The 370,603-nt window shown below is 33.3% G+C and carries 323 protein-coding genes, 8 tRNA genes, 1 rRNA gene and 1 pseudogene (1 of these 333 only partly in view); 158 read left to right on the top strand and 175 right to left on the bottom strand.

Going from position 1 to position 370,603, the window contains the following annotated elements; translation table 11 throughout:
- Positions 1–254 precede the first annotated feature (254 nt).
- The 3 genes from BLT80_RS09120 to BLT80_RS09110 all read right to left on the bottom strand — a co-directional run bounded on the left by BLT80_RS09120 (position 255) and on the right by BLT80_RS09110 (position 2,098).
- Positions 255–328: transfer RNA gene (locus BLT80_RS09120), tRNA-Ala, on the bottom strand.
- A gap of 77 nt (positions 329–405) precedes the next feature.
- A tRNA-Ile gene (locus BLT80_RS09115) sits at positions 406–479 on the bottom strand.
- Between the two features lie 93 nt (positions 480–572).
- Positions 573–2,098: ribosomal RNA gene (locus BLT80_RS09110) — 16S ribosomal RNA — on the bottom strand.
- Positions 2,099–2,845: 747 nt separating this feature from the next.
- Here BLT80_RS09110 and thrS point away from each other — a divergent pair.
- From thrS to BLT80_RS09080, 6 genes are all read left to right on the top strand, one after another.
- Positions 2,846–4,786 (top strand): threonine--tRNA ligase, encoded by a 1,941-nt coding sequence (gene thrS, locus BLT80_RS09105; RefSeq protein WP_092467301.1) that lies wholly within the window; start codon positions 2,846–2,848, stop codon positions 4,784–4,786.
- A 35-nt stretch (positions 4,787–4,821) separates the two neighbouring features.
- Positions 4,822–5,370, top strand: a complete 549-nt coding sequence (gene infC / locus BLT80_RS09100) for a translation initiation factor IF-3 (RefSeq protein ID WP_092467300.1) — start codon at positions 4,822–4,824, stop codon at positions 5,368–5,370.
- 61 nt (positions 5,371–5,431) lie between these two features.
- A complete protein-coding gene (gene rpmI, locus BLT80_RS09095) occupies positions 5,432–5,629 on the top strand; it encodes a 50S ribosomal protein L35 (RefSeq protein WP_038530922.1) in 198 nt (65 codons plus the stop codon).
- Between the two features lie 103 nt (positions 5,630–5,732).
- A complete protein-coding gene (rplT, locus tag BLT80_RS09090) occupies positions 5,733–6,077 on the top strand; it encodes a 50S ribosomal protein L20 (RefSeq protein WP_092467299.1) in 345 nt (114 codons plus the stop codon).
- Between the two features lie 166 nt (positions 6,078–6,243).
- The gene (locus BLT80_RS09085; protein ID WP_092467322.1) at positions 6,244–9,501 is read left to right on the top strand and encodes an amidohydrolase family protein; all 3,258 of its coding nucleotides are present in this window, start codon (positions 6,244–6,246) and stop codon (positions 9,499–9,501) included.
- Positions 9,502–9,574: 73 nt separating this feature from the next.
- Positions 9,575–10,378 carry an HAD family hydrolase gene (locus BLT80_RS09080; RefSeq protein ID WP_092467298.1) on the top strand — a complete coding sequence of 268 codons (804 nt, stop codon included), beginning with the start codon at positions 9,575–9,577 and terminating at the stop codon, positions 10,376–10,378.
- Here the strand turns inward: BLT80_RS09080 and BLT80_RS09075 are convergent.
- From BLT80_RS09075 to tgt, 16 genes are all read right to left on the bottom strand, one after another.
- Positions 10,352–10,774: a secondary thiamine-phosphate synthase enzyme YjbQ gene (locus BLT80_RS09075; protein ID WP_092467297.1), complete on the bottom strand. Its 423-nt coding sequence runs from the start codon at positions 10,772–10,774 to the stop codon at positions 10,352–10,354. The two genes, BLT80_RS09080 and BLT80_RS09075, sit on opposite strands and share 27 nt — an antisense overlap.
- 17 nt (positions 10,775–10,791) lie before the next feature.
- Positions 10,792–11,070, bottom strand: coding sequence for an EF-hand domain-containing protein (locus BLT80_RS09070; RefSeq protein ID WP_092467296.1), 279 nt, complete (start codon positions 11,068–11,070; stop codon positions 10,792–10,794).
- Between the two features lie 469 nt (positions 11,071–11,539).
- A complete protein-coding gene (locus BLT80_RS09065; protein WP_092467295.1) occupies positions 11,540–16,870 on the bottom strand; it encodes an Ig-like domain-containing protein in 5,331 nt (1,776 codons plus the stop codon).
- 683 nt (positions 16,871–17,553) lie between these two features.
- Positions 17,554–20,751 (bottom strand): Ig-like domain-containing protein, encoded by a 3,198-nt coding sequence (locus BLT80_RS09055; protein WP_092467293.1) that lies wholly within the window; start codon positions 20,749–20,751, stop codon positions 17,554–17,556.
- A gap of 348 nt (positions 20,752–21,099) precedes the next feature.
- Complete coding sequence (locus tag BLT80_RS09050; RefSeq protein WP_092467292.1) at positions 21,100–21,768, bottom strand: LytR/AlgR family response regulator transcription factor; 669 nt, start codon at positions 21,766–21,768, stop codon at positions 21,100–21,102.
- A complete protein-coding gene (locus BLT80_RS09045) occupies positions 21,761–23,461 on the bottom strand; it encodes a tetratricopeptide repeat-containing sensor histidine kinase (RefSeq protein ID WP_092467291.1) in 1,701 nt (566 codons plus the stop codon). Before BLT80_RS09045 ends, BLT80_RS09050 begins: the two co-directional genes overlap by 8 nt.
- 75 nt (positions 23,462–23,536) lie before the next feature.
- The gene (locus BLT80_RS09040) at positions 23,537–24,244 is read right to left on the bottom strand and encodes a T9SS type A sorting domain-containing protein (RefSeq protein WP_092467290.1); all 708 of its coding nucleotides are present in this window, start codon (positions 24,242–24,244) and stop codon (positions 23,537–23,539) included.
- Positions 24,245–24,330: 86 nt separating this feature from the next.
- Positions 24,331–25,596, bottom strand: coding sequence for an asparagine synthetase B (locus BLT80_RS09035; RefSeq protein WP_175455577.1), 1,266 nt, complete (start codon positions 25,594–25,596; stop codon positions 24,331–24,333).
- A gap of 65 nt (positions 25,597–25,661) precedes the next feature.
- Entirely contained in the window at positions 25,662–26,387 is a 726-nt protein-coding gene (locus BLT80_RS09030; RefSeq protein ID WP_092467289.1) for a sulfotransferase-like domain-containing protein, read from the bottom strand.
- Positions 26,380–27,297, bottom strand: coding sequence for an aminotransferase class IV (locus BLT80_RS09025; protein WP_092467288.1), 918 nt, complete (start codon positions 27,295–27,297; stop codon positions 26,380–26,382). The genes BLT80_RS09030 and BLT80_RS09025 overlap by 8 nt, the downstream gene beginning before the upstream one ends.
- Positions 27,298–27,358: 61 nt before the next feature.
- The gene (locus BLT80_RS09020) at positions 27,359–28,393 is read right to left on the bottom strand and encodes an AI-2E family transporter (RefSeq protein WP_092467287.1); all 1,035 of its coding nucleotides are present in this window, start codon (positions 28,391–28,393) and stop codon (positions 27,359–27,361) included.
- Positions 28,394–28,464: 71 nt separating this feature from the next.
- Positions 28,465–30,000 (bottom strand): replicative DNA helicase, encoded by a 1,536-nt coding sequence (dnaB, locus tag BLT80_RS09015; RefSeq protein ID WP_092467286.1) that lies wholly within the window; start codon positions 29,998–30,000, stop codon positions 28,465–28,467.
- 168 nt (positions 30,001–30,168) lie between these two features.
- Positions 30,169–31,122: an acetyl-CoA carboxylase carboxyltransferase subunit alpha gene (locus BLT80_RS09010; RefSeq protein WP_092467285.1), complete on the bottom strand. Its 954-nt coding sequence runs from the start codon at positions 31,120–31,122 to the stop codon at positions 30,169–30,171.
- A 145-nt stretch (positions 31,123–31,267) separates the two neighbouring features.
- Positions 31,268–32,176 carry a DMT family transporter gene (locus BLT80_RS09005; RefSeq protein ID WP_092467284.1) on the bottom strand — a complete coding sequence of 303 codons (909 nt, stop codon included), beginning with the start codon at positions 32,174–32,176 and terminating at the stop codon, positions 31,268–31,270.
- Positions 32,163–33,239: an LptF/LptG family permease gene (locus tag BLT80_RS09000; protein WP_092467283.1), complete on the bottom strand. Its 1,077-nt coding sequence runs from the start codon at positions 33,237–33,239 to the stop codon at positions 32,163–32,165. The genes BLT80_RS09005 and BLT80_RS09000 overlap by 14 nt, the downstream gene beginning before the upstream one ends.
- A gap of 54 nt (positions 33,240–33,293) precedes the next feature.
- Positions 33,294–34,424, bottom strand: a complete 1,131-nt coding sequence (gene tgt, locus BLT80_RS08995; RefSeq protein ID WP_092467282.1) for a tRNA guanosine(34) transglycosylase Tgt — start codon at positions 34,422–34,424, stop codon at positions 33,294–33,296.
- A gap of 314 nt (positions 34,425–34,738) precedes the next feature.
- On the opposite strand from tgt, the gene BLT80_RS08990 reads away from it, so the two are divergent.
- From BLT80_RS08990 to BLT80_RS08975, 4 genes are all read left to right on the top strand, one after another.
- Positions 34,739–35,584 carry a transketolase gene (locus BLT80_RS08990; protein WP_092467281.1) on the top strand — a complete coding sequence of 282 codons (846 nt, stop codon included), beginning with the start codon at positions 34,739–34,741 and terminating at the stop codon, positions 35,582–35,584.
- 43 nt (positions 35,585–35,627) lie between these two features.
- Positions 35,628–36,581 carry a transketolase family protein gene (locus tag BLT80_RS08985; protein WP_092467280.1) on the top strand — a complete coding sequence of 318 codons (954 nt, stop codon included), beginning with the start codon at positions 35,628–35,630 and terminating at the stop codon, positions 36,579–36,581.
- Between the two features lie 57 nt (positions 36,582–36,638).
- Positions 36,639–37,232 carry a porin family protein gene (locus tag BLT80_RS08980; protein ID WP_092467279.1) on the top strand — a complete coding sequence of 198 codons (594 nt, stop codon included), beginning with the start codon at positions 36,639–36,641 and terminating at the stop codon, positions 37,230–37,232.
- Positions 37,233–37,550: 318 nt separating this feature from the next.
- The gene (locus tag BLT80_RS08975) at positions 37,551–38,150 is read left to right on the top strand and encodes an outer membrane beta-barrel protein (RefSeq protein ID WP_092467278.1); all 600 of its coding nucleotides are present in this window, start codon (positions 37,551–37,553) and stop codon (positions 38,148–38,150) included.
- Positions 38,151–38,230: 80 nt separating this feature from the next.
- Here the strand turns inward: BLT80_RS08975 and BLT80_RS08970 are convergent, their stop codons facing one another.
- Complete coding sequence (locus BLT80_RS08970; RefSeq protein WP_092467277.1) at positions 38,231–39,286, bottom strand: FKBP-type peptidyl-prolyl cis-trans isomerase; 1,056 nt, start codon at positions 39,284–39,286, stop codon at positions 38,231–38,233.
- Positions 39,287–39,420: 134 nt separating this feature from the next.
- On the opposite strand from BLT80_RS08970, the gene BLT80_RS08965 reads away from it, so the two are divergent.
- From BLT80_RS08965 to BLT80_RS08955, 3 genes are all read left to right on the top strand, one after another.
- Positions 39,421–39,795, top strand: coding sequence for an RNA-binding S4 domain-containing protein (locus tag BLT80_RS08965; RefSeq protein WP_092467276.1), 375 nt, complete (start codon positions 39,421–39,423; stop codon positions 39,793–39,795).
- Positions 39,796–39,890: 95 nt separating this feature from the next.
- Entirely contained in the window at positions 39,891–40,466 is a 576-nt protein-coding gene (locus tag BLT80_RS08960; protein WP_175455576.1) for a methyltransferase domain-containing protein, read from the top strand.
- 93 nt (positions 40,467–40,559) lie between these two features.
- Complete coding sequence (locus BLT80_RS08955; RefSeq protein ID WP_092467274.1) at positions 40,560–41,063, top strand: phosphoribosyltransferase family protein; 504 nt, start codon at positions 40,560–40,562, stop codon at positions 41,061–41,063.
- Here BLT80_RS08955 and BLT80_RS08950 read toward each other — a convergent pair.
- Positions 41,055–41,576 (bottom strand): shikimate kinase, encoded by a 522-nt coding sequence (locus BLT80_RS08950; protein ID WP_092467273.1) that lies wholly within the window; start codon positions 41,574–41,576, stop codon positions 41,055–41,057. The two genes, BLT80_RS08955 and BLT80_RS08950, sit on opposite strands and share 9 nt — an antisense overlap.
- Before the next feature lie 129 nt (positions 41,577–41,705).
- Between BLT80_RS08950 and BLT80_RS08945 the strand changes: the two genes are divergently transcribed.
- The 7 genes from BLT80_RS08945 (at position 41,706) to BLT80_RS08915 (ending at position 46,102) form a co-directional block, all read left to right on the top strand.
- A tRNA-Lys gene (locus BLT80_RS08945) sits at positions 41,706–41,778 on the top strand.
- A gap of 273 nt (positions 41,779–42,051) precedes the next feature.
- A tRNA-Lys gene (locus tag BLT80_RS08940) sits at positions 42,052–42,124 on the top strand.
- A gap of 56 nt (positions 42,125–42,180) precedes the next feature.
- Positions 42,181–42,264: transfer RNA gene (locus BLT80_RS08935), tRNA-Leu, on the top strand.
- Between the two features lie 154 nt (positions 42,265–42,418).
- Positions 42,419–43,318, top strand: coding sequence for a MerR family transcriptional regulator (locus BLT80_RS08930; RefSeq protein ID WP_092467272.1), 900 nt, complete (start codon positions 42,419–42,421; stop codon positions 43,316–43,318).
- Between the two features lie 4 nt (positions 43,319–43,322).
- Positions 43,323–44,783 carry a phytoene desaturase family protein gene (locus BLT80_RS08925; RefSeq protein WP_092467271.1) on the top strand — a complete coding sequence of 487 codons (1,461 nt, stop codon included), beginning with the start codon at positions 43,323–43,325 and terminating at the stop codon, positions 44,781–44,783.
- A gap of 20 nt (positions 44,784–44,803) precedes the next feature.
- Positions 44,804–45,643, top strand: a complete 840-nt coding sequence (locus tag BLT80_RS08920) for a phytoene/squalene synthase family protein (RefSeq protein ID WP_092467270.1) — start codon at positions 44,804–44,806, stop codon at positions 45,641–45,643.
- 12 nt (positions 45,644–45,655) lie between these two features.
- A complete protein-coding gene (locus BLT80_RS08915) occupies positions 45,656–46,102 on the top strand; it encodes a sterol desaturase family protein (RefSeq protein WP_092467269.1) in 447 nt (148 codons plus the stop codon).
- Between the two features lies 1 nt (position 46,103).
- On the opposite strand, the gene BLT80_RS08910 is transcribed toward BLT80_RS08915, so the two are convergent.
- The 9 genes from BLT80_RS08910 to BLT80_RS08870 form a co-directional block, all read right to left on the bottom strand.
- A complete protein-coding gene (locus BLT80_RS08910) occupies positions 46,104–46,679 on the bottom strand; it encodes a TlpA family protein disulfide reductase (protein ID WP_092467320.1) in 576 nt (191 codons plus the stop codon).
- Between the two features lie 73 nt (positions 46,680–46,752).
- Positions 46,753–47,631, bottom strand: coding sequence for an anti-sigma factor (locus BLT80_RS08905; RefSeq protein ID WP_092467319.1), 879 nt, complete (start codon positions 47,629–47,631; stop codon positions 46,753–46,755).
- A 69-nt stretch (positions 47,632–47,700) separates the two neighbouring features.
- Positions 47,701–48,372: a Crp/Fnr family transcriptional regulator gene (locus BLT80_RS08900; RefSeq protein ID WP_092467268.1), complete on the bottom strand. Its 672-nt coding sequence runs from the start codon at positions 48,370–48,372 to the stop codon at positions 47,701–47,703.
- Between the two features lie 123 nt (positions 48,373–48,495).
- A complete protein-coding gene (locus tag BLT80_RS08895; protein ID WP_092467267.1) occupies positions 48,496–50,766 on the bottom strand; it encodes an aconitate hydratase in 2,271 nt (756 codons plus the stop codon).
- A gap of 208 nt (positions 50,767–50,974) precedes the next feature.
- Positions 50,975–53,752 carry a bifunctional aconitate hydratase 2/2-methylisocitrate dehydratase gene (locus BLT80_RS08890; RefSeq protein ID WP_092467266.1) on the bottom strand — a complete coding sequence of 926 codons (2,778 nt, stop codon included), beginning with the start codon at positions 53,750–53,752 and terminating at the stop codon, positions 50,975–50,977.
- A gap of 339 nt (positions 53,753–54,091) precedes the next feature.
- Positions 54,092–55,045 carry an AAA family ATPase gene (locus BLT80_RS08885; RefSeq protein WP_092467265.1) on the bottom strand — a complete coding sequence of 318 codons (954 nt, stop codon included), beginning with the start codon at positions 55,043–55,045 and terminating at the stop codon, positions 54,092–54,094.
- 6 nt (positions 55,046–55,051) lie between these two features.
- On the bottom strand, positions 55,052–56,506 hold the full coding sequence (locus tag BLT80_RS08880; protein WP_092467264.1) for a peptidylprolyl isomerase: 1,455 nt from the start codon (positions 56,504–56,506) through the stop codon (positions 55,052–55,054).
- Positions 56,454–57,305 carry a peptidyl-prolyl cis-trans isomerase gene (locus tag BLT80_RS08875; RefSeq protein ID WP_245710192.1) on the bottom strand — a complete coding sequence of 284 codons (852 nt, stop codon included), beginning with the start codon at positions 57,303–57,305 and terminating at the stop codon, positions 56,454–56,456. The genes BLT80_RS08880 and BLT80_RS08875 overlap by 53 nt, the downstream gene beginning before the upstream one ends.
- 10 nt (positions 57,306–57,315) lie before the next feature.
- A complete protein-coding gene (locus tag BLT80_RS08870) occupies positions 57,316–59,259 on the bottom strand; it encodes a peptidylprolyl isomerase (RefSeq protein WP_092467262.1) in 1,944 nt (647 codons plus the stop codon).
- 253 nt (positions 59,260–59,512) lie between these two features.
- Between BLT80_RS08870 and BLT80_RS08865 the strand changes: the two genes are divergently transcribed.
- Together BLT80_RS08865 and BLT80_RS08860 are read left to right on the top strand one after the other, a co-directional pair.
- The gene (locus BLT80_RS08865; RefSeq protein ID WP_092467261.1) at positions 59,513–59,962 is read left to right on the top strand and encodes an SRPBCC family protein; all 450 of its coding nucleotides are present in this window, start codon (positions 59,513–59,515) and stop codon (positions 59,960–59,962) included.
- A gap of 51 nt (positions 59,963–60,013) precedes the next feature.
- Positions 60,014–60,253 (top strand): hypothetical protein, encoded by a 240-nt coding sequence (locus BLT80_RS08860; protein ID WP_092467260.1) that lies wholly within the window; start codon positions 60,014–60,016, stop codon positions 60,251–60,253.
- Between the two features lie 67 nt (positions 60,254–60,320).
- Here BLT80_RS08860 and BLT80_RS08855 read toward each other — a convergent pair whose 3' ends face one another.
- The 4 genes from BLT80_RS08855 to BLT80_RS08840 form a co-directional block, all read right to left on the bottom strand.
- On the bottom strand, positions 60,321–61,463 hold the full coding sequence (locus BLT80_RS08855; protein ID WP_092467259.1) for a lycopene cyclase family protein: 1,143 nt from the start codon (positions 61,461–61,463) through the stop codon (positions 60,321–60,323).
- Between the two features lie 66 nt (positions 61,464–61,529).
- A complete protein-coding gene (locus BLT80_RS08850; RefSeq protein ID WP_092467258.1) occupies positions 61,530–62,426 on the bottom strand; it encodes a patatin-like phospholipase family protein in 897 nt (298 codons plus the stop codon).
- A 27-nt stretch (positions 62,427–62,453) separates the two neighbouring features.
- Entirely contained in the window at positions 62,454–63,359 is a 906-nt protein-coding gene (locus tag BLT80_RS08845; RefSeq protein ID WP_092467257.1) for a patatin-like phospholipase family protein, read from the bottom strand.
- Positions 63,359–65,338, bottom strand: coding sequence for a M1 family metallopeptidase (locus tag BLT80_RS08840; protein WP_092467256.1), 1,980 nt, complete (start codon positions 65,336–65,338; stop codon positions 63,359–63,361). Before BLT80_RS08840 ends, BLT80_RS08845 begins: the two co-directional genes overlap by 1 nt.
- Positions 65,339–65,545: 207 nt before the next feature.
- Here BLT80_RS08840 and recG point away from each other — a divergent pair, with 207 nt between their 5' ends.
- On the top strand, positions 65,546–67,648 hold the full coding sequence (recG, locus tag BLT80_RS08835) for an ATP-dependent DNA helicase RecG (RefSeq protein ID WP_092467255.1): 2,103 nt from the start codon (positions 65,546–65,548) through the stop codon (positions 67,646–67,648).
- A 99-nt stretch (positions 67,649–67,747) separates the two neighbouring features.
- On the opposite strand, the gene BLT80_RS08830 is transcribed toward recG, so the two are convergent.
- From BLT80_RS08830 to BLT80_RS08820, 3 genes are all read right to left on the bottom strand, one after another.
- On the bottom strand, positions 67,748–68,308 hold the full coding sequence (locus tag BLT80_RS08830) for a type 1 glutamine amidotransferase domain-containing protein (protein WP_092467254.1): 561 nt from the start codon (positions 68,306–68,308) through the stop codon (positions 67,748–67,750).
- 71 nt (positions 68,309–68,379) lie between these two features.
- On the bottom strand, positions 68,380–69,021 hold the full coding sequence (locus BLT80_RS08825; protein ID WP_092467253.1) for an SDR family oxidoreductase: 642 nt from the start codon (positions 69,019–69,021) through the stop codon (positions 68,380–68,382).
- Positions 69,022–69,036: 15 nt separating this feature from the next.
- Positions 69,037–69,192 carry a YqaE/Pmp3 family membrane protein gene (locus tag BLT80_RS08820; RefSeq protein WP_092467252.1) on the bottom strand — a complete coding sequence of 52 codons (156 nt, stop codon included), beginning with the start codon at positions 69,190–69,192 and terminating at the stop codon, positions 69,037–69,039.
- 255 nt (positions 69,193–69,447) lie between these two features.
- Here BLT80_RS08820 and BLT80_RS08815 point away from each other — a divergent pair, with 255 nt between their 5' ends.
- A complete protein-coding gene (locus BLT80_RS08815; protein ID WP_245710190.1) occupies positions 69,448–69,966 on the top strand; it encodes a GNAT family N-acetyltransferase in 519 nt (172 codons plus the stop codon).
- A 97-nt stretch (positions 69,967–70,063) separates the two neighbouring features.
- Here BLT80_RS08815 and BLT80_RS08810 read toward each other — a convergent pair whose 3' ends face one another.
- Entirely contained in the window at positions 70,064–71,068 is a 1,005-nt protein-coding gene (locus BLT80_RS08810) for a sugar kinase (protein ID WP_092467251.1), read from the bottom strand.
- Positions 71,069–71,223: 155 nt separating this feature from the next.
- Between BLT80_RS08810 and BLT80_RS08805 the strand changes: the two genes are divergently transcribed.
- Entirely contained in the window at positions 71,224–71,751 is a 528-nt protein-coding gene (locus BLT80_RS08805; RefSeq protein WP_175455575.1) for a GNAT family N-acetyltransferase, read from the top strand.
- A 133-nt stretch (positions 71,752–71,884) separates the two neighbouring features.
- Here the strand turns inward: BLT80_RS08805 and BLT80_RS08800 are convergent, their stop codons facing one another.
- Together BLT80_RS08800 and BLT80_RS08795 are read right to left on the bottom strand one after the other, a co-directional pair.
- Entirely contained in the window at positions 71,885–72,616 is a 732-nt protein-coding gene (locus BLT80_RS08800) for an energy transducer TonB (RefSeq protein WP_092467250.1), read from the bottom strand.
- Between the two features lie 91 nt (positions 72,617–72,707).
- A complete protein-coding gene (locus tag BLT80_RS08795) occupies positions 72,708–74,906 on the bottom strand; it encodes a TonB-dependent receptor (protein WP_092467249.1) in 2,199 nt (732 codons plus the stop codon).
- Positions 74,907–75,066: 160 nt separating this feature from the next.
- On the opposite strand from BLT80_RS08795, the gene BLT80_RS08790 reads away from it, so the two are divergent.
- Positions 75,067–75,741, top strand: coding sequence for a lysoplasmalogenase (locus BLT80_RS08790; protein WP_092467248.1), 675 nt, complete (start codon positions 75,067–75,069; stop codon positions 75,739–75,741).
- 3 nt (positions 75,742–75,744) lie between these two features.
- Here BLT80_RS08790 and BLT80_RS08785 read toward each other — a convergent pair whose 3' ends face one another.
- Positions 75,745–77,016, bottom strand: coding sequence for an NAD(P)/FAD-dependent oxidoreductase (locus tag BLT80_RS08785; RefSeq protein ID WP_092467247.1), 1,272 nt, complete (start codon positions 77,014–77,016; stop codon positions 75,745–75,747).
- 136 nt (positions 77,017–77,152) lie between these two features.
- On the opposite strand from BLT80_RS08785, the gene BLT80_RS08780 reads away from it, so the two are divergent.
- The 3 genes from BLT80_RS08780 to BLT80_RS08770 are packed head-to-tail and all read left to right on the top strand — an operon-like array spanning position 77,153 to position 79,242.
- On the top strand, positions 77,153–77,647 hold the full coding sequence (locus tag BLT80_RS08780) for an RNA polymerase sigma factor (RefSeq protein ID WP_092467246.1): 495 nt from the start codon (positions 77,153–77,155) through the stop codon (positions 77,645–77,647).
- A 4-nt stretch (positions 77,648–77,651) separates the two neighbouring features.
- Positions 77,652–78,284, top strand: a complete 633-nt coding sequence (locus BLT80_RS08775; RefSeq protein WP_092467245.1) for a hypothetical protein — start codon at positions 77,652–77,654, stop codon at positions 78,282–78,284.
- Between the two features lie 25 nt (positions 78,285–78,309).
- Positions 78,310–79,242 carry a hypothetical protein gene (locus tag BLT80_RS08770; protein WP_245710188.1) on the top strand — a complete coding sequence of 311 codons (933 nt, stop codon included), beginning with the start codon at positions 78,310–78,312 and terminating at the stop codon, positions 79,240–79,242.
- Between the two features lie 122 nt (positions 79,243–79,364).
- Here BLT80_RS08770 and BLT80_RS08765 read toward each other — a convergent pair whose 3' ends face one another.
- Positions 79,365–80,165 carry a lysophospholipid acyltransferase family protein gene (locus tag BLT80_RS08765; RefSeq protein WP_092467244.1) on the bottom strand — a complete coding sequence of 267 codons (801 nt, stop codon included), beginning with the start codon at positions 80,163–80,165 and terminating at the stop codon, positions 79,365–79,367.
- Positions 80,166–80,213: 48 nt separating this feature from the next.
- Positions 80,214–80,858: an NUDIX hydrolase gene (locus BLT80_RS08760; RefSeq protein WP_092467243.1), complete on the bottom strand. Its 645-nt coding sequence runs from the start codon at positions 80,856–80,858 to the stop codon at positions 80,214–80,216.
- Positions 80,859–80,860: 2 nt separating this feature from the next.
- Here BLT80_RS08760 and BLT80_RS08755 point away from each other — a divergent pair, with 2 nt between their 5' ends.
- The 5 genes from BLT80_RS08755 (at position 80,861) to BLT80_RS08735 (ending at position 85,223) form a co-directional block, all read left to right on the top strand.
- Positions 80,861–81,574 carry a peptidylprolyl isomerase gene (locus tag BLT80_RS08755; RefSeq protein ID WP_092467242.1) on the top strand — a complete coding sequence of 238 codons (714 nt, stop codon included), beginning with the start codon at positions 80,861–80,863 and terminating at the stop codon, positions 81,572–81,574.
- 234 nt (positions 81,575–81,808) lie between these two features.
- On the top strand, positions 81,809–83,953 hold the full coding sequence (locus tag BLT80_RS08750; protein ID WP_092467241.1) for a M3 family metallopeptidase: 2,145 nt from the start codon (positions 81,809–81,811) through the stop codon (positions 83,951–83,953).
- 109 nt (positions 83,954–84,062) lie between these two features.
- Positions 84,063–84,296, top strand: a complete 234-nt coding sequence (locus tag BLT80_RS08745; protein WP_092467240.1) for a hypothetical protein — start codon at positions 84,063–84,065, stop codon at positions 84,294–84,296.
- Positions 84,297–84,308: 12 nt separating this feature from the next.
- Positions 84,309–84,836, top strand: coding sequence for a hypothetical protein (locus tag BLT80_RS08740; RefSeq protein WP_139181038.1), 528 nt, complete (start codon positions 84,309–84,311; stop codon positions 84,834–84,836).
- Between the two features lie 159 nt (positions 84,837–84,995).
- Positions 84,996–85,223: a PLD nuclease N-terminal domain-containing protein gene (locus BLT80_RS08735; protein ID WP_092467238.1), complete on the top strand. Its 228-nt coding sequence runs from the start codon at positions 84,996–84,998 to the stop codon at positions 85,221–85,223.
- A gap of 262 nt (positions 85,224–85,485) precedes the next feature.
- Here BLT80_RS08735 and BLT80_RS08730 read toward each other — a convergent pair whose 3' ends face one another.
- The 3 genes from BLT80_RS08730 to BLT80_RS08720 form a co-directional block, all read right to left on the bottom strand.
- A complete protein-coding gene (locus BLT80_RS08730) occupies positions 85,486–85,974 on the bottom strand; it encodes a hypothetical protein (protein ID WP_092467316.1) in 489 nt (162 codons plus the stop codon).
- 4 nt (positions 85,975–85,978) lie between these two features.
- Positions 85,979–86,245 (bottom strand): YodC family protein, encoded by a 267-nt coding sequence (locus tag BLT80_RS08725; RefSeq protein ID WP_092467237.1) that lies wholly within the window; start codon positions 86,243–86,245, stop codon positions 85,979–85,981.
- 113 nt (positions 86,246–86,358) lie between these two features.
- A complete protein-coding gene (locus BLT80_RS08720) occupies positions 86,359–86,835 on the bottom strand; it encodes an Hsp20/alpha crystallin family protein (RefSeq protein ID WP_092467236.1) in 477 nt (158 codons plus the stop codon).
- A 410-nt stretch (positions 86,836–87,245) separates the two neighbouring features.
- Between BLT80_RS08720 and BLT80_RS08715 the strand changes: the two genes are divergently transcribed.
- Positions 87,246–88,088 (top strand): alpha/beta hydrolase, encoded by an 843-nt coding sequence (locus BLT80_RS08715; protein ID WP_092467235.1) that lies wholly within the window; start codon positions 87,246–87,248, stop codon positions 88,086–88,088.
- Positions 88,089–88,126: 38 nt separating this feature from the next.
- On the opposite strand, the gene BLT80_RS08710 is transcribed toward BLT80_RS08715, so the two are convergent.
- Positions 88,127–89,344, bottom strand: a complete 1,218-nt coding sequence (locus tag BLT80_RS08710) for a peroxiredoxin family protein (protein ID WP_092467234.1) — start codon at positions 89,342–89,344, stop codon at positions 88,127–88,129.
- Between the two features lie 118 nt (positions 89,345–89,462).
- Here BLT80_RS08710 and pheT point away from each other — a divergent pair, with 118 nt between their 5' ends.
- From pheT to ribB, 8 genes are all read left to right on the top strand, one after another.
- Positions 89,463–91,889, top strand: a complete 2,427-nt coding sequence (gene pheT / locus BLT80_RS08705; protein WP_092467233.1) for a phenylalanine--tRNA ligase subunit beta — start codon at positions 89,463–89,465, stop codon at positions 91,887–91,889.
- A gap of 156 nt (positions 91,890–92,045) precedes the next feature.
- Positions 92,046–92,546: a thiol peroxidase gene (gene tpx / locus BLT80_RS08700; protein WP_092467232.1), complete on the top strand. Its 501-nt coding sequence runs from the start codon at positions 92,046–92,048 to the stop codon at positions 92,544–92,546.
- Between the two features lie 7 nt (positions 92,547–92,553).
- Positions 92,554–92,922, top strand: a complete 369-nt coding sequence (locus BLT80_RS08695; protein WP_092467231.1) for a diacylglycerol kinase — start codon at positions 92,554–92,556, stop codon at positions 92,920–92,922.
- Between the two features lie 172 nt (positions 92,923–93,094).
- Positions 93,095–93,862 (top strand): M15 family metallopeptidase, encoded by a 768-nt coding sequence (locus BLT80_RS08690; protein ID WP_092467230.1) that lies wholly within the window; start codon positions 93,095–93,097, stop codon positions 93,860–93,862.
- A gap of 53 nt (positions 93,863–93,915) precedes the next feature.
- Complete coding sequence (locus tag BLT80_RS08685) at positions 93,916–96,363, top strand: FtsK/SpoIIIE family DNA translocase (protein ID WP_092467229.1); 2,448 nt, start codon at positions 93,916–93,918, stop codon at positions 96,361–96,363.
- 64 nt (positions 96,364–96,427) lie between these two features.
- Positions 96,428–97,069 carry an outer membrane lipoprotein periplasmic chaperone LolA1 gene (locus tag BLT80_RS08680; protein ID WP_092467228.1) on the top strand — a complete coding sequence of 214 codons (642 nt, stop codon included), beginning with the start codon at positions 96,428–96,430 and terminating at the stop codon, positions 97,067–97,069.
- Positions 97,070–97,138: 69 nt separating this feature from the next.
- A complete protein-coding gene (locus tag BLT80_RS08675) occupies positions 97,139–99,142 on the top strand; it encodes an LptF/LptG family permease (protein WP_092467227.1) in 2,004 nt (667 codons plus the stop codon).
- Between the two features lie 34 nt (positions 99,143–99,176).
- Complete coding sequence (gene ribB / locus BLT80_RS08670) at positions 99,177–100,325, top strand: 3,4-dihydroxy-2-butanone-4-phosphate synthase (RefSeq protein WP_092467315.1); 1,149 nt, start codon at positions 99,177–99,179, stop codon at positions 100,323–100,325.
- Between the two features lie 9 nt (positions 100,326–100,334).
- Here the strand turns inward: ribB and BLT80_RS08665 are convergent, their stop codons facing one another.
- From BLT80_RS08665 to BLT80_RS08515, 31 genes are all read right to left on the bottom strand, one after another.
- Positions 100,335–101,105: a T9SS type A sorting domain-containing protein gene (locus BLT80_RS08665; protein ID WP_092467226.1), complete on the bottom strand. Its 771-nt coding sequence runs from the start codon at positions 101,103–101,105 to the stop codon at positions 100,335–100,337.
- A gap of 164 nt (positions 101,106–101,269) precedes the next feature.
- Positions 101,270–102,322, bottom strand: a complete 1,053-nt coding sequence (locus tag BLT80_RS08660; protein ID WP_092467225.1) for a hemagglutinin protein — start codon at positions 102,320–102,322, stop codon at positions 101,270–101,272.
- Between the two features lie 4 nt (positions 102,323–102,326).
- Positions 102,327–104,039 (bottom strand): tail fiber domain-containing protein, encoded by a 1,713-nt coding sequence (locus tag BLT80_RS08655; RefSeq protein ID WP_092467224.1) that lies wholly within the window; start codon positions 104,037–104,039, stop codon positions 102,327–102,329.
- A gap of 253 nt (positions 104,040–104,292) precedes the next feature.
- Positions 104,293–105,732, bottom strand: a complete 1,440-nt coding sequence (locus tag BLT80_RS08650; protein ID WP_092467223.1) for a tail fiber domain-containing protein — start codon at positions 105,730–105,732, stop codon at positions 104,293–104,295.
- A 214-nt stretch (positions 105,733–105,946) separates the two neighbouring features.
- Entirely contained in the window at positions 105,947–107,668 is a 1,722-nt protein-coding gene (locus BLT80_RS08645) for an OmpA family protein (protein ID WP_092467222.1), read from the bottom strand.
- A gap of 9 nt (positions 107,669–107,677) precedes the next feature.
- Positions 107,678–109,258 (bottom strand): GumC domain-containing protein, encoded by a 1,581-nt coding sequence (locus tag BLT80_RS08640; RefSeq protein ID WP_092467221.1) that lies wholly within the window; start codon positions 109,256–109,258, stop codon positions 107,678–107,680.
- 17 nt (positions 109,259–109,275) lie between these two features.
- Positions 109,276–109,899: a hypothetical protein gene (locus BLT80_RS08635; RefSeq protein WP_092467220.1), complete on the bottom strand. Its 624-nt coding sequence runs from the start codon at positions 109,897–109,899 to the stop codon at positions 109,276–109,278.
- 10 nt (positions 109,900–109,909) lie between these two features.
- Positions 109,910–112,294 (bottom strand): tail fiber domain-containing protein, encoded by a 2,385-nt coding sequence (locus BLT80_RS08630; protein ID WP_092467219.1) that lies wholly within the window; start codon positions 112,292–112,294, stop codon positions 109,910–109,912.
- 72 nt (positions 112,295–112,366) lie between these two features.
- Positions 112,367–112,900: a hypothetical protein gene (locus BLT80_RS08625; RefSeq protein ID WP_092467218.1), complete on the bottom strand. Its 534-nt coding sequence runs from the start codon at positions 112,898–112,900 to the stop codon at positions 112,367–112,369.
- Between the two features lie 30 nt (positions 112,901–112,930).
- Entirely contained in the window at positions 112,931–114,283 is a 1,353-nt protein-coding gene (locus BLT80_RS08620; protein ID WP_092467217.1) for a tail fiber domain-containing protein, read from the bottom strand.
- An 11-nt stretch (positions 114,284–114,294) separates the two neighbouring features.
- Positions 114,295–115,785 (bottom strand): tail fiber domain-containing protein, encoded by a 1,491-nt coding sequence (locus BLT80_RS20395; protein WP_262508024.1) that lies wholly within the window; start codon positions 115,783–115,785, stop codon positions 114,295–114,297.
- A 504-nt stretch (positions 115,786–116,289) separates the two neighbouring features.
- Positions 116,290–119,151: a hybrid sensor histidine kinase/response regulator transcription factor gene (locus BLT80_RS08610; protein ID WP_092467215.1), complete on the bottom strand. Its 2,862-nt coding sequence runs from the start codon at positions 119,149–119,151 to the stop codon at positions 116,290–116,292.
- Positions 119,152–119,222: 71 nt separating this feature from the next.
- Positions 119,223–122,060 carry a response regulator gene (locus tag BLT80_RS08605; protein WP_175455573.1) on the bottom strand — a complete coding sequence of 946 codons (2,838 nt, stop codon included), beginning with the start codon at positions 122,058–122,060 and terminating at the stop codon, positions 119,223–119,225.
- Between the two features lie 251 nt (positions 122,061–122,311).
- Positions 122,312–123,505, bottom strand: coding sequence for a DegT/DnrJ/EryC1/StrS family aminotransferase (locus BLT80_RS08600; protein ID WP_092467213.1), 1,194 nt, complete (start codon positions 123,503–123,505; stop codon positions 122,312–122,314).
- Positions 123,506–123,584: 79 nt separating this feature from the next.
- Complete coding sequence (locus tag BLT80_RS08595; RefSeq protein ID WP_092467212.1) at positions 123,585–124,214, bottom strand: NAD(P)H-dependent oxidoreductase; 630 nt, start codon at positions 124,212–124,214, stop codon at positions 123,585–123,587.
- Positions 124,215–124,351: 137 nt separating this feature from the next.
- The gene (locus tag BLT80_RS08590; protein WP_092467211.1) at positions 124,352–130,291 is read right to left on the bottom strand and encodes a T9SS type B sorting domain-containing protein; all 5,940 of its coding nucleotides are present in this window, start codon (positions 130,289–130,291) and stop codon (positions 124,352–124,354) included.
- A gap of 284 nt (positions 130,292–130,575) precedes the next feature.
- A complete protein-coding gene (locus BLT80_RS08585) occupies positions 130,576–132,447 on the bottom strand; it encodes an OmpA family protein (protein ID WP_092467210.1) in 1,872 nt (623 codons plus the stop codon).
- 18 nt (positions 132,448–132,465) lie between these two features.
- Positions 132,466–133,401 carry a PorP/SprF family type IX secretion system membrane protein gene (locus BLT80_RS08580; RefSeq protein ID WP_092467314.1) on the bottom strand — a complete coding sequence of 312 codons (936 nt, stop codon included), beginning with the start codon at positions 133,399–133,401 and terminating at the stop codon, positions 132,466–132,468.
- Positions 133,402–133,434: 33 nt separating this feature from the next.
- Positions 133,435–140,724, bottom strand: coding sequence for a choice-of-anchor J domain-containing protein (locus BLT80_RS08575; protein ID WP_092467209.1), 7,290 nt, complete (start codon positions 140,722–140,724; stop codon positions 133,435–133,437).
- A gap of 152 nt (positions 140,725–140,876) precedes the next feature.
- The gene (locus BLT80_RS08570; protein WP_175455572.1) at positions 140,877–141,998 is read right to left on the bottom strand and encodes a tetratricopeptide repeat protein; all 1,122 of its coding nucleotides are present in this window, start codon (positions 141,996–141,998) and stop codon (positions 140,877–140,879) included.
- Between the two features lie 35 nt (positions 141,999–142,033).
- The gene (locus BLT80_RS08565) at positions 142,034–143,647 is read right to left on the bottom strand and encodes a helix-turn-helix domain-containing protein (protein WP_092467207.1); all 1,614 of its coding nucleotides are present in this window, start codon (positions 143,645–143,647) and stop codon (positions 142,034–142,036) included.
- A gap of 316 nt (positions 143,648–143,963) precedes the next feature.
- Positions 143,964–146,993: a T9SS type A sorting domain-containing protein gene (locus BLT80_RS08560; RefSeq protein ID WP_092467206.1), complete on the bottom strand. Its 3,030-nt coding sequence runs from the start codon at positions 146,991–146,993 to the stop codon at positions 143,964–143,966.
- 483 nt (positions 146,994–147,476) lie between these two features.
- The gene (locus BLT80_RS08555; RefSeq protein WP_092467205.1) at positions 147,477–147,926 is read right to left on the bottom strand and encodes a hypothetical protein; all 450 of its coding nucleotides are present in this window, start codon (positions 147,924–147,926) and stop codon (positions 147,477–147,479) included.
- A gap of 109 nt (positions 147,927–148,035) precedes the next feature.
- Positions 148,036–149,409: an MBL fold metallo-hydrolase RNA specificity domain-containing protein gene (locus BLT80_RS08550; RefSeq protein ID WP_092467204.1), complete on the bottom strand. Its 1,374-nt coding sequence runs from the start codon at positions 149,407–149,409 to the stop codon at positions 148,036–148,038.
- Positions 149,410–149,423: 14 nt separating this feature from the next.
- A complete protein-coding gene (locus BLT80_RS08545; RefSeq protein ID WP_092467203.1) occupies positions 149,424–150,263 on the bottom strand; it encodes an ATP cone domain-containing protein in 840 nt (279 codons plus the stop codon).
- Between the two features lie 87 nt (positions 150,264–150,350).
- Entirely contained in the window at positions 150,351–151,184 is an 834-nt protein-coding gene (locus BLT80_RS08540; RefSeq protein ID WP_092467202.1) for a universal stress protein, read from the bottom strand.
- 49 nt (positions 151,185–151,233) lie between these two features.
- On the bottom strand, positions 151,234–152,076 hold the full coding sequence (locus tag BLT80_RS08535; protein ID WP_092467313.1) for a universal stress protein: 843 nt from the start codon (positions 152,074–152,076) through the stop codon (positions 151,234–151,236).
- Between the two features lie 201 nt (positions 152,077–152,277).
- Positions 152,278–152,664, bottom strand: a complete 387-nt coding sequence (locus BLT80_RS08530; RefSeq protein ID WP_092467201.1) for a hypothetical protein — start codon at positions 152,662–152,664, stop codon at positions 152,278–152,280.
- 12 nt (positions 152,665–152,676) lie between these two features.
- On the bottom strand, positions 152,677–153,516 hold the full coding sequence (locus BLT80_RS08525) for a universal stress protein (RefSeq protein WP_092467200.1): 840 nt from the start codon (positions 153,514–153,516) through the stop codon (positions 152,677–152,679).
- Positions 153,517–153,659: 143 nt separating this feature from the next.
- Entirely contained in the window at positions 153,660–154,712 is a 1,053-nt protein-coding gene (locus BLT80_RS08520; protein ID WP_092467199.1) for a response regulator, read from the bottom strand.
- Entirely contained in the window at positions 154,709–156,214 is a 1,506-nt protein-coding gene (locus BLT80_RS08515) for a sensor histidine kinase (RefSeq protein WP_092467198.1), read from the bottom strand. The genes BLT80_RS08520 and BLT80_RS08515 overlap by 4 nt, the downstream gene beginning before the upstream one ends.
- Positions 156,215–156,367: 153 nt before the next feature.
- On the opposite strand from BLT80_RS08515, the gene BLT80_RS08510 reads away from it, so the two are divergent.
- The 10 genes from BLT80_RS08510 to BLT80_RS08465 all read left to right on the top strand — a co-directional run bounded on the left by BLT80_RS08510 (position 156,368) and on the right by BLT80_RS08465 (position 164,312).
- Positions 156,368–156,748, top strand: coding sequence for a hypothetical protein (locus BLT80_RS08510; protein WP_245710185.1), 381 nt, complete (start codon positions 156,368–156,370; stop codon positions 156,746–156,748).
- Between the two features lie 96 nt (positions 156,749–156,844).
- Complete coding sequence (locus tag BLT80_RS08505; RefSeq protein ID WP_092467196.1) at positions 156,845–157,456, top strand: WG repeat-containing protein; 612 nt, start codon at positions 156,845–156,847, stop codon at positions 157,454–157,456.
- A 6-nt stretch (positions 157,457–157,462) separates the two neighbouring features.
- Positions 157,463–158,542 carry an efflux RND transporter periplasmic adaptor subunit gene (locus BLT80_RS08500; RefSeq protein ID WP_092467195.1) on the top strand — a complete coding sequence of 360 codons (1,080 nt, stop codon included), beginning with the start codon at positions 157,463–157,465 and terminating at the stop codon, positions 158,540–158,542.
- Positions 158,542–159,804 (top strand): ABC transporter permease, encoded by a 1,263-nt coding sequence (locus BLT80_RS08495; RefSeq protein WP_092467194.1) that lies wholly within the window; start codon positions 158,542–158,544, stop codon positions 159,802–159,804. Before BLT80_RS08500 ends, BLT80_RS08495 begins: the two co-directional genes overlap by 1 nt.
- Position 159,805: 1 nt before the next feature.
- Complete coding sequence (locus tag BLT80_RS08490; RefSeq protein ID WP_092467193.1) at positions 159,806–160,480, top strand: ABC transporter ATP-binding protein; 675 nt, start codon at positions 159,806–159,808, stop codon at positions 160,478–160,480.
- 82 nt (positions 160,481–160,562) lie between these two features.
- A complete protein-coding gene (locus tag BLT80_RS08485; RefSeq protein ID WP_092467192.1) occupies positions 160,563–160,775 on the top strand; it encodes a hypothetical protein in 213 nt (70 codons plus the stop codon).
- Entirely contained in the window at positions 160,775–161,671 is an 897-nt protein-coding gene (locus BLT80_RS08480; RefSeq protein WP_092467191.1) for a DnaJ C-terminal domain-containing protein, read from the top strand. The genes BLT80_RS08485 and BLT80_RS08480 overlap by 1 nt, the downstream gene beginning before the upstream one ends.
- A 1-nt stretch (position 161,672) precedes the next feature.
- Positions 161,673–161,969 carry a chaperone modulator CbpM gene (locus BLT80_RS08475; protein ID WP_092467190.1) on the top strand — a complete coding sequence of 99 codons (297 nt, stop codon included), beginning with the start codon at positions 161,673–161,675 and terminating at the stop codon, positions 161,967–161,969.
- Positions 161,970–161,980: 11 nt separating this feature from the next.
- The gene (locus BLT80_RS08470; RefSeq protein WP_092467189.1) at positions 161,981–162,901 is read left to right on the top strand and encodes a mechanosensitive ion channel family protein; all 921 of its coding nucleotides are present in this window, start codon (positions 161,981–161,983) and stop codon (positions 162,899–162,901) included.
- A 175-nt stretch (positions 162,902–163,076) separates the two neighbouring features.
- Positions 163,077–164,312: a metallophosphoesterase gene (locus BLT80_RS08465; RefSeq protein ID WP_092467188.1), complete on the top strand. Its 1,236-nt coding sequence runs from the start codon at positions 163,077–163,079 to the stop codon at positions 164,310–164,312.
- Between the two features lie 65 nt (positions 164,313–164,377).
- On the opposite strand, the gene BLT80_RS08460 is transcribed toward BLT80_RS08465, so the two are convergent.
- Genes BLT80_RS08460 through BLT80_RS08450 form a run of 3 tightly spaced genes read right to left on the bottom strand, consistent with a single transcriptional unit; the run spans position 164,378 to position 166,910 of the window.
- Positions 164,378–165,367 carry an MlaD family protein gene (locus BLT80_RS08460; protein ID WP_092467187.1) on the bottom strand — a complete coding sequence of 330 codons (990 nt, stop codon included), beginning with the start codon at positions 165,365–165,367 and terminating at the stop codon, positions 164,378–164,380.
- On the bottom strand, positions 165,364–166,131 hold the full coding sequence (locus tag BLT80_RS08455; RefSeq protein ID WP_092467186.1) for an ABC transporter ATP-binding protein: 768 nt from the start codon (positions 166,129–166,131) through the stop codon (positions 165,364–165,366). The genes BLT80_RS08460 and BLT80_RS08455 overlap by 4 nt, the downstream gene beginning before the upstream one ends.
- Entirely contained in the window at positions 166,128–166,910 is a 783-nt protein-coding gene (locus BLT80_RS08450) for an MlaE family ABC transporter permease (RefSeq protein WP_092467185.1), read from the bottom strand. The genes BLT80_RS08455 and BLT80_RS08450 overlap by 4 nt, the downstream gene beginning before the upstream one ends.
- Positions 166,911–167,044: 134 nt before the next feature.
- Between BLT80_RS08450 and BLT80_RS08445 the strand changes: the two genes are divergently transcribed.
- Entirely contained in the window at positions 167,045–167,269 is a 225-nt protein-coding gene (locus tag BLT80_RS08445; RefSeq protein ID WP_092467184.1) for a heavy-metal-associated domain-containing protein, read from the top strand.
- Between the two features lie 20 nt (positions 167,270–167,289).
- On the opposite strand, the gene BLT80_RS08440 is transcribed toward BLT80_RS08445, so the two are convergent.
- Positions 167,290–168,297 carry a 2-hydroxyacid dehydrogenase gene (locus BLT80_RS08440; RefSeq protein WP_092467183.1) on the bottom strand — a complete coding sequence of 336 codons (1,008 nt, stop codon included), beginning with the start codon at positions 168,295–168,297 and terminating at the stop codon, positions 167,290–167,292.
- A gap of 259 nt (positions 168,298–168,556) precedes the next feature.
- Positions 168,557–169,429, bottom strand: coding sequence for a universal stress protein (locus BLT80_RS08435; RefSeq protein WP_092467182.1), 873 nt, complete (start codon positions 169,427–169,429; stop codon positions 168,557–168,559).
- Positions 169,430–169,578: 149 nt separating this feature from the next.
- Here BLT80_RS08435 and BLT80_RS08430 point away from each other — a divergent pair, with 149 nt between their 5' ends.
- The 22 genes and pseudogenes from BLT80_RS08430 to BLT80_RS08335 all read left to right on the top strand — a co-directional run bounded on the left by BLT80_RS08430 (position 169,579) and on the right by BLT80_RS08335 (position 185,204).
- Positions 169,579–170,037: a hypothetical protein gene (locus tag BLT80_RS08430; protein WP_092467181.1), complete on the top strand. Its 459-nt coding sequence runs from the start codon at positions 169,579–169,581 to the stop codon at positions 170,035–170,037.
- Between the two features lie 143 nt (positions 170,038–170,180).
- Positions 170,181–170,408: a hypothetical protein gene (locus BLT80_RS08425; RefSeq protein ID WP_092467180.1), complete on the top strand. Its 228-nt coding sequence runs from the start codon at positions 170,181–170,183 to the stop codon at positions 170,406–170,408.
- 20 nt (positions 170,409–170,428) lie between these two features.
- The gene (locus BLT80_RS08420; protein ID WP_092467179.1) at positions 170,429–170,794 is read left to right on the top strand and encodes an arsenate reductase family protein; all 366 of its coding nucleotides are present in this window, start codon (positions 170,429–170,431) and stop codon (positions 170,792–170,794) included.
- Between the two features lie 21 nt (positions 170,795–170,815).
- Positions 170,816–171,202 carry a hypothetical protein gene (locus BLT80_RS08415; RefSeq protein ID WP_092467178.1) on the top strand — a complete coding sequence of 129 codons (387 nt, stop codon included), beginning with the start codon at positions 170,816–170,818 and terminating at the stop codon, positions 171,200–171,202.
- 19 nt (positions 171,203–171,221) lie between these two features.
- Positions 171,222–171,833 carry an ABC1 kinase family protein gene (locus BLT80_RS20390; protein WP_092467177.1) on the top strand — a complete coding sequence of 204 codons (612 nt, stop codon included), beginning with the start codon at positions 171,222–171,224 and terminating at the stop codon, positions 171,831–171,833.
- A complete protein-coding gene (locus tag BLT80_RS08405) occupies positions 171,830–172,903 on the top strand; it encodes an ABC1 kinase family protein (protein ID WP_317041767.1) in 1,074 nt (357 codons plus the stop codon). Before BLT80_RS20390 ends, BLT80_RS08405 begins: the two co-directional genes overlap by 4 nt.
- Before the next feature lie 200 nt (positions 172,904–173,103).
- Positions 173,104–173,616, top strand: coding sequence for a ferritin (locus tag BLT80_RS08400; protein ID WP_092467175.1), 513 nt, complete (start codon positions 173,104–173,106; stop codon positions 173,614–173,616).
- Between the two features lie 35 nt (positions 173,617–173,651).
- A complete protein-coding gene (locus tag BLT80_RS08395) occupies positions 173,652–174,470 on the top strand; it encodes a DUF1269 domain-containing protein (protein ID WP_092467174.1) in 819 nt (272 codons plus the stop codon).
- 48 nt (positions 174,471–174,518) lie between these two features.
- Positions 174,519–175,226 (top strand): 2,3-bisphosphoglycerate-dependent phosphoglycerate mutase, encoded by a 708-nt coding sequence (locus tag BLT80_RS08390; RefSeq protein WP_092467173.1) that lies wholly within the window; start codon positions 174,519–174,521, stop codon positions 175,224–175,226.
- Positions 175,227–175,238: 12 nt separating this feature from the next.
- Complete coding sequence (locus BLT80_RS08385; RefSeq protein ID WP_092467172.1) at positions 175,239–175,820, top strand: hypothetical protein; 582 nt, start codon at positions 175,239–175,241, stop codon at positions 175,818–175,820.
- Positions 175,792–176,184, top strand: a complete 393-nt coding sequence (locus BLT80_RS20050; protein ID WP_092467171.1) for a hypothetical protein — start codon at positions 175,792–175,794, stop codon at positions 176,182–176,184. The genes BLT80_RS08385 and BLT80_RS20050 overlap by 29 nt, the downstream gene beginning before the upstream one ends.
- 58 nt (positions 176,185–176,242) lie before the next feature.
- Complete coding sequence (locus BLT80_RS08375) at positions 176,243–176,860, top strand: DUF2238 domain-containing protein (protein WP_092467170.1); 618 nt, start codon at positions 176,243–176,245, stop codon at positions 176,858–176,860.
- The gene (locus BLT80_RS08370) at positions 176,857–178,152 is read left to right on the top strand and encodes an MgtC/SapB family protein (protein WP_245710183.1); all 1,296 of its coding nucleotides are present in this window, start codon (positions 176,857–176,859) and stop codon (positions 178,150–178,152) included. Before BLT80_RS08375 ends, BLT80_RS08370 begins: the two co-directional genes overlap by 4 nt.
- Before the next feature lie 117 nt (positions 178,153–178,269).
- Entirely contained in the window at positions 178,270–178,923 is a 654-nt protein-coding gene (locus BLT80_RS08365) for a BON domain-containing protein (protein ID WP_092467168.1), read from the top strand.
- Between the two features lie 183 nt (positions 178,924–179,106).
- Complete coding sequence (locus BLT80_RS08360) at positions 179,107–179,760, top strand: BON domain-containing protein (RefSeq protein ID WP_092467167.1); 654 nt, start codon at positions 179,107–179,109, stop codon at positions 179,758–179,760.
- A 160-nt stretch (positions 179,761–179,920) separates the two neighbouring features.
- On the top strand, positions 179,921–180,817 hold the full coding sequence (locus BLT80_RS08355) for a 3-hydroxyacyl-CoA dehydrogenase (protein ID WP_092467166.1): 897 nt from the start codon (positions 179,921–179,923) through the stop codon (positions 180,815–180,817).
- 150 nt (positions 180,818–180,967) lie between these two features.
- A complete protein-coding gene (locus tag BLT80_RS20045) occupies positions 180,968–181,111 on the top strand; it encodes a hypothetical protein (protein ID WP_175455571.1) in 144 nt (47 codons plus the stop codon).
- A 68-nt stretch (positions 181,112–181,179) separates the two neighbouring features.
- On the top strand, positions 181,180–183,708 hold the full coding sequence (locus BLT80_RS08350; protein ID WP_092467165.1) for a cation-translocating P-type ATPase: 2,529 nt from the start codon (positions 181,180–181,182) through the stop codon (positions 183,706–183,708).
- Between the two features lie 59 nt (positions 183,709–183,767).
- Positions 183,768–184,043: a BON domain-containing protein gene (locus BLT80_RS08345; protein WP_092467164.1), complete on the top strand. Its 276-nt coding sequence runs from the start codon at positions 183,768–183,770 to the stop codon at positions 184,041–184,043.
- An 18-nt stretch (positions 184,044–184,061) separates the two neighbouring features.
- A pseudogene (locus BLT80_RS20385) lies at positions 184,062–184,190 on the top strand (BON domain-containing protein); the annotation flags it as partial.
- Positions 184,191–184,196: 6 nt separating this feature from the next.
- Positions 184,197–184,424: a BON domain-containing protein gene (locus BLT80_RS08340; protein WP_262508026.1), complete on the top strand. Its 228-nt coding sequence runs from the start codon at positions 184,197–184,199 to the stop codon at positions 184,422–184,424.
- 12 nt (positions 184,425–184,436) lie between these two features.
- The gene (locus tag BLT80_RS08335; protein ID WP_092467162.1) at positions 184,437–185,204 is read left to right on the top strand and encodes an exodeoxyribonuclease III; all 768 of its coding nucleotides are present in this window, start codon (positions 184,437–184,439) and stop codon (positions 185,202–185,204) included.
- An 18-nt stretch (positions 185,205–185,222) separates the two neighbouring features.
- Here BLT80_RS08335 and BLT80_RS08330 read toward each other — a convergent pair whose 3' ends face one another.
- The 4 genes from BLT80_RS08330 to BLT80_RS08315 all read right to left on the bottom strand — a co-directional run bounded on the left by BLT80_RS08330 (position 185,223) and on the right by BLT80_RS08315 (position 187,281).
- Positions 185,223–185,573, bottom strand: coding sequence for a hypothetical protein (locus BLT80_RS08330; protein ID WP_092467161.1), 351 nt, complete (start codon positions 185,571–185,573; stop codon positions 185,223–185,225).
- 43 nt (positions 185,574–185,616) lie between these two features.
- Complete coding sequence (gene trxA, locus BLT80_RS08325; protein ID WP_092467160.1) at positions 185,617–185,916, bottom strand: thioredoxin; 300 nt, start codon at positions 185,914–185,916, stop codon at positions 185,617–185,619.
- A 152-nt stretch (positions 185,917–186,068) separates the two neighbouring features.
- Positions 186,069–186,476: a hypothetical protein gene (locus BLT80_RS08320; RefSeq protein WP_092467159.1), complete on the bottom strand. Its 408-nt coding sequence runs from the start codon at positions 186,474–186,476 to the stop codon at positions 186,069–186,071.
- Positions 186,477–186,510: 34 nt separating this feature from the next.
- On the bottom strand, positions 186,511–187,281 hold the full coding sequence (locus tag BLT80_RS08315) for an RNA polymerase sigma factor (RefSeq protein ID WP_092467158.1): 771 nt from the start codon (positions 187,279–187,281) through the stop codon (positions 186,511–186,513).
- A gap of 405 nt (positions 187,282–187,686) precedes the next feature.
- Here BLT80_RS08315 and BLT80_RS08310 point away from each other — a divergent pair, with 405 nt between their 5' ends.
- Genes BLT80_RS08310 through BLT80_RS20470 form a run of 3 tightly spaced genes read left to right on the top strand, consistent with a single transcriptional unit; the run spans position 187,687 to position 188,601 of the window.
- Positions 187,687–188,019 carry a YtxH domain-containing protein gene (locus BLT80_RS08310; RefSeq protein WP_092467157.1) on the top strand — a complete coding sequence of 111 codons (333 nt, stop codon included), beginning with the start codon at positions 187,687–187,689 and terminating at the stop codon, positions 188,017–188,019.
- A 2-nt stretch (positions 188,020–188,021) separates the two neighbouring features.
- The gene (locus BLT80_RS08305) at positions 188,022–188,381 is read left to right on the top strand and encodes a hypothetical protein (RefSeq protein ID WP_092467156.1); all 360 of its coding nucleotides are present in this window, start codon (positions 188,022–188,024) and stop codon (positions 188,379–188,381) included.
- Complete coding sequence (locus BLT80_RS20470; protein ID WP_092467155.1) at positions 188,368–188,601, top strand: DUF6327 family protein; 234 nt, start codon at positions 188,368–188,370, stop codon at positions 188,599–188,601. The genes BLT80_RS08305 and BLT80_RS20470 overlap by 14 nt, the downstream gene beginning before the upstream one ends.
- A 36-nt stretch (positions 188,602–188,637) precedes the next feature.
- On the opposite strand, the gene cls is transcribed toward BLT80_RS20470, so the two are convergent.
- From cls to BLT80_RS08275, 5 genes are all read right to left on the bottom strand, one after another.
- Positions 188,638–190,080, bottom strand: a complete 1,443-nt coding sequence (cls, locus tag BLT80_RS08295; protein WP_092467154.1) for a cardiolipin synthase — start codon at positions 190,078–190,080, stop codon at positions 188,638–188,640.
- A gap of 44 nt (positions 190,081–190,124) precedes the next feature.
- The gene (locus BLT80_RS08290) at positions 190,125–191,189 is read right to left on the bottom strand and encodes a response regulator (RefSeq protein WP_092467153.1); all 1,065 of its coding nucleotides are present in this window, start codon (positions 191,187–191,189) and stop codon (positions 190,125–190,127) included.
- Position 191,190: 1 nt separating this feature from the next.
- Positions 191,191–194,046 (bottom strand): PAS domain-containing protein, encoded by a 2,856-nt coding sequence (locus tag BLT80_RS08285; RefSeq protein ID WP_092467152.1) that lies wholly within the window; start codon positions 194,044–194,046, stop codon positions 191,191–191,193.
- Between the two features lie 45 nt (positions 194,047–194,091).
- Entirely contained in the window at positions 194,092–195,150 is a 1,059-nt protein-coding gene (locus BLT80_RS08280) for a mechanosensitive ion channel family protein (protein ID WP_092467151.1), read from the bottom strand.
- A 127-nt stretch (positions 195,151–195,277) separates the two neighbouring features.
- A complete protein-coding gene (locus BLT80_RS08275) occupies positions 195,278–195,943 on the bottom strand; it encodes a patatin-like phospholipase family protein (RefSeq protein ID WP_092467150.1) in 666 nt (221 codons plus the stop codon).
- A 249-nt stretch (positions 195,944–196,192) separates the two neighbouring features.
- Here BLT80_RS08275 and BLT80_RS08270 point away from each other — a divergent pair, with 249 nt between their 5' ends.
- From BLT80_RS08270 to BLT80_RS08255, 4 genes are read left to right on the top strand one after another with little or no spacing between them, the layout of a single operon-like run.
- Positions 196,193–197,671: a TolC family protein gene (locus BLT80_RS08270; protein WP_092467149.1), complete on the top strand. Its 1,479-nt coding sequence runs from the start codon at positions 196,193–196,195 to the stop codon at positions 197,669–197,671.
- A gap of 5 nt (positions 197,672–197,676) precedes the next feature.
- Positions 197,677–198,651: an HlyD family secretion protein gene (locus BLT80_RS08265; protein ID WP_092467148.1), complete on the top strand. Its 975-nt coding sequence runs from the start codon at positions 197,677–197,679 to the stop codon at positions 198,649–198,651.
- A 12-nt stretch (positions 198,652–198,663) separates the two neighbouring features.
- A complete protein-coding gene (locus BLT80_RS08260; protein WP_092467147.1) occupies positions 198,664–199,845 on the top strand; it encodes an ABC transporter permease in 1,182 nt (393 codons plus the stop codon).
- Positions 199,842–201,023, top strand: coding sequence for an ABC transporter permease (locus tag BLT80_RS08255; RefSeq protein WP_092467146.1), 1,182 nt, complete (start codon positions 199,842–199,844; stop codon positions 201,021–201,023). Before BLT80_RS08260 ends, BLT80_RS08255 begins: the two co-directional genes overlap by 4 nt.
- 139 nt (positions 201,024–201,162) lie before the next feature.
- Here the strand turns inward: BLT80_RS08255 and BLT80_RS08250 are convergent.
- A tRNA-Ser gene (locus tag BLT80_RS08250) sits at positions 201,163–201,247 on the bottom strand.
- 173 nt (positions 201,248–201,420) lie between these two features.
- Between BLT80_RS08250 and BLT80_RS08245 the strand changes: the two genes are divergently transcribed.
- The 4 genes from BLT80_RS08245 (at position 201,421) to BLT80_RS08230 (ending at position 205,357) form a co-directional block, all read left to right on the top strand.
- Positions 201,421–202,200, top strand: coding sequence for a DUF3108 domain-containing protein (locus tag BLT80_RS08245; RefSeq protein WP_092467145.1), 780 nt, complete (start codon positions 201,421–201,423; stop codon positions 202,198–202,200).
- Positions 202,201–202,206: 6 nt separating this feature from the next.
- Positions 202,207–202,542, top strand: a complete 336-nt coding sequence (locus BLT80_RS08240; protein ID WP_092467144.1) for a DUF2232 domain-containing protein — start codon at positions 202,207–202,209, stop codon at positions 202,540–202,542.
- Between the two features lie 69 nt (positions 202,543–202,611).
- Positions 202,612–203,643, top strand: coding sequence for a M28 family metallopeptidase (locus BLT80_RS08235; RefSeq protein ID WP_092467143.1), 1,032 nt, complete (start codon positions 202,612–202,614; stop codon positions 203,641–203,643).
- 133 nt (positions 203,644–203,776) lie between these two features.
- A complete protein-coding gene (locus BLT80_RS08230) occupies positions 203,777–205,357 on the top strand; it encodes a M28 family peptidase (protein ID WP_092467142.1) in 1,581 nt (526 codons plus the stop codon).
- 569 nt (positions 205,358–205,926) lie between these two features.
- Here the strand turns inward: BLT80_RS08230 and BLT80_RS08225 are convergent.
- Both BLT80_RS08225 and bshB1 read right to left on the bottom strand, forming a co-directional pair.
- Positions 205,927–206,002 (bottom strand) — tRNA-His (locus BLT80_RS08225).
- 59 nt (positions 206,003–206,061) lie between these two features.
- The gene (gene bshB1, locus BLT80_RS08220; protein WP_092467141.1) at positions 206,062–206,784 is read right to left on the bottom strand and encodes a bacillithiol biosynthesis deacetylase BshB1; all 723 of its coding nucleotides are present in this window, start codon (positions 206,782–206,784) and stop codon (positions 206,062–206,064) included.
- Positions 206,785–207,006: 222 nt separating this feature from the next.
- On the opposite strand from bshB1, the gene BLT80_RS08215 reads away from it, so the two are divergent.
- From BLT80_RS08215 to BLT80_RS08205, 3 genes are read left to right on the top strand one after another with little or no spacing between them, the layout of a single operon-like run.
- On the top strand, positions 207,007–208,845 hold the full coding sequence (locus BLT80_RS08215) for an SLC13 family permease (protein ID WP_092467140.1): 1,839 nt from the start codon (positions 207,007–207,009) through the stop codon (positions 208,843–208,845).
- A gap of 56 nt (positions 208,846–208,901) precedes the next feature.
- Positions 208,902–210,512 carry a phosphoenolpyruvate carboxykinase (ATP) gene (pckA, locus tag BLT80_RS08210; protein ID WP_245710181.1) on the top strand — a complete coding sequence of 537 codons (1,611 nt, stop codon included), beginning with the start codon at positions 208,902–208,904 and terminating at the stop codon, positions 210,510–210,512.
- 57 nt (positions 210,513–210,569) lie between these two features.
- On the top strand, positions 210,570–211,259 hold the full coding sequence (locus BLT80_RS08205) for a DUF2490 domain-containing protein (protein WP_092467138.1): 690 nt from the start codon (positions 210,570–210,572) through the stop codon (positions 211,257–211,259).
- On the opposite strand, the gene BLT80_RS08200 is transcribed toward BLT80_RS08205, so the two are convergent.
- From BLT80_RS08200 to tnpA, 5 genes are all read right to left on the bottom strand, one after another.
- The gene (locus tag BLT80_RS08200) at positions 211,249–212,397 is read right to left on the bottom strand and encodes a trans-sulfuration enzyme family protein (RefSeq protein ID WP_092467137.1); all 1,149 of its coding nucleotides are present in this window, start codon (positions 212,395–212,397) and stop codon (positions 211,249–211,251) included. The two genes, BLT80_RS08205 and BLT80_RS08200, sit on opposite strands and share 11 nt — an antisense overlap.
- Before the next feature lie 123 nt (positions 212,398–212,520).
- Positions 212,521–215,772, bottom strand: a complete 3,252-nt coding sequence (gene ccsA, locus BLT80_RS08195; protein ID WP_092467136.1) for a cytochrome c biogenesis protein CcsA — start codon at positions 215,770–215,772, stop codon at positions 212,521–212,523.
- 99 nt (positions 215,773–215,871) lie between these two features.
- Positions 215,872–216,321 (bottom strand): large conductance mechanosensitive channel protein MscL, encoded by a 450-nt coding sequence (mscL, locus tag BLT80_RS08190; RefSeq protein WP_092467135.1) that lies wholly within the window; start codon positions 216,319–216,321, stop codon positions 215,872–215,874.
- A gap of 58 nt (positions 216,322–216,379) precedes the next feature.
- Positions 216,380–216,769 (bottom strand): group III truncated hemoglobin, encoded by a 390-nt coding sequence (locus BLT80_RS08185; protein WP_092467134.1) that lies wholly within the window; start codon positions 216,767–216,769, stop codon positions 216,380–216,382.
- 249 nt (positions 216,770–217,018) lie between these two features.
- Positions 217,019–217,480, bottom strand: a complete 462-nt coding sequence (tnpA, locus tag BLT80_RS08180) for an IS200/IS605 family transposase (RefSeq protein ID WP_092467133.1) — start codon at positions 217,478–217,480, stop codon at positions 217,019–217,021.
- Between the two features lie 221 nt (positions 217,481–217,701).
- Here tnpA and BLT80_RS08175 point away from each other — a divergent pair, with 221 nt between their 5' ends.
- The 12 genes from BLT80_RS08175 (at position 217,702) to BLT80_RS08120 (ending at position 229,716) form a co-directional block, all read left to right on the top strand.
- Entirely contained in the window at positions 217,702–218,496 is a 795-nt protein-coding gene (locus BLT80_RS08175; protein WP_092467132.1) for a Rossmann-like and DUF2520 domain-containing protein, read from the top strand.
- Between the two features lie 2 nt (positions 218,497–218,498).
- Positions 218,499–219,032, top strand: coding sequence for a KdsC family phosphatase (locus BLT80_RS08170; protein WP_092467131.1), 534 nt, complete (start codon positions 218,499–218,501; stop codon positions 219,030–219,032).
- Between the two features lie 71 nt (positions 219,033–219,103).
- Complete coding sequence (locus BLT80_RS08165; protein ID WP_092467130.1) at positions 219,104–219,415, top strand: hypothetical protein; 312 nt, start codon at positions 219,104–219,106, stop codon at positions 219,413–219,415.
- Between the two features lie 7 nt (positions 219,416–219,422).
- Positions 219,423–220,352: a geranylgeranylglycerol-phosphate geranylgeranyltransferase gene (locus BLT80_RS08160; RefSeq protein ID WP_092467129.1), complete on the top strand. Its 930-nt coding sequence runs from the start codon at positions 219,423–219,425 to the stop codon at positions 220,350–220,352.
- Between the two features lies 1 nt (position 220,353).
- Positions 220,354–220,947, top strand: coding sequence for a Maf-like protein (locus tag BLT80_RS08155; RefSeq protein WP_092467128.1), 594 nt, complete (start codon positions 220,354–220,356; stop codon positions 220,945–220,947).
- Between the two features lie 83 nt (positions 220,948–221,030).
- Positions 221,031–221,960, top strand: coding sequence for a septum formation inhibitor Maf (locus tag BLT80_RS08150; RefSeq protein ID WP_092467127.1), 930 nt, complete (start codon positions 221,031–221,033; stop codon positions 221,958–221,960).
- Positions 221,961–222,006: 46 nt separating this feature from the next.
- Positions 222,007–222,552 carry a mechanosensitive ion channel domain-containing protein gene (locus tag BLT80_RS08145; protein WP_092467126.1) on the top strand — a complete coding sequence of 182 codons (546 nt, stop codon included), beginning with the start codon at positions 222,007–222,009 and terminating at the stop codon, positions 222,550–222,552.
- 3 nt (positions 222,553–222,555) lie between these two features.
- Entirely contained in the window at positions 222,556–223,635 is a 1,080-nt protein-coding gene (gene corA / locus BLT80_RS08140; protein WP_092467125.1) for a magnesium/cobalt transporter CorA, read from the top strand.
- A gap of 71 nt (positions 223,636–223,706) precedes the next feature.
- Positions 223,707–224,144, top strand: coding sequence for a hypothetical protein (locus BLT80_RS08135; protein ID WP_092467124.1), 438 nt, complete (start codon positions 223,707–223,709; stop codon positions 224,142–224,144).
- 101 nt (positions 224,145–224,245) lie between these two features.
- Positions 224,246–226,765: a PIG-L family deacetylase gene (locus BLT80_RS08130; RefSeq protein WP_092467123.1), complete on the top strand. Its 2,520-nt coding sequence runs from the start codon at positions 224,246–224,248 to the stop codon at positions 226,763–226,765.
- A gap of 165 nt (positions 226,766–226,930) precedes the next feature.
- Positions 226,931–228,739, top strand: a complete 1,809-nt coding sequence (locus BLT80_RS08125; RefSeq protein WP_092467122.1) for a sodium:solute symporter family protein — start codon at positions 226,931–226,933, stop codon at positions 228,737–228,739.
- A complete protein-coding gene (locus BLT80_RS08120; RefSeq protein WP_092467121.1) occupies positions 228,739–229,716 on the top strand; it encodes a Gfo/Idh/MocA family protein in 978 nt (325 codons plus the stop codon). The genes BLT80_RS08125 and BLT80_RS08120 overlap by 1 nt, the downstream gene beginning before the upstream one ends.
- Positions 229,717–229,822: 106 nt before the next feature.
- On the opposite strand, the gene BLT80_RS08115 is transcribed toward BLT80_RS08120, so the two are convergent.
- Positions 229,823–230,668 carry a DUF2911 domain-containing protein gene (locus tag BLT80_RS08115; protein ID WP_092467120.1) on the bottom strand — a complete coding sequence of 282 codons (846 nt, stop codon included), beginning with the start codon at positions 230,666–230,668 and terminating at the stop codon, positions 229,823–229,825.
- Between the two features lie 181 nt (positions 230,669–230,849).
- Here BLT80_RS08115 and BLT80_RS08110 point away from each other — a divergent pair, with 181 nt between their 5' ends.
- The 22 genes from BLT80_RS08110 (at position 230,850) to BLT80_RS08010 (ending at position 246,765) form a co-directional block, all read left to right on the top strand.
- Positions 230,850–231,182 carry an ArsR/SmtB family transcription factor gene (locus BLT80_RS08110; RefSeq protein ID WP_092467119.1) on the top strand — a complete coding sequence of 111 codons (333 nt, stop codon included), beginning with the start codon at positions 230,850–230,852 and terminating at the stop codon, positions 231,180–231,182.
- A 21-nt stretch (positions 231,183–231,203) separates the two neighbouring features.
- Positions 231,204–231,674 (top strand): DUF6428 family protein, encoded by a 471-nt coding sequence (locus BLT80_RS08105; protein WP_092467118.1) that lies wholly within the window; start codon positions 231,204–231,206, stop codon positions 231,672–231,674.
- A 20-nt stretch (positions 231,675–231,694) separates the two neighbouring features.
- Positions 231,695–232,309, top strand: a complete 615-nt coding sequence (locus tag BLT80_RS08100) for an arsenate-mycothiol transferase ArsC (RefSeq protein ID WP_092467117.1) — start codon at positions 231,695–231,697, stop codon at positions 232,307–232,309.
- Between the two features lie 5 nt (positions 232,310–232,314).
- Complete coding sequence (gene arsB, locus BLT80_RS08095; protein ID WP_092467116.1) at positions 232,315–233,367, top strand: ACR3 family arsenite efflux transporter; 1,053 nt, start codon at positions 232,315–232,317, stop codon at positions 233,365–233,367.
- Between the two features lie 97 nt (positions 233,368–233,464).
- Complete coding sequence (locus BLT80_RS08090) at positions 233,465–234,121, top strand: TetR family transcriptional regulator C-terminal domain-containing protein (RefSeq protein ID WP_092467115.1); 657 nt, start codon at positions 233,465–233,467, stop codon at positions 234,119–234,121.
- Entirely contained in the window at positions 234,122–235,432 is a 1,311-nt protein-coding gene (locus tag BLT80_RS08085; protein WP_092467114.1) for an ABC1 kinase family protein, read from the top strand. It begins immediately after the preceding gene.
- Entirely contained in the window at positions 235,433–236,071 is a 639-nt protein-coding gene (locus tag BLT80_RS08080) for a flavin reductase family protein (RefSeq protein ID WP_092467113.1), read from the top strand.
- Positions 236,071–237,489, top strand: coding sequence for an SDR family oxidoreductase (locus BLT80_RS08075; RefSeq protein ID WP_092467112.1), 1,419 nt, complete (start codon positions 236,071–236,073; stop codon positions 237,487–237,489). The genes BLT80_RS08080 and BLT80_RS08075 overlap by 1 nt, the downstream gene beginning before the upstream one ends.
- On the top strand, positions 237,486–237,620 hold the full coding sequence (locus BLT80_RS08070) for a DUF2256 domain-containing protein (protein ID WP_092467111.1): 135 nt from the start codon (positions 237,486–237,488) through the stop codon (positions 237,618–237,620). Before BLT80_RS08075 ends, BLT80_RS08070 begins: the two co-directional genes overlap by 4 nt.
- On the top strand, positions 237,605–239,140 hold the full coding sequence (locus BLT80_RS08065) for a cryptochrome/photolyase family protein (RefSeq protein WP_092467110.1): 1,536 nt from the start codon (positions 237,605–237,607) through the stop codon (positions 239,138–239,140). The genes BLT80_RS08070 and BLT80_RS08065 overlap by 16 nt, the downstream gene beginning before the upstream one ends.
- Complete coding sequence (locus BLT80_RS08060) at positions 239,130–240,623, top strand: cryptochrome/deoxyribodipyrimidine photo-lyase family protein (protein WP_092467109.1); 1,494 nt, start codon at positions 239,130–239,132, stop codon at positions 240,621–240,623. The genes BLT80_RS08065 and BLT80_RS08060 overlap by 11 nt, the downstream gene beginning before the upstream one ends.
- Positions 240,624–240,724: 101 nt before the next feature.
- Entirely contained in the window at positions 240,725–241,156 is a 432-nt protein-coding gene (locus tag BLT80_RS08055; protein ID WP_092467108.1) for a hypothetical protein, read from the top strand.
- Positions 241,153–241,425 (top strand): TIGR03643 family protein, encoded by a 273-nt coding sequence (locus BLT80_RS08050; protein WP_092467107.1) that lies wholly within the window; start codon positions 241,153–241,155, stop codon positions 241,423–241,425. Before BLT80_RS08055 ends, BLT80_RS08050 begins: the two co-directional genes overlap by 4 nt.
- 55 nt (positions 241,426–241,480) lie before the next feature.
- The gene (gene folE / locus BLT80_RS08045; protein WP_092467106.1) at positions 241,481–242,173 is read left to right on the top strand and encodes a GTP cyclohydrolase I FolE; all 693 of its coding nucleotides are present in this window, start codon (positions 241,481–241,483) and stop codon (positions 242,171–242,173) included.
- Positions 242,174–242,176: 3 nt separating this feature from the next.
- Complete coding sequence (locus tag BLT80_RS08040; protein ID WP_092467105.1) at positions 242,177–242,410, top strand: hypothetical protein; 234 nt, start codon at positions 242,177–242,179, stop codon at positions 242,408–242,410.
- 6 nt (positions 242,411–242,416) lie between these two features.
- A complete protein-coding gene (locus tag BLT80_RS08035; protein ID WP_092467104.1) occupies positions 242,417–243,103 on the top strand; it encodes an SDR family NAD(P)-dependent oxidoreductase in 687 nt (228 codons plus the stop codon).
- Between the two features lie 48 nt (positions 243,104–243,151).
- Positions 243,152–243,640 carry a glutathione peroxidase gene (locus BLT80_RS08030; RefSeq protein ID WP_092467103.1) on the top strand — a complete coding sequence of 163 codons (489 nt, stop codon included), beginning with the start codon at positions 243,152–243,154 and terminating at the stop codon, positions 243,638–243,640.
- A gap of 6 nt (positions 243,641–243,646) precedes the next feature.
- A complete protein-coding gene (locus BLT80_RS19850) occupies positions 243,647–243,817 on the top strand; it encodes a Lacal_2735 family protein (RefSeq protein WP_139181037.1) in 171 nt (56 codons plus the stop codon).
- Position 243,818: 1 nt separating this feature from the next.
- A complete protein-coding gene (locus tag BLT80_RS08025; protein ID WP_092467102.1) occupies positions 243,819–244,283 on the top strand; it encodes a TspO/MBR family protein in 465 nt (154 codons plus the stop codon).
- 76 nt (positions 244,284–244,359) lie between these two features.
- Complete coding sequence (locus BLT80_RS08020) at positions 244,360–244,827, top strand: SRPBCC family protein (protein WP_092467101.1); 468 nt, start codon at positions 244,360–244,362, stop codon at positions 244,825–244,827.
- 49 nt (positions 244,828–244,876) lie between these two features.
- Complete coding sequence (locus BLT80_RS08015) at positions 244,877–246,181, top strand: cryptochrome/photolyase family protein (RefSeq protein ID WP_092467100.1); 1,305 nt, start codon at positions 244,877–244,879, stop codon at positions 246,179–246,181.
- 230 nt (positions 246,182–246,411) lie between these two features.
- Positions 246,412–246,765 (top strand): nuclear transport factor 2 family protein, encoded by a 354-nt coding sequence (locus BLT80_RS08010; protein WP_092467099.1) that lies wholly within the window; start codon positions 246,412–246,414, stop codon positions 246,763–246,765.
- A gap of 66 nt (positions 246,766–246,831) precedes the next feature.
- Here BLT80_RS08010 and murA read toward each other — a convergent pair whose 3' ends face one another.
- The 3 genes from murA to BLT80_RS07995 form a co-directional block, all read right to left on the bottom strand.
- Complete coding sequence (gene murA / locus BLT80_RS08005; RefSeq protein ID WP_092467098.1) at positions 246,832–248,148, bottom strand: UDP-N-acetylglucosamine 1-carboxyvinyltransferase; 1,317 nt, start codon at positions 248,146–248,148, stop codon at positions 246,832–246,834.
- Between the two features lie 6 nt (positions 248,149–248,154).
- Positions 248,155–248,814: a DUF4290 domain-containing protein gene (locus BLT80_RS08000; protein WP_092467097.1), complete on the bottom strand. Its 660-nt coding sequence runs from the start codon at positions 248,812–248,814 to the stop codon at positions 248,155–248,157.
- 94 nt (positions 248,815–248,908) lie between these two features.
- Positions 248,909–249,202 carry a DUF493 family protein gene (locus tag BLT80_RS07995; protein WP_092467096.1) on the bottom strand — a complete coding sequence of 98 codons (294 nt, stop codon included), beginning with the start codon at positions 249,200–249,202 and terminating at the stop codon, positions 248,909–248,911.
- A 78-nt stretch (positions 249,203–249,280) separates the two neighbouring features.
- Here BLT80_RS07995 and BLT80_RS07990 point away from each other — a divergent pair, with 78 nt between their 5' ends.
- The 5 genes from BLT80_RS07990 to BLT80_RS07970 all read left to right on the top strand — a co-directional run bounded on the left by BLT80_RS07990 (position 249,281) and on the right by BLT80_RS07970 (position 253,879).
- Complete coding sequence (locus BLT80_RS07990) at positions 249,281–249,823, top strand: AAA family ATPase (protein WP_092467095.1); 543 nt, start codon at positions 249,281–249,283, stop codon at positions 249,821–249,823.
- Positions 249,823–251,712 carry a RecQ family ATP-dependent DNA helicase gene (locus BLT80_RS07985; protein WP_092467094.1) on the top strand — a complete coding sequence of 630 codons (1,890 nt, stop codon included), beginning with the start codon at positions 249,823–249,825 and terminating at the stop codon, positions 251,710–251,712. Before BLT80_RS07990 ends, BLT80_RS07985 begins: the two co-directional genes overlap by 1 nt.
- Positions 251,709–252,668, top strand: a complete 960-nt coding sequence (gene fmt / locus BLT80_RS07980) for a methionyl-tRNA formyltransferase (RefSeq protein ID WP_092467093.1) — start codon at positions 251,709–251,711, stop codon at positions 252,666–252,668. The genes BLT80_RS07985 and fmt overlap by 4 nt, the downstream gene beginning before the upstream one ends.
- 197 nt (positions 252,669–252,865) lie before the next feature.
- Positions 252,866–253,138, top strand: a complete 273-nt coding sequence (locus BLT80_RS07975) for an HU family DNA-binding protein (protein WP_008271173.1) — start codon at positions 252,866–252,868, stop codon at positions 253,136–253,138.
- A gap of 186 nt (positions 253,139–253,324) precedes the next feature.
- Complete coding sequence (locus BLT80_RS07970; protein ID WP_092467092.1) at positions 253,325–253,879, top strand: YqgE/AlgH family protein; 555 nt, start codon at positions 253,325–253,327, stop codon at positions 253,877–253,879.
- Positions 253,880–254,447: 568 nt separating this feature from the next.
- Here the strand turns inward: BLT80_RS07970 and BLT80_RS07965 are convergent.
- Together BLT80_RS07965 and BLT80_RS07960 are read right to left on the bottom strand one after the other, a co-directional pair.
- The gene (locus BLT80_RS07965; protein ID WP_092467091.1) at positions 254,448–255,302 is read right to left on the bottom strand and encodes an aminotransferase class IV; all 855 of its coding nucleotides are present in this window, start codon (positions 255,300–255,302) and stop codon (positions 254,448–254,450) included.
- A gap of 154 nt (positions 255,303–255,456) precedes the next feature.
- Positions 255,457–255,849 carry an START-like domain-containing protein gene (locus tag BLT80_RS07960; RefSeq protein WP_092467090.1) on the bottom strand — a complete coding sequence of 131 codons (393 nt, stop codon included), beginning with the start codon at positions 255,847–255,849 and terminating at the stop codon, positions 255,457–255,459.
- Between the two features lie 180 nt (positions 255,850–256,029).
- Here BLT80_RS07960 and BLT80_RS07955 point away from each other — a divergent pair.
- The 4 genes from BLT80_RS07955 (at position 256,030) to BLT80_RS07940 (ending at position 258,723) form a co-directional block, all read left to right on the top strand.
- Positions 256,030–256,103 (top strand) — tRNA-Met (locus tag BLT80_RS07955).
- Positions 256,104–256,157: 54 nt separating this feature from the next.
- Positions 256,158–257,540 carry a tyrosine-type recombinase/integrase gene (locus tag BLT80_RS07950; protein ID WP_092467089.1) on the top strand — a complete coding sequence of 461 codons (1,383 nt, stop codon included), beginning with the start codon at positions 256,158–256,160 and terminating at the stop codon, positions 257,538–257,540.
- A gap of 21 nt (positions 257,541–257,561) precedes the next feature.
- Positions 257,562–258,251, top strand: coding sequence for a hypothetical protein (locus BLT80_RS07945; RefSeq protein WP_139181036.1), 690 nt, complete (start codon positions 257,562–257,564; stop codon positions 258,249–258,251).
- Between the two features lie 43 nt (positions 258,252–258,294).
- Positions 258,295–258,723 (top strand): hypothetical protein, encoded by a 429-nt coding sequence (locus BLT80_RS07940; RefSeq protein ID WP_092467087.1) that lies wholly within the window; start codon positions 258,295–258,297, stop codon positions 258,721–258,723.
- On the opposite strand, the gene BLT80_RS07935 is transcribed toward BLT80_RS07940, so the two are convergent.
- From BLT80_RS07935 to BLT80_RS20035, 22 genes are all read right to left on the bottom strand, one after another.
- Positions 258,720–261,863, bottom strand: coding sequence for a type I restriction endonuclease subunit R (locus tag BLT80_RS07935; protein ID WP_092467086.1), 3,144 nt, complete (start codon positions 261,861–261,863; stop codon positions 258,720–258,722). The two genes, BLT80_RS07940 and BLT80_RS07935, sit on opposite strands and share 4 nt — an antisense overlap.
- A gap of 36 nt (positions 261,864–261,899) precedes the next feature.
- Positions 261,900–264,098, bottom strand: a complete 2,199-nt coding sequence (locus BLT80_RS07930) for a DUF262 domain-containing protein (RefSeq protein ID WP_175455569.1) — start codon at positions 264,096–264,098, stop codon at positions 261,900–261,902.
- Complete coding sequence (locus tag BLT80_RS07925) at positions 264,091–265,956, bottom strand: DUF262 domain-containing protein (protein ID WP_092467084.1); 1,866 nt, start codon at positions 265,954–265,956, stop codon at positions 264,091–264,093. Before BLT80_RS07925 ends, BLT80_RS07930 begins: the two co-directional genes overlap by 8 nt.
- A gap of 32 nt (positions 265,957–265,988) precedes the next feature.
- Positions 265,989–267,806, bottom strand: coding sequence for an ATP-dependent nuclease (locus BLT80_RS07920; RefSeq protein WP_092467083.1), 1,818 nt, complete (start codon positions 267,804–267,806; stop codon positions 265,989–265,991).
- Between the two features lie 6 nt (positions 267,807–267,812).
- Positions 267,813–269,054 (bottom strand): restriction endonuclease subunit S, encoded by a 1,242-nt coding sequence (locus BLT80_RS20040; RefSeq protein ID WP_092467082.1) that lies wholly within the window; start codon positions 269,052–269,054, stop codon positions 267,813–267,815.
- Positions 269,038–270,606: a type I restriction-modification system subunit M gene (locus tag BLT80_RS07910; protein WP_092467081.1), complete on the bottom strand. Its 1,569-nt coding sequence runs from the start codon at positions 270,604–270,606 to the stop codon at positions 269,038–269,040. The genes BLT80_RS20040 and BLT80_RS07910 overlap by 17 nt, the downstream gene beginning before the upstream one ends.
- 10 nt (positions 270,607–270,616) lie before the next feature.
- On the bottom strand, positions 270,617–273,058 hold the full coding sequence (locus tag BLT80_RS07905; protein ID WP_092467080.1) for a toxin-antitoxin system YwqK family antitoxin: 2,442 nt from the start codon (positions 273,056–273,058) through the stop codon (positions 270,617–270,619).
- Positions 273,059–273,196: 138 nt separating this feature from the next.
- Positions 273,197–273,895, bottom strand: a complete 699-nt coding sequence (locus tag BLT80_RS07900) for a hypothetical protein (RefSeq protein WP_092467079.1) — start codon at positions 273,893–273,895, stop codon at positions 273,197–273,199.
- 178 nt (positions 273,896–274,073) lie between these two features.
- The gene (locus BLT80_RS07895) at positions 274,074–274,361 is read right to left on the bottom strand and encodes a DUF6804 family protein (RefSeq protein ID WP_092467078.1); all 288 of its coding nucleotides are present in this window, start codon (positions 274,359–274,361) and stop codon (positions 274,074–274,076) included.
- 88 nt (positions 274,362–274,449) lie between these two features.
- The gene (locus BLT80_RS07890; RefSeq protein ID WP_092467077.1) at positions 274,450–275,058 is read right to left on the bottom strand and encodes a hypothetical protein; all 609 of its coding nucleotides are present in this window, start codon (positions 275,056–275,058) and stop codon (positions 274,450–274,452) included.
- Positions 275,059–275,568: 510 nt separating this feature from the next.
- Positions 275,569–276,534, bottom strand: coding sequence for an endonuclease/exonuclease/phosphatase family protein (locus BLT80_RS07880; RefSeq protein WP_092467075.1), 966 nt, complete (start codon positions 276,532–276,534; stop codon positions 275,569–275,571).
- A 27-nt stretch (positions 276,535–276,561) separates the two neighbouring features.
- Positions 276,562–277,071, bottom strand: coding sequence for a retropepsin-like aspartic protease family protein (locus tag BLT80_RS07875; RefSeq protein WP_092467074.1), 510 nt, complete (start codon positions 277,069–277,071; stop codon positions 276,562–276,564).
- The gene (locus BLT80_RS07870; RefSeq protein ID WP_092467073.1) at positions 277,064–277,741 is read right to left on the bottom strand and encodes a flagellar motor protein MotB; all 678 of its coding nucleotides are present in this window, start codon (positions 277,739–277,741) and stop codon (positions 277,064–277,066) included. Before BLT80_RS07870 ends, BLT80_RS07875 begins: the two co-directional genes overlap by 8 nt.
- Positions 277,742–279,097 (bottom strand): MotA/TolQ/ExbB proton channel family protein, encoded by a 1,356-nt coding sequence (locus tag BLT80_RS07865; protein ID WP_092467072.1) that lies wholly within the window; start codon positions 279,095–279,097, stop codon positions 277,742–277,744.
- On the bottom strand, positions 279,094–279,477 hold the full coding sequence (locus BLT80_RS07860) for a hypothetical protein (RefSeq protein ID WP_092467071.1): 384 nt from the start codon (positions 279,475–279,477) through the stop codon (positions 279,094–279,096). Before BLT80_RS07860 ends, BLT80_RS07865 begins: the two co-directional genes overlap by 4 nt.
- An 11-nt stretch (positions 279,478–279,488) precedes the next feature.
- Positions 279,489–280,664 carry a V-type ATP synthase subunit I domain-containing protein gene (locus BLT80_RS07855; RefSeq protein ID WP_092467070.1) on the bottom strand — a complete coding sequence of 392 codons (1,176 nt, stop codon included), beginning with the start codon at positions 280,662–280,664 and terminating at the stop codon, positions 279,489–279,491.
- A gap of 2 nt (positions 280,665–280,666) precedes the next feature.
- A complete protein-coding gene (locus BLT80_RS07850) occupies positions 280,667–284,026 on the bottom strand; it encodes a hypothetical protein (RefSeq protein WP_092467069.1) in 3,360 nt (1,119 codons plus the stop codon).
- A 6-nt stretch (positions 284,027–284,032) separates the two neighbouring features.
- Positions 284,033–285,424 carry a hypothetical protein gene (locus BLT80_RS07845; RefSeq protein ID WP_092467068.1) on the bottom strand — a complete coding sequence of 464 codons (1,392 nt, stop codon included), beginning with the start codon at positions 285,422–285,424 and terminating at the stop codon, positions 284,033–284,035.
- Positions 285,425–285,434: 10 nt separating this feature from the next.
- The gene (locus tag BLT80_RS07840; RefSeq protein WP_092467067.1) at positions 285,435–285,860 is read right to left on the bottom strand and encodes a hypothetical protein; all 426 of its coding nucleotides are present in this window, start codon (positions 285,858–285,860) and stop codon (positions 285,435–285,437) included.
- Positions 285,860–287,329, bottom strand: a complete 1,470-nt coding sequence (locus BLT80_RS07835; protein WP_092467066.1) for a hypothetical protein — start codon at positions 287,327–287,329, stop codon at positions 285,860–285,862. The genes BLT80_RS07840 and BLT80_RS07835 overlap by 1 nt, the downstream gene beginning before the upstream one ends.
- A gap of 191 nt (positions 287,330–287,520) precedes the next feature.
- The gene (locus BLT80_RS07830) at positions 287,521–287,814 is read right to left on the bottom strand and encodes a TM2 domain-containing protein (RefSeq protein WP_092467065.1); all 294 of its coding nucleotides are present in this window, start codon (positions 287,812–287,814) and stop codon (positions 287,521–287,523) included.
- A gap of 219 nt (positions 287,815–288,033) precedes the next feature.
- Complete coding sequence (locus tag BLT80_RS20035; RefSeq protein WP_175455562.1) at positions 288,034–288,207, bottom strand: hypothetical protein; 174 nt, start codon at positions 288,205–288,207, stop codon at positions 288,034–288,036.
- 352 nt (positions 288,208–288,559) lie between these two features.
- On the opposite strand from BLT80_RS20035, the gene BLT80_RS07825 reads away from it, so the two are divergent.
- On the top strand, positions 288,560–289,234 hold the full coding sequence (locus BLT80_RS07825; RefSeq protein WP_092467064.1) for a hypothetical protein: 675 nt from the start codon (positions 288,560–288,562) through the stop codon (positions 289,232–289,234).
- Positions 289,235–290,085: 851 nt separating this feature from the next.
- Here BLT80_RS07825 and BLT80_RS07820 read toward each other — a convergent pair.
- From BLT80_RS07820 to BLT80_RS07765, 12 genes are all read right to left on the bottom strand, one after another.
- Complete coding sequence (locus tag BLT80_RS07820) at positions 290,086–290,328, bottom strand: hypothetical protein (RefSeq protein WP_394331387.1); 243 nt, start codon at positions 290,326–290,328, stop codon at positions 290,086–290,088.
- Positions 290,329–290,480: 152 nt separating this feature from the next.
- Entirely contained in the window at positions 290,481–291,314 is an 834-nt protein-coding gene (locus tag BLT80_RS07815; RefSeq protein WP_092467062.1) for a GIY-YIG nuclease family protein, read from the bottom strand.
- Positions 291,315–291,326: 12 nt separating this feature from the next.
- Positions 291,327–292,238 carry a phospholipase D family protein gene (locus BLT80_RS07810; RefSeq protein ID WP_092467061.1) on the bottom strand — a complete coding sequence of 304 codons (912 nt, stop codon included), beginning with the start codon at positions 292,236–292,238 and terminating at the stop codon, positions 291,327–291,329.
- A gap of 57 nt (positions 292,239–292,295) precedes the next feature.
- Entirely contained in the window at positions 292,296–295,301 is a 3,006-nt protein-coding gene (locus BLT80_RS07805; protein ID WP_092467060.1) for a type I restriction endonuclease subunit R, read from the bottom strand.
- A gap of 201 nt (positions 295,302–295,502) precedes the next feature.
- Positions 295,503–295,652: a DUF1737 domain-containing protein gene (locus BLT80_RS07800; RefSeq protein ID WP_092467059.1), complete on the bottom strand. Its 150-nt coding sequence runs from the start codon at positions 295,650–295,652 to the stop codon at positions 295,503–295,505.
- Positions 295,653–295,662: 10 nt separating this feature from the next.
- Positions 295,663–296,928 (bottom strand): restriction endonuclease subunit S, encoded by a 1,266-nt coding sequence (locus BLT80_RS20030; protein WP_092467058.1) that lies wholly within the window; start codon positions 296,926–296,928, stop codon positions 295,663–295,665.
- A gap of 3 nt (positions 296,929–296,931) precedes the next feature.
- Complete coding sequence (locus tag BLT80_RS07790) at positions 296,932–300,024, bottom strand: metallophosphoesterase (protein ID WP_139181035.1); 3,093 nt, start codon at positions 300,022–300,024, stop codon at positions 296,932–296,934.
- 1 nt (position 300,025) lies between these two features.
- Positions 300,026–301,636, bottom strand: a complete 1,611-nt coding sequence (locus BLT80_RS07785; RefSeq protein ID WP_092467056.1) for a type I restriction-modification system subunit M — start codon at positions 301,634–301,636, stop codon at positions 300,026–300,028.
- 189 nt (positions 301,637–301,825) lie between these two features.
- Positions 301,826–302,533 carry a hypothetical protein gene (locus BLT80_RS07780; protein WP_245710179.1) on the bottom strand — a complete coding sequence of 236 codons (708 nt, stop codon included), beginning with the start codon at positions 302,531–302,533 and terminating at the stop codon, positions 301,826–301,828.
- Positions 302,534–302,706: 173 nt separating this feature from the next.
- Positions 302,707–303,954, bottom strand: coding sequence for a kinetochore Spc7 family protein (locus BLT80_RS07775; RefSeq protein WP_092467054.1), 1,248 nt, complete (start codon positions 303,952–303,954; stop codon positions 302,707–302,709).
- A 68-nt stretch (positions 303,955–304,022) separates the two neighbouring features.
- A complete protein-coding gene (locus BLT80_RS07770; protein WP_092467053.1) occupies positions 304,023–305,078 on the bottom strand; it encodes a hypothetical protein in 1,056 nt (351 codons plus the stop codon).
- 442 nt (positions 305,079–305,520) lie between these two features.
- On the bottom strand, positions 305,521–306,321 hold the full coding sequence (locus tag BLT80_RS07765) for a hypothetical protein (protein ID WP_092467052.1): 801 nt from the start codon (positions 306,319–306,321) through the stop codon (positions 305,521–305,523).
- A 790-nt stretch (positions 306,322–307,111) separates the two neighbouring features.
- Between BLT80_RS07765 and BLT80_RS07760 the strand changes: the two genes are divergently transcribed.
- The 3 genes from BLT80_RS07760 to BLT80_RS07750 all read left to right on the top strand — a co-directional run bounded on the left by BLT80_RS07760 (position 307,112) and on the right by BLT80_RS07750 (position 310,714).
- Entirely contained in the window at positions 307,112–307,456 is a 345-nt protein-coding gene (locus tag BLT80_RS07760) for a hypothetical protein (protein ID WP_139181034.1), read from the top strand.
- 329 nt (positions 307,457–307,785) lie between these two features.
- Positions 307,786–308,229 carry a response regulator gene (locus BLT80_RS07755; RefSeq protein ID WP_175455568.1) on the top strand — a complete coding sequence of 148 codons (444 nt, stop codon included), beginning with the start codon at positions 307,786–307,788 and terminating at the stop codon, positions 308,227–308,229.
- Complete coding sequence (locus BLT80_RS07750) at positions 308,222–310,714, top strand: PAS domain-containing sensor histidine kinase (protein WP_092467049.1); 2,493 nt, start codon at positions 308,222–308,224, stop codon at positions 310,712–310,714. The genes BLT80_RS07755 and BLT80_RS07750 overlap by 8 nt, the downstream gene beginning before the upstream one ends.
- Before the next feature lie 41 nt (positions 310,715–310,755).
- Here the strand turns inward: BLT80_RS07750 and BLT80_RS07745 are convergent, their stop codons facing one another.
- Positions 310,756–311,196, bottom strand: coding sequence for an MgtC/SapB family protein (locus BLT80_RS07745; protein ID WP_092467048.1), 441 nt, complete (start codon positions 311,194–311,196; stop codon positions 310,756–310,758).
- Positions 311,197–311,330: 134 nt separating this feature from the next.
- Between BLT80_RS07745 and BLT80_RS07740 the strand changes: the two genes are divergently transcribed.
- The 3 genes from BLT80_RS07740 to BLT80_RS07730 all read left to right on the top strand — a co-directional run bounded on the left by BLT80_RS07740 (position 311,331) and on the right by BLT80_RS07730 (position 315,158).
- The gene (locus BLT80_RS07740; protein ID WP_092467312.1) at positions 311,331–313,463 is read left to right on the top strand and encodes a catalase; all 2,133 of its coding nucleotides are present in this window, start codon (positions 311,331–311,333) and stop codon (positions 313,461–313,463) included.
- Between the two features lie 18 nt (positions 313,464–313,481).
- Positions 313,482–314,732 (top strand): cation:proton antiporter, encoded by a 1,251-nt coding sequence (locus BLT80_RS07735; protein ID WP_092467047.1) that lies wholly within the window; start codon positions 313,482–313,484, stop codon positions 314,730–314,732.
- A gap of 162 nt (positions 314,733–314,894) precedes the next feature.
- Positions 314,895–315,158, top strand: coding sequence for a SemiSWEET family sugar transporter (locus tag BLT80_RS07730; RefSeq protein ID WP_092467046.1), 264 nt, complete (start codon positions 314,895–314,897; stop codon positions 315,156–315,158).
- Between the two features lie 27 nt (positions 315,159–315,185).
- On the opposite strand, the gene BLT80_RS07725 is transcribed toward BLT80_RS07730, so the two are convergent.
- The gene (locus tag BLT80_RS07725; RefSeq protein WP_092467045.1) at positions 315,186–315,749 is read right to left on the bottom strand and encodes a hypothetical protein; all 564 of its coding nucleotides are present in this window, start codon (positions 315,747–315,749) and stop codon (positions 315,186–315,188) included.
- Entirely contained in the window at positions 315,742–316,260 is a 519-nt protein-coding gene (locus tag BLT80_RS07720) for a DUF421 domain-containing protein (RefSeq protein WP_092467044.1), read from the bottom strand. The genes BLT80_RS07725 and BLT80_RS07720 overlap by 8 nt, the downstream gene beginning before the upstream one ends.
- 208 nt (positions 316,261–316,468) lie before the next feature.
- On the opposite strand from BLT80_RS07720, the gene gntA reads away from it, so the two are divergent.
- The 3 genes from gntA (at position 316,469) to BLT80_RS20025 (ending at position 318,000) form a co-directional block, all read left to right on the top strand.
- A complete protein-coding gene (gene gntA / locus BLT80_RS07715) occupies positions 316,469–317,152 on the top strand; it encodes a guanitoxin biosynthesis heme-dependent pre-guanitoxin N-hydroxylase GntA (protein WP_092467043.1) in 684 nt (227 codons plus the stop codon).
- Positions 317,149–317,769, top strand: coding sequence for a DUF1989 domain-containing protein (locus BLT80_RS07710; protein WP_092467042.1), 621 nt, complete (start codon positions 317,149–317,151; stop codon positions 317,767–317,769). Before gntA ends, BLT80_RS07710 begins: the two co-directional genes overlap by 4 nt.
- Positions 317,770–317,838: 69 nt before the next feature.
- Positions 317,839–318,000, top strand: a complete 162-nt coding sequence (locus BLT80_RS20025; protein ID WP_175455567.1) for a hypothetical protein — start codon at positions 317,839–317,841, stop codon at positions 317,998–318,000.
- 95 nt (positions 318,001–318,095) lie between these two features.
- On the opposite strand, the gene BLT80_RS07705 is transcribed toward BLT80_RS20025, so the two are convergent.
- A complete protein-coding gene (locus BLT80_RS07705; protein ID WP_092467041.1) occupies positions 318,096–318,452 on the bottom strand; it encodes a hypothetical protein in 357 nt (118 codons plus the stop codon).
- Between the two features lie 244 nt (positions 318,453–318,696).
- Between BLT80_RS07705 and BLT80_RS07700 the strand changes: the two genes are divergently transcribed.
- Complete coding sequence (locus BLT80_RS07700) at positions 318,697–319,140, top strand: hypothetical protein (RefSeq protein ID WP_092467040.1); 444 nt, start codon at positions 318,697–318,699, stop codon at positions 319,138–319,140.
- 134 nt (positions 319,141–319,274) lie between these two features.
- Here BLT80_RS07700 and BLT80_RS07695 read toward each other — a convergent pair whose 3' ends face one another.
- The 6 genes from BLT80_RS07695 to BLT80_RS07675 all read right to left on the bottom strand — a co-directional run bounded on the left by BLT80_RS07695 (position 319,275) and on the right by BLT80_RS07675 (position 326,137).
- Positions 319,275–319,637 (bottom strand): hypothetical protein, encoded by a 363-nt coding sequence (locus tag BLT80_RS07695; protein WP_092467039.1) that lies wholly within the window; start codon positions 319,635–319,637, stop codon positions 319,275–319,277.
- A 192-nt stretch (positions 319,638–319,829) separates the two neighbouring features.
- Complete coding sequence (locus tag BLT80_RS07690) at positions 319,830–320,495, bottom strand: DNA-binding response regulator (protein ID WP_092467038.1); 666 nt, start codon at positions 320,493–320,495, stop codon at positions 319,830–319,832.
- Positions 320,496–320,497: 2 nt separating this feature from the next.
- A complete protein-coding gene (locus BLT80_RS07685) occupies positions 320,498–322,162 on the bottom strand; it encodes a tetratricopeptide repeat-containing sensor histidine kinase (protein ID WP_092467037.1) in 1,665 nt (554 codons plus the stop codon).
- Between the two features lie 220 nt (positions 322,163–322,382).
- Positions 322,383–322,529 carry a hypothetical protein gene (locus tag BLT80_RS20020; RefSeq protein WP_175455566.1) on the bottom strand — a complete coding sequence of 49 codons (147 nt, stop codon included), beginning with the start codon at positions 322,527–322,529 and terminating at the stop codon, positions 322,383–322,385.
- A 329-nt stretch (positions 322,530–322,858) separates the two neighbouring features.
- Positions 322,859–324,316: a hypothetical protein gene (locus tag BLT80_RS07680; protein WP_092467036.1), complete on the bottom strand. Its 1,458-nt coding sequence runs from the start codon at positions 324,314–324,316 to the stop codon at positions 322,859–322,861.
- Positions 324,317–324,559: 243 nt separating this feature from the next.
- Positions 324,560–326,137, bottom strand: a complete 1,578-nt coding sequence (locus BLT80_RS07675) for a T9SS type A sorting domain-containing protein (protein WP_092467035.1) — start codon at positions 326,135–326,137, stop codon at positions 324,560–324,562.
- A gap of 261 nt (positions 326,138–326,398) precedes the next feature.
- On the opposite strand from BLT80_RS07675, the gene BLT80_RS07670 reads away from it, so the two are divergent.
- Positions 326,399–327,841: an SLC13 family permease gene (locus BLT80_RS07670; protein ID WP_092467034.1), complete on the top strand. Its 1,443-nt coding sequence runs from the start codon at positions 326,399–326,401 to the stop codon at positions 327,839–327,841.
- A gap of 3 nt (positions 327,842–327,844) precedes the next feature.
- On the opposite strand, the gene BLT80_RS07665 is transcribed toward BLT80_RS07670, so the two are convergent.
- The 5 genes from BLT80_RS07665 to BLT80_RS07645 all read right to left on the bottom strand — a co-directional run bounded on the left by BLT80_RS07665 (position 327,845) and on the right by BLT80_RS07645 (position 332,015).
- Entirely contained in the window at positions 327,845–328,573 is a 729-nt protein-coding gene (locus BLT80_RS07665) for a LytR/AlgR family response regulator transcription factor (protein WP_092467033.1), read from the bottom strand.
- Positions 328,554–329,606: a sensor histidine kinase gene (locus BLT80_RS07660; protein ID WP_092467032.1), complete on the bottom strand. Its 1,053-nt coding sequence runs from the start codon at positions 329,604–329,606 to the stop codon at positions 328,554–328,556. The genes BLT80_RS07665 and BLT80_RS07660 overlap by 20 nt, the downstream gene beginning before the upstream one ends.
- Before the next feature lie 15 nt (positions 329,607–329,621).
- On the bottom strand, positions 329,622–329,972 hold the full coding sequence (locus BLT80_RS07655; RefSeq protein WP_092467031.1) for a DUF4907 domain-containing protein: 351 nt from the start codon (positions 329,970–329,972) through the stop codon (positions 329,622–329,624).
- 134 nt (positions 329,973–330,106) lie between these two features.
- A complete protein-coding gene (locus BLT80_RS07650; protein WP_245710177.1) occupies positions 330,107–331,105 on the bottom strand; it encodes a Kelch repeat-containing protein in 999 nt (332 codons plus the stop codon).
- Positions 331,106–331,115: 10 nt separating this feature from the next.
- The gene (locus BLT80_RS07645; protein ID WP_139181033.1) at positions 331,116–332,015 is read right to left on the bottom strand and encodes a DUF6268 family outer membrane beta-barrel protein; all 900 of its coding nucleotides are present in this window, start codon (positions 332,013–332,015) and stop codon (positions 331,116–331,118) included.
- A 214-nt stretch (positions 332,016–332,229) separates the two neighbouring features.
- Between BLT80_RS07645 and BLT80_RS07640 the strand changes: the two genes are divergently transcribed.
- Positions 332,230–333,528 (top strand): DUF4270 family protein, encoded by a 1,299-nt coding sequence (locus BLT80_RS07640; RefSeq protein ID WP_092467028.1) that lies wholly within the window; start codon positions 332,230–332,232, stop codon positions 333,526–333,528.
- Positions 333,521–334,756 (top strand): BamG family beta-barrel-assembly machinery protein, encoded by a 1,236-nt coding sequence (locus BLT80_RS07635; RefSeq protein ID WP_092467027.1) that lies wholly within the window; start codon positions 333,521–333,523, stop codon positions 334,754–334,756. Before BLT80_RS07640 ends, BLT80_RS07635 begins: the two co-directional genes overlap by 8 nt.
- 12 nt (positions 334,757–334,768) lie before the next feature.
- Here the strand turns inward: BLT80_RS07635 and BLT80_RS07630 are convergent, their stop codons facing one another.
- Together BLT80_RS07630 and BLT80_RS07625 are read right to left on the bottom strand one after the other, a co-directional pair.
- Positions 334,769–335,770, bottom strand: a complete 1,002-nt coding sequence (locus tag BLT80_RS07630) for a PorP/SprF family type IX secretion system membrane protein (protein ID WP_092467311.1) — start codon at positions 335,768–335,770, stop codon at positions 334,769–334,771.
- Positions 335,771–335,777: 7 nt separating this feature from the next.
- On the bottom strand, positions 335,778–341,639 hold the full coding sequence (locus BLT80_RS07625; protein ID WP_092467026.1) for a PKD domain-containing protein: 5,862 nt from the start codon (positions 341,637–341,639) through the stop codon (positions 335,778–335,780).
- 444 nt (positions 341,640–342,083) lie between these two features.
- Between BLT80_RS07625 and BLT80_RS07620 the strand changes: the two genes are divergently transcribed.
- Positions 342,084–345,332 (top strand): LamG-like jellyroll fold domain-containing protein, encoded by a 3,249-nt coding sequence (locus BLT80_RS07620; RefSeq protein ID WP_092467025.1) that lies wholly within the window; start codon positions 342,084–342,086, stop codon positions 345,330–345,332.
- 76 nt (positions 345,333–345,408) lie between these two features.
- On the opposite strand, the gene hisS is transcribed toward BLT80_RS07620, so the two are convergent.
- A complete protein-coding gene (gene hisS / locus BLT80_RS07615) occupies positions 345,409–346,791 on the bottom strand; it encodes a histidine--tRNA ligase (RefSeq protein ID WP_092467024.1) in 1,383 nt (460 codons plus the stop codon).
- A 287-nt stretch (positions 346,792–347,078) separates the two neighbouring features.
- On the opposite strand from hisS, the gene BLT80_RS07610 reads away from it, so the two are divergent.
- The gene (locus tag BLT80_RS07610) at positions 347,079–348,320 is read left to right on the top strand and encodes an ABC transporter permease (RefSeq protein ID WP_092467023.1); all 1,242 of its coding nucleotides are present in this window, start codon (positions 347,079–347,081) and stop codon (positions 348,318–348,320) included.
- Between the two features lie 216 nt (positions 348,321–348,536).
- Here BLT80_RS07610 and BLT80_RS07605 read toward each other — a convergent pair whose 3' ends face one another.
- From BLT80_RS07605 to rpsF, 5 genes are all read right to left on the bottom strand, one after another.
- A complete protein-coding gene (locus tag BLT80_RS07605) occupies positions 348,537–349,010 on the bottom strand; it encodes a DUF6495 family protein (protein ID WP_092467022.1) in 474 nt (157 codons plus the stop codon).
- Positions 349,011–349,116: 106 nt separating this feature from the next.
- A complete protein-coding gene (locus BLT80_RS07600; RefSeq protein ID WP_092467021.1) occupies positions 349,117–349,986 on the bottom strand; it encodes a glycerophosphodiester phosphodiesterase family protein in 870 nt (289 codons plus the stop codon).
- A 112-nt stretch (positions 349,987–350,098) separates the two neighbouring features.
- On the bottom strand, positions 350,099–350,560 hold the full coding sequence (gene rplI / locus BLT80_RS07595) for a 50S ribosomal protein L9 (RefSeq protein ID WP_092467020.1): 462 nt from the start codon (positions 350,558–350,560) through the stop codon (positions 350,099–350,101).
- Between the two features lie 14 nt (positions 350,561–350,574).
- A complete protein-coding gene (gene rpsR, locus BLT80_RS07590; RefSeq protein WP_172837628.1) occupies positions 350,575–350,874 on the bottom strand; it encodes a 30S ribosomal protein S18 in 300 nt (99 codons plus the stop codon).
- Positions 350,874–351,224, bottom strand: coding sequence for a 30S ribosomal protein S6 (rpsF, locus tag BLT80_RS07585; protein ID WP_092467019.1), 351 nt, complete (start codon positions 351,222–351,224; stop codon positions 350,874–350,876). Before rpsF ends, rpsR begins: the two co-directional genes overlap by 1 nt.
- Before the next feature lie 200 nt (positions 351,225–351,424).
- On the opposite strand from rpsF, the gene BLT80_RS07580 reads away from it, so the two are divergent.
- Entirely contained in the window at positions 351,425–352,120 is a 696-nt protein-coding gene (locus BLT80_RS07580; protein WP_020894444.1) for a LytR/AlgR family response regulator transcription factor, read from the top strand.
- Between the two features lie 324 nt (positions 352,121–352,444).
- Here BLT80_RS07580 and priA read toward each other — a convergent pair whose 3' ends face one another.
- From priA to BLT80_RS07555, 5 genes are all read right to left on the bottom strand, one after another.
- A complete protein-coding gene (priA, locus tag BLT80_RS07575; protein ID WP_092467018.1) occupies positions 352,445–354,898 on the bottom strand; it encodes a replication restart helicase PriA in 2,454 nt (817 codons plus the stop codon).
- Positions 354,898–355,323: a DUF2147 domain-containing protein gene (locus tag BLT80_RS07570; RefSeq protein ID WP_092467017.1), complete on the bottom strand. Its 426-nt coding sequence runs from the start codon at positions 355,321–355,323 to the stop codon at positions 354,898–354,900. Before BLT80_RS07570 ends, priA begins: the two co-directional genes overlap by 1 nt.
- A gap of 149 nt (positions 355,324–355,472) precedes the next feature.
- Positions 355,473–356,363, bottom strand: a complete 891-nt coding sequence (locus BLT80_RS07565; RefSeq protein WP_175455565.1) for a tetratricopeptide repeat protein — start codon at positions 356,361–356,363, stop codon at positions 355,473–355,475.
- Between the two features lie 25 nt (positions 356,364–356,388).
- The gene (locus BLT80_RS07560) at positions 356,389–356,826 is read right to left on the bottom strand and encodes a hypothetical protein (RefSeq protein WP_092467015.1); all 438 of its coding nucleotides are present in this window, start codon (positions 356,824–356,826) and stop codon (positions 356,389–356,391) included.
- A 42-nt stretch (positions 356,827–356,868) separates the two neighbouring features.
- Positions 356,869–357,402 (bottom strand): hypothetical protein, encoded by a 534-nt coding sequence (locus tag BLT80_RS07555; RefSeq protein ID WP_092467014.1) that lies wholly within the window; start codon positions 357,400–357,402, stop codon positions 356,869–356,871.
- A gap of 177 nt (positions 357,403–357,579) precedes the next feature.
- Here BLT80_RS07555 and BLT80_RS07550 point away from each other — a divergent pair, with 177 nt between their 5' ends.
- Positions 357,580–359,358, top strand: a complete 1,779-nt coding sequence (locus BLT80_RS07550; protein ID WP_092467013.1) for a tetratricopeptide repeat-containing sensor histidine kinase — start codon at positions 357,580–357,582, stop codon at positions 359,356–359,358.
- Between the two features lies 1 nt (position 359,359).
- On the top strand, positions 359,360–360,094 hold the full coding sequence (locus tag BLT80_RS07545) for a LytR/AlgR family response regulator transcription factor (RefSeq protein ID WP_092467012.1): 735 nt from the start codon (positions 359,360–359,362) through the stop codon (positions 360,092–360,094).
- Here BLT80_RS07545 and BLT80_RS07540 read toward each other — a convergent pair.
- Both BLT80_RS07540 and nadC read right to left on the bottom strand, forming a co-directional pair.
- On the bottom strand, positions 360,087–361,076 hold the full coding sequence (locus tag BLT80_RS07540; protein WP_092467011.1) for a YihY/virulence factor BrkB family protein: 990 nt from the start codon (positions 361,074–361,076) through the stop codon (positions 360,087–360,089). The two genes, BLT80_RS07545 and BLT80_RS07540, sit on opposite strands and share 8 nt — an antisense overlap.
- A 69-nt stretch (positions 361,077–361,145) precedes the next feature.
- Positions 361,146–362,003 (bottom strand): carboxylating nicotinate-nucleotide diphosphorylase, encoded by an 858-nt coding sequence (gene nadC, locus BLT80_RS07535; RefSeq protein WP_092467010.1) that lies wholly within the window; start codon positions 362,001–362,003, stop codon positions 361,146–361,148.
- Between the two features lie 175 nt (positions 362,004–362,178).
- On the opposite strand from nadC, the gene rlmH reads away from it, so the two are divergent.
- On the top strand, positions 362,179–362,652 hold the full coding sequence (gene rlmH, locus BLT80_RS07530; RefSeq protein ID WP_092467009.1) for a 23S rRNA (pseudouridine(1915)-N(3))-methyltransferase RlmH: 474 nt from the start codon (positions 362,179–362,181) through the stop codon (positions 362,650–362,652).
- A gap of 44 nt (positions 362,653–362,696) precedes the next feature.
- Here the strand turns inward: rlmH and hpf are convergent, their stop codons facing one another.
- Positions 362,697–362,996, bottom strand: coding sequence for a ribosome hibernation-promoting factor, HPF/YfiA family (gene hpf / locus BLT80_RS07525; RefSeq protein WP_092467008.1), 300 nt, complete (start codon positions 362,994–362,996; stop codon positions 362,697–362,699).
- Positions 362,997–363,134: 138 nt separating this feature from the next.
- Positions 363,135–364,094 carry a DUF4421 family protein gene (locus tag BLT80_RS07520; protein ID WP_092467007.1) on the bottom strand — a complete coding sequence of 320 codons (960 nt, stop codon included), beginning with the start codon at positions 364,092–364,094 and terminating at the stop codon, positions 363,135–363,137.
- Between the two features lie 91 nt (positions 364,095–364,185).
- Here BLT80_RS07520 and BLT80_RS07515 point away from each other — a divergent pair, with 91 nt between their 5' ends.
- From BLT80_RS07515 to BLT80_RS07500, 4 genes are all read left to right on the top strand, one after another.
- A complete protein-coding gene (locus BLT80_RS07515) occupies positions 364,186–364,755 on the top strand; it encodes a non-canonical purine NTP diphosphatase (RefSeq protein ID WP_092467006.1) in 570 nt (189 codons plus the stop codon).
- Positions 364,756–364,890: 135 nt separating this feature from the next.
- Positions 364,891–365,634 (top strand): YoaK family protein, encoded by a 744-nt coding sequence (locus BLT80_RS07510; protein WP_092467005.1) that lies wholly within the window; start codon positions 364,891–364,893, stop codon positions 365,632–365,634.
- Between the two features lie 299 nt (positions 365,635–365,933).
- Positions 365,934–367,820, top strand: coding sequence for a DEAD/DEAH box helicase (locus BLT80_RS07505; protein ID WP_092467004.1), 1,887 nt, complete (start codon positions 365,934–365,936; stop codon positions 367,818–367,820).
- 186 nt (positions 367,821–368,006) lie between these two features.
- Positions 368,007–368,813, top strand: coding sequence for a carboxypeptidase-like regulatory domain-containing protein (locus BLT80_RS07500; protein WP_092467003.1), 807 nt, complete (start codon positions 368,007–368,009; stop codon positions 368,811–368,813).
- Positions 368,814–368,822: 9 nt separating this feature from the next.
- Here BLT80_RS07500 and BLT80_RS20430 read toward each other — a convergent pair whose 3' ends face one another.
- Genes BLT80_RS20430 through BLT80_RS07490 form a run of 3 tightly spaced genes read right to left on the bottom strand, consistent with a single transcriptional unit; the run spans position 368,823 to position 369,871 of the window.
- Entirely contained in the window at positions 368,823–369,008 is a 186-nt protein-coding gene (locus BLT80_RS20430) for a VOC family protein (protein ID WP_317041766.1), read from the bottom strand.
- A gap of 60 nt (positions 369,009–369,068) precedes the next feature.
- Positions 369,069–369,185: a VOC family protein gene (locus BLT80_RS20465; protein ID WP_394331386.1), complete on the bottom strand. Its 117-nt coding sequence runs from the start codon at positions 369,183–369,185 to the stop codon at positions 369,069–369,071.
- 32 nt (positions 369,186–369,217) lie between these two features.
- Complete coding sequence (locus tag BLT80_RS07490) at positions 369,218–369,871, bottom strand: TrmH family RNA methyltransferase (protein WP_092467002.1); 654 nt, start codon at positions 369,869–369,871, stop codon at positions 369,218–369,220.
- 87 nt (positions 369,872–369,958) lie between these two features.
- On the opposite strand from BLT80_RS07490, the gene BLT80_RS07485 reads away from it, so the two are divergent.
- Positions 369,959–370,603, top strand: partial view of an SIR2 family NAD-dependent protein deacylase gene (locus tag BLT80_RS07485; RefSeq protein WP_092467001.1) — the 5' portion only. Its footprint extends 33 nt past the window's final position; only the first 645 of its 678 coding nucleotides appear in the window; its start codon is at positions 369,959–369,961; the stop codon falls past the right edge of the window.

Here is a 370,603-nt window from a genome sequence, read left to right as displayed (position 1 = left end):
CTAGGCATTCCCCATACGCTCTTATTTAGCTTATTGTGTACTTTTGTCTTTTTAATGAGTTACTATTTAGCTTAAATCCGAAAATTTAAACTAAACTTTGTGCCTAATTACAAAGCTCGTAAGCTGTAATTAAACACTATTACTTTACAAAGAGATTAATCTCTCTATAATATTTCATGTATCTTTTCAATATGTCAATGAACTTGTGGCGAATCGCCACTGATAATTAAATCAGCAACAACGTTAAGCCGTTGTGGAGAATATCGGAGTCGAACCGATGACCTCCTGCGTGCAAGGCAGGCGCTCTAGCCAGCTGAGCTAATCCCCCATTAAAATCCTAACTTGTAGAATCCTTAATGTGAATTTAGAATTCTCAGTTCTAGAATTTCCTTTATTTTTAATTAGTAGTCTCAGGCAGACTCGAACTGCCGACCTCTACATTATCAGTGTAGCGCTCTAACCAGCTGAGCTATGAGACTCTACTTAATTATTATAAAATTAAATTAACAGCAAGAGAATAAACTAAATATTTCCTTATATCAGAACTTTCCTTATTAGTCGTCTTTCTCTAGAAAGGAGGTGTTCCAGCCGCACCTTCCGGTACGGCTACCTTGTTACGACTTAGCCCTAGTTACCAATTTTACCCTAGGCCGCTCCTTACGGTGACGGACTTCAGGCACTCCCAGCTTCCATGGCTTGACGGGCGGTGTGTACAAGGCCCGGGAACGTATTCACCGCATCATGGCTGATATGCGATTACTAGCGATTCCAGCTTCACGGAGTCGAGTTGCAGACTCCGATCCGAACTGTGATAGGGTTTATAGATTCGCTCCTTCTCGCGAAGTGGCTGCTCTCTGTCCCTACCATTGTAGCACGTGTGTAGCCCAGGACGTAAGGGCCGTGATGATTTGACGTCATCCCCACCTTCCTCACAGTTTGCACTGGCAGTCTTGTTAGAGTTCCCGACATGACTCGCTGGCAACTAACAACAGGGGTTGCGCTCGTTATAGGACTTAACCTGACACCTCACGGCACGAGCTGACGACAACCATGCAGCACCTTGTAGATAGTCCGAAGAAATAAGTGTCTCCACCTAATGCAATCTACATTTAAGCCCTGGTAAGGTTCCTCGCGTATCATCGAATTAAACCACATGCTCCACCGCTTGTGCGGGCCCCCGTCAATTCCTTTGAGTTTCATTCTTGCGAACGTACTCCCCAGGTGGGATACTTATCACTTTCGCTTAGCCACTCAGTCCGAAAACCGAACAGCTAGTATCCATCGTTTACGGCGTGGACTACCAGGGTATCTAATCCTGTTCGCTCCCCACGCTTTCGTCCATCAGTGTCAATATATTGTTAGTGATCTGCCTTCGCAATTGGTATTCTATGTAATATCTATGCATTTCACCGCTACACTACATATTCTAACCACTTCACAATAATTCAAGATAACCAGTATCAAAGGCAATTTTACAGTTGAGCTGCAAACTTTCACCCCTGACTTAATTATCCACCTACGGACCCTTTAAACCCAATGATTCCGGATAACGCTTGGATCCTCCGTATTACCGCGGCTGCTGGCACGGAGTTAGCCGATCCTTATTCTTACAGTACCGTCAGCTCAGAACACGTTCTGAGGTTTCTTCCTGTATAAAAGCAGTTTACAACCCATAGGGCAGTCTTCCTGCACGCGGCATGGCTGGATCAGGCTCCCGCCCATTGTCCAATATTCCTCACTGCTGCCTCCCGTAGGAGTCTGGTCCGTGTCTCAGTACCAGTGTGGGGGATCCCCCTCTCAGGGCCCCTATCTATCGTTGCCATGGTGTGCCGTTACCACACCATCTAGCTAATAGAACGCATACTCATCTTTTACCGCCGAAACTTTAAAGTTGTCTTGATGCCAAAACTACTTACTATGGGATATTAATCTTCATTTCTAAAGGCTATCCCCCTGTAAAAGGTAGATTGTATACGCGTTACTCACCCGTGCGCCACTCGTCAGCAAAAGAGCAAGCTCTTCTCTGTTACCGTTCGACTTGCATGTGTTAGGCCTGCCGCTAGCGTTCATCCTGAGCCAGGATCAAACTCTTCATCGTTAAATTTTAAGTCTTACGACTATTTTTTCAACAACTAATAGGAATTATTCTAGTACTCTAAATGATTTATTCTCTTGTTTTAAATCAACCGTTTCCAGTTGATTCTTACGCTGTCAATTCAATATGTTAATGAACTTTTCTTTACTTTTACTTAACACTGTTTCGCTAAGCGGGTGCAAATATAAAACCCTTTTTTCACTCTCACAAATTTAATTTGAAAAAATATTTTATTATTTTTTCGAAGCTAAATCTATCTGGAAATGAACGTTCGAAACGCAACTAAATGTTTTTGTTTCGGGGTGCAAATATATAACCCTTTTACAAACCTACAACACCTTTTTTGCTTTTATTTTAATATATTTCACAAGACTCTTGAAACCACTATTTTACACCCTAAAGTTTTTTTGGAATTTAATGGATCAGCGATACTTTACACTTAACACTCTTAAATGAAAACGAATATTGGGGGTTCTTGAACACTAATAAGTACTCGCGTTAGCGGTAGAAGCGGCATCCTTTTTTTTACATCCTATTATAATGATACAATAATAACATAGTATATAGGATAACATATTCTACCTTTATATGAACCTAGTAAAAAAAGATATAGCGCATGACGCGACCCTTTTGCTACTAAATAACAAAAGGGGAATGCCCTAAAAAGACAATACGATATTTATAGAAACTTCACTTTGTCTATTCCTTATATAGGTATATCTTTGTAGGCTAAAATTTATACTATATATAATGATACAAATTACTCTACCAGATGGTTCGGTTAGATCTTTCGAAAAAGATGTAACTCCTTATGAAGTGGCTGTAGACATTAGCGCAGGATTTGCCCGTAATGTTATTTCAGCAAAATTCAATGACACAGTTGTTGAAACCACCACTCCACTAACCACTGATGGTAGTCTTACTTTATATACTTTTAAAGACGATGCCGGTAAAAAAGCATTTTGGCATTCTTCTGCCCATGTGTTGGCACAAGCTTTAGAAGAACTATACCCAAATGTAAAGTTATGGGTTGGTCCTGCTATTGATAACGGTTTTTATTATGATGTTGATTTAGATGAAGGCTCTATTTCTGAAAAGGATTTTAAATCTATTGAAACTAAAATGATAGAAATCGCTAGAGGTAAGCACGACTTTAAAATGCGTGAGGTTTCTAAAGCTGAAGCTTTATCATACTATAAAGATAAGAATGACTATAAAGTTGATTTAATTGAAAACCTTGAAGACGGCACTATTAGTTTCTGTGATCACTCTAGTTTTACAGATCTTTGTCGTGGTGGCCATATACCAAATACAGGTATAATAAAAGCTGTTAAAATATTAAGTGTTGCTGGGGCCTATTATAAAGGTGACGAAAAGAATAAGCAACTCACAAGAGTTTATGGTATTTCTTTCCCGAAACAAAAAGAGTTAACAGAATACTTAGAGCTTTTAGAAGAAGCAAAGAAAAGAGATCACAGAAAACTTGGTAAAGAATTAGAGCTTTTTACATTTTCGCAAAAAGTAGGACAAGGTTTGCCATTATGGTTACCTAAAGGTGCGGCATTACGCGAACGTTTAGAGAACTTTTTGAAAGCAGCTCAAAAGAAAGCAGGTTATGAAATGGTGGTGACTCCACATATTGGAAGTAAGGAACTTTATGTCACTTCTGGTCACTATGCAAAATATGGAGCAGATAGTTTTCAGCCTATAACAACTCCTTCTGAGGGTGAAGAGTTTCTTTTAAAACCAATGAACTGTCCTCATCATTGTGAAATTTATAATACAAAACCTTTTTCATATAAAGAATTACCGAAACGTTATGCGGAATTTGGAACGGTATATAGGTATGAGCAAAGTGGAGAATTACACGGCTTAACACGTGTTAGAGGTTTTACTCAAGATGATGCTCATATTTTCTGTACACCAGATCAATTGGATAAAGAGTTTAAAGACGTCATAGATTTAGTACTATATGTTTTTGGTTCTTTAGGTTTCGAAAATTTCACAGCTCAGGTTTCACTAAGAGATCCTGAAAATCCGGATAAGTATATTGGAAGCGATGAAAACTGGGAAAAAGCAGAACAAGCTATTTTAAGTGCCGCTAAGGATAAAAATTTAAACTTTGTTGTAGAAACGGGTGAAGCTGCTTTTTATGGTCCAAAGTTAGACTTTATGGTTAAGGATGCGCTTGGACGTCAATGGCAATTAGGGACCATACAAGTAGATTATAACTTACCTGAACGTTTTGATTTGTCTTATAAAGGTAGTGATAACGAGATGCACAGGCCTGTAATGATTCACCGTGCTCCTTTTGGAAGTATGGAACGTTTTATAGCGATATTACTAGAGCATACAGGAGGAAACTTCCCGCTTTGGTTAATGCCAGAACAAGTAATTGTACTCTCAATAAGTGAGAAATATGAAAAATACGCTGAAAAAGTTTTAATTTCGCTAGAAAATGACGAAATTCGCGCCCTCACAGACAACAGAAATGAAACTGTAGGTAAGAAAATTCGCGAAGCTGAAATGCAAAAGTTTCCGTATATGATTATTGTCGGTGAACAAGAAGAAAAGGATAATACAATAACAGTGCGTGAACATGGTGGTGAAGACCTTGGCACAATTACTGTAGAAGACTTTATAAAAATAGTAAAAGATAGAATTAGTAAAAGTTTAAAAACTTTTAAATAATATTAAGTTTAATTTAAAATACAGAAGCCATAGCAATACGTAGAAACAGAAAGAATTTTACAAGACGTGTATCTCAAGAAGATAAACACCGTATAAATTCTAAAATCAGATCTGAAGAAGTAAGATTAGTCGGAGATAACATTGAAATAGGTGTTTATCCTATTAAACAAGCGTTATCCTTAGCCGACGAACAAGGTTTAGATCTCGTAGAGATTTCGCCAAATGCGAACCCTCCTGTTTGTAAAGTTATGGATTACAAAAAATTCCTTTACGAGCAGAAGAAACGAGAAAAAACTTTAAAGTCTAAAGCGACAAAAGTAATCGTTAAAGAAATTCGTTTTGGTCCTCAAACAGATGACCACGATTACGAGTTTAAAAAGAAACACGCTGAAAAGTTCCTAAAAGATGGAGCCAAATTAAAAGCGTTTGTATTCTTTAAAGGACGATCCATTGTTTTTAAAGAACAAGGTCAAATTTTATTATTAAAATTGGCTCAAGATCTTGAAGAATATGGGAAGGTGGAGCAAATGCCTAAACTTGAAGGAAAGCGAATGATTATGTTCATCGCACCTAAGAAAAAATAATTAAAAGCTGAATTTTCAGCGATACGACAATAAGCGAAACGTAAATTAAAAAGAGGAGAAAATGCCTAAAATGAAAACAAAATCGAGTGCTAAGAAACGTTTCAAACTAACTGGCACTGGTAAGATTAAAAGAAAGCATGCTTTTAAGAGTCATATATTGACAAAAAAATCTAAAAAGCGTAAGCTTAAATTAACTCATGATGGTTTGGTACACAAAGCAGATGAGAACAATATTAAAACATTATTACGTTTAAAGTAAGACGGTTTTAATCGGTTAACAAAAATTATAAACCCTGGAGTTAGGCAAAACAATTTAGCAAGTGTCAATTTAGACCGCCTACTACAAAAAAACAATTAAGAGAATGCCAAGATCAGTAAATTCAGTAGCGAAAAGAGCCAGAAGAAAAAAGGTTCTTAAGCAAGCAAAAGGTTACTTCGGAAGACGTAAAAACGTTTGGACAGTAGCAAAAAATGCGGTTGACAAAGCGATGCAATATTCGTACAGAGACCGTAGAGTAAAAAAGAGAACATTCCGTTCGTTATGGATTATGCGTATTAACGCAGGTGCAAGACAGCATGGAATGAGCTATTCAAAATTTATGGGAGGATTAAAATCTAATAATATCGAATTGAACCGTAAGGTACTTGCCGATTTAGCGATGAATCACCCAGATGCTTTTGAAGCTATAGTAAACAAAGTAAAATAGGCTTTTAGCCAAATTAATAACAACATTTCGCTTATAAAATCCGATTCATTAATTTGAATCGGATTTTTTATGCCTAAATATTAAAAACTAAACCGCTTACATAAGCGTGGACTTAGGCAAAATTCCTTTTTTATTTTTAACTTACGCTTTAATTAAAACAAATTCCATGAAGCGTATTCAACTCATTGCAACCCTCATTCTTCTTATTACTTTTAACGCTTATACCCAAGATAAAGAAAAACCCAAACCTTGGGATGTATCTAACCCAGAAGGTGATTGGAATTTTAAAGACCTCAAACTATCCACTGACGAAGGCACTTGGATGAATCTAGATGTGAGTCCAGATGGAAAATCTATTGTTTTCGATTTATTAGGGGACATCTACATCATGAATATCAAAGGTGGTAAAGCAAAAATACTAAGAGAAGGTTTGCCCTTTGAGATTCAACCACGATTTAGTCCTGATGGCAAACAGATTTCATTTACTAGTGATGCTGGTGGTGGTGACAATATATGGGTTATGAATACTGACGGTTCTGAAGCAAAGCAAATTACAAAAGAAGATTTTAGATTATTAAACAATGCTATTTGGACACCAGATGGCGACTATCTTATTGCCCGAAAGCATTTTACTTCTGGGCGTTCTTTAGGAGCTGGCGAACTATGGCTATATCATAAAACTGGCGGTAGCGGGTTACAGCTTACTAAAAAGAAGAATGACCAACAGGATGTTAACGAACCAACAATCTCTCCTGACGGGAAGTATTTGTACTATAGCGAAGATGTTTATCCCGGAGGTACTTTTCAATACAATAAAGATCCTAACAGTCAAATCTATGTCATTAATCGCTATGATATGAAAACAGGAGAAACCACAAGAATTACTGGTGGTCCTGGTGGAGCTGCACGTCCTCAAATTTCTAGAGACGGAAAAAAATTAGCTTTTGTAAAACGTATTCGAACTAAAACTGTTTTATACATTCACGATTTAGAAACAGGTGAAGAATGGCCTGTTTATGATCAACTTAATAAAGACCAACAAGAAGCTTGGGCTATTTTTGGAGTGTACACCAACTTTAATTGGATGCCTAATAATGAAGACATCGTGATTTGGTCTGGTGGAAAAATTAATACGATCAATATCAATTCGCTTACAGTATCCGAAATTCCGTTTGAAGCTAATGCAATCATTAAAATTGCTAAAGCTGTTGAATTTGATACACCTGTAGCACCAGATACTTTTAACGCTAAAGTGATTCGTCATGCAACTACTTCTCCTGATGGAAAATCAATTGTATTTAATGCGCTTGGGTATTTGTACACACAAAAATTACCAAACGGAAAAGCTAAACGGTTAACGACAGGAACTGATTTTGAATTTGAACCATCCTTTTCACCTGATGGAAATACCATTACTTATGTAACTTGGAATGATCAAAACCTTGGTGCTATTTATTCAATTCCTTCAACTGGTGGTACTGCCACAAAACTGACTTCAGAAAAAGGCATTTATAGAAATCCGTCGTATTCACATAACGGTAAACATATTGTCTACAGAAAAGAAGGAGGAAACAACGAACAAGGTCGAACGTTTTCAAAAAAGCCAGGTTTGTATATGATGAATAGTAATGGCACAAACACCAAATTTGTAACCAAAGAAGGAGATTACCCAATGTTTAATGCCGATGATTCACGAATTATATACCAAAATGGTGGACAGTTTTTTGGGGCTTTAACTAAAGAATTGAAAAGTGTTAACCTTAATGGTTTTGAGGAACGCACACTTGTAAAATCAAAACATGGTAATATTTTGGTACCGAGTCCGGATAGAAACTGGATTGCTTTCGTTCATTTACATAAAGTGTATTTGGCGCCAATGCCTAAATCTGGACATACTTTAGACTTAACAGATAAAAGTAAATATGTTCCAATTACGCAGCTTTCTAAAGATGCAGGTATAAATCTTCATTGGTCTAAAGACAGTAAAACATTGCATTGGACATTAGGCAACCAGTATTTTTCAGTTAAAGCTTCTGAAGATGCTAAACTGGTTGAAAAAGGCATAAAAATTAATTTAGAAGCCAAAACGGATAAACCTTCAGGTAGAATTGCTTTTAAAGGAGCGCGACTGATTACTATGGAAGGTGATGAAATCATAGAAAATGGCACCATCGTTATTAACAACAACACTATTGAATCTATTGGAAATACTTCAGACATCTCAATTCCTTCCGATGCGAAAGTCTATGATGTTTCAGGAAAAACAATAATGCCAGGAATGGTGGATGCACATGCTCATATTGGTGGTTTTAGATATGGATTAACCACACAAAAGCATTGGCAGTTTTACGCCAATTTAGCTTATGGAGTGACAACGTCTCATGATCCATCTGCGCATTCTGAAACTATTTTTGCGCTTTCGGAATTACAAAAAACAGGAGAACTTGTTGGTCCACGCCTCTACTCTACTGGTTTTATACTTTATGGAGCTGATGGTGATTTTAAAGCGGTAATAAACAATCTTGAAGATGCGCGTTCATCTATCAGACGAACAAAAGCTTTTGGTGCTTTATCGGTTAAGAGTTATAACCAACCAAGACGAGAGCAACGACAACAAGTATTACAAGCCGCGCGAGAAGAAGGTATTTTTGTTGTTCCAGAAGGAGGCTCAACGTTTTATCATAATATTACCATGGTTATGGATGGCCATACTGGTGTTGAACACAACATCCCAGTAGCACCTGTATATAAAGATGTTTTAGAACTTTGGGGAAATAGTAATGTGGGTTATACACCAACACTGATTGTGAATTATGGTGGTATGAATAGTGAAGTCTATTGGTATCAAAAAACCAATGTATGGGAAAATGAAAAGCTTCTAAAATATACTCCAAGAGCAATTATCGACTCACGATCTAGACATCGTGTTATGGTTCCGGATGAAGAATATGAGAACGGCCATATTTTGGTTTCTAAAACCACCAAAGCACTTAGTGATGCTGGTGTAAAAGTTAACCTTGGTGCACATGGTCAGTTACAAGGCCTTGGAGCGCACTGGGAATTATGGTCACTTCAACAAGGAGGGATGACAAACCATGAGAGTTTAAAAGCTGCCACTATAAATGGTGCTAATTACATAGGTGCAGGTAATGATATTGGTTCGCTGAAAAAAGGAAAATTAGCCGATTTAATTGTAATGGATAAAAATCCTTTAGAAGACATTAGAAATTCTGAAAGTATTGTTTACACCATGATTAATGGTCGATTATACGATACTGAAACCATGAATGAACTTGGAAATCACCCAAAGGAACGTACCAAATTCTACTGGGAAAATAATAAATATAACCAAGCGTTTCCGTGGCATGAGGAATCTCAAAGTTTTACACGAGAAACCTGCGGTTGCCATGTAGGCGCTCACTAAAAACAAAAACCGATTCTATTATGAATCGGTTTTTTATTTTACTTAATTTGAATATAATTTTTAAGGATACAATATGAAGGACGTTAAAATGGTAGTTACAGATATGGATGGTACCTTACTAAACTCTAATCACAATGTGAGTTCCAAATTCTTTGAGCTATTTAAAGACTTAAAACAACAAAATATCCAATTTGTTGCGGCAAGTGGACGGCCTTATTATAGTATTGTGAAAAAACTTCAACCTATAAAAAATGATATTATAATCGTAGCAGAAAATGGTGGTTTAGTTATTCAAAATCAAAACATACTGCTTTCTAATCAGCTAGATCCAAATAGAGTATTAGAACTTTATACCTTGGTTTCAACTATTCCAAACACCTACCCTATTTTTTGTACGCAACATCAAGCATTCATTCTTAGAGCTTCAGATGATTTGGTAAAGACGTTTTCTGAATATTACTCAGACTATACCATTATTGATTCCTTTGAAGACATCACAGATGATGTCATTAAAATAGCATTGTATCACACCACAAATTCTGAAAAGCATATATTTCCCTTTGTGAAACACCTAAAACCAGAACTCAATGTTGTAGTTTCTGGAAATCATTGGGTCGATATTTCTGAAGCTATTACTAATAAAGGAAATGCGCTAAGCTTTTTACAGATGCAACTCAACATTACTCCTTCTGAAACCATGGTCTTTGGAGATTATAATAATGATTTAGAAATGTTAACATGCGCCAAATATAGTTACGCAATGGCAAATGCGCATCCTAATGTTAAAAATGTGGCTAATTTTGAAACAGAATCTAACGATAATAATGGTGTAGAATTGGTTTTAGAACAACTAATTACCGAAAGCCGTAAGCACTAGTTGCCTACCTCCTGCTCTATTTCTATGTTCACAGAGATAAATGCCTTGCCAAATCCCGAGATTTAATTGACCATTTGTAATAGGAATTTGAACAGAGGTTCCCATTAATGATGCTTTTATATGGGCAGGCATATCATCAGAACCTTCGTAAGTATGTTGGTAATAAACCTGATTTTCTGGAACCATGTTATTGATATGGCTTTCAAAATCTAATCTTACCGTTGGATCTGCGTTTTCGTTAATCGTTAAACTCGCTGATGTATGTTTAATAAAGACTTGTAGTTGCCCTATATTAATTTGTTCTAGCTCTGGAAGTGCTCGTAAAATATCTGATGTAATAAGATGGAAACCTCTAGAAAACGCTGGAAGTTTTATTTCTTTTTGAAAAATGTTCATATTACTATAAGCTGATTTTATTCTGATTCGTCTGAAATTTCATCAATAGCAGATTTAAATTCTTTCCAATTAATAAGGTCATCACCGTCTTTATCGTAGCCTTCGATTAATTTTGAAGCTATCATTCCACGTATAAATCCTGTGATTTCAGCCTGCTTCAATAATTTTAAAATTTCATCTTTACTTAATTTTCCATCACCATCTTTATCAAAAAACGCAAAGGCATCTTCTGGTGTGTTAAAGTGATTGGTTATTAAAATTTGAATTTTGTTGAGTATAGTTTCTTTTGATAACATAGCTATAGTGTTTTATTAAAAATAAGAAATAATACTATGAAACTCTGATGTATTAACAAACAAAAAAAAGGTCGCCTTACAGCGACCTTTTATTTTAGTTGATTAAAAACCCTACTTCTTAATCATCTTTTACCGAAATTTTCCCAAACCTCGTGTCATTTCAAAAGATAAATGCAATTCTGAAACCAAATTTTTAAAATTGTACTTAAAAGTCTTTTGTTTACACTATAAATTTCACATAGAACTTACCGTCTTAGATATGCTTTTTTTATAGGCTACCAAAATAAATTTATATCTTCAACTTACAAATAGCTAGGTTTGAAATGCAGTGTTTTGTATGTGAATGGACTATTTTGTTTAACGTCCTTCGTTTTTCATTGACCATTACTATAATTCAATTTACTCTAAAAAAAATAGCGATACTCAACAAAGAGTATCGCTATTTTTAACTACATCAAATTTACTTGTTTTACTTTTTTATAATTCGTTTTACGGTTTCGTTTTGTCCCATTTTTATTTTTAATACATAGAATCCTGCTTCATATTGATCTAAATTAATTATGAAATTATCACTTGTATTTACTTTGCTTAATAGCAAGCGTCCATTTAAATCGTACACTGTAATTTTAACTTCATTAGTACTTGGCAGCATAATAGACACTTGACTATCAGTTGGGTTTGGGTACACTTTTACAGCATTCAATATATTACGATCTCCCACTCCTAAAACTTCTTCAACTGTAACAACAATCTCTACACGTTCGCTGTAACAACCGTCATCACTAACACTAGCTACCCAATACGATGTTGAACCAATGGTTTCGGTACTAGGTGTTGGTGCTTCTGAATTAGAAATTTCCCCAGTTTCAGTTTCGTACCAAGCTAAGTCTAAACCACCTGAAGTTGCTGTTAATGCACTAGCATCATCACCTTGACTGTAAGTAATTAATGCTGTTACAGTTGGTACTTCTGGAATTTCTGAAATAACAACATTAACTAAAGTTCTTTCGCTTTCGCAACCATTGGTAGATTGAGACACATAATAACTTCCTGTTGCTACTACTGATGTAGCTTCTAAAACGGTTTCTGAAGTTTCACCTGCATACCAAGTTAAATTAGTACCTGTAGCTTCCAAATCTGTAATTGTTGCACTGCCACAAAAAACTTGTGCTGCTGCTGTTGGTGCTTCTGGTATGTCATTTACTGTAACACTAACTTCTGTTCTTGCGCTTTCGCAACCATTAGTAGATTGAGACACGAAATAACTTCCTGTTGCTAATGCTGTTGTAGCTTCTAAAACGGTTTCTGATGTTTCACCTGCATACCAAGATAAATTAGTACCTGTGGCTAATAAATTTGTAACCGTTGCCGAGCCACAAAAAACTTGTGCTGCTGCTGTTGGTGCTTCTGGTATGTCATATACTGTTATACTAACTTCTGTTCTTGCGCTTTTACAACCATTAGTAGATTGAGACACATAATAACTTCCTGTTGCTAATGCTGATGTAGATTCTAAAACGGTTTCTGAAGTTTCAGTTGCATACCAAGATAAATTAGTACCTGTAGCTTCCAAATCTGCAATTGTTGCACTGCCACAAAAAACTTGTGCTAATGCTGTTGGTGCTTCTGGTATGTCATTTACTGTAATACTAACTTCTGTTCTTGCGCTTTCGCAACCATTAGTAGATTGAGACACGTAATAACTTCCTGTTGCTACTGCTAATGTAGATTCTAAAACAGTTTCTGAAGTTTCAGTTGCATACCAAGATAAATTAGTACCTGTAGCTTCCAAATCTGCAATTGTTGCACTGCCACAAAAAACTTGTGCTAATGCTGTTGGTGCTTCTGGTATGTCATTTACTGTAATACTAACTTCTGTTCTTGCGCTTTCGCAACCATTAGTAGATTGAGACACGTAATAACTTCCTGTTGCTACTGCTGATGTAGATTCTAAAACGGTTTCTGAAGTTTCACTTGTATACCAAGATAAATTAGTACCTGTAGCTTCCAAATCTGCAATTGTTGGACTGCCACAAAAAACTTGTGCTGATGCTGTTGGTGCTTCTGGTATGTCATTAATTGTTACACTAACTTCTGTTCTCTCACTTTCGCAACCATTAGTAGATTGAGACACATAATAACTTCCTGTTGCTAATGCTGATGTAGATTCTAAAACGGTTTCTGAAGTTTCACTGGTATACCATGATAAATTAGTTCCTGTAGCTTCCAAATCTGCAATTGTTACACTGCCACAAAAAACTTGTGTTGATGCTGTTGGTGCTTCTGGCACTTCATTAATTATTACACTAACTACAACTCTATTAGAAGTATAAGCTTCTGTAATTCGTTTAATAACACCACCATCTAACACTAAAATTTTCCCATCTGCTTCAATACCTAATTTTCCAGGATTTGAAACATTAGCTATAGTTTCTAGACCTGTACCATCAGAGTTCATTCGTTTAATTTCACTATTTTGTGTTGCGACTACAATCTTTCCATCTGCTTGAATGGCCACTCCTGTTGGATAGTCAAAAACACCTCCTAAAGTTTCTAAGTTAGTACCATCTGAATTGAAACGCATAATTGATCTAAACCCGAAATTTGCTACCACAATTTTTCCATCTGCTTGAATCGCAATTTGTTTTGAACTTAATTCATAATAGTCATTTAAAGTTTCTATTCCCGTACCATCAGCATTCATTCGTTTTACAGAACCTTCATAAAAATCGAAAAAAACAATTTTCCCATCCGCTTGAACGCATACAGAATTTATTTCTAAATAACCATTAAATAAGGTTTCTATATTTGAACCATCTGTATTCATTCGATAAATATCATCAATACTTACCACCAAAATTTTTCCATCGGCTTCAATTGCAACATCTCTAGTATTCTCAAATCCGTTTCCTAAGGTTTCGATATTGGTTCCATCTGGATTCATACGTTTTATATAACTATCAATTTGATTTGACACTAATATTTTTCCATCAGATTGGACGGCTACTCCACTTAGACTATTTAAATCACTTAACAAAGTCGTCACAGAACTAGCTACAGATTCCTCAATATAATACGTCCCTGTTGCAAGTGCTGTAGTATTATCTAATGCAGTACCTCCTGTAGCCTCTGAGTACCAACTAACGGTTGCATCTGCAGAAGGTGAGCTCGTTAAATTATCTACGGTTGCAGATCCACAAAATGTTTGTGATGCTTCGCTAATTTCTTTAACAGTTATGGACGTTCTTAAGCTTTCTCCACATGTGTCAGTTTGGCTTACATAATACATAGCACCATCTACTAAAGTATCTGTTAAATCTAAAGACGTACCATTTGAAGCAGCATCATACCAAAGTAAGTCTGTACCTGTAACTATTAAATCTGCAATGGTTGCTTCACCAGTATAAATTTGTAAGCTATTTGCTGCTGGTGCAAGTGGAAATGGATTAATTGTAACACTAACTTCCGTTCTCTCACTTTCGCAACCATTGGCATTAGATTCAGCCACGTAGTAGGTGCCTGTAGTTAACTCTTGGGTAACTTCTAAGGGTGTACCTTCTGTTGCTACATCATACCAATGAATGGTTACACTTGCTTCCGGAAATAATTCTGCCACAGTTACAGTGTCACAAAACAATTGTGAAGATGCTATTGGTGCAGATGGAATGGTTACGCCTGAAACTACAGGAGAACCTGTTAAAAAATTACTTTTAGCACCTGTCAATGCAAAATCATTAAATGTACCATTATATGCATTTTCTGTTGCGTCTATAACCGTCAATTCTGTGGTATTATCAATACCTCCATTACCTTGATTAAATGTGTAATAGGCCATAAGACCTGTTTCCGTTCCTTGTAGTTCACAGTTTAGACTGTTATTGATTTGTTCTGCTGTTCTGGCAACGTTCCAAATACGTACATCGTCTATATCACCACTAAAATATCTTCCAACTGCTTGTAAATTTTCTCCAATTGCAACTGGATGAGATGAATTATTAAGCGTGCCTGTTATAGACATTGTAGCATCTAAAACACCATCAATATATAAGTCTGCTATATCATTTCCTAAAGTGACTGAGACATGATGCCAATTCCCATCTGTAACAACAGTAGTGGAGTTTAATAAACCTGTAGTTCCGGTAAATGCACAATTTATTGTTCCTGAACTATTTAAATGAATTCTCCAACTATCATCTCCTTTTGTAACTAATCCATCCCATTGTTCTGGTACAACATTGGAATTCATCCAAAATTCGATGGTCATTTGATTATTTAAAAAATCGAAATCAGCTTCATTTGGTAATGTTACATAATCGCTTCCATCAAAATTAAGATGAGTTGCAGGAGCTGCAACTAATACTACAATTTCTACCCTATCACTTTCACAACTATTGTTATTCATACTTGAAACCCAATACGAAGTTGAACCAGTTGTCGCTGTGTCTGGTGTAGGTGCTATTGTAGAACCCGTGCCACCTGTTTCTGATTCGTACCATAATAAGCCAGTTCCTCCTGTAGATGCTGTTAATGCTGAAGCTGTGTCGCCCAACAAATATTCTACTTGTGTGGATGCTGTGGGTACTATTACATTATCTACAACTACATTTACCGCAACTCTATTGGAACGCGGTTCTTCATTAAGTTTATAAATCGTATTTCCCTTTGTGAAAAAAATTGCTCCATCGGATGCTGTAGTAATTCCTAGAATATTATAATAATCATAAGAACTTAAAGCCAAGGTTTCTATATTTGATCCATCGGCATTCATTCTTTTAATAGCACTATTATTTGAATCTGCTATCACAATTTTTCCGTCTGCCTGTATAGCAATAGCACGAGGTTTGTTAAATCCACTTCCTAAGGTGATAATATTACTACCATCTGCATCCATTAGTTTTATAGCGTTATTATTTGTATCGGCAACAAGAATTTTTCCATCAGACCTAATAGCAACAGCATAAGGCTGATTAAAACCATTGCCCAAAGTGGTTAAATTGTTTCCGTTAGCATCCATTATTTTTATAGCGTTATTACCGGTATCAGCTATTACTAATCTCCCGCTAGATGTTTCTGCAATGCCTCTTGGTTTGTTAAATCCTGAACCCAAAGTTGAAAACCCTTCCTTAATTCTATTATTATTGGTATCAACTATGACATGATCATGTGCCGATGTATAGATTGCCATATAAGGATCATAATAGCTGATAAAATATTGGATAATCTCATCAAGTCCTGTACCATCCTGGTTGATTTCAAAAATTTCGTCTCGACTTGTAAAAATAATTTTTCCGTTAGGTCGAACTGATAGTCCACTTTTGTTATAGGAATTACCATATATTGAAGTTCTGGTTCCGTTTGGTTTAACATCCACATAATAAGTCCCTGTGGTCAAAGCATTTGTTGCTTCCAAAGGTGTGCCTTCAGAAGCTGTGGTGTACAACTTAAGATCTAACACATTATGTATCGTGTTGGTGGCTATATTAGCTACCGTAGCATCACCACAAAACGTTTGGTTGGCTTCACCAATTTTATATACTCTAATTGCTGTGTTTGTACTTTCTATGTTGTCTATAGTTTGGCTTACGTAATAGAAAGTGTTATTTTCCAAAAGTGTAGTTGTAGGTAATGGCCCACTGTAATTATACCATTGTATGTTGCTGCCTGTTACCGTTAAATCGGCCAACGTAGCTGCATCATCTGCATAAATTTGTATAGATGGCGCAGTTGGTGCCGGAGTTTGTGCTTTTAAGACATATACACTAAAGAGCGTGGCTATGATTAGGTAAAGTTTGAGTTTCATATTTTTTAGGTTTGATAGATTAATCAAAGTTCAAATCTAAACGATTATCGATGAAATACATTTTTAACGTGCCCAAATGCAATACTATGTATGTAAATGGTATTTTACCCCCTATTTAGGTCATTAAACGACAAAAAAAAAGCAGCTCTACCGTAAGGGTAAATGCTGCTTCTTGCTATTAATCAGATTATAAAAAAATGGTTGTTTATACGTTTAACCACTAATATATAACCAACCTATTGTATCTCTTTTAATATGGTAGGAAATAAAATACTTCGTAATTAAATAGCTGTTTTTGTGATGACTGAACCACAAATTAACCTAAACGGACCTATAATTTGTGCTATTTACTTGAAATGTTTCGCAAATATCTTAGATAAAGGAATTTCTATACTATTTATAAAAATTGCGCCCGCAGTAACCCGTTGTGTTTTTAATTTGTTATTTAAAATGATTTATGACTTTGCACAAAAATATCTGTTGTAAGTTCCTAAATAGTTATAGTCTGTGATTGGTATATATTAGAATAATAATAAATTCCGTAACATTAATTATAGAACCCTAACGTTATCCTCTAAAACCGAAACTTGTTATGAGATACTTCTGGTTGAATCTTTAAAAAACTCAAATTAAAACAAAAAAGGCCGCATTGCTGCGACCCTTTAATCAACTAAATCAGACTATTATTTTTTAATCACTCTTGTCGAAATTTCTCCAAATTCAGATATCACTTTTAATAAATACACTCCGTTTTCAAATCTCGAAATATCTATAACATTTGTTTCTTGGTTACAAGCTTTATTTAATAGTAAACGGCCATTTAAATCGTACACCATAATTTTAACTTCATTGGCACTTGGCAACATAATGGAAACTTGACCATCAGTTGGGTTTGGATAAACCTTAACAGCATTCAATATGTTACGGTCTCCCACTCCTAAAACTTCTTCAACTGTAACAACAATCTCTACACGTTCGCTGTAACAACCGTCATCACTAACACTAGCTACCCAATACGATGTTGAACCAATGGTTTCGGTACTAGGTGTTGGTGCTTCTGAATTAGAAATTTCCCCAGTTTCAGTTTCGTACCAAGCTAAGTCTAAACCACCTGAAGTTGCTGTTAATGCACTAGCATCATCACCTTGACTGTAAGTAACTAATGCTGTTACTGTTGGCACTTCTGGAATATCTGAAATAGTAACATTAACCATAGTTCTTTCACTTTCGCAACCATTTACATTGGCTACTGTTACATAATATATTCCAGTTTCTAAAGCTGTTGTATTACTTAAAGCAGCATCTACTGCATTATACCATTGCATGGTTGTACTTGTTGCTGGTACTAAATCTGCAACCGTTGCTCCGCTACAGAATACTTGTGCTTCTGCTGTTGGTGCGCTTGGTATTGTAGAACCTGTAGTAAGTAGCGATCCTGCCAAAAAGTTACTTGATACACCTGTTAGTGCAAAATTATTTAATGTTCCATGATTGGCATTTACTGTAGCATCAGTTAAAGTTGTAATAGCAGTATTATCTATTGCATTAAAACCTTGATTAAATTGATAGTAAGCTACTAAACTTGTTTCTGTGCCTTGCAGTTCACAAACTTTGCTTCCGTTAATTTGGTTTTCTGTTCTTACTACATTCCATATACGAACTTCATCAATAGAGCCTTTAAATAAGTTATCTGCAGCATTATAAGATCCAATATTAATTTCATTCCCATTAACTGGAGGCAAAACATTAGTATTTGTATCTATTAATACTCCATCTTTATATAATTTTAAAGTTTGTGCAGGACTATCATAACTAACAGCAACGTGATACCATGTATTAAGTTCTAATATATTTGAATCTTCTACAGCATTCCACGTACCATTATGGCCAGCTGATAATACACCACTTGGCACCCATAGCGCATGTTGTCCAAAATTATCTGAACCCGAAACTATATTATTTTCGTCAGCATATGCATCGATATAAATCCATGCTTCTTTAGTATAAGACTCTGGTAGTATGTTACCACAATCGATATAGTCGTCCACTCCATCAAAATTTAAGTGCGTTGCTGGTAAACTATTGACTGTAACTATTATTTCAGTTCGCTCACTTTCGCAACTGCTATCGTTTGTACTTGCTACCCAATAAGAGGTTGAACCAACGGTTGATGTATTTGGTGTTGGCGCCGTTATCTCTCCTGTACCTCCTGTTTCTGTCGCATACCATAATAAACCTGTACCTCCGGTTGTTGCCGTTAACGGACTTGACATATCGTTTTGATTATATAATATTGGTGTGGTTACTATAGGACTAGTAATAATCGATGGCTCTGTTATTGTCTGAAAACCTTCATACTCCAATGAACACCCCTCACTATCTGTTATCCACAAACTATAGCTTCCTGGAAATAAATTATTTATAGTAGATCCAGAATTTCCAGAGTCCACAAGCCCATTTGACCATAAATAGATATAAGGTGGTGTTCCTCCGGATGCTATAACTGTTATACTACCATCACTAAAACCATTACATGAAATATTTTCATAAGAACTTACTATTGTAATTGCTGTATTTACAGTAACACTTACTGATGTTCTTGTGCTCTCGCAACCATTAGCGGATTGAGATACGTAATAACTTCCCGTTGTTATTGCTGTTGTAGATTCTAAAACGGTTTCTGAAGTTTCACTCGCATACCAAACTAAATTAGTACCTGTAGCTTCCAAATCTGTAATTGTTGCACTGCCACAAAAAACTTGTGCTGATGCTGTTGGTGCTTCTGGTATGCCATTAACTGTTACACTAACTTCCGTTCTCTCACTTTCGCAACCATTGGCATTAGATTCTGAAACATAGTATGTTCCTGTTGCTAAATCTGTTGTACTACTTAATGCAACACCCTCTATTTCTACATCATACCATAGTATTGTTGCACTTGGTGCTGGAACTAAATCCGCAACTGTTGCTTCACAAAATGCTTGAGCTTCTGCTATTGGTGCTAAAAGAGAATTAACAGTAACATTAACGGAAACTCTTTCACTTTCGCAACCATTAGCATTCACTTCTGAAACATAATATATTCCTGTTGCTAAATCTGTAGTAGTGCTTAAGGATACACCTTCTGTTTCTACATCATACCATACTATTGTAGCACTTGGTGTTGGAACTAAATCTGCAACTGTTCTACTTTCACAGAATTCTTGAGCTCCTGCTGTAGGTTCATTAGGGACGTCATATACAGTGACAACAACCGAACTTCTCTCACTTTCACAACCGACTGCATCTGCTTGAGAAACCCAATACGTGGTTGAACCTAATACAGACGTATTTGGAATTACTGAATTAGACGGCAATCCTCCAGAATTCGTTGTGTACCATTTTAATCTAGTTGCTCCTCCTGTTAAGGTTGCTGTTAAAGCTGTAGCAGAAGTATTTAAACAATATGAGAGCTCTGATGTTGTTGGACCAGTGGCTGGCATAGCTACTAGAGAAGAGCTTACTACTAAATTAGCACTTATTTTTATGGTATCATCAAGTTCATTGTAAGTATTATAACCCACTATTTTTGCATTATTTATTGCGCCAAAAGGTGACAAATCAAAAGACTGCGCTTCACCTGTACAATAATCCCCAATTTCTACATCATTGACAAAAACTTTATATTTAACAAAAAGATTGCCACAAAGATTCGTTGGATATGATAAATTCCGAAATTCAGTAATATTTAAAACTACATTCGATTGACAGGAACTGATATCGTTAAAATTTATTTCAACAGCAGAACCTTCAACTGTATCTGAATATATGTGGTCGAAATTTTGAGCATAGCCAATTAAGCTAAAAAGCATTAAAAAGATTAGAGTGTAATTTTTTTTCATCAATAATAGATTTAGTTTGAATTAATAGCTCAAACCTACAAATATATCGACGAAATACATATTTAAGATGACGAAACGCAATACTTTGTATGTAAATGGTATTTTACCCCTCCCTCCTTAGGTCATTGAACGACAAAAAAAAAGCAGCTTTACCGTAAAGGTAAATGCTGCTTCTTGCTATCAATCAGATTATCAAAAAATGGTTGGCTATCCGTTTAGCAAGTAATATACAGCTAACCTATTATATACCTTTTAATATGGTATGAAATGCAATACTTTGTATGTAAGTCACTGTTTTTGTAATGCTTAGACCAATACTTAAGTAAACGGACCTATAACCTGTGTTATTTACTTGAAATGTTTTGCATACGTTCTAGACAATGGAATTTCTACATTGTTAATCTCAAGCGTATTTGATGTAATACGTTCTACTTTATTTTTATTCACTAAAAATGATCGATGCGCTCTCGCAAATGTATGCGATGGTAATTGGTCTGCTATAGTACTCAACGATTGCCTAATACTATACTTTTTTGAAATGCTATATATATTACTATAATTGCCATCAGCTACAAAATATCGTATGTCTGTATATTTGAGGTTTACCGTATCATAGCCATCTTTAAATCGAAAGTTTTGATCTTCATTTTTATGAATTACGATTCCGATAGATGCCATTAAATCCACTTTTTTTATCGGCTTAGTTAAATAACCATAAGGTTTTGTTTTAATGGCTTCGCTCATTAAAGCAAAATCTTGCTGACCCGTAATAAAAATAACAGCTGCATCTTCATTTTTGTTTTTAGACAAGGTTATACCTTCATTTTTTCCACTTAAATTAATATCCATTAATATAATATCTGGTAAAAAGGATTTCATTTCAGAAATTGCAGTATGTGAATCATTTGCAATTCTTATCTCTTTAAATTGTTCGTCTTGCAAAATCTCTGAAATGTATTCGGCTATAATAACGTCATCTTCAATAATAAGTATTTTGGTGTTTTTAGGGTTATGCATTACTTATGTCTTTTTTGAATGAAAATGTAAAACCATTTTCAGTATTAATAGTATAATCAATTTTAAGTTGTCGACAGATTTTATCTATCAATTTTGGCTTTATATTTTGCGCCATATCAACCGTTCCGTTATCTGAATACAGAAAACTAAGCTGATTTTCGTTTACATGTAATTCAACAATAATTGTTTTATTATCCTGATTATTAAAAGCATGTTTTATAGAATTTATAGATAATTCTGTAAGTAACAACCCTAAATACATCGCATAATCTGATGGAATTTTTGCGCTGTCTATTTTAAATTTTGTACTAATATTCTTTTCGTTGAAAACTTCTAAAAAGCTCAGTTTAACATCGTTTAAATAATTGGAAATCTCTATTTTCTTTTTATCGCTGTTTTTATATAAATGCTTGTGCAATGTTGAAATAGCCTCTACTTTTGTCAATATATTTTTAAGTTGAAAACTGTTTTCAGTTGACGCATTTTTTAATTGATCTGAAATAAGAATTACCACCAATTGCAAATTGTTATTAATTCTATGATTGGCTTCGCTTAATAAAAACTCGTTTTCTTTAGATAGAACTTTTAACTGTTTATTACTTTCTTTTGCTCCTTTTAAGACATAAGCAATAAGTAACGTAATTAAAATTGCTAAAACGAACAAACCTAGCACTATATATAACTTTGCTCTGTTTGAAACTAATTCTTTATCCTTATTTATAATTTCTAATCTAGTTATCTTTAATTGATTGTCCTTTTCTTTAGATTTATATTTCGTTTCTAAATCTATTAATGCTTTATCTGTTCGTATTTGATTTAATTTATCTGTTACATCATTTATGTATGTTAAATACTCATGAGCTTTTTCATAATTTTTAAGGTTTAAATAAATTTGATAAATGTATTCATTAAAATGATTTTCATCTATTAGTAACTTATTTTCTACGGCAAATTCTTTAGCGTTAAGTGCCTCCTTTAGAGCTTTCTCTATTTGATTATCTCTAGTTAAAGCCATAATATAACTTATATAAGCGTCCGAATGATGTTGAATCATATTATACTGCTCAGAATAATCTAGTATTGATTCAATATATTTTATTGATTTTTTATATTCTTTTTTACGCTCATAGACACCTGCAATTTCAAGTGTTGAATAAAAGACATTATCTTTATCGTTAACCTTTTTTGCTAATTCTAATGATTTACTAGCATAGACTAATGTGGAGTCGTTATTATTATATAACTCAGTAAATAGTGCCGCTTTTCTATTATAATACTTGGTTAAGTACTTATCTTCAATTTTATGCTTTTTAAATAGATATGTAGCTTTATCCAGTTCTTTTTCAAATTGAGAAATTAAGTGTCTTCTTCTAAAAAACTCAGCCATTTTTACATAATATAAAAACTCTAACTGGACATTATTTGCTTTTTTGGCGAGATTAAAGGCTTTTAAGTAATATTTACTAGCTTCAAGATTATTTAATTCGTTTTTATAAATATCTGCTAAACATAAATATATTTCAGCATTAAGTGAACGGTCATTAGATGCTCTTAATTGCGTGTTATAATAAACTTTAGCAGAGTCTAATTTATTTTCTTCAACCATTTTTTCACCAATGATGAAAAACTTTTCATTTTGAGACCATGAAGTGAGGACGTAAAAAAACGAAAGGAATATAAAAAAGTACTTCATATTATGCTTTATGCTTATTTTTTTAGAAATTAAAAAGAAACTACTATAACAATCCAATGATTCAGTTTCCAATAATTAAGCTTTTATAATTTTTTGAATACGTCTGCCGTTTTCAGAATTGATTTCAATAAAATAAATGCCTTCCGTTAAAATTGAAACATCCACGGATCCTTCAATTGCCTTTTCTCGTAAAACTAAATCTCCATAAATATCATACACTACAATATCTAAAACCTCGCTATTACGCTTTGCAATAAATAAGTTATCTAAAACTGGATTGGGATAAATCTTCAATTCTGATAAAATTTGATCTGAATTCGATAAACTCACATTTCTGTAAGTCGCTGCAAAACCTGGATAATTCTCTAATCTTAACTGAGTAAAATCCGCATTAGAATTTAAGGTGATGGAATGGCTTGTATTGGCCGATACTTGGCTAAAGAAAAGGTATTCAAGATTAATTTCTTCTGAAGTATCACATACAGCAAGTGACTGCACAAAACTATTTGGTGTTAAAGTGTTTTGTTCAGCATCATAAGTATAATATCCAGAAAATCCATTACACGCTCCAACTCCCTCAAAAGTTAGGTCGGTATTAATGGTGAGTTGAGGAATATAATCTGGCTGTACATCCTCATAATCCCAAACGACTCCGTCTAGATCTGCTTCCAATTGATGCAAATACCAAGTGCCATATAGATTAGAATCTTGTGCATTTATGTTTTTTATAAAGAACAGAAAACAAAAAAATATAATTAACTGCTTTGTAGTTTTATTATTCATCGATGAGCGTTGAAACTCTAAATTTACCAATTTTTAAATACCAGCAAAATTTGATTATCCTTAATCAAAGTAAATAATACGACTAATTACGTTTTCTGCTTTTTCTTTTTAGCTGCTGGAAATAATACATTATTTAAAATTAATCGGTATCCAGGAGATGTAGGATGTAAGTCTAATTCTGTTTTTGGGTCACCTACTCTGTGTGTGTAATCTTCTGGATCGTGACCTCCATAGAATGTAAAGAAACCTTTCCCTTTAATACCATGAATGTATTTGGCTTCACCATTGGTTCTGTTTTCTCCCATTACCAAAACATTAGATTTAATTTGGTCTCTACTAAACGAGGTTGTTTGTCCCATAAACCCTTTAACCAAAGCCGTATGGTTTTGAGTTAACATCGTTGGAATTGGGTCCCATTTGGCAGAATATTCCATCAGTGAAAAATAATCTGTTGTCTTCGATATTTGACGTTTTTGAGTCATGTCTATTGACGAAAACTCATAAACATTAGGACTACGCTCTAAAATATAATCTTTAAAAGCGAAGGTTTTACTAAAATCAATTTTATTCTGATAGCCTGGGTCGCTGCCATCACCATCAAACATAGGCTCACAAATATCTATACCTTCAGCAGACAATGCAATATCAAAACTATCGGTTGCAGAACACATGGCAAACATAAATCCGCCACCAACTACGTAATCTCTAATTTTTAATGATATGGCTGATTTTTCCTCGGATACTTTATTGTAACCTAAGCGTTTGGCTAAGGCCTCAGCTTCCTTTTTATCTTCAATATACCAAGCCGCAGATCGGTAAGCACGATAGAATTTTCCGTATTGTCCTGTAAAATCTTCGTGATGTAAATGCAACCAATCGTAAAGCAATAATTCATCATTTAAAACTTCTTCATCGTAAATGGTTTCATAAGGAATTTCGGCATAAGTCAAAACCATAGTCACCGCATCATCCCAAGGTTTCAGTCCTGTTGGAGTGTAAACGGCTATTTTTGGTGCTTTTTCTAAAACAACGGCTTCTTGATTTACGGCAGGACTCGCAATTTCCTCTAAAATTTGAGCCGCTTTAGCATCTGAAATCACCTCAAAAGACACGCCTCTAATTTGACATTCGCGTTGAATAATCTCCGCATCAGGTAACAAAAACGAACCACCTCTATAATTCAATAACCATTTTACTTTTAGCTCACGATCTAAGGTCCAGTATGTTATTCCATATGCTTTTAAGTGATTGCTCTGTGTTTCCGCATCCATTGGAATAAGAATATAAGACGCATACGCATTGGCACTAAATAAAATAAAAAATAAGATAAAGGCAATTTTTTTCAAGTTCATAGATTTAGAACGAAATATAACTATTTTTTAGTCTTTACAGACTCGATTTATCATTCTTTTAAGACCTAAATTGAATAAGCAATGAGTTCATTGTAATACGGAAGGCATTCCTTTAATAACGGTTTAAGATGTTCAGAAATATTTTCATCTTTCGATTTATACGTCATAAAACCACTAGATTGATGCACACTTTTATACCAATACTCCGCCCAAACACCATCTTCTTTTAGTTGCTGTGGTTGCCACGATAACATGTTTGCATCAAAAGGAATTTCGGCAAACTCACATAGTTTTTGAAGTGTGCGCTCTGGATTTAATAATACCTTTTTAGAATCTAAGACTACAAATGGAATACGGCTAGCTTTAAAATAATTGACTAATTCTAAATGAAGCGCATAACCAACATCGTTTAACGTTGGATTTTCTATGACCTTATCAAAAGACGGTAGCATCTCTTCTGGATGCCTTGTTAGGATAACATTAATCGTGTTTTTCATAAAATCACGCTTTAGACCCAACAAATGATGCGTCATGTGTTTAAAAAAAAGAACTGGTTTTTCGGTGTTTTCAAGCATCATTTTAACGACTTCGTCTCCATCATTTTCCATAGTATCTAAAATAAGTTCAGATCCTGGATGATACTTTTTAGCTTCTGGATGATTTTTTAAATAGTAAGCGTATAAGGGCTCATCAAACACTTTGGTATCTTGTCGTTGTGCAAAAGCATACATTAATGCCGTTGAAATATTTCGTGGTCCAGACCATAAACAAATACGTTTTGTACTAATCATTATTCAAGGTCTTTTCTATTAAGGCTTCGTAAAGTCTATTGAGATTTCTCGTTACATTACCATAATTACCTTCACCGATCTGTCTCCCATCAATTTTTGTTACTGGTGTTAAACCACCAAAAGTACCTGTTACAAAGGCTTCATCAGCACCATACACATCAAACAATGAAAAGTCTTTTTCAAAACACCGTATATTATTGGCTTTGCAAACTTCGATTACTTTGGCTCTGGTGATACCATTCATACAATACTTACTTGTAGAAGTCCATACTTCACCCTTATTCACTATAAAGAAATTAGTGGCATTGCACGTGGAAACGAAACCATGAATATCTAACATTAAAGCTTCATCTGCACCTGCTTGAATGGCTTGTATAAGCGCTTGAACTTCGTGAAGTTTGCTATGACAATTTAATCTTGGATCTAAATAATCTGGAGACCCTCTTCGAATGGTGCTTGTAAAAAGCGTAATTCCTTTTTCCTTAGAATCTTTTGAAGCCGTTTTATATTCAGGGATAATAACCACATTTGGTCCAGAAATAGTGAGGCGTGGATCTTGAGATGGTGTTTTTTTTATACCACGAGTAACCATGATTCTGACATGCACACCATCGGTCATCTTATTTGCATTAAGTGTTTGCATCACTTTAGCCGTTAATTCCTCTTTTGAAAAAGGCAAATGCATCCCAACCGAAGCTGCAGAAGTCCATAACCGATTAAGGTGATCGTCTAAAAATACTAATACACCATGATGTAATCGTAAGGCTTCCCATATCCCATCTCCTACTAAATAACCACTATCAAAAACGGAAATCTTAGCGTCGTTTCTCGGAAATAATTGATCATTAATCGAAATAAGAATGTCGTTATTTCTGCTATCTTCTATAGCATTATGCGTACCATGAACCATAATTATAATTTTAGTATCTAAAGATACTTAAATTTATAATTTGATAATGAAAGAACAGCGTTTAGTCTAATGGAGTTTCATTACCAGAAAGTAAACTCGCTATAACCTGAGTACCTTCGAACTGTTCTAAAATAATTTTAATAAAAACGGTTATCGGAATTGCCATAACTAAACCCGGAATTCCCCATAGAAATCCCCAAAACATCAACATTACCAATACTGCAATAACGTTTATAGAAAAAGATTTCCCCATAAAAATTGGTTCTAAAACGGCACCAAAGGTGACTTGCACCATAGAGATTGCAAAAATAAAGAAGAATAATGTACTTGTAGGGTCAAGTTCTACAAAGGCAAAAATAGATAAGAATATTACTGAAATAAAAGAACCTACCATTTGTACAAAATTAATAGCAAAGGCAAATAATCCCCAAAAAATAGGGAAACTGACATCAAAAAAGACACACATTAACCCGGTGAACAAACCTGTTAAAGCACTAACTAGAACCTTCACTTTAATAAATTTTATAAGATCTTTTTCGATCTTCATAAAAGTTTTAATAGAGGTATGTTTTCTTTTTAACAAGGTACTATTAAGTAACTTATGTACATTAATGGATTCTGCTAGCCAGAGTACAACAAAGAAAACGGTCATTAATAAAGAGGTTAAAAACGAATTAAGAAAACCAAGGGTTGACCCTAAGTTTTCTTTTTCAAAAAGCTGCCCTATAATTCCATGTTCTTGCTCGATCTCTATTCCAAAATTATCTAATAAATAGACTTTTAGATCAGCTAATTTTAATTCAGCTTTAGATAAAAACTCTGTGTTATTTGCTAGTATTTGTTTGCTCGATAATTGTACGAGTTCAATACCTAATTTCAACCCTAAAGCAACCAATAATAAAACAATGATAATACTAACAATTTTAGGCACATTTCTTCGTCCTAACCAACGCATTAGTGGTAAAAACAATAATGCAATAAACATTGAGAAAATCAATGGTATAAATATAAAGGACAAGATCTTTAGCAAATAAAACACTAAAGGAACTACTATAATTAGCAACAATACATTTGTTGTACGTCTTTGTTCTAACATGAGGCAAATTTCTTTTTAACTAAGCATTCAAAGATACATCAAAATACACTTTTCATTTCCTTAAATTGCTGTTAAAATGGTACTCCATCATCTTCTGGTCCACCAAAAGCATCTGAAGCCGACGGAAATCTATCTGGTGTAAAGGTATTATCGTTAGCAGCATCGTTCATTTTAGAATGAAACTCTGCTCCAAAAGGAGTATCAAAATCATCTAAATTATCAAACTTACCTAAGTGTCCAATAAACTTTAATCGTATATTTTCTAAACCACCATTTCTGTGTTTTGCTACAATAAATTCACCTTGACCTTCGGTTGGAGAACGTTCTTCATCATCCCATTCATCAATCTTATAATATTCAGGTCTGTAGATAAATGCTACAATATCCGCATCTTGCTCAATCGCTCCAGATTCACGTAAATCTGATAATAAAGGACGTTTACTTCCGCCACGCGTTTCTACAGCACGCGATAACTGTGATAAGGCAATTACAGGAATACTTAATTCTTTTGCTAACGCTTTAAGGTTTCGAGAAATCATGGAAATTTCTTGTTCACGATTACCACCTTTTTGACTACCACCTGCCGTCATTAATTGCAAGTAGTCAATCATAATCATCTTAATACCGTATTGCGATGCTAAACGACGTGCCTTTGCTCTTAAATCGAAAATAGAAAGCGATGGGGTATCGTCAATAAATAAAGGTGCTTGCTCTAAAGTTTTTACTTTAACGTTAAGCTGTTCCCATTCATGTTTTTCTAATTTACCTGTTCTTAACTTTTCAGAAGATAAGCCAGTTTCACTAGAAATTAAACGGGTAATTAATTGAACTGAAGACATCTCCAGTGAGAAGAACGCTACAGGAGTATTACTATTAACAGCAACATTCCTTGCCATGGTTAGTGTTAAAGCTGTTTTACCCATACCTGGACGTGCAGCAACAATAATTAAATCACTTGGTTGCCAACCAGAGGTTAATTTATCGAGTTTATCAAAACCAGAAGCGACACCACTCATCCCTTCCTTATTAGACATTTCCTCAATTTTCTTTTTCGCTTGAATTACTAAACTTTGAGCAGACTCCGTAGATTTCTTAACGTTACCTTGGGTGACTTCATATAATTTAGCTTCTGCGGTATCTAAAAGATCGAATACATCCTTCGTTTCATCATAAGCTTCTTCAATAATTTCGTTTGAAATTTTTATTAAACTTCTCTGAATATATTTTTGAAGAATAATACGTGCATGAAACTCAATATGTGCTGAAGAAGATACACGTTGTGTTAAAGAAATAAGGTAAAAATCGCCTCCAGAAACTTCTAGCTTTTGATCTTTCTTTAATTGGCTAGAAACGGTTAATAAGTCAATCGGCTCACTATTTTCGAAGAGTTTAAAAATGGCTTCAAAGATGTGTTTGTGTGCATCTTTATAGAATGCATCAGGACTTAAGATATCAATTACTTCATCAACACCTTTTTTATCAATCATCATCGCTCCAAGTACAACCTCTTCTAAATCAGTTGCTTGAGGCGGTATTTTGCCTTTCTCTAAATTAATGATAGTGCTTTTATCAACTTTGTAGCCTTGTACTGGATTGGGTTGTTTCATAAGTAGCAAAAGTAGTTAATTAGTGTTGAGGAAATGAAGAAGCGCGCTTTGCGATGTCAACATATCATCAACAATTTAACTGTTAATAACTTGATTATATTGTTAATAGTGCCAAAAAAAACCGAAGCCAAAACTTCAGTTTTTTTTAGTTTCCTATGTTTAGTGGATTTAGTCTTTATAGACTCCCATTGCATCGTATTTTTCCATACGTTGGTTCACTAAATCTTTTGGTGATAAGTTTTTAAGCTCTTCATAAGATTTAATAATGGCATCTTTTACAGCGGAAAATGTTTTGTCTCTATCAGTATGAGCTCCACCAAGTGGTTCTTTAATAATAGAATCGACAAGCTTCATACGTTTCATATCTTTAGCAGTAAGTTTTAAAGCTTCTGCCGCTTGTTCTTTATATTCCCAGCTTCTCCATAATATAGAAGAACAAGATTCTGGTGAAATCACAGAATACCAAGTATTCTCTAGCATCATCACACGATCACCTACTCCGATACCTAAGGCTCCACCTGAAGCACCTTCACCAATAATAATAGTAATAATGGGTACTTTAAGACGTGCCATTTCTAAAATATTTCTAGCAATCGCTTCACCTTGTCCACGCTCCTCTGCTTCTAATCCAGGATAAGCACCTGGAGTATCGATTAACGTCACCACTGGAATTCCGAATTTCTCAGCAGATTTCATTAAACGTAAAGCTTTACGATAGCCTTCTGGATTTGACATTCCGAAATTTCGATACTGTCTCGTTTTAGTATTATAGCCTTTTTGCTGGCCAATAAACATATACGATTGGTCACCTATTTTACCTAAACCTCCAATCATAGCTTTATCATCCTTGACATTTCTGTCTCCGTGTAATTCTAAAAAAGTATCACCACAAAGGGCTTTAATATGATCTAAAGTATAAGGTCTATTAGGATGACGAGACAACTGTACACGTTGCCAAGCTGTAAGGTTTTTGTAAATTTCTTTCTTTGTTTCAGCGAGTTTTTTCTCAATCTGCTTACAAGTTTCAGTTACATCTACTTCACTTTCTTTGCCGATAATCTCACATTTATCTAGTTGATCTTCTAGTTCTTTTATTGGTAATTCAAACTCTAAATATTCCATACAATTTGAAGTTAGTTTTGTTTAGTTAGTATAGTTAGGGTACAAACCTACGTATTCTTATTTCTATATTAGAAAAAATATATAAAAAAGTAAGTTCACATCTTCAATTTACAAAAATAGAATTTATTAAAGAAATTATAAAAATTTAATTGGTAATACTGTTCGTTTTAGTTTTTCGCCTTTTATAATTTTTAAAAATGGCATCAAATAAAACGGTAACCAAAATAAGGATAGCACCCACATAAAATTGTGGCGACATTTTTTCGGTCTCCGGAAAAAGGACTATAGCAATAGCTATACCGTAAACAGGCTCTAAATTATAGCTTAAAATTACCGTAAAGGGACTTATATAGCGCATAATATCTACAGATCCAATAAATGCATAAGCTGTACATACAGAAGCTAAAATAAATAAGTAAACCCAATCGGAATTTGTAAGTGTAAAAAATTCTGCATTAAAACTTTTACCGGTTAATAGAATAAATACAGTTAAAAATAGCACCCCACTTATAAACTCATAAAATGAAATTACGGTAGCACTATGTTTCTCAATAAATCGCCCGTTTATTACAGCAAATAAAGTAGAGAAAAGCGCTGAAAACAATCCTAAAATGATACCATTTATATATCCCATTTCACTACTCGTTATTAATAGCACTCCGAGAATTACAATAAGACCAAAGATAATTTCATAACCTAAAATACGTCGCTTGAAGAAGATTGGCTCAATAAAAGAAGCGAAAAATGCACCAGAAGAAAACATCGCTAAGGCAATAGATACATTGGCTTGGTTAATGGCTTCAAAAAAGGTAATCCAATGTAATGCTATGATAATACCTGCAACAAAAAATTGCAAAAGTGATTTTTTAGATATCTTAATATTTATCCTTACAACTTTGATGTAAATAAACATTAAAATGCCGGCCATAGCCATTCTATACCAAACAAGTTCTAGTGCGCCAATGGTAATGAGTTCACCCAAAATTGCGGTAAAACCAGCAATTATAACAAGAACATGTAAATGTAAATAATGCTTTAGTTTAGCGTTTGGCATTTTGCAGCAGATATATTGCTAAAATACCAAATATTACATTAGGAAACCATACTGCAACTACAGCTGGGAAATTAGACTGTTCAGCCATAACTCCGAAAATCTTATCGAAGAAAACGTAAATCATAGCAATAGCTATACCAACGGCAAGGTTAGTCCCCATTCCTCCTCGTCGTTTTACTGAGGATACTGCTACCGCAATAATTGTAAGGATAAATATAGAAACAGGTAAACTCCATTTTCTTAACTTTACCACTTCATAACGACCAATATTAGGCGAACCTCGTCGTTTTTCGGCAGCGATGAACCTGAGTAATTCCCCATAAGATTTTGTCTCGGCTGCATATTGAACAGGTGTTAAATCTTCGAGTTCAAAAGGAAATTGCATTAGTTTTTGACTTTCTTTCTCTACCGTTTCAATACCATCATTAAACGAACGTTTTAAATACGTAATAAGTTTATAAGCACTATCCTTCTCTACATAACTAATTCTGTCGGCAAAAATTTTATATTTCAGTTCGTTGTCTTCAAAATGTTCGTAGGTGAATTTTAAACCTGTATTTGTCTTAGGTATAAAATTACTGACATAGATATAATCGTGATCATTAATTTGTTGGTAAACATCTTTTGTTTGCTGAACTGATCTATTCTTTCTTAAATACTTAAATTTAAACTCATTAAAACCTTGACTTGCAATCGGAGCTAAATACATTCCTAAAAATAAAGCGAATCCTGCGACAATTGAAGCACCAATTAAATAAGGTCTTAAAAATCTTGAAAACGACACTCCTGAACTTAAAAAAGCAACAATTTCTGTATTATTAGCCAACTTAGAAGTAAACCAAATAACGGATAAAAATAAAAATAATGGAAATAGAAGGTTTGCAAAATAAACTGTAAAATCTAAATAGTAATACGCCACCTCACCGAATGGCACATCATTTTCTAACATCTTACCTACCTTCTCTGCTAAATCTACTATTATTCCGATAGGAACAAATAGCAATAACATCATAAGAAATGTAAATAAATACCGTTTTAATATGTACCAATCAAGTATTTTCAAGTTTATCGTTTAGTCGTTAATGCAATTATTTTTTTTCAGCTTCAAGTTCAAGTTCTAAAGTCGGTTATCCATTTGCTTTACCATTTTATCTTTCCAAGCTCTAAAATCTCCTGCAATAATATGTTTTCTGGCTTCTCTAGTTAACCAAAGGTAAAACCCAAGATTATGAATGGTTGCTATTTGCTTACCCAATAATTCATTAACCGTAAATAAATGTCTTAAATACGCTTTAGTATATTCGGTATCTACAAATGTAATTCCCATTTCATCTACAGGCGAAAAATCATCAGCCCATTTTAAATTTTTGATATTAATTGAGCCATGAGCCGTAAACAACATACCGTTTCTAGCATTTCGTGTTGGCATTACACAATCAAACATATCTACACCTAACGCTATATTTTCTAATATATTGATTGGTGTTCCCACTCCCATTAAATAACGCGGTTTGTCTTCTGGCAAAATACTACAAACGATATCTGTCATAGCATACATTTCTTCTGCTGGTTCACCTACTGATAATCCACCAATAGCATTACCTGCTGCACCAGCATTTGCAATATATTCAGCTGATTGTTCTCTTAAATCTTTATAACAACTACCTTGAACAATCGGAAAAAATGTTTGTTCATAATCATATTTAAAAGGTGTCTTTTTAAGATGTGTTAAACAACGTTCTAACCAACGATGCGTCATGTGCATAGAACGCTTAGCATAGTTGTAATCGCATGGATACGGTGTACACTCATCAAAAGCCATAATAATATCGGCCCCAATACTACGCTGTACTTCCATCACGTTTTCTGGTGTAAATACGTGGTAACTCCCATCAATATGTGATTTAAACTTTACCCCTTCTTCTTTTATCTTTCTATTTGAAGACATCGAATACACTTGGTAACCACCAGAATCCGTTAAAATATTACGATCCCAATTCATAAATTTATGTAAACCACCAGCTTGTTCTAAAATTGGGGTTTGAGGTCTTAAATAGAGATGATAGGTGTTTCCTAGAATAATATCAGGGTTAATATCGTTTTTCAACTCACGTTGATGCACTCCCTTTACGGAGCCCACAGTACCAACTGGCATAAAAATAGGCGTTTCTATAGTGCCATGATCTGTAGTAATAGATCCTGCTCTTGCTTTGGTTTCTTTATCGTTTGCTACTCTTGTAAATTTCATGTGTTAATACTTATTGTTTTTCAGTGGACACATGTTGTTCGCAATTATTCGCGCCATTAATTGATAATAATTTCAGCATGCTCGTTTCATTAAATATAAGTCCGACGGCAAATATAAATAACTCTATAACATTCCTTCTTAAATTAGATTTAAAAAATGTGGTCTATTTCTAATTTGGAATTTGCGCTTTGATTTTTAGAATTTTCGACATATTGTTAGCAAATCATACAATTCGTTAATAAGTGCTCCATTGCAACTTTTGAAAACCCTGAGTAAAAAGTTACTTTTGTGGCATAAAACTTAAGCAACATAACATGCCAAACATTAAAGAATTAACTGATTTAACTACTCAAGTTCGTAGAGATATTATACGAATGGTACACAAGGTAAACTCTGGTCACCCAGGAGGATCGCTAGGTTGTGCTGAATTTTTTGTTTCTCTATACCAAGAGCTGATGGAAAGAAAAGACGGTTTTGATATGGACGGAATTGGAGAAGATTTATTTTTTCTTTCAAACGGACACATTTCACCTGTATATTATAGTGTATTAGCAAGATCCGGATATTTCCCTGTTGAAGAACTGAATACATTTAGACTAATTAACTCGCGTTTACAAGGACATCCAACGACACATGAAGGATTACCAGGTATCCGAATCGCTTCTGGTTCTTTAGGTCAAGGTATGTCTGTAGCACTTGGTGCTGCTCAAGCCAAGAAACTAAACAATGATGATCACTTAGTATATAGTCTTCATGGTGATGGTGAATTACAAGAAGGTCAAAACTGGGAAGCTATAATGTATGCTTCGGCTAAAAAAGTAGATAATCTTATTTCTACGATAGATTTAAACCAACAACAAATTGATGGTTCTACAGATGATGTTTTACCAATGGGAAGTCTAAGAGCAAAATTTGAAGCTTTTGGATGGACCGTTTTAGACATCGAAAAAGGTAACGATATTGAAGCTATACTAGAAGGTATGAAGGATGCAAAATCCTTAACAGGAAAAGGAAAACCTGTTTGTGTTCTTTTACATACAGTTATGGGTAACGGTGTCGATTTTATGATGCATACACATGCTTGGCATGGAAAAGCTCCTAACGATGAGCAACTAAAAGAAGGTTTATCTCAAAACCCTGAAACTTTAGGAGATTACTAAAAAAAGTCTAATTAAACAGATACCCATTTTTATGGGCATTATTATGAAAACATATACATACACAGAAAAAAAAGATACAAGAAGTGGATTTGGTGCTGGTTTAGCAGAATTAGGGCGTACAAATCCTAATGTTGTTGCCTTATGTGCTGACTTAATTGGGTCTTTAAAAATGGACGAATTTATTAAAGAGAATCCTGAACGTTTTTTCCAAATAGGGATTGCAGAAGCTAACATGATGGGGATTGCTGCTGGTTTAACTATTGGTGGAAAAATTCCATTTACAGGGACTTTTGCAAACTTCTCTACAGGTCGCGTTTATGACCAGATTCGTCAATCTATTGCTTATTCTGGTAAGAATGTAAAAATTTGTGCATCTCACGCTGGATTAACTTTAGGTGAAGATGGAGCTACACATCAAATTTTAGAAGATATCGGATTAATGAAAATGTTACCAGGAATGGTAGTTATTAATCCATGTGATTACAACCAAACAAAAGCTGCGACTATTGCCATTGCTGATTATGACGGCCCAGTTTATTTACGATTTGGTCGCCCGTCTGTGCCAATTTTCACACCTGCAGATCAGAAATTTGAAATCGGTAAAGCCATTAAGTTTACAGAAGGAACTGATGTTACTATTGTAGCCACAGGTCACTTAGTATGGGAAGCTTTAGAAGCTTCAAAAGCCTTACAAGAAGCTGGTATTTCTGCAGAAGTCATAAATATCCATACCATTAAACCTTTAGACGATAAAGCTATTTTAGATTCCGTTGCTAAAACACGATGTATTGTTACTGCTGAAGAGCACAATCATCTTGGTGGTCTTGGAGAAAGTGTTGCTAGAGTTTTAGCACAGCATAATCCTACGCCTCAAGAATTTGTAGCTACAAACGATACTTTTGGAGAATCTGGAACACCAGCACAACTAATGGATAAGTATGGTTTAAATAGTGATGCAATCCAAAATGCCGTTAAAAAAGTTCTGAAAAGGAAATAATTCTTTCTAAGAGCAGCGTTGTTTCAACTGAATGTGAATATTTAAACCTAGGACATTGTGAATAATTTTAAAAAATTAATTATCACTAGTACATTTTTTGCTCTTGCTGTATTTTCAGCCTACGGTCAAAATCCAATTTCTTTTGGAATTAAAGGTGGTTTAAATTATGGTGCTACCGGAGAATACTTTGATGCACTTAGCTTTAATCGCAGTAATCCGGATAAAAATATAGGTTACCATATTGGTGTTTTTGGCAAGATGGGTGATGAAATTTATTTAAGACCTGAGTTTGTTTACACAGCTATCAAAAGTGATTACGATAATGCTGAATTCAATGTTAGAAAAATTGATGTTCCTATCTTAGTGGGTGTACAACTTTTAGACCCTATAAGTGTATTTGCTGGACCAGCTATGCAATTTATCCTAGGCTCAGATTTTCGCGGTGTTGATATTGACGATATTCGAAATAAATTTAAAGTTGGTTTTAATTTTGGAATTGCTGTTGATTTCAATACAATAGGTATTGATTTAAGATATGAAAGAGGTTTTGACAATAATGAAGCTTCGTTTATGGAAGAAAATCAAGGTAGATACAGTAGAATTGACACCAAGCCTAACCATTTAATTTTGAGCTTATCAATAACGCTTTAATATTAAATAAATAAAAGCAGTATTCTAAAGTACTTATTTTTAAAGTTTTGTAATATTGGGCGTAGTAGAAATTTATTAGACATCATGTTTATATGGTTTTCAACTGCGCTCAAAATAACGATTCTACTTTTATTGTATATCTCCCTTCCTTTAAAAAACGTTAGTTAACACTTCTACGATGCTTTACAGCGTCTAAATAAGTAAAGTTTAAATAGCAATGCTATTCAAAATGCTGTTAAAAAAATAATGAAAAGAAAATAATTTTGATTTGGTACCGTTTTTGAAGTAAGTACCTAATCTTATAAAAAAACGAACATTATGAAAAATTTAAAGAAAACAGTTATTGCAACTGTAATTTTTGCTTTTGTTGGATTTTCAATGACGGCACAAAACGGTAATTCTTTTGGGATCAAAGGAGGATTAAACTATAGTGCCAACGGAGATTATTTTGAATCTGCTAGTGCTAATGCTAAAAATCCAGATCGTAATATTGGATACCATATTGGGCTTTTTGGCAAAATAGGAAATAAGTTCTATTTGAAACCCGAATTAATTTATACCGCAACGAAAAGTGATTATAGTAGTGATGAGTTTTCTATAAAGAAAATTGATGCTCCTATATTAGTCGGTGTTAAAATTTTAGGACCTGTTAGTGTTTTTGCAGGACCTTCTTTACAGTACATTTTAGATACAGAATTTGATGGTATTAATATTGACAATGTTGAAGATGATTTTTCTGTAGGATTAAATTTTGGAATCGGACTTAGCTTTAATAATATTGGAATTGATTTAAGATATGAAAGAGGTTTTAATCACAACGAAGCTACGTTTATTGATACGAACTTAGGTACCGGAATTGTAAGTAGAATCGATACAAGACCAGATCAATTAATTCTAAGTTTATCTCTTGCGCTTTAGTAATAGATAACATACTAAATAAATAAAGCCGCTCAATAATTTTGAGCGGCTTTTCTTATTTCAAAAATTTAGTTTAACTACTATAGCTCATTGTAGTTAGTTGTAAACGCTGGATCTAAATAATCTGGTGTACCATCGTCATCAGAGTCTACAATAGTTACTGTCTTAATAGTAATAATACCTCCAATCTTAACTCTACTTCTTTCAAACTCGTTAGCAGCAAGTATTGGTTCTACTTCCCCAAGATTGGTATTAACGGTATATGTTGTAGGCATTAATTCATCTATAGTTAAAACAAGATCTCCATCATCATCAATGTCTATAAAATCAGGCCACCCATCATCATCTGTGTCATCGTCAATAACATATAAATCGCTATTGCGATCTTCAATATAAGAAGGGATACCGTCATTATCATGATCTTCTACTTCGTACTGTAACAATTCGAATTTAAAAATAAGATTATCATATGAAGATCCTGTATTGGTTCCTGAAAAATAACCTAATCCAGAAGGTATAAACATGACTCCTAAACCAGGGTTAGTAAAATTAATGTTACCATTTTCATCAATACCATCAAATGTTGCCGCATTAAATTCAGGAAACACAAGCGGCCAAGCCCTAACAAAAACTGCATTATTTGTACCGTCTGCTTGAAGTGGAAAATCAACAGGAGTAGCACTAGAGTCAAAAACCTCATAATTACCATCTAAAGCCTCATTTACTGAACTTCCGCTATATCTCACACGAATCATATCTGTAAATGCAGGTGAGCCACCTTCACCTTGATTTATATTTAACACATAATACTCATAATCAGCTTCATAATATGAAGTAGTGCGCAATTCTACGGCACTCATTAGTAATGTATGATTTTCTGGTACAGCTTCACCTTCTTCTAAAGGTGTAATAACGATATCCGTATATCTATGATTAGAACCCGTTTCAAAAAAACCTGAGTTATAATAATGTGATGTTAAGTACGCTATTAAAGAGTCTTTATCTTTAGCTTGTTGCTCCGTTCTGTCTTCTTCAACAAAAGGAGTGGTGTCATTATCATCATCACTTTTACAAGAGACAATAACGGTAACTAAAAACATTAATAAAAGACTAAATTTTAAAATTTTAATTTTCATAGAAACTTATATTGTACGCATTAAACCACCACAGTTTAAAAACGAAGTTCATTATTGCTTATTTTTAACGCGCAAGATACAATAATATAATATTTTTGCACTACAACATTAACGTAGTTTTTAGTAAAAAAGATATGCGAATTGATAAATATTTATGGTGTGTACGCTATTACAAAACAAGAAGTATTGCAACAGCTGCATGTAAAAAAGGACAAGTTAAAGTTAATGGCGCTAGCGTAAAACCCTCTAGAGAAGTGTTCCCTACCGATAAGATTGAACTTAAAAAAGATCAGATTATCTATCAGCTTACCGTAAACGATTTACCACCAAATCGTGTTGGCGCAAAACTAGTTGACATATACAGAGTAGATACCACTCCAAAATCTGCTTTTGAAGCTAGAGAGCTTTTAAAATATAGCAAAGATTATTACAGAAAGAAGGGAGCGGGTAGGCCTACCAAAAAAGATAGACGCGATATTGATGACTATCGTGACGACGACGAAGAATAAACTATAGAAAATTGAACTCGAACGCAACGTTAAAATTTAACGTTTACAAAATCAATGTATTAATCTAAAAAGAATATAGCTAGGTTATGGATCAAATGAACAAAGCTTATTGGGAAGAGCGATACACATCTCATAAAACCGGATGGAATATTGGTTATGTTTCTACTCCTCTAAAAGTGTATTTTGATCAACTTGAAGACAAAACCTTAAAAATTTTAATCCCTGGTGCTGGGAATAGCTATGAAGCCGAATATTTATGGAATAACGGTTTTAAAAACGTGTATGTATTGGATTTTGCGAAGCAACCTTTAGATAATTTTAAAAATCGTTTGCCAGAGTTTCCTCAAAGTCAACTTTTAAATGCTAACTTTTTTGAATTAGACGATAGCTTTGACCTCATTATTGAACAAACTTTTTTTTGTGCACTCAATCCTAGCTTAAGATCTAATTATGTTAAGCAAATGCTTCAATTATTAAAACCAACAGGAAAACTCGTTGGACTATTGTTCAATATAGAATTAACTGAGGTCGGACCACCATTTGGGGGCAATATTTCAGAATACCAAGCACTCTTTAAACAGGTATTCAAAATAAAAGTACTAAAACCCTCAATTAATTCCATAAAAGAAAGACAAGGTAATGAACTGTTTTTTATCTTTGAAATCCCATAATGGGCATTTGGCAGGCTTTGATGTTAACACATTTAAATTGTTAAACTTCAAAACTGTCGTTTATAATAAATCTTAATTTTCTAAAAATAACCTATGGCACTAACGAAAAACACGATTTTAAGTCATAAAGAAATTGAGCATAAAATAAAACGCATTGCATATCAAATCTACGAAAGCAATGTTAATGAAACAGAGCTTATTATTGCTGGAATTGAAAGCAATGGTTATTTACTTGCAAAGAAAATAAAATCTAATTTAGATAAGATTTCCTCTATTGAGTCTACCTTGTGTAAAGTCACAATAAATAAATTAGAACCAACTGCACCGATTACAACCTCTATCTCTAAAGATGACTACACCAATAAGTCACTAGTGCTTATTGACGATGTATTAAATTCTGGTAGTACGTTAATATATGGTATTAAACATTTTTTAGATGTACCTTTAAAACAGTTTAAAACAGCCGTTTTAGTAAATCGTAATCATAAAAAATATCCTGTAAAAGCCGATTTTAAAGGTATCTCTCTTTCTACCTCATTATTTGAGCATGTTCATGTTAACATATCCAAACAACCTTACGAAGCTTATTTAGACTAGATGCGCTACAAGATCTTCTAAAATTTCTTGTTGTGTTTTATGATCTGTCTTTAGTGTGAATTGTGATTTGCTATAATATTGAGTACGTTCAAATAAGTGCTTACCTATAAACTCTAATAAGTCAGCTTCCGTATTTAAATGACTAATTAATGGTCGTTTTTCGCGTTCCTTAAATAAGCGTTTTTCTAAAAGCGGAATTGAAAGTTTAAGATAAAACGAAACCACATTGGTGTTTCCGGTTAACAAGTCCATATTACTTCCATAACAGGGTGTACCTCCTCCTAAGGCTAGTACAAGTGGTTCTGACGTATTAATAAGTTCTTTTAAATATTCAGTTTCTTTTTTTCTAAAATAGATTTCACCTTTAGTTTTAAAGAGATTCGAAATTGACGTGTTTTCTTTATCAGAAATATAATCATCTAGATCTAAGAAACTACAATTCAATACTGTAGCTAATTCCTTACCTATGGTTGATTTTCCCGAGCCCATATACCCTATTAAAACTATAATCATAGCACTTATAAATTGATTATTAAACCGATAGGTTTATTCACAACAAAAAAACGAAAAAAAAATTTAAAAAAGTGTTGTTAAATTAAAGAAAGCTTATATATTTGCACCCTCGTTAGAGAAAAGCATTATGACCAGTTAGCTCAGTTGGCAGAGCATCTCCCTTTTAAGGAGAGGGTCCTGGGTTCGAGCCCCAGACTGGTCACTAAAAAAGTTAAGCATTATGCTTAACTTTTTTTTTGCTTAAAACTTAATTTATATGCCATAATCGATGTGGTTGACGAAAATATTAACTTGGCAAAATGCCAAACGAGAAGTCACTAAATCTTGCTGTTAGAAAGCCATAATTACTTACGTGATATAACTCTATTTTTTAGACTTAAAATCGGCAACAAATAAAAAAAAATATTTTTTTAATTCTGTTCGTTGTATTTGCATAAAGGTTTTATATTTGCACCCTCGTTAGAAAAAAAATAACGACCAGTTAGCTCAGTTGGCAGAGCATCTCCCTTTTAAGGAGAGGGTCCTGGGTTCGAGCCCCAGACTGGTCACTAAAGAAAGTTAAGTATAATGCTTAACTTTTTTTTTATATTTACTTCATTATTTTGCGCACGTGGCGGAATTGGTAGACGCGCCAGCTTGAGGGGCTGGTGGACATTAGTCCGTGGAAGTTCGAGTCTTCTCGTGCGCACAATTACTCAAAACCTCATTTATAATCTTCCCCAATAATTAGACTTTTAGTCAGTTTCATTTCCTTTTACAATTCTTTTTTTTCATAATTTTTGTTAATTCTAAACTTCGTATTAGTATAAACCTTATTTTTGTTTAAACATTTTCAAAAATAAATGAACAACATTAAAGATAGGTTTAGTATAAAAGATCTAGAAAACCTTACTGGAATTAAAGCACACACGATTAGAATTTGGGAGAAGCGTTACAATTTACTTGAGCCTAAACGTACAGAAACAAATATTAGGTATTATGACCTAGCGAGTTTCCAAAAGCTTCTTAACGTAAGTTACCTTAATAATAATGGTTATAAGATTTCTAAGATTGCGACTATCGAATCTGATCAAATTCCGCAATTAGTTAGAGAAATTGCTAATGAATCTAATATGGAGAGTCATGCGATCAACGCGTTTAAGCTGTCCATGCTCAATTTTGATCAGGCTCTATTTTACAAAACTTATGATTCACTTCTCAATGACACCGGATTTCAAGATATTTTTTACAACATCTTTATTCCCCTATTAACCGAAATTGGCTTATTGTGGCAAACTGATACTATTACTCCTGCTCACGAGCATTTTGTATCGTCACTTATTCGTCAGAAGGTGTTAGTTAATACAGAGAAAATTCAAGCAAAACAATCACACAAATCCAATAAAACGTTTGTGCTTTATTTGCCCGATAACGAAATACACGAACTCGGTTTAATGTTCATTAACCATGAGATTATTAGACATGGCTATCGCTCTATATTTTTAGGTCCAAGTGTTCCTATACAAAGCCTAAAGGATCTTAAAAATTATTATGACGACATTGTCTTTGTGTCGTATTTCACCGTAAAGCCTGAAAAAGAAAACCTTTCAAATTATATTAATGAATTTAATGACGTTCTGTTAAAAAACTCTACGACTAGTTTCTGGATCTTAGGAAAAATGTTAGATGATATTGATAAAACAGAATTACCAGAACACATAAAACCATTCGATTCTATTAAAGCACTAATTAAAGAATTATAAATTGATGCGTAAAACAATTTCCATAATAGGCTCTGGGTTTTCAGCGTTATCAGCATCTTGCTATTTAGCCAAAGCAGGGCATGCGGTATCCATTTACGAAAAGAACAGTACTGTAGGAGGAAGAGCTAGACAATTTAAAAAAGATGGTTTTACGTTTGATGTCGGTCCAAGTTGGTACTGGATGCCAGACATATTCGATAAATTCTTTAATGATTTTGGAAAAACCACCAGTGACTATTATCAACTTGATAAATTAAGTCCTGCCTATAAAATTTTCTTTTCTGATGATGTCATCACCATTGGAGACCACATGGACAAGATTTGTGATGAGTTTGAACGTATTGAAACTGGCAGCTCTAAGCCACTTCGTAAATTTATAGCGACAGCTCAAGAAAATTACGACATTGCCATAAATAAAGTGGTTTTAAAGCCTGGTCTTTCTCCTTTCGAATTGGTAACTAAAGAAACTGTTACGCGCTTAGATCGCTTCTATAATACGATTAGCAAAGAAGTCCGAAAGAACTTTAAGAACCCTAAACTTATCTCAACTTTAGAATTTCCTGTTTTGTTTTTAGGTGCTAAACCAAATCAAACTCCTTCGTTTTATAGTTTTATGAATTTTGCAGATTTTGGATTAGGCACATGGCATCCTAAAGGAGGTATGTACGAAATAGTTAAAGCTATGACAAGTTTGGCAGAAAGTTTGGGTGTCACTATTTACACTGATAGCAATGTCGAAAAAATAAACGTGGAGAATAAGAAAGCTAAAAGCCTAACGGTAAACGGCAAAACAATTGATTCTGACATTATTTTAAGTGGTGCAGATTATCACCATTCAGAAACGCTTTTAGACAAAACCTATAGACAGTACAGTGAATCGTATTGGGAAAGCAGAACATTTGCCCCTTCTTCTCTACTCTTTTATGTTGGTTTTAATCAAAAGTTAAACAATATCGAGCATCACAATTTGTTCTTTGATACGGATTTTGAAAATCATGCAGAAGAAATTTACGATAATCCAAAATGGCCTAAAAATCCATTATTTTATGCTAACTTTCCTTCAGTAACAGATGCAAGTATGGCACCTGAAAATTGTGAAACCGGATTTTTCCTTATTCCAATTGCTCCAGGACTAGAAGACACACCAGAATTACGTCAACAATATTTTGACCTTATTATAAATCGTTTTGAACAGAGAACAGAACAAAACGTAAAAGCACATATACTCTTTAAAGAATCGTATTGTGTTAATGATTTTATTGAAGATTACAACTCTTATAAAGGAAATGCATACGGTATGGCAAACACCTTAATGCAAACAGCATTTTTAAGACCAAAATTAAAAAGTAAAAAAGTAGACGGACTCTATTTTACAGGACAACTTACTGTTCCTGGACCAGGAGTTCCACCTGCTTTGATATCAGGAAAGCTAGTTGCAGAACTGATTCAAAAAAATGAAGTTTAACAACTTAGAAAATTACACCTATGAAATTAATTTTTGACAACGTTTCTCATATCTGTAGCAAAGCAGTAACTAATGCTTATAGTACCTCGTTCTCTTTGGCAACAAAAATGCTTTCACTCACTATAAGGCAAGACATTTACAATATTTATGGTTTTGTAAGATTTGCTGACGAAATCGTTGATTCATTTCATAATTATGATAAAGAAAAACTCTTTAACATGTTTGAAAATGATCTCGAAGCGGCTTTAGAAAACAAAATTAGCCTCAATCCTATTTTAAATTCTTTTCAAGAAACCTATCACAAATACGGAATTGAAAAGCACCTAGTGGATTCCTTTATGAATAGTATGCGTTTAGACCTTCATAAAAAAGATTATTTAACTGATGAAGAATACAAAACGTACATTTATGGCTCAGCAGACGTCGTTGGTTTAATGTGTCTTAAAGTTTTTGTAAAAGGAGATAATACTAAGTATGACGATTTAAAAGATTCAGCTATGAGCCTAGGCTCTGCATTTCAGAAAGTGAATTTTCTACGCGATTTAAAAGAAGATTTTGAAGATTTGAGTAGAACTTACTTTCCAAATACCGATTTAACCAAACTTGATGAAGCTTCTAAAAAAGCCATCATAAGTGAAATTGAAGCCGATTTTGCTGGCGGACTAGAAGGTATTAAACACTTACCTTTAGAAGCTAAATTTGGTGTGTTTATGGCTTATAGGTATTATAGCAAATTATTAGATAAACTAAAAAAAACACCTGCATTACAAATAAAATCGACTAGAATTAGAGTTCCTAATTATAGAAAAATTGAGCTTCTAACCCGTAGTTATGTGAAATATCAATTAAATTTACTTTAAAATAACAACGCAATGCAAATCGCTTTTTGGATTTTAATATTTCTTGCTACATTTTTCATAATGGAATTTAATGCGTGGTTTACGCACAAGTATATTATGCATGGTTTTTTATGGAATTTACACAAAGATCATCATCATAAAGATCATGATAGTTGGTTCGAGCGTAATGACGCGTTCTTTATCTTCTATGCTATTGTAAGTATGACGTGCTTTTACCTGTGGAGTTATGAAGCTATATGGTACACTCTCCCTATTGGATTAGGTATTTTAGTGTATGGAGCTGCTTACTTTATTGTTCATGATATATTTATACATCAACGTTTTAAATGGCTTAGAAATATCGACAATAAATATGCTAGAGGCTTAAGACGTGCTCATAAAATTCATCATAAACATCTAGGAAAGCATAAAGGAGAGAACTTCGGAATGTTAATAGTGCCTTTTAAATATTTTAAGTAGTTTATTCGGAAAGCAACTCATCAAGTTGTTTTCTGACTTTAGCACTATTCCAATTTACGGCTCCAGTCTCGTCAACAACAATTTCGCTCGCCTTGTTTAAGATAAATGTTCTTGGTATTGAATGCACTCTCAATTCCTCTGGAGATTCACTTAGAGGCCGAAATACTTCAAAATTAAAACTCTTTTTTACTTTAAATTTTTCTACGGTTTCAAAATCATCATTTGTCACAAATAGAAATATAACTTTATCACCATAATCATTATATAATTCTTGAAGACTTGGCATTTCTGCAATACATGGTGGACACCAGGTCGCCCAAAAGTTAATTAATACCACTTTTCCTTTTGTAGCGTTAAAATCTAACCTATTACCATTATCAGATACTAGATCCCAATTTAAATTACTTACCGTATTTCGTTCTACTTTATCGATGAGTGTTGCTGTATTAATGTAGCTAAACCCCTTATGAAAGAAGACCTGAATTGGCGCTCTCGTTTGCGGAATCACAAACAAAATAATTAGTAAAATCGCTAAAACATTATAAATTCTATTTTTAGTGGTTTTATCTTTAGTCATAACATAATAAAATTGAAGAAGCGCAACACCAAAAATAGGTATCACGCTTCAAATCTAACAATTTAAATTTGCTTTAATTTCGTGTTACAGAACCTGAAACAACCGCAGTTGGCCCTACTCCCATCGAAATAGTTGTATGAACCGCTGCATCACTAGGTACCACATGAGCCAAAGGCTTTAATGTAAAAGGCGTTGGACTGTTATCTGGGCTAGGCTCAACTGATATTACAATTGTAGCGCCTCTTAAATCTGTTGGAAATGTTATTCCTGTTGGTGCGTTTTGTAAAAAATCTTCACCAGGGAAACTCGGTCCATTTCCTGCATCTCCTTTAAAAATTGAAGTCGTAGCATTGTTGTCTGCTAATGCTGGATCTGTAAATGTTCCTGTACTAATTGGTGTGCCATCCAAGACAGCCCAACCTTCATATTTCCAACCATCTGTTAATGTTGGCAAGTCTAATCCTGCAACTGCACTTCCACTAGAATTATCTAAAAACCAAACTCCACTATCTTCATTAGTATCGTCTGTATCTGTTGGTGTTGCTAAAATATAACTACCTGTAGAAGCACTAAAATTTGCGACTATACCGTTAGAATCCACACTAGCCAAAGCACCTGAAAAATCACCTGCTAAAATTTTGGTTGCTGCTGGTGAAGGATCAGAGTCCACTGCTGGCTCAATAGATAGTACAAACGTAGTTGCCATATCTAATTGTTCTGAATTTACACTAAATGTCTGTGGAAAATCTACACTACTAAACGTCCCTGTAGACACTGGGGATCCCTCTACAATAATCCATCCTTCATAAACAAAGTCACTCCCTAATGCTTCTAAACCATCAAGATTAAGGGTTAAATTTGAATTTACAGAACTTTTGTTGTCGTCATCACTACTGCACGAACTGGCAAACATACCGAGTGCCAATACCGCTAAAATCATTTTTTTCATCATTGCTTTTTTTTTAAAATTATAATTCAAAATTAAGTAAGCAATGCTTCTTAAAATGTTAGATAGCTAACATTAAGCCGTCTTTTTTAAGATTCTTATCTGTTTTCCGTTAAAATCTAAATAATTTTCCTCTTTAAGCTCGTTAAGTAAAATGTTTATTGTTGGCCTAGAAACACCTATTAACGATGCCATGTCTTTTTGGGTGTATGGATGATTGATAATATTATCTCCAGATTTTTCACAATCATAACCGTAGTCTGAACATAATTCACTTATAAACTCTAGGAGTCTCGTTTTAGAATCTTTAAACAACAATAGCTGAAGACGTCGTTCTAATTTTTTAAATTTAAAACCAATGAATTTATAAATTTTAAAGCTAAAGGTTTGGTTAGCTCTCATTAGCTCATGCATCGTTGTAACACCAACGGGGCAAATAGACGTATTACTATCTATAGATTGCGCAAATTCATCACGAACAATATCTCCTAATATTGCTTTCTCACCGAACAGTTCACCTTTACTTAAAATAGCTTTAACTACTTCTGATCCATCTTCGTTATAGTAGCCAATTTTAACTTTGCCTTTTTCAATGAGATAAACCTTATTAGCTGCATCGGCCTCAAAATAAATGTAATCACTCTTTTTATAAGCGTTAAAACTATGAGAAGCCTGAAATTCCTTGAACTTATGAGGACATAATAAATCGAAAAGATTAACATCTTCAAAAATCCAAATAGAATTCATAAATATTATAATTTTAGGAGTATAATTTTTAGACGTAAAAAATTAACAGTCCTTTCAAATTAAACACAAAAAAACTCCTAGTTTAAATTACTAGGAGTTCTAATTATATAAAAGGATAGCTTATTAAGCGTTATTTTCCTTCTTAATTAAATTTAAAGCTGAACCTTCATTATACCACTCTATTTGAGCTTGATTATACGTATGGTTTAAAGCAATAACATCTTTACTTCCGTCTGCATGAACAACCTCCATATGTAATTGCTTATCTGGAGCAAATTCATTTAAATCTGTAAAGTTGAACGTATCATCTTCTTGAATTAAGTCGTAATCTGCCTCATTATCAAATGTTAGACCTAACATACCTTGCTTTTTAAGGTTTGTCTCATGAATACGTGCAAAAGATTTAACTATTACTGCCGCAACACCTAAATGTCTTGGCTCCATTGCAGCATGTTCTCTAGACGATCCTTCACCGTAATTATGATCACCAACAACAATTGTTTTGATACCAGCAGCTTTATATGCTCTTGCTGTATCTGGAACACCACCAAACTCACCTGTTAATTGATTTTTTACAAAATTGGTTTTCTTTCCATAAGCATTAACAGCTCCGATTAAGCAGTTATTAGAAATATTATCTAAATGCCCTCTAAATCGCAACCATGGTCCAGCCATAGAAATGTGATCTGTTGTACATTTACCGAAAGCTTTTATTAATAATTTAGCTCCATTAATTTCATTACCAATTGGCTCAAATGGTGTTAATAATTGAATACGTTCTGAATCTGGGTCTACAGAAACGACAACTCCACTTCCATCTGCAACTGGCGCTAAATAACCATTTTCTTTAACTTCAAAGCCTTTTGGAGGCAATTCCCATCCTGTTGGCTCTTCAAACATAACTTCCTCACCGTTTTCATTGATTAGTTTATCCGTTAAAGGATTAAAATCTAAACGACCTGCAATGGCGATTGCCGCAGTTATTTCTGGTGACGCTACAAAAGCATGTGTATTCGGATTCCCATCTGCACGCTTAGCAAAGTTTCTATTAAAAGAATGTACAATACTATTTTTAGGTGCATTTTTAGGATCACTATATCGTGCCCATTGTCCTATACAAGGGCCACAAGCATTTGTAAATATTTTAGCGTCTAATTTTTCAAATATCCCGAGAATTCCATCACGTTCTGCTGTGAATCGAACTTGTTCAGAACCTGGATTAATTCCTAATTCAGATTTCATTTTTAAACCTTTATCTAGTGCTTGTTGTGCAATAGAAGATGCTCTTGATAAATCTTCGTATGATGAGTTAGTACAAGACCCAATAAGTCCCCATTCAACTTGCATAGGCCAATCGTTAGCTTTTGCTTTTTCTGTCATATCACGTCCCACTTCTGTAGACAAATCTGGAGTAAAAGGACCATTCAATAATGGGCCTAATTCAGAAAGATTAATTTCTATGACTTGATCAAAATACTGTTCTGGATTAGCATACACTTCTTCATCTGCTGTTAAGTAAGGTCTAATAGCGTTGGCTGCATCAGCAACATCTGCTCTATCCGTAGCACGTAAATAACGTTCCATAGAATCATCATAACCAAAGGTTGATGTGGTTGCACCAATTTCAGCCCCCATATTACAAATAGTTCCTTTACCAGTACACGACATAGACGTTGCTCCCGGTCCAAAATATTCTACAATCGCACCTGTCCCTCCTTTAACGGTAAGAATTTGAGCTACTTTTAAAATCACATCTTTAGGTGCTGTCCACCCCGAAAGTTTTCCCGTTAATCTTACACCAATTAACTTAGGAAATTTAAGTTCCCAAGCCATTCCTGCCATAACATCCACAGCATCAGCTCCACCAACTCCAATAGCAACCATACCTAATCCACCTGCATTTACAGTATGTGAATCTGTACCAATCATCATTCCACCAGGAAATGCATAATTCTCTAAAACGACTTGGTGAATAATACCAGCTCCTGGTTTCCAGAATCCAATACCATATTTATTTGATACCGATTCTAGGAAGTTAAATACTTCACTACTTGTTTGGTTAGCGTGCTTTAAATCTGTTGCAGCTCCATCTTTAGCCTGGATTAAGTGATCACAATGTACCGTTGTTGGTACAGCTACTTTTGGCTTACCTGCTTGCATAAATTGTAATAAGGCCATTTGCGCTGTTGCATCTTGACAAGCTACACGGTCTGGAGCAAAATCTACATAATCCTTTCCTCTTGTAAACGCCTTATTCGGTTTACCATCCCACAAATGTGAGTATAAAATCTTTTCTGAAAGTGTTAATGGCTTACCTACAATGCCTCTAGCAGCATCGACGCGCTCCGTCATGTTAGCATAAACCTTTTTAATCATATCAATATCAAATGCCATGGAATATCAGTTTTTAATTAATTTTACTAATATACAAAATGCAATATGACTTTAAAAGCGTTCATTACATATAATAGTGATAGTGGAATAAGTATTTTCTATATCATAATTGTTCTAAAATAAAAACAGCAATGTCTTAAAACAAGGTTATAAAAAAAAAGCCTGAATCTAAGATTCAGGCTTTCACTTATATAAAATAAAATTATAATTATCTCACTAATTGCTTTGTTGAAGGCTTAAACTTCGTTAAGACAATACCGTCTACTGCGGCTTCATATTCTGCTAATGTCGGTGTTCTACCTAAAATTGTAGATAATACAACAACTGGAGTAGATGATAATAATGACTCCCCTTTTTTCTCACCAGAATCTTTTACAACTCTACCTTGGAATAAACGTGTTGATGTTGCCATAACCGTATCTCCTGGCGCTGCCTTTTCTTGGTTACCCATACAAAGGTTACATCCTGGACGCTCTAAGTATAACATGTTTTCGTATCCTGTACGCGCTACTCCTTTTGGTGCGTTATCATCGAATTCGAAACCTGAATATCTTACTAAAACTTCCCAATCACCTTCAGCTTTCAACTCATCTACAATATTATATGTAGGAGGAGCTACAACTAATGGCGCTTTGAATTCAACTTTACCGTGTTGCGCTTCAATGTTCTTTAACATTTGCGCTAATATTTTCATATCACCTTTATGAACCATGCAAGATCCTACGAATCCTAAGTCCACTTTTTTAGTACCACCATAAAAAGATAATGGTCTAATATTATCGTGCGTATAACGTTTAGAAACATCCTCATTATTTACATCTGGATCAGCAATCATTGGTTCAGCAATTTCATCTAAATCAATAATAACTTCTGCATGATACTTCGCATTAGCATCTGGTCTTAAAGATGGTTTAATACCTGTTTTAAGTTCCGTGATTCTTGTTTCTGCTTTTTCCACAAGACCTTTAAGTACTTGTTTTGCATTGTCCATTCCTTTATCAATCATGATTTGGATACGACCTTTTGCTATCTCTAAAGATTCAATCAACGTATCATCTTCAGAAATACAGATAGACGCTTTTGCTTTCATCTCTGCTGTCCAATCTGTAAATGTAAAAGCCTCATCTGCAGTTAAAGTTCCAATATGCACTTCAATAATACGTCCTTGAAATACATTTTCACCTCCAAATTGCTTCAACATTTGAGATTGTGTAGCATGAACCACATCACGAAAATCCATATAGGATTTCATTTGTCCTTTAAATGTCACTTTTACTGATTCTGGAATTGGCATAGTAGCCTCGCCTGTAGCCAATGCTAAAGCAACGGTTCCTGAATCGGCTCCAAAAGCAACACCTTTAGACATACGTGTGTGTGAATCTCCACCGATAATAATGTCCCAATCACCAACAGTAATATCGTTCAATACTTTATGAATCACATCCGTCATTGGGAAATATTTCCCTTTAGGATCACGACCTGTAATTAAACCAAAGTCGTTCATAAAACTCATTAATCTTGGTATGTTCGCTTTAGACTTATCATCCCAAACAGACGCTGTATGACAACCCGATTGGTAGGCTCCATCCACAATTGGTGAAATCACTGTAGCAGCCATCATCTCTAATTCTTGAGACGTCATTAAACCTGTAGTATCTTGTGACCCTACAATATTTACTTCTACTCTAACATTAGAACCTGCATGTAACGTTTTGCCTGGTGTAGTTCCGACAGCATTTTTATTAAATATTTTTTCAACAGCTGTTAAGCCTTGACCTTCAATAGAAACCTCTTTTGAAGCTGCATATACTTGAGGAATATCTATACCTAATATTTTGCAAGCTAAAGTTTGTAATTTCTTACCAAATACGACAGCGTAAGACCCCCCTGCTTTAATAAACTCCATTTTTGGTGGCGTTAATGCAGTAGAAATATCTTTTAATTCTTCACCGTCTTTGTATAATTTTTTTGTTTTTGTATTAATTGTTAACACTGTACCTGTATCAACCGAATATGTTTGCTTTAAAATTGGCTCTCCATCTTCGTCTACAATAGTGTTTCCTTCTGCATCTATTTGCTTTACCCAATTTTTTAAATCGATACCAATACCACCAGTTACACTAACTGTTGTTAAGAAAATTGGTGCAATGCCATTTGTACCAGCAATTACTGGAGCATAATTTATAAATGGAACATATTTGCTAAATGGAACGCCTGTCCATAATGCGACATTATTTACACCTGACATTCTTGAAGACCCAACTCCCATGGTTCCTTTTTCAGCGATTAACATCACACGCTTATCTGGATGTTGCTCCTTTAAAGCCAACAATTCATTTTGCATGTCTTTATTATGCTCAAACATACATTGCCCATGTAATTCTCTATCTGATCTAGAGTGCGCATCTGCACCAGGAGATAATAAATCTGTAGAAATATCACCAACACCCGCGATATAAGTTACGACTTCAATCTCTTCTTCAACTTCTGGTAACTTCGTAAAGAATTCAGCTTGTGCGTAACTCTTAATAATATCAGTTGCGATAGTGTTTCCTACTTTAAAAGCATTTTCTAAACGTTCCGTATCTGCTTCATATAAAAACACTTGTGTTTTTAATACTTTAGCAGCGTTTTCTGCAATAGCTGCATCTTCACCTAAAGCCAAATCTAATAACACTTCTACTGAAGGTCCGCCCTTCATATGCGATAGTTGCTCTAAAGCAAAAGCAGGAGTGATTTCTTTAACAACAGATTCACCTAAAATAATTTCTTTTAAAAACTTAGCTTTAACACCAGCTGCCCTAGTTGTACCAGGTAAAACATTATAGATAAAGAAATTAAGAGAATCCTCTCTATATTCGTTATTTAAATCTTTAATCTGATCTATAATCTGACTAAGTAACTCAGCACCATCAATCGGTTGAGGATGAAGCCCTTGAACTTTACGTTCTTCTATTTGCCTTAGGTAATCTGTATAAATGTTCATATAATATATAATAGAATTCTTTGAATGTTTTTACATTTTTTTTTAACCGAAACAAATCTACACATTTTAGATATATGTAACATTATTGACTATTCTTAAAATATATCGTATAATTAATTTTAATTATCACAACATAATCACGTAAAAACCTAACAACAAGCCCCTTAAGTGCAAAGTGAGCCCGTTTTATTATTTAGAATAAGTATGAATTAAAATTCAGCTTTTAAGGAGATATAAATTGTGAAAACACGCATTTGATAGAGATATAAATCAACAAACAAAAGACTTCAATAAAATTAGAAAAAAGGCTGAGCTATATAATCTTAAGCTACGTTTTGGTTAAAACAGACTTTGAATGATCTTTTCGTCTGTAACACCTTCTGCTTCTGCTTTGTAGTTTTTAATAATTCTATGTCTAAGAATTCCGGTTGCTACGGCTTGAACGTTTTCAATATCTGGAGAAAACTTACCAGTTGTAGCTGCATGTGTTTTCGCTGCTAAAATTAAATTCTGAGAGGCTCTTGGTCCTGCTCCCCAATCTACAAACTCTTTTACAATCTCAGCAGCAGTATCTGCTTTAGGTCTCGTTTTAGCGACTAAAGAAACTCCATATTCTATAACATTATCTGCTACTGGAATACGACGAATGACATTTTGAAAATCAATAATTTCCTGAGCTGTAAACAAAGAATTTACTGTCATTTGAACATCTGTAGTCGTAGCTTTTACTACATCTACTTCTTCTTGAAACGAAGGATATTCTAAATTAATAGCAAACATAAAACGGTCTAACTGCGCTTCTGGTAACGGGTAAGTTCCTTCTTGTTCTATTGGGTTTTGAGTTGCCAATACAAAATAAGGTAAATTTAATTTATACTGATGACCAGCAACTGTAACAGAACGCTCTTGCATGGCTTCTAATAAAGCGGCTTGCGTTTTTGGAGGTGTTCTGTTAATCTCATCTGCTAAGACAATATTTGAAAAAATTGGTCCTTTTATGAATTTAAACTGTCTGTTTTCATCTAAAATTTCACTACCAAGAATATCACTTGGCATTAAATCTGGAGTAAACTGAATACGTTTAAAATTTAATCCTAATGCTTGTGCAATAGTATTTACCATTAAGGTTTTTGCCAGTCCTGGAACTCCGATTAAAAGTGAATGACCACCTGAGAAAATAGAAATTAAAATTTGATTTACAACGTCATCTTGACCAATAATAACTTTAGCAACTTCTTGTTTTAGTGCCGTATATTTTTTTACAAAATTTTCAATTATTGCAACATCAGACATACTCTATTATTTTTTTAACCAGTTACTTTGAAAATCACAATCTTTATAAACACCATTAACCTTAACGTAAGTTTCAGCAATAGTCTTTTTTTGCCATTTAGCAATAGCATCAACTTGCTTGTCTTGTAAAGCCAATTCTTTAATCTTTAAATAATCTTTTGCAAAATCTGCTTCATGATCATCTATACGATCTGTAACGGTTAAAATCTTAAATTTTATTCTATTTACACGATCTTCATCTTGTAAAACTTCACTAATCTCACCATCCTTTAAATCTTGAATCTGAGCATACAATTCTGGCTCTATTCTCGTTAATTCAAAATTAAAATCTTGTGTCACTGGGTTGGTCATTTGTCCACCTTCGTACTTAGTTTCTTTTTCATCACTAAACTCTCTTGCAGCTTCAGCAAAAGTCAATGTGCCATCAGCAATCTTTGCTCTCACTTCATCAATTTCGTCTTTAGCTTTTTGAATGGCTTCTTGAGTGAGGTCTGGGCGAATTAAAATGTGTCTTACATCGTATTCTTGACCTCTAATTTTTTCTAATAAAATTATATGATATCCAAAATCTGTTTCAAACGGTTCCGAAATTTCACCTTCTTCCATTGAAAAAGCAACATCTCTAAACTCTTTTACCATTCTAGGCTGATTTCTGTTTAACGTATATTTTCCACCTGTAGATTTAGACGCAGAGTCTTCCGTATAAAACAATACTTTAGTCGTAAAGCTAGATCCGTTTTCTTCAACATCTTTTTTGAATCCTTTCAACTTATCTATAACGGCTTGTTTAGATTCTTCCGTTACCTCTGGAATAATTACAATTTGAGCCAGTTTAAGTTCGGTTCCAAATATTGGACGTTCGTCTACTGGAATATCATTAAAAAATGTACGAACCTCTTCTGGTGTCACCTCAATATCTCCAGTAACTTTGGTTCTCATTTCTTGCGCGAGATACCCATTTTTATTAATCTCATACATCTCATCACGTAAGGCTTGTTCAGAATCTTTCTTATAGAAATCTAATAAACCTTGCATATCTCCTTTGGTTTGTGCCAAAATGCCTTGAATTTGCTGTTCCGTACGCGACTTAATATATAATTCGTTTACAATAACACTATCTTGAATGGCTTGATGCGCATACAACTTACTTTCTAATAAACTTCCAAAAAGCTCACATCGTGTTACGTCTTTTAAATCCGCACCTTGCGCTTTAAGTTGCGCTATTTCTCTATCTAAATCAGATTCTAGAATAATAAAATCACCAACAACAGCGGCAACTCCATCTGCTTTAATTCTAGTTTTATTTACTAAAGTATCTTTGGTTTGTTCTACTTCTACAACTTCATCGCTTATGATTTCTTGAGCATTAGTAAAGTTGAAAGAAATAAAGCCAACCAAAAGGGTTGCTTTAATTATAAGTTTGGAATTTATTTTGTTTAATAGCATCGTTTGTAATATCATTTTCGAGTTGCTTAATGAGCTCTAATTTTCTCTTGTTTATAACAATTTTTTTAATCGACGAATTTACATAATCCAAAGGTGCATAGTCGTTTTGAAGTCGCACGTCGTTTACTAACATCAAATATAGGTTTAATGAATCTTTGAGCTGTAAGAAATTAGTTTTTTTTAACAGTTCATTTTTATTCGCATTATTGATAATAGGAATTTTATCTGCTACACGACTTAATTTTAACCAAAGTGAATCATTTAAAGAATACGACTTAAACTGAACAGAAATAGAATCTAAATACATTTTGTCTTTAGATTGGAAGCGTTGAAATCGTTTTTTAATCGTATCTAAGTTAACCGGATTTAATGGTAAACTTATATATCTAAACTGAATTAAATCGTCGTTTAGTTTAAAAGACTCTATATTATTATCGTAGAATAACTGTGCTGTTTCGCGTTGCACTACAGAATCAATATTTTTCTTAACCAAGCCTTCTAGATACGCTTTGGTGTATAAATCATTTTTATATTGCTCTACTAATTTAGAGAATTCATTTTGTTTCTCTTCCGAAAGATTCACTAATGCACCATCCATTAAAAGTAAGCGTCTCGCCCAACGATTAATATAAGCGTTTACCATTAAGGTACTATCTTCTTTAGAAGTGCCTTTTGGAACCACATCCTTAATGTCATCCCTATAAAGAAAACTCTCATTAACTCTGGCCACTGGGTTTTGACCATCAGACTTTTTAAATAAGTCGCAGCTAGTAAAAAGCAAACAAATACTGAATATGTATAAAAAATGTTTCAAAAATTATGAATTAGTTTCCAATTTCAGCTTTAACTGCCTTAAGTGTTTCTTGGTTTACTTCTATTTTGAAGCGATTGTATAACTCATTAATCCAATTGGTCTCTATTTCGGTTTGGTAGTCATTAATAACGTTTCCTTTAGCTTCTTCCAATGTTTTTTGTCCTGCTGGTAAAACCTCTACGACATTAATAACGTGAAATGCTTCATTATGTTTATAAATCTCTGAAATACCTTTTTTAGCTTCGAGATTTGATGGCAGAATAGGATTATCTAATGTATAAGTCCCTTTTGTAAAGATAACGTTCTGCTTATCGCTAGTGTTTAATTTATTTTTAATAGCATCTTCAGATTCACCTTTTTTCATCATTTTAAGGATTTTCTTCATTTGAGATTTATCTGCAGATGATGCCATAATCACTTCAATTCGCTCTGTCCATTGATAATTAGATTGATTTTTGCTATAATACGTTTCAATACCTGTAGAATCTTTAGAAGCTTTGTTCCAAACCTCATTTTCCATTAAATCGAACAACAATAGCCCATCTCTATATTCTTTTAAAATATTTGCATACTCTATATTCTCTACTTCTAAATTATCTTCTCTGTATTGAAGAATTGATTTTTCAAAATAGCTATCGAACTCTTTATCGATAATAGTTTGGAAAGGAATCGTTTTACCTGAATAAATACGTTGTGCATTTACTAAATGTTTTCCAAAATCTTCATAAGTAAAAGCAGTCTTATTTATAGAAAACAAAGTTTCATTGACCTTAAAATCTGCAGGTAAACTCCAGGTACGACTATAGAACTCATTAGAAAGTATAGACGTAAAATAAGACTTAGCCTCAGAATTATAAGTTATTTTATATTTATCCGTTAGCTTAGTGATTAACGCTTCTTGAATTAATTTAGACCTTGAATCTCTTTTCACTTTTGACTCAAAAGCATCCTTTACGTTTTCTAATGGTTCAATTGGCTGAAGCTCAATTCGCTTTACAATATGCCAACCATAAGCAGATTTAAACGGCTTGCTTACATCCCCATCATTTTTTAAAGCAAAAGCGGTATCTTCAAATTCCGCAGAACTTAATTGACCACTTTTAAAAGGTGCTATTTTCCCTCCTTCTCTAGCTGAACTTTTATCCTCTGAAAATTGTTTCGCTAAAGCATCGAAACTTTCGCCTTGATTTAGTTTTTTATAGATGTCATTAATACGACCTTCCGGATTAGCTAGTGAATCTTTCGGATTTAAATTCACCATTATATGTGCTACTGTTATAGTACCTCTAGATGGTCGTCTATCATTAACTTTGACCACATGATAACCAAACTGAGTTCGGAAAGGCATTGAAATCTCACCAGCTTTCGTATTGTAAGCTGCTGTTTCAAAATCGTAAACCATTTTAAACGCTGAGAAATAACCTAAGTCTTCAAGAAAGATTGTATTTCCGTTATGCATTTCTGCTTTAACTTTATCAAACCCCTCTTCTAACACACGATTTCTTAAAGCTAACACCTCGTTGTATGCATTTAAAGTATCTTTTACTGATGGATCTAGACGCACTAAAATATGTGACGCATTAATATCTAAATTACTACGGTCATATGCCTCATTCACCAAGTGTTCAGTTACTTTATTCTCTGAAATATAATTACTAATTAACTGTTTCTTATATCTAGAAAATTCGCGTTGGTAGTTTTTATCTTCATCTAACTTCAGACGTTTAGCTTCTTTTAGTTTTAATTGATATTCTGTAAATAATTTTAAATAACCATCAATATCCTTCTGACTTTCATCTTGAACTAAATCTAAATTTTTATTATAGACTCTTAAAAATTCTGAAGCCATGATTGGCTCTCCATCTACTTTGAGAAGCACGGCGTCATTATCTTGTGAAAAAGAAAAATTTAGTGCAAAAAACACTAAAAACAAACATTTCATATTAAGTTTCATAATTTAATCTTGATTTGTATTAAAATAAATAACGTACTTTTAAAACTCAGCAAAAGTAACATAAATAGCGTATTTAGCAAGAGGATTAAATGGCATTATTTTAATAATTACTGCTAGTTACGTAGTAAAAATCATACCGTAATAACAAGTTGTAATATTTTACGATGATTTTAACAATTAAAAACGTCTAACATCGATTAGATTTAAATTTCACCATCGCTTTTTATATTTTTATAAAAATCGTCAGAACAGCATGGAATACACCAATGAAATCCTAATTAAGAAATCCATTTCAGAAGTTATCAAAAAATACAATTCTACTGCCAACTTAAAACATTGGCAAGAAGGTTTGGTAAGCACTGAACATATTTCTGGAAACCCTAGTGAACTTGGTGCAAAAATGAAATTAATCTTTAGTTTTGGGAAACGTAAAATGGAAGTGATAGAAACGGTTACAAAACAACAACTCCCGAATGAATTACACGTTACCTACACAACAAATGGTGTTCGAAATATTCAGGAGAATTACTTTAAAGTTATTGAAAACAACGCTACACAATGGATTTCTAAAACAGAATGTCAGCCCACAAGTTTCAAAATGAGTGTAATGCTGTTTTTAATGCCAAGTCTATTTAAGAAACAGACCGAAACTTATATGAGTAATTTTAAAAATTTTGTTGAACAAGGAATTTCTATTGGTTAGTCTAACATCAGGACGAATTTAACTTTTAACAGAAACAACAGAATTTAAGCCATGCGAAAATTAAAATTGATTTGGGATTTTAGAGGACCTGCAGGACAAAAAACAGCAGAACATCACCTCATACACCTAAAGGAATATATTGAAATCAACAACTTAGACATCACTATTACTGGTGTAGAAACCTTAAGTGACATGCATAGTTTAGCTTTTTTGGTCGTAGATGAAGCAAAAATGAAACCGATAAGAGACTCTTTGAAACCCCATAGAGGACAAGTATATTCTGGTACTTAAAGGAACTCATGCAAAGAAAACAAGTAGCACATCCTATTATATTGTAATATCCTTTTTAAAATCTGAATTAAAATAGTCGTTTTAAAAAGGCTTGAATAAATCGTTTAGGCGGAACCGACAAAATGATTCTTAAATCTTCTAAAAACGTAGAATCTTCGTCTAAAAACTTAAATATAGTTTTAACATCTGCCTTTTTAAACATGGAAGAAAAAAGTGCTGCTCCTTCATGATTATGATTTGCTAAAACATCTAAAAATATTAAATCGTAAAATCTATATTTTGTAGCTCTATCAAACTTAGATAAGTCACCGTCTTTTTTCAAAAAAGACACAAGGTCTTTTGTTTTTTTTGATGTGTTCATAAAGGTATAACCCGTACTCGCTTTTGTCCAACCACCAGCTGTTCCAATATTTAATATGTGTTCAGAATTTAAGTCGTTAAACTTAAAAGATGTCATAGGAATAACCCCTTTTTCTTTTTCAACAATTTCGTAATCTAATATGTTTTTATTCTTTAAGTAATTTTTAATAGAATCCTCATAATCAGAAAGTTCCAACAACTCTTTTGAAAATAATGTATATTCAAATAAGGCTGTTTTTTTATCAATCGGCAGCACATACATAAAACGTGTATTGCCCTTTTGTGGTACTGAAAAATCCATGAATGTGGCCTCAGAGTCATCGAATGAATCGGCTTTTGTTTTTACAAACCAACCTACAAAATGCTGATGCATTAAAGGATACCTATTTTGCAATTTATAAACCTCTGGGTCTGGTATACTATTGAAGAGTTTTGACCCCAAATAATTCTCACTTTTTGTGACGACTTCAACACCTGTTTTTAATTCCGAAAAACTATCGACTTCTTCTTCAATAAAACTAAAATTAGATTTAGAGTTTATACTTTTCCAAAGTGAGCCATAAAAGACTTCACTTCTAATCATTTTGTAATGAAATGGAGAAATAGAAATGGTTTTAGAAAATGCATCACTTCCAAAGTAAATATTACTCCATGTTTTAACTAAGAGATCATCCCATTCTCCTATCCCTTCTTCCCAAAAGCACCAAGTTCTATCGTTGCCCTTATCTTTTGTTTGGTCTATTATTAAAATAGATTTATCATCAAAAAAAAGATCTTGCGACATGCGGTATGCCAACAGTAAGCCCGAAGCACCTGCTCCCAATATAATATAATCGTATTGTAATTCCATTTAATAACCCAATTATTGAAATTTTAAACAACAGAATGATGCCTCTGCTTTTTTAAATAAAAGCATCTATTTTTCATGTTTCTTTTCATGCCTTCGCTCAGCATACTCATAGCCTTCACTCCACCATTTCTCCATTAGTCGCTTGCTAAAAATTAAAGAATTTTCGGTGAGACTAGTCGGTGTATAGTACAAATTGAGTTTCACATTTCTATTGCGAGCAGCCAATTTTCCTATGATAATATCATTTCGCTCTACCTGATCTAATAGATGTCCAAACAAGCTAATCATTAATGAAAATGGATTTTTTCCGAGGACTTTCTGCTTTCCTAAAGTTTCCGCTTCCAAAACAATAGCATCCACTTCTGTCGCACCGCGCTGAATAGCTTCTCTAATAGGAATTACAGACCCTAATCCACCATCAGCATACTCATAACCATCTACTTTTGCCAAGGACATAAATGGAATGTAATTACAAGAAATCCATATCCAATTACAAAATTCCTCATAAGAACACTCTTGTATAGATTTATATTCCACACGATTCATAGATAGATTAGAAACCGTCACGACTACATCGTGTTTTTCCTTTCTAATTTTTACGTATTCCTCATAAGTCACATTTTTTCTAATATGACGTCTTAAGGCTTTACTTTCACCAAATGTCCGCTTACGTCTAATAAACTGCCATAATGAATTTATAAAATCAATAGAGACATATTCTCTATCTCCTTTTTTGTGTTGCACAAAAGGACTTATACTAAAAATATCGTGCTGCTGTACATTAGTAAAAATATCATAGAGTTTACCAATTTCGTTAACCGCTAAATGCGGAACCAAAAGACTTCCTGTTGATGTTCCTAAAAACAAATCGTAATTATGTTTTTCGCGCTCCATTAAATATTGCGCAACACCTCCTGCAAACGCTCCCTTACTTCCTCCTCCAGATATCACTAATGCTCGCATTTAATTACCGTTTTTTTTATTGTTAAATTATTCTGTTTCTAATGGACTAACTTCTTCATTTTTAAATTTGGCATAATTAAGGCCACTCTCCCACCATTTCGTCATTTTAACTTTATCAAAAACTAATGAATTGGTAGTTAAAACTGTTGGAGTATAATAAAAATTAATGATAGCGTTTTGATTTGAAGCCACAAACTTACCGATTTTAATATTTTGACTTTCGATCCTATCTAACATAAACGCAAACATATTAGTCAATAGTGAAAATGCATTGGTTGATGGCATTCTATTGAGTTGACTAACTTCTGTTTGTAAAACAATGGCATCTACTGATGTTGCTCCCCGCTTAATCGCTTCTTCTATAGGTACCATAACACCAAGCCCCCCATCTGCATATTCGCAACCATTTTTCTTTACTAAAGACATAAACGGTGTGTAATTGCACGACACCCAAATCCATTCGCAAAATTCTTCGTAATCAAAATCTTTAATAGATTTATACTCTAACTGATTGAGCGACAAATTAGAAACAGTAACAACAATATCTGTATGACTTTCTCGAAGTAACACAAACTCCGCTTTAGTCAAAGTTCTTTTTATAAGTTGCTTTAGATTAAGAGATGTCCCAAACGTCTTATTACCTTTTAATAAATTTAGCAGTACTACAAAATGATTAATCGCTATCGTTTCGACACCTTTTTTCCTTTTGGTAATAAACGGGCAACTATCAAATATTGCATCATTATTTACATTTGTATAAACGTGTTTTATTTTATCAACCCGGTTTAATCCTAAATGAGATACCAAAAGACTTCCTGTAGACGTCCCAATAAACAAATCGTACTTATGCTTTTTATTTTCAATAAGATACTGAGCTACACCACCTGCAAATGCGCCTTTACTTCCACCTCCAGATATTACTAATGCTCTCATTAATCTTCTTTTTTCTCTAGTTTCTCGGACAGTTCTTTCGCAAATTTAACTAGTTTCCAGTTGTGATGTGATTTTGCTAATTCTAAATTAGATTGACACTCCTCATTACAAGACTTAATTAAATCTAAATAATTAAAGGCTTTAATTCTTACGTCTGCATTGTATTTTTCATCGGTATACCCTATCAACTCGTTAAACAATTCTTGTTTATTATCTGCTTCGTAATAAGGTGTATTTAAATTTAACACAATCCACAGCATCCGCACATTCTTATCATTAAAGCCAATTATTCTTCGTGTTTTAGAAAGGTATTTCGAACGTTCTAATGGAAAATTAACCCAAAGATTATATAAGGCGTTTTCTATGGTAACATAAGACTTATCATCCAATAAGGATTCATAATCCTCTTTTAAAGCCTTAGGTATTTTAGTTACATGTTCTGAAATAGCTTGTCTCACTTTTAAGCTATTCTTAAACACATCTGTCGTTACCAATGCTGGCACTTGGGAAATCACTTTCACTTTTGCTTCATCAGAAACATAATACTTAAGATATTCTTCACATTTAGACGATTTTGCTTCGCAATCTACCATCGCATATTCATTTATAAAACTAGATTGTCGCTTCAAAATTGTAAAAGCTTCATCATAAGGAAATGCTTTGTTTTTAATCCAATAATTGACAAAATGCGATAAGGATTGACCATGTAGCTTTTCAACTTGAGCAATAAAATCAGAAGTTTCAACATTACTAAATTGATACTTATCTAAATAATTTTTAACAGCTTTCTTAAAGACGACATCACCAACTTCATCCCTTAAAGCATGTAAAACCCATGCTCCACGCTGATAAAATGTTAAACTACTAGATTTAGGATCTAAAAGCGATGTCCCATTACCTGAAAGATCTTGTCTACTTAACTCCAAGACGGACTCCAATAACTTATAATAGAAATAATTATCTCCAAAAATATCGCGTTCCGCCAAAAGCGCATAATACGTTGCAAATCCTTCTTGCAACCAATGGTGTTCCCCTGATTTAGCAGTAACCAAATCACCAAACCATTGATGCGCTAGCTCGTGCGCATTGACATTGACATAATTTTTATCATTAAATCCAATACCATCCACCATAAAAGCATCTGAAAAAATAGTAAGGCTTGTATTTTCCATGCCTGCATATAGAAAATCGTGAACAGGAACTTGCTTGTAGTTTTGCCACGGATAAGGAAAACCTATTTCCTCTTCTAGGAAATTAAACATTTGTTCAGAATAGCGATATGTCGGCTCTACTTTTAAGGAATCTTCTGGGTAATAGTAATATTCTAAAGGAATACCACTTTGGGACGTTTTTGTTATTTTGTTGTATTTACCATAAACTAAAGCCAATAAATAGCTCGATATCGGTTTTTGCATTTGATATGAAACCTTTACCAAACTATCCTGCAATGGACTATTTACTGTATTTAAACCGTTGGCGATAAAGCTATATTCAGATTCCTTAACCGTGCTTAAATTGAAAATGATTTTATCATTAACATCATCTATACTAGGAAACCAATGGCTTGTATACTTCCCTTGGCCTTGTGTCCACACTTGAGGTTCATTTTCTCGTTTCAAAAAATACAATGCTTTTTTAGGCTTAACAGAGTAATCAAAATAGACGGTATAAGACTGACTTTTTTCAAACAGATATTTAAAATAGATTTTATTGTCTTCGTAAGAATAGTCCAATTCCTTTACATTAGAATCACCTACTCTTATCTCAACATTTTCGAATGTCATATTCACAGCATCTAAAAATATGGAGTCTGTTGATTTCGTAATATCGAGATTATACCAAATTGTTCCTTTAACCATTGAAGAATCTGGAACGATACTAAGCATTCCATTCGCTCTTTTAAAATCCACGTATTCAGTCTGCTGAGCAAAAGTCAAAGTCGTAATAAAAACACAAAAGGCAACAAAAAATTTCTTCATAAAATTTAACTAGTCAAGAATAAGACCAAAGTACGGAATTCAACGCTTATATCACAAAAACTAAATTCTAAAAATTATATTGCTATGATTGCATTTGATTCCATCCTACACAGAAATAACAAACCTAAAGTTCACTGATTAAATAAAAGTAAAATTCTTCATAAGATGAGATTCCTACGTTCGCAGGAATTTGGTAAATTCGCAATTATGAGTGTGAATTTACAAACTCCCATCGATTATCTTAAAGGCGTTGGTCCCAACCGAGCAGATTTACTACGCTCAGAATTGGGTATTCAGACTTATCAAGATCTTCTTAATCTATTTCCAAATCGATATATCGATCGCACTAGGTATTATAAAATCAATGAATTACAGCGTAATAATGCCGAGGTTCAAATCATTGGAAAAATTATAGGATTTAGAGAAGTCGCTCAAAAAAGAGGCAAGCGTTTAGTCGCAGACTTTAGAGACGACACAGGCATGATGGAACTCGTTTGGTTTAGAGGTCAGAAGTGGATACGCGACAACCTAAAGACAGGTCAAACTTATGTTATTTTTGGAAAAACTAATTGGTTTAGTGGTAAATTTAATATGCCACATCCTGAAATAGAATTGCAATCTGAACACGAAAGTAATTTGCGTTCAGCCATGCAAGCCATTTATCCTTCTACCGAAAAGTTATCCAATAAAGGTGTTACAAATAAAGTTGTAACCAATATAATGCAGCAATTATTTTTGGAAACCAAAGGTCGGTTTGTAGAAACGTTGCCCGATTCAGTTATGGCTGAATTAAAATTAATTTCCAAATCTGAAGCGCTTTTTAATATTCATTTTCCGAAGACTCCAGAGCTGTTAGCAAGGGCACAATTTCGATTAAAATTTGAAGAATTATTTTACATTCAGCTGCAGTTAATTATCAAAAATCTCATTCATAAATCGAAAATAAAAGGCTTTACTTTTGATAAAGTAGGAGACTATTTTAACACCTTTTACAAAGACTATTTACCCTTCGAATTAACCAATGCACAGAAGCGTGTTTTAAAAGAAATTAGACGCGATTTAGGCAGTAATGCCCAGATGAATCGCCTTTTACAAGGAGATGTAGGCTCAGGAAAGACCATAGTCGCGTTTATGTCAATGCTCATGGGGCTTGACAACGGTTACCAATGCTGTCTAATTGCTCCTACTGCTATTTTGTCAGTTCAGCACTACCAAGGATTAAGTGACTTATGCAAACCTCTAGGAATCAGTGTATCACTTCTTCAAGGTTCAACCAAAGCTTCAGAACGAAGAATCATTCATGAAAATCTAGAAAATGGCAATTTACAGATCCTAATTGGCACTCATGCTTTACTTGAAGATAAGGTTAAATTTAAGAATTTAGGACTCGCTATTATTGATGAACAACACCGTTTTGGAGTCAAGCAACGATCGAAATTATGGCATAAAAACACCCTTCCTCCAAACGTCTTGGTAATGACCGCTACTCCAATTCCGAGAACCTTAGCCATGTCTGTTTATGGCGACTTGGATATCTCTGTAATTGATGAATTACCAGCAGGAAGAAAACCCATAAAAACGGTTCACAGATTTGATAATAACCGACTGAAAGTTTTCAAATTTATGAAAGATGAAATCGCTTTAGGTCGTCAAATTTATATCGTCTATCCATTAATTCAAGAAAATGAAACCATGGATTATAAAGATCTAATGGATGGTTATGAAAGTGTGTCTCGAGAGTTTCCAATGCCAGATTATCAGATTTCAATTGTTCATGGAAAAATGAAACCTGCCGACAAAGATTACGAAATGCAACGTTTTGTAAAAGGCGAAACTCAAATTATGGTGGCAACAACCGTTATTGAAGTTGGTGTTAATGTGCCCAATGCCTCTGTTATGATTATTGAAAGCGCAGAACGCTTTGGATTATCGCAATTACACCAATTGCGCGGACGTGTTGGTCGTGGTGCTGAGCAGAGTTATTGTATCTTAATGACAAGCCACAAACTGAGTCAAGATAGTAAAACCAGACTAGAAACCATGGTACGCAGCAGTGATGGCTTTGAAATTGCTGAGGTTGATCTAAAATTACGTGGACCAGGCGATCTTATGGGCACTCAACAAAGTGGTGTTTTAAACCTTAGAATTGCAGATATTGTAAAAGACAAGGATATCTTAGAGCAATCGCGTTATTATGCTAAAAACATTCTGAAATTAGATCCCAGCTTAGCGTCTTCAGAACACAGTGTCATACTCCATACCTATAGACAAATGAGCAAGTATCGCAACATTTGGAATTATATTTCATAAACAATTGAATAGTCATTTTAACAGTTCAATTTGAAACAAAAAAAAGAGACGTTCATAACGTCTCTTTTCTCTTTCTTAATCAAAGCAAAGTGTTTAGTATTAAGCCACTTGCTCTTCGTGTTTACCTTCGTAGACTTCTTCTACTAACTTTTTATTGAACGCTGGTAAATCCTCAGGCGATCTACTGGTCACTAATCCGGAATCCACCACTACTTCTTCATCGACCCAATTAGCTCCGGCATTAATCATATCCGTTTTTATAGAATCGTATGATGTGATTTTTCGTCCTTTTAAAACACCTGCCTCTGCTAATAACCATGGTGCATGGCATATGGCAGCAACTGGTTTATGGTTTTCAAAAAATGATTTTACAAAGGATACCGCAGCCTTATTCTTACGTAATACGTCTGGATTTATTTGTCCTCCAGGCAATACTAAAGCATTGTAATCCTTCTGATTCACGTCACCCAACGTTTTATCTACCTTATATGAGTTACTCCAGTTTCCATCTGACCATCCTTTAATTTCACCAGACTCTAAGGATACAATATGCACTTCTGCGCCCGCATCTTCTAAGGCCTTTTTGGGTTCTCTTAATTCACTTTCTTCAAATCCGTTTGTTGCTAAAATAGCTACTGTTTTTTTATTTAAATTTTCCATGTTAATCTTAATTTTAATTCGTGTTAAATTTTTCGTCTGTATTATTGAAATTCAATGTACATAGGTAAAACCTAACTAACAGTCGATTGTAATTCACTCATGGCTTCACCAATGGAAGTGTTACCTTCTATAATTTCGAATGTGGTATTATACGGAGCATCATCATTTAAAGATTTTACGAGGGTTTGCGCCACGTCTGCTCTACTAATTTCACCACGTTTATTTAATTTCTCTTTTAATTCTACAGTTCCTTTTCCTTCATTATTAGTTAAAGATCCAGGCCTTACAATTGTATATTTAAGTCCACTGTTTTTAAGATGCTCGTCTGCATTTTGTTTGGCTTTTAGATACTCTTGCAATTCTTCTGAAGCTTCTGGTTGATCTGCTCCCATAGAACTCAACATCACAAATCTGTTAACATTCGCCATCTTAGAAACAGCCATTAAACGTTTAGCTCCTTCTTGGTCAACTTCTACGACTTTTTTCCCTCCAGAACCCGCAGCAAAAATCACTTTATCGATACCTTTTATAGCATGTGTTAGATCTTCTGTTAAATCTGCAAGTACGGATTCTACTCCGTCGTCCTTAAATTGTTTTTGCTGTTCTTCTTTTCTAACCATAGCAATTGGGTTAAAATATTGCGATGCTTTTAAAAGATTAACAACTTGTTTTCCTGTGGTACCATTGGCACCTGCTACTAATATATTTTCCATAGATATTTTTATTTTTTATTTACTATTCACATAGAATGCATAGATTACTCCAGGTATCCAACCCACAAGCGTTAATAATAAGCTTATTAAAAACTCGCTACCTAAACCGTGTTTTAAAAACACCGCTAAAGGAGGTATCACAATAGATAAGATTATAGTTAGTAAAGACATTTGTATGTGTTTTGATTGTATACAAAATTAGAGCTAACACCTTAAAATCATTGACTTGTTTCATAGTTATCTTAGCGCATATTGACAAAACAAAATGTTAAAAAATAAAACTTAATCTATACACATATACTGAGAGAACTGCGATAGACTTGAAAATCATTAATAACACTTTATCATTAAATTTTGAAAATATTAAGTGATTTGAAAATATTGATTTTATAAATTGCGAATAAAAAATCACAAACGCTTCAATCAATGATTAAAATAGCAAAAGCAAGTATTGAGCATTCTGAACTAATTGCCGAAATTGGGAAAATATCATTTTTTGAATCTCACGGAAACAGCGCATCTGCAGAAGATATTAATAGTTTTATTTCGAAAACTTATAATAAAGAGACTATATCTAAAGAGTTTGAAAACGCAAAAGCTCAATATCATTTAATCTATTTTAATGATAAAGTTGCTGGATTTTCAAAAATTGAATTGAGTACATCAAATAAAGACATAGATGAGTTAGACGTTACTAAACTAGACCGAATATATCTTTTAAAAGAATTTTATGGACAAGGATTAGGTTCAAAACTATTTGATTTTAATATAGAATTATCAAAAAAGCAAAACCAGAAAGGAATTTGGCTAGCAGTTTGGGTAGAAAATCAGAGGGCTATAAGCTTTTATACCAAAATAGGATTTCAGATTGCAGGGAAATATGATTTCAAAATATCGGAAACACGCTCAAATCCTAATCATATAATGTTTCTTAAATACGAATAGCATTTCCCTATAAAGCACAAGTTTTACATAAAATAAATTCAAGGTAAAATCAAGGCCTTAAACAACAACCAAGTTGACTTTATTCAAGAAAGCGTAATTACCTCACAAAACGACCAGAAATATTACCTTCAATAATCTTAACCACATCATCGACAGTGCTGTAATTAACATCCCCCTCGTAAGTATGTTTTAATGCACATGCCGCACATGCAAATAACATAGCCTTATAATCATCGTAATGTTGCAAACCATAGATTAAACCTGCGGCAAAAGCATCCCCTGTACCAATACGATCTACGATATGTGTTATATCTAAATCATTGGTTTCTCTAAACTCTTTACCATTCCACATTCTGGCTCTAATCTTATGTGAAGACGCATTTAACGCTGTTCTGATTTTGTCAACCACCTTTTCTATAGAAGGAAAGGTTTCCATAAGTTGTTTGCTCGCTTTTATAAAATCCTCGTTAGCATAACTATAATCAGTTCCGAGCACTTCATTAATCTCATTAATACCACCAATAAAAATGTTAGAATAGTGCAATAAATCTACTAAAGTTTCTTTAGGATCTTTTCCATATTTCCACAGCCCACTACGATACGTTGGATCAGCAGAAACAGTGAGCCCTTTTTCTTTAGCTAAAATCAAACCTTCTTTTAAAGTATCATAAGCACCTTGAGTTAATGCAGGAGTTATACCTGTCCAGTGCATCCAATTGCCTTTCTTTATTGCTTTTTCCCAATCCACCATAGCAGGTAAAACTTCAGAAAAAGATGAATGCGATCTATTATAAGATATTTGACTTGGTCGCATTACAGCTCCCACTTCTAAAAAATAAACACCTAATGGCCGTTTAGATCGCACTACAGATGATGTACTAACACCAAATTTTCTAATATAAGAAACTGCTGTATCACCAATAAAATCATCTGAAACCAAACTAATATGTTTTACATTACCACCAAAATTAGCTATTGAAATAGCAACATTTAATTCCGTACCACCAAAATAAAATTCTACAATATTAGATTGCATAAACTTTTTGTTGCCTCTTGGCGAGATACGCATTAAGACTTCACCGAATGTAATAATCTGATTCATATTAGTAATTTTTGACGTTCTTAAATAAACCTTTTAATTTACTAAAGATATGGCTAAAAATTATTTTGTGATAAAAGATACGGACTAAAACTTATTTGAATGAATTAATATTATACATTGTATAAAATTTTACACCCAGAAATTAAATATTTTAAATGGATTTCATTCCGATTGAAACTAAGCGTCTCATTTTAAGACCAATCACAGAAGCTGACACACTAGATTTTTATGAATTAGACTCTAACCCAGAAGTCCATCTCTTTCTTGGAAATGAACCTGTTGTAAAAATTGAAGAATCTCATTCCATGATTAACAAAATCTTGCAACAGTATAAGACTCATGGAGTAGGCCGTTTAGCCATTATAGAGAAATCAACAAACCACTTTTTTGGTTGGTCTGGTTTAAAATATGAAAAAGATTACAGAACTCAATTCAACTATTATGATTTAGGCTCCAGAATTAAAGAACAATATTGGGGAAAAGGGTATGCAACGGAAGCTGCTATTTCTTCCTTAGAATATGGCTTTAAAACGCTAAAACTTGCAGAAATTGGTGCTGTTGCAGATATAAATAACAATGCATCTAATGTTATTTTAAAAAAAATCGGGATGCATCTTACTAGTACGTTCGACTATAACACTGAAGTATTAAATTGGTACATTATGAAAAACCCATATCTCTAAAATATAATTAACCAAAAATGCCATTATGAGCAGCCTTGAAATACATTTTAAACTTAATTATTAGTATTTCTCACCAGTCTCATAATGACACTTCAATCAATTTAAAACTTTTTAGTTTTAGTTATTATTTTAGTTAATTTAGTTGTAATTTAAAATTAATTGGAATACTATAAGGAACACCTACATTCATATCTCGTTGTCTTCCTGGTTCCATTTTTGGTAGCAAATTAATAATACGTTCTGCTTCAGTTTCTAAAAGTTTATCTGGGCCTCTACTTTTTACTTTAGTCACCGTTCCTGTTTTATCAATTAAAAAGAACACATATACTTTACCATCGATATTAAGTTCAGCTGCAGCTTCAGGATATCTAAAATGTTTTTGTAAATGCTCTTGAATTTTTCGTTCAAAACAAGCTCTTAACTCTGCATTATTACCTGTACAGCCTGGGAATTGCGGTACTTTTTCAATCAATGCAAAAGGCACTTCAACATCTTCTTCCACTTCCATAACAGCGACATCTTCGATACCAACTTCACGATCATCAATAATATCATCTTGACCTATCTCTGTACTTTGTATGACACTTTCTTCAACATCTTCAACATCTTCAACAATTGTAATAACTTCAGTTACCATCTGCTGTTGAGGGGGAGGAGGAGGAGGCAAAACATCCATAATTGTAATTGGAATATCTTCATCATATTGATCCTCTAGCATTAACAGATCAATCTTTATATCTGCTTTTTCGTAAGTCTTATGTTCTAATCCTATATATGTTAGGAGTAACATTACGTTTAAGCCAACAGCAAAAAATAAACTGCTGTTTCGACCTACATTGGCTTTTGGGTTTTTTTTGAGTTCCATGACGTTTAATTTTGTTATATAAAATTACGCATCATATATGTTAAAAATTATGATTTATATCATGTTTGACTTATTATCAACATCTTAAGATTTATAAGTTGTCTAACTGATTGTCGTTTCCGTCTTCACTAATTGTCCAAAAGAAGCCCACAAAAAAGAACTGATCTGCCGCAGGTGTTAATGCTCTTCTGCTAAACTGACCATTTTGATTTGGTGCATCTGCATACTGATAGCCATTTATATTTTTAATACCCAACACATTATTTATAGAGAAATAAAGAATCTTTTGTTGATCTAGTAGATAAGCCCAATTTAAACTCAAATTATGAAATGGTTTTGTACGCTCGTTCATAAACTCTTCGGTATTCGGATTGTTATATGGACGCCCAGAAGAATATCCATAATCGATACCAAACTGGCTTTTCCAACTGTCTACCCAATATTTACCTACAACAGAAAGGTTATGATTGGTCGCGTAACTTGGCTGTACAGAAGTGGTATAATTACTATAATTACGCTCTGTATCTAAATAAGAATAACTAACCCAATAATCTAAGTTCTTAATACTCGTATTGTCTCTCCAAAATAAATCTAAACCTTGCGCATAACCATTACCTGTAGATTCAAAATTAGTCGCAAAGGTTTCAAACTCACCATCAAATTTTATTAGGTTATCGTAATCTTTTCGATAGGCTTCGGCTCTAAATATTTTACCGGCATTTACATATTGATAATTTAAAATATAGTGTGATGTCTTTTGCGCTTCTAAATCCTGTTCAAACTTTAAAATAGTACTATTTGGGTTTTGAAAAAAGTTACCATAAGCCAAAGAAAACTGTCCATTTTTAGAGCTTTTATAGGCTACCGCTGCTCTTGGTGCTAGATCCACTGTATTGAATATAGAACTATGATCAGCTCTTACACCTACCTTTAATGCCAAATCTTTTGAAAACACTACATCTGCTTCAGCAAATGCTGCCGTTATATTATTGTTAAAACCATAGGTTTCGTTAATAGCGTCTTCTTTATAGTTCTCGTCAAAATCTGTAATAAACTGTTCGGCCCCAAAACTCAACTTAAATCGACTATTGAATCGTTTTTTGAGCTTCAACTTTATATGTGCAGAATTTTCAGTGTCATTTATCTCAATCGTTTCAATGCCTATTTTATTTTTAGCATAGGTATAACTAACACCAGAAGACAATGTCCAATTATTTCCTAAAACACCTTTATAAGATGTATTGAGATAGAAGTTGTTGTTATTCAATTTAAAATCGATACCATCTTCATAATTAATATCTTCTTGATTCAATTCAAATTTTGTAGCATCAAATGCCGCATAAAACTTCAACATCCCATTATTCAACTTTTGTCTAAAAACAGTTTCACCTTGTGCACCAGCAAAAGGGGTTTTCCACTCATTTTTATCTTCAAAAATAGCTAAGTAAGGGGCCAGATTAATATAACTAGCACTAAAACTTAAAGATGATTTATCCCATTTTTGTGTGTTTCCTAAACTAGCACCAACACTCATAATACCAATATCAGTTTTCTCTTGGTCTGGCTCGTCAATGGTGTTTAAAAGCAATACACTAGATAATGCTTGTCCGAATTCTGAAGAATAACCACCTGTTGAAAATGTAATACCATCAAACAAAAATGGAGAGTAACGTCCACGCGTAGGAATATTATTTGTGGTCGGTGTGTATGGTGTAAACACACGAATACCATCAATAAAGATTTGAGTTTCATCGGCATTTCCACCTCGCACAAACAAACGACCATCTTCTGCAACATTCGACGTTCCTGGCAAGGTCTGAAGCGCACCAACATAATCACCTAAAGCACTCGCTGTAGTAACCACATCTAAAGGCTTTAAAACTGAAACTTTAGAATTGTCGCTCGCTTCAAACGTACCTGCGCTAATAATTACGGCATCTAACGATTCCACATCTTCACGCAATCTAACCTGAAGATTTTTTAGTTTAGAAACGTCCTCAATAATCGTTTTGGTTTCAAAAGACAAAAAGGAAATGATTAAGGTTTGTACTCCCGTTTCATTTGTTGAAAATGAGAATTCACCTTTTTCATCTGAAGTAGCTCCATCGTAAGTGCCTTCTAAATAAACATTAGCTCCAATGACAGGAGCGTTTTTGTAATCTACTACTTTTCCTGAAATCGTAGTTTGCGCAAAACCAAATGATGTTATAAATAGGATGACAAATGTGAATAGATGTTTCCTCACTATATTTCTATGGTTCTTTTTGTATTCGTGGATCTGTGATGTCATGGTTTGATTGGTGATTAAAAAGTTCGTTTTTGTTGATAGTACAAATTTGAGGTCTTTTTAAGTGAACATGAATTCTATTTTACCGAACTGTATAAATTCTATGACGAATTGAATATATTTGGTTCAACGCATCATACGCATTCCATAAAAACCACCAAAAATGTTATTTAAAACGGAAAAACAATTCAGCATTCTTTTCTTTATTATTGTGCTTATCGAACTTTTAACAGGAAGTACAGAATCCCTAAAAACAGTTCATTATATCGCGAAACCAGCAATAGTAATCAGTCTAATTTTTCTGTTTTTAAAAACGTCTAAATCACTCCCTAAAGCCATAAAAAATGTAACACTTTTGGCTTTGGTTTTTTCGGTATTGGGAGATGGATTGCTAATGTTTGTAGACCAATCACCACACTTTTTTACCTTGGGCTTAGTTGCTTTTTTAACAGCTCACATTATGTATATTGTGGTATTTCTAAAACATAGAAACCCACAAAAATCACCGCTTGGATTTATAGCACTGCTCCTTATCTATGGTGCGAGTTTATTCTCTTTTCTAAATGGTAATTTAGGGGACATGCTAATTCCTGTGATAATTTATATGTTGGTCATTTTGAGTATGGCAACCGCAGCCTATTTAAGAAAAGACAAGGTGAATATACTTAGCTACGGACTTGTGTTTTTTGGCGCGTTGTTTTTTTTGGTCTCGGATAGTATTTTGGCACTCAATAAGTTTTATGAACCACTAGCCTACTCAAATATTAGTATCATGGTAACCTATGCTTTAGCACAATATTTAATTGTTATTGGTATTTTAAAGCTAAAGGATCAATAAGTCTTACTTTTTAAAAGGTCTGATTATAAGTCGTGCTGCTTTATCAAAATTGATGTAATTGTATGTCCAATTGAATAATACAATCACTCGATTTCGAAAACCTACTAACGACATTAAGTGAACAAACATCCATATAAACCAAGCAAAAAAGCCCCCGAACTTATAGTGTTTTAAATCTACTACGGCTTTGTTTCTACCAATAGTAGCCATGGAACCTTTGTCTTTATAAACAAAAGGTTTTAAAGGTTTATTATCTATTAATCGCAATAAGTTTTTCCCTAATAAATTCCCTTGTTGTATCGCTGGCTGTGCAACTTGAGGATGTCCTTTTGGATACGCTTCTGAAGCCATTAAAGCAATATCACCAACTGCAAAAATATTAGGATAACCTTCAACTTGATTAAACTGATTTACGTTATACCGATTTGCTCCTTCTATTAAAGCATCCGCGTTTAATCCTTGTACCGGAGCACCCGTAACACCTGCTGCCCAAATTAAGGTTTCAGATTCTAATTTTAATTCAGAATTGGTCGTGACGGTAGTGCCATCATAATGCTTTACAAACGTGTTGCAATGTATTTTAACTCCTAATTTATTTAAAAATTGTGTCGCCTTTTTTGAAGCATGTTCACTCATTGGTGGCAATACACGACCTGCACCTTCTAATAAATGAATATGCATATCATCAGGATCTAAATCGTGATAATCTCTAGGTAAAATATTATTTTTTAGCTCTGCTATGGCACCAGCGAGTTCTACACCTGTAGGTCCTGCTCCAACAATCACAAAATTAAGAAACGCTTCGCGCTCAGATTTTGAATCTGCAATAGCTGCTTTTTCAAAATTCTGTAAAATCAAACTTCTTATATCTAAAGCTTGTGGCACCGTTTTCATTGGCATGCTAGACGACTGAATGGCCTTATTTCCAAAATAATTGGTTTTAGTACCAGTTGCCAAAACCAAGTAATCATAAGTTAAATGACCAATAGACGTAATGATTTCTTTCTTTTCTGGTAGAATTTGCTCAACTTCAGTGAGACGAAAAAACGTAGTGTTATGCTTTTTTATAATCTTTCGAAGCGGATAAGCAATAGAATCCGGTTCTAAACCCGAACTAGAGACTTGGTATAATAAAGGTTGAAACGTATGATAGTTGCGTTTGTCTATTAAGACCACTTGAACATTTTTATTAGCTAAAGATTTCACCAAATTTATACCGGCAAAACCACCACCTATAATGACGATTCTTGGTAGATTAGACTGAGGAATATTCATTAAATATCTATTGTAATTTCAGCTACAAAAATACGAATTATCAAGCCTAAAATTGTCTTTTAAAACAATAGTTGAATAAATTTGTAACAAAATAGAAACTCTTACTACTAATTAAATAACCAACCAATTTCATCAATTGAACAAAGAACTTGAACATAGTTTTGTAGAACAGTTGCAAAAGCATCAAAACATTGTGCATAAGGTGTGTCGTTTATACACCAACAATGCTGATGCGCATAATGACCTGTTTCAAGAAATCACTATACAATTATGGAGAGCTTTTCCAAAATTTAGAGGTGATGCTAAATTTAGCACTTGGATGTACAGGGTCGGTTTAAATACCGCAATTACATTATACAGAAAATCGAAAAGAAGTATAAATACACAAGAGTTTGACACTGTAGAGTTTAAAATTAAAGCAGAGGAATATGATGATACGGAAGAACAACAGTTAAAACTTTTATACCAAGCCGTACATCAATTAAATGACATTGAAAAAGCTCTAGTGTTCTTGTATTTAGAAGACAAAGATTATAGAGAAATAAGCGCGACTCTAGGTATAACAGAAGTTAATGCACGAGTAAAAATGAATCGTGTTAAAAAGAAATTAAAAACCATACTTAATCCGTAACATTATGGATGAATTAGAATTATTAAAGAAGGATTGGAATAAATCCGAGAATCAATATAAATCATTTACAGATTGTGATATCTATAAAATGAGCCATAAAAAATCGTCTAGCATTGTAAAAACCTTGTTTTATATAAGTGTTGCAGAGTTCGTATTTTGGATTCTTATAAATGTTTTACCTTATTTTTCGTCTGAAACTTATAAAGAAAGCTTAGACAAGAGTTATCACAACCCTTTGTTTGTTGGTATTACCATATTTGGCTTTGTTGTCATTTTTATATTTATGTACTTATTGTACAATTCTTATAAAGCAATTTCGACCACAGACAGTGCAAAAAAACTGATGGAGAGTATTTTAAAAACTCGAAAAATTATTAAATACTACGTGATTTATAATTTAGTCGTGATTTTTATTTCTGTACCGTTAACATTCTATTTTGAGTTTAATCAAAATATAGAGTTTCACGATCAAGTTGAAGCCTTTAACTCTAAGCAAATGCTATTTCTTTATGGCTTTACGGTTCTACTAACAGGTGTCTTTCTATTAGTCTTTTGGTTGTTTTATAAGCTCATTTATGGAATACTTTTAAAACGTCTCAACAGAAACTACAACGAGTTAAAAAAACTAGAAGTATAGTTCTAAAAATGCATTGAGCATAATTATGAATACAGTAGTTCAAAAAAATATAATAAGAATTAGTGTACCATTAATTGCTATTATTGCGATGATAGGACTTGCTAATTCGACACTTTTTAGCAAAGCACCAAGTCAATTAGCATTTGGTATTACGGTTGATTTACTCATAATAGTACCATTTATTTATTTTCTGCTTATCCGGAAAACCAAAATTCCAAAAACGACTGTAGTTCTTTTTATTATCTTGGGTGTGGCTGTTTGTTCTTTAATTATTCCTTCAGAACATCAATATTATTTAAGTCTTTTTAAAACGTGGTTACTTCCTTTAATTGAGTTGACTGTTTTTTCAGTTATCATTTTTAATGTTATTAAAGCCATTCGGCATTATAAATCACATAAAAGTGAGACGTCTTCTGACTTTTTTACGGTTTTAAAAATAACGTGCTCTAACATTTTACCAAAAGCTGTTGTAATTCCATTTGTTACAGAAATCTCAGTATTCTATTATGGCTTTGTGTATTGGAAAAAAAGACAATTAAAACCTAATGAATTCTCCTATCATAAAGACAGTGGCACAATAGGTCTACTTATTGGTATATTATTACTAATTGTTGTAGAAACGATGACGCTTCATTTTCTCTTAGCTAAATGGAGTATCCTTGCTGCTTGGATTTTAACAGGAATGAGTATCTATACTGCCATTCAGATTTTTGGGTTTTCGAAATCAATTCTAAAAAGACCCCTAAGTATCGAAGGTGATGTTTTATATCTTCGGTTTGGAATTATGAACGAAACCACAATTAATATTCATAATATCGAATCTATTACTATATCTACCAAAGATATTGAGCTAAATAATGACACCAGAAAATTGTCGATTTTAGGAAATCTAGATGCTCATAATATGGTGATTAAACTAAAAAATGAACAAACGTTAGTGGGACTTTATGGCATATAAAAACCATATACAACCCTCGCTTTTTATGTTGATGAGAAACATAGGTTTAAGAATGTAATTGATCAGAAATTGGAAAGCAACGATTAAGATCGTTTACTAACTAAATACGGACTGTTAAAAGCCTACATATCTCGTAATTCCTTATTTAAACGTTCATTCTCTTCTAATACATCTTGAGGTATTACTTTTAAGAATGAAGGATGTTGCTCAATAGCGTATTCAATTTTTTCAACGATAGAATCAATAGATTCATTATCATAATCAATTTCTAACGGCTCTTTTATTTCGAAAGATTGAAAAATATTTTTCTTTTTAATACGTAAGCCTTTTTTATCAAAAGAACGTCTAAAACCATCAATCACAATAGGCACAACAATTGGTTTGTACTTTTTTATAATATGAGCAGTACCTTTCCTAATGGGCTTAAAAGGAGTGGTTGTTCCTTGAGGAAACGTTACGACCCAACCATCTTCTAAAGCAGTTTTTATCATCGTAATATCACTCATTTTTACTTGTCTATTCACATCTTTACCCTGAGAACGCCAAGTTCGTTCAATACTAATTGAGCCTGTATAGGCAAATATTTTTGGAAGCAAACCCGATTTCATGGTTTCCTTTGCTGCAACATAATACAAATTCAGCTTCGGATTCCATAAATAACCTACGTTTTTAATACTATCTAATCGTCCACTTAAACTGGCGTTAAATACATGAAACATAGCAATAACATCAGCAAAATACGTCTGATGATTAGAAATAAACAACACGTTGGTATCTGGTAGATTCTTAATAATATCAGAACCTTCAATCTGTAAGTCATTAAAACCTCTAAAGCGTCTATGTGTAAATGCACCTAAGATTCTAATGAGCCATTTTTTTACCCAAAGTATATGTCCAAAAGGATTTCTTTTAAATAATCCCATAGTTAATTTTCAAATTTTGTCAATTACAAATGTAACCATTAAGTTAAATTATAAAACTTGTTTTAACAAGTCTTTTATTTCTCCAAGCATCATTGCTGTTGCTCCCCAGACAATATGCCCATTAAATTTAAAAGCAGGCACATCAACTTCTACGTCAAAAGAGGTTGGTACTCTTGCTGTTAACGTGTTACTGTCACTTAAAAAATCATTAAGACTTACCTCTATAATGGCTTCGACCTCTTCATCTTGTTTTGTAAAAATTAAATACTCTTTTGAAATCCCTATATAAGGATGAACCAAAAAATTACTTGGAGGGATATAAATAGGAGACATTTTTTTTAAGACCTTTATATGCTGTCTAGACACTCCAACTTCTTCTTCCGTTTCTCGTATAGCCGTTAGCATTAGACTGTTATCATCTTCTTCTTCATATTTCCCACCAGGAAAACCGACTTGTGCAGAATGTACTCCTTTATATGTTTTGCGTAGAATAAGCACTAAATATGTTTCGTCATTCGTTTTAGGATAAAACAAAGCCATTACTCCTGCTTTTCTGGCACTTATTGACTTCGCTTTCATTTTTTCTGCCAACTCTAAACGATACGGAGGAGACATTTTTGCATGAGAGTCTTCGCCAGAAAGCTCTAGATGTTTTATTTTTACTACAGATTCTAAAAACGTATTAAATAGCATTTATGAGATTTCTATTACTGTTTCCGATGGCTTTCGGAATTGGATTATTATTTATGAGTTGTGAAGATAAACAAACTTCAAAAAAAACAAATACTACGGTCGTAAAAGATTCTATGGTATCTGAAACGAAAGTTAAACCGAAAAAGAAAATAAATTCAGAATATCCAAAACTCACGGACAATAATGCAATGGACTTCTTTTTAGAGTATGAAAAAGAGAATCCAGAAAATAAAATCCGAATTACAACCGATTTCGGGATAATAGAAATCGAATTGTACGATAAAACAAAATTCCATAGAGGAAACTTCGTTTACCTTACCAAACGCGGCTATTTTGATGGCACACAATTTTACAGAGTGGTAAAAAACTTTGTAATTCAAGGAGGTAGCAGTGACGATTATAATATTGCTAAAAGACGTCAAAACATAGGTAAATACTTATTACCTCCAGATACCAAACGTGGCTACACACACAAACGCGGAGCGGTTTCTATGCCAAGTAGCGAAATTGAAAACGCTTATAAACTGGCTTCACCGTTTCAATTTTTTATCATTCAACGCCATGGAGGCGCGGATTATTTAGATGATGATTATACCGTTTTTGGCGAAGTAATTTCTGGTATGGACGTTGTAGACGCCATTAATGCTGTTAAAACAGACGAAGGAGATTGGCCTTTGAGTAATGTTTATATTAGAAAAGTTGAATTGATTGAGTAACAAAGTTGCAAAGCGGCAAAGTCCCAAAGATTAAAAGAGAACGAAAGCGTATGTTTTTCTAAGAAATGATTCGGGAAAATTCTTGTTAATCGTTTTTACTTTGAGTTGATATCAAATCTCGTTATAACTTCCTTAAGAATTATAAAATATTTAAGACCCTTCATATCTATTTTCAGTATCTTGTTTCCTTGATAAAATTCCTAACAATTTTCAAACACTAAAAAACTAACTATCATGATTTCTAAATCTCTTAAAGCTACATTAATTTGTAGTATTGTTCTTTTTTCAAGCTGTAAAGAAGAATCCAAAATTCCCGAAAAAACCATGAGTGATAATGTATTAATACAAGAATGGACAGGCCCCTACGACGGAGTTCCTGCTTTTGATAAAGTTTCAGTCGAAGCCATAAAACCAGCAATGGAAGAAGCCATGAAGCTTAACCTTGCCGAGATTGAAGCTATTGCTAACAACACCGAACCTGCAACGTTTGAAAACACTATTGTAGCCATGGAAAGTGCAGGTAAAGAATTGAGCAGAGTCTTTGCCTATTATGGAATTATGGGAAGCAACGTCTCCTCAGCAGAATTTAGAAAGGTACAAGCCGAATTAGCACCAAAACTTTCAGATTTTAGATCTCAGATTTCTCAGAACGAAAAATTATTTCAACGTATAAAAACCGTTTATGACGCGTCACAAAAAACACCTTTGGAAGCACAAGCGCAACGTGTGGTATATTTAACCTACAAGCAGTTTGAAATGAATGGTGCCAACCTCAATGCCGAAAAGAAAAAGCGCTACGCCGAAATCAACAAAGAATTATCTACACTTTATACCGATTTCGCAAATAATGTATTGCACGACGAAGAAAACTATATCACTTATTTAAACGAAGACCAATTAGGTGGTTTAGCTGAAGGCTTTATTAAATCGGCCGCAAAAATAGCAACAGATAAAGGTGAAGACGGAAAATACGCTATTACCAACTCACGCTCATCAATGGATCCGTTCCTCACCTACTCTACAGAACGCGAATTACGTAAGCAAGTTTGGGAAAACTATTACTCTAGAGGAGATAACGGAGATGAATTTGACAACAATAAAATTATCGCTGAAATTTTAAAACTACGTAAAGAACGCGTCGGATTAATGGGGTATGATAACTATGCCGAATGGAGATTACAAGATCGTATGGCAAAAACGCCAGAAAACGCAATGGATTTAATGATGGCAGTGTGGCCTGCTGCAACAGCAAGAGTTAAAGAAGAGGTTGCAGATATGCAAACTGTGGCTAATGAACTTGGCGACAAAATCACCATAGAACCTTGGGATTATAGATACTACGCAGAAAAAGTACGCCAAAAGAAATACGATTTAGATAGCGAAGAAGTGAAACAATATTTACAATTAGACAAACTAACAGAAGCCATGTTCTTTACGGCTGGCGAATTGTTTAATTATAAATTCACACCAGTTGCAGAAGGCTCAGTCCCTGTGTTTCATGAGGATGTAAAAGTATGGGAAGTAACCGATAAAGATTCCGGAAAACATATTGGCTTATGGTATTTAGATCCGTTTGCTCGCCAAGGAAAGCGATCTGGCGCATGGGCAACAACCTATAGAAGTTCTGATTCTTTTGAAGGAGAAAAAAATGTCTTAGCCTCTAACAATTCTAACTTTGTAAAACCAGCACCAGGAGAAGCTGTTTTAGTGTCTTGGGATGATGCCACAACGTTTTTTCATGAGTTTGGGCATGCGCTTCACTTCTTCTCTGCCGATGTAAAATATCCAACATTAAATGGAGGAGTTAGAGATTATACCGAATTCCAATCGCAATTATTAGAACGCTGGTTATCTACAGATAAAGTCATTAATCAATTTTTGGTACATTATAAAACAGGAGAACCAATTCCTGCGACTTTAGTTGAGAAAATAAAGAAAGCATCTACATTTAACCAAGGCTTCGGAACAACAGAATATTTAGCTTCTGCTTTAATTGATATGAAATTGCATTTAGCAGATCCAACGGATATTGACATTGATAAATTTGAACGTGAAACCTTAGACGAATTAGGCATGCCAAAAGAATTACCAATGCGTCATAGAACACCACAATTTGGACATGTATTTTCTGGTGAAGGTTATGCCACAGCTTATTATGGTTATATGTGGGCAGATGTCTTGACGAGTGATGCGTCTGAAGCCTTTAGAGAATCGGAAGGTGGTTTTTACGACAAAGCCGTTGCCGATAAATTAGTAAAATATTTATTTGCTCCTCGTAACGCTATGGATCCTGCTGAAGCCTATAGAAAATTTAGAGGTCGCGATGCTAAAATTGAAGCTTTAATGAAAGATCGTGGGTTCCCTGTACCAAAGGATTAAAAATAAAATTTAAGAATAAAGAAGTTCTCTTTTCTCTTTGAATTTAGTGATAGGAGAACTTTATACTGATAGAATAAATTGTGAAACATTTGAAAACTAAATAGATAAGATGAAATTATACCTTTCAAAATCTTATTCTGATGACGGCGAATTTTTTCCTGACCAAGGAAAATCAGGAATTGTCTTTTCATCAAAAGATGATATTTTAAAATTATGTGACTTTTTTGAGAAGGTCAAAAATCACGTTAAAAATAATGATAGTTGTCATATGCATTTTAGAGATAGTTTTCCTGAGTGGAAAAAAGAAAAACATATTGATTTAGAAATTAATGTGGCTGAATAATTATACAAATATATGTTTACACCAATTATTAGAATAATTCTTGTCATATTTAGCTTAATATCAGCTACATACTTTTACACAAAAGAGGATTTTGCAAATATGTCAATGATGCTAATTGCTGCTGGACTTTTTATTTATGGATATTTTAAATATGGAACTGTTTATGCTGCTTTTCAGCAAATGAAAAATGATAATTTAAAAAAAGCTGAAGAATTAATCTCTAAAATTAACAATCCAGATAAACTGACTAAAGGACACAAAAGCTACTATTACTATACAACTGGAATTATTGCTTTGGAGAAACAAGAATTAGAAAAAAGTCATTCTGATTTAACTGAAGCTTTAAACATAGGTTTGAGAACTGAAAAGGACAAATCAATTGTTTTACTGAATTTGGCGAATATTGAACTTTTGAGAAAAGACTTTAATAAAGCTAATGAATATATTGAAAAAGTTAGAGAACTTGATTTAAACCCATTAGTTGAATCAGAGACTAACCGAATTGAAAAAGAAATAAACGTTGCACAACTATATGTTTAATTCACAGCTAGTTAGAGAATAATTTCGAAAGTCTTCTCGGACTTTCTATCTGTTATTTATTTACTGACTTTAACACTTAAACGCTCAACATAATCACACATTAGACCGTTAGTTTTAATGCTAAACAAACGTCAGAACTAACAATTAAAAATAAAAAAAATGATATATTTAGGAATGATTGGAGCTTGGCAACTAATTCTGATATTAGTAGTCTTATTTCTTGGGATTTTACCAATGATAATTGCTCTTGTAGATATTTTAAAAAGCGAATTCAAAGGAAATAATAAAATTGTTTGGATTTTAGTCGTGTTATTCGCTAATTTTTTTGGTGCGATTTTATATTTTTTAATCGGTAGAGAACAAAAAATAACGATTGAAAAAACATAAAAGGATTTTGAGCAAGTTTGTGAAATGAAAATCGAGCTGAAAAAAACATAAAATATCAACAAGAAAGTTAATGAAAATAAAACCACTAAAAACTAACACCCTTTATAAACAATAACTTATATCTAAACCACTCACAAAAGGGCTCATCAATTTCAAATTCAGTTTTTATGTTTAAGACTCATTCTTAGACCTCTAAGCTGCTCTATTAAAACAATATGTAAAATACTAGAAACAACTAAGCACAAAAAAAGAGGAAAACCTCTTAGTTTTCCTCTTCAGGCTTGATAAATTGAGATTGATATTTTTCTAAAAATTTCTTCTGCCTCTCCATCATTTGTTGTCTGATCTTATCTAGATCCATGTAATCCTTACCAAAATCACTTCCAAAGAAGTCATCATTAAAGTAATGTTTACTAAAAAGTGAATCTTTAGAAAAAATATTATCAAATCCCCTATTTTCAAAATCCGAGAAATTTGCAAAGAATCTGGATTTAAAAGATTGTAACAAACTATCTTTATCTACAGCAGACAGATTATCCATGTCATCAAATGACGACCAAGAATAGATACTGTCATATCGAATTAAATTTCCATTCTCATCAAATTCCTTATCAACTTTCCAAGACCCTTTGGGTTGTGCTACTATTTTTCCTTCTTTTTCTTTTATTTCAGCTTGTTTGGAATCATTTTGTTGACTATTACAACTGACACTTAACAAGCCTATCATACATAATAAAGCATACTTTTTCATCACTCTAGGTTTTGTTTAAATTTAATTTAGGATTCATTAAAAATGTTTTGAACAAACCACCAGTTTCTATCGTTTTAATCAATTTATTTTGATGGAACACTTCTGTTTTTCGTTCACCACCTTTATACCAAACACATTCCAAATAAGTATCATTATCAACCCAACCAACTATAGAATCCTTTTTGGGAACATATTTGATAACTTGCATTTTTGGAGCGGTAAGTTTTCCTCTTACCTTCACCCAATCTCCAGATTTAAACTTTCTTGGCATAACATTAAAGTTTTAAAAAATTAAACATAACGATATAGTATAGTGGAGATCGACTACGCGATCTCCATCTATAATACTTTACACCTCAATCTAAAAGTTTAGTGAACCGACGATTATGAAATTTTAATGCTTCTGGCAGGCTTTTGCTTCGCCTCTTCTTTTTTCGGTAAAAGAACACTCAAAATACCTTCATTATAACTAGCATTAATTTTTTCGTCATTTACACTTTCCGGAAGCGTAAAAGTTCTTTTGAAAGAAGAGTAGCCAAATTCTCTACGTGTATAATTTTCTCCTTTCTGTTCGTTTTCTTCCTTTGTCTCTGTAGAAATTGATAATAGATGATTATCAATATCAATATTGAAATCTGATTTTTTTAGACCTGGAACGGCCATTTCTACCACATAATCATCGGCAGTTTCTTTAATATTTACTTTTGGCAACGTGATTCCGGTATTGAAATTTGATGTGAACACCGACGGTAGATCTCTATTAAAGATATCATCTAACCAATTTGACAACGTTGGGAAGTTTTGATTTGAATTGCTGTTCGCTAAACTTCCGTTTTTAGGAACACTTACTAAATTGCTCATAATTACAAAATTTTAAATTAAACATTATTTCAAATTTGAAATCTCAATTGATTTCGACTTCAATAAACCAAAAAAAATACCAAAATGAATAAACCATAGCTCTCCGTAAATATTTTAGTAAAATGTTAAGTTTTGCTGTCAATTTTTCAAAATTGTTGTCATTTTTTCACTTAGATAAATGTCAAATTGACATTTTAGATGTATTAAAAGACGAAAAACAACGGACGAGAGTCTTAATACAAAACTAAGGTTAGCTTAGCACACAGCAGGCCATATAAAGAAACAGGTGTAAGTATCTAATTCATTGGATTTTTCATATATTTATGATCTAAACGTAATTAAAATAGTCAACCTTATTTTAGACTAAATCTTTATTAAACAGAACTGCTATAGCCAATTTGAAACAACATATGAAACAGAAGATATTAAGCTTTATTTTATTATTGATGGTTAGTTTATCTTATGGGCAAACATTACCAAAAAAGATTAGTGAAACTGATTTCTCAATTGGCAAGTCAATTAAAATCGAATCAACCGTATTAAACGAAACAAGAGACTTAAATATTTACTTGCCTTTAAACTATGAAAAAGATAGCTTAAAAACGTATCCTGTTATTTATTTACTAGACGGCTCAAAGGATGAAGACTTTATACATATTGCAGGCATTGTTCAATTTGGTTCGTTTTCTTGGATAAATATGATTCCGGAATCCATTGTTGTTGGCATTGGAAATGTAGATAGAAAAAAGGATTTTACATACCCTTCTCACAATGAACTCGATCAAAAAGAATTTCCAACTTCTGGAAAATCAGAAAATTTTATAGCATTTCTAGAAAAAGAACTACAGCCTTTTATAGATTCAAACTACAGAACGACTAACATAAAAACCATTATAGGACAATCTCTCGGTGGTCTATTGGCAACAGAAATTTTATTTAAAAAACCGAACCTTTTTGACAACTATATTATTGTAAGCCCAAGTTTATGGTGGGATGACGAAAAATTATTAGATGATGCATTAACCTTATACGATACAAGCAAATCGATTTATATCGCTGGCGGAAAAGAAGGAGAAATAATGGAACGCACTGCGAAAGCCTTGTTTCATAAATTGATGAAGAACAAAAAGGATAACACAAAGTTGTTTTATGAATTTCTAGAAGACAAAATGCACGGAGACGCATTACACATAGCAGTTTACAATGCTTTTGAAAACATATTCAAAACAAAAGAAAATGTAAAAACAGATTAGTTTCGCGAAACAAAAAAAATACGCCAAACTAGCCTTCCTTATTCTTTTAGCAAACCATCAACAAATTCCTCAAATTCAGCTTTAAACTCTATATACTTCTCACCAGTCGCAGGTCCATTAAACCCTGTATGAATCTTACGTACTTTACCTGTTTTATCAATAAAAATAGAAGTTGGATACGATAACACATGGTTTAACATCGGTAACTTTTCTTGCGCTTTAGCTTTGTCAGAACTTCCAAATTGCGCCAAAAGAATAGGATAATCGATACCAATATTAGATTGTAAACGGTCTATACTGCTAATAGCTTTTTCTTTTGATTTAGCATATTCAAACGCTAGTGCTACTATTTCAATCCCTTTAGCTTTATTCTCTTTATAGTATTCGGAGTAATACTTGCTTTCGTCCAAACAATTTGGACACCAAGTACCCATAATTTGTACAATGACTACTTTATCTCTAAATCGGTCGTCTCTTAAAGACACTAATTCATCAGAAGTATTAGGAAATGTAAATTCAATACCATCATAACCCTCTTTTAAAAAGGTGAGATCGTTAGCACCAGGTAATTCATAAGTCTCGTTTCTTTTAGCGACAAAAGGCTCTTTCCAATGGTTGCCAGAATAAAAATGGCCCTTCATTGTAGAATCTGTAACGGTTGCTGTAAATAAAAAGGCATGTGCACCATCAAAAGTAGAAAGTTTCATTTCGTCTCCATCCATCACACCTTCTAAATAACGATAATCTCCTGTTGTGGTTCTAAACGTTCCTGTAACCTTATCTCCTTTTTGGTTAAAAATACCTTTAGCAATATATTCTTCATCAGCAATGTCCTTACTAAAAACGGTTTCCCAAATTCCAGAAACATCTTTTGTGGGTTTCGATGTCACATCAAATCTATTATTTTCATGTCCTTCTGCTCTAAAAGGCACTACTCTATCTAAACTTTCTTTCACATAATAACCATGTAAACTTTCTTCCTTACTAATTTTAGCTATCAAATACCCTTCAAAAACCGGTGCTTTTATATAAACTGAATCATTTCTGTATTCAATTTCATCGATCTCTATGATTTCTTCTGCATTGTAAATATTTAAACTATGAGGCGATTTTACTTCAAAAATAAATGGAAGCTTCTCATTGTCTTGTACTGTTAACCAAGCTCTATAAGTACCTACTTCCAAATTTTTATCTTTAATTTCATTATGACATGAGAACATCAATAACGTTATAAAACAAGCAATAATAGGGCGCATAAATAATGGATTTTAAGGAAGTTCGAAATAACAACAAATACCTTACATAAAAAAGATAAAATCAAGTTTCGCAACCTACTTTGAATTACTATCTTTGTGCCCTGAATAAATTGAAAAAATGAAGATTTCATACAACTGGCTTAAACAGTTTATAAAAACCGATTGGGACGCTGAGAAAACAGGCGAATTACTTACTGATTTAGGTTTAGAAATAGAAGGTATTGAGACTTACGAGTCTGTAAAAGGCGGCTTAAAAGGTATTGTTGTCGGCGAAGTTTTAACTTGCATACAACACCCAAATGCAGATCGCTTAAAAGTTACCACTGTAAATATTGGAGAAGATGCTCCAATTCAAATTGTTTGTGGTGCCCCTAATGTGGCTGCCGGACAAAAAGTACCTGTCGCAACTATTGGAACGACGCTATACACCCAAGAAGGTGAAGCATGGACCATTAAAAAAGGTAAGATTAGAGGTGAAGAAAGTCATGGAATGATTTGTGCCGAAGACGAATTAGGTCTTGGAGAATCGCACGATGGCATTATGGTTTTAGATGCGACTGTAAAAGTTGGTACACTAGCCGCTGATCTCTTTAAAGTTGAAAACGACGAAGTGTTCGAAATAGGTTTAACTCCAAACAGAGCCGATGCGATGAGCCATTATGGTGTAGCGCGAGATTTAAAAGCTGGTTTGTTGCAAAAGGAAATTTCCTTAGAACTTATTACACCTTCAGTAAGTTCTTACCATGTAGATGCTAGAGCTTATAAAGTAGATGTTGATGTACAAGATTACGAAAAAGCTCCTCGCTATTGTGGTGTTACTATTTCCGGTGTAAAGGTTGAAGCCTCTCCGGCGTGGTTACAAAACCGTTTAAAATCTATTGGCTTATCTCCTATTAATAATATTGTAGATATCACTAATTATGTCTTGCACGAATTAGGGCAACCGTTACATGCTTTTGATGGGGATAGAATTACAGGCAATAAAATTGAAGTTAAAACGTGTAAAGCAGGAACAAAATTCACCACCTTAGATGGTGTTGAACGCGAATTACATGAGGAAGACTTAATGATTTGCGATGCCAAAAAACCAATGTGTATTGCTGGTGTTTTTGGAGGTATTGATTCTGGAGTTTCGGAACACACTTCTCGTATTTTCTTAGAAAGTGCATATTTTAACCCTGTGAGTGTTCGTAAAACAGCAAAACGTCATGGTTTAAATACGGACTCTTCGTTTAGATTTGAGCGTGGTATTGATCCTAACCTTACGGAATATGCGTTAAAACGTGCTGCACTTTTAATCTTAGAAGTTGCTGGTGGAGAAATCACAAGTGATATCGTTGATACGTATCCGAAGAAAATAAAAGATTTTGAAGTTAGATTGAGTTTTGACAATGCTAAAAAATTAATTGGAGAGACTATTCCTGAAGAAACTATAAAAAGTATTTTATCATCTTTAGAGATTAAAGTTAATAATGTTACCGAAGCTGGTTTAGGATTAACAGTACCTGCATACCGAAATGACGTTCAGCGTGAAGCTGATATTATTGAGGAAATCCTTAGAGTTTATGGTTATAACAATATAGCCACTACAACAAAATTGAATGCTTCTATTTCAAATTCTTCGCGCTTTGAAGACTATAAACTTCAAAATATCATAGGAAATCAGTTAGCTTCTCAAGGCTTTTATGAAATTATGGCGAATTCCTTAACTACACCAAAGTATGTTGAGTTAAGTGAAGATTTAAATGCAGATCATAATGTAAAAATGCTGAATCCACTTAGTAGCGATTTAGAAGTGATGCGACAGTCGTTATTGTTTTCAGGATTGGAGGCTGTAGCCCACAACATTAACCGAAAACGAAGTGATTTAAAGTTATTTGAATACGGAAAAACCTATCATCAATATACTGAAGCACGAGAAGAACATAAGCACTTATCGTTGTTTGTAACAGGAAACAAAACTGAAGAACGTTGGAATTCTACAGCCAACCCAAGTGATTTCTTTTATTTAAAAGGAACCATCGAAGTGATTTTACAACGTTTGGGTTTAACACGTTTAAAATCGTCACCAAATACATCTGATGTATTTAGTGAAGGCATGAGTTTTTCTATTGGAAAGAAAAAATTAGTTGACTTCGGACTGGTTAAAAAATCAGTTTTAAAACACTTTGGAATTTCTCAAAATGTATTATTCGCGGATTTTAATTGGGATAATGTATTAGAAATGGCAAAACACAATACCATTAAGTTTAACGCTATTTCTAAATACCCATCAATTCGACGCGATTTTGCATTGCTATTAGATAACAAAGTTACTTTTGAAGATATAGATACCATAGCAAAGCAAACCGAAAAGCAATTGCTTAAAAACGTGAGTTTGTTTGATGTTTATGAAGGTAAAAATTTACCTACTGGCAAAAAGAGTTATGCGGTGAGTTTTATTTTTCAAGATGAACATAAAACGCTTAATGATAAGCAAATTGACAAAATTATGTCTAAGCTACAAGCTAATTTCGAAAACAAGCTTGCGGCAGAATTGAGATAACAACATATAACTATTAAAAACAAAGCCCTTAAACAACCATTGATTAAGGGCTTTTATATACCTAAAAAAGCACATAATAATTTTAAATATTTAGTCTTTATTTAAGAGAAGTAAGTGTAAAAGTTGGTATTTTTAACAAACCAAAAAATATAAGTCATGGCAAATATAACATTAGGAGGAAATCCTATAGAAACAACTGGGGAATTACCAGCTTCTGGTAGTAAAGCACCAAATTTTAAACTTACAGCAACCGATTTATCTTCAAAATCTAACTCAGATTATGCAGGAAGTCGATTAGTACTAAATATTTTCCCAAGTATTGATACAGGTACTTGCGCACAATCTGTGAGAACATTTAACGAAAAAGCTTCAGCATTAGACAATACAAAAGTGTTATGTATTTCTAAAGATTTACCATTTGCTTTAGCACGTTTTTGTGGAGCTGAAGGTTTAGACAACGTTGAAAGCCTTTCAGATTTTAAAACAGGTGATTTCGGAAAAGATTACGGATTAACTTTTAAAACAGGACCTTTAGAGTCTTTACTATCACGATGTATTGTTGTGATAGATACCGATGGTACTATTTTACATACCGAGCAGGTTTCTGAGATTAAAGACGAGCCAAATTACGAAAGCGCTTTAGCTAGTTTAGCATAAATTCTGCATGCAAAATAAAGAACCTTTTATAATTAATAGGATAAAAAGTGTAGGTTTTGCTTTTAAAGGCATGCTTATTCTTATTAGAACAGAAGCCAGTATAAAAGTCCAACTGTGTATTGCATTGGCTGTAATAATAGCTGGCTTCTATTTTGATATTTCTAAAACCGAATGGATAGCTCAAATTGCTATGATTGGCTTAGTCTTAAGCATAGAAGGTATTAACACAGCTATCGAAGCTATTGCAGACTTTATACATCCAGACTATCATAAAAAAATTGGATTAATTAAAGATGTGGCTGCTGGTGCCGTTTTTATAGCATCCATTGCTGCTGTTACTATTGCTTGCATTATTTATATTCCTAAGTTTACGTAGTGTTTGAAAAACTCTTTCAATTCAATAAATAAAACCCTAAGGTTATAGCGTTTTTTAATTTGAGATCTGTTCTCAAATATATATTGCGTTTACATACCAAAATCAATACAATAAACGTTTCATAATTGTATTTTTGTTCCGTTCCAATTCAAAAATTTTTTCAAGCCTAAAAATGAAACTCTTAGTTGCCACGTTTTCTTTATTCATTAGTCTTTTTTATTGCAATGCAAGTGCTATAATAATCGGTTCTGCTGAAATTATAACAGTCCCTTCAGACACCATAAAATCTACTAAAAAACTAAACATTACCAAGTCATTTGTATTGGGAAAGTTTGATTATAAAACAGATTCGACATTCGTTAAAGTTAACACGCAGTATTCGGCAAAACCAGTATACTTAAAAAAACACGTTTATGCAGCCTTTTTAGACATGCATGAAGCCGCTCAAAAAGATGGTATCGTATTACTTATTTTATCTGGCACGCGAAATTTTGACGAACAAAAAGCGATTTGGGAACGTAAATGGAATGCCTATACGACTCTCCAACCGTTACAACGTGCTCTTAAAATTTTAGAATACAGTTCTATGCCAAGTTCATCACGTCATCATTGGGGAACAGATTTAGACCTAAATAGTTTAAGTAATTCGTATTTTAGCAGTGAAAAGGGAAAAGCCATTTATGATTGGCTAATTTCAAATGCTAATAGTTTTGGATTTTACCAAGTTTATACCACCAAAGAAAACAATAGAACAGGTTATAAACTCGAAAAATGGCATTGGTCCTATTTACCATTGGCTAATCCATATTTAGAATTTTATAATTCTAATATCACATTGGATGACATTAATGGTTTTGAAGGTTTTGAAATGGCAAAAGAATTACATATTATAGAAGATTATGTGAATGGCATATCTCAACAAGCAAAAGATTACAATTAAATAATAGATTTCTTAAATAAAGGAACTAGCTACCGAAATAAATTCGGCATAAAATGGCAAAAAAAACAACAAAAAAGAAAACAACCACTAAAGCAACACCGAAGGCTAAAACAAAGACGACGTTAAAAAAGCCTTCGTTAAAGTTATCTAATCAGCAAAAACTGATTTTTGGTAGTTTCCTTATTATAATAGGAGTACTACTCTTTATATCATTCTTATCCTTTGTGTTTACAGGTCAGGAAGACCAAAGTGCACTTCATAATTTCCCAGAACGATCCAATGAATACAAAAATTGGGCGAGTCAACTCGGAGCTTGGGTTAGTGAATTTTTTATTACCAAAGGTTTTGGTTTGCCATCCTTTATTTTTGCAGGTTTGTTTTTTCTTTCAGGTGTATATGTCACTTTAAATTTAAAAAAATCGAAATTAAGAAAACATTGGATTTGGGGAACACTTATCGTTGTTTGGCTTTCTATTTTATTTGGCTTTTTTACGCATAAATACGATTTCTTAGGTGGCACTATTGGTTTTGAAATGAATCAATTTATTCAAGATTACATAGGTAAAATAGGAACCATACTTCTATTGTTATTTGGACTTATCACCTACTTAGCCATCAGATTTAAAGTTACAGGAGAAAGTATTGTAAATAGTTTTAAAAGCGCAAAGAGTTCTATTAGAGAAGATTTACAATCCGATAAAACAACGACTGAACCGACACCAATTTTTGACAATAGTTTAACTGAAGAAGCAGAAGCTATTAAGTCTGTTTTGGATATTCCTTTAAAAAAGGCAGAACCAACCATTACTAATCATTCTAAACCAGAACCTAAGCTTGAAAAGGATTCTAAGGTAGAAATGCTAAAAATGGAAGTCACAGAAAAGCCAAAAGAAGAAACTATTGAAACTCCTGAATTGGAGATGGAAGTTGAAGCTGTTGAAGAAGAAAAATCGGAAACCGATAATTTAGCAGATAAATTAGTTGAAGACTTTGGACAGTTTGACCCGACACTCGAACTAGGGAAATTTCAATTTCCTCCATTAGATTTATTAAAGAAATACGATAACGAAGGTATTTCTATAGATCAGGATGAGCTCGAAGAAAACAAAAACAAAATTGTAGAAACGCTTAATAACTACAAAATTGGAATTTCGAGTATAAAAGCAACTATTGGACCAACAGTTACATTATATGAAATTGTACCAGATGCTGGAATCCGAATTTCAAAAATTAAAAATTTAGAAGATGATATTGCCCTATCGCTTGCGGCTTTAGGAATTAGAATTATCGCGCCAATCCCTGGAAAAGGAACAATTGGTATTGAGGTTCCTAATAAAAATTCGACCATTGTATCGATGCGTTCCGTTATTGCATCTCAAAAATTTCAAAAATCGGATATGCAATTACCAATTGCTTTTGGAAAAACCATTAGCAATGAAACCTTTGTGGTCGATTTGGCAAAAATGCCACACTTGCTTATGGCTGGAGCAACTGGTCAAGGTAAATCAGTAGGATTAAATGCTGTGCTAACCTCTTTATTATATAAGAAGCATCCGGCTGAGGTAAAATTTGTTCTTGTCGATCCTAAAAAGGTAGAATTAACACTTTTCAATAAAATTGAACGTCATTATTTGGCAAAATTACCAGATAGTGAAGAAGCCATTATTACAGATAATACTAAGGTTATAAACACCTTAAATTCACTATGTATTGAAATGGATAACCGTTACGAAATGCTTAAAAATGCATTTTGTAGAAATATTGCAGAATACAACGTAAAATTTAAAGCCAGAAAGTTAAACCCTAATGATGGGCATGCGTTTTTACCATACATTGTATTGGTTGTAGATGAGTTTGCCGATTTAATTATGACTGCTGGTAAAGAAGTAGAAACACCGATTGCTAGACTCGCACAATTAGCACGTGCTATTGGTATCCATTTAATTGTAGCAACGCAACGTCCTTCGGTTAACGTTATTACAGGTATTATTAAAGCCAATTTCCCTGCACGTATAGCCTTTAGAGTTACGAGTAAAATAGATTCGCGTACTATTTTAGATGGTTCTGGTGCCGATCAGTTAATTGGTCGTGGAGATATGTTATACACTCAAGGTAATGAACTTATCAGAATTCAATGTGCCTTTGTTGACACGCCAGAAGTTGAAAAAATAACAGAATTTATAGGCTCACAAAAGGCATATCCGGATGCTCATTTACTGCCAGAGTATGTTGGTGAAGAAGGTGGCACAAATCTTGATATTGATATATCAGATAGAGATAAATTGTTTAGAGAAGCAGCAGAACTTATTGTTACAGCACAACAAGGTTCGGCTTCTTTATTACAACGAAAATTAAAATTAGGTTACAACAGAGCTGGTCGTATCATTGACCAACTCGAAGCTGCTGGAATTGTCGGCAATTTTGAAGGCAGTAAAGCACGCCAAGTTTTAGTCCCAGATTTAGTATCTTTAGATCAGTTGTTAGAAAATGAACAACTATAAACATATCATTTTAGTAGTTAACAAAAACATCATTTTATAATATTCAAAAAAGAAATAAATACGAATGAAAAATTTAATTATTATCGCATGTCTCGCATTAGGTTTCAACGCTTTCGCTCAAAACGACACACAAGCCGAAACATTACTTAAAGAAGTGAGTACAAAAATTAAAAGCTATAAAAACATCAGTTTAGACTTTAAATATGAGCTAAATAATGTGAGCGAAAATATTAAACAAGAAACCCGTGGAGATGTGGTTATTGAGTCAGAAAAGTATAAACTGAACATCCTAGGTATCACAAGAATTTTCGACGGCAAAACGTTATATACCATCAGTCCAGAAGATGAAGAAGTGACCATATCTACTGATAACACGGATGATGAAAGCACTATTACGCCAAGTAAAATGCTATCGTTTTATGAAGATGGTTATAGCTTTAAAATGGATATCGTTCAAACTGTAAAAGGACGAAAAATTCAATATATCAAACTAAGTCCAATGGATACAAATTCTGAAATAAAACATGTTTTATTAGGAATTGATGCGACTACAAAACACATTTACAATTTAATTGAAGTTGGCAAAAACGGCACAAAAACAACATTAACTGTTAATTCTTTTAAAACCGACCAACCTATTTCAAAAACCTTATTTACATTTGACAAAAGTAAATACAGCGATTATTTTATCAATAACATTGATTAATCTAATGTAAATAGATAACATCGCTTATAATTCTTTTTTTAAATTGCTATTAGGCTAAATTTTAACAGTGTGAAAATATTAGATAGGTACATACTTATCACTTTCTTAAGGACGTTTTTTAGCGTCTTTATTATATTCATGTTCATCTTTATTTTACAAGGGGTTTGGCTATATATTACCGAACTTGCTGGTAAAGATTTGGACGTTTCCGTAACGGCTAAATTTATCCTGTATTACATGCCAAAGCTGATTCCTTTGGTAGTGCCTTTGACCATTTTATTATCTTCCATTATGGTTTTTGGAAACTTTGCTGAAAACTATGAGTTTGCAGCCATGAAGTCTACAGGTATTTCGCTGCAACGTGCTATGCGAAGTTTAAGTGTCTTTATCGTTGCACTTGGAATTGGCTGTTTCTTTTTTGCCAATAATGTGATTCCTTGGGGAGAATATAATTTTTTCAATTTAAGACGAAACATCGCCAAAATGAAACCTGCATTGGCCATTGCAGAAGGTCAGTTTAATGAAATTGGAAACATTAATATAAAAGTGGCAAAGAAATCTGGAGATCGAGGTCAGTTTCTTGAAGGGGTTGTTATTCACGAAAAAAGCAGCACACGAAGAGGAAATTTTAAAGTTATTGTTTCTAAAAAAGGGGAACTAAAAAGTAGTCCTGATTCTAACATCCTTCAACTCGAATTATTAGATGGAAATTTTTACGAAGAAATCATTAGTAATGATTTACAAAAAAATGAAAACAAACCACATGTTCGAAGTTATTTTGACACCTACATCACCAATGTCGATTTAGAAATATTAAATAATGAAGATTTAGACGAAAAAAGTCAATCCGACAGATACAACATGCTAAATGTTAGTCAACTTAATAAGTATATTGACACTTTAGAACAAAATCAAAAAAACGATTATAAAGCATTAGCAACCACATTATATAATAGAAGTACGTATGCCTCACTAAATATTAATATTGATACAGCAAAGACTCGAAAAAATATACCAAAGGACTCAATTATTATAGCTAAAGACCTCTTAGGGTTTTATAATACGGCTCAAAAAATTCAGATTCTTAATTTGGCTATAAACTCTTCAAATAGTACACGACAAATTTTAGACTCTAACAAAAAAAACTTAGAAATAAAACAAGTCCATTTAAACAAACACATTATTGTATTACAAGATAAATTTGTTTTGGCATTTGCTTGTGTTATTCTGTTCTTTGTAGGAGCACCACTTGGAGCATTAATACGTAGAGGTGGACTTGGATTACCAATGGTAATTGCAATTGTACTATTCCTAACCTATCATTTCTTTGGGATTTTCGCAAAAAATAGTGCGGAAAAAGGTAGTTTTAATCCTATTATTGGAACATGGCTTTCTACAGCCGTAATGTTACCATTAAGTATTTACTTAACAACACGGGCAACAAACGACAAAGGTGTATTTGAATTTGATAATATTATAGTCCCGCTGAAACGCTTATTCAATTCAAAACAAAAGCTTCAACTTTCCGAAAGTGATACGAAAGTCTATAACTTTTATTCAAAATATTCTATTGAAGAATTAATAGGTATTATCAAAAAGCAAGACGAATTCGATTTAGATAAAAAACCAAAAGAGATTGCGCTTCATAATTTATTAAATCGCAATATTTCACTCGAAAGTTTAAAATCTGAAGGTTTAGAAATACCTGACTCACTTATTAAAGCGCGAGTTTTACTCAAAGATTACAATGACTATTCTAAAACTAGTTTAATCAGTTATTGTATCGGGGTTATACTATTAGTGTTACATTTTGTATTTAAAAACAATAAGCTTCCAGAATTAGCAGAATCGGGATTAAGCCTAAGCATCATCGCATTTATCTTTTTTGTGATTTATGTTATTGTGAACGCATTTGTGTATTCAAAATTCTATAAAACTATTAATCAAGAGAGAAAACGAATCAATCCTTTACTTCTTGCACTCACTCTTCCAATTTATCCTTTAAAATATATTATAGTAAGAAGTAGAATTTCTCAAGACTTCTACCTCAGCTGTCTTCAAAATATAAAATAAACGTATCTTTGCAGCGTCAAAAAAAAGCACCATGATGATAACTAAAACCAAGAATACACAGACGAGTCTAAATACTATTGAAGAAGCAATAGAAGACATTAAACAAGGTAAGGTTATCATTGTTGTTGATGATGAAAATCGTGAAAATGAAGGTGATTTTATTGCGGCCGCCGAAGCTGTAACTCCAGAAATGATCAACTTTATGGCAAAACATGGTAGAGGGCTAATATGTGCACCTCTTACTGAAGACCGCTGTGACGAACTGGATTTATCAATGATGGTACAAAACAATACCGTTTTACATCATACTCAGTTTACAGTTTCTGTTGATTTAATTGGACAAGGCTGTACAACAGGTATTTCTGTACAGGACAGAGCAAAAACTATAAAAGCTTTAGTCGATAAGGATACAAAACCTCAAGATTTAGGACGTCCAGGACATATATTTCCTCTAAAGGCCAAGAATGGAGGAGTTTTAAGACGTACAGGTCATACTGAAGCCGCAGTTGATTTAGCGCGTTTAGCTGGATTTCAACCTGCGGGAATTTTAGTCGAAATTTTAAATGAGGATGGCACTATGGCAAGGCTTCCTGAATTATTGAAAGTCGCAGAGAAATTTAATTTAAAAATTATTTCGATTGAAGACCTTGTAGCTTACCGTATGGAGCACGATTCTTTAATTGAAAAGAAAGAAGATTTTAATATTGAAACGCGTTTTGGTAAATTTAGACTTAGAGCTTACCAACAAACGACAAACAATCAAATTCATATTGCTTTAACTAAAGGAAGTTGGTCTAAGGACGAACCTGTTTTGGCGCGTGTTAATGTTTCTTTAGTTAATAATGATATCCTTGGAACGTTAACCAATAACGCAGACCAGAAATTGGACAATATGTTCAACTCCATCAATACTGAAGGAAAAGGAGCTGTTATTTTTATTAACCAACAAGCGGAATCGATGAATTTATTAAATCGTCTGTCTATTTTGAAAGAAAATCAAATAGAAGGAGAATTAGTAAAAGCACCTAGCTTAGGTATGGATTCTAAAGATTTCGGTATTGGAGCTCAAATACTTCACGATCTTAAAGTGAGAAAACTAAAATTATTATCAAACAGCCTCCAAACCAAACGTGTTGGTATGATTGGTTATGGTTTGGAGATTGTTGACTATATAGAGTATTAATTTAGCTGTCTATTTTACAACTATTTTTCGTGTTTCAACTTGGTTTCCAATTCGGATTTTAAATAAATATATTCCAGATTCTAACTTAGAAACATTAACCTCATCCGCACCTTTTAAAACTTGTACTTGTTTCCCTAAGATGTCATAAACTTCAATGCTATCTATTGGGTTATTAGATACAATATTAACTTTGTCTGTTGCTGGATTTGGATACACAGATAATTCTGTAATTTCATTCGTTGGAACACTTAATACTTCATTGCCTGCAAACTCATTAATCGCACCTGCAAGAGTTATTGTATAAAAATCAGATAGTGCATTAACCCCCATCATACCAGCACCAGATGAATCGGGATCTGTAGCATTTTCAAACAAACGTGCTTCAGAGTTACCATCTGATGGTGTAAACGTCATCCATAGCACCTCAACATCAGCGAATAAAACACCAATATAACTTGCACCTCCTGTTGAGTTAAATACATAGAAATCATTATCTGGTGAGGCTTCAGGACTTCTAATAGCGGCACCTGCTGGATTAAACGTGGAAACACTTTCACTTGTGTGTGCTAACGTTCTAGTACCAGAGACATCCGTTGGAAAAACAATAGTTACTGCTGCAGTACCCGCAACGGTTACTGGTGCAGCGGCATCGATATCTCGTTTTACATAGAGTTCGTAGTTAGAATTGTCTGGATTCCAATTTAATCGGAAAGTAACGTTCTGTGCAAATAATGATGCTGAACCTATTAAAATGGCTAAAAGTGTAATTGTTTTTTTCATAATTTTTGTTTTGATGTTAATTATTCATTAGTGTCTGATTAAAAGTGTTTTCAGTTCATTAATTTCTCCTTTTAATCAGCTCGTTAAAATCTATTCCTTTTTCTAATGTCTAGCGACTTGTGCTGAACTGCTTGATTAAGCAGTCTCATACCTTCAATAGGACATTAGTTATTATTATTTATTAATTCTATTATTTCTAAGGCTCTTTCTAGACGTAATTGATCAAGGCTTAATTGTGCTGTACTTCTTAATGCCGAAGGAGAAGGTAATTGCTCGGCAAACAGATTGTATTGCGAGTTAAAACCGGTATTTAATGGATATAAAATTACGGACAATAAGATTTGATTAACTTCATTAGAGAAGGATACGTTACCATCGAGAAACACATCGGATTTAAAATACCCATTAACAAAATCATAATTTGTATTGAAATCTGTATTTGCAGAAAATAAAATAATATCCGTCGTAACACCATTAACATCTCCGGCAAAATTTACCAAACCATCGCCATTAACATCGCCTGCCCAAAGTGCCTTAGCTCCAGATGTCAACGTTGCTTGCGCTTGTGTACCATAAGTTGTTGTATTAACATCTGTAAAATCTATAACAGATGGACCTGAAGAGCGTGTTATGGCTACAGGTGTATTGGTCATAATACCTAAGTGGTTTTTATGATTAACAACTACAAAATAATCATCTGATGCCACATTAAGGTTTATGTTAGAGACTCCATCGGTAGCAACCACATCACCATCGCGTTGCAACAAAGCTGACTGTGATAAAATAACGGATGTATTATCTGTTTTGTCTCTCAGTTCTAACCAAACCCAATCTACAATAGCATTAGTACCTGTAACATTAAAAACCGAAGCATTACAAGTCGCAGCATCTGAATACGGACTTGTGGTTGGTATGTAACCAGAAGCTCTTAAATCATCATTCATTAATCCTGCATTGGTAGGATTGAGAATTGGACCTTGTAAAAATAGTTTAGGATTAATACTGATTTTAAGATCTGCATTAATAAAACCTTCAGATACCGAAATTCCTCCAGCACTTAACTCTTGTACATTGACTTCACCAATGGTATAGAGCATTTGAATGCCACCAGCTGTTACTGATGCACCACCAGAATCTATGCTGAATTTTTCTATGGATTGTGCATTGCTCAAGAACATAACGAGAGACAGGCTTAATAGGGTTGATATCGTTTTCATAATTTTATTGTTTATTAAGTAGATGTGTTACTTGCATTTTAAGTTCATCTATTTGCTGTTGTTGTATTTCAATAATTTTCTGTTGCTCTTGAATGGCTTTAATGGCAATAACGCCAAAAGAAGCATAGTCAATTCCGTATAATTCATCGGCTTCTGAAAAATGAACTACTTCTGGAAAAATAGGCTTTACCTCTTGGGCAATAAATCCTAATGCTTTAGTTTTTGAAGAATCGTCCTTATAGTAATACGTCGTTGGTCTTAGTTGCTTAACACGATCTAATGTAGATTTCATGTTTTCAATATTGTTTTTTAGGCTAATATCCGAACTAACAATATAAGCTCCAGTATTTGCAGTTATAAGTGATTTTAAATTTCCTCCATAATGAAAACGCAGAGAGAAACCATGAGTAATGTCCCAATCACTGTTGGCAGTACCATCATCGAAACGTAAACCAGTGCCAACATTCTGACTTCTTTGAAATAATTCAAGTCTCGCTGTAGGTGAGCCATTAATACCGACCTCTCCATCACCAGTTATTGTCATTCTATCACTTCCACCAGCATCATTTCTAAAATAAAAATTGAGTCGTGCAGAGGATGCTGTATTACTTGGAAATCCTGCAATATCCCATTTTGCATCAGTGGTGGTATTAGTAAATCCTAATCTGGCATAATCATTTCCTACTTCTTCTAAGAGAAGTTGCTCTTTATTAATATTTGAATTATTTTTAACATGTAACCAGGCACTTGGTGTGCTAATATCTCCTACTTGAAACTCCCCATTCTGTAGCATTCTAAATTGAGTAGTGAAACTATTTATACTAGTTGCTTTAGATTGAAATTGTAAATCTGCACCTTGAGCTCTTGTACTCACTTGCCATTGGTTTCCATTGTTTGGAAATCCCATAACTAATTCTCCTAAATTGGTTTGAATAAACAAATCACCACCCACATGCATCTTCATTTCTGGTTCACCTATGCCGATACCTACATTTCCATTACCAGTAGTTAATGCAGCAACACCATTAGAAGTTGTGTAAAAATGACCGCCAATACCTCCTCCAATACCATAGCCTTGTACACCTACTCCTTCTGAGGATTCAGAGACACCTTGTACACCTGCTAAGAAACTTGTTTTAGATACTCCATATACGCCATGTGCTCCAGTACCCTGACCCATAACACCAGCATTATTTGCTGGCAATGTCTCAGATCCAGACCCAACAGAACCTGCTATTCCATAGCGTCCATTTAGGTAATCGTTTTGAACATGAAATGCAGCACCAGATTCTGATGTTTCATCATAGTAAGGCAACTCAATATTATTCGCTGAAATCGCTTGACCTGCTGTTTTAGCATAAGGCACCGTTTTAAATTGTGTGGTTCCCATATCAGTGAGTCCGGATCCTATGTTGATTTGAACATTTAAAAAATGGTCATCACTTGCCCATTCAATAGAAGAAAACGTTCCAGAAATTATGATTCCTTCTCCAATGTTTAATGTAATTATTCCATTATCATCCGTTGTAAGCGAATGGGTTTCTGTATAGACATTGGTTTGCGCCGCTCCTTGTAATATCGAAAATTGCACAACAATGAGATCATTAGCTACAATATTGCCAATGTTATCTTTAATTACTGCTTTATAATTAATGCCATTTTGAGCCAATCCTAAAGTGGTTAGGAATAAGATGAGTAATGTAATTTTTGTTTTCATAAGAAGAAATTGGTTATTTGTTAATTACATATTGCTTATATATATTAAGACTTTTGATTGTTAGTATTACAATACTTTGGTAAAAGTATTATAGATCCATCTGTAACCTTATCACTATTGTAACAATTGATGTAACTTATGTAACATTATTGCGCTAACCATCATTTATTCTTATTACAACTAAATAGTAATAACATAAAGTTGAATAGAATTAATATTATAATTGCAGAACAGATATAAATGATAGTTGTCATTATTGATGTGTTTGATTTAATACGCTTGCCATCTGTTTTAAACGACTGTCAAATGCCTTTAGAGTTTTGTCCTTCTCTTCTGCTTCTGCGGTAAGCCCGTTTATTTTTAAAGCTTGGATTTTTATAATCTCTTGTTGTTCTTGAATGGCTTTAATCAGCACAGGAATTAACTCCGTATAGCTAACGCTTAACGTTTTATCCTCGTCATCTGCAATATGTACTATGTTTTCGAGTATAGGTTGTACCTCTTGAGCAATTAAACCAAGCGATTTATGGTCTTGTTCTCTATTTTTCCAATTGTATTCTACAGGGTTTAATTCTAAAATGGTTTCTAAACCGTAAGTCAAAGATGTGATGTCTTTTTTTAGACGTCTGTCGCTACTATGCACTACTACACCTCCAACTCTAACATCACCACCATCTTGTTGTAAAAAAAGTGTTGAGGCAGCTCCATTATTTCTTGCTATTATTTCATTTTGGTCAAAAACAAGATTAGACCCATTGGTAGAGCCCAATACCAAATAACCCGAATCACTACTATAGCTAGCATCATCACCTACAGCTATTTGCAAACTTGTAGACGGTGTTGAAGTACCAATTCCTACATTGCCATTTTTTAAAATTGTAAAAGAGTTTAATCTAATTATATTATTGACTGGAAACCCAATATAGCCGCCAAAACCAACTTCGAATATTGGATCAGTTGAAACCCAAGTTGAAGCACTTCCTCCACCGACATTGTATTTTCCAATAGCTACAGATGCATAACTTGAGGCTCTTGTGTTAAATCCCATGGATATGGAATTTTGTCCAGGTGCATAAGTATTTTCACCCATGGATATGGAATTTTGTCCTGAGGCTGTTGTGTTTTCACCCATAGAAATGGAATAATCTCCTATAGCGCCATTCAAGAAACTTGATCCACTACTATAACTTAAATCTACAGCACTTAATCCAATACTACCATAATAACTAGGGTTTCGTCCTTTTAATCTCCAACCTATGCCATTTCCTTCATTAAGCGCTTCGAGACCTGTCACGTTCGCAGCAACCGTTGCTGTTTTAGCATTTATAGCATAAGGCACCGTTTTAAACTCGGTAGTCCCCATATCTACCATACCAGATCCTGTATTTATTTTGGTGTTTAAAAAGGTCGTATCGCTTGCCCAATCGATAGTTGCAAACGTGCCACTTATAAGTGTGCCTTCACCAACATTTACAATAATAAGGCCGTTGGCATCTGTAGTTGGTGTATGGGTTTCTTGATACACATTGGTTTGATCTACACCTTGAAGAATGGTAAATTGTACGGATATTAAATCGTTGGCGATAACATTACCAGAGTTATCTTTGATAATGGCTTTGTAGTTGATGCCGTTTTGCGCAAAACCAAGTGTTGCGAGTAATAAAGTTAAAATAAGAGTAATAAGTGATTTCATAATGGTTACTGTTTATGCATTTACCTTTAGTGAGATAAAAACATAGGATGTTAACATAAACTTATTTTTTTCTATATCTTGTTATTATAAGCATAGACTCAAACTACTCTAAAACAAAAGTTAATGCCTTAATTGTGCCTTTTCATAATGTAAATCGTATCGTGGGCTCTACAGTGTTTTTAATTCCCAATTCGATAAATTGAATACACTTTACCTAATTAGGCACCACCAATATTTCTACGCGCCTGTTCTTACTTCTATGTTCATCCGAATCATTCTCTACTATAGGCTTAGATTCGCCATAGCCTTTTTCTTGCCATTTAAATTGAGTGCTTGGTATTAACTGTCTTAATGCCTTAGATACACTTTGAGCACGTGCTAGTGACAAGGCTTTATTGGTTGATTCACTGCCCACATCATCGGTATGACCTTCAACGATTACTTTTCCTTTTTTGAGTACAGTGATATTTCTTACTAATTCTTTTAATGCATTTATACCTTCAGGTTTTAATTCACTTTTACCAGAATCGAATAATACTTGACTATCTAAATTTAATCGCATTGCAGAGCCAATAGCTGCAATGGCATCGACATCAGCACCTGGTACTCCACTTTTTTCCTTAAGGTCTTTAAACCGTACATAATAAAAGAGTTCGTTGGGCTTTACAAACGAGCTAATATCTACCTCAGCCACTCCTCCATCAATCTTTCCGATTTTTATCCAAGATTTTCCGTCTTTTGATATTTCGAGATCTGTGGGTTCTAGTTGGCCAATTTCAAAAAGATATAAATCGGGTCCATTAACATCTACTAAAGCGTTATCCGTAAAACGGATAGTTAATGTACCGCCAAGTCCAAGACTATATATGCCAGTAGCATCATCAAATGTTTCTATAACATCGGGTTCTCCGAGAACGTTATTTACCTCTTGTGTTAAAAGTTGTGGATGATTAACCTGTACGACCTCATCTGCAAAAGACAATGGTCCTAATGGTAAATACACTGTTTTATTAAGATTACCCACATAGCTTACACCGACCTCATCTCCATAAAATAAATCTGGATTTAATGCTTTAAATTTTCGTTTCGCGACTTCCGATTTACGAACAATGTTTTTATGAAAATGAGTGACCGCTTTTTTTCTGTATGTAATGGCACGTTCATATCTAGGACTCGCTTTTAATTTCCCTGAAGCGATCGCCTTTTCGGTTGCTTCCAATTCAGCAAGTAGTTCTCCTGACTCTTTTTCACTATGCATTTGACGTGATTTATCTTGAAGTTCTTTCATTTTTTGCTCTTCTTCAGCACTGGCTGAAATTTCATTTTTCCGCTCTACATCACCCATCACATAGCCGGCTTCTGTAAGATCTAATTGAGACATCATATTTGTGCCTGCTAAAGAATCAATAGTTTTCAGTTTTGCCATTGTGGCTTCTGGACCTGATTCAGTTTGAACGATTAAAATAGCTTCTTCTAAAGACACACCAGTTGGTGTCTTTTTCGAGGCTAATTGCTCTTTTGTAATCTTTTCTTTTATTACAGGCATGTCTTCTTTAGCTTCCTGTCGTGCTTTCATAGCTTGTTGTGCAAGTACTTTAAGGCTATCTGGATTATTGATGAGCTTTTCCATGGACTCACGAGACACGCCACTTTCTTCTAACATATCGAGTATGGTTTCGGTATCTAATTGAAAATCTGCATCGCCATTTTTTTCTGAGGCTTCAAGCATACCTTTGCCCATATTAAATAGGTCATTTAATTCGGAATTAGTAGCAACTTTGAAAGGATTATCAATTGCATTTTCAGATGTCTTGGATTCTGTGCTCGTATGTGAAGGAGTACTATCAATAGTACTAGAATTTTTAGAATCACTTGATTTATTACCACAAGAATAGATGACAAATACACCTAGTAAAAGAAGACTTAGTTTTTTCATAGCGTTTGTTTATTTTGAGATTCTTGCAGCTTTTAGCGCTTGTATCAACTGTGCTACTTGTGCTTCATAAGTACCTGAACTGGCAAGCTGCATACTAGATGCGCAATTTTTTATATTGCTGAGATCTTTTTCCATTGATGCTATATAATCATCAAATCTACTATCATAGGCTTTCTTCATTTTTTTCATGGCAGGTCTTACTTTATGCAATAAAGTTGACGTCCACCCAATTCCTCCTCCTCCAGGCAAACTAGACATACTATTACCCCAAGTGATGTAATCGTTCAACACAGTCGATTTGAAAAAATAATAGTTTTGTAAATGGATATAATAGGCGTAATGGGTCGTAAAATCTTGCAAATGTTTATTCATGCAATTGAAGCATTCGTCTCGTACTTCACAGTAGATTAAAATTTCATTGCCTGGATTGTTTTCAGTTTCGTCGTCATCACCATCTTCATTCTCTGCCTCCAATCTTTCTACAGCTGCTTGAAGCCTTCTCACTTGCCTTCTTAATTGTTCAAGTTCTTCGGCAGTTCGGTCAACGGGGAGTGTTCTTTGATCGCCTTCGGTATCCTCTCCTGGCATATTATCCCTAAAATCTCGATTAAAATCATCGGTAGCTTCTTGCATTTGTCTATTGACCTCTGCTGCATCTTCAGGAGACAATTCAATTGCCCCTTGATTAGGTCTTAATCTAATTAGCGCGTAAGTTTTACCTCCATCGTATGACACATAGGCGTCTCTATCCATGGCAGGAATCAAACCAGGATCATCGTAAGTTACCGGCACTTGATTAGCCACATTGTTATTGGCATAATCCAAAAAAACGTCAGATTGATCAGCCATAGGCACATTACTTGGTGTTGTACTTTGAGACATCATCAATTGTGAAAAACCGAAACAAAGCATTAATAATAGTGCGTTGCTTCTAGGCTTTTTCTTAAAAAGGAATATGCCAAACAGTATTGCTATAATTGACAAGAGACCTATAATAATGTACAAAAGTGTATTATTTTCATCAGAACTTCCTGTTGTTGCAACCGTACTTTGTGACGTATTCGGGGTAGAATTGCCACCAAAGGGGTCGCCTTGAATACCGAGACCACGCAGATGCTTGGTATATTCTTCCTTATCATCGGTAACACGAATGATAGATTGGGTAGAAGGAAATTGCAGACCCACCCTCACGCTTATTAAATAGGGAATGCCAGCGACCTCTGAACTCACACCAAGACCCAACAAATTTTTAGTCCTGAATATTTTATCCACAAATTTCTTTCCGTTGGTAGAAATTTTAGCTTCCTCGCTATCCCAATTATTTTTGTGAAATGTAAGATCTATATTATAATTTGGTGCTTTTGAAACTATCCTAACCATAACTGGCGCTTTAATACTCAGATCATTAATCACAAACCGTTGCAGAGAATCGATGCCTCCTGTTGTCCATTCGACTGCACCTGTATAAGTACCATCATCTTGTTTATTCAATATAATTTCATGAGTTATTATTTTACCGAAATTATCTATAAGTTGCGCAAAACCAACATAGCTAAAAGCAACAAAGGCGAGTGTGATTATAGTTTTCATAGTGGTGAAGTATTTAATTAATTATTACCGAACACTTTATCTAAATCTGAGTAGCCTACACCACTAAATTTTAATGATGAAAAAGTTATGACCTCCATGGATGCATCTTCTAATTCATCTTCTTTAAAACGGATTTTCATATTTGAAACCTCAGCAGTACCAGATGCTACTGTAGCATTAGATAAATCTATGACTCCTGAAATTACGCTATCTGGTGTACGCTTACCTCCTTCATTAAGCAATTGGTACATGGCACTCATTGTACCACCTCCTTTTTTGGGAGTCTTTAGAATAGCTGTAGCTTTTTCTAACTGATAACTGTCTGCATCGTAAAACAACTGTACACTTTCTGAGCCTTTATCTAGTTTCTTGGTAAACGTCATTATTGCCGTACGTTTTTTTGTTTTTGCATGTGTATCAACAATACCTGATGCTTTGGTGTAAGCCCAATCTTTGCCGTTAATTTCACATAGAAAAGTGCCTTTATTTGCTGATTCAATGCTAATTGGTGTTTCTTTGTTTACTACTTCCGCAGTTGCTGTTTCTGTAATTTCAATTTGTTTTAATGAATTTGTTTCATTGCTTTCTTTGCAAGATGTTAGCGTGGTAATAAGTACGAGTAATACTATGTATAGTTTCATGATTTTGATTTTATTGGTTATTTGCTTCTATTTTTTCTACACGTAAGATGAGGTTGTTAAGGGTGGTTTTTAAAGAGGAATTGTCTGCTGACATGGTTTTAATTTGTGAGTTTTGACTCTCAATAATAGCTTGCTGCTCTTGAATTGCTTTTGTTAGCAAGGGAATAAAATCATTGTAACGCACACTCATATAGCCTTTATCATCTTTGGTCAATAAACCTTGATCGGTGTAGGCTAATTTATTAAGTAGTTCTTCTAATTCTTGAGCTATAAATCCGATTTCGCGAGTATTATGTTCATTATTTTTACGGATATAATCCACAGGATTTAATTGCATCACCATATCTAATCCATAGGGTAACTTACGTATGTTGTCTTTCCATCGTTTGTCTGAGGTTATGGACCAATCTACTTGTATACCTGCATAAGTAATGTCGGTATTTCCAATACGCACTTGATTAGAACCTGTAGGAAATGGTACCTCTGCTTCATAGCCAATACCAATATTATTACTCGGACCAATAAGGAATCCACCATTATTAAGTTCTGATAGAGCTCTTCCACCAATAGCTGTATTATTATGTCCTGTACTAGTATTTTCTAGGGCTCTAAGTCCTACCGCGGTATTATTATCTCCTTTTCTATTGAAGCCTAATGAGAATGTTCCGATAGCTACATTACCACTACCATCATCATTTCGATCTAATGCTTGAGTACCCATTGCTGTATTGCCATTACCGTCTATATTTCTTTCCAATGCATGATAGCCCATTGCTGTATTATTATCTCCAGTGGTATTACTCCCTAACGAATTATGTCCTGTTGCGGTATTGAAATAACCTATTGTGTTATTCTTTAATGCTTCTGAGCCTGTTGCCGTATTTTGAAATCCAGTAGTATTTGATTCTAAAGCTTTATAACCCATGGCGCTGTTATTGAAACCAGTGTTATTTGTTGATAATGAATTCGTCCCTAAGGCAGTGTTTTTTTCACCTGTAGTGTTTGAAAAAAGTGCAAAATATCCTAATGCGGTGTTTTCTTCTCCTGTAGTATTGGAATTCAAAGCAGAATGTCCCATTGCGGTATTATCATCTCCTGTTGTATTGGAATACAATGCACTATGACCCATTGCAGTATTATCGTCTCCTGTGGTGTTAGAATATAAAGCAGAATGACCAGTAGAGGTATTACGACTACCTTCAGTATTTAGATATAAAGCCGAACGCCCTAATGCAGTATTATCATTACCTAACGTATTACTATACAAAGCTAAACGTCCTAGAGCACTATTATTATTTCCTGTGGTATTAGAATATAAAGCTCTGTTACCCAATGCAGAATTCCAAATTCCTATAGTATTTGAATATAATGCTCTATAACCGTTAGCGGTATTATCAGTTCCTTCAGTATTTGAAAGTAAAGCCTCAACACCCAATGCAACATTATTACTTCCTATGGTGTTTAACACTAAGGCACTTCTGCCCATAGCTGTATTATTAGTGCCTGTGGTGTTAAACCGCATTGCATAATATCCGTTAGCAGTATTATTTGTACCTGTAGTGTTATTTTCTAAGGTAGAACTTCCAGAAGCTGTGTTATCACTTCCTGTTGTATTGGAATTAAGCGATTGATCACCTATTGCAGTATTATTATCTCCTTCAGTATTACTATATAAAGATCTATATCCGTTAGCTGTATTGTAATCTCCCATAGTATTAGAAAATAAAGCAGATGCTCCATTAGCCGAATTATAACGCCCTGTTGTATTGTTATATAATGAATAAGCTCCAAGAGCAATATTATTAGTACCTGTAGAATTATTTCTTAAAGCTTGATATCCATTAGCGGTATTATTATTTCCATTTGTATTTAAGTAAAGTGATCTATATCCTAAACCTACATTTCTATTGCTAGTACCATCATCATTCTCCCCAGCATCTATACCAATGAATAGAGATGAACCATTAGTATCAGAATTACCATCTGATAAATCGTCTATTTTAGTGGCTGCATTAACAGCACTTAAAGCATAAGGCACAGCCATAAATTGAGTGTTACTCATATCTGTATAATTCGTGCCACCTGTAATATCAATTTGTAGATTAAGCCAATGCTCATTGCTACTCCAATCAATAGCACTAAATGTATCTGTAGTAGTACCTGTACCAATGTTTAAAACTATGATTCCGTTAGCGTCAGTTGTTGGTGTATGTGTTTCAGAATAAACAACACTACCATTTGCTGCGGCTTCACGTATTTGAAACTGAACACCAATAGTTTGGTCGGCCAGAACATTTCCTAGGTCATCTTTAATAAGTGCCTTGTAGTTAATGCCTTGCTGCGCAAAGCTTATACTTGAAATGATTAATACAATTAATAACGTAAATGCTTTCATAGTGCTGATTTTTATTGGTTATTGGTTTCTATTTTTTCTACACGTGAGATGAGGTTATTTAATAAGCTTTTTTTAATTCTCAATAATTTCTGCTTCCCAATTGCCTATAGCTATATCTAATGCTGCAGAAGCATTGTTATAATTAGCAGATTCCCCACCAAAATCTGATATAAAAATGTTGAAAACGGCAAATGCTTGGTTTCCTTTCGCTCTGAATTTTCCATTTAGAAACTCAGCAGTATATGGGTTATTCCTGTCACCTAAAAACTCAATCATTCTGTTAAAAGGTGATATATTTCTTATAGTCCAAGGGCTTAATATTTCATTATCAAATTCTATATGATCATTACTTGGCACTTGCCAGCGCATCATTCTTACTCCACCATTATCAACTCCTGTTAGAGTAAATTGATAACCTGCATCATTTTTTAATTTAAGGGTGATGTTATTAAAATCGTCATCTTGCGTAAACGTATGTTCAAATCTTGCGCTTTTAATGTGTAAACTAAATGTTGGAGCTGTTGAATCGGTTTCTGGAATTTCTGTTTCACAACTAAAAGTTAATAGAGCAATTAGTGTTATTAATGTTAAAATTGATTTTTTCATAATGTGCTTTTGTTTATTGGTTAAACATATTTAATTATTTGCGGATTCTAGCGCATCCATGCGCTGCAGCAAAGATTGAATAGCGTGGTTCTGTTGTATGTTTTCTGAATGTTGACCATCAATAATATTTTGTTGCTCTTGCAATGCTTTTATGAGAATTGGAATCAGCTCAGTATAAGACAAGGTTATTAAGTCTGATTCTTCAACATAATTTGTAATACTTGGAAATATCACTTGTACTTCTTGAGAGATTAAACCTAAGTTACGCTTAGTATCCGTTTGGTCTTTCATTAAGTAGCTTACAGGGTTGAGTTGCATTACTTTATTGAGTGTGCCATTTTCTAAAGCTGTGATGTCTTTTTTTAGGCGTCTGTCTGAAACTGTATTGTAAACACCAGAGTTTGGATTAAAAGATCCTTTATGATTACCATCATTAAACAATTCTAAATAACCCGAAGAATGTGTATAAAATTGCCACGATCTTCCGGTACCTAAATTGCGAATACTAAAAGCATTGGTGCGGCTTGATGAAGAAGGGCTTCCATCTTGATGGGCAACTTCTAATAGACTTGAAGGTGTATCTCTACCAATCCCTATATTATCAGAAGTAATATTGCCTCCCTTTTTCAAATATCTGTTATCATTATAACCTCTTGTTGTGAGCGCATGGGAATCATATACATAATTACTATTTGGTGCTATTATGTTTCCATCATGTGTTATATGCAAGAGATCAAGAGTTTCACCCATATCTTCAAAATATCGGCTGATGGTCAAATTACCTCCACTAGAAGTAATTTTGTTATTTGTTTCTGAAAAACGACCAACACTTAATATAATATCGCTCGGTCCAAAATTTGAATGCACTCTTAGATCAGTCACGTTAGTCTCACCATCATTTTCGATATGCAATAAGCTTTCTGGTTCTGAAGTACCAATACCAACTTTTTCTGTAATAGCAGTTGCATCATCTCCATTTCTTTGCCAAAGGTTATCAGCAGAGCTCAATGAATAAGGCACTGCCATAAATTGAGTGGTACTCATATCAGTATAATTAGTACCTCCTGAAACATCAATTTGCACGTTAAGCCAGTGTTCGTTACTACTCCAATCAACAGTATTAAATGTATCTGTAGTAGTGCCTGTTCCAATATTTAAAATTAAGATGCCGTTAGCGTCCGTTGTGGATGTATGTGTCTCTGTATAAACAGCACTCCCATTTGCTGAGGCTTCTCGTATTTGAAACTGTACACCAATAGTTTGGCTGGCTTGTATGTTTCCTAAATTGTCTTTTATAACCGCTTTGTAGTTAATGCCTTGTTGGGCAAAGCTTGAAATCGTAACAAAAAAAGCGATGACTAATGTGACTATAGTTTTTTTCATGTTCTAATTTTTTAATTACTTGATTTTGCTTCTAATTGATCTAATCGCACGACTAATGATTTAATAGTTTGAGATTGTTCTGAAATCGATTTATCTTGCACAACATCCTTAGCTTTTTGAGCTTCAATAATGTCTTGCTGCTCTTGCAGTGCTTTTATTAAAATTGGAATCAACTCTGTATAAGACAAGGTGATTAAGTCGGATTCTTCAACATAATATGTAATGCTTGGAAAGATGTCTTGAACTTCTTGAGAGATTAGACCTACATTTCGTTTGGTATCGGTTTGGGCTTTCATTAAGTAACTCACAGGATTAAGTTGCATTACTTTATCCAAAGTGCCATTTTCTAAGGAAGTGATGTCTTTCTTTGTGCGTCTGTCTGAAGTTTGTGTATAAGCACCAGATGAACCTAGAAAAGCACCGCGATAAACACCATTATTATATAAATGTAAATTGCCGTTATATTGTGTATAGAATTGCCAAGATTCGTTTTCTATATTTCTTATACTAAAAGCATTACTTAAGTTAGTTGAAGTTGGTGCAACATTTGGATGTTGTACTTCTAATAAACTAGTAGGTTGATGCCTGCCAATGCCAACTTTACCATTTTTTAAGACGGTTAATGCATTACTTCTTGCATTTCTACCATTACCAATTTCGAACAAAGGGTCGGTCCCTACCCAACTAAGGGTTGAATTTGGATTTTCAGGAACACCTGCATACCCACCACCAATATTATAACTTCCAATTGCAAAAGACCTAAAAGATTCAGCTTTGGTTCCATAACCTAGTGCTGTTGAATAGATTCCAGAAGCAGTTGTTGCTATACCAGTTGCAGTTGAATATTTTCCTGACGCAGTAGTAGATAAACCGAATGCTACTGAATGTTCACCTGTAGCTCCGCGAGTCGTTGATTCACTAATACTAAAACTTAAGTCTATAGCATTGTCACCTATTGGGCCATGTTTTGCCGGATCTGCATCAAATAACCTCCATCCAGTACGAAATAAACCTGAATTGTTCGCTGTTTCTTCTGTAATTTGTTCTAAACCACTGGCTGGAGTTATTACGGGTGGGTTGATTAAATCGTTATAATCACCACTAAAAACATTATCGGCATGAATTGCCATTGGTACTTTTTTAAAGTTAGATTCACCAAAATCTACAAATGTGCCATCTCTTTCTATATCTATTTCTGTGTTAAGTGTAATGTTAGGAAGCCAAAAATTATCTGGAAAAGTCCCTGCTATAATATTACCTTCGCCTATAGTAACAATCGCAATACCATTACTATCTGTCGTGGGTGAATGAAGTTCTTGATATGAAGCAATATAAATAGGTCCTTCGAGTGTTTGGATTGTGAATCGTATATCAATTTCTTGATTGCTTAGAACGTTCCCATTTGCATCTTTTATAAGCGCTTTATAATTAAAACCCGTTTGCGCAAAACTGGAGATTGACATCAAACAGATAACAAGCACTGCAAATAGTATTTTACTCATCTTTAAATATTTGTTTTGATAGTTGTGAATCTGTGATTTCATAATCCTATTTTTTAAAAGTGGTTGTTTTTATAACTTTGTTTTTATGTGTAATTTTCAAAGTATATATACCTGTTTCTAAATGGTTAACATTGAGATAAATTTGATACTCAGGGAAGTGATCTATTTCACCTTTAATGCTGTTTTTTTTTTTAACCATTAGAACGATATTACTACTGCAGGGAAGAAGTATGTAGTAAATGTAGAATGTAAGTTGTGAGAAGGATATTACTTATGTAACAATTGTTATGATTATTGTAACATGCTAGCTATAGCAAGAGATATAAGAGCTATGGAAGTGAATTTATTTAGGATTAATTGGATAAACGCGTCTAAACCGCTTGCTTCGACAGGTTCAATACAAGACATTTAGAGCCAAGAACCAAATCAAAAAAGTGAAGCTGGATACAATATTTATATGAAATGAAAACCTAGTTCGCCAAATTGCTTAAAGTGACCTTAAAATTAACTACGGTTTGCAAACTCAGTTGGTGTGCAATTGTAGGCTTCCTTAAAACATTTGGTAAAATAAGAATGGTCATTAAAACCCACAGAATATCCAACTTGAGACATATTAATATCTGACGTTTTTAATAATTTCGCAGCTAATTTAAGCCGTTGAGAACGGATAAATTCTGATGCCGTAAGTCCTGTTAACGCTTTTAGCTTTCTGTGTAATTGCATTCTACTCATACCAACAGCCTCTGAAAATTCGGTGACATTAAAAGAAGGATCTATGAGGTTTTTCTCTAAAATGGTCTCCACTTTTTTAAGAAATTTTTCATCTAGATTGGTCACCGCAATGTCTTTAGGTAATAAGACCAATTCTTGACTGTACCGTAATTGTAGTTGTCGTCTAGATTCAATTAGTTTTTCAACTTTTAGAAGCAATAATTTTTTGTTAAAAGGCTTGATTGTATAATCGTCTGCACCAGTTTCAATCCCTTCAAACTGACTTTCAACTTCTGCTTTTGCGGTCAGTAATATAATTGGGATATGCGCAGAACGTTCGTCATTTTTTAATGCTTTGGTTAAAGCAATACCATCCTTTTCTGGCATCATAATATCCGATATAATTAAATCGGGAATGTGCTCTAATGCCAAATCAACTCCTATTTTGCCATTAGACGCAACTATCACATTATACTGTTCTTCAAAAATTTGTTTTAGCAGGTGCCGTAAGTCATCGTTATCTTCAACAATTAATAGGATTGGTAAGTCATTGTCTATAAAGGTTTCATCTTCATCATTTATAACGTTTGTATACAGCGGTATTCCTTCGTCTACCTTGTGATTTGATGTCGTTAATAATGTCGCGTCTTTAAAGCTATTTTTATCGACAGAAAGCTTAAGAATAAATGATGTTTCCTCATTTGGTATACTCTGGGCTTCAATAGAGCCTTTATGCAGTTCTACCAATTCCTTCACCAAAGCCAAACCGATTCCTGAACCCTGGTTTTGATCGTTAGTTTGGTAAAAACGCTCAAAAATATTATTCAATTCATACGATGTTAAACCTTTTCCTGAGTTTGAAATTTTAAAAAATAACGTTTGGTTTTTGAGATAAGCTTCGCAAGAAATTACACCATTATTAGGAGTGTATTTTATAGCATTAGACAATAGATTAATGGTTATTTTTTCGATGGCACTTTTATCGAACCAAACTGCTCTTTCATCTTCTGAAACAGCAATATTATATATAATGTTTTTCTGCTCTGCATGATAGATAAATGATTCACTTAATGCAGCAATAAGTTGAAGCACATTGCCCTTTTGAAGCTGTAGTCTTAAATGACCTTCATCAATTTTTGAGAGATCTAACAACTGATTGACCAGTTCTAACAGGCGTTCAGAATTTTGTTTGGCAATAGTAAATTGTTTACGTTTTTTATCTGATATTGAATCTTCTGCTAAAATATCATTAATAGGACTAGATATTAAGGTTAACGGTGTCCGAAACTCATGCGAAATATTAGCAAAGAAGTTCGATTTTAAGGCGTCTAATTCTTTTAATTTTATATTTGTTTTTTGGCGATTTCGATAGAGAAAAAACAGAAACAATCCGGCAATAGAAAGGATACTTATACCTCCCAAAAACATATTTTTTTGATTCTTATTGTGTTGTTCTTCAATCTCGTTTTGAGATTTTAATAAGGAAATCTCTTGTTCTTTTTTTTCGGTTTGGTATTTCGTTTCAAGTTCAGATATATTTTCTTTATTAAACGCAGTTTGTATTTTAATAAGATGCTGCCTAGCCTTTTCCGAAGCTTCATAAGCTTTCTCGAAATTTCCAAGGTTAAAATAAACACTGGCCAGAATATCTAGAAGCTTATAGTTATGTTCGTCACGAACAAAATAAGCGCTCTCCATTAAATCTTGAGCGGTGTTGAGGTATAGCAGTGCTGTTTTTGGATTATTGTTGTTATTATAAAATTCGGCTATTTTATAATTAGATATGGCTTGCATTAAGGTATCTGTGGTTTTATAAATAGCTACTAACTCCTTCTTATAATAGTGTAAGGCCGAATCTTTTTGATTTTCTCTCTCATATAGGTTTGCTAATCCATTATAGATTAAAGATTTTCTAAGTGGATTATCGGTAAATTTAGAATCGACATATCCTGTATTTGAAAGTGCCTTCTGATAATTAATAATGGCCTTTTTAGGTTCTTTTCTTTGAACATGCATATAGGCCTTTTTCTCGTACAGAATAGCAGCTGGTACATTAAGGTAATACGCATTATAGAATTTAAGACTATCCTTACTAATCTTTAAACCCGCATTAACCAGTTGAAGTCCGTCTTTGATATTTTTATTCATCTGAGCAAAAAAACTGGTATCATTTGCGGTCCGCGAATCATATAGAATATTCACGATACTCACTTTATTCATAGCAGCCAGGAAGATATCATCATTTCTCTTTTCTAAAAGTGAATCTAGTTTTAGAAAATGAACTAACGCACGTTCATCTTTAGTTCTATGATAGAATAGAGTACCTCTTACATAATACATGTTTTTTAAGTACTTCCACTGTTTATTCTTAATAGCAATAGGTTCTGATTCCGCTAAATACTCCAATGCTTTTTCTAAATCAGGTTCATAATAACTTAAGGTGCCTACAATTTCTACTTGCAATGAATCTGCTTTGAGTTGTTTGGCCAAACTATAACTAATTTTAGCATAATGATAACTACTATCGAGTTGGCCTTTATCTGAAAACTCCTTAGATGTATAAATAAGTTGTTTTAAAGAATCTAGTGGTTTTCCTTTTTGCCCAAGACAGAACAAAGGCATTGTTAAGAAGATTACGAGGTATTTTAAATTCATAACATTTATCAATAGACCATTTAAAGATAAGTCAATATTATGAATATCAATTAGTCAACTATATTTTTAAACTACGTATGTTTATTTGCATAATCCGTAGGACTGCAATTATAAACTTCCTTAAAGCACTTTGCGAAATAAGAATGGTCATTAAAACCAACCGAATACCCAATTTGAGATATATTAATATCTGAGGATTTTAAGAATTCTGTAGCCAATTTAAGCCGTTGCGAACGAATAAATTCGGATGCAGTAAGTCCGGTTAAAGCCTTTAGCTTTCTATGAAGCTGCATTCGACTCATACCAACAGCTTCCGAAAATTCTGTAACATTAAAAGAAGGATCTGTAAGACTTTGATCTAAGGAAAGCTGTACTTTTTCGAGGAATTTTTCATCCAAGTTAGTCATAGCAATATCCTTGGGCAGTAACACTAATTCTTGACTGTAACGTAATTGCAGTTGTCGTCTCGATTCAATTAGTTTTTCAACTTTAAGGGCTAATAATTTCTTATCAAAAGGTTTGGAGATATAATCATCAGCACCAGTACCAATACCTTTATATTGACTTTCAACTTCTGCTTTAGCCGTTAATAATATAATAGGAATATGTGCTGAACGTTCGTCAGTTTTTAACTCTTCAGATAATGTAATACCATCTTTTTCGGGCATCATAATATCCGAAATAATAAGATCTGGAATATGCTCTAATGCTAATTCTACACCAATTTTTCCGTTTGGTGCAGTAATGACATTGTAATTATTTTCAAACGATTGTTTTAGCAAACTTCGCAAGTCATTATTATCTTCAACAATTAATAAAATTGGTAAATCACTATCTTTAAATTCTTCGTCTTCTTCGATGGAAGCACTAGTATACAGCGGTACGCCACTTTCAACCTTAGTCTTTGATTTAATTAGTATGGTATCTTTTTTAAATCTTTTTTTATCAAGAGATATATTGAGACTAAATGATGTTTCTCCGTTTGGTTTACTTTGTACTTCGATCTTTCCATTGTGTAACTCAACTAATTCTTTAACTAAAGCCAGACCAATTCCTGAACCTTGATTTTGATCATTGGTTTGATAAAAACGCTCAAAAATATTTTTTAATTCGTATGATGTTAATCCTTTTCCAGAATTCTTAATCGTTAGGAATAATCTATTATTTTCCACATATGCCTTACAAGAAACGGTTCCATTCTCTGGTGTGTATTTTAAAGCATTAGACAATAAATTAATTGTTATTTTCTCAACCGCATCTTTATCATACCATACCGCTTCTGAGCTTTGCTCCACATCAATAGTATATCTAATGTTTTTTTGTTTTGCAGAATAGGAAAAAGATTCGCTTAAAGCCGAAACAAGTTGAAGTACATTACCTTGTTGAAGATATAATTTTAAATGTCCTGCATCAATTTTAGACAAATCTAATATTTGATTCACGAGCTCTAATAGACGATTTGAGTTCTGTTTAGCAACAGTAAATTGCTGACGTTTTTTATCTGAGATCGTATCATCGGATATCATGTCATCAATAGGACTAGTGATTAAAGTCAATGGAGTGCGGAATTCATGAGAAATATTGGTAAAGAAGTTTGACTTTAATGCATCCAACTCTTTTAATTTAGTATTTGTTTTTTGGTGATTACGGTAAAGAAAAAATAAAAATAAACCTGCAATTGTAGTAATACCAATACCACCTAACATAAGATTTTTTTGATTTCTATTCTGTTGTTCTATAATTTCCTTTTGAGATTTTAATAACGTAATCTCTTGCTCTTTTTTTTCGGTTTGGTATTTGGCTTCAAGTTCAAATGTTTTTTCTTTAATATCCTTTTCATCTACTTTTTTTTGAATAGCGATATAATTATCATAAGCTTCCAAGGCCAAGGATAAATCGTTATTTTTTTTATAGAGTTTAATTAAGGCTTCTGTTATTTTAAGTTCTTTATTAAAATCATTTAAGTCCTGACATTCTTTTATAGCAGATTTGAAATAGTCAATTGCCTTTTGAAACTGATTTGTGTTCGTATAAAAATCTCCAAGATAAGTTAGTCCACGTATTTGGTAGAATCTGTTTTTAGAATCTACAGCAAGATCATAGTATAATTTATAGTCTTTTTCTGCATCCTTGATTTTTCCCATTTTAACCAACAAAAAGCCTCTAACAATAACACTGTACGAATAAGAGTTAGCTTCTTGCGCATGTTTTTGATGGTAATCTATGGACTCGTTTAATAAATTTAGAGCACTATCAAAATTGCCTAATGCCGTTTCTACTTGGGCGATAGCAATGTTCACTTCTTGAACTCCAAACGTGTTGTTTAGTTCTAAATACAATTTTTTGGAGATATTAAAATACTTTAAAGCTGTTTTGTCGCCATGAGTTTTACGCACACAGAACCCCAAGTAGTTATTAACTTGCGCTCTCTTTTTAGATATAACAAATTTTGGAGAGTTTTCAAAAATAGAATCTGCTGTAGTATAGCTTATAAAAGCTTTACTATAATCATACTTCTGTAACCACATATTTCCAATACCCATGTAGCTTCTTCCTATTAGATCAATTCTATTACTAATTTTTATGCTTTTATCTAAATAAAACAACGCAGAATCATATTTACCATTCTTTGTATATTCTAAACCGACTAATTCGTGTAAATTATAATTATAAATTTTTGATGAACTTAAATCTTTAATACCTTTTTTATATTGAGAAATAGTTGAATCTGTATTATATTTTTCTTTTTTCCATTCTGCAATTCTCTTATGAAGTGTATACATTCCATAATTAAAATTACTTTTTCGTGATAAAATAAGAGCTCTTTCGAATTTCTGGAGTTGCAAAATGGTATCAGATTCTTTTTCACCTTCTTCTATAAGGGCAATAATACTTAATGAATCAGACACTTTAGTTTGTCCAAAAATTGAAGAAAAAACGAAACAGAATAAAATCAAGAAATGATATTTCATACAATATGCTAACTACTAATTAAACATAGCAATTATATAAAAATCAATCAATTATAGCTGTAAATCATGTAACAAAATAGGTTACATACATTATAGTATTGCTCTAATCGTTAAAAAAAGGTAATTATAATGGTGATAAATCATACCGAAATATTTGCTTATCACACAGAAGTTGAAATGTTTATAATTTAAATATGTGCTTTTATAATTTTCGCCATCTTTTCAGCACGCTCTTTAACTTCGTCTTCCGTCCAAGACAATTTAATTAAACACGATATATTACGAGCAATATAATGATCTGATTGTTCAAAGGTTTTTGTTTGAAGATATTCTAAACCTTTTTTTACTTCTGTTGAAATTGGAAACAAAGATTTTAAATCTTTAAGATGATTCCATTTTTTAATATAATGCCAATTGTTGTGGTAGTAATTCCAACAAGCATCTACTCCATTTACTTTAAATGCTGTTGCAACTTTTTCTGCTATTTCTAAATCTGGTAAAAAGAAGTTTAAAAACGCATAACTTTCTTCACCTCCTTTTGGGACGGTTCTAAAAGTCACTCCTGGTACTCTTGCCAAGGCATTTCTCAAAATGGTATAATTTCGTTTCTGAATAGCAATAAACTCTGGCAAACGTCTTACTTGTGCTAAGCCAACGGCTGCATGCAATTCTGAAATTCTAAAATTATACCCCATAAACGGATGGGTTTCGGCACCTCTATCATTACCAACATGGTCATGACCATGATCACTGTAATGGTCAGCATTTACATAATACTCTTTATTATTAGTAACCACAGCTCCACCTTCACCGCAGGTAATGGTTTTTACAAAGTCGAAGGAAAAACATCCTAAGTCCGCAATACTCCCTAATGGTTTTCCTTTATACGTCCCACCAATGGCTTGGCAAGCATCTTCTATAAACAATAAATTATGTGTATTACAAATGTCTTGCAACGCATCCATATTGCCCATACTTCCACACATTTGCACGACCATAACGGCTTTCGTCTTCGGAGTTATTGCTGCTTCTAAAGCTTTAGGATCTAATGTTAAGGTATCATCGATATCCACCAAAATAGGAATAGCGCCTAACATCATAATAGCCTCAAAACTAGCCACAAAGGTAAAGGTTGGCATAATTACTTCATCACTTGCTCCCACTCCTGCCGATGCTAATGCTACAGATACTGCAGCTGTTCCGCTAGACACCAATTGAACGTGCTTAGATTGAAACGTGGTTGTCAATTCAGCTTCCAGTTCTTTAGCTTTCCAATGCCCTTTACGCATGCCTTCAAAACCATAGCGCATTAATACTCCGTTATCTAAAACATCATTAACTTCTTTGCGTTCTAAATCGCTAAATAACTCGAATCCTGGCATAGTGAATTTTGATTTTTATTGTGTTTTTTCAGTCGAAAAACAAAGATATCATTTTACATATTTCTTACAGTTAAAACTGCTATAATTCTACAATCGTTTTTGAAAGTGGTTGTCTCACTTTTTTGAGTTCTGAAAACATATCATCATCAGCTCTATACCCAACCGGAAGCAATAAAACAGAACTTAAACCATGCTTCTGTAATTCCAATTTTTCATCTAATGCTGTTGGTATAAACCCTTCCATGGGACAACTATCTATGCCTTCTACGGCACAAACAGTCATTAGATTACCTAGAGCAATATACGCCTGCTTAGTTGCCCAAATAAGCTTCTTATCTGCAGGCATGTCTTCAACTGTAGATTTTAATTCCTTTTTAAAAGGGTTCAGAATCGCATCAGGTGTATTTCGAATCGCTTTTATAGTATCAAAATGGTTATTAACATCATTACCATCAATTTCAGTTTGAATACATAAGACCAATAAATGAGACGCATCGACAACTTGACGTTGACCATAAGCCACTTCAACCAATCTTTCTCTAGCTATTTTATCTTCAATAACGACTAACTTTAAGGTTTGTAGACCATATGATAAAGCCGTTAAATTGAAAGCTTCCTTTAAGGTATTTAGTTTTTCCTTTGAAAGTGTTTTAGTAGCATCAAATTTTTTGGTAGCATAACGCCATTGCAACTTTTCTATGATGGACATTTGTTCTAATTTTTTTCAAAAATACATAATATATCTTTGGATTGCTTAGTAGATCCAAGAACGGCTGTTACAAAAAGAAAAAGCTGAATGATCCTTTATGATATTCAGCTTTTTTATAAATAATTTTTAAATTGAAACTATCTCTTCAACGCAAAATGGGCTTGAAATTCTTTACGGACACCACTACTAGGCTCATCATACTCTACTGTAAACCAATAGTCGCTCGTTGGCATAGCATTACCGTTCAATGTTCCGTTCCAACCTTCTCCATCCGGACTTAGTTGCTTTAATAACTTTCCGTAACGGTCAAATATGTAAATTATAGCATTACTTCCTATACCTTCAATATTCCAAGTGTCATTATTACCATCTCCATTTGGTGTAAAATATAATGGGTAATCGATCACAAAAATTGATTCGGTGGTGATTCCACAACCATTTTTATCTCTTGCTGTTATGAGATGCTCACCTGTAGACACATTAGCAAATATACCTTCATCTTGCCAAGGCCCTCCATCTAAACTGTACTCGTAAACACTAATGCCTGTCGCTATCGCTTCTAAAACGTGGTTATTAGCAAAGGCTTGTGTTAACAGCTCCACGCTTAGACTTGGTGGCTCACTTTCTATGACTACTGTTGCATCGTCATTTTCACAACCTGTAACTAGATTCGTTATATAAACCGAATAATTTCCTCCTTGAGTTGGCATAATACTAGATCCCGTCTGGCCAATGAAAGACCCTTCAAGAGTCCATACAAAACTATAATCAGTTGCAGATAAACCAGTGTCTATTACTAATGGATCTAAAACTTCGGTCCCATTAGTATTTAAACATAATGTGTAGCTGTCTTCTAAATTAAACTCTGGTATCGGATTTACTAATAATGTCAATGCAGCAACTTCATAACAAACAGACGTATCATTGCCTGTACCATCTAAAGTATCATTATCAACCCTCGCATAAATCACTTGTGGATTCACGATATTTTCATATAAAGTTGGTAGAGGATTAACCTTTAAGTCTGCATCCTCTTGGTTTTCATAATAGGTTACTATGTAATTCAATGGATCTTGGCCATCTAAAACTTCTGGATCTCTCGTGGTTAAATCGAACTGAGCACTGTCATTAGTTGGATTGTCGTCCGTTTCCATATTGTCATCACAAGTTTCGTAAATAATAGGATCCATATTTGGATTCGCTTGTGCGGCTTCTTGTACTTCAATATTAAAACTTTGTGTACTTATTGAACATCCTGTAACAGTATTGGTGATGGTTACAAAGATTTGTTGAGGATTACTCGTATTGGTATACAAACTCACTAAACCATTCATCCCCGCTTCCGCATCCGCTAAATTAGCGTGATAAGTCACCATAAACTGTGTTGGATCTTGCCCATTTAAAACTTCTTCGTCTTTTGTCGTTAAGTCAAAATTGTCAAAGCCATCAGTAAACAATTCACATTGAATAAAATCTGTTACGGCAACCACTTCTGGTAATGGATGCACTTTAATTGTAAAATCTACTATGGTATAACAGTCTGTAACATCATTGGTTACTCTAACATAAATTTCTTGTTCTGGTGTATCGATATTAGTGTATTGCGTTGGGTCTGGTATACCGTTAGTTCCCGATTCAGCATCGTCTAAACTCTCATAGTAGCTTGCTGTGACTCCGGCTTCTCCATTAAGGATTAGAATTTCATTTTCGGTTAAATCAAAAACTTCTACTCCATCTCCTGTATTTATAGCATCACACAATTCTAAATCAGGTAATTGATCGCTTGGTGTTGGCGTTGGATTAGGCATAACACGTATAGTCAGCGTTGCCATATCTCTACAACCAGTGTCTGTATCTGTGACCACAGCAAATAAGGTTTGTGGATTGGCTAATGCGCCTAAAACGGATACATTAGTATAAGCTTCCGCATCAACAGGATCGATTTCATTTTCAGCAGCAGCTAAAGTTTCATAATAGGCAACACTCCAACCTGCTTGGCCACCAGTAATCTCGTCATTTTTTACTGTTAAATCAAAAACAGTAATTTCATCTGCAACAGCATCATCACATAATTCTAGTGGAAGTGGTTGTATCGCTTCTGGTGGAAGAGCCACACTAATTTCAAAAGAACCAATATCAAAACAAACATTATTGTCATTCTCTAAACGCACAAAAATGGTTTGTGGATTGCTAGAATTGGTAAAACTTCCTGGTGTCGATATTGGATTATTTCCAGATAAGGCATCCGCTTCATTAACATGATAGGTTAAACTGACATCGGTTTGATTTCCTAGTATTTCTAAATCTTTATTTGTTAAATCGAACTGCGTAAAACCATCCGCATTTGAATCACAAGTCACATATTCAGATAATGCCACAGGCACTTGTGGTGTCTCTAAAACACGAAGCGTTAAGGTCCTTGAAATATCGTAACAACCCGTAATTGTATTAGTTGCTCTGATATAAATCGTTTGCTGGTTCATCACTATATTAGTGTAAGGACTTGCAAAAGCATTAACACCTGTATTGGCATCTTCTAAGGTTTCGTGATACGTAATAGCAACATCAAGCTCACCACCTATGATTTCGATTGTTCTTTCTTCTAAATTAAAATTTGTAAATCCGTCTGTATCGTCATCACAGACTTCTAAATCTGCAGGAGCCGTTGGTGATGGAATTGGACTTACTCGCAACGTTAATGTTATGGTATTTGTACAACCTGTTGCATTATTGGTTGCTTTTACAAATATGGTCTGTGGATTTGAAGTATTTGAATAAGGACTAAAAATAGGATTGGTATTAGTATCAGCATCCAATTGTGTTTCAAAAAACGTTAGTCCGATACCAGATTGTCCGTTTAGAATCTCATCAGCAGCATTTTCTAAAGTAAATGCTTCAATTTCATCACCTGGATTATTATCATCACATAACAACAATGGATTTGCTTGCACCAATACTGGTATGGCATTTACAATCAATTCTAAAGTTGTTAATTTATAACAACCTGAAGCATTATCTTCAACACGAATCCAAATCACTTGATTAAAATCATCACTATTGGTATAGTTTGCTGAATTAGTGATTGGGTTTAATCCATCATCTGCGTCAGTTTCATTCAAGTAAAATGAGACTGTATAGAATGTAGGATCTGTTAAATTCTGTAGAATCTCCGGTATTTTACTAGTTAAATCGAACTGTCCGAAACCATCTGCAGATATATCATCACAAATCTCTAAGGGGTCAGGTGATGTCGCTCCCAATTGTGGAGTTGGATTAACAAAAAGTTGTAAGGTTACAATAGAATCACAATCTGTTGCAATTGTTGAACTTTCTACACGCGCATAAACCGTTTGCGCATTTTGTACAATATTTGGATAAAGACCTACTATAGGGTTGACATTAATATCAGCATCTGCCATTGTCTCATGGTAACTCACTGTTAATGTTGTATCTCCCCCTGTAATCTCATTGTCTTTAGTTGTTAAATCAAAAAGTCCAAAACCATCACTATCAGGATCACAATAGTCTAAGGCTGTAGGACTATTTGCGACAGGTGCTTGCTCTACAACTAATTCTAATGTTGTAAAATCGTAACAACCTGTATTTATATTTTCAATTCTTGCAATAACAATTTGCCCGTTACTTGTATTGGTGTATAACGTCGGTAAAACATTGGTTTCTGATTCTGCTTCAGCTAAAGTTTCATAATAATTTACCGAATAATTAGGATTATTACCTGTAATTTCTGTGGTCTTTAAACTTAAATCGATCTGAGTTAAACCATCTGGTGTGCCATCGTCGCAAACTTGTAAGGCCGTTGGCGTAATTGCTGTAGGCAAAGGATTAACAATTAAGCTAAGCGTCGTAATTTCAAAACAATCTGTATTAAAATTATTTTCGGCACGTATATAAATAGTTTGCGTACTACTTGTATTTGTATATAATCCGGAAATAGCATTTAATCTATCTTCAGCATCGGATTGCGATATATGATAAGTTACCGTAACATCTGTAGTACCACCTAAAAGTAAAGGGGTTTGAGAATCTAAATCGAATTGTGTAAATCCATCATTTACTGCATCATCACAAACTTCCAAAGGTAGTAAGGTGTTCATTGCTGGAGTATCGAATACTTCTAAGTCTAAGCTCGATACATTATAACACGCTGTTCCGTCTGTATCTACACGAACATGAATCGTTTGGTTATATGCAGACGTATTTTGAAACGCTGTTGGATCTGTAATTTCTGGAGTGCCAGCTTCTGCTTCGGCTTGCGATATATAATATGATACTTGCACGGGCTGTGTGTTTCCGGCAATAATATCGGCTTCGGCTTGGGTTAAATCGAAAGTTCCAAAACCTTGACTATTGGCATCACAGCTTTGCAATGGAGCTACTGTATTTGCAATAGGAGCACCAACCACTTCAAGATTAAGAGTCGTATAATCAACACAGCCTAAATTAGTTTCTACGCGCACATAAACAGTTTGACTTGCTGACGTACTATCATAAGGAGACACAAGTGCCGTAAGCGGATTTCCTGCTTCAGCTAAAGCTTGAGTTTCGTAATATGTTACGTTTACGTTTGCTTCGTTATTCGAAATAGCAGCGCTTTCAAGATCTAAATCGAATTCCGCTGAATTAGGGTTTATACCGTCATTACAGACTAATAAAGGACTTGGGTTTATAACTGTTGGTGATGGATTAACAGTTATGGTTTCAATAACATTAAGTGTATTTACACAATTTGGTGGAATCGGACTTGTAACCGTTAGTATTTCTACGTTGGTAGTCGCTGTTAAAGCAGGTAATGTAAGTGTGAAATTTCCGGTGGCATCTAAAGATAATGTTTGAGGTGATCCGGTATCTACAGTATAAGCAATTGTTGCGTTAGGATCTCCTGAAAATTCTATCTCACCATCTTCACCTTCACAAATTGGAGAATTATTAACCATTACGGGTGTGGCATTAGAAGATACCGTTACGGTTTCAGAATCCGTTAAACCTTGCGCACATACTACAATTCCTGCATCATTTAAGATTTGTGCATCTTCTAAGTTTAACGTTATATCACTCGTAGCCGATTGTGTTATAATAGTAGAACCTGTGGCGTCTAATAATATGGATTGCGTAGTACCTCCATCTATGTTATAAAGTATTGTCGCATTTGGTGTTCCTGTTATTGTAAATGTCACGTCTTCACCTTCACATATCGCTGTACTTGATACTGCTAATGCCGCGGTGGGAATTGGAGTCACTATTAAATCAAAATCAACTATAGAATAACAATCTGTTCCTGAAGATTTGACTTTAGCATAAATAGTTTGTGGGTTAGATGTATTGGCATAAATACCTGGTAATTCATTAATATCATCTGTAGCATCGGCCAAACTTCCATAGAAATCAATAGTATTTAGTGGGTCCGAATTAATACTTGACTTTAAACCATCTAAACCAAATACGGCTATATCTGGAGTACTACTACATTGTAGAACATCGTCAATATCATTGACAACTGGTGGCGCCGGAAATGCCCCTGTCCCATCGTTTGCGGTACCTGTCCATTCTAATTGAAAACCGCCATCTCCAGCAGGTCTATCAATAACAATAAAATAGGATTCCCCAACATTAACATTTAACCAATATACATAACCATTACCATTGGCTCCTGGTCCTGATTGTGTTAAAGTTGTACTTCCGTTAATACCTGTTTGGTTACTTGCAAGACCCGCTTCATTAGGATTGGTTGTTGCACATCGAATTGGACTTCCTAGGTTAGAACAAATACGATTTGGTCCATAAACCCAAAAATCATAATCGACCAAAATATCTGGATCATTAGGAATTAAATCAAACCCTAAAGTTCCGGATTGCACAATATTAACTTCTAACCAAAGTGAATTATGCTCACTACCACCGCAAGAACTAACCTCATAGTCATTACCATATCCTGTAGCATTAGACGAAAATGTACCATTACCACAAACCGTTACAGCATTTACACAATCGTTTGGTTCTTGTGCATGTAACTGAAAGAAAAATATACTAAAAACTATTAAAAATAAATATCTACCCATTTGAATCCTTTATCAAAAACCTCTAATAATCAACACGTTAAAAAGACATAAACTTTGATTATTTTAAACTATTTTATTAACTTAATATGCCGTTGTTAATTGTTTGTGAAAATAAAAATTTTGCTAAAAATAATAGAACAATTATATCTAATAATTCCCTACCTATTAAAACAAACAGCCAAGCTTATAGTTACTTAAGCCTGACTGTTAATTGAATTTTACGATTAATAATTCTTTGTTTTAGAATCTTTAATAAAATCAGAGACTAAATCACGTCATCCTATTTAATCCTTAACAATCAAAAACTCAGAGCGTCTATTTTGTGCATCTTCATCTTCTGTACAATTAGATTTACAATCTATTTTTGGTGTTGTAGATCCCATACCTTTGGCTGATAATCTCGCTTTATTGACACCTTTAGAAATCACATAGTGCATCGTGGATTGTGCACGTCTTTCTGATAATTTTAAATTGTAATCAGCCTTTCCTTTGGTGTCTGTATGTGAACGTATCATAATGACCATCTCTGGGTAATCCTTCATAATCTCAACCAATTTATCTAATTCTAAGGCTCCTTGATTGGTAATGTTACTCTTATTGAACTCAAAGTAAATGTTCTTTAACTTGACTTCGGTCTCAGTAATCATTTCGTTTATTGGTTTTAAATCCGCATTAACAATGACATCTTCACCTTCTGAAGCTTCTACTTTAAACGAAGCCGTTTCATAACCATCCATGGAAACATTTATAGTATAAGTGTTATCACAGCTAACATTAAAGCTTGTTTTGCCAGTCATCTCTGTCGCTTGCGCTGCGATCTCATTTAATTGAGCATCTAAAATGGTAACGCTTGCTCCTGGTAGTATGGCATTTGTATCCTGATCTTTTACGAGTGCTACAGTTTCAAACTGACAGATAGGAATCGCCATATAAATATTATCTACACCAGATTTGTTTGATGAAAAATAACCGACTTTTAAGGTGTTGTTAACACTAAAAGCAAAATCGTCTCTAGTAGTGTTAATGGCGTTTCCCAAGTTTACCGATGCTTCGTTTTTATTTAAATCGAATTGAAAAATATCTAATCCACCAAAACCTTGATGTCCGCTTGAAGCAAAGTACAATATACCATCTTCACTGATATAAGGGAAGCCTTCCTTACCTGAAGTGTTTACTTTTGGTCCTAAGTTTACAGGTTCTCCATAGGTGTTTCCTGATACACTTATTTTCCAGATGTCTGAATCTCCCATACCGTTTGGCATATTTGATGCAAAATAAAGGGTTTTCCCATCGCTACTGATGCTTGGATGACTTACCGTATACTCTATACTATTTATAGGTAATGCTTCTATGTTTCCCCATTTACCTTCGACCATAGTGGCTTTATAAATACCTTGCTGTGCGACTTTTACACGTTTGCTTTTTATCTTTTTAAAGGTACCATCACTGTGTCCGTCTCGTGAGAAGTACATCGTTTTTCCATCAGCACTTATGGTTAATGGCCCATCGTGATAGATGGTATTCAACTCCTCTACTCCTTCTGGTTCTGATAAATTACCGTCTTCATTTCGGGTAGATTTGTAAATATCTAAATACGGTTGGTTGGTCCAAGCATCTTCTTTGCCAGACATTTTTCTTGTACTTACAAAGTATAAAATATTGTCATTAGATAAAACAGCTCCAAAATCACTTTGTGCTCCATCGTTAATTCCAACCTCTTCAACATTAAATGTTTTAGAGATATCTGCTAATTTTGGAATGTAATTAGGATTTTTTAAATGCGCTTTCGCACGTTGATCGTTAGGCTCCATTTTAGAAAATATATCCATTTGTTTATTCGCCTGGTCATAGTTTCCTTCTGACTTTAAAACTTGTGCATAACGAAAATAGGTTTCAGAATCTTGAGTCGTCGTCAAAGCTTTTTTATACCACGTTGAGGCTTCTTTGATGTTAAACAAGTGGTAATAACTATCTGCTAATTGCTTATAAACATAAGTATCTGCACTATTGTCTTCAACGACTTTTAGATACGCATCAATAGCATCTACATATTGATAACCATCGTAAAGTTTATCTGCTTTTTCTGTTGCTTTGCTTTGTCCGTAGCCTAATGTTACGATTAATAAAAGGCATAAAAGACTATATGTTTTTTTCATTTTAAAACGTTTATTTTGTTAGAAAAATCTAGGTGAAATGGATACTTTTTTAGAGAAATTAAGGTCGAATAACAACATGATTTCATGTGACCCAGACGATTTTATATTAAGATCTGATGTCGTATAATCATAAGCGTAACCGATTCTAATATCTGGTGTTACGGCAAAATTTGCCATCGCTCCTACAGAGTCGTCTAAACGATACGTGGCTCCTACTTCAAATTTATCATGAAACAAAAAGTTTGCGGACAGATCTAAAGACGTAGGGGCATTAAATGCGGACTTCACTAAAAATGAAGGTTTAAATTTGGTGTTGGCTGATAAGTCAAACACATATCCTGCAGATAGAAAATAATGTAAAACCTCTGAGCCGTATTCAAATTGTTGGCCATTGTTGGTGACATCTAAATACGTACTCTTTAACATGTTGGGCACGGATAGCGACACATAGTAGTTGTCTGAGTAATAAAAGGCACCTGCTCCTATGTTTAAATAGGTATTACTTGTGTTTTGGCTAAAAGCTTCATCACTTGCATCTGGCACATAACCATTACCAATATCACTAAACAAACCTATATTTTGAAAGGTTGCTCCCCCTTTTAAACCAAAGGCTAAGCGATGTTCTCCGCCTAAGTTTAAGGTGTATGAAAAATCAGCATACACATTGTTTTCTTCTACGGGGCCTATTTTATCCGAAATAACCGATAATCCTAAACCTACATTTTTCCCTACGGGACTATGCACCGAAAGGGTTGCTGTTTTTGGGGCGTCCGTAATACCAATCCATTGTGATCTGTATAACAATCCTATGGATAAAGCTTCATTAGAACCTGCATAAGCCGGGTTAACAACATTCATATTATACATGTACTGTGTGTACTGAGGGTCTTGCTGTGCTTGGGCACTCACTAAAATCATAAGTGCAAAGGCGATTGTAAAATATAGTTTCTTCATGTCTATTTTATATTGCTGTGTTTTCATTTATGATTATTGTGCTCTGTTGATAAATACCCAACCCGTTAATGAACTCCCGTCGTCTTTATGAATGGTATAGAAATACGTACCATCTGGTAAGTCGTCTCCTTTGTTGGTCTGCCCATGCCATTGTTTGGTATAGGTACCATTAAAGTTATAAACGGCAACTCCATGACGGTTGAAGATATTTAGTTCTTTAACACCATAACCCGATAAATCGAACGTGTCGTTTTTACCATTACCATCTGGGGAAATTCCTCTTGGAATATCACGACAGGATAAACGTTCGGTGGTATAGCTTGTTGTTATTGAACAGCCTCCAAAATCTACGGTTATTGAAAATTGTAAGGGTACGCTTGCATTTGGGTTTTGACTCGCATAATCCGAAACATTGAATACTTCTGAGTTTTGACCGACGACATTGCCATTTGCATCCTTCCACGTGTAGTTGGCCTCGCTTGTATCAAAAGAATTATTTAAAGCAGATGCTGTAAGAATATAATCCGAATCGTTACACTCACCTTCCACTCCTACTTCTATCGCATCGAGAATGGTGATGTTAAATGTGCTCGTGGTGTTTTCAATACAGCTTGAAACATCTTCTGCGATTTCATAAGTCACATTATAATTTCCTAATGTACTTGAGGCCACGTTGATTTCCCCTGTGGCTGCGTTTAGAGATAATCCACTTTCTGCACTATATGTACCTCCTGTGGTAAATCCTGCAACAAGTTCTGGCAAAATAGAACTACTGTCTGCACAGTAAATATCTTCAGCATAACTGAAGTCTGTTACAGGAGTTATACTTGCTGTAATTTCAATAGTTGCAGTTTCGGTTGCGGCTTCTGAACAATTGGTTTCATCAGCTTCTACCATATAAGTTACCTCATGACTTCCTGCTGTTACCGTTGATAAATCAATGGCACCTGTTGCAGAATCCACTGTTAATGACGCTGAACTATAGACACCACCTAATGTAAATCCTGAAGCAACAGACGGTAGTACCGAAGTCGTTTCTAATTCACAGTAAGGTGATGTTCCATAATCAAATTGTGTTACAGGGGTTGTAGCAGCGGTTAAATTTAATGTTGCGATATACGTTCCGGCAGAAGTACAAGTATCCTCATCTCCTTCGTATGTATAGGTGATCTCGTGTTCTCCTGAGGTAGCTGATGTTATATCTATAACACCTGTACTTGCATCTACAGTTAAGGTCGTTGATGTAAATGTCCCTCCGGTTGCAAAATCAGTAATCAAACTTGGTGTTGGGTTTACTGTTGAAACCACACACGTATCTTCGTAAGTAAACGTCAATTCTGGTGTAAATGAATCACTAACGACAACTTCGATTTCTGCTCGTGGACCTTCACAACCTTCGGTATCGACATAAGCGGCATAATAGGATGTTGTATTTACAACTGAGGTATTTGGTGTCGGTGCTGTTGCACTTGCTGTACCTCCAACGGCTTGGGTAAACCACATTAAATTGTATGTGTCTGAACCTGTAGCTGTCAGTTGTGCGGCGGTATCTCCTAAACAATACTCTACTGGGCTAGTAACTTCTGGCGTGTCAGAGATGCCGTTATACGTGATTTCTATATCATATGAACAGTAAGACGTTTGCCATGTGAACGTATAAACTCCTGGTTGTACAAAATTAGTAATAGATGTTGATCTACTATTAGCGTCTGTTATTGCAACTGCTCCTGGGTTAGAATCACTTGGAATCCAAGTGCCTTTTCCGTTGGCTGATACGTTGGCATTGTTATTATCGCAATCTACAGTGAAAGGTTCTGTGATTATCTCGTTGTTTGCAACAAAATTTACAGCATCAATAACATTACCAAGATCATCGGTCGTGCTAGCTCTAAAAATGAATCGGGTGAAATTTTGACCTGCTGGAACTTGATATTCTCCTGTAACAAGAGTCCAAGCCATACTAGCTACGTTTTCGTTAATCATAGTATAAGGTCCACCTGGAGGGCCTGCAAATAATTGAAGACTTCTGTCACCACCTCTACCTAAATGTGCATAACTAAAATCGAATAATGTTATTTCAGAAGAGTCAAAGTCTCTATAATAGCCTCTAACTTCTGGGTCATTTGGATCTATAAGATCAGGATCATCGGTTCTTATTTGAACACTTTGACCTCCTTCATAAGGTTCAAAACCTGAAGATGATAAATCATCCCAAACAAGCACAGAATTAGCTTCCTCTAAAAGTAAGTTACTACTCCATCCAGTTAAAACTTTTGTTGTTATAAATCCGAGAAAACTATTTGTTCTGTCTACGATCGGATCTTCAAAATCACCATTTACAGTTTTTACTGAACAAAGGTCTGAAGGTGTACTTAAACAGACCTTAAATTTACGGCTATTAGTTACTGTACTATTTAATGTTAATCTTAATTTATAATTTTCACCTACAATTAATTCAGATGAATACATAGCAACTAATGCTTTGTCGTAGGTGCACGCTAATTCTTCAAGATTGCCAGCGCCATTATCTTTGTAAAGCGTCATTGTAATATCTGGATAAGCTTCATCACCAGTTGCGTAGTAAAAGGTTCCAGTAAACCCGTTAACCTCTATAATATGGATGATAGATTCAGCTGTAAAATTAAACCAGACATCCCCTGCATTATCACCATCACAACTCATAGTTTCTGATGATGCTGTAGCGCCAAGGAACGACACATCTGCTGCATAATGATCACAGAATTCATTTGAATTTATTGGAAGCGTAGTAGCTGTTGAAACATCATCATTCCTTACAAATTCAAAAGGTCCAGACCAATAACTTTCGTCATCTGTTCCACAAATAGCTCTAACAAAGTATTCGTAAGTTGTCGCATAAGGGTCTACAAAATCGGAAGCTATAGGTGTAAATGAGTTTGTGGAAACTATTGTTCCAGATTGTGGTATGGTACCATTCTCTAATGGTTGAATGACCACTTCCCATTGCGTTTCACTTCCTCCAGCTGTCCAAGACATGACATTGGTTGCGCTAATGGTTAAATCTGTGGGTTGTGGACATGAAATGGCACCACATAAGGCAGCACCTTCATATACAATAGTTCCTAGTGGAAGACCAACGGGACTTTCATAAACAATTCCTTGTTCGTTTAAAATGTCAAATTGATAATCATCGTATTGAGACTGTGCACTACCTAATGTGGAAAAGTGAACTGAAAATTCTACTCCAGAACATAAAAACACAGTAAATTCTTCATCTTCTTCACCTTCGAAAGGTAAAGATTGAACAACTTGGTTGTTTTGAGTAATGTCTAGTGTTGCCGATATATCATAGCCGCTTGTTAGTAAAAAGGTATATTGACATAGGTTTTCAAAACTACATTTTGTTAGTAAGTCTTGTGGACTTGTCCATTCACTTTCAGAGCTATCACATACGGCTCTAATATACACTTCGTAGCTCGTTGAAGCTGTAAGTCCGGTTACTAGAAATGGATTAGATGTTGCTGTGTATAAATAGCTAGGATCTGTATCTCCTACTGGTGCAGGTGTTCCTGATGGTTGTACTGAAACTTCCCATTCGGTTTCAGAACCATTAACATCCCAGCCTACTAGCACTTCTGTATCTATAATGTTGGCGAACGTAACATTTGTTGGCTCTGCACATTCAGGTCTATCTTCAATATTAATATTGTCTATAATAAGACCTAAACCACGATAGCCCTCTGGATTAGGTGGATATTCTGGTACGTGAAAAGCGATATTTACATCACCTACAATTCCATCTGGTAAATTAATGATCTTAACTAAATAGTTTTCATTATTGATGACCACAGGATCGTTGCCAGAATCATATAAAACCGTTGTAAATTGATCTAATCCCGTTCCATTAGTAGAGAGTAATACTTCTAAATCTTCAGTTCCCCAGTCGTAAGTTACTCTATAATAAAATCTTAAGCGTTGATTTTCTGTAACAGTAATTGTTGGAGAAATTAACCAATCGTCACTAGCTCCGTTAGTTGTCGTACCAATTGCTGCAGCTTGATCACCTTCGTAAGAGAAAGCTGTGTTATCCATTCCCCACCAATAAATATCACCATTATTATTAACGATTTGCCAGCAATCTTCAGAAGTAGAATCATAGTTAAATGTTTCTACAAAAGGCGTTGTAAAAGCAGTACAAAGGGTTCTAAAGATAATTGGCCCAACCCATTCACTAGTTGTATCACCACAATCTGCTTGCACATAGTATTCGTATTCAGTATTTGGTGTTAAATCAGAGGCAATATAACCCGTAGTTGATTCAGCTATACCTGATGTTGGAATTCCTGAACCTGCCAATTGCACAGCTATATTCCAACTTGTCTCTTGATAGCCTGCTGTCCATGATAAATCAGCGGCATCAGTTAAAACAGTGTTAACGACTAAATCAGTAGGATTAGGACATGTTGGCGCATCTGTAATCCTAACATCGTCAATACTTAAGTCTGACCAAGGTCCTGTAAATTGTGGTGGTACTCTAAAGGCAAAATAAACTGCTCCTGTACCTTCTACTATTATGGTTCTTTCCTCGTATGAACTGTTGGTGATTATTTCAAGTGGAGAAATAACTGAAAAACTACCTGGACTGGTATTTGTGGTAGACATCAAAACTTCTAGACCAAAACGTGTTGCACTAGCGAAGAGTGAAAAATCAGCTCTTACTTTAAATGTTAATGCTTTTGGAGTGCCATCTAAATTAATTTTTGGAGAAATTAAATAATCATTAAAGCTTGTAGGTGGTGTAAATGAAGCTGTACTTAAAATAGCATGGGTTCCGTCAATTGTCCATTTTATATCGTCATTATTTGAATCTGTAATTTTCCAACAGAATTTTTGAGTATCTGGGTCACTATCATCAAAGCTCTCATAAAACGGAGTGTCATATGACGTACATAGCGTCGTAAAAGGTACTGGCCCAACCCATTGACTTAAGTCATCTTCCGCACAAACAGCTCTTACATAATATTCATATCTATTACCTGAATCTAAACCAGTTGCCATATAAGGAAAATTGCTAGATGTTAAAACGCCAGATACGGTAGGTATACCTGTGTCTAAATCTTGAATAACAACTTCCCACTGGGATTCTTCATCTCCAGCAGTCCAAAAAAACCATGCCGAATTGGCCGTAATCTGTATTACAAATGGATTTAGTGGATCTGGACAAGATGGTTTGTCTTCAATATATACTTCATCAAAAAGGATTCTGTTTCCTGTTTCTGTAGTGTTAGGTTCAACAATCCATGCAATATTTACCTCACCTGTGATAGTTTCTGGGATATCAACAATTATTTCATCAAAAGTTGTATTAGTTATCGTTGTTGTTGGTAAAAGAACTGTAGTAAAATCATCATAACCCACTCCTGTTGTAGATAACTTTAACGTGTAAGTTGAAGCTCCTTGATTTGATCTCACCTTATAACGTACACGTTTTGGTGTTCCGTCTAAATTCACACGAGGTGACGCATAAATATCATTATTTTCGTATCGCGCAATTGAAGTTGCTACAGTAGCCCATCCACCAATAAAAGTCCAAGTTGTACCATCCTTGTTTTTATCTATTGCTGTCCAACATGTTTCAGGATTTTCTGGAGTTGCCGTATCGAAATCTGTAAAATATGGTGTATCAAACGTTGGACATTGTGTAGTAAATCTATTTGGAATACTCCAAGCACCAGGTATGCCATTACACATAGACCTTGCATAAAGATCGTATGCGGTAGCTGGTATTAATCCTGTATTAATAACATTTCCTACATTGGTAGTCGTTGGTGTTCCCGAACCTGTTGGTTCTCCAGAACCGGCTGGTACAACAATATACTCCCAAGCCTCTGAAAATCCTCCAATATTATCCCAAGAGTATGCAACACTGTTTTCCGTTAAATTATTATATTCAAAATCTGCTGGAGGCGCACATGCTGGTGCTGAAATTTCTAATTCAAAACAGATTCCTGCGCCAGTTCCAAAAAATGAAGATACAACTATAACGTATGTTTGTCCTGCCTCAACAAAGAGGTTGCTAATAGCTTTTGGTTCGTTACCATTTACTGTGGCTGTTCCTGCAATACAGTTAACTCCAACAGAAGCACAACTATCATAAACAAGAACCGAACTTTGAGGATTATAACAGTTGGTAACTGGATCATTAGTATCAAAAGTAGTTTGTGTTATTGTTACTAACCCATCTTGAGTTGGAGTGTAAGTTAAGAATACTTTATCACCTCTTAAATAGTTATATATGCTATTGCCTGGTAGGCAATTTGTGCCTTGTGTGGGATATTCTTCATCTGGGTTTACCCAATTAGCTAAATTGTCTGCTAAGACGTAAGGAGTTGTTGAAATATCTGGAACCACAATAGGCTCAGCACAAGACAAGCCATATTTAGAAGTTTCAAAAGTATAAGGACCTGTAAATGTACTCTGTGTATCGTTATCACATATGGCAGCTATATAAATATCGAATTCTGTTTCAGGATCTAAATTCATTAAAGAATAACTAGTTCCTGTTACTGAAATCCCACTATCGGCAGGCACACCACCAGCAGGAATTATTTGAATTTCAAAATTGGTTGTCGTAGGATGCGACCAAGTTACTTCAGCTGTGTCTACGGTTATGCTATCAATAGTAACAGTGTCATCGTCAACTTCTATACAACCTTCTAAAATAGAAACTTCATCTACAAACCATTCGTCACCAGTTGGTACTGCTCCATTTTGCGTGTTTATGGTCACAAATGCAATATATATATTTAATCCAGCCGGAATTGAAGTAGGTATTTCAATAACCTTTTTTTCATAAGTTGTTTGATCACCTATATTTAAGGTAGATTCGGTATAAGATTGAAGCGTAATGTTGAACCCATTAACATCGGGTTGCGCTGCCGTAGAAAGTCTTATTTGGTATTGCGCACCATTATCTATATCACTCGCTTGCTTTGTATAAAATTGAATTTCACCATTTTCCGGAACCGCAATTTGCGGAGTAACTAAAAAATACTGAGCTGTATTTTGATCACCAATATTATCTGAACTCGGATTTATTGAAACTCCGTTAGTACTTAAATAACCGTCTGTAGTTGTACTCCAATCAACGCCACCAACTCCATTTCCAATGAGTGTCCATGTTGCAGGAATACCACTATCAAAAGTTTCATTTAATTGCGCAAACCCTTTTACTGAAATTAATAAAAATAGTGTAAAGGCAAAACGGAAATTTCTGTTTTTAAACATTGTAATCGAAGAAAAGCTAGACTCTCTTTCTACTGATTTTTGTAACTTGTTTCTCATGTTAAATCAATTTCAGAATTAATAATTTAATGCTAAATATATATCTATATGATCAATATATATAGCTTAAGTCTTTATTTTTTCCCGAAATCTAACAGTCAAAACTAACATCTAAAAACCTAACAAACAGTCTTTTAGACGAAAATATTATACTATTTAATATTAATTGAAGGTTTTATGCTTTGAGTGCTTTCTATTTTTTGTTGTAGTACTTTTATAGCCTTTTTATTTTTAATTTCAATAAAAATCACGACCAATATGAAGGTTAATACTATTAAAACAATTACGTAAATTCTATTTTTAAATTTAGATTGAATACCATCTAATTCTGCATTTAAATTTTTAGAATTTTCAATAATCGATACACTTACAGAGTTGCGTTCAGATTTTTTAATTTCCAATTGTGTTTTCAGAAAGAGTTCGTAATATTTTTGATATTCGCTCCAATTATTTAGCGCTAAATAATTCTCAAAGAGTCCTTTGTATATTCCTAAATTTAAAACTAAATCTCCTACATTTTTAGATTTTTCAAGTGCAGATTGCAAAAGAAAAACAGACTCTTGGTATTTGCCTTCTAACGTATGTACTTCTGCCATACCTTTTTCTGCAAATGAAACTAAGCTACTGGCATTTTCGATATTTGCCAATTCTATAGACTTATTAAAACTTTCCTTTGCATTAGCGTTTTCTGAAAGCAATATTTGACAATTTCCTTTGTTATAATAGCCTATACTTCTATTATGATTATAATTACCTAGTCTTTCGTATTCTTTTAATCCTTTGTCAAAAAACTCTATAGCAATATCACAATTTAAATTGTCTTTATACACAAATCCTTTTACCAAATAGCTAGACGCCAAGGTTCCTCCAACAACATCTCTATCAGGATACTCTAAACATCTTTTTTCAACGTCCTCCATATATTCTATGGCCTTATCATAAATCTTTAGTTGCTGATATAAAATTCCTGTTTTAAATAAAATTTCAATTTGAAGTTTTTTATTATCTAATTGACTAGAAAACTCATTAGCTTTAATAACATAATCTAAAGCTTTTTGATAATCTCTTTTTGAGGTATACGCTGTAGAAACAACAATTAATGCATTCGTACGAGTTTGCTTAGAAAAAGCCTGATTATGATAAATAGATAAACCTGACGCAATTGCTTTGTTAGGATCCTTGTAAATTGCTTTTATGGCTTCCTTTACCAAACTGTCCCCCTCTTTTACTGATATTTGAGTTGCAGCAAGTGAAGGTGTTATAAAAATAAACACAAAAAAAAGAAGATAATATTGATATTTCAGACGCATTACGTTTCCTTATTATTTATAATTTCTTCTCGTTCTATTTTTAATAAATTTATGAATGTCGCTGGTGACATACCAACTATTCCTTTGAATACTGTTGTAAAATTACTATGTGACGAAAACCCACTTTCATCTGCTAAAAAGCTAATTTTATAATTGATATAATTGGTATCACTTTTTAATTTTTCGATAATATAATTAACTCTGAGCTTGTTTATAAAGGTGTTAAAATTATCATTATAGTTTTTATTAATAATTTCAGATAGATATTTGGTGTTTGTTTCAAATTGCCCTGCTAACAACGCAAGCGACATGTCTTTGTTTAAATACTTTAAAGATTTCTCAAATCGTTGAAGCTTTACTATTATATTTTGCTCGGTTTCTTCTGGTATGACTAAACGTTTACTAGTTTGTTTTTGTACCTTTTGTATTGGTTTTACTTTTGTAAAGACATTTCGGCTTACCTCTAAATAATTGATAATTTCTCTTTTACGTTTTTTTCTGTTTTCGCTTTTTATTAGAATTAAAATCCCAACGATTATAATAAATATGGCCACAGCAAATGAAATGAATAAATACTGATTGTATTTTGAATTATAACTTTCTAGTTTGCTTTCTTCTTGACTACTTATAATATTAAAATACGTATTAACAGATTGTTGCTCTATTTCTTCAATTGAATTATTTAGATTTAAAAATTTTTTATAATAGACATTATGTTGATTATTCTGGTTAGAGGCCAAATAATTGATCGCCAACCCTCTATGTATTTGCTCTAATAAAAACGGATTATCTAAAATTTCAGCAAATTGTAATGCGATAAATAATGTTTCTTTACTTTTTTTAAATTCCTTATTTTGAAGAAATAATAGCCCCGATTCTTTATAAACTAAGGCTTTTTCATACAAGTTATTATTTTGAGAAGTGTTTAAAAGTTCAAATGTCTTGTCTATATAAACGAACGCAGAATCGTACTGAGTTAAACTATTATAAGCTTTTGCAGTTACTAAATAATGTGCTCTTTTCTCATTTACATTTTCATTTAAAAAATTTTTAAAATGAATTTCGTTTTCTTTTAATTCTGTAAGTGCTTCATCAATATTAAGTCTATCTAGAAGCATATTTATATGTTCTAGAAAAATATGAAATTCAAAACGGTCTTTTTCTAATAAAATTTCAGAATTTAAAGTTCTTGCTTTATTGAGGCATTCTATAGATTGGGGATCTAAATATAGTTTTCGTAATAGTGTAGCTTTAATAATATTATTTTCAATTCGAGTATTAACATCTACTTCTTCTAACTGATTAATATTATCAAAGGCATAAACAATAGCCTTATCATAATCCCCATTGGCTATATAACTTTTAGCTAATAGCAGGTTTGCAATGGCACTTTCATTGGGTTCTTGACTAATATTTAAGATATGATCTGCTATTTTTATAGCTTCGACCGGATTAGAATAAACAAGCTCCTCTGCCTTTAACACAAGATCACTTTGTTGCGAATACATATTTATCGACAACAAAAAGCTTAGAATCACAAGTACACAAGGCTTTCTTAGCGGAAGTCCGTTAAGAAAATGTAATGCTTTTATATTTATTAAATTGAATATCATATTATACTACAATGCAAATATAGTTTTCGAGTCATTAATATCTAAAACTATAGCAAGTAAATGGATTATTCTTTCAAATAAAACTACTCAGCAGCATTAAAATATAGGTATAAAAATATTAAACTATACCCATTAAACGTAACAATATAAATATAGCTTTTTATTTACTGCAAAACATTTGTGTAAAACGCATAAAAAAAAGCAGCCATTTAGGCTGCTTTTTTTAGTAAATAAATTTTGTTTTAAAACATGGACTATAGTCTATATAGCCCATGTTAATTGATCTGCTATTAAATCAATTGAAAGTCATTGCAGTTTATTTTTTAACAACTTTAATAGTATTTTGAGAACCATTAGCAGTTATTGTAACGAAGTACACTCCACTGATTAACTCTTCCATATTAATTGTTGCTTCTAAGCTATTAGGATTAGCTATCTGCACTTTTTGACCAACAATATTGAAAACACTTACATTTGAGATTGTGCTTGTCGCTTCAATCGTTAATGTATTTACTATAGGATTTGGATAGTATTTAAATGAATCGATACTAGTTGAGCCTACGCTTAAAGTTGCATCTGGATATATTAATAATTCAAAAGCAGCCTCTGAATCATAGCTATATACTGCTATTAAATATGTGTTACCAGCTACAAATTCTGGATCTATGGGAAACGTATTGTTAGTGCAATACGTCCCTGATACAAGATTATCACTAGCAGTGGCAGAACAATCATCTGTATTATAAACTGAATAGCTTGGAAAACCTAAAGTTCTTACAAAATTAATGTTATATAAACCTGTATAAGTTGGTGTAAAGCTATACCACATAGCGTTGGTACCTGTATTACAAGTGTTCTCTGAAGACGGATATGCATTAGCAAAATCACCAGATACCATGTTATTACCCGTTTCGTCATCTGACTCTAATATTGTTATAGCGTCTGAACACTCGTTATTTTCGACTGCATCTGGTAATTGAAATACACATAAATCAAATTCAAGGCTAGGTGCGGTCTGTGCTGCCCTTACCATAATGTAAAAGGTTTCACCACTCTCCATTGCAAAAGGTTGTGCGTTATATTCATTACCATAACAATTTGTACTCTTTTCTACCAAAGCACCACATTCACCTGAATATACCATGAAATTTGCACTTGGAATAAATGAATCTTCCTCTCTTGAAAAGGTAAACTGGTAAATTCCAGCTTCAGCAGCTGTAAATTCAAACCATACATCTGCGTAATCATCTGAACAACTATTATCTAAAGATGGCGTAGCGCCTTCAGTTGTAAAAGATAGGTCGTCGCAAATGTCTTCTGTAGAAAGTGTTAACGCAATGGCTCCTGTACACTCGTCGTTTGCAGGAGGCGTGATTGGTTGTCTTAAACACATATCATAAGTATGAGCAACATCATGACTTCTTGAGCTATTTCTAATATAGTACGTATCACCTATAGTTAAATCATTAAATACCATATAGTCGAAACGAGAACATTGAAGGCTTGTAAAAGTACCACAGTTTCCTGATAATAATTCCGTAGCTTGTGCTGTGTTAAAATCAGTCTCTTCGCCAATTACAGTTACTATATTCGAATATTCTAAAATTACAGTTGCGCTAGTAGCAACAAAGGTATACCAAACGTCATTAGTATTAGAAAAACCTGCTTCACAGAATACTGGATTAGCAGCGTTTTCTGTCGCTCCTGCATTAGTTCCGCTATTAACTACATTACAGTATTCATCTGTATTTATGGTTAATGCAATGCTGCCTCCACAATCATCATTTGCTGGTGGGCAAAAATAGTATACAGTTTCTTCAAAATAACAGTCACCATTATCATTATTAGTTAATGTTAAATCAAATGTAGTACCACTAGCATAAGGACCAACTTGTACAATTCCAGTAGAAGAAATGTTACCAGTATAATCTGTTAACGCTAATGAAGACGCTAATCCTAAATAGGTAACATCAACATCAACAAAATACTGGTCATTGTCACAGTCTTCAACTATAGCATACGTAAATTCAGGATGAATACAATCATTTTTAGAAATTATAAGTGTATAATCAATTGTACTATTATTTCCTGCACTACTTATTATAATAAAGTAAGAGTTTCCTGCAGATAAAACAACGTCTGTTAAGGCAAGTTGAGGTTGGTTTGCACCAATAAAAGCAATACATTCAGTAGCCACATCTGGACAATCGTTCATAATATGGATACCAGGATTGCTACCAGAAGTTACTAAAAGATCTAAATCTATTGAAACATCTGTAGTTGGTGTAATTTCATAATATACATCATTACCATTTATATAGGCTCCAGAAAAACCACCACAAGGTCCAACACTGAGATTGTTTTCAAAATCCACTGTGTTTTGCAAGCTAACATATGGGTTAGCGACGTCTAAATCTATAACAAGCGGCTTAGAACATGTAGCACCATCTATTGGCGTTACACGCGTTGTAAAGCTTTGTTCTGTACAACCTACTGTTGCAGCACCAAAACTATTATTAGGTACGATGTTAACAAAATATTCTGTTTCATAAGCTAAAAGACCATCTAATGAATACGTTGTACCTGTCTCTGCAACAGCATTAACAATATCTGTACCTCCTGAAGTTGTCCCTACAGAAAGGGTATAGCTTGTAGGTAAACCAGTAGCGGCTTGCCAAGATAGCGTAGTATCTAAAGCTGCAGCAGTTTCACCATCAACAGGTGTTAATAAAACAGCATCACAATTTGGTGTTTCAGTGGCTCCTTGTGTAATTGATATATTATCTACTGTAAAAACTAAAAAAGTATACCCAATGTTAACAGCAGTCGCTGTAAAACGTGCTTGAAAATCACTTCCTGCAGTTAGAGCACCCATACTAGTAGCAGGTATTGTAAAACAGGTTTCCGTATCTACATAGCTATAATTAGAATCATCTAAAGTATATGCTAAAATCCAGTTTTCTCCACCATCTAATGTGTATTCAAGTACTAAACTACCCCAATCTGTACTAGGCGACTCGAAGGTTATAGGACCTCCCCAAGGACCACCAGTACCATTTTGATCAAATACATTTGCTGAAAAACTAATGGTAAGATCAGTATCATTGGTTATAGCCGTGTAATTGGGAGTTGTTAATGTTGACGCCCCTGCAAACTCTAAAGTTGTAATTGCGCTTTGTCCACTTCCTCCACATTGATTTTCAGGACGAGGTACAAAAAATCCAGTTTCAGTCCAATCAGCAGGAAGCGTATAAGCTGCTGCGGTATCAAAATTTTCAACAATCTCTACTTGGGAGAATGCTGTAATGCTTAAGAGCATCATAATGTACAAAGTAATTTTTCTCATTGGTTTTGAATTTTAGTTAATAGTCTGATTTTTGTGTTTTGGTTAATGTTTGAAAAGACTAATATAGGAATAGAAATACGTTATATATAGTGGTTGTTTTTAATATTTCCCGAAATATTAAAAACAAAAACTACATTCAAAATACTGACAATCAACAAACTAAATGGATATACTATTTATATATTGCTTTAGACACAAACTGAGCTAAATCTCTAGTTATTATTAAAATAACATATAAATAGACACTCTTAAGATAGAAAACACTTAACACACAATATAAATTAATGGTAAAAATAAGCCTAAGATTTTCACCAAAAAAAATACTTTTAGTAGACATACTAAAAGCATTTTTTATAAATAATTACTTATTACAAACTAGAAATAAAAAACTTTTAATCCTTAACAATCAAAAATTCAGAGCGTCTATTTTGTGCATCTTCATCTTCTGTACAACTCATTAAATACTAATTTTTCCTTGCTAGTTTATTTTCTATCTAAAAGATGATTTAGTTTATCTTCTTTTTTGATGTTTTTTATAATCTCAAAAAGCTGCATTTTTAATGACTTATACTCTTTTAAGAATTCTTTAATCCCAATGATTAAATCCTGATGTTCTTTAGTATATGCTTTTTCTTCTTCTTTTTGATCAACTCCATCCACCATTATTTGTAACTCATTTTCATGAATTTTAACGGCCTCTATAAGATTATTGTTAAACTTTTCTGATCTGTTAATGGCATCTACAATCTCATAACTATTAGAAAACTTATCGGATGCTATCAATTGTGACGTAAATCGCGTTACTAAATCTTCAAAAAACAGATGTTCATCTTTTACAAAATTCAATTCAGACAACCATTCTTTAGACGCTGTGTGCATTTCTTCTGCACTCAACCATTCTGCGTAGCGTAAATGTTTTTTTGTGGTTTTCATGATTTTATAAGTTTTGGGTTAAACATCAATTTCACCTCTAAGTTAATCTGTATATCTAAAAACTAAAATGATAAATATCAGTTAAGGGTTTATTAATTACCTTTTATATTTATAGCATTACTTTTTCAACATCTGTTAATTTTGGAATGGTGACATTCCAATTGTATTTATCTTTTAATTTCACTCTAAAAGCATCGAGCGCTGTTGGTTCTCCATGAATTAAATAGACATTTTCTGGTACATTTTTTATGTCACTTACCCAATCTAACAAATCTTGCTGGTCGGCATGTGCTGATAGACTCTCAATATTTTTTATAGTCGCTTTTACGGGATAGTATTTCCCAAAAAAGCGAATCTCGTGCGCCCCCTCTAAAAGTTGTCTCCCACGCGTACCTTCGGCCTGATACCCAACTAACAATACAGTCGTTGTGGGCTCATCTATAAGCTGCTGGAGATATGTGAGTACACGTCCACCTGTAACCATACCACTGCCTGCAATAATAATCTTAGATCTTTTGTCATCAATAGTTTCCCAAGTTTCTTTATAAGATTCAATAATATTGACATGATTGCACATGGCATTATATTCTTGTATAGATAGTTTGTGCCACTTCGGAAAACGTTTAAAAACATCTAACACGTTGTTGCCCATTGGACTATCTACAAAAATGGGGATATTAGGAATTCTATTTTGCTGATACAATTTCCAGAGAATATACATTAGTGTTTGTAATCGTTCTACCGCAAAGCTTGGAATAATAAGATTGCCTTTTTTTTGTAGAGTCTCTAAAACGATTTCTGTTAAGACATCTTCAACATTTTCTTCTGGATGTATTTTGTTTCCGTACGTACTTTCAATACATAAAAAATCTGCCCATTCCGGTTTTTTGGGAGCATTGAGTAAATAATCATTCCGTCTGCCAATATCTCCAGAAAACACAAAGCGTTTACCATTGATATCAATTTCTATAAATGTAGACCCTATAATATGACCGTTATACTGAAATCGATAAGATATATGTTCTGATAACTGAATCCATTTATCTGCAAGTTCTATTTCAAATTGTTTTATGGTATTTTCAGCATCTTTGATGGTGTAAAATGGTAACGCAGGTTGATGTTTGCTATACTTTTCCTTATTGGCTTTATTGGCTTCTTCTTCGTGGATTTTAGCACTATCCTTTAATATTATTTCTGCAATGGCAAGCGTTGGAGCAGTACCTTTAATTTTGCCTTGAAATCCTTGTTTTAATAACCGTGGTAGATAGCCAACATGGTCTAAATGACCATGGGTTAACAAAACAACATCAATCGATGCCACATCTATGGGTAAATCTTCCCAATTAAGCTCTCTTAATTCTTTTAAACCTTGAAACATACCGCAATCAATCAGTATATTTTTTTCTGAAGTTTCAATTAAGAATTTTGATCCAGTAACAACTCCTGCTGCTCCCAAAAAATTGATTTTGGCAAATTTTTCCATGATTTATTATTTAATTAGGTACACAATTGAGAGATTTCATTTAAAATTTTCTTTTTCCGTGTCTCGGAAACTCCAAGATGATCTAAATAAAATTTATCGTTAATTAAATCTCTACACAACACAATAGATCTACTAAGAAGAAATTGCTTTTCTCTTTGACTTAGTAGCGTAGATACGGTTATTGGGTATAGTCCTAAGCGATCTATCCTATCTTTGAGACCATTATTCGGTGGAAAATCCCAACTCAATAAATACAAGCCACAACAGCTACCATATTGTAAAGCGTCTTTTGTAAACCGCGTATTGGTTACCACCCAACCTTGAGTTAACTTGGCATTATCTTTTGAGTTTTTATCCCAATTTACTTTTACATCTTGATACCTTGAGTTGATGTATAAAGGAATTTTCACATTGCAATTAAGCCCTTGTTCACTATGAAATTTGCATTCTATAAGGGTTGACTCTGTATTTTTATGGGCGATGACATCAATTTCGTGCGATACACATTTTCCTTGTAAAATTTTACCAACCTCTGTTTTGTAGCCTGAATAATTTAACACTGCACTTACAAAATGCTCAAAAGGGAAACCTGTTGGTCCTAATTCATACAAAGCCTTTTTAAGTTTATATTTTGATGCGAAATAGCTCTTGTTTTTTTTAAGTAAGGCAAATGCCCTATTGTAAATTTCTTTCGTTGAAATGCCTTGATACAATTCATCTCTGACTTTATCTAGGATTGGATTAATAATAGTATCATCTGCCCCTGTTCTTTTTAGAGAGGCACGTAATTTGTTTAACGAAAATTTCACTTTTTCGCCTGAGTATTTAATAATATCTATATCTGCAATATCCATAATCTATGTTTAAAAAGAATTAATAAAATCTATATTATTATTAAATTTTAACGCGACGTTCAGACCTCCTTGATATTAAATAACATCTTAGGCTTTACTAGGAATAACCAAAAAAGGGACTTTTGGATGGAACCCAATTTTATGCACTACGGGTTCGTTCATTATATTCTCGATAAGGCTATGTTTATAATTTATCATTACTAGAATATCAATATCCAGCTCTTCAATAAAGTCATTTATTTCTTCGTGTTTTTTAGCGTAATCAGGCATCCAATGAAATGTATGTGGATGGTTTTCTAAGTACACTTTTAGCATCGACAAATTATAATCTTGTGTACTTGTGAGTTTACTATTTTTAGTAATATGAACAATCCTGATTTTAGAGTTATATAATTCTGCCAAGTATTTTATGGGTTCTAATTCCTCTCCATAGAACCTATTGAAATCTGTAGGAAATGCAATTTGTTTTGGCTCAATAAAATCAAATTCATCTGGAACAACTAGTATTGGGCACAAATTTGTTTTTAACGTGTTAACAGTATTGCTTCCAAAGAATAGTTCTTTTGTTTTTGAAGCTCCCTTAGTCCCCATTACAATAAGATCTATACTATACTTTTCTACGGTAGCATCAATAGCTTTCTGTAATTTATCGCTACTTAAAATAATCTCGAAACTATGATTAGCATTACTATCAGCATTCTCAGACATTTCCTTTAATTCAGCTAATTGTCGCCAGGCGTCATCTTTTACAGAATCTACATAATTAGCGGTAATGTAAGTTCTAGTTGTATTAGTCGTAACTGACCAAGCGTGTAAAAAATAAAATTTGCATTCAACCTCAGCATATAATTTTAAAGCATAAACGGCTGCACTCCATGCATTGTCCGAAAAATCTGTGGGTAATACTATGTGCTTTTTCATGATTACATGTTATTATGTATTAATGATCAATTTATAAATACAAAGCCCTTTACGGCTCTGACGGAATTACTAAAAAAGGAACGTTTAAATGAAAACCAATCTGATTAATTGTATTTTTAAAGAACAGATTCTCAAAAAAAGAATGCTTATTATTTATCATCACCAAGAGATTGATTTTATGTTTTATTTGAAATTCATTTATAGCATGCGTAATTTCCATGCTTTTCAACTGATGAAACAAAAACGCTGAGTTTTTAAATAATGACTCTAGTTTTTCTTTATTTGATTTTTGTTTTTCATTAAGTTCAGAACCTGTTGACACATGTAAAACATTTAGTCTAGCATGATTGGAGTCTACTAAATTTTTTAGAATTTTAAGATTCGAACCGTTATATTTTACATCTAAATCGGTAGGAAATAAAATCTCGTGAGGAGCTTCGAAAGAAAAGCTTGATGGAACAGCCAAAATAGGACATTTTACATCTTTGAACACATGCACTGTATTTGAGCCTAATAGCACTTCTTTTGCTCCAGTGGCCCCTTTAGTTCCCATAACGACAAAATCAATTTTATACTCTTCGACGAACTCTTTAATGCCCAACACTGGCGTATCGAATCTTGCAAATGTTTCAAACTTGTGATTATCGTTAGCATAAGTGTCATTAAGTTTTGAAACTATAGCATTCAAATTATTCTGCGATGTATTTCTAACAGCATCTCCTAAGCCAAATTGAGCAGGGTAACCAAGAACATATTCCACATGATAAATAACAGGTGTATACGCGTTAAATAAATAAAACGTACACTTTTCGTCTTTTAATAATTGTACAGCGTAATTAATGGCATTCTGAGAATTTTCGGAAAAATCGGTGGGAAGTAGAACGGATAACATAATGATTGTTTTAAATTTCTTTACTAAAGTTAAAGCACTCAAAAACATAAAACAATGATATATATCAGATGAGACTATTATAAAATAAAAGACATCCAACTTCGTTTAGCTGGATGCCTTAAATGATTAATAGCAAAAAAAACGTACAATACTTTATGTTGTATTTAATTATGTTTAATAGTTACGTCAACTTAAAGCGCACTATATAGGTACAATATTATAAACCACATTAAGCAAAAAGATACCAATCAAAAACAATAATGTATAAATCACTTGCACCATTTTTATGTTAATAATCTCTAGCCAGTAAACGGTTGGTTTTGGAAACATAAATAAGGCTAATCCAAAAAATAAAGATGACCAACCAATTAGCGTCACAATTATTTTATAGTTAGGCTCCCATATATTGTGAAACAGTACATTTAATAGTCCTACAATTATGGCAACAAATGAAAAAATAATTAAGAATTTTTCATCTTTAAGGTCGTTAAAGATCTGCTTAATACGTTTAGGGTTTAGACTTAAAATTAAAAAGAAAATAATAAGATACCATCCCCAAAACTTTGCTAAAAAAATTGAATTTCCCATAATTTAAGTATTTTATTCATGTAAAACCAGAAATGGTATATCTGTGTGATACGTGATTTTTTCTACATTAGAATGAAATAATATACTCTGAAAATAGTTGAGATTCTTTGCAACCATGACAATCATATTAATATCTCTACTTTCAACAAAGCATTGTATAGCATCTTCTACTTTTCCATTAGTTAGAAAATGAAAACTAGGTTTAAACTCTTCAAAATAATCGCTTAACACATCTTTATTTTCAAGCTGTTCTGTATTTAGCGTCGCATTTTTTTTCTGAATATGAACGATATGTAAACTCGCTTCTACAGTTTTTAAAATATCCGTAAATGGCTGAAGCGATAATAAATCATAAGAGAGGTTAAAATCTGTTGGAAATGCAATTTCTTTAAGCGGTTTGTATTTAGCATCTTCAGGAACTACCAATGTTGTACATTTTACTTTTGTTATAATGTCTCCTGTATTACTACCGACAATATATTCTTTGAGTCCTGATGCGCCTTTAGTTCCCATTACCAATAAGTCAATCTTTTTCTTATTAACGTATTTTCTAATAGACTCTAAGAAAAAACCATAATCGCTTAACGTATAAAACTTATGATTTTTATTTGGTTTGCGGTGTTCTTTAATTTCTTTAAGTAACGTTTTTAACTTAAGCTTTGAAGGTTTAACATATATTTCCTCAATTTGATCTGCAGTTGGCACATAGCCACTATCACCAGACATAAAGGTATCTAGCCTATTCACGTGAAGTAGATAAAAATTACATGCTACTGGTTCAAAAAAATCAATAGCATAAGAAATGGCATTCCACGAGTTTTCAGAAAAATCTGTTGGTAATAAAATGTTCATCGTTTAAATTTCTTAGTATATACAAATCTAAATCGATGAGGGTTCTTAAAATATGATATTGGTCATATTGCTCCGGTTATACGTTTTTAATTCACTAAAACTCAAAAAGTTTAAATAGATATATTGAAAAGTACGCTTAAGCATTAAGTGATATCATGTAGTTTTTGAAGATCTAAAATTTTAATATTTCTACCTTCCATATCTATAATCCCTTTTTTCTTAAAATCTGACATAGTTCTTATTAAGGTTTCAGTAGCAATACCTGCAACACTTGCCAAGTCATTTCTAGAGATGACAATTGAATCGTTTGGTTTTGAATTTAATTTTTCTGCAAATCTCAAAATGGTCGAGGCTGTTTTTCGTTGCACGGAGCTATAAGCCATGAGTAGTAACTGATCTTTAACACCTGTAACATCTTCGGTTAATAATTGAATTACCTCTAACGTTAATTTATGGTTATTCTCCAACACATCGGTTAATTCTGATTTAGAAACGCCAGCCAATTCTACATCTTTCATAGCAATAGCAGTTTCTCTATAGGGTATATTTTGAGTAAATGAAGTGTAACCAAAAAGGTCATCTTCTGCATGAAGTGCCGTTGTCAATTCTTTTCCTTTTGTATCAAACTTGTAGCATTTTACAACACCTTTTAAGATTAAGTAGATAAAGTTAGAGTTATGCCCTTCGTTATAAATAATATCATTTTTACTATAATTAGAAATTATACCATTATCATCAAAAAAGTTTTTTAGGTCACCTAAAGTTCTTAATTCATCCTCATTGCTTGTTGTGGTATTTTGAAGAGATTCTTGTTCTTCTTTCAATAGCTCCACTTTTGCAATTCTACTTTCAATGGCATTTATAATTTCGTCTTCTGTAAAAGGTTTCGTAATGTAATCATCAGCACCTAATTCCATACCTCTTCTCACATCTTGGCGTTCTGTCTTAGCAGATAAAAAAATAAAAGGTATAAACTTAGTATCACTGTCTTTAGACAAGCCTTCTAAAACACCATAACCATCGAGAATTGGCATCATAATATCGCAAACAATGATGTCTGGTTTATTAATTTTCGCCATTTCGAGACCTTTTTTTCCATTAACAGCTGTGATAACTTCGTAATCTGAAAGTTCTAATAATTCAGCTGTATTTTCTCTTAATACGGTATCGTCCTCTATTAGTAATACTTTTTTCATAATTGTGCTTTGTTAGGGAGTTCAATAATGAACGTTGAGCCTTTATGCTCTATGCTTGTAAATGTAATGTTACCATTTAGGTTCTCTAAATGATCTTTCACGATATTTAATCCAATACCAGTTCCTTGCATAAGAAGGGCATTTTCGGCTCTAAAATACCGTCCGAAAATATTTTTTTGATCCTTCTGAGGAATACCGATACCATTATCCGTTATTTTAAAAACGGTTGTATCGTTATTCTGAGAAATTTCAATATCTATAATAGTGTTTTCAGATGAATATTTAATAGCGTTATATATTAAATTAGACAACGCTAATTCTACTATTTTTTCATCTTGAAATAGAGATAAATCATCAATGTTTTCTGGATAGTTAATGTGTTGCCCATCTTTTAAAATCATATTGGCATTATAAATAACTTCATTTAAAACCTTACTTATTTTAAAGTTTGAGAATTTATAATTGATCTTTCCTTTTTCTAGTTTTTCAACAGACAGAAAATCATTTAAAATAACATTCAGATATTGTACTTTATCTGTAATGGTCATGATGTGTTTTTCGCGCTTATCTTGTTGCTCGGTGAGCTTATATTTACTCAACAACATTGTTGATGTTAAAATTCCGCTTAATGGTGTTTTAAACTCGTGAGACACCATGGATAGGAATTTCGTTTTTAAATCGTTAAGCTCTTTTTCTGCTGCTAAAGCCGTTTTTAATTCATCCGTTCTTAAAGCAACTGTTTTTTCTAAGCGTTCAGTATAGCTTTTTTGTTCTGTAATATCTAAGATAATAGCAACATATACATCTCTATTACCAAGCTTAGAACGTTGTAAATGAATACTTACAGGATAAGTACTACCACATTTCCGTTGATGTACGGCTTCAAACTCTATTTTTTCTACGCTACCATTATTAAGTGTTTCTATCTCCTTCCTAAACCTAGTTTCCGTATAATTAGGTTTAATATCTAGAGGTGTCATCGACTTAAGTTCTTCTACGCTATAACCTATATTTTTTTCAGCCCCTTGATTAACATTAATAAATTTTAAAGTTTTAGCGTCAAACACATAAATCTCGTTAAGGGATTCTAGAAAGATTTTAGCTAAATGATTTTTTTCTTGTTCTAGTTTTTTTCGCTCTGTAATATCAATGACTAATGTCATAATAAAATTATGACCATGAAAATTAAACGGATTTAAACTCGCTTCAATCGGGAAAATGCTACCATCCTTTTTTGCGCCATAGATGTCACGGCCATGTCCCATGCTACGTTGTTTATGCTCTTTAACAAACCCTTTAAAATGTGCACCATGATTTGCATGATAATTCTTCGGGATTAAAATATTTAAGGGTTGATTAGAAAGCTCACCCTCATCATAGCCAAACATAATTTCGCCAGCTTTATTAACCTCAACAATCTTTTGATGTTCATCGACCACAACAACCCCTTCAGAAATAGAATCTAAAAGAATATTAAAAATATCTCGGTCTTGATCAAACATAGTGGTTGTTTTTATTGAAAGCGACTAAGATAATTATTCCTAATCAATTATTAATATTTTGAATTGCTAAGTTATCACAGAACCTTCTAAACTGATTTATATCATATGAATAAAGCAGAAAACTATTTATTTTTAGATTTAAAATATTGAATCTTGAACCAAAAATCACATATAGAATTTTATCGACGTCTTGGCCATCTCTTTTTTGCTATTGCTGCAACAGACAATTGTGTAAGAGACGAAGAATTTAAGACCCTTCAAACTATTATTTATAAGGATTGGTTATCATTAAATGAAGATGCAAAATACATTTTAGAAACCTTTAATGAATTACAAAGTAATGAAGAACACAATCCTATGACTTGTTTTCAGAGATTTGTAGATTTTAAAAGAGCTCATCCTACGTTGTTTGATACAACTATAAGTTCTAAGATTTTAAAAACAGCCAGTGCTATCACTACCAGTTTTTCTGGACAAAACAAGTCTGAATTAATACTGCTTGCAAAACTTGATTTAGAATTAAAAAAGAAATAAATAATGGTTAAATAAATTGGCCATCTGACCAATATCATTTCATAAGACTTCTAGCAAAAGTAATTTTAACATATTAATTATTAAAACATAGAAATCATGAAAAGAGCACTATTATTATTACTCGTACTAATTATGGTTCCGTTATTTGGAAATGGACAGACTATAGAAGATATTGATTTTGTTTCGCCGTTTCACAATGGATTAGCGGCCATCAAAAAAAATGGACAATGGGCCTTTATAGATACAAAAGGAGCTATTGCTATTGATTACAGATCGGATTTAGTTCTCACTACAATCGACAATGTTAGTTATCCCATGTTTAGTGATGATCGCTGTATTATTGAAACCTCTAAAGCTGGCATTTCTTACTTCGGTTATATAGACACGACAGGTACAACCGTTATTGACCCTCAATTTCTAAATGCTGCTAATTTCAACAATGGAAAAGCACTGGCCTTAGAACTTATAAAAAAGACTGTGGCTAAAAATGAAGCTTTAGATAAAAATATAGTCTACTATAAATATTATGAAGTTGTGATTGACCTTGATGGAACAGTTGAATATTATTTAAATCCTGCTGGTGTTAATGTGGTGGTAGATAAAGAATTCTTACGCCAACCACCGACCATCGCCGCAAAACGACTTTCAGATCATTTATATGCTGTAAAAAACAAGAACAACAAATGGTCTTTAATAAAGCTAAAATAACTTGTAATGAAATTCAGTAGCGTTCTATTCTTTTTTTTAATCCTGCTCTCTTGTGGATCTAAGCAAGACAAAATTTTACCTGAGGAGCGTGCCTTAACGGAAGCCGTGTATTCTTCTGCCATTATTCAACCCGATAGCTTATATCAAGTCTATGCGATTGTCTCTGGCATATTAGATACTAATTTAGTTGAAGAAGGTGATTTGGTTTCTAAAGGTGAACCGCTCATACAAATCATTAATAGTACACCCAAAATAAATAGTCAGAATGCAAAACTAGCTTTACATCTGGCTCAAGAAAACTACTCGGGTAGCGCTGCAGTTTTAAGCAGTATTGAAGATGAAATAACCGCAGCCACATTGACTTATAAAAATGATTCTATCAATTACTACAGACAAAAGAATCTATGGGATCAACATATTGGGTCTAAAGTACAATACGATACCAAAAAACTAAATTACGAATTGGCTTCAACGCAATTAAAACTCTTGCGCAATAAATATAATAGAACAAAAAACGAATTAAATACAGCTGTAAAACAAGCTCAAAATAATTACCAATCGTCTTCTATTCTCAACCAAGATTTTACCGTAGAAAGTAAAATCAATGGTAAACTATATGCGTTATATAAAGAACCTGGTGAAATTGTAACCACCATGGAACCCATTGCAAGCATTGGTAGTGCTAATCGATTTATCATAGAGCTCTTGGTAGATGAAGTTGATATTATACGCATTGCATTACATCAAGAAGTAGTGATTAGTTTAGATGCTTATGACGAGGTGATATTTAAAGGAAAAATCTCAAAAATATACCCTAAAAAGGATGAACGAAACCAAACCTTTAAAGTTGAAGCTGTTTTTGTAGAACAACCAAAAGTGTTATATCCTGGCCTTTCTGGTGAAGCCAATATCATTATTGCTAAAAAAGAAAAGGTCTTAACCTTACCAAAAGCCTATCTCATTGACGGGAATAAAGTTAAAACAGATGACGGCATTGTTACTGTAAAAACAGGTTTAGAAAATATGGATTACATCGAAATAGTGTCTGGAATCAACAAAGACACTTATGTTTATAAACAAAACTAATGGTTAACTGGAATATCATTTTAAGTATCGCTAAAACCCATTTGCTTACTAAAATAAAGCAAACCGCTATTGCTGCACTTGGGGTCACATTTGGTATAGGCTCATATATTACTTTAGTCTGTTTTATGACCGGTTTAAACACCATGTTAGATGATTTAGTCTTAAACCAAACACCTCACATTCATATTTACAATGAAATAGAACCCTCAGAAGAGCAACCCATTTCTTTATATGATAATTTAAAGGAAAGCTTTAACGTCGTACATTCTATTAAACCAAAATTGAGTCAGAAAAAAATCCACGATGGCTTGCCTATTATTACCTTTTTAGAAAAAGATGAAGCGGTTAGAGGTGCGCTTCCTCAGGTTAAAACTCAAATTTTTTATATGGCTGGTTCTATTGAACTCGCCGGAAATTTAACAGGAATAAATCCCTTGAGCGAAGTTGAACTCTTTAATTTGGGAGATTATATTCTTGAAGGCTCTGCTGAAGCCTTACAAAACACAGATAACAGTATTTTATTAGGCATTGGTATTGCCAAAAAAATGGCTTTAAAAGTGGGAGACCGTGTACAAGTCAGTCCGATTAACGGAGGCATTTTTCCTCTAAAGATTGTAGGCTTTTATCAGAGTGGTATTGCAGATTTAGATGCTGTCCAAAGTTTTAGCAATATAAAAACAGTACAACGGATTTTAGGTGAAGCCAATAATTACATCACAGATATTAATGTGAAGCTTTACGATATTGAAAAAGCCTTACCGCTCGCGCAAAAGATTGAACAGCAATTTGATTTAAAGGCTATTGATATTAAAACTGCTAATGCACAATTTGAGACAGGTACTGACATTAGAAACCTTATTACTTATGCCGTATCTATAACATTACTTATTGTTGCTGGATTTGGTATTTACAACATTTTAAACATGCTTATTTATGAAAAAATGAATGATATCGCCATATTAAAAGCCATTGGATTTTCGGGTAAAGATGTGCAGCTTATATTTATGAGTCAAGCTATGATTATAGGTTTTGTTGGCGGTGTTTTGGGCTTGCTCATTGGTTACGGATTATCGAGCTTAATTGCCACAGTTCCTTTTGAAACAGAAGCTATTCCAACTGTAGACACCTACCCTATCAACATTCAACCATCATTTTTTATTATCGGTTTTTCATTCGCTATGCTTTCCACCTTTCTTGCTGGGTATTTACCCTCTAAAAAAGCTAAAAAAATTGATCCCGTAAAAATTATTAGAGGCCTATAACATGACTACTGTACTAGAAGCAAAACATATCAATAAATACTTCAAAAATCCTGTATTGTTTCATGTTTTAAAAGACATCAACTTTCAGGTAAAAAAGGGAGAATTTGCATCCATAATGGGAAAATCGGGGTGTGGGAAATCCACATTGCTTTATATTCTCTCTACTATGGATACCGATTATGAAGGGGAGTTGTATTTAGACAATAAACTTATATCTGGAAGCGATAGTGAACATCTATCCTATATGCGAAATAAACATATAGGTTTTGTGTTTCAGTTTCATTATTTGCTTTCCGAATTTACCATTTTAGAAAACGTAATGCTTCCTGCTAAAAAATTAGGAGAAAAATCGTATCAGGAGATTGAACATGATGCCATGGAAAAACTAAAAATGTTGAATATTGAACATTTAGCCAAAAAACAAGCCTCTCGCGTTTCTGGTGGTGAAAAACAACGGGTCGCCATAGCCCGCGCCTTAATAAATAACCCTTCTATTATTATGGGAGATGAACCCACAGGAAATCTAGATAGCCATAATGCGGATAATGTGTTTAATATTTTTAAACGCTTAAGTGAAGAAGAAGATTTGTCGTTGCTTATTGTAACTCACGACGAAGATTTTGCCAATAAAACGGATCGAATTATCCAGATGGAAGATGGTAAAATATTGTTATAAAATAGATTTATACACTGATATTAATCATTTGAAAACATTCAACTTTTAGTTAATTTTATAGTGTATCTTTAAAGATAACGTTATGAAAACATTACAAGACATAGAAAATCAAATTATAAGACTTACGACGAGCATTGAGGTTAATTATCCTGAATTATATAAATCCTTAGATGAAAGTCCTATTACCATTCCGTCTTCATCACATCCACAAATGACCATAAGTATTATGGAAGATTATCTTGAAACGCTAAAGCAGATGTTAAAGCAGTATACTAAAACTCATAATAAACAATAATGGCATATATAGATTATTATAAAATATTGGGAGTGTCTAAAACCGCTTCCGATAAGGATATTAAAAAAGCGTATCGCAAACTTGCTCGTAAACACCATCCAGATCTTAATCCGAATGACAAAGCAGCAGAGCAAAAGTTTAAGGAAATCAATGAAGCTAATGAAGTATTGAGTCATCCCGAAAATCGAAAAAAATACGATGAATACGGTGAAAACTGGCAACATGCAGAAGAATACGAAAAAGCAAAACAGCAACAAAAGCAGTATTCGCAACAACAAGGTTCACAAGGAAGCTATGGAGACTATAGCGAAAGTGATTTCTCTGACTTTTTCAGTTCTATGTTTGGTGGTGCAGGTGGTGCAAAAGGACAACGTCGACAATCTCAGTTTAGAGGTCAAGATTTTAATGCCCAATTACAACTTAGCCTCAAAGATGTTTACAGCACTCACAAACGAACGTTAACGGTTAATAATAAAAATATTAGAATTACAATTCCTGCAGGTGTTGAAAACGGTCAAGTTATTAAAATAAAAGGTCACGGAGGAAAAGGAGTAAACGGCGGACCAAATGGCGACTTGCTTATTGAGTTTTTAATTCATAATGATACTAACTTTAAAAGAGATGGTAATAACTTATACGCAACAGTAGATTTAGATCTTTACAAAGCGCTTTTAGGTGGGGAAATTATGGTCGATACTTTTGATGGTAAAGTAAAACTTACTGTAAAACCTGAAACACAAAATGGTACAAAAGTAAAACTCAAAGGCAAAGGGTTTCCTAAATATAAAAAAGAAGGACAATTTGGAGATTTATACATCACCTATGTTATAAAAACACCAACAAAACTCACCCCTAAAGAAAAAGAACTTTTTACTGAATTATCAAAATTAAGATAACATGGAAACCACACAGCTTATATCAATCTCTCAATTTTGTACCCATTACAATGTTCCTGTTAGCTTTATTAATACACTACATGAGTACGAACTCGTTGAGATTACCATTACAGATCACAAAAACTTTATCAAAACAAACCAACTGAATGATGTTGAAAAAATGATGCGATTGCATTACGATTTAGATATTAACATTGAAGGTATTGATGCTATTTACAATTTATTAAAACAAGTAGAAACACTTCAATCTGAAATTACAGCTCTCCGGAATAAATTGGATTTTTACGAGAAATTATAAACCAATTTTTAATGATAGACTTAGAAGCATTAAAAGCGTGGATTAACACCAATCCTCTGTTAGTTAGTATTATTAAATTCATCATAATACTTGGCCTTATTTTAATAGCGATACAGTTGATAAGACGGTATTTAAAAAAAAGAATATCTAATACCGTTATACGCTACAAAGCACAGAAAGGCATTGAACTTGTAGGCTATGCGCTTTTGATTATACTAGCCATTATCTACTTTTCTGGCTCTATTAAAGACTTCACTATTGTTATTGGGCTATTTACAGCAGGATTAGCCTTTACATTACAAGAATTGATACTCAGTATTGCCGGTTCTATTTATATTTTTTTAGTGAAAGTATATAAACCTGGAGATCGCATTGAGATTAATGGAATTAAAGGTGATGTCATTGATGTTGACAGCATCTACACCACCATGATGGAAATTGGCGAATGGGTAAGCAGTGATAATTATAGCGGACGTATTGTAAAATTGAGTAATGCTTTTGTTTTTAAAGGCCCTATTTATAATTACTCTCAAGATTTCCCTTTTATATGGGACGAATTCAACTTACCTATCAGATATGGTTCGGATATCGATTTGGCCAAATCAATGATTATAAAAATTGCTTCTGAAATACTTTCTGAATACACCATAGATTCTAAAACAGATTGGACCACTGTAGTCAATAAATACTACATAGAAGATGCTCAAATAGACCCAACCTTAGCCATATCGCTTACTGACAATTGGATTCAATTTAACCTGAGATACATTGTGGATTATAAAAAACGACGCTATGTTAAGCACCTCCTCAATGATAAAATAAGATTGGAAATTGAAAACACTAATGGAAAAATTATTTTAGCCTCTGCAACCGTCGAAGTTATTAAAATACCAGATTTAAAGGTTAACATGAATCATAAACAAACTGAGTAAATTTATAACAAGCCCTGCTAGGCTAATCTGCAACACTAAAATTTTCGATAGTGATCTTTTTAGTATTGAAAATTCTCAAGATGTATTAATAATGATTTTTTTTTTAATAATGGTTACTGAAGATATTGCCTTTTAAATTGCAGGCTTCATTTTTTGATCTGATAAAACAGAACACATGAAATCATTTTCTCTTTTCTCTATAGTACTAATGTGTATTGGCATATTAATTTTAGATTTGCTCACGTTCTATTGGCTACAATCTATTACACAATTTATACCATCGTCACTATTAAAAACAAGTATTCATGTTTTATTTTGGTTATTTTCTATTGGTTTAATCACCTCTATTTTAGTACTAAAAGTGACTTTAGATGATGTAAACCCTATTAAAAAACAACTTTTAATTTCTAAATTTTATGGTCTTGCGATTTCATCATTTGTTCCTAAATTGATTTTTGTCATTATCATCTCTGTGCTTTATTTTTCAAATTATTTGTTTTCGGAAAGTGAATCACTCATCATTGTTCCTGTCGTTGGATTACTTTCTGGGTTTCTTCCATTTTTTGTGATACTGTATGGCATTTATATAGCGGTTTATAAATTTAAAGTCCATCATCATATTATTAAATCCAGACTTTTACCAAAATCTTTTAATGGAATTAAAATTGTACAAATCTCAGACCTCCATTTAGGTAGTTTTAATTATGCTTATGAGAAATTAGAAAAAGCCATTGAAAAAATTAACAAGCTACAACCCGACTATATTGTATTTACAGGTGATATTGTAAATAATTATGCTTGGGAATTACGAGGCTGGGAAACTGTCTTTAGCCAATTAAAAGCAAAAAAAGGAAAATATGCCATTTTAGGAAATCACGATTATAGCGATTATAGTACTTGGGACACTTTAGAAGCAAAACAAGAAAATTCTGAAGCCATTAAGCAGTTTTTTAAAAAGATAGATTTTAAATTGTTATTAAACGAAGCTGAAGTCATTTCTAAAAACAATGAACACATCGCAATTATTGGTGTAGAGAATTGGGGCGAACCTCCTCTTAAACGCTACTGTGATTTACAAAAAGCAATGGCACATGTAAAAACCATACCTTTTAAAATTTTATTATCTCACGATCCTACGCATTGGCCAGAAGAAGTTATTGATAAAACAGATATCGCTTTAACCCTTGCGGGTCATACCCATGGTATGCAAGCGGCTTTTCAGTATAAAAAATTACAATGGAGTCCTATAAAATATAAGTTTAAACATTGGGCTGGTTTGTACCAACACAAACAGCAATACCTTTATGTCAATAGAGGCTTGGGTTGGTTGGGTTTTCCGGCAAGAATTGGTATGCGTCCTGAAATTACATGTATTGAATTACAAACACTCCCTAACGAGCCAAAATCATAATACTAGGACCAATTAAATCTGCCATGCACTTCATTAAGATAGATGATAAGCCTATTGTAACCCCTCTAATTTTCCTTTTTTTCATCCTTTTCCTTTTGACGCTCTAACTTTTTAAAATATCCTCGCGTTAAGAAATTATGTTTTAAGGCTTCCATATTCTGATTAAATTTATCAGTGCCTTCGTTGATGTTCTCTAATGAAGATTTTAAACTATTGACCAAAGATGTGTCTTTTACGATGTAATTATAACCACCTTCACTTAATTTAAAATCATCTACTACCCTATTTACATTTTTTAATAAGGTCTCAATTTCTGTACTAGACGTTTCTAGATTAATGACAATATGCTTTAGTTTATTGCCAGAAATAGTATCGTTAAGTAACATTCCTAAAACGGTATTATCATTTGTTTTTACAGAAGCAATAATCGTATTTAATTCATTAATGGTATAAGAAGCACTTTGGGTTGCTACTTTAAGGTTGGTAATAGATTGTTTCAGGTCTTTTGCCATAATCGTATCATTGAGCAATACACCTATTGTACCTTTTCCTTCGGTGATGCTATTGGTAATTTTTAATAAATCGGAAGTTAATATTGCTGCATTTTCAGAACTTGTATTCAAGGTGTTTAAAATGTCATCAGTACCTATTTTACTGTAAGATTTAATAATATCTCCATTACTAATTCCTTCTGAAGCCCCTTTCCCAGGAATAATATTGATAATCATATTACCAACTAATCCATCCGATCCAATAGAAGCTATAGCATTCTTTTTAATATGTCGCGTTATTTTTTCGTCAATAGACATATCAATTTTAATCGTGGAATCATTCACCATTGCTATAGAACTAACGGTTCCAATATCGATACCAGCATAACGGACGTTATTTCCTTTCTGTAAACCATTTATATTATGAAAATAAGTACTTACGGTAAATGTCTTCTTAAACATCTCTTTTCGCTGACCAATAAAATAAACTCCAGTCATAAAAAGTAGGGTCCCAATAATAACAAAAAGGCCTAATCTAATTTTTTGTGAATTTGTATTTTTCATAAATCTTGTTTAAAAAATGCTTTTATTTTCGGATCATTTGAAGTGGATAATTCTTTAAACGTGCCAACTGCATAATCTATGCCGTCTATAAGCAATATCATTCGGTCCGAAATTACCCGGGCACAATCCACATCGTGTGTTATAATAAGCGATGATGTATTGTACTTCTTTTGAATGTCTTGCATCAGCAGAATAATTTCTTTTGATGTAATAGGATCTAACCCACTTGTGGGCTCATCATATAACATTATTTTAGGTTGAAGAATTAGTGTTCTTGCTAAAGCAACACGTCGCTTCATACCACCAGACAATTCAGAAGGCATTAAATCTATGGTATTGGCTAAACCAACACTATCTAACGTATTCAACACTAATTGTTCAGTGGATTTGGCATCTTTACTGATATCGGTATGATGTCTTAAAGGAAACTCTAAGTTTTCTCTAACTGTCATTGAATCATACAAAGCACTACCTTGAAATAAAAACCCAATATCCGATCTCAATATATCTAAGGCTTTTTCGTTCAGTTTGGTTATATCTTTATGCATTACCGTAATCGTACCTCTGTCCGCCTCCATTAAACCGACCAAACATTTAATCATCACCGATTTTCCCGAGCCAGATTTCCCCATTATCACAAGGTTTTCTCCTTTATGCAACTGCATATTAAACCCATTTAACACCTGGTTATCTCCAAAACTTTTATATAAATCTTTGACTTGAAGAACAACCTCTCGATCTTGTATGTTTGTTTCTTCTTTCATAAATCGTAGAATATATCCGTTACAAAAACAGCAATAAAATCTATTATAAATAATAACAATGAGGTAAACACAACTGCAGAGTTAGCGGCTTTACCAACTCCTTCTGTTCCTTTTTTACAAAAATAACCTTTAAAGCAGCCGACGATACCGATTGCAAATCCAAAAAAGAAAGTTTTAATTGTCGCCGGTATGATATCTCCAAATTCTAAAGCTTCAAAAACTTGATTGAAATAAAGTAAAAACGACACATTGCCTTTAGAGCTTTCTACCAAATATGACCCATAAAGTGCAATAGCATCACCAATAATCACCAAGAGCGGTAACATTAAAGTTATTGCCAAAACCCGAGTAACAACTAAATATTTAAACGGATTGGTCCCTGAGACCTCCATAGCATCAATCTGTTCGGTAACGCGCATAGAACCTAATTCTGCACCTATTCCAGATCCAATCTTGCCTGCACAAACTAATGCCGTTAATATAGGACCTATTTCTCTCACTATAGAAATACCAACCATTGAAGGCATCCAACTTACGGCACCAAATTCCATCAATGTCGGTCGGGTTTGTAAGGTTAGTACCAAACCAATAATAAACCCCGTAATACCAACCAATAATAACGACTTATTGCCCATTTGGTAACATTGACGCAAAAACTCTTTATACTCAAAAGGACGATTAAATACGTTTTTAAAAAATCGAGCTGTAAAATATGAAAGCTCTCCTATCTCTGTGAAAAGAGACCTTAATTGCATTCTTATTTGTGTAATTACTAACATTGGCACGACAGTATTTTTCAAATGTACAGGATAATAAGACCATTTAAAATGACAAGCGTCATATTGAAATACTGATTATTATCACAATATATTTCAATTGTTTAAGATATCTTAGAGCTATAAAATTTATAGTTATGAGAACTACTGTTCATATAGAAAACATAAAATGTGATCGTTGTATAAAAACGATTATGAATAGACTATTAAAAATAGAAAACATCAGTGAAGTTGATATAAATACTGAAGCTTGTACTGTCGCTTTTGATTATCATACCGAACATGATTTTGAAATGGCAAAACATGCCCTATCTCGCATAGGTTATCCTATTGTGGGCACAGAAAACAGATTAAAATCGTAAGACCTAATAACATAGCATTCTTAAAGAAGATTATCGCTATTAGTTAATTCATTTTCGGTGTCTTCACCTCTACTCCAACACTCTAAATTATATATCGTACCCTCAGCAATTTTTGCCAAAGCTTCATCGGTTAAAAACGCTTGATGCCCAGTAATAAGCACATTAGGAAATGCATTTAGTTTTATTAAAAAATCATCGTTAGGAATCTCCTGGGAATGATCTTTAAAGAAAATAGCTCTTTCATTTACGTAAACATCAATGCCTAAAGCTCCTATTCTTCTTTTTAGTAATCCTTCTATTACATGTTCTGTATTAATAACGTCACCTCTAGAGGTGTTTATTAGAATCACACCATGTTTCATTTCAGAAATAACATCCTCATTAATAAGTTGAAACGTGTCATTATTTAATGGTACATGTAAAGAAATAATATCGGCTTGCGCACACAACTCTTGTAACGTAACATACTTTAAATTGTATTGCTCGCTTAGCGTCTTATTTTCTTCAATATCATAACCCAATAATTTACAGCCAAAGCCGTGCATAATTTTAGTCATTACACTACCTATTCGCCCTGTACCAATGATGCCAACAGTTTTATTTTTTAAATCAAATCCAACTAAATTATTGAGATTAAAATTATAATGTGTCACCCGATAATTAGACGTTATAAGCTTTCTATTTAAGGCGAGTAATAACCCTACCGCATGCTCTGCAATCGCAAAAGGAGAATATTTAGGAACATGAGCCACTTTAATGTTTAGCCGCGCCGCAGCTCTTAAATTAACATTATTAAATCCAACCGATCTTAGAGCGATGTATTTTACTCCAAAATCTTTAAGTTTTTCTACCGTCATAAAACAAGCTTCATCTGACGAAAAAATAGATATGGCATCATAACCTATTGCTTTTATTGCGGTTTCTGAAGACAACGCCTCAGTAATAAAAGTGAATTGATGCTTTTTGTTATTGGCTTTTTCTAAATATGGAATTTCAAATTCTTTAGAACTATAAACAAGTACTTTCATAATTTAGGTCTTAACATTAATTAGGCTAAAGCTATTTATAAAAGAGGAATAACGAAATGATATTCATCATCTTAGCCAAGCTTCAAAATAATTTTAACACTCTAGATAGCATACAAATAGCAACAATAAAAAAGCCCTCTTTTAATCATTAAAAAAGGGCTTTACAACCAACCAAAAATCGCTAACTACCACTATTAGCTTTACGTTTAAAATCTTATTTCAACCTATCAAATCGTTTTTATGATTTACCATTGCTTCTTTAGAGATCTAAAAAGCGAAACATCCCAAAATTCTTTTCATTAAAGCTCATTACAGGCACCTTACCATAGCCTTCTAGTTTTTTCACTATATCACGATGAAAAATTTTCTTTAAAAAACCGTTTTCTTCTCTTTCTAACAACACGACCATATCGGCACCAACGTCGCCTAAATAAACTCTGAGGGATTCATAAATGATTTCTGAAAATATAATTTCGAATGTTATTTTATCATAATCTACCTTTTCTTTTAGCATCGTTTTAAACCACTCCATTTGCGATTCTACTTCATAATCTTTCTGAGTTGAAATATGAACCACTTTTAATGTAGCACCAAATCCCTTGGCTATTCCTGATATTTTTTTAATCACTTCAATGTCTGCATCGGCATCAAAATCAGTAGCATACACCATAGTTTTTACAACGGAATAGTTGGCATCAGAAGGTACTGCTAAGACTAAACAATTTGCCTTATCAATAAGCTGTCTTGTCGTATTATCCATAATTAAATCTTTCAATAAACTCACCCCTTTCATTCCTGTAACAATCATAAAAGCTTGAATTTCATCTGCCTTTTCAACGATAGTATCAACAACAGATTTTCCCTCTACAACCTCCATACTCACATTCATTTCGTAAACATCTTGTCCTAAATGTTTAACACAAAATTCCTCAAGTTTAGCATGTTCTTCTTTATAAGTATCACTCACTAAACCTGGAATTGGATAACTACCCTCCAATTCTAATGGCATTGGGTAGGTATAGATATGAGTAACTAATACGTTTGCTTCTAATGTTTTACTTATAGCAAGGGCATATTTTAATGCTATGACTGAGTTTTTTGAATAATCGACGGCACATACAATTCGTTTCATAACAATAGTATTTAAAAGATTGCCCAAAATTAAAGCCCAATTCCGTATTAGGAAATGACTTGAGTCATCTATAAAATAGCCGTTCAAGATGACCTACATCATATGATATACACCTAGCGTTTAATAATTTTACATAAAACAATAACAACATGAATGATCTTAGAAGTAGACCTAAAGGTCGATATGTTCTTGAAGCTGACTGGCAAGAATTATACATACTTACAGAAAATCTAAAAGCAGATCTCTTATTCTATAAAGATGATTTAAGATTCTTACAACATCTCATAGATAAGTATTTTTTATGGATGTCAAAAAAAGAAAACATAGATAAAGTCAGAGATGTAGAAGTAAATTTAATGGAAACAAGCGCACAATGTATATCCTTATTAAAACGCACAAGTATCCATCTAATTCATTTGGCAAACCTTATTGACGATGCATTTAAATACGATTCTCATAAACTTAGAGAAGAACACGAATCTTTAGAAGATGATATTGCCAATTTTGTTAAGGCCTTTAGAGCCAATAGAAAGGACATTTTAGCCATTACAGAATACGTTATTGATAATGAAAAATTTGTAGAACAAATCATGAATAAGAAAAAATAAGTCTTTATCGCATTCTACAAAAGCTAATACTGTGGCTTGTTGTTACAAATTATAATGTTTTTTTAAAACGCGTTGTTCACTGATAGAAATCATTGCTAGAGCTAAGATTAGCACTTAAATTTAATAACATAAATCGATGTCTTATGGAAAGTTTAAAAAATATACTAACAGAAATAACGCAACTGACTTTATACATTGAGACCAATTACCCAGAGCTCTATCGTGATCTAAACGAAAACCCAATGACCTTGCCTATAACGAGTCATCCTCATATAGATAAAAAAGTTATGCAAGAATATTTAGAAAGCCTTAAAGACCTTATACAACGCCATTTGGAAACCTATAAAATTGAAACAGAACAACGCAAATAGTCCATTTTAAACAAACAATTATGGGAGAAATTGCCACATCAAATAGACAAATAACCGTGTATTTTAGTTCTAAATCCGAACGCGCAAAGCAAACCTTAGCATATGCTAAAACAAAAGGTTTAGCCATACAAGAAATAGACATCCTAAAAACACCACTCACAGGAACTCAAATTGTAGAACTCGCCGATCGCTTGCATATTGAGGTCAGTCGTTTAGTTAATCAAGATCATCCATCGTATGAAAAACATTTTGAGCATCATAATTTTTCAACTGACGATTGGATTAAAATGATACAGCATCATCCCGAAATAATGAAACAACCCATTGCCTTGTGTGGAGACAAAACCCTATTGGTAGAAACACCTACTGATATCATTAAAATTTAAAAACATTAAACACAGAATATTATGAAAACTCAAGTTATTTACAATTCAGACTTACATTTTGAACATAACCAATGGAGAAGTGAACTTGCCTTTTGGGAAGATGAATTAAAATCATTTAAAAATCGTTTAGAAGAATTGGTGTTGCGCTGGACAGATAAAGATATGCTAGCACAATTAGAACATTATCAAAATGCCTTTATACGCCAAGGAGAAGTTATCGATATATTACAACACGACATCCATGTGCACGAAGCAAACATGTCTGCTCTAGATAACGAAGGCGAAGATGCCCTAGATAGAGTCCTTGTAAAAAATCATGTAGAATTTAGAAACCGTATGGAAACACAAAGACATATCTATGCCGAACTTAAAAAAGAGTTTTTCCGCTTTCTTACAAAATACATGTAAACACTATAAAACCTAAGCTATGATTGATCTCAAATTGCCCAGTAAACAAGAGCTCAAAAGGTACAATACCCTTTTTAGTGTGCTCACAAAGTATGGTTTTGAGGATGTTATGGCTAATGATCAACTAAAAAAGCTAATACCAAAAAGCTATTTAAAAAAACATCCTGAAACTCAAAAACTACTTTCGTTTTCTAAGTTTGAACGGATCCGAATGGTATTAGAAGAATTAGGTCCTACCTATGTCAAACTCGGACAAATTTTTAGTAACCGAGAAGATATGTTACCTCCTAAACTCATTAAGGAGCTCGAAAAACTTCAAAATAATGTTCCCTCTTTAAAAGATTTTAATGTTGAAAAAACAATTGAAACTGAATTAAACATTAGCATTAGTGATTATTTTCAATCCGTTAACCCGCAACCTTTAGCAGCTGCTTCTCTAGCACAGGTGCACCAAGCAAAATTGTTAAATGGAGATGACGTTGTGCTAAAAATACAACGTCCCAATGTCGATGACGTAATTGCTTCTGACATTGAGATAATGTATCACATTGCAAAAACATTAGATAAATATAGTCCACAAGCAAAAGCATTTCAGCCTTTAAGTATCGTTTCAGCCTTTGAAAAAATATAAAAGAAGAATTACTGTTTTCTAAAGAACTAGACAACATTGAACATTTTGCACGAAATTTTGAAGGAAATAATGCCATTTATGTTCCTAAAGTCTATAGAGCATTGTCTAACAATCATATTATCTGCATGGAATTTATTGATGGTATTAAAATATCGGATATAGAAAAACTAAAAGCACATCAAATAGATCCTGTACAAATTGGTAATGTGGGTGTTGATTTATACCTAAAACAAATCTTAGAATATGGGTTCTTTCATGCCGATCCGCATCCAGGAAATATTTTTGTGATGCCTAATTCAGGACAAATTTGTTTTATAGATTTTGGAATGATGGGCACAATTATGCCTAACGATGAGGAAGCTCTTGGAGAATTACTTTTAAACTTTATGCGTAAAGACACTAAGAAAATCATTCCTATACTTGAAAAAATCGCCATTAAAACCGAAATACCAGACTATAAAAAGTTAGAATATGATTTGTATGAATTAATTGAAGATGTCAGCAATACCTCCATAAAAAGTATAAAATTAGAAGCCGTTATAGAGAAATTCAAAAACGTATTATATCAAAACAAAGTCACCTTACCGCACTATTTATATATGTTAATGAGAGCATTGGTCATAATTGAAGGTGTCGGTTTAAAACTTGATCCTAATTTTAATATCAATACCAATCTACAACCTTTTATGGCTACTATTAGTCGTAAAAAATTCAGTATAAAACGTTTATTAAAAAAAAACTGGACAAGAGTTCAAAACATCAATGCTTTAATAGACACATTACCAGAAGACGTTAATAGTATTATACATAAAATAAAGGATGGCAAACTCACCATCATCCACGACATTAAAGGTCTTGAAGAACTAAGACATTCATTAAACAAAGCCTCTAACCGTTTGGTGGTTGCTATTATTATCGCAGCCTTATCTATTGGATCTGCGCTTTTGGTTATTGCAGATATGCCTCCTAAAGTAAAAGGAATTCCATTACTCGGTGCTATTGGGTTTACGCTATCTGCTATTCTCGGTTTTATCGTGGTCATCTCAATATTTAGGAATAACAAACTATAAATAAATCTGTTATTTCAAGCCTTTATCCTAACCTAACCTCCTCTGCCTTTTCGTTTTATAATAGACTCAAATCAAACTGATTGATATCAGTTTATACGTGCTGACTCAGATCATTTCAGACCCTCTTTTTTCGCTCTAATTTTGTTTAGTAATTAAGATTATAACGTATACAAAAACTATTATTTCTAAATAGAATAATCATGAAAACAAAATCAGAATTTTTAAGCGAAACTATTGTAAAGTTGCTCCAGTATAGGGTTGAGCAAGAAGAATTTTCATATAGAATCTATCTTGCTATGTCGCAGTGGTTAGAATCCAAAGGATACACAGGAGCCGCTAAGCTATTCAAAAACTATAGTGACGAAGAATTGGTACATGCAGACAAAGCTAAAAACATGTTATTAGCTAATGGTATTAGACCAAACACCTCAGGTTTAGCACAACCTAAACAAGACTTCTTAAGCCTTCCAGATGTCCTAATTTCTGCATTATCGCATGAAAAAGAAATAACAAACCAATGCTATGCTTTAACCAAAGCGGCACATGATGAAAACAATTTTATGGTGGTTGAGCTTGGCTTTTGGTTTTGTAAAGAGCAAGCTGAAGAACTCAATAAAATCCAAAGCCTTTTAGATCGTTTAGAAGCTTTTGGAGAAGAACCAAGCATGTTAAGAGAGTTAGATGAAGAAATGGGAGATATAGCAAAAGCCTAGATTGAAAAACAAATAATAATTAAAAATATAACAAAATGGCACATATTATAATCGTTTCTTTTAAGGAAGAAACAAAAGCTATTGATGCTTTGCACAAAATGAAAGAATTGGATTCTTACGGAGATATCACGTTGTACGAACACCTTATGATTCGTAAAAATGAAAATGATAAATACGACGTTCTAAATGACCAAACAGACAACTACGCATGGAGAACATTTACGGGCATGGCTTTAGGTGGCTTAATTGGCGCATTTGCAGGACCTATTGGTTTGGTTGTCTGTTTATACTCAGGAACCGCCTTAGGCGCCATCCTAGACGTGGGTCACTACAACTTTGAAGATCATTTTATAGCTAAAGTTACCAACAAAATGGAAGTCGGAGATATTACCATTATCGCCGAAGTCGGAGAAGACAGCGCTGTATTTATTGATAATTATCTAAAACCATTTAATGTAAATGTGATTAGAACTGAAGCTGATATAGAATTTGATCATTACATAGATGAACAAATCGATGATATTGAAGACGACATTGAAGATGAACGTGAAAAACTTAAAAAAGCGACAGCTAACGAAAAAGCCAAAATAATTACAAAAATTAACGCGTTAAAAGCGCAGCGTAAGGCAAAGTTAGCGGACCTAGAAGCTAAAAGAAAGTCAACACTACAAAAGGTTAAAGACAAAACAAAAAGTAAAATTCACACTTTAGAAACACGCCTTCACGACTATGAAGATTCAATAAGTAAGTCTATCTCTAACATCAGAAAAAATAGATTAAAAAAAAGAATTAAAAGAGAGGAAGAAAAACTGTTTCAATTGCACACAGCATTAGATGAAGATGTCGTTGATTAACTTAAAAAAAAGAGACACTAGTAGTCAAAATGATTAAATCACAACATAATGGGAAAGCTAATATTAGTAAGACACGGTAAAAGCCTTTGGAATGTGGAAAACATCTTTACAGGATGGACCGACATCGATCTTGCTCCTGAAGGTATTGAAGAGGCAGAAGCAGCAGGTAAACTCATTAAGGATCATAACCTTTCTATTGTTATTTGCTTTTCCTCTTATTTAAAAAGAGCTATAAAAACAGCTTGGATTATACTAGAAGCATCAGACATGATGCACGTCAATTGTATAAAAAGCTGGAAATTAAACGAACGTAACTACGGAGCTTGGCAAGGAAAATCTAAAGACGCCATTAGAACTAAAGTTGGCGAAGAAATATACTGGGATATTAGACGTGGATTCAGTACTCCTCCACCGCCTTTAGATATTAATGATCAACGCCATCCTAAGTTCGATTCTAAATACGATGCCTTAGAGCCATCACTTTTACCTCTAAGTGAATCGTTAGAAGACACTCAAAAAAGAGTGGTACAGTATTTTTTTGAAGCCATAGCTTGTGAACTCGTTAAAGGCAAAACCGTTTTGGTTTCTGCTCATGGTAATTCTATTCGTGCTTTAATTGCGCAAATAGAAAACATTAACAAGAATAACATTTCTAATGTAGAAGTACAAACAGCAGTACCTGCTGTTTACGAATTTGATAATAACCTAAATCTTACAAACCATTATCAACTTCAAGAAGCCGAATTAACTATTTAAAGGGTATTACTTATGAGACGTTTATTGCTTGCCTTACGGATTGTTATATTATTAATTGCGGTCTCTGTGCTTAGTTGCGGTTCTTCAAAACCACAGCCGGTAAAAACAAATACCAATACAGCAGTAAAACGAGATGTTGAAACCAATTGGAAAGCATTTAAAACTAAATCAGAAACTGCACTGAAAAAGAATGAAAGCACCATTAATGACTTTGAAAAGGTATTTTCTCAATTAGGAATACAAAGTATTAATGAGGTTAATAAAGAACTTGCTTTAATAAAAAAACAAAAAGATATACTCCAAAATCGTTTAACAAAGCGGAGTCAAGACTTCAAGGAAAAACGAATCAAATTCCATAAGGTTGCTAAAGCTAAAGAACAAGAATTTGAAGCCAAATTTAATCGTGATATGAAGGCCTTAGAAAAAGCGCTAAAAGAGCTGATAAAAACAAAACATTATGAAAACACGAATTTTATCCTTAACCATAATAGGATTTATGGCAGGAACATTTTTAACAAGTTGTGGCGACGCTTCAAAAAAAGATATAAAAGCTGCAAAAGAAGATATGACCGAAGTTGGAAAAGACTTAAATAAAGCCGGAATAGAGGCTCAGAAAGAAGTAAAAAACACGGTAGTTGCAAGTTGGGAAAAATTTAAATCGACCTCCGAAACTGCAATTAATAATACTGAAGAAGACATTAAAGTATTGCGTGATAAAATTGCTTTAGCTAGTAAAGCAGAACAAGAAAAACTAACAATGCAACTTAATAAGTTAGAACAAAAAAATAAAGCGTTAAAAGAAAAACTAGAGCAAAGAAGTCAAAAATTTAATGAAGACATCATTGAGTTCAACGAATCTGCAATAGAAACTGAAATGGAATTTGAACGCGAATTCAAACATGATGCAAGCCAAATAGGTATAGCTTTAAAAGATTTGTTTAAAGATAATGTAGACTAAAAAGAAGAGTTTAGAAGTTATTTTGAACTCAGACGAGTTAACTTTAAAAAATTGAAAAATGATAATCAGCAATACGATAACTGTTAGACAGGTTGTGTTTGGTTTTTTATTCGTTGCAGTTTGGCTAAATTCTTTAGTAGGAACTACAGATATGGCCAATTGGTTAATAGAAAACACACTAACGGTTATCGCATTGCTTTTTTTTATACTGACTTATAGAACGTATCAATTTAGTGATTTTAGTTATTTTCTCATTTGTTTGTTTTTATGCTTTCACGTCTATGGCTCTAAATACACTTATGCTAATAATTCGTTTGGGTATTGGCTTCAAGACGTCTTTCATACCTCTAGAAATCAATACGACAGAATCGTTCATTTCGCTTTTGGCTTACTATTATACTATCCACTTCAAGAATGTTTAAGCAAATGGTTACACTACCCCAAAAACATAGCATCATTTATTCCTGTCTTAATAATTACATCAACGAGTGCTATATATGAAATAATAGAATGGTTGGTTGCTGATGTCTTTTTTGTTGAAGAAGGAATATCATATTTAGGGACTCAAGGTGATGTTTGGGACTCACAAAAGGATATGTCCATGGCTTTTATAGGAGTGGTATTATCCTTTTGTTTATTCCGTATGATTACAAAACAAACTAAATCTTCAAAATGATGGAAGATATTTTTATCATACAAACCGACAGTTTTCAACTTACACAATCTGATTTTTTAATTAGAATGCTTATTTCTGTTGGTATTGGACTTGTTATAGGTTTAGAACGTGAATTTTCAAAAGGAAATCAAAAGGAAATTTTTGCAGGTTTAAGAACACTCTCTATAGTTGCAGCTATGGGCTTTACCTTTGCCCTACTCAATTATTTGATTCACCCATGGCTTTTTATTATTGGTTTAATAAGCCTATGTGTAATTGTTTCAATTTCCTATTGGATTACAGCAAACAACGGAGAGATTGGCAGTACCACAGAGTTTGCAACCATATTTACGTATTTACTCGGAGGATTGACCTTTTTAGGTTATATAGAACTCAGTTTAGCACTTACCGTCATTCTTGTGGTCCTTTTATCCTTAAAAATTAAATTTCAAAATATTGTTGGTCAAATTAACCACGAAGAACTCTCTGCCTTTATCCGATTCGTTGTTATTGCTCTACTCATATTACCTTTTCTACCAGACAAAAATTTTGGACCATATAACGTTGTTAATCCAAGTGAAATAGGTTGGATAATTGTATTAACCTCAGGCATTGGCTTCATTGGCTATATTTTAATGAAATTTTTAGGTACCAACAGAGGTATTCTACTCACGGGTATTTTTGGTGGCATGGTGTCTAGCACAGTAGTCACTTGGCCGTTTTCAAAAAAAAGCAAGGAGACACCAGAACTTTCTGCAAATTATGCGGTTGCCATTTTTGCAGCCGCTAGCATTATGATTTTAAGAGTAGTGGCTTGGGTCTATATTTTTAACGTCGCAATGCTACACGATCTTGCCCTTCCTTTGGTTATTATTTTTGGGTCAGGTTTAGCGATCACAATCTATTTTTACAAAAAACAAAAAGGCGAAAAACACTATAATGGAAATTTACCTTTAGGAGAACCGCTTAATATCAAGGATGCCACTCTTTTTGGACTTCTTTATACAGGAATTTTAATTTTGGTTAGCTATGCTAGTACCGAATACGGTTCAAAAGGTATTTACCTCTCTAGTGCCATTAGTGCCTTAACCGATATTGATGCGATTTCTATATCAGTTTCAAAACTCGGTGGAACAACCATCAACTTTTTAACCGCACAAAATGCCATTTTATTAGCCACCTTAGCCAATACTATTGTTAAAATTGGAATTTCACTTTACTCAGGAAGTCAACAACTAAAAAAATATGTCCTTGTAGGGTATGGTATTATTTTCCTAGCTGGGATTATAGGTTTCATTATTCTAAACTACTAATCTCACAACGATTTCTTTCGCTCTTTTTTCAAATCTGATCTAAGTCATTTTCAATATTAATCTAACCCAATACCTTTACTATCATTAAATTAATATGACATCCAAAATAAATTAAATATGAGAAGTGATAGTCAAATAAAACAAAACATTTTAGATGAATTTGTATTTCAACCTAATATTGAAGAAAACCTCATTGGTGTAGTCGTTGAGGATGGTGTGGTAATGCTAACTGGAGTTGTTGATGATTTTACTATAAAAGTTGCAGCAAAAGAAGCCGTTAGTAAAGTAAAAGGAGTTAAAGCTGTTGCGGAAGATATAGAAGTAAAATACGGAACAGCATATCAAAAAACGGATATCGAAATTGCCAAAGCCATAGTTCAAGCCTTTGAATGGAATACAGCGATACCTGAAAACAAAATAAAAGTCGAAGTTTCTGATGGTTGGATTACCCTTTCTGGTGAAGTTGAATTCATTTACGAAAAAGAAGCTGCAAAACGTGTTACCGAGCAAATCATCGGAGTAAAAGGAATTAATAATGCTATTGAGATAGAACCTGCTATAAAACCTGAAGTTATTAAGGAAAATATTATAAAAGCACTAAAGCGTTCTGCTGACCATGAAGCCTCTAAAATAACCATTAAAGTTAATGGAGATGTTGTAAAATTAGAAGGAAAAGTAGACTCTCTAAACCAAAAAAGAACCGCTCAAAAAACAGCTTACTACGCACCAGGCGTAAATAAAGTAGAAAACGAATTGGTAGTGATGGGTTAAGATATGGTCATCTTAATTACTTTTTTAACACCCTAATTAGATGATATTCAATTAGGGCTTTTTTTCTCAAAAGCATTCAGCATTAAAATTATGTTAAAGCATACATTGCTGACTTGCATCATTTTGAAATACTCCTAATGCAAATACCTTTGATTAAAATTAAAAAAAGTTTAATTAAAAATCATGAGAACAGATGCAGAAATTAAAGGTGATGTGCTAGATGAATTAGAATGGCAACCAACAATTGACGAAACTCAAATTGGAGTCGTTGTTAAAAACGGCATTGTAACACTTACGGGTACTGTTGATAACTACACTAAAAAAGTAGAAGCTGAAAAAGCCGCCAAAAGTGTTGCAGGAGTAAAAGCTGTTGCTGAAGAAATTGAGGTAATTTATGGAACGAGTTCTAAAAGAACGGATGCAGAAATAGCGGCATCTATTGTTAATGCCTTAAAATGGAACATTTCAGTACCAGAGAATAAAATTGAAATTAAGGTCGAGAATGGTTGGGTTTATCTTAGTGGTGAAGTGACTTGGGAATACGAGCGAAATGCCGCTAAAAAAGCGATAGAAAACCTCATAGATGTCAAATATGTGGTAAATAACATTTCACTTAAACAACAAATAAATCCTGTAGACATTAAACAAAAAATTACTAAAGCTTTTAAACGTGCTGCAGACCTTGATGCCAAAAACATAGTAGTAAATGCTAATGGACACACTGTAAAATTAACAGGACAAGTACATTCATTAAAAGAAAAAGATGAAGCTCGTAAAACCGCTTACTATGCACCAGGTGTATGGACCGTAGAGAATGAATTAGACGTTGTCTATTAATCAAAATACATTCAAAAAATAGCCCTAGTTTACACTGTTAAATTAGGGCTATTTTTTTTCACTGACTTAGGTCATTGAGAAACCTCTTACTATGGCCTAATTTTGTATTTGTATTCTTTTAGAATAACAGATAAAAAAGTTATACATAAAAACTACAACAATGAATTATAAAAATGTAACCATCGCCGGAAGTGGAGTTTTAGGATATCAAATTGCATTTCAAACCGCATTTCATGGATTTAATGTAACCGTTTACGATTTAAACGATACCGTTTTAGACAAAGCAAAAACGAAATTCAAAACCCTAAGCGAAGCTTATAAAAAAGACTTAAACGCAACCGACGAACAATTAGAAAAAACACGTCAAAATTTAAATTATACTTCTGATTTAGCTTTGGCTGTGAAAGATGCCGATTTACTGATTGAAGCCGTGCCCGAAAATCCAACAATAAAAATAGATTTTTATAAAAAGCTGGCTAAAGTAGCACCAGAAAAAACAGTTTTTGCGACCAACTCTTCAACACTATTACCGAGTGAATTTGCAGATGCAACCGGTCGACCTTCAAACTTTATAGCCTTACATTTTGCCAATACTATTTGGGTGCACAACACAGCTGAAATTATGGGGCATCCCAAAACTGATCCTAACGTTTTTAAAGATGTGGTAGCCTTTGCTAAAGCCATTGGCATGTTAGCCTTACCATTACACAAAGAGCAACCAGGATATATCCTTAACTCGTTATTGGTTCCATTATTAAGCGCTGCAACAGATTTATTAGTCAGCGAAGTGGCAGATGTACAAACTATAGATAAAACTTGGATGAAAGCCACTGGAGCTTCATTAGGACCTTTTGGTATTCTCGATGTCGTTGGAATTACTACAGCTTATAATATCAATAAAATGACCGCTGAAAAAACTCAAGATGAATTAAAAATAAAAACTGTAAACTATTTAAAAGAGAATTATATAGATAAACATAAATTAGGAGTGGCTACCGGAGAAGGGTTTTATGGCTATCCCAATCCAGCATTTGAATCTCCCGAATTCTTAAAGTAACTCTGAAATCATTTAAAAGTCTTTTATACATCCATAAAATGAATATACTTAAATTTTGAAAGTGATTACTGAGACTAAAAATGGCAATTTAGAAATGACATCAATGTTGTAGATCAAGAATATCCCTTAATTAAAATTGAATTCATAGAATTGGATGCCAATTTTGGACCAGAACTCATCACCAAACTTTCAAAAGAATGGAATATCCCAATCAATTTTATGTTCATTGGTTCACCTGGTAATCGTTTCCCATATAAAATTGAAGAATTAGGTGGAGTTCGCTTAATCATTTAATTGAAGATTTGACACATCATAAATTCACTATATTTAATAAAAATATGACGATTCTATAAGCTGATTTAATGCAAACCAACAACTTTAATATAAAAGGGTTAACCGATGAAGACGTATTAAAAGCACGGTCAAAATACGGTTATAACAAGCTAGAAGCTAAAAAAGAAAGTTTCTTTTTAGACGCCATTATAAGTTTGGTAAAGGAACCTATGGTTATTTTATTATTGGTAGCCTCTTCCATTTACTTTATTAGTGGTAATATAGGAGATGGTGTTTTTCTTACCTCAGCAACCGTCCTCGTCGCAGCGATTTCTTTATACCAAGATTCCAAAAGTCGGAATGCTTTAGAAAAACTAAAAACATTTTCAGAGCCCAAATGCAAAGTCATTAGAAATGGTAAAACCCAAGACATAAAAAGTGAGTTATTAGTTGTTGGAGATAGTTTAATCGTTGAAGAAGGAGGTACTGTCGCTGCAGATGGTATTATTGTACATTCTAATGATTTTTCTGTAAACGAATCCATCCTAACTGGAGAATCTTTATCTGTTTACAAAGACAAAACAAAAGCAGACCATCAAGTCTATCAAGGCACCTTAATTTCAGGCGGATTGGCTATTGTTACGGTTACTGCTATAGGTAACGACACGCAATTAGGAAAAATAGGGAAAAGTTTAGAAGACATACAAAATGAAAAAACACCACTAGAATTACAGATAAACAACTTTGTAAAGAAAATGGCAATTATTGGTGCAGTTGTGTTTATAATTGTTTGGGCCATTAACTATTTTCATTCTTATAATGTATTAGACAGTTTACTCAAAGCCTTAACCCTAGCAATGAGCATTTTACCTGAAGAAATTCCTGTCGCTTTTGCCACATTTATGGCTTTGGGATCATGGAGATTAATGAAATTGGGTGTTATTGTAAAACAAACAAAAACCGTTGAAACGCTAGGTAGTGCTACCGTTATTTGTACCGATAAAACAGGCACACTTACTGAAAATAGAATGAGTCTCTCTAGACTTTATACGTTGTCTTCTAATAACATTTTCAAAATAGACGATAGTCTAGGAGCTGAAGAGCATAACCTAATTAGAGTAGCGATGTGGGCTAGTGAACCCATTCCTTTTGATCCTATGGAAATAGCACTACATAAGGCTTATAAAACCACGAGAGAGACAGATGAGCGCTCCGAATATTCTATGGTACATGAGTATCCTTTAGGAGGAAAACCACCAATGATGACACATGTATTTGAAAACAAGCAAGGAAACAGAATCATTGCTGCAAAAGGAGCACCAGAAGCTTTAATAGCAATTTCAAACCTCTCAACGATTGAAGAGGAACATATAAATAATGCGATTAAAACCATCACAGCACAAGGGTTTCGTGTGTTGGGTGTTGCTGAAACTCATTTTGAAGGTAATAATTATCCAGAAAAACAGCAAGGTTTTCAATTTAGTTTTATAGGTATTGTTGCGTTCTATGATCCACCAAAGAAAAATATAACTTCTGTACTTGAGGATTTTAGTTTAGCGGGAATTAAGGTTAAAATTATTACAGGTGATAATGCATTAACCACTAAAGCCATTGCCAAAGAAATTGGATTTAACAATTATGAAAAAAGTATGTCTGGCGATGAATTAATGGAACTCAACACTGCCGAATTACAGAAAAAAGTAGAAGACACCACCATTTTTACCCGAATGTTCCCGCAGGCGAAACTAAGAATTATCAATGCCTTAAAAGCCAACAATGAAATCGTAGCCATGACAGGTGATGGCGTTAATGACGGTCCGGCTCTAAAAGCAGCCCATATTGGCATTGCTATGGGTAAAAAAGGAACTGAAATTGCAAAACAAGCAGCATCGCTAATATTGTTAGAAGATGATTTATCCAAAATGGTAGATGCTATTGCGATGGGCAGACGCATTTACGCCAATCTAAAAAAAGCAATTCAGTATATTATATCTATTCATATACCAATTATTTTAACCGTTTTTATTCCTTTAGCCTTAGGATGGGAGTTTCCAAATATCTTTTATCCGGTACATATTATATTTTTAGAATTAATAATGGGACCCACATGCTCTATCATTTATGAAAATGAACCGATAGAAAAAAATAGCATGCTTCAAAAACCGCGTCCGTTTTCAGTTACCTTTTTTAACGGAAAAGAATTAACCACAAGCATCATACAAGGTCTTATGATAACCTTAGGTGTTCTATTGGTATATCAATATGCCATACAGCAAGGCTATAGCGAAGCACTTACCCGTAGTATGGTTTTTACCACCTTAATTGCGGCTAATATTTTTCTAACCTTAATTAACCGATCATTTTATTACTCAATTTTAACGACTTTAAAATATAAAAATAAGCTAGTGCCATTGATTATTGGCATCACTATAACCATTACAGGTGCTTTGCTATTTATAACACCTTTTGCAAAATTCTTTAAGTTTGAAACCTTAAACCTTCCTCAAGTATTGATGAGTGTGACCACTGGGTTTTTAGCCGTAATTTGGTATGAAGCAGTAAAGTGGAATACACGAAAAAAGGCTAAACATCAAGCTGATACAGGTCATTTCAATTAACGTCTTACCAAAGCAACTTTGTTCTTATATTATAACTATTAATTTAAAAAATTAGTATCATGAGAACAGATTTAGACATTAAAGATGACATACTAGACGAACTTAAATGGCAACCTCATATTGATGAAACTCAAATTGGTGTCATTGTAACTGATGGTGTAGTCACCTTAACAGGAATGGTTTTTACTTATGCCATTAAAATTGCTATTGTAAAAACTGTTGAAAAAATTGCAGGTGTCAAAGCCATAGCCGAAGACATTAAAATTGGGTATCCTAAAGATCATCAGCGATCAGACACCAAAATAGCGACTATTGCACTAGATGCATTAGAGTGAAATGCTTCTGTACCTAACAACAAAGTCATTGTTGAAGTAGATAATGGCTGGATTACCCTTTTGGGCGAGTTAGAGTGGGCGTATCAAAGAGATGCTGCTAAGCGAACTGTTGAATATTTAGAAGGCGTAAAAGGCGTTACAAACAATATTAAATTGAAACAACCGCTAATTGAAACTCAAGATATTCAACAAAAAATTAAAAAGGCTTTTGAACGTTCTGCGTTTATTGACGCTGAAAACATCGCTGTAGCTATTAATGACCACAAAGTTATATTAAGTGGTAAAGTACACTCTCTTTCAGAAAAAAATCAAGCAGAAAGAGTGACCTTTAATGCACCAGGTGTCTATGTTGTAAAAAATGAATTAGAAGTTGAATATTAAAAAGGATATGGAATGCAAATTATTTCTTGGAATGTAAATGGCATAAGAGCAATTATTAAAAAAGATTTTTTTGAAACTATTGAGACTTTAAATCCGGACATCCTTTGTCTTCAGGAAACAAAAGCTCAAGATGATGAGGTTGAAAAAGCTTTAGTCACACTATCTGAGACGTATCATATTTATTGTAATTCAGCAGAAAAAAAAGGGTATTCTGGTACGGCTATACTTTCTAAAACAAAGCCTATGGCAATTAACAATGATATTGGCATTGTTGCACATGATGAAGAAGGTAGAGTACAATGTGCCGAATACCTAAATTTTTATTTAGTTAATGTTTATACCCCAAATTCTGGACAAGACTTAAAACGTTTAGACTACAGAAAACAATGGGATACTGATTTTTTAAAATATGTAAAACAATTAGAAAAGGAAAAACCGATTATTATTTGTGGTGATTTTAATGTGGCACATCAGGCTATTGATTTAAAAAACGATAAATCAAATTATAATAAAACAGCTGGATATACTCAAATTGAAATTGATGGCATGACGCACTTAATTGATGCGGGCTTTACAGATTCCTTTAGACATCTGCATGCCGATGACATAGCCTATACCTTTTGGAGTTATCGTTTTAAATCTAGAGAACGCAATACAGGCTGGAGAATTGATTATTTTTTACTGAGCACGGCATTGGTAGATCACATTAAAGCCGCCACCATCCTTTCAGAATATTATGGATCTGACCATTGCCCTATTGGGCTCCAAGTCGATTTATAATTAAGACTCACAATACTTTTAGTTCAATTTTGCTTTCATAACATTCACTTGCCACTTCCCTACAATCGCCAAATCTGGATTAGCATTTAACAACACCAGACCATACCCCATTTTAGATAATTTGCAATCACTAATTACATCAGATCCCAATCTGGTAAATAATGGCATAAAATGTTCACGAATTACAAGTCCAGACGATTTCCCTACTTTGATTGCTTTAAAAACCGCTTCTGAGATTTGCTTAGGTGTTAAACCTTTCTTTAATAAATCACTGGCAAGATAAGTCATGTGAATCCCATAATAAAAATCTAAAAAATTATCTATAGAATCTGCCAAGTTATAGTCCTTTTTATAAAGTATAATATCCATAATAAATGCTATTTAATGTTTGTATGTCTACTGTTTAATTCCATTATGTATTTTGATTAATTACAGTCATAAGTTGAGATTTTGACTGCACTCCAGACTGTCTCCAAACAATCTGTCCGGCTTTAAATAAAGCCAATGTTGGTACACCTCTAACTTGATAACGTTGTGCTACAGCTTGGTTTTTATCGATATCTATTTTGATGATTCGTACTTTGCCACCCACGGCTTTCGCTAAATCGCTTATAATTGGTCCCTGTGCTTTACAAGGACCACACCATTCCGCATGAAAATCTACTAATACCGGTTTATCGCCATTTATTAAAGCATTAAAATCTCCTTTCATCTCTTTGTGTGTATTTAATTAATGTCTTAAAATAGCCAATGGATGATTCTGTTGGCAACCACTAACGAGTTTTCATTTATTAAGACTTTTATATGAATAAACCTTAGAATTACTACCACTAAACAGAAAGCAATTCACGTTTATTAACTCACTTATAAATGCTTTGCATAATTAAATACAATGCTTTTAAATTGTGTAAAATCTTTTTTAAAGGTCTCCATTCTTGCTGAAAGGCGACGATGAACATCTCTGTATTCTCCATCAGACAAGCCTGTTTTACTTAATTCTAATTGAGATAGCACGCGTTCGTGAGCCATAATCTCTTCTTCAAAATCATTAAAAAGGTTATTGTGAATTTTATCCAAAGTCTTCAACATCACTGAAAACTCTTGCTTGTCTTTATCTATGGGCTCTTTTCTCTTTAATAAATTTTCAAAAAATCGGACTTCATCTTTCCATAGTTTTAAAGTCTCAATCCATTCACCACTTTCAAAGTGTAAGACATTGAGTCCTGCACCCAATAGTAAATCTGCTTTCGGGTTTGAAATTGTTGCATTCATAATTCATTATTTTTAATTAAACGTTTTCTATTTTCTAATTCGTAACATATCTATTAAACAGACTCACTTGAAGCGCCTTTTTAGCCGATTTTAAAAGTTCTTTAACCTCTTCAATCGCTATATTTTGAATCTTTGCAATCTCTTCTAATTCAAAATGCCATTGGGTAGACAATTCAAAAACAGATCGCATTGGTAAAGGTAAATTGTGTAACACCAATTCAATATGATTTTTAATTTGCTCTTCACTTAAATCTTTATCAATTTTTTCGGTTAGCTTTTTCTCATCATCTTCAATAAACACGTGATTTAGCGTATAATCATTATGATTATAAGATCGGTCTTCTAAGTCTTCAATCATCACATAATCTCCACCACCATCTGTACTAAAGTTTTCCTCCATGGCATCCCATTCTGGTTTGGTATAATCATCAATGTTTTTGAAAAAAAACTCATCAAACTCTTCTTCTACAATAATATCTTCTAACAACTCATTTGTTTTCTTAAATAACCATAGATAGAAATCATCTTGTTTTTTAACCTCTTCAATATTATTGTAAACTTCAATAAACAGTTGATCTATAAACTCGTCGGCTTTATATTTTCCTTTTGAGAAGTTTCCTTTTTTAATCGCGGTATTTAATCGTCCGTTAATATATTTTTCTACTTGAGGTATAATCTTTAGCAGTAATGCATTAAATGAAGCTGAATCGTCTTCTTTTTTTAATCGCATAAGTTCAGGATAAGAGTTATTAACCTCTATACGATACGATTTTTGTTCTTGGTAATATGTGGTTTGAGTTTTCATTACTTTTTGCTTTATCGTTTTACAATGTAAAAGTGCAAATATGATGTCTATAAAAAAATGACCTGGATCATTCAAGACATTTAAAAATCGGTGTTTTTCAAAAATTCATATTAAAACTATTCGCGCCAACACTACTCATTTTCAAATAGTTAAAAATTAAAATCATATTAGAACTATTTGTATTATTGAATTAAAATCTAAGAAATCCTTATTCACAATTGAGATTTACAGTCGCAAAAGGGTTTAGAATCTTTATTCCGGAATACAGTCTATTATAAAGTTTAATAAATCTTCATCTGAATGACCCAGATCATTTTTAACGAGGACATTATGATATAATTTTGTGTCATAGAAATAGATTTATTAACCCACCTGTTTTTTAGCAGGTACTAAAATCATAACATCATGAACAACAATAGCGGAAATACACTATTAGCTTTATTGACTGGAGCTGCAATAGGAGCAGGAATTGGAATTTTATATGCCCCTGATAAAGGCACAAAAACCAGAAAAAAAATTAAACAAAAAGCTGAAGAAACTAAACACGAAATTTCAGAACGAGTGTCTCATGCCAAAGCAGATCTTACTAAGACTGTAAATGATAAAAAGCATGAATTTGAACAAAAATTAGATGACACCATTTCTCATATGAGTGGAAAAGCTGAAGACATTATTTCAAGTTTAGAACATAAGTTAGAAGAACTGAAACACAAAAATGCAGACGCTCAAAAAAACTAATTATGGCTTTTGAGAAATTAAAAGAAAACGTATTAGAAACTGATGTAAACATTCATGGTTATATTAATAGCAGTGAAGATTACGTTAAGCTAAGAAGTTTTAAGGCACTTATGATAAGCATTACGTTTATTACTAAAACACTAATCATAGGTGCTTTAACATGTATAACATTACTAATCGTGTCCTTTGCAATAGCTTTTAAGTTATCTCAAGTTTTACAAGATACATTTTATGGCTTTTTAATTGTAGGTTTATTTTATGTGTTGGTGGTAATGCTTGTCTATGTCTTTAGAAATAAACTAAACAGTCCACTAATAAGAAAATTTTCGAACTATTATTTTACAGAAGATGAAACCAAATAAATATAATTCATTTGAAGACATAGACGATCAGTTACAGATTTTAAGTCTTCAAAAACAGATTTATAAGGAACGTATAAAACTGAATTTAAAAAATTCTAAAGCTAGTTTTAATGCTAATAATTTGAAGCTTGAATTTAAAAGCATACTACAGGATCAGCTTTTAACATTTTTAACCCAAACAGTGTTGAAAAAATTAAGACTAATAAAAGAGACGATTTAGTCCTCTTTTATTAGTCTTAATCTTATACCTTAACGATTACAATACAGGACTAAACACCTTAGCAAAACCTTCCTTTAAACGTTCAATCTTAGATCTCTTAATGAAGTCTTTATAACTAATTTGTGTACTTATTTCGCAGTGTTTAAAAAAGTCCTTTTTCAATTCTTCCGTGATTTCTTTTTCATAGACCACAACATTGACTTCATAGTTTTGTTCGAAACTCCTAATATCTAAATTTGCTGTTCCGATTGTGGTTAACTCGTCATCGGATATAATTACTTTACTATGTAAAAACCCATCTGGATATTGATAAATTTTCACACCAGCTTCCATAAAATCTTCAAAATAGGACTGTACGGTATATTTTACTAAAGCGTTATCTGATTTTGCCGATAATAATAACCGAACATCCACTCCACTTAAAGCTGCAATTTGCAAGGCTTTCATTAAAGCTTCGCCTGGAATTATATAAGGATTAGTGATATAAACATACTTTTCAGAGCTATTTATTATGGATAAATAAAGTTGATGTATCGACGAAAAATCTGAATCTGGACCACTTTCAATAGCTTGCACCGTAGATTTTCCTGGTGCTATGGAATGCTCTGAAAAATAAAGCGTTTTTAATAAATCTTCTTGTCCACTTGCAAAACTCCAATCCTTTGCAAACACAACTTGTAGACTATTTACTATGGATCCTCTTAATTCTAAATGCAAATCGTGCCACATCCCCAAAACCCCATCTCCTTTAATGTATTTATCGGATATATTTATACCTCCGATAAAAGCGACCATGCCATCAACTATCACTATTTTTCTATGATTACGATAATTAACAGATGCTAATAATTTACCAAAGCGTATGGGTAAAAATGGATAGACCTCAACACCGATTCGCTTAAGTGCTTTTATATATCGTTTACTCAGCGCTCTACTTCCTAGACCATCATAAATAAAACGGACCTCAACACCTTCCTTTATTTTTTTCTCTAATACCGTTAAAAAGTGTTCAGCGATGTCTCCATCTTCATAAATATAATACTGAAGATGAATAAAATGTGTTGCATTTTCTATAGCCTTAAAAATAGCCTCGAATGTTGAAGGTCCTTCTTTTAATGGCGTCAATTTATTCCCTTCACTTGGCAAAAATTTAGCACTTTTAGCAATGAGCCTTGCTAGCTTAATATGTTTTTTTACTGATTTTGGGATGATTAGAGGACTATCTTCTATAGCATTGTAATAATTATCAACCTTAGAGAGATAATCTGAGATTTCTTTCGTCTTTTTTAGCTTATAAAATTTATTGATTTTCCTATTACGACCGAGCATAAAATAGAACAGCATTCCACCGATAGGAATCGTAAAAATGGCTAACAACCATGCTAATGTTTTAGTAGGACGAACACCATATAACAAGAGCCTCACAATTATAGCAATCGCAAACAAAAAATATAAAATAGTGACAAGTGTAGCAGTCATAATACATTAAGATATTAACTCATTTTCCTAGAGCAGCTTTACCACTAATTAACAATCTGTTCTAAACTTCTTTTATTTTCAATATGAATTCGTCTACCAGCTCCGATAGAAATAATACCTTCCTCTTTAAATTCTGTTAACATTCTAATTGCTGTCTCTGTAGCGGTACCAATTATACCAGCAAAATCTTCTCTTGCGATCCCAATAGACTCATCGTCTTTATTAGTTAAAATCCCCTTATTATCTATATCTAATAATGCTTTTGCTACCTTTTGTCTCACCGAAGAAAATGCCATATTCACTAATTGCTCTTGCATCTCAATTAAGTTATTCGAAATCATCTGAATGAACTTCTCAGAAACGTCTTGATTTTCATGTAGAAGTGCAATAAAATTAGATTTTGGTATTCCATGAACTTCTGCTTCATCAATCACCATTGCAGATTCTGCATACGTGCCCTTATTTGTAACTAGTGCTAATTGGCCAATAAAATCACCTGCCTTATATAAACCGGTGACAAACTCTTTTCCAGACTCCGTTGTTCTATAGGTTTTGATGGTTCCTCGTTCTATAAAAAACAAGGTGTTTGCAGCAGAACCTTCTCTAAAAATATGGTCTTTAACCCTATAGGTTTTACCTTCAAAATCTTTAGACAGACTCTCAATATCGATGTAGCTTGATGCTTCCTCTAAAAACTGATTTAAACCTTCAACATCTTTTGAAAATTCTTTTTTAAAGAAACTAATTTTCTTTAAACGACTATGTATAGCATCTAACAATTCATCTTCCTCAAAAGGTTTGGTTAAGTAATCATCCGCACCTAAATTCATTCCTTTTCTAACATCTCTTTTCTCCGTTTTAGCTGTTAAAAATATAAAAGGGATACCTCTTGTGCTCTTATCTAAACTTAATGTTTCTAAAACACCATAACCATCTAATTTAGGCATCATTATATCGCATAAAATAATGTCTGGTTTATATTGTCTTGCTTTTTTTACACCAATAATACCATCCTCAGCTGTTTGGATATCATAATTTGCGAGTTCTAAAATTTCAGCTGTATTTTCTCTTACATCCTGATTATCTTCAATAATGAGTATCGTTTTCATTTTACGTATTATTTAATGGAAGTTTTATTTTAAAGGAAGTTCCTTTATTGAGTTCACTTTTAAAATGGATGACCCCATCCATTAATTCAGTGTATTGTTTTACAATATTTAATCCTAAGCCTGTACCTTGAATATCCGTGGCATTTGAAGCTCTAAAAAAGCGGTGAAATATATTATTATGTTCAGATTCCGGAATCCCTATCCCTTCATCCAAAATTTCTAAACTGACATCTGTATTATCGCTATTTATAATAAGAGATATGTCTGTATTTTCGGGGGAATACTTAACAGCATTAGATAATAAATTGAATAAAATATGGCGCATTAATTTAGGATCTAAATACACTTTCAGTTCTGGGACCTCTTTTATTAATCTAATCTGTTGCCCTTTTTTCTTATTTAAATTAATATCTTGAATTATAGAATTAGAAAAACTGAGCATATCAAAAAACTCGGGTTGACTAGCAACTTTTCCCTCTTCTAATTTTCCTAGCGACAGAAAATCATTAAGAATACCTACTAAATTTCTAACATTGACTTTTATTTTATCGACATGTTTTAAGCGTTTTTCTTCTTTTCCGACCGTATTTAATTTTTCTATTAAAATTGAAGACGATAAAATAACACTTAAAGGAGTCCTAAATTCATGTGATGCTGTAGAAATAAATTGAGATTTCAGTTGATTTAATTCTTGTTCTTTTTTTAATGCATTTTGAATATTCTGTTCTACTTCTTTTTGGTCAGAAATATTATTGTGCACCAATAAGACTTGCTGAATATGTTTATCCTTATTAAATAACGGAGTGGTGTTAATTAAATACGCTCGGCATTCAAACTCTATTTCAAAAGAACAATGTTCCCCTTTAAATGTGTTTTTAATTTTTGATTTTACTTTATCTCTAACATCTTTAGGAAACTCCTTAATCTCATCGATAGTGCTTCCTTTGGCAAAATTTCTAATTCCCAAAACATCCAATTCTTCACCTTCAATAAAAGCTATAGTAAAATTTGAATCGAAAACAGCGACAAAACCTTTAGGGAAATTCTTTGCAATAGTAGAAAACATCAGTTGACTTTCTAATGTTTTATTTTCTGCCAATTTAGTTATAAGAATTTGATCCTCGAGGTTTATATTACTCTCTACCAGCTGTTGTACTGTTGCTTTTAATTCGTGGGTGCGCTCTTCTACTTTGGCCTCTAAACTTTCGGCATATTTTTTTAGTTCCCTTTTATTGGCTTCTAACTTTATTTTATCATTATGCTGTTCTAGGGCAACACTAGCCAGTTGAATCATATCTGTTATACTTTCATTTTCAGATTTAGTGGGCACGCGTTTCGTTTTACAATACACCGAAAATGTTCCCAATACGCGATCTGAAGATGACAAAATAGGAAAAGACCAACAGGAATTTAAACCATGCGCTAAGCCTAATGTTTTATACTTTTCCCAACGTGGATCATTAGAGATATCTGAAACGATGACTTTATTTTTTTCAAATGCGGCTGTACCACAAGCACCAACATTATCTCCAATTAAGACGCCCTCAAAACTGTCGCAAAAATTCTCTGGCAAATTTAAAGCTGCCAATTTATGCAAGGTTTTATAATCCTCATTTAAGACGAATATAGAAGCAATGCAATTATCAATATGATTTTCAATTGTCTTTACAATACGATGTCCTATGACTTCTATAGGTTTATCTAGGGTTATCATTTCTAGAATACCATTAACCTTCTCTTTAAGAATTTCTTCTTTTTTCTGTTTAGTAATATCCGATACAGCTCCTAAAACCCGAGTTGCTATTCCTTGCTCATTTCTAACAATATAACCGCGATCTTTAACATAAGACCATGACAAATCGTTATGGATGAATCTATATTCTGCTGTCCAATATTTAGTATTGCTATTAAGCGCTAATCCTACCGTTTTAAAAACGGCATCTTTATCATTGGGATGAATGTGACTTTCCCACCAATCGGGCTCATTTGTAGGTTTAAATAAATCTTTATATTTCTGACTATACCAGCCTTTATTGGTTTCTGGATTAAAGTCATAAAACCCATCGTGCGTTGCCAGCATGGATAAACGAAAACGCTCTTCGCTTTCTTTTACTCGTAATTCATTATTTTTAGTACTAGTGATATCTCTAATAATCGTTAAAAAGTTTGCATTTTCTTTAACAACTACACGCGCTTCAATATGCTTTAATTGCTTATTAGTAAATAATGAATAATTTATAATTTGGATTTCCTTTGACGTTTCAGCACGCTTAAAAGCTGATAATATTTGTATCGAAAAATCTTTTGGTAAAACCTCATTAATATGTTTACCAATCAACTCATGACGCGACAGATCTGTAAGAAAAAAATCTTCGGCTTGTACTTCTACATAAATGCCATCACTATTAAATACATATATAATATCTGGTAAAGCTTTTAGAATCGCTTTATTCCGTATTTTAGAATTCAATAATTTTTCTTCTGTCTTTTTAAACTCTGAAATATCTTGTATGGTACCCAAAAAGCACATTGGTAAACCATCATCACTAGTGCTAAATTTCCCTCTAGCAGAAACATATTTTACAGTGCCGTCTAATCTAAGAATTCGTGCTTCGTAACTATAAGACTGTTTGGTTTGTATTGCAGCATCTCTAATTTTAGTAATCTTTTCCCTATCATCTGGATGAATAAAATTGATAAATGTGTTTTTAGTTAATCGCTTATCTCCGGCGTTAAGTCCTAGAATTCGATAAAACTCATCAGACCAATTTGTAACACCCGTTTGTAGATTCCAATTCCAACTACCTATGTGAGCAATACTTTGTAATAAGGCTATCTCTTCTAATTTATCATTCATTTGATGTCGTCTTGAAAATCAATTTTTATTTCACTTAAACTAACTTTACAATTTTGTTCTTAAATCATTATTGAGTCTTACACTAGGCAAACAATCTTGGTAATTCTCTTGAATAAACGATATTAATTTTTCTCTTATGTCACAACGTAAATCCCAAATATCTGAAGAATCTTTTGCACTAAAAGTCGCTCTAAGTTCCATTGTTTTTTGATCCGTTTTGGTTACTAATAATTTCGCAATATTATTATCCCATTTAGGATGGTTACTTAAAATGGTTTTAAATTCTTTTCTTAATTCCTCTACAGGAAATGTATAATCAACATATAAAAAAACAGCTCCTATAATGTCTTTAGAGTTAAATGTCCAATTGACAAATGGCTTATCATTAAAATAACTTAAAGGTAGTACCAATCTGCGCCAATCCCATATTTTAATAATAACATACGTTAAGGTAATATCTTCAACAACACCAAACTCACCTTCTATTTCAACTTCATCATCAATCTTAATAGGCTGTGTAAACGCAATTTGAAAACCGGTAATAAGATTTGCTATAGATTTTTGAGCCGCAACACCTACAATAATCCCTATAACACCAGCGGATGTTAAAATTGTAGTCCCTACTTTTCTAACACTTGGAATATTCCACAGTATAGAAGCAATGGCAAGGGTTATAATAATTATAAAAGCAAGACTTTTTAAAAACCGCAACTGTGTGAGTACTTTACGTTCTTTGGCTTTATGATTCCCTTCTATCTCAAATTTAGTTTTTACAACCACTTCAAGTGCTTGTAAAAACGCAATTAAATTCCAAGTAAAACTTAGGATGATTAGTATCTCAATAGCCTTTTTCCAAAATTCAGTTAGGTCTAATAATCCTATTGAACCATAAATAAATAAAAGCGGGATTAAAAATTTAGACGGTGTTTTAAGAAGGTTTAAAATTTGTATTTTTAAGACTGTTGGTCTTTTTTTATTTATGACTTTTAAAACTAAAAAAATAATCCACTGAACAAAAAGACCAATTCCTATGAATACTAAAATTGTAAGCATCGTTTTTAACCAGAGATCAGATAAATGCAATTTTGATACTATAGAATCCATAAATCTTATTTAGCTATTTTAAATCTGCATTGCCTTCTGTAATTCCTCGCACTTCTAATAATGACTTTGTTGTCGTATAGCCTAGGTCAAAAATGGCATCTATATTATTCATATCAAAAGTTCCATACTAATTAAGTTCTTCTGGTGAGATCACAAAATTACATAAGCCAAACTTATTAATAGACTCAGCCGCCACCTTAATTTTGTAGGCACGCTCTACAATCGTATAGGAATGCTTCAAATCGTTTACCTTAATTTTTTTTAATGGATTAACGTAGACTCCAATAATTTTATCACAGAGAGGTGTTAAAGGTTCGGTAGGAAAATTGTTAAGTGTTCCTCCATCTATATAATACGAACCATTAATTTCTGTAGGTGTAAAAACACCCGGAAACAAAGCCGATGCGATTACGGGTTTTATCAATTGACCTTTACTAAAAATTTTTAAGGTTCCTTTTATAACATCAGTTGCTGTAATGTAAAGAGATTTCTTTAAAGAAGAAAAATCATCATCTGGAAGATACTTTTTAAGATCGTCATAAAATTTAATGCTATCTAAAAAACCAGGTTTATTGTAAGCGTACTTATTAGTTTGAAACAGCGTTATCGTTTTAAAAAAAGTGAGTATCTCATCCCAAGGCACACCATTTGCATACAATGCACCAACAATAGCACCAGAACTTGTTCCTGCGACATGGGTTGCAACTATACCATGTTCTTCTAATGCTTTTATGACACCAATATGAGCAGCTCCTCTTGCACCTCCGCCAGATAACACTAACCCTAATTTCATAATCTCTATTTTCGTTCTAACAAAGATATTTGCTACACCTTGATTTTTAAATGATATAAATCATTTATAAGCGTTAATAAATGTTAAAACAAAGAAGAGTTCTTATTCGAAATCAACTTATTTGTTCTGCAATTATCTCTACTTATTAAAAACTGATTTCAAAAGAAAGACTGACTTTGGTCATATTCGGTTTTAGTCTTGAGTTGTAATTTTACATCAAAATTGTATTACTCATCTTTCTTCGTACAAATGAAAAATTGGATTTATATATTTTTAAGAAACATCGTAAACAACATTACTATTAGCATACTCATATTGCTCTGTAGCGTTAGTATTTACGGGCAAGAAAGACAAATAAGCCTGTCTGAAGCTTTAGAAATAAGCTACGCTCATAATGAAAAAATAAAACGCTATACCGAGCGTGTTCAGCAAAAAACATATGAAGACAAGGCTGCAAAAGGTAATTTTTTACCTTCTATTAATCTATTAGGAGGCTACACATACCTGAGTGACAACATGGAAGTGAACACCTCACAAGTTAAAAGTTCTATAGATGATTTAGCAGGAAAGTATGGTGCTGCTTTTATTGGCAGTTATGGTGAAAGTTTAGGATTAGATTTAACTCCAGAAGCGGCATATGGCACCATAGTTAATACCTTAGGGCAATTACCAGCTTATAACCTAGTCATTGATAATCAACAAATTCCTACAGCTGTATTAACGGCCACTCAACCAATTTATACTGGTGGAAAAATTATTGCTGCAAAAAAATATGCAAAAGCAGAACTTGAAACTTCTGAAATAGAGCTTAAACAAATTAAAGATGACATTGCCCATGAGCTCGTCGATAGATACCTAACAGTTATTCTTCTAAAACAAGTTATAAATACGCGTCAGCAAGTTTACGATGGCATGTTAACCCACAAAGCACAAACCGAACGCGCTATTGAATTAGAAATTCTTCCAAAACATATTTTATTAAGAGCACAAGTAGCCGTTGCCGATGCCGAAAAGGATCTTAACAATGACAAGAACAAACTACAACTGGCTAAAATGGCATTGCGGACTACCATGAATTTATCCGATTCTGTAGACTTTAAGGTTATGGATAGTATCAGTTATCAAGATTTGTATTTTGATTTTAATGAGCTTCTCAACGCCGCAAATGCAAACCAGCCTATTTTAGAATTAATCAATCAAAAAGAGATTATGGCGACACAATCTCATGCGCTGGAGAAATCTAAGTTTATGCCCAATATCGCCGCATTTGGTACTTATAATATGTTTCGTGAAGACCTTCCTATAGTTCCACCGAAATTTATGATAGGCATACAGGCACAGCTTAATATTTTTAACGGCTTTAAGGATGTCAACAAATTAAAAGCGAGTAAACATTTACAAGAAGAAGTGAAAAATGCAAAAGCATACGCGTCACAACAAATTAAATTGCTTGTTGAGAGTAATTATATGAACACTCTTAACCAGCAAGAATTATACAATAGTCAATTAGCAACTGTAAAACTTGCTAAAGAAAATCTTAGAATTAATACCAGACGTTTTGAAGAAGGTTTAGGTAAATCTATTGATGTGATAGACGCTACTTTACTCTACGAAAAATCTAAAATAGAACAACTCGTTGCTTTAGATGGTTATTACAAAGCCATCGCTAGTCTTTATACTTCAATAGGACAACCAGAAAAGATAATACCAATTATAAGTAACCAATAATTATCATGAAAAAATCGCACATTATATTATCCATTCCTATACTAATAATTGTGTTCTCTATTGTATATTTTATAGTTAGATCGAATTCAACTGAGGAAGACCTATATGTTGGAATGCTAGAAACGACTGAAGTAAACGTATCCTCTGAAATCCCAGGACGCGTTATGTCTATTTTAATTGAAAAAGGAAACACCGTAGAAAAAGGACAAGTTTTAGCAACCTTAGAACCCGATATTTTAGAGGCCAGAAAAGGCCAAGCAGAAGGTATGGTCAAAGCAGCACGTTCGTTAATTGAAAAAGCCGAAACAGGGGCTCGTAAAGAAGAAATTAACGCACTTCAAAATCAATATTTAATGGCTAAAAGTCAATTTGATTTCGCCGAAAAAACCTATAAAAGATACCAAGCACTCTATGCTGATAGTATTATCTCTAAACAAGAAATGGATGAAATTCAATTTAAGTTTGATGCCGCAAAAGAACAGATGAATGCTGCTAAATCCATGTGGGAAATGGGTAAAAAAGGCACGCGAAAGGAAGATATCAAAGCAGCACAAGGGAGTTTTGAAAGTGCGCAAGGTGCTTACAATGAAGTTGAGGCGTTCTATGACGAATTAAATATAGTTGCACCAACATCGGGCATCATTAGTAATCAAATTGCTGAAGAAGGAGAAGTTATGGCTTCAGGTTATCCAATACTAACCATACAAATTCCTGAAAAAATATATGCAATCTTAAATATCAGAGAAGATAATTTATCTGAATTTAAAATCGGAACGTTACATAAAGCTAAAGTACCTGGCTTAGATTATGAAACTGTCGATTTTAAAGTAACGTACATTGCACCAATGGCTAATTTCGCGACTTGGGTTCCTATTAAAGCCAAAGGGGAATATGAACTCAAATCTTTCGAGATTCACCTAAAACCACAAGATCGTATAGTGGACTTACGACCAGGAATGTCCATTCAAATTATTAAATAAGCAACGCTATCCATGAATTGGCCTGTATACCATATTTTTAAAAGGGAAATGCAACGGTTAGCACGGCAGAAATCCGCGAGGAATTTATACCTAATTATTCCTGTCATTGTGTTCATATTATTAGGCTTAATATATTACAAAGGTGCCCTAAGAGAAGTGCCCATTGCGGTTTACGACAATGATAATAGCACTTTGAGTAGAGCTTATATTAAATCATTAGAAGCATCTCCGAGTTTAAATGTTACCTACTATATCGCTTCAAAAGATAAGCTAGAGAATGTATTTGTTTCAAACAATGTTGAAGGCATATTCTATATCCCAAAAGATTTTCATAACGATGTTCTTAAAAGTATTCCTACACAAATAAAGATTTATACAAATTCTACCAATATTGTCTTTGGAAATCTACTTTATAAATCTGCACAAGAAGTTACACAACTACTCAGTGCTGGAGTCGTGGTTAAAAACATAGCGCCTTTAGGCATTAATCCTGATAAAATTAGAGGGACTGTTATGCCTATTGCTATAAACACGAAAGTTTTAGCAAATCCTCAATACAATTATGTGTATTATCTACTACCTGGACTCGCTACCGTATTAATACAAATGATCCTATTCTTTGCGGCCTCTAGAGCCTTTAATAATGAATGGAAACAAGATACTTACACGGATTTATTCACTACAGCCAATGGAAGCGTGGTAACCATGCTATTAGGTAAGTATTTGGCTCATTTAGTCTTTGGACTCAGTTTGTGCGGATTTTTATTTGCAATTGTATTTCCCATATTTAGTATACCGATTTATGGAGATATAGGCTCACTTTTGGTCTTGATGTTACTCTTCCTTACCGTTAATATAGCCCTTGGATTCGGAATCTCATTACTTTTTAAAGATGAAATAATTGCCTTAGATGTCGCTATTTTTTACAATTCACCTGCATTTGTATTTAGTGGTTTTACCTTTCCTATTTGGGCGATGCCTTGGTTTAATCGTTGGTATGCTGAAGTGATTCCTTATACTCACTTTTTAACCGGATTTCTTAAAATTTATCAGTTAAATACACCCTTCAGATTTATAATACCAGAACTACAGAAACTCTCAATATTCCTTTGCATTGCAGTAATCATAATCATTATAGGTTTAATCATTAACAGAAAACATATTTTTCTGCAACCAAAAATGAGCACCATATGAACCTGAAATTAATTTGGCAATTACTCAAAAAGGAAGCCACGCAAATTTACAACGACCATAGTATTCTGTTGGCCTTATTGGCAGCACCACTACTCTACTTTGCATTGATGGGTTCAACCTATTTTAATAAAGATGAAGAAAACGTTAGTGTTGGTATTGTTGATTTAGATAATTCACATAGTAGTCGGGCCTTTTTAAATAAAATTAATGCCACGCAGAAAGTGGATATAACACATACTTATTTAGATCTCAATGAAGCAAAAAATGGGCTTTATCGGTTTGATGTGCAAGGATTAATTCATATTCCAAGTGGATTTGAAAACAAACTTAAAGCTCATGAAAGTACTCCAATTGGCCTGATACTTAATAATTCTAAATTCCTATCTTCTAACGATATTAACAAATCGGTTAACTTAGTTGCGATGGACTATGCCGTAGAATCACGCGAGAATTTTTTTAAGTCTAAAGAAATAAATCCGTCTTTAGCTGCAAAAAAAGCCCAGCCTATTATAGCCCAAATTCATGCGGTTTATAATCCAGCTAATAATTATGGTAATTTTTTATTACCGGCACTGTTTATACTTATTCTGCATCAAACATTACTTATTGGTCTTTCTGAAAGTGTGGCTTTAGATCGTAAAAACAACCTCATTCCATTTATTTTTAATGACGCTCCACTTAGTTTTTTAAATTATTTTTTTGGTAAAACAGGTTTTTATTTTCTATTGTATGCAGCTTATACCATCCTTACCTTTTTTGTGATATTTCCAATTTTTGATTTACCGCTTAATAACTCTATGTTTACTTTAATCACCGTATCTTTTCTCTTTTTTATAGCCACTATATTTTATGGATGGTTTATATCTTCATTCTTTAAATCTCAAGCTAGAGCGATGGAAGTCATGGCTTTTACATCGTATCCTGTGTTCTTAATTACAGGAATCACATGGTCTTTTAAAGACATGCCACTAGTAATACAGTTTATGTCTAACCTAATTCCTTTAAAGCCTTATTTCAGTTTTTTAAAGAAAGAAACAATCATGGGTGTTGAGAGTAATCTGTATAGCAATGAAATTGTTCATTTACTTCTATTACTATTATTAGGCTATGTTGCAGTATTACTACGTTTTTATTACTTAAAAAAGCAGCTCTTAAATAGAAATGTAGAAGTCGCTTAACGTATTGAAATTCATAAAACGACTATTGCTATGTCGCATTACAAACCATAAGTTCAAATAATATAGCCACATATAACAAACGAAAAAAGCCCATAAACATTACGTTTACGGGCTTTTAGAGGAACTTTAACATTCCTTGCGGAGAGTAAGGGATTCGAACCCCTGGAGGTGTGACCCTCAACAGTTTTCAAGACTGCCGCATTCGACCACTCTGCCAACTCTCCGTTAGCGGGTGCAAATATAAAATCCTTTTTGTTCTAGGCAAAGATTTTTGTGTAGTTTTTTTTAAAAATTTTAATTTATAGATTTAATCATCAGTATTGCAAGATTTAAGAAAGCATTGTACATTCGATATAATAATTGAATATATCAATTTAGACACTCAAATTAAGATTTTATGAAACCTCTGATATTTCTATTTTTTATCTTTTCTACAATAAATAGCATTGCACAGAATACAACCATTGCCGCAGGCGAAAAACTTGTTTTCAGTGCGTCCTATAATATGTCTGGCCTCTTAACTGATATAGCCGAAGTAAAAATGGAAACCAGTGAAGTAAGCACATCCAAAAACACATTGTTACGTTTAAAATGTACAGCTACTTCGTATAAAAATTGGGATAATTTTTTTAAAATTAGAGATTTATATGAAAGCTATGTAAATCCAAAAACATTAACACCATATTTATATAAAAGAGATATCAATGAGGGAGGTTACTATAAATTTATGCAGTATAAGTATAATCATTTATCAAAACTTGTAACAAGTCTAAAGCGAAAGAAAAAGAAAGATGGGACGTTTTGGGAAGAAAATAAAACTTTAAAAATTGGAGCTTCGTCTAAAGATATTATCAGTACACTTTACGGTATAAGAAATTTAGACATCCATAAGGCGAATCCTGGAGACCAACAAGAGTTCACCATTTTATTCGATAATAAAGAAACATCACTTATCGTTAAATATATAGGTAAAGAAACGGTACAAACCAAAATAGGCAACAAAGAATGCTATAAATTAGCCGTTTCCTTAAAAGATAGCAATTTATTAAAAGGCGAAAATTCTAATCTCATTTGGTTAACGGCAGATGCGAACAAAATCCCTGTTTATGCCAAATTTAAAATTCCTGTTGGAAATGGTGAATTAAAAATTATGTCTGCAACGGGTTTAAAAAATTAAAAGAACATGAAAAAAATAATCATCATTTTAGGTTTCATTTGTGCAATAATTGCTGTTGTGCTCTCTGTAACTCCTTTATATAATTTAGCATTTGCTCCAATAATCATTGCATTTCTAAGTGGTTTATTTCTATTGTATTTATCAAAAAAAGAGCAGTCAAAATCAAAAACTATTCAATATATATTTCTATTAGTTATTATCTCTTTGAGCTTAACAATTTACAAAGGAGTGTTTCATACTTCAGAAGTAGGCAACACAGATCAATTAGAACAAAGAGATGAAGAAAACCTTGAGGACTCTAAAGAAATCCTTGAAGATCTTGAAATTGAAGAAGATTTTTAAAAATTTCTAACTCTTAGCAAGAAAAACTTCAATCTATTTATCTTATTTTTGCGGAAATCAATTAGTTACATGAAAGTATTTTTTGCTTCTGTTCTGCTTTTTGTGGGTTCTTGCGCCACAATAAGACATAGTGAGAAAGTTAACAACCTAAAAAACAGTATAACGTTTGCAGATGAAACTGTTGTTACAACCTACTTAAATACCATTACATCTGAAGACTTAAAAACGCATGTCGTAGAAGTTGCTTCAGATAAATACAATGGTAGAATGACCGGAGAAGAAGGTCATAATTTGGTTTGTGAATACATTAGAGAACAGTATAAAAATCAAAATATAGGTGCGCCAGAATCGTATCCTGATTATTATCAAGAAGTACCTAAAAAGAACTTACCAAACAACCTAAATGCGTCTCAAAATGTTATAGCATATATTGAAGGTTCCGAATTTCCGGAAGAATATGTTTATATCACCGCACACTCGGACCACGAAGGTATTAAGGACGGTGAAATTTATAATGGAGCAGACGACAATGGGTCTGGTACTGCAGCCGTATTAGAAATAGCAGAGGCTTTTAACCAAGCTACTAAAGATGGTTACCGACCTAAAAGAAGTCTTGTTTTTTTACATGTAACAGCAGAAGAAGTGGGTTTGTATGGCTCTAAATTCTATACAGAAAATCCAATATTTCCTCTCGAAGATGCAGTTGCAACTTTAAATATGGATATGATTGGACGTGTTGACGATAGGCATAAAGACAATGAAAACTATATTTATGTTATCGGATCAAACAGAATGAGTTCCGAACTCTATTATATCACAGAACAAGCAAATACAGCATTTACAGACCTTCATCTCGATTATAAATACAATGAAGAAAGAGACCCAAATCAATATTATTATCGGTCTGATCACTATAACTTTGCTTTAAAAGATGTCCCTGTCATTTTCTTTTTTAATGGAGAGCATGCCGATTACACTAAACCAACAGATACCGCAGACAAAATTAATTATCCGTTATTAGAAAAACGGACAAAATTAATATTTGCTACAGCGTGGTATTTAGCCAACTCTAAAACACGGCTTAAGAAAGAAATTATCTGATGTTAAATTTTGTTAAAAGAAACTAGACCCAGCTTAAAGCCTATTCAATTTCCGTAACTTTAAAGCTAATTTTATTTGAAGGTAAATTAAAATTATCTTCAATTTACACTAACTATCCAATTCCTTTCTTTACATGAAAAAATCACTACTCTTAGGTGTTGCATTTGCAATAATCACTAGTTGTGGCACGTCTTCAAAAAGCAGTGCAAACACTACAAAAGCAAACCTTTCTAAAAACACTGATCCTACAGAATTTGCTTCTACAATTACTTCTGCAGAATTAAAAACCATGCTTTACAAGTATGCTTCTGATGAATTTGAAGGTAGAAATACAGGTGAAAAAGGACAGAAAATGGCAGTAGAGTACTTAAAGCAAAAGTATATTGACATGGACATCCCTACTCCATTGGGTGGTGATGATTATTTTCAAGAAGTACCCCTAGAAAAACAAAAAGTAGCAGAAGCTAAATTAACAGTTAAAGGAAAATTATATAACAGTTTCGAAGATCAAATTGTTTTAGCCGTTTCTAATAGTGCAAATACATCGATAGATAACTTCGTTTATGTTGGTTATGGTATTCATGATGAAAGCTATTCAGATTACAAGAACGTTGATGTTAAAGGAAAATTTGTTCTAGCCAAATCAGGAGAACCTAAAGATGCAGAAGGTAATTTTATTACTTCTGGTACTGCTGATGCAACAAAATGGACTAATGGACGTCAAGCAATATCTAGTAAAAGAGAAGCTGCAAAAGAAAATGGCGCACAAGGTCTTATATTTATGGATGGTGATTTATTTTCGAGATATTCAAGTTTTTATCAACGTCAGGCAGAATCTGGTGCTGCAGGTCGCTTATCTTTAAAAAGCAATGACACCGGAATTATAATGTTGATGATAAATGAAACTTTAGGTAAAGCTTTATACGCTTCTATTTCTGAAGATTCTACGCCTAAAGTTATAGAAACCAATCTTAATTTAGAGATTGAAAACAAGTCGGAATCTATCACGTCTGAAAATGTAGTAGCCTTCATTAAAGGTTCTGAAAAGCCAAATGAAATAGTGGTGATATCGGCACATTTAGATCATGAAGGTATTAAAAATGGCGAAATTTATAATGGAGCAGACGATGACGGTTCTGGTACAGTAGCAATTTTAGAAATTGCACAAGCCTTTAAAATGGCCGAAAAAGCTGGTCATGGACCAAAACGTTCTATTTTATTTTTACACGTTACAGGTGAAGAAAAAGGTCTTTTAGGTTCTAGACATTACACCGATAACGATCCTATTTTTCCTTTAGAGAATACCGTTGCCGACTTAAACATTGATATGATAGGTAGAGTTGACCCTAGTCGTGAAATAGGTACAAGAAATTATATTTATCTAATTGGTAGTGACAAATTAAGTACAGATTTACATACTATCTCGGAAGAAGCGAATACAAAATATGTAAACATGGAATTGGATTATAAGTTTAATGATGAAAACGACCCCAACCGTTTTTACTACAGATCGGATCATTACAATTTTGCGAAGAATAACATCCCTGTAATATTTTATTTTAATGGTACACACGATGATTACCATAAACCATCAGATACACCAGATAAGATTGAATATGATTTATTAGAAACTAGAGCAAGACTCGTTTTCTACACCGCTTGGGAAGTAGCTAATAGAGACCAACGCATCGTTGTTGATAAAGTCGTAGAGTAAAAAATTATTAAAAAAATCAGAATGCCTTTCAAATTAGTTTGAAGGGCTTTTTTTATTCACTCAACTTCGTGCGTATCTTTATATCTCTCAATAAAATTCTGTAAACGTTCTTTTTTTCAATTTTTGTTCTAGAACAATCGCCCGATATTGATCTGCTTTTTCTTAAGAAAAAATAAGTTACAAAGTATACAAGACGTTGTGTATTGCGTTTTTGCTGTATTATGTTATTTTAATCTATTCATTATATTCTTAGAAAATCCTTTATAATATTTATCAATTGATTCTAAATAAATAATGTAAACAAAATTAACCATGATTAGAATAGCATTGAAACGCAATCATCATAATTACAAAAAAGAATTCAGTTTCCAGAGAGCTTTTATATTTTGACCAATGTTTGTAAAAGCACTGACACTTAAGGCCTGCTCAAAGACACAACTTTGTTGTCTTCTATGGGTGGAAGACCGAGTTTACTTCAACTTCGCTCAGCACATTCTTCAAACCCTCTTCTTTATTTCCAATTAGATATACAAAAAAAGCCCTTCATTTCTGAAAGGCTTATTACTTTTGGGTGGAAGACCGGGTTCGAACCGGCGACTTTCGGTACCACAAACCGACGCTCTAACCAGCTGAGCTACAACCACCATTTTAAATTGGATTGCAAAGATAATTTAATTGTTATCTCTTGCAAATAGTTTTTGAAATTATTTTAAATCAAATAATGATTCTACAGCCACAAAACGCTCAACTGTATAACCCTCAGCATGTTCCACACCGATTAATCTACCTAAATTTCGCGCTCGGTAATCAATGCTATCTGTGAAGTTTTTGCTAGAAATCGGAGTTTCAGGCTCTTTGCTATTAGGATCAAAAAACTGAGTCTTGTAAGCCAGTACTGATTTTTCTTTCTTATCCATAAAACCAGAGACATCTACTACAACATCTGGTTTTATATCTTTCCACTGTATATAATGGTAAACGACTTTTGGTCTCCACGGATCTTGTGGTTGTTTTTCATCATTATAAAAAGTTTCTATTTTTTTTAACCCACTTAAAAAGCAAGCATCACTTACCAATTGACTTCCTTTTGGGTGATCAATGTGTCTATCATCAATAGCATTACAAATAAGTATTTCAGGCCTATAATAGCGAATCATCTTTATAATCTCAAGTTGATGCGCTTTATCGTTAACGAAGAACCCATCAGCAAATCTCATATTAATTCTAGACTGTACCCCTAAAATTTTTGCAGAATTAAACGCCTCTTCATCACGTGTTTCGGCTGTTCCTCTCGTTCCTAATTCACCTCTAGTTAAATCTATAATGCCTACTTTCTTTCCTTTTGAAACTTCTTTTGCTAAGGTTGCCCCACAGCCTAACTCAACATCATCTGGATGGGCACCAATAGCCAAAATATCTAATTTCATATATCTTTTAGTTTTTTCTAAGTATCAAAAATATTAAAAAGAAGATAGATAATCGCTTTCTTTTTAATCCGCAAACGGTTTCGATTGAATTAATCCATTTTTAATTCAAAAATTAATAGTCAAAATTGAAAAATTCGCAATACCATCAAAGTATGACTTTCGTCATAAATAATACTTCTTATTGACTCTACCTTTACAGTATCATAAAAAGATAACGTCCTAATGACCTTAATGTTAGCCATTTTAATTATTACAATTTCTTTATTTATTTGGGGAAAATTCACACCAGATATTATCGCACTTCTTTCAATGTTAAGCTTATTTGTTTTTGGAATATTAGATTTAACAGAAACATTAAGTGGTTTTAGCAATCCAACTGTAATTATGATTGCAGCCTTATTTATTATAGGAGAAGGCTTATCTCAAACGGGATGGACCGCTTTAGCTGGCGAAAAATTCATAAAATTAGCTGGTAAAAGTAAAATGAAACTATTATTAATTACCACCTTAGGTTCTGGCTTGCTTTCTGGAGTAGTTAGTAACACAGGTACTGTAGCAACATTAATGCCTGTAACGATTGCCTCTGCTTGGAGCATTGGAACTTTACCTTCTAAATTATTAATGCCGGTTGCTTTTGGTTCTAATACTGGTGGACTATTAACCTTAACAGGTACACCTCCAAATATTATTGTAAACAACACGATGCTCGAAAGTGGCCTAGAAGGCTTTTCTTTCTTCGAATTCGGATTGATCGGTTTACCTCTATTATTATTGACATTACTCTATTTTAAATACATTGGCTACAGACTTTTACCAAGTAATAAAACAAATAACAAACCTATTAATATCAACACAACGCTTCACAAATGGATTGAAGCTTACAAAGTAGATGGTGAGTATTACAGACTAAGAGTAAGATCGGTATCTCCTTTACTTAATACAAAATTGGGAGATTGGAATTTTGAAAAAGAACATGCTGTTACTATTCTACGTATTAAAAGAAGACATCCTAGCCTTTTAAAAGGTAATGATCCTTTTATTGAACTTCCTACAGACTCTACGGAATTCTTATACCACGATATTATTACAGTTAAAGGAGATACCGAAGCGATTAATGTCTTAATGATTAAATTCAGATTAGGTTTATTACCTCTAAATTCTATTGAAGATGAATTGCGACACAACCTAATTAACCAAGAGGTAGGTATGACTGAAGTTTTAGTCGCACCACAATCTGCTCTTGTTGGCAAAAACGTAACCTCTAGTCATTTTTTTGAACGTTATAATGTTCAATTAATGGCCGCCTCAAGAAACGGCAAAGTATTAACAGACCGCGAAACTGTCGTAAAGGCTGGGGATGCCTTTTTAATTAGAGGGCAATGGAGCGCCATTGAAGAACTAAAAACACAATATGAACATTTAGTGATTTGTGGTAGTCCAGAAGGTATGGCCAAAACAGTCACCAACCTTACTATTAAATCTTATATCGCATTAGGAGCCTTAATACTAATGATTATTATGCTAGTTTTTGAAATTGTTCCGGGAGCTGTGGCAGCATTAATTTCTGCAGGTATCATAATGATTACGGGCTGTGTACCAATGGTCAAAGCCTATAAAGGCATTAGTTGGATAAGCGTGGTTATGATTGCTGGGATGATACCTATGGGAATCGCATTACAAAAAACAGGTACAGCAGAACTAATTGCTAATGGTTTGGTAGATACTTTAGGTAGTTTACATCCTGTAGTGCTTTTAGGTGGTGTGTTCTTACTGACTACAACGTTTAGTCAAGTAATTAATAACTCAGCCACAGCAGTATTAATGGCTCCCATTGTAATTATTGCAGCGAACACCCTTAATATTTCTGCAGCACCATTTATGATTGTAGTGGCTATTAGTGCTTCAACCGCATTTCTAACTCCTGTAGGAACCACAACAAACGCAATGGTAATGACCGCAGGCGGTTATAAATTTATGGATTACTTAAAAGTAGGCGCACCATTGCTTCTACTCTTCTTAATAACATCATTAATACTAGTGCCATTGATTTGGCCATTTTGAAAGGAATTCGAAATTATAAATTATATATCATGGAAACATTATTAAACAATTCAATTATGAAAACAAGAGATCTCACAAAGTATGGACTGAAAGACACCAATGCTCATTGGAACCTCTCACCAGAAAAATTACAAGCCATTACTGTTGAAAAAGGAATGGGAAAAGAAACTTCTAATGGTACATTAGCTATTAATACCGGAAAGTTTACAGGTCGTTCTCCTCAAGATCGTTTTATAGTAAAAGATGATTACACTGCTAATAAAGTTTGGTGGGGAAAAACTAATAAAGCCATCTCACCTGACAATTTTGAAACACTACAAGCTGAAATCACAAACTACTTAAGCGGAAAAGAAATCTATGTTAGAGATGCTTATGTATGTGCTGATCCTGAATATAAAACCAATGTAAGAACTGTTACAGAATATCCTTGGTCTAACATGTTTACTTATAACATGTTTTTAAGATCTGACGAATCTGAATTAGAAAATTTTGAAGAAGAATGGTTGGTACTTTGTGCTCCAGGTTATGAAGCTCCAGACCCTAAAGCAGTTGGTTTACGTCAAGGCAATTTTTCAATTTTAAATTTCACTAAAAAAATTGCATTAATTGGTGGTTCTGCTTACACAGGTGAAATTAAAAAAGGGATTTTCTCTTCTTTAAACTTTATTCTTCCTGTTGAAAAAGACGTTTTACCTATGCATTGTTCTGCAAATGTTGGCGAAGATGGTGATACTGCTATTTTCTTCGGATTATCTGGAACTGGTAAAACAACATTATCTGCCGATCCTAGCCGTAAATTAATTGGTGATGATGAACATGGTTGGACAGCAAACAACAACATTTTTAATTTTGAAGGAGGTTGCTATGCCAAAGTTATTGATCTATCTGAAGAAAAAGAACCAGACATTTTTAGAGCAATTAAACCAGGAGCAATTCTTGAAAACGTCGTTTTTAAAGATAACGGAGATGTTGATTATATGGATAGCAGTATTACACAAAATACACGTGTGAGCTACCCAATCTACCATATAGATAATATTCAAAAACCATCTTACGCTGATAATCCAACAAATATATTTTTCTTAACTGCCGATGCGTTTGGTGTATTACCTCCAGTATCTAAGTTAACTCCAGGACAAGCAGCTTACCATTTTATTTCTGGTTACACAGCTAAAGTAGCAGGTACTGAAGCAGGAATTACAGAACCTGTACCATCTTTCTCTGCATGTTTCGGAGAACCGTTTATGCCTTTACACCCTACAGTTTACGCTGAGATGTTAAGCAAAAAAATGCAAGATGCAGGTGTCAATGTTTGGTTAATAAACACAGGCTGGAGCGCCGGACCTTATGGGGTTGGTTCTCGTATAAAATTAAAATATACAAGAGCTATGATTACAGCTATTCTTAAAGGAGAATTAGACAATGTTGAGTTTGAACAACATCCAATATTTGGATTGTTTATGCCAAAAACATGTCCTAATGTTCCTGAAAACATATTAGATCCGATGAATACTTGGGAAAACAAAGGCCAGTATGTCAGCAAATCAATTCAACTCGCACATTCTTTCCATTTGAATTTCGAAAAATTTGCAAGTGAAGCTTCAGAACAAATTATTGAAGGAGGTCCATTAATTGATGAACATCATCACTTACACGACCATATTTAATATTTCCATGACTGAAAAGAGCCCAGAAATGGGCTCTTTTTTCTTATACAGTCTATTATGAAAAACACCCTATACTTACTATTTACTTTCTTACTATTTCAGACGTCATTACATGCCCAAAAAAATGCTGAAGATTACCTTGGCTCTTGGTACACACTTGGTATTAATCATAGATTTACTGAACATTTCAGTATAACACCTTACGCTGAATTACACCTTTACGAACCAACTTCAAATTATAATTTAACCTTTGCTTCTTTAAATGGAAATTATCATTTAAAAGACAATCAAACCATAACCCTTGCTTATGCTTATCTAGATATTGATAGTGTTTTTGATACCGATAATAAGCCCAATACCATTGAGCATCGAATTTTAGAACAGTACGTTATTAAACATAAATTTAACGAAATAAACGTGCAACATCGCTTTAGATTAGAACAACGGTTTTTAGAAATGACGACTGGAAATGAAATGCAAAATCGTATTCGATACAGATTAAGCCTAAAGTATCCTCTCAATAAGACCTTCTATCTATCCTTAAAAGAAGAGCCTTTTGTAAATTTTCAAGATGAGGCATTTCATGAGAATCGTTTCTTTATAGGATTTGGCATCCATATTTTAAAAAACACACAGCTCAGTGTCGATTATTTTAAGCACCATATTAAAAATAATAACCTAAACCGAATTCAAATAGGCATAAGTATTAAAACTGATTCAAGACAACCTAAACCTCTTACAAATTAGCTATAGCCTGATTGATATCGCGTTTTAAATCTTTAGTTTCTTCAATACCCACAGAAAAGCGAATCAATTGATTATTTATACCAACAGCATCACGCTCGTCTTGGGTTAATAACGCATGTGATGTTAAATATGGAGACAACATTGTACTTTCAACTCCGGCTAAACTCATAGACGATTTAATGAGTTTTAATTGTTTCTGAAAAAGAAGAGCATCAATATCATCTATCAATTCAAAAGATAGCATGGCCCCAAATCCACTCATTTGAGATTTTGCCAGTTTATGCTCTGGGTGCGATTTTAAACCAGGATAATATACTTTTGAAATTTTAGGATGCTTCTCTAACCACTTAGCGAGTTTCATGGCATTCTTGGTTTGCGCTTTTACACGTAATCCTAAAGTTTTCATGCTTCGCTCTAACATCCAAACAGTCATATCACTTAAGCTTCCACCTAGATTTTTACCCACATTCCAAATGCGTTCCATATGCTCATTAGAGCTTGCGACCGCACCAGCCAAAATATCACTATGGCCACCAAAATATTTTGTTGCAGAATGCATTACCATATCAATCCCTAAGTCCATAGGATTTTGATTTACAGGCGAGGCAAACGTATTATCAATAGATGTTAAAATACCTTTAGATTTACCAAGTTCAGCAATGGCCTTAATATCTGTAATAGTTAGTAATGGATTTGAAGGAGTTTCAATATGAATCAATTTGGTATTAGGTTGTATGACGGCTTCAAAGTCTTCAACTTTATAACCGCTCGTAAAAGTATATTCTATACCATATTTGGGAAACTCTTCTTTTATAAAATTTAATGTACCTCCATACAACGTATTCTGAACCACCAAATGATCACCTTGTCTTAAAAATGCTAAAAACATGGTGCTAATCGCAGCCATACCAGAACCAAAAATCATAGCTGCTTCTGTATGTTCTAAAGCTGCAATTTTCTTGGATAAATGTTCTTGATTTGGAGTATTAAAATAACGCGGATACCGCTTTACATCCACATCTAAAAACTCATAAGACGAGCTTAAATACATTGGTGACACGGCACCTTTAAACTGTTCATCCTTTACTTCACCAATATGTGTGCAAATGGTATTTAAACCTAATTTCTTTTTAGACATAGCAAATAATTATAAGCTATAAATTTAAGGAAAAAGAAAACAAGTCTTCTGATATCCATCAATAAAAATGGGTTGACAATCTTTATGATTGTCAACCCATTTTAAATTTTAAAGACCTTACAATTATTTATAATACTTCTTATATTTCCTGTATGAGAAGAATCCAAGAATAGCTACAATCCCTACAGTTATTGCTATAAACTGAAAGCTTAATATTTGATCACCACTAGCGTAAGAATGTAATCCTGCGAGATAGAAATTAACCCCAAAATACGTCATAAGAATACTAGCAAAAGCAATGATTGACATTAGGTTATAAATCCATTTCCCTCTTAAACCTGGTACTAAGCGCATGTGGATTACAAAGGCATAAATCATAATACTAATAAGCGCCCAAGTTTCTTTTGGATCCCAACCCCAATAACGTCCCCAACTTTCGTTTGCCCACATACCACCAAGAAAGTTTCCGATGGTTAACATTACTAAACCAACCGTTAAAGCCATTTCGTTAATAATGGTTAACTCTTTAATGTTAATTAGCATGCGTTCTTTGTTTTCTTCTGTGGTAAAAATCATAAGAAATAAGACTACAACTCCTAATATCATACCTAAAGTAAATGGACCATAACTGGCTACGATTACCGAAACATGTATCATTAACCAATAGCCTTGTAATACAGGCTGAAGATTTGCAATGGCAGGATCCATCCAATTCCAATGTGCAATCATTAAGATCATTGCAGTCACAAATGCACCTGCCGCAACTGTTAAACTCGACGTTGTAATTTTACCTAAAGTCAATTTCTTTTTAGCTGAACTATCTTTTCTCCTAGTTACACCAACAATAAAACCGAAAAGCATAGTTGACCAAGCGACATAAATCATAGATTCATATGCATCACTCCAAGGGGCATGGCCAGATAAATACCATCTCCAAATTAAACCTAACGTATGCAGTACAAATAATAAAGCTACAATACCTAACAATACATTTATAACTGTTTTAATCCATGAACTTCTATACTTAAAAATCTGAATAATAATAAAAACAAACAATATTGCACCAGCATACATATACCAGCTATATAATCGTTTAAAAATATCGTAATCATTGTATAAGATTTCGGCATTAATTTTATCGTCGGTTAGCATCACTTCACTACCAAAACGCTGTTGTGTTTTTTTAATGCCTTTAAGTAGCTCTTCTGCTTTAGAGTAATCTCCTGTTTGTTTTGCATTATTCAGAGTTACTAAATAAGCACTAAAACCATTATTAATAAAGTTTCCGTACAGCGTATCTTCTATTTTTTCTCGATAATCTTGTTCTCTAAAATCTAATGACGAAATCCATTTATTATTTTCATCATTAGGAACAGGAAATATTTTAATAGAGCGTCCTTCTATAGCATTATACAGTAAATTAACTCTAGAATCGGCTTCCTTAACTTCTTTTTGAAAACCATTTGGCACCTGTGTTTTGTAGGCTTCTTCTAAATATGGAGCTAATTTATAACGACCTTCTGGTGTAAAATAATCTACGAGTCGTGAGTATTTTTCTTCATAATCTATACCTATTATAGATCGTATAGAATCTGCTTTTCTTGGTTTTAAATAAATGATTGGCACATTGTACCAAAGCATCGGACTTTCTTGAATAGATAAAAATACTTGATCAGCATCAAAATCTTCATAAACATCACTTTTGCTTAATTTACGAAGCATCTCAGAAGCATAGGTATGCATTGGCATCATACGACCACTATAATCTTGAATAACCATTTTTGAAAACTTGGCAGCATGCTCCTTAGGAGTAATATGTACACTCAGAATAGAATCTATTTGCTCTTTTCCTGTTTTCTTTTGGTGATCGTGACCATCATCGTCTGTATGGACTTGTGCAAAACCAGAAAAACTTAATAAAAGCAAAATCATGGTCATCATTTTTGCTTTCTTATCCTTTAACTTAGCCAACCTTTTTCGGATATCATCAAACCGAGTATTCTTCACGAATAAAATGGCCATCATAGATAAATACAATAATATATAACCAGTATAAGTAATGTACGTTCCCCAAAGATCGTGGTTTACAGAAAGTACGGTACCTTTTTCATCTGGATGGAAACTGGCCTGAAAAAAACGAAACCCTTTGTGATCTAAAACATGATTCATGTACACACGATAATCAAAATCACCAGTTTCTTTGTCTAAAACCGTTATTTTACTTTCATAAGACGAATAGGCTTTTTCTGTACCTGGATATTTTTCTGCTATAAAATCATTTAGTTTAATCTCAAAAGGCAACTTCAATATTTTAGGACCATATTGTAATGCCACTTCTAAGCCTCCGACTTTAAATTCCTTCATGGCTGTATAATTGCCTGGACCTCCAATAAGGCCTACTTGTTTTGTCTCACCATTTGCCGAAACACTCATGATAAGTCCGTCTGGATCTGCCTTAGTTTTTAAGAGCTCTGGTTTTTTTACAATTCCAAAATCTCCTTTTACAATAGGTTTAGGCATAACTAATTGCATATTACCAATAATATATCTAGACCTAAGTATTAATGGCTGTAAACTATCTTTAACCAACATACCCGTAACACGAGTTGCCATGGTCATATACTCGCCATCATAAGGAGATTGAATAAACAACCCTTCTTCGGTTTCTGTAATATTTATAGCGCCTTCTTGAAACTTATTTAAAGACACCAAAACGTTGTGAAGATTAGCAACTTTCCCGTCTTCTAAAAAGTGATTGTGAGGACCACTCTCACCTGCTTCAACTATTTTTAAATAGCGGTTTCCGGTCTCATTCGGAATAATATCTTCTTCTGCCCCTTTTATAAATTCTTCAAGTTTAATCGTAACTTCTGTATCACCATAATCGAACGTTTTTTCAAATTCATTATCTAAACGTGGAGAAAAATCGACGTGTTCTTCTATTCTTCGTTGTTGTAATTGACCATTAACTTGATAGTTTCCTAATATGCGTCCACCGAGATATGTTTTCTGAGAGAAAAATTCACTTTCAGTTGCGCCTTCTCTTATTGGCATCATACCTTCGTAACCAATATAGCGCGTTACAAATGCTCCAATAAGGATAAGAATAAAAGATAAATGCAGCGTTAATGTTGCCCATTTCTCTTTTTTATAAAGCCTGAACCTAAAAATATTACCAACAAAGTTAATAACAAAAAACACCATTATGGCTTCAAACCACCACGCATTATAAATTAATGTTCTGGTGTATGGTGTTGGAGAGGTATCCATATTTCTATCCAAAATAGTCCCTACTGCCATAGCAACGGCAAAGGCAATAAATAAGAAAGCAGTAAGTTTTGTAGAGAATAGGAAATTAGCGATTTTCTTTTGCATAGCATAGGCTTTTTAAGCTGTGCAAAGATATGTTTTTTTAATTATTCTTAGTTTCAGTTTTAGTACTAAAACATGTTAAAATTAGACACAAGAAACTATTTAACTTTTTAAATTTGATTTCAGCATTCTGTTTTGCTCTTCCATTAATTCTTTTAAATCAGATAGCAACTGAATATCTTTAGGTGTCACCACTGTTTTATCTTTAGAGTCTTGTGCTTTACTTCGTAGTCTATTCATGCCTTTAACAACTAAAAATACGGTAAATCCAATAATTAAAAAGTCTACAAAAACTTCTATAAGTTCTCCATATCCAATAGCGACTTCGCTCGTTGTAATTGCACCAGAAACATCAGTGATAGCATCTCTTAGAATAAGTTTTTTAGTATGAAAATTAACTCCATCTGTTAGTAAAGATAATGGTGGCATTAGCACATGTTTTACAAGCACATCAATGACTTTATTAAATGATGCTCCAATAATAATTCCGATGGCCATATCCATCATATTACCTTTAATTGCAAATTCCTTAAACTCTCTTAATAACCCCATACTTTTAATTGTTTCAAAAAAATAATTAATTGCAAATTTAAAAAGATGTGGATTATATTTAGGTATTTCGAGCTGCAAAAATATTCATATACATAAAGGTTCCCATTTTACGAGCACGACGTTTAGCATTCTCAGCATAATCGCCCTCAAACAATTCATTTATCGTTTCAAACCATAAATTTAACCACAAGCCAAAATGTAATTCGGTGATACTATGATTAAATGCTGCATCCACTTTGGTATGTGCTTCTAACGGGTTACCAAAATATTTAGTTTTCAGAAATAAACTCGATTCCCAAAACGTAGTGAGATGTTCTAAATGCTGATCCCAATCTTTAATGGTTTCATTGAAAAATGGGCCTAATTTTTCGTCTTTTCTTACCTTTTCGTAAAATTTAGAAACTAATAGGAATATGTCTTCTCTGTTTTTTATATCTGTTTTATTCATCATCTTATAATTTATATTGTCTCGATTGGAACAATTTGGTTTTTGATAGTTTGCTATAATTAAAATCTTGCATATTATATAGACATTGGTAATTACTCTAACTTATGTTACCAAATATTGTCTTCAAAAAAACCATTTCTACAATCAATTAATAATACATTTTTCGTCCCTTTAGGGACTTTATATTGGTAAAAAAACACCATTAAGTTATTGTGCCTTTAGGTACAAAATATATTTTAAACTAAAATTTCATAATACAGATTTTAAAATATAACGTTCATTAAATTCTACATCAAAATCCTTTAACAACATTAAATATTCTTCTTTAAACACAACCTTTTTGTGATGTTCTTCTTGATTTTTGATATAATTAATTATTCTAGGAACTTCAGATTTAGAATAAGAAAACGCACCATATCCAGATTGCCACGAAAATCTGCCATTAACAAAACCTTTATTATTTATCCATTTTGAAGAATCGTGTTTTACTTGCTTCATCAATTCAGATAATGACTGTGTTGGTCGCATTCCAAATAAAACATGAATATGGTCAGCCACTCCGTTAATTTGCAAAACCTTATGGTTGTTGTTTTTAAATATTCCTGTGATATACTTGTATAATTCGGCTTTCCAACTATCTCTAATTAAACTTTGCCGATTTTGAACCGCAAAAACGGCTTGGATATGAATTTGTGTATACGTGTTTGGCATTGCTCTAAATTATATGGTGTACCTAAAGGCACACTGGTTTATTATTGTAAACTAAAATCTACCCATCTTTTGTCCCTAATGGGACATATTTAATCGATGCATATGTAATATATAACCATAATAGCTTCCTTTTTACTTATCAATTTTTAGAATTACCCAAAGTTATCCTTTTAATCTCATTCTAGTGATTCTAAAATAAGAAATCTTAGTATTTTTACAGCATGATATCAGTAGTATTACTTGGTGCTGGCAATGTAGCCACACACTTATATAAAGCCTTTTCAAATTCTGAAAATATTTCGATTACACAATGGTATAATCGCACGCGAGCATCCATTTCGTCTTACGCCAATGACGTAGACATCACAGATTCATTAGACAAGTTAAAAGAAGCGGACATTTACATTATGGCGGTTAGCGATGATTGTATTGAGCAATTATCTATAGACCTACCATTTACAAATCGATTTGTGGTGCATACCTCTGGAAGCGTTGCCATGCACGATATAGATAAGAAAAACAAGATTGGAGTTTTCTATCCGTTGCAAACATTTTCTAAAGAGGCAGAAATAGATTTTAGCGAAGTCCCGATTTGTGTTGAAGTTTATGAAAAAGAAAACCTTCAGCTATTAATAGATTTAGCAAAAGCTGTTAATTGTAAGCCACATAAAATCACAACCGAACAACGTCAGACACTACATTTAGCCGCTGTTTTTGTTAATAATTTCACGAATCAACTCTATAGAATTGGTCATGAAATTTGCGAAACTAAAAATATAGAATTTGAAATCTTGCATCCTTTAATTGAAGAAACGGCAAAGAAAATTCAACACATGTCTCCGTTTATGGCACAAACAGGTCCTGCAAAACGGAATGATAAGAGAACTATAAAAAGACAACTTAAGCTAATTGAAAAAGAAGAGCATGAAGCGATTTACAAAATGCTTACTACTTCTATAAAAAAGACACATGGTATTCGATCTACTAGAATCAAAAGCCAGAAAAAAGAAAATTAACTATGAGCGACGATAAAAGTTACAAAGAATATTTAGCAGACATTACGACCTTCATTTTTGATGTTGATGGTGTGCTTACCGATGGTACAATCACTGTGACGACAGAAGGAGAAATGCTAAGAACCATGAATATTAAAGACGGATTTGCATTAAAAACAGCCATTGATGCCAATTTTAACCTCTGTATTATTTCTGGTGGCTCTAACGAAGGTGTACGTAAACGCTTAGCAGGATTAGGGATTAAAGATATTTTTCTAGGGGCACATAATAAAATTGAACAGCTTAACAGTTATTTGAATCAGCATAACATTTCAAAATCTCAAGTGTTGTATATGGGAGACGATATACCGGATTATCCTGTGATGAAATTAGTTGGTTTACCGTGTTGTCCTCAAGATGCTGTTCCCGAAATTAAAGCCATTTCAAAATACATTTCACATAAAAACGGAGGAAAAGGTGCCGTAAGAGATGTTGTTGAACAAGTGTTGAAAGTACAAGGCAAATGGAATGGAAATTTTGATGCTAAGTATGACTAGATATCTGGTAGTTGATTGTTGGTTGTTGGTTGTTGGTTGTTGGAAATAAAAATCGTATAAATTTTTAAAACATGTCAAGCGGAAGAAGACATAGCACAGGATTTGGATATATTGGTTTTGGTAATAGTCAGGCGACATTTAACCAAAGATCATCTACTCCTTTTTCTAAATACAAGGAAAAACTAGATCTTGAAGCCCATCTGCACTACAAAATGGATTTTTTGCATAAAGATTTAACCAAAGAAGACAAGCAAAAAATTAAAGACAAAATAAGACAGCAAGAACTCAAGCTTTTAAAAAAAACAGCATTTATTAGTATCATTATACTTATGATTGTTGCAGCTATAGCTTACTATTTAATTACTAAAATATTATCTCATTAACCTTCAAATGATTCACTTTCTTAATTTAATCCGTTGGAAAAATTTACTAATGATTGCTTTAGTGCAATACTTAATAAAATATGCCCTTTTATTACCTTTTCAACAAAGTCATGGTGTACTTATTACGTTAAGTGACTTTAACTTTTTCCTTTTAGTATTAGCCACAGTTTGTATTGCAGCTGGAGGGTATGTTATTAATGATATTTATGATGTTGAGACCGATACAATCAATAAACCAAACCGGTTAATTATTAATAAACACATCTCAGAAAAAAGTGCAAACACAATCTTTATTGTTCTAAACGTCATTGGAGTCGGCTTAGGTTTTTATTTATCTAATGGTATTGGAAAACCCGAATTTTTCGCCATCTTTTTCATGACGTCCGCACTACTCTATATGTACGCTTCATATCTCAAACAAATTGCCGTTGTTGGTAATGTTGTGGTTTCCATTATCGTATGTTTGAGTATTTTATTAGTTGGTATTTTTGAGTTAATTCCCGCTATGACGGACAACAACAAAGCTATTCAATCTACATTTTTAAACATTATTAGAGACTATGCCTTTTTTGCTTTTATGATTAATTTGATACGAGAAGTCGTAAAAGACATTGAAGATATTGATGGAGATTACAAAGCCGGAATTCAAACATTACCTATTCTTTTAGGGAGAGAACGCACCTCAAAGATTGTCTTTATACTCTCATTAATTCCTATATTTTCTATAGTCTATTATGTGATTACCTATTTGTTTAAGCAACAACTAGTCGTTGGTTATTTTTTAATTTTAGTTGTGGCTCCATTAATTTATGTGAGTATAAAATTGTTTAGTGCTGAAAACAACGCACAATACAAGCATATTAGTTTAGTCCTAAAACTAGTTATGCTTACTGGTATGTTATCCTTATTACTTTATAAATTTATTATCCTAAACTAAAATGTTAAACGACAAACTCAACGATTTTAATATTATCCTGGCTTCAGCGTCACCGCGTCGTCATGCGTTTTTAAAGGAAATGCATCTCGATTTCGAAATTCAGTTAAAACCCGTTGAGGAAATTTATCCAAGTGATTTAAAAAAAGAAGAAATCACCGATTATTTAGCAAAATTGAAAGCTGAACCGTTTTTAGAAGATCTTCAACATAACGCTATCGTAATCACCAGTGATACTATCGTTTGGTTAGACGATAAAGCAATTGGAAAACCTAAAGATGAAGCCGATGCTTTCAACATGATAAAATCGTTAAGCAATAAAACACACGAGGTGGTGACGTCAATCTGTTTCACGCAAAAAACGGGACAACACCTCGTTAACACCATTACCAAAGTAACATTTAAAGCCTTAACCGACGAGGAGATTCAACATTACGTTAGCATCTATAAACCATTAGATAAAGCTGGGGCTTATGGCATACAAGAATGGATTGGCGCTATTGGAATTACGAGTATTGAAGGCTCTTATAATAACGTTGTTGGCTTGCCTACTCATTTACTTTACAAAACGTTAAATACCATTGCAGACCGTAATTAGAGTCTTATCTTTATTGTACACTATTATTCGTTTTGTTGTGCTTAATTTTCGTGAGCTACAGCGTCTAAAAACACTTGATAATTATGATAAAACTCAAACCTCTTTTTGCAATACTTACAGTTATTTCAATCTTTACGTCTTGTAAAGAAAAACCAGTTACAACTACAGAGACGCAAATAACTTCAGAATCTGAAACTGAAGTCTTAGAACCCAAAACAAAACTCACAGCCGATTTTAAAAATTATTGGTATAATGGTGAAGCTGAAATCACGTCTTATAAACTAGAACAAGCGCGCTATGGCGAAATTAGAGAAGGCACAGCTGTTTTGGTATTTGTAACCGAAGATTTTTTACCAGATGCTCAGGTTAAAGCCGACAATTATAATGAAAACAACATTCCTGTTTTAAAACTAAATGCAACTAAAAACTTCAATACGGGTATTTATCCGTATTCCATAATGCAGAGTACATTTTACCCTGTAGCCAATAATCAACATGCTTTAAAAATTTCAGCATCGGTTCAAGAATGGTGCGGACATGTTTACACGCAATTAAATAATCGTGATGCCTTTGAAGTGCAATCGCATTCGTATTTTCAAGGTGAAGCTGATGAAAACCTAAAACTAGACAAAGCTTGGACCGAAAACGAATTGTGGACCAAGTTAAGAATCGATCCTAAAAGTCTTCCTGTGGGTCAAATAGAACTGATTCCTTCTTTAGAATCTTTGCGACTAAATCATGAAGAGTTAAAGGCTTATGAAGCTATCACAAAACTAGAAACCAATAGTTACACCATATCATTTCCAGAATTAAATCGAACCCTAAAAATTAATTTTAATCCTAATTTTCCGTTTGATATTCTAGGCTGGGAAGAAACTACAGTTAAAGAGTCAGGCACATCTACCGAAACCTTAACGACAAAAGCTTCGAAATTAGCAAGTATAAAATCTGACTATTGGAACAAAAAAAGCAATTCAGATATCAACCTTAGAGAAACTTTAAAATTGCAATAATCTTCATAGATTCTGAATTATATTTGTGACGTAAAATACCCCCTAAATGAATTCAATATTTCATAATTATCAAGATCAAATTTTATATTCAACTATACTATTAATTACATTATTTATTATTAGAAAAATAATAGTAATTACTGTAAAGAAAATAGGAAGAAAAAGTGGTACGACAGAAGCAAGAGCAGGTTTAATAGGTCGTTATGCTACCGTTACACTAGTACTTATTGCTATCCTTCTAGAGACCTTTATTCTTGGTGCAGAAACACGAGATATTACGCTTGTATTCTCTTCTGTTTTTGCCGTAATTGGTATTGCTCTTTTTGCAATTTGGTCTATTTTAAGCAACATTACATCTGGAATCATTATGTTTTTTTCCTTTCCATATAAAGTTGGAGATAAAATAAAGATTCACGATAAAGATGATTCTATCATAGGGATTATCGAAGATATTAGAGCATTTCAAATTCATCTTAAAGACGAAAAAGGAGATTTAGTAACTTACCCTAATAATCTAATTCTACAAAAAGCTGTAACTTTATTGCAAAAGGATGCTTTGGATGATCAATTAGATGATAGCAGTATTTTATAACCTATGCGAAAAAAAACGATAAAAAAACGTACTCATAATTACAAAAAACACATAGGAAAAGCACCTGGCACTTTAGTGTACACAGGAAAGAAAACGGAAAAACAACTTCAAATAGAATGTTTCGATTATACGAAAGACAGTTTAAACGAAAGTGTTTTAACCAATATAGAAGATGCCAGATCGTACAAGGAAACCGATTCTGTAACTTGGATAAATATTGATGGCCTAAACTCGCTTAGTGAAATCGAAAACATTGGCAAACAATACGATTTACACCCACTTGTTTTAGAAGATATTGTAAATACTACACAGCGTCCTAAAATTGACGAATACGATGACTATCTTTTTGTTGTTCTCAAAATGCTGTACTACGACGCGGATGAAAACGTCGTTATAGAGCAAGTAAGTTTAATCTTAGGAAAAAATTATGTGTTGTCTTTTCAGGAGTCTGAAGGAGATGTGTTTGATACGGTTAGAGATCGCATTAGACTTGGTAATGGGCGGATTAGAGGTTTAAAATCTGATTATTTATTATACGCCTTAATTGATGCGGTTGTCGATCATTATTTTAGTATTATAGAAACCCTTGGCAATAAAATTGAAGATTTAGAAAACGACTTGTTTGAAGGTCATGCCAAAGACAATATTAACATTGAAGTCCAACAATTAAAGCGTGAAATCTTAAAGGTACGTCGTGCTATTTTCCCGCTTCGCGAAATAATAAATCGCATAGAAAAGGGAGAACACCCACTAATTTACAAACGCACAATCACTTATTACCGAGATATTTACGATCACTTAATTCAAGTATCTGAAAACATCGATATTTATCGCGAGATGATTTGGAGTTTAATGGATATGTACATGTCAACCATTAGCAATCGTATGAATGAAGTAATGAAAGTACTCACTATAATTTCTACCATATTCATTCCATTAACCTTTCTCGCAGGTATTTACGGAATGAATTTTGACAACATCCCAGAACTGCATTACAAATACAGTTATTTTATTCTATTGGCCGTAATGTTTGTAATGCTGATTTTGATGCTGATTTATTTTAAACGTAAGAAGTGGTTGTAAAAATAATATGTGCATACCATCAACATCATGTGTTGTCATTTTAAGTAAAACTACAACCAAAAAAAAGACACATGAATAAATTAACCCAATGGTTTTTAAAATTACCTCCATTTAAAATTTTTCTGTTGCTTCTTTTAGGAATTCCAATCTATATCTGGTGGTTTTCAATAATATATCAGCTGGATAAAAAGGTCAATGAACCATCAAACAATTTAAAATTTTGGTTCGTTAGTGGTTTAACTATTTATCCTATTATTTATGTGCTTTATATGTTTTTTACATTTTCATTTTTTATTCCCTTAATGCCGTTTCATTTATTAGCAATACTATGTGGTTTTATATTAATGATTTTAACTGCAAAAAGTTATGTGAATTTCGAAAAGAAAAAAGGGTGTTCTACTCATAGTGTTTTTGAAGTATTTTTGATGCTTTGGTTCTATATAATTTGCGTGTGGTCACTACAACGTAATTTGAATAAATATGTCACTGAAATCCCAACACAAAACTAAAAATTCCAAGTCACGAACATTTCAACCGTTAAACAAAACCTAAAAAAAAGGAATAAGTTACTATCTTTTCTATATTTGAAACACATCTAACTAATAACCTCATGTACCAACTTAGACTCTGTCTATTGCTTTTTATAAGCTCCATCGTTTCATTACAAGCACAACAATCAAAAAAATACAATTCTTCAGACATTTATGATGCCGTTCAAAAACTCAATGTTTTAGGATCAGTACTCTATATAGCGGCTCATCCGGATGATGAAAACACACGCTTAATTTCATACATGTCTAACGAAGTAAAAGCGCGCACCGCTTACTTATCATTAACACGTGGAGATGGAGGCCAAAACCTTATTGGTCCAGAAATAAGAGAGCTTTTAGGGGTTATTAGAACTCAAGAATTATTAGCAGCGAGACGTGTCGATGGAGGCGAACAACGCTTTACAAGAGCCAATGATTTTGGGTATTCTAAGCATCCAGATGAAACTTTAGAAATATGGAATAAAGATGACGTTTTAGCAGACGTTGTTTGGGCGATTAGAGAATTTAAACCCGATGTTATCATTAACCGTTTTGACCAAAGAAGAGCTGGTGAAACTCATGGTCATCATACCGCTTCTGCAATGTTAAGTATGGAAGCTTTTGATATAGCCAATGATGCTTCAAAATATCCATCACAATTACAATTAACTCAACCATGGCAACCAAAACGCTTATTTTACAACACCTCTTGGTGGCGTTATGGAAGTCAAGAAGCGTTTGATAAACTAGACAAGAGTAACATGCTTTCTTTTGATGTTGGTGTCTACTATCCTTCTAAAGGCATGTCTAATAACGAAGTTGCTGCTTTAGCGAGTAGCCAACATTTGTGTCAAGGCTTTGGTCGTTTATTACAACGTGGTTCTCAAGAAGAATACATTGAGTTTTTAAAAGGAGCCCCCTTAAACAATAGCGACGATATTTTTGAAGGTATCGACACCTCTTGGAATCGTGTTGAAGGCGGAAAAGCCATTGGAAACATTCTAAAAACGATTGAAACTAATTTCGACTTTAAAAATCCAGCGTCACATGTACCACAACTTTTAGAAGCTTATAAATTACTTCAAAGTTTAAAAGACGAGCATTGGAAAACAGTTAAAACAAAAGAACTTAAAACAATTATTGAGGCTTGTACGGGGTTATATTTAGAAGTTTCAGCTAATACACCAAATGCAGCACCAAATTCTAGTGTAACATTAAACATGGAAGTTTTAAACCGTAGCACTGCAAATATTGATTTGGTGTCTTACAACCTTTCAACATTATCAACAGGAGTTTCTAAAAGCATGCCGTTAACTTCCAATCAAAAATTAAATTTCGAAGAAGGTATTACCATTCCTAACAACAGCACTTACACCACACCGTATTGGCTAAACAACAAAAGTACATTAGGCATGTACAACGTAAAAGATCAAAATTTAATTGGCTTACCAGAAACACCAAGAGCTGTTTTTGTAGATTTTAATCTATTGATTGAAGGCACACCAATTACGATAACAAAACCTGTTGTATATCGCTATTCTAAGCCAGATAAAGGTGAATTGTATCGTCCTTTCGAAATCATACCTATCGTTTCAGCAAGTCTAAGTGATGAAGTTTATATTTTTGAAAACGATCACCAAAAAGAAATAGAAGTCACTGTAAAAGCGGGTAAAGACAATATTGACGGTTTTGTACAAATGGCTTACCCTAAAGACTGGCAAGTCTTTCCCCTAAAACAAAAAATTAAAATCACCAATAAAGGCGACATTCAAAAAGTGGTATTCACGGTTATTCCTCCAAAAAATCAAAGCGAAGGTTTAATTACACCAATGGTAAATATTGATGGGGAATTTTATACCGACGAAATTATAGAAATCGATTATCCACATATTCCATACCAGACGGTTTTAATACCTAGCGAAAGCAAAGTGGTACGATTAGATATTAAAATAAAAGGTGCTAGTATTGGTTATATTGAAGGAGCTGGTGATGTAGTCCCTGAAAGTTTAAGACAAATTGGATACGACGTTACCATTATTAAACCCGAACAAATTTCTCCAGAAAACCTTGACGATTTCGATGCCATTGTAGTCGGTATTAGAGCTTACAATATTGTGGAAGACTTAATATTTAAACAACGTTTTTTATTAGATTATGTTAAAGAAGGGGGCAACTTAATCATTCAATACAATACCAGTAGAGGTGTAAAAGTCGATAATTTAGCGCCTTACGATTTACAATTATCTAGAGATCGTGTTACAGATGAAAATGCTTTGATCAACATCTTAGAACCTAACCATCCGATTCTGAATTTCCCTAATAAAATAGGCCGTCAAGATTTTGAAGGTTGGGTACAAGAACGTGGTTTGTACTTTCCCGATAAATGGTCTAAAGAGTTTACTCCATTATTGGCTTCTAACGATAAAGGAGAAAATTCGAAAGAAGGTGCTCTACTAGTTGCAAAATACGGTAAAGGAAACTATATTTACACAGGTCTCAGTTTCTTTAGGGAATTTCCGGCAGGAGTTCCAGGTGCATACAGACTTTTTGCTAATTTGCTATCTGCAGGTAAACAAGAATCTCATACACTTAAAAACTAAGGAAATAAGATTTAACAACTAACTAACAACCAACTAATGAGCAACCAAAACCAACCACAGACAAAACAAAAATGGAGTAAAATGTATACAGCGGTGTTAATTGCTAATGCACTTTATATTGTCTTATTTTATTTTATTACAGCTTCATTCGCATAACAACAAATAATGCAGCAAACTTTAGATTGGATTGATTGGGCGGTTTTAATAGTAACATTAGCAACAATTGTTGGTTATGGAACTTGGAAAACCAGAGGTCGCAAAAATGCACAAGATTACATAAAAGGCGGTAATACTTCTAAATGGTGGACGATTGGTCTATCTGTAATGGCAACCCAAGCAAGTGCAATTACATTCCTTTCTACAACAGGTCAGGCTTTTTCTGATGGTATGGGATTTGTTCAATTTTATTTTGGACTTCCAATTGCCATGGTTATTATCTGCTTGGTATTTATTCCAATTTATCATCGGCTTAAAGTTTACACGGCCTACGAGTTTTTAGAAAATCGATTCGACCTTAAAACCCGAAGTTTAACAGCCATCCTCTTTTTAATTCAACGTGGATTGGCAGCCGGAATTACAATTTTCGCTCCTGCCATTATTCTTTCTGTGGTCTTAGGATGGAATATTGTGACACTCAACATCATAATTGGTCTTTTAGTTATTATCTACACCGTTTCTGGTGGAACCAAAGCCGTAACCGTAACTCAGAAACAGCAGATGTTTGTCATTTTTGCTGGTATGATAGCCGCTTTATTTATTATCATTAATCTAATTCCTGAGGAAGTTTCTTTTATAGATGCCATTGATATTGCTGGTGCAACAGGAAAAATGCAAGTCTTAGATTTTTCATTCGATTTAGAAAATAGATATACCGTTTGGACCGGGTTAATAGGTGGTACATTTTTAATGCTCTCCTACTTTGGAACTGACCAAAGCCAAGTACAGCGTTATCTTTCTGGTAAATCCATGAAAGAAATGCAAATGGGTTTATTGTTTAATGGGATGTTAAAAGTACCGATGCAATTCTTTATTTTGCTTGTCGGTGTGATGGTATTTGTGTTTTATCAATTTAATCCTTCACCATTAAATTTTATAGACAAATCTGAACAAACTGTTTTAGCTTCTGAATATGGTGACAATTACAGAGCACTTCAAGATAAGCAAACCACATTATTTACCGAAAAGCAAAAGGTGAGTTTGGCATTATCTAAAAGTGAAGATGATCGTTTAAAAAACAGATTATTTCAACTCGATAGTATTGAAAAAACCTACCGTTCTGAATCCAAATTTTTAATTAAAAAAGCTATAGACACTGAATATACAGCGACATACAACACACTTAAAAATGAAGTAGACGCTTTACAATCTAACCCTGAAAGCGAAGCCTATCTCATAAAATCAGCAGCGCTAACAGCATTATATAAAGATGCCGCTAAAGACACACAAACCAATGACAGAGATTATATGTTCATTCGGTTTATTTTAAATAATTTACCAACAGGCTTAATTGGTCTATTATTAGCTGTTATTCTATCTGCAGCGATGTCATCAACAGCATCAGAAATTAATGCCCTTGCAACGATTACAGCTATTGATTTATATGGCAGAAACCAAAAAGAGGACAAAGGAGAAGAACACACGGTAAAAATGACCAAATGGTTTACGTTTGGTTGGGGAATTGTAGCCATAATTATTGCCTGCTTTGCAGATCTTGCTGAAAATTTAATTCAGTTAGTTAACATTATCGGTTCTATTTTCTACGGAAATGTTCTAGGTATATTCCTACTCGCTTTCTTCTTTAAATACATTAAAGGAAATGCCGTATTTATTGGTGCATTAATTACACAAGCTATAGTTGTTATCGGTTGGTGGTTAGATTGGATGCCTTACTTATGGCTCAATTTATTTGGCTGCGTAGTTGTGATAACAATAGCTAATCTATTACAAGTACTATCACCTAAAAAAGCTGCATAATGGATAGTAAAACTATTAATTGGGGAATTATTGGTGCAGGAAAAATAGCCGGTAAATTTGCTACCGATTTAAATACGGTTTCAAATTCCAAACTTTATGCTATTGCATCTCGAAACCTAGAAAAGGCGAAGCTATTCGGTCAAGAATATCAAGCAACGATTGCTTACGGGAGCTACGAAGACTTAGTTTCAGACTCTAATATCGACGCGATTTACATTGCGACACCTCATAGTTTTCATAAAGCACATACGGTGTTATGTCTCAACCATAATAAAGCGGTTTTATGTGAAAAGCCGTTTGCTATGAATTTGGAAGAAGTCGAGGACATGATTCAGCTTTCAAAAGAGAAAAACACGCTTTTAATGGAAGCACTATGGACTATTTTTCTGCCACATTATAAATATGTTTTAGACGTACTTCAAAAAAAGCATTTCGGTAATGTTGTAAAGCTTGAAGCTGATTTTGGGTTCCACCCAACCTATAACGAAACTTCTAGAGTTTTTGACAAATCCGTTGGAGGTGGAAGTTTATTGGACATAGGAATTTATCCTGTTTTTGCTGCCTTATCTACATTAGGAGAACCAAATACTATTGAAGCGAAAGCTCAGTTTTTCGATTCTGGAGCAGATTCAGAATGCAATATTACTTTTCAATATGAAAACTCCAAAGCCGTATTAAAAAGCACACTGTTGCAAGAAACCAATACAGAAGCCATCTTTCATTGTGAAAACGGAACTATAAAAATTAATGGTCGTTTTCACGAACCATCATCTGTAACCCTAATTGATCATTTAGGGAATTCTGAATTAAAAGAATTCGATACTAAAACGATTGGGTATAGTTATGAGATTGAACATTTTAATCAACTCATAAGAGATGATAAAACAGAAAGTGATATGATGACTTTTGAAAAAAGTAAGCTATTGATTAGCACTCTAGATAAAATTAGATCATTAATCGGTTTAGAATATAGCTAATCTCAATTTTATACAAAATGAAAAACGCAACACTTTGGTTTACTATGAGTAACAAAAATGTTGCGTTTTTTTATGTATAAAGAACTAAAGGCTAAAAGCCTATGAATTACTTAGATCCCCATTCTTTTAGAGAGTCTTCATTCATTTTAACGTAGTCTTCATTTTTAGCTTCTTTAGAAGCTGCCAATGATTTTTTTGCAATCGCAATAGCTTCCTTCTTGTTTCCAGCTTTAGCGTAGATTAAAGATTGCTTACGTAATTGCCAAAATGTTGGCTCTTTAGTCATTGACATAGACTTATCAATCCACTCTTTTGCTTTATTAATATCTTTACCTTCTTCTAAATTATATACTGCCGCAGCGTAATAATCGTTTGCAGAAGGGCCTGCCATTACTTTATCAATTGCAGCAGATACTGCTTTGTCAGTAGGTACTTTAAACTCTACACCAACATAAGTTTTCTCCCACATGATACCAATTACAGCAGAACTACTAGTAATATCATCAATAGAAATTGTAAACGATTGAATATCCATTTCGATAGGATAAACTGGTGTTGTAACACGTGCAGCTACTTTAGACTCATCTAATTCAGCTGGCGCACCACCTGCAGCATATTCTGTATAGAAAACAACATCCCAAGTTTTAGCCTGTGGTATTGTTAAAATAGCATAAGTTCCTGCTTTTAATTCTTTTCCTCCAATAGTAACATCATTGCTAAATGTAATCTTAGTTCTTCCATTTGCTCCAGTTCTCCATACTTTTCCATAAGGTACTAGGTCTCCAAAAATGGTTCTTCCGCGCATAGCTGGACGCGAATATTCAATAGCTACATCTGTTAAACCAACAACTTGCTCAATTTTAGCTGCAGGACTAGGCTGTGGTGTTTCAATTTGTGCATTTACCGAAAACATTAAAGTTAAGGCAAATGTAAAAAGTACTAATTTCTTCATTTTTTTTAGTGTTAAGTGTTGTTAATTATTAAATGTAAAATTACGACTTAACAAAAGCTAGATATGTTAATGAAATCTTAAAATCAAATAGATATAAGCTTTAACAGAAAAAATAATTAATCAAATTATTTGAAACTACATCCTTTAATCGTAATATTGCAATATAATAATATAATGAATTATGGGATTGACTAAAACAGAGATTTTTACATTAGAGCAAAATCAAATTTCTAGCATAGCTAAAGTTTTTGGACATCCGGCGAGAGTGGCTATTCTTCAACATTTGTTTAAAATAGATTCTTGTATTTGTGGTGATCTCGTGGATGAAATTGGATTAGCACAGCCGACAATCTCTCAACATTTAAAAGAATTAAAAAAAATAGGACTTATAAAAGGAAACATTACAGGCACTAGCATTTGCTATTGTATAGATAAAGAGAATTGGTCTAACATGAAAACAACTCTAACCGCTTTTCTAGATCAAGACCTTGAAGACTCTAATACCTGTTGTTAAATAGAATTAAAATAGATACTTATGAAACTATCAGAAATTAAATCAAAATTAAAAGCATTAGACACCATAGCATTTCAATTACCAAACGGCACCTTAGTACCAAATCACTTTCACGTGACGGAAGTTGGTAAAATATCGAAACATTTTATTGATTGTGGTGGCACTGTAAGAACGGAGAATGTAGCCAACTTTCAATTGTGGGAAACTGATGATTACGATCACCGATTACATCCTGAAAAATTACTTAATATCATAGAACTCTCTGAAAAAGTCTTAGAAATTGAAGACTTAGAAATTGAAGTTGAATACCAAGGAGATACTATTGGGAAATATGGATTAGACTTTGACGGCACAAATTTTTTATTGACTTCAAAGTTGACCGATTGTTTAGCAAAAGATAAATGTGGTATTCCTGAACAGAAGCCAAAACTTAAGTTTTCAGATTTACAAAATGAAGGTCCGTCTTGTGCTCCAGGTTCTGGCTGTTGTTAACCTACTAAATTTAAAATATAATGCTATTTCAACCCATAAGTAACCAAATAGAACAATTACAAATTGACGCTATTTCAGAGGAGCGTAAAGCCATTTTACAACCACTCATTAATTACATTCAACTTAAGACAACGGAAAACAACGTTGTTAACTTAAATTTTATTTGTACACACAATTCGCGTCGTAGCCATATGTCTCAAGTTTGGGCACAGGCCATGGCATCTTATTTTGACATTAAAAATGTATTTTGTTATTCAGGTGGAACAGAAGCTGCAGCGCTTTTTCCTGTTGTGGCTAAAACGCTTGAAAATACAGGGTTTCAAATTGAAACACTTTCTAACGGTAGCAATCCGGTTTACAGCATTAAATATTCGAAAAACGCACATCCTGTTATTGGCTTTTCAAAAACGTTTGATGATGAATTCAATCCGACGTCAACTTTTGCGGCCATAATGACCTGCTCTAGTGCAGACCAAGGTTGCCCTTTTATTGGTGGATCAGAAAAACGAATTCCGATTACTTATGACGACCCTAAAGCTTTTGATAACACTCCACAACAATTAGAAAAGTATAAAGAACGGAGTCTTCAAATTGCTACAGAACTAAAATATGTATTCTCTAACATCACAAAATAATAGCGATGACTGCCATCAAGAAAAAACTGAGTTTTTTAGATAACTATCTTACTTTATGGATTTTCATCGCCATGGCGATTGGAGTTGGCATTGGCTTTTTTGTACCGTCATTTCCCGAATTAGTAGAATCTTATAGTAGCGGAACGACCAATATACCTATTGCAATCGGACTTATTTTAATGATGTACCCTCCATTGGCAAAAGTCAATTATGCATTACTCCCTAAAGTATTTAAAGACGTCAAAGTATTGTCAATTTCATTAGTTTTAAACTGGATTATTGGCCCGGTTTTAATGTTTGTGTTAGCAATTACATTTCTAAGCGATTATCCGGAATACATGGTCGGTTTAATTTTAATTGGCTTGGCTCGGTGCATTGCCATGGTTTTAGTTTGGAACGATTTAGCAGAAGGCAGTAGCGAATATGGTGCAAGTTTAGTGGCTCTAAATAGTATTTTTCAAGTCTTTGCTTATAGTTTCTACGCTTATTTATTTATTACAGTGCTTCCACCCTATTTTGGGTTTGAAGGCGCTATTGTAGATATTTCCATTGCTACGATTGCTGAAAGTGTGGCGATCTATTTGGGTATTCCATTTTTGCTCGGTATTCTGTCCCGTTTAATTTTAGTAAAACTTAAAGGTGAAGAATGGTATACCAAAAAATTTATACCTACCATTTCACCAATGACTTTAATCGCATTATTATTCACCATCGTAGTTATGTTTTCATTAAAAGGTGAATTGATCGTAGAAATACCAATGGATGTATTAATCATTGCAGTGCCCTTATTAATCTATTTTGCACTAATGTTTCTTATTGGATTTTTTGTTAGTAAAGCCATGGGAGCCACTTACGATAAAAACGCAGCGATTGCATTTACCGCGGCTGGTAACAACTTTGAACTAGCTATTGCTGTAGCTATTGCTGTTTTCGGATTAAACTCAGGACAAGCATTTGCAGGAGTCGTTGGCCCATTGGTAGAAGTACCTGCTTTAATACTATTAGTACGCGTGGCGTTTTGGCTTCGGAAAAAATACTATTTACCACAAAAAGGTTAAGTCAGAATTGTTTTTTCCCTAAGTCTTGTTAAAGTTTGTTTAACTTTACGCTTAAATAGTTAAACATAGAGTATCTTTACATTGTAAATCAATTACAATGGCAAAAAAGAAAAACATAACACAAGACGACCTTATCTCATACTATATGGATTATGTATTGACACATAACCATAAACCAAACTCTGTCTACGCTTTTGCGAAAGACAATAATTTTGAAGAACAAAAATTCTATGAATATTTTAGTTCTTTCGAGATCTTAGAGCAATCCATTTTTAAAATATTTTTTGATCATACTTTAGCTGTTTTAGAAAAAAGTGAAGATTATCAATCTTTTGATGCACGAAACCAACTGCTTAGTTTTTACTATACCTTTTTCGAAATATTAACGGCGAACAGAAGCTACGTTGTACAAGTCTTAGGTTCAGATAAAAATCAATTGAAATCTTTAAAAACATTGTCGCATTTAAAGAAGAACTTTACTAATTACATCGAACATTTAGACATAAAAACAATTGATCTTAAGGAAGAAAAACTTGAAAAATTAAAAAACAGAGGCCTCAAAGAATCGGCTTGGTTTCAATTATTAGTCACGCTTAAATTTTGGTTAGACGACTCTTCTACCTCATTTGAAAAAACAGATGTGTTTATCGAAAAATCAGTTCAGGCGAGTTTCGATTTAATCGATACCACTCCATTAAAAAGTCTTATAGATTTTGGCAAATTCTTATATAAAGAAAAAATACACTCCAACTAGATGAAAACAATAGACAGCATTCCGATTACTAAAATATCTAGAGCTTCAAAATTAGTTTCAACAGGAGCAAAAGTAGGAGTTAATTATTTGAAATATTACGGCGACAAAATGGTCAACTCAAAAGAAGATGCCAAAGAACGTTTAAATCAAAATAATGCCGAGGATATATACGATAGTCTTAAAACACTTAAAGGCAGTGCACTTAAAGTCGCACAAATGTTAAGTATGGAAAAAAGCATATTGCCACAAGCTTATGTTGAGAAATTTTCATTATCTCAGTTTTCCGTACCACCATTGTCACCACCATTAGTTATAAAAACATTTAAAAAATACTTCGGCAAACATCCCGAAGATATCTTTGACACTTTCAATGCAACTTCAGTCAATGCTGCTAGTATAGGACAAGTCCATATCGCAGAGAAGAATGGGAAGAAATTAGCTGTGAAAATCCAATATCCTGGAGTTGAAGAAAGTATTGCATCAGATTTAGCGTTGGTAAAACCTATAGCTATAAAGATGTTTAATATTAAAGGGAAAGATTCTGATAAATACTTTAAAGAAGTTGAAAATAAACTCACAGAGGAAACCAACTACATCTTAGAAATTGCGCAGAGTAAAGAAATTGCGGAAGCTTGTAAACACATTCCAAATTTAAAATTCCCTAACTATTACGAGGAGTTTTCATCTGAACGTATTATTACTATGGATTTTATGTCTGGCGAACATCTTTCGGAATTCACAGCACATAATACAGACCAAGACAAATCCAATAAACTAGGTCAGGCTTTATGGGATTTTTATATGTATCAAATTCACAAGTTGAGAAAAGTACATGCCGATCCACATCCTGGGAATTTTTTAATCTCTGAAGACAGTAATCTGATTGCCTTAGATTTTGGATGTATGAAAATTATTCCTGAAGATTTCTACATTCCTTATTTTGAATTAGCAGATAAAGCATGTATTGAAAATCCAAAACGATTTACTGAGAAACTTTATGAGCTCGAAATTTTGAAGAACAATGATTCTGAAGAAGAAATTAAATTCTTTAGCGCTATGTTTCATGAGTTGTTAAGTCTTTTCACTAAACCATTTCATGTTGAAGAATTTGACTTTTCAAATCCTGAATTTTTCAATCAAATCTCAGATATGGGACAACGCTACTCTAAAAGTACAGAACTCAGAAACATGAATGGTAATAGAGGATCTAAGCACTTTATTTATATAAATAGAACATTCTTTGGATTATATAATTTAATGTTCGATCTTAAAGCTGAAAACGTACAAATCAATAATTTCAAAAACCTTTAAATGTTAGAATTTAGCAGTGAAAACATAAACCAAATGGAACATCTGTATAGAATTAACCTAATTAATAGCTGTTCTGGTTATAAATCTGCAAATTTAATTGGTACGAAAAGCAAAGAAGGCATAAGTAACGTTGCGATATTTAGTTCTGTTACACATTTAGGTTCTAATCCGGCACTGTTAGGCTTCTTTATTAGACCAAAAACAGTAATGCGTAACACGTATTCTAATATTAAAGCCACAGGAAAATACACCATTAATCATATTCATTCTAAAATTATTGAAGACGCACATCATACATCTGCTAAATATGATTCAAACATTTCTGAATTTGATACCACTAATTTAATTGAAGACTATAAAGGTGAATATTTAGCACCATTTGTAAAAAACTCGCCAGTACAAATAGCCATGCAATATTTAGAGGAATATCCTATTACCGCCAATAATACCATCCTTGTAATTGGAAAAATCGAAAAACTATTTATCGACAATACATTGGTAGAGGAAGACGGATTTGTCAATTTATCTAAAGGAGATATAGCTACCATAAACGGTTTAGATGGTTACAGTATTCCTAAACTACAAGAGCGTTTAGAGTACCAAAGACCAAAATCAGAATTTAAAAAAACAACTATTTAATGCGCATATTAATCTCAGGCACCACAGGCTATATAGCTAGACGATTAGCATTACAACTTCTCGAAGACAAACACGAGTTGGTGTGCTGTGTGCGTGATTTAAGTCGTATTCCAGATGAAATTGAAGATAATCCCTTATGCTCGTTTATAAAAGTTGATTTTCTCAAACCAGAATCTGCTGAAATTCCAAAAGATATAGATGCAGCGTATTATTTAATTCATTCAATGTCTACAGGTTCTGAAGATTTTGAAGATTTAGAACGCCAATGTGCACAAAACTTTAAAAACTTAGTAAAACCAACAGAGTGTAAACAAGTCATTTATTTAAGTGGTATTGTAAATGATGCGTCACTTTCAAAACACTTAAAGTCGCGATTACAAGTTGAAAACACTTTAAAATCTGTACGTTATGCCCTCACCACATTTAGAGCAGGAATTATAGTTGGTAGCGGAAGTGCTTCTTTCGAGATTATAAGAGATATCGTAGAAAAATTGCCATTTATGATCACACCCAAATGGCTAAATACAAAAACACAGCCGTTAGCGATACGCGATGTGCTCAATTTTTTAGCTGGTGGTTTAGGTAAAGAAGAACTATACAACGGCGCTTTTGATATTTACGGTCCTGAGATATTGACTTATAAAGAAATGCTCCTTCAATTTGCTGAAGTCAGAGGATTAAAACGATATATCGTAACTCTTCCTGTATTAACACCAAAACTCTCATCCTACTGGTTATATTTTGTAACCTCTACATCGTTTCAATTGGCTGCTGCTTTAGTTGATAGCATGAAGGTTGAAGTCATTGGAAAACCGAGTAAAATCAATGAAATCATCGGTATTAAACCCATGGATTACAAAACGGCTGTGGATTTAGCGTTTCAAAAAACAGAACAAAATGCCGTGATATCCAGCTGGAAAGATGCCGTTAGTAGTGGACGCTTTAAAGATCAATTATCCAAACATATAGAATTACCGCAATTTGGGTGCTTTACAGATGAAAGGCAAAAACCTGTCATTGATGAAAATTTTACTTTAGATAAAATATGGGCTATTGGCGGCAAAAACGGTTGGTATAGCTTTAATGGCCTCTGGAAAATTAGAGGCTATATGGATAAACTTTTTGGTGGAGTTGGTTTAAGACGTGGGCGCACAAGCAATACCTATTTAGAAGCCGGTGATGCCTTAGATTTTTGGCGTGTTTTATACGCGAGTAAAGAAGAAAAAAGATTGCTTCTTTTTGCTGAAATGCGCTTACCTGGTGAAGCTTGGTTAGAATTTAAAATTGTAAAAGGCCAATTACACCAAACTGCAGTATTTAGACCTAAAGGTATTTGGGGGCGATTGTATTGGTATTCTGTGTTACCTTTTCATGCCTTTGTTTTCAATGGTATGCTAAACGCTTTGGTGAAAAAATGAAAGGCGTAAAGAAAGCAAATCTTCCAACAAAAATATGTCCTGTTTGTAATCGCCCTTTTTCTTGGCGTAAAAAATGGGAAAACAATTGGGACGTTGTAAAATATTGTAGTGAAAAATGCAGAAAACATTAAGACTCATATTAGGTGATCAACTCAATTCTAACCACTCTTGGTTTTCAGAAGCAAAGGAGAACGTTATTTATTGTCTTTTTGAAATGCGACAAGAAACGGATTACGTAACGCACCATATTCAGAAAGTAATTGGCTTTTTTGCTGCTATGCGAAGTTTCGCTGAAGAACTACAATCTAATGGACATAATGTAATTTATTTCAAGATTAATGATAAGAGTAATACACAAAGTTTAGTCGGTAACTTATCAAAAATAATTAAAGATCACAATACTGAAGCTTTTGAATACCAACTGCCAGATGAGTACAGATTAGATCAGCAACTCACTGAATATTGCAAATCATTAGTCATTGAAACCCATACTTCCGATTCCGAACATTTTTATACTTCTAGATATGAATTAAAAGAATTCTTCGAAGGTAAAAAAACCTATCTCATGGAAAAGTTTTATCGCGATATGCGTAAGAAACATGAGGTACTAATGGAAGGCAAGCAACCTGAAGGAGGCCAATGGAATTACGATAAAAGCAACAGGAAAAAGTGGAAAGGCAAACCCGAAATCCCACATTACAAATGGTTTATTAATGATGTTTCTAAAATCGTTTCAGACATAGAAAAAGCCAAGATTAAAACAATTGGTTCTTTTAAAACGGAAACCTTTAGTTATCCAATAAATAGAGAACAAGCCCTTGAACAGCTCAATTATTTCTGTGAACATTTATTAATTCGTTTTGGTGATTACCAAGATGCCTTGCATACAGATCAAGTATATTTATTTCATTCGCGTATATCGTTTGCCATGAATATTAAGCTGTTGAGCCCTAAAGAAGTGGTCAACTCGGTAATAGACTATTATTACGAGCATAAATCTGAAATAGATATTTCTCAAGTAGAAGGTTTTGTACGTCAAATTATTGGTTGGCGCGAATATATGCGAGGTATGTATTGGACTTTAATGCCAGATTATAAATCAGAAAATCATTTAAATAATACGAATTCACTTCCTGAATTTTTTTGGACAGGCAACACCAAAATGAATTGCCTAAAACAGAGTATCAACAATTCTTTAGAGAATGCTTACGCGCATCACATACAGCGCTTAATGATTACAGGAAATTATGCCTTATTAACTCAAATTCATCCAGATGAAGTCGATGCTTGGTATTTGGGTATTTATGCAGATGCTATAGAATGGGTACAACTACCTAATACTAGAGGTATGAGTCAATTTGCCGATGGTGGAAAAATTGCAACAAAACCCTATGTATCTTCAGGTAGTTATATTGATAAAATGAGCAATTATTGCGACAAGTGTCATTATAATAAAAAAGAGAAAATAACGGATAAGGCTTGTCCTTTTAATAGTTTGTATTGGAATTTCTTAGATGATAAACGAGAGATATTAGGAAGCAATAGACGCATGGCAATGATGTATAGTGTATTAGATAAAATGGATAAAAGCCAACTCAATACGCTTAAAGAACGCGCAACCGCTATCATAGAGCGCCCAGATGAGTACTAATAAAGAACATATTAACGTGGTTTGGCTTAAACGCGATTTAAGACTTCAGGATAATGAAGCGATTGCGAACGCCTTGTCATTTGGTAAACGCACACTAATCCTATACGTTTTTGAACATTTATTATTGAACGATGCACATTATAATGAGCGTCATTTTAATTTCATTAAAGAATCTTTACAAGATATTAATGGGCAACTTTCAGAATACAATTCGAAGGTATTAGCCGTTACGAGTGACATTACAAGTACGTTTAACCTGATACAAGAATTCTACAAAATTGATGCTATTTTTTCACATGTTGAAACCGGATTATTAATCACCTACAACAGAGATAAAGAATTTATACGGTATTGCCGAAATAATTTCATCGACTGGAAAGAGTCTAAAAATAATGGTGTAGAACGTGGTTTAGTAAACCGTGATAATTGGTTTGAAAATTGGGAAGATTATATGAATAGTACTCTCGAAGTTTTTCAACCTACAGAAAACCAGTTATTGAATCGCTCTGAAATCGACGACTTAGAAAAGATATTTTCGGTAACTAATTTAGTGACGCCTACAACTACAAAATTTCAAAAAGGAGGTACAACTGTAGGTTGGAAATATGCTAATTCATTCTTCGAAGGCAGATATAAAACGTATATGCAGGATATTTCAAAACCAGAAGCCTCACGAAGCAGCTGTAGTAGAATTTCACCGTACATCGCTTGGGGAAACTTATCCATACGGCAAGTGTTTCAAAAAGCTCAACAATTAAAAGCTGAAACGAAAGACACACTTCATATTGGTGCGTTTATCTCTCGACTGCGCTGGCAAGCTCATTTTATTCAGAAGTTTGAAATGGAGCACGCTATGGAAAATGCCAGTGTTAACAAAGGCTACCATAAATTAAAGAAAGGCTTATCCGAAAGCTACCAAAAAGCGTTGCAAGAAGGCCAAACAGGATTTCCATTAGTGGATGCTAGTATGCGATGTTTAATTGAAACAGGTTACGTAAATTTTAGAATGCGTGCCATGTTGACATCTTTTTTCACCCATATTCTATGGCAATCTTGGCAGAAGGCAACTACGCATTTATCACAACAGTTTTTAGATTTTGAACCTGGTATCCATTTTCCACAATTACAAATGCAAGCCGGCGAAACAGGTATTAATAACTTGAGAATTTATAACCCAACATTGAATGGGTTAAAACACGATCCTGATGCTATTTTTATTAAAAAATGGGTACCAGAATTAGCACTATTAGATTCCGTTTTTATACACGAACCTTACCTAATGACAGAAATGGAGCAAGGGTTTTATAACTTTAAGTTAGGTGAAGATTACCCAATGCCTATAGTAGATGTAAACGCAAATCGTAAACGCGCTAGTGATATTCTTTGGAATATGAAAAAGGATCACGAAGTCCTTAGTGAAAGTTCTCGGATACTAAAGCGACATACTATACAAGACAGAAGTAGAATGCTAAGAAATAATTAGCTATACGGCCTCATTAAGTAAACTTTATAGTCATAATTATCTGTTAATTTTCGTTTAACAATATAACAAAATCGTTAAACGTTTTGTATATTTGAGACGCTATGATATTAAACACTACACATTATAATACTGAACATAAAGAGATTATTGCAGACTTAGTTGGCAGTTCTTTTAGTTTGGTACAGAAATTGAAAATGAATGGTGTAGGTTCAAAGCGCATGATCATTGATAAAGTAAGTCCGAATATGCAATCCATGATGAATGTAGTTTCGGATAGCAATTATGGAAATATTGAATTGAGACCTAAAGGAATTCTAATAAGAATTAATAAAAAATTGAAAAAATTTACTTGGGTTATTCCTTATTACCATCTCGTTATATATAAAATCAATGGATCTAGTATACATGCACAAGGAAAATTTGTGCATTTTAGAGCTGATAAAACCTTCAAAGAGAATAAGAAGTTTTTTGATAAGTTAATTGACGAAAAAGTAAAGTATGACATGCATTATGCAATGCCTCAAGGATTATGAATTTAGAACTTAAGGACATTGACAGAATTATTGAAATGGCATGGGAAGATAGAACACCTTTCGATGCTATAACATTTCAATTTGCATTAAAAGAACAAGAGGTTATTAATTTAATGCGAAAAGAATTAAAACCGAGCAGCTTTAGATTGTGGAGAACAAGAGTACAAGGTAGAGCCACTAAACACAGTAAAAAAAGAACATTTGAGGAGGGCAGATTTAAATGTTCGAGGCAAAGAACAATAACAAATAACTCTATTTCAAAACGTTAACACGTGCTTTGATTTAAGACTGGAGTACTTAAAGACAGCACATTAAAAAGATTCTATGATTACAGAAAAAAATTCCAAAATAAACGGTCTTACACTTAATGGATTTAATAAAGAAGACATCGGAGATGATCATTTATTTACAAGTTTAGACACACCAATGAAGCCCAATGCTTTTGAAATGTCTAATAGCGATAAGAAAGAACGTATCTCTATTTTATTTTCAGAAATAATGGATGTGCTAGGTTTAGATTTAACTGATGATTCTCTGCAAGGCACACCAGATCGTGTTGCAAAGATGTATGTTGAAGAAATATTTTCGGGTTTAGACCCTGAAAACAAGCCAAAAGTGACACTTTTTGATAATAAATATCAATATAATCAGATGTTAGTAGAAAAAAATATTACCTTCTACTCTAATTGTGAGCATCATTTTGTGCCTATTATAGGAAAAGCACATATTGCTTATAAATCATCTGGTAAGGTAATTGGACTTTCAAAATTAAACCGAATTGTTCAATATTATGCTAAGCGACCACAAGTACAAGAGCGCTTAACTAATCAGATTGCAAACGAACTAAAAACGGTTTTAGAAACCGAAGACGTTGCTGTAATTATAGACGCAAAACACTTATGTGTGTCGTCTAGAGGTGTCCAAGATGACACGTCTACAACAGTAACAACATATTATGGAGGCGAATTTAGTAACGCTTCAAAAATTTTAGAATTACAAAACTATATAAACAATTAAGCTATGGAAACAACAATAGAAAAAGCTATAGAATTTGAAAACAGAAAATTTTCATTTAAAACAACAAGTGATAGAATTATGGCTGCAAGAGAGGCAAAAGACCTTATCCTAGAAGTCAACGAATTATACAAAGAAAAGAAAGACGCCAAACTAATGGATTTAATGAAGCGTCTTACTGTGATAAAACAAAAAATTGAAAAACGTTTAAAGGGACGACCGTTAACTGCTACCTCATAATATTTTATGAAACGGTTAATAGTTATAGGAGGAAGCAAAGGTATTGGCAAAGCAATTGTTATAGCTTTGCTTTCTTTTTATGATGAAATTGTAAATATCAGCAGAACAGCACCAGAAGAATCGCATCCTAACTTAAAACATTACAGTTGCGACATTCTAGCAGATGAATTACCAGACATAGATGAAGCCGATGGCTTAGTGTATTGTCCTGGAAGCATCAACTTAAAGCCAATTAACCGGTTAACAGTAGACGATTTTAAAAATGATTTTGAAATCAATGTCATCGGAGCTGTTAGAGCGATTCAGAAATACATACCAGCTTTAAAAAATGGAACACATCCCTCAATTGTACTTTTTAGTACCGTTGCAGCTAAACTTGGTATGCCTTATCATGCCAGTGTAGCAGCGTCTAAATCGGCAGTTGAAGGTTTAACAAAATCATTAGGAGCAGAATTAGCACCTCTAATAAGAGTTAATGCTATTGCACCTACAGTAACGGATACAGAATTGGCTTCCAAATTACTACGTAACGATCGAATGATTGAAAATATGAATGAGCGCCATCCGCTTAAGAAGTATTTACAACCGGAAGAAGTTGCAGGCATGGCCGCATTTTTATTATCTGATAAAGCAGCATCGCTTTCTGGTCAGATATTTGAAATGGATTGCGGCATTGTAAGTTTTAAATTGTAGAAACACTTTTAGTTAAGGCAACTAGATTATCATTAACACTATAATAAAATGATGACGACAGCAACACAACCACTTTACGATATTAAAATTAATAGCTTGCAAGGAAAGCCTATAGACCTTCATCAGTTTCAAGGTAAAAAAATACTATTTGTAAACGTGGCGTCCAAATGTGGATTTACATCACAGTACAAAGATTTACAAAATTTACAAGACACCTACAAAGATACACTAGTTATTATTGGTGTGCCTTGTAATCAATTTGGAAAACAAGAACCAGGAGAGGCTAGCGAAATACAAGAATTCTGCGAAATCAATTATGGTATCACATTTTTAATTACTGAAAAGATTGACGTAAAAGGAGAAAATCAACATCCATTATATGCTTGGTTGACTCAAAAATCTAATAACGGAAAACAGAATTCTACTGTAAAGTGGAATTTTCAGAAATATTTAATAGACGAACATGGTGAATTTTTAAATTACTACTACTCTATTACAAGCCCTACGAGTTCAAGACTATTAAAGTATTTAAAATAAATAACTATGTTCGGATTATTTAAGAAACCATCGGAAGCCGACAAACTTCACAAACAATATGAAAAACTTATGGCGGATTGGCATAAGCTTTCTGCAACGAACAGAGCTGAAAGCGACAAAAAATATGCTGAAGCCCAATTAATTGCTGATAAAATTGATAAATTAAACCAATCATAAGTTGAAAAAAGTCTATCTCTTCATACTGTTTCTAATTATCAATTTTGCCGGACTTGCACTGGGAAGTTTCTTTATGGGTGATGCCATTACAGGTGAGTGGTATTCTAATTTAAACAAAGCACCTTGGACTCCACCTGGTTGGGTCTTTGGAGCGACTTGGACACTCATTATGATTTGTTTTTCGGTATATCTCAGTTATTTATTTACGATTCGTAATTCTAAATTTGTAATAAGTATTTATACCATCGCAGTTGTACTGAATGTAAGTTGGAATTATTTATTCTTCAATCAACAACTCCCCAACTTAGCTTTAGTCAATATCATTTTATTAACCTTAGTCATTATGTACTTCTTTATCACCTTTGGAGATGATAGATTAAGTCGATTAAAATATCTATTGCTTCCTTATATCATTTGGCTGTGCATTGCCACGTCGTTAAATGGTTATGTTGTTTTTAATAATTAGAATCAAGCTTTGCACAACTTTCCTTCTTATACTTTTATCTACGAAATATCCATTTATTTTGAATATCTAATACGCTATGAAAATATACACCCTACACAAAAAACAAAAGCTTCCTATTTCAGTTGAACAAGCTTGGGAGTTTCTATCTAGTCCTGCTAATTTAAAAGTGATTACCCCAGATTATATGGGGTTTAATATCCTTTCTGGTGCAGATAAACCTATGTTTCCTGGTCAAATCATTCAATATATTGTTACACCTGTTTTAGGAATTAAAACCAAATGGGTAACTGAAATTACTCATGTAAAAGACCATGAGTATTTTGTAGATGAACAACGTTTTGGTCCTTATGCACTTTGGCATCATAAACATTTTATAAAAGAGATTGATGGTGGTGTTGAAATGGAAGATATTATAGATTACAAATTACCAATGGGAATACTAGGACAACTCGTGCATCCGTTTTTAGTACAACCAAAATTGGAAGAAATATTTAATTATAGAACTCAAAAGTTGGAAGCGTTATTTGGAGCTTACAACAAATAAAATACATCAGTTCTATCGCGTTCAATCACAAATTAAATCAGCATTTTAAATGAGTAAAAAAACAAATATATTTTGGTTTAGAAGAGACTTAAGACTAGATGATAATCTTGGGTTTTATGAAGCGCTAAGCGGAGCTCATCAAGTACTTCCAATTTTCATTTTCGATACTGAGATTTTAGAACGCTTACCTAAAGACGATGCGCGCGTGACATTTATCCATCAAACGCTTCAAAATATGAGGCAAACATTACAAGATGAACACGACAGTAGTATTGCAATATTTCATGGTAAACCTGAAGTTATTTTTGAGCAATTATTAGAAGACTACGAGATTGAAACGGTGTATACCAATCACGATTACGAACCGTACGCCAAGGAACGCGATACTAAAATTAAAACGTTCTTAGAAAAGCATTCTATTGAATTCAAAACATTTAAAGATCAAGTCATTTTTGAAAAAAACGAAGTCGTAAAAAAGGATGGTAATCCGTATTTGGTTTACACACCTTATATGCGGACTTGGAAAGAAAAATTTCAAACTATTGCATTAGAAATTTACTATACCAATTCGTATTTAAATAATTTAATTGCACATAGTCGATTACCTAATCTTAGTTTATCAGATATTGGTTTCGAAAAATCCAATCAAGAAATTAAAGATTATGAGGTCACTCCGACATTGATTCAAGATTATGAAGCCACACGAAACTTCCCTGCAAAAGACTCCACATCGCGTTTAGGTCCGCATTTACGATTTGGAACAGTAAGCATTCGTAAAATGGTGAAAAAAGCGATTGCGGAACAGAATGAAATATTTTGGCAAGAATTGATTTGGCGCGAATTTTTTATGGCTATTCTATGGCATTTCCCACAAACTGTAGACAATGCCTTTAAACCAAAATACGACAGAATTGAATGGCGTAATAATGAAGACGAATTTAAAAAATGGTGCGACGGCCAAACGGGTTATCCCTTAGTAGATGCAGGCATGCGACAGCTCAATGAAACAGGTTTTATGCACAACCGTGTTCGCATGCTTGTTGGTAGTTTTTTATGTAAACATCTATTAATAGATTGGCGTTGGGGAGAAGCCTACTTCGCTGAGAAATTACACGATTACGATATGGCAAGTAATGTTGGCAATTGGCAATGGGTTGCAGGCTGTGGAGTTGATGCTGCTCCGTATTTTAGAATTTTTAATCCCACCACTCAGATTCAGAAATTTGATAAAAATCACGATTACATAAAAGAATGGGTTCCAGAATATCAAGAACTCACCTATCCTCAGCCTATGGTCGATCATAAAATGGCACGAGAACGCTGTTTAGAAACCTATAAAACAGCATTAGCTTAATAAGACGTAAAAAGTAATTGAGGTAAATTATAATAAAATCAAAAAGTTAACGTTGCTATATACAAGACCGTTAAGGTCTTAACTGAAATAACCATTTCAATAAACAATTTTAAAGCCCTGATTAGTCTTCGGGGCTTTTTTAGTGTTGTGTAAAAAAACTCAATCATTATTTCAGATGGAAAAACAAACTTTTTATTAACTTTAAAGCACGAACTTAAAATCGAAATGTTATGAATACTTGGGGAGTTGCAAAAAAATGGAAAGAAATGTGCGAAAAAGGTAATAACTTGGATTGCATTAACGAGCTATATGCAGACAATGTGGTAAGCCGAGAAATGCCTGGAATGCCAGGTGAAGTTATAACTGGGAAACAAAATGTTTGGCAAAAAAGTAAAGAATGGATAGATAGCGTGGAAGATATTCACGCTAGTAGTATTAGTAATCCTTTAGTCGCTGGTAACTTTTTTACGGCTAAAATGGATTTTGATTGCACTTTTAAAAACGGAGGTAGGCAACAACTACAAGAAGTCTGCGTCTATGAAGTCATCGAAGGAAAAATAACAAGTGAGCAATATTTTTATTAAATAGATATCAAAAAAAAAGCTTCAAGATAAACTTGAAGCTTTTTTTTATACGTAATTCTAAGAATTCTAATTTCCTTCTACACGTTCAATCTTAGCTCCAATAGCTCTTAAACGTTCATCAATATTCTCATAACCTCTATCGATCTGTTCAATATTATGAATAATTGATGTGCCTTTTGCAGACAAAGCCGCAATTAATAACGAAACACCTGCTCTAATATCCGGTGAAGTCATGGTTGTAGCTTTTAATGTCGATTTAAAATCATGACCAATAACTGTAGCTCTGTGGGGATCACAAAGGATAATCTTTGCTCCCATGTCAATCAATTTATCGACAAAGAACAAACGACTTTCAAACATTTTTTGATGTACAACAGCACTTCCTCTAGCTTGAGTTAAAACCGTTAAGATAATACTCAATAAATCTGGTGTAAATCCTGGCCATGGTGCATCTGCAATGGTTAAAATAGAACCATCAATAAAGTTTTGTACTTCATAACCATCAGTATGTGCTGGTATATGAATATCATCACCTTGACGCTCAACCGTAATTCCTATTTTTCTAAATACATTAGGGATTTGACCTAAATCATCCCAACTCACATTAGTAATGGTTAATTCACTTTTTGTCATCGCAGCCAAACCAATCCAGCTACCAATCTCAATCATATCTGGTAACATTCTATGCTCAGTTCCACCTAAAACATCAACTCCTTCTATAACTAATAAATTAGAACCAACCCCTGAGATTTTAGCTCCCATACGATTCAGCATCTTACAAAGTTGCTGTAAATACGGTTCGCAAGCTGCATTATAAATAGTGGTTGTGCCTTCTGCTAAAACAGCAGCCATTACAATATTAGCTGTCCCGGTAACAGAAGCTTCATCTAAAAGCATATAAGCGCCTTTTAGCTTTTTTGCTTCTACACCATAAAATAATTCTTCCTTGTTATAACGGAATTTAGCACCAAGATTAATAAAACCTTCAAAGTGTGTATCTAAACGACGACGACCAATTTTATCACCACCTGGCTTAGGAATATAACCTTTACCAAAACGTGCTAATAAAGGACCTACTATCATAATAGAGCCTCTTAAACCTTTACCGTCTTCTTTGAACTCTTCAGATTCTAAATATTTTAGATTAACCTCGTCTGCTTTAAACGTATATGACCCTTTATCTAGCTTATTGATTTTAACACCCAACTTTTTTAATAAAGCAATGAGTTTATTAACATCAATAATATCAGGAATGTTATCTATCTTAATTTCTTCGGCAGTTAAGAGCACTGCACATAAGATTTGTAAAGCTTCGTTTTTTGCGCCTTGAGGTTGAATTTTACCTTTTAATTGGTGACCTCCTTCAATTTTAAATGTACTCATACGTTTTTAGTAACGTTTTCTGTTATTAGTATATTTTTTCTTATTAGAAGATGTATTCTTTTTGCTTGTATTGCTTTTACTACCATACTTAGATTTGGTACGCATTAAACTTGTAGAATCACTAAGATCTTCTTCTGTACTTTTTAAATCAATTTTACCACCCGAAAGTTCTAGTAAATGCGCATAAATAACATCATCCTCAACCGTGTCTTTGTTCCAATTTAGAAAACACTTTTTCATGTGATTTGCAATTGTAAAAGTCAAAGCTTCTTTTAAATCTCCATCTTCCCAACTGACAGCAACATCAATCATAGTCTTTATGTTATTACCATAAAAACGATATTTCGGGAAATTCTGAGGGTATTTTAAAGGCTCTGGTCTGGCTTGTATTTCTTCTTTCGATGGTTCACCATAAGGCGCATCAACATCAATTTCAAAATTTGCCATTATAAACAACTGATCCCATAATTTATGCTGAAAATCTGGCACATCTCTTAAATGTGGTTGTAGATTTCCCATTACAGCAATAATTGCTTTGGCTACTTTATTACGTTCTTCTTTTGTTTCGCGAGACTTAGCGTAATTGATCATCTTTTGTAGATGACGTCCATATTCTGGTATAATTAAATGCTCGCGCTCTGTGTTGTATTCTAAATCGTCAATCAAAATTGTAAAATGTGTATGTGTAGTCTATAATTTTAAACCTGAAGTCTCTCGGTTTTGTTGCAAAGTACAAAAAAATATGAAGCTTGTATAAAAATTAAAGGGAAATTACTCCTTCAACATTTTCTGCCACTTCCTTATATTTAGCTATAACCGCTTCTGGATTTTTCATTCTCACATTTATAGATACACTAGTGTATTTTCCGTTTTTTGATTCTGTAGTCGTAATAACGGCTCCTAAATTATCAAAAAGAGCTTCAATGTGGTTAACTCCTGAACCTTCAGAAAGCACAATGAATTTATATAAGTATTCCGATGGCCAAAGGGCTGTATCGTAAAGTTGAGATTTTAATTTGTCGTAAAACTCGTCTGTTTTTTTAGAATTATCCATGATGAAATTTTTCAGTTGTAAAGATACGTTTAACTTTACATTTTTATCTTTTATTTTTACATCAAAAATATTGCCAATTTGAATCCGAAAAAAGTCGTTATCGCAGGTGGACCAGGGACTGGAAAAACCACAATCATCAATGAGCTAAAAAAACATGGTTTTTTATGCTACGATGAAATCTCTAGACAAATCACGTTGCAAGCCAGAAAAGATGGTATTGAACAACTATTTTTAACTGAACCACTTTTGTTTAGCGAAAAACTTTTAGAGGGTAGAGCAAAACAATTTGTAGATGCGGAAAAAGAAACCGAAAATGTCGTTTTTTTAGACAGAGGTTTACCCGATGTAATCGCGTATATGGATTATATTGGAGATACCTATCCTAAGCATTTTGTAGAAACTTGTGAAAGTCATAACTACGACTCTATTTTCATTTTGGCTCCTTGGCAAGAGATTTTCACAAGTGATAGTGAACGTTATGAAAATTTTGAAGAAGCCATAGAAATCCACAATCATTTATTAGAAACCTATAAGCGTTTTGGATATCATTTAATTGATGTACCTTTTGGAAGTGTAGAAACTAGAGTTGAATTTATTCTAGAGTCCTTAAATTTGCAGTAATGCATCCTATAGAAGTTTTAGAACGGTATTGGAATCATACCTCCTTTAGACCGTTTCAAGAAGACATAATTACTTCGGTTCTAAACCGTGAAGATACCTTTGCACTATTACCAACCGGCGGAGGCAAATCGGTTTGTTTTCAAATTCCGGCTTTAATACAAGATGGTATTTGTATTGTTATTTCGCCTTTAATTGCTTTAATGAAGGACCAAGTAAATACCTTAAAAGCAAAAGGTATAAAGGCCATTGCATTAACGTCTGGCATGTCTTATAAAGATATAGACACTCAACTCGATAATTGTATTTACGGTAATTATAAGTTTCTCTACCTCTCACCAGAACGTTTACAACAGCCTTTAGTGCAAGAACGCATTCAACAAATGCGTGTAAATCTAATTGCGGTAGATGAAGCCCATTGTATTAGTCAATGGGGAAATGATTTTAGACCTGCTTATAAAAACATTTCGGTTTTACGACAAATGCATCCGCATGTTAATTGTATTGCATTAACGGCTACTGCTAAGCATAATGTGGTTGATGATATTGTTGAAAATCTCGATTTTATAAATCCTAAAATCTACAAAGCATCTTTTGCGAGACCAAATATTGCCTATGATGTTATTCATACCGACGATAAATTATTTCAACTAGAACATCTATTAAAAAAGTATTCGGGGTCCTCTATTATATATGTTAGAAACCGAAGAGCAACATCCGATATTCATAATTTTATTACTGCTAAAGGATTTTCCTCTACATTTTATCATGGAGGTATTACCAATAAAGAAAAGCAAGAACGCTTATACCAATGGACCAATGGTCAGAAGCAAATTATGGTGGCGACTACTGCTTTTGGAATGGGAATTGATAAAGCCAACGTCAAAACCGTTATTCATATCAATTTACCCGAAAGTATAGAGAGTTACTACCAAGAAGCCGGACGAGCAGGAAGAGATGGTGAATTAGCCCATGCTATTATTTTAAAACAACATGTTGATGAAGATCATCTTCGCAATCAGTTTTTAAGCACCTTACCTTCGGTTGCTTTTGTAAAGACGGTTTACAATAAATTGTGTAACTATTTTCAAATCTCTTATGGAGAAGGGGAAAACACCATGCATCAATTCGATTTTAAATCCTTTTGCAGTCATTATAAACTAAACTCAAGTATTACTTATAATGCTTTGTTGTTGTTAGATCGCAATGCTATTATCACATTAACCCAGCACTTTAATTTTAGAACTAAAATTCAATTTATAACCACAAATGCGGTATTGTTTCAATATTTAGAAACCCATCTCGATTTAAATGTTCTGGTTAAAGTATTACTAAGAACTTATGGAGGTATTTTTGATTATGATACCAAAGTGAATTTGAGTTTGGTGGTTGATAAAGTGAATCTTCCCGAAAAACAAGTGATTGCACAATTACAACGTTTAGAAAAAGATGAAGTGATTAGCTTACAAATGGCCAACACAGATTCTGAAATCACCTTTTTAAAACCTAGAGAAGACGATATTACCATTAATCCAATTGCAAGAACAATTAAACAGCAACACACCTTAAAGCATCAACAAATTGAATCTGTTTTACAGTATGTTAAAGATGATTCGATTTGCAGAAGTCAACAACTACTTCGTTATTTCGGTGAAAATTCAGATGCTACATGTGGCATATGTTCGGTATGTATAGCCAAAGCTTCAAACACAAATACAAATGAAGCTATTACACTTCAAATTATAAAAGCGTTACAAGATGAAGCTTTATCTTCGCGACAATTATTACAGCATATCAAATGTTCTGAACACGACCTTTTAAAAAGTCTTTCAGAACTTATAGAAGTCAAAAAAATAAAATTAACACACGCTAATACTTACACACTTGTATGACACATAAACGTGATTTACGCATCGTTTTTATGGGCACACCCGATTTTGCGGTTGCCACACTAAAAGCTCTTATAGACAACAATTATAATGTGGTTGGGGTACTTACTGCACCAGACAGACCTGCAGGGCGCGGTCAGAAACTAAGAGCTTCTGCAGTAAAGGAATTCGCTTTAGAACATCAATTGAATATATTACAACCAACAAACTTAAAAGCAGAATCATTTTTAGAAGACCTGAAAGCTTTAAATGCCAATCTACAAATTATAGTGGCGTTTAGAATGTTACCAAAAGTCGTTTGGCAAATGCCAAAATATGGAACATTTAACCTTCACGCCTCATTACTTCCGCAATATAGAGGAGCAGCACCAATACATTGGGCTATTATTAATGGAGAAACAAAAACCGGAGTCACCACATTTTTTATAGATGAAAAAATTGACACAGGAGCCATCATTCAAAGTGAAGAAACTGAAATAGGGCCAACAACGACCGTTGGTCAATTACATGATGAATTAATGGCTATAGGGAGTGAATTGGTGATTAAAACGGTGGAACAGATTGAAACGGATTCGGTTACTACAACAATTCAACCTCAAACCGACGATTTAAGAACGGCTTACAAACTTAACAGAGAGAATTGTAAAATAGATTGGTCGCAACCTATAGATACTATATATAATAAGATTAGAGGCTTAAACCCATTTCCTACGGCATGGTGTTATTTAGATAATGACGACAATGAGCCATTATCTGTAAAACTATATGGTGTAGAAAAACGAGAAGAAAACCATAACAATGCAAATGGCTGTATTATTGCAACTAAAGATGAACTAAAAGTCGCATGCCAAGGAGGTTATATAAACATCTTAGAAATTCAACTTCCTGGAAAGCGAAAAATGGAAATAAAATCCTTACTGAATGGGTTTAATTTTTCTGAATCTTCAAAACTGCTGTAAACCCTTATTATCATTGGTTTTATAAAAAACCCGATGAAATACATACCCTTTATTAACAAATGTCTTAAGTTATTAACAAAAAGCCGTATTTCCCTTGCTATTACTTGTGTAGCTTAATATTCCTAATAATTTTGTGTACGGATTTTAAAGAACTATTATTTTAGAATCGAAATTTTAACAATTTAAATTTAATATTTATGAACAAAACAGATTTAATCAATGGAATGGCAGAGAATGCTGGAATTACTAAGGCAGCTGCTAAAAAAGCATTAGACTCTTTATTAGTTGATATCGAAGGATCTTTACAAAAAGGTAACAGAGTATCTCTAGTTGGATTTGGTTCTTGGTCAGTTTCTAGAAGAGCTGCAAGAGATGGAAGAAACCCACAAACTGGAAAAACTATAAAAATTAAAGCTAAAAATGTAGTAAAATTTAAGGCAGGTTCTGACTTAAGTAGCGCTGTAAACTAAGACATTTTTTGTTTCAAATACAGAAACCTGCTCCATGAGCAGGTTTTTTTTGCTTTAATTTTAATCACTTTTTCTCAAATTGAATTATATTTTTTTTAATGTCATATTGTACATTAAAATAAGTATTAGTTGTTTTTTTAACAAAAAAAACATAGATTTAGTAATATTAAATTTAGAAAAGTCAAAATGAACAAACCCGAAAAAGGCAATTTACTTATTGCCGAGCCATCTATTATCGGTGATATTTCATTTAATCGTGCTGTGATTCTTTTAGCAGATCACAACGCTTTAGGTTCCGTTGGGTTTATTTTAAATAAACCTTTAGATTATAACCTTAAAGATCTTATAGAAGGTACTGAGTCTGAATTTCCCGTGTATAATGGTGGACCTGTAGAACAAGACAACCTATATTTTATTCATAAATCACCAGAATTGATACCCAATAGCATTGAAATTTCTAATGGTATTTTTTGGGGAGGTGATTTTAGCATTGTATTAAATCTTATTAATAAAGGTAAAATTTCGAGTTCGGATATTCGTTTCTTTTTAGGCTATTCTGGCTGGGACGAACAGCAATTAGACAATGAACTTAAGTCTAATGCTTGGTTGGTTTCTGAAAACATTTACAATAAAGAAATCATTTCTAAGCCTTGTAATTCCTTTTGGCGCGAAAAAATGTTAGAACTTGGTGGTGATTATAGCATATGGTCTAACGCACCAGAGAATCCTAGTTATAATTAGAGGTAGAACCTGAAGTTGAAGTTGAAGTTGAAGTCGAAATAGGTTTTCAAGAACGTTTTGTCTCATTAAGGCTCACCTCCTTATAAAAGTTGCCTCAATCAAAAAAAAGCACTTCACTAGCATAAACTACTAATGCTAAAAACTATTTCATTACAAACTCAAATTTTTAATAATTGATGTAGATCCGACAGCGTCGGACTCAACGATTTTCAGAAATAGAGAGCTATAAATAACGTTAAGAATCCGATCAGGCCTTAGCACTCAAAATACAGTAATGAGCAACTAGCATAAATGTCTTAGCGAGCGGTGCTTTAGCAAATGCGATAGCATTCACGAATTCCGATTTAAACAATAGAAATCCATGAGTAATTTCCTAATAAATCGTTTTGACTTTTTGGTTCGTTTTGTGTCAAGACAAAATGAATATAAAGAATGATTAAGTTTTTATAAAATAAATAAACTAAACATGTATTAGCGAATGGTGCTTTAGCAAATACAAAAACATTCATAACTTCCTATTTAATAAAATAATAAAACAGGAACTAAAATGAACGTCTAAAATGACGCTCTAAGACAACAACCTCAACTTCGCATTAAGCTTATTCACTAAACTCTGCGCAAAATCACTACCATAAACCTTTTTACGATATTTAGTAATCGGAACAATTCCTTTAATAACATTCGTAATAAACAATTCATCTGCTTTTTGAAGTTCAAACGGGCTAATGGACGCTTCTTCCACAATCACATTAACATCCTTTGCTAAGAGTTCTAAAATCTGCTTTCTCATCACCCCTTTAAGACAACCTTCTTCTAAAGGCGGTGTTTTTATTTTATCGCCTTTAACTAAGAACAGATTCCCATTTAAAGCTTCAATAACACTTTTATTGGTATTTAAAACCAAACAATTATCTAAATCATTTTCTTTGGCATAAATACTTCCAATAACCTGAATGGCTTTATTATTAGATTTTAATCCCGACAATAATCCTGGAGCAACAAAGTAATCCTTATATAAATCTACAACACAATGTGCTGTTGCATCAATAGTATAAAACGGATCGTGATGTGGTTCTGCACTAATGTTAAAATGCACCTGGGCAGTATCTGAGGGTAAATATTTACCCCCTTCACCTCTATCGACATTTAATCGGACACGCGCTGATGACTGTAGCAAACTATTGGCTTCTAAAGTTTTTAGTATTTCAGACTCTAAAAATTCCATAGTAAAATTCATAGGAATATCCATTCTAAGAATCCGCATAGAAGACATTAATCTGAAATAATGATCTTCCCAAAAGAAGATTTTACCGTTAACGACTTTTAAGGTTTCAAAAAGGGCATCACCATATTTATAACCTCTATTATCTACTGTGAGTTTTGAATCTGATTGTGAACGTAATGAACCATTAAAATTTACCATAAAAAACACTCTAAAGTCTCCTTAAAGAGACCATCTTAAAAAAACATTAATTACTTCTTATAGTATTCTTACTAGAAGTATAGCATAAAAAAAATCTCGATTTAGTTTTAAAACCAAATCGAGACAAAGATATAATAGATTATGTTCTTAGCAATTATGCCGAACCTAAAACTTGTTTCAGACTAGAAATTTGATTAGTCCAAAGCATTTTTCCTTCTTCTACTTCATCGTCTTCAGCAAAATCTGTAATCATTAAAGAGACATCTTTTGTGATCTCATCGACCTGTATACGTATTTCAAAATAAGAAGCAGATCCTTCTTCATCGTCATGTAACCAACGAAACTTTACACGTTCTCCACTTTTCTTACTTAATAATTTAGCTTGTTCTTCTGAGCCATCCCAGATAAAAGTAAATAATTCTCCACGAGAGTTTACGTTATCAGCAAACCATTCCGATAAGCCAGAAGGTGTTGATATATAAGTATATATTAGTGCTGGTGATGCTTGAATCACAAACTCCATTTCATATTTTTCTTTATCGTCCATATTGCATTGTATTATGTGCTCAATATATACAATTATAGTTGAGTTTTAAACTTTAAATTAAAATTATTTTTTTTACTTTTTATTGTTTGCTGTCATAGAAATTGTTTTTATATTTGCAGCCGCAATTACGTGGATGTTCAGATGTCTTATTTGAGCTTCTAAATATGAATTGCGAATTATGGCGAGGTAGCTCAGTTGGTTAGAGCGTTGGATTCATAACCCAGAGGTCACGAGTTCAAATCTCGTTCTCGCTACACATCTTAATCGATTGCAAATTAACGGTTTAGTTCACTCTAAACCGTTTTTTTATGCTTACTTTTAATCAATTTCTTACCTTTGAACACGATTTGGAACACGATTTGGAACACGATTTGGCACACAAAAGACATTTTTCACCCCCTAAGATATACACCGCAAAAGGCGATTTATCTAAGCGTTGGTACGTATATTTCTCATTCAGAGACCCGAAGACAAATAAGCTTAAACGTCAGAAAAACATCTATGGTAATGCAAATACTTATAAAACTAAGGAAGATCGCTTCGCCCTATTATCGCGTTATCGCAAAAGACTTTTAAAACTTCTTCAGCAAGGTTATAATCCTAATATCAATAATACTGAGCTTTATAAAGTTAATACTTTAAAAAGCCATTCCTCAAATACGAGTCATAAGACAACACCTAATAATAACACTCAAATTGACGATCAAAATATAACTCCTATTCAGAACACAATACCGAACACGAAACAGAACACAGAAAGCTCGAAACAAAAAAGCGAACCTATAGAAGAAAAAGGAATGACTTTGCGTGAAGCTTTTGATTACAGTTTAAAATTAAAAGAAAATCAAATTAGCCCAAGATCCCTAAAAGACTACGAATACACGACAAATGCATTGGTTAAATGGGTAGCCAAAAACTGTCCTGATATAAAGACGATTGACCAATTTGATAAAAAGGTAGCTTCAAATTTTTTGAATTTTATTTTAATGGCTACGAGTTCACGCAACAGAAACAATTACAGACTTAATTTAAGTAGTTTGTGTCAAGTGTTAGAGAATAATGATATTATTCCATCTAATCCTCTAAAAAAAATAGATGCGTTACGTAGCATTCCAAAACGAAATAAATCTTATACCTCTGCAGAACACAAAAAAATATTTGAATACTTAAAGAAAGAAGACCCTTTACTTCTACTCTATATTAAGTTTATTAGTTATAATTTTCTAAGACCTGTTGAAGTGTGTCGTTTAAAAATAAAGGATATAAATATTGAAGATCAAACCCTTCAATTTAAAGCGAAAAATAGTCCTTTAAAAACAAAATTGATTCCTCAAAAAATAATTAATGAATTACCTGATTTGTCTAAATTAGATCCTGAATTCAGTTTATTTACACCAATAAAGATTGGAGGAGCATGGGAAACTAGTGAAACCAATAAGACTAATTATTTTTCTAAACGCTACAAAATAATTGTAAAAGATCATTTTAAATTAGATAAGGATCAAACACTTTATAGTTTTAGACATACATTTATATCCATATTGTATCATGCATTATTAAAAGGTTCTTCAACATTTGCAGCCAAAAGCAAACTAATGGAAATCACTGGTCATACTACTATGACTGCATTAGACAAGTATTTAAGAGGGATTGACGCTAAGTTACCAGAGGATTATTCAGATTTATTATAGTTTATGGGATTAAAAGATAACATGCAAGACCTATTAAGCACTATAAAAAATCCCATGATTTTTTATCTTCCGGCAGGTCTTTTTAAAAGTTTAAAACCTCAACATATTGATGAGCTTGAAAACATTGGTTTACTTAACACGCTATTTTATACTGATAATAACGGTGAGTATAAAAAATTAACTAATGGTGTTGAGTATCTAGAATTGTTGGGTAAAAGTAAAATTCTTCAGTCTAATATATTTGAATTATTAGATCTAAAATCGCGATTAGATAAAGATGCTTTTCATTATTTACTAGACGAATATTTTAAAGATTTGGATAGTCAAATTATGCTTACCGATATGATTAGCAAAGAAGCAAAAGATACTACTATAAATTATAAACATGAAATACAAGGCTATTTAGATTTACAATACAATCAATTAACGGTACATAAAGAAGAGATTCAGATAAAATTTGGAAGTTGGAAAAACAAATTTGAACTTGATCGTATACTCAATAGGTATAGAACCAAAGTATCCATCCCAACTCCTGAAATTACTAAAACGCCTATTAGTATTTCAAATACTACAGCTATAGATAATAAACCAGAAAAACCTAAGCAAACAAAAAAGAAACGCACTTTACCAAGTGACACAGAAATAGACCATTATTTATTAGAAACGGTATTTGGTGTAGAAATCTCCAATAAAAACAATAAAAAACGGTAAAATTGATTAATTTAGCGTAAAACAAACGTTTATTTTACGCTAAATGAAAGACAGGAAATTTTACACTTGCGAATATTGTTACAAAGAATTTGAGCCAAAACGGAGACGTGTGCAGCGATATTGTAGCAATACTTGTCGCTCTAAGGCTTATCATGCTCGAAAAACGAGCGCTCTAGTAACGACTAAATCAGATAAAGTTTCTGTCTTAGAAAACAGCCCTGAAACTTCAATTGAAAAAATGTCATTGCCAGGTGTTGGAAATGCTGCCGTTGGTATTCTTGCTGTGGATATTCTAAAAAACATCATAACCAAAGAATCAAATAAACCTGCAACTAAAGGTGATCTTACTCAATTAATAGAGAATCTGAATAGGAGATATCATTTGATAAAAAACATGGCGCCTAATGCTTTTGGTCAGTATCCTTATTTTGATTTGGTTGAGGGTGTGGTTGTTTATTTAAGAAGCAATTAGATATTATTCTTTTTAAAATTTTCAGCTTGCTCGAAGATCTCTTTAAAAACCTCATCTCTAGTGATTGGTGGGTAACCATTTTCAGCTAAAAGAATTATTAAGTCGACTTTTAATTCTGCTTTAATATCATCTCTTTGGTTCCAGTCTGTGTATTTTGCTTTATCATCCACTACTTTTTTAACTTCTTTAGCTAGGTGTATTAATTTATCGTCTGGATAATTAAAATCGTATTTATGAGCGATTGCCTTTAGAATATCATAGAATGCTTTCTCTTCGAAATCAATGCCCATGTCTTGAAAAGATTCTTTTTCCTTTCTAAGCTCATGATACAAGTCAATGATTTCATCTGTAAAATCTTCCAATACGTTACTTTGCAGAATATCTTGTTCGCTACGTTCGTTATATTTATCTACAATAGATTTAAACTTTTTAGAAAAGTCAATCCCTTGCATTTTATTTGTTTTCTTTAACTCATCAATGGCTTTTAACAATAATTGTTGCAAGAGTTTTATTTTAGTGTTGGGTAATTTTATCTTTTCAATTTTTGCTAAATAAGCTTCATCAAAAATATCTATTTCATTTTGCTGGTCTTCTCCTAATTTAAAAATCTCTTCTACTCCATCACTTTGTAGCGCTTCTTTTATCAATTCGCGTACTCTAGCATTCATTTGTGCTGTATCTGGGGCATTTCCTTTAGTTAGTTTAAACACAATTGAACGAATCGCTAAATAAAAATGAATATGGTCTTTCTGCTCTTCTGTAAATGCATCAGCACCACAACAGATATCGTAAGCTGCCTTTAAGCGTTTTACAATATTCATAAATCGGGTTTCTATATTCTTGGTACGTTGTACAAATTCAGCTCCTAAGTTTAAACACTCTAGTTGTTTAATACCTTTTCCTGAAAAATAATTAGAGGCATCAAACTTATGAAACAGTTTGGCTAACAAATCTAATTGATCTTTTACGACTACTATAGAGGTTTCTATATCTTCAAAATTTTGCCCATCAACAGCAGAATACTGCTTTAAAGCCAAATTCATTTGCTTTTTAAAGCCAATATAATCAACAACCAATCCTTTTGATTTGGTTTTATATTTTCGGTTAACTCTAGAAATGGTTTGTATTAAATTGTGTTGCTGAATGGGTTTATCTATATACATGGTATCTAGAAAAGGGACATCGAAACCAGTTAACCACATATCTACTACAATAGCAATCTTAAAGTTCGATTTTTCGTTTTTAAATTGTCGGTCTAATTCTTTTCTATCCTCTTTAGTACCTAGTAAATTGTACATTTCTTTTGGGTCATCTTTACCTCGCGTCATTATCATTTTAATGCGCTCCATTGGTTTGATTTCCTTTTTCTCCTTTTCGGTAAGTGTAGACCCTTCCTCAAAGGCTTTTACCTCTGCCCATTGCGGTCTTAAAGCTACGATCTCTTGATATAAATGAAACGCTATAGGTCTAGAACTACAAACAAATAAGGCTTTTCCTTTTATGGTAGCACCTTCCTCTATTCTGGTTTCATAGTGCTTTACAAAATCTTCAGCTACTGCTCTTAATCGGTCTGGATCACCAATAACGGCATTCATATTGGCAGATGCTTTTTTACTTTCTTCTATTTGGTAATCGTTAGCTCCTTCTTCTGCACACAACCTATAATACTCTTCTATTTCGTAAAGCTTTTTATTTTCTAAAACTACTTTGGCAGCACGACCTTCATAAACAATACGTACCGTGATTTCGTCTTTTTCGGACTCTGTCATGGTATATGAATCAATAATGTCTCCAAACACATTTAAAGTAGCATCAATTGGTGTGCCTGTAAACCCAACATAGGTTGCATTTGGCAATGAGTCATGTAAATACTTAGCAAATCCATAGGTCTTTTTTACGCCATCTTCTGTAACCGTAACTTTTTGATCTAAGTTAATTTGACTACGATGGGCTTCGTCTGAAATACAAATAACATTAGTTCTATCGGTTAAAACCTCTAAGTCTTCTGTAAATTTATGTATGGTTGTTAAAAATACGCCTCCACTTTTTCTGCCTTTCAGTAATTCTTTTAGTTCTTTTCGGCTTTCTACACTTATAATATTGTTGTCACCTATATATTGTTTTGCATTTGTAAATTCCGCTGATAATTGATCATCTAAATCGGTGCGGTCAGTTATAATAATTAGTGTAGGGCTTTTAAAGTGTGGACTCCGCATTAACAAACGAGACAAAAATAACATCGTAAAACTTTTACCACAACCTGTAGCTCCAAAATAGGTTCCACCTTTTCCGTCTCCTTCTGGTTTATGGTGCTGCTTTATGTTTTCTAATAACTTAGTCGCTGCATAATATTGCGGATAACGACACACAATTTTTAAATCGTGTTTGTTGCTATCTGGGAAGTATATAAAATTATGAATAACTTGTCTTAATCTATTTTTATTAAACAAGCCTTGTATCATAGTATACATGCTATTGATACCATCTACCTCTTTGTCTAAGCCTAATACTTTTCTCCAAGCATAATAAAACTCGTAATTAGCGAAAAAGGATCCCATTTTATTATTAACGCCATCGCTAATTATACAAAAGGCATTGTACTTAAATAGTTCGGGAATATCCCGTCTATAACGTGTGGTTAATTGCACATAAGCATCATGTATTGTAGTGTTTTCTCTAATAGCAGTTTTAAACTCAAAGACCACTAAAGGCAATCCATTGATGTATAATATACCATCTGGAATACGCTTTTCATAGCCGTTAATTTCTAACTGGTTTACAATTTTATAAGTATTGTTATCTGTATCTGAGTAGTCTATAAGATGAATATATAAGTCTTTTTTAGAACGGTCTTCGCGTTCTAGCTGAAACCCATTTGAGACCAGTTTCATGATTTGCTTGTTAGACTCGTACAAATCAGAAGCACTATACACTTCTAGTTTACGAATAACCGTATTGATTTCCGTATCTGTGATGTTCTCGCTTTTATATTGATTTTGCAAATAGGTTTTAATATCTACTTTAATAAGTACTTCTTCTTGTTTACGCGCAATGGTATTGCCTAAAACATGAGGTATACCTTCATTACCCAACAACTCTATAAAAACGTTTTCTAATTGTGCTTCATTGAATTTGCTCATTTTATCTCTTTTACAATTGGTTGTAATACAACTCCATTATTTAGCATTATCAATAATAAACTTAATAACCTCTATTCCTTTTACAACTCTATCTTCTATATCAATACCTTCCTCATTTTGATTTATCTCTAAAACATTGTCTTCATTAATAGTAAACTTATCTTTTAAATTCTGAAATAATGACTCTGCATTTTTACCATTATTTATTTCAATATGATATCCTGACGAAACACAAGTAAAATTAAACTTAGCTCCCGAAAGAGATAATATTAAAGGAGATAAATAACCATTTTCCAAGGTTACTTTATTAACATGATTCTTAATCTCTAACAAAAATGGAGACCAATGAAATCCATTAAACTGAAGCTTATTCATCTTATACAACTCATACTTACTTTTTTGATTTCTATCTCTAAATGAATAATAACCATCTTGCCCTTCATGAAACAAAAACGATTGGTATTTAATAAAATAATATGCAAAGGTTTTTGGTTTTAAATTATCCAATTCAAAAGTTTTAAGATAATCTTCTATTATTTGTTCTAAACTCTTTTTATTTGATAAATAAGATTCGAGTAAAAAGTTTACTGCTTGTTTTGTTTGGGTAAAATCAATATTACGACTTGGTGTAAAAATAGATAACCAATGACCATTATGGGAACCATAATCAAAAACCCATTCTTTCGTCTTTTTAGCATAATCGCCAAAAGTCATTAATGCACGACTTAACAAATAAAATTCATTTGAAAATAATTTTATAAAAGCATGAGCCTTATTATTAATACTAGTATCCAAATTAAATAACGCTAAATTTCCACGTAAGAAATTATGATCTTCTAATTGATTCTCAGAATTCTTAAATTCTAAATTTTCATTAATAAATATTTCTTTGTTTGCTTCTTCTTTACGCTGTTTTGCATTAAACTTTGAATCCTCAGGAATAACGCCATTTTCTACAATTGCTTTTGTACTTTCTAAAAACTCTTTATATAAATCAGAACGCATTTCGTATTCTGAATTTTCAATTAAGTTTCGTATAATTCTTAATCTATCATTTATTTTTTCAGTATCTTTTAATTGATGTATTAAAACTGCAAATAGTAATAAGCGTTCACCAAAAACAAAAGCACTACCATAAGAAGTAACACACTTTTCTAGTAAATTAACATTGGGGTTTCTAAAAAACAACCTTACTTTTGATGTATCAAAATCTGAAGGATTTAAATAAAATAAGCTTTCAAAATAAGTATCAATATCAGAAATTCCAACAAACTTATTTAAGGAAGAAAAAAGAAACTCTAATCTTTCATCACTTTCTCCATAAACTATCTCGGCTTTTTTTAATAGTTCAGATGATGCTATATCTAAGTCATCTAATGCAATTAAAATATCGGTAACAAATTCTATAAAATTTAGAATTCCATCATCCATTTTTAATGCTAAATCATCATTGGATTCTATATTTTTACATACTTTCCAAAATAAGTCTGACCATTCTTTGTCTATTTTTTCATTAAATTCTTGTTGAAATCTCTCTGGAATTAAACTAGAAAACTGTGATTTAAAATGCTCAAATTCTGTTAGAGGTTTTCCTCGAGAATTCATTTTTATGTATAAACTATCTGCCAACCCTAATTTCTCCATTGGAAGATTATAGAATTTTATTGGTGAATTATCACTTACCAACAAATCCCATATATTATCTTTTCCCAAAGTTTCATATCGATCTTGAATAGAAGACAACATTACCAACATAGAAGCTACTGTTGGATCATTATGCCACTCTGTGAAAAACCATGATTGATTAGTTATCTGCTTCTTTATATCCTCATTTTTGTTTTCAGGAATATAGTTGACTAGTGATTCACAAAAGACCTTAGAACTATGTCTAACTTCATACGTGAAATTTGTTAATACTTTTTTTGATGATTCTTGTTTGTTCTCTCTAAAAGCAGCATACCAATGCAATAAAAACAAAGTAGTTAATCGTTGCTGACCATCTAACGGAATAAAAGATTTTGAACTTAGACCATTAAGATTATACCCATAGATAAAATCAAGTTCAATTGGTTTAATGGGGTTTTCTAACGCAACAAATAAAGCATCTAAAAATTTAGACCTGATTTTCACTACTTTTTCATTAGTGCGTCCTTGTGCATAATCTCTTTGTATAATAGGAATAACAATTTTTGAAGTATCAATTAATTCAAAAAAACTAGTGGGTTTATTAATCATTGTCATTCTTTTTTAAGTTTTTTAAAAAGGCCTTATTTTCTGTATTTAAGTATGGTTTTAATGTTGATAATAACTCTGCACAATACTCTTGCCTATCTAATGCTGTCCAGAATTGATTATCATTTATGACTCCATTTGAATTATAATATCTTAAGAATAAACGTTTGGTACAAATAGGTATGTAACTACCTACCTTATCTAATTTAATAATGCGCTCTCTTTTTACCTGAAATACTGCATTATTTAAAGCAGAATTATCTGTGCCAGTAAGTAATGCTAGGTTTGCAATTGCGTGTGTAGTATCTGTTTGGTTTTCTTTATCAATTACAAAATGGGATAAAACTTCATCAAAAAGTACTTCAAATTTTTCCCAAGTTATATTTTCTTCATTTACTTTTTTTACTTTATTAATTGTAGCTGCTAAAGCATCGTTTTGATTGTTAATCTGTAAGTTTTCCAAATATGGAATATGTAGTTCTAACCATTCTAACCAAGGTTTCTTTTTATTTGGATTAAAATCTTCTGAATTTTGTGCTTGTATGTGTTCTACACTCCATTTTTCTCTTTTATGCAACTCAAAAGGGTAAAACACAATGTCGTTATCTAACTTACGCGTTGTTTCTACATTAAAAAGCAACAATAATTTATTTATTTTTTGAAGCTGCTCTCCTTTTTTATAAATTAAATCCTCTATAATAAAATCAATACTTTTTTTAATTTCAGTATTTACATAATTATTAAACACATTTTTAGTTGAAATAATTGCTTCTTCTAATAATACTTTTACCGTTGAAGCATTACCAATACTTATTAAATACCCTATTTTATGGTATTTATTTTTGTTTTTAAACCATTCTGAAAGAACGTTAAAATAGTGTTCTATTTTTCTCCAAATTTCCCACATTTTATAATCATCATCTGCCAAATTTAAAAAATGAAGAAATGTAAAATAATAGTCTTTTTCTGTTTTGTTTTTACCAGCTATAATATCAAAGAGATACTCAATTTTAGTTTGGTAATTTTCCGCAGATTCGTTAGTAATAAAAGACCAGAAAGGTTTATGGTTTAACTTTTGCTCCATAACATCCCAAAGTTGAGAAATTATAATTTTCTTTTTAATAGCTTCTTCTTTTCCTTCTTCTAAAAATTTATCGCTAGCTAAAAACAAAGCTTTAATAAGTTCTGCATTTGTTAAGGGTATTTTACCAAGATTTAATCTATTAAATAGTTGCTTGCTATTTTCATCATCTTTCACTTTTTCATTTTCACGTTCTACTTGGTACCAAATTACCTGTACAGAACTTGTATCATTTTCTGTACCTAAAAGAGTGTTTAGAAACAAATCTTTGTCTCTACGGTTCATTGCCCTAGTAGCGTCTTCAAACCATTCTTTTATGGTATTGTAGGCATTATAAATGTAGTAGTAATCTACATTACTAAAATCTTCTTTTATATTATTTAAAAATTCACGACTGCCTTCTCTAGTTTCATACTCTAAGGTGAAGAGTTCTTCTAAATAGTCTTCTTTTAGAGAATCTACTTTTAAAAACTCTTGCATTAAATACTTAAGTAGTATATAAATGGTTGTCACACGTTGCTGACCATCTATAAGCTCGTAGCCAGAATAATTGACGCCTTGTGATTGCCAGTCTTTTGGTTTTACTACTACAGGCTGTAAACAATAAAAATAGCCACTATCTTTACTATTACTCTCATTAGCTCTTGCATACTCCCATATATCTCCCAGAAGTTGGGTGACTTGTAAATCTGTCCATCTGTAACCTCTTTGGTAATATGGAATAAAGAAGTTAACACCCAATAAGGCATTAACGGTTTTCGGTTTTAATATGTTTGACATTTATTTTATTGAATTTATATTATGTTTAATTTTTAAAAAGGTAAATCGTTATCTATTTCCAGTTTCGATAAACCAAAAGGATCATCTACTTTTAACCCTAAAAAGACTTCAAGGTTTTCTGGGAACAAATTTTCATCAAACTTAAACGCTTCTGAATTTAACAATTCCCAAATAGCAATACTACTTTTATTATCAGAACCATATCCAATTACACTCTCCAATTTCTTTACATTAAAATGGATCTTATCTATTCCTGCCTTATCGAACAAATTCCAATTTGTAGTAATCATTGCTTTTTTATCACTACCTATATAGATTTCACTTTCCTTTAAATGTTCAAGATTTAAATACCCAAAAACATCATTAATAGATAATTCTTCATCTTCAAAATCCCAATCATTAATAACAAAATAATCGACTTTAAAATGTTTACATAGTTCAATTAAATAATTTGCTGTTCCTTTTCCATGATGACAGACAATTGCAACATTTTCAAAATTCATAAAAGTATCTGCATACCTTTCTTTATTTACTATTGCATCATCATTGGCTATAAACTCTAAAACCTTTTGTTTTATAGCATATTTATAAACCAAAACATCATTTGGTCCTTCAACCAAAATGACTTTTTTGCTAAATAAAATCTTACTCAAATTGGGCTCAATAGTTTTAATAAACTCATTGTACTTTGAATAATTGATAAGTTCACCGGTATCGTCATCTGCAATATTTACATCAAAGTCGTCTAGACTATTATATTTTTTAACCGTTTGGTTGTTCTCATTAATTTCTAATCTAATTAATCCCTTAGTATCAAAAGGGTCAATCATTTTATCAGAATGTGTTGTGTAAATGACTTGATGGTCATTCTCTGCTAAACCACATAACACAGTTTTATAAAAATATTCTTGATGATTTTCGTGCAGAAAACTTTCTGGTTCTTCTAATAAAAACAAGCATTTATCATTGTCATTAAATTCTGAAATAGATTGAACCACAGCCATTACAAACATGGAAATATAACCATCACCAAAATGACTAATAGGCACTTGATTTTCTATATCTCCATTTAAGCCAACCTTAAATAACATTTTTAAGAAAATATCGTGATAATTAGGCAGACCAAAACTTACTGAACAATCATCGTTACGCAAATTGCTTGAATAATTTTTCTTAATAAGACTTATAAACCTATTTAACTCTGAATCTTCTAAAACCTTATCTGTACTAGCTTGTACTTCTTCTTCAAATACAGCTTTTTTATCATTCATCGGGACATCAGAATCTACAATCTTTTTGATGTGTTTCGCTAAAAAAGACCTAAGATTTCCCCAACTTGTTTTATTGGTATTTATTTCTTCTTTAATTTTATGGAAATTAATATAGAAAATATTGAAATATCTAGTTGCTCCAAATGCATCATAATTTATATCGTCCTTAGGTGCGCCATCATAACCTTGAATTTGTGCTAACCCATTTAATGATTCAATTTTACTACCTTCAATTTCCTCTCCATCAACAAACATTTTTAAACGATGATAGCCTGTTAAACTAGCAAACTTTTCACCATCAAATTTTGGTTCTCTAGTACTTGTTGCATTTAAAAGTATAAAAGGCACATTATCCATATCTCTATTATGGAAATCATCTTGTGAAAACGTATCTTTTGAAACAAAATTAACTTGCAAACCATACAGAATCGCATTTAAAAGATTCGTTTTACCACAATTATTATAACCAACAATAGCAACTGGCTTTTTATAATTAGCATCTGGAAACACAAAGTTTTGTCTATCTTTAAATGAACGATAATTTTCTACTGATATAGAATTAATTCTAATTTCTGACATAGGCTTTTATACTGTTTTTGACATTTTGGAAAGAAGTAAATTTTGCAATTCTACCAACTTATTTATTTGAAAGTGCAAATAATATTTTTCTTCAATAATTGGTTTAATCATAAAATATGTTAACTCCAAAACAGTTTCTATTGGTAATATTATTCTCATATCTCCAATCATTTTTAAGTTTAAATTTGGCTTTATCGCATCTTGGGTATTTTCAATTAAAAATTCTTGATGCCAATTACTCATCAAAAGAAAATACAAGTAATATGGATGAATATTATTATTTTTAAATCTAATTATAGCTACATTTTGATTAGTATTTGCAGGAGTTATTTCTTTGTCAGCAATAGCAAAATCACCTACCATTGCACCTGTTATAGTAAACAAAATATCCTTCTCAAGTATTATTGATCTCTTTAACTCTGTATTATGAGTAGTAGAATCAACGTAATTAATTTTTAATTGGTTTATAAAATGATTTTTACCAATTGATTGACTCTTTATGTAGACTATTCTATCTCTATTAAATTGAGTATACATTCTTTTAGGGGTAGTACCTTTTGTGATTAAAGATGTATATTCTATTAATTTTGGAACTTCCCAACCCTCAGGAATCTCAACATCCAACTCCTCATTATAAACCATTTCACCACCAGACGATTTATAAGGTTTTCCTTCTGCATTAGGAAACTCGAAATCTACAAACCAATTTTTATACAAAGCTTGTGCAGTTTCTTCTAGTTTTTGGTTGAGGGTTTCGTTTAGTTTTATACGGTTGACGATAGTGTTGTATTCTGCTACGATGTCGCGTTGTTTTTCTATGGAAGGAATGGGTAGTTCTACTTCTTGCATTTCATCCCAATCAAAAAACTCATGCGCACTTCCGTGCGATTTAAAACGTGCATAACGGTCAAAATCTGGTCTTTTAAACCACATCATTAAATATTCGGAATTTAGAATATTTTCATCTTTAGATTTAAAAATTCTGTATGAAGGTGAGACGATACAATCTTTACCATGACGTAAAGCAATAGATATTTTATCTCCATTTCTAGTGGTTGCTCTATTAAAAGCAAATTGTCCTGTTCTAACTACTCGATACTTAGATAAGTCTATACCAATAGTATTTGTTTTTGCTTTTTGAAAATACTTTCTATTACTAATTCCTTGTAATTTTTTAATAACATTTCCATCATTTTTTTCGTTACAAGGTTCAATATAATCTCCTAAACGTTTATAGTTTAATCTCATAACCTAAGTCTTTAAACACATTTAGTAATTCGGTTTTAGATTGCGCTTCGTCTTTTAATAAACTTGAAAATTCAGTTTGTAAATCTTTCATCTTCTCATCAAAATTGATGTTTTCATCTCTGTTTACAAACTCAATGTATTTACTTGGGACAAGTGAATAATCTTTTTTACGTATTTCTTCAAGTGTAGCAGCATAACAGAATTCTGGAATGTTTTTATAACCAGATTCCTTTTGTTGCCATTTATGATAAGCTTCAGTAATTTCTTCAATATTTCCATCTGAAAACTGAATAAATTTCTTCTCAAAAGGAATTCCTGTCTGTCTTAAATCCATAAACAGAATTTCATCTTCTCTGTTTCTGTAGTTTTTCTCAACATTGTTAAGCTTTACTTGACGTTCTCTTTTGTTGTTATTTATAATCCAAATAGAAACACTAATATCTGTGGTGTAAAACATACTGCCTGGTAAAATAATAATAGCTTCCACTAATTTATTCTCGATAAGCTTTTTACGAATTAAGTATTCTGTGCTTCCTCCTGACAAAGCTCCATTTGACAAAACAAATCCTGCTACTCCATTGTCTGAGAGTTTAGAGACCATATTTAGAATCCAACCATAATTGGCATTTCCAGTTTGTGGTACCTCATAACCTCTCCAACGTGGATCGTCCAGTAATTCGTCTGTAGCTCTCCAATCCTTTTGGTTAAAAGGTGGGTTTGCCATAATATAATCTGCTTTTAAATCTGGGTGTTGGTCTTTACCAAAAGTATCTGCTGGCACATCACCTAAATTGGCAGCTATTCCACGTATGGCAAGGTTCATTTTTGCTAACTTATAGGTGGTTGCTGTGTATTCTTGCCCATAAATAGAAACGTCTTTTTTGTTACCATTATGGCTGTCTATAAACTTCATAGACTGCACAAACATACCACCAGAACCACAAGCAGGATCGTAAATCTTCCCTTTGTACGGTTCTATTAACTCTGCAATAAGGTTGACGATACTTTTAGGCGTGTAGAATTCGCCTTTTCCTTTTCCTTCTGCAATGGCAAATTTGCTTAAAAAGTACTCATACACTCTACCAACAATATCTTGTTGTTGGTCTTTAAGTGTGTCTATATTGTTTATGGTGTCTAGCAAAGCGGCTAGCTTGCTCACGTCCATATTTAAACGCGAAAAGTAGTTGTCTGGCAACGCACCTTTAAGCGATGGGTTATTTTTTTCTACGGTATATAAAGCAGTATCTATTTTTAAGGCAATATCATCTTGTTTGGCGTTTGCTATTATGTAGCTCCAACGCGATTCTTTGGTTAAATAGAACACGTTTTTTTGTGTGTAGAATTCTACCATGTCTACAAACTTTTCTTTGCCATCGTCTATAATTTCTTGTCTACGAACTTGAAATTTATCACTCGCAAATTTTAGGAATATTAAACCTAATACTACGTGTTTGTATTCTGAGCTTTCTACCGTTCCGCGTAGTTTATTTGCTGAATCCCAAAGGGTTTCTTCTATGGATTTTGTTTTTTTGGTTGTTGCTTTTTTGGCCATTTAATGGGTATTATTCTTTTAAAATTCCGTCTTTATATTTCTCTTTCTTAACCTTATTTCCAGTCTTATCAAAATAAATGGTATTACCATTTCTAAGTCCATCTCTAATACGTCGTTCTTCTGAGCCATCGGTTTCTCTATTGGTATAGATAAAATCGCCATCAAACAATTGATCAGAGTCTATGGTGTAATAGATTTCTGAATCGGAATTGTTGCTATGGTCTATGTAAGTAGTTATAATCTTTACGTTTTGCTTAGGGTAGTGATATTCCCAAGTTCCAATTTTCACATTTCTATACGTTTCTCCTTTAATTGAAGTACTACCATCTTGATTCCGTATAAGAAATAATCCATTTTGATAATGTTTAGTTTCATCTTTTAACTGCGCATGAAATACCTCTTTAAAATCGTGGTGAGATAACTCTTTTTCTGGTTTGGTTACTAAGTAATCTATTTCAAATGTTTTGCCATTGCTTAACGCACTGAAGTATTTTACTTTTATGTTACTATTCGTTTCCGAAAGAATATGGTATTTTTCATCTGTGATAATCCCATTCTCATCATAAACATTTAGTTTTTTTAATTTCCCACTATCAAAGGATTTCAATTCTTTTATTAAACCATCAATATTATAAACGGTATAATCGCCATGAAGGAGATTTCCTTTATAATGGTATTCTAGAAATATGTTAGCTTTATTAACATATTCTATCCATTTGCCAAATTTATATCCTTCTTCATACTGTCCCTCTCTAAAAACATTGATAGGTTCATCATCGGTATTTATAACATAACTTTCTAACCAAAAACCATCTTCTACTCCGTCCTTATATTGACCTTTGAACTTAATAGTTCCAATACTGTCTTTTACTAAATAGTCTCCGTGTAATTTCTCTTTTTTATAATTAGAAATTGTCGTTTTCTTTACATAATTTATATAGGTACAATTATCCGTTTCAGATTTTGACGGCGATTTTATTAATTTACAATCTATTGGTTTACTTTCTAAGTATGAATAGCGTTTTGACTCCCCTTCTTTATAACCATTTTTATAATTCTCCTCCAAATAAAGCTCTTGTGAGTGCTCATTTAATTCTCCTGTGCGTCTATTAATAAAAGTTAAATAATAAGATTTCCAAAGTCCTGATTTTTTGTCATTAGTGTAGTTTCCTTCTGCTTCTAAACTACCAGATATACCATATTCTTTCCAATATCCGTGCTTCACATCATTCAAATAATAACCTCTTGCTTCGATTGTTAATTGAGTGGTATCAGTTTCTATCACACCACCATCAAATCGCTTATTATAATCTATAAAAATCTTATAAGAACCGTTAAGCTTATCGTTTTCATAAGAACCAAGAATAAGACTATCTCCTTCAAAATCCTGAAAAACACCTTCTTTAATGCCGTTTTTGTAATATTTATAGCTTAAAATACGCTCATTTTTATCTTTATCAACATATACAAATTCAAATCTACCATGCAATTTATCATCATCATAATTAAATTTTTCTACCCCATATAAAATCCCGTCATTGTCATAATGATATGTTTTACCTACCCCTTGGAGTTTATCTTTAGTGAAGTTATTTTCATTTGTTAAAAGTCCATTATCATAAAGTTTCACAGCTCCTTCTAAATTACCGTTTAACATTGCATATGATGTAGATAATTCTCCTTGATCAGAATACTCTTTCCAAACTCCTATTTTTCTATCATTTTTATAATGACCAACCATTTTTAAATTGCCATTTTTATAATATCCCTTATATTCACCTTCAAATTTACCATCTCTTAAATAATACTCAATTTCAATTTGATCAGTATTCTCAAAAAACAGTTTCTTTTTTCCATTATCTGGATCGTAAACACTATTCTTTTTTATCAATAAAAATCGATATGCAGTAAAACTCTCGTCAGAAGAAGAATAGTCATCCTCTTTCTTTCTTTTTTCTGTAGTAATCTTCAACATGTAAGTTTTATTAGCATAGTTATTTATGATAGCATCGTCTTCAATACTATTATTTATTAATTTATAACCAAGAGAGTTAAGCGAACGTTGAATTTTTTGGTATGCCTCTTTGTTGAAAACGGCGTAATTTATTTTATTTGGTAAGCCATCATAAGTGTATAAATAAAACCATGCTGTTGCTTTATCATTATAACTCGACTTATTATATGACCATGTAATAGTATTATACTCATCTGTAGAACCTTTATCAGAGCCATAATACTCCCAACCTTTATTTAATAGATATTGATTGGCATATTCCCAATTGGATTTACTACAAGCAACTTGAAGGTCGTTTAGGCTAATATTTTGAGCAGAAACTGTAGCGCAAAAGCTGCATAAAAAAACTAAAAATAATCTAGATATCATAAAAAGCGGTTGAATTACATCATTAAAAAAATAGCCTTTTAAAACATTATAATAATGTTTTAAAAACATTGACTAAGAATTAGTTTAGGGAACATTAAAGATAAAAAAAACCTTAAGGTTTCAAAGTGAAAAATACAGTATTAATTAGACTGTTGCATTACTAAATTATTAATATGAGACTGAGTTTTAATATTAGAGAAATCAATTTTACATTATTATTTCAACCATTTCAGCCCACAATTCATATTTATTTTCAAATTCAGGCACATAATTCTTATACAAGTCTGTTATGACCTTAATATCACGTTGAATTTTAAAAATTTTATTGAGCTGATTTAGAATTAGGCTTCTTTCTCCATTATCCATTCCGTTTTTATCTAAATTAGGAATTTCTAGACTAAGCATTTGCTCTTTAAAACATGTTATCATTTCTTGCAAAGCGCCACTGCTAATTAGTTTAAAGGAATTGTTTTCTATTATGTAATAATCTTGATAGAACTCATCACAGTCCAAAAACTTAAAACAAGCATAACATGTATAAAAGTAATTAACGCGACTAAACACTTCAAATGGATAATTTTCAATAGTCACTGAATCTCCATCGCGCATAAAAGAATCTGCAAAAATGAAATAATTATTTGTATTGTCATATTTATATGCACTTACAATTGTGCAACAATGTGCACCACCTGAATAAGATTGAGTAAATAAATATTTATTTTCATTTATATCTACAAATGTATGAGATGAAATACTTTCATTTTCATTTAAAAATTCATTAAGTTTAAGAATTTCGTCCACTCCGTTTTCTACCTTTTTAACGAAGTAATCATTGTCGTTTTGAGTAAATGCTGTATTACAAAATAAAATAATAAGAACTTGAAATATTGTTTTTTTTAAGTACATAATAATACTAGTTTTAGTTTAAATCAATGGTAAACTCTAAATAGACAGGTGGATGATCTGAAACTCCTCTTGCAATAGCTAAATTTTCACAATTTTGAAGATAATCTACCGCACCAGAATAGATTATTAAAAAAAATTGCTACAAATAAGAATGAAACTAACTTTACAAAGCATCTCCCTATTTCTTTTTGAATAGAGTAAAAATTAGTCCCAAAGCCACAACGACATCCACAATATTCCATATGTCTCTACCAAGCGCAATTTTAAAAAAGGGTTGAAACAATAAAGCTAGTGTTCCATATATTACCATGTCTGTTTTGTTATTTTCCTCATTAGCTCTAAAAGCCAGAACACCAAAGCCAACTAATGCCGCAAACCTAACGAATTGATAGAATCCGTAGGGCATGTCTAGAAGGCAGAGTAATAGTAGGATTGCTAATGTGATTTTTATGATTTTAATAGTCATGATCGTAACGTTTTTTAATGCCCTAAGTTATCTTTTAGCTAATAAGCCCTTTAGAAATTCTATTCTCGCTTTCTAACAGTATTGTTTGTCAAATTGAAATCATGTTCAAAACTGACTCTGTCTTTTCTGGATATTTCCAAATTAAAACAATGAGTATCATTAATAGTATTTTGATGTTCCAAAATGGAATTAAAATACCAATAGTAGCAAGAACTAATAAGAATTTATAGAAATAAAATCGTTGATGTTCTGCTTTAGTATAAAATTTCACAAGCTTCATTGTTCTGTTTTCCATGTCGAGTAAAAATATACCGTCATTTTCTATAACAAAATCATATTCCAAAAGTTGACGTCTTGAATTTTTATCCTGAACCGATATAGCCGATTTACCTGATTTCACTTCAACTATAAACTTTTTACCATCCTTTTCTACTACATAATCTAATATAATTTTTGATTCAAAATTCTTATTATTCACCTTATAACGATGAAAATATTGTTCTTGTTCTCCTACTATTGAATATCCCTTGTCTTGCAAAAATCCACGAGCTTTATTTTCTAACATTAGACCTCTTGCAAATCTCTTTTTTTGCTTTCTTTTTTTATTGTATTGTGCGATCTTGAGTTTCAAAGCAATGTATAACAAGATGCCAATTATAACAAAAAAAGTAAATCTTTCGATTATGGTTTCATTCATAAGTAAAGAAAGGGTTAATAGTTTTTAATTTTTGGTATGGCTTATTTTCATTCTTTTTACTTTACTAAATTGATTTAAAACATTAGAAGAACGATTATCCCACTCTTAAAAACAAAAAAACGTCCTAGGTTATTGCCATGCAAATTACTAACCTAGCCTTCAATATTGTTCTTTCAGAGTTACCTAGAATCTCATTTAATATAAATAGGAATGGTGATGTAATTAATAACAGAAACATTCTAAACTGTCTTGAAATTTATTCTAATAAAAATCAATCTTCCCATCCACAAAGCGTTCTACCTATTTTTTTAGCTTCACTCAATGTGACTTTGTCTACAGAACTTTTACAATTAGAAAGTCCTCGACAGGATTTTGAATAATGGTATTTCTTACTGTATTTACCTTTACAGATGTAGACATTAGAATCCATTGCATCGAAAGATGTTACAGTAGCTACCCCAAAACAAAAAAATAAGCTAAAAAAAATATTAATAATAAATTTCATAATGTTTAATTCCCTTTAATTGTAAATTCTAAAAAAACTGGTAAATGGTCAGAAATCATTCTGGATAGGATTAGATTCTCACAATGTTGTACAAAATCAACAACCCCAGACTTCTGAAAAGTCATTCCTTTTGAGTAATAAATATTATCTATTTCGTGACTAAGGTAGTCGCCCATAGAACATTTCTGTTTTAAGGTTGTTTTTTGATCTTTAAGCGCCGATTTAAAACCTTGCTCATATAAGTCGTTCCAAACTTCATGCTTTTCATTTAGGTTAAAATCACCTGCTATTAACAATTTGTCTGCGCTTAATCGCTCTTGGTAATATTTAAAATATTGCGTTTCTAATTCAGGGTTATCGTTGTACTTCCGAGAATGAAAGTTAATGACATGGAATGTACTGTCGCTATTTTTCATCTTAAATTTTGCAATATAAGGCTCTCTAAATATTACTGATGCCAACTCATCGTCTAAATATGCTCTTCCTTTTAAATCTACTTTACTCGTTTTCCATAAAAAAGCATAACGTTCACTCATATAGACTGATGGACTTTTTGTTGGATCGCTTATTCTGTAATCCCACTTTGATCCTTTTCTGTTCAACTCGTCGGCTATTTGGGCTACTTTTTGCGCACCAGCAGGATGCTTGGCTACGACTTCTTGAATGGCTACAATATCGAAATCTTTAAGTATGTTTACGATGAAGGCTATTTCGGTGCTGTCTTTGGATTGTCCAAGATTTTGGATATTCCAGGTGATTAGTTTTAGTGCGTCACTACTCAGTGTAGCATCAGCATCTGCTTTGTTAAGAGCCTTGTCAGATAAGTTAAAATCATAATTACCTACAACAGGTTTATCCTCAGACTTAGTTGTAATACCTGAATCCCCCTTACTTTCTCTAGGAATACAGGATACAATTAAAAATATGAAACAAAAAAAACTAATTCTTTTGATTATGTAATTATCTATCATTTACAGCGGTTTTTTTTTATAAAAACATTAATCAAAAACTATTTCATTTTTATTATAGTCAATAGTCAATTTACCGAATTTTGACAAAGCAGATTGTCCTAACAGTAATGGCGCCTCTAAATTATGAACAACAGAGGCTTCAACATTATAAATGGTTTTAGTTCCAATTTTTACTTTTTTCAAATTAAGTCTCGTTCCTTCTGATATGTTACCAGTTGCATCTTGAAATTGAACTTTCCCCAAAAAGTCTTCTTCATTTAACTTACCTTGTTTAAGTAGAAAAAGGACTTCTGTTTCTGATATTGAAATATTACTAGCTCCTGTATCAAATATAATATCCATATCAATATCGTTTATCTGAATAGGAATATAAAAAACACCACCTTCCTTCTTCATTTCAACCATATTCTCACTTTTTATATCACTTCTATTATACGTTCTTGTTGAATTAGGGTTTAAGTCGGACGAAGAAGTAGCTCTTTTACAACTAAAAATTAAGGAAAATAATACAAATATTAAAAGTTTACTTTTATTCATATTTATTTGTTACTTTAGGTATTATTTGGATTGAAAATCGCTTATTGTAAGATTCTACATCTTCTCCTTTTTTATAATCACCAATACTTCTACTTTCACGACAAAGACCATTATACCCACTTCCTGAAATTAGAACCTCTACATTATCTTTTCTGAAATTTATATTATTGGCAAGCCATAAATTATATACAGCTAAAGCTCTTTCATATGATTTTTTATAACCATCTGAGTTATTTTCACTATATCTTTTATCATATGTATTAGCCATATTCCCCTCTATAACTAATAGATATGAGAAGTCTTTATTATCGTTCTGAAGTTTTTCTAAAAATCCTTTTATCTTTTCTCCTATTTCAATAGTTGTTTGCTTATGCTGTTCTAATACTTCTGATTTACCAGGATCAAAAATCTCTATACCTCTAAGGCTTTTAGCCACAAACTTTTTACACTCTTCTAAATATATGAAATCGCCGTCTTCCTCTAATGGTTTAAACTGTTCATCTAACTGAACTATCTTTTTTAAGTCTTCTAATGTAGCTACCATTTTTTGTTGATCTAGTTTTAAATAAACAACTGTTAAAACAAATAGAACTAGCATAACGAAAAATAATGTTGTCATTAAATCAGCGTAACTTACCCAGAAAAAATCACCTTTATCTTTTTTTGACATCTACAGTATATATTTATATATAAAAAGACCACAAGTTGCCATGATTACAATTGAAGTAAAAATTAGAGCAAATAGCAAGAGTTTAGGTGTTTTAAAATATAATGGTTTGTCAGCAATTTTATCCATTAATTGATTGATTGTTGTATCATGGTCTTTAATACTAGCTTTCAAAACACCTACCTCATTTGGTAAACTTTTTATTTGACTTATACTATCATTAACTTTTAAAACATCTTGTTTTATTGCTGCTATGTTTTGGCTTTCATCATCAAAAACTTGTTTGGTCTTATCCTTTAAGTCTTTAAATAATTTTTCAAATCCAGAATTAATTTCAACATCCTTTTCATTGAAACTTTTCATTCTTTGTTCAAAAGATTTTTTAAGCTCTTCTACCATATCTCCTGTAGAGGAATCAAAGTCGGCTACCTTATTACTTATAGCTTGCTCTCTTTGCTCAAAACTAGAAAAGTGAGTTTGCAAATATTTTGAACCTTCAGAAATATTTTTAGCGTTTACATCAAAATTGTCTATTATAGTTCCTAAATCACCAACTTTATCTAATTGAATAGAAACCGTATGATTTAATCTTTCTGTATTTTTTAAAAGTCCATTGACATTAGCTAAATACTCTGACAATTCTTTTAACTTAGAAAATGAGCTATTGATTTCTTTCATGACATTGATGTTATATCTAGCCATATTACCAACATCAATTCTTTTTAATTCTTCAACCACCTGAAGCTGACTTTCAAAAGAGCTACGAACCTCTTTTATTACCCCGTCAAAATGCCCCATATTAATCGCAAAACCTTCATTAAATTTTAACAAATTTGCTTGTAAGGTCTGTAAACTTGAAGCTGTGTTTTTTGAAAGTATTGGTAATAGTTGGGTTTGTATAAAAGTAAAAAAGTTATTTTTATCATTTTCTGCCCCTTTTCTAATATTATAAAACAAAAGTGAATTTATAGTTGTTAGTAGTAGCCCAATTGCGCTAGCTATCATTGCTATTTTAACCCCAATAAGTAAAGCATCTACCCCTTTCAATGTATTATCTGCATTCATTGATTCTGCTGACCCACTAATTGAATCACTTAAGCTAGGCATTGCAATTAAACCAATAATAATACCTAACATAGTTCCAAAAAGTCCTAAATATAGGGGTATTGGAAGGTTACTAGTTATGGCACTCTCTTCATTGTCAATATTTCTATCTACAATATCCTTAATTAAATTAAAGTCGCTTATCGCTCCTTTATTTCTTAAGAGATAACTATTAATAGCACTAATAGTATTATGAAATGACGAACTTACTTGACCTGAAATTTCAATAAGTGAAATCGTTATTTTATTACTCATATGTCCTCTTTATTAAATAAGATCAATTCATCATAGTCATCATTATCCTCATCATAAACATCCTCAATATCAGACTGATTAATTAGGTCTATTTGTTCTGCCTCATCATAAATGTTTTCATCGTTGCTTTTATCTAAATTATACTCACCATTTGTAGAATTTAATTCAAAATCATCCTTATTATTTAAAATAGTATCAGCATCTATTGAAGACACTAGGTCTTCATCAATAGATAATTCTATCAAGTTTATATTTGAATTTTTAGAAATAATTTTTTTAAAAGCAAGTATTCTATTTAAGTTTTTATAAAAAAGAATTAATTGAAAACATATAATAATGCCAACAATCACCATTATTATAATATCATGTTTACCGCCCATATAATTTATATTTATTGAAATTTTATTAAAGCTTTATCTGACTCACTAACCACCCACTCTCCATTTACTAATCGCGCAATTCCTTTACGCTCTGTTATAATAGTTCTTTGAAAATCTTGATTACTATTGGCATTGTTACATACTCTATATAAGAAATCATCAGGTGAATTTATGATTTGCCGCATCATAAAATCGTTAACTAAAACAACTTCAAATTCTGCAGAGGTTTTGGTACTATCTATATAAGTAAATTTAAAAATCGTTTCTTGATCTAGTATCTCTTGTGTGGTTTTTACAAAGATTCTATTCGGATTTGATTTACCAGCATAGAAACTGGTTAATACAGGTTTAGGTATAGAAGTGTCCCACTCTTTAATGTTCTCAGTTTCATTTTCAGAATAAGATGAAGGAGGTGAAGAATTAAAATTATCGTTTGAATTATATTTAACTTTTTTTAATTCATTTTTCAATCTAGTTATTTCCTTTCTCAAACTACTTATTTCATTATTGAGTTTAGGAATTTCTAATGAGTAGGTTTTATTAACATTACGTTCTTCTTTTCTTAAAGCTTCTAATTCTCTAATTTTTTTTCCCTTATTTATGGATCTAATAATAAAGATTATTAAAAGAGCTAACAGAAAAACAATTACAGCATTTGATAAAGTAAAAATTGATTTACCTCTCGTTGGGATAACCTCGATCTTAGCAGTTACATTTGCATTTTTTTCAACATTTTCGTCAACCTTCGGATTAATAAAACGATCTATATCTTTATGTAATATAGATAAAGGCTCTGAATCAATTAATTTTTCTTCTTTTACATCTTTTAATATAATTCCAATGGAGTTAAACAAAGTGTCTAAATCCTTTTCTTTAGACTTAGTTTCGTTAATCTTAAAGGAAACCTTTTCCAAGGTCTTTTTAAATTCTTGTTTTAATAAAATCTCTAAAGAATCAAAAGGCAATGGATAATTAAGAGAACTTTTATTAAGTCGTACTTTTAAATTGTCCGAATAATCTAAACTTTCCTTTTCATTTAATTTAAGTTTTTCAATATAGCTTTTGGTTACAATAGCATTCGTATGATCCACAATAGTTATCCATTGTTCATCAGAAATAGGTTTACTCTGACCATGTAAAGCCACTAAGCATAAGCTACTAAAAATTAAAACAATTAAATTTTTCATGATTATTCTTTAGTTACTAAGTTATAAGCTAGCTCACCCAGACTTCCAACTAATGGATAAAAGAAAAGCGTTTCTGCTATGTCTTCCTCATCATGGTTTTCTAACTCTATAATCTTGTTGTTTATACCCATTTTCATAGCATTCACCTTTTTATCTTCTAGAAATTGTTTGGTAAATTTTAATATGCCATTATCAATTCCAAAATAATCTTTAAATGAAATCTGTTCGTTCAAACGAAAAAACAACTCAAGAAAATGCTCATAATCCTTTACGGAATCACTTTCTAATGATTGAATATCTTTATAAGTCCATTTCTTAGATTCACTCATCAAAGTATTATGATTAATCAATACTTCTTTGATTTCATTTATATTCACATCATTATTTTTATTAAAATAAATTGCGCCTTTGCTTGCTATTTCTTTTGGATTATCTTCTAATAAAATTTCTATGGACACCTTTTCAGAAGCGTCAGAAATATCTGAGAAAACAAACTCAGCGATACGTTTTAAAGTATCTTTTGCTTTAGAAGCATCAATAATTGTTAATAGTTTTGAAGCCGTTCCTGAGAAAGAAATAGATACAGGTGTTTTTAGTTTTCTAGATTTAAAAATATGAGCTAAATGATAAATATGAGCTACATAGAATAATAAAAATATAATTTTCAAATCTTTATCTGCCTTTAAAGATTCCAAGAAACTAATAGGTAGTTTTTTTTCTCTAATTATAGGGTTGTTTTCTAAACTAAAAAGAACATTGATAGCATCATTTGATTTGTTTTTAGATATAATATTGTTCATCACGGTACCAAGATCCGCTAAATTATTATTCTTCAATTCATCATATAACTTTGCTTTAAACCTTTTTACAAAACCATTGATATTAATGTTTCTTTTATAATTATCCCCAAATATCGCATCACCTGCAAACTTGTATGAGCTAAACAATATTGGCTTTTCACCTTTATATATAGCTATATCAGAAGTTCCTCCTCCTATATCTATAGAGACCATTGGTTTTTCTAAAGCTGCTTTTCCCTTCTCATTAATGTAATAATAAAAAGGTGTTAAACTTTCACAAACTTTTGATATGCTAACATCACTTCCTAAATACTTCAAAATAATATCATTCCATTTACTCTCTAATTCATTTAGCTCATAAACCATCATACTAGCTGGGTAAGACCAAACAATTTTTGTTTGTTTCAAGTCTCCATTATTCAAAAGAATCTTATTACGTATCAATTTTATTAATTGCTCGAAAAAACTACGCATAACCTGACTACTATTAGCGTTCTTATTCCATTTTAAATTAGTTTCTATTTCGGTATTTAAAGCAAAAGATTTTTTTTCATATTGAAATGGAATTGCAATATTGGACATTGAGAACATTGGTTGTGTAAAATTTGCCAGTTTATGATAAGCGATTACTGTTCTTTGAGGAAACTCATATACACTGTCTTTTTTTATAATATTTGGAATTAAATCTACCTTGCAAAACTTCAAAAAAGATTCATCAAACTCTTTATCATTTATGAGATGCCCTATATGTTTACTTTCAGTGTTTAATAATTCAAATGACTCAGAAATACCATCATTTTTAGAGAATTCAATATGTGTATTTGTGGTTCCAAAATCAATTGCAACCGTGTATTGATTTAAACCTCCAGCAACTTTAGATTCAAAATTTGGGATTAAGATGCCACTAGCATAATCATGCCTAATTTGTAAATAATCAAAGTCACTATTTACAACTAGTCCAAACATATCTATATTTTCCTCCCCTTTAAAGCGTCTTTGCGTTTCTTGAACTGTGGTTACCTTTTCATTATAGGACTTGAAGAAATCAATACTGTATTTATTTCCTTGAAATATTGGTAACGAGTCGGCATCATAAAAAGCGATATTGTATTCAGGCTCTACCGTATTTCCAAACTTATAAAATGGAGTGATCCCTATATTAATCCTATTTTCTATAATTGCACCTTTGTTAGATTCTTCACTAAAATCTGGTTTGTGAGCTTGTGAAACAGGATTATAATAAGTTCTTTTAAATGTTATCTGCTTATTATTTTGAATAGGTAGTCTTAGGTAAACACGGACATGATTATTACTCAAAATCTCAACTTCGAACATCTTTTCTCCATTGATAATTCTATCTAAAAAATCTAATTTAAAATACTCAAAAAACAAAGGCTTTAATGGAAGTAAAAATCCATACTCATTATTATCTTGACCATTTATAAAATAATAATTATCTATTGGCAAATGTGTTTTAATCAATACTGGTTCAAGGAAGTCACTAGCGACTATGTATGGATATTTAGCCCCATCAAATGGCAATTTTCTTTCATTTATAGGTTCTTCAATATAACTAGGCGCTTTATTTGAAACAGCCCAGTCAGCAGAGACATAACGAAACCCTTTTGGAATATCGTCATTAGGAAGCACTAGAAGTGGTTTAGACTTCTCAATATTTTTTGGTGAATTGAGAATAAAATCACTTTTAGAAATCTCACCCAAATTACCTTTACTTCTTTTTAGGTTTACATTTAAAACCTCAACGATTTCGCCACCTCCATCAATATTCAAATCAAGTAACTTATCATACATTTCTATATTCTGACCAAGAATTTTACTTCTTAACTCATCTGATAAAAGAGGAAATATTTTTTGTAGATAATCATTAAAGTTTTTAAAGTTCACAGTAAAATTGGGAATACTTTTACTTAATAAAAAAAGATATTCAATATAGGAAGCGTCTCGTTTGTGCAGTGAACAATACTCATCATCAAAAAATGTATCACCCGCTGATGTGAAATCTTTAAGATGGAATTTATTTGCTGATGTGAAAAACAGCGAAACCGGAGACGTACCACCGATAATGTTTAATGGATTTTGACCTAATTTATAATTCAGTAAATAGATTTTATGCATCTTATCAAAATTATAAGCTGCACTATCTTGCTTCAAATAAAGACGTAAACTTTCACCCAATGCTCTATGACCTTCGTGCGAAGAATCTAACAAGTTGGACAAATCATGCTTTGGGTCCCAGCTAATAATCTCTATTTTATCTTGATATTTTTCAAAATCAAATAAAATCTGACCAATATCTAATGCATCTGAAACCATTTTATGATATATTGTATCACCTTCCAAATCTCTATTAACAACCTCTTTAAATGCTGTATTAATCAAATCAATTCTAGCAAATGGACTTGGAATAGAAGTGATCTCTTTACTAGCATGCTCACCGTTTGGATCTTTAATAGCAGCGATAGCTTTATCATTAAGTGGAGTTGAATTATCCCACCCATAAACATCTGCGCCTTCATGAAATCTAAATACTTTAACACTCATAACTTTTTATTTTTCTTGAATTAACAAATTAGTCGTATTGTAAAAAACATCTATAAACCTATCTTCTTTAGTCTTACCTTTTTTATCGTGTTTGAGAGACTTGTTTAAAAACTCTATGAATCGCTCATAATTTTTAACACCTTTCCAATTAGAACGTTTTAATGAGATACCATTAACAGCGTTGAATATTTCACTATTGGTCAATTCTAATGTAAAAGGAGAAAAACCTCTTTCATTTGAAGACATTTGCTCCAACCAAGTCCAAAAACCTTTGTTAAAACGTTTTAATTCTTGATAGAATTCTGTATTTAAAAAATCAGAATTTAAACCTAATTCCGCTGAAAATTTTTGATCAAATGTCTTAGGAAATTTATTCTCCAAATACATATGGAACAAATAGTATTGTATCAAAGGTTTGTACAGTATGCTTTTTGTATTTCCGTCTAAGTCTGGAAAAGTAATGTTCTTAGAGTTTTTATTTATACCAAATTCTCTTACTTCATTTTGATCTGTTACAGATTCATTTGCAAAATCTAGAATAGCCATTGCTGAAGCTAATTCAATAAAATGTGCATCATTTTTTTGAGATGTACTTCCTTCGTTATTTTCATAATCTCTATTGATATCGTCACCTATATAATACATTCTATTAACATCGTTATTTACACCATGTTCGTAATAATGTAAGGCTGCTTTGGTCTTAGAAATAAATGTAGACTTTTCAATTTCACTATCCTCATCTTTTTTGACACCAAAATAAGGTAAGACGGAAATAGCTCCAATATTTGAGTTTTTAAGCAATTGATGATTATCCAGTTCTGAAGAAGCTTCTCTTAAGTTTTTTAGCAAAAGAGGAAAACCAGAAGCTCCTGTTCCACCAAAAATTGAAGAAACAATAAAAATCCTATCATTTTGTGAAAAACTTGAGGCGAATGTTTTAAAATCATCTGAATGTTGAAATTGATTTAATACCACACTTCCCATATTAGGATTCCCTTTAAATCCAACATCCATTGTAGCTTCCAAGTTTTTTTCACTAAAAAGCATCGATGTCAACGCTCTATTAGTTCTATCCATAGATGCTAACCCAATATAATCCTTAAATTTCTTATCAGAATTTAATATTTTAATTCTAAAATTAGGTGTTTGAGATTCTATTTCTGTTTTAAAAAATTGATTAGAAGTGTTAGTATCAAATGACAGCGATTTTCTTATTTTTTGATAAGACCTTAGAGTATTCGTTGTAAGACTTACATCTCCATTAGCAGCATCAGGATCAATAATAATAGGTATTATTTTTTCCGAGTTACATTTTACTCCAGATGCTAATAAATAAGTTAGAGATTTTAAAACTCGAGAACCAGTACCTCCAATTGCAAAAATATATAGTTTAGACATAATTAGATTTTTAAAAAGGGATATGAGATGAATTTGAACTTTTCCATTTCAAAAGTGACGACCATATCAAGAAAAATAGTGCCCCAAATAAAAAGTTAGTCAGTGAGAAGTATATTAAATCTTGAAAAAAATAAGGTATTTCATCTAACACAGACAAACCTTGAGACAAATAGTTATCAATAATGGAATCATTCGCCACCATATAAGCTATAATTGAGCTTACTATAGAAACAACCAATAAAAACAATAACCATATGGTTAATTTTGCAGTTTTTGGCCTATCAACAACATAATAATAAAGAACCACAAATAACAGACTTACTATTCCAGTAATTATAAATACCCAAATAGCAAAGTCTAACCTCAACAGATTCTCATAAAACGGTTGAGAATTTATTTTAAAAATATCATATAATAATTTAATACTTTGTCCCATTATTTTCTTTGTTTATTTTTATAAATTATAATTCCAATGATAAAAAGGATTAGCAAAACAACAAACCAACCAACAATAGTTCCTAATCCAGAACTAGCTTTCTCTTGATTAACTTTTAATGTAATTTGAAAATATTTATTACTATCTCCTGTTGTTTTTTGAGCCTCATATATTCCTTCTATAATATTCTTAAAACCAAAAGTTTGAGATTGCTTTAATGCATTTGTTTCAATATCTCTATCATCTTCACCATCTTTAATGGAAACATTATCTATCCATTTTGGAATATTTTTATTTAATGTTATCTCAATATTTCCATTATAGGTATTAGGTAAAGACAATAGCAAAACGTGTGTACTATTTTCAGTACGTGAAATATCACTTGGGTTGATGCTTTTTAAAGTACCATCTTTTAACCGTATTTGATTACCCTCAATTTCCCCTATATCTAATATTTTAATTTTTTTAGAATTAAAACTATAGTTTGTGAGGTCTGTTAAATAGTCATCTGAAATAGGAATATCACCAAGGTTAATAGAAGCAGCCAGTTGAACACTTGCACCCTGGCTCAAAGAATTTTCAATCGTTACAGTTTTACCTTTTGTTGAGCTAATGGAAAACTGTCCTTTATTTAATGTAAAAGGAAGCACTGAAAACTCATTAATTTGTATATCAGATGGAGTTATCTGGTATTTATTTTTAAGATTATATCTTTTTAATTTGGGGACAACTCCTTTAGTATATTTATCTACAGTATCCCCATCCCCGATAATAAAGACATAGTAGGGGCGTTTTTTGATACCAACTCGATTATTATTATCAATATCATAATATGTCCCCTCAAACTCGCTTTCAAGATGTAACACACTAGTTGTTAAAGTTTCTGAATTAGGTATACTTTGAAATTTGCGAGTAATATTCTGCCTTAAACGAATTAATCCAGACTCAACATCTGTATCCTTAGGTGAATAAATAAAATCTGCGATAAACACTATTATTTCATCTTCCTTCCAATCAAGTAAGATTTTTTCAAATAATTTATCAAAATCACTAGTACCCCTTCCTTTTTTATAGAATCGCCCTAATGTCTTTGCGTCTATACCATCTAAATTATCTTTAATACTTACTGATTTAGCTGTGGTATTATTTATTAGAAAAAAGTCAAGATTCTCTTTATTATAGTTTGTTTTAGAAGTTATTATCAAATCATTTACAGCATTTCTAAAACCTGTATTTATAATCTTTTTTTCTGGCAGATAACCATACATACTTAAAGTGTTCTCCAAATAGAACTTCACTTTTGTCTTATGGTTTTTGTCATCATTTGGTTTTGGGACAACATTTAGAGTATCAACTTCAGAAACGATATTCTTCTCTTTGTCATCAATTAAAGAACTAGAGCCTTCAGTTGAAGGTCTTTCACAAGAAAAAATGGCTATTAAAAATACGAGTATATATAATTTATTCATAAGGCTTGTAAAAAGCTATTAATTAGTTGCTCAAACTTAAATCCTTTATTAACACACTCCTTACGGGAAACCGTAATTCATAAAAAAAAAGACAATTATCTCTAATTGCCTTTTTTGTTCAAACACTACACATAGATTGTCAATAGTCAAACCATATCCATTTTCAAAAATATTTCCAAACAAAAAAATGATTAGCTATTTCTAGAAGCATTAATCATTGCCATATTCCTAGCATGCATTTCTTCTTTTTCATTTTTTTCAATTTCAGAAATCTGACTACTAATGATCATATTATGATTGCTTATCTTAGTTGGAATATGAAATAAATCAACGATACACCAGATCGCTAAACCACCAAATGTGAACCAGTACAGAAATTGTAATCCCCATTTCCCTAAATAGGCATAATGACATCCTAAAAAGAACCAACATAAATAAGCTGTTCCTGATGATTTTATCTGCGATTGTAAATAATGTTTATTCATGTTTTATCTTTTTTGGGTTTTATATATCAAACGTAAACACATTAAAAACCAAATCCCTACGGAAAACCGTAATTCGAAAAATTAAACAAAAAAAAAGCGGCATCAAAACTCGATACCTATATGTCATTGTACACATAACGTTTATCCACAGTCTTAAAAAAAAAGAGGAATGACCCCATTAATATGTATCATTCCTCTAAAATAATAACGAACCATTACTTATCCACCGTTTCCTGTAGGAGGTGTTGTTGGTGGTGGATCTGGAGGAGGTATTTCACCGCCGTCACCACAACAAGCTTGTGGTATTACTTCATCTACGATACTCTCTGGATTACAAGAAAATAATGCCATATTGAGGAAAACCGTAAAGATAATTAGAGATAATTTCTTCATTTTATATAATTTTAAAAATTAAACACAAGTGTTGCTGTCCGAGATATTTTCGGAGACTTTGTTGTCTTGCAACACTGACTAAATTTTGAGGTAGAGACCTCTTTTTGGGAAGTATGAAGTAGAAACGTAATAGTGCTATACCTTCCCAAATATCACAGCTAATTACATTACGACTTCAATATAGAATTGAAGATCGCAAGCCTTATTGCGAGTAAGGCGTTTTTCAATTCTAATACAAATGAAATAAGATATGCTTGGAAACTATGGAAAGAGATTGGAAAGCTTCTGGAAAAGAAATTCTATATTATTTCCAAATTGAATTAGTAACTTTAACTCCATTAAAATCAAATAAATGCACAAAAAACTACTTATAAAGGCTTTTGAAAAAGCTGAAGAAGAAATTAGCTCCGATAAAGTATTTCCAAGAGCACAATTGCTTTCTGACTTCATAGTTAATGATAGCAAAGAACCTTATGGTGAAAAAATCTTAAGTTTAAAATATAAGTCCGCTTTAAATGGATCAAAAGAAACAATCCGCTTAAAGAAACATGCAGAAGACGCATTAAGTCATTATTTAGGATATGATGATTATTTAGAATTTACACAAAAAAATGGAACGCACATACCTGTAGAAGAACGTAAATCTAAACGCTCGGGTTATCTATATAAAAGTATTATTGCAGTTGTGTTAGTGTTTGTAATTGGCACGGTCATATACAATTATATAACTAGGCAACGCTGGATGGTTTGGAATGAAAATACTTATGTAGAAGTAAATTTTGATGTCAATAAGTACGATGTTAATCAGTTAAAAATATTTAAAGAAGAGCGCATAGAACTTTTTAAAAAAGTGACACCTCATTGTGAGGATCAATTCTTTAATGCTAACGGTAGTGTAAAAATTTGGTATGGTAAGAACAAAGAAAAGGAATTAGAATACTTTACAGCTCTAGGTTTACATCCTGAAACGGGAAAAACACTGAAACCGATTACACAGTATATGATTAATAAACATATATGCAACTAGATTATTAATATTAACATTGGAGAACGAACTAATTCAATACTATAACGAATCCTTTCAGAACAAATAAAATTAATTTATAGAAAAACGGTAATAGTATAACTTATTAAAGTTACCGTTTTTCACCGTTAACGGTTAATCAAGAACTTTCTTTTGCTCTTATTTTTTTCTAAATATTAACTCATTTAAAACAAAAACTTCAAATAAAATTTTATAAATTTGAAATACGATATTTATTAACAAAAAGTGAACACGAAACCGAACACGTTTTGGAACACGATTAAGAACATAGCGAATTTTCAAATAGCTCAAAATCAATATTTTACGATTTTAAAAAAAGAGCTTTTTAAAATTCATAACCCAGAGGTCACGAGTTCAAATCTCGTTCTCGCTACAACAGTAAAAGTCTAGCACGGAAGTGCTGGACTTTTTTTATGCGTTGCGCTGAAGCTCGCTTCAAAGCGCAAAAGCATAAAAAAAGGCCATAGCAATGCCCTAGCATTGCGGACTTTTACTATTGTACAGCTCACCTCGCGAAGATTCTATAAATCGCAAAAAACAACCAATTCTTAAAAAAAAGTCCATAGCAATGCCCTAGCATTGCGGACTTTTACTATTGTACAGCTCACCTCGCGAAGATTCTATAAATCGCAAAAAACAACCAATTCTTAAAAAAAAGGCCATAGCAATGCCCTAGCATTGCAGACTTTTACTATTGTACAGCTCACCCGCGAAGATTCAGCGAAGCTAAACGAGTAAGACTAAAGCAATACGATAGTATTGCGGCCTTTCTCTATTGTAGACTTCACCTGCGAAGATTAAGAGAAGCTAAATCAAACACAAAACCAACGAACTCAATTAACCAACTCACGCTTTTGAGTCCCAACTCTATAACAACGTTCCACTCCAAGATATAACGGATTGCCATACTTTTCAGACCAAAAACCATCTAACAAATCTTTAGTGATACACTTGTAAATCACCACACCTTTATAAATCAGTTCATCATCTCCTTTATAATTAAAATTGATGACCAAGATATTATCCTTAAAAAAACCGGTGCCTAATTGTTCTTGACTACCATTAATCAACCACATAGCCTCTATTCTGTTATACTCATTTAGGATTAATTCTAATGTACCTTTATAAGCGATACCGTCTTCATCTTGGTTGCTGCCTATAATGTTGTAGGTTCATGAGAGTTGGTTTATGGTCATTTGATTACTGGATTGTTTTTGACTACTAACTATTAGTTTTTATTATATCCAAATTGACGAGTCTGAAGTACTTCTTTCCACCAAATTTCTCTTGCTATAATAGTTTTATCATCCGTTGTGGACTTAAATATATCTAAAATAGAATATTTAAAATTACTTTTAATATAGTCGAAACTTAATTTCTTGAGTTCTACATTTTCTCCATGTCCAGTTTTCTTATAAGTTTTCCAACGTCCTAGAATCATATTATCACCATAAGCAGAACCGACATACATTTTACCATTGGATATATCTGTAATTAGATAGACTCCTTTTTGGTTTTCAAGTGCAGTTCTCCAAGTCTCTTTGGTTACGACTCTCGATAACTCTGACCATGAAATATTTACTTTTTCATAGCCTGGAAATAAGTCATTATCAAATGTATCTGGTAATATTTGAAGTACTTCACATTGATTTATGACGGATGTAGCCAATCTCACCATGTTTTGTGAAGTGTTTTTATACCTAAGCACCAATCTTCCGAAGTACTTCTCATACTGAGTGAGAGCTTGGTATTCATAGCCCACCGTATTGAATCTATTTAGATCCTTAGTTACTAAACCGATATGAAACAATAGCCATTGATTTTTCTCTTTCAACCGCACTAAGCCAATATTGATTTGACCTTCTTTATATGATTTGTTTTTACTATAGTTATGATATTGACCATTGAGCATAGTTTGAAAATCCCCATTTTTATAAAACTCTATTGGATCCCAAACACCTTCAAACATAAGATTAAATCTAATTTTTACATTATTCAGATTCTTTAAATTTAAAAGTTCATTGAGTAATATCTTTTGATGTATGAATTTATTGTTATCCATTAATTATGAAAATCATTTTAATATCGGATTAGCCATAGATGTTTTACCATTAGAAACCTCACCTGTTTTATGACAATACTTTTCTGGGAACTCATAGTTTTCAAAAGCAGCCCAAGACTTATAGGCTTTATAGCAAAATGGGCGTTCTGGGTTAAAAGCAATCTCTTCACCTGTTCTAATACAAAACCCTTTATTCTGCTTTTTAGATTCTACTTTTTCTTTTTTAGAGTGGGGCTTACTATCAGTAACTGATTCTTGATCCCTTTCCAACCGCTTTTCTGATCTGGTTTTTAAAACAGGGACAACCTCTTTATCGTCTAACCATACCACATCGATGTCTTGATATACAACACGTTCATATCCCTTTTTAGTTGGGTCAAATGATTCAAAGCTATCTAACAAGACTTCTGACCTAAGGTAATTTTTACTCAACCCTAGTAAAGCCTTTTTAAAAACTGGCCGTTTTATATAGATACAATGCGCACTATGTTCTAATAAGTCATAATGATGCGCCTCATGCTCTTGATAAACTTTTTCAGTTAAAGCAAGTTTAGAGAAAGCTAAACCGTATTCTACGTTATTTTCAGCTGAGTAATCATATAAATTCATTGAAGTAATAATGCCTTCAGATTCATTATAATAACTTTTAGCATGCAGCCTTGGCTCGTAAATAATAGATACATTAGGAAAAGCTTTAAAATAATCCAAGTCTTCACTTTTCATACTACGATAAAAATTATCTTCATTTTTACCAAATAAAACTTGTAGATAAATATTCGGATTATTTTTAATTAAATTAAATCGTTCTTTAAAATGATCGTCTAGCTTTATGTAAGGTGATGTAATATAAATGAACTTCTTAGCATTGGTAATAATGTCATCAATGGCATTATTAAGATCATCTCCAGTTAAAAATGTACTCATAATAGGTTAATAATTTTATTTGGTTTTATTTAATTTAGTTGTTTTGGTTATGCATCCTTAAGCACTCCAATCACTATACTGACCCTCCGCTTGTTGCATAATCTCTTCTAAGATGTCATTAAGCTTCGATAAACTTACTTTTTTGCGCAGTTCTTTCTTTACGGATAACCGTATCGCTGCTTTTGCATTTTCTTTTTTAACCCAATCTAATTGAAGGTTAGCCTTTACTGCCTTAACCACCGCATGTACAATATCTTGAATGGGGCCTTCTTCTTTTATAATATCTTTTTTGGCAGCTAGAATATCATAAAAAGCCAGTTCTTCATCACTTAAGCCTAACTCTGCCGTACGCTTATCATCATTTTGCAAATCCTTTGCGCGTTCTACCATTTCTGCAATGGTGGCATAACTGTCTAAAGCATTATTATGGTATCTGTCTATTACTTTTTCTAGTTCCTCTCTTAGAGACGTGTACTTTTTAATGTTTTTATGCAGTCGAAGTTTAATTTCATCTTTAAGAATATTCTTTATCAATTCTATTTTTAAAGCATGACCATCTTTTTCTTGCTTCGCCCCCAATAAAAACGTATCGTCTAAGATGGAAATGTCTGGTTTTTCTATACCAGCCATGGCGAATACATCAACAATATCTTCAGAATCGATACTCTGACTAATCAATTCTTTAATTCTCTCTTTTTGTTCGCCTCGACTCGATGTTACAGACTTTGCATTACGCAAAGCTTTAGAGACATGTTGTGCAAACAATACATCTACAGCAAAATCTTGTATTTCGGTTTGACTTTTTACAATGGACAACAAACTAGATAAGGTTTTCTCTGCCTTCATGTAATTGTTGGCGTCCTCATCGTATTTAATCACATGATTTAATGCTGCTTTTACTAAAAGTACCTTATCTGCATCTCGTAAGCGTTTCCAATCCGAATAATCAATACTTGCAGGAATAAAGGCTTTGCATATCTCCACTTGATTAAAAAACATTTCTAAAGCCTGCTCCATATCAATTGTAGGTGGGCCTTCGCCACCACTACCTGTATATTTATTGGTTGCTGTTTTTAAATTATCTCCAATACCAATATAATCGACGATGACTCCGTTTTTCTTATCTTTTAAAACACGGTTGGTTCTCGTAATGGCTTGCATTAAATTATGACCTTTCATAATTTTATCTACATACATAGTATGCACACAAGGCGCATCAAAACCAGTCAACCACATATCTCTAACAATCACTATTTTTAAAGGATCGTCTTCTTTTTTAAACCGTGCTTTTATCCCTTCTGTTGCATCTTTTGTTCTAATATGCGGATTCCAACCTACTGGATCTTTAGAGATATTACCCGTCATCACCACGGCGACCTCTGGACAACCGTCTAAGGCTGTTAGTGCATTATACATTTTTACGCAATTACGTCTGCTCATACAAACCACCATCGCTTTCCCTTTTAAGGTGTTGGTTCTATTGGTATAATGGTTGAGTATGTCTTTTGCAATTTTATTAACACGGTCTTCGCTTCCTGCAGCATCTTCAATAGCGGCCCATTTAAGGTTGCTATTATCTTCGACATCTTCCGTGATTTCATCGACCTCATCATCAATATTTTCATTCCACAAATGCAGTTTAGCCAAACGTGGTTCATAAAAAATGCTAACGGTGGCATTGTCTTGTACAGCTTGTTTTATATCATAAGTATGGATTACAGAACCAAACACTTCTTGGGTATCTGCATCTTTGCTATCTACTGGTGTACCCGTAAAACCAATAAAAGAAGCATTGGGTAATGCTTTACGTAAATTAGAAGCAAAGCCATCTAGCAAACCATATTGTGTGCGATGCGCTTCATCTGCCATAACAATGATGTTCTCACGTTCCGACAAAATAGGATGCTCCAATTCACCTAAAGCCTCGTCTGTAGTTTGCTTTAATCTAAACTTTTCTATGGTGGTGAAAATAACACCTCCAGCTCCTGCGCTTAATAATGTTCTTAAATCGTTTGTGGTATCGGCATGTTGCACATCTCCCACCAAATCTTTAGCGAGTACAAAGTTTTCATACAATTGGCGATCTAAATCACTTCGATCCACTTGTATAACAATGGTTGGGTTTTTCAATTCTTGAAGACTCCGCAAAATACCTGTATAAATAGCCATAGAAATACTTTTACCAGAACCTTGCGTATGCCAAATCACACCAATACGACCATCACCAAACGGACGAACCGATTTTTTAGCGGCGTCTACCGCAAAGTTAACACCGAAAAACTGATGATACTTAGCCCCTTTTTTAATGAGTGTGCCATTATGGTCTTCATGAAAAATGAAGTTTTTTATATAATTCAGTATTCTGTCTTTGGGGAACAAACCGAATAACAAAGTATGCATCTGGAAATCATCTTCCTGTACGGTATCTCTACCATTAATACTTTTCCAAGCAGCAAACCATTCCATACCCGAACTAAACATACCATGTTGCGCTTCGTTACCATCACTAATAATCGTTAGGGCATTATACTCAAACAACAACGGAATGTCTTTAATGTAATGCTCTATTTGGTTGTGTGCTTCTTTAACGTTCGTATTTTCATCGTACCAGTTTTTCAATTCAAATACAATTAATGGTAAACCATTAATGTAAATAATAATGTCTGGACGTCGTTTATTTTTTCCTGTGATGCTAAACTGATTGACTGCCCAAAAGGTATTATTCTCTGGACTTGTAAAATCTATGGGATAAATATGAACGGCCTTTTCCTTACCCGAAGCATCCTCATAAGCAAACTCAATCCCTTTGGTGAGTTTTAAATGAAAGGTACGGTTACGATGCTCCAAATCTGCTCCTGCATTATTAGTAAACTCAGAAACCGCTAAGGTTTGAATCTCTTTTGGAATATCCGGATACTGCTGTTCTATAAACTGAAGCAACCGATCTTTTAAGACCACTTCGGTCGTATGATTTTGTGGTAAAGTAGTACCTAATTGGTGTGTGTAACCTAAATCGGTTAACCAATCTATAGTGGCTTGTTCTATCGTGGCTTCTTTCGTCATATTTTATGGTGTTCTGTCATTGCGAGGACGCAGGACGCGGCAATCTGTCTATTATTTAATATCATCACGAGGCTTTCACCAAAGCAATCTGTCTATTATTTACGGTCATTGCGAGCGCAGCCCGGCAATCTGCTTCTTATCTTACGTCATTGCGAGGACGCAGGACGTGGCAATCTGTTTAAAATATACATTTACTGTTTTTTAATACACCCCTTTAATTAATGCTTGAATATAATCTCCATACTTAGATATGGTGACACCACCTTGTACGCGCCATCCATTACCCATTTCCGTATTAATGAGTTTTGCTAACGTACTTGGGTCGGTATGTTCTATAATTTTGTATTCCATAATTTAAATTTCATAGGATTGTTTCTACTTGTGCTCTAAATGCTTTTAAGCGTAGGTCTCCACTTATTAGTTTTGGTAATAGCGTGTCGCGAAGTTTTGTTAGTGATTTTATCTCATTTAAATTATTTGCTTGTTGAACTTCAAATGGACTAACAATAGACTGAAAATTATTTTGAATTTCTAAATTTGGTAATACAATTGGAAAATGTCCAATAACATCAAATGTAATTTGTGGAAATGTTCCAGATCTAGACTCTGCAATCATTTGAAATTCATTAATAGTATCTTGTCTAGTTAAAATTCGGTATAGTAATCTATTATGAATTTTCTCATTATTACGAATAATCATAAACTTTGTTGAAACCACGTAATCACTTGAATCAAAATCTACATATGCATACCTTTTATTTTTAGGTCTTATTTCACTGTATAAAATATCATTTGGTTCAATTACTTTTTTAGCTTGACCTGGCAAACCTTCCGATTCTGAATAATTATTATGTAAAAATGAGCCATTTTGAACATCACCTGTATTAACAAAAACAACCTCTTCTTTACCTTTAAAATCAAATGTTTTTGAATTTTTATAAGCTACTTCATCCAACCGTTTCACCGCCCAACCCTTAGGAATTAACCCCAACTCACTATCTATAAACTCACCATCTTGAAAAAGGCCAAAATCTACAAACCAATGTTTGTAAAGCGCCATAGCCATATCTTCTAAGGTTTTGTTTGTGGCTAGGTTGTTTTCTATTTTATCGTCTATGGCTGATAGGATGTTTGCTATTTGGGTTTGTTCTTTTAGTGGTGGAAGTTGAAGTTCAAAATCTTCAATCATAGATTTTGTTAATGCATTTCTCGTTGCTCCTGCACTCCCTAAAGTTAATAACAAGTCTTTATTTGATTTCTCAAGTAATGAATACATTAAAAATTTAGGGTCTAATAATTCATTATCAGCTCTAATAATTGCAACATGTTGGTTTACTCTTGCAGGCAAAAACTCTTTTGGAACTGAACAAACACGTGCAACAGAATCACCCGTTATATTTAATAACACATCATTTTCTTCAATAGTAACATTGTTTAATTTTACAGCTTGTGCTTCATCAATAAAAGCAAGTCCATTAACAGAGAATTTGAAATCTAAAACGTTTTGACTTCTAATTAATGAAATACCAGATTCTTTGTATGCACCTTTCCCTCCTCTTGGTGTTGCACCACTTCCGATTTTGGTTGTTACTTCAGAAAGCTTGTATGTTTTGCGGTTTTTGGACATTAATTATTTCTTTATAGATGATTTTCCAATAGCTTTAATACGCTGATCTATTGTACCCATATTCTGAGTTACGTCAATTTTCAACTCTTGCTTTTTTATCATTTTACTAATTTTATCTTTCAATGTCCTATTGCCATTACATTTAAAACTTAGATATAAATAAAGTTTGAAAACGGTAGTTTGTTTGAGTATTGGAATATTAATTAAATCTATAAGTTCTTCAATTAAATTAGTATGCCCTTTAATATCTAAATCAACCAAGGAAAAATACAGAATAAGAAGTTTTAACTCATTTCCTTTCTTATTTTGCTTTAACTCATCTATTTTTTCTTTTAGGACAACTTCTAAATTAGCTTGAATTGCCATATCGAAGAAAAATGTTTGAGCTACAATTGGTAAAAATTGAGTAAGAAGTTTAATTAAATCTTCTTCTGTAATTTTATTATTTATCTGATTTATATTTTGTGAGCTAATATCTTCTATTAAAGAAAAGGAGAAAGTACATGTACTATTTAAAATAAAATCAAAAACATCATTATTAAACTCATCCTTTTTTTTAATCTTAGAGTTTCTGTAAACCCTCCCTAATATATAAAGTGCATTCTCTAAATCTTCAGAGCTACCAATTATTTCATCATAGTATTTTTTCGGTTTTACATCGGATATTCTTTGATTTGAAGGAGATAAGGATTCTAATATACCATCTTGTTCTTCTGGCTCGAGAGAGTCTTGAAGAGTTTCTTTGAGTAGGGTATTTATTTCGCCTGAAATATTAAAAGTTTCGTTTACTTTACTCAAAAGCAACGCATCTAAATTATTCAAATCAACATCCTTATTAATATCACTATATATAAGTTTTGTTCGTTCAAAAATCTTTTTAACAAAATCATAATCTTGAGGAATTATACCTGCACAGACTTCAAATTCATTTTTAAATGATAAATAAAAATCATCATTATCAATTACCTGATTTCTAAACTCTTCATCATAAGCCATATAATAACCTAAGAAATATTCAAAAACACCATTCAACCTGAAAGTATAATTTCCATTAGCTTCAGATTTTAAGATTCCCTTTTCTATTAACAAATCTGATAATGTTCTAGTTTCTATAACAAATCTCTTATTATCTGTTTTATACTCATCAATAAAATCAACTAACTGTCCATACTTTACCAAATAATTATGTTCTTGATAAGTAGTAGCTAACTTATGAGCAAAAGCACTTAGAAAATCTTTTAAATCATCAAAATCAATTTTATATTGTTTTGAAAGAATAAAATTATCTTTATCCAATAAACTATCAATATATAGCTCTATTAATTGAAAATTATTCCCAAGATTAACGTCAATATTCTTTTGAAAAATCCAGAGAAACAATGAAACCGTCCAATAGTTTGAAGGAATATTTAATTGATTAAATACTACATGTATTTTCTCTATAACTTGAGTTCTTTTATCATCAGACATGTCTGGCCACTTGTCCGCTAATTCTCTGATTTCTGCCCTAGTTAAGTCATGCAAATATCTATTCACAAAACTTATATTCCCTATTAAACCTCCTGCAAAAGAAGAAAAAATGGTTTCGTTACTCGCAGCGATAATAGAACAGTTTTTATGTAAATCTAAAAATTCAGAAAGTGGATTTAAAATCAAATTTTCGTTTTCATCAAAATTATCTAACATGATTTTTAAATGGTAATCTTCTAGTAAATTTGACGCATTCTTTTTATTTGTTTCATAAAAATCACTTAAACTATCTATTATATCTAGAGCCGTTTTGGTGTTCATAAGAACTTTACAGTCAATATATATTGACAATATTTTTAGAGAATGAAAATTATGCAAGATGTCTAATGACATTTTATAAAGTGTTGCTGATTTTCCACTCTTATCTTTTCCAAATAAAATTTGATTTTCTTTCTTATTTAATATTAAATCTTTTAAACTATACCTTTTCTTGTTTTTTGGATTAGGGTTGCTTTGAGATTCAGCTTTAATAATTGGATTCGTAAATAAATTCAAAAAGTCATTTTCTTCTTTAATTTCCTTATAAGACAAGAATAATTTGTTAGCTTCTTTTGATTGTTGCTCGAATCTTTTACGAATAGTTACTCTAAATTTATTTTGTTTTTGTTTTTCATTATCTACTGGGATTTGAGACTTCCTTTGGTCGCCAAAATAGAATGTTTCTTCATTTTTATTATACATCACATTTGTAAGACCTAACTCAAATGATTCTATATCAACATCAATAATTGTATACCCTATATTATCTTTTTCTCCACTTAATGTCGCAGAAGACGTTGAGTGATAGATGCCAATACCTGAAGTTACATGCAATGTATCTCTATTTGCATGAACATGTCCCGAGTACATCATGTCATAATCCTTAAAAATAATGTCTTCTAATGCATATTGATTCCAGTGCCTAAAGTCACTTAGCGGATGATGAAGCATTATTATTTTTAGATCACACTTCCCAAGCTCTCTAGTTGCTTTTTTTAAATAATGAATTGGATACATTAAATTGCCTGAATCTGTATCAGAATCATTTGCACGCCAAGCAGAATTTATAGTTGTTATCCCTACTTTTTTTCCATTAAAATCTCGTACGTGATTTGTGTATAAATTATCTACCGAATTATCTTTAAAAGTAGCGACATGCTGTTGATAAAATCTTTCCTGAAATTCATAATAATTAAGCAAATTATCTAGACTAAATTTTAATGATCTACCTTCATTCTTTAAAACAAAATCATCCAAATCATCATTATTATTTATCTCAAACAAAGAACTACCTATTTCTTCTAATTCTTGATTTCTAAAAACATCATGATTACCAGGGCAAATAAAAATAGATGTTTTATTAATTTCTAAAACAGTTGATATTTTATTAAAAAACAATTCCTCAAACTCATTAAAAGCCTTTATTTCATCTCCTTTATAAACTAAATCTCCCGAAAATAATACTAAATCTATTTTACCTTTATATTTAATCAAGCTCTCTGTTAAGAATTCCACCAATCTAATTTCATCCTCTTTATACTTATCACTTCCATCATAATGGAAATCTGTTAAATGTAGAATCTTCATATTATAATCTTTCAAAATTTTCTAAAATCTGTTGCTGCAACGCATTCCCTTTTTTAAACTGCGCTTCCAATTGCATTTTTAAGGTTTCCATTTTATCTTCAAACGGAATACCATCATCTTCTACAGCTTCTGTACCAACGTAAATACCTGGTGTAAGTTTGTAGTCTTGTTTTTGTACTTCTTCTAGGGTGGCGCTGTATGAGAAACCTGCTTGGTCTTCGTAAGAGGCAGATTGCTTCACTTCGCTCGCAATGACGTTTCGCCAGTTGTGATATGTTTCGGTGACTTTATTAATATCATCATCTGTAAACACACGTAGCTTTCTACTTTCCATAGTACCCATTTTAGAAGTATCTATAAAAAGTATTTCGTTAGTTCGTTCGCGATGGATACCATCTTTGCCATCTCTGTTTTTACTGAGTATAAAAATACAGGCAGGAATCCCTGTAGTTAAAAACAGTTTGTCTGGTAACCGCACAATACAATCTACCATACTGTGATCTACCATATGTTGGCGTACGTTTTTCTCTCCTTTATTGTTAGAGGTCATGGCTCCATTTGCCATTACTACACTTGCCGTACCTTTATCACTTAAGTGACTCCAAAACGTTTGCATCCACATATAATTGGCACTACCATCGGTGGTAAACTCATCTTTAGGTCCAAAGAGTCGTGGGTCGTTTTCTGGTAAATCTTCGGGATGCCATTGACTCACATTAAAAGGTGGATTTACGATGATGAAGTCTGCCTTTAAATCTGGAAACTTATCTTGTAATAAAGAATCGCCTAAACGGACATCAAAAGACAAGTCTCGTAAAGCGAGGTTCATTTTACATAAACGCAACGTACCATCGTAACGTTCTTGTCCGTAAATGGAAATGTTCTTTTTGTCTCCGTTATGCGCTTGTAAAAACTTTAAGGATTGCACAAACATACCTCCAGAACCACAAGCGGCATCAAAGATTTTGCCTTCGTATGGCTCTATCATTTCTACCAACAAACGCACAATACTACCTGGTGTAAAGAATTGGCCTGCACCAGAACCTTCTGCTATAGCAAACTTACCAATGTAATACTCGTAGACACGCCCAAGAATATCACTATCTGGGTTTTCTTTTTCAGATAGTTTAGGATTGGCTAATAAATTAATTAAACCTGCCACTTGTTTAGCTGTTAATTGGCTTTTCACAAAGATGCGTGGCAATATCCCTTTTAAGTCGGGTCGGTAGTTGGCTAAGGTATCGTCTAAAATATCAAAGGCATTATCGACTAATACTTTTATATTGTCTTGCTCCGCACTATCCTGTAGAAATTGCCAAGTGGCTTTTTCTGGAATGATATAGGTGTTTTTAGACAGGTACTCGTCTGGGTCTTCAAGGACGTAATTTTGTTCTTCATTGTCCTCTGTATAGTAATCCGATTTTGGATCTTGCAATAGCGTTTTTAAACTGTCGCGTCGCAACTCATACCGTTCAGAGACATGCTTTAAAAATATGAGAGGTAAGATGTAATCTTTATATTGGTTTTCGGCAACAGCACCTCGGAGTTCATTGGCAGCTTTCCAGAGTTCTTGCTCGAAATTGATATCGGCCTTAGTTAGTTTTTTGGTCATAAATTGGCATTAGTAATTCTGCGTTTAAATAAACGCAAAACGATCGGTCAATTATAATTTAAATGTAGGGAGTCTAAAGATAGGAAAAGTAACATGTTTCCAAAATGAAAGCTGTAGTATTTTCATAAGATAATCACTAAACAAAAAAGTGCTCCATCATGAAGCACTTAAAAACACTGAAATGCCTAATTAATCTTCCTCCGCAAACAAAAACTCATGAATTTTTATCAAATCCCCGCGTCCCATTTGCACTAAATCTTTTGAGGCTTTTAGAAAAATACCAAGAGACCGTTCGTTATAAACCAATTTCATGTCTTCTGAATAATCCGTGACGACATACATGTCTCCTTCCAACTTAAAAAAGGGTATAATCAGCTTACTTTTTACCTTCACCCCTTTGTTCACGACTCGTCCTTCTTTTAAAGTACTTTCTAAAGTGGACTCATCTTTTTCGCTTGAGGAAACTTTAACATAAGCAACCATCATGTTCATCCATTCTACATCATCAATTAAGTACCAGGTTATTTTATTAAAATTAATGCCGCTTTCACTAATCCATCCTTGACTCGTAAAGGCAAACAACACTTGTTTTTTACCGTTTAGTTCAGGCTTATCTTCTGGTGTAAATTCTTGTATCTTATAAGAAATAACAGATACTGCAGACATATCTTTAAGCTTCTTACCATCGAAGTCTAAGGTCTTTAAAGAAAAGCTTGATAACTCCGGGTGATTCGCCAAGATATACTGTGTAGCTTTAAGCTCCGCTTGTTCTTCCATTTGTTTTACCGCAGCAATACCAGCACCAATAGCAAGCAACCCTCCTGCAACAGCACCTGCTATAGCTCCATCGTTTTGTGCTTTGACGTGAGTTGGCAGTATCATTAAGCAAATGATCATAAAAAGTAATAGTTTTTTCATTTTGAATGTATTTAGAGTATTGTGATTGTTCTTAATAAACAAACATAAATGAAACTATACGACAGACCTTACGGTATTCCGTAATGAAAAACGCGCTACGCTCTATTAACATCCCAAACCCAGAATCACGCATCTCGAATCACCAAAACAAGCTAATCTTTTGATCTAGCAAGAATAGAAGATATGGATTTGTACCCCTCTACAAAATTAACTCCAATAGACACATAAGGTCTTCCGTTTTCACCTACTAAATACCAACCATAACCAACTTTAACTGAGCGCAGCAAAGTAGACACAGATAATCCTAAGCCAACATTGGTGTTCTCATTACCATCTTGAAGAACTAATAGTTCTGGCCCAAAACTTGGATTAATAAAATTTTTAAAGAAGCTTGCTCCTTTATTTAATTTATAATGAAAACTGATACCAGAGCTACCTGCGGGTTGAAAATTTGCATTATTCTGATTAATAGTGTTTACCCATGAAAATCCACCACTAGGAGTGGTTTCCCATCCATAATCTTCATATTCAAAAGTAGTAGTAAATGAGACATTCCCATCAGAGGTATTTATAATTGTTACAACAAGTTTATCCTTTGGTTGCGGGTTAACCATACTTGTATTTACCTCTGCCTGAATTGGTTCTCTCTTAGTTGTCTCTATTTCGAAATTATAAACTAAACTCGTTTTATTATCACTGTTCCTTGACGTAATATTTTTCTCAAAATTAACCTGATTAGTTTCAACATTCACATCAAAATAGCCACTTACAGCAATCGGAACAACACTTCCATCTATTCTTTTTAGATAAGCACTTGCTGATAATTGTGTTGACTTTTCAAGTTTACTATATATTTCTTCTTTAAATAAAATGTTAATAATAGATCCAGGTCTTATATAATGATATGAGGATAAATTTGAAGGTTTTGAGATCACATCATTCCCATTTAGTCTTGGATTCCTAACAATAAATTCTGTAAATGCTATTGGGTTTCTAATATCATTCTCAAACCAAAAATCGTTATCCTTTTTTTCAGCTTCTTTCGATCTCATCATAGGATTAAGCAACGTACTGACATCAAAATTAGTGTTGGCTTCAACAGACTTAGCTTTTAACTGTTCGTTAAACTCAAAAAGCAATGCCTTTATATTCACTATTTCCAAATGCAACACTTCGACTTTACTTTCATAAACTTTTATTAATGAATTACTTGGATCACTTTCATTTAATGCCACAAGGAAACTTTGGGCTTGTTTTAATGCGTTTTGTTTAGTTTCTAAAGCTTTATTTTGATCTTCAATTTTCGCTTCTATAGTTTTGATTGTGTCTTGCTCTTGAGAAAAAATGAATGAGGTACATAAAACTAATGTAAACAAAAGGCCTCTTTTTAAATTTTTCATTATATAGTTGGTTTTAATTAATAATTCAAACTAAAAGTATTGAGTAAAGCTCCCTCAATAAAAGCAAACTAAACAATAACCGTATCCTCCAGCACCACAGACACAGGCCGATGATCACTAGAAATGGTCTTACTGTTAGAATTGGCATTCACCCGCTCAAAAATCTCATGCTCCACCTTACCTGCTTTCGCATTCACCTTTAGCGGAAAACTGCCATTGCACAAAGGTTGACTCACTAAAATATGATCGATAAGCAAAGGGTTTTTACTGGCTGGAATTTTGAGAATGGGATCTCTAAAGCGTGCTGTCCAGCGCAGATCTTTAGCCACATCAAACAACACGTGGTTAAAATACTTTTCGGCCATCAAAACTTCTCCTTGCAGATTCTGTATCAGATCAAAAAACAGATAGTTAGATTCAAAATAATCTTGTCCAGGGCCATCATTACAATCTCCTAAAATCACTAAAGCCGGGGCTTCTAATTGTCTAAACTTCGCATCGACATAATGCCGAATATTACGGGCTTCGGTAGCGAGTTTCACGCGGGCTTTTAAAGCAGTGTTCACATAATCACCAGTGAGGTTCTGCTCAGCATCATAAGTAATGGGGTCTTTATTAATCTTAGATTTAAGATGCACGCCAATGCATTCAATTTCTTTACCGTCATCTAATTTATAAATGAGAACTTGCGGCTGACGGTAATGCTCGTGGTTGTCGCGTTCAAACTGGCCCCAGTAATTCACCTGCCAATTATCACGACCAATAAAAGAGTGCCAAACTGTAGCGGCTTGTATACGGCATTGCGGTAACACCGATGGCTTTACCAAATACCACACCCACTGTGTGCCACGCATATCGTAACCATAATCCCGATCCCGATCTCCCACTCCATCAGTTGGGCCTTGCAAAAGCACAGGTACCCAGGCATTGTCTAATACCTTATGGCAAAAGTCAATAATCTTAGCTTCCCCTTTCGGGCCTTCAACCACTAATAGGATGTCGGCGTTAATTAGAGTAATGGTGTCTTTAACACGCCCAATCCGCTCTAAGATATCTGCAGTTGGATGGTCTTCAATAAGTTTCTGGCTGTGTTTTACGTTCCAAGTTGAAATTTTTAGTGACATAATTCGCTGATATGATGTTGACTAGTGATAAAAATAATGACTATGTATACAGCAAACCATACCCAGTACTGGGTAATCTTGCTAGCGTTTGTCAACAACGAATTATAGTAATTCATACGGCTAAGGATACCGTATTTAAGGATTGTAATAAAACTACAAATAATAGTTAAGTCATTAATAATAAACAAGATAAAACACCAAATTCATCTTTATAATGCCTTTTTCACATCTAAAGATGAAATATATTCCCCAACACCTAATCCCCAACACCTAATCCCTATTCCCTATTCCCTATTCCCTAATCCCTAATCCCTAATCCCCGATCAACCAAAAACCAACCAACAAAAAATCCCGCAAAGGAAACCAATGCGGGATTCAAACAAAACTTAAAGCCTAAAAGCTAACAGCCAAAGGCTAAAAGCCAAAAGCCAACAGCCACCAGCTAAACACCACCAGCAATCTTCATACAATGACCTTGAGCAAGCTCATAAAGCTCACCATTAACCTCTTGGTAAAACACTATAGCCGTACCTGCAAACAAAGCTGTGGTAACAGGTATAGGGGCATAAGCGGTTAAGTCAATCGTCAAATCGGTAGCCGCACCAACCATACCCGTTAATGGGATGGCAGCACTATAAGTCACACTTCCAACACCATTGGGAGCGTCCTCCACAGGTTCGTAAGACTTTAAGGCAGGTTCCCACTCGTAATTACTCGTATAACCTGCCGCTAAAGCCAACTTACAATGGGTGGCTCCTTCGGGTTGAGTAATATACGTATCCGTACTAAAATCTGGAATAGACCACGTCACCGTATCACGACTAGCATTAATAACCGGTCCTGTTGATGGTGCATTAAAATGACTATCAAAAGGTTTAGTCACATTAAAATTAAGGCCTACTAAAGACACTACATTATCGACCACGTTAATGGTACGTTCGCCTCGCAGTCCAACACCACTTGGTAAAACACCACGGAGCTTTCCTGTAATTCTAGCACTCAGATAAGTATCTCCCACAAGACGAGCAATAGTAGCAAAACTGTCTCTAAAAGCTTTACTACAGCGCGCCGCACCACCAAACTCTTGCATGTTTTCTCGGGTACGTTTATAAGCAGGATCATTAAGAATACGATTTCTACTGACACCGCTCTTCGTCTTTACGAAGTTCTTACCGTTCTTTCTAAAAAAGGTTAAACCATCTAAGGTACCTTCCAGTCTAATAAATGAATTATTTTTTGCCATGATAAAAAGATTTAGGACATGTATAATTTATGGCATATTAAAATTATAACACATCGGGTTAATGACCCAAAACGATTTTGGGTACTACAGTAAATAGGGGATTACTACCAATATCAAATTGGTTAAACCTAGCTGACTATAAATCCGGATCTTATAGCTTGCAAACGATCACTTTGCTAAACAGCTAGACATCAAACATATATAAAATATTTTAACTCGTAACCGTTTCATTTTTAAGTATTTACAACAAAATGAGCGTTTTTGAAATAATTTTTCAAAATCCAAGCAAAAAACAATCCTAAAATTGAAGAATTATTAGCAACACCCGAAACCGCATTGAAAATTCAATAAAAATGACTCCTAAGTATTTTTTTAACACCATAAACTACTACTTATCAATAATTTACAAAAACTTTAAGAAGAGCTCCGTCGGGTATGCGTCGGGTATACGTCGGGTGTACGTCGGGTAAACCTCGGGTCAGGCGAGTAACATTTTAATGAGTGATATAGTAGCTAATAGGATGCGGAGAAATGCAAACACAATACCCCCATAAAACAACACACTCCATATCATACAGCAGAAGCATCATAAATAACATGGTCATTGTAAGGACGAAGGACACGACAATCTCATTAAAGGAACACACAAGGAACAAGCCAACAGAGCCAAATACATGCCGACAAATTTAGAAATTACAAGAAAATAATGCCATATTGAGGAAAACCGCACATACCTGCAAAAGAGTGTAAATCTAAACGCTCGGATTATCTATATAAAAGTAGTATTGCAGTGGTATTAGTATTTGTAATTGGCACGGTCATATACAATTATATAACTAGGCAACGCTGGATGGTTTGGAATGAAAACACTTATGTAGAAGTAAATTTTGATGTCAATAAATACGATGTTAATCAGCTAAAAATATTTAAAGAAGAGCGGATAGAACTTTTTAAAAAAGTGACACCGCATTGTGAGGATCAATTCTTTAATAATAACGGTAGTGTAAAAATTTGGTATGGTAAGAACAAAGAAAAGGAATTAGAATACGTTACAGCTCTAGGTTTACATCCTGAAACGGGAAAAACACTGAAGCCGATTACGCAGTATATGATTAATAAACATATATGCAACTAGACAATCAATATGGTAAGATTTTTCAAAAAGCGCCTTTTAAAATCCATAACAATACCATGGCATTGCTGACTTCTACTATTATAAAGCTCAACAGCGAAGATTAAGCGAAGCTAAATCGAGTAAACAAAAAAGCCCCTTAACAATACCCTAGCATTCCACCCCTTCACTATCCTATCCAAGATCTCAGACGTAAACACCTTTCTATTAAAGATATAAATAAAACCTAAAAATTATTACACCATTAATAGCGAATAATTTCATCCATTTAATTCTCCGCATATAATTAATTTGTATATTGATTAACAATTAATTTTAAACCGAACCTAGTATTGAAGACCAGTATCTTATTAGTTGATGATGATGAAGACGACAGACTGTTCTTCCAAGAAGCTATCGAAGAAATAAATGAAGACATTTGTTTTAAAAGTCTCAATAATGGACTAGAAGCTTTAGAATATTTGGCAACTTGCCACACATTACCGGATGCCATATTCTTAGACATTAATATGCCTATTGTAGACGGCCATAAATGTTTAGAACAGCTAAGATCTAATATTAACTACGATACAATTGTAGTATTTATGTATTCCACATCTAGTGTACCGCAAACGATAACTAAGCTGCAAGAAGCTGGTGCCGATTTCTACATTCATAAACCTATCAGTTTTAACGCATTGAAGGAACTTATAAAGCGAGCATTAGACCTATTACCTCGAAATACAGTAGAAAACAAACAAGAAAAGTTATTTTTTATTACCAGTGAAAATGAATAGTAAAACCCTATTTTTTTTAAACGATGGTGGTGAAATGGGTAAAATTATGCGCCAGAAAGATTGGTCTAAAACTCCAATTGGCCCACCCATAGATTGGCCATCAAGTCTAAAGACAACTTTGAGCATAATGCTCAATTCCAAATTTCCGATGTTTCTTTTTTGGGGATCAGAACATATCTGCTTTTACAACGATGCTTACAGACCCAGCTTAGGAAACGAAGGAAAACATCCCGAAATTTTAGGCCAAAAGGCTGAAATTTATTGGGCAGAAATATGGGATATCATAAGCCCTCAAATTTATTCAATTCTCGCAGGCGGACCTGCCACGTGGAACGAAAACCAACTCATACCCTTTTATAGAAACGGACAAATGGAAGATATTTACTGGACGTATAGCTATAGTCCAGTAACAAATGAATTAGGTCAAATTGAAGGAGTATTTACCACTTGTACCGAAACAACGAGTAGTGTCATCAACCTCGCTAAAATTGAAACGAGTAAGGACGAATTAGAATTCGCCATAGATGCTGCCGATTTAGGCACATGGGATTTCAGCCCTTTAACCAATACTTTTAGAGGGAACAACCGATTAAAAGATTGGTTTGGATTACCTCATAATAACGACATTTTCTTAGATGATGCCATTGCTGCCATAATTGAATCTGATAAAAAAAGAGTCCTAAAACAAATTGAACTCTCACTAAACGATTATGAATCTGGTGGTAGATATGATGTCACATACGTTATAAAAAATAAAACAACGCAACAAGAACGGATCGTACGTGCTCTAGGAAGAGCCTGGTTTAATGAGGAAAAAATAGCCTATAGATTTAACGGCATTTTACAAGATATTACCCAACGCGAAAAAGCGATGAATGAGCTAAAGGCAAGTGAAGAACGCTTTCGTAATTTGGTAAAAAATGCACCTATGGGTATTGCGATATTAGATAGCGAAAATTTCGTTATTAAGATGGCAAACGATATGGCCTTAAACATATGGCAACGCACTTCTAAAGAAGCATTACACAAACCGCTTTTTGATGTATTGACAGAAATTAAGGAAAGTATTCTTCCGATTTTTCAGGCTGTTAAAAAGAATAAAAAGGCCCAACACGGCACAGAATATCCTTTTAAATTAGAACGGAATGGTGTAACACAGATAGAGTATTTTAATTTTATTTTTCAACCTCTTATTAAAGATGATAAAGTTGTAGAGCTGATACTAGTAGCTTACGAGGTTTCGGACATGGTTAAAGCAAGGTTTGAGCTTCAAGAGTCCCAAAAACAATTCCAAAATTTCGTAGAGCAATCTCCAATTGCAATGGGTATCGTAAAAGGTGATAACCTGAGCATAGAAATGGCAAACAACGCCTTGCTGAACACCTTTTGGCGTAAAAAGAAAGAGGACGTTATTGGTAAAGAATTATTAGAGATTTTCCCCGATTTAAAGGGTTCTAAATACCCTGAAATCTTTAGAGATATCATCAGAACAGGGGTTGGTGTCTCTGAAAATGAATCTTACGTCGTATTAGAAAGCGATGATGGTATTAAGGAATTTTACTCCGATTACGATTATCAACCATTATATGAATTAGACGGTTTGGTCTCTAGTGTTATGGTCATCGGAACTGATACGACCGAACGTGTTTTGGCTCGAAAGAAATTGGAAGAATTTTCAAAAAATTTAGAAGAGCAAGTGCAACAACGTACCCGCGAATTAAATACGGCTAATAAAAAATTGAAACAATCATTAATTAGCCTTCAAAAGACCAATGATGAGCTTGAAGCTTTTGCCTATATTTCTAGTCATGATTTGCAAGAACCGTTAAGAAAAATCCAAATGTTTACCAATCGCTTGGTAGAAAGAGAAACGAATAACCTTTCAGAAAAAGGAGTTAATGACGTCACTAAGATCTTGCTCTCTGCTCAACGCATGCGTAAGCTGATAGAAGATCTTTTAGAATACTCTAGAAGTGACGACACGGGTACGAACTTCAAATCTACTAATTTGAAAGATTTACTACTGCAAGTCATTGAGAATTTAAATTCAAAAATCGAAGCTACAAATACGTCAATAACTTACGATGAGCTTTGTACAACAAGTGTTGTGCCTTTTCAAATTAAGCAAGTCTTTCAAAATCTAATAGAAAATTCTATTAAATTTGTACAACCCGATACTGAGCCTAAAATTAAAATTACGACGGAAAAAGTTCTTGGAAATACAACGGGAATAAAAACGTTAGTGGACGAGCAAACGTATTATAAGATGTCGTTTAAAGATAACGGTATTGGTTTTCAACCTGAGCATTCCGAACAGATCTTTGAACTTTTCAAAAGACTTCATGGTAAACTAGAATATCAAGGCACAGGTATCGGATTAGCAATTGTAAAGAAAATATGCCATAATCATAAAGGTGCTATCATGGCAACTGCCGAACTTAATAAGGGAGCAACGTTTTCATTATTTCTACCTGAGGAATTATGAGGAGATGCGTTTAAATAATATAGTATTCAAACTATGATATATTAACCCGCACCACTATTCCTATTATAAATATATCGATTTAGGTAACCGAAAATTAAATTTATAAAAAGAATTAGGAATGTTGCTGAGATTAACTCAACGTACATATTTAAGGCTGCCAAACAACCTAAACTTGCACTGCACCATATTGAAGCAGCTGTAGCTAGCCCAGATACACTTTTTTCTTTTTTCATTATTACGCCAGCTCCTAGAAATCCGACACCAACCACAATCTGACTTATTATTCTACTCATATCCACATAGTTTACTCCCATATAGGTATAAGATATATTGACATATATAGCTGCCCCTACAGCCACCAAAGCATTCGTTTTTAATCCGGCATTCTTATTTTTCATCTGTCGCTCTAAGCCAATAATGACACCTGCCATCATTGCGGTAGCAATTGAAATTATAAAATCTATATGACTTAATTCATTCATAATTCTAAATTATCATTTTTTTTAAATAAATAAAAAATACTGTGTTTTAGGGTTATTGATTTATGCGGATGAGTTAACCAATGTTACCTGATTACGTAATTTTAGATTCTATTAGAATTTTAAAAATCAATACGATGGCAAAGCAAAAACCCTCCACTAACGAAAAAGCAAAAGACTTAAAGCAATTTGAAAAAAATGCTGAAAATAAAGTCATGACTACAAACCAAGGTCTAAAAGTTAATGACACCAATAATTCTCTAAAAGCTGGAGAACGCGGTTCTACCCTATTGGAAGATTTTCTATTGCGAGAAAAAATTACGCATTTTGACCATGAGCGTATCCCAGAACGTATTGTGCATGCTAGAGGAAGTGCCGCTCATGGGTACTTTGAGCTCTACAAGAGCATCGAAAAATATAGTAAAGCTGGCATTTTTACGGACACCAATAGAATAACACCCGTATTTGCAAGGTTTTCTACGGTAGCGGGCTCAAAAGGTTCAGCCGATTTAGCTAGAGATGTGAGAGGATTTGCTGTTAAGTTCTATACGCAAGAAGGCACATGGGATTTGGTTGGTAATAATATGCCCATATTTTTCATTCAGGATGCGATGAAGTTTCCAGATTTAATTCATTCTGTAAAACCCGAGCCTAATAAAGAAATTCCCCAAGCAGCGTCTGCACATGACACCTTTTATGATTTTATATCGCATTCTACAGAAACGTTACACAATCAAATATGGGTGATGAGTGATCGTGCTATTCCTCGAAGTCTGCGTATGATGGAAGGCTTCGGCATACATACGTTTAGATTGATAAACAAAAAAGGGGAATCACACTTTGTAAAATTCCATTGGAAACCCCTATTAGGAGTGCATTCTGTAACCTGGGATGAAGCTGTAAAAATCAATGGCGCAGATGCCGATTTTCATAGACGAGATTTATGGGATGCTATTGAGGCCGGACAATATCCGGAATGGGAACTGGGCATCCAAGTGGTAGCCGAAGAAGATGAACACAAGTTTGAATTTGATTTACTCGATCCTACAAAGCTCATTCCAGAAGAATTAGTTCCTGTTGAAATAATTGGAAAAATGACCTTAAATAGAAATCCAGAAAATTTCTTTGCTGAGACTGAACAAGTCGCATTTTTACCAGGCCATATCGTTCCAGGAATAGACTTTACAAATGATCCCTTACTTCAAGGTCGCTTATTCTCTTATCGCGACACGCAGCTATCGCGTTTAGGTGGTCCAAATTTTCATCAAATCCCAATAAATAGACCTATTGGAGAGGTTCATAATAATCAACGAGATGGTCATATGCAAATGGATATACCTAAAGGTCAGACGGCGTATTTTCCTAATACTTTAGGTGGTGGCTGTCCACATTTGGCTAAAATGAGTGAAGGAGCCTTCACATCCTATGAAGAACGTATTGATGCTAATAAAATAAGAACACGCAGTGAGAGTTTTAACGATCATTTTTCACAACCAGCACTATTTTATAGAAGTTTAGCAGATTGGGAACAGCAACATGTTGCCGAGGCCTACACTTTTGAGCTTGGTAAATGCAATCAAAAACATATAAAAGAACGTATGCTCTGGCTGATCGCACAAATAGATAAAGATTTAGCCACAAAAGTAGCAGAAGGTTTGGGGCTTAAAATTCCTAATACAATTGAGCAACCTATAAATCAAGCCATTGGAGCCGATGCCAACGTTAAAAAACATCAACCTCCAAAAAAGAAAAACTATTTAGATAAAGATAAAGCGCTAAGTCAGGCAAATACAAAATTTAATAGTATTGCAACACGACAAATCGCAGTGTTAATAAGCGATGGTTTTTCAATGAAGGATTATAACGCTATGAAAAAAGCTCTAGAAAAGGAGAACGCCATGGTCAAATTAATAGCTCCTCATGGTGGAACGGTAATATGTGACGAAAATATGGAACACCAAGTGGATGCAGCCATCATGACTACGGAAAGTGTATTATTCGATGCCGTATATATTCCTGGTGGTAAAAAATCTATCGACAAATTATTAAAAGAAGCAAAATATAAGAAGTTTGTAAACGAAGCTTTTAAACACTGTAAAGCTATTGCGGTAGATAATGAAGGTGAACATTTTATTGACAAAACGTTCGTAGCAGATTATAAAGATGATAAAGCCGTATTTATTAATGAGAATCCTAAAGCGTTTATTGAAGCTATTTCGAAACACCGAAATTGGGATAGAATGGAAATAGCGGCTCTAGTTCCAGCCTAAATAAAAGATAAATAGTTTATGGTGGATGGTTATTTTATTGTTTTACTAATTATTGGGATGACGACTTTATTGGCTAGTTTTCTACCCATAGTATTGAAACGCTTTAAAATTAGTTTTACAATACCTGTACTTATATTGGGTGGCACGTTTTATTACTTAAACGTGCCATTACCTTGGCCAGATCCCACTTGGGAAATCGATTTAACATTGCACTTTTCTGAATTGGTTGTTATTATCAGTTTAATGGTCGCAGGGCTCAAAATTGGCTTGAATTATTCTTGGAAGGAATGGCTAAGTCCACTGCGATTATTAGGTATAACAATGCCCTTATTTATGGCTTTTGTCTTTTTAGTATCGTATTATGTTCTCAATTTCTCAGGTGAACTCGCGCTTCTATTGGCAGCTGTGTTAGCTCCTACAGACCCTGCACTAGCTTCCGAAATTCAATTGAATAAAAAGCAGTCCGAATCATCCAAGAATTTAGGGGCACAATACAACCTAACCGCAGAAGCGGGTTTAAATGATGGATTAGCATTTCCATTTGTATATCTAGCCATACTGTGGTCTAAAAGCGATGGGTTAAATTCCGATGTTTGGTTAGAATGGCTGTCGTTCTATGTCCTTTTTAAGACCGTGGTAGGCATTATAGTCGGAATAGTGGTTGGCTTCCTTTATAGTTATTTTACAACACGACTTTCCGAAGGAAATACTCATAGAATTCATCTCGCCTTCGTGGCACTATCGCTTACACTCATCTCGTATGGTTTGGCAGAAGTTTTAAATTCTTATGGTTTCCTAAGCGTGTTTTTTGCAGGTTTATTTGCTCATTACCATCAACATAAAAATAAAACGAATAGTACAGGCCATCCAAGTCTAAGCTTTATTTCAAATATTGAGAAATTTCTTATTGTATTTTGGATGTTGTTTTTCGGGGGATCTATAATGGCCGGCATTATGAATTTTGTCACTGTTGAAATTGTAATATTTAGTATTTGTTTAGTATTAATCATAAGACCTGTATTGGGTTATATCTCACTTTACGGTTCTAAATTGAGTAAAAGACATAAAATGGCGATATCCTTTTTCGGGATTAAAGGCATTGGGTCTGTATTTTACTTAACCTATGCTATAAAAAACGGAGAGTTTACCAATACGGATCAATTATTCTCTATTGTTGCTTTAGTGATTCTAGTGTCCATTCTACTACATGGCTTAACTGCCAAACGCTCTATGGCTGCTATTGAAGATGATGATACATTAGTAGAATAAAGACGTCCAGATGTATTTTAGTAAAGCAACTAACGCTAAATTTCTAATGCCTTCCTGATGTATAAATATAGTAAAACAAAGACCTATATGCCAGCTACTTATAACAACACACCACATATAATATGTAAATTTTAGATGAATAATATTAAATAGGAATAAGTTATGAATTTGGAAGAATTAATAGGAATTTCGGCTGGGATATTTACAACCATTGCTGTATTACCACAAATTCACAAAGCTGTGAAGACAAAAAAAATAGAGGACGTCAGCCCAACTATGTTCGTCATCTTATGTCTTGGTGTCGGGTTATGGACGATCTACGGCATATTAAAAATGGATTGGCCTATTATTATTACCAATAGTATATCATTTATATTAAACGGAATCATGTTAAAAATTGTATGGTTTCAAGGCAACAATAAATAAACTTAAAGTAGATTACTATTGATTAAACTAAGACGCTATCTCTTCTTTTTCCTTCTCTATCTCATCGCTTATATCTTCCTTAGATACCATGGGGTGATCCCTACCCAATCCTATAATGGCAATAAGATTAGTAACAGCTCGGTATAACATTAAAATAACGGTAATCATCATACCGCTTATCACAGACGTAGACCCCAAGGTGATCCAATAAATCACGGAATACCAATTGGTGGGGACATTGTCCGATTCAACAATAGGAATATTAAAGAATTGAAATAAAATAAGCGCAGCAATAAATAAGATAACATCAAATTTCGCAATACTCAGCACTTGTTTATAATGAATTTCTTTTAACGACAATTCAGACCCAAAGCTCACGCTCAATAACGTCAGCAATAAGGCCAAAATAGTTGCAGATGCCAAAACGATGGTATTGCACAACATATTTAATCCGTTTAAAGATTCCTTTAGCAAATGCTTGGCTTCATACCCAGAAACATTGCCCAATAGAAAAATACCAACACCAGTAAAGAGTGTTGCTATTAAGCCACCATAAATAGCATTTTTATTTTCCTCTAAAAAATCAAACATATAAATCGTGGGTATTTACATCATGTAGTAACCTAGGTTCAACGTCCTTATCAGAATCATTATGAATGACGGACACATCGCCAGTACTCTCAAAAATAACGGCCTTCACCTCACTAAAATCATGCACATTCGCTTCTCTCAATTTGGCAATTAAGTCGCTTTCCCCAACATTACAGGCTTTAAGACGGTTGTGTAATATTTTACCATTCCACATAATAATTTGGGGCTTATTTGTAAACCAGCGCTTAAACACCGAATTCTTACGCACCAGGTATGAAAATAACGTTTGAAACCCAATAATAGCAGTTAATACAATACCTCCTTTTAAAAGTGAATAATCCGAATTAAGGATAATTGAGGCTAATACCGAACCGACAGCAATGGTAGAGGCAAAGTCAAAACTCGACATTTTTGCAAAGGTTCTCAGTCCAAAAATGCGTGTAATTACAATAATAGTGGTGAATATGCCCAATACGGAAATAACGAGCCATAAAACGTCTTCAATAGTCATAATAGTAGAATTTAGTTATGTCATAAAATTACTGCGACATTAAAACTTCCATTACCCCAATTGCTATTAAGACTGACTGAAATCATCATCTCAAAAGCAAGCATTTCAAGGTCTAATCTATTGAGGTAATGATAATTCGGATAGAGGAAACGCGCTATACCATTCTCACTTAAATTTGATTTCAATGTATAATTAATAACCCTTAATTATGAAAACAATCACAAAAGAACTCCCATTATACCAAACTATAGATGAAGCTTATAAAGACTTTATACTTACCCAAAAGCACCCTTGTGTGATGGCGAAGACCTTATTTATGACCGACAACTATCATCTTAACGTTTACAAGTCTTCACAGGATAAAGAAGATTTAAACAACTTATTAAAAGACTTAGAATCCTTTATTAATCAGTATGATTTTGAGTCAAAAACATTCGAATCATTTTTAGCGGTTTTCCCTTTTGAACATTATGAATCCGAGATAGGTTTTGAAAAAAGCTTATGGCAAACCCTACAACAGTTACACGATCTAGACGATTGCGATTGGGATGTTTTGGTCAGCGACAACCCCGAAGATCCTAACTTTAGTTTTAGTCTCAAAGGCCACGCGTTTTATATTGTAGGTCTTCATCCTAATAGTTCGCGGATGGCACGCCAAAGTCCCTACCCTACTATTATATTCAATCTACATGCGCAATTCGAACAATTACGTGCCATGGGCAGTTATAAAAAAGTAAAAAAGCGTATTAGAAAACGAGATAAAAAATTACAAGGACATATTAATCCGGTGCTAAAAGATTTCGGAAAAGATTCTGAAACCAAGCAATATAGCGGCAGAGCTGTAGACAGCACTTGGAAATGTCCATTTCATAAAACCTCTAAATTCGTATGAAACCATTAGTTAACGTAATACAGAAACAGTCTGGTGCCGCCTTTACATTAAAAAAAGGCGACATCCTTACCGTAATAGATCCTATGGGAGAGCAAGTAAGCGATATGGTCTTATTTAATGCTGAGGATTACAACGAAAAAATATCCTCTGGTAAATCCTTAGACTTTGAAGAATGCATGCTCCTAACTAAAGGGCATTATTTATGGTCTAATCGTTCGCAAAAGATGATGCATATTTTAGAAGATACCAACGGACGCAACGATTTTCTATTAGCTCCCTGCAGTCCTGAAACATTTCAAATTATGTACAACCATAAAGGAGACCATCCAAGCTGCTTAGGCAATTTACATCAGCATCTAAAACCCTATGGTATTGGTATCGATGATATTCCGACAGCTTTCAATCTATTTATGAATGTACAGTTCGATACAAAAGGAAACCTATCCGTGCACCCCCCCACCTCAAAAGCGGGAGATTATGTACGCCTAGAAGCCCAAATGGATCTTCTCGTGGCACTCACGGCATGTTCTGCGGAAGACAGCAATGGTGGTACATTTAAACCCATACATTACTATATCGAAACTGAACCACATCACATTAAGCATAAGCTACAATAGTCCAACCTCAATAAATGACTTAGCACATTTTAAAAAGAAAACTAGTTAATAATCTAAATATATTATATCATGAAAAATGACAAAAAAGAAACACCAAAAACAGAACACGAAAAACGTCTGCATAAAAATGCAACCGATGAGAAAGGCCCATTAAAGGACGATCACTATAACCAGTATGGCAAGCAGAACGAAACGCGTCGCGAAAGGGCTGAACGCTTAAAAGACGATTAGAACACACTATCATCGGATTAATGTATCTATAACAATGAGATACAAATAAAAAAAGTCCAACCTTAAGAGGTCGGACTTTTTTATAATTTTAAAGCCTATAACGTCGATGAGTCTTCATCAAGATTTATATTGGCCTTATCAGAAATTTGAGATTCTGGTATGGCATTAAAAAATTCGGATAATTCTAAATCTGCCGTCGGACCAAATCCAATAAGCATAGTCCCCTTCTCGCCTTTATTCGTTTCTATAACATATAATATAGACATGTCCGATGGATTACTCATCCCTTCGTAACGATGCTCAGCTACAATATGGAGATCCTCGGGTTGGTACGTATCAGAGGATGCATTCCCAACTAACGTTCCATCCTTAAAATGAAAGCCAGAGGTATACCCTTTAGATTCATAAATCTTTATATAGTCTTTTTCGTGTTTTGCAAATTCATTATCCATAATTGTATGATTTTAGGTTCATTACAAGGTATCTCAAATAAACAGACTAGACTAACGCGTTTCATTTTCTTATTGACTGAATTACTTCAAATGATATAATAAAAACCTATAACTATGCACCAACATAACCAATACCCCCACTACATAACTCAACCATACCTAAATCATTAATATTTAAACCATTTGAGTTAAATCAATAACTGCTTTCTCCATATATTCAACCTAAATTATAAATGATAGACTTATGAAAACAACATATTACATTTTAGCCTTAGCGCTATTAACACTCTCTTTTTCGTGTAAAAATAAAACCTCAAAAGAAAGTACTGATACCAGAAACCCAATGAACGAAGAACTTACCGATACTCGAAATTACGAAAAGGATGGTAATTTTGAAGAAGACGTTTATACTTACGAAGAAAAAACCGGTGACATAGATCAAAACTGGAATCTTAACGACCCAGAAAGACAAATGCGTTTATATGAACAATTTGAACTAAGCGAAGAACAGCAACAGCTTTATGAAACAGCACTCGCCAATTGGATGACTTCCAATACCGAAAATCCTTATAAAAACCTTTCGGCTAACGATCGTATAGACGCTGAAGCTGATATTTTAGAAAATATCCTAGATACCGAACAGTTTAACCGCTATAAGGAATGGGCAAATGCTAACGATAAACGTTAGTCTCATTATTACGACTTAATATTTATAAGCTGGGCATTGCGAGCTAGTCATTGTAATGCCTTTTTTGCCGAAGCAATCAGATTAATGTCATAGGTTACATCATAGCGCTAGCAATAACGTAAACAAATACATCCTCAATTAACCAACTCAAGCTGCTCATCCCCAACTCTATAACAACGCTCCTCACCAAGATACAACGGATTACCATGCTTCTCAGACCAAAAACCATCTAACAAGTCCTTAGTAATGCATTTATAAACCACCACACCTTTATAAGTCCGCGCATCATCTCCTTTATACTTAAAGTTAATTACCAAGATATTATCTTTAAAAAAACCGGTTCCTAATTGTTCTTGACTAGTATTAATCAGCCATCTCGCCTCAATTCTGTTGTGCGCATCTAAGGCTAATTCTAAGGTACCTTTATAAGCCATACCGTCTTTATCTTGGTTGCTGCCAATGATGTTGTAGGTTCCTGGGAGTTGGTTTATGGTCATTTGGTATTTTGTTTTACAACTAAATAAACCGCTAAAGTAATACTTACTATGCTATCAGCAACATTCCAGATTGCTCTGTTTGATGATAAAAAAAAGGCAACTATCCCTAGTTGCCCTTCTCCCATATGCACTTCTCCTATAGTATTCCCTACAATATTATATCCTTAGATAAGTGCTGGTTTTTCTATATAATTATATAACTCCTAAATCCTTGGTTATAGCCACCAAATGAATAGCATTATGTGCTTTAAAGTGTTCGCGAAGTTTGTTGAGACGTTTTTCTATAGTACTTAAACTACTGGGTGTAATTCCATTAGATTTAAGACTAGTACTAATATCATCTTGAGATTGTCCTTGAGACAATAGTTGTAATAACCGAATATCGTAATCGTCGATCTCTAATTGCGACTTCGGACTCAGTGCCTTTTTAACTTGTGGTGAGACATAAATCGCATTATCATAAACCGCTTGTATAGCTTCTGTTAATTCTATGCTGCCTTTTCGGTCTTTACACACATACGCATTAACTCCATAGGTATTTAGTAAGCCTCTAATTTTTTGAAGCTGATCTTTCATAGAATACACTATAATTGGTAAATCCGGAAAATCGTCGCGCAACTTTTCAATAAGCATCTCACCCGACTCTAAACTTGTAACTCTATGATCCTTTTTAAACGAGAGGTCTGTGATTAATAAATCGAAATGACAACCTTCTAACGCAGCTCTTTTTAATTTTAAATAGGCTTCATCACAGTATTGAGATGTTTCAATAGATATCACTTGCAATTCCGTTAATATCTTAGTGATATTAGCAAGAACAGCATCATGGTCTTCATTAATTAAAACGTTCTTAAACATTACTACACAATTATGTTGGCTTTGAACCCTTTATTGGGTTGTGTTACAAAAGTAATAGTTCCATTAATAGATTGAATACGGTTTTCCGTATTCTGAAGACCATTTCCTTTTTTTAACACAGAACCAACACCATTATCGCTGTAATTTACATGAAGTCCTTTGGGTGCTTTTACAAACATAATAACCACTATCGACGCTCCACTATGCTTTTTCATATTGATTAATAACTCTTGTAAAACCCGATATATAGTGAGCTGTTTTAAATCTGGTAGCGTGTCCCAAGAGATTTCGGAAAGCCCTTTAATGATAATATTAGTATCGGTATCATTAAAACTTTCTAATAATTCTTCTAGGTAGTCTATAAACGGATAATCCGCATTTAAAACGCTGTGCTTTTTAGAAATATCTCGTGTTTTATGATATAATAGATGCAGTTCATTTTTAAGGGCCTTAGGCTTTAGAGCTTTATGTTCTAGTCTGGTCATCACCTGAAATACATCATTTGCGATTTCATCATGAATTTCTTTTGAGATGCGCGATTCGGTATCAAACACCTGTTGCAATTTTTCTTTTTTATGTCTTGCGCGCAATATAAAATATAAGAACACAGCAGATACAGCAATAAGGGACGCTATTAAAATGGCATAGGTAGTTCTAAATTCTTGCTGTTCTTTTTCTAATTGACTCTCTAAAGCTTTTCTTTTATATTCTGAATTATCATATTTTAATAATGCATATTGATTTAAGCTCTCTTTTTCTGAGGTATAAATACTATCATTTAGTTTTTTATAAGCTCTGGCATAAGCATCATCACTAATAGTAACCAGTATGCCTAAAGAATTATTTCTATAAGAATCTAAATTTATGATTTCGGCAAGTTCAAGAGACTTCAACGCATAGCTTTTAGAGGCTATCTCGTTATTTATTCGAGCATAATAATCTGCCAAATGCCAATAACTTGTATAAATAGTAGAGGTATCCTTTACCGCTTCTCGTAATTTTAAAGCCTTAGTCATAAAGTCAATACCAGTCTCAGGGTTTAATTTAGACGCAATAAAACCGTAGTTATCTATAACTAGAGCCTGTGTTATAGTATCAGTGATTCGTGGTAAAAGCTGATAGGCTTTACCTATTTCTTTTTGAGCATTACCGAGGTCATCAAACTTTTGATACACAAGCGATAGATTATTATAAATTAGAGCACTATCGGATGCGGATAGTGCCATTTTAAAAGCATTTTTATACAATTCTAGGGCTTTTTGTTGATGCTTTTGCGCTGTATACATTAGACCCAAAAGATTATAAAAACTTTTCCGTGTAGATACGATATAAGGAGACGGATCCATTTTATCGATAAAATTTAAAGCTTTAACAGCTGTTTCCTCACTCTCAATATAATCACCTTTTTTAAAATCAATACTCGCGATATAATACAAATGAATAATGGCCTTAGTCGTATCCTCTTGTTTTAAGGCTTTTTCATAATGACTTTTGAAATAGTATTCAGACATCAACAAATCCTTTGCATTTTGAGGCTTTAAGGCTAACGTCTTATAATAGCGCGTACTATCTATGGGCTGCTGTGCAAAAACATTTTGAAGACTTGTGAGTTCGAGTAAACAAAATAGGATATAAAAAAAGAGGAATGACGTATGCTTAGGTTTCATGCCTCTAAAGTATAATTTATTTAATACTAATCCTTAATTTCGGTAGGCAGTTGGCAAGCAATTTTAGAGCTATTACCTCAGTAGCGTTATAAAGCGCATTACAATGCACCTTTAATTCCCTATAACTCAGATAAGCATCTAAATTGTGCAATAAAATCCCCACCCCTGACGATTTCAAAGACGATCTATAAACGCACTACAAAAATAGAGAGACTATAGATTATATAAACATAAAAGTGTCCTCGTCCTTTGTAAACGTATTAGACATTATAGTTTTAGGCTGAATTAAAGTAAGCGTAGCGTTAACATTAACCTGTTGTGGTTTTGTACGGAAGAATTGTTTTTTAAAGACTTGAAGTAGTTTCATAGCACATGTAATTTGGTGTTTATAAAGATACGAATTAAAACACGATTTTAGATCTCCATACCACACATAAATCACCTAAAACGAAAGACTTAGCAATTCCTTAACATTGTCTTAGAATTGAGTTAAAATTCAGCCAAGAAGAATTTCTAAATAGCGTCAGTAAAGCTTTTACCAATCCCGAAAAAAAACCATACAATTAATTAATCACCTTTAATTATATATCGTGGTTATCAACTCAAGAAAAGCTTTTCTATGTCGAACAATTTAAAAACAAAAAAAGCCTTCGGTGTGAATTACCGAAGGCTTTAAATTATAATTTAGAAATGAATTTAGTTCAGAATTAAGTTATATGAAGAAATTAAAATCTGTTCATTGTTAGCTGAAGTTTTTCTAACATATAGTTCAATGTAATCATTTTTTTCAACCGTTACAGTACCAATTACTGAAACCGATTGTCTCTCATTAATATTTAGCACATTAACTATTGCTTCTGTGCCTGTCACTTTAACTCCATTTTTGTAAATAGAAAAAGCAAATTGCGTTCCATCCGTTGTTGTAAACGATATTGAAGCAAATACATTTATAGCCCTTGCTTTTTCTCCTTCATAAATAATTCTATTTTCACTATCGGTGCCTGTACCTTCTGCAGTTCTAAAGAGCCTAATTGCTTTTGTATTAACTGGTAGTTTAAAAGGAATTGAATTCGTTACACTAACAACACCAAATGAACTGTCTTCATCGTAATATAAATTCGCTGTAACCGTATCATCGCTTTCTTTAGGAATACCTGGTGCATCTACTTCCCATGAAGTACTAAAATTATAACCGTCATAAGATCCTGTTGCATAGCCGTCAATATAGCCTGCTGGATTAGATGTTGTACCAGAAAACACAGTGCCTTGTAGAATACCAGTCCCTACGCTAAGACTACCACTACTAACGTCCATTGCTACATCTGAACCATCTACTGTACTAAAGCCACTTACTTTTTCTATTAAACCGAAAGTACCAGTAAAGGTTTCAAAAGTTCCGTTGTTACTGCTTAACCACGCTTGCGTATTTAGTAACAAGTTACCAATATTAGAAAAGGTAATTCCATCCGAGTTATTTGCAAACTTATTGATGTTACCAAAGTATAATCCCAAATCTGAAACCGTACCAACACTAGTCATATCATTTATATTAAGGTTTTGAACTAAAAGAGCTGAACTGGTTGAGATTCCTGGACCAGTAATTTCAAAAGCTTTAGTTCCTTTTAGTGTTACATTTCTGATACCACCACCAGTACTACCTTTAAAAACAACTCCTGTTGCTGAGAGCACATCTTCATTAGCATCTAATCCAGAAATGTAGGCGTTATTTAAATCAATAGGAGACGCTAATGTTATCGTTCCATTAATTTCGTAATAGGTGTTTTCTTCTAGTAGATAACTAGAGCCTCCACCAGCAATTAATTCTGCAGCTAAATCATCTGCAGATTTTATGAGTTTGTAATTGTTTCGTTTAGCAGCGTTATTATTCGCTAATTCTACCCAAGTGCTAGTTGTAGTATTATAATAATAAAAGGCATCTAAGTCGGTGTCAAAAACTAATAAACTTTCTGCAGGACTTGCAATAGCATCCCGTTCTAGGGTTGTCATGCGGGGTGCTAACAAACCTTGAGAGTTTGATTTTAAATCTAATAGCGATGAAGCATCTGGGGCATCTGTACCGATTCCTACTTGTGCAGTAGATATTCCGGTAACTGTAAGTAATAAACTAAAAAGTAATGTTTTAAAATGTCTCATAAATTTAGGGTTGTGAGGTTAATAAATATTTGGGGTAAATGAATAGTGTTCATCCTTACGATGACTATTTTTATTGAAATTTTGTGTACTAGTTAATGGTGTAGGACCAATTGAAAGGGATCTTAAAAAGAACGTACTTTGCTCTTTTTTTTATTTAAATAATTAAACCACCGTGTTACAAACATATAATCGTATCGCGTGAATAATGCTATACCTAAAATGTGTAGAACCGTAAATTAAAACTTATTTAAAAATGACCTTCTTAGTTTGCTGTTGTATTTTATTATTTAACTTAACGACGTAGATGCCTTGGCTTAAATTAGCGGCATCTATAGTGTTTCTGTCTGACGCTTCCTTTAAGAAAGAAGAAAGCACTAAACGGCCTTGAATATCGTAAACTGAGACTTCTGTATCTGCCAAAAGTGATCCGTTGATAAAAAGGGTCTGCTCGCTTGCAAAGATTTGTAAGCTTTCGCTATTTAGATCTATAGTTGATAATGAACTAGTTTCAAATCTAAGGTAGAACCGTCCGGTACCAGAAATAGCGGTATTAGCGGTAAATGAATAGCTATTCGTATTTAACAAAGTAAACGTATTGGTTTGGCTATCTTCTAAATAGACCTCAACCTCTTCTGGTAGAGTAGATGCTTCAATAGTGAATGTAATTTGCTGTCCCTGAGCTGCTTTTAGACCTAGAGGTATACTAATATCATTTTGATTATTAAGTCCAAGACTTTGAATCGCCATATTTTTGCCAAGGTTATTTTCAACTAAATGAGAATACAAGCTCAAACTATAACCCGCTCCATTATAAAGTGCAGCATCATAGCCAGGATCTAGCCCTAATGTTGAATTAGCATTAAAGTAAATTTCTGTTGCAAAATCATTCGTACCATTTTCAACTTGAAGGCGTAACATTTGATTTTGATTGGCATCTCTACCTAATATAAAATCATCTGTTCCTCCATAAATTCTCATAGCTGTAGTGAAGCTTATCTGATTTGTGGGATCAACAGGATCATTTGCGACTAAGAATGCTTGACCAGGTGCAATATTGATGTCTGTATTGGTTAATCCATTAATAATTGTAAAGTTACCAAAGGTTCCAGAACCTGTATCGGTATTAGTACCACTATTATAAGCATAGATTGCTACTGCATTTGGATCTAACACTGCAGAATTTGCAGATAGAAAAGCTTGAGAATCTATGAATGTTGGGTAGGGATTGCCTATTGAGTTCCATGCATTATTATTTGTAGATATCTCAACAGATTCTGATACCGTAGATACTGTACCCGTAAATCTTACGGTCTGTCCACTATAACTTGAAGCTCTGTAACCTATTCCTCTTTTAAGTATAACACCTCCATCTGTAGCTGTATTATAATTGGTGTAGGATTGATTAGTGTTGTTATAAGGTCCAAAGGCATATAATGTTACTAGCGATGGTGCATTTGGTATAATCACTGAATTGGCATTTATACCATCGGTATACGTTAAGAAATCGGAAAAAGTAGCATCTGCTATGGTCTTTACCGGTAACGACACTAAATCGTTACCTCCATTTTGGCCTGACGTGCCAATAATGTTAACATAACGATCATAATTCACAATTGTAGAGGTCTCTAAATCGTCGTTTAGAAATAAGCACGCAAAGCTGTCTGATGTGGATTTAAGGTTTATTTCTGATGCAGAAAGTGTAGTGCCTGATGACACGATAACTGTTGTACCTGCACTTATATGCATGGTCGTAGATAGATCTTGTGCCTTTGTCGTATGACAAAAAGCTACAGCTAATGCTGTAAGGTAAAATATTTTCATTTTTAGTAGATTTGGGATTACAAAGGAACTGTTTAAAAATCAATTATTCGGATTAAAACTAAAAAGTTATCATTAATTTTTACTTATATTTCAATCACTTAACCGTGATAAGTAGGAAAAATTATACCTTTTATTTAACCGCCTAAATTGAAATACGAGATAATACGATACCTTACAGCTAGAATTTCACCATAAAAAAGATTCAATAAAAAATAGGAAAATTAGTACCTTAAATACTAGTAACTATTCGATTAAAAACTTATGAAATCAACAAAACAGAAAATAGGTCTCGTTTTAGGCCCACTCTTATTTATACTCATTAAGCTTTTTTGTCATCCTGAAGGCTTAGGAGATTCTGCAAATGCTATTTTAGCATCAACGTCTTGGATAGCCGTTTGGTGGATTACCGAAGCGATTTCCATACCGGTTACAGCCTTATTACCCATTGTATTATTTCCCTTATCTGGTGGACTGTCATTAAGTGCAACCACAGCATCTTATGGGCATAAATACATCTTCTTATTTCTAGGTGGTTTTATACTCGCTATTGCCATTGAGAAATGGAATTTACATAAACGTATTGCCCTAAACATTATTAAACTTGTTGGCACTAATGTGAGTAAAATCATTTTGGGGTTTATGGTCGCCACCGCCTTGTTATCCATGTGGATTTCTAACACCGCCACAGCTGTGATGATTTTACCCGTTGGCATGGCTATAGTTTTACAACTACAGGATAATCCAAAAACTAAAGCGAATGAAAATCTAATATTTGGTAAAGCCTTAATGCTGGCTATAGCCTATAGTGCATCCATTGGAGGTATGGCAACATTAATAGGTACTCCACCAAACCTTGTTCTGGCTGGAGTTGTCGAAAGCACCTATAATACTGAAATTACATTTTCGCAATGGTTTATGTTTGGTTTTCCTATAAGTGTTATTCTATTGATTATTTGCTGGATCTATTTAACCCGATTTGCCTTTAAATTTGAACAAAAGGAATTTCCTGGTGGTCGCAAAGAAATTGAAAACCAGCTTAACGCTTTAGGTAAAATAGCTTATGAGGAAAAAGTAATCCTAATCGTATTTTGCATTACCGCTGTGGCATGGATTTCTAGATCGTTTTTATTAACAAAATGGCTACCTGCAATTGATGATACTATTATTGCGATTACGGCTTCTATAGTTTTGTTTTTAATCCCGAATAAAAAAGGAAGTCAAGCTTTAATCTCCTGGGAAGATGCTGTAAAGTTACCTTGGGGCATTCTGATCCTTTTTGGTGGTGGTATGGCGCTAGCCATAGGATTTGAATCTAGTGGTTTAGCAATATGGATCGGCAATCAATTAACATCCTTAATAGGGGTTTCGCTGTTTATTCTGTTACTAGTCTTAATTGCCTCCGTTAATTTTTTAACTGAAATCACATCCAATATGGCAACAACAGCAATGCTATTACCTGTTTTGGTATCCTTGGCAGCCGTTATTAATGTGCATCCGTATATTTTACTGGTAAGTGCCACTTTAGCCGCCTCGTGTGCTTTTATGCTTCCTGTGGCAACTCCTCCTAATGCCGTTGTCTTTGGATCGGGGTATTTAAAAATAGAAGATATGGTAAAGAAAGGTATTTGGATGAATCTTATTTCAATTGTACTAGTAACCTTAATTGTATATTTCGTCTTACCATTAATTTGGGATTTAAGTTAAGGACTAAATATTTAGGCGACTATAAACCATAGATTTATAACTTTCTCCTATTGGAATACGTTCGTCTTTAATGATAATTCTATTTTTTTGAATCGAACTGATTTTATTGACATTAACGAGGTAAGACCGATGGACTCTTATAAACAACGTTTCTGGCAACTTAGATTGCATCTCCTTAAAACTCATTAAGGTTAATATGGGTTTAGCGTTTTCTGAATGAATTTTCAAATAATCTTTTAAGCCTTGAATAAGCTTTATTTCTTTGATATCTATTTTTACGTTTTCATATTCGGATTTTACAAAAATAAAATCATCTTCGTGCGTTGGTGCTTCTCCACCTGCAGAAGACACATTAATCGATGTACTCACATCATTGAGCTTCATCATTTCATTTACCCTATTCACTGCTTTTATAAATCTAGGAAACGGAATTGGCTTTACTAAATAGTCGATAGCATTAAGATCAAAACCTTCTAAGGCATATTCAGGATAGGCGGTAGTAAAAATGAAATAAGGTACTTTTCCTTCTAAAGATCGAATCAATTCAATACCCGAAATACTTGGCATTTCAATATCAGAAAACACCAAATCAATACGGTTATTATTTATAAAATCTAAGGCTTCAATGGCATTAGTAAACGTACTAATCACTTGTACGGCTCCTAAAGCTTGACAATAAGATTCAATAACATCTATTGCCAACGGCTCATCATCAATTATTATGCACTTCATCGTCATTTAGGTTTAAGGTTAAATGCACTCTGTAATACGAATTGTCTTCTTCAATAGTCAACTCATGATTGTTTTTATACAAATAATTAAGTTGATTTTTTATATTCTCTAATCCGACTCCAGAGTTCTTGTCGTCGCGTTTATATAAGCCTATTATATTTTCTACGTTTAGGCTTAGTTTATTATTCTCGACTATTATCTTTATGTCTATATGTGTATTGCCTTTGTAGTCCGTGCCGTACTTAAAAGCATTTTCAATAAAGGAAATTAATAACAAAGAATAGATTTTTAAATTTCTTGTCTCTCCTTTTATGTTAAGTTTAACAGCTTCAGTATTTTTAAGTCGTAACCGTTGTAAAGCAATATAATTCTTAATATAATTGATTTCTTTCTCTAAAGTGACTTGATTGTTTCCTGCTTCATAAAGCATATAACGCATTAACTCCGACAGCGTAATAACAGCTTCTGGTGCATCATCAGATTTACTTCTAACTAAAGCATAAATACTATTTAATGAATTGAATAAAAAATGTGGATTTAACTGATTTCTTAAGAATTGTAACTTAATTTCTTTCTGTTCATTCTCTAACTCCTTAGACAAACGATCGCGTTTATAGAAATCAACCACCAAACTAAAAATTCCACCTAATAGAAAAATGGATAACGAAAACACCAAAGGTATAGCATGTCGCATTCCAAAACGACCTCCCGGTCTATTTGGCGGTCCTATTCTCCTTCTAAACTCTTCTCCTATTGTATTTGTAAATAACGTTTCACTGATATAATTATAGAGTACCAAGAATAAAATGGATACTACAATGTATAGGAGTAATTTACGTTTCAGCAATATGTAGGGTACAAAAACTAGGTAATTGACATAAAATAAAATAGGGCGCATTAATTGCTTTAAATACATGTCTGAAGGAATTTCTCCTAAATCGATATACGCCGTAAGTAAAGGGAATATGCTAATACATAACCATATTACAGTGTGTACTATAAGCTCTTTATAAGAAATCTTCTTTGTTAACATGGATATCCGCTATAATTAAATGTTCTTAAAATCTATGGCATTTGCATAAAGATCCGTTATACGTATTACTGGCATTTTGTTTTCTGAAAGCTTACGTATCACCAGTTTCCCTATTTTTTCAGCATCGGCTTTAGACTTAAACCCTTGCTGTCCTTTTGCCGCTGGAATATATTCTTGACGGATAAATAAACTATCTTGATTATACACCTCGTAAATCCATAGACTATCTTGTTCTATCACCTGCAAAGCATATGCTGTGTCTTTGACTGTTTTCGTTTCATTACTTCCAGATTGGATATAAAAAAACACTATAAATAGGATGGTCACACCTAATAAAACAATTTTATAGTTATTATTTCTTTTCATCTCATTTATTATTAAAAAAAAGAGCCAGGATTAATGAAGGATATCAACATTATCCTGACTCTTAGTTGGCTATTAACCATCAATCACAAAAGTAATAGCCTTTCAATCTACCAATCTAAACAATTCTTTATATTTTAATTATCGTCGTCATCTTGTTCTGTATTCGGGAAAAACTCCATATTATCATCCAAATACAAGGTTCCATTTCTACCTAAAGCAACAAAAGCACGAGCACCATCGCTAAATGCTATAGCATCTCGTCTTGCATAAAGTTCAAATGGTGTTTTTTCTTCCCAAGTTTCACTTGAAGGGGTGTACTCATAAACAGTACTTAAACTTCCCGAATATTCACCACATGCAATGTACCCTTTACCATTTAGTGTAAACGCTACGGCATTAGATCTGTAAACATAATCATCGTCGTCGTCATCAATATCTGTAAGTTGAGTCCAAACCTCTGTGTTCAAGTTAAATGACCAAAAATCGAGTTCATACACCCCATTACTTATACCAGTTGACAAATATACTTCATCGCCAATTGTAAAGGTTAAACCATCTCTTCTTTTGTCACCTCCGAAACCAAAGACCTCTTCCCAAGAATCTGAAATGGGGTTGTATCTCCAGAAATCTTTTTTATCACTTCCGTCATAACCTGTACCAACATACCCATACGAATCGGATCCAAAACCAACGGCACCATATCTTGCGGAACCTCCAAAATCTGCAATGGTTGTCCAGCTGTTAGTATCAACATCATATTTATAAAAGTCAGATAACTCATCATTAGAATCACCATTGTACCCCGTACCCATATACCCATCATCACCAATAACAAATGACACCGCAGAACTCCTTTCTATACCAGGATAATCTGATAATTGCTGCCAAGAATTGGTATCCATATTATAGCCCCAAAAATCGTTGTAATAATCACTCCCGTCATAGCCTGTACCCATATAACCAATATTACCAATGGTAAAGGCCGTAGAACTACTTCGTGCTTCCTCATTAAATGTAGATTTCTTTACCCAGTTTCCTAAAGTGTCATCATCGTCATCATCACTATTACAACTAGAAAACAACGCCAATACGGCACCGAAATAAAGTAATCTTATGGCTGATTTGTTATTCATTTTTCTCATTTTACTTATTATTTATATTAAAACTAATTCCTATGTTTAATGCCAATGATTCTTTAGAACCAAAATCATATATCTTATTGTCATTTTCACTTAAGCTCAATTCACTCGCCATTAGATAACCCATATTAAAAGAGGTAGACCAATTATCATCAAAACGAAATTGATAACCCAAGCCTAATTTTATAGCTTTAAATTCTAGTTTAGAATTATTGATGACCGCATCATTTTCCATACTAAATCCTGAAGTATTATTAGTATAAATAGATTCTGGCTCTACTTTCAAATTAAAACTACTCTGCGCATTTAGTTTATAAAAAACACCCGTGACAGGTATTCCTATTTCGTATCTTAATTTTTTATTCACATCTTTAGAATACGACACTAAAGGGTAAAAGTTTGGTTTTCCAAATAATGACCCATAACCTGCCCCCAATTTCAAAGTCGATTTAAGCCCATCCTTATCCCACGTCTTTGTAAAGTTTGCAGCGTAACTCAATACAAAATCCTCACTAGAAATGGCATCATTAAATGTTGATGACAAATAAGGTGCAACTGTAAGATTCAAGTCCCAATTATTAACCAAAGGGGTCTTGTATCTGGCAAAAACCTCAACACTGTGCAATTCTTCAAAGGCACTATAATCATGAAACCTATCATAGTCTTCAAAATCGATACTATGATTCGTATACCCTAAACCGAATCCAAAAGTTGAACTCTCTAATAAAGACGTAAAATCTATAGCTACAGATTTGCTTTCTAATTGAATGTCGTTCAAATTCAAATAATTGCCATACTCTAATGCCATAACATCTCCTGCGTCTGTAGTCGTGAACAATTTTTGTCCATAAGACACCATAGAGACTAGGCTAAAGGTTAAATAATGTAATGTGTGTTTTCTCATCGGGTGCTAACTTACTACCACAATCTTTTACAACAATTACAAAATATACCTAGGCACTTTTTTTGTAGACAAACACCAATTTTTAATCTACAAAACCAATTATGAATTTTAATAGTATAAATCTCCCTTTATGTAGATACAAATATGGCATAGGTATATTTTACTTTTTATTACATCAATTGGTTAGTTGATTTGTAGAAATTATATAAAACAAATGTTGAAATCATTTCTAAAATTATTGACAGCGATTACCGTTTTAATAGTAATTATATCCTGTTCTACAGATACTGAATACGAAAGCTTAGTTGCAGGTGAAGACTTCACCGGTACAGATATTAGAGTCCTATCTATTGATACCTTTTCGTTAAAGTTATCGACAATGAAATTTGACTCTATAACAACCTCAACGAGCGGTAGACTTTTAGTTGGCCAATATCAAGATGATGATATGGGAGTGATACATACTTCGGCATATGTACAAGTAAGCCCTTCTGCTTATTACTTAGATAATGAGGCTATTTTAGATAGTGTAGGTTTAGTTCTTGGCTATGACACCTATTACTACAACGATACAACCCAAGTAGCCACAGTGAACATTCATAAGCTAACCAACAAAATGACGTCTGACGATCTTTATTTTTATAACACAACAGAGACGGCTTATGAAGCAACTCCTTTAGTGACTAAAACCTATTTACCAACTCCCAATAAAGATTCACTTTATGTAACGCTACCTTACGATTTTGGAGAAGACCTATTTAATGGCATAAGAGATAATATTATTACGGATCAAGAATCCTTATATCAGCAGCTAAAGGGATTAACAATACAGCCAAGTACTGATGATAATGGTTCTGTTATTGGCTTTTCTACAGATATCAACACAAGTTATCTTCGGTTTTATTATACCATCCCAGATGAGTTAGAGACGGATGAATACACCTACGATATGACCATAAACACCTATTACAATCATATAGAAAGTGATGTTACCGGTTTACCTTTAGAAGCTATCGTCGATCAAGAATACAACCTCACTTCATCAGAAAGTGGAAATATAAGTTACAACCAGGCCGGTACTGGTTATGTTACTAGAATTGAATTCCCTTCAATTAAAGATTTATATAATTTAGGTGCTGAAGGTACCATATTAGACGCAACACTTTTTATAGAACCTAATTTTGCTTCACATTCCGATATCCAACCCTTAAGTGAGACATTATTACTTTACACTATAGATCAAAATAATGATTTGGCAAGTCAGATTAGTAATAGTGTTGATGTCGTGACGGCCACTACAACCAATGTCGATTCAGAATTTAATCAAGTGGCCTTTACAGTCCCAGTTATAGATTTTATAGATCAGAAATTAAATGAGAGTCCAGTAACTAAGGACGCTCTTATTCTTATCCCAACAGACTATAATTCTACCATAAATAAAATCATTTTTAATGACAGCCAACGGTCTAATTTCAAAACCAAATTGGTTATAACATATGCAGTCTATGAATAAATCTCAATCCCTAATATTTGTCTTAATACTCTTCGGATTATATGGCTACTCACAGTCTAATAATCTAACAGGCTCTCCGTATTCCCTTTTTGGTTTGGGGGTTGAAAGTAATTCTGGTACAGGCAGAAATAGTGGACTTGGTAATACAGGTATTTCCTTAGATGCTAAATTTGGAATTAACCTCTTTAACCCAGCAGCGTTCTCCACACTAAAAGAAAATGAAATTACGTTTGACTTTGGGGGTTCTGCCGAACTTACCAATCTTACGGGTGGTGACGCCAATGAGCAAAGATCAAACTACAACTTTACCAACATGTCCATAGCATTTAATCATAATAACGATTATGGTATTGGGTTAACGCTAAAACCAGCGACAAATGTTGGTTATTCATTAATCGGTTTAGAAAATAACATCGAAGGTAGCGATGAGCAATTTACCACTAACATTGGTGGTACTGGTGGTATAAGCGAAGTACGATTGGACTATGCCAGAACATTTTTTAAAAATTTTAATGTCGGTATTAAAGCCTCTTATTTATTTGGAAAAATAGAAGAAAATGAGTCTATAGTAACTTCGAATAGTTATTTAGAAATTACCGAAACTAATTATTATAATGGTGCACAATTAGGTCTCGGTTTACAATACAGTTTGTTAGACAAACATAATTTTGGATTCACCATAGATTTACCTACCGTTTTAAAAGGTTCCAAAGATGTGCTTATTGGTAAATATTCAAATTCAGCATATAGTACACTCGAAGACACAGAAGGAGAATCTATTGATAATTTTTACCTTCCCTTAAAACTTGGTTTTGGTTATAGCACTAAATTTAAGAATCTACTTTTAACTGCTGATTATAAGAAAAATTTCTGGGGCGCTACAAATCAGTCTGATGCTATTGGTGATTATACCGATCAAAATATTTTTGGACTAGGAGCGTCTTATGCTGTGGATCCTACGAGTTACAAATATTGGAAACGTGTGGATTTCAGAATGGGACTCAATTATAATTCGGGTTACCTTAAAGTAGATGACACTAATATAGATACGTATTCTGCATCCTTTGGTGTTGGTTTGCCAATTGGAAAAAGATCCTTGTTGAATGTGTCTTATACGCTAGCTAAAAAAGGGACTACAGATAGTATTCTAATTCAAGAATATGTGAACACCTTAAACATTAATATTTCATTATCTGATTTATGGTTTCAAAAACGAAAGTTTAACTAGTCTAAAATTGATTTAGCGTTTTCGACTACGATCTGTTTTACAACGTCTACAAGGTGACAAATAGGTTACTGACACCTCATAGACTCCATTGGTTCGTCCTATTTTAGAGGTATTCATATCATACGACAACCCGAATCTAAACTCTGTAAACTCTAACCCGAAGAACCCATTAATAGATGTTAAAACGTGACTGTTCTCATCATTCTTAGCAGGATTGGTAGCCGCAGTCACACCAACAAGAAATTGGTTGACGACAAATAACGACCCAATATCTAAACGATTATATTCTCCTTGTTGCATGTAATTAGCAGTCATCATGATGCTGTAATCATTCATAAATGGAAACCTAAAATTACCATGTAAAGAATAGAAAATATCTAAGGGAACTTCTTCCCCATCTACAAATGAAATATTAGGACGATTCAAATGCTTAGCAGAAGCTCCAAACCAATAGGTTAATCCATTGAACTCTTCTCTCTCAAAAACAAAGCCCGCAGAAATATCTCCAAAAAATACATTGTCTACCGTATTACTCAGTGGGTCTACAGACACAGGGTTAACCACACCCGAATTTATATTTATTTGATCTGCCAAAGTAAGATTACTAAACCCTACATCTTTAAATCCAAATCCGACTTCTAAAGCGGGTCTAAAATACCAACCACCATCAAGATTAACTCGGTGTGCATAATTAGCATTAAGTTGATAGTAATTGTATTTGCTAAATGCTTCGTGTTGTCTTAAGAAATTTACTCCCACTCCGAAACCCAAACTTGGACCATAATCAAATGACTTATTAAGATAAGCATATTGCGTATCGACTCTTAAATCTAAATTTGGCCACTGTGTTCTGCTTAAGACTCCTGCAGCTATTCTATCGCTATCTTCAAAACCTGAAAACCCAGGATTTATCGTTTCTTGTATATAGTTAGATTGTGTAAAAATAGGATCTTGAGCTTGTGCTTGAATCCCCATTAAAACCGCTATAATACTTATAATTCTTTTCAATGTCATTTCGGTTTTATTTGATAAATACAAAAGCTCCTTGTTTCTTAATTTCATTTCCGTAAAAAGTCTTGGCCGTAAAAGTGTAATAGTAATTTCCGTTTTCGGCTTCTTCATCTTTCACTTTACCATCCCATCCGCGTATTGAATCACCCGACTCTTTATAAATAAGACTTCCCCAAGTATCAAAAACCGTCATTTCTAAACTATTGAGTCCGATGTAAACAGGTCCAAAGAAATCATTTATACCATCATCATTTGGAGTAAACGCATCTGGCATTATTAATTTATAACCTTCTTCTATAATTAGGGTAATTGTTTTTTCGTACACACAACCATAAGGATAGGTAACGGTTTGTTTTACCACATAACTTCCTGGCGTAAAATACGTGTGAAATGGATTTTCTTCACCCGAAAAACTACCATCCCCAAAGTCCCACAGTATGGTTTCAAATTGCCCTGTGGCTTCATTTATAAATTCAATCGGATCTTGAATAGCATAGATGCCATAATTTAAATAGCCAAAAGAAGAGGTATCAAAATCAGCATCACCAAAAGTAGTTAACTCTACATTATAGGTGTAATTGATAGAACACCCAAAACTATCCGTAACTTCTAAAATGACTAAGCCGTTTTCATCAGTCGTCATAAATTCATTATTAAGACCACTAACTATTCCGCTAGACCAGTTATATTGAAATGGTGGTACTCCTCCACTTGCTATAGCTATAAACGTTTGATCAATAGTTCTGGCCTCACAATTAACATCAACTTGTTCTTCAACATTTAAAACCAAAGGCTCAAATCGTGTCACCTCCCAACTGCCTTCAATCGTACAGCCATTAGCATCTGTAACTGTCGCTATGTATGTATTTGGTGGTACATCAACTAAATCTTCAGTCGTTGCAACATTAGACCAAATCACATTAAAAGGTGGTGTTCCTCCTTGTATAAGTAAATTAATGGCTCCGCTATTAGCATCCTCACATTCTAATGCATTAGTAATTGTTGTAGATAAGGCTAATGGCAAAATATTATGGATGGTAAAACTCTCTTGAATAACACAAGGCACACCATCTGTAATGGTTACAGTATAAGTGCCAGGTGCTAAATTATTTCGTTCTGTTCCGGCTGTAGGGTCATCGTCCCAAACGAGTGTTACAGGATCAATGCCTCCAACAAAATTAAGCGTTATACTCGCATCATTTTCACCAGCACAAGACATTTGTATCACTTCAGGATCAATTAAAAACACAGGAGGTTCATCGATTATCACAGGAAATTGACGTTCACAATTTTCAGCATCTGTAATGGTTATTGTATAAGTTCCACCCGATAAATTAGTCTGACTATAACCTGATCCTAAATTACTCCATGCAACTGAATAGGGCGAAACACCACCTGAAATTGAATTAACAATAATTGATCCATCATTATCCCCGTAACATACAATTTGCGTCACATTAATATCGATATCTATTTGATCATTCTGAAGAATCTCGACCTCTAAAGTATCTGTACAACCGGAATTATCTGTGACCGTAAGATTATATATTCCCGCGATTAATGTATCTATATTTTGATTTGTACTTGAAAAACTATTCGGTCCGGTCCAAGCATACGTGTAATCCGTTCGACCTCCAATAACATTTACAGAGATTATTCCAGTAGCATCACCAAAACACAAGACATCCGTTTTGGAATCTAGTGTCACTTCTAATTCATCTGGTTCTTCTACATTAAAATTAAGCACTATTGGTCCACAAGAATTAGCATCAGTTACTGAAATATTGTAATCTCCCGGTCCGAGGTCAGTCAAATCTTCATCTGTAGAAAATGGAGCACCATTTAAAGTCCAAGTATACATATAAGGTGGAGTTCCTCCTGAAACCTCAATGCCTATCTCACCATCATTGGCCCCGAAACATGAAATAGTTTCGACATCAAAATCGATAGCGCTAAATAGTAATTCATTTGGTTCTGTTATCGTTATAATTTCAGAATATGGACAACCTCCATCATCTACAATATCTAATGTGTAATCCCCAGCTTCAAGATTAGAAATATTTTGGTCTGTGCTCAAAAACCCGTTTGGTCCTGTCCAAGTCACATTATAGTCATTTCCTGTTGAAAATGGAATACCACCAACAATTGTAATATCTATAGTTGCGGTATTCACTTGATAACACAAATTATTCATCACGCTTGACGTTACTGAAATGGATGGATTCACCGTAACCACAACTTCAAAATCTAAACCAGGACAATTTCCTGAGATTGGAGTTACCGTATATGTTGCAGTTGCGGAATTGGTAGTTATATTTTCTAAAAACTGAGATACCGTTGCTATTGGTGTTAACTGCTCTGTGGCACCTGTTATGCTTCCTGCAGGACTCACTATTGGTGTTGTCCACATGTACAATGTATTTAAGGGCACAATATCACCTGTATTAGTAGTATCTGGAAAAAACTGAAACGTATTACCACTGCAAATCAACAGATCTGCATCATCGATAATTGGCGTTTCATTAATAATAATTTCTGCTGTAGTTGAAATGATTTCAGTACAACCACCAGAACTAAACGTAATGACCGCATAATAGTACGTCGTTCCGATTGAAGTGACCTCTGGGTTGTATGTATTTGAAATTGCACCTGTAATAGCAGTACCACTTGTAGTATCGTCTACTCCATTTCGATACCATTGGTATGTTGCTGTACCTGTGCTATTGGTATAAGCGACCGTTAAAGCGGGAGTGGTTTCACCTAAACATATCTCATTAGAAATAGGTTGTGCACTAAACTGTGCTCCTGCACTAATTTCAATCTCAGCGATGGCACTTGTCACGTCACAACCTGAAACATCTTGAGTTATGACGCAGTAATAATACAGTGTTCCTACCGTGGTTGTTGGAGGAGTATAAATGCTTGATGTTGCTCCTGCTATTGGTGTTCCGGAAGTGGCACCGTTTATTGTATTCACATACCATTGGTAAGATAAAGTACCTAAACCACCAGAAATAGTAACTTCTAAATCTTGAACCGCAGAATTCTGACATAAACTCTGAAAATCTATAGGTTGTGTTGTTATCACAGGATCTTCAACGACCTCTATTTCAGAAACATCACTTAAGAGCATTGAACAGCCATTAGATATAAAAGAAATTTCTACATAATAATAAAATGTCCCAACCGTATTAAATACAGGAGGAGTATAGGTTGACGTTGTTGCTCCTGAAATTAACGTGCCACCAGAATTACTATTTGTAATATTACTAAACCATTGGTATGTTGCATTTCCTGCCCCTCCAGAAATACTAACTGAAAGTTCCTCTGAATTACCACCAACACATATGGATTGTGAGTTTAATGGTTGCGTATCTATTTGCGGCGCATTGGCCACTTCAATTTCTGCTGTATCTGATATAATTTCATTACAACCACCAGAAGAAAATGTAATAACAACGTAATAATAGGTGATGCCTACCGTGTCTGTTGGTGGAGAAAATGTGGCTGAGGTTGCTCCTGCAATCGCAGTTCCTGATGTGGTATTGTTTACAGAATTTTCATACCATTGGTAAACTGGAGTTCCTGTACCTTGATAGGCTACCGATAAATCTGCTGTAGTTCCATTTTGACAAACTCCATTAGATAAAGGCTCCACCGTAATTAATGGCGCTGGTTCTACAATAATCTCAAAATCAACAGGCAATCCTTCACAACCATTAATTTCTGGTGTAACCGTATATACCAATGTTATTGGAGATGCTGTAGAATTGATAATACTTTGCGCAGGAATTGTGTTAGCTGTTCCGCTCGGTGTGTAACCTGTTAGTCCTGCTGGAGTATTAGATGACCAATTGAACGTTGTACTCGCATCATCTGAGGTTAAGATAATTGCCGTTGTTGAAGCCCCTGAGCAAATGGTTTGTAACACATCGGTATTTGTAATTGTGGGAGAATCATTCACTGAAAATGTTTCCGTTTCTGTAGTTGTGCCACAAGCATTTGTGATACTAAACGTCACGGTATAATCTCCAACAATTGTATAATTTATTGGTCCTGGATCTAATTGATCTGACGTTGCTGGAGAACCTCCAGGAAACAACCAACTATAAGTTATGGTGTCTGATGCTGGTGCACATGTATCTACTGTAGCAACAGGATTAAAAGTTAAAGAACCACAAGCATCTGCAATAGGATCTAATACTGCTGTTGGCGGTCGTTTGACTTCAATAAATTGCGAGGTTGAAAAATCACCGCAAGAATTTGTCGCAGTCATGACGATTTCATAGGTTCCTGCGGTATCAAACTGAAACGAAGGATTTTCTGAGTTCTCGTCTGTTCCATTTGTAAAACTCCAAGATTCTGAAGTCCCACAAAATTCTGAGGTGTAGATGACTTCCCATGCATATGTTGGAGGTATGCAACTATCGGATTCATCAGTAGCGTTTGTAGTCGTAACGTTTATTGCTCCACAGCCTTCATTAAGATTTGTTGTGAAAACGGGAATTAAATCTTCCTCTACACAAATAGTCTTTACAACAGTATCCATTCCACATCTATTTCCAGTTCTTAGCGTAATTGTATACGTACCTGAATCTATAAAATTTAAGCACAAATTATCACTGCCCGAAACCCATAAATTAGGATCGGCTAAACCAAAATCATCTCCTAAAGAACCACTAGAAATAGTATAACCAGTTGCAGGTGAAATATCCCAAATCACCTTAGGACTTGTATCACAACTATTACCAGCACCATAATTTTCATCTCCAATAGACAAATTTTCTAAACAGACTTGAGTATTGGTACATGCAATGTCAGGAACATCAATGTCTGCTTCTGGAGCAATAGATACATATATTGGAACAACACCAACCGAAGAGGTACTACACGGATTAGATGCAACAATTATTGCTGAAAATGAATTTTGGTAAGAATTTGTTCCATCTGAACTTACGGTATCACAAGATGAAGTTGTAAATGTATGAGTTACATTAGCCGGAGGAGGGTGATTAAATGTTTGCGGTGTAGATCCATCATTAAAAGTAACAGTATAAACCGTTCCTGGAGGATTATTTTCTGTTCCAGTAATAGGAAATGTCAGTGGACTAATATTACAAATATCAGTATTACCTGGATTACCTAATGAAACTGCTGGATTAGATCCTACAAAAATCGTATAATTCTTAACTGTTGTACAGCTATTATTTCCCTCAATAGTATAAACTAAATTATAAATTCCGACATCATAAGTATGGGTTAATATAGACCAACTAGTGTTTTGAAAATCAGGAGAACCATCACCCCAATTTATAGTGTAGTTTGTATTTAATGATGTAGTACTCGTTGCGTTTGTGAATGTAAATTCAGAAGTCTCGTTTATACATACTTTAAAAACAGGTAATCCTTCATATGTACTAAGTCCAGGGCCATTCATTGTGGCATCTGGAGATTGTATTACAACAATTTGAACACTACCATTAGTATTGTCCGAATCACCTTCATCATCCTCAACAGACAATAGATTATAGTTAAATGTGCCAACATTACTTGTATTAGCACCTATTGATACGGAGTCATTATTTCCCGATGTTGTAACAGTTTGATTTGCTCCAGCGTTTATTCTGTAAGTAAATATATAAGGTCTTGTTCCTCCCGATCCTGTAAAAGTAATTTGAGGAGGAGAATCAGCATTCTGACAAACTGTTGCACCTCCTGTGATAGTTGCACTTGGAAGTAAGATAACCGATTCTACTTTCGTTATTTCTGATATACTCTTATGAGCAACAACTTCATATGAAATATTAACCGCTCCAATGATACCAAAAGCCAAACCGATAACTGTCAGTAGACTATATTTTATTTTCCCCATAAATACGTAATAGCTAATTACTTAAGGTTTTCAATGTAATTAAATTCTTGTTAAGTCAATATTAAACTTTAACATTTTCGACAAGAACGTTGAAATCACTATGAACAACACTTTTAGTAAAAGAATATCGTGTAAAATAAAACTTTCCAGTAGTTTTTGAAATACACGGTAAAGGGTATTTTTTTACTCAAATTCTATGCGTTTATTATAAAAATTTAGCATTTATGTATTTTTTAAACGCTATACATTCTTCAGTTGTAAGCATTCACCTCTCCCTAGCTTAGAGCACATAATTACAGAATAAACACGCAATCGCATTATCGCTTCAAGGACTAATTCACTACAAAAAAACGCATTTCGTCGGATTTATTTGCGTTTTGTGGATTAAAATTGAAAAAATATACTATATTAGCGCCATAATTATTTCATTCAACCCCAAACCTGATGAAAAATATTACGCTGTTTTTTTATCTTTTATTAATAATTCTCACATCTAGTTATGCGCAGCAAATAGATCATTCAGAATCTAATAGTGATCCATTAAATTGGTCGCCATTAGAACATTTTAATTATAACAGCACATTCATAAATAACAATACACGCTTACATCAACTCCCAGCACTACCCAACTTTAATGAACGAAGACTTGATGATATACTCATCGTAAACTTAGCAGATCACAATACTACAGATAACCATAACATTAGTAATTTCACGTCAATTAATCAATCCATACTATGGGGAAATAATGGTGTTCAATTAAATGCAATGGCCTCACCGGTTACTTTAAATTTAAGTGCTGACATCAACTCCGAAATAACCACAACGGTTTCATATACTGCTATGCAACGCATCTGGAAATTTATTCAGGTTAGTGAAGCGTCACCAAGATTACGTCTGAAAATTCCACAAAGCATAGTCAGTAGTAATTCCGCTATTGGAAATTATTACATGTTTATTTCTGATTCGGACACCTTCGATTCTAATGTCGATTTTAGAATTCTAACTTTAGATGAGAATAATTACTTAGAAACAGAATACAATTTTAATAGCACTTCTTATATAACATTTGGCTTTTCACCTCAAATTACAGAAGAACGCGCGCTTTATTTTAACGGCACTGACAGTTATATTGATATGCAAAATACTCTAGATTTAAACCCAAGTGGTTTTTCAATCTCTGCATGGATAAAACATGACTCGGCAACTATTGGTGACGTTTCTATACTTTCTAAAAGAGATGTTGCGTTTACCCAAGGTTACGACTTAACATTAACTGATACCAACAAGATTAATATTAAATGGAAAAACAACAGTAGTCAATCTTTGACGTCTTTTACCTCTATTCCAGATCATGAATGGCATCATATCGCTATTACATACAATGGCTCAAAAGCCTCAATTTATATTGATGGAGTATTAGATAATTCTTCTGGAAAAACGCCACCTATTGCCACGAACGAGTCGTTTTATATCGCAGCTGCCGGAAAAAACGCCCCCATACAACACTTTAAAGGCCATATAGATGAAGTCCGTATTTGGAATACAGTCTTAAGCGAAAACCAATTGCGTTTTATAATGAATCAAGAAATTACAAATGATTCAGGACAAGTCGTTGGAAAAGAATTACCTACTTCAATTACTAAAAATGACATTAACGAAATTCCTTGGTCAGATTTAGCAGCGTATTACCCAATGACCAATTTCACCTATAAAAATACCGTTGATGCCTCTGGAAATACAAATAATGGCTATCTAAAACATATTTTAACCGTAGACAAAGAAACGACTCCATTACCGTACAAATCGAAACAAGATGGTGAATGGAATGACAGCACATCTTGGACTGATGGACATCTACAATATATTCCGGGTTCTAAATCCATCGTAAATCCAAATGTAACTATAGACTGGAATATTGTGCGAACATCGCACAACATAACAATGGAGAATTTATTTTTACCTGAGTCAAGGGAAAATAATAGAACGATTTTAGGTTTGTTTGTTGATGCTAATAAATTGCAACTTACAGGAGATACGTCATCTTTTACAGGAAATGGTTTGACCATAACACATTATCTAAGCCTTGATGGAACACTAGATTTGGAAGGTGAATCACAATTAATTCAAACTCTACAAAGTGATTTAGATGTTTTGTCTAACGGAAAAATTGAACGCGACCAACAAGGTACAGCTGATACCTATACCTATAATTATTGGTCTTCACCCGTAAAACGCCTAAATTCTGAAGCCGAAAACTTTAGAGTTATGGATGTTTTAAAAGATGGTACAGACTCTAACGAACCGGTAGATATAAACTTTTCATCATCAGGATATAACGGAGCAGCTACACATCCTATTAAAATTGCAGATTATTGGATTTGGAAATATACTAATATAGCAAGTAACACCTATTCTGCATGGCAACACATAAGACGTACTGGTACTATATTTCCAGGAGAAGGTTTTACAATGAAAGGCCCTGGAACAGGTTCAATTTCTACACCTCAAAATTATGTCTTCTCTGGAAAACCGAATAATGGAAATATCAATCTTACGTTGCTTGCCAATAGTGATTATTTAGTTGGAAATCCTTACCCTTCGGCAATTGACGCTTTACAATTTATTAAAGATAATGGTCCAAATGCAAACGCTAACGCGTCGCCTTTAATCAGTGGTACCCTTTATTTTTGGAATCATTGGGGAGGAGGTTCTCATTCTATACAAGACTATGATGGTGGTTATGCTACATACAATTTTTCTGGAGCGGTAGCCGCAGCTTACAAAGGAAGTAATTTCCCGATTTTAGAAACCGATGGAGAACCTACAAAAGCACCAGGACGTTATATCCCTGTTGGTCAAGGCTTTTTTATTGTTGGAAAAAACGCAGGTACTATAAATTTCAATAATGGTCAACGTGTTTTCAAAAAAGAAGGACAAGCTTCCGTATTTATGCGAAGCTCTAATACGACAACGACCAACACTAGCGATGCTGCCGAAACAGAAGATCATAGAATGAAATTCCGAATAGGTTTTAATTCTGTCAACACTATCCGCCGTCAGTTATTGTTAACCATAGATGAAAACGCATCAACTGGTGTAGATTGGGGTTATGATGGAGAGATTAACGAAGAACAAATAGATGATATGTTCTGGCTTATTAATGATGAAGGTTATATTATTCAGGCTAGTAATGAAGCCGAAATTTCTTCAATTTATCCCATAGGTATCAAAACGAATAAGAATGGTATCAACTCTATAATGATTGATGCTTTAGAAAATGTTCCTAGTGATATAAATGTGTATTTACACGATAATGAATTAGGTGTATATCATGATTTAAGAACAGGTAATTACGATATTTTCTTATTGAAAGGGGATTATCTCGATCGTTTTGCAATTACATTCGGAATAAAAGACGACGTATTAAGTATTGACGACCAAACCACAAACGCTATTGATGTGCTATATTCTAATAGTATAGAAAAAATAGTCATTGTCAACCCAAACCACCTAGACCTAAAAACGATGATTGTATTTAATATGTTAGGACAATCCGTTACTACCTTTAATAATATTGATCAAAGTGATTATTCAGAATATAAAATAAAAAATTTAAGTACCGGAACCTATATCGTTAAATTACAAACAGATACAGGCTCCGTAGTGACCAAAAAAATTATAGTGGATTAGATTGTTTAGTTAGTTAGTTAGTTAGTTAGTTAGTGATGATTAGAAAGTCTCAGTTTGTAAAAAGCTGAGGGTTTCTTTATTTTAACAAGTCTAAAAGCGCATCGAACTCTACTTTATGCTGTTCGCCTGAAGTCATATTTTTTAATGTAAAAACTTCTGATTTCAATTCTTCCTCACCCATGATTACAACGAATGGAATGTTACGACGGTTCGCATAATTCATTTGTTTTTTCATTTGCTTACCAGAAACTGCAGCATCAGGAAACAGCTCCGCTTTTATATGAGCTTGTCTTAACTTAGTTACAGCTCCCAAACTAAACATGGCTTCTTTATCTCCAAAATTAATGAAGAGTACTTTTGTAGATTCTGCTATGGTTGATGGAAATAAATTCAATTCCTCTAAGACCAAGTAAATACGATCTAAACCAAAGCTAATGCCTACTCCACTCATATCTTTAAGTCCAAATATGCCGGTAAGATCATCGTAACGACCACCACCACCAATGGATCCCATTTTTACACCTTCGGGTGCTGAGACTTCAAAAATAGCACCTGTGTAATAATTTAAACCTCTCGCCAACGTTACATCTAATTGTAAGGTTGCTGTTTTTAGTTTTAAGTTTGAAATGGCTGTGTTTATAAATTCGAGTTCTTCAATCCCTTTTAATCCAATTTCAGAAGTACTTAAAATAGATTTCAAACTTTCAATCTGGTTGCCGAAATCCCCTTTTAAAGTGAATAAAGGTTGAAGCTTAGAAATACCATCTTCAGAAATCCCTTTACCTCGCATTTCTTCTTTTACCTTCTCCTCACCTATTTTGTCTAACTTATCTAAAGCCACTGTAAAATCGATGAGTTTATCTTGAGCACCAATTACTTCAGCAATACCAGATAATATTTTACGGTTGTTGATTTTAATCGTAACACCTTCTAATTTTAAAGCTGAAAACACGGCATCATACAACTGTACAAATTCCACTTCTTGAATCAACGATTTAGAACCTACCACATCAGCATCACATTGAAAAAACTCTCTAAAACGTCCTTTTTGTGGACGGTCTGCACGCCAAACGGGTTGAATTTGGTAGCGTTTAAAAGGGAATTCGATGTCGTTTTGGTGTTGTACGACGTATCTTGCGAACGGCACTGTGAGATCGTAACGTAGTGCTTTTTCAGATATTTTTGGAGTAATTAAACTTTCTGATTTTTGATTATAATCCTCCTCTGAAATTTTCTTTAAAAACTCTCCACTATTCAAAATCTTAAAAATCAAGCGATCTCCTTCATCTCCATATTTTCCCATTAAGGTTTCTGAGTTTTCAAAGCTTGGAGTTTCAATCGGTTGAAATCCAAAAACTTGAAACTGTTCCTTTATCGTTTCCATGATATAAGAACGCTTTGCAACTTCCTCTGCGTTAAAATCTCTTGTACCTTTTGGGATGCTTGGTTTTTGTGCCATATTAATCTCCCACGAAAGTGGGAGTCTCTTTTAGTGAAACTCTATTTTATGCTTTGAAACTAATTCAAAGTATTAATTCGGAATGATTATTTCCAAATCTTTCCATCATAAACACTTCGACTTCTCTCAGTGTGACTCAATAGTAGGAACTATAAAGTTTCTACTATTGAGTCACAAAAATATTATAATTTTTAGAGGTCTTACTAAGATAATTCATTTTTATAGTAACTTTATGCTGTTTAAGTAGTCTTATATATTAAACAACCCAACTAACGCGCCAAAAAACTATGTTTTCATTAGCTAAAGAGAATATTAGAATTGCTTTCGATTCTATAAAAAGTCAACTGCTCCGAACCATTCTTACGGTTTTAATTATTGCAATTGGTATTATGGCTTTAGTTGGAATTTTAAGTGGAGTTTCTGCCCTAGAGAATACGATTACGAGTAATTTCTCTTCTATGGGTTCTAACACCTTTAATTTTCAACGTTATGAATTTACGGCGCAGCGCCAAAGTAGTAGAGAGCGCCAAAAGATAAATCCTGTAATTAATTATCGTAATGTTAAAGATTTTGAAGATAATTACAACTTCCCGTTTACTAAAGTAGCCGTATCGTTCTTTGGGACGTCTACCGCTGAAGTAAAATATGAGAATAAAAAAACAGATCCGGAAGTGGCTGTATTGGGTGCCAATGAATTTTATCTTGAAAACTCTGGTTTAGAGGTTGAAAATGGGCGTTCATTAAATGTATTTGATGTTGATAACAGTAATGCGGTTTGTGTGATTGGTAGTGATTTACAAAAAGCGTTATTTCCGGTTGAAAACCCAGTTGGAAAAACCATTAGTATTAGAGGTTCTAAATTTAAGGTGGTTGGTGTATTAAAAGAAAAAGGATCTACGTTTGGGAATAATCAAGATTTACGAGTATTTATGCCGCTTCAAAAAGCGCGTTCTATTTTCACAAATCCCAATATTAATTACAGTCTAAGTGTTAAAGTTGATAAGTCTGATATGCTGGAAGCTGCTCAAGATGATGCCATATTAACATTTCGAAATATTAGAGGTCTTAACCCTATAGAAAAAAATGATTTTGGTATTGAACGTAGTGAAGATTTATTGAATCAGGTCGCACAAAATACAGCGGCACTTTATGTAGCTGCTTGGATTATTAGTATTATCACCATTTTTGGATCTACCATTGCACTTATGAATATAATGTTAGTTTCGGTAAGTGAACGTACACGTGAAATTGGTGTAAGAAAAGCACTTGGTGCGAAAAGTAAAACAATCGCCTTTCAGTTTTTTATGGAAACTATAATTATCGGTCAGCTTGGTGGTCTCTTAGGGACTATTCTAGGTATTTTGATTGGTTTAGCCGTTGCTAATGGTTTTGATCTTGAATTTTCAACTCCATGGGTAGCGATGATTTGGGCAACAAGTATTGCCTTTATAGTGGCTGTAATTTCGGGTCTGTATCCTGCGACAAAAGCGGCAAAATTAGATCCTATTGAGTCTTTACGTTATGAGTAACACATTCCTGCGAAGGCAGGAATCTCAAATAACATCAGTAACTTCAATTCTATTTATAACTAAATGTCAGTTAGAGTGACATTGCTCTTTCCGTAATTTTTATCGAGAACCTTTTAAAGTCGAATTATCTAACCAAAGCTTCTCGATACAATTTGCTCGTACCTTACAAATCACTCGAAGTGACGACATACGTGTGCTATTTTTTTTTACAGGAATTTATCCTTTTATTAAATCGGCGAAATAATTAAATAATTCACCTTTGGTGATATGCGCACCAGACTGAATCATATTAAATAAGTCTAAATGCTTATCGTCTGAATATTCTTTTTTAGCATTAAAAAATTCAATAGCATCTGACAATAAATTATTTCTCAACCATTCAAAACCTTCTTTGGTTGTAAAATCTACTTCTTCAATATCAATTTTTAACGCAATTAAGCGCATACTCTTTTCATTACATTGAAAAAGGTGGATTTGCTGTGGAGAAATATGTTCTAAATATTCCACTTTACCTAAGACACCAAACCATACCAAATCGCTAAACACATCTAATTCTTGTTCAGCAGCTTCTGGTTTATTCTTTTTGATATCTTCCCACTCATCACCTGTAATAGATTGCGTAGCTAAAAAGTTGATGAATTCTTGGTGTAATTCTTCAAATTGTTCTTTGGTTAATCTTGAATATTTCATGTGTTTAAATAATTACTGTGTTTTATAATCAAATACTGTGAGCTGTTTTTCAAGTTAAACGCTGATAACATGCTCTTTAATCTTCAGTAAATTCTACTTTATAAAATTAATTTATGGCTTTAAAAGCTTCAAAAGGTCTATCGGTTGCTATAATATCTACTCCTTTTTCTTTCCACTGACGATAAAGTGTATCTCCTTTGGCAGCAGCACTTTTATCTAAGTTTCCTAACGTACCCAACATGCAAACAATGTTATTATCGTGTAATTTTTTAAAAAACGATTCTTCTGATAAACGGGTCCCGGTAAAGGCTAACATATTTTCTGTTGGTATTTTGGCATCCAATAAACGTTCGAATTCATCATTATTTCTAGCTGAAACAGATAGTAATAATTGTGGTGCTAATTGATATGCAGAGACTGCTTGTTCTACATCGTACGTTATAATGATACTATGATCTTCTGCCTTAGCCGCTTTAATAGCATCTATAACTACTTTTTGACTCACTGTTTTTTTAATATCTACAGTAAGTATCACATTATGTTTTACACACCATTCTAATACGTTTGAAAACAAAGGAATCTTAAACGTGGTTTCATTACCATAATCATCGACCAAATTAAATTGCTCTAATTCATCGTATGTTAACTCATCAACTTTTCCACTCCCTGTGGTGGTTCTATCAATAGTTTTATCGTGAAGTAAAACCAGTTGCCCATCTTTAGTTTGAGCGACATCAACTTCATAAACTGCAACAATACTATCGTTAACATATTTTAGAGTCTCTAAACCATTTTCAGGATAGTTTACAAGCCCTTTACCACCTCGATGAACGCTAATATTTGGGTAACCAGAATTAGAAGCTTTAAAAAGCGCTATAAGCTTAGAAGGTTGTACCTCAGAAATGTTGGTTGATTCTGTAGATTGTTTGCAACTCATTAAAGCGCAAAATGTAAAAATTAATAGAAAATATTTCATGTTAAAACCGTTTAAAAACCTAATTGACTATAGCCCTGACCCTATTCTAAAAATAAAAAATAAAAAAACCGCTTAGTAAACTAAACGGCTTTTTAAAATTGTAATAAAGAGATTATGCGTCAGCAATAACTTCGAAAGTTAAATCTACAGTTACTGATCTGTGTAATCTAATTGCAGCTTCGTACTGACCTAAACGCTTAATGTTACCACCATTGATAGAAATGAATTTCTTATCAACATCGTGACCAGCAGTTTTAAACGCAGCAGCTAAATCCATAGTGGTTATAGAACCAAATAATTTATCTCCAGCAGTTGCACCAGTTCCAGCTTTAGCTGTAATTTTAATATCTAAACCTTTTATAGCATCTGCAGTTTTTTCAGCATCAGCAATAATAGTTTTCTCTTTATAAGCTCTTTGCTTTAAAGTTTCTGCTAATACTTTCTTAGCAGAAGAAGTAGCCATAATAGCCTGTCCTTGAGGAATTAAAAAATTTCTACCATAACCGTTCTTAACAGATACAATATCGTCTTTAAATCCTAAATTATCAACGTCTTGTTTTAATATAAGTTCCATTGTGTTATGATATTTTATTTTAATAAATCAGCAACATATGGCATAAGCGCTAAATGTCTAGCTCTTTTTACTGCCACAGATACTTTTCTTTGATACTTTAAAGACGTTCCTGTTAAACGTCTTGGTAATAATTTACCTTGTTCGTTTACAAAACCTAGTAACCAATCTGCATCTTTATAATCTACATACTTAATTCCAGACTTCTTGAAACGACAATATTTCTTTGTCTTAGACGTCTCAATATTTAACGGAGTTAAATATCTAATTTCGCCGTCTTTTTTTCCTTTTGCTTGTTGTTCTATTGATGACATAATTACGCTTTTGCTTTTGCTTTAACTTTCAGTTTTTCTCTTCTTCTCTCAGCCCATGAAATAGCATGTTTGTCTAATTTCACAGTTAAGTAACGCATAAAACGCTCATCACGTCTAAATTCCACCTCTAAAGGCTCAATTGCTTCACCAGCAACAGTGTACTCAAATAAATGGTAAAAACCACTTTTTTTGTTTTGAATTGGGTAGGCTAATTTTTTTAGTCCCCAATCTTCTTTTGATACCATCTTAGCTCCTTTAGAAACGAGGAAATCCTCATATTTCTTTACTGTCTCCTTTATCTGGTCTTCAGATAAAACGGGATTTAAGATGAAAACAGTTTCATAATGATTCATAATAAATAATTTTGTTTAATGTTAAAACGGGTGCAAAAATACATATAATTTCTATATTTGGCAACGTTTTTAAACGTAAAAATTTAAAGGATTTTATCTCCTTATGATTTTGTTAATTGTTACGGTTTGTCGGCATTATTTGTTTTTTAACCGAATTTATCGTACTATTGTCGATATCTTAACCTAAAATTAATAATGTTATGACTTTAAACTGTGTAGTTGTTGATGATTCTGCGATTCAGCGCCTCTCTATAGTAAAGTTAATTGAGAATCATTCCTCACTTAACCTTATTGCAGAGTACAGCAGTGCGTTAGAAACAAAAAACGGTCTTAATACCCACAAAGTAGATCTTATCTTCTTAGATATAGAGATGCCGGTATTAAACGGTTTTGAGTTGCTAGATGTGCTCAACAACAAACCCCAAATTATTTTTGTTACCGGTAAAACCGAGTATGCTTTTAAAGCATTTAATTACGATGCCACCGATTATCTTCAGAAACCAATCACAAAAGAACGTTTTAATGTTGCCGTAGAAAAAGCTATTGAGCAGCATAAATTAAAACTAGACTTTAATGAAACTGATGGTGAGCATATCTTCGTAAAAAGTAATCTTAAAAAACGTAAAGTTTATATTAAGGATATTAAATGGATTGAAGCACTTGGTGATTACGTTAAAGTAGTAACAGAAGAAAACAGCTTAGTTGTCTTATCGACAATGAAAGCGTTTGAAAGCGAATTGCCCGAAGGTAAATTTTTAAGAATTCATAAATCTTATATTGTGAATCTCGATAAAATTGACCGATTTAACAGTAAAAATGTTGAAGTTGGTGCGTATGAGATTCCATTGAGTCGAAATAAAAAGACCCAATTAGTAGATGCTTTAAATAATATGTAGAACATTACATTTACATATAGAGCATTACATTATAATTTTAAAAAATCCTGAGCATTTGCTTAGGATTTTTTGGTTTTACACCCCTAAAGTCCCCTCAAGGGGACAATACTGGTCAAGAATATTCAAGTTTCTTTAGTGTAATTCATTTTATTTAGAAAAAATTTAATCCATAATAAAATGTTAGTCATATAAATTGTATCCTAAATGAGGCAATACTAGTTGCGAGTTATCGAAATCATTATGAAATTGATTACTAAAAGATTTCCGATGTGCTCAAGATTATAAAGTGTTTTTTAATTTTTCTATTTCTAGACCTGCTAGGTTTTAGTAATTATCGACATTAATGACCACACGTACAGGTCTAAAATCTTTTACTGCATTAAAGCTATTATCTATTCTTGTAATCGCTTCTTTTGTTTTTGATAAAGATTGTTTTTGTGGAATTTTCACCAAGATATTTTTATGATATAAATTTCTAATTCTTGATACTGGAGGAAATTCTGGCCCTAAAACATTAGCTTTAAATAATTGTTTTAATGATTTTGCGTACCAATCTGCTGCTAAATTCACGCGATTATAATCTTTATGCTTGAAGGTGATTTTAATCAACCTATAAATGGGTGGATATTTAAAATTATAACGTTCATTCATTTGCTCAGCGTACATGTCTTTATAAGCATTTGTAGACACTTGTTGCAAAATATTATGATGCGGATTGTACGTTTGAATCAGTACTTTTCCACGCAAATCTGTTCGGCCTGCTCTACCAGATACCTGAGCCATTAATTGATAACTGCGCTCATGTGCTCTAAAATCTGGGAAGTTAAGTAAGTTGTCAGCATTCATGATGCCAACTAATTTTACAAATCTAAAATCGAGACCTTTGGTTAACATTTGTGTCCCAACTAAAATATCAACTTCACGCTGCTCAAAGCTATTTATGATTTTTTCAAAACCATATTTACCTCGTGTAGTATCTAAATCCATACGTGCCACTTTCTTATCAGGAAATAACACTTTTACTTCTTCTTCTATTTGCTCTGTTCCAAAACCTTTAGTATCTAAGGTTGAGTTTCCACAACCCTGACAACTTTTTAACATGACTGAGTTATACCCACAATAATGACAACGTAGTTGATCTCTGTACTGATGATAGGTTAAACTCACATCACAATTAGGACATTGCGGAGAAGTTCCGCAAGTGGTACACTCTATAATTGGAGAAAATCCACGTCTATTTTGAAACAATATAATTTGAAACCCTTCTTCTAGCGTTTCAGTCATTTCTTGGATCATCCTATCACTAAAATGCCCTTTCATGCGTTTACGCTTGTACTTATCGGCTAAATCTACCAGCTCGATATCTGGCATTAACACATTGTTATAACGTGTGTTTAATTCTACTAAACCATATTTTCCTTGGCTCGCATTAAAATAGCTTTCTAAACTTGGAGTGGCAGATCCTAAGAGTGTTTTAGCTTTGAATATATTTGCTAATACGATTGCAGCATCTCTAGCATGATAACGTGGCGCAGGATCGAATTGTTTGTAAGATGACTCATGCTCTTCATCTACAATGATGAGTCCTAAATTAGTAAACGGCAACAATAACGAAGAACGGGCACCAATAACAACTTGGGCTTTTTCAGAATTAGTTAACATATTTTGCCACACCTCTACCCTTTCATTTCCTGAATATCTAGAATGAAAAACAGCCACCTTATCTCCAAAATAATCTTGAAGTCGGCTTACCAATTGTGTCGTTAAGGCAATTTCTGGTAGCAAATACAAAACTTGTTTTCCTATATCTACTTGCTTTTGAATAAGCTGAACATAAATTTCAGTTTTACCCGAAGACGTCACTCCATGTAATAAAGCAACGGATTTTTCTTTGAAGATGGCTTCCACTTCATTATAAGCGTTTTGTTGTGCTTCACTTAAACGTTTAGCATCCGAATCTCCTTCGCCATCAAACTGAACACGATCGACTTGAATGTGATATTCTTCTAAAATCGCTTTATCAATTAATGTTTTTATAATCCCAGAAGAGGCTCCACTCCGTTCCGTTAATTCTGAAACTTTAATAGGCCGTTTAAGCGATGCTTCCATTGTAAATAATGTTAACACAACTTCGCGCTGCTTTGGCGCTCTACTTAGTTCTTCTAGTAACGCTTGTAGTTTTTCTTGAGATTTATGATTGTGATGTAACTTTACATAACGCACTAATTTTGGAGTGTATTTTTCGTAAAGTTCTTCCTGTAGATTTAAAACTCCTTTTTTCACCAAGTTATTGATAATAGGCAATACTCGTTTTTTATCTAGAATTGAAACAACCTCACTTATTTTTAATGAAGATTGATGCTGTAAGGCTTCAACAATCAAGAATTCCTCATCTTTTAATTCAGACTCTTCAATGGCAACTTTTTCATTTCTAGAAATAATCGTTTCACTTTCTAATAAGAATGCATTTGGCATTGCTGCTCGCATTACTTCACCCAAACTACACATGTAATAACTAGAAATCCATTCCCAATGTTTTAATTGATTTTCCGTAATTACGGATGTATCATCTAAAATCTGATGAATGGTTTTGGCATCGTAGGCCGTTGGAGGATTTTGATGAATACTATAGACCAAAGCGGTATACACTTTACTCTTACCAAATGGCACAGCCACACGCATTCCTGGTGACAAAAACTCAGATTCTGCCTCAGTAACATGATATGTGAATGCTTTTTGGAGCGGAATTGGTAATATGACGTCTATAAAATGCAACATTATTTCACGCGTTTCCAATATTGAGTTCTGTAGAAAAAGGCCAAATAACCTCTTACCTGAAGGGTATCTGAATCATCTTCAAGCTTAAGACGGCATCTATAAGTGGTGCCATTTTCAGGATTTAGTATGGTGCCACCATCATAAACCTTACCATTTTTAGTTAAACCTTCTATAAAAACTAACCCAACAATTGGTTGATCCTTGTGAGCACCACTACAGTCATTGCAAGTTCTAAATTCTACATCTGGGTTAGTTACAGCTATGATTTTACCATATATTTTACCGTCTTCTTCATAAATTTCAACTATAGATTTTGCATCACCTGTATTGTCATCTATGGTTTTCCATTGTCCTAAAATGTCCTGAGCTGGCAAATTAAAAAACACCGTGAACAAAATAAAAAATGCTATAGTGTTGTTGATCATTGTTTGTTTTTTTAGAGATTTATTTCTCAAATGTAATGGGTTTAATTTAAAAAACCATCTCGATTAGAGATGGTTTTTGAAAACTTAAAAATTCAGTCATTGCATTAGATTCTAAAATGGTTACCTTTTATGCCATTCTAAAAAACAAGTTAACGATCAATTTTTAACAGTTTACGAAGCGAAGCTGTATCTTTCTTTTTTTCGACTTTAACAGCATTACTTCTAGTAGTAGTCCTTGACTTTTTTTCAATTTCGTTTGAAGACTTGTTGCTTTCGGCAGCTCTTCTTCGCGTTGCTCGTTTATTATCTTTTATTAATTCTATTTGTTCTATTTGTTCAACTTTAGGACTGTTAAAAACTGTACCTCCTCCTTTTCTATCTGCAAGTGCACGAAACCTAGCGACTTCTACATCATAATCCCCCATGTATATCTTGTCGTACAATTCTACGGCAGCACTATACTTTTCTTGCTCTTCATAAACCCAAGCTAATAATAACAACTCGTGTCTAGTTGATTTTACGTTTTCTCTAAACGGATTAATTTCTAAACTTTTATTGACATCTGCCTCAGCTGCTTTAATGTTCCCTAAATTAAACTGCAATTGCCCACGCATGTAATAAGCCATTTTAGTTGGTGTTAAAGCCACCATTTGATTGTACTTCTCTAAATCGGTTTCTTTAGCGTTTTCTCTGGCAATTAGCTTTTTACTTGTTCTTTGGTAATCGAGATGCTTAAAATACACATCGCAACTGTAAATTAATTCATATTGCATGGCTACCAATAAACCTTTCCGAGCTAGCTGACCTTTCTGAAATTTTAAATTGACATCTGATTCCACAATTTCCGCATCAATTTGTGCCGCATACTTAGGTAGTGTCTCCCGTAAACATGCTTTAAATGCATTTTCGGTTAGTGTTCGCTTTAGACTTTCTTCTTCTAAACAAGCACATACATCCGCTCTAAAACCATTTTTATAAGTTTGTGCTTTTACAGCATAAAACCCTAAGAAAGCGACAAAAAACAATATAGTTGATTTCATATAATTTATTTTAAAATATCTTGTTTTAATTATCATCTTCTTCGTCTTCTTCTGTACCAGTGAAATAAGCCTTTACAGCAGTCATACAAAACTTAAGTGCGTTTTTTGTTCTATTTAAATTAAACGTTGCCTTTGCTTGTCTCATAAAAGGAGCATCGCTAATATCTTCTGCTATATCTGGAATCTCTTGCCAAAGGCTATCAGCATCTCGTTGTGCACGTTCCATTAATTCATCTTCAATTTCTACTGGAACATCTACTCCTACTTTAACTAAACTATCGTAAACAAAAACCTTGTGATACAATTCAAAAGAGTGTTTTACAAAATTATCTACACTAGTAATCTTAGAATGTCGTTTGGGCTTTTTTATTCGCTTTTCTTGAGACCAACTTTGGATGGGCACTAAAAAGAGAATTAACATTCCTATAAAAATATAACGCGGTAATGGGAAGACTGCTTTCATAAAAGTTGGTTTTATTTGAAAATTAAATATTGAAAAATCTAATTAATTATAATTAATGGTTCCGTTCATAGTTAAAATAGTTCCAGAGTCTACATTAATCACTGTAGTGTTATCAAACACAATGCGCTTTGCCGATTTATCTACACTAAAACCTGTACCACAATCTGTATTGTCTGCCGAACTTGTTGGTGGAGTAGAACACACATAGCTAAACTCTTCCCCATTTTTAAGAATCGTCATTGAAATAGCTTTTTGTACGTCTGCATTGTTGCCTACACTGAACTCAGCAGCAACAATAACAAAGGCATTTAAAAAATTCACTAGATTAGGTTCTCCGTTTACAAAAGTGGTGTCTTCATCCGAAAGCACCACCGAGCTAGATGTACCAGTTGTATTCAACGCATCAGCATCAACATTTCCAACAATTAAAGCGTCACCAATAGAAGACGTGTCTTGTCCTGATAATTGAATGGTTCCTAATACGGCATTGCTTCCGCTACTATCATCATTACTGGAACAGCTCACTATTAACAAAGCAATTAAAGCTATTTTTAGAGTGTTGAATTTTGTTTTCATAAGTCTTTTTAGTTTTTTGATTCACATATTCTGTACAACATTTAAAGAACCTTATAATATTCAGATAAAACTATAACGAACCTATTATCGTTGGCTTTGAATGTATTAACGTAGAATCTGTAGCTGGTTTTTGACAATAAATCACTATTTTTAACCAGCTATTAACCAATTCTTTCAATGAAAAAACCCCTAATTATTATCTTTTTAATACTTTCTACATTTTGTTTTTCACAGAATAAAATGCTCGATTCCTTAGAAAATGTAATACTTAACTACAAAAAGCAAGACACCAATTATGTCAACTTAAGAATTAAGTACACCGCTAGAAAAATGTTCTTAACTCCTGCTGATACCACATGGACTTCTTATGTTACAAAAACTTTAAACCTTTCGAAACAACTTGAATATCCAAAAGGCATCGCCATTTCTTATAATAATTTAGGGATTATAAATCATTACTTTTTGTCTGACCCCTTGGAAGGCTTAAACTACTACCAAAAGAGTTATGCTATTTTTGAAAAAGAGCAGAAATTTAAACGCTATGAAGTTGGCGTACTTACCAATATCGGACTCATAAACTATGAGCAACAAGACTACGACAAAGCCTTAAAAAGTTTTAAAACCCTATTGGTTAATCCAGAAAACAAAAGTAAATTCAGCACTGAGTTTTACATTGGTAATATTTATGGAGACCAAAAGCAGTTAGACTCTTCTATTTACTATTATAAAAAAGCACTCTTAGGTGCAGAACAAAACAAAAACACAATATTTATTGCAAATATTAAAACCAATTTAAGCATAGTACAAGCTAATGCTGGTTTATTAGAAGACGCCTTAACGAGTACTAACGAAAGTTTAGATTTAATAGAAAAACATAATATTGAAGGATTACGTGTTACCGCTTATACCAATGCGGCCGAAGTCTATCTACAAAACAATGATATTGAGAAAGCAGAACATTATGCCACCAACAGCTTAAAACTAAATGAAGGCCTGAATAGTTTATCAACAGAGAACAGTGCTTTAGAAACTTTAGCAAATGTGTATGCGCAAAAAGGAGATTATAAAAACGCATTACTCACCTATCAAAAACATATTGTATTAAGAGATAGTTTGATTAATACTGATCGTAAACTTGAAATTTCTCGAAAAGAAATTCAATATGAAGCCGACAAACATAGAGCGATTTCTGAAGTCGAAATTGAACGTCAAAAATCCATTAAAAACGCCTCACTTATTGGTGGTTCTGGATTAGTTTTAGCCTCATTAATTGGATTTGTATTATACAGAAGAAAACAAGATGCCGTTTCAAAATCTAAAGAAGCTGAATTTAACGCCAAGGTTTCGGATACCGAATTAAAAGCATTGCGTTCTCAAATGAATCCACATTTTATCTTTAATTCTTTGAATTCAATAGGTGATTATATTCTAAAAAACGATACACAATCGGCAAGTGATTACCTGAGTAAATTTGCTAAGTTGATGCGTCTCACTTTAGAAAATTCAGAAAAAAAGGAAATCCTTCTTAGTGATGATATTTCATTGCTTAGAACTTATATGGATATTGAACGTAAACGTTTTAATCATAAATTTGAATATACTATTGATGTTTCGACTGAACTCGATGCCGAGAATATTTTGGTACCTCCAATGATTCTTCAACCGTTTATAGAAAACAGTATTATTCATGGTCTATCACAAAAAGACAATCTTGGTTTGGTAAAAATTTCATTTAAATCTGTAAATAACATGCTAATTTGTAGTGTTGACGATAACGGTATTGGTCGAAAAAATGTTACCTCCTCAGAAAACAAAACATCAATGGGAATGGCAATAACTAAAAGTAGAATTGAAATTATTAATAAATTAAAAAACACCAACGGTACAGTAGAAATTATAGACAAAACCGAAGGCACAAGAATAGACGTTTCACTACCAATGCAATTCGCTTTTTAATATGATTAAAACTATAATTATAGATGATGAACAGCACTGTTCTGATCGTATTTTAGGTCTAATTAAGCAACATCCAAACACCTTTAATGTGCTTGCTGTTATAGATACGGTAGACGAAGCATTAAAAGTTGTGCCACAATTACAACCCGATTTGGTGTTTCTCGATATTAAAATTCATGATAAAACTGGTTTCGACTTTTTACAAGACATTGGCCCTATTAATTTTAAAGTGATATTCACCACTGCCTTTGATAATTTCGCCATTAAGGCTTTTAAGTTTAGTGCATTTGACTACTTACTAAAACCCATAGATTCCGATGATTTTAATGATGCTCTAATGCGTTTAAAAGCAGATTTGAATAATCAGAATATGGAGCAGCAACTTCAAAATTTATTTAAAAACCTAAAACCAGACCAAAAGAGAGTAATTACCATTCCGTCTTTAACAGGATTTGAAACTTTAAAAGTTGAAGATATTATTCATTTAGAAGCGGATACGAATTACACTCATATTTTCACAAAAGATGGCAAATGGATGGTTTCAAAACCTATAAAATTCTACGAGGATTTATTAGCTGACAATGCATTCTTTAAAACCCATAAATCACATTTAATAAATATTGATCACGTTAAAAAATACTATAAAGGCAAACAGAGTTATGTACTTATGTCTAATGATGCTCAAGTTCCAATTTCAGTGAGACGCAAAGATGAATTTTTGAAACATTTTATTTAATTAATTCCTCAATATCTTTTTGTTTAATTTCTTTTCTAGCTCTTGGATTCTTTCTTAAAAACTGAAGTGACGCGTTGAGCTCATAACCTAGGAGTAAAATATTAGAATTTAACCATAGGTAAAGCAACAAAATCAATAACGCTCCAATAGAACCATACAGCTCATTGTATTGCGAAAAGTTTTCAATATAAATACCGAACAAAAAAGACGTTAACATTATAAGCAATGTGGTAAGTAATGCCCCAACGGAAAAGAACTTGGATGCTTTCCCTTCTTTAGTCCCAAAATAATACAACGTTGCTGTAGCTAAATACGTCATTATAACGAAGAATAAATACTTTGCAAAAATAATCCAACCTAATCCTTGATCATCTTCTGAAAACGCATGACCACTAAAACCTTCATACAAAGGTTGAATAATATAAATCTGAAAATACCCAAATACAGCTACAGTAAGTAGTAGAAGAAAAACAAGAATTAAAGCCACACCAAGAGCAAACATATATTGCTTAAAAACATTTCGATATAGCTGTTTGTGATACGAGGTTTCAAAACCCGAAAACACAGCATTAACACCATTCGCCATTAAAAACATTGACAACAAAAACACGGTAGAAATCAAGCCCCCACTGGTATTGCTACTCATATCTTTAAAAATACTGTCTATTAAAAATTCTGAAGTTTGAGGCGGTAAAATTGAATTTAAAAAATCTAAGAAATCAGCTCTAAAACCAACTATAGGGATATACGGAATCACAATAATTACAAAAAGCAAAAACGGAAAAATAGCGGTAAAGAAACTAAACGCAATGGCACTTGCTCTTGTAGTTAGAGCACCATTTACAATTCCCATGATATAAAGCTCCAACAAATCGTACACAGACAAACCCTCAAATCCTGGTAACTTAATTTGCTTAAAAAAACGCACAACTAAGTTTACAACCGGAATCTTATTTAATTTATCTTCTATTGGTTTTGTCATTTTATGGCTTTTAACTTTTGGCAGTTAGCCATTAGCTTTAATTTATAGCTGTATTTCTACTTACTCTTTCTAAACAGCTTTTAAGCTTAAATCTTTATTGTGAACAGAATGCGTCAACGCACCAGAAGAAATATAATCGACTCCACATTCTGCATATTTTCTAAGTGTGTTTTCGTTAATACCTCCAGAAGACTCTGTTAAGCATTGGTCTCCAATAAGTTTTACAGCCTTTCTGGTATCTTCATAATTAAAATTATCGATAAGGATTCGGTAAACACCTCCACAATTTAAAATTTCTTTAATTTCTTCTAGATTTCTAGCTTCAACAATAATTTTTAAATCTCTATTAGTATCTTTTAAATACTGTTTCGTTAAATTAATAGCTTTTGAAACTCCACCTGCAAAATCGATGTGATTATCTTTTAGCATTATCATATCATACAAGGCAAATCTATGATTCTCTCCTCCTCCAATTTTTACAGCCCATTTTTCAAGCGCCCTAATACCTGGAGTTGTTTTACGTGTGTCCAAAATTTTAGTCCCAGTACCTTCTAATAAATCTACAAATTCTCTCGTTTTAGTCGCAATCGCACTCATACGTTGCATTGCATTTAAAACTAAACGTTCTGCTTTAAGAATGGATTGCGAAGCACCTTCAACATAAAACACAATATCTCCATGCTTAACTTTTTGTCCATCTTCGATTAAAGTTTCCACTTTCATATTGGGATCCACATAGGCAAACACTAATTTTGCAAATTCTACACCGGCAATAACACCTTTATCTTTGACCAATAATTTTGCTTTTCCTTGAGCCGAAGCCGGAATACACGCCAACGAACTATGGTCACCGTCACCTACATCTTCTCGGATGGCATTAGAAATTATTAATTCTATTTCTTTATCGAATTGTGCTTTTGAAATCATCTGTATACATATTTGTTGTAAAAATAGGAATTGAAATTTGAAATTTTGAATAAATCTATCGTCAGTTCGAGTGAATTAATAAGTAAAACGAATAAATTTGTAGCGAGAAGCATCTAAAATAGACTTCTCGTTATAATTCCGGATAACAACCGGAATCACTCGAAGAGACAAAAACATGAATATAAAACTCATAGCCATCGGTAAAACTGACAATAAAAACTTAATTGCATTAATTGCAGATTATTCTAAACGGCTTGGTTTTTATATTAAGTTTGATTTTGAAGTAATTCCGGATTTAAAAAAGGTAAAAAACTTATCAGAAGCCCAGCAAAAAGAAAAAGAAGGAGAACTCATATTAGCTAAAACACAAACTTCCGATGTACTTGTTCTACTTGACGAAAATGGTAAACAACTAGATTCCGTTGCTTTTTCTGATTATTTACAGAAACACATGAATTCTGGTATTAAAACTTTAATCTTCGTAATTGGTGGACCTTATGGTTTTTCGGATGCCGTTTATGCTAGAGCCAATGGAAAGTTAGGTTTGTCTAAAATGACATTTTCACATCAAATGGTGCGCTTGTTCTTTATTGAACAATTGTACAGAGGGTTTACAATTCTTAGAAATGAACCTTATCATCATCGCTAAAAACTATAAACCCTCTGGTATTAAACGTCGAAACGTTTCTTCAATTAGTGTGTTTTATAAACTTCTTTTCGCTTTTTAAGTTGTCTTGTTAAATCGCTAATCGTTTCATTCATTGCCATTTCGTAATTCTTCTCATTAGACGTTGCAAAAATACGAGGGCCAGGTAAGCTTAATTCTATATTACAAATTTTACCTGCATCATGATCTTTTTCGTCGTGCTTAAAGTATACTTGAGCCGAAATAAGAAATTCGAATTTATTAGCTAACTTTTCTAATTTTTCCTCTGTTAATTCTGAAAGTGAATCACTTACATCAATGTTTACATATTGAAAATTTACCGTCATAATCTATCTTGTTTTAATGAATTATTCTTTTCACTAAGATACAAGATTTAGTCAATTCTTTGACTGATAATTATCATAATTAATTGATAAAGTTTAACAGTAATTCAATAAAAAACTGATTTCTAAAACGGTGTGCGTTTACTGTTTTTTGTTAAACTTATAGCCAATAGCCAATTTTGCTTTAGTAAGATTTAAGAGATAGTTATTACCATAATCTAAATCCGTACTATACAGACTATTATTATAGCTTAAACTCACATAATACTGTTTTAAGTTATAGCTTAAACCAATTAGAAAATCTAATTTATACAGCATTGGATTTCCAGGTTTATAACTCCCATCTTGTAAGGTTACTTTTTTATCTACCAAACCTATGCCTGGCATTACATTAACAGTTGCTGTAATATTTTCTGGAAGTTGAAAGTAAGAAATGACTCCTGCTAAAACACCAAAAGACAAACCTTGGTATCTTTTAATATCGCCCTGATCATTAAAATAAGGACTTGTGGTTTCTGATAATATACTAGGCTTTGCAGAGAAATAATCAAAACTCCCAAAAACACCAACACCTCCTGTTATAAAGATATTATCATGATTTTTATTCGACAAACCAGCCTTTAATTGTGAATACGAAAACTCTATATCGTCTAAAGTATACATATAATTGAGCCCAACACTTACAGACTTAATGTCGTCTCTAAATACCGTAGGCTCATCAAAATTATTCTTAGCATTAAAACCTCTATAAACTTGGGTGAAAATTTTTACATAATTTTTATCCTTCAGAATAGTTGTGGCTTGTAAATCGAACCTAGATGTTTTCTCTTTATTTGGATTTTTAATATTAACAGCAATATCTAGAATAATTTTTTTAGTGGCAAAACCGAGTCCTAAGCCATATCGGTTATTTGGTACAAACTTAGCTTTAGAATCACTATCTGAAAGACTAAATTTATTAACCTTAAAGTTGGAAAATATACGAAGCGAATAATTTTCAATGTCTCTATCAACAAGCAAAGAATCCAAATCATCTAAATCTTGAGCATTAAGACAAAAGCTACCGAAACAAAAAATGAATAGTAAAAAAGGTTTCAGCATTGCCGTGAGATTAAAATGTTTTTTTGATAAATGATACTAAAATAGATTGCTACTTTTACAAAAGCAAAATTAAACTAAATAAAACCATAATATGCAACTTGTTTTCGCTACTAATAACTTAAATAAACTTAAAGAAGTCCAATCTATGTTACCAGAACATATTAAACTTTTAAGTTTAAAAGATATTGCCTGTGATGAAGACATACCAGAAACTCAACCTACCATCGAAGGTAATGCGATACAAAAAGCAGAATACTTAAAAAAGCATTACGGTTACGATTGTTTTGCAGATGACACAGGTTTAGAGGTCGACGCTTTAAACGGTGAACCAGGAGTGTTTTCTGCACGTTATGCTGGCACTCAGCGCAATCCCGATGATAACACTAATAAATTGCTCACAGAACTTAAAGACAAACCCAACCGAAATGCGCAGTTTAAAACGGTAATAGCTCTGCATCTCAACGGAAAACTTCACTCATTTACAGGCATTTGCAAAGGGACAATTACAACCGAAAAATATGGCGAAGGCGGTTTTGGTTACGATCCCGTTTTTAAAGCTAATGGTTGTGATAAAACATTTGCTGAAATTACTTTAGAGGAAAAAAACAAGATTGGACATAGAGGTTTAGCGGTGAAGAAGCTCGTAGAATTTTTAAAATAGGTATTCTGTTCACTTAATTATTTCAAAAAAACTAACTTCGTCTATTCAAACTGCATTCGATTTTATAATCTGATATTAGTTCTTTCTGCAAACTAACATCATGCTGGTCAATTTTAAAAACTAAATGGAGATATAATGTTTAGACATCAAGGAAAAAGTAGAACTTTAATACACAATCTTCAGATTGCTACTATTTTATCTTTTGTTGCCGGCATTGTTAATGTAACAGGGTTTTTAGCATTTAAACAACTAACAACGAATGTAACAGGTCATTTTGCACTATTTATTGATGACGTTGCTAATTTTGAATTTTGGAAAGGCACTATATATTTCCTTTATTTTTTTTCATTCTTATTTGGGTCATTTACATCTAGTTTTTTAATTGAAAAGTATAAAGAAAACAAACGTCTCAATGTCTTTGCTCTCCCAACGATAATAGAATGCGTTATTTTAGCAACCATCGGAATCTTAAGTAATTTTGTAGAATTAGAGTACCCAGATTTAATTATTTGCACATTACTTTTTGCAATGGGGCTTCAAAATTCTTTTGTCACCAAAATTTCGAATGCCGTAGTAAGGACAACGCACCTTACCGGTCTTTTTACCGATCTAGGAATTGATATTTCCCATTTGTTCTTTGCAAAGTATAGCGCACATAAAGGGAAACTAAAATCAAATATTAAACTGCGTATTTATATCATTTTATTCTTTTTTGCAGGAGGATTGGTCGGAGGATTTATTTATTCCAAAATAAATTTAAAATTGAACACTTTAATTTTTGGAGCTATCATTTTATTAATTAGCCTATTCTACGATGATTTTAGATACAAACTCATAAAAACGAAAAGAAAATACCATCAAAAAAGAAATGGTCTTTGACCAAAAGAAATAGCATAACTTTTGATGAATTAAAGAAGATTCAAATCTTAAAAGCGTGATTTAAAATAGTAACAAATGTGCTTTACACTACTGATATTGGCATATAATACTAATAAACATAAGATAGATTGATTATCCAATTAATTGTTGTACCTTTGCACCTTGCAAAAAAAATCCACGTTAGGATATTGTAAATTCCTCAGAGTGAGGATGTGTTACCTAGAAGTTTAAGTGTTTAGTATGTCGATTCGCTTCTCTTGTAACACCAACAGAACATAATCGAATACATATACTCAAGAATGAGCACATTTCAAGAACTCGGTCTTAATGAAGACCTTTTACGCGCTATTACTGATTTAGGTTTTGAAAAACCAAGTGAAGTACAAGCAAAAGCAATCCCAATTTTATTAGAAGAAGACAAAGACTTAGTGGCTTTGGCACAAACTGGTACTGGGAAAACAGCAGCATTCGGATTTCCGATGTTGCAAAAAATAGATATTGATAGCAGAACTACACAAGGTCTTATCTTATCTCCTACACGTGAACTTTGTTTACAAATCACCAACGAACTTAAACTTTACGGTAAATACTGCAAGGGTTTAAATGTCGTTGCCATTTATGGTGGATCGAGTATTTCGGACCAAGCAAGAGAAGTAAAACGTGGAGCACAAATTATTGTGGCAACTCCTGGACGTATGAAAGATATGATTAGCCGTAGAATGGTTGACATTTCTAAAATACAATACAGCGTTTTAGATGAAGCTGATGAGATGCTAAACATGGGCTTTAAAGAAGATATTACTGATATCCTTTCTCATACACCAGAAGAAAAAAACACATGGTTATTCTCTGCAACAATGCCAAAAGAAGTGGCAACTATTGCAAAGAAATTCATGAATAACCCTACAGAAATAACAGTAGGAAATAAAAATGAAAGTACAAGCAATGTAACGCACGAATACTATTTAGTAAACGCAAGAGATCGTTACCAAGCTTTAAAACGTTTAGCAGATGCTAATCCAGATATTTTTTCTGTAATTTTCTGTAGAACAAAACGTGATACACAAAAAGTTGCCGAAAACTTAATTGAAGATGGTTATTCTGCAGGAGCATTACATGGAGATTTAAGTCAGAACCAACGTGATTTGGTAATGAAATCTTTCAGAAATCAACAAATACAAATGTTAGTTGCTACAGATGTTGCAGCTCGTGGTATTGATGTTGATGACATTACACACGTTATCAATTACCAATTACCTGATGAACCTGAAATTTATACACACAGATCTGGTAGAACAGGACGTGCTGGTAAAACAGGAATCTCAATGGTTATTGTTTCTAAAAGTGAAGTTAGAAAGATAAAAGGCATTGAACGTATCATTAAGAAACAGTTTGAAAAGAAAGAAGTTCCTTCAGGTGGTGATATTGTTGAAGTACAGTTAATGTCTTTAGCAAATAAAATCCATACAACTGAAACGAATCACGAAATTGATAAACATATTGATAGTATCAATGAGCTATTTGCAGATACTAACAAAGAGGATTTAATTAAAAAATTCTTCTCTGTAGAATTCAATCGTTTCTTTAATTATTATCAAAAATCGAAAGATTTAGGAAGTATTCAAGTAAGAGATTCTGATAGAGATGGTGGACGCGATTACAGCAAGCAATCTAACGATTCTCGTTATTTCATAAACGTAGGTAGCAAAGATGGTTTTGATTGGATGAAATTGAAAGATTTCTTAAAGGAACAATTAGAATTAGGACGTGACGATGTATTTAAAGTCGATGTAAAAGAAAGTTTTTCATTCTTTAATACTGAAAAAGGGCTACAAGAAAAAGTAATTGCTTTTTTCACAGATTTCAAGCACGACGGACGTTTTGTAAACGTAGAAGTGAGTGAAGACAAAGGTGGAAGAAGTCGTGGTGGCGGAAGAAGTCGCGGTGGAAATGATAGAAGTTCTGGAGGAGGAAGTCGCAGACGCGATGATAAACCAAGAGGAGAAAGACGTTCTGGAGGTAGACGCTCTGAAGGTGGAGGATCTGGAAACAGAAGTGACAGACGCACTAGTGATAGAAGCGACAGAGGCGATCGAAAATTCAACGACTCTAGAGGAGACAGACGTTCTTCAGAATCTAGTACGTCCGGATCAGAAAGACCAAGACGTTCTAGACGAAGAGATTAATCTACTGAAAACGTAGTTGATTTAGAAAATATAAAATTCCAAAACTTGAAGCCTAACCTTCAGGTTTTGGTTTTTTTTTTGACAAAGCCGAACACCCCCTTATTGCCTATAAAAGTTAATATTAAGTCAAATATAAAAGAGCAATATGGTAAATCCGTTTTCTTTATTACCTTTACCTCGTAACACATGTGCATGCGATATCTAATTATACTTCTATTATGTTTAACTACAGTTAACAGCTTTAGCCAAGACAGTACTGCGACCAAAACACCCACAAAAGTTAAAGGAACTTTAGTTAGCTCCTCTACAAGTTTACCTTTAGCTGAAGCTAATATTGTAAATATCAATCAAGTTGTAGGAACTGCAACAGACGATGATGGTGTATTTGAAATAAGAGCGAAGGTTAACGACACCTTACATTTATCGTATCTAGGTTATAAATCGATTAAAGTTAGAGTAACTAATGACTGGTTAAAATTTGGTAATACCGAAATTGAGATGACCGAATTAGCTTTGGCTTTAGAAGAAGTAACCGTAAAACAACTAGAGTTAACAGGATATCTCGAGGTCGATATGAACCAGGTTCCTGTGACATCTAATAATCGTTATCGTATTTCTGGCTTACCTGGACAAGGTTATGAAGCCGGAAAACCCAACTTGGCATCGCGGGTACTTGGTGCTATTTTTAATCCTGCAGATTTCTTATACAACATGTTTGGCAGAAAGCCCAACGAAATGCATAAGCTTAAGAAAATGAAGGAAGATGACGAAATTAGAAGTCAATTATCTAAACGTTTTGATAGAGAAATGTTGTTGGTTCTTTTGCAAGTCACTAAATACGATTTAGACGAAATAGTGAACCAGTGTAATTACTCTAAAGACTTTATTAACACAGCTAACGATCTTCAAATTTTAGATGCTATAAGCGTTTGTTATGAAGAATATAAAGTCATCAAAAACAGTAAAGAAAGAAAAAATCGTAAAAAGAATTAATTCGAATTACTAAGCGTCAGAATGTAACGCTATTTTATTGCCTTCTGTATCTATAAAAACTCCCATAAAACCATTGTTCTCAGAAATCTTGGTTTTTTCTAAACCTATTTTTCCGCCAGCAGCTTCTACTCTATCGAGTTCTAACTGAACATCTTTAGACATAAAGTAAATTAATGTGCCTGCTTTGCTAGGCACATAAGAACTTTGTTTTATGAGTGTTCCTATTGATCCATAAGCACCATCATTATTAGGAAACTAACCCATTTTTAATCCATCTAATTCTACGTTTTTAATTTCAACTTTAAAAACAGCTTCGTAAAACGCTTTAGCACGATCCATATCGTTAACGGGAATTTCAAACCAACCTACCATACTTTATGTTTTAGACACCTAAATTTACAAATTTATAGTTGATAACGTTCTACAATAGCGTCATAATCCTTGAGTGTTTTCTTAATCCAATCAAAACGTTTTTCAATAATTTCTTCTTCACTCAACTGCCATTGAATTGTTGATTTTCTCAATTGTGCCGTTACATGCTGAAGAATAATGGCTGCAGACACTGATATGTTTAAACTTTCAGTAAAACCAACCATCGGAATTTTTAAGAAACAATCGGCTTCATCTAATACTTGTTGCGATAACCCTTGGGATTCTCTTCCAAAGAAGAAACACGACTTTTTAGTGATATCGAAATCAATTAACTCACAGTCATCAATATGTGGCGTTGTTGCCACAATTTGATATCCTTTAGCTTTAATATCACTAATACAATCTGTTATAGAGTGATACCGATTTAAGTCCACCCACTTTTGAGCTCCCATTGCAATTTCTCTATCGATACTTTTAGAGTTCACTTCTTCTACAATACTTAATTCTTGAATTCCGAATACATCACAAGAACGCATCACAGCACTCGTGTTGTGCAACTGATAGACATCTTCTGTGGCCACCGTAAAATGTTTTGTGCGTTTGGGTAGAACGCTATTAAAACGCTCAATACGGTTTTCGGTGAGGAATGTTTCTAAATAGGCCAGTAATTTTAAATCCGATTTCATAAACTCAAAAATATAAAATATAGTTTCATAATAAAGAAGTATACTCTGACAATCTATTTAAATACATAAAAATATTATTTTTAGTCTATGAAAAAACACATCGTCGTATTAACAGGAGCTGGCATGAGTGCCGAAAGTGGCATAAAAACATTTAGAGATGCTGATGGCCTTTGGGAAGGGCACGACGTTATGGAGGTCGCCACACCAGAAGGCTTTAAGCGCAATCCAGAATTGGTTTTAAATTTTTATAATCAAAGACGACAACAGCTAAATGAGGTTGAACCTAACCAAGCACACAAAGATCTAGTAGCTCTTGAAACCGATTATGAAGTCACTATAATCACTCAAAATGTAGATGATTTACACGAACGTGCAGGTAGTAGCAACATTATACATTTACATGGAGAATTACGAAAAATACGAAGTACCAAAAATGAGAACGACATTACAGTATGGACCGAAGACCTTCATTTAGGAGATCATTGTGAAAGCGGTTATCAACTCCGCCCCCATATTGTATGGTTTGGGGAAGCCGTTCCTATGATTGAAAACGCCATGGAAGTTTGCCAACAAGCCGATATTCTTGTAATCATCGGAACAAGTATGCAAGTTTATCCTGCTGCAGGATTAATGGATTATGCTCCAATTGAAACACCAATTTATTATATTGACCCCAAACCAGCAATTAGCAGTGGAGGAAAAATAACGGTTATTCCATCGTCTGCAACAGTT

The sequence above is a fragment of the Winogradskyella thalassocola genome (assembly GCF_900099995.1).
Taxonomy (GTDB): Bacteria; Bacteroidota; Bacteroidia; order Flavobacteriales; family Flavobacteriaceae; genus Winogradskyella; species Winogradskyella thalassocola.
Note: the sequence above shows the minus strand (reverse complement) of the source record. Positions and strands in the feature narration are given on the sequence as shown.

Bases quoted from the DNA above. Each gene is read 5' to 3' on its own strand.
- BLT80_RS08795 (WP_092467249.1), bottom strand. From the start codon at position 74,906: ATGACATCACAGATCCACGAATACAAAAAGAACCATAGAAATATAGTG.
- folE (WP_092467106.1), top strand. From the start codon at position 241,481: ATGATTACAGAAAAAAATTCCAAAATAAACGGTCTTACACTTAATGGA.
- BLT80_RS08495 (WP_092467194.1), top strand. From the start codon at position 158,542: ATGGTTAACTGGAATATCATTTTAAGTATCGCTAAAACCCATTTGCTT.
- pheT (WP_092467233.1), top strand. From the start codon at position 89,463: ATGAAGATTTCATACAACTGGCTTAAACAGTTTATAAAAACCGATTGG.
- BLT80_RS07745 (WP_092467048.1), bottom strand. From the start codon at position 311,196: ATGAATGAATTAAGTCATATAGATTTTATAATTTCAATTGCTACCGCA.
- BLT80_RS07895 (WP_092467078.1), bottom strand. From the start codon at position 274,361: ATGACTATTAAAATCATAAAAATCACATTAGCAATCCTACTATTACTC.
- BLT80_RS20470 (WP_092467155.1), top strand. From the start codon at position 188,368: ATGAAACCAAATAAATATAATTCATTTGAAGACATAGACGATCAGTTA.
- BLT80_RS08775 (WP_092467245.1), top strand. From the start codon at position 77,652: ATGGATGAATTAGAATTATTAAAGAAGGATTGGAATAAATCCGAGAAT.
- BLT80_RS08545 (WP_092467203.1), bottom strand. From the start codon at position 150,263: ATGGATATTGCAGATATAGATATTATTAAATACTCAGGCGAAAAAGTG.
- BLT80_RS08910 (WP_092467320.1), bottom strand. From the start codon at position 46,679: ATGACTAAAGATAAAACCACTAAAAATAGAATTTATAATGTTTTAGCG.
- BLT80_RS07960 (WP_092467090.1), bottom strand. From the start codon at position 255,849: ATGGACGATAAAGAAAAATATGAAATGGAGTTTGTGATTCAAGCATCA.
- priA (WP_092467018.1), bottom strand. From the start codon at position 354,898: ATGTTGCATTTTATAGACGTCATATTACCAATTCCGCTCCAAAAAGCA.
- BLT80_RS08390 (WP_092467173.1), top strand. From the start codon at position 174,519: ATGGGAAAGCTAATATTAGTAAGACACGGTAAAAGCCTTTGGAATGTG.
- BLT80_RS08865 (WP_092467261.1), top strand. From the start codon at position 59,513: ATGGAATACACCAATGAAATCCTAATTAAGAAATCCATTTCAGAAGTT.
- BLT80_RS07770 (WP_092467053.1), bottom strand. From the start codon at position 305,078: ATGTCACTAAAAATTTCAACTTGGAACGTAAAACACAGCCAGAAACTT.
- BLT80_RS08425 (WP_092467180.1), top strand. From the start codon at position 170,181: ATGGAAAGTTTAAAAAATATACTAACAGAAATAACGCAACTGACTTTA.
- BLT80_RS08565 (WP_092467207.1), bottom strand. From the start codon at position 143,647: ATGATATTCAATTTAATAAATATAAAAGCATTACATTTTCTTAACGGA.
- BLT80_RS07765 (WP_092467052.1), bottom strand. From the start codon at position 306,321: ATGGCAAAAAATAATTCATTTATTAGACTGGAAGGTACCTTAGATGGT.
- BLT80_RS08355 (WP_092467166.1), top strand. From the start codon at position 179,921: ATGAATTATAAAAATGTAACCATCGCCGGAAGTGGAGTTTTAGGATAT.
- BLT80_RS08750 (WP_092467241.1), top strand. From the start codon at position 81,809: ATGATTTCTAAATCTCTTAAAGCTACATTAATTTGTAGTATTGTTCTT.
- BLT80_RS08200 (WP_092467137.1), bottom strand. From the start codon at position 212,397: ATGTCTAAAAAGAAATTAGGTTTAAATACCATTTGCACACATATTGGT.
- BLT80_RS09065 (WP_092467295.1), bottom strand. From the start codon at position 16,870: ATGAAACTCAAACTTTACCTAATCATAGCCACGCTCTTTAGTGTATAT.
- BLT80_RS08455 (WP_092467186.1), bottom strand. From the start codon at position 166,131: ATGAAAGAAGAAACAAACATACAAGATCGAGAGGTTGTTCTTCAAGTC.
- BLT80_RS08715 (WP_092467235.1), top strand. From the start codon at position 87,246: ATGAAACAGAAGATATTAAGCTTTATTTTATTATTGATGGTTAGTTTA.
- BLT80_RS07650 (WP_245710177.1), bottom strand. From the start codon at position 331,105: ATGAATAACAAATCAGCCATAAGATTACTTTATTTCGGTGCCGTATTG.
- BLT80_RS07910 (WP_092467081.1), bottom strand. From the start codon at position 270,606: ATGGCCAAAAAAGCAACAACCAAAAAAACAAAATCCATAGAAGAAACC.
- BLT80_RS08850 (WP_092467258.1), bottom strand. From the start codon at position 62,426: ATGCGAGCATTAGTGATATCTGGAGGAGGAAGTAAGGGAGCGTTTGCA.
- BLT80_RS08375 (WP_092467170.1), top strand. From the start codon at position 176,243: ATGATAATCAGCAATACGATAACTGTTAGACAGGTTGTGTTTGGTTTT.
- ribB (WP_092467315.1), top strand. From the start codon at position 99,177: ATGATAACTAAAACCAAGAATACACAGACGAGTCTAAATACTATTGAA.
- BLT80_RS08010 (WP_092467099.1), top strand. From the start codon at position 246,412: ATGAATACTTGGGGAGTTGCAAAAAAATGGAAAGAAATGTGCGAAAAA.
- BLT80_RS08310 (WP_092467157.1), top strand. From the start codon at position 187,687: ATGAACAACAATAGCGGAAATACACTATTAGCTTTATTGACTGGAGCT.
- BLT80_RS08365 (WP_092467168.1), top strand. From the start codon at position 178,270: ATGAGAAGTGATAGTCAAATAAAACAAAACATTTTAGATGAATTTGTA.
- BLT80_RS08255 (WP_092467146.1), top strand. From the start codon at position 199,842: ATGAACCTGAAATTAATTTGGCAATTACTCAAAAAGGAAGCCACGCAA.
- BLT80_RS08650 (WP_092467223.1), bottom strand. From the start codon at position 105,732: ATGAAATCACTTATTACTCTTATTTTAACTTTATTACTCGCAACACTT.
- BLT80_RS07750 (WP_092467049.1), top strand. From the start codon at position 308,222: ATGAATAGTAAAACCCTATTTTTTTTAAACGATGGTGGTGAAATGGGT.
- BLT80_RS08975 (WP_092467278.1), top strand. From the start codon at position 37,551: ATGAAAAATTTAAAGAAAACAGTTATTGCAACTGTAATTTTTGCTTTT.
- BLT80_RS08535 (WP_092467313.1), bottom strand. From the start codon at position 152,076: ATGTTATCCGTTCTACTTCCCACCGATTTTTCCGAAAATTCTCAGAAT.
- BLT80_RS08525 (WP_092467200.1), bottom strand. From the start codon at position 153,516: ATGAACATTTTATTACCAACAGATTTTTCTGAAAACTCGTGGAATGCC.
- BLT80_RS08330 (WP_092467161.1), bottom strand. From the start codon at position 185,573: ATGGATATTATACTTTATAAAAAGGACTATAACTTGGCAGATTCTATA.
- BLT80_RS07775 (WP_092467054.1), bottom strand. From the start codon at position 303,954: ATGAAAAATTTAAAAAGAGGCCTTTTGTTTACATTAGTTTTATGTACC.
- BLT80_RS08765 (WP_092467244.1), bottom strand. From the start codon at position 80,165: ATGGGATTATTTAAAAGAAATCCTTTTGGACATATACTTTGGGTAAAA.
- BLT80_RS08710 (WP_092467234.1), bottom strand. From the start codon at position 89,344: ATGCGCCCTATTATTGCTTGTTTTATAACGTTATTGATGTTCTCATGT.
- murA (WP_092467098.1), bottom strand. From the start codon at position 248,148: ATGAGTACATTTAAAATTGAAGGAGGTCACCAATTAAAAGGTAAAATT.
- BLT80_RS07695 (WP_092467039.1), bottom strand. From the start codon at position 319,637: ATGACCATAAACCAACTCCCAGGAACCTACAACATCATTGGCAGCAAC.
- BLT80_RS08625 (WP_092467218.1), bottom strand. From the start codon at position 112,900: ATGAAAAAATCAATTTTAACATTAATAACACTAATTGCTCTATTAACT.
- BLT80_RS08075 (WP_092467112.1), top strand. From the start codon at position 236,071: ATGCGCATATTAATCTCAGGCACCACAGGCTATATAGCTAGACGATTA.
- BLT80_RS08145 (WP_092467126.1), top strand. From the start codon at position 222,007: ATGAATTCAATATTTCATAATTATCAAGATCAAATTTTATATTCAACT.
- BLT80_RS07860 (WP_092467071.1), bottom strand. From the start codon at position 279,477: ATGGGCGGTAAACATGATATTATAATAATGGTGATTGTTGGCATTATT.
- BLT80_RS08925 (WP_092467271.1), top strand. From the start codon at position 43,323: ATGCGTAAAACAATTTCCATAATAGGCTCTGGGTTTTCAGCGTTATCA.
- BLT80_RS08215 (WP_092467140.1), top strand. From the start codon at position 207,007: ATGACCTTAATGTTAGCCATTTTAATTATTACAATTTCTTTATTTATT.
- BLT80_RS07870 (WP_092467073.1), bottom strand. From the start codon at position 277,741: ATGTCAAAAAAAGATAAAGGTGATTTTTTCTGGGTAAGTTACGCTGAT.
- BLT80_RS08020 (WP_092467101.1), top strand. From the start codon at position 244,360: ATGAAAATATACACCCTACACAAAAAACAAAAGCTTCCTATTTCAGTT.
- BLT80_RS07655 (WP_092467031.1), bottom strand. From the start codon at position 329,972: ATGAAAAGAAATAATAACTATAAAATTGTTTTATTAGGTGTGACCATC.
- BLT80_RS08110 (WP_092467119.1), top strand. From the start codon at position 230,850: ATGGGATTGACTAAAACAGAGATTTTTACATTAGAGCAAAATCAAATT.
- BLT80_RS08830 (WP_092467254.1), bottom strand. From the start codon at position 68,308: ATGGAAAATTTAAATAAAAAAACAGTAGCTATTTTAGCAACAAACGGA.
- BLT80_RS07630 (WP_092467311.1), bottom strand. From the start codon at position 335,770: ATGACATTGAAAAGAATTATAAGTATTATAGCGGTTTTAATGGGGATT.
- BLT80_RS09005 (WP_092467284.1), bottom strand. From the start codon at position 32,176: ATGCCAAACGCTAAACTAAAGCATTATTTACATTTACATGTTCTTGTT.
- BLT80_RS08690 (WP_092467230.1), top strand. From the start codon at position 93,095: ATGAAACTCTTAGTTGCCACGTTTTCTTTATTCATTAGTCTTTTTTAT.
- BLT80_RS08800 (WP_092467250.1), bottom strand. From the start codon at position 72,616: ATGGAACTCAAAAAAAACCCAAAAGCCAATGTAGGTCGAAACAGCAGT.
- BLT80_RS08740 (WP_139181038.1), top strand. From the start codon at position 84,309: ATGTTTACACCAATTATTAGAATAATTCTTGTCATATTTAGCTTAATA.
- BLT80_RS07890 (WP_092467077.1), bottom strand. From the start codon at position 275,058: ATGAATGAAACCATAATCGAAAGATTTACTTTTTTTGTTATAATTGGC.
- BLT80_RS20035 (WP_175455562.1), bottom strand. From the start codon at position 288,207: ATGAAGAAATTATCTCTAATTATCTTTACGGTTTTCCTCAATATGGCA.
- tgt (WP_092467282.1), bottom strand. From the start codon at position 34,424: ATGAAATTTACAAGAGTAGCAAACGATAAAGAAACCAAAGCAAGAGCA.
- BLT80_RS07975 (WP_008271173.1), top strand. From the start codon at position 252,866: ATGAACAAAACAGATTTAATCAATGGAATGGCAGAGAATGCTGGAATT.
- BLT80_RS08635 (WP_092467220.1), bottom strand. From the start codon at position 109,899: ATGAAACTATACATAGTATTACTCGTACTTATTACCACGCTAACATCT.
- BLT80_RS07815 (WP_092467062.1), bottom strand. From the start codon at position 291,314: ATGGATAACAATAAATTCATACATCAAAAGATATTACTCAATGAACTT.
- BLT80_RS09010 (WP_092467285.1), bottom strand. From the start codon at position 31,122: ATGGAATATTTAGAGTTTGAATTACCAATAAAAGAACTAGAAGATCAA.
- BLT80_RS08130 (WP_092467123.1), top strand. From the start codon at position 224,246: ATGTACCAACTTAGACTCTGTCTATTGCTTTTTATAAGCTCCATCGTT.
- BLT80_RS08665 (WP_092467226.1), bottom strand. From the start codon at position 101,105: ATGAAAAAAACAATTACACTTTTAGCCATTTTAATAGGTTCAGCATCA.
- BLT80_RS07515 (WP_092467006.1), top strand. From the start codon at position 364,186: ATGCAACTTGTTTTCGCTACTAATAACTTAAATAAACTTAAAGAAGTC.
- BLT80_RS08275 (WP_092467150.1), bottom strand. From the start codon at position 195,943: ATGAAATTAGGGTTAGTGTTATCTGGCGGAGGTGCAAGAGGAGCTGCT.
- BLT80_RS08115 (WP_092467120.1), bottom strand. From the start codon at position 230,668: ATGAAGAAATTAGTACTTTTTACATTTGCCTTAACTTTAATGTTTTCG.
- BLT80_RS20030 (WP_092467058.1), bottom strand. From the start codon at position 296,928: ATGTCCAAAAACCGCAAAACATACAAGCTTTCTGAAGTAACAACCAAA.
- BLT80_RS08460 (WP_092467187.1), bottom strand. From the start codon at position 165,367: ATGAAAAATACAAATTCACAAAAAATTAGATTAGGCCTTTTTGTTATT.
- BLT80_RS09035 (WP_175455577.1), bottom strand. From the start codon at position 25,596: ATGAACTTGAAAAAAATTGCCTTTATCTTATTTTTTATTTTATTTAGT.
- BLT80_RS08450 (WP_092467185.1), bottom strand. From the start codon at position 166,910: ATGTTAGTAATTACACAAATAAGAATGCAATTAAGGTCTCTTTTCACA.
- BLT80_RS07985 (WP_092467094.1), top strand. From the start codon at position 249,823: ATGCATCCTATAGAAGTTTTAGAACGGTATTGGAATCATACCTCCTTT.
- cls (WP_092467154.1), bottom strand. From the start codon at position 190,080: ATGACTGCTACACTTGTCACTATTTTATATTTTTTGTTTGCGATTGCT.
- tpx (WP_092467232.1), top strand. From the start codon at position 92,046: ATGGCAAATATAACATTAGGAGGAAATCCTATAGAAACAACTGGGGAA.
- BLT80_RS08640 (WP_092467221.1), bottom strand. From the start codon at position 109,258: ATGAAAACTATAATCACACTCGCCTTTGTTGCTTTTAGCTATGTTGGT.
- BLT80_RS08770 (WP_245710188.1), top strand. From the start codon at position 78,310: ATGAATACAGTAGTTCAAAAAAATATAATAAGAATTAGTGTACCATTA.
- BLT80_RS08335 (WP_092467162.1), top strand. From the start codon at position 184,437: ATGCAAATTATTTCTTGGAATGTAAATGGCATAAGAGCAATTATTAAA.
- BLT80_RS08805 (WP_175455575.1), top strand. From the start codon at position 71,224: ATGGATTTCATTCCGATTGAAACTAAGCGTCTCATTTTAAGACCAATC.
- BLT80_RS08265 (WP_092467148.1), top strand. From the start codon at position 197,677: ATGAAAAAATCGCACATTATATTATCCATTCCTATACTAATAATTGTG.
- BLT80_RS08950 (WP_092467273.1), bottom strand. From the start codon at position 41,576: ATGATTATAGTTTTAATAGGGTATATGGGCTCGGGAAAATCAACCATA.
- BLT80_RS08400 (WP_092467175.1), top strand. From the start codon at position 173,104: ATGAAAACAAAATCAGAATTTTTAAGCGAAACTATTGTAAAGTTGCTC.
- BLT80_RS08435 (WP_092467182.1), bottom strand. From the start codon at position 169,429: ATGAAACGAATTGTATGTGCCGTCGATTATTCAAAAAACTCAGTCATA.
- BLT80_RS07900 (WP_092467079.1), bottom strand. From the start codon at position 273,895: ATGTACTTAAAAAAAACAATATTTCAAGTTCTTATTATTTTATTTTGT.
- BLT80_RS08360 (WP_092467167.1), top strand. From the start codon at position 179,107: ATGAGAACAGATGCAGAAATTAAAGGTGATGTGCTAGATGAATTAGAA.
- BLT80_RS07660 (WP_092467032.1), bottom strand. From the start codon at position 329,606: ATGTTAACAAAGAAGATTTCTTATAAAGAGCTTATAGTACACACTGTA.
- BLT80_RS19850 (WP_139181037.1), top strand. From the start codon at position 243,647: ATGTTCGGATTATTTAAGAAACCATCGGAAGCCGACAAACTTCACAAA.
- BLT80_RS07785 (WP_092467056.1), bottom strand. From the start codon at position 301,636: ATGACCAAAAAACTAACTAAGGCCGATATCAATTTCGAGCAAGAACTC.
- BLT80_RS08755 (WP_092467242.1), top strand. From the start codon at position 80,861: ATGAGATTTCTATTACTGTTTCCGATGGCTTTCGGAATTGGATTATTA.
- BLT80_RS08260 (WP_092467147.1), top strand. From the start codon at position 198,664: ATGAATTGGCCTGTATACCATATTTTTAAAAGGGAAATGCAACGGTTA.
- BLT80_RS07540 (WP_092467011.1), bottom strand. From the start codon at position 361,076: ATGACAAAACCAATAGAAGATAAATTAAATAAGATTCCGGTTGTAAAC.
- BLT80_RS08810 (WP_092467251.1), bottom strand. From the start codon at position 71,068: ATGAATCAGATTATTACATTCGGTGAAGTCTTAATGCGTATCTCGCCA.
- arsB (WP_092467116.1), top strand. From the start codon at position 232,315: ATGACTGCCATCAAGAAAAAACTGAGTTTTTTAGATAACTATCTTACT.
- BLT80_RS07670 (WP_092467034.1), top strand. From the start codon at position 326,399: ATGAAATCAACAAAACAGAAAATAGGTCTCGTTTTAGGCCCACTCTTA.
- dnaB (WP_092467286.1), bottom strand. From the start codon at position 30,000: ATGAAACAACCCAATCCAGTACAAGGCTACAAAGTTGATAAAAGCACT.
- BLT80_RS07940 (WP_092467087.1), top strand. From the start codon at position 258,295: ATGAAAGACAGGAAATTTTACACTTGCGAATATTGTTACAAAGAATTT.
- BLT80_RS08870 (WP_092467262.1), bottom strand. From the start codon at position 59,259: ATGAAACTTAATATGAAATGTTTGTTTTTAGTGTTTTTTGCACTAAAT.
- BLT80_RS08785 (WP_092467247.1), bottom strand. From the start codon at position 77,016: ATGAATATTCCTCAGTCTAATCTACCAAGAATCGTCATTATAGGTGGT.
- BLT80_RS07935 (WP_092467086.1), bottom strand. From the start codon at position 261,863: ATGAGCAAATTCAATGAAGCACAATTAGAAAACGTTTTTATAGAGTTG.
- BLT80_RS08735 (WP_092467238.1), top strand. From the start codon at position 84,996: ATGATATATTTAGGAATGATTGGAGCTTGGCAACTAATTCTGATATTA.
- tnpA (WP_092467133.1), bottom strand. From the start codon at position 217,480: ATGCCAAACACGTATACACAAATTCATATCCAAGCCGTTTTTGCGGTT.
- BLT80_RS08160 (WP_092467129.1), top strand. From the start codon at position 219,423: ATGATTCACTTTCTTAATTTAATCCGTTGGAAAAATTTACTAATGATT.
- BLT80_RS07820 (WP_394331387.1), bottom strand. From the start codon at position 290,328: ATGTGGTTGATTAATGGTAGTCAAGAACAATTAGGCACCGGTTTTTTT.
- BLT80_RS07840 (WP_092467067.1), bottom strand. From the start codon at position 285,860: ATGGGACAAAGTATTAAATTATTATATGATATTTTTAAAATAAATTCT.
- BLT80_RS09085 (WP_092467322.1), top strand. From the start codon at position 6,244: ATGAAGCGTATTCAACTCATTGCAACCCTCATTCTTCTTATTACTTTT.
- BLT80_RS07605 (WP_092467022.1), bottom strand. From the start codon at position 349,010: ATGAAATATTCAAGATTAACCAAAGAACAATTTGAAGAATTACACCAA.
- BLT80_RS08960 (WP_175455576.1), top strand. From the start codon at position 39,891: ATGAACAAAGCTTATTGGGAAGAGCGATACACATCTCATAAAACCGGA.
- BLT80_RS07970 (WP_092467092.1), top strand. From the start codon at position 253,325: ATGAACAAACCCGAAAAAGGCAATTTACTTATTGCCGAGCCATCTATT.
- BLT80_RS08555 (WP_092467205.1), bottom strand. From the start codon at position 147,926: ATGAAAACCACAAAAAAACATTTACGCTACGCAGAATGGTTGAGTGCA.
- BLT80_RS08790 (WP_092467248.1), top strand. From the start codon at position 75,067: ATGTTATTTAAAACGGAAAAACAATTCAGCATTCTTTTCTTTATTATT.
- BLT80_RS08880 (WP_092467264.1), bottom strand. From the start codon at position 56,506: ATGATATTACAAACGATGCTATTAAACAAAATAAATTCCAAACTTATA.
- BLT80_RS08350 (WP_092467165.1), top strand. From the start codon at position 181,180: ATGCAAACCAACAACTTTAATATAAAAGGGTTAACCGATGAAGACGTA.
- BLT80_RS08100 (WP_092467117.1), top strand. From the start codon at position 231,695: ATGCTATTTCAACCCATAAGTAACCAAATAGAACAATTACAAATTGAC.
- BLT80_RS09030 (WP_092467289.1), bottom strand. From the start codon at position 26,387: ATGATTAGTACAAAACGTATTTGTTTATGGTCTGGACCACGAAATATT.
- BLT80_RS08655 (WP_092467224.1), bottom strand. From the start codon at position 104,039: ATGAAAACAAAAATTACATTACTCATCTTATTCCTAACCACTTTAGGA.
- BLT80_RS08915 (WP_092467269.1), top strand. From the start codon at position 45,656: ATGCAAATCGCTTTTTGGATTTTAATATTTCTTGCTACATTTTTCATA.
- BLT80_RS08520 (WP_092467199.1), bottom strand. From the start codon at position 154,712: ATGAAAAAAGTATTACTAATAGAGGACGATACCGTATTAAGAGAAAAT.
- BLT80_RS20020 (WP_175455566.1), bottom strand. From the start codon at position 322,529: ATGAAACTACTTCAAGTCTTTAAAAAACAATTCTTCCGTACAAAACCA.
- BLT80_RS08645 (WP_092467222.1), bottom strand. From the start codon at position 107,668: ATGAAAAAACTAAGTCTTCTTTTACTAGGTGTATTTGTCATCTATTCT.
- BLT80_RS07620 (WP_092467025.1), top strand. From the start codon at position 342,084: ATGAAAAATATTACGCTGTTTTTTTATCTTTTATTAATAATTCTCACA.
- BLT80_RS08680 (WP_092467228.1), top strand. From the start codon at position 96,428: ATGAAAAATTTAATTATTATCGCATGTCTCGCATTAGGTTTCAACGCT.
- BLT80_RS07905 (WP_092467080.1), bottom strand. From the start codon at position 273,058: ATGTTTTTAAAACATTATTATAATGTTTTAAAAGGCTATTTTTTTAAT.
- BLT80_RS08620 (WP_092467217.1), bottom strand. From the start codon at position 114,283: ATGAAAAAAACTATAGTCACATTAGTCATCGCTTTTTTTGTTACGATT.
- BLT80_RS07730 (WP_092467046.1), top strand. From the start codon at position 314,895: ATGAATTTGGAAGAATTAATAGGAATTTCGGCTGGGATATTTACAACC.
- BLT80_RS08610 (WP_092467215.1), bottom strand. From the start codon at position 119,151: ATGAATTTAAAATACCTCGTAATCTTCTTAACAATGCCTTTGTTCTGT.
- BLT80_RS09040 (WP_092467290.1), bottom strand. From the start codon at position 24,244: ATGAATAATAAAACTACAAAGCAGTTAATTATATTTTTTTGTTTTCTG.
- rlmH (WP_092467009.1), top strand. From the start codon at position 362,179: ATGAATATAAAACTCATAGCCATCGGTAAAACTGACAATAAAAACTTA.
- BLT80_RS07875 (WP_092467074.1), bottom strand. From the start codon at position 277,071: ATGAATAAAAGTAAACTTTTAATATTTGTATTATTTTCCTTAATTTTT.
- BLT80_RS08065 (WP_092467110.1), top strand. From the start codon at position 237,605: ATGCAGAAAACATTAAGACTCATATTAGGTGATCAACTCAATTCTAAC.
- BLT80_RS07725 (WP_092467045.1), bottom strand. From the start codon at position 315,749: ATGTTTGATTTTTTAGAGGAAAATAAAAATGCTATTTATGGTGGCTTA.
- BLT80_RS08420 (WP_092467179.1), top strand. From the start codon at position 170,429: ATGGGAGAAATTGCCACATCAAATAGACAAATAACCGTGTATTTTAGT.
- BLT80_RS08540 (WP_092467202.1), bottom strand. From the start codon at position 151,184: ATGAAAAAGCACATAGTATTACCCACAGATTTTTCGGACAATGCATGG.
- BLT80_RS08955 (WP_092467274.1), top strand. From the start codon at position 40,560: ATGGCACTAACGAAAAACACGATTTTAAGTCATAAAGAAATTGAGCAT.
- BLT80_RS08165 (WP_092467130.1), top strand. From the start codon at position 219,104: ATGTCAAGCGGAAGAAGACATAGCACAGGATTTGGATATATTGGTTTT.
- recG (WP_092467255.1), top strand. From the start codon at position 65,546: ATGAGTGTGAATTTACAAACTCCCATCGATTATCTTAAAGGCGTTGGT.
- rplT (WP_092467299.1), top strand. From the start codon at position 5,733: ATGCCAAGATCAGTAAATTCAGTAGCGAAAAGAGCCAGAAGAAAAAAG.
- hisS (WP_092467024.1), bottom strand. From the start codon at position 346,791: ATGGCACAAAAACCAAGCATCCCAAAAGGTACAAGAGATTTTAACGCA.
- BLT80_RS08245 (WP_092467145.1), top strand. From the start codon at position 201,421: ATGAAACCTCTGATATTTCTATTTTTTATCTTTTCTACAATAAATAGC.
- BLT80_RS08090 (WP_092467115.1), top strand. From the start codon at position 233,465: ATGGCAAAAAAGAAAAACATAACACAAGACGACCTTATCTCATACTAT.
- BLT80_RS08985 (WP_092467280.1), top strand. From the start codon at position 35,628: ATGAAAACATATACATACACAGAAAAAAAAGATACAAGAAGTGGATTT.
- BLT80_RS07510 (WP_092467005.1), top strand. From the start codon at position 364,891: ATGTTTAGACATCAAGGAAAAAGTAGAACTTTAATACACAATCTTCAG.
- BLT80_RS07945 (WP_139181036.1), top strand. From the start codon at position 257,562: ATGCAAGACCTATTAAGCACTATAAAAAATCCCATGATTTTTTATCTT.
- BLT80_RS08080 (WP_092467113.1), top strand. From the start codon at position 235,433: ATGTTAGAATTTAGCAGTGAAAACATAAACCAAATGGAACATCTGTAT.
- BLT80_RS07735 (WP_092467047.1), top strand. From the start codon at position 313,482: ATGGTGGATGGTTATTTTATTGTTTTACTAATTATTGGGATGACGACT.
- nadC (WP_092467010.1), bottom strand. From the start codon at position 362,003: ATGATTTCAAAAGCACAATTCGATAAAGAAATAGAATTAATAATTTCT.
- BLT80_RS08595 (WP_092467212.1), bottom strand. From the start codon at position 124,214: ATGTCCATCATAGAAAAGTTGCAATGGCGTTATGCTACCAAAAAATTT.
- BLT80_RS08930 (WP_092467272.1), top strand. From the start codon at position 42,419: ATGAACAACATTAAAGATAGGTTTAGTATAAAAGATCTAGAAAACCTT.
- BLT80_RS08170 (WP_092467131.1), top strand. From the start codon at position 218,499: ATGAGCGACGATAAAAGTTACAAAGAATATTTAGCAGACATTACGACC.
- BLT80_RS08900 (WP_092467268.1), bottom strand. From the start codon at position 48,372: ATGAATTCTATTTGGATTTTTGAAGATGTTAATCTTTTCGATTTATTA.
- BLT80_RS08060 (WP_092467109.1), top strand. From the start codon at position 239,130: ATGAGTACTAATAAAGAACATATTAACGTGGTTTGGCTTAAACGCGAT.
- BLT80_RS07830 (WP_092467065.1), bottom strand. From the start codon at position 287,814: ATGAATAAACATTATTTACAATCGCAGATAAAATCATCAGGAACAGCT.
- thrS (WP_092467301.1), top strand. From the start codon at position 2,846: ATGATACAAATTACTCTACCAGATGGTTCGGTTAGATCTTTCGAAAAA.
- corA (WP_092467125.1), top strand. From the start codon at position 222,556: ATGCGAAAAAAAACGATAAAAAAACGTACTCATAATTACAAAAAACAC.
- BLT80_RS08240 (WP_092467144.1), top strand. From the start codon at position 202,207: ATGAAAAAAATAATCATCATTTTAGGTTTCATTTGTGCAATAATTGCT.
- BLT80_RS08230 (WP_092467142.1), top strand. From the start codon at position 203,777: ATGAAAAAATCACTACTCTTAGGTGTTGCATTTGCAATAATCACTAGT.
- trxA (WP_092467160.1), bottom strand. From the start codon at position 185,916: ATGAAAGGAGATTTTAATGCTTTAATAAATGGCGATAAACCGGTATTA.
- BLT80_RS08720 (WP_092467236.1), bottom strand. From the start codon at position 86,835: ATGAGCAATTTAGTAAGTGTTCCTAAAAACGGAAGTTTAGCGAACAGC.
- BLT80_RS08290 (WP_092467153.1), bottom strand. From the start codon at position 191,189: ATGAAAACGATACTCATTATTGAAGATAATCAGGATGTAAGAGAAAAT.
- BLT80_RS07790 (WP_139181035.1), bottom strand. From the start codon at position 300,024: ATGAAGATTCTACATTTAACAGATTTCCATTATGATGGAAGTGATAAG.
- BLT80_RS07720 (WP_092467044.1), bottom strand. From the start codon at position 316,260: ATGACTATTGAAGACGTTTTATGGCTCGTTATTTCCGTATTGGGCATA.
- BLT80_RS08205 (WP_092467138.1), top strand. From the start codon at position 210,570: ATGAAAAACACCCTATACTTACTATTTACTTTCTTACTATTTCAGACG.
- BLT80_RS20040 (WP_092467082.1), bottom strand. From the start codon at position 269,054: ATGAGATTAAACTATAAACGTTTAGGAGATTATATTGAACCTTGTAAC.
- BLT80_RS08890 (WP_092467266.1), bottom strand. From the start codon at position 53,752: ATGAACATTTATACAGATTACCTAAGGCAAATAGAAGAACGTAAAGTT.
- BLT80_RS08515 (WP_092467198.1), bottom strand. From the start codon at position 156,214: ATGTTTGATCAAGACCGAGATATTTTTAATATTCTTTTAGATTCTATT.
- BLT80_RS08745 (WP_092467240.1), top strand. From the start codon at position 84,063: ATGAAATTATACCTTTCAAAATCTTATTCTGATGACGGCGAATTTTTT.
- BLT80_RS08070 (WP_092467111.1), top strand. From the start codon at position 237,486: ATGAAAGGCGTAAAGAAAGCAAATCTTCCAACAAAAATATGTCCTGTT.
- BLT80_RS08285 (WP_092467152.1), bottom strand. From the start codon at position 194,046: ATGAATGATAAATTAGAAGAGATAGCCTTATTACAAAGTATTGCTCAC.
- gntA (WP_092467043.1), top strand. From the start codon at position 316,469: ATGAAAACAATCACAAAAGAACTCCCATTATACCAAACTATAGATGAA.
- BLT80_RS07825 (WP_092467064.1), top strand. From the start codon at position 288,560: ATGCACAAAAAACTACTTATAAAGGCTTTTGAAAAAGCTGAAGAAGAA.
- BLT80_RS08415 (WP_092467178.1), top strand. From the start codon at position 170,816: ATGAAAACTCAAGTTATTTACAATTCAGACTTACATTTTGAACATAAC.
- BLT80_RS08465 (WP_092467188.1), top strand. From the start codon at position 163,077: ATGAAATCATTTTCTCTTTTCTCTATAGTACTAATGTGTATTGGCATA.
- bshB1 (WP_092467141.1), bottom strand. From the start codon at position 206,784: ATGAAATTAGATATTTTGGCTATTGGTGCCCATCCAGATGATGTTGAG.
- BLT80_RS08490 (WP_092467193.1), top strand. From the start codon at position 159,806: ATGACTACTGTACTAGAAGCAAAACATATCAATAAATACTTCAAAAAT.
- BLT80_RS08235 (WP_092467143.1), top strand. From the start codon at position 202,612: ATGAAAGTATTTTTTGCTTCTGTTCTGCTTTTTGTGGGTTCTTGCGCC.
- BLT80_RS08135 (WP_092467124.1), top strand. From the start codon at position 223,707: ATGAATAAATTAACCCAATGGTTTTTAAAATTACCTCCATTTAAAATT.
- BLT80_RS08320 (WP_092467159.1), bottom strand. From the start codon at position 186,476: ATGAATGCAACAATTTCAAACCCGAAAGCAGATTTACTATTGGGTGCA.
- BLT80_RS07680 (WP_092467036.1), bottom strand. From the start codon at position 324,316: ATGAGACATTTTAAAACATTACTTTTTAGTTTATTACTTACAGTTACC.
- BLT80_RS07950 (WP_092467089.1), top strand. From the start codon at position 256,158: ATGCTTACTTTTAATCAATTTCTTACCTTTGAACACGATTTGGAACAC.
- BLT80_RS07930 (WP_175455569.1), bottom strand. From the start codon at position 264,098: ATGATTAATAAACCCACTAGTTTTTTTGAATTAATTGATACTTCAAAA.
- pckA (WP_245710181.1), top strand. From the start codon at position 208,902: ATGAAAACAAGAGATCTCACAAAGTATGGACTGAAAGACACCAATGCT.
- BLT80_RS08150 (WP_092467127.1), top strand. From the start codon at position 221,031: ATGATAAAACTCAAACCTCTTTTTGCAATACTTACAGTTATTTCAATC.
- BLT80_RS08035 (WP_092467104.1), top strand. From the start codon at position 242,417: ATGAAACGGTTAATAGTTATAGGAGGAAGCAAAGGTATTGGCAAAGCA.
- BLT80_RS07490 (WP_092467002.1), bottom strand. From the start codon at position 369,871: ATGAAATCGGATTTAAAATTACTGGCCTATTTAGAAACATTCCTCACC.
- ccsA (WP_092467136.1), bottom strand. From the start codon at position 215,772: ATGCAAAAGAAAATCGCTAATTTCCTATTCTCTACAAAACTTACTGCT.
- BLT80_RS07565 (WP_175455565.1), bottom strand. From the start codon at position 356,363: ATGAAATCAACTATATTGTTTTTTGTCGCTTTCTTAGGGTTTTATGCT.
- BLT80_RS08175 (WP_092467132.1), top strand. From the start codon at position 217,702: ATGATATCAGTAGTATTACTTGGTGCTGGCAATGTAGCCACACACTTA.
- BLT80_RS08280 (WP_092467151.1), bottom strand. From the start codon at position 195,150: ATGGATTCTATAGTATCAAAATTGCATTTATCTGATCTCTGGTTAAAA.
- BLT80_RS08585 (WP_092467210.1), bottom strand. From the start codon at position 132,447: ATGAAAAAAACATATAGTCTTTTATGCCTTTTATTAATCGTAACATTA.
- BLT80_RS08840 (WP_092467256.1), bottom strand. From the start codon at position 65,338: ATGAAGAAATTTTTTGTTGCCTTTTGTGTTTTTATTACGACTTTGACT.
- BLT80_RS07810 (WP_092467061.1), bottom strand. From the start codon at position 292,238: ATGAGTACATTTTTAACTGGAGATGATCTTAATAATGCCATTGATGAC.
- BLT80_RS08860 (WP_092467260.1), top strand. From the start codon at position 60,014: ATGCGAAAATTAAAATTGATTTGGGATTTTAGAGGACCTGCAGGACAA.
- BLT80_RS08845 (WP_092467257.1), bottom strand. From the start codon at position 63,359: ATGAGAGCATTAGTAATATCTGGAGGTGGAAGTAAAGGCGCATTTGCA.
- BLT80_RS08470 (WP_092467189.1), top strand. From the start codon at position 161,981: ATGATAGACTTAGAAGCATTAAAAGCGTGGATTAACACCAATCCTCTG.
- BLT80_RS08050 (WP_092467107.1), top strand. From the start codon at position 241,153: ATGAATTTAGAACTTAAGGACATTGACAGAATTATTGAAATGGCATGG.
- BLT80_RS09080 (WP_092467298.1), top strand. From the start codon at position 9,575: ATGAAGGACGTTAAAATGGTAGTTACAGATATGGATGGTACCTTACTA.
- BLT80_RS07805 (WP_092467060.1), bottom strand. From the start codon at position 295,301: ATGACGAAAGAAGCCACGATAGAACAAGCCACTATAGATTGGTTAACC.
- BLT80_RS08965 (WP_092467276.1), top strand. From the start codon at position 39,421: ATGCGAATTGATAAATATTTATGGTGTGTACGCTATTACAAAACAAGA.
- BLT80_RS07580 (WP_020894444.1), top strand. From the start codon at position 351,425: ATGACTTTAAACTGTGTAGTTGTTGATGATTCTGCGATTCAGCGCCTC.
- BLT80_RS07570 (WP_092467017.1), bottom strand. From the start codon at position 355,323: ATGATCAACAACACTATAGCATTTTTTATTTTGTTCACGGTGTTTTTT.
- BLT80_RS07550 (WP_092467013.1), top strand. From the start codon at position 357,580: ATGAAAAAACCCCTAATTATTATCTTTTTAATACTTTCTACATTTTGT.
- BLT80_RS08030 (WP_092467103.1), top strand. From the start codon at position 243,152: ATGATGACGACAGCAACACAACCACTTTACGATATTAAAATTAATAGC.
- BLT80_RS08530 (WP_092467201.1), bottom strand. From the start codon at position 152,664: ATGGGAAATTCAATTTTTTTAGCAAAGTTTTGGGGATGGTATCTTATT.
- BLT80_RS07780 (WP_245710179.1), bottom strand. From the start codon at position 302,533: ATGATCATTTGCTTAATGATACTGCCAACTCACGTCAAAGCACAAAAC.
- fmt (WP_092467093.1), top strand. From the start codon at position 251,709: ATGACACATAAACGTGATTTACGCATCGTTTTTATGGGCACACCCGAT.
- BLT80_RS08630 (WP_092467219.1), bottom strand. From the start codon at position 112,294: ATGAAAGCATTTACGTTATTAATTGTATTAATCATTTCAAGTATAAGC.
- BLT80_RS07560 (WP_092467015.1), bottom strand. From the start codon at position 356,826: ATGAAAGCAGTCTTCCCATTACCGCGTTATATTTTTATAGGAATGTTA.
- BLT80_RS07835 (WP_092467066.1), bottom strand. From the start codon at position 287,329: ATGAATAAATTATATATACTCGTATTTTTAATAGCCATTTTTTCTTGT.
- BLT80_RS08575 (WP_092467209.1), bottom strand. From the start codon at position 140,724: ATGAGAAACAAGTTACAAAAATCAGTAGAAAGAGAGTCTAGCTTTTCT.
- BLT80_RS08905 (WP_092467319.1), bottom strand. From the start codon at position 47,631: ATGATGAAAAAAATGATTTTAGCGGTATTGGCACTCGGTATGTTTGCC.
- BLT80_RS07505 (WP_092467004.1), top strand. From the start codon at position 365,934: ATGAGCACATTTCAAGAACTCGGTCTTAATGAAGACCTTTTACGCGCT.
- rpsF (WP_092467019.1), bottom strand. From the start codon at position 351,224: ATGAATCATTATGAAACTGTTTTCATCTTAAATCCCGTTTTATCTGAA.
- BLT80_RS07645 (WP_139181033.1), bottom strand. From the start codon at position 332,015: ATGAGAAAACACACATTACATTATTTAACCTTTAGCCTAGTCTCTATG.
- BLT80_RS07925 (WP_092467084.1), bottom strand. From the start codon at position 265,956: ATGTCAAACATATTAAAACCGAAAACCGTTAATGCCTTATTGGGTGTT.
- BLT80_RS07920 (WP_092467083.1), bottom strand. From the start codon at position 267,806: ATGTCAGAAATTAGAATTAATTCTATATCAGTAGAAAATTATCGTTCA.
- BLT80_RS07545 (WP_092467012.1), top strand. From the start codon at position 359,360: ATGATTAAAACTATAATTATAGATGATGAACAGCACTGTTCTGATCGT.
- BLT80_RS08855 (WP_092467259.1), bottom strand. From the start codon at position 61,463: ATGGAATTACAATACGATTATATTATATTGGGAGCAGGTGCTTCGGGC.
- BLT80_RS08185 (WP_092467134.1), bottom strand. From the start codon at position 216,769: ATGAATAAAACAGATATAAAAAACAGAGAAGACATATTCCTATTAGTT.
- BLT80_RS08040 (WP_092467105.1), top strand. From the start codon at position 242,177: ATGGAAACAACAATAGAAAAAGCTATAGAATTTGAAAACAGAAAATTT.
- BLT80_RS08155 (WP_092467128.1), top strand. From the start codon at position 220,354: ATGTTAAACGACAAACTCAACGATTTTAATATTATCCTGGCTTCAGCG.
- hpf (WP_092467008.1), bottom strand. From the start codon at position 362,996: ATGACGGTAAATTTTCAATATGTAAACATTGATGTAAGTGATTCACTT.
- BLT80_RS07625 (WP_092467026.1), bottom strand. From the start codon at position 341,639: ATGGGGAAAATAAAATATAGTCTACTGACAGTTATCGGTTTGGCTTTT.
- BLT80_RS08445 (WP_092467184.1), top strand. From the start codon at position 167,045: ATGAGAACTACTGTTCATATAGAAAACATAAAATGTGATCGTTGTATA.
- BLT80_RS09050 (WP_092467292.1), bottom strand. From the start codon at position 21,768: ATGCATAACCCTAAAAACACCAAAATACTTATTATTGAAGATGACGTT.
- BLT80_RS08695 (WP_092467231.1), top strand. From the start codon at position 92,554: ATGCAAAATAAAGAACCTTTTATAATTAATAGGATAAAAAGTGTAGGT.
- BLT80_RS08725 (WP_092467237.1), bottom strand. From the start codon at position 86,245: ATGCCAAGAAAGTTTAAATCTGGAGATTGGGTGAAGGTAAGAGGAAAA.
- BLT80_RS07855 (WP_092467070.1), bottom strand. From the start codon at position 280,664: ATGAAAAATTTAATTGTTTTAATTTTTAGTAGCTTATGCTTAGTGGCT.
- BLT80_RS07500 (WP_092467003.1), top strand. From the start codon at position 368,007: ATGTGCATGCGATATCTAATTATACTTCTATTATGTTTAACTACAGTT.
- BLT80_RS09025 (WP_092467288.1), bottom strand. From the start codon at position 27,297: ATGGTTCATGGTACGCATAATGCTATAGAAGATAGCAGAAATAACGAC.
- BLT80_RS08760 (WP_092467243.1), bottom strand. From the start codon at position 80,858: ATGCTATTTAATACGTTTTTAGAATCTGTAGTAAAAATAAAACATCTA.
- BLT80_RS08345 (WP_092467164.1), top strand. From the start codon at position 183,768: ATGAGAACAGATTTAGACATTAAAGATGACATACTAGACGAACTTAAA.
- BLT80_RS08920 (WP_092467270.1), top strand. From the start codon at position 44,804: ATGAAATTAATTTTTGACAACGTTTCTCATATCTGTAGCAAAGCAGTA.
- BLT80_RS08560 (WP_092467206.1), bottom strand. From the start codon at position 146,993: ATGAGAAAAATTACTTTGTACATTATGATGCTCTTAAGCATTACAGCA.
- BLT80_RS07850 (WP_092467069.1), bottom strand. From the start codon at position 284,026: ATGAGTGTTAAAGTATTTAGATTTCATGAAGGCGCAGATGTTTATGGG.
- BLT80_RS07690 (WP_092467038.1), bottom strand. From the start codon at position 320,495: ATGTTTAAGAACGTTTTAATTAATGAAGACCATGATGCTGTTCTTGCT.
- rpmI (WP_038530922.1), top strand. From the start codon at position 5,432: ATGCCTAAAATGAAAACAAAATCGAGTGCTAAGAAACGTTTCAAACTA.
- BLT80_RS09045 (WP_092467291.1), bottom strand. From the start codon at position 23,461: ATGAAGTACTTTTTTATATTCCTTTCGTTTTTTTACGTCCTCACTTCA.
- BLT80_RS07665 (WP_092467033.1), bottom strand. From the start codon at position 328,573: ATGAAGTGCATAATAATTGATGATGAGCCGTTGGCAATAGATGTTATT.
- BLT80_RS08580 (WP_092467314.1), bottom strand. From the start codon at position 133,401: ATGAAGAAACTATATTTTACAATCGCCTTTGCACTTATGATTTTAGTG.
- BLT80_RS07700 (WP_092467040.1), top strand. From the start codon at position 318,697: ATGAAAACAACATATTACATTTTAGCCTTAGCGCTATTAACACTCTCT.
- BLT80_RS08105 (WP_092467118.1), top strand. From the start codon at position 231,204: ATGAAACTATCAGAAATTAAATCAAAATTAAAAGCATTAGACACCATA.
- BLT80_RS09020 (WP_092467287.1), bottom strand. From the start codon at position 28,393: ATGTTAGAACAAAGACGTACAACAAATGTATTGTTGCTAATTATAGTA.
- BLT80_RS07635 (WP_092467027.1), top strand. From the start codon at position 333,521: ATGAATAAATCTCAATCCCTAATATTTGTCTTAATACTCTTCGGATTA.
- BLT80_RS08125 (WP_092467122.1), top strand. From the start codon at position 226,931: ATGCAGCAAACTTTAGATTGGATTGATTGGGCGGTTTTAATAGTAACA.
- BLT80_RS08825 (WP_092467253.1), bottom strand. From the start codon at position 69,021: ATGGAAAATATATTAGTAGCAGGTGCCAATGGTACCACAGGAAAACAA.
- BLT80_RS07740 (WP_092467312.1), top strand. From the start codon at position 311,331: ATGGCAAAGCAAAAACCCTCCACTAACGAAAAAGCAAAAGACTTAAAG.
- BLT80_RS08885 (WP_092467265.1), bottom strand. From the start codon at position 55,045: ATGTCTGATGTTGCAATAATTGAAAATTTTGTAAAAAAATATACGGCA.
- BLT80_RS08970 (WP_092467277.1), bottom strand. From the start codon at position 39,286: ATGAAAATTAAAATTTTAAAATTTAGTCTTTTATTAATGTTTTTAGTT.
- BLT80_RS07685 (WP_092467037.1), bottom strand. From the start codon at position 322,162: ATGAAACCTAAGCATACGTCATTCCTCTTTTTTTATATCCTATTTTGT.
- BLT80_RS09070 (WP_092467296.1), bottom strand. From the start codon at position 11,070: ATGTTATCAAAAGAAACTATACTCAACAAAATTCAAATTTTAATAACC.
- BLT80_RS08055 (WP_092467108.1), top strand. From the start codon at position 240,725: ATGATATTAAACACTACACATTATAATACTGAACATAAAGAGATTATT.
- BLT80_RS08015 (WP_092467100.1), top strand. From the start codon at position 244,877: ATGAGTAAAAAAACAAATATATTTTGGTTTAGAAGAGACTTAAGACTA.
- BLT80_RS08895 (WP_092467267.1), bottom strand. From the start codon at position 50,766: ATGGCATTTGATATTGATATGATTAAAAAGGTTTATGCTAACATGACG.
- BLT80_RS07600 (WP_092467021.1), bottom strand. From the start codon at position 349,986: ATGAAATATTTTCTATTAATTTTTACATTTTGCGCTTTAATGAGTTGC.
- BLT80_RS09055 (WP_092467293.1), bottom strand. From the start codon at position 20,751: ATGAAAAAAAATTACACTCTAATCTTTTTAATGCTTTTTAGCTTAATT.
- BLT80_RS07710 (WP_092467042.1), top strand. From the start codon at position 317,149: ATGAAACCATTAGTTAACGTAATACAGAAACAGTCTGGTGCCGCCTTT.
- BLT80_RS07705 (WP_092467041.1), bottom strand. From the start codon at position 318,452: ATGGATAATGAATTTGCAAAACACGAAAAAGACTATATAAAGATTTAT.
- BLT80_RS08600 (WP_092467213.1), bottom strand. From the start codon at position 123,505: ATGCCAGGATTCGAGTTATTTAGCGATTTAGAACGCAAAGAAGTTAAT.
- BLT80_RS08120 (WP_092467121.1), top strand. From the start codon at position 228,739: ATGGATAGTAAAACTATTAATTGGGGAATTATTGGTGCAGGAAAAATA.
- rplI (WP_092467020.1), bottom strand. From the start codon at position 350,560: ATGGAACTTATATTAAAACAAGACGTTGATAATTTAGGATTTAAAGAC.
- BLT80_RS08505 (WP_092467196.1), top strand. From the start codon at position 156,845: ATGAAAAGAGCACTATTATTATTACTCGTACTAATTATGGTTCCGTTA.
- BLT80_RS07800 (WP_092467059.1), bottom strand. From the start codon at position 295,652: ATGGAATACAAAATTATAGAACATACCGACCCAAGTACGTTAGCAAAA.
- BLT80_RS07555 (WP_092467014.1), bottom strand. From the start codon at position 357,402: ATGAAAACAAAATTCAACACTCTAAAAATAGCTTTAATTGCTTTGTTA.
- BLT80_RS08820 (WP_092467252.1), bottom strand. From the start codon at position 69,192: ATGTCTTTACTAACTATAATCTTATCTATTGTGATACCTCCTTTAGCG.
- BLT80_RS08685 (WP_092467229.1), top strand. From the start codon at position 93,916: ATGGCAAAAAAAACAACAAAAAAGAAAACAACCACTAAAGCAACACCG.
- BLT80_RS07610 (WP_092467023.1), top strand. From the start codon at position 347,079: ATGTTTTCATTAGCTAAAGAGAATATTAGAATTGCTTTCGATTCTATA.
- BLT80_RS07675 (WP_092467035.1), bottom strand. From the start codon at position 326,137: ATGAAAATATTTTACCTTACAGCATTAGCTGTAGCTTTTTGTCATACG.
- BLT80_RS20050 (WP_092467171.1), top strand. From the start codon at position 175,792: ATGACCGAAGTTGGAAAAGACTTAAATAAAGCCGGAATAGAGGCTCAG.
- BLT80_RS08550 (WP_092467204.1), bottom strand. From the start codon at position 149,409: ATGGAAAAATTTGCCAAAATCAATTTTTTGGGAGCAGCAGGAGTTGTT.
- BLT80_RS08305 (WP_092467156.1), top strand. From the start codon at position 188,022: ATGGCTTTTGAGAAATTAAAAGAAAACGTATTAGAAACTGATGTAAAC.
- BLT80_RS08475 (WP_092467190.1), top strand. From the start codon at position 161,673: ATGGAAACCACACAGCTTATATCAATCTCTCAATTTTGTACCCATTAC.
- BLT80_RS20465 (WP_394331386.1), bottom strand. From the start codon at position 369,185: ATGGTAGGTTGGTTTGAAATTCCCGTTAACGATATGGATCGTGCTAAA.
- BLT80_RS20395 (WP_262508024.1), bottom strand. From the start codon at position 115,785: ATGAGTAAAATACTATTTGCAGTGCTTGTTATCTGTTTGATGTCAATC.
- BLT80_RS08370 (WP_245710183.1), top strand. From the start codon at position 176,857: ATGATGGAAGATATTTTTATCATACAAACCGACAGTTTTCAACTTACA.
- BLT80_RS07845 (WP_092467068.1), bottom strand. From the start codon at position 285,424: ATGTCTAAACTATATATTTTTGCAATTGGAGGTACTGGTTCTCGAGTT.
- BLT80_RS07880 (WP_092467075.1), bottom strand. From the start codon at position 276,534: ATGATAGATAATTACATAATCAAAAGAATTAGTTTTTTTTGTTTCATA.
- BLT80_RS07995 (WP_092467096.1), bottom strand. From the start codon at position 249,202: ATGGATAATTCTAAAAAAACAGACGAGTTTTACGACAAATTAAAATCT.
- BLT80_RS09075 (WP_092467297.1), bottom strand. From the start codon at position 10,774: ATGAACATTTTTCAAAAAGAAATAAAACTTCCAGCGTTTTCTAGAGGT.
- BLT80_RS07520 (WP_092467007.1), bottom strand. From the start codon at position 364,094: ATGCTGAAACCTTTTTTACTATTCATTTTTTGTTTCGGTAGCTTTTGT.
- BLT80_RS08500 (WP_092467195.1), top strand. From the start codon at position 157,463: ATGAAATTCAGTAGCGTTCTATTCTTTTTTTTAATCCTGCTCTCTTGT.
- BLT80_RS08990 (WP_092467281.1), top strand. From the start codon at position 34,739: ATGCCAAACATTAAAGAATTAACTGATTTAACTACTCAAGTTCGTAGA.
- BLT80_RS20390 (WP_092467177.1), top strand. From the start codon at position 171,222: ATGATTGATCTCAAATTGCCCAGTAAACAAGAGCTCAAAAGGTACAAT.
- BLT80_RS08480 (WP_092467191.1), top strand. From the start codon at position 160,775: ATGGCATATATAGATTATTATAAAATATTGGGAGTGTCTAAAACCGCT.
- BLT80_RS08430 (WP_092467181.1), top strand. From the start codon at position 169,579: ATGAATGATCTTAGAAGTAGACCTAAAGGTCGATATGTTCTTGAAGCT.
- BLT80_RS07965 (WP_092467091.1), bottom strand. From the start codon at position 255,302: ATGGTAAATTTTAATGGTTCATTACGTTCACAATCAGATTCAAAACTC.
- BLT80_RS08315 (WP_092467158.1), bottom strand. From the start codon at position 187,281: ATGAAAACTCAAACCACATATTACCAAGAACAAAAATCGTATCGTATA.
- BLT80_RS08590 (WP_092467211.1), bottom strand. From the start codon at position 130,291: ATGGGTAGATATTTATTTTTAATAGTTTTTAGTATATTTTTCTTTCAG.
- BLT80_RS07640 (WP_092467028.1), top strand. From the start codon at position 332,230: ATGTTGAAATCATTTCTAAAATTATTGACAGCGATTACCGTTTTAATA.
- mscL (WP_092467135.1), bottom strand. From the start codon at position 216,321: ATGGGGTTATTAAGAGAGTTTAAGGAATTTGCAATTAAAGGTAATATG.
- BLT80_RS08730 (WP_092467316.1), bottom strand. From the start codon at position 85,974: ATGAAAAAGTATGCTTTATTATGTATGATAGGCTTGTTAAGTGTCAGT.
- BLT80_RS07865 (WP_092467072.1), bottom strand. From the start codon at position 279,097: ATGAGTAATAAAATAACGATTTCACTTATTGAAATTTCAGGTCAAGTA.
- BLT80_RS08270 (WP_092467149.1), top strand. From the start codon at position 196,193: ATGAAAAATTGGATTTATATATTTTTAAGAAACATCGTAAACAACATT.
- BLT80_RS08660 (WP_092467225.1), bottom strand. From the start codon at position 102,322: ATGAAAACGATATCAACCCTATTAAGCCTGTCTCTCGTTATGTTCTTG.
- BLT80_RS08395 (WP_092467174.1), top strand. From the start codon at position 173,652: ATGGCACATATTATAATCGTTTCTTTTAAGGAAGAAACAAAAGCTATT.
- BLT80_RS08485 (WP_092467192.1), top strand. From the start codon at position 160,563: ATGAAAACATTACAAGACATAGAAAATCAAATTATAAGACTTACGACG.
- BLT80_RS08385 (WP_092467172.1), top strand. From the start codon at position 175,239: ATGAGACGTTTATTGCTTGCCTTACGGATTGTTATATTATTAATTGCG.
- BLT80_RS08440 (WP_092467183.1), bottom strand. From the start codon at position 168,297: ATGAAAGTACTTGTTTATAGTTCTAAAGAATTTGAAATTCCATATTTA.
- BLT80_RS20025 (WP_175455567.1), top strand. From the start codon at position 317,839: ATGAAAAATGACAAAAAAGAAACACCAAAAACAGAACACGAAAAACGT.
- BLT80_RS08815 (WP_245710190.1), top strand. From the start codon at position 69,448: ATGATTAAAATAGCAAAAGCAAGTATTGAGCATTCTGAACTAATTGCC.
- BLT80_RS08085 (WP_092467114.1), top strand. From the start codon at position 234,122: ATGAAAACAATAGACAGCATTCCGATTACTAAAATATCTAGAGCTTCA.